The organism is Arsenicicoccus sp. oral taxon 190 (assembly GCF_001189535.1).
Classification (GTDB): domain Bacteria; phylum Actinomycetota; class Actinomycetes; order Actinomycetales; family Dermatophilaceae; genus Arsenicicoccus.
The window spans coordinates 1,456,311-1,911,025 of record NZ_CP012070.1 but is presented as its reverse complement, the minus strand read 5'-3'; the positions used below and the strand labels follow the sequence as shown (position 1 = coordinate 1,911,025).

The window sequence follows — 454,715 nt, the reverse complement described above, 5'->3', positions numbered from 1 at the left end:
TCCCGGTGACGCGGCGCTCGTCGGCCTCGTCGAGGACCTGCGCCAGGTGCCGACCCGTGCGCTGCATGGTCGCGAGCACGTCCTCCACCTCGTCCCCGGCCCGCACGGTCGCGAGCCGCCGGATGCGCTTGGCGGGGATCGGCTCGTCGAAGTCCTCCTCCCGGGCGTAGAGGATGTCCTTGAGGTGGACGTAGCCGACGATGTCGCCGTCGCCGTCCGTGACGGGGTAGCGGGAGTAGCCGTGCTTGGCGACCAGGCGCTCGAGGTCCTCGGGGGTCGCACCCTCGGCCAGGGACACCACGTCGGCCAGCGGCACCGCGACCTCGCCCGCGACCCGGTCGCTGAACTCCAGCGCACCCCGCACCAGCCCGTGCTGGTCCTCCTCGAGCAGGCCCTCGCGGTGGCTCTCGGCCACGATCTCCCCCACCTCCTGGGCGGTGAAGGTCGAGGCCAGCTCGTCCTTGGGCTCCACGCCGAAGGCGCGGATGATGGCCTTGGCCAGCCGCTCCATCACCCAGATGAAGGGGCGCAGCACGGTGGTGACGGCCAGCAGCGCGGGCACGAGGAGCAGGGCGGCGCGCTCGGGGCCCGCGATGGCGAGGTTCTTGGGGATCATCTCGCCGACCACGACGTGCAGGTAGACCACGAGGAGCAGCGCGAGGGCCAGGGCGAGCGGCGCGGCCAGGGAGGGCGACAGGTGCAGGGCGTGCAGCCACCCCTCGAAGACGTGGTGCAGCGCCACCTCCGCGAGCGCGCCGAGCCCGAGCGAGCAGACGGTGATGCCGAGCTGCGCGCAGACGAGCATGGCCGCCACCTGCTCCAGCGCCTCCAGGCAGCGGCGCGCGGCACCCGAGCCCTGCTCCGCCAGCGGCTCGAGCTGGGACCGGCGGGCGGCCATGACGGCGAAGGAGGCCCCCACGAAGAAGGCGTTGCCGAAGAGCAGGAAGACGGAGATCCACAGCGCCACGGAGGTGCTCATCGGTCCCCCCGATCGAGGCGGGACGCGCCGGCGGGCTCGGCCGCGGGCTCCTCGTCCGCCGGGTCCGGGACGAGGGCGGTCAGCCGCAGCCGGTCCACCCGGCGCCCGTCCATCCCCTCGACGACGACCTGCCAGCCGGGCAGGGTCACCTCGTCGCCGACCTGGGGGACGCGCCCGAGCCGGGCCATGACGAAACCACCCAACGTCTCGTAGGTGGAGGCCTCCGGTACGTCGGCCCCGACCCGGTCCCGCACCTCGTCGGTGCGCCACAGCCCCGGGACCACCCAGGTGCCGTCCCGACGCTCGTGCGCCTGCGGGCCTCGGCGGTCGTGCTCGTCGGCGACCTCCCCGACGATCTCCTCGATGACGTCCTCCAGGGTGACGACGCCGGAGGTGCCGCCGTACTCGTCCACCACGACGGCCATCTGGAAGCTCTGGCGGCGCAGCAGGAGGAGGAGCGGGTCGAGCCGGATCGTCTCGGGGACGTGCAGGGCGTCCACCATCAGGGCCGAGACCGGCACCTCCTGGCGCCGCTCGTGGGGCACGGCGAGGGCCCGCTTGACGTGGACCACGCCGTCGACGTCGTCCAGGTCCTCCCCGATGACCGGGAACCGCGAGTGACCGGTGCGCCGGGCCAGCGTCAGCACGTCCGCGACGGTCGCGGTGCGCTCGATGGTCTCGCACCGCACCCGGGGGGTCATCACGTCGTCGGCCGTGCGCTCGCCGAAGTCCAGCGATCGCGTCAGCAGCCGGGCGATGTCCTGGTCGATGGTGCCCGCCTCGGCGGACCGGCGGACCATCGAGGCCAGCTCCTGGGGGGTGCGGGCGGCCGACAGCTCCTCCTGCGGCTCGATGCCGATGCGGCGCAGGAAGGCATTGGCCGACCCGTTGAGCACGGTGATGAGCGGCTTGGCGACGAAACCGAAGACCCGCACCGGCCCCGCGACGACCTTGGCCGTCGCGAGCGGCGCGGAGAGCCCGAGGAACTGCGGCACCAGCTCGCCGGCGATCATGGATCCCAGCGTGGCGAGCACCATGGCCACGGCCGTGGCGACCGCCGGGACCGCGCCCTCCGGGACGCCCGCCGAGAGCAGCGGGTCGTCGATGATCCCCCCGATCGCGGGCTCGGCGAGGAATCCGGTGAGCAGGGTCGTCAAGGTGATCCCGACCTGGGCCGCGGACAGCTGCGTGGACAGCGACCGCAGCGAGGTGAGCACCGGGACCGCGCCGGTGTCGCCGGCGTCGACCGCCCGCTGCACCGTCGGTCGGTCCAGGGCGACGAGCGAGAACTCGGCGGCCACGAAGAACGCCGCGCACGCGGTGAGCGCCACCGCGGCGAGCAGCAGGAGCCATTCGGTCATAGTCCTGCGATCCTACGGGCGGGCACCGACGAACCCCCTGTTGTCGCTCCCCGGCATGGCCCGCGGGTGCACGATAGGGTGAAAGCTGAACAAGCTGCCGGTCAGAGTCGACGCGAACTACGAAAGAGGCGATCTCCGCCGTGACAACGCCCCCCAGCGGCACCAACCCCTCGGCGTCCTTCGGCGCCAACCAGTGGCTCGTGGACGAGCTGTACGAGCAGTACAAGCAGGACAAGAACTCCGTCGACCGGGCCTGGTGGTCCTTCTTCGAGGACTACTCCCCCGCCGCCGCGCCCAAGGCGGACGCGACCACGCAGCCCACGAAGGCCCAGCAGCCGAAGCAGCCGCAGCAGCCGGATCAGGCGGATCAGACGGGCTCGAAGCGCGCCCCGGAGGCCAAGCCCTCCGACACGAAGACCTCAGACACCAAGGCCACCGACACCAAGGCCACCGACACCAAGGCCGCCGACACCAAGGCCACCGACACCAAGGCCGCCGACGCGAAGGTGTCCGAGCAGCCGGCCGACCGCCGCCGCCCCACCACCCCCCGCGCCGGTGACGCGCAGGCCCAGCCGACCCCGCGTGACATCCCCGCGGTCAAGCAGCCCGGGCCGCAGACCCAGGAGACGGTCGTCACCCTCAAGGGCCCGGCCGCCCGCGTGGTCACCAACATGGACGCCAGCCTGCAGGTCCCGACCGCCACGAGCCTTCGCGCCGTCCCGGCCAAGGCGCTCATCGACAACCGCATCGTCATCAACAACCACCTGCGGCGCAGCCGCGGCGGCAAGGTCTCCTTCACCCACATCATCGGCTTCGCGCTGGTCAAGGCGCTGCAGTCGATGCCGGACATGAACACCTCGTTCACGGTCAAGGACGGCAAGCCGACGCTGGTCCGCCCGGCGCACGTCAACCTCGGCATCGCCATCGACCTGCCCAAGCCCGACGGGACCCGGTCCCTCGTGGTGCCGAGCATCAAGTCGGCCGAGGGCATGGACTTCGTCCACTTCTGGACGGCATACGAGGAGCTCGTCCGCAAGGCCCGCAACGGCAAGCTGACGGTGGACGACTTCGCGGGCACCACGATCTCGCTGACCAACCCCGGGGGCATCGGGACCAACTCCTCGACCCCGCGGCTCATGCAGGGGCAGGGCGCCATCATCGGCGTCGGCTCGCTGGAGTACCCCGCCGAGTGGCAGGGCGCTGCGCAGGAGACCCTCAACCGTCACGCGGTCAGCAAGATCCTGACGCTGACCAGCACCTACGACCACCGCATCATCCAGGGCGCGGGGTCCGGGGAGTTCCTCAAGATCATCCACGAGCTGCTGCTCGGCCAGCACGGCTTCTACGACGAGATCTTCGCGGCGCTGCGGATCCCCTACGAGCCGGTCCGCTGGGTGCGGGACATCTCCGCCGGCCACGAGGACGACATCAACAAGACGGCCCGGGTCCAGCAGCTGATCCACGCCTACCGGGTGCGCGGCCACCTGATGGCCGACATCGACCCGCTGGAGTACATCCAGCGTCGCCACCCCGACCTGGACATCGAGCGTCACGGCCTGACGCTGTGGGACCTGGAGCGGGAGTTCGCGACCGGCGGCTTCGGCGGCAAGCCGCTGATGCACCTGCGCGACATCCTGGGGATCCTGCGCGACAGCTACTGCCGCACCATCGGTGTCGAGTACATGCACATGCAGGACCCGGACCAGCGCGAGTGGATCCAGGACCGCGTGGAGGTCAAGCACGACAAGGAGTCGGCCGAGGAGCAGCTGCGGGTGCTGCGCCGCCTCAACGCGGCGGAGGCCTTCGAGACCTTCCTGCAGACCAAGTTCGTGGGGCAGAAGCGCTTCTCCCTCGAGGGAGGCGAGTCGGCCATCGCGGTGCTGGACCGCATCCTGTCCCGCGCGGCCGAGGACTCCATGGACGAGGTGTGCATCGGCATGCCCCACCGTGGTCGCCTCAACGTCCTGGCCAACATCGCGGGCAAGAGCTACGGCCAGATCTTCCGGGAGTTCGAGGGCGTGCAGGACCCGTCGTCGGTCCAGGGCTCCGGCGACGTCAAGTACCACCTGGGCACCGAGGGCACCTTCACCTCCGAGGAGGGCAAGGCGACCAAGGTCTACCTGGCGGCCAACCCCTCCCACCTCGAGGCCGTCAACCCGGTCCTCGAGGGCATCGTGCGGGCCAAGCAGGACCGCCTCGGTCACGGCGGCGAGGCCTTCACGGTCCTGCCGATCCTCATGCACGGCGACGCGGCGTTCGCCGGTCAGGGCGTGGTGGCCGAGACCCTGCACCTGTCGCAGCTGCGGGGCTACCGCACCGGCGGCACGATCCACATCGTCGTCAACAACCAGGTGGGCTTCACGACGGCGCCGTCCAGCTCGCGCTCGTCGGTCTACTCGACGGACGTCGCGCGGATGATCCAGGCGCCGATCTTCCACGTCAACGGCGACGACCCCGAGGCGTGCGTGCGGGTCGCCGAGCTGGCCTACGAGTTCCGGCAGCGCTTCGCCAAGGACGTCGTCATCGACATGGTGTGCTACCGCCGCCGTGGCCACAACGAGGGCGACGACCCGTCGATGACGCAGCCGCTGATGTACAACCTCATCGAGGCCAAGCGCAGCGTCCGCAAGCTCTACACCGAGGCCCTGATCGGCCGTGGCGACATCACGGTGGAGCAGGCCGAGGAGGCGCTGCAGGACTACCAGCAGCAGCTGGAGCGGGTCTTCGTGGAGACGCGCGAGGCGGTCAAGGCCGCCAAGGCGGGCCGCGACTCCGGCCCGGCCGGGCTGGAGCGCCCCGAGGCGCAGGAGGCCGACGACAAGGCCCCGGCCAAGATGGTGGAGACGGCGATCTCTCCGGACACCCTGATGCACATCGGCAAGGCCTTCGTCGCCACGCCGGAGGGCTTCACGGTCCACCCCAAGCTGCGTCAGATGCTCGAGAAGCGTGCCGACTCCGTCGCCAACGGCGGGATCGACTGGGGCACCGGCGAGCTCATCGCCTTCGGCTCCCTGCTGATGGAGGGCACCCCGGTGCGGCTCGCGGGTCAGGACTCGCGGCGCGGCACCTTCGTGCAGCGCCACTCGGTGCTCATCGACAAGAGCACGGCCGAGGAGTGGACCCCGCTGCTCTACCTGGGCAAGGGCCAGGCCCGGTTCTGGGTCTACGACTCGCTGCTCAGCGAGTTCGCCGCCGTGGGCTTCGAGTACGGCTACTCCGTCGAGCGCCCGGACGCGCTGGTGCTGTGGGAGGCGCAGTTCGGCGACTTCGCCAACGGCGCCCAGAGCATCGTCGACGAGTTCATCTCCTCCTCGGAGCAGAAGTGGGGCCAGCGCAGCTCGGTCGTGCTGCTGCTCCCGCACGGCTACGAGGGTCAGGGGCCGGACCACTCCTCGGCGCGCATCGAGCGCTACCTGCAGCTGTGCGCGCAGGACAACATGACGGTGGCCTTCCCGAGCACCCCGGCGTCCTACTTCCACCTGCTGCGGCGCCAGGCCTACGCCCGCCCCCGCCGTCCGCTGATCGTGGCGACGCCCAAGTCGATGCTGCGCCTCAAGGCGGCGGCGAGCGCGCCGGAGGACTTCACGACCGGCACCTTCCGGCCGGTGATCCCGGACCGCACCGGCGTCGACCCGGCCGCGGTCACCCGGGTGCTGCTGTGCTCCGGCAAGGTCTACTACGAGCTGGACGCCGCGCGGCAGAAGGCCGAGGACTCCCGGACCGCCATCATGACGGTCGAGCAGATCTCGCCCTTCCCGGCCAAGGAGCTCGCGGCGGCGCTCGCGACCTACCCGGAGGCCGAGATCGTATGGGTCCAGGACGAGCCCGCCAACCAGGGCACCTGGCCGTATGTCGCGCTGACCGCTCCCGAGCTGCTGTCCCGCCACGGCGAGACGCGGACCTTCCGGCTGGTCAGCCGGCCGGCGTCGGCCGCTCCGTCGACCGGCTCCTCCAAGGCCCACGCCGTGGAGCAGGCGGACCTCATCGACCGGGCCTTCCGGCGCTGACGCTGCCCTGACCCGGCCTGACCTGCGGCCCCCTCGGCCCCGTCCGCCTCGGCGGGCGGGGCCGAGGCCGGTATGCCGTGCCACGGCCCCGCCCCGGCCATGGGGCACAATGTGGGCGTGTACTTCACCGATCGTGGCATCGAGGAGCTCGAGCACCGCCGGGGCGACGAGGACCTGACGTTCGAGTGGCTGTCCGAGCAGCTGCGCACCTTCGTCGACCTCAACCCCGAGTTCGAGGTCCCGGTCGAGCGGCTCGCCACCTGGCTGGCCCGGCTCGACGACGACGACTGACCCCCGACCGGCTCCTTCCCGCCGACGACCGACGACCGACAGACAAGGAAACGCTCGTGGTGTTCCGCGACCAGCAGACGTTCAACCCGTCCCCCTCGCACGTGGCCTCGGTCGACGGGGACCACGGTCCGCGCGACGTCGGCCTGGTCTTCATCGGGGACTCCTTCGTGGCCGGCTACGGCGACCCCAAGGGGCTGGGCTGGGTGTCGCGGGTGGTGTCCCGCAGCCAGCACCCGGACGTGCAGCTGTCGGCCTACAACCTCGGCATCCGGGGCGACTCGTCCGCCGACGTGCTGGCCCGGTGGCGCACGGAGTGCCCGCCGCGGTGGAAGGGGCGCGCCGAGCGCCGTCTGGTCATCGGGGTGGGGCACAGCGACGTGCTGACCGGCATCACCACGGCCCGCTCGCGCCTCAACCTCGCCAACATCCTCGACGACGCGCAGGCCCAGGGCATCGCGGCCTTCGTGGTCGGCTCCACCCCGACCAACGACGCCACCTTCAACGCCACGCTGGAGATCGTGACGGAGGCGCAGGCCGACGTGTGCGCGCGCCGCGGCGTCCCCTTCGTCGACTGCTTCCGCCCGCTGCAAGGGCACGACCAGTGGATCGCCGACCTGGACGCCACGGGCGACGGCTTCCACCCCGGCCAGGCCGGCTACGGCCTCATCGCGTGGCTCGTGCTGCACGGGGGCTGGGACTCCTGGATGCGGCTGGCGCGCTGACACCTCACGACTGCATCTCCCTGATGCGCCGTTACCCGCTGTGACGAGGATCCGGCTCTAGGGTGGTCCTGCGCGCGCACCCAGCGCCCGCGGAAGGAGTCACGATGTCCCGCGCCCTGCGCACCTCCCTCGCCCTGGCTGCCGGTGCCCTGGCCGCCGCGACGTCCCTCACGGCCTGCGGGTCCGAGACGACCAGCGCCACCACGACGACCAGCACCACGTCCACGACGTCCGCCCCGAGCCCGTCGAGCACGTCGAGCCCCTCGAGCACGATGGCCGCCTCTGCCACCACCTCGGCCGCTTCGAGCCCGGCCGCCTCGTCCAGCGGTGCCGCCCCGTCGGCCACCTCAACGGGCACCTCCTCCTCGCCGACCGCGTCCGCGTCGAGCACCACCGCGGCCGGCTCGGCGTCCGCGACCGCCCGGACCTATCCCTTCGCGGTCGTCAACGACCACGACAACGCCAGCTCCTGCTGGGCCGCCATCGACGGCGGGGTCTACGACCTGACGTCGTGGATCAACCAGCACCCGGGCGGCCCGGCCCGCATCACGGCGCTGTGCGGGACCGACGCGACGGCGCAGTTCACCGCGCAGCACGGCAGCAACGCCACCGCCAAGCAGCGCCTCGCGTCCTTCCGCATCGGCACGCTGGCCAAGTAGCCCGTCGGGCACCGAGCAGCGACGCCACCCCTGCACCGAGAGCGCCGCCCCCACCGGGGGGCGGCGCTCTCGGCATACGCGCTGGTCAGTGCGTGAAGATGACCTTGCCGAAGAGGTCCTCCCCCGCCATCCGCTCGAACCCACGTCGCGCCTCGCCGAGCGGGAAGGTCGAGTCGACCGCAGGCTCGATCCGGTGGTCCGCGACGAACCTGGCGAGCCGCTCGAGCTCGCCCCGGTTGCCCATCGTGGAGCCGACCACGCGCAGCTGTCGGAAGAAGATGTCGGTCAGCTGGGTCCGGTCGGGGTCGCCGGAGGTGGCGCCCGCGGTGACGAGCGTGCCGCCGGGCACCAGCGACTTGATCGAGTGCTTCCAGACCGCGGCGCCCACCGTGTCCAGCACCGCGTCGACGCGCTCCGGGAGGCGCTCCCCCGACCCGAAGGCCTCGGCCGCGCCCAGCTCGAGCGCCCGCCGGCGCTTGGCCTCGTCCCGCGAGGTGACCCACACCCGCAGCCCCGCCGCCGCGCCCAGCTGCACCAGCGCGGTCGCGACACCCCCGCCCGCGCCCTGCACGAGCACCAGCGACCCCGGCTGGACCCCGGCGTTGGTGAAGAGCATCCGGTAGGCGGTCAGCCACGCGGTCGACAGGCACGCCGCGTGCTCCCACGGCAACGCGGCCGGCCGCGCGACGAGGTTGTGGCTGGGGACCGCGACGAGCTCGGCCATCGTGCCCGGGTGCAGCTCCGACAGCAGGGTCCGGCGGGGGTCGAGGGTCTCGTCGCCGCGCCAGCCATCGCTGGCGACCACCGCGTGCACGATGACCTCCTGACCGTCCTCGGTCACGCCGGCCCCGTCGCACCCCAGGATCATGGGGAGCCGCTCCGCCGGCAGCCCCACCCCCTGCAGGGACCACAGGTCGTGGTGGTTGAGCCCGGAGGTGCGCAACCGCACGGTGGTCCACCCGGGCCGGGCCTGCGGCTCGGGTCGCTCGCCGACCTCCAGGCCGGAGAGCGGGTCGTCGGTGGACTGGCGGGCGGCGTAGGCAGCGAGCATGCCCTCGAACCTATGCCAGCCCGACCTCCGGCGCAGCCCCTCCCCGGCGTGCGGCCCACCACACCGGCACCCCGCGGGGCCGCTCGCGATCCCTCGCGCCGGGCCCGCTGGGCCGTCGGGCCGCGCGGGACATAGGATCGGGCCGCCCCGTCCCGCCCCTCCCCGGGAGGTCTCGATGCCTCACCTCGGCTTCGCCGTCGTCCGTGGCCGGTCCATGGAGCCGACCCTGCACGAGGGCGACTGGCTGCTGGTGGCCTTCGGTGCGCGTCCGCGCATCGGCCGGCTCGCCGTCGTGCGGCTCCCGGACGGCGAGCAGGGCCCCCGCCCGCTGTCGGTCAAGCGCGTCACCGGCCGCGACCCCAAGACGCGCCAGGGCTGGTGGGTGGAGCGCGACAACCCCCGCGAGGGCATCGACTCCTGGCACGTGGGCGCGCTCAGCGACGACGACATCGAGGGCCTGGTCCTCAAGCGGGTGCCGACCGCGCTGCTGCGACGGTGGCCGCGCCTGACCCGCCCCACCGCCTGACGCGGCAGTTGCAACTCGCCTGCAGGATCGCAGCCGGGCTGCCGATCAGGTTAGGTTGGCTGTGTCGTGACGTTCCGGTCACGCATCCGTCGTCGCGAAAGGAACTCAAGATGTTCACGTTCGCCCCCGTCGAGGTGTCTGCGCACTGCGACCTGCCCTGTGGCGTCTACGACCCCGCACAGGCCCGCATCGAGGCCCAGTCGGTCAAGGCCATCATGGAGAAGGTCGCCGACAACGCCGACCCCGACTTCAAGATCCGCGCCACCATCATCAAGGAGCAGCGCTCCCAGCTGGTCAAGGAGCACCTGTGGGTGCTGTGGACCGACTACTTCAAGCCGCCGCACTTCGAGAAGTTCCCGCAGCTGCACACCCTCGTCAACGAGGCCACCAAGCTGGCGGGCGCGTCCGGCACCAAGGGTGAGTGGGACGTCAGCAAGGCCGACGAGCTGCTCGCCAAGATCGACGAGATCGCCGCGATCTTCGCCGAGACCAAGAAGGGCTGACACCGCCCCGCTCCGACGGCCCCGCACCCCTCCCGCGGGGCCGTCGAGCATGTCACCCGGGCCGACACCCCGGCCGTATGCCGCCCACGCCCGCCCTCCGGGCCACCGGCGCGCGTCGCGGCCGTCTCCCGCTTTGTGCGACAATGGTGCGTTGAGGCCCGTCCCGGGCCACGTGACCCGATCCCGATCCTGAGGAGTCCTCATGAGCAAGCGTGCCCGCAAGCGTCGCGCCCGCAAGAAGAACGGCGCCAACCACGGCCGCAAGCCCAACGCCTGAGCGTCGGCACCGGCCGCACAAGGCCCCCACCCGCTGGAGCGGGACGGGGGCCTTCGTCATGCGGGCGGCCGCCCCGGCACACCGGCTGGCGGCATACCGGCTGGCGCATACCGGCGGGCCGGACACGGGCAGGCGGCATACGGGCAGGCGGCATACGGCGAATCGCGCGCAGCGCGGCAGGATCAGCCGGCCGAGGGGCGGTCCAGGCGCCCGGTGAGCCAGGTGAAGACGTCGGGCAGCCAGGTCCGGAAGGACTTCCAGTCGTGGCCGCCGTGGCCTCGCGCCAGGCTGACGTCGGTGGGCGGCCGGACGCCCGCCGCGAAGGCGTTGTAGAGCTGCGTGGAGTATTGCTCCTCGGCGTTGTCGCCCACCCAGTTGCGCAGCGTCACGGCGGGCGGGTTGGAGCCGGCCGCGATGACCTTGGGGCTGGTGGCGCGGGCCGCCGGGGTGCGGCCGGCGGGGACGTTGCTGTCGATCACGAAGTAGCCGGACAGCGACGCCACGGTCGAGAACCGGTCGGGGTGGGCGAAGCCGAGCCGGCTCGCGCAGTAGGCGCCGCTCGAGGCTCCCCCGACGGCCCACGCGGTGCGCTGCGGCAGCACCCGGAAGGTCCCGGTGGCCATCGCGACGACGTCCTGGGTGAAGAAGGTCTCCACCTTGGGCTGGCCGGGCAGGTCGGTGCACTCCGTGTCGAGCTTCTTGCTCACCTGCAGCGCGGGCATCACCATCACGAACGGGCTGATCCGGCCGGCCGCGGCCCCCTCGGCGATGAGCTTGGGCTGGCCGAAGTCGTACCACTGGGTGTAGTCGGCCCCGTCTCCGCCGGGGAAGAGCATCGCCACCGGGAAGCGGGTGTTCGCCTGCGCCGGGTCGTCGTAGGCGGGCGGCAGCCACACCCATACCGGCATGATCACGCCGGAGGCCTTGCCCGCGAGGGTGGTCTTGAGCAGCCGACCGTGGGAGACGGGCAGCTGCTGGAAGCCGGGCGGGGTGCTGCGGGGCGCGCCGCCCGGCAGGGCCGCGAGGGCGCCTGCCGGGGTGCTCGGTGCCGCGGCGGGCGTCGAGGCCGGCGCGGTGGGGGCGGCCGAGGCCGCGGCGGGTGAGAAGCCCGGCACGGTCGTGCCCAGCCACTCCAGGGCCTGGGCGAAGTAGGCGGACCACACGGCGGTGCGGTGCACCGTGCCGTTGGCCATCACCATCGTCACCGAGGTCGGTGCGGCGGCGGCGGCGCCGAGCTCCTTGCTGGAGCGGTAGGACACCTCGTCGCTGTCGGAGGACTGCACCCACAGCGCCACGGGCGGCTTGCTGGCGCGCATGATCGCGGGCAGGTCGTAGGCGGCCTTCTGCTGCGGGGTGCGCAGCGGCGACGGGCCACCGAACGCCGGCCGGCCGTAGCCGCCGAGCACGATGCCGCTGCCGTAGGTGTCCGGGTGCTTGACCGTCGCGAGGGCCGCGCAGTAGCCCCCGGTGGAGAACCCGGCCGCGCTCCACGACGCCCGGTCGGTGCGGGCCCGCAGGTGGGTGCGGACGAACTCCGGCACGTCCTTGGCCAGCCAGGTCTCGACCTTGGCCCCGCCCGGCGCGTCCACGCACTCGGAGTCGGCGCCCTTGGGGAAGTCGAGCTGGGGCGACACCAGCAGCAGCGGCGCGACCTTGCCCCGCCCGGCGGCGGCGTCGACCCGCTGGGCGCCCTGCATCGCGTCGAGCCACTGCTCGGGGTTGCCGGGGTAGCCGTGCGTGGTGACCAGCACCGGGTAGTCCCGCGTCGCCTGCGCCGGGTCGCTGTAGCGGTCCGGCAGCAGGACCACGATCCGGCCGGTGAGCCCGCTGGCGGCCCCCTTGACGGTGAAGGTCTGCACCCGCTCGCCGGGGTTGGGCAGGGGCGGCAGGGGCGGGCGCTTCGTCGTCGGCGTGGCCGGGGCGGTGGCGCCCCCGAGCGCGGACGCCGCGGAGCCTCCGGTCGTGCTGGCGTGCGCGGCGTGGTTGTTGGTGCCGGTCAGGTCACCCCAGTCGACGTACCACTGGTTCTGGGCGTTGAGGACGGCGGCGACCCCGATCACCGACAGCAGCACCACGAGCAGCTGCACGAGCAGCCGCACGAGGAGCCCTCCGAGCGTCCTGCGGGTCATCCCTCCGACGACGGCTCCGGCGACGATGGCCAGGACCGACACCACCACCGTGAGCGTGACGAAGAGTCCCCCGGTGAGTTCTATCCCATCTCCCTGCCTGGTCGCCGCGGCTCGTCACTGCTACGACGCCGCAGGACGGCTCCAGGATGGCAGCCTGGCCCGTATGCCGGTCCCGCCCCGCCCGACGGGTGCTCGCTCGCGTCGGGCCTGTCACCCACGGCGGTGAGGGCCTACCGGCCGTACTCGATGGTGATGCTGGTGAAGCTGGCGATGATCTGGGTGCGCAGCTGCACGGGCGCGGCCTCGCAGGCGCACCCGCGGCGGATCAGCGCCTTGAGCGCCTGGTCGCGGTGGTACTCGTCGAGGCAGGGCGGGCACTCGCGGACGTGGCGGGCGAACTCCGTCGCCTCCTCGTCGGTGAGCTCCCCGTCGAGGTACTCGAAGACGTGGTCCATGAAGTTGGAGCAGTCCATGTGGTCGCCCATCACCGCTCCTCCCCGTCCGTGGCGGAGGCCGGCTCCGGGGTGACGAAACCACGCTCGATGGCGTAGTCGGTGAGCAGGTCGCGCAGCTGGCGACGCCCCCGGTGCAGCCGCGACATCACGGTCCCGATGGGGGTGCCCATGATCTCCGCGATCTCCTTGTAGGCGAAGCCCTCCACGTCGGCGAGGTACACCGCCAGCCGGAAGTCCTCGGGGATCTCCTGCAGCGCCCGCTTCACGTCGCTGTCGGGCAGGTGGTCCAGGGCCTCCATCTCGGCGGAGCGGTTGCCCATCGACGTGTGCGAGCCGGCGCGGGCGAGCTGGTAGTCCTCGATCTCCGAGGAGTCGGACTGCTGGGGCTCGCGCTGCTTCTTGCGGTAGCTGTTGATGTAGGCGTTGGTCATGATGCGGTACAACCAGGCCTTGAGGTTGGTGCCCGGCTTGTACTGGTGGAACGCTCCGTAGCCCTTGGCGAAGGTCTCCTGCACCAGGTCCTCGGCGTCGGCCGGGTTGCGGGTCATCCGCAGCGCCGCGCTGTAGAGCTGGTCGAGGAACGGCAGCGCCTCCGCCTCGAAGCGCGCCTGTCGCTCCGCGACGGTCTCGGTAGCCACGTCGATGTCAGTCATCGGGGCCAAGCCTAGTCCCGCGGCTCCTGGCCGGTGGGCGATGTCCAGCGACGGGTGGTCCGCGGTGGGCAGGACGGGGGTGACGAGCACAGCAACTCCTCGGGCGGTCGGACCCCTCGGTCAACCTCGGGGGTCCGGGACGCATTCCCGCCCCCGGCCCCCGCTGCTCGCGGCCCGCCTCGGGTCACCCGTCCCTCACAGCACCTCGCCCGTGGTCGGGTCGACGACCCCCTCGAGCTGGTCGGCCGGAGCCGGGTCCAGCAGCTGCGGGCCGTTGTTGCGCACGTTGTTGACGGCGGTGCTCACGGCATACGCCTCCAACCTGCCCGGCTCGGCGAAGTCGAGGTAGGGCTGCACGTGCTCCGGGGCGCGGGCGTCGGGGTCGAGCCAGTCGGCCCACTGGTCGGGCTCGAGGACGAGGGGCTGCCGGTCGTGGATCGTCGCCATGTCGGGGTCGGCGCCGGTGGTGATCACGCAGTAGGTGGTGAGCCACGCGCCGGGGTCCCCGTCGGGCACGGACCGGTCCCGCCAGAACTCGTACAGCCCCGCCATCACCACCGGCGCCCCGTCGGCGCGGTGGATGTAGAACGGCTGCTTGCGCGGCTTACCCTTGGCGTCCACCGCCGACGGGGACCGCTGCCACTCGTAGTAGCCGTCCGCGGGGATCAGGCAGCGTCGGGCAGCCGCGGCCTTCGCGTAGGCGGGCTTGGCGAGCAGCGTCTCCGCGCGGGCGTTGATCATGCGCGTGCCCACCGAGGGGTCCTTCGCCCAGGCCGGGACCAGGCCCCAGGCGAGCATCCGCAGCTGGCGGGTGGGGCGCGCGTCCTGCTCGTGCTGCTCGTCCCCCTTGTCACCCCCCTTGGGGTGACGGGTGACCACAATCGGCGCCAGCGTGGTCGGGGCCACGTTGTAGTTGGGGGTCACCCCGGCGGGCTGCGCGTCGGGCGACGCGGCCGTGCGGACCGGTTCCCCGGTCCGGTCCTCGTCGACGTCCAGCACCTCGACCAGCTCGGCGACGTCCTTGCTCGCGGCATACCGACCACACATGTGACCCATCATGACGGCTCCGGCCCTCGCCGGGGCGTCGTCCGTATGCCGTTCCCCCGAACCCGGCGCCCCCGCCCGACCCGACGCCCCCGCCCGACCCCGTGCCGTCGCGCGGCCTCATTGACTACGCTGGGGCCAGCATCTGCACCTCGACCTAGGACCCTTGTTGACTGCCTCCGCGGACTCCGACCATCCGGCCTTCCTCACGCCCGCGTCCTCACCCCCCGGTGCCACCCACCCGGCCGACTGGCCGGCGCCGACCGTGACGACCTCGGTCGACGCGACCGCGGTCCTGCCCGGCAGCAAGTCCATCACCAACCGTTTCCTGGTGCTCGCGGCGCTGGCCAACGACACCTCGCGGATCCGCCGGCCGCTGCGGTCGCGCGACACGCTGCTGATGGCGCAGGCCCTGCGTGACCTCGGCGTCGACGTCCGCGACCACGAGGGCGACGACGCGGACTGCCCCGACTGGATCATCGAGCCCGCCCCGCTGCGCGGCCCGGCGCACCTGGACGTCGGGCTCGCAGGCACGGTCATGCGCTTCCTGCCGCCGGCGGCGGCGCTGGCGGACGGCCCCGTGACCTTCGACGGCGACCCGCAGGCGCGGACCCGCCCGGTGGGCCCGGTGCTGCAGGCGCTGCGCGACCTGGGCGCCGAGGTCGACGACGGCGGTCGCGGCGCGATGCCCTTCACGGTCCGGGGCACCGGGTCGGTGCGCGGTGGCACCGTCACGGTCGACGCCTCGGGCAGCAGCCAGTTCGTGTCGGCGCTGCTGCTGTCCGGCGCGCGGTTCGACCACGGCGTCACCGTGCACCACGTCGGGAGCACGCTGCCGAGCGTGCCCCACATCCAGATGACGGTGGAGGCGCTGCGGGACGCGGGCGTCATGGTCGACGACTCCGAGCCCGAGACCTGGCGGGTCGACCCGTGCGAGATCAACGCCCTGGACGTCACCGTCGAGCCCGACCTGTCCAACGCCGCGATGTTCCTGGCGGCCGCCCTCGTCACCGGCGGCCGGGTGCATGTGCCGGGGTGGCCGCGGTTCACGACGCAGGCCGGGGACCACGTCCGTCTCGTCTTCGAGCAGATGGGGGCCGACGTCGAGCTGGACCGCGACGGGCTCACCGTCACGGGGCGCGCCCTACACGGCATCGACGTGGACCTGCACGACGCCAGCGAGCTGACCCCGGTCGTCGCCGCCGTCGCCGCCCTCGCCGACTCCCCCACCCGGATCCGCGGGGTTGGCCACATCCGCCACCACGAGACCGACCGCATCGCGGCCCTCGCCACCGAGCTCGGCCGCCTCGGCGGAGATGTCGCGCAGACCGACGACGGGCTGGTCATCCATCCCCGGCCCCTGCACGGCGGCCTGTTCCGCACCTACGCCGATCACCGTATGGCGATGGCCGCTGCCGTCCTCGGGCTGCGCGTCCCGGACATCGTCATCGAGGACGTCGCCACCACCACCAAGACGCTGCCCGACTTCGTGCGACGCTGGTCGACCTTCGTGGCCGAGGGCACCCAGGTGGCGTCGGCCACCGAGCGGGCCGGCTTCTTCTCGGGCGCCTCGCGCGGGCGGCGCCCGTGAGCCGACGGTCCTACGACGAGAGCGACGTCCGGATCCGCCCCAACCGGCGCGGCTCCCGGCCCCGCACCAAGGACCGTCCCGCCCACGACGACGCGGTGGACGCGCTGGTGACGGCCGTCGACCGGGGCCGCTACACCACGCTCGTGGACGAGGGCGGCCCGGGCGAGCGCATCGTCACGGCCATGAAGGCACGCGAGCTCGGCCGCAAGGGCATCGTCGTCGGCGACCGGGTGGGGCTGGTCGGCGACCTGCGCGGCGGCCCCGACCACCTGGCCCGGATCGTGCGCCAGCACCAGCGCAGCTCGGTGCTGCGTCGCACCGCCGACGACACCGACCCGGTCGAGCGGGTGATCGTCGCCAACGTCGACCAGCTGGTGGTGGTGACCGCCCTGGCCAACCCCGAGCCGCGCCCGCGGATGATCGACCGCTGCCTGGTCGCCGCCTACGACGCGGGGCTGGAGCCCATCCTCGTGCTGACCAAGGCGGACCTCGTCGACCCGGCACCCTTCGCCGCGGCCTACGCCAACCTGCAGGTCCGGTGCATCGCCACGTCCACCCTGCCGGACACCGACGAGCTGGCCGTCGGCGCCACGCTGCCGGAGCTGCTCGCCCACACCCACGGCGTCGACGAGCTCCGCGCCGCCCTCAGCGGCCGGGTCAGCGTCCTGGTCGGTCACAGCGGCGTCGGCAAGTCCACCCTGGTCAACCTGCTCGTCCCGCAGGCGCAGCGGGCCACGGGGCACGTCAACGACGTCACGGGCCGGGGGCGGCACACGTCCACGTCGGCGGTGGCGCTGCGGCTGCCGGACGACGACGGCTGGGTCGTCGACACCCCCGGGGTGCGCAGCTTCGGGCTGGCGCACGTCGACCTGGCGCGGATCATCGACCACTTCCCCGACCTGGCGCCGGGGACCGCCGAGTGCCCGCGTGGCTGCACGCACGACGAGGAGGAGTGCGCACTGGACGCCTGGGTCGCCTCCGGTCAGGCGGGCCCCGGGGGTGCCGCCCGCCTGGACTCGCTGCGTCGGTTGCTGCGTGCCCGGTCCGGCGCCGACGAGTAGCCGGCGCGGCGCGCCGCCGCGCCAACCCACCGCGTCAGCCGCACGGTGAGCCACACTGGCCGGATGGACCTGCAACGACGTCCGTTCGAGGAGACGATCGGCGAACGCGACCTCACCCACTGGCGCACCCCGGCCGGGCGGTCCCTCGCCCGCGCCGTCACCCGCGCCTCCACCTGGACCCTCGGCACCTGGGTCCTGCTCGCCACCCTCGCGCTGGGGCTCCTCGTGACGCTGACGCTCACGGCAGGCGCGGCCGAGACCTACGAGGCGGTCGTCGCCGGCGACGGGGTCGCCGGCCTGGACCGGCCGGTGCTCGACCTGGCCCTCAGCCACCGCTCCGCCGGCCTCGACAGCGCGCTGACCACCTTCACCGACATCGGCGGCCCGGTCGGGATGCCCGTCCTGTCCCTGGCCCTGGTGGCGATCGCCGCCCTCACCTGGCGGTCCTGGGCTCCGCTGCTCCTCACGGTGCTCGCCGCGGCGGGGTCGCTCGCCATGACCATCCTCGGCAAGCAGCTCGTCGGCCGGGTGCGCCCCCCGCTGGCCGACGCGGTCCCGCCCTACGAGCACTCGGCCAGCTTTCCCTCCGGGCACACGCTCAACACGACGGTCATCATCGGGGTGCTGACCTACCTGCTGCTGACCCACCTGCACCGCAAGCGGACCCGCACCCTCGTGCTGGTCCTGGCGGTGCTGTGGGTGGCGGCGATGGGCCTGTCCCGGGTCTTCCTCGGTCACCACTGGTTCACCGACGTGGTGTGCGGCTGGCTGCTGGGGCTCGCGTGGGTCACGGTGCTGGTCACCTGCCACCGGCTCTGGCTCACGCTGGTGCGTCACCACTCGCGCCGCACCGACGAGCGCGTGGCCGCCTGACCCCGGCCCGAGCAGCGCGCCGTGTGCCGGGGGCCGCGGCATACGGGATAGTTTGGGCCGGTGAGCCCCTCCTATGACGACGACGTCCGCCTGGCCCACGTGCTGGCGGACTCGGTCGAGCGCGTGACCATGGCCCGGTTCAAGTCGGAGTCGCTGGTGGTCGACACCAAGCCCGACCTCACGCCGGTGACCGACGCCGACCGCGACGCCGAGGAGCTCATCCGCGGCCAGCTCAAGCGCACCCGCCCGCGGGACGCGGTGCAGGGCGAGGAGTTCGGGACCACGGGGCACGGCCCGCGGCGGTGGATCATCGACCCGATCGACGGCACCAAGAACTACGTGCGCGGCGTCCCCGTCTGGGCCACCCTGATCGGGCTCGTCGACGGTGACCAGCCCGTGATGGGGCTGGTGTCCGCGCCGGCGCTCGGCCGCCGCTGGTGGGCCGCGCAGGGGTCGGGGGCCTGGACGGGGCGCAACCTCTTCTCCGCCAAGGCGATCCACGTCTCGCAGGTGTCCCGGGTCCAGGACGCGAGCCTGTCCTACGCCAGCCTCGGGGGCTGGGCCGACATCGACCGCCGCGACGCCTTCCTGGAGCTCATGGACGACTGCTGGCGCACCCGGGCCTACGGCGACTTCTGGTCCTACATGCTCGTGGCCGAGGGCGCCTGCGACCTGGCGGCCGAGCCCGAGCTGCAGGAGTACGACATGGCCGCCCTCGTCCCCATCGTCACCGAGGCCGGCGGGCGGTTCACCTCGCTCGACGGGTCACCGGCCCCCTGGGGCGGCAACGCGGTGGCCACCAACGGGCTGCTCCACGACGAGGTGCTGCGGCGCCTGGCGTGACCGGGCGCCGCAGCTCCGTCATCGCGGCCGGACCTCGACCTCGCCGCGCCCCAGCGCGCGCAGCTGCTCGCTGACCTGCGCCGCGTCGCCCACGACCACGACGGTCCAGCGGCCCACCTCGGCACGCCCGTATGCCGCCACGAGCTGCTGCTCGTCGAGCCCCCGGGTCTCCTCGAACATCTGCGTTACCCACGCCGCGGGGAGCCGCTCGAGGGCCAGGCCGGCCGCCTCGTCGGCCACCGCGTCGGCGGTGGCGTAGCGCGCGGGCGCGGTCATGCTGACGAACGCGACGCCGCTCGCGACCTCCTCGGGCGTGAAGCCCTCGCGGGCCTTCTCGAGGATGTCGAGCAGCAGCCCGAGCGACTCCCCCGTCACCTCGGCCCGGACCGAGCCCGACGTGATGAAGAGGCCGTCCTCGGCCCGCGGCACGAAGGCCGCGCGCAGGCCGTAGGTATAGCCCTTTTCCTCGCGCAGCACCGCGTCGACGCGAGCCTGCGGGGCCCCACCGACCAGGAAGCTGAGGACCGGGTAGGCGCCCCAGCCGTGGCGGCGGTCCGGCCCGAGGCACCCGACGTAGAGCTCGGACTGCACCGATCCCGGGCGGTCCACCACGACGATGCGCGCGGCGTCGTCACGGCGGCGCGGGGCCTGCGGCGGCACCGGGGCGACCCGCTGCGGTCCCCACGCGCCGAAGCTGCGCTCGACCAGGTCGAGCACCCGCGGCACGGGGTCGTCACCGAGGGGGCCGAGGTCACCGGTGACGACGAGGACGGACCCGGTGGGGCCCACGTGGTCCGCGTGGAAGTCGCGCACCGCGTCAGGGGTGATGGCGCGGACCGTGTCGGGGCTGCCGGCGGCCGGCCGCGAGGCCCGGGACCGGGGGTCGTAGAAGGTGCGCGCGAACTCCCGGGTGGCACGGGACCGGGGGTCGGCGGTCTCCTGCTCGATGTCGGCGAGCCGGCGGCGGCGGGCTCGCTCGACCTCGTCGTCGGGGTAGGCCGGCCGCTGGACGCACTCGGCGAAGAGCTCCAGCCCCCGCTCCAGCCGGGCCACGGGCACGTCGAGCTCCAGGACCAGCCCGAACTCGCTCGTCGAGGACCCGAGCGCCACCCCGGCCTGCTCGAGCAGCTGGGCGAACTCCTCTGCGCCGTGGTCCAGGGTGCCCTCGTCGAAGGTACGGCTCAGCAGGGCCAGCAGCCCCTCCTGCTCCTGCGGCTCCTGCGCCGGGAGGGCGGGGACGGCGAGCCGCACCGACGCGACGTACTGCCCGGGGATGTCGAACACCTGCACCGTCAGGCCGTTGGCCAGCACGTGGGCGACCGGCTCGGGGAAGGACCAGGGGCCCGGGGGCACGACCTCCGGCCGCGGGGCCACGGTGGTCGGGTTCGGGGACGTCGTCGAAGTCGTGGTGCTCGTCGTGGTCGTGGGCTGGTCGCTCATGCCGTGGTTCCTTCGTCGTGGGCCGCCCGGTCGTCGAGGTCACCCGGCTCCTGCTCGCCGTCCGCCTCGGACGGGGTGGCCGTCTCGGTGCCGGGTGCGGCGCTCTCGTCGCGCAGGTGGGCGACCACGGCTCGGTTGCGCGGCTGCAGGTAGGTCCGCGCCGCCTCCTGGACCTGCTCTGCCGTGATCGTCGCGATGCGGTCGAGGAAGGTGTTGATGAACGCGCTGTCGCCGTGCAGCGCGGCGTGCCCGCAGATGGTGTCGGCGCGCTCGTCGGCGGACGCGAGGGCGCTCAACCAGGCGCGCTCGCTCTGCGCCTGGACCGACTCGAGCTCGAGCGGGGTCGGCCCCGCCTCGCCCAGCCGCTCCAGCTCCTCGCACAGCGCCGCCTCGGCGACGCCCGGGTCCACGCCCTCCGCGACGTCGATGCTGATGAACCCCACGGAAACCCCGTCCACCAGACCCCACGAGACTCCGTGGACGCTGTTGGCGAGGTGCTCGCGGCGCACGAGCCGGGTGTAGACGCGGGAGGTGGACAGCCCGGCGAGGACGTCCAGCGCGGCCGACGCGGCATAGAACTCGTCGGTGTCGTCGACGGGCAGCCGGAAACCGACGAACAGCCGGTCGCTCGGCACGTCGTCGCGGCGCTCGAACCGGACCGGCTCCGACAGCGGCGGCAGCGGGGCGACCGACTCCCGCCCCGCCGCCGCTGATGCCGGCAGCTCGCCGAAGTAGCGCTCCGCCGCAGCGAACCCCTCCTCGGGCGTCAGGTCCCCGACCAGGGTCAGCGTCGTGTTGTTGGGCCCGTAGTACCGCTGGAAGAACTCGTGGACGTCCTGCAGGCTGGCGGCGTCCAGGTCCTCCATCGAGCCGATCGTCGGGTGGTGGTAGGGATGCCCCTCGGGGAAGAGCGACGCGTAGAGGTCCGCCAGCGCGAAGCCATAGGGCTGGTTGTCGTACCGCTGCCGCTTCTCCTCCTTGACCACGTCCCGCTGGTTGTCCAGGTTCTCCTGCGTGACCGCCGCCAGCAGGCGACCGTGGCGGTCCGCCTCGAGCCACAGGGCCAGCTCGAACGCTCCCCGGGGCACGGTCTCGAAGTAGTTGGTGCGGTCGAACCACGTGGTGGCGTTGAGCCGGGCGCCATGGGCCATGAGGACGGCGAAGTGGTCACCGGACGGCACGTTGGCCGACCCCTGGAACATGAGGTGCTCGAAGAGGTGGGCGAACCCGGTGCGGCCCGGCGTCTCGTGACGGGATCCCACACCCACCCACAGGTTGACCGTGACCGTCGGGACCGAGTGGTCCTCGTTGACGATCACCCGCAGCCCGTTGGCCAGCGTGCGCTCCTCGATCTGGTAGTTCAGCGGCATGCGGACCACCCTAGGCCAGAGGCGCACCGGGCACGGACTCGACGGACTGATGCTTGCGTGACGGGGCACCCGCCGCCACAGTGACATCCAGGAGTGCCGCACGGGCGCTCCCTTCCTGGAAGGACACCCCCATGGCTGTCTCGATCGACCTGGCCAAGCAGCTGGACAAGGCCTACGAGGACAAGTCGCTGCGCGAGATCCTCGCGGCCCCGCGGCCCCTCCCTCGGCCCTCGCCGGCCTCACGGAGAAGGACGACGCACGGCTCGCGGAGCTCGGCATCAAGACCGTCCGCGACCTCGGTTCCAACCGCTTCTTCGCGGTCGCGGGCGTCCTCGTGGCACTCGAGGGCCATCTGTGAAGTCCTGACGGATCCGGACATGCAAGAAGGCCCCGGACCAATGGTCCGGGGCCTTCTTCTGAAATGTTGTCCGGCGGCGTCCTACTCTCCCACACCGTCACCAGTGCAGTACCATCGGCGCTGTCAGGCTTAGCTTCCGGGTTCGGAATGGGACCGGGCGTTTCCCTGACGCTATGACCGCCGTAACTCTATCGACTTCACCACCCACCACAGGGTTTGTGTGTCGGGAGCTACACAGTGGACGCGAGCAATCTTCGGGTCAAGTCATCGGCTTATTAGTACCGGTCAGCTCCACACATTGCTGTGCTTCCACATCCGGCCTATCAACCCAGTAGTCTAGCTGGGAGCCTCTCACCCACAAGGGGCATGGAAACCTCATCTTGAAGCGTGCTTCCCGCTTAGATGCTTTCAGCGGTTATCACTCCCGAACGTAGCTAATCAGCGGTGCCCTTGGCAGAACAACTGACACACCAGAGGTTCGTCCATCCCGGTCCTCTCGTACTAGGGACAGCCCTTCTCAAGTTTCCTACGCGCACAGCGGATAGGGACCGAACTGTCTCACGACGTTCTAAACCCAGCTCGCGTACCGCTTTAATGGGCGAACAGCCCAACCCTTGGGACCTACTCCAGCCCCAGGATGCGACGAGCCGACATCGAGGTGCCAAACCATGCCGTCGATATGAACTCTTGGGCAAGATCAGCCTGTTATCCCCGGGGTACCTTTTATCCGTTGAGCGACGGCGCTTCCACAAGCCACCGCCGGGTCACTAGTCCCGACTTTCGTCCCTGCTCGACATGTCTGTCTCACAGTCAAGCTCCCTTGTGCACTTACACTCGAAACCTGATTACCAACCAGGCTGAGGGAACCTTTGGGCGCCTCCGTTACCCTTTAGGAGGCAACCGCCCCAGTTAAACTACCCACCAGGCACTGTCCCTGATCCGGATCACGGACCGAGGTTAGACATCCAGAACGACCAGAGTGGTATTTCAACGATGACTCCACACACACTGGCGTGCATGCTTCACAGTCTCCCACCTATCCTACACAAGCCGTACCGAACACCAATACCAAGCTATAGTAAAGGTCCCGGGGTCTTTCCGTCCTGCTGCGCGTAACGAGCATCTTTACTCGTAGTGCAATTTCGCCGAGCTCGCGGTTGAGACAGTAGGGAAGTCGTTACGCCATTCGTGCAGGTCGGAACTTACCCGACAAGGAATTTCGCTACCTTAGGATGGTTATAGTTACCACCGCCGTTTACTGGCGCTTAAGTTCTCAGCTTCGCCGTGAGGCTAACCGGTCCCCTTAACGTTCCAGCACCGGGCAGGCGTCAGTCCGTATACATCGAATTACTTCTTCGCACGGACCTGTGTTTTTAGTAAACAGTCGCTTCCCCCTGGTCTCTGCGGCCACTCACGCTCAACACGCAAGGTGCGTCACGATCATGGCCCCCCTTCTCCCGAAGTTACGGGGGCATTTTGCCGAATTCCTTAACCACGATTCACTCGATCGCCTTGGTATTCTCTACCTAACCACCTGAGTCGGTTTGGGGTACGGGCGGCTCAGTCCCTCGCTAGAAGCTTTTCTCGGCAGCATAGGATCACCCTCTTCCCGCATACGCGGTCACTATCAGATCTCACCCGAATGGCATGCGGATTTACCTACACACCGGGCTACATCCTTAGACGTGGACAACCATCGCCACGCGGCGGCTACCTTCCTGCGTCACTCCATCGCTTAACTACTACTGGCTCAGGTCACCTCATCCACTCCTCACCCACCCGAAGGCGGTTAGAGAAGCTTCACCAGGTTTAGTATCACCAGCCTCGCTAGGGGCGGTACTGCGCCGGTTCCGGAATATCAACCGGATGTCCATCGACTACGCCTGTCGGCCTCGCCTTAGGTCCCGACTTACCCAGGGCAGATTAGCTTGACCCTGGAACCCTTGGTTATTCGGCGGACGGGTTTCTCACCCGTCATTCGCTACTCATGCCTGCATTCTCACTCGCGTAGCGTCCACGACTGGATCACTCCGCCGCTTCACTCGCCACACGACGCTCCCCTACCCATCGACACGCCTGAACCACAAACGGCTTAGCAATATGTCAATGCCACAGCTTCGGCGGTGTGCTTGAGCCCCGCTACATTGTCGGCGCAAAATCACTTGACCAGTGAGCTATTACGCACTCTTTAAAGGGTGGCTGCTTCTAAGCCAACCTCCTGGTTGTCAAGGCAACTTCACATCCTTTTCCACTTAGCACACGCTTAGGGGCCTTAGCTGGTGATCTGGGCTGTTTCCCTCTCGACTACGGAGCTTATCCCCCGCAGTCTCACTGCCACGCTCTCACTTACCGGCATTCGGAGTTTGGCTGACGTCAGTAACCCGGTGGGGCCCATCGGCCATCCAGTAGCTCTACCTCCGGCAAGAAACACGTGACGCTGCACCTAAATGCATTTCGGGGAGAACCAGCTATCACGAAGTTTGATTGGCCTTTCACCCCTACCCACAGCTCATCCCCCCAGTTTTCAACCTAGGTGGGTTCGGTCCTCCACGCGGTCTTACCCGCGCTTCAACCTGGCCATGGGTAGATCACTTCGCTTCGGGTCTAGACCCAGCGACTCAAACGCCCTGTTCGGACTCGCTTTCGCTACGGCTACCCCACGCGGGTTAACCTCGCCACTGAGCACTAACTCGCAGGCTCATTCTTCAAAAGGCACGCTGTCACCCCACACAGAGGCTCCAACGGATTGTAAGCGCACGGTTTCAGGATCTATTTCACTCCCCTCCCGGGGTACTTTTCACCTTTCCCTCACGGTACTTGTCCGCTATCGGTCACCAGGGAATATTTAGGCTTAGCAGGTGGTCCTGCCAGATTCACACGGGATTTCTCGGGCCCCGTGCTACTTGGGATACTCGCCCACAGTCTCGAAGATTTCAGCTACAGGGGTGCCACCTTCTCTGCCCGGCCATTCAAGACCGTTCGCCTATCCACGAGATTTCTTACTGCGCGCCCGCATGTCAGTACGGGCCGGCAAGTCCCACAACCCCGACCGTGCAACCCCTGACAGGTATCACACACGACCGGTTTAGCCTCATCCGCGTTCGCTCGCCACTACTGACGGAATCACTGTTGTTTTCTCTTCCTGTGGGTACTGAGATGTTTCACTTCCCCACGTTCCCTCCACACACCCTATATATTCAGGTGCAGGTGACTGGACACAAACTCCAGCCGGGTTCCCCCATTCGGAAACCCTCGGATCACAGTCTGGTTATCGACTCCCCGAGGCTTATCGCAGATTCCTACGTCCTTCATCGGTTCCTGGTGCCAAGGCATCCACCGTGCGCCCTTAAAAACTTGGCCACAAAGATGCTCGCGTCCACTGTGTAGTTCTCAAAACACAAACCCCAACCACCTACACACCCAAGCACACGCTCGAGCTATCAGCAGTCCAGGCAAAGACCCCAGACCCCCACCCAGCAACCCCCACAACGAGGAGCCACCAGAACAGGGAAACCGATGTCTCAGGACCCAACAGCGCGCCACGACCACCACCCCCACCAGACGCTTTCCACACCCACCCCCAACAAGGGCGAGCCGTACTCACAACCAGCAGAACCAGCAGCCAACCATTCGATGTTCCACCCATGAGCACCCCCACCACACACTCGGTGATGAAGAGGCAAATGCTCCTTAGAAAGGAGGTGATCCAGCCGCACCTTCCGGTACGGCTACCTTGTTACGACTTAGTCCCAATCGCCAGTCCCACCTTCGACGGCTCCCCCCACAAGGGTTAGGCCACCGGCTTCGGGTGTTACCGACTTTCGTGACTTGACGGGCGGTGTGTACAAGGCCCGGGAACGTATTCACCGCAGCGTTGCTGATCTGCGATTACTAGCGACTCCGACTTCATGGGGTCGAGTTGCAGACCCCAATCCGAACTGAGACCGGTTTTTTGGGATTCGCTCCACCTCGCGGTATCGCAGCCCTTTGTACCGGCCATTGTAGCATGCGTGAAGCCCAAGACATAAGGGGCATGATGATTTGACGTCATCCCCACCTTCCTCCGAGTTGACCCCGGCAGTCTCCTATGAGTCCCCGCCATCACGCGCTGGCAACATAGAACGAGGGTTGCGCTCGTTGCGGGACTTAACCCAACATCTCACGACACGAGCTGACGACAACCATGCACCACCTGTACACCGACCTTACGGGGAGCACATCTCTGCACTTTTCCGGTGTATGTCAAGCCTTGGTAAGGTTCTTCGCGTTGCATCGAATTAATCCGCATGCTCCGCCGCTTGTGCGGGCCCCCGTCAATTCCTTTGAGTTTTAGCCTTGCGGCCGTACTCCCCAGGCGGGGCGCTTAATGCGTTAGCTGCGGCACGGAACTCGTGGAATGAGCCCCACACCTAGCGCCCAACGTTTACGGCATGGACTACCAGGGTATCTAATCCTGTTCGCTCCCCATGCTTTCGCTTCTCAGTGTCAGTTATGGCCCAGAGACCTGCCTTCGCCATCGGTGTTCCTCCTGATATCTGCGCATTTCACCGCTACACCAGGAATTCCAGTCTCCCCTACCACACTCTAGTCTGCCCGTACCCACGGCAAGCCCAACGTTAAGCGTTGGGTTTTCACCGCAGACGCGACAAACCACCTACAAGCTCTTTACGCCCAATAATTCCGGACAACGCTCGCACCCTACGTATTACCGCGGCTGCTGGCACGTAGTTAGCCGGTGCTTCTTCTGCTCCTACCGTCACTCTCGCTTCTTCAGAGCTGAAAGAGGTTTACAACCCGAAGGCCTTCATCCCTCACGCGGCGTCGCTGCATCAGGCTTCCGCCCATTGTGCAATATTCCCCACTGCTGCCTCCCGTAGGAGTCTGGGCCGTGTCTCAGTCCCAGTGTGGCCGGTCGCCCTCTCAGGCCGGCTACCCGTCGTCGCCTTGGTGAGCCACTACCTCACCAACAAGCTGATAGGCCGCGAGTCCATCCTCCACCACAAAAGCTTTCCACCCCCACCCCATGCGAGGGAGGGTCATATCCAGTATTAGCCCCGGTTTCCCGGAGTTATCCCAGAGTGAAGGGCAGGTTACTCACGTGTTACTCACCCGTTCGCCACTAATCCACCCAGCAAGCTGGGCTTCATCGTTCGACTTGCATGTGTTAAGCACGCCGCCAGCGTTCGTCCTGAGCCAGGATCAAACTCTCCGTAGAAAATTCAAACCCCAGCAAACAGAACAACAATCTGACATTGCTGTCCGTCTACCAAAGGAACCTCAAACGAGGTAAAACTTGGCATCAAATTTCGGCACGCTGTTGAGTTCTCAAACATCGGACGCACACATCGTCCGAGCGGCTTGGCCGCTCTCGCTCCGTGGCAACTACTCAAACTTACTTCGTCTGCTTCGGCGTGTCAACTTGCCCTCCGCACCCTGTCGGGCCCGGCGATCGAGTGTCTGCGCTGAGAGCAACTCGTCTAACTTACTTCGTGCGGGCCACTGTGTCAACTTCGCGTCCTCGCCTCCTTGCGGAGCGTGTCTGCGTCGTGTGCTCCGTGGCCGGGGCACGAGGGAAGACAGTACACACTCCCCCGGGACGGTCCAAATCGGGCGTGGGGGCAGGGCGATCGTGCTCGGCCGGGCCGCCGGGGCCCTGGCACCCGGCCCCAGCGCGACGACCGGACCGGACCGGCCCCGGACCGTGGCCGAGAGGAGCCGAGGGTGCGGCGAGCCGGGGCCGGAGCACGACCGACGCCACCCGATCACGACCGGATTGACCGGAGCACGACCGACGCCACCCGATCACGACCGGACCGACCGGAGCACGACCGACGCCACCCGATCACGACCGGACCGACCGGAGCACGACCGGAACGTCTGCGGAGCACGACGAAGGCCCGGACCGTGTGGTCCGGGCCTTCGTCACGCCGATGCGATTGGTAGCGGGGGCAGGATTTGAACCTGCGACCTCCGGGTTATGAGCCCGGCGAGCTACCGAGCTGCTCCACCCCGCGTCGGTATGACCACAGGTTACGTGAACGTGGACAGCAGGTGCAAATCGCGGCGTCCTCAGCCACCGGCCTCAGCCACCGGGTGCAGGTGAGGACGGGGTCGCCGAGCCTGGGGTGGCGGACGGCGACACGGTGGGGACGACCACGGTCTGGCCCGGCTGCTGCGCCTTGACCGCCGCCTCCAGGGCCGACCGCAGCCGCTTCTGCGCCTCGCCATACGCGGCGAAGTCGCCGGCGGCGAGCGCCTTGTCCGCGTCCGCCATCGCCGTCTGCGCGGCCCGGAGCTGGCGCGCGACCTCGGACCCGGCCCCCGGCTGGGGGGCAGGCGCCGGCTGACCGGGCTGCTGAGGCTGCGGCGGCGTCGGAGCCGACCCCTGGTCGCCGGCGGTCGCCCCCGAGCTGCCCCCGAAGAGCCCGTCCAGCGCCCCGTCGAGGGTGTCCGACCAGGCGAGCTTGTCGCCGAAGGCCGCGACGATCGCCTTGGACTGCGGGTACGACGAGGAGGAGCCCGAGGACGCCTGCACGTAGATGGGCTGGACGTACAGCACCCCGCCGCCCATCGGCAGCGTGAGCAGGTTGCCCATCGAGACCTTCGAGCCGCCCTGGGAGTTGTTGTTGAGGAACTGGCTCAGCGTCAGGGCGAACCGTGGCGAGGAGTCGTTGCTCGAGAAGATGTTGTTGGCGACCTGCCGCGGCCCCTGCACCTGGGTGTCCCGGGGCAGCTCGAGCATCCGCAGCGTGCCGTAGCCGTCCCGCCGCTTCCCGTCGGCCGACCCGGCGTCGGCGTCGGCGGCCACGAAGGCCGACAGGACATCCCGGTTCTCGGGCGTGAAGCTCGTGGTCAGCGAGAACGTCGGGTCCTGCTGCCCCGGCATGGCGAGCGACAGGTAGTAGGGGGGCTGGCTCGGCGCGGTCTGCGACCGGTTGCTCGGGTCCGTGGGCACCCGCCAGAAGTCCTGGCCCCCGAAGAAGCTGTTGGCGTCGGTGACGTGGTACTTCCCCAGCATCGAGCGCTGCACCTTGAAGAGGTCCTCGGGGTAGCGCAGGTGCTGCATCAGCTCCCCCGTGATGGCGGACATCGGCTCGACCGTCCCCGGGAAGGCCTTCGTCCACGCCTTCAGCAGCGGGTCCTGGTCGTCCCAGGCGTAGAGGTGGACCTTGCCGTCATACGCATCGACCGTCGCCTTGACCGAGTTGCGCACGTAGTTGACCTTGGCCGGCGCCTGCGCCGTGACGTTGCTGCGGGAGGCGTTGGTCAGGGCATCCGAGGTGACCTCCTCGATCTCGGTGCGCTGGGCGTAGGGGTAGTTGGCCGTCGTGGTGTAGCCGTCGACGATCCACAGGATCCGGCCGTCCACGACCGCCGGGTAGGGGTCCCCGTCGAGGGTCAGCCAGGGCGCCACCTTGCCGATGCGGTCCCGCGGCTTGCGCACGTCGAGCAGACGCGACTGCTCGTTGACGGCGCTGGACAGCATGATGTTGGGCTCGCGGTAGGCGACCGCGTAGGCGAGACGCCGGGTGAGGCTGCCGATGGCGACCCCACCGGTGCCGCGGTAGGTGGTGTTGCGCTGCCCGCCGGCCGAGCCGTCCGGGTGGTCCAGCTCGGCGTCCCCGCTCCCCTCGGGCGCACCGACGATGGAGTACTCCGGGGACTCCTCGCCGAAGTAGATGCGCGGCTCGTAGGGGCCCAGCTTGCCGGTGGACGGGATGTTCTGCTCGAAGAACACCGGCTGGCCGTCCGGGCCGCGCTTGTTGCCGTATGCCGCCACCAGGCCGAAGCCGTGCGTGTAGACGGTGTGGTCGTTGACCCAGTTGCGCCAGGAGCGGTCCAGGTCGTCCAGCCGCAGCTCCCGGGCCCCGACGACGGCGTCCGTGGTCTTGCCGTCGATGACGTAGCGGTCCACGTCGAGGCTGCTCGGGAAGGAGTAGAAGGCCTTGACCGCCTGCAACGCCTCGAAGGTCTGGCCCACCACGGCCGGGTCCACGATGCGGATGCCGGGCACCGTTGCGGCGTCGCCCCGCAGCTGCCCGCTCGTGACGGAGGTCTGTGCCTTGTAGACCTCCTTCTTGACCTGGTCCAGGCCGAAGGCCGCACGGGTGGCGTCGATGTTGCGCTGGATGTAGGGCTGCTCCAGGGTCCGCTCGCTCGGCTTGACCTTGAGGCTCTGCACCAGCGTCGGATAGATCGTGCCGATCACCAGGGCCGTCACGGCGAGCAGGGACACCCCGACGATCGGCAGCCGCCACGAACCGGTCCAGATCGAGGCGAGGAAGAACAGCGCGCACAGGACCGCCGCCACCGCGAGGATGGACTTGCCCGGCAGCACGGCGTGCGCCCCGGTGTAGGTGATGCCCGTGATGCGGCCGGAGTCCTGCAGCGCCAGGTCGTAACGACCGAACCAGTAGCTGAGGCCCTGCAGCAGCGCGAGCGCCGCGAACAGCGACGAGAGATGGACGATCGCCGCCTTCGTCGACCGGCCGGCCATCCCCGGGGGCCGGAGACCGCCATACAGGTAGTGCGTCAGCGCGGCCACGATCGCGGCCAGCACGAAGGCCATGAGGGTGAAGTCGAGCACGAACCGCACCCACGGCAGCGTGAAGACGAAGAAGCCGACGTCCTTGCCGAACTCCGGGTCCGTGACCCCGAAGGGCACCTGGTTGCGCCACAGGAGGAAGGTCTGCCACTGGCTGGCCAGGGCGGTGCCGCTGAAGATGCCCAGCATGGCCGGCACCACCCAGACGGCGAGGCGTCGCAGCGGGTCCAGCATGCTGCGGTAGCGGTCGAGGGCCAGCTGCTCGTCGGTGACCGGGGCGTAGACCGGGCGGAGCCGGTAGCCGAGGGCGATGCTGGAGAAGGTCAGGCCCCCGGCCAGCAGCAGCCCGACGAGGAAGAGCAGCCCCTTGGTCAGCAGCTCGGTGGTGAGGACGCGACCGAACCCGAGGGCGTCGTACCAGAGCACCTGGGTCCACAGCGCAGCCAGGGCACCGAGCGCCAGCAGCACCACCGCCACGATGGTCAGCAGCGGCCCCAGCACCCCTCGCCCCCGCCGCCCGGCCCGGCCTCGCGGGGGCACGACCCGACGCGCGCCCCCCGCGGCGGCAGGATCCGGCTCGGGTCGCTCGTGGTCGGTCACGCTGTGGTCCTCCTGCGCCAAGGTCACGTCGCCGCAGCGCCGCGGCGTGATCGTCGCGGCCCAACCTACCGCCCCACCCTGGGAGAATGGTCGCGTGACGTCTACTCCACAGATCGTGCCCACCCCGTTGATCGCCTGTGCGGTCGAGACCGAGCAGCACGTGTCCCGCTCCGGGTGGGACCAGCCGACCCGCCTCTTCGCGCTGGTGCGCACCTCCGAGCTGCTGGCCGCCGAGCCGCAGCTGGCGGCCCGGCTCGACGGCGAGGACCCGGACGGGCTGAGCGCCGTGGAGCAGGAGGACCTGCCCGACGCCGACGGCCTGGAGGAGCTCCTGGCGCAGATCGCCTGGCCGCCCGAGGTCGCGGGCACGGCCATCAGCGTCGAGCGCCTGGTCGTCCCGCCCGCCGCCGAGTCGGCCATGCCGCAGGACCCGCAGCAGGCGACGGACTACCTCATGCACCACCCCGACCGGCAGGACGTGCGGCTGCTCGTGGCGGTCGACCGCAGCGGCGAGCAGGTGACCCTGCTGCGGCAGCGCGCGCACGACAGCGACGACGCGGTGGCCATGGGGGCGGACATCGCGCCCGGGCTGGTCGCCGCGCTGCGTGCCACCCTGCTGGACTGAGAAAGGGACCGAGAAGGACCGCGAGGGACCGAGAGGAACCGCGAGGGACCGAGAGCAACCGCGAGGGATCGCGCGGGATCTCGACCGAGAGGGATCAGGAGCAGGTGGGGAGGGCGCTCGCCGTCCCTGCCGCGATCTGCTCGACGTCCTTCAGCGCCTGCTGGAAGGACTGCACCCGCACCACCCGGAGGCCGTCGGGCACGTGGCCCGTCACCTCCGAGCAGTTGCCGGCGGGCGCGAGGAACCACTGCGCCCCGGCCGAGCGGGCCCCCACGAGCTTCTGCTGGATCCCCCCGATGGGCCCCACCGTGCCGTCGGGCGCCATGGTGCCCGTGCCGGCGATCCGCTGCCCACCGGTCAGCTCGCCCGGCGTGAGGCGGTCGTAGACCCCGAGCGAGAACATCAGCCCGGCCGACGGGCCACCCACGTCGCCGGCGTCGATCGTCACCTTGACGGGCAGCGCGTAGGCCACCTTGAGACCCACGCCCACGAGCTTGCGCCCGTCGACCACGCGGACCGGGACGGACACCTGCTGCTCGGCCCCGGCGCGTCCGACGGCCAGCGGGACCGACTGGCCCTCGGCATACGACTGGATGGCGCTGCGGAGCATGACGCTCCCCGTGACCGGCCGGTCGCCGATGCGCAGCAGCCGGTCCCCGACCTGCAACTTGCCGGCCGCCGGCGAGCCCTGGGGGACGGCCCCGACCGTGACCGTCTCGGGGACGGTCATGCCGAGCGCTCGCTGCGCGACGACGATGGCGTCCTCCTGGGACAGGCTCATCTCGGCGGCGTTCTCGCGCTTGACGTCCTCCCCGGTCATGCCCCGCGGGAACACCTGCTCCTCGGGCACGATCGCGCGGTGCCCGGCGGCCCACGCCCCGAGCAGGTCGTATGCCGTCACCGTCCCGCCCGGCCCGCCGCGCACCGACACCGTGGTGAAGCTCAGCACCCCCGAGGCCGGGTGGTCCTTGTCCTTGGGCACCGAGATGAGGGGCTTGCCGTCCGCCGTGGTGCCGAGGGTGTTGGTGGCGGGGCCGGGGCCCATGATGACGTAGGGCAGCGGCAGGAAGGCGAGCACCAGCAGCGCGAGGCAGACGAGGGCGAGCAGGCCCAGCAGCAGCCGGGACCGCGGCGCACGCCGGCCCGGGGCCCGGCCGAGGTCGCGCGAGCGAGCCGCACCGACCGCCCTCATGGCAGGCCCACCCACTCCTCGGTGCCGTCGGCGAAGCCCTGGTGCTTCCAGATCGGGACGGTGGACTTCAGCGTGTCGATGAGCTCGCGGCACGCCTCGAAGGCCTCCCCGCGGTGCTCGGCGCTGACCGCGCACACGACGGCGAGGTCCCCGATGTCCAGCCGGCCGACGCGGTGGACGGCGGCCACCCCCACGACCCCCGGACGGCCCGCGACCTGCTCCACGACCGCGCGCAGCTGGGCCAGGGCGCTCGGGTGGGCGGAGTAGTCCAGCCCGGTGACCCCCTTGCCGTCGTCGTGGTCGCGCACGACCCCCACGAAGGGGACGATGCCCCCGGCGCGCGGGTCACCGACGGCGGAGACCACCTCGTCGAGTGACAGCGGCTCGTCGCGCACGTCGACCAGCCGCACGGCAGCGGATCCCTGGGTCACGGGTGCCCTTCCTGGTGGGGAACGTCTGCGGAGAGGGTAACGGCCCGGGCCGGGCGAGGCTGGACGGGCGTGACGGAACGGCGGGCCACCTCCTAGCGTTGCCCCTAGGAGTACGACCCCGACCCGAGGAGCCCGTCGTGACCGTCCCGCCCGCCAACACCCCCGACCCGGGACCCCAGGACCCCGACGACCTGGCCCGGATGCTCGGGGAGATGCTGGGCGACCCGTCCCTGGCCGACAACCCGCAGGTCCGCGACGCGCTGCGACAGCTCGGCGCCGAGCAGCTCGACCCGGCGCAGCTGGCGATGGTGCGTCGGCAGGTGCAGGCGATGTTCAGCGGACCGGCGCCGGAGGGGCCGATCGACGCCGGCGTGGCGCTGGACCTCGCGCGCCGCCGCGCCGCCACCACCGGCGACCGCAGCGTCACCGACGCCGAGCGCCGCACGTATGCCGAGGCCATCCACGTGGCCCAGCTCTGGCTCGACCAGGCCACCGGTCTGGAGGGGGCTCCCGCGGCCGGGGCCGTGTGGAGCCGGGCCGAGTGGATCGAGGCGACGATGCCGACCTGGGTCGACCTCGTGGGGCCCGTCGCGGACGGGGTCACGGGGGCGATGACCGGGGCGATGCGCCGCCAGCTCGACGAGCTCGCGGAGCACGGCGGCCTCGAGCAGCTCGGGTCGATGCCGGGCATGCCGCAGGTGCCGGCGGGGATGGACCCGACGGCGATGATGGCCCAGATGGGGCCGATGGTGCACCGCATGGGTGCCGCCATGTTCGCGGCGCAGACCGGCGAGGCCGTCGGCGGGCTCTCGGCGGAGGTCGTCTCCGGCACCGAGGTCGGGCTGCCGCTCGTGCCCCGTCACGACGTAGCCCTGCTCCCCGCGGCCGTCGAGGCCTTCCAGGAGGGCCTCGAGGTCGACCCCGCGCAGGTGCGCCTCTACCTGGCGACCCGGGAGGCGGCGCGGTCGCGGCTCTTCACCGCCGCGCCCTGGCTCGCGGCGTCGCTGACGGCTGCGGTCACCGCGTACGCCCGGGACATCACCATCGACGTCGAGGGCATCCAGCAACGGATGGGCTCGGTCGACCCGAGCGACCCCGAGGCGCTGCAGCGCGCCATCGGGTCGGACCTCTTCGCGTCCGAGCCCTCCCCCGCGCAGCAACGAGCCCTCGCCTCCCTGGAGACGCTGCTCGCGCTCGTCGAGGGGTGGGTGGACGTCGTCACCGACCGCGCCACCCGACCCCACCTGCCCGACGCCGCGGCGCTCGGCGAGGCGGTCCGGCGGCGGCGCGCGACGGGCGGCCCCGCCGAGACCCTCTTCGCCCAGCTCGTCGGGCTCGAGCTGCGCCCGCGGCGGCTGCGGGACGCCGCCAACCTCTTCGCCGCGCTCGAGGACGCCGGCGGCGCCGAGCTGCGCGACGGGGCGTGGGCTCACCCGGACCTCGCCCCGACCGGCGAGGACCTCGACGACGTCCTCGGTTACGTCGAGCGGGTGCGCTCCGGCAGCGGCGACGACCTGGACGCCGAGCTGGACCGGCTGCTGGACGGCGACGGCGGGAGCCCCTCCGCTCCCGCCGGTGGCCCGGCGTGACCGGCCTCGCCCCCGAGATGGCGCCCGCGCGACCGGGCAACCTCGAGCAGCTGCGGGCGGACGCCATACGGCTGGTGAGCGAGCTCGAGCCCGTGGACGCCCGGGAGGACCAGGTGCGGGCGGACCTGCTGGCGCACCTGGACCGCCACCCGGACGCGTGGTGGAAGTACGGCCCCCCGGCCCACTTCACCGCCAGCGTCCTGGTGCTCTCCGAGGACCGGCGCCAGGTGCTGCTCACCCACCACCGCAAGGCCCGCACGTGGTTCCAGCTGGGCGGTCACGCCGAGCCCGGTGACCTGGACGTCGTCGGCGTCGCCCGCCGCGAGGGGCGCGAGGAGTCCGGCATCCCCGACCTGCAGGTGTCCCCGCGCCTGGTCGACGTGGACCGGCACGCGCTGGGGACCGGCTTCGCGGTGTGCCGCGAGCATCTGGACCTGAGGTTCGTCGCGGTCGTGGGCGAGGTCACCCCCGTCGTCAGCCACGAGTCGCTCGACGTCGCGTGGTGGCCGGTGGACGCGCTGCCGCACCCGCACGGCGAGGAGCTGCCGCGGCTGATCGAGCGGGCCGGGCTGCGGGTCCCCTGACGCGGGTCACCCGTCGACGCAGTCCCCCGACTCCCCCGGGACGCTCGGCCCGTCCTGCGCGGCGTGCGCGTAGCCCTCGAGGTAGCCCTTGGCGCGCTCCAGCTTGGGGTAGGACCGCAGCAGCGTCCAGAACTCAGGCCCGTGGCCGGGCTGCAGCAGGTGCGCCAGCTCGTGGAGGATGACGTAGTCCTGCACCCACCCGGGCAGCCGCGCGACGCGGTCGGAGATGCGGATGGTGGCATCGACCGGCGTGCACGAGCCCCACCGGCGCCGCTGGTTGCTCACCCACACGATGCTCGCCGGCTTGGCGAGGCCGCCGAGGTAGGCGGCGGACAGGTCGGCGGCCCGCGCCGCCAGCCGCTCGTCCCCCAGGCTGTCGCGACCGTCGCGGGCCTCGAGCCGGGACACCATCTGGTGGATCCACTCGCGCTCCTGCCGCGCCGAGTGGCCGGCGGGGATGAGCACGACGATTCGGTCACCGTCGCGGTAGGCGCTCACGGTGCGCCGGCGCCGGGTGCTGCGCCGCACCTCCACCTCGCTCATGGCCGCACCCTAGCGCGTGGCTCCCCCGCGCCCGAGGGCGCCGCGCAGCCAGGCGGCACGTCCCGTCAGCGCCCCGTGAACCGGGCCGGGCGGCGCTCGGTCGCCGCCTCGATACCCTCGCGTAGGTCCCGCGTCGCCATGGTCGTCGCCTGCGCGAGCGCCTCCCACTGCAGCGCGACCCCGCTGCTCGCGTGGCCGCCCTGCCGCAGCGCGGCCAGGGTCAGGCGGGTCGCCACCGGTGCCGCGGCTGCGACCCGGTCGGCGGCCGCCAGCGCCAGGTCCAGCACGTCGTCCGCCGCGGCGCTCGCGGAGGCCAGGCCCAGCCCGACCGCCTCGTCGCCCGTCACCACGCGCCCGGTCAGGAGCAGGTCCGCCGCCACCGCTTCCCCGACCACGCGGGGCAGCGACCACGTGGTCGCCATACCGGGGTGCAGGCCCAGGGAGGTGAAGGGGACGGACAGCTTGGCCGTGCTCGCGACGTACCGGACGTCGCAGGCGAGCGCCAGGGCCAGCCCGGCCCCGACGGCGTGGCCGTTGACCGCCGCGATCACCGGGACCTCCAACGCCGGGACCGACAGCCACTGCTGGTAGAAGGTCAGCATCCGGGCGCGCAGGTCGGCCACCGTCGCGTCCGGCTCGGCGACCAGCCAGGACAGGTTGCCGCCGGCGCAGAAGGCCGAGCCGGCCCCGGTCACGACCACGCAGGCCAGGCGCGTGTCGCCCCGCAGCAGGTCGGCCAGGCGGGCCCAGGAGGCGGTCATGGCCTCGCTCATCGCGTTGCGCTGCTGCGGCAGGTCGAGGGTGACGACGCACGTGCGCCGCTCGCCCTGCTCCCGCAGCGCCACCGTCAGGTCGGCGTAATCCTGCTCCCACCAGGGGATCTCATCGGTCATCGCACACCTCGTCAGGGGGTGGGTGGGCCGGTGGCCACCCGGTCGGACGTCGTCCCGTCGAGCCTAACCAGCCGGACGGCTCCGGCGACCCCCGGCCCTGAGCCCTCGTGCGGGCCGGTCCGTGCTCAGCGCGGACACGGCGTAATCCCCGGTACGCCGCAGGTCGTGCTCTATGGTGACCGAAGTCCGATTGCCGCACCGGCGGCACGAACGACAAGGAGAGACGACATGGCCGACACCTACAAGGGTGAGTTCTACTGCGTGAAGTGCAAGGCCAAGCGCGAGGCCGAGGGCAACATCGTGGAGACCAACGGTCGCCGCATGGCCAAGGGCAAGTGCCCCGAGTGCGGCACCAACCTCAACCGCATCCTCGGCAAGGCCTGAACCACCGCGAGCCGTCCGACGGGGAGGCACCGACTTGAGGGTCGGTGCCTCCCCGTTGTCATTCCCCGAGAGTTATCCACAGTGGGTCGCTTGATGTCATTTGCTTGCGTTTGCATGTCATATTCTCCGTATGACGAAGCACCCGCCTGAAGGAGAGCTGTCATGACCCGCAGCCACCGCCCCGCCCTGCGCCCCGGACGGCGCGTCCTCGACCGTGGCGACGGCGAGGTGCAGCTCGGGGCCCACCACGGCAGCGCCGTGGTCCTGTCGGGCCTCAGCACCACGGATCGGGTCGTCCTCGACGGACTGGATGGGAGCCGCTCAGAGACCGAGCTCGCGCGGGAGTACACCGCCCGCGGGGAGGACCCGGGCCGTCTCGACGTCCTCCTGGCGCTGCTGCGCCGGCACGCGCAGCTCGCGGACCCCGCGGACCAGCCGCCCACCGACCCCCACCACGTGCGTCACCCCTGGCGCCGGCCGGGCGGCCTGCCCGTGCTCGTCGCCGGCCTCGGCGACCTCGCCGGCGAGGTGGCCCGCGTCCTCGCCCGACAGCACGCCCGGGTGCACACCCAGCACTCGCTCTCCCCGCACGCGCTCCCCCTGCCGCCCACGCTGGTGCCGGGCAGCCCGCGGCCACCCGCGCTGGCGGTGCTCGTGGCTGACGGCGCCATCGACCCGATCCTCGCCCGGCAGTGGGCGCCCTGGGCGATGGTCCTCCCGGTGGTCGCCGCGGACGGCACCGTGACCGTCGGCCCGCTGTGGGCGGGGCTGGACGACCCGTGCCCCATGTGCCTGGACCACTACCGCACCGACCGCGACCCCGCCTGGCCGCGGATCCTGGCGCAGCTCACCACCCACGGGCCGGACGGCGGGGTCCGCCCGGCCGCCGCCGACCCCGCCACGACCGCCCTGGTGTGCGGGCTCGTGGCCCGACAGGCGCTGGACGCCGTGGGGCAGCGGCAGCTCCCGAGCGGACTGGCCACCGACGTCACCGACGGCGACCCGGAGCCGCACCGCCGCCTGTGGTCCGTGCATCCCCGGTGCGACACGCACCTACCCGCCCGCCAGCCGCTCGCCGGGTGACAATCGAGGGGTGAGTGACATCCCCCGCCGGACCGCGCGCCGCACCGCTCGGCTCGCCACCCTGCCCCTGTCCTACGCCGGCCGCACCGCCCTCGGCGTGGGGCGCCGGCTCGGTGGCGCCCCCGCGGAGGCGATCGCCGCGGAGGTGGCGGCGCGGACCGCGGACCAGCTCTTCGCCGTGCTCGGGCAGCTCAAGGGTGGCGCCATGAAGGTCGGCCAGGCAATGTCGATCTTCGAGGCGGCGCTTCCCGAGGAGGTCGCGGTGCACTACCGCGGGGCCCTCACGGCGCTGCAGGACGCCGCCCCCTCCATGCCGGCCGCGACCGTGCACCGGGTCCTGGCCGCCGAGCTCGGCGAGGACTGGCGCGACCTCTTCCGCGACTTCGACGACGCGCCCGTCGCCGCCGCCTCGATCGGGCAGGTGCACCGCGCCGTGTGGGGCGACGGCCGGGACGTCGCCGTCAAGGTGCAGTACCCCGGGGCCGGGGACGCCCTGCTGTCCGACCTGCGCCAGCTGTCCCGCCTGGCGCGGGTGACCGGCTCCTGGCGCACCGGCATCGACATGCGCGCGGTCACCCAGGAGCTGCAGGACCGGATGGCCGAGGAGCTCGACTACCTCACCGAGGCGAGCTCGCAGCGGGCGTTCGCGCGCGCCTTCGCCGGCAGCGAGTTCTTCGCCGTCCCGGACGTCGTCACCGGTACCGGGCGGGTGCTCGTCGTCGAGTGGCTGGACGGCACGCCGCTGTCGACCGTCATCCGCGAGGGCACCCCCGAGCAGCGCGGGCAGGCGGCGAACGGCTACCTCGACTTCCTGCTCGCCGGGCCGGACCACGTGGGCCTCCTGCACGCCGACCCGCACCCCGGCAACTTCCGGCTGCTCGACGACGGCCGATTGGGGATCCTCGACTTCGGCGCCGTCAACAGACTGCCCGACGGTATGCCGCCCGCCGTCGGTCGCCTCCTCGGCCTGGCGCTGGGGGGCGAGGACACCGCCGACCACGTGCTCGAGGGGTTGCGCAGCGAGGGGTGGGTCCGCCAGGACGCGCACCTCGACGCGCGCGTGCTCCTGGACTTCCTGCAGCCCTTCCTCGAGCCGGCGCGGCACGACCGCTACCGGTTCACCCGAGCGTGGCTGCGCAAGTGCTTCGCGCACGTCACCGACGCGCGGTGGCAGCCCGTGATCGCCGAGCTGGACCTGCCCCCGGACTACCTGCTCATCCACCGGGTCTGGGCCGGCGGCCTCGGCGTGCTCTGCCAGATCGGCGGCGAGGTGGAGACCCGCGCCATCCTCGAGCACTGGCTGGACGACCTCGACCTGTCCCGCTGAGCCCGGGTCACCACCACTCCGCGTCAAGCTTGGCCTCGATGGAGCGGGCGTGCCGTCGGCTGCACTCCGCGCACGTCCAGACCGGCCGCCCTCGCTCCACCCCGAAGGTCCAGCTCACCCGCGCCACCGCCAGGTCCGGCCCCTCGGCCTGCCGCCCGCAGGAGCTGCACGTCATCGTGTCCTCGTCCACCGCACCACCGTAGGACCTCCCGCGCGCCGTGGCCCCCCCGGGACAGCGAAGCGGGCGGGACCGCTTCGCTGTCCCGCCCGCTTCATCGGGCTGCTGGTGCTGGCGTCACCTGCGCTGTCGGCGGCGGACCGCCATACGCACCTCGTGCGCGCTGCGCGGGCGAGGCCGCTCGGGGAGCCGCTCGACGCGGACCCGCGCCAGCTCTGCACTGACGTGAGCGAACATGATGAGTCTCCTTGTGCTGTGGTGGTCTTCATGGTGTTTGTGGTCTTGCTGGGTCAGGCCGCCACCTCGTCCTTGCGGGGCCGACCTCTCGGGCGCTTGCGGGGGACGACGACGCCGGCGATGACCAGCTGGCCGCCCCACACGCCCCAGGGCTCCCGACGCTCCAGGGCGCCGGCGAGGCACGCGACCCTAGCCGGGCAGGTGCCGCAGAGTGCCTTGGCAAACTCGACGCCCTCGGGGGTGTCGGCGAACCACAGCTCTGCGTCGTTGTCCTGGCAGGGGATGTCCCCGTCGGCGGCGGCTGCGGCCACCCTGTGGTCGATCAGCTCGGTGAGCGTCATGACTGCCTCCTCGTGGTGATGCCCCTCGGTGGTGGGGCGCTGGGTGCCCGGGGTCGGGCGGGCGGTGCGGTGGGTGAGCGGCCCTCGAGCCGGAGCGGACGCCCCGGAGATGCACGAAGGCCGCGGAACCCGGGTGTCGGGTCCGCGGCCTTCGAGCGGGGCCAGGGTCTGGAGCTAGACCGGTGGCCTCCCGAAGGTCGGGACCACGACAGGGGTCGGGCGGGTGACGACGACGCCGGTGCCATCACGACGGTCGCCGGCCACGAAGTCCTGGCCGGAGGAAGCGTCGATGGACGGACCGGTCCCGTGGAGCCGGCCGTTGCCCTCGGTGGAGGTGAGGGCGGAGCCCAGGACGCGCGGCATGGCGGAGCGGGCAGACGGGGTCGACTGGACACGGTCAGGCGTCACGAAGGTCATCGTGGTGATCATCTGGTCGACCCTCCTCTCTGGCTCGCTGCGGCACTGCTGCCGACGTGGGTCGCGGGTGTCACGCCCGCGACAGGACACCTGGGACTGTATGCGCTGGCGTCGCACGGGGGCAACGCCTTTTGACGGCTCCGGCTCGCGCTGACCGGACCGGACCCCTCAGTCGTCGCCGGAATCTCTTGCGGCAGCGAGGATCTCGTCAGGGTCGGCACCGCGAAGAATTGCCAGGACCGGCTCGCCGTAGAGGCTGAGCTTGCGGGCGCCCACCCCCGACACCGAGGCCAGCGCCCCGAGGTCGTCAGGTCGGCGCTCGGCGATGGCCGTCAGGGTCGCGTCGGTGAAGACGACGTAGGCCGGGACGCTCGCCGCCGCGGCAGCCCCCTTGCGCCAGGTCCGCAACGACTCGAAGACGGCTTCGTCGTAGGTGGGAGGACAGTCGCCGCAGCGTCCGGTCTTGCGCTCGGACGCCGTGGTCAGCTCGGTCCCGCAGACCCGGCAGTGGGCGGGCCGCGCCACGGTCAGCGAGCGCTGCCGCCCGCCCGCCGCGCCCGACGCACGTCGCGGCGCGGACCGTGCTCCCTCGCCGAGCACCGAGGCGGCGTCGTCCAGGAATCGGCTGGGGCGCCGCGAGGCCCGCCCGCCGACGTTGCGGGAGGCGGCCCACGACAGGGACAGCCGACGACGGGCCCGGGTCAGGCCGACGTAGAGGAGCCGGCGCTCCTCCTCGATCGCCTCCCAGCCCTCCGCCATGGAGATCGGCAGCAGCCCGTCGCTGCACCCCAGGAGGTGGACGACGTCCCACTCCAGCCCCTTGGCGCTGTGCAGCGAGGCAAGCGTGACGCCCTGCACGGTCGGGGCGTGCTGCGCCGCGGCCCGCTCCCCCAGGTCGGCCACGAGCTCGGGGAGCCGGGCCTCGGGCTGGGCGGCGACCAGGTCGTCGGCCAGGGCGACCAGCGCCTGCAGGGACTCCCAGCGCTCGCGGGTCGCGCCGCCGCTGGCCGGCGCCTCGGTGGTCCAGCCGACTCCGGCCAGGACGTCGCGCACGAGCTGTCCGAGCGGGACCGACCCGTCGTCGCCGCGGGCCTGCCCGCGCAGCAGCAGCATCGCGTCGCGGACCTCGCGGCGGGAGAAGAACCGCTCCCCGCCGCGCACGAGGTAGGGGATCTGCTCCTCGGCGAGCGCCGACTCGACCGCCTCGCTCTGGGCGTTGGTGCGGAAGAGCACCGCGATCTCGGCCGCAGGGGTCCCCTCCGCCAGCTGCCGCTTGATCGCGGCGGCCACCCCGCGCGCCTCGGCCTGGTCGTCGTCGTAGCGGGTCAGCTCGGGCGCCGGGCCGTCGCCGGCCTGGGCCTGGAGCTGGACCAGGGCCCGGGAGACCCCGCCGCGGCCGGACTGCCCCTGCGCCCGCAGCATGACGTTGGCCAGCCCGACGATCTGCGGGGTGGAGCGGTAGTTGCGCACCAGCTTGACGACGGCAGCCTCGGGATACCTGGCCGAGAAGCCGAGCAGGTGCGCGGGCGACGCGCCGGTGAAGGAGTAGATGGTCTGCGCAGCGTCCCCGACGACGCAGACGTCCTGGCGGTCGCCGACCCACAGGTCCAGCAGCCGCTGCTGCAGCGCGTTGACGTCCTGGTACTCGTCGACCACGAAGTGGCGGTACTGCCCCCGCACCTCCCGGGCGATGGCCGGGTGCTCGTCGAGGATCCCGGCCATGACCAGCAGCACGTCCTCGAAGTCGATGACGCCGCGCTCGCCCTTGACCTCCTCGTAGGCCTGGAGCAACCGGGCCATCGCCGTCGGGTCGAGCCCGGCGGGGTCTCGTCGAGCGTGCCGGGCCGCCGCCGGATAGCTCTCGGGGGTCAGCAGGCTGACCTTGGCCCACTCCACCTCGGCCGCCAGGTCCCGGATCGCGGGGCGGTCCAGCTGCAGGTGCAGCCGGGCCCCGGCCTCCGCGACCGCGCCGGCCTTGTGCGGCATGACCTCGGGCGCGGCGCCCCCGATCGCACGGGGCCAGAAGTAGTGCAGCTGGCGCAGCGCGGCGGCGTGGAAGGTGCGGGCCTGCACCCCTGCGGCACCCAGGTCGCGCAACCGGGTGCGCATCTCCCCGGCCGCGCGCGCCGTGAAGGTGACGGCGAGCACGCGCTGGGGCACGTAGACGCCCGACCGCACGCCGTAGGCGATCCGGTGGGTGATCGCGCGGGTCTTGCCCGTGCCGGCCCCGGCCAGGACGCACATCGGCCCGGTGGGACGCTCGGCGACCGCCCGCTGCTCGGGGTCGAGCGCGGCCAGGATCTCGTCAGGGGTGGCAGCCATCGCCCCGCAGTCTCCCACGGCCCACCGACAGACCCCGTCGCGGTGGGGAGCCGCCCACCGCCTGGCCGCGTCGCGGTGGGGAGCCGCACACCGCCCTGGCCGCACACCGTCCTAGCCGCGTGCCGGCTGCAACCCCGCGATCGGCTCGCCCAGCCAGGACTCGATCAGGTGGTACGCGACCGAGACCGGCGTGCCGCCGGACAGGATGGCGCCCGACCCGACCGCAGCCCGCAGCTCCTCGCGGGAGTACCACCGGGCCTCGGCGATCTCAGCGTCGGCGAAGCGCAACGCCGTGCCCCGCGCGGCCCGCGCCGTGAACGCCAGCATGAGCGACGCCGGGAACGGCCACGGCTGGTTGCCGGCGTAGCGCACGTCCTCGACCAGGACCCCCACCTCCTCGGCGACCTCGCGGGCGACGGCGGCCTCCAGCGACTCCCCCGGCTCCACGAAACCCGCCAGCACGGACCACCGCCCCTGCGGCCAGGCGGTGTTGCGGGCCAGGAGCAGCCGGTCGTGCGGATCGGTGACGGCCATGATGACCGCGGGCGACGTCACGGGGAAGGAGTGGTGCCCCAGCGGGCAGGCACGGACCCACCCGGCCTCCACCGGCGTGGTGGGCTGCCCGCAGCGGGCGCAGTGGCGGTGGCTGCGGTGCCAGTGCCCCATCCCGACCAGGCTGGCCGCGATGTGCACGTCCACCGCGTCCAGGGACAGGCCGAGGACGCGCAGCCCCGACCACCCCGGGGCAGGGTCGTCCTCGACGGCGTCGCGGACGAGACCGACGACCTCCACGCCGCGTGGGTCCTGGCCCAGGTAGAGCGCGACGTCGCCCGGCCGCAGCGGGGCCTCCGAGGGCCGCCGACGCACGAGCGCCGTGCCGTCGGCATACGTCTCCAGGCGCTCGCCGCGCAGCTCCACCACCGCGGTGGCGGGGTCGGCGAGCAGCTGGTCGAGCAGACCTGGCTCCTTGCGGCGCCACCCGGCGCGGTCCAGACCGGTCCGGGAAAGGGCGAGCTGAGGAAGGTTTCGCGGCGCTCCGGTCACGCCTCACACCCTAGACGTCGGGCCTCCCCTACCGTGGGGGCGTGACAGTCGCCCGCCGTAGCCCCCTGCAGCTCGCCGCCCTCGCCAGCGCGGCGGTCAAGGGGCTGGACCCGGTCTCGGTGGAGCTCGTGCAGGGCGAGGACGACCGCTGCGACGTGGCCTACGTGCAGGACAGCCGGCAGCGCCGGTGGACGGTGCGGGTGCCGCGGTCGGCCGCGGACGCCGCCCAGATGGACTCCGCGGCGGCGCTCCTGCCCCACCTCGACAAGCGGCTCCCCTTCGCCGTGCCCTCGGAGAGCGGGAGCGTGCCGCTGCGGGACAACGGTCGCGCGATGGTCTACCCGCAGGTGGCGGGCCGCAACCTCGACTTCCGGCTCCTGCCTGCCGGTCCGGGGCTCGCCTCGGCGCTGGGGCGAGCGCTGGGCGAGATCCACAACCTGGACGTGCGCCTCTTCGACGAGGCCGGCGTCCCGACCTACGACGCCGACACCTACCGCTCCCGCCACCTGGCGGAGCTGGACCGCGCGGCCGCCACCGGCCACGTCCCGGCCGCCCTGCTGGGGCGCTGGGAGCGGGCCCTGGAGAACGTCGCGCACTGGAGGTTCGCCCCCGCCCCCACGCACGGTCGCCTCTCCGGTGAGCTGGTGCTCGCGGACTTCGAGGTCGACGACGACGCGACGACCGGGCGCATCGTCGCGATCACCGGGTGGGACCAGGCCAAGGTCGCCGACCCCGCGGACGACTTCGCGGTGCTGTGGGCCCAGACCACGCCGGAGGCGTTCGACACCGTGCTGGAGGCGTATGCCGCGACGCGGCACGAGCGTCCCGACCGCGCGCTGGAGATGCGGGCGCAACTCGCCGGGGAGCTGCGCCTCGTCCGGGACCTGGTCCACGCCGCGGCGGCCGAGGACGAGCCAGGCGTGCAGGAGGCCACCCGGGCTCTGCACCGCCTGGCGGAGCAGGTCGAGGGTGACGAGCTGGTCGCCCACGTGCCAGCCGTGACCGCGCCCGGGCCGGTGGGCGAGCCCGACGAGCCTGTCGAGCCTGTCGAGACTGACGACCCGCAGCCGGCCGCAGGGGACGGAGGCCCGGCGCAGCCCATCGTCGCGCACCGCCCCTCCGCGACGCAGGACGCCGCCGAGGCACTAGGTCCCGCGCGCAACGATACGCCCGGCCGCAGCTGACGGTCCCGTCACCCCTCGTCGAGCAGGGCCGCGACCGCTCGCTCCAGCTCCGGCTCGTCCAGCAGCTGCGGGCGCACCGTCTCGCCGCTGGCGGCGTAGTAGAAGGCGGCATCCACCTGGTCGAGAGGTAGCCCGCGCAGCCGCGCGTAGGCCAGGCGGTAGACCGCGAGCTGCAGCTCCCGGACCCGCGCGCGACGGCCGTGGGGACGCGCCCCGGTCTTCCAGTCCACGACGGTGCAGCCGCCCTCAGGCCGGGGGAAGACTGCGTCGATGCGCCCCCGGACGCTGAGGCCGGCGATCGTGGACTCCACGGCCAGCTCGATGTCGCTGGGGGTCCGCCCGGCCCACTCGCTGGCGAGGAAGTGCTCCTTCATGGTCGCCACGTCGTGATCGGCGAGGGTCCCCTCGTCGGCGCTGCCGGGGAGCTCGTCCAGGTCCACGATGGCGGCCTGTCCGTAGTGCTGCTCGACCCAGGCGTGGAAGGACGTCCCCCGGCGGGCCGCCGTCGCCGGCGGCGCCGGCATGGGCCGCCGCAGCTCGGCCCGGAAGACCTCGGGGTCGTCGGCCAGGGACACCAGGGCCGAGGTCGACAGGTGTCCCGGCAGCGGCGACGCGGTCCCCGGACGGGGGCGGGTGGCGCGGTCGCGCTCCGCGAGCAGCACGCCGATCTCGGCGTCGAGCTCCGCCCAGGCGCTGTCGGGGGGCGGCTGCGTCGTGGCGACGGGGCGGGGCGCCGCCAGGTCGGGCGCCTCGGCCAGGGCTGCCTGGGCCGCTCGCACGGCGTCGGCAGCCCGGTGCAGCGCCGCTGCCGGGGCGACCGCGGCGGGCCAGCTGACCTGCACGGCCTGCTCGAGCATCGGGTTGGTGGGGGCGGGATCGCTGTCTGGCATGGGTGCCCACCCCACGGTCGTGCAGGCGCCGGCGTCCCGCAGCTCCTCCAGGAACCGGGACGTGACCCGGGGCTTGCGCTGCTGGCCCCAGACCGAGGCGGTCAGCAGCAGCTCGTGGCGCGCGCGCGTGACCGCCACGTAGGCCAGCCGTCGCTCCTCCATCACGCCGTGCTCGCCGCACGCGAGCACGAAGTCGCTTATCCGCTTGGAGAGCTCGGCCTGGTCGGGGCTGCTCTGCCAGGTCAGGGCGGGCAGCCCGGACCGGTCCCCCCGGAGGCCGAACGGCACGGTGTCGAGGCCGATGAGCCAGGTCTTGTCCTTGGGGGGCGGCATGCGCCACCCGCCCTGGGAGTCCGTGACCACCCGCGCCTCGTGGCTGGGGAAGGTCCCCTCCTCCAGCCCGGGCACGGCGACCAGGTCCCACTCGAGGCCCTTGGCCGCGTGGACGGTGAGCACCTGGACCGCCCCGGGTGCGGGCGTGACGGCTCCCGGGGCCAGACCCCGCTCCTCGGCCTCGGCTGCGGCCAACCACGCCAGCAGGCCGGCCAGGGTGGGGCGGTCCGACCCCGTGGCATAGTCGGCGACCACGTCGGCGAAGGCCTCCAGGTGCACCCGGGCCTCGGCGGCCGGGCGTCCCGGGCGCGCCATGAGCTCCAGGTCGAGCCCGAGCGCCCGCTCTGCCTCCCCGACGACCTCGGACAGGGTGGCGCTCAGCAGCTCACGGACCCGTCGGACCCGGCCACGCAGGTCGCGCAGCCGCAGCCGCGCCTGCCCGCTGAGGCTGCGCCCCCGTCCGGACACCCACCCCTCGGGGGGAAGCCGGTCGAGCGCCTCGACCAGGCCCACCATGGCCTCGTCCTGGTCGAGGTCGTGACCGAGGGCCCGCGCCCAGTCGTGCAGCGCGGCGAGGTCGGCGGCCCCCAGGTGCACGAGCGGCCCGGTGAGCAGGCGGACCAGGTGGTCGCCGCGCGCCGGGTCGTCCACCACGTGCAGGAAGGAGACGAGGTCGGTGACCTCCGGCATGGTCAGCAGGCCGCCGACCCCGACGACCTCCACCGCCAGGCCCTGCTGCTCCAGCGCCTCGACGATCGCGGGGAACTGGCTGCGCTTGCGGCACAGGACGGCGGCGCTGGGCGGTCGTCCGAGGTCGCCGGGGCTCGACGCGCCCCTCGGCGGGGAGGGGACGAGCCGGTCGTGGATCCAGGCGGCGACGAGGTGGGCCTCCTCCTGCGACGTCGGCAGCCGGGCCGCGGTGACGGCCCCGGTCGCGGCGTCAGGACGGGCGCGGAGCACGGCCACGTCGACCGCGCAGGCCTGGGTCAACGGGCCGGCGACGACGTTGGCCGCCGCCAGGATCGACTCGTCGTTGCGCCAGGACGTGGACAGCGGCAGGGTGCGGGCGGGCCCGGCGGCGGTCGGGAAGTGGCGCGGGAAGGAGGTCAGGGTGGTCGACGAGGCGCCGCGCCAGCCGTAGATGGACTGGTGCGGGTCGCCGACCGCCATGACCGGGACGTCGGCCTGCGCGGCGGCGTAGAGCTCGCGGAGCAGCACGAGCTGGGCCTCGCTGGTGTCCTGGAACTCGTCGAGCAGCACGGCGCGGTAGCGGCTCCGCTCGGCCCGGCCCACGTCGGGGAACGTCGAGGCGATGCGGGCGGCCAGGGACATCTGGTCGGCGAAGTCGACGGCCTCGGCCTCCCGCTTGGCTGCGGCGTAGGCCTCGAGGAGCGGGACCACGGCCCGTCTGGTGCGCAGCACCCCCAGGGCGTCGGCGACCTCGGCGAGGTCCGCCCGGCGCCGGGAGCCGGGCGGCAGGGCGTCCCACGCGTCGACGACGAGGTCCAGGTGCCGCTGCAGGTCCTGCGGGGTCCGCAGGTGCTCGGCGAGCTGCCCGGACAGCGCCAGCACGGCGTCGACCACCGTCGACACGGCAGGCACGGGTCGACCGGCGCGGCGGGCGGCCTCGTCCAACGGGCCCTGGTAGCCCTGCACGATCTCGTGGGCCAGCTGCCAGCAGGACGCCTGGGAGAGCAGGCGGGCGCCCGGCTCCACGCCGAGGCGCAGACCGTGCTCGGACACCAGGCGGCCGGCATACGCGTGGTAGGTCGAGACCGTGGGGGCCAGCTCCACCTCGCCGCCGTCCGCGGGCTGCCACAGGCCCGCCGCGACCAGCTGACGCAGCCGACGGCCGATGCGGTCGGCCAGCTCACCGGCCGCCTTGCGGGTGAAGGTGAGCCCGAGGATCTCCGCGGGGGCGACCAGGTCGTTGGCCACGAGCCACACCACGCGGGCGGACATGGTCTCGGTCTTGCCGGACCCGGCCCCCGCGACCACGAGCAGGGACTCCAGCGGCGACTCGATGACCGCCTGCTGCTCGGGGGTGGGCGCGGGCTGGCCCAGGGCCCGGGCGATGTCGAGGGCGCTGTGGCGGGCGGTCACAGCTGCCGTCCCTCGGGCATGGCGGGGCAGGAGCGCCGCACCGGGCAGTAGCCGCAGTGGTCGCCCGGGGTGACCGCGAACGCGGCGCCCGACATGGCGCCGGCGGCCTCCTCGACCAGCCGACGTGCCCAGGTGGGGTCCTCGGCGTCCTGGACGGAGGCCTGGGGCTGCAGGCGATAGCTCTGGGCCTTGCCCCCGACCTGCAGCAGGGCTGCCCCGGCGGACTCGCTCGACTCCTCGAAGGCGCCGGCGGCGACGGCCGCCTGGTAGGCCGCCAGCTGGGGGTGCTCACCGATCTCGGCCTGCGTGGGCCCCGAGCCGGAACCCGTCTTGAGGTCGATCACCCGCAACCGACCCGAGGCGTCCTGCTCGAGCCGGTCGACCCGACCCGTGAGCAGCGCGCGTCCGACGGCGACGCGGGCGTCGCGCTCCACCCCGACGAGCCGCCAGCCCTGGTCATGGGATGCCTGCGCATAGGCGGCGAGCTTGGTCACCATCGCCACCGCGCGGTGGTGCTCGTTGCGGCTCGCCCAGCTGTCGGAGAGCTCGAGCTCGGGCCAGCGCCGGTCGAGCTCCGCTCGCAGGGCGGCGGGGTCGGTGAGGTCGATGGCCGGGTCGGCGGCGATCTCGTGCACGAGGGTGCCGACCTGGGCGGCGGAGCTGTCTCCTGCCTCTCCCCCGTGGCTGCGCAGGAACCACATGAGGCCGCAGCGCTGGACGGTCTCGAGGCGGGAGGGGGACACCGGGACGGGGGCGTCGGGCGGGTGCACGGGGTCGTCCCTGGTCGGGGACCGCATCCCCCACCAGGAGTCCGGGTCGGCGCCGGCCACCCCGGCGGAGGCGAGCACGGCCAGACGCTGGGCGGCCTCGGTGCGGAGCTGCTCGTCGTCGCTGAGCGTGCGCCGACGCAGCTCGGCCACGACCGCGGTCAGCGACAGGGGCGGGGGCACCTCGACGGTCGCCCGCGCGTCACCCGCGGAGGGGTCGATGACGTCGAGGTAGGAGGAGGGTTGCTCGTCCTCGGAGCTGACGGCGGTCGCGACGAGCACCTGCCTGGCACGGCTGACCGCGACGGTGAGCAGGCGCGCCTCGTCGGAGCGCACCGCCGCGAGCGCCTCACGAGGACCGTGCCCGCGCCCGGCGAGGAGGTCGACGAGATGCTCGGAGCCCAGCAGCGAGCCGCGCAGGCGCAGGTCGGGCCAGACCCCCTCCTGCAGCCCGGCGACGACCACCAGGTCCCACTCCTCGCCGGCGGCGCCCTGGGGCGTGAGCACCTGGACCACCTCCTCCAGCGGTGCCTGCGGGACCAGCGAGTCGGCGGCGAGCTCCTGGGCGAGGACCTGCTCGAGGAAGGCCTCCGGCCCCGCCCCCGGCAGCCGCTCGGCGAACCCGGCCGCCGCGCCGAAGAGCGCGACGACGCCGTCCAGGTGCCGGTCGAAGCGGGCGGACACCGGGCCGCCGGCGATCGCCGCCGCCCGCCACCCGTCGGCGACGCCCAGGCCGGACCACAGGTGCCACAGGACCAGCTCTGCCGTCACCTCCGCGGGCCAGCGACCGTCGGGACCGAGCCGCGCCACGGTGGCTGCCGACGTCAGCGCCCGGGCGACGCGCCGGGCTGCGGCCGCCTCGCGATCGGGCACGTCGTCGAGCATGGTCCCGTCCAGCACGGCCTGGACGAGCAGCTCGTCGCTGCGGCGCCGCTCGCCGCCGGGCCGGTGCGCACGACGCAGGGACCGGCGCAGCCGGCGGACCGTGACCGGGTCGCAGCCGCCGACCGGGGACAGCAGCAGCTCCACCGCCACGTCCGGCTCCAGCGGGCGCGGGTCGCGCCGCGCGACCCGGACGGCCACCTGCAGCAACGTCAGCAGGGCCCGGGCGGCGGGCTCGTCGCGCACCGGGAGGTCGGTCATCGAGGAGGCGACGGGCACCCCGGAGCCGCCGAGGACGCGCCGCAGCGAGACGCTGCGGGCGCGGCCTCGGACGATGACGGCCATGCGGGACCAGGGCACACCCTCCAGCAGGTGGGCTCGGCGCAGCCGGCCGGCGATGTAGGCGGCCTCCTGCGCCGCGCTGGCCAGCACCACGGCCTCCACCGGTCCGGACGGAGCTGCAGCACCCGAGGCGCCGTCGCCACCCGACGCCGGGATCTCGCGCGGGTCCGCGCAGAGCCGGTGCGTCGCGGACCCCAGCACCCCGACCTGTCGCGCGGCGCGCCCCGTGACGGCGGCGAGGAGCGGCGCCTGACGATGGGACCCGCTCAGCACGAACGACTCGCCGAGGCTCAGCAGGTCCTGCCCCCCGAACCACTCCTCCCAGTCCCGGGCGAAGACGCGGGGGTCACCGCCGCGGAAGGTCTCGACCGCCACGTCCGGGTCACCGAGGAGGACGAGCTGGCAGGACGGGTCCCGGACCACCGACAGCAGGCGCGCCGCGGACCACGTCAGCTCCTGCGCGTCGTCCACGACCACGAGGCCGAACCGGTCGCGGGCGCGGCGCAGGGCCTCCTCGGAGGCCTCGAGCCGGTCGGCGGCGGCCGACAGGACCCACGCGGGGTCATAGGCGCCGGGCCGGGAGAAGGCGGTGACCTGGTCGTACTCCTCCAGCACCGCGGCGGCGGCGCGCCACTCGGGGCGCCCGTGCTGCTCGGCGAGGGCGACGAGGTCCTCCGGCACCAGCCCGCGCTCCACGGCCCGCATCAGCAGGTCGCGCAGCTCCCCGCGAAAACCCCTGGTGCCGAGCGCCTCTCGCACGGAGTCCGGCCAGCGCGGCCCCGGCACGACACCGGTCGCGTGGCCGTCGAGGAGCTCCTTGAGGATGGTGTCCTGCTCGGGCCCCGACAGCAGCCGCGGCGCCGGGTCACCCGCGAGCGCGGCCTCGGAGCGCAGCAGCCCGAACCCGAGGGACTGCACGGTCCGCGCCAGCGGCGTGGTGGTGGTGACGCCCAGCCGCGCCGTCACGCGGTCGCGCAGCCGTGCCGCGGCCACCCGGCTGGAGGTGAGCAGCAGCGCCCGGTCCGGCGCCACCAGCCCCCGCCGCACCCGGTCGACGACGAGCTCGACGGCCAGCGTGGAGCGTCCCGACCCCGGCGGACCCACGACCTGCACCAACGCCGCGGTGCTGTCGAGCGCTGCGCGCTGCTGCTCGTCGAGGGCCGGAGCCTCGTCGAGCAGCTGATCCATCTCCTGCACCTGCAGCATGCTCCGATCTCATCACCCACCACTGACAGACCCTCGGCGGCGCGGCGGGCGAGCCCGATCAGGGGGCCGCGCGGTCGTGCGGCAGGCCCTCCCCGGGGATCCAGGCGCCCTCGCCGTCCCACCTCGCCCGTGCCAGGTCCACCCGTATGCCGTCCACCAGCCCACCCACCAGCGGGGTCGCCTCGGCCCGCCACCGCTGCCGGGCGCGAGCCGTGAGCTCGTCGGGCAGCGACCCGTCGGCGCGCACGACCCGCCACCAGGGCGCGTCGCCGGCATACCGGCTCATCGTCTGCCCGACCTGACGCGCTCCGCCGCGTCCGAGCAGGCGAGCGACGTCGCCGTAGGTCACCGCGCGCCCGGCGGGCACCTGGTGGACGACCTCCAGGACGTCCTCGGCGAACTCGCCGGGAGGACCCGCGACCGGCACGCCGTCAGTAGGTGGGCAACGAGGGGTCGACGTCGCGGACCCACGCCAGCACGCCGCCGTCCAGGTGACGGGCGTTGGTGTGGCCGCCGGCGACGAAGGCCTGCAGCGCGGTGGCGGACCGGCCGCCGACCTTGCAGTGGATGACGACCTCCTCGTCCTCGCCGAACATCGCGTTGGCGCGCCCGCTCACGAAGTCGTCCAGGGGGACGGCCTCCGCGCCGGGGATCGAGACGATCTGGCGCTCGTCCTCGCCGCGGACGTCGACGAGGCGGAAGCTGCCGGGCCGCTCGCGCAGCATCTGGGCCAGCTCGGTCGCCGTGACGGTGGGGAGCATCGCATGCATGTCGTCCTCCTGCTGGGTCGGCAGCCCGCAGAACTGCTCGTAGTCGATGAGCTCGTGGATCGTGGGGTGGTCGCCGCACAACGCGCAGTCGGGGTTGCGCTGCACGGTGAGGGTGTCCCACCGCTGGGCGAGGGAGTCGTGCAGCAGCAGCCGCCCGATGGCCGGCTCCCCCATGCCGACGACGAGCTTGATGGCCTCCGCGGCCTGGACCGACGCGACGGCCGCGCACAGCACCCCGAGCACCCCGCCCTCGGCGCACGAGGGGACGCTGCCCGGGGGCGGGGGCGTGGGGAAGACGCAGCGGTAGCAGGGCCCGTGACCCGCCCACCAGATGCTCACCTGCCCCTGGAACCGGAAGATCGACCCCCACACGTGCGGGATGCCGAGCAGCGCGCAGGCGTCGTTGACGAGGTAGCGGGTGGGGAAGTTGTCGGCGCCGTCCACGACGAGGTCGTAGCCGCGCAGCACCTCGAGCGCGTTGGCCGCCTCGAGCCGCACCGGGTGCTGGACGACGGTCACCCCGGGGTTGATGCGGGCGATCGTCTCGGCGGCGGACTGCACCTTGGGGCGTCCGACGTCGTCCTGGCCGTGCGCCACCTGGCGCTGCAGGTTGGACTCGTCGACGACGTCCGGGTCCACGATGCCGATGGTGCCGACGCCGGCGGCGGCGAGGTACATCACCGTCGGGGAGCCGAGGCCCCCCGCACCCACGACGAGCACCCGGGCGTTGACCAGCCGTCGCTGCCCCTCGCGGCCCACCTCGGGCAGCAGCAGGTGCCGGGAGTACCGCTGCACCTCCTCGGCCGACAGGTCGCGGCCGACGTCGACCAGGGCGTGTCGATCCATGGCCCGACAATACCGCGCGGGATGCGACCCGGGCCCGGCCGCCGACGCGCGGGCCCGCCGAGTAGCATGGCCGCCACCCGCGGCGACGAGCGGGCCCCAGGACGACCGCATCTGCTAAGGACCTCGATGACGACCTCCACCGAACCCGCCGGCGACACCACCCGGCACGGCCGCCTGCCGCGCTCCGAGCGCCGCGCCCAGCTGCTGGAGGCGGCGCAGGACGTCTTCGTCGAGGCCGGCTACCACGCTGCCGCCATGGACGCCATCGCCGAGCGCGCGGGGGTCTCCAAGCCCGTCCTCTACCAGCACTTCCCCAGCAAGAAGGAGCTGTACCTCGCGCTGCTGGACCAGCACTGCCAGGCCATCGTGGACCTCGTGAGGACGGCCCTGGCGTCGACCGACGACAACCGCGAGCGGGTGGCGGCGACGATCGCCGCCTACTACGAGTTCTTCGACCGCGACGGGGCGCCCTTCCGCCTGGTCTTCGAGTCGGACCTCACCGGCGAGGCGGCGGTCCGCGAGCGCCTGGACCGCGTCGAGACCGAGTGCGCCGAGGCCATCGCGGACGTCATCAGCGAGGACGCCGCGCTCCCCCGCGAGCACGCCCTCCTGCTCGGTATGGCGCTCGCCGGGGCCGCCCAGAACTCCGCCCGCCACTGGGTCACCAGCGCCTCCCGGTCGGGGGTCACGCGCCCGGAGGCCACCCAGCTGGTGCAGCTGCTGTCGTGGCGCGGGATCGGCGGCTTCCCCAAGCAGAGCGCCTGAGCCGGTCCGTCACCACGTCACGCCGCGCGCCTTCCCGCCCAGCCCCTGCCCGCTAGCCCCCACCCGCTCAACCCCTCCCCTGACCACGAGCGGGAACACCCCGCGGTGACCCGGAGTTGGTCACCCACGAGAGCATCGGCCGCCGGCCGGTGCCCACCATCGACGAAAGGACCCTCCGTGGAGGTCAAGATCGGCGTCCAGCACGTCGCCCGCGAGATCACCTTCCAGTCCGACCAGACCCCGGACGAGGTCGCGCAGGCCGTGGCCGCCGCGGCGAAGGACGGCAGCCTGCTGACCCTGCGTGACGAGCGCGGCCGCACCGTGATCGTCCCTGGTGACCGCGTCGGCTACGTGGAGATCGGCGAGTCGGCGAAGACCCGGGTGGGCTTCGGCAGCCTCTGACCACCCCGCCGGGCCCGACGGCAGCACCACGGCAGCACGGTTGCGGCACGACGGCTGCACGCCACCACACCGCTCCGGCCTGCGCTTTCGTCATCAAGACGTGATGCTGGAGTGCATCAAACATCCGTGACGGGGTATCCCTCAGGTGACAACGTGTAGCCGACCCCTCGTGATCGTGGGGCGGCACACCGGTCCGGCAGCTGTCGGACCGACCACCACGTCAAGGAGAGTGACATGCTCGGCACCATCATCACCGCCATCATCATCGGCGCCATCATCGGGGGGCTCGCGCGTCTCGTGATGCCCGGCCACCAGAACATCTCGATCCTCATGACCATCGTCCTCGGCATCCTCGGCTCGGCCATCGGGTCCTGGCTCGTCGCGCAGTTCGGCTACAAGAACGCCTCCGGCGGCATCGCCTGGATCGCCGTCCTCGCCGGCGTCGTGGTCGCCGCGATCCTGATCGCGATCTACCTCAACGTCACCAAGGGCCGCAGCCGCGTCTGACGCGACAGGCTCGCCACGACAGCGCGGCCGGCACCCCACCCGGGGTGCCGGCCGCGCTCGTCATACGGTCAGCTGGTCACAGGCCTGACGGCAGAGGTCAGACGGTCAGGCCCAGCCGGGCCATCCGCTCGCCGTGGGCGTCGGCGAGCCGGGTGTAGAGGCGCCCCAGCTCCCCCACGTCGCCGCGCTCGACCAGCAGCTCCACGAGCGCCGGGTGCTCCACGGCGACCTGCTGTGCCTGGGACATGGCCTCCCCGACCAGGCGGCGCCCCCACAGCGACAGCCGCCCGACGACGGCCGGGTCCGTGGCGAGGACGGTGCGCAGCTCGGCCTCGATCAGCTCGGCCTTGCCCTCGGACTGCAGCACCCGGTGGACGAGGGGCCGGTCCGCGTCGCTGACGAAGGCGCTGACCTCGCGGTAGAAGTCCATCGCGAGCCCGTCGCCGACGTAGGCCTTGACGAGCCGCTCGGCCCAGGTGCGCGGCATGGTGCGCTCGTGGAAGGCGGTCACGGGAGCCACGAACGCCGCCATCGCCTCGTGCGGGTCGACCCCCAGCTCGAGCAGCCGCGCCTCGAGCGCCTCGTAGTGCCGGAACTCGCGGGCCGCGAGCCGGGCGAGCTCGACGCGCGCCGCCGTGGTGGGCGCCAGCTCGCTGTCGCTCGCCAGCCGGGAGAAGCCGGTCAGCTCCCCGTAGGCCAGGGCTGCGAACAGCTCGACGACACCGTCCCCGGACGCGGTAGTGCTCATGTGCACCCACAGTAGCCGCCGCCCGGTAGACTTGTGACGACCACGGTGCCCGGTCGGCCCGACTCTGGTGTGACAGGCGAGGCGGACCCGACGTCCCCTCAGCAGCGCGAGCGCTGCCCGAAGACCTCCGATCGGCTCCGCCACCACGTGGGCCCGCGCTGCGGTGCCGCCCCTCGCTCGTGCCGAGGGCGCCCGGCCGCACCGGCTCACCTCGCCGACAGGATCCAGTCCGTATGACGACCCCTACCGCCTCCCAGGACGCCGCCGCCGTGGCGTCGGAGCTGACCTTCGCCGACTTCGACGTCCACCCGGACATCGTCGCGTCGCTCGCCGCCATCGGCATCGAGCACCCCTTCCCCATCCAGTCGATGACGCTGCCCGTGGCCCTCGGCGGCCACGACATCATCGGGCAGGCCAAGACCGGCACCGGCAAGACGCTCGGCTTCGGCATCCCGATGCTCGACCGCGTGGTCTCCCCCACCGACGAGGGCTTCGCGACGCTGCGCCACGCGGGCAAGCCGCAGGCCCTGGCCGTCACCCCGACCCGCGAGCTCGCGGTGCAGGTCGCCGGTGACCTCGCCAAGGCCGGGCGCGACCGTGGCGTGCGGATCGCCACGATCTACGGCGGCCGCGCCTTCGAGCCGCAGGTGGAGCAGCTGCAGCAGGGCGTCGAGATCGTCGTCGGCACGCCGGGCCGGCTGCTGGACCTCGCCAAGCAGGGGCATCTCGACCTGTCGCACGCGGGCATCGTGGTGCTCGACGAGGCCGACGAGATGCTCGACCTCGGCTTCCTGCCCGACGTGGAGAAGCTCTTGGCGCTGACCGCGCCGACCCGGCAGATGATGCTCTTCTCGGCGACCATGCCGGGTGCGGTCGTGGCGCTGGCCCGCCGCTACATGACGCGCCCCACGCACATCCGCGCGATGGGCGACGAGACCGAGAACAAGCACACCGTCAAGGCGATCGAGCAGTTCGTCTACCGGGCCCACGCCCTGGACAAGGTCGAGATGCTGGCGCGGATCCTGCAGGCCCGCGACCGGGGCCTGACCATCATCTTCAGCCGCACCAAGCGCACCGCGGCCAAGGTCGCCGACGAGCTCACGGACCGCGGCTTCGCGGCCGGCGCGATCCACGGCGACCTCGGCCAGGGCGCCCGCGAGCAGGCCCTGCGGGCCTTCCGCAACGGCAAGATCGACATCCTCGTCGCCACCGACGTCGCCGCCCGCGGCATCGACGTCGAGAACGTCACCCACGTCGTCAACTACCAGTGCCCCGAGGACGAGAAGACCTACGTCCACCGCATCGGGCGCACCGGCCGTGCCGGTCACACCGGCACCGCCGTGACCTTCGTGGACTGGGACGACGCGCCGCGCTGGGGGCTGATCAACAAGGCCCTGGACCTCGGGATCCCCGAGCCGGTCGAGACCTACTCCTCCTCGGAGCACCTCTACACCGACCTCGACATCCCCGAGGGCACCAAGGGCCGGCTGCCGCGCGACCGGCGCACCCGCGCCGGCCTGGACGCCGAGCAGCTGGAGGACCTCGGCGAGACCGGCCAGCGCGCCGGCAAGGGCCGCGGCGAGCGCGGTGCCGGTGCCGGTGCTGGTCGTGGCGGCCGTGGCCGACCCGGCGGCCGGGACGGCGACCACGCTGCGCAGCGTGACGGCGACTCCCCGACCGGCGCAGAGGGTGCCAGCCGCCCCCGGCGGGCCCGCAGCCGCCGGCGCACCCGTGGCGGCCGTCCCGCCGAGGGGCAGGACGCCGCGCGAGGCGGCTCCGAGAGCTGACGTCGGGCGGGCGGCATACGGCCGTCGTCGCTGGTCACAGGGCCTCTGGGGACTCCCCAGGGGCCCTGTCGCACATCCCCCGGATTTGCCAGCGCACCTGGGGACGCGGGAGGGTGACAGGTCTTTGCGGACAAACCAACGACGGGCCGTGCTCTCGGGGGAGGTCTCGGCCTCCAAGGAGGATCCCCGGATGACCGAACAACCGCCACGCTCCGTCACCAGCGAACCAGGCGTCGAACCACCGTCGGGCACCGCCGGCAGCACCCTGGCGACGGTGGATGCCGAGCCCGCCGCGGGGCACGACCACGAGCTGCTCTCCGGGCTGACCACCGCGGTGCCCGAGTCGCGGCCGCGCCGGCCCGGCGTCGACTGGATCACCTTCGGCATCACGGCGGCGCTGGCGATCGCGTTCGTGGTGTGGGGCTTCGTCGGCACCGCGTCGCTGTCGACCGCGTCCTCGAACGCCCTGGACTGGGTGATGACCAACGCCGGGTGGGCGTTCGTGCTGCTGGCGAGCATGTTCGTGGTCTTCGTGCTGTGGCTGGCCGCCAGCAGGTACGGCGACATCCCGCTCGGCTCGGACCGTGAGGAGCCGGAGTTCTCCACCAAGTCGTGGATCGCGATGATGTTCAGCGCCGGCATGGGCATCGGACTCATGTTCTACGGCACGGCCGAGCCGCTGTCCCACTACATCGCGCCGCCACCGCGCTCCGGCGTGACGGCCCAGCAGCCGGAGGCCGTGCAGCTGGCGCTCGCCACGACGCTCTTCCACTGGACGCTGCACCCGTGGGCGATCTACGCCGTGGTCGGCGTCGCGATCGCCTACTCCACCTTCCGCAAGGGGCGCAGCCAGCTCATCTCCTCGGTCTTCGCGCCGCTGATCGGCCGGCGCCGCGCCACGGGCCCGCTCGGCCGGGTCATCGACATCCTCGCGATCTTCGCGACGCTCTTCGGCTCCGCGGCCTCCCTCGGCCTCGGCGCGCTGCAGATCGGCGCCGGCCTGCAGCTCAACGGCTGGGTGCACGAGGTCGGCTCCACGCTGCTGGTCGTCATCATCACCGTCCTCACCATCTGCTTCATCGCCTCCGCCGTCAGCGGGATCGCGCGCGGCGTGGAGATGCTCTCCAACGTCAACATGGTGCTGGCGCTGCTGCTGGCCGTCTTCGTCTTCCTGGTGGGGCCGACGCTGTTCATCCTGGACCTGCTGCCCAACGCGCTCGGCTCCTACGTCGACCAGCTCGCGCGGATGGCCTCCCGCTCGGACGCCAGCGGTCTCGAGCCGATGAGGGTCTGGCTGTCCACGTGGACCGTCTTCTACTGGGCCTGGTGGATCTCCTGGACCCCCTTCGTCGGGATGTTCATCGCCCGGATCTCGCGGGGCCGCACGATCCGCCAGTTCGTCACCGGGGTGCTGCTCGTCCCGAGCCTGGTGTCGCTGGTGTGGTTCGCGATCTTCGGTGGCGCGGCCATCGACGCGCAGCGCACCTTCCACGACATGGCCTCGGAGGTCAGCGGCACGCTGGCCGTCAACGCCGACGCCTCGTTGTTCCAGCTGCTCAACCACTACCCGTGGTCCGGGGTGACCACGGTGCTGGTGATGGTGCTGGTCGCGATCTTCTTCGTGTCGGGCGCCGACGCGGCCTCGATCGTCATGGGCACCCTGTCCGAGCACGGCACCATCGAGCCGACCCGCAAGACGGTGGTCTTCTGGGGCGCGGCGACCGGCGCCGTGGCGGCCGTCATGCTGCTCGCGGGCAGCCTGGACGGCGACATGAAGGAAGCGCTCAGCGGGCTGCAGAGCCTGACCATCGTCTCGGCGCTCCCCTTCGCCGTCGTGATGGCGGCCCTGTGCGTCGCGCTCGTCAAGGACCTGCGCACCGACCCCGTGGTCCGGCGGGCCGACCTCGCCACCCGGCTCGTCAACGAGGCCGTGGTGCGGGGGATCAGCGAGCACGGACACGACGAGCTCGAGATCGTCGTGCGCTCCGCCGGGCACGAGGACGAGGCTCCCGCGCCCGAGCGGATCTGGGACCGGCTGGTGGGCAGGTACACCCGCGGCTGACTTCTCGGCACCGACCAGCCCGTCACCGGGCATCTCGGGCGGCCGTCCCCCTCGTGGAGGCGGCCGCCCGGTCGTGTCGGGGGCGCGCGCCGGTGATCCGTCGAGAGTGAGCGGGCGAGAGTGGGCAGGCGAGAGTAGTCAGTCGGCAGGGCTCGCCCGGCCCTGCCCCGGCGCCGGCGCGGTGTCGGGCTCGAGCGCCGCCCACGGCGACTGCTCGGGGGCGTGGGCCGCACCCTCGGCGCAGTGGGCCCGGAAGTCGCACCAGCCGCACAGCGCCGAGAGCCGCGGCGGGAAGTGCGGCGACTCGACCCCGCGCTCGGCGTAGTCGGCGTCCGCCCGCTTGAGGTCGGCCGCGATCGACTCGGCCTCGGCGACCTTGCGCTGCAACGACTCCGTCGTATGCCGGTGCCGCACCACCGTGCTGCTGGGGACGTGGTGCAGCTCGACGTCGACGCAGCTGCGGCGGAACATCGCCCCGACGGCCACGGCGTAGAGCGCCATCGGCAGGGAGGTGCGCAGCTCCTGCTCGGTCGAGGTGCGCCGGGAGGTCTTGTAGTCGACGACCACCAGGGCGCGCCCACCGTCGCTCGTCGGCCGGTCGTCGAGCCGGTCGATGCGTCCCTGCACGATGATCGAGCCGGTCCGCAGGGACACGGTGCGCTCGACCCCGATCGGCCGGTTGGCCGGGGAGAGCCCCCGCAGGTAGTCCACGACGTGGCGCTGGCTGCGCTCGAGCCACCGCCGCGACATCGCCTCGTCGCGGAAGCCGGTCGCCACCCAAGAGGCGCGCACCAGCTCCATCGCCCGGCTCGCGGACCACTGCTGCGCCGGCAGGTCCCACCAGTCCCGCAGCGTGTTGTGCACGGCGATCCCGAGGCTGGTGTGGGCACGCTGCGGCGCCGGGGTCGGCTTGGGCCGGTCGAGGTACTGCAACCGGTAGCGGCGCGGGCAGTCGACATATGCCAGCAGCCGGGAGGGGCTCGCGACGTAGAGCCGCTCCGGCATCCCCGGGAAGGAGCCCTGGGCGGGTGGTGGCGTCGTCGGCTCGGTCATGGTCCGACCCTAGGCACGGGGGCCGGCCCGACCCCAGCGCCCACGCCGCCCCTGTGGACGACGCCGTCCGCGACGCGACCGGCTGTGGATACCGGGCCCGGCAGGCGTGGTCCGGGGCGATCAGGGCTGATCAGGGCCCGTCAGGGCCGCAGCACCGGGACCCCGGACGCCTCGTCCTCGATGCGGGCCAGCACGTCGGGCGACGTGGTCCGCTCCCCCAGCCGGTTGAGCTTGCCGTCGCCGTGGTAGTCGCTGGACCCGGTCTGCGCCAGCCGCAACCCCCGCGCCAGCGCGGCGGCGTGGGCGCGCTGACGCTCGTCGTGGTCCCGATGGTCGACCTCGAGGCCGGCGAGACCGGCCTGCGCCATCTCCTCGATCACGGCGTCGTCGACCACCCGCCCCCGCGCCGCGGCGAAGGGGTGGGCCATGACCGGCACACCCCCGGCCGCCCGCACAAGCCGGACCGCGGCGACCGGGTCGGGCGCGTAGTGCGGGACGTAGTAGGGGCTGGCGTCATACAGGTAGTCCCGGAAGACCTCGCCGCGGTCCCGGCAGGCGCCGAGGGCCACGAGCGCGTCGGCGATGTGGGGGCGGCCGATGGTCGCGCCATCCCCCGCCTGCGCGAGCACCTCGTCGTAGGTCAGCTCCGGGAACCGCTCCTGGAGCCGCTCGACTATCCGGCGCGCCCGCGTCGCCCGGGACTCCCGGGCGCGCTCGATCTCGGCCACCAGGCCGGGGTGCTCGGGGTCGTGCAGGTAGCTGAGCAGGTGGATCGAGATGCCCCGGTGGGAGCAGGACAGCTCCATCCCACGCACCAACGCCACCCCGGTCTCGGGGACCACCTCCGCGGCGTCCTGCCAGCCGCTGGTGGTGTCGTGGTCGGTCAAAGCCACCACCTGGAGCCCCGCCGCCCGCGCCGCCCGCAGCACGTCCGCAGGGGCCTGGGTCCCGTCGCTCGCGACCGAGTGGGTGTGCAGGTCGATGCGCATGCCGCCAATCTAGACGCCCCCGCCAACGTGGACGGGTTGTGCTCGTGGACGACCAGAAACGTCCACGATCGCGGGAGCGGGAGGGAGAGGGGAGAGACGCGCAGGGTCAGCGGCGCGGCAGCAGCACCGTGCAGTCGAGGTCCAGCACCACGTGGGGGAGGTACTTCCCGTCGTCGCCGCGCAGGGGGAAGTCGCCGCACGGGTGGTCCTTGGCGGCCACGGTCCGGACCCGCAGCGCACCGACGTCGCGGCGCCCCGGCAGCTCGAGCCGCTCCAGCACCTCCGACCAGGCGTAGACCGTGTCGCCGGCGTAGGTCGGGTTGGCGTGGGTCCCGCCGTTGAGCGCGGCCACCGAGAGCGCGTTGCCGAGGCCGTTGAAGGACAGGGCGCGGGCGAGGGAGATGACGTGGCCGCCGTAGATCAGCCGGCGCCCGGCCGGGGAGGCGGCCTGGGCGTGCTGGTCGAAGTGGACCCGGGCGGTGTTCTGGTAGAGCCGGGTGGCCAGCATGTGGTCCGACTCCTCGATGGTCATGCCGTCGACATGGTCGATGCGCTCCCCCACCTCGTAGTCGTCCCACAGGTGGGTCGAACCGGCCAGCGCGGTGTCGTAACCTCCGACGACGCGCCACGGCGCGACGAGGTCGGCGGCCGCCACCGCGCCGGGGAGGTCGGGGATCGTCGCCTCCTCCAGCGCGTCGGTGGCGACCCGCTCGCGGCGGCGCACCATCACCCACCGGACGAAGTCCAGCACGACCTCGCCGGCCTGGTTGCGGCCCACCGTGCGGACGTAGACGTTGCCCGTCGCGCCGTTGGAGTTGGGCTTGAGGCCGATCACGGTGGAGGTGGCGGTGAGGGTGTCGCCCACGTAGACCGGCACCCCGAACCGCCCTCCGGCGTACCCGAGGTTGGCCACCGCGTTGAGGGAGATGTCCGGCACCGACTTGCCGAAGACCACGTGGAAGGCCAGCAGCCCGTCCACGGGCATCCGCTCCAGCCCCAGCCCCCTGGCGAAGGTCTCCCCCGACGTCAGCGCGAACCGCGACCCGTAGAGCCCCTGGTAGAGCGCGACGTCGCCCGCGGTGATCGTGCGGGGCGTGGCGTGCACGATCTCCTGCCCGAGCCCGAAGTCCTCGAAGTAGTTGCCGGCCATGGTCTTGGACATGGCGCCCATGCTGCCGCAGCCGGTCGGGCGGCGGCACCCGCACGGGGCGTGCCCTTGGTCACGTCCCCAGCCGTATGCCGCACCCGCCCGCCCGTGCGGGGCGGGGTCATCCGTGCTGGTCGTGCGGGTGCCGCACCACCGGCAGGGTGCCGGTCGTCGCTTCCTCGGCGCGGGCCGTGGTGCGCTGCGCGTCGGGGCTGTCGGGGGAGATCGACGTCTCGGCCGCGGACGCGCCGCCGCGCGGCCCCGCGTGCCGCAGGTTGGCGCGGCCGGGGCGGGCCAGGTAGGTGCCGAGCGAGGCGCCGGCCGCGAGCGCCATACCGACGCCCGCCGCGTTGAAGAGGGTCATGGCGCCGTCGCCGAAGCTGGTCTTGGACCCGGTGTGGGCGACGATCTCCAGGATGCCGCGGTAGACCATGGAGCCCGGCATGAGCGGGACCAGGGCGGCGGTGATCAGGGCCAGCGACGGGACCTGCAGCCGACGCGCCATGGGCACGGACAGCAGCGCCGGCACGAAGGCGCCGAGGGCGCTGGCGGAGACGGTCCCCAGCCCGACCAGCGTCCCGCCGAGGTAGCCGAGCCAGCCGAGGACGCCCATGCCGCCGCACAGCACGACGGTGCGGGGGCCGGCGTAGGTACTGGCGGCGAAGAACATCGAGATGAGCAGGGAGCCACCGATCTGCTGGGCGAGGTTGCCGACCGGCGGGGCCGCGCCGCTGAGCACGACGGGCACGCCGAGGCGGTCCCCGAGCTGCAGCGACGCGAGGATCCCGACGACGATGCCGAGGGTCAGCACGAGGACCTCGTAGGTGCGCGCCCCGGCCGTGACGTAGTAGCCGTCGATGGCGTCCTGGGCGGCACCGACCGCGGACAGCCCGGACAGCATCAGCACGACGCCACCGGCGACGATCAGCTCGGGGCGGATGTCCCCGAGCCAGGAGACCTGGTCGTAGGCGAGCTTCATCAGGCCGATGGCCGCCAGCGTCGGGATCGAGGCGCCGAGCGCCTGCACGAAGAAGGTGGGGACCTGCTTCTTGGCCAGCCAGCCCATGAGCAGGTCGATCGCCGCCGACGCCAGGAAGGCGATGAGGATGATCAGCGGGGAGGCGTTGAGCAGCACGCAGACGCTGGCCGCGACACCCGCGTTGGCGACGGTGACGACCCACCGCCGGTAGGGGTGGGGGGCGCGCACGATCGCCGCGAAGAGGTCGAAGGCCTCGTCGACGGGCAGGCCCTCGCCGATCCGGCTGACGAGCCCCTGGAGCCGCTGCAGGCGGGTGTAGTCGATGGAGCGGGCCCGCACGACCCGGAAGGTCGTGAGCGGCTCGCGGTCGTGGCCGCGGTAGTAGGAGACGTAGATCGAGGTGTAGGTGACGTCGACGTGGACCGAGCGCAGGTCGTAGGCGCGGGTGATCCGCAGCGCGTTGACGGTGACGTCGTTGGCGGACGCCCCGTGGCTCAGCATCATCTCGGCCACCCGCATCGCGAGGTCGAGGACCTTGCGGGCGGTGGTGGGGTCGACCTCGTCCGGGCTGAGCTGCAGCACCCCGGTGCCGTCGCTCGGCCGGAAGACGCGGGCCGCCTGCGCCGCGGTGCGACGCAGCCCGTAGACGGCGGCGGAACGCCGGGGCGGCACGGCTCCAGGGTGCTGCGAGGTCGTCACGCTCCGTACTGTCCCTGGCGGGTGGGCCGCGACGCAAGCGACCGGCGTGCCGCGTGGCACCATGGCAGCCATGATGAGCGAGGAGCAGCCCAAGGCCGAGCACCGCAGCCGGCCCAGCAGCGCGGAGTTCCGCGAGTTCGTGGCGTCGGGGTGGGCGCCGCGCTCGAGCGATCCGACGCCACGCGCGGAGGTCGCCGACGTGACCGAGCCGCGTCGCGAGGCGGTGTCCCAGGAGTTCTCCGGGGAGCGGCTGGTCATCCCGGCGGGCGGCCTGAAGGTGCGGTCCAACGACTGCGACTACGTCTTCCGCCCGCACACCGCCTTCGCGTGGCTGACGGGCCTCGGCGCCGACCGGGAGCCCGACGCCGTGCTCGTCATGGACCCGCAGGCCGACGGCGGCCACGAGACGACGCTGTTCTTCCGGCCGCTGGCCCCGCGCGACAGCGAGGAATTCTTCGCCGACAGCCGGTATGGCGAGTTCTGGGTCGGCGCTCGCCCCACGGTCGCCGACGTGGAGTCCGAGCTGGGCGTGCGGGCCCGCCACATCGACGAGCTCAAGGACGTCCTCGCCAAGGACGCCGGCACCGTGCAGCTGCGCGTCGTGCGCGACGCCGACGCGGCCGTGGCCGCCCTCGTCGACCAGGTGCGCGCCGAGGCCGGCGTCACGGAGTCGCAGGAGGAGCAGGACCAGGCTCTGGCCCGCTCGCTGTCGACCCGGCGCATGGTCAAGGACGCCTGGGAGGTCGAGCAGATGCGGGCGGCCGTGGCGGCGACGCACACCGGCTTCGAGGGCGTCGTGGCAGACCTGCCCGAGGCGGTCCGCCGCGGCCGCGGCGAGCGGTGGGTCGAGGGGGTCTTCGGCCTCTACGCCCGCCACGAGGGCAACGGCGTGGGCTACGACTCCATCTGCGCCTCCGGCGACCACGCCAACACGCTGCACTGGATCAAGAACACCGGGGAGGTCCGCGACGGCGACCTGATCCTCGTGGACGCCGGCGTCGAGGTCGACTCCCTCTTCACCGCCGACGTCACGCGCACGCTGCCCGTCAACGGCCGGTTCTCGGCGCCGCAGCGGCGCGTCTACGAGGCGGTGCTCGCGGCGCAGGAGGCGGGCCTGGCGGCCGTGCGCCCCGGCAACCGGTTCAAGGACGTCCACGCGGCCGCGATCCGGGTCATCGCCGAGCACCTGCACGACTGGGGGCTGCTGCCCGAGGGCGTCACCGTGGAGCAGACCCTCGACCCCGACCACGGGCAGTACCACCGCCGCTGGATGGTCCACGGCACCTCCCACCACCTGGGCATGGACGTGCACGACTGCCAGCTGGCGCTGCGCGAGGACTACATGGAGGCCGAGCTGGTGCCGGGCATGATCCTCACGGTCGAGCCCGGGCTGTACTTCAAGGCCGACGACGAGCTCGTCCCCGACGAGCTGCGCGGGATCGGCGTGCGCATCGAGGACGACGTCCTGGTCACCGAGGACGGCTGCGACAACCTGTCCGCGGCGATCCCCCGCACCGTCGCGGACGTGGAGCGGTGGATCGCCGAGGTGCAGGAGCGCGGCCGACCCTGACACCGGGGTGGCGCGGCGTCGTCGGGACGCCGCCGGCCCACCGACCGGCACGTATGCCGCGGGCCCGCACCCCCGCTCGTGGGGGATGCGGGCCCGTGGCCTCTGCTGGCTCGTGTGTCAGCGGCGCTGGTCGTCCTGGCCGGAGCGGGTCGCGCCGCCACCGGCCTGGCCCGGGCCGCTGACCGGCCCGGGGCCGGCGCTGTCGCCGTGGCTCCCGTCGGTGGGGACCCCGCCGGGCGCGGGCCGGTCGTAGGGCTGGCCCGTCGGCGCCGGCTGCCCCGCCGGGGTGGACTGTCTGCCCGTCGGGGCCGGCTGCCCCACCGGGGTGGACTGGCTACCGGTCGGCGCACCCGCCGGACGGGTGGCCTGCGCCCCGAGCAGGCCGGCGGCGCGCAGCATCTCGCGGGCCTGGCCCTGCAGCTGGTGCTCGACGAGCACCTCGTAGCGGGTCGCGACGACCTGAGACACCGAGGTGAAGTCCCGGCGGCCGCGGGTCAGGGCGTAGCCGATCAGCGCCCAGACCAGGCCGAAGAGCGCACCGAAGAGCACCGTGGTGACCACCGTGCGCATCCCCTGGCCGTCGAAGATCGAGAACACGAGGCCCACGAACAGACCCATCCACATGCCGGAGAGCAGCCCGCCGAGGGCGACCTTCTGCTGCGACAGCCGCCCGGTGACGCGCTCGACCTGGCGCAGGCCGGTGCCGACGATCATGACGTTCTGCACCGGGAAGGAGTGGTCCGCGAGGTGGTCCACGGCCTTCTGCGCGTCGGTGTAGCGGTCGAAGACGCCGACGGAGGCGGGCCACTCCAGCTGGAGCCTCTCCGCCGTCAGGCCGGACGCAGGGTTCATGGGGGTCTGGGACATGCCTCCATTATGCCGTCGTTCGCCCCGGCACCCCTGGGTGCCGCCTGAGCATCGCCTGGACGCAGCGCGAGGACGCGCGGGCGGGGCGGCATACGGCCCCGGGCGCGAGCGTCAGCGAGCGGCGTAGTCCTTGAGCAGGCGACGGCCGATGATCATCTTCTGGATCTCCGCCGTGCCCTCGCCGATGAGCAGCATGGGGGCCTCGCGGTAGAGGCGCTCGATCTCGTACTCCTTGGAGTAGCCGTAGCCGCCATGGATGCGGAAGGACTGCTCGACGACGTCGGCGCAGTACTCCGCGGCGAGGTACTTGGCCATGCCGGCCTCGAGGTCGTTGCGCTCGCCCTTGTCCTTGAGGCGGGCGGCCTTGACCATCATCTGGTGCGCGGCCTCGCACTTGGTGGCCATGTCGGCGAGGCGGAAGAGGATCGCCTGGTGGTCGACGATCTTCTTGCCGAAGGTCTCGCGCTGCTGGGCGTAGTCGATGCCGAGCTCGAAGGCGCGCTGCGCGACGCCGCACGCCCGCGCCGCGACGTTGACGCGCCCGACCTCGACGCCGTCCATCATCTGGTAGAAACCCTTGCCCGGCTCGCCGCCGAGAATCTGCGCCGTCGTGGTCTGGTAGCCGTCGAGGACGAGCTCGGTCGTGTCGACGCCCTTGTAGCCCATCTTCTCGATCTTGCCGGGGACCGTGACGCCGGGCGCGACCTCGCCGAAGCCAGGCTCCTTCTCGACCAGGAAGGTCGTCATGTTCTTGTAGACCGAGTCGGCGCCGGTGTCCGTCTTGACGAGTACCGCGACGAGGGTGGACGAGCCGCCGTTGGTCAGCCACATCTTCTGGGCGTTGATGGTCCAGGCGTCGCCCTCGCCGGGGACGGCCTTGCTCTTGATGGCGGAGACGTCCGAGCCGCAGCCGGGCTCGCTCATCGAGAAGGCGCCGCGGATCTCGCCGGTCGCCATCTTGGGCAGGTACTTCTGCTTCTGCTCCTCGGTGCCGTGCTGCAGCAGCATGTAGGCCACGATGAAGTGGGTGTTGATGATGCCGCTGACGCTCATCCAGCCGCGCGCGATCTCCTCGACGGTCAGCGCGTAGGTCAGCAGCGACTCCCCCAGGCCGCCGTACTCCTCGGGGATCATCAGCCCGAAGATCCCCATCTCCTTCATGCCCTCGACGATCTGCGTCGGGTACTCGTCCCGGTGCTCCAGCTCGGTCGCGACGGGGATGATCTGCTCGTCCACGAACTCCCGCACCAGCGCGAGCAGCTCACCCTGCTCCTCGGTCAGTCCGTCGGTCGTCTGGATGCGTCCCATGGGGTCTCTCCGGCTTCGTTGGTGGCTCACCTGTGACTACCAGGGAGTATGACGAACGCCCGTCGCCACGGACAGCCGTAGCCGCCGTGACCCTCACCACCTACCGGGGGCAGGCGGATCGACCGGCCTTCCTTCCCCAGGCTGATCGAGCCGCCGCCGGTAGGTCTGCTCACCAGGCCCGGCGCAGCACCCCGATCGCCTCGGCCAGATCCAGCCCGTGCCGCTGAGCGGTGCGCGCCAGCAGGGTCGCAGCAGCCTGCGTCTCGTCGGCCGCGCCGTCCCTGACGTGCTCGAGGACGACGGTGCCGTTGCGCCCGCGCGTGGCCACGTGCCCCTCGGCCTCCAGCTGCTTGTAGGCCTTGGCCACCGTGTTGACCGCGAGCCCGAGGTCGCCGGCGAGCTGGCGGACGGTGGGCAGCCGGGCGCCGGTCGCGAGGGTGCCGGCAGCGATCGCGTCGGTCACCTGAGCGACGATCTGCTCGTATGGCGCAGCGGGGTCACCCGTGTCGATGGTGAGGATCATCGCGCCACCTCACGGCCGGCGTGGCGGGCATTCCGATCCAGGCGCGGTCGGTGAGCTGCGCGACGACGAGCAGGAGCACCAATGCTCCCGTCCATGGACAACCACCCCTTTGTCATAGTTAGTAGTGCTACACACATAGCTCGTCCCAGTCTTTGTCGCAACCCCCGATCGTGGCGGGGGTTTGGTGGGTGCGAAAACGGGTTGCGCGCGCGAGGCGGCGGCCAGGAGAGTGGACGGGCGCTGCGCCATACGGCCAGCACGACAACGCTCCCGAAGGAGGTGGCGACATGACGGTCCTCGTGCGCCAGCACCGCCCCTGCCTCTTCTCCCACCTGGAGCCCACCCATGACTTCGCCTGCACCGCAGGACTTCTCACGCGACACCATCCCTGACGCCCCACCTGAGGGCGAGCGCTGGTCCACCTGGGACGGCGCGACCTACGGCCCCGAGCCGCGCCCGGACTGGGTGATCACCGAGCTCGGCGCCGTGGACGAGGACCTCGGGGTCCTCAAGACCGGCAAGGAGGCCGACGTCCACGTCGTCCGCCGCTGGGTCCCCGACACCGACCGGCAGATCACGTTGGCGGCCAAACGTTTTCGCGGCTCAGACCATCGCCTCTTCCACCGCGACAGCGGCTACCTGGAGGGCCGCCGGGTCCGCAAGTCCCGCGAGATGCGGGCCATGGCCCGCCGGACCGCCTTCGGCAAGGAGGTCATCTCCGGCCTGTGGGCGGGCGCCGAGTTCCAGGCGCTCGGGACCCTGTGGGAGGCCGGGCTGCCGGTCCCCTACCCGGTCTCCCTCGACGGCACCGAGATGCTCATGGAGTTCATCGGTATGCCGGACCCGACGCCCGTCGCGGCACCCCGCCTCGTCCAGACCCGCCCGTCCCCGGACCTGCTGGCGGAGCTGTGGCAGCAGCTGCGCGCGGCGCTGCTGCGGCTGGCCGCGATGGGGTGGACGCACGGCGACCTGTCCCCCTACAACGTCCTGCTGCACGACGAGCGACTCGTGCTCATCGACTGGCCGCAGATCGTGGACGTGGTCGGCAACCCCCACGGCTTTCCGATCCTGGAGCGGGACGCGACGACCATGGCCGACTGGTTTGCCCGCCGCGGTCTCGCGGTGGACGCGGGCGAGCTCGTCGGCGAGCTGGTCGCGGAGGCCACCTCGCGCTTCTGACCGCCGGCACGTCTGACTGCCGACATGAACGAAGGGCCGCCGGCACCCCCATGCCGACGGCCCTTCAGCCGGCCCGAGGGGTGTCGGAAGTGCCGGCCCACGCGCTGACCGAGCCCCCGCAAGGTCTGCGCGTCCGGTCCGACGCCCCAGCCCGGTGCGGGGTTGGGGCGTCGGGCCGGCTTTTTTCGGCGAGCCCGGGAGCTCCCGTCAGTAGACGAGGACGCTGCCGCCGAGGGCGATGGAGCGGGTGCCTCGCAGCTCGTCCATGTTGGCGTTGTGGATCCGCACGCAGCCGTGGCTGCTCGGGCGCGCGCCGATGTCGTACCTGCTGCCGTGGACGGCGATCCCGCCGTTGAAGTACATGGGGCGGTACATCGACCCGAGGCGACCGTGCTGCCAGCCGTTGCCGCCGCGGTACTGCGTCCAGAAGCGGAAGGACCCGGACGGGGTCGTGGCCCGGTGCCAGCCGTGGTCCCAGTAGCGCTGGCCGTTGCCGGTGCTGACGTTGTAGATCCGCGAGACGCGGCCGTTGTCGACGACCAGCAGGACCTGGCGGGCCTTGTCGATCTCGATGACGTGACCCTTGGTGCTGCGCGCCTTGGGCCGGACCCCGGCGGCGACCCGCTGGGCGGTCCGGGCGTCGTAGACCCCGGTGCGCGGCAGGCCGGCGACCTTCTGCACCGCCATGACGGCCTGCCGGGTGCGGGCTCCGTAGACCCCGACGGGGCTGCCGACGCTGTAGCCGAGCTGGTTGAGGCGGATCTGCAGGGCCGTGACCCGCTGGCCGCGGGACCCCGGTCGCAGGTCGCCCGCGAAGGCCGTGGCCGCGCGGGACGCGCCCGACATGCTCGCCGCGGTCGAGGCGCTCGAGACAGCCGGCGGCGCGGCGGTCGCCGGCGCGGCCTGGGCCGTGGTCCCCCCGACCACGACGCCCCCGAGCAGGACGGCGGAGGCAGACGCGAGCGCGACGCGTCGACCGATGAGGTTGCTGCTCATGATGATTCCCCCTGAGGTGTGACACTGGTACACCCACGACGAACGCGCCCAGACCAAAGGTTGCAGGCTGATCGGGCGACCCGTGGTCACCCTGCGCAACCGCCGCGACCACCACGGTCAGGGCGTCCGGTCGACGCCGGTAGGCTGCGCTGCGTGAGTCTGCGCCGTGTCTTCGTCGCCCGCCTCGCCGGCATCGCGGTCTTCGACCCGCTCGGCGATCAGGTGGGGCGTGTCCGCGACGTCGTCGTCAGCTTCTCCGCGACCCGCCGCAAGCCTCGCGTCCTCGGCCTGGTGGTGGAGGTCCCGGGCCGACGGCGCGTCTTCGTCCCGATCACCCGGGTGACCAGCATCGACGGCGGCCAGGTCATCACGACCGGGCTGGTCAACATGCGCCGGTTCGAGCAGCGGCCGACGGAGTCGCTGGTGCTGGCGGACCTGCTCGACCGCGAGGTCACGGTGCGTCAGCGCGGCGAGGAGGACTTCGTCGCGACCGTCGAGGACGTCGCCATCGAGCAGGACCGACCGCGCGAGTGGTCGGTCACCAAGGTCTTCGTCCGCCGCGGGCAGGGGGCGAGCACGCTGCGTCGCCTCACCGGTCGCCGCGGGGAGACGCTCCTCGTGGACGTCCTGGACACCACCGGGCTGGCCACGCGCACGGAGGGGCAGAGCGCGGCGCGCCTGCTGGAGGCGTATGACGACCTCAAGCCCGCGGACCTGGCCGAGGTCATCCACGACCTGACCCCGGGCCGCCGCGTGGAGGTCGCGAGCGCCCTGGACGACGAGAAGCTCGCCGACGTGATCGAGGAGCTCCCGGCCGACGACCAGATCGAGATCCTCACCCACCTGGAGACCGAGCGCGCGGCCGACGTCCTGGAGTTCATGGAGCCGGACGACGCCGCCGACCTGCTCTCCGAGCTGCCGGAGGCGACGCAGGAGCACTACCTGCAGCACATGGAGCCGGACGAGGCGGCGCCGCTGCGCCGGCTGATGGCCTACGACGACAACACCGCCGGTGGTCTGATGACCCCCGAGCCGATCGTGCTGGGGCCGGAGGCGACCATCGCCGAGGCCCTCGCGTGGGTCCGCCGCGAGGAGGTCTCCCCGGCGCTGGCCTCGCTGGTGTGCGTGTGCCGGCCCCCGCTGGAGACGCCCACGGGTCGCTACCTCGGGATCGTGCACATCCAGCGGCTGCTGCGCGAGCCCCCGCACAGCGCCCTGGGCTCGATCCTGGACAAGGAGCTCGAGCCGCTGCAGCCCACCGACAGCCTGGGCTCGGTGACGCGCATGCTCGCCAACTACAACCTGACCGGGGCGCCGGTCGTCGACGAGGAAGGCCACCTGCTGGGGGTCGTCACCGTCGACGACGTGCTCGACCACATCCTCCCCGAGGACTGGCGCGAGGAGAGGCACGAGGTGACCGATGAGTGAGCGTCCGGCGGAGCGCCGCGAAGAACGCCGCGCCGAGCTGCGCGTCGACCGCAAGACCCCTCGGGCGGCCGACCGCAACCGGCTCGACCAGCCCCAGGAGCAGCGGCTGCGCTGGTCGCGCCCGACCGTCTTCGACCCCGAGCGGTTCGGCCGCGCCAGCGAGGCCTTCGCGCGCTGGATGGGCACCGCGCAGTTCCTGATCTACATGACCGTCTTCGTGACGGTGTGGCTGGCGTGGAACACCTTCATGCCCGAGTCCGCGCAGTTCGACCCGCGCAGCCTCAACTACACGCTGCTCACCCTGATCATGTCGCTGCAGGCCTCGTATGCCGCCCCCCTCATCCTGCTCGCCCAGAACCGTCAGGACGACCGGGACCGCGTCGGGCTGGAGCAGGACCGGGCCCGCGACGAGCGCAACCTCGCCGACACCGAGTTCCTGACCCGGGAGGTCGCGGCCCTGCGGATCGCCATGCGGGACATGGCGACCCGCGACTACCTGCGCTCCGAGCTGCGGGACCTGCTGGAGGAGCTCGAGGACCGCGGCATGGTGCCCGCGGCCCCCGCCGAGGAGGACGCCGACGCCCGGTCCAAGAAGGCTCGCAAGAAGAAGGCCGCACCCGCGCCGGCGCCCGAGACGGAGGCGTGAGGGGCGGCATCGCGGGCGGCATACGATGGATCTCATGTCTGCACCGTCCCTGGACCTGATCCACGCTGCCCTGGCCACGGTCGACGACCCCGAGATCCGCAAGCCCATCACCGAGCTGGGCATGGTGGAGTCGGTCGACGTCGACGACCACGGCAGGGTGCGCGTGCGCGTCCTGCTCACCGTCTCCGGCTGCCCCATGAAGGACCCCATCCGGCGCGGCGTCACCGAGGCCGTGGCCCGGGTCGACGGCGTCAACGGCGTCACCGTCGACCTCGGCGTCATGAGCGACGAGCAGCGCGGGGCGTTGCGCGACCAGCTGCGCGGCGGCCAGGCCGAGCGCGAGATCCCCTTCGCGCAGCCCGGGTCCATGACCCGGGTGTATGCCGTCGCCTCCGGCAAGGGCGGCGTCGGCAAGAGCTCGGTCACCGTCAACCTCGCGGCCGCCCTCGCGCGGCAGGGGCTGAAGGTGGGGGTGGTCGACGCCGACATCTACGGCTTCTCCGTCCCCCGGATGCTCGGGGTCGAGCAGCAGCCCACGCAGGTCGACGACATGATCCTGCCGCCGGTCGCCCACGACGTGAAGGTCATCTCCGTCGGCATGTTCGTGCCCGGCAACCAGCCGGTGGTCTGGCGCGGGCCGATGCTGCACCGGGCGCTGCAGCAGTTCCTGGCCGACGTGTTCTGGGGCGACCTGGACGTGCTGCTGCTGGACCTGCCGCCCGGCACCGGTGACGTGGCGATCTCCGTGGCGCAGCTGATCCCGGGCGCCGAGATCCTCGTCGTGACCACCCCGCAGCAGGCGGCCGCGGAGGTCGCCGAGCGCGCCGGGTCCATCGCGGTGCAGACCCACCAGCGCATCGTCGGCGTCGTGGAGAACATGTCCTGGCTCGAGCAGCCCGACGGCTCCCGGCTGGAGCTCTTCGGCTCCGGCGGCGGCCAGGCCGTCGCGGACTCGCTGACCCGGATCGTCGGCGCCCCGGTGCCGCTGCTCGGGCAGATCCCCCTCGACACCCGGCTGCGCGAGGGCGGCGACGCCGGCACACCCGCGGTGCTGTCCGCGCCCGAGAGCGCCGCCGGTGCCGCACTCAACGGCATCGCCCGTGGGCTCGGCTCCCGGGCCCGGGGGCTCGCGGGGCGCAAGCTCGGGCTCACCCCGACCGGCCGCTGACACAGCACGTGGCCCCGCGACCGAGGCTCGGTCGCGGGGGCCACGTCGTGCCGGGCCGGGCGCCGGGGGTCAGGTGGCCTCGACGTCGAAGGGGGTGTAGGTCTCGTCGTAGCGGCGGCCGGGCCGGGGCGCCGGCTCGTGGGCCGGGGTCGCTGCGGCGCCTGCCGCGGCCGCCCCCACCGAGGTCGCTCCCGAGGCCGTGCTCGCGGCCGTGCTCGCGGAGGAAGGCGAGTCGTCGAGCAGCGCCTCCCGCACGATGCGGCGGGGGTCGTACTGCCTCGGGTCGTACTGCCGCCAGTCGATGTCGTCGAACTCCGGCCCCATCTGGTCGCGCAGCGAGGTCTTCGCGCCCTCGGCGTAGGCCTTGGCCTGACGGACGAGCTGGCCGAGCTTGGCGGCATACTCCGGCAGCCGCTCCGGGCCGAGCACGACCAGGGCGACCAGGATGAGGATGATGAACTCCCCGCCGTTGATGCCGAACATGCTGGGGAGCCTACTGCGTCCACCCGGGAGTCACCGGCGCCCCCGGGGCACGGTCCCCGCCGCGCAGATGAACTCCGCGCGACGCGCCCGTGTCGGGCCGGCGTCCCTCAGGCGCCGACGATGCCGAGCCGGGGGCCGCGCATCCCGGTGCGCCGCGGCGCGGGCGTCGTCGAGGCGCGGCGGGCGGCCGGGTCGCGGTGCGCGAGCGCGGTGCGCAGCTGGGACCGGCCGCGGTGGATCCGGGACCGGACGGTGCCGAGCTTGATGCCGAGGACGTCCGCGACCTCCTCGTAGGTGAGGCCCTCGATGTCGCACAGCACGACGGCGGCGCGGAACTCCGGCTTGAGGGCGTCCAGCGCCCGCTGCACGTCGTCGTCGAGCATCGCGTCGGTGAGGGTCTGCTCGGGCCCCCGCTCCCGCGAGGCGAGTCGCGCGGCCCCCTCGTCGGAGAGCGCGTCGAAGCGGATGCGCTGCTTGCGGCGCATGCGGTCGAGGAAGACGTTGGTGGTGATGCGGTGCAGCCAGCCCTCGAAGGTGCCCGGCTGGTAGCGCTCGAGCGAGCGGAAGACCCGGATGAACACGTCGTGGGTCAGGTCCTCCGCGTCGTGCTGGTTGCCGGTGAGCCGGTAGGCGAGGCGGTAGACCCGCCCGGAGTGCTCCCGCACGACCTCGTCCCAGGTGGGGCGCTCCCACGCGGGCTCGCCCTCGGCGGCCGGCAGCATGCTCTGCTCGACGACGGGCGTGGTGGTGGTCATGAGGGGCCTCTCCGACGTGGGGTGCTCGGGCGCGAGCCCGACGTGCACGACCCATCCTGCACAGCGGCCCTGGGCAATCCCTGGGAAGTTCCCGGGAAGTCCGCCCGGTGGGGATCGGCTCGTCGCCCGCCGCGTCAGTAGACTTCGTGCCATGAGCACACAGAAGCCCGCGAGCTGGGCCTACGCCGAGGAGTTCGTCGCCGAGAGCCCGGTGGCGGAGCGGGCCCGCGAGCGCGGCCACCAGCTCGGCTGCATCCCGGTGCTGCCCGGGGCTGCCGCGACGCTGCGGCTCCTCGCCGCCGCCCTGGACGCCCGGGCCGTCGTGGAGATCGGCACCGGCGCCGGCGTCTCCGGCCTGTGGCTCCTCGAGGGCATGGCGCCCGACGGCATCCTCACCTCCATCGACGTCGAGCCCGCCAACCAGCGGGCGGCGCGCGAGGCGTTCGCCGAGGCGGGGATCCCCCACCAGCGCACCCGGCTCATCAGCGGCCGGGCACTGGACGTGCTGCCACGCCTGACCGACGGCGCCTACGACATGGTGGTCGTCGACGGCGACAAGCGGGAGTACCCCGCCTACGTCCAGCAGGCGCTGCGGCTGCTGCGCCGCGGTGGTCTGCTGGTGCTGGACAACATGCTGTGGCACGACAAGGTGGCCGACCCGGCGGCGCGGGACGAGACGACCGCGCTGCTGCGCGACCTCGGCAAGGAGCTGCGCGAGCGCGACGACCTGCTGCCCGTGATGCTCGCCGCGGGAGACGGCATGCTCGCCGCCGTCCGGCGCTGACGCCGGGCATGCGAGAGGCGCCCACCCGGCAACGTCGCGGGTGGGCGCCTCTTCATCGGCATACGGCCCGAGGACCTGAGGTCAGCCGGTGACGCCCTTGATGGCCTCGCCGAGCGCCGCGATCTCGTCCGGCGTCATCTCGACGACCAGGCGGCCGCCCCCCTCGAGCGGCATGCGCAGGACGATGCCACGCCCCTCCTTGGTGACCTCCAGCGGGCCGTCACCGGTCCTGGGCTTCATCGCCGCCATAGCTACCTCTTCCCTCTCGGTGCGGCCGCCGCTGCGCAGGAGACCTGGGTGGACTGACCTCGATGGCACGACCCTCGGGCCCCGCAGCGGCCACAGACTTGTGACCATTATCGCAAAGCATCGGTCCCGACTCCTAATCCTCTCCCCCTGCCGCGCGCAACGGGACGCGCACGTGGCTAGATTGTGCTCACGGCAGGCGCCCCCGCCTCCCGCACCGCCGTCGTCGAAGGAGACCTCGTGACCGACCCGCAGCCCCCCGAGACCGACCGGTCCGCACCTGTGCTGGTGCGCGTGGAGGACGGCGTGGGCGTCGTCACCTTCAACCGCCCGGACGCCATGAACTCCCTGGACGTGCCCACCAAGGAGGCGCTCCTCGCGGCGCTGCAGCAGGTGGCCGACGACCCGCAGGTGCGCTGCGTCGTCCTGACCGGGACCGGCCGTGCCTTCTGCGTCGGGCAGGACCTCAAGTCCCACGTGCAGCTGCTCCAGGCCGAGGACCCCTCGTTGTGGGAGACGGTGCCGCGGCACTACAACCCGGCGGTCACCCTGGTCGCGACGATGCGCAAGCCGGTGATCGCCGCCGTCAACGGCGTCGCGGCCGGCGCCGGGGCGTCGTTCACCTTCGCCTGCGACTACCGCTTCCTGAGCGAGCAGGGCGGCTACAACTTCGCCTTCACCAACATCGCCCTCTCCTGCGACACCGGCGCCTCCTGGACCCTGCCGCGGCTGGTCGGGACGGCGCGCGCCAAGGAGCTGCTGATGTTCCCCCGGACCATCGGCGCGGCCGAGGCCAAGGAGCTGGGGCTGGTCAACGAGGTCGTGCCCGGGGACGTGATGGAGCCGGCCATGGCGTTGGCACGCCGTATGGCGTCCGGCCCCACCCTCGCCTACGCCGCCATCCGCGACGTGGTGCACCACTCGGCGACGCACGACCTGGCCGACTCCCTGGCGCACGAGGCCGAGCTGATGCATGAGACCGGGGGCAGCGCGGACCACCGGGCGGCGGTCGCGGCCTTCCTGGCCAAGGAGAAGCCGACCTTCGAGGGCCGCTGACCGGTCACGGGGGCCAGGACGCCGGCAGGTGCAGCACCAGGATCGTCTGGGTCCACCACACCTGCAGGGCGATGCCCACGCCCACCAGAGCGGCGGCCCGCACCACGGTGCTGGTGCGGACCCGCCGCACCGCGCCGACCCCGACCAGGGCCACCGGGAACATCAGGACGAGGTAGCGGTAGAGGCTGGTCTGGGCGTCCTGCACCGCGAAGAGGTAGAGCGGGTAGGCCAGCAGCCAGGTGCGCAGCACCCATCCGAGCGGCCGCGCCCACGGCCCGAGCGCCAGCAGCAGCAGCCCCGCTGTGTAGGCGACGAGCACCGGGAGCGCCCAGCCGTCGAAGAAGTACTGCGCGTTGTCCCACCAGGGGCGGAAGAGGTGGATCTCGTGGCCGGCGCGCCACGACGCCATGGTGTCGGTGTAGCCGGTGCGCGAGCCCGTGGCCGCCCACACGACGGCCGGCCAGACGAGGCCGGCGACGCCGCACCCGACGAGCGTGGCCAGCATCGCGGCCCACTCCCCGCGACCCACCGGGCGCTCCTCGCGGCGGCGCCAGCGCAGCCACACGGCGACCAGGGCCACGAGCCCGAGCGGCACCCCGATGGGGCGGGACAGCCCGATCAGCAGCGCCACGGCGACGGCGCCCCACCACCGCTCCCGCTCCAGCAGCAGCAGGAAGGCCACGAGCAGCACCATCGCGAGCGACTCGGTGTAGGCGATCTGCAGCACCGGGGTGGCGAGGTAGGTGGACCACACCGCGAGCGCGAGCAGCGCGGCCCCGTCCGAGCAGTGCCGGCGCAGCAGCAGGACCAGCAGCACCGCGGCCAGGAAGCCGAGCAGGGTCGCGACCAGGGCTCCGGCATACCGGAACTCGAGCCCCGTCACCGTCATCACGGCGCGGCACAGCATCGGGTAGAGGGGGTAGAAGGCCCACTCGTTCTGCTGCACCTGACCGGCGGGGTCCACCGGCAGCGCCGCGGGGTAGCCCGTCTCCGCGATGCGGCGGTACCACGTGCCGTCCCACATCAGGGTCATGCCCCAGTAGTCGACGGGGTCCCCGGTCCAGCTGATCGGGACCTGCTGGCGGGCGGCCCGGGCGACGAGCAGCCCCGAGACGACGCGGCTGGCGGCATACGTCACCAGCGCCAGCAGGACCAGCCGCACGGTGCTGCCCCGCCCCACGTCGGGGTCCCCGGGGGCGCCGCCCCCGGGCCCGGCTCGCAGCGGACCGGTGCGGGTCGACCCGGCCGGGACCGCCGTCACGGCGTCAGGTCGTCCGCGGGCCGGTCGGGTCGGCGCCACAGCGTGGAGCCGCCGCTCGGGCGCACGATCTCGGTGACGTCGAGGGGCCCGGTGGTGACGTCCGGGTGCTGTGCCGGGTCCTCAGCCCAGCCGCGGCGGGCGGACCCCACGGGCATCACGGCCGAGCGGAGCCGGTCGATCTCGGCGTCCCGGGCCCGCAGCTCCTCGACGAGGCGGTCGAGGGTGTCGTCGACCTGGTCCATGCGGTATCCGCGCAGCACCTGGTCGAAGCGCAGGTCACGGACCTCGTCGGGGACGACCGGCCCGGGGGCCAGCCCCTCGAAGGGGGAGGACGAGACGGGGTCGGCGAGCGCCTGGTCGGCGAGCGACGCCGGCCGGGTCCCGGTCAGCCACACCAGGCCCCCGGTGACGGCACCGACGAGGAGCACGGCGAGGACGACGGTCAGCACGGGCACGCCCCCGATCGTGCCATGCCTGCCCGGGATCCGTCACTCGGCGGGGCGCGGCGTCGGGGTGCGCCCCGAGCCGCGCACCAGCTCCACGGCCTCCTCCACGGAGTCGGCCAGCTGCAGCAGCTCGAGGTCGGACTCGCTGATCGTGCCCGCCGGCACCATCGTGGTCCGCACCCAGTCGAGCAGCCCGCTCCAGTAGTCGCGGCCGAGCAGCACGAGCGGGAAGGAGGTCACCTTGTGGGTCTGGACCAGCGTCACGGCCTCGAAGAGCTCGTCCAGGGTGCCGAAGCCGCCCGGCAGGACGACGAAGCCCTGGGCGTACTTGACGAACATGGTCTTGCGGGCGAAGAAGTAGCGGAAGTTGACCCCGAGGTCGACGTACTCGTTGAGGCCCTGCTCGAAGGGCAGCTCGATCCCGAGCCCCACCGAGGTGCCGCCCGCCTGCAGCGCGCCGCGGTTGGCGGCCTCCATGAGCCCCGGGCCGCCGCCGGTGATCACGGCGTAGCCGGCCGCCACGAGCGCGGACCCCAGCTGCACCCCCAGCTCGTAGGTGGGGTGCTCCCGCGGCACCCGCGCCGACCCGAAGACGCTGACCGCCGACCCCAGCTCGGCGAGCGCCCCGAAACCCTCCACGAACTCCGCCTGGATGCGCAGCACCCGCCACGGGTCGGAGTGCACCCAGTCCGACTCGCCGGTGTTGTCGAGCAGCCGCTGGTCGGTGGTGGAGCCGGGGACGCGCTTGCCGCGCAGCGTCACCGGGCCCTTGTGGTAGTCGCCTCGCGCGTCCTTCATGGCGTCAACCTACCTGCACGATCAGGACAGCCAGGCCCGCAGCCGGTCGTAGGCGTGCTCGACCTGGGCGATGGCGCAGCGCTCCTCGTCCTGGTGGGCGACCAGCGGGTCGCCCGGCCCGAAGTTGACCGCGGGCACCCCGACCGCGCTGAACCGCGCCACGTCGGTCCACCCCTGCTTGGCCTGCACCGGCAGCCCCAGCGCGGCGACGAAGGCCTGCGCCGCGGGACGGTCCAGGCCGGGTCGCGCGCCGTCGGCGGCGTCGGTCACCACCACCTCGTAGCCCTCGAAGAGCGCGCGCATCCGCCGCTCGGCCTCGGCGGCGTCGATGTGCGGCGCGAACCGGTAGTTGACCGTCACCACGCACTCGTCCGGCACGACGTTGCCGGCGCGTCCGCCCCGGATGCCGACGGCCGACAGCCCCTCACGGAAGTCCAGCCCGTCCACGGCCACCGTCTGCGCGTCGAACTCCCGCAGCCGGTCGATGATCGTCCCCGCCTCGTGGATCGCGTTGTGCCCCAGCCACGGTCGGCCGCTGTGGGCCGCCTCGCCGCGCGCCGTGACCTCGACCCGCAGGGTCCCCTTGCAGCCCCCCTCCACCGTGCCGTCGGTGGGCTCGAGCAGCACCGCGAAGTCCGCCTCCAGGACGCTCGGGTCGTTGCGGGCGAGCCGCGCCAGCCCGTTGTGCGCCGCCTCGACCTCCTCGCAGTCGTAGAACACGTAGGTGAGGTCGCGGCTCGGCTCGGGGAGGGTCCCGGCGAGCGCCAGCATCACCGCGACGCCGCCCTTCATGTCGGTGGTGCCCCGGCCGATCAGCTCGGTGCCGGTGCGGGTGATCGGCAGCCCCGCCGCCGTCCCCTGCCCGGCGAAGGGCACGGTGTCCAGGTGCCCCGCGAGCACCACCCGCTCGTCACGCCCCAGCTCGGTGCGCGCGACCACGGTGTTGCCGTCGCGGGTCACCCGCAGGTGCCCGAAGCCACGCAGCGCCGCCTCCACCGCGTCGGCCAGCTCGCGCTCCTCGTGGCTCACCGAGGCGATGTTGCAGATGGTCTCGGTCAGGTCCACGGCCGAGGCGGTGAGGTCGAGGGGCGGGGGCGTCGTCATACGAGCCAATCTAGCGAGCAGACCCCGGCCGTATGCCGAACGACCAGCCCGCCCGCCCCACCACCGCCGAGCGTCGCTGCCGGGAGCGCCCAGGGTGGGCCGATAACCTGGCCCGCATGACTTCTCGCTCGGCCTGGGGCCACGGACTCGCGACCATCACGACCTCCGGCACGGTGCTGGACACGTGGTACCCCTCCCCCGCGCTCGGCGATCACGACGGCTCCGACCTGCCGGCGGCGCTGGTCGCCCTCGCAGGCGAGGACGGGGCGCGGGGCGTCACCACCGAGGCCGTTCTGACCGAGATCGACCTGGACGCACCCCCGGCCGACGCCCGCGACGCCTACCTGCGGCTGCACCTGCTGTCCCACCGCCTCGTGCAGCCCAACTCGATCAACCTCGACGGGCTCTTCGGGGCGCTGGCCAACGTCGTGTGGACCAACCACGGGCCGTGCTCCCCCGAGGGCTTCGAGACGGTGCGCGCCGCGCTGCGCGCCCGCGGCCCGGTCACCGTCTACGGCGTCGACAAGTTCCCGCGGATGGTCGACTACGTGCTCCCGACAGGGGTGCGGGTCGCCGACGCCGACCGGGTCCGCCTCGGCGCGCACCTCGCGAGCGGCACGACCGTGATGCACGAGGGCTTCGTCAACTTCAACGCCGGTACGCTCGGCTCCTCCATGGTCGAGGGGCGCATCTCGCAGGGCGTCGTCGTCGGCGACGGCTCCGACATCGGCGGCGGCGCGTCCACCATGGGCACGCTGTCCGGCGGCGGGACCGAGCGCGTCTCCATCGGCGAGCGCTGCCTGCTCGGCGCGGAGTCCGGCATCGGCATCGCCCTCGGCGACGACTGCGTCGTCGAGGCGGGGCTCTACGTCACCGCCGGCACCAAGGTCACCCTCGCCGACGGCCGCGTCGTCAAGGCGGCCGAGCTGTCCGGCCAGTCCAACCTGCTCTTCATCCGCGACTCCGTCACGGGCGCGGTCCTCGCCAAGGCGCGTGACGGCCACGGCATCGCCCTCAACTCCGAGCTGCATGCCAACGACTAGTCCGCGCCAGCAGCGGCGACGCACCCACCGCCTCGTCGTCGCCGCCGTCGTCGTGGCCCTGGTGGTCCTCGGGGTCGGTTACGTATGGCGCACCGCCCGGGACTTCGCCGAGGGCTTCGGCTCCTCGACGTGCCGCGCCGTCGCCTCGAGCTACACGGCGACGCTGGACCCGGACCAGATGGCCAACGCCTCCACGATCACCGGCATCGCGGTCCGCCGAGGACTGCCCGCCCGCGCCGCCACCATCGCGCTCGCCACGGCGATGCAGGAGTCCAAGCTCCACAACATCGACTACGGCGACCGCGACTCCGTGGGGCTCTTCCAGCAGCGGCCCTCCCAGGGCTGGGGCACGGCGGAGCAGATCATGGACCCGGTCCACTCCACCAACGCGTTCTACGACGCGCTGGTCAAGGTCGACGGCTGGCAGACCATGGAGATCACCAAGATCGCCCAGCGGGTCCAGCGCTCCGGGTTCCCCGAGGCCTACGCCGACCACGAGGGCGAGGGTCGGGCGCTCGCGTCCACCCTGTCCGGGCACACCCCGGGCGGCCTGGGGTGCCGCCTCAAACCGCTGGAGACCCGCGACCACCGCGAGGGCGCCGTGTCGGTGGCGCGCCACCTCGAGCAGGAGCTGCGGGTGGCGACGGTGGTGGGCAACGGCCAGGTCGAGGTGTCCGGCGGCGACGCGCAGCAGGCCTGGCTGGTCGGGCACTGGGCGGTCGCCCACGCGCAGGCCTACGGCCTGTCCAGCGTCACCGTCGGCAACCGGGAGTGGACCCGTCAGCGCGGGCAGGACGGGTGGCAGTGGCACCCCGCCACGACCCCCGCCGCGGCCAACCACGTCGTGGTGCGCTGACCGGCCGGGTGGCGGGCACGGCGAGAGGCCGGCGTCCGGGCGGACACCGGCCTCTCGGGGCGGGCGGGGCGGCATACGGCCCCTGCGGGGATCAGGCCTCGGGCGCGACGTACCCGGGGTAGGTGCGCTCGGCCTCACCGACGTAGACCTGGCGCGGGCGCCCGATCTTGGTGGCCGGGTCGGTGATCATCTCGCGCCACTGCGCGATCCAGCCGGGGAGCCGGCCGAGCGCGAAGAGCACGGTGAAGTAGTTGACCGGGAAGCCCATGGCCTCGTAGATCAGCCCCGTGTAGAAGTCCACGTTGGGGTAGAGCTTGCGCTCCTTGAAGTAGTCGTCCGTGAGGGCGACCTCCTCCAGCGCGAGCGCGATGTCGAGCAGCTCGTTGGTGCGGCCCGAGGACTTGAGGATCTCGTCGGCGTGCTTCTTGATGATCGCGGCGCGCGGGTCGTAGTTCTTGTAGACCCGGTGGCCGAAGCCCATCAGCTTGACGCCGTCCTTCTTGGCCTTGACGTCCTGCACGAAGCGCTTGACGTCACCGCCGTCCTCGTCGCGGATCTGCGCGAGCATCTCGAGCACGGCCTGGTTGGCGCCGCCGTGCAGCGGGCCCGACAGGGCGTTGATGCCCGCGGAGATCGACGAGTAGATGTTGGTCTGGGCCGACCCCACCAGACGCACCGTCGACGTCGAGCAGTTCTGCTCGTGGTCGGCGTGCAGGATGAGCAGCACGTCGAGCGCCTTGGCGATCGCCGGGTCGACCTCGTAGTGCTCGGTGGGGTAGCCGAAGGACAGGCGGAGGAAGTTCTCGACATACCCCAGGGAGTTCTTGGGGTAGAGGAAGGGCTGGCCCACGGAGTTCTTGTAGGCGTAGGCCGCCAGGGTCGGCAGCTTGGCCAGCAGCCGCACGGTGGCGCCCTCGACCTGCTCGGGGTCCAGCGGGTCGGTCGTGTCGACGGCGAAGGTCGACAGGGCCATCACGCCGGCCGACAGCACCGGCATGGGGTGCGAGCGGCGGGGGAAGCAGCGGAACAGGTCGCGCATGCGCTCGTCCAGGAGCGAGTGGCGGGTGATGCCGCGCTCGAAGCTCTCCAGCTGCTCGCCGGTCGGGAGCTCGCCGTAGATGACGAGGTAGGCGACCTCGAGGAAGCTGGACTTCTCAGCCAGCTGCTCGATCGGGTAGCCGCGGTAGCGCAGGATCCCCGCGTCACCGTCGATGTAGGTGATCGCCGAGGTGCAGCTGGCGGTGTTGGTGAAACCCGGGTCCAGGGTGGTGTTGCCCGTGGCGGACATCAGCTTGCTGATGCCGTAGCCGCTGTTGCCCTCGGTAGCCTGCGTGATGGGCAGGTCGATGCTCTTGCCGCCGTCGGTCAGGACGGCCTTGCCGGCATCACTGGTCATGGGGGTCTCCTCCTAGCAAGGGGCCCCGGACTCCGGGACCCTTCTGTCGTGGACGCTACCGCAGCGGGCCGCGGCGCCCCGAATCCGGTCAGGGGGGCGAGACGGCTGCGGCGGTCCGCGTCAAGCGGTCAGACGGGTGACCGCGGCGGCGATGCGCTCGTCGGTGGCGGTGAGCGCGATCCGGACGTGGCGGCGCCCGGCGGCCCCGTAGAACGCGCCGGGGGCTACCAGGATCCCGCGCCGCGCGAGGAAGTCCACTGTGTCCCAGCAGTCCTCGTCACGGGTCGACCAGAGGTAGAGCCCGGCCTCGGAGTCCTGCACCCGCAGCCCGGCGGCCTGCAACGCCGGCAGCAGCTGCGCCCGGCGGGCGGCGTAGCGGGCCCGCTGCTCGGCGACGTGCCCGTCGTCGCCGAGGGCGACCCGCATGGCCTCCTGCACCGGCCAGGGCACGATCATCCCAGCGTGCTTGCGCAGCTCGAGCAGCCGGCCGACGAGCGCCGGGTCCCCGGCCACGAAGGCCGCGCGGTAGCCGGCGAGGTTGGACTGCTTGGACAGCGAGTAGCACGCGAGCAGCCCCTCGTGGCTCCCCTCGCACACCCGGGGGTCGAGGATGCTCGGGACGTGCCCCGGGCGCGGCAGGCCGCCCTCGAGCGCCGCGCCGTCCCAGGCGAGCTCGGCGTAGCACTCGTCGCTGGCCACGACCACACCGTGCTCACGCGCCCAGCGCACCACGGCGCGCAGCGTCGCCACGTCGTGGACCGCGCCGGTCGGGTTGCTCGGCGAGTTGACCCACAGCAGGCGTATGCCGCCCGCCTGCGGCAGGGCGCCCGCCGCGTCGACGACCACCGGCTCGGCGCGGGCCAGCCGCGCCCCGACGTCGTAGGTGGGGTAGGCGATCGGCGGGAGCCCGACCTGGTCGCCGGGGCCGAGCCCGAGCAGCAGCGGCAGCCACGCGACCAGCTCCTTGCTGCCGACGGTCGGCAGCACCCCCGCGGGGTCCACGCCGGGGACGCCGCGGCGCCGCTCGAACCACGCCGCGACGGCCTCCCGCAGCGGCGCGGTGCCGAAGGTCTGCGGGTAGCCGTGGGCGTCCGAGGCGTCGGCCAGGGCGCGGCGCAGCAGCGGGGGCGTCGCGTCCACCGGGGTGCCGACGGACAGGTCGACGATCCCGTCAGGGTGCGCGGCCGCCTCCCGCTTGGCGGGCTCCAGGGAGTCCCACGGGAAGTCGGGCAGGTCGAAGGCTGCGGTCACGCCTCAGGCGTCCTCGCCCTGCGGCGGCAGCGCGGCGACGAGGGGGTGGTCCTTCTTGATGAGGCCGAGCTTGGCCGCGCCGCCCGGGCTGCCGAGGTCGTCGAAGAACTCGACGTTGGCCTTGTAGTAGTCGGTCCACTGCTCGGGGACGTCGTCCTCGTAGTAGATGGCCTCCACCGGGCACACCGGCTCGCAGGCGCCGCAGTCCACGCACTCGTCGGGGTGGATGTAGAGCGAACGCTCGCCCTCGTAGATGCAGTCGACCGGGCACTCCTCGATGCAGGCCTTGTCCTTGATGTCGACGCACGGCTGGGCGATCACGTAGGTCATGAGCGGTGATCCTTCCGGTTGGACTCGGGTGGTGCAGGCAGTCTGCCGGTCAACTCTATGCCGTCGGGACCCTCTCCCCCGCCTCGGTCCCGCCGGCGTCCTCGGACTCAGGTGCGCTTGACCTGCCCCTTGACGGGGCCGGTGCAGGTGACGTCGTCCTGGGGGTCGTAGTGGGTGTCGAAGCTGTCGGTCTTGACGACCTGCCCGCCCTTGACCATCTGACGGGTGATGGTGACGTCGAAGCCGGGGACCGGCACCTGGGCGTTGCAGGTCGGGCTGGGGTCGTCGATGCTGCGGGGATCCACGACGTTGCGGCGCGGCCCCTTGATCGACCTGACCTCGTCGTAGCGCTTGGTGCCCCACAGCTCGAACTTCAGGACGCCGTCCTCGACCCACGAGTGCACGAGCACCGCGGTGGTGCCGTCGTTGCGCCACTTGTTGTCGAGGTCCGGGTAGTGCACCGTCGCCTCGCGACCCTCGGGGTAGTGGGTGATGTAGAAGCTGTGGGCGCGGTGCTCCACGAGCTGCATCCCGGCGAAGAAGGCGGAGTTGAGCACGGAGGTGGACACCTGGGAGACTCCGCCGCCGGTGTCGCGGACGTAGCGGGTGCCCTGGATGATCAGCGCGTCCTGGTAGCCCTTGGCCGGGGTCCGCTCCCCGAGGATGCCGTTGAGGCTGAAGGTCTCCCCCGGCTTGATGATGGTCCCGTCGATGGTCCGGGCGGCGATCGTGATGTTGGTGGTGCGGGGCGGGTTGTAGGGCAGGTCGGCGTCGTAGCGGGAGATGACCTCCTTGATCCCCCACCGGCCGGCGTCCTCGGTGGTGATGCCCGGCTCGACCGGCCCGGCCTTGACCGTGGCGGTGCGCTGCGGGGAGGTGGTGGCGGCGAGCACCGAGGAGGTCAGCGCCTCGTCCGGCACCTCGGTGCCGTTCTTGCCCGGCACGACCTGCGGCTTGCCGTCGACGAGCCGGACCGTCGCGTTGACCGGCGGGGTCTCCAGGCCCTGGACGGCCGCGCGCACGGCGGCGCCGAGCTTGTCGGGGTCCAGGGCGGGCGCGAGCGCCCCGTCCTTGGCGGCGAAGGTCGTGGCCGCGGCCACCTGGGCGGGAGCCAGCACGCCCCGGTGGGTGCCGTCGGTCACCGTCACGGGTCCGGCGAGGATCGGCCTGGCCACGTCCGCGACGGCGCGGTCCACGGCCTGCTGCGTCACGGCGGGCTGGCGCGCCGTCGTCACGGCGGCGACCGACCGCTCGGCCGGCCACGCCTCGACCAGCCGGTCCCGCGTGGCGTCCAGGTCCAGCGACTGCCCGACGACGGCGTCCTTGGCCTCGACGGTGCCCTTGGCGATGGACAGGGCGCCGTCGCTCGGCGCCGTCTCGAGCGTCGACCGGGTCGCCTCCAACGCCCGGTCCAGCGCCGCCCGGTCGACGTCCACCTCGACCGGTCGGTGCGCCCCGCCCGTCAGGTGCGCCACCACGTCGCGCGGGTCCAGCGAGAAGGACGTGAGGCCGGTGAGGCTGCCCGGCACGTCCACGGCCAGGCCGGCCGCTGCGGGATCCACCGTCGCCACCCGGTCACCGGCGCGGACCGTGACCGGCTCGGTGACCTGCCCCGCGAGCCGCTCCTGCAGGGTGCGGCGCGCGGTCGCCTGGTCCATGCCCCCGATGGAGACCCCACCGACGGTGGTGCCCGCCGGGGCCTGACGGGTGAGGACGGCGGCGAGGCCGGCATACAGGCCGAGGAGGACGGCCACGGACAGGATCAGCCGCACGAGCGCGACTCGTCCGGGGCGCGAGGCGGGGGGGCTGGCTGCCACGAAGGTCTCCTGTACGGGGGTGCGACGGGTGGGGGATCCTAGGGGGAGCCTAGGCGAGGTGGCCGTAACCGCCGCGGTAGTAGGTCAGCGCGTCGCCCGTCGCCGCGGGCACCTCCAGCCCCACGACCTCCCCGATCACGACGGAGTGGTCACCCGCGGGCACCACCTGGGTGGTGCGGCACTCCACCGCGGTCAGCACGTCGTCGAAGAGCGGGACGCCCGTCTGCGCACCTCGGTGATGGGCCACCTGGTCCAGCTGGCCGTGCACCGGCCGGCCGCGCGTCGCGAACCACGCCGCCTGGCCCCGCTGCGACGCGGGCAGGATGCTCGCCCCCCACACCCCGGCCTCGACGACGACGTCGTGGAACCTCGCGTCCCTCTGGACGCAGCACAGCAGCATCATCGGGTCGAGCGAGACCGAGGTCAGCGAGTTAGCCGTCATCGCGTGATCGACGCCGTCGAGGTGGCTGGTCAGCACCGCCACGCCGGTCGCGAACCTGCCCATCGCGCGGCGGTAGACGTCGGGCTCCGGCAGGACCGCGTCGGACTCACTCATGGGCACCTCCCGCGGCCGCACCCTCCACCCGGACGAGGCGGTAGGCCTCACGCCCGGACAGCCGCGCCGCGACATCGTTGGACAGGGCGTAGTAACCGTCGTGGACGGTCGCCTGGGTAGCGTGCTCCCGCAGCGCCGCAGCCTGGACGGCAGACGCCGCGGCGTCGACCACGACGTGCGTCACGAGCTCGTCGGGGACCACCGAGCTCGGGTAGGCCTCGTCCGGGCCAGGCACCCGCACGTCCGTGCGGTGGACGTGCTCGGTGAGCCACTCGCGGTCCGCGACCGCCCAGCTGCGGGGCACGACGACCTCGAGCAGCCGGGGTGGCTCGGCCAGGCGGCGCAGCGCCGCGTGCGTGGTCCGGTGCGTCGCGACGTGGTCGGGGTGTCCGTAGCCGCCGGTGCGCTCGTAGGTGATCACCGTGTCCGGGCCGATCGTCCCCAGGACCTCGGCGAGCGCGGCCGCGGCCTCCTCCCCGCCGCTCGCGAACGCCGAGCGGTGCTGCGAGGCGGGGGATCCCGCCATACCGCTGTCGCGCCAGCGAGGACCGTCACCGTCCTCGCCCAGCACGTGGGAGGTCGCGCCCAGCGCAGCCGTGGCGCGGCGCAGCTCCTCCCGGCGGTGCGCGGCGAGGGCCGGGCCGTCACCCTCGAGGTGACGCAGCGCCGGCGGGATCACCTCGCCCTCCTCCCCCAGCGTGCAGGTGACGACGTGCACCTCGACGCCGGCGCGCACCAGGTGGGCGATGGTCACCCCGGTCCACAGGGTCTCGTCGTCCGGGTGGGCGTGCACCAGCGCGACCCGAGCCGGGCGCAGGTCGGTCAGCGGTGTGGAGAGCGTCATCCCCCTGAACGTTACCCGTCTCCTGCGGGCGGCGAGGCGCGTGGTCCGCGGGCGGACCGCGTCAGCGTTCATGCGTCGTTCACCGCTGCTCCCTATGCTGCGCGCGAGTCGTCCGCAGGGGCCGTGCCAGGGCACCCGGACCCGTCCTGAGCAGGCTGGAGCCACGATGCAGCAGAACTTCCGGGAGTACCTCGCGACCCTGCACGAGCAGGGGTACACCGTGCGGGACGACCAGGGATCGGACCCCGACCTCATCGACCCGCTCGGCGACCCCGTCGAGACGTGGCGCGAGGACTACCCGTACGACGACCGGATGACCCGCGAGCAGTACGACATCGAGAAGTACCTGCTGCAGGTCGAGCTGCTGAAGTTCCAGAAGTGGACGCGGCTGACCGAGCGCAAGCACATCCTCGTCTTCGAGGGCCGCGACGCCGCCGGCAAGGGCGGCACGATCAAGCGGTTCAACGAGCACCTCAACCCGCGGTATGCCCGCACCGTGGCTCTCGTGAAGCCGACCGAGACCGAGCTCGGGCAGTGGTACTTCCAGCGCTACGTCCAGCACTTCCCGACGTCCGGGGAGATGGTGATGTTCGACCGCAGCTGGTACAACCGCGCCGGTGTCGAGCGGGTCATGGGTTTCTGCACCGACGAGCAGTACACCCAGTTCATGCAGCAGGCGCCGCTCTTCGAGAAGATGCTCGTCGACTCGGGGATCTCGCTGACCAAGCTGTGGTTCTCGGTGTCGCGGGCGGAGCAGCGGACCCGCTTCGCGATCCGGCAGATCGACCCGGTCCGGCAGTGGAAGCTCTCCCCCATGGACCTGGAGTCGCTGGACAAGTGGGACCGGTATGGCGAGGCGAAGGAGGCCATGTTCACGGCGACCGACACGGACTGGGCTCCGTGGACGACCATCAAGTCCAACGACAAGAAGCGCGGCCGGATCAACGCGATGCGCTACTTCCTCAACAAGTTCGACTACGACGGCAAGGACCCGGACGTGGTCTTCGAGCCGGACGGGCTGATCGTGCGTCGGGGCCGGGACACCGTGGACGACTGAGTCGAGGACCGGAGCGGCGCAGTGCGGGACGGCGCGGGCGCGGATCCGTCTGGGCCGCCAGCCCCGGTCTCGACGACCATCCCCCGTCTTCAGCTGCAGCACCAGACCAACGACACAGCCCCAGACCGGGGACGCAAGCCGAGACCGGGAACGCAACCCGGGACGGGGGACGCAGCGTCAGACGGCGCGCTCAGACGACGTCGCGCGGCTCCGGGAAGTGGCAGGCCACCCGGTGGCCAGGCTCGACCTCGACGGGCAGGGGCACCTCGGCGGCGCACCTCTCCTGCGCCTTGGGACAGCGGGTGCGGAAGACGCAGCCTGACGGGGGGTTCTGCGGGGAGGGCAGGTCGCCCTTGAGGAGCACGCGTTCGCGACGGGACTGGCGCCGGGGGTCGGGCACGGGCACTGCCGACAGCAGCGCGTGCGTGTAGGGGTGCAGCGGGCGCTCGTAGAGCGTGTCCCGGTCGGCCTCCTCCATGACCTTGCCGAGGTACATCACGACGACGCGGTCGGAGATGTGCCGCACGACGGACAGGTCGTGGGCGATGAAGACGTAGCTGAGGTGCTGCTCGTCCTGGATCTCCTCGAGCAGGTTGACGACCTGGGCCTGGATGGACACGTCCAGCGCGGAGACCGGCTCGTCGCAGACGATCAGCTTGGGGCGCAGGGCGATGGCGCGGGCGACGCCGATGCGTTGCCGCTGCCCCCCGGAGAACTCGTGGGGGTAGCGGTTGTAGTGCTCGGGGTTGAGGCCGACGCGCTCCATGAGGCCCTGGACGGCCCGCTTGGTGCCGCCGTCGGGCTTGATCCGCTGGATCTCGAAGGGCGCGGCGATGATGGACCCGATCGTGTGCCGCGGGTTGAGCGAGCCGTAGGGGTCCTGAAAGACCATCTGCATCTCGCGGCGCAGCCGCCGCAGCTCGTCGCCGCGGGCGCGGGTGATGTCGCGGCCCTCGAACTGGATGGTCCCGGCCGTGGGTTCGAGCAGCTTGAGCATGGTGCGCCCGGCGGTGGACTTGCCGCACCCGGACTCGCCGACGAGGCCGATGGTCTCGCCCTGTCGGAGCTCGAGGCTGATGCCGTCGACGGCCTTGACGGGGGCGTCGGCGCGGCGCACGAGCCGCTGGCGGTACTGCGGGAAGTGCTTGGTCAGGTCGGTGAGGCGGAGCAGCGGCTCGGACGACGAGGTGGCGGCGGCCCGCGTCACCGGGGCGCCGGCGGTGCTGGGAGGGGTCATGGTGGGCTCCTACAGTCGCGGCTGCACGGTGGTGTCGAAGAGCGACCGCCGCTGCTCGGGCTCGAGGTGGCACCGGACGAGCTGGCCGTTGGTGCCGGCGTCGCGCAGCTCGGGCACCTCCTGGCGGCAGCGGTCGCCGGACACCTCCTCGCGGTAGGCGCAGCGGGGGTTGAAGGCGCAGCCGGGCGGCACCCGGATCAGCGAGGGCGGGTTGCCGGGGACGGGCACGAGGCGCTCGGAGCGCACCCGGTCCAGGCGGGGCATCGACGACAGCAGTCCCCACGTGTAGGGCATCTGCGGGTGGTAGAACACGTCGTCGACGGCGCCGTGCTCGACCGCCTTGCCGGCATACATGACCAGCACGTCGTCGGCCATCTCGGCGACGACGCCCAGGTCGTGGGTGATCATGATGATCGCGGAGCCGAACTCCTGCTGCAGGTCTCGCATGAGGTCGAGGATCTGCGCCTGGACGGTGACGTCGAGGGCGGTGGTCGGCTCGTCGGCGATGAGCAGCGAGGGGTCGTTGGCGAGCGCCATGGCGATCATCGCGCGCTGGCGCATGCCGCCGGAGAACTCGTGGGGGTACTGGTCGACGCGCTTGGCGGGGTTGGGGATGCCGACGCGGTCGAGCAGCTCCTTGGTGCGTTCCTTCGCGGCCGCCTTGGAGGTGCCGGGGTGGTGCACCCGGATCGCCTCGACGATCTGGGCGCCGACGGTGTAGTAGGGGTGCAGCGCCGACAGCGGGTCCTGGAAGATCATCGCCATGGTGCTGCCGCGCAGCCGGCGCAGCTCGTCCTCGGGCATGGTCAGCAGCTCGCGGCCGTCGAGGCGGATCGAGCCGCCGAGCCGGGCGCGGGTGCCGCGGTGCAGACCGAGGATCGCCTGGCTGGTCACGGACTTGCCCGAGCCGGACTCACCGACGATGCCGAGCGTGCGCCCCTTGTCGAGGGAGAAGGTCAGCCCGTCGACCGACCGGACCAGTCCGTCCTCGGTCGGGAAGTGCACGCTGAGGTCCTCGACCTGCAGGTATGCCGCTCCCCCGTCTCGCGGGGCCGCCGCCCCGGGGGCGGTGTCGGCGTAGCTGGTGCTCATGGGTTCGCGCTCCTTGCTCAGCTCAGCCGCACGCGCGGGTCGATGACGCCGTAGAGCACGTCGACGACGAGGTTGGACAGGACGATGAAGGTGGCGGCGACCAGGACGATCCCGACGATGACCGGCAGGTCGGTCTCCTGGATGGCGCGCACGGCCTGCCAGCCGACGCCCTGGAAGTTGAACACGGACTCGGTGATGACGGCGCCGCCGAGGATGCCGCCGAGGTCGAGACCGGCCGCGGTGACGATGGGGGTCAGCGCGGCGCGCAGCCCGTGGCGCCGGATGATGGGGATCCGCTTGAGGCCCTTGGCGCGGGCGGTGCGGATGTAGTCCTCGGACATGGTCTCGATCATGTAGGCGCGGGTGAGCCGGACGTACTGCGCCGCGAAGATGCTGGCCAGGGTCAGGCCTGGCAGCAGCAGCCCCTGCAGCCACAGCGCCGGGTTGTCGGCGAAGGGCGTGTAGCTGGGCGGCGGGACGACCTGCCACTTGATCGCGACGAAGGTCAGCAGCAGCAGGCCGATGAAGAACGTGGGCAGCGAGTAGCCCACGAGCGCGAGCGTCACCACGAGGCGGTCGATCCACTTGCCCTTGTTGAGGGCCGCGAGGATGCCGCCGAGCACCCCGATGACCATCCAGATCACGAAGGCGACGATGGCGATGGAGGCCGTGATCGGCAGTGTGTCCTTGAGGATGTCAGTCACCGACTTGCTCTTGAGCACGGAGTAGCCGAGGCAGGGCGCGTCGCAGTGGGTGGCCAGCTGCGGCGCGCTGCGGCGCAGCTCCGGGTCGGCCGGGTAGTCCCGGCCCGCGACGATGCCGGTGAGGAAGTCGGTGTACTGCGTCGTCACCGGCTTGTCGAAGCCCATGAACTTGCGGTTGCCCTCGATCACCGCGGGCGTGCAGTTCTTGGCGCAGGTCAGGCGGGCGGGGTCCTCCGGCGCGGCGTAGAACACCAGGAAGGTCGCCAGGACGACGAGCAGCAGCATGACGACGGCGGTCAGCAGTCGCCTCAGGATGTAGAAGACCATCGGGCGTCAGCGCCAGGTCGTGGCGCCCTCACCGCCTCTCGGGTTCGTGGGTGGGCCGGGCGACGGGCGCCCGGCCGCAGCAGGGAGACGAGGCCGTATGCCGGTGCGGGGTGCGGCGGTCGGTCGAGGCCGCACCCCGCGGACCGGCATACGGGCAGGTCACTTGACGGCGATGCGGGCCAGGTCGGGGTAACCGCCCATCTGGGCGTTGACCTCGAAGTTCTTCACGCCCGAGCCGCGCATGAAGGTGAACTTCTGGTTGACCAGCGAGATGTAGCCGCCCTTCTTGCCGATCATCTCGTCGATGTCGCCCCAGGCCTTCTCGCGCTGCGCCTCGTCCTGGATGCCGTAGGTCGCGTCGATCTTGGCGTTGACCTCCGGGTCGTTGAAGTAGCCGTAGTCCTGGCCCGAGCCGCCGGCCGAGATGTTGACCCGGCCGTCGAAGAGGGCCGGCAGCACCGTCGAGCCGGACGGCCAGTCGGCGCCCCAGCCGGCCCAGAAGACGTCCTTGTCGGCCATGCCGGGCGACTGGATCGTCGCGTAGTACTTCTCGGCGATGGGCTGCAGGGTGACGTTGAAGCCCGCCTTGTCCCAGGTCTCCTTGAGCGCGGTGAGGGCCTTGTCGGCGTTGCCGCGCTTGCGGTAGACGACCGTGATCGGCAGCGGCGAGGGGGCACCGGCCTCCTGCAGGAGCTTCTTGGCGCCCTCGACGTCGCCGTTGGCGTCGTTGCCGAAGGGGTTGAAGTCCTTGGCGCACTTCAGCGCCTTGTTGCACATGCCGAAGGAGGGGGTCATGACGGTCGGGCCGCCGTAGGCCGTGATGTAGGAGCCCCGGTTGGTCGCCATGGCGAAGGCCTGACGGATCTTGGGGTTGGCCATCGTCTTGGACTTGAAGTTGGGCGCCAGGTAGTCCACGTAGGGCGCGGGGACGTTGACCGAGCGCGACTTCGCCGAGGGGTTGCTCTCGATCTGCGGCAGCGTGGAGGCCTGGGCCTGCAGCGCCGAGATGGCGGTCTTGTCCTCGCCCGCGTCGGCGATGAGCCGCTGGTAGCCGGTCTCGATCTGCACGCCCTGCGTGTCGACGATCTTGTCCGGGAAGGCCTGGCGGACCTTGTCGGAGTCCGCGGACCAGTTGGGGTTGCGAACCCAGGTGCCGCCCTTGTTGGCGTCGTAGGCGCCCTCGAGCATGTAGGGGCCGTTGGAGAAGGCCTGGTAGTCCGACTTGGCGCCCTGGTCCTTGTCCTTGCGGAAGGGGGCGAACGCGGTCAGCGCCGCGGTGTTCATGTTGAAGTCGGTCCACGGGGTCTTGAACTTGAAGGTGATGGTCTGCCCCGAGCAGCTGACCGCCTTGTCGTAGGCGGCCTGACCGGCGGCGTCCGACTTGTAGGGGCCGGAGTAGACCGGCACGTCGCCGTCCGGCGTCTTCTTGGTGGGGATGTCCAGGAAGGTCAGGGCGTAGTTGGGGCCACCGGTGATGACGTCCTGGGCGAAGGTGCGCGAGACGCCGTACTTCACGTCCTCGCACGTGACGGGCTGGCCGTCCTGCCACTTGGCGTTGTCGACGAGGGTGAACTTCCAGGTCTTGCCGCCGTCGGACATCTGGCCGGTGTCGGTGGCGAGGTCCGGCACCATCTTGGCGTCGTTGCCCGGGGTGTAGGTCGTCAGCGTGCGGGCGTAGGTGCGCGAGCCGAAGAGGATGTCCGCCCCGACGTACATCCGCTGCGGGTCGAGGTGCTCCTTGGGGCCCAGGTTGATGACGGTGAGCGTGCCGCCCTTGGCTGCCGGGGATTGGTTGCCGGAGCCGCTCGTCGAGCCCCCGCCGCCGCCGCAGGCCGCGAGGCCCAGCGTCGCCGCGGTGCCCAGAGCGACGACGACGGCGCCCTTGGTCGTACGGATCATGGTTTCTCCTTGGGTGGGGCGCACCGCGGGTGCGCGGTGATGGGGTGGTGGAGGGGTCGGTGGGGGCCGGTCACGCTGCGGCCGGTGGTGGGGCGTCGGTCACTGCCGGTCCGCCTTGGGGTCGAGGGCGTCGCGGATGCCGTCGCCCAGCAGGTTGAAGGCCAGCACCATGAGGAAGACGGCGAGGCCCGGGAAGAGGAAGTAGGCCGGGTCGGGCAGGGCGTACTGGATCGAGTCGTTGAGGAGCGTGCCCAGCGAGATCGTGGGGGGCGGGACGCCGACGCCGAGGAAGCCGAGCGCGGCCTCCTGGGCGATGTTCTGCGGCAGGATCATCGTGGTGTAGACGAGGATCGGCGCCCACAGGTGCGGCAGCAGCTCGTGCACGTAGAGCCGCCACGGCCGGGCGCCGAGCGAGCGGGCCGCCTCGACGAACTCCCGCTCCCGCAGCGACATCACCTGACCGCGGATGATGCGGGCGAAGTAGGGCCAGCCGAAGAACCCGAGCACCGAGATCATGAAGAGGATCTTGGGGGTGGAGGCGGTGTCGGCCATGCCGACCATGCTGGCGATGAAGGTCACCAGCACGGTCTGCAGGGACAGCAGCATCAGCGTCTGCGGGAAGGACAGCACCAGGTCGATGACGCGGCTGATGAGCCAGTCGAGCCAGCCGCCGGCGAAGCCCGCCACCAGACCCATGATCGTGCCGAGGACGATGGCGACCGCCGTCGCGGACACCGCCACGATCAGCGAGGTCGTCATGCCGGAGAGGATCAGCGCCAGCAGGTCGCGCCCGGTGCCGGGCTGGACGCCGAGCAGGTGCTCACCCGACATGCCGCCCATCGAGCCGGTCGGCATCGAGCCGATGCCCTGCACCAGTTCGTCGTGGTTGTCCAGGTCGAGGACGCCGGCGGCCTTGAGCACGGGCGCCGCGGCGGCCAGCAGGATGATGACGATCGAGGCGACCAGGGCCACCATCGTGACCAGGTCGCGGCGCAGCCGCCCGAGGACCAGCTGCCACGGGGACCTGCCCTGGATCTCGGCGACGTCTCCCCCGTGGGCGATCTCGACCGCGGCCTCCGCCTGATCGGCATGGCTGGGTGAGGTCGACATCGTCGTCGCGGCCTTTCGGTGAGCGGACCGCGGTCGCCGGGTGAGCGTCCCGGGCGGCGGTGGTCAGACACTATGGACTGGGCCCGCCTCGGGAAATACCCGCGCCGTCACCGTGTCCTGATCGTGACCTGCCTCACCCGGCCCCCGCACCTCTCCCCATCCCCCCTCGCGCGATCGTGGACCCTTCTGGTCGTATGGCGACCAAACGGGTCCACGATCGTGGGAGCGCGGGGGCGCCGGGGCGCAGGTGGGGGTCAGCCCTCGCGCTTGGCGGCGCTGCGGGCGCGAGCGGCGGTGCGGGCCCGCTCGGTCGCGTCCAGCACCACCTTGCGGATCCGGACCGCCTCGGGGGTCACCTCGACGCACTCGTCCTCGCGGCAGAACTCCAGGGACTGCTCGAGCGACAGCTTGCGCGGCGGCACGACCTTCTCGAAGTTGTCCGCGGAGGAGGCGCGCACGTTGGTGAGCTTCTTCTCCTTGGTGATGTTGACGTCCATGTCGTCGGCGCGGGAGTTCTCGCCGACGATCATGCCCTCGTAGACCTCGGTGGCGGGCTCGACGAAGAGCACGCCGCGCTCCTGCAGGTTGACCATGGCGTAGGAGGTCACGGGGCCGGACCGGTCGGAGACCAGGGAGCCGGACTGGCGGGTCGAGATGGCCCCGAACCACGGCTCGTAGTCCTCGAAGACGTGGTGGGCGATGCCGGCGCCGCGGGTCTCGGTGAGGAACTCGGTGCGGAAGCCGATGAGCCCGCGCGAGGGCACGAGGAACTCCATGCGCACCCACCCGGTGCCGTGGTTGGTCATCTGCTCCATGCGGCCCTTGCGGGCGGCCATGATCTGGGTGACGGCGCCGAGGTGCTCCTCGGGGACGTCGATGGTGAGCCGCTCGACGGGCTCGTGGACCTTGCCGTCGACCTCGCGGGTGACGACCTGCGGCTTGCCGACGGTGAGCTCGAAGCCCTCCCGGCGCATCTGCTCGACGAGGATGGCGAGCGCCAGCTCCCCGCGGCCCTGGACCTCCCAGGCGTCGGGTCGCTCGGTCGGCAGGATGCGGAGCGACACGTTGCCGATCAGCTCGCGGTCGAGCCGGTCCTTGACGAGGCGGGCGGTCACCTTGGCGCCGCGCACCCGGCCCACCATGGGCGAGGTGTTGGTGCCGATGGTCATCGAGATGGCGGGCTCGTCGACCTTGATGATCGGCAGCGGCCGCGGGTCCTCGGGGTCGGTGATGGTGTCGCCGATCATGATCTCGCCGATGCCGGCGATGGCGATGATGTCGCCCGGGCGGGCGACCTCGGCCGGCTTGCGCTCCAGGCCCTCGGTGACGAGCAGCTCGGTGATCTTGACCCGCTCCTGGCTGCCGTCGTGCTTGCACCAGGTCGCCTGCTGGCCCTTGCGGATCTCGCCGTTGAAGACGCGCAGCAGCGCCAGGCGGCCGAGGAAGTTGGAGGAGTCGAGGTTGGTGACGTGGGCCTGCAGCGGCGACTCGTCGTCGTAGGTGGGGGCCGGGATGGTCTCCATGATGGTGCGGAAGAGCGGCTCGAGGTCGGGGCTGTCGGGCTGCTCGCCGTCGGCGGGGCGCTCGACCGAGGCGCGGCCGGCCTTGGCGGAGGCGTAGACGATCGGGAACTCGATCTGGTGCTCGTCGGCGTCCAGGTCCATGAAGAGCTCGTAGACCTCGTCGACGACCTCGGCGATGCGCGAGTCGGGGCGGTCCACCTTGTTGATGCACAGGACGACCGGCATCTTGGCCTGCAGGGCCTTGCGCAGCACGAAGCGGGTCTGGGGCAGCGGGCCCTCGGACGCGTCGACGAGCAGGACCACGCCGTCGACCATGGACAGGCCGCGCTCGACCTCGCCGCCGAAGTCGGCGTGCCCCGGGGTGTCGATGATGTTGATGGTGACGCCCTCGGGGAACTCCGCCGCCGAGGGGCCGTTGTAGTGGATCGCGGTGTTCTTGGCGAGGATCGTGATGCCCTTCTCGCGCTCGAGGTCACCGGAGTCCATCGCGCGCTCGTCGACGTGGTCGTGCTCCCCGAAGGCACCCCCCTGCCAGAGCATCTTGTCGACGAGGGTCGTCTTGCCATGGTCGACGTGGGCAACGATGGCGACGTTACGGATGTCGCCGCGGGTCTTCTGGGCCATGCCTTCCATTGTCGCAGCCCGCGGCGGACCTCTCGACCACCTCCGGTCAGGCCGTCAGCCGGTCCCCGACGGCCGCGACGATGGGGCGGTCCGCAGCGAGCCACGGCACGTCGTCGAGCTGGCCCCGCTCGAGCCAGCGCAGCTCGTCGTGGTCCTCCAGCGGGCGCACCTCTCCCACGCTCACCTGGGCCAGCCAGACCCGTATGACGTGCTGCCGGCTCAGCGGCCACCGCCCGTCCGTGAGGGGACCGGCCACCTCGGCGCCCACCCGCACCTCGACCCCGAGCTCCTCGCGCAGCTCGCGGTGCAGCGCGTCCAGCTCCGACTCCCCCGGGTCGACCTTGCCCCCGGGCAGCTCCCAGCCCCCGGCCAGCGCGGCGGGCTCGGTGCGACGGGCCGCGAGCATCCGGCGGGGCCGGTCGAGGTCGTCCACGATCGCGGCGCCGACGACGGCGATGTGGGAGGCGGCGGGCGACGTCATACGGACCATCCTCGCCCACAATGGTGCCCATGAGCCGACTGCTGGACGACGAGGAGATCACCCGTCAGCTGGGCGACCTGCCCGGGTGGGAGCGTGTCGACGGGCACCTGGTGGCGACCTACGAGTCCCCGACCTTCCTGGAGGCGGTGCGGCTGGTCGAGTGGGTGGCCGACGAGGCCGAGCAGATGGACCACCACCCGTTCATCGACATCCGGATGGCGCGCACCCGCTGGGAGCTGTGGACCCACTGGCGCGACGGGATCACCCAGCTCGACGTCGAGCTGGCCCACCGCATCCGGCAGCGGGCCGAGGCCACCGGGGCCCGTGTGGCGCCACCGGCCGGGGGCCCGCGCCGCTAGCGTGAGCGGCGATGAGTGAGACCACCACCGTCCGAGCACCCCGCCCCGGCACCCGTCGCGCCCGGCTGGACCGCCGCGCCCACCGCGCCTTCCTGCCGGAGATCCAGGCGCTGCGCATGTGGGCCGTGGGGCTCGTCGTGCTCTTCCACCTCTGGCCGACGGGGGTGTTCCGGGGCGGCTTCGTCGGGGTCGACGCGTTCTTCGTCATCTCCGGCTACCTCATCACCAGCCACCTGATCCGCGAGGTGGAGTCGACCGGCCGGATCCGGCTGGGCGCGTTCTACGCCCGTCGTGCGCGCCGGCTGCTGCCCGCCTCCCTGCTGGTCCTGCTCGTCTCCGCGGTGCTGACGCTGGTCTTCCTGCCGCAGGACACCTGGAGCGGCGCGGCGGCGGAGATCGTCGCCTCCACCGGCTACGTCCAGAACCTCTGGCTGGCGTCCAAGGCCGTCACCTACTCGGCCTCCAACGAGGCGGCGTCGGCGGTCCAGCACTACTGGTCGCTGTCCACCGAGGAGCAGTTCTACCTGGTCTGGCCGTCGCTGATCCTGCTCGCGCTGGCCGTGGCCCGGCGCCGGCGACCCAGCCGCCCGGTCGTCGCCATCGGCGCGGTCCTGACGGTCACCGCCCTGGCGTCCTTCGTCTTCTCCGTGGCCTTCACCGCCTCCGACCAGGCCGCCGCCTACTTCGTGACGCCCACCCGGGCATGGGAGTTCGCGGCCGGCGCGATCCTGCCGCTGGTGCTGCGCCGCTACGCGCCGCCCGGGCCCTTCGCCGTGGTGCTGCGCTACGTCGGGCTCGGGATGCTGCTGCTCAGCGCGCTCCTCCTGTCCCAGCAGACCCCCTTCCCGGGGTGGGTGGCGCTGTGGCCGGTGGTGGGCACCGCGATGATCATCCTGGCCGGCGACTGCGAGGGCCACGACCGCGCCGACCGGCTCTTCAGCAACCGCGTCGCCCAGTGGCTCGGGGACATCTCCTACTCCGTCTACCTGTGGCACTGGCCGCTCATCGTCGTGCTCCCCTACGTCGTGGGCGGGTCCGTCCAGCTGTGGCACCAGCTCGCCATCGTCGCGCTGACGCTCGTGCTGTCGCACCTGTCCAAGGTCTACGTGGAGGACGCCACCCGATACGTCCCGCAGGTGCGGGCCAGCACCCGCCGCACCCTGCAGGCGACCGCGGCGGCCATGGGGGTGCTCGTCCTGGTGGGCGCGATGGTCCTCGGGGCGTCCGCCATCGCCGATTGGCGCCGCGACGCGACGATCGCCGAGGCGGCGGGCGGGCCCTGCGCGGGCGGACGCGCCGGCCTGCACCTCGACCGCTGCCCCGACGCGTTCACCCGGGCGCCCCTGGTGAGCACCGGGCCCGGCGACGTGCCGTGGAAGACCGTCGACGGCTGCACCACGCAGCACGACCCCTACCTCGAGTGCGGCTGGGGCGCCCGCTCCCGCACCGTCGCCATCGTCGGCGACTCCCACGCGGAGCACTACCGCGCCGCCATCCACGACGTCGCCCGCCGCAAGGGCTGGCGCGTCATCGTGATGATCAAGCAGGCCTGCCCCGCGGTGGACGCGTCGCTGCCGATGTTCGGCAAGAAGCGGCGCGACGACCCCGACGAGTGCCGCACCTGGCTGCGCCGCAGCACCCCGCTGCTCAAGCAGCAGGGCGTGGACCTGATCCTGACCAGCGGTTTCGCCAGCGCCTCCCCGGTGCCCGGCAAGGACTCCGACGCCGCCTACCACCGCGTGTGGGACGAGTGGACCTCCTTCGCCGACGTCGTGGCGCTGCGCGACGTCCCCCGCACCGGGGAGCAGAACATGCCCCAGTGCCTGGCCCAGCACAGCGGCGACCAGCAGGCCTGCGCCCACCCGCGCGCGGAAGCCCTCCCGACCGACCAGCTGACCCAGGCCGCCCGGTCGACCACCAACCCCAAGGTGCGCTTCGTGGACCTGTCCGACGCCTACTGCGACCAGCGGACCTGCTACGCCGTCGCGGGCGGGATCCCGGTCTACATGGACCAGGACCACGTCGCCTACTCCTTCATGCAGACCCTCGCGCCCGTGATCGAGGCCAAGCTGCCGAGCTGAGCAGCCAGCCGAGCGACCCCTTCAGCCACCGTCGGGCGGGGGCCCCGCCGGGCGGGGGCACGGCATACGGGCGCAACCGCCACCCCGGCGGGCAGGGGCCCACGGCGCCCTCGTAGTGTCGTAGCTGCCACTAGACGGATTCGGTGACCAGCGACAGCTGAACGACGACGTTCTCGGATCGAGCCGATCATGCCGGTAGACACAGTCCTTGCGCCCCCACTCCGCGTCCCCGCCTCCGGCGAGGCCGACCTGCACCTGCCGGACCTGGGGTCGGTCCGCTTCCTCGGCGGCATCGACGGGCACACCCTCCTGCTGGGCGGGCTCGTGGTCTGCCTGCTCGGCCTGGTCTTCGGGGCCGTCACCTATGTCCAGCTGCGACGGCTGCCGGTGCACCCGTCCATGCACGAGGTGTCCGAGCTGATCTACGACACCTGCCGCGCCTACCTCGTCCAGCAGGGCAGGTTCCTGCTGATGCTGTGGGTCTTCATCGCCGCGGTGATCGTCGCCTACTTCGCCTTCCTCATGGACTACTCCCCCGGGCGCGTGCTGGTCGTCCTCGCGTTCAGCCTGGTCGGGATGGGCGGGTCGTATGCCGTCGCGTGGTTCGGGATCCGCGTCAACACCTTCGCCAACTCCCGGACCGCGTTCGCGGCGCTGCGCGGCAAGCCCTACCCGGTCTACGAGATCCCCATGAGGTCCGGCATGTCCATCGGCATGGCGCTGATCAGCATCGAGCTGCTGATGATGCTGGTCATCATGCTCTTCGTGCCGGGCTCGCTCGCGGGCGCCTGCTTCATCGGCTTCGCCATCGGTGAGTCGCTCGGCGCGAGCGCGCTGCGCATCGCGGGCGGCATCTTCACCAAGATCGCCGACATCGGCTCGGACCTGATGAAGATCGCCTTCAAGATCAAGGAGGACGACGCCCGCAACCCCGGCGTCATCGCCGACTGCACCGGCGACAACGCCGGCGACTCGGTCGGCCCGTCGGCCGACGGGTTCGAGACGTATGGCGTCACCGGGGTCGCCCTCATCACGTTCATCCTGCTCGCGGTGCACGACCCCGCCGTGCAGGTGAGGCTGCTCGTCTGGATCTTCGTGATCCGCGCCGTCATGGTCGTCGCGTCCGGGCTGTCCTACGCCGGCAACCAGCTCATGGCGGGTCGGCGCTACGCCCGCCTGGACCGGATGAACTTCGAGGTCCCGCTGTCCGCGCTGGTGTGGCTGACGTCGGCGCTGTGCATCCTGCTCACCTACGCCACGTCGTGGGCGCTGGTCTCCGACCTCGGCGACGGGCTGTGGTGGCAGCTGGCGACGATCATCTCGTGCGGCACGCTCGCCGGCGCGCTGATCCCCGAGCTGGTCAAGGCCTTCACCTCCACCCACTCGCGGCACGTCCGCGAGGTGGTGACGAGCTCGCGCCAGGGCGGCGCGTCGTTGGACATCCTCTCGGGGCTGGTGGCGGGCAACTTCTCGGCATACTGGCTGGGCATCGCGATCGTGGGGCTCATGGGCGGGGCCTACCTGATCTCGACGATCGCGCTGGGGTCGTTGATGATCGCGCCCGCGGTGTTCGCCTTCGGGCTGGTCGCCTTCGGCTTCCTCGGCATGGGCCCGGTGACCATCGCGGTCGACTCCTACGGGCCGGTGACCGACAACGCGCAGAGCGTCTACGAGCTGTCCGTCATCGAGAAGATCCCCGGTGCGGCCGAGGAGATCCGGGCGGAGCACGGCTTCGACGTGCAGTGGGAGCGGGCGAAGTACCTGCTGGAGGAGAACGACGGCGCCGGCAACACCTTCAAGGCCACCGCCAAGCCGGTGCTCATCGGCACCGCCGTCGTGGGCGCGACCACGATGATCTTCTCGATCGTCATGGCGCTCACCGGCGGCCGCGACGCCGAGATGGTGCACCTGTCGCTGCTGCACCCGCCCTTCCTGCTCGGCCTGATCACCGGCGGGGCGACGATCTACTGGTTCACCGGGGCGTCGATCCAGGCCGTGACGACGGGCGCGTACCGCGCGGTGGAGTTCATCAAGGACACCATCAAGCTGGACGGCGCGAGCAAGGCCAGCGCGGCCGACTCCCGTCGCGTGGTGGAGATCTGCACGCAGTACGCCCAGAAGGGCATGCTCAACATGTTCCTCGGGGTCTTCTTCTCCACGCTGGCGTTCGCCTTCGTCGAGCCGTTCTTCTTCATCGGCTATCTGATCTCGATCGCGCTCTTCGGGCTCTACCAGGCGATCTTCATGGCCGACGCCGGCGGTGCCTGGGACAACGCCAAGAAGATCGTCGAGGTCGACCTGCACGCCAAGGGCACCCAGCTGCACGACGCCACCATCGTGGGGGACACGGTCGGCGACCCCTACAAGGACACGTCCTCGGTCGCGCTCAACCCGGTCATCAAGTTCACCACCCTGTTCGGGCTGCTGGCCGTCGAGCTGGCGGTGCGGCTGGCGACCTCCCAGGGGACGGTGCTGACGCACTCGCTGGCCGCGGTGTTCTTCGTGGTGTCGGCCTACTTCGTCTACCGCTCCTTCTACGGCATGCGGATCGGCGACGGCTCGGCCCTGACCGCGGACCCGGAGCCCGCTCACGACGGCGCGGGCAGGGGGTCTGTCACACCCGCGTGAGACGCTTCGCGGGTGACGTCCTCTCCCGCGCCCGTGCCCACCTCCGCACCGAGCGGCGCCCCCGGCACCAGCACCGGCACCAGCACCGGGCGGCACCGGCCCGACGAGCCGGTGCGCCCCTGGCCCGCGCTGTGGGCGCTGTGCCTCGGCTTCTTCATGATCCTCGTGGACTCCACCATCGTCACCGTCGCGATGCCCGCGCTGATGAGCGGGCTGCACGCCGACATCGGCCAGGCCGTGTGGGTGACCAGCGCCTACCTGCTGGCGTATGCCGTGCCCCTGCTCATCACCGGCCGGCTCGGCGACCGGTTCGGGCCCAAGCGGGTCTACCTCGTGGGGCTGACGATCTTCACCCTGGCGTCGCTGTGGTGCGGGCTGACCACCACGATCACCGCCCTGATCGTGGCCCGGGTCGTGCAGGGCCTCGGCGCCGCGCTGATGTCACCGCAGACCATGTCCGTGATCACCCGGCTCTTCCCGCCCCAGACGCGCGGCCAGGCGATGGGCCTGTGGGGCGCCGTCGCCGGCGTCGCCACCCTGGTCGGGCCGATCCTGGGCGGCGTCCTGGTCGACTCGCTCGGCTGGGAGTGGATCTTCTTCGTCAACGTGCCGGTGGGTGTGCTCGCCCTGGTGCTGGCCGTCCGGCTGGTGCCGCACCTCGACACCCACCCGCACCGGTTCGACTGGTTCGGGGTGGCGCTGTCCGCGGTGGGGCTGTTCTGCATCGTCTTCGCGATCGAGGAGGGCCACAGCTACGACTGGGGCACCATCAGCGGCCCGGTGACCGTGTGGCGGCTGCTGATCCTCGGGGTGCTGGTGATGGCCGGCTTCGTGGTGTGGCAGTGGCGGCAGCGCGGCGAGCCGCTGGTGCCGCTGCGACTCTTCCGGGACCGCAACTTCTCGGTGGCCAACGTCGCCATCACCACCGTGGGCTTCGCGGTGACCGCGACGATGTTCCCGATCATGATCTGGGCCCAGTCGGTCCGTGGCCTGTCCCCCACCGGGGCGGCCCTGCTGATGGCGCCCATGGCCGTGATCTCCGGCGGCCTCGCACCGGTCGTCGGCCGCCTCGTGGGGCGCGCCCACCCGCGGCTGCTCGCCGGCTTCGGCCTCGGCTGCTACGCGGTGTCGCTGGTGTGGCTGCGCGGCGTGCTGCACGCCGACACCGCCCTGTGGGAGATCCTGCTGCCCGCGGCCCTGCTCGGCGTCGCCAACGGCTTCATGTGGGCCCCGATCTCGACGTCCGCCACCGCCAACCTCGAGCGGCACCAGGCCGGCGCCGGCTCGGGGGTCTACAACACGACCCGGCAGATCGGCTCCGTGCTCGGGTCCGCCGCGATCGCCCTGGCCATGCAGGACCGGCTCGCCGCGCACCTGCCCGGCCACGCCGGCGGCGCCGCGCCGACCGCCGGCCCCGGCGGAGGCCACATGCCGGCCGCGGTGGCCCAGGCGTTCAGCGACGCGATGGGCGACTCGCTGCTCGTGCCGGCGGTGGTGATCGCCGTGGGCGCGCTCGTGGCGCTGGGCTTCGAGCGGCCGCGCCACCAGCGGGGCTGACGCCCCGCCCGAGGGCGACCGGGACCGGCTAGGACCGACCGGCGGGCGGGCCCAGGTAGGGCCGGCTAGGGCCGACAAGGGCTGGCTCGGACCGAGCGAGGGACCGGCTAGGACCGACCGGCGGGGCGGGCGCGATGCGCGCCGACATGGCCGCCCCGCGCGGGGTCGTCGGCCGTCGGGCGGTGCCCCGCGACGACGCCCAGCACCACCCAGAGCAGCGTGGCGACCCCGAGGGCATTGGCCGGGTGGTCGACCAGGGACATCACGGCAAACCCGGCCAGCCCCGCCCCGGCGACGCGGGCCATGGCGGAGCCCGCGCGAGCTCCCCGCACCACCAGCCACCCGGCCACCAGCGTCAGCGTCACCGCCGCGACCCCGGCGGCCCAGCCGCCTTCGAGCAGCCAGCTCAGCCACAGGTCGTGGGCGTGCTGGAAGCGTTCGCCCCCGGCGACCTCGCGGTCGATCAGGGCGCCGCCGCGGCCCGGCCCCACCCCGAGCGGGTGCGCCGCCGCGAGGCGCAGCGCGGCGGCCCAGACGTCCCGCCGCACCCCGAGGCTGCCGCCGAGCAGGACCACCCCGAGGACGGCTGCGGCACCGGCGCCCACCGACAGCCCCCGCACCAGCCGGGAGGGGCGGGCCGGCCGGAGCAGCGCGAGCACCGCGACGGCGACGACCCCGGCCACGACCCCGGCGCGCGACCAGGTCATCAGCAGCGCCACCGCCCCGGCGGCGACAACGGCATGCCCGACGAGCCGGGCCGAGGAGGTCGGCAGGCTGGTGGCTCCCGCCCAGGCGATCGGCAGCAGCAGCACGAGGACGGCGGCCAGGACGTTGGGGTTGGCCAGGGTCCCGGTCACCCGGATCATCGCGTGGGGGTCACCGCAGGTCTCCCGGCCGGCGACCAGACCCACCCGGCAGAACCCGGTCGGTGTCCCGGCGGCCCACTGGTGCAGCCCGGTCAGCCCGGCGACGGCGCACCCCAGCAACGACGAACCGGTGACCGCCGTCCACGCCGACGGGTGCCGCCGCACCAGGACCACGGTCAGGTAGCAGGCCGCGACCCCGGTCAGCAGGCCGCGCCACACCGGCCAGCCCTGCCCGCTCCAGACCGCCGACGCGGCGTAGGCGACGACGAGCAGCAGGATCGGCAGGTCGAGCCAGGTCGTCCAGGCGCGCGGGCGCAGTGCGCCGACGACCCCGGCCACCAGCCCGGCGAGCAGCACCAGCCGCAACGGGGTCAGCAGCCCGACGACCGGCGCGGCAGGCAGGATCCCGACGACCGCGTCGACCATGATGACGGTCAGGCTGAGGACCATCACGGCCCGGGTCCAGCGCTGCCGCCGGTCCGGCGCCGTGCCCGTCATGCCAGTCGTGGCCGCGGAGGTGCCGGCCCGGGAGCGGGTGTGGTCGACGTGGGTGGACGTCATACGACCCTGTCTGGCAGACCCGGGTGACCGGCCGGGGACGGTGATGTGAACACCGACGGAGCACCGGACGACGATGCCCGCGCACCGGCCCCGCGCCTGTATTCCCGGGGTGCTCGTCAGGCGATCACCCGCGGCCGACCCCCCGGGGCGGTCCTAGGCTGGACGCCATGATGGACGTTGCGGCCTACGCGGCCCCCTCCGCCAGTGCCCCCCTCGAGAAGTCCACGATCACCCGCCGCGACGTCGGCGAGCACGACGTGCTCATCGAGATCGAGTTCGCGGGGATCTGCCACTCCGACATCCACACCGTCCGCGACGAGTGGGGTGCCCAGCAGTACCCCCTGACCCCCGGCCACGAGATCGTCGGCCGGGTTCTGGAGGTCGGCGCCGGCGTCGACCGTCACCACGTCGGCGACCGGGTCGGGGTGGGCTGCATGGTCAACTCCTGCCAGTCCTGCGCCGCGTGCGACGAGGGCCTCGAGCAGTACTGCCTCGAGGGCAACATCGGCACGTATGGCGTCGTCGACAAGGACGGCACCATCACCCAGGGCGGCTACTCCACCCACGTGGTGGTGGACGAGCGCTTCGTGGTGCGGGTGCCCGAGGCGCTCGACCCCGCGGCGGCGACGCCGCTGCTGTGCGCCGGCATCACCCTCTACTCCCCGCTGCGCCACTGGGGCGTCACCGAGGGCTCCAAGGTCGCCATCATCGGCATGGGCGGGCTCGGCCACGTGGGCGTCAAGCTCGCGGTGGCGATGGGCGCGGACGTCACCGTGCTGTCCCACTCGGACAAGAAGCGCGGCGACGCGGCGACCTTCGGTGCGCAGCACTACGTCAACACCACCGACGAGGACGCCATGAAGGCCGTCGCCGGGGCCTTCGACCTGATCATCAACACCGTCTCGGTCAACCTGCCGATGGCCGACTACCTGGCGCTGCTGCGCTACGACGGCACGCTGGTCGAGCTGGGCGCCCCCACCAACCCCCTCGAGGTGCCGGCCTTCGCGCTGATCCCCGCCCGCAAGTCCCTCGCGGGGTCGTGCATCGGCGGCATCGCCGAGACCCAGGAGATGCTCGACTTCTGCGCCGAGCACGGCATCACCGCCGAGATCGAGCAGATCGAGGCGAGCCAGATCAACGAGGCCTACGAGCGCGTCGTCGACAGCGACGTGCGCTACCGCTTCGTCATCGACGCCAAGACCTTGTGAGGGTCAGCCCACCCGCTCGTAGACGCGGCGGCGCCCACCCCGCCCGTCCGGTCCACGATCGTGGTCCTTTTTGGTTCGCCACGCGCCACAAGGGACCACGATCGCGGGGAGGGGGAGGGAGGGAGACGGTCAGTCGACGCGGCGGGCGGCGCCCTTGTCGGCGCTCTGCGCGAACCGCGCGAAGATCTTCAGGGCCGCCGACACCTGTCGGTCGCGGTCGCGCGGCACCCAGCCGAGCTCGTCCTGCTCGGCCCGGCGGCGCTCGAGCTCCTCGTCGGGGACCAGCAGGTTGACTCGCCGCTCCGGGATGGAGAACTCGATGACGTCGCCGTCGCGGACCAGCCCGATCGCGCCGCCGGCCGCCGCCTCCGGGGAGACGTGACCGACCGACAGCCCGGACGAGCCGCCGCTGAACCGGCCGTCGGTGATGAGGGCGCACTTGGGCCCGAGCCCGACGCCCTTGAGGTAGGAGGTGGGGTAGAGCATCTCCTGCATGCCCGGGCCGCCCTTGGGCCCCTCGTAGCGCACGACCACCACGTCGCCGGACTGGATCTCGCCGGCGAGGATCTTGGAGACGGCCTCCTCCTGGGACTCGGCGACCCGCGCCGGCCCGGAGAAGGACCACTGGTGCTCGGGCACCCCGGCCGTCTTGACGATGCAGCCGTCGGGCGCGAGGTTGCCGGTCAGCACCGCGAGCCCGCCCTCGGCGGTGTAGGCCTGATCGACAGAGCGGATGCACCCGCCCTCGCTGTCGGTGTCGAGGGTGGCCCAGCGGTTGGTCGAGGAGAACGCCTCCGTCGTGCGCACCCCGCCCGGCGCCGCGTGGAAGAGCTCGATCGCCTCGGCGGACGCCGACCCGGAGCGGATGTCCCACTCCCCCAGCCACTCTCGCAGCGACGGTGAGTGCACGGACCGCACCGACTCGTCGAGCATCCCGCCGCGCCACAGCTCGCCGAGGATGGCCGGTATGCCGCCCGCCCGGTGCACGTCTTCCATGTAGTAGCTGGTCGTGTTGGGGGCGACCTTGACCAGGCACGGGGTGACCCGCGACAGCGCGTCGATGTCGGACTGGTCGAAGTCGACGCCCGCCTCCTGAGCCGCCGCAAGCAGGTGCAGGATCGTGTTGGTGGAGCCGCCCATGGCGATGTCGAGGCGCATGGCGTTGGCGAAGGCCGGCTTGCCCGCGATGGACCGGGGCAGGACGGAGGCGTCGTCGCCGTCATACCACTGACGACAGAGCTCGACCACGAGTCTCCCCGCCGCCTCGAAGAGGCCCCTGCGGGCCGACGCCGTCGCGAGCGTGGACCCGTTGCCGGGCAGGGACAGGCCGAGCGCCTCGGTCAGGCAGTTCATCGAGTTGGCGGTGAACATCCCCGAGCACGAGCCGCAGGTCGGGCAGGCGCTCTGCTCGATCGTCTCGATGTCGGCGTCGGACACCGAGTCGTCGACCGACTTGATCATGGCGTCGATCAGGTCGAGGCGGGTCTGCACCTCGCCGCCCTCGCCGATGATCGCCTTCCCGGCCTCCATCGGGCCGCCGCTGACGAAGACCGTGGGGATGTTGAGCCGCAGCGCCGCGAGCAGCATCCCGGGCGTGATCTTGTCGCAGTTGGAGATGCACACGAGCGCGTCGGCCTGGTGCGCGTTGACCATGTACTCGACCGAGTCGGCGATGATCTCGCGGCTCGGCAGCGAATAGAGCATCCCGGAGTGGCCCATCGCGATCCCGTCGTCGACGGCGATGGTGTTGAACTCCCGCCCGACGCCCCCGGCCTCGGCGATGGCGCCCGCGACGAGCTGGCCCATGTCCTTGAGGTGCACGTGCCCGGGCACGAACTGCGTGAACGAGTTGGCGATCGCCACGATCGGCTTGCCGAAGTCCCCCTCGGTCATGCCGGTCGCGCGCCACAGGGCGCGGGCTCCGGCCATCTGGCGGCCGTGCGTGGTCGTGCGGGAGCGGAGTGCGGGCATGTCCTCAGGTTAACGACCCTGCCCGTATGCCGGACCGCCCGTCTCGCCGCGCAGACGCCGAGGCCCGGCGCGGATCGCTCCGCACCGGGCCTCGGTCGTTGTTCAGGTCAGCGAGGTCGAGCTCACTTGGTGAACGACACGTGGATGTTCATCTGGTCGCCCTGCTTGGCCTGGTTGTTGACGGTGATCTTGACGCCCGCGCCGGCCACCTTGGTGGAGCCCCACGGGTTGGCGGCCGACCAGTAGCGGTTGGGGTCGCTGTCGTCGAAGGTCGGGATCGCCGGCTGCGACGGCACGGAAACCGCCTGACCGTTGCGGTGGAAGGTCACCGGGTCGGTGGCCTGCAGCCCGAAGGTCGCGTCGAAGGGCTGACGGCGGTTGCCGAGCAGCACCCCGTCGGGGAAGCGGATCGGCGTGGGCCGCGCGTCGACCGGCAGGACCTGGCCGCCGCCCGGGTGGGCCTTCGTGTTGTTGTCGGAGTACTCGTTGTTGATGTACCAGACGAGCATGCCGTCCTGGTAGGGGAAGCGCTCCACCCAGTCCGGGCGGGTGTTGGCCCAGCCGAAGTTGTAGGGCCCGGTCTTGAGGTACCGGTCGTAGCCCGTGTAGGTGCGGTTCTCCGCCAGGTAGTAGTGCGACACCGGCTCGGAGGAGCTGGCGCCGACCTGGGTGAAGCCCTTGGCGGTCCAGCCGTTGGCGCCACCCTCGACGTCGTCGCTGAGGATGGTGGTGCCGCCCGACGTCACGGTGATGTCGTCGATGAAGGCGCCGAGCCCGTGCAGGCCGCCGTCGGAGGCGTAGCGGAACCGGAAGGTGACCTGCTTGCCGGCGTAGGCCGACAGGTCGAAGGACTTCTGGACCCACCCGTTGGACTTGCCGCTGTAGCTGCCCACCTGGGACCAGGTGGCCCCGCCGTCGGCGCTGACCTCGGCGTAGAGGTAGTCGTAGTCGGCCTCGGTGTCGTAGTTGACCCACGCGGACAGCGTGGCATCGCTGCGACCGGTCAGGTCGACGGTGCGGGTCAGGGTGACGTTGAGGTCGTCGGCCGCGCCGGACCACCACTGCTTGGAGCCGGAGTGCGGCGCCACGAGCTGGGTGACGCGGGTCTTGTCGGGCAGCGAGACCAGGGCGGCCTGCGGCATCTTGCCGGCCAGCGAGGCCGGGCCGAGCTTGACGACGCCGTCCTGGCCGTAGGAGACGGTCTGGTAGTCGAGCCAGCCGAGCTGGAGCTTCTCCCACGGGCCCATGTAGCCGGGCTTGGAGCCGATGTCGACGGTGCCGTCGTTGAGCCAGGAGCCGGCGCTCATCAGGGTCCAGAAGCCGGTGCCGTTGTCCCCGCCCTGGGTGTCGTAGAGGTCGGGCAGACCGAGGTCGTGGCCGAACTCGTGGGTGAAGACGCCGAGGCCGCCGTTCTCCGGCTCGGTGGTGTAGTCGCCGATCCAGATGCCGGTGTTGCCGATCTGCACACCGCCGGCCTTGTTGACGGCCGGACCGGTCTTGCCAGCGTTGTTGGAGTAGGCGTACCACCGGTGCGACCAGATGGCGTCGTCGCCCTGGGCGCCGCCGCCGGCCTCCTCGCCCTCACCGGCGTGGATCGCCTGGAAGTGGTCGATGTAGCCGTCGGGCTCGTTGAAGTCGCCGTCGCCGTCGTAGTCGTAACGGTCGATCCGGTCGAACTGCTTGAGGTAGGCGACGATCTCGGCGTCGGTCTTGCCAGCGGCCTTCTGAGCGGCGTACCACGCGTTGGCGGAGTCCTGGATGAAGGGCCAGGCGCCGGCGGCGTCGGAGATCTTGTTGCTGCCATAGCGAGCCTCGTTGTAGGGCACCTTGACCCAGTCGGAGACGTCACCCTTGGCGAGGAAGCGGCCGTTGGACTGCTTGAGGTAGAAGTCCTTGAAGGACTCCCCCGACCCGAACATCAGGTCCTGGTAGTGGGCCCGGTCGAAGTTGGGCGCCCAGATCGTGGAGTTGTCCTGGCTGCGGTCGGGCTGCGGGATCGAGTTGTGCAGCGGGCCCGGGGTGCCGCCGGTGGTGGTCGAGGTCTTGTCGCCGAACTCGGCGAGGATCGTGAAGATGTCCTCCTCACGGTTGACGTCGTAGTTGACGTACTGCCCCTTGGCGACCTGGACGACCTTCTTGCCCTTCTTGTTGGTCGTGACCTGGGCCTTGCCCTTGACCAGCTTGTCGACCGCGGTCTCGCGCAGCGAGCGCTCCTTGTCGCCGAGCGGGTGGGCCAGGTCGTCGGACTTGCGGGCCTGCGACGGTGCAGGGTCGTCCTGGGGGGTCACGGCGGTCACGGCGGTCGCGGTGGGGGCCAGGGCCAGGGCGATGAGCATCGCTCCCGTGGCACCCGCGATGGTGCGCTTCATGGTGCTCCTCATGATGGGCACGAGCGGCTGGACAGCCTCGCTCGTTGGGGGTCCTGGAACCCTATGCGCGACATTTGGGCCGGAACAGGACCAAACGAGTGAAAGACTCTGCCGGCGTTCAGCCTGACCGCTGCTCAGCTGCGCCGCAGGTCGGCCTCCTCCAGGCGCACCGCCGGCGCCCGCGTCACGAGCTTGTGCCCCGCCCACAGCAGCAGGAAGATCGGCAGCCCGAGGTAGGAGGCCACCAGCCCGGTCACGTCGCTGCGGCCGAGCAGCGCCTGGTAGTTCTGGCCCCCGATCACCACCGCGCACATGACCAGCGCGACCAGCGGCCCGAGCGGGAACCACCGCGCACGGAAGGGCAGCGCGTCGAGGTCGTGCCCCTGCGCCACGTAGGCCTTGCGGAAGCGGTAGTGGCTCCACGCGATGCCCATCCAGGTGATGAAGCCGGCGAGCCCGGAGGCGTTGACGAGCCATACGTAGGCGCTGCCGTCGCCGATCAGGCTGGTGAGGAAGCACAGCGCCCCGACCGCGGTGGTCGCGAGCAGCGCGGCCAGCGGCACGCCGCGCCGGGTGACCCGGCCGAGCGCGGCGGGCGCCATACCGCCGCGGGCCAGGCCGAAGAGCAAGCGGGTGGAGGCGAACATGCCGCTGTTGCCCGCGGACAGGATGGACGTCAGGATCACCGCGTTGATCAGGGTCGCGGCGCCCAGCACCCCGGCGCGCTCGAAGACCAGCGTGAACGGCGAGACCGCCACCTGCTTGACGTCGCCGCCGAGGAGCCGGCCGTCGGTGTAGGGCAGCAGGAAGCCGATGACCACGATGGCGCCGACGTAGAACAGCAGGATCCGGTAGAACACGGCGCGGATGGCCCAGGGGATGGTGCGCTCGGGCTCCTCGGCCTCCCCCGAGGCGACGGCGACCAGCTCGGTGCCCTGGAACGAGAACCCGGCCACCATGAAGATCGCGAGGATCCCGGCGCCGCCCCCGACGAAGGGCGCCGAGCCCACGGTCCAGCTGTGGAAGCCGGGCGAGGGGCCGGCGAGGATGCCGGTGATCATCGCGACGCCCACCCCGAGGAAGATGATCACGGTCAGGACCTTGATGGACGCGAACCAGAACTCGCTCTCCCCGAAGGCCTTCACCGAGGCGGCGTTGAGCAGGAAGAGCAGCGTCAGGAAGATCGCCGACCACAGCCAGGACGGCACGTCGGGCAGCCAGTACTTCATGACGATCGCCGCGGCGACGAGCTCGGCGGCCACGGTGATCGCCCAGTTGAACCAGTAGTTCCACCCCGTCGCGAAACCGAAGCTCGGGCTGACGAACCGCGTCCCGTAGGCCTCGAAGGACCCCGCCACCGGCAGGTAGGTCGACATCTCCCCGAGGCTCTGCATCAGCAGGAAGACCATGAGGCCGATCGCGCCGTAGGCCACGAGCGCCCCGCCCGGGCCGGCCGTCGAGATCGAGCTCCCCGAGGCCACGAAGAGCCCCGTCCCGATCGCCCCGCCGATCGCGATCATGTTGAGGTGGCGCGCCGTGAGGCTGCGCCGCAGCTGGTGGTCCTCCACCTGGTCGGTCATCCGGTCCCTCTCCCGTCGTCGTCGCGCAGACGGAAAGGCCGTATGCCGACTCCGCCGTCATCGGGTGGCAGCACCCCTCACGACGACCGTCGTCCGGTGACGGTTGGGCGGGACGGTGGCCACGCTCTCGTCATACGGCCGTCACCCGGCACTCACGCCCCCGTCGCCCGGCGCGAGGAGGCTCCTGCGCACCAGCTCACCCGACCCGGAGGTCCCCATGCCCCACCCTCCCCAGCAGCCCGAGCGGCACGTCACCGCGATGGACCGGCGCCGGTTCCTGCAGGTCGCCGGCGCGACCACGGCCATGACGGTGCTGTCGGACAGCATCGCCCGCGCCGCGTCCATCCCGGCCAGCCGGCGGCACGGCTCGATCCGCGACGTCGAGCACGTGGTCGTGCTCATGCAGGAGAACCGGTCGTTCGACCACTACCTCGGCGCGCTGCGCGGGGTGCGGGGCTTCGGCGACCCGCACCCGGCGGTGCTGCCGAGCGGCAAGGACGTGTGGCACCAGAGCGACGGGACCCGGGAGGTGCTGCCCTTCCGCCCCGACCAGGACCAGCTCGGCCACGCCTTCCTCGAGGGGCTGCCGCACGGCTGGTGGGACGGCCAGATGGCCGTCAACCGCGGCCGCTACGACCGGTGGCTGCCCGCCAAGGGCACGACGACGATGGCGCACCTGGAGCGGCGCGACGCGGCGTTCCACTACCAGCTGGCCGACGCGTTCACGGTCTGCGACGGCTACTACTGCTCCTTCATCGGCAACACCGACCCCAACCGCTACTACCTGTGGTCCGGGTGGGTCGGCAACGACGGCAAGGGCGGTGGCCCGGAGCTCTACAACGAGGAGCTCGGCTACGGCTGGACCACCTACCCCGAGCGGCTCGAGGCGGCCGGGGTGTCGTGGAAGGTCTACCAGGACGAGGGCACCGGCCTGGACGCCGCGGGCTCGTGGGGCTGGACCCAGGACCCCTACATCGGCAACTACGGCGACACCTCGCTGCTCTACTTCAACAGCTACCGCAACGCCAAGCCCGGGGATCCGCTCTACGAGAAGGCCCGCCGCGGCACCACCGCCCGCACCGGGGACGACTACTTCCGGATCCTGCGCGAGGACGTGCGCACGGGTCGCCTCCCCGCGGTGTCCTACATCTCCGCTCCCGAGGCCTTCTCCGAGCACAGCAACTGGCCGACCGCCTACGGCGCGTGGTACATCGCTCAGGTGCTGGACGCCCTCACCAGCAACCCCGAGGTGTGGTCCAGGACAGCGCTGTTCATCACCTACGACGAGAACGACGGCTTCTTCGACCACCTCGTCCCGCCGATGGCCACCAACCCGGACATCCCGGGCGCCTCGACCGTGTCGACGGAGTACGAGTACTTCCCGGGCAAGGCCGGCGACAAGAGGTTCCCGTCGGGGGCGTACGGCGCCGGCCCGCGCGTGCCGATGTGGGTCGTCTCGCCGTGGAGCACCGGCGGCTGGGTGTGCTCGGAGGCCTTCGACCACACCTCGGTGATCCGCTTCATGGAGAAGCGCTTCGGGGTGCGCGAGCCGCAGATCACCCCCTGGCGGCGGGCCGTCTTCGGGGACCTGACCAGCGCCTTCGATTTCTCCCGCACCCCGGCGACCCCGCCGCGGCTGATGGACGTCGCCGGCTGGGCGCCCACCGACCGGCAGCGCCACCCCGACTACAAGCCGGTGCCTCCGGCGGCGGGCACGATGCCCCGCCAGGAGCCGGGGACCCGGCCGGCCCGCCCGCTCGGCTACGACCTGCGCCTCGACGAGCGGCCCAGCGACCAGGGGCTCACGCTGACGCTCACCAACCGCGGCCGGCTCGGCGCGGCACTGCAGGCGCGGCTGCTCGAGCCCGCCGACGCGCCGCGCAGCTACACCGTCGAGGCGGGACGCTCGGTCAGCGCGACGCTGCCGGCCACCGGCGCCTACCACGTCGACGTGCACGGCCCCAACGGGTTCTTCCGGTCGTATGCCGGCGACCGCTCGCAGGACGCGGTCACCGTCTCGCTCGAGCCGCAGGGCCGCTCCGGCCGGCTGCGCCTCGTGGTGACCCGGCTGGGCCGGGAGGTCGACGTGGAGATCACCAGCGCCTACCCGGCCGCGCTGCGCGCCGGCGGCGACGCTGAGGTTAGCGACGAGCAGGGCGGCGACGAGCAGGGCGGCGGCAGCGCCTCCCTGCGCGACCACGGGCGCGGCAAGGGCCGCTCCCGCTCGGCGGTGCGGGTCGACACCCGCCGCTCGGGCGGGTGGTACGACCTGACCGTGACCGTGCCCGGCACCGGCTTCCGGCGGGTCCTCGCCGGCCACCTGGAGACCGGCGCGCCGAGCGTGAGCGACCCGCAGCTCGGCCGTTGACCCCGACTCCCCACGGTCCGGTGCGAGGATGGGCGACGTGAGCGCCCTGACGAGCACCGTGACCGACACCGCCCTCGTCTTCGAGGGCGGCGGGATGCGAGGCAGCTACACCGCGGCCGTCGTCACGACCCTGCTGCAGGCGGGGATCCACCTGGACTACGTCGCCGGGATCTCCGCGGGCTCCAGCCACACCTGCAACTACCTGTCCCGCGACGCCGCCCGCGCCAAGCGGTCCTTCGTCGACTTCGCCGCGGACCCGCGCTTTGGCGACCTGCGGACCTTCCTGCGCGGGCAGGGGATGTTCAATGCGCAGTACATCTACGAGGAGACCTCCCTGCCGGACCAGGCGCTGCCCTTCGACTGGGAGACCTTCACCGCCAACCCCGCTCGCCTGCGCATCGGCGCGGTGCGCTGCGACACCGGGGAGCACGTCTACTGGGGCCGCGAGGACATGCCGCAGCTGCGCGACCTGACGGTGCGGGTGCGGGCCTCCTCCACGATGCCCGTGGTCATGCCCATCACGACGATCGACGACGTGCGCTACGTCGACGGGGCGCTGGGCCCCTCCGGCGGGATCCCGCTGGACGTCGCGCAGCAGGACGGCTACGACAGGTTCCTCGTCGTGCTGACCCGCGAGCGCGACTACGTCAAGCGGCCCGAGCGGCGACCGGCCTTCTACCGCAGGTACTTCCGCCGCTACCCCGCCGTCGCCGACGCGATCCTGCAGCGGTGGCGCCGCTACAACGAGACCCGCGAGCAGCTGTGGGAGCTGGAGCGGCAGGGCCGGGCGATGGTCTTCGTCCCCGACCGGATGCCGGTGAGCAACGGCGAGCGCCGCGTCGCCCGCCTCCAGCAGAGCTACGACCTCGGGCTCGCGCAGGCGCGGCGCGAGCTGCCGCGGTGGCGCGAGTTCCTCGGCGTCCCGGCCTGACGGCAGCGGCCGCCCCAGGCCGGCCTGACGGCGCCGGCCGCTCCAGGCCGGCCTGACGTCGACCTTCGTCGACCCCGGCGTGGACCTTCGTCGCGGACCCCTCCCGGGCCGGGCCGCAGCAGGCCTAGCGTCCGGTGCGTCGCCGTCCCGGGGGGACGGCATACGACGCCTGACCGCTCTGGAGGAGACCCTGATGAAGACGCCCCTGCTGCGCACCGCCGGCGCCCTCGCCGGCACCCTGGCCCTGACCGCGTTGAGCGCGCTGCCCGCGCACGCCGACACGATCGAGGACTCCTGGCCCAACGTGCCGGAGACCAACCCCAGGCTCCCGATCGTGCACACCACCCACGGCTCGGCCAAGGTCAAGCCCAACATCCTCAACCCGCGCCCGGTGTGCAACCCGTGGGAGGACTACCGGACGGTGGTCTACGAGGTCAAGGAGAAGTTCACCGGCGTCGGGACGATCGACACCCACAACAGCACCGACGCGCCGCTCCCGCTGACCCAGAACCTCTCCAAGACCGAGACCATCACCCTCAAGCTCGAGGGTGACATCGGCGGGGAGTTCTCCGGGGTCAAGGCCAGCATCAAGCCGGGCATCTCCTACTCCCTGGCCTGGACCGCCGGGCAGACCATCGGCCCCTACCAGGTGCCCGCGCGCGCCACGGGCAAGGCCACCTACGGCTTCCGCACGGTCGCCTACGAGGGCACCCAGCAGCGCTGCAAGCTCGACGGCACGTGGTCGACGCCGTGGGCCTTCCGGGGCGAGGCGCCGCTGGCCAACGCCGTCCAGGTCTCGATCTACCGCGACCCGGCCGAGATTCCCACCCCCAAGCCGTGACCGGCGCCCGACCAGCCCGTATGCCGTCCCAGCCGCCCTGCCACCACCTCCCGGAAGGAACCACCTCCATGCCCACCCGCAGCCGCACCTCGTTCGGGCGCCGCGCCGCGACCCTGCTCGCCGCCGGAGCCCTCGCCACGGGCGCTCTCGGCGCCGCCGCGGTCCCGGCCCACGCCGCCGACGCCGCCCCCGCTCACGACCTGGCCGTCTCCTACCAGGTCTCCGCGCTCAAGGCGCCGGGCTTCGCGGGGTCGGTGGCCATCCACCTCAAGAACGTCGGCTCCGACCGCTACTACGCGGAGTACCCGCTCACGAGCTCCGTCGTGAAGGTCAAGACGGTGTCGGGCCCGCAGGGCGTGGACCGGGTGATCACGCCGCAGTCCTTCCACGGCGCGCACGTGCGGGACCTCGGCTTCGACGCGGCGACGTCCACGCGCAGCTTCGCCGTGACGCTCGCGAACCCGGTCGAGAAGGGCGAGGACCAGCTGGTGGCCTCGCTGAGCTTCAACGACGGCCTGACGCGGGAGGGGCGCCTGGTGCAGCACCTGGTCACCACCCAGACCGGCCGCCTCGCGGACGACCAGGGCGGGCCCAACGACACCGACGTCGACTCGCGCCAGCACACGGTGCGCGACTTCGGCCGGCGGCTGCCCGGGACCTTCTGACCCGCTTCTCCCATCCCCCTCCCCCACCCCCGCACCCCCGCGATCGTGGACGGTTGTGGTTGCCCAGGCGCCCAGACCGACCACGATCGCGGTGAGGGGCGACTCAGACGGGGAGGTAGGCCAGCAGCACCCACTGGCCGTCCCGCACCCCGGCGCTGAAGGTCCCGCCGAGCAGCCGGACGCGCTCGGCGAGGCCGGGCAACCCGTGGCCGTGGGACGGCCCGGGCTGCCGCGGAGCACCGAGCCGGTTGCGCACCTCGATCGCGACGGTGGACCCGACCCGGCGGATCGTGAGGGAGCAGGGCGCGGGGCCGCTGTGCTTGACGACGTTGGTGACCGCCTCCCGCAGCAGCCGGTCGATGGCGAGGATCACGCTGCAGGGCAGCTCCCCCGCGTCGACCCGCGCCGTCAGGTCGTAGCCCAGCCGCCCGCAGTCCGCCACCAGCTGCTCGACCGTCTCGGGCACCGTGGTGGCCGCGTCGGCGGTGGCGGCGATCGCATCGCTGGTGCGCAGCACCCCGAGCAGGTGCTGCAGCTCGTGCAGCGCGGACCGCGCGGTCGTCTCGATGGTCGCCCGCGCCCCCTCCTGCACCTGCGGGTCCTGCGTGGTCCGTATGACGGAAGCCTGCATCGCCACCAGCGTCAGCCCGTGGGCCACCACGTCGTGCAGCTCGCGGGCCAGCAGCCGCCGCTCCTGCTCGCGCGCGGCGACGGCGGCGTGCTCGAGCTCGGCCGCCCGCTCCTCGGCCTGCCGCCGCTGCGCCAGCGCGGTCCCCACCACCCAGGTGCCGAGCACCACGACGGTCAGCGCAGGCGCGACCAGCCACAGCACCGCGGCGGCGGGCGGGTTGCGCAGCGTCACGGCGCCGGCGTAGACCGCCGAGACCCCGGCGAGGGCCGCCAGGGTGGGGCGGCACCGTCGCAGGCCGGCGGCCCCGAGGCACAGGCCGAGCGCGGCGACCCCGGGGAGCGGCATACCGGCCAGCAGGGACGTGGCGAGCGTGACCGCGAGCGCGAGGTAGGCCCAGCGCGGCCGGAGGACGAGCAGGACCAGGCAGGTGGCGGCGCCGAGCTGGGAGGCGATGCCGGTGAGGCGGTCGAGCAGCGGCGCGGCGCTCTCCCACTGCAGGACCGCGTCGTCCAGGACCGAGGCGAGGACGAGCAGCCCGAGGCCCAGGACCAGCCACCGCGGCAGCCCGACGCGGCCGGGGACGGCCGCGGTCAGCGGCCGCACAGCTGGGGGTAGAGCTGGCACAGGGTGTCGAAGATGCCGCTCGGCATGATGACGGTGACCAGGACAGCACTCATGGCTCGACGCACGTCGGCCCTCCCCAGGACGTGTGGAACACTTGGTCGGACCACAGACGTACTACGGAGTAACCATGGCCGACCATCGCGCCGTCGTCGCCGACGACCAGGCCCTGATGCGGGGGGCGCTGGTGCACTTCCTGGAGGCGGGCGGCGAGTTCGAGGTCGTGGCGGAGGCCACCGACGGGGACGAGGCGGTCGAGGCGGTCCTCGCCCACCGGCCCGACGTGGTGCTGATGGACCTGCACATGCCCCGCCTGAGCGGCGTCGCCGCCACCGCCCGGGTCCTCGAGCAGTGGCCGGCAGCAAGGGTGCTCGCGGTGACGACCTTCGCGGCCACCGGGGCCGTGGTGCCCATGCTGCGGGCCGGCGCGGCGGGATACGTGCTCAAGGACGCGACGCCGGAGCAGCTGGTCGCCTCGGCCCGCGCCGTCGTCGAGGGCCGCGGCAGCCTGGACGAGCAGGTGGTGGCCGCGGTGGTGGACGAGGTGAGATCCGGCAGGTCACGCCCGCCGGAGCTCGCGGCGGAGGCGGCCCGGGTGCGCACCGCCCTGTCCGACGGCGAGGCGCGCGTGCTCGAGCTGCTCGCCGAGGGTCTCGGCAAAGCCCAGATCGCCCGGGAGCTCGACCTCAGCGAAGCCACGGTCAAGGCCCGGCTCGGTCGACTCATGACCAAGATGGGCGTGCTCAGCCGGGTGCAGGCCGTCGTCCGGGGCTGCGAGCTCGGCCTGGTCCGGCCCCGCCTGCGCTGACCTGCCCGCGTTGACCTGCCGGCGCAGGTCGGTCAGGACGCCGGCAGGTCAGGCGGCAGGGACGGTCCTCAGCCCTCGGCGGAGCGGAGCTCGGCCTCGGGGTTCTCGACATACGCCTCGGCGTCCTTGTTGACGGGCTTGATCCCGTCGGCCGCCTTCTGGGCCTGCCAGCGCAGGAACTCCACGGCGATGTCGTGACGCTGCTGCAGCCCCGCGTGGTCGCGGAAGTCGCGCAGGTCCTGCCGCTCCTCCTCCGCCATGTGGTCGGAGTTGGCGACGTCGGCGTCGGTGACGGCCTCCCACCAGGCGTCCGAGCCGACCTTCTCCTTGCCGGCCCGGCGGATCGCGTCGCGTAGCTTGTTGTGGTCCTTGATCGCGTCCTCGACCTCGCCCTCGACGGTGCCGTCGTCGGCGTCCGCAGCGCCGGTGCCCTTGTCGAGCAGGTGCGGGTAGAAGAACCGCTCCTCGGCCTCGGCGTGCGTCTCCAGGAAGATCTGCAGCCGCTGCCACAGCGCCGTCAGTCCCTCGATGTCCTTCTTGGGCCACTCCTCCAGCTGCGCGAACGCCGTCCGCTGCTGGTCGTGCTGGTCCAGGATGATCTCGGTGATGTCCACTCGGTGCCTCCTCGATACCGCCATGTGTCACCCGCGGCATACCCGTGGCCTGGACGTCTAACCTGGCCCGGTCGCCCCCAGGAAGGACCACCGTGCCGTCTTCGTCGTCGCCGAGCCGACGTTCCCCCGCCGCGCCGCACACCCTGGTCCGGGGCCTGTCGACCCGGCACGTGCAGTTCATCGCGCTGGGCTCGGCGATCGGGACGGGCCTGTTCTACGGGTCCGCCGACGCGATCCGGCTGGCCGGGCCGGCCGTGCTGCTGGGCTACCTCGCCTCCGGGCTCGCGGTCTTCATGGTGATGCGGGCGCTCGGGGAGATGGCGGTGCGCGACCCCGGCGCCGGCTCCTTCGGCCGCTACGCGCGCACCCACCTGGGGCCGCTCGCGGGGTTCGTGACCGGCTGGATGTTCGTGCTCGAGATGCTCGTCGTCGCGGTCGCGGACGTGACGGCGCTGACGATCTACCTCGGTCACTGGTGGCCGCAGGTGCCGGGCTGGTGCTGGGTGGTCGCGACGATCGCGCTGGTCACGGCGCTCAACCTGATCCACGTGAGGGTGTTCGGCGAGACGGAGTTCTGGCTGTCCCTGATCAAGGTGACGGCGATCGTCGCGATGATCGTGGCGGGCGTCGTGATCCTGGCGCTCGGGCTCGACACGCCTGGAGGCGCCCAGGTGGGGGTGCACAACCTCTGGTCGGACGGTGGGTTCGCGCCGTATGGCGCCTGGGGGGTGCTGCTCTCCCTGACCGTCGTCGTCTTCGCGTTCGGTGGCATCGAGACGCTCGGGCTGTCGGCGGCCGAGGCCGAGGACCCGGTGCGGGCGATCCCCCGCGCCATCAACACGATCCCGTGGCGGGTGCTGCTCTTCTACGTGGGCGCGGTCGGCGTGGTCCTGTGCCTGGCGCCGTGGTCGACGATCACCGGCCGGTCCAGCGCGTTCGTGCAGATCTTCGACACGGTGGGGCTGCCGGCCGCCGCCAACGTCCTCAACGCGGTCGTCATCACGGCGGCGTTCTCCGCGCTCAACGCGATCACCTTCTCCATCGGCCGGATGCTGCACGGGCTCGCCGACCAGGGGGACGCTCCGGCCTCCTTCGCGCGCACCAACGCCCGCGGTGTGCCGTTCGTGGCGGTGGGCATGGTGGCGGTCGCGCTGGTCGTGGCCCTGGTCCTGCAGCTGGTCATGCCCGGAGGGGTCTTCGTGCTCATCGCGTCGGTCGCGAGCTTCGCGACGGTCTTCGTGTGGCTGATGATCCTGCTGTCGCACCAGGCGATGCGCCGGCGCGAGGGTGCCGGCGCGTTCGCGGCGCCGGCGTGGCCCGTCGGCAGCTGGCTCGCGATCGCCTTCATGGTGGGCGTGCTCGCGCTGCTCGCCGCCGGGGACGCCACGAGGCCGGCCCTGTGGACCGGCCTCGCGGCCTTGGTCGTGCTGGTGGTCGCCCAGCGCCTGCGCGGCCCCGACCGTGACGAGGACGCCGAGCGAGAGGGCGCCGTGCGAGAGGGCGCCGAGGGACCGGTGGTCACCGAGGCGGGTCGGCGTACCCGCTGACGGGGCCCTGCTGGTTGGGCTCCCACCCGAGGGCGGGCGCCACGTGCTCGGCGAAGTCGCGCAGGATCTTCACGTTGGCCTCCGGGCCGAGCTGCGACGGGATGGTCAGCATCAGCGTGTCCGCGGCCTGGACGGCGGCGTCGGCCTGCAGCTCGGTGATGAGGCGGTCGGGCTCTCCGACATACGACTTGCCGAAGGTCGAGGTGAAGCCGTCGATCGTGCCGACCTGGTCGCTGCCGCCGCCGCGCAGCTGGCCCCACATCAGGTCGCCGCTGTCCACGATCGGGAAGACGCTACGGCTCACCGACACCCGCGGCACCCGCTCGTGGCCGGCCTCGCGGAAGGCCGTGCGGTAGCGCTCGATCTGCTCGCGCTGCAGGTCCGCGAAGGACGCGCCGGTGGCCTCGGTGAGCAGCGTCGAGCTCATGAGGTTGAGCCCGAGCCGGCCCGTCCACTCGGCGGTGTCGCGGCTGCCGGCACCCCACCAGATGCGCTCGGCGAGGCCGGGCGACTGGGGCTCGACCCGCAGCCGGCCCCCGGGACCGAACTGGGAGGGGTCGGCGTCGGCCATCCACCCGCCGGAGACGGCGTCGAGGAAGGTCTCGAACTTGGTGCGGGCGATGTCCGCCCCGCGCGGGTCCTCGGACCCCGTGTAGCCGAACGCCTCCCAGCCGCGGCGTGCCGGCTCGGGGCTGCCGCGGGAGATGCCGAGGGCGATCCGGTTGCCGGCGATGAGGTCGAGCTGGGCGGCCTCCTCGGCGAGGTAGAGGGGGTTCTCGTAGCGCATGTCGATCACGCCGGTGCCGACCTCGATGCGCTGCGTCGTCGCGGCGATGGCGGCGAGCAGCGGCATCGGGCTCGCGGACTGGCGAGCGAAGTGGTGCACCCGGAAGTACGCGCCGTTGACGCCGAGCTCGTCGGCCTGGCGGGCGATCTCGATGGCGTCCAGCAGTGACTCGCGGGCACTCGGGTCGCCAGGGCCCCGCCCGTAGCCGTAGTGGCCGAAGCTGAGGAATCCGAAGGCCTTCATGCGCCCCTCAACGCGGTTCGGCAGCCGGGGATTCCGGGGCGCTCGCGGACGCACGGCCCGTGACCCGCCCGCCGGCTGCTGGTGCTGTGGGGGTGCGCCGCGCTGGCGAGCTCGGCGGTGACCACCGGGCCGCTGCGATGGGCGTGCGCGGCCGGGACCGTGGTGGCGCTGAGCACCGGCAGCGGGGGGATGCCGTCGGCGCATGGTCAGGAGCCTTGACGTATGCCGTCAACCCTCATGACGGCGGGACCGGCATACGGGCAGGCAAGCCTCCGCGACCCACCGCCCGACGCACACCGGGTGAGTCCGCTGCTCGTAGACCAGCCACAGACTCACCCGATCTGCCGGGACGGCAGTCGCGCCGCCTCATGAGTGCTGAGCCTCGGCGGGCCGCCGTCTACCTGCGGATCTCTCAGGATCGCGAGAACCGTCGCCTGGGTGTGGACCGCCACAGGGAGGACGCCGCGGCGCTCATCAAGGCTAGAGGATGGACTCCAGCAGGCGTCTACGAGGACAACGACATCTCCGGCAGTGGAGTTCCCCGGTGGCGCCATCGCCCCGCCCTGCTGGGCGAGGACCTGACCGTGGGGCCCTACACGACCGCGGCGGGCACGCGCCTGCCGGCCGCGCGGTGGGCAATCGCGGCGGCGCCGGCCGGTGCCAGGGGCGGCCTGAACGGCCCGGACGGCTTCCGGGTCACCGGGAGGCGCCCGCCCCCGCCGCCACGAGGTCGATGAGCCGGCGGAGCACCACATCGACGTCCTCGCCGTCGATGCGCCCCTGCCGGGAGCGGTTGAGCTCGGCGAGCACCCCGGTGACGATGAGCCGGGCGCCGGTTGCCGCCGCCGCGCCGGGGGCGCCGACCCGGTCGTCGCGCAGGCGCGCGGCGATCTGCTCCTCGAGCCCCTCGACGCGACCGAGGACCCGCTGGCGGTGCGGCATATCCGCACCGAAGAGGATCTCGCGGGCGACCCACGTCGTGGGCTCCGGCCAGCGGCGCATCGCGGCGACGAACGGCGAGACGAGCGCCGCGATCTGGTCCGCGGTCTCCCCTGCCGGCGGCGCCGCGGCGGCTCCGTCGGGCGCGGCGGACGTGGCGCGCGCAGGGGTGGTCATCGCTTGCTCGTGGGCTCCCCAGAGCGCATCGACGACCATCATCAGCAGGTCGGTCTTCGTCGCCGCGTATTGGAAGACGGTCCCCTCAGCCACGTCGGCCGCGCGCGCGACCTCGCTCATCGAGGTCCGCTGGAATCCTCGCTCCTCGAAGAGGGCGCGCGCGGCGGCGAGGATGCGGGCGCGCTTGTCCGCCTTCGCCTGCTCGCGCCTGCCCGGCCGCGCCGACGACCCCCGCCTCGTGTCGTCCTGAGTTCCCATACATCCATTGTAGTCGGCTCAATATTGAGTAGACTCAATATTGAGCCCGGACGACCGCCGTCCGGCACGCGTCGGGAAGGATGGACCATGCAGCACACGGCAGGTAACTACGAGGCGTTCGCGCGCCCCCGCCCCGCACGGCACGCCCAGGAGACGAAGGCCTACATCGTCGGCAGCGGGCTGGCCGGGCTCGCGGCGGCCGTCTTCCTGATCCGCGACGCCGGGGTCCCCGGTGCCAACGTCACGATCCTCGAGAAGGGCGACATCGCCGGCGGTGCCCTCGACGGCCTCGACGTCCCGGAGAAGGGCTTCGTCATCCGCGGCGGCCGGGAGCTGGAGAACCACATGGAGTGCCTGTGGGACATGATGCGCTCCATCCCCTCCCTGGAGCTCGAGGACGCCTCCGTGCTCGACGAGTTCTACTGGCTCAACAAGGACGACCCCAACTACTCGCTGCGTCGCGCCACCGTGCGCCAGGGCGAGGACGCCGGCCACGAGGGCCGCTTCGACCTGCCGAAGCGGGCGCAGAAGGATCTGCTCAGGATCTTCCTCGCCGAGCGCTCCGAGATGGAGGGCAAGCGCATCGACGAGGTGATGGGTCGCGAGTTCCTCGACTCGCCGTTCTGGATGTACTGGCGGACGATGTTCGCCTTCGAGGAGTGGCACTCCGCGCTCGAGTTCAAGCTCTACCTCCACCGCTTCATCCACCACATCGGCGGGCTGCCCGACTTCACGGCGCTGAAGTTCACGAAGTACAACCAGTACGAGTCCTTCGTCCTGCCGCTCATGCACTACCTCACCGAGCACGGCGTCGTCTTCCGCTCCGGCACCGAGGTCCTCGATGTGGACTTCGCCCACCGCAACGGCGAGATCCGCGCCACCGCGATCCGCTGCCGCCGCGACGGCGCCGAGGAGACCACCGAGCTCGGCGAGCACGACCTCGCGCTCATGACGATCGGCTCGCTCGTGGACAACTCCGATGACGGCGACCACCACACGCCCGCAGCCCTCAACGAGGGCCCGGCCCCGGCCTGGGACCTGTGGAAGCGCATCGCGAAGAAGGACCCGGCGTTCGGGCGCCCGGAGGTCTTCTGCTCCTCGATCGAGGAGACGAAGTGGGAATCGGCCACCGTCACGACGCTCGATGAGCGCATCCCCGCCTACATCGAGCGCATCGCCCAGCGCGATCCGTTCAGCGGCCGCGTGGTCACCGGCGGCATCGTCACCGCCGAGGACTCCTCCTGGCTGCTGAGCTGGACGGTCAATCGCCAGCCGCACTTCAAGAAGCAGCCGAAGGATCAGATCGTCGTCTGGGTCTACGGTCTGTTCGTCGACGTCGACGGCGACTACGTGAAGAAGCCCCTGGCGCAGTGCACCGGCGAGGAGATCACCCAGGAGTGGCTCTACCACCTGGGCGTGCCCGTCGAGGAGATCCCCGAGCTCGCGGCGACCGGCGCCCGGTGCGTGCCGGTCATGATGCCCTACGTGACGAGCTTCTTCATGCCCCGCCGCGCGGGTGACCGGCCGCAGGTCGTGCCGGAGGGGGCGGCGAACTTCGCGTTCCTCGGGCAGTTCGCGGAGACCGGCCGCGACACGATCTTCACGACCGAGTACTCGGTGCGCACCGGCATGGAGGCCGTTTACGAACTCCTCGACGTGGAGCGCGGCGTGCCGGAGACCTGGGGTTCCACGTACGATGTGCGCGACCTGCTCGAGGCCTCGGCGCGCATGCGCGACGGCAAGAAGGTGGAGATGCCCGGCCCGGCCGCGCTGCGCGGCTACCTGCGCGGCAGGCTCGAGCACGGGGAGATCGGCCAGCTCCTCGAGGAGCACGGCCTCATCTGAGCCCCGCCCACCGCGGGTGCGCCTCGGGCCCGGTCCCGAGGCGCGCCTAGGCTGGTCCCATGTCGCCGACCGCTCCCCTCGGCTCCGAATTCCGCCTGCCCGCCGCCTGGCGGCCCTGGCGCCGGCCCTCGCCGCTGGCCGAGGCCGGGATCGGGATCGCCAACCTCGTGGGACGGACCACGGCGCGCCGCCCAGCTGACCCGCGCGGAGTTGCGCGCGGGCGGGCGGCGCCTGATCCGGCGCGCCGCGGTGCTGCGGCCCTGGGCCGTCGCGGTGGTGGGCATCACCGCATGCCGTCAGGCCTTCGACCGTCCCGGTGCGGTGCTCGGGGTGCAGCCGGTGGCCGATGAGTCCGGGGCGCCGTGGGTGCCGGGGAGGCCGGACGGGGTGGCCCTGTGGGCGCTGCCCAACCCCAGCGGGCTCAACGCCCATGAGACCGCCGCGACGCTGGCGCAGAAGTGGCGGGAGGTGTGGGCGGCCACCGGCGCCCCGCCCGCCTCCCTGCGGGGCTGAGCCGCCGCGCTCAGGCCGGCGGAGCCTCGGGCTCGGGGGCCTGCTCGGCGAGCGTGTCGAAGAGCGCCCGCAGCCGCCGCTGGATCTGGACGCTCCCGGTCCCGAACTGGCGGATCTCGTCGGTGGCCGCGGCCACGTAGTCGGCCCAGCTGCGCGTCCCGTCGCGCAACACCGACGCGTCGGGGTGGGCGGCCAGGAGCGCCTCGCGCTTCGCGATACCCGGGGCGAGTTCGGCGAGGATGTCCTCGATCTCGTCGAGCGCCTGGACGGCGCGGCTGGGATCGTTGACCGCGGGCGAGAGCGCCTTGAGCGCGATGTCGACCATGGCGCGGATCGCGCCGAAGTGCCCGCTGACGGGCGAGAGCGCGTCGCCGAACGCCAGCGCCGATTCGAGCGCGCGGCACTGGGCCCGGCCCACCGGCGCCGAGGTCCGGAAGAGGATCCCGCCGCTCGGCGCGGGAGTGGCCAGGCTGGGCACGAGCTCGATGCGCATGCCCCACGCGTCCTCGCAGTCGAGCAGGCGCGGGATGTTGGCGGGATGTTGACGGCGAGCACGACGTCCCCCCGCGGGGCGCGGCGGCGCCGGCGCACCGGGCGGCCGCCGGCGGCGGTGCCGGTGGCGAGCTCCGCGACGCGGGTGTGGAAGCGGGCCGGGTCGTAGCGGGTGGAATCGCGGACCCCGGCGGCGAGGTGGCGCAGCAGCGCGCCGGGGTTGAGCAGCCGGCACACGCGCACGGCGACCGCGATGAACATGACGCCGCAGCCCACGGTGATGGCCACCGCCACGACGGTCGAGTCCCAGGGGCGGTAGGCGTCCCCGCCCACCGCGATCGAGAGCGCGATGAGGAGCGCATAGGCGAACGTGCCCACGGAGCAACCCAGCCCCCACTGGATGACGCGATCGGCCTGGAAGACCGGCGAGATGCGCACGGACAGGGCGGTGACGCCCAGGCTCATGGCGGCCGTCAGCGCGCTGAAGACGAGGCCGGCCAAGGTGACCATGGCCCCGGAGATGATGCCCAGCAGCGAGCCCACGGCCCCCAGCGTCGAGCTGCGGGACCCCTTGCCCGCAGGGCCCAAGCAACACAGCCCCTGGTCAGGCCGGCTCCCTATACGTTGAAGCGGAACTCCACCACGTTCCGTAGCCGAATAACCTCTGACAACTCTCCTACCAATCGCGCCGACCAGCGTCAGGCCGGGCTGGCGATGGCCGATGATCTCGACACGACCGTTTGCGGCGTTGACCTCGTCGGACGCGCGGCGCGCACGCCGTTGACGATGACGGCGACCTCGGCGATCTCGTGGACGAGGACGACCCCGGCCAGCCCGAGCACGCCGAAGAGGGCGAGCGGGAACAGGACGACAATGATCGCCAGCGCGAGAGCGATGTTGGCCGTCATGATGCGTCGCCCGCGCCGCGCATGGGCGAGGGCGGCAGGAATGAGGCGCAGGTCGTGGCCGGTGAAGGCGATGTCGGCCGACTCGACGGCGGCGGCCGAGCCGGTCGCACCCATCGCGATGCCGACGGTGGCCGTGGCCAGTGCCGGCGCGTCGTTGATCCCGTCGCCGACCATCGCCGTCGGGCCTGCGGTCGTCAGCTCTGTGATTGCAGCGGCCTTGTCGGTCGGGAGCTGCTCGGCGCGGACGTCGTCGATTCCCGCTTCCCTGGCCAGGGCGCGGGCGGTGCGTACGTCGTCGCCGGTGAGCATGACCGCGCCGATGCCCTGGTCGTGAAGCAGCCGCACCGTCTCGGCGGCCTCCGGGCGCAGTTCGTCTCTCACTCCGATCAGGCCGGCGACCTTGCCGTCGGCCTCGACGACCACGACGGTCATGCCGGCCTCGGCCAGCTCATCAGCGTCCGTACGCAGACCGGCCGGGTCGAGCCAGCGTGGACTGCCGACCCTGATCAGGCGGCCTTCGACCCGGCCGGTAACGCCGTGGCCGGCATTCTCGCTCACGTCGCTCGACACCGGCACATCCGCCACGGCGGCGGTGATCGCGGCGGCCAAGGGGTGCGTGCTGGTCGCCTCGACCGCGGCCGCCCATGCGAGCACCCCGTCGCGGGCAGTCCCAGCGACGGTGCGGACCTCGGTCACCTGCGGACGTCCCTGCGTGAGCGTGCCCGTCTTGTCGAAGGCAACCGTGCGAATCGTGCCGAACTGCTCGCACGTGGCCCCGGACTTGATGACGACGCCGAGCTTCGAGGCTGAGCCGATCGCGCTGATGACGGTGACCGGCACGGCGATCGCCATAGCGCACGGGGAGGCAGCCACGAGCACGACGAGGGCACGCTCGATCCATGTCGACGGGTCACCGACGAGGAAGCCGAAGAGGACCACGAGCGCGGCCGCTACCAGCACGGCCGGGACGAGCGGACGGGCGATCCGGTCGGCCAGACGGGCTCGCTCGCCCTTGCGGGCATGGGCCTGCTCGACCAGTGCGACGATCTGGGTCAGCGAGTTGTCCCGGCCGTCAGCGGTGGCCTCGACGAGCAATGATCCCGAGCCGTTGACCGCGCCGGCGGGCACTGGATCACCCGGTCCGACCTCGACAGGGATCGACTCGCCGGTGACGGCGGAGGCGTCGACGCTCGAGCGCCCCTCAGCAACGATCCCGTCGGTCGCGACCCGCTCACCCGCGCCGACCACGAGGAGGTCGAGCTCGCGAAGCTCTGCCACCGGTAAGTCGACGGTGCCAGACGTCCGGGAGACCCGTGCAGTCTCGGGGACCAGCGAGAGAAGCGCGCGCAGCCCTTCCCTGGCGCGGTCCATCGCCCGGTCCTCGAGGGCCTCGGCCAGGGAGAACAGGAACGCCAGCGCCGCGGCCTCACCGACGTGGCCCAGCAGCACCGCTCCGACCGCGGCGATGGTCATGAGCAAGCCGACGCCTAGGCGTGCGCGGCCTCTCGCGGTGAACAGCCGTCTGAGCGCGCCGGGCACGAAGGTCCATCCCCCGGCCGCGAGCCCAAGGGCGAAGGCGACCAGCGCCGGTACCTCGAGGCCAGTCCACTCGAGAATCAGACCCGCTGCCAAGAGCAGTCCGGAGAGGGCAGGCAGAGCGAGAGAGCTGTCGCGCCACCACGAGGGCATGTCCTCGCGCTCGTCGCGGCGGAGCTCGGAAGGTCCGCAGCACGCGTCGCCCTCGTCGAGGGCGGACGATCCGGTGGTCAGGCCGACAGAGCCGCAGCAGGTATCGCCCATAGCCGTCGGTCCACCGCTGAGCGAGATCAGTCGGGTCGACGCCGCCTTCGTCACCCTGTTGCCGCGATGCGGCTCGTCGACGCCGCAGCACTCGCCACTCACCGCTCGGCCACTTCGGGGTCGCAGCAGCCCGGCACTGTGCACTGCGGGTCCATGCACGGAACGCTCTCGTCGACGGCGAGAGTGACGTCGACCAGGGCCGTGAGCGCCGCGGCAATGTGGGGGTCGGCAATCTCGTAGCGCGTCTGCCGGCCCTCCGGCTCAGCGACGACAATCCCGCAGCCGCGCAGACAGGACAGGTGATTGGACACGTTGGTGCGCGTCAGCTCAAGGTCCCGGGCGAGCCTCGCCGGGTAGCCCGGCCCGTCAAGAAGAAAGAGCAGGATCCGTGAACGGGTCGGATCCGCCATGGCACGGCCGAGCCGGTTCATGACGTCGACGCGCGAGGCAATGGTCAGCACGTACTGACCATACAGTTAATGCTGACCTATTCGCTACCCGCAGAGGTTAGACCGCAAACCTAAACTCCACCACGTCGCCGTCGTGCATGACGTAGTCCTTGCCCTCGATGCGCACCTTGCCGGCCTCCTTGGCCTTCTGCATCGACCCCGTCGCGACCAGGTCGTCATACGACACGACCTCGGCCTTGATGAAGCCGCGCTCGAAGTCGGTGTGGATCACGCCGGCCGCCTGCGGGGCGGTCCAGCCCTTGCGGATCGTCCACGCGCGGGACTCCTTGGGGCCGGCCGTCAGGTAGGTCTGCAGCCCGAGGGTGTGAAAACCCTTGTGCGCCAGCTGGTCCAGGCCAGGCTCGGTCACGCCCACGGACTCGAGGAGCTCGGCCGCCTCCTCCTCGTCGAGCTCGGCGAGGTCCATCTCGAGCTTGGCGTTGAGGAAGATCGCGTCGGCCGGCGCCACCAGCTCCTGCAGCGACGCCTGCAGCGCGGTGTCGGTGAGCTGGTCCTCGTCGACGTTGAAGACGTAGAGGAACGGCTTGGTCGTGAGCAAGAAGAGCTCCTTGATCGCGGCAAGGTCGACGCCGGCTGCCTCGCCACGGGCATACAGGGTGTCGCCGGCCTCGAGGACCTGCTGCGCCGCGAGCGCATTGTCCAGGACCGCCTTGTCCGTCTTCTTCCCCTTGACCTCCTTCTCCAGGCGCGGGATCGCCCGCTCCAGGGTCTGCAGGTCGGCCAGGATCAGCTCGGTGTTGATGGTCTCGATGTCGCTGCTCGGGGAGACCTTGCCGTCGACGTGCACCACGTCGTCGTCGTTGAAGGCGCGGATGACCTGGCAGATCGCGTCGGACTCACGGATGTTGGCGAGGAACTTGTTGCCCAGCCCCTCCCCCTCGGAGGCGCCGCGCACGATCCCCGCGATGTCCACGAAGGACACCGTGGCCGGCAGGATGCGCTCGGACCCAAAGATCCCGGCCAGCACCTTCAGCCGGGGGTCGGGCAGCGGGACCACGCCCACGTTGGGCTCGATGGTCGCGAAGGGGTAGTTCGCGGCGAGCACGTTGTTCTTGGTCAGGGCGTTGAACATGGTCGACTTGCCCACGTTGGGCAGTCCCACGATCCCGATAGTCAGAGCCACGGGACGCGAGTCTATCGGCTGGGTCGGACAGACCCCGGTCTCGCGGCGAGGGCGCGGGAGCCGGTGGTATGCCGAGCCCCCGGCGCCCGGCATACCGGGGTCTCGCGGGCGGGGTCTCGCGGGCGACGCACGGATGCGCGGCGCGCCCGCCCGGCCGTGCACGTGCTCTCACCCGGCGTGACGGGTCGCGGGGGACGGTCCTAGCCTCGAGAGCACGTACTCGCGAGTAACGACGCCCGCGAACGTCTTCGAGGAGTCATCATGACCATGCGCCGCGTCGTCGCCGCGCTCGCCTCCGCGGCCGCTCTCACCCTCGCCGCCCCTGCCTCGGCCTTCGCCGCCGACCCCGCTCCGGCCCCCGCCCCCGCACCCGCCTCCCAGCCCGTCGAGCCGCCGGTGATGTCGCCGCACAGCCCCGAGGGCGTGCCCGCCGGCCCGGTCGGCCCGGCCTTCCTGACCTGGCCCGCCGCGTCGACCCACTCCAAGCTGCACCCCGGCTCCCGCCCGATCGGCGCCAACGACTGGACCTGCAAGCCCGCCGCGGGCACCCGGCCGGTCGTGCTGATCCCGGGCACGGGCGAGGACGCCTTCGCCACCTGGTCGGCCTACGCCCGTCGGCTCAAGGCGGCCGGGCTGTGCGTCTACACCTTCAACGTCAACCCGGTCACGAACCCCATCGACGAGGCCAAGCCCTTCTCCGGGCACATCCGCAGCTCGGCGCAGTTCCTCGGCACCTTCGTCGACCGCGTGCTCGCCAGCACCGGCGCGGAGAAGGTCGACCTCGTCGGCCACTCCCAGGGCGGCGGCCCCCTCCCCCGCGCCTACCTGAAGTACGAGGGCGGCGCCGTCAAGGTCAACCAGCTGATCGGCCTGGTGCCCTCCAACTACGGCACGACCGTCTACGGCCTGGACCGGCTGCTGGCCAAGGAGGGCACGCCCGCCAGCTGGGCGCTCGGCACCAACGCCCGGCTGCACAACAACTACGCCCTGCCCGAGCAGCTCATGGGCTCGCCCTTCCTCACCGAGCTCAACGCGGGCGGGCTGACCCAGCCGGGCGTGAAGTACACCGTGATCACCACCCGCTACGACGACGTCGTCACGCCCTGGACCAACGCCCTCATCCACGAGCCCGGCGTGACCAACATCGTCATGCAGGACCTGTGCCGGCTCGACCACACCGACCACTTCGGCTTCACCTACGACCCGGTGGCGCTGCAGGTGGTGCTCAACACCCTCCAGCCGGCGAGGGCCAAGGCGCCCCTGTGCGTCTACGTGCCGGGCTACGTCCAGTAGCCGAACCCCGCGAGACGCCCTCCTTCGCAGACTCGGTGGAGCGCGCCGACCAGGCGGTATGCCGAGCGCCCGCGCGCCCGGCATACCGCCTGGTTGCGTCGGGGCTCAGGCCGGGCGCAGGAAGGTGACCGGGAGGGTGAACTCGTCCTCGGCGCCGCTGTATTGCCGACCGATCTTGGTGTCGTAGTCGCGGCTGCGGAAGGACTGCAGCGACGGGGAGAAGGTGTCGACGGTCAGCGCGCCGCGCTGCACGTCCATCTGCAGCAGCCGCACGAAGCCCGCGTGGCCGCGGCCGTCCCAGCCCGCGTCGTAGTCCTGGTAGTCGGCCATCAGCTCGATGACCTGGTGGCCGGGGCTGCCGGCGTCCTGGCGGACGTTGCGCCCGACCCCGTGCTCGTGCCCGGAGAGCACGAGGAACACGTTGGGGTTGGGGTCGACGACGCGGCCGCGGACGCGGGCGCCGTCGCCGCTCAGGGGGGCGCCGACGCCGTCCGGGGCGGGGCCGGGCTTCAGGTAGGCGTGGGTGGCGACGATGACATTGGCGCGCGGGCGCTTCTTGATCTCGGCGTCAGCCCAGGCCAGGGCGGCGTCGCTGGGCTGGTAGCCGAGGTGGACGACGGCGAAGTCCACGCCGCCCGCCCGGAAGGTGTCGACGTGGTTGCTGTTGTCGCCGGCCTTCCAGGGGCCCTGGTAGTAGGGCTGGGTGGCGCGGGCGCTGGCGACCTGGTAGCGGGCCGGGCCGAAGAACTGGTTGTAGACCGAGGAGTCGGCGCCGCGGGCGTTGTCGTGGTTGCCGGGGAGCACGCCATTGGGCATGCCCGCGTCGTCCAGCACGGCCTGCGCCTTGGCGGCCCAGGAGAACTCGCCCTTGGCGAGGTTGGGGGTCTTGAACCAGTAGGAGTCGACGAGGTCGCCGGTGTGCGCGGTGTAGGCGATCTTGCGGGTGGCGGCGTTGTCGACGATCCACTGGTTCATGCCGTCGTAGATGGCCTGGCAGCGCTTCATCAGCGAGGGGAGGATGCCGGCGCCGTTGGCGCACTGGCTGAGGTACTGCGTGTCGGTGATGTGCGCGATCGCCAGGTCATAGGTGGCGGGGTCGCGGAAGCGGCCGTCGGGCTCGGTCGTGACGGCGGGGGTCACCGCGGCGGCGGGTGCGGCGGCGGGGCTCTGCGTGGCGTGGGCAGGGGCGGCGGCCAGCGTGATCGAGGCGGCGGCGACGGTGGCGAGGACGGAGGTCAGGCGCATGCTGGCGAGGCTAGGGCGGCCACCCCTACCGGCGGGTAGACCCCTCGTGGCGGCGAGGTGAACAGGGGTCTGTCGGTGGTCGGTGCTTGGCTGACCCCATGGACACCACGCTGATCATCGGCCTGCTGGTCGGCCTCGCCCTGGGCGCGCTGCTGGCCTGGCTGGCGACCCGCCCCGCGAGCGCGGCGCGGCAGGCGGAGCTGGCGGGAGCGGTCGCCGAGCGGGAGCTGCTGCGCGAGCGCTGCCTCGACCTGGAGGCCCTCGTCTCGGAGGACACCCAGACCTCGGCGGCGCTCGGCCCCATGCGCGAGGCGCTCGCCCGGATGGAGCGCACCGTGGGCACCCTCGAGCGGGACCGTCAGGTGCAGTATGGCGCTCTCGGTGCCCGCCTCGAGGAGGTCACCGCCACGACGTCTGCCCTGCGCGACCAGACCGCCACGCTCGTGGGGTCGCTGCAGTCCAGCAGCGTCCGCGGCGCCTGGGGGGAGGCGCAGCTGCGGCGGCTGCTGGAGCACGCGGGGCTGCTCGCGCGGTGCGACTTCGACGAGCAGGTGGCCGCGGTGACCGAGCACGACGCCGCGGTGCGGCCGGACGCCGTGGTGCGGCTGCCGGGCGGCAAGGTGCTGGTGGTCGACGCCAAGGTGCCGCTGACGAGATTCCTGGCGGCGCAGGGGGACTCGCTCGACGAGACGCAGCGGGCGACGCACCTGCGCGGCCACGCGGCGGCGCTGCGGGGCCACGTCGACACGCTGGCGGCCAAGGCCTACTGGACCGCGTTCCCGACCACCCCGGAGATGGTGGTGTGCTTCGTGCCGTCCGACGCGGTGCTGGCCGCGGCGCTGGCGCACGACCCCACGCTCTACGACGACGCGCTGGCCCGGCGGGTGGTGCTGTCCTCCCCCGCCACGCTGCTGGCGCTGCTGCGGACCGTCGCCTTCACGTGGCAGCAGGACGCGCTGGCCACCAACGCCGCTCACCTGCTGACGCTCGGCAAGGAGCTCTACGCCCGCATCGGGACCCTCGCCGGGCACACCACCCGGCTCGGGGCCCAGCTGTCCCGGTCGGTCGAGGCCTACAACGCCATGGTCGGCACCCTCGAGTCACGGGTCCTCGTGACGGCACGACGCATGCACGAGCTCGAGCTGGTGTCGGCGGCGCCGCCCACCGTCGACGTCGTGGAGACGGCGGCCCGCCCCCTGACGTCGGCGGAGCTGCTCGACGCGCTCGACGAGGAGGTGCGGCGGCCCGAGCTGGACCTCACGACGCCCCGCCGGGAAGCAGTGGGCCGGCGAGACCACTCCGCCTGAACGCAGGCGACGCAGCACGCCGCTGCGGGCGGCGGCATACGAGACTGGGGTCGGTGACGACGCTCTCGGCGCAGGACGCTCGGGTCGGAGGTGACGATGAGACGCACGGTGGCCGCGGCGGTCGCGCTCGCCGCTGTCCTAATCGGCGCGCCCATGGCGTCACCGTCGTCGGCCGCGGTCGCCAAACCAGTGGCGGTACGGCGGGTGGTGGCCGGGCAGGTGGCAGTAGGGCCGGTGGTGACGGAGGTCCGGGAGGAGACGGTCCGGGTCCCGGTCGCGGCCGAGCCTGACGGGACCGCCGTCGCGCTGGACGCCACGGTCGTCGCCCCCACGACGCCGGGACGGCACCCGGCGGTGCTGCTGGCGCACGGGTTCGGGGGCAGCAAGGCCGACCTGATGGACCGCGCCCGCACGCTCGCGGGCGAGGGCTACGTGGCGCTCGCCTACACGGCGCGGGGCTTCGGCGACTCCGGCGGTCGCATTCACCTCGACGACCCCGACTACGAGGTCGCCGACGGTTCGCGGCTGCTCGACCTGCTGGCCACACGCTCGGACGTGCAGCTCGACGGCGCCGGCGACCCGCGGGTGGGCGCGGCGGGCGGCTCCTACGGCGGCGCCCTCGCAGTCATGCTGGCCGGGGTCGACAAGCGCGTCGACGCTGTGGTCGCCGGCATCACCTGGCACGACCTGGCCACCGCGCTCGTCCCCGGCGGGACCGGGTCGTCCCCGGGCATCCTGGCGCGACGCTGGACCTCGGTCTTCTTCTCCTCCGCCGTCGGGCGGGCACCGGCGGCCGCATCTGGGGCCCCCACGGGGGCCGCCGGGGCAACCGCGGTGTGCGGCCGCTTCGATCCGACGATCTGCCGCCAGTTCCTCGATGCCGCGGCGACCGGCAGGCCGTCCGCCGGGCTGCTCCAGGTGCTGCAGCGCCACGGTCCGGTGGCCGTCGCCCACGGCGTGAAGGCCCCCACGCTGCTGGTGCAGGGCATGCGGGACTCGTTCGTCGGGCCCGGCGAGGCCGACGCGACGGCTCGCCAGCTCGCCTCCCACGGCGTCCCGGTCGCCGTCCGCTGGTTCGACGGAGGTCACGACGGCGGCACCCCACCGTCCGACCAGGAGACCCTGCTGCCGTGGCTGCAGCGCTACCTCACCGACGAGGGGCGCCAGGCCGCCGGAGACCCCCGTGCCGGTATGCCGCTCCCCGCGTTCAGCGCTCCGATCCCCGGGGCCGGGGGCGATCGCGAGGTGCGGCTCGGGGTCCCGCCCCGGCTGGACGCGGCGCCACCCTCCAGCGAAGTCGCGCGCGTGACGCTGGCGCCGGCCACCGGCGGCTCCGGTGGCCCGGCGCGGCTGCTGTCCCCGCCAGGTGGCGACCCTGCCGCCATGAGCAACGCCGGCATCCTCGGCGACCTCCTGGGCGGGTCGGGATCGGGCAGCGGGTCCGGCTCAGGCAGCGGCAGCTCTGGCTCAGGCACCTCGGGCAACGGATCCGGCGGATCGGGCAACGGCAGCTCGACCTCAGGCGGCTCGGGCTCAGGCTCGGGCGGATCGGGCGGCTCCGGCTCGGCCGGCTCGAGCTCAGGCACCTCGGGTTCAGGCACTTCGGGGTCGGGCGGCTCAGGCGCCGCCGGTGACCTGGCCTCCGCCGCCGCCTACCGCCTGGCCGCGCTGCCGGGCCAGCACGCAGCCTTCGACACCGCGGCCCTGCCCGACGCGGTCGACGTGGCGGGCCGCCCTCGGGTGCGGCTGCGGGTCACCTCGACGACCACCGACGCGACCCTCTTCGTGTCGCTCTGGCGCCTGACCGCGTCGGGGCCGGTGTCCCCGCGCGGTCAGATCACCCCGGTCCGGGTGGCCACGAAGCCCGGTGTCCCCGTCGACGTCGACGTGGCCCTGCCCGCCGGCACCTACGCGATGGCCAAGGGCTCGCGGTGGCGGGTGCTGGTCTCCGCCACCGACGCAGCCTTCGCCGTGCCGACCGACGCGCGCGGCTACGCCGTGAGCCTCGCCGACGACTCCCTGCTCCTGCCGGTGGTCCCCGCCGAGGCCGTCACGCAGCCGGGCGGCAGCGGCGGCATACGGGCTGCTGATCGCGAGGTCCGCTGGGCTGCAGCGGGACTCGCCGCACTGCTCCTGGTCGTCGGGGCGGTCGCCGGAGCCGCCTGGTGGCGGCGCCGACGCGGTGACCAGCGCGACACCCGCGCGGCGGAGGCCGACGTCCCGCTCGTGGTGGACGGGCTGGTGAAGACGTACAAGGACGGGCACCGCGCCGTCGACGACGTCTCGTGGCGCGCCGAGGCCGGGCAGGTCGTGGGGCTGCTGGGGCCCAACGGCGCGGGCAAGACGACGACGATGCGCATGCTCGTCGGGCTGATCCGCCCCGACGCGGGCGCGGTGCACGTGCTCGGCCGACCGGTCCACGCCGGGTCCGCGGTCCTCTCGCGCGTGGGCGCGCTGATCGAGGGTCCCGGGTTCCTGCCCCACCTGACCGGTCGGCAGAACCTCGACGCCTACTGGCGCGCGACGGGTCGTGACCCGGCCGACGCCCACGTCGCCGAGGCCCTAGAGGTCGCCGCGCTCGGGGACGCCGTGGACCGCCCGGTGCGCACCTACAGCCAGGGCATGCGGCAACGGCTCGGGATCGCCCAGGCCATGCTGGGGCGCCCCGAGGTGCTGCTCCTCGACGAGCCGACCAACGGCCTCGACCCGCCGCAGATCGCCGCGATGCGCCCCATCCTGCGCGACTACGCCAGCACCGGACGCACCGTGGTGGTGTCCAGCCACCTGCTCTCCGAGGTCGAGCAGACCTGCACGCACGTCGTGGTCATGCACCGCGGTCGGGTCGTGACCAGCGGGTCCGTCGCCGAGCTGACCAGCGGGGACGGCGCCACCGTGGTCACCCTCGGCCCCGGGTGCGACCCCGACGCCATCGCGCAGGCCCTGCGCACCGGCAGCCTGGCCCCGGCCCTGCGCGAGGTCCGGGTGGACCGCCACGCGCGGAGCCTGACGGTGCTCGGGGACGCCGGACGCGGCGCGATCGTGGCCGCGGTCGTCGCGGCCGGGGGCGACGTCGACGCCGTCGCCCCCCGCCGCCGGCTCGAAGAGGTCTTCCTCGGCGTCATCGGCGGCTCCAGCAGCGTCGGCACCGACTCAGCCCCGGGTGAGGGCGCCCACCCCGGCACCCACGACAGCGATGACAGCGACAGGAGACGCATGGACGAGCTCCGACAGGTGCGGGCCCGATGACGCCCAGCACCGCGACCACGCCCGGCCCCCGGCCCAGCCGCAGCACGGGCCGCACCACCGACCGAAGCACCGACCGCAGTGCCGGCCGTCGGCCCACGCCGCTGCGTTGGCGCGTCGAGCTCGGCCGCCAGGTCGGTCGGCGACGCACGCTGTGGGGCTTCGGGCTGCTGCTGGCACTGCCCGTCATCCTGGTCGGCGCGTTCTCGCTGGGCGACGGGGGCTCGGGCGGCGGGCGGTTCGTCGACCTGGCCCGGCAGGGCAGCGCCAACTTCGCGGTGTTCTGCCTCTTCGCGTCCAGCGACTTCCTGCTGGTGATCCTGGCAGCGCTCTTCGCCGGCGACACCGTGCCGTCGGAGGCGTCGTGGTCGTCGCTGCGCTACCTGCTGGTAGCGCCGGTCGGGCGGGCCCGGCTCCTGACCAGCAAGCTCGTCGTCGCGCTGGTCTCCACCGTGGTCGCCACGGTGCTGCTGCCGGCGTGGGCATTGCTGGTCGGCGGCCTCGCCTACGGCTGGGCCCCCTTCTCCAGCCCGGCCGGCGTAGGGCTGTCGTGGGGCGAGCTCCTCCCGCGGCTGGCGCTGGCGGTCGCGGTCGTGGCCGTCAACCTCGTCCAGGTCATCGGCATCGCGCTGCTGATCGGCACCCTCAACGACGCTCCCCTCGGCGCGGTCGGCGGCGCGGTGCTCGTGACCATCGTCGCCTCGATCCTCGACACCATCGACCAGCTGGGCGACCTGCGCCACGCGCTGCCGATGCACTACTCCCGCGCCTGGGTCCGCGCGCTGTCCCCCGACATCGGGTGGACCGACATCCAGCTCAGCACGCTGTGGTCACTGATCTACGGCGTGGTCACGATCGCGGCGGCCTACTGGTGGTTCCGCCGCAAGGACATTCTGAGCTGACCGAGCCCGTATGCCGCCACCGCCCGCGCCCCGCGCTACCAACACCGCTGCCCACCGCCGCAGCCCCGCCTGCCGCCGGGATGGGATGCCGCCGCCCCGGGTAGTCGGCATACATGACCGAGCAGCAGCAGACCGCGCGACGGCTGATGGAGCGGCACGGCAGGACGTTCGCCGCCGACGCGGGGATCGCGTTGCACGACAAGCCATCTCCGCTGTGGCAGCTGCTGGTGCTGAGCCTGCTGCTGTCGACGCGGATCCGTTCGGAGATCGCGGTGGCGACGGCCCGCGAGCTGTGGGAGGCCGGCTGGCGGACCCCCGAGCAGCTGCGGGGCAGCACCTGGCAGCCTCAGGTCCGTCCGGTCCTCGACGACCTCACCCTGCGGGGCGCGCAGCAGGCCGGGCTGCCCAGCGACCCGGCCGCTCTGGCGGGGCTGGTCGACCGCGACGACCTGGCGTCTCTGGCCGCGGCCCTGGTGCGGGTCGCGCGCGACCCGCACCTGCTCGAGGAGCCGGCAGGCGGGAGCTAGGCGGGCTGGTCGCCCGAGCCCCCGGCACGGTCGGGGTGGGGGACGTTGTCCTCGTCCACGTAGGCCTCGTGCTCGCCGCCCTCCTGGGGCCGCGCACCCTCGTTGTCCCCGTCCTCGGGGATCTCGAACACCGCATCGGTGGGCACGCTCATGACCAGTCCTTTCGCCGGCGGGATCGCAGGCCCCCAGTCTGCTCCGCGGGAGGCTCCGGCAGGGCCTTGCACCGGACATCCTCGGTCGATCGGCCACCTCCCCCGCACCCTCGCGGGGAATCCCCCTGGTCGGGGCCTCGTTCGCACGAGCGACATCCGCTCCTTCTCGCCCGCACCTCACCCTGGGGGATCCTCATGCAGACCGTCCTCGGCGCGAACGGCCAGATCGCCGTCGAGCTGACCCGCGAGCTCCACCGCAGCCACACGCACGACATACGGCTCGTGAGTCGGCGACCGCAGCAGGTGCACGACACCGACGAGCTGGTGGCCGCGGACCTGACGGACGCCGAGGCCACGTCGCGCGCGGTCGCGGGCAGCGAGATCGCCTACCTGACGGTGGGGCTGCCGCTGGACTCCCAGCTGTGGGAGGAGCAGTTCCCGACGATGATGCGCAACGTCATCGACGCGTGCCTCGAGCACGACACCAGGCTCGTCTACTTCGACAACACCTACATGTATCCGGGCAGCACGGCTCCGCAGACCGAGTCGACCCCGTTCGCGCCGGGCGGCCGCAAGGGTCGGGTGCGCGCCGAGATGACGTCGATGCTGCTGCGGGAGATGGACGCGGGCCGGATCGAGGCCGTCATCGGCCGCGCGCCGGAGTTCTACGGACCGGGGAAGACCACCAGCTACACCAACACGCTGGTGCTCGACCGGATCAAGACGGGCAAGCGACCGCTCGTGCCGGTCGACGCGGACGCGGTGCGCTCGTTGATCTGGACCCCCGACGCCAGTCGAGCGCTGGCGCTGATCGGCAACACCCCCGACGCCTACGGCCGGACCTGGCACCTGCCCGCCGACCCGGACCGCCTGACCTACCGGCAGCTGATCGCGGTCGCGTCGGAGGTGACCGGCCGACCCATCCCGTTCACGGTGCTGCCGGTCGCGGCGTTCCGGCTCGGGAGCTTCGTCTCGAAGCCGCTCCGCGAGATGAGCGAACTGCTGCCTCGCTACCGGGGGGACAACGTCTTCGACTCCTCGGCGTTCGCGCAGCGCTTCCCCGACTTCGCCGTCACGACGTATGCCGACGGCATCGCCCAGGTGGTCAAGTCCGCTGGGGTGGTGTATGAGGTTGATCCCTCGGTTGGGCGTGTCGGTCAGGCCGTGAGGGCCTGAAGTTCGAGGTCGGTGCTCACCTCCTCGGCGTGCTGGGTGTCGACGGCTTGGGCGCGGGCGAGGACGTCGAGTCCGAGGTAGCGGCGGCCTTCGGCCCACTCGTCGTGTTGCTCGGCCAGGACGGCGCCGACGAGCCGGATGATGGATGCGCGGTCGGGGAAGATCCCGACCACGTCGGTGCGTCGGCGGATCTCGCGGTTGAGCCGTTCGTTGGGGTTGTTCGACCAGATCTGACGCCAGACCTCCTTTGGGAACGGCGTGAACGCGAGGATGTCGGCACGAGCGTCCTGGAGATGTTCGGCGACGGCGGGAAGCTTCTCGGCCAGGGCGTCGACGACACGGTCGAACTGGGCGTGGACGGCGTCGGTGTCGGGCTGGTCGTAGATCGAGTGCAGCAACGCCTTGACCCATGGCCAGGACGACTTTGGGGTCGCGGACATCAGGTTCGCTGCGTAGTGGGTGCGGCAGCGCTGCCAGGCAGCGCCCGGGATGGTCGCGGCGATCGCGTTCACGAGCCCGGCGTGCGCGTCGGACGTGACGAGCTTGACGCCGGCCAGGCCGCGGGCTGTGAGGTCGCGGAAGAACGCGAGCCAGCCGGCGCCGTCCTCGCTGGTGGTGACCTGCACGCCGAGGATCTCGCGGTGCCCATCAGCGTTCACGCCGGTGGCTACCAGCACGTGCACCGGCACCACCCGCCCACCTTCGCGGACCTTGAGCACGAGCGCGTCGGCGGCGACGAAGGTGAACGGCCCGGCCTCTTCGAGCCGACGGGTGCGGAACTGCTCGACCTGCTCGTCGAGCTCCTTGGCCATCACCGAGACCTGGGACTTCGACAACCCGGTGATGCCGAGGGTCGCCACCAGCTTGTCCATCCGCCGGGTCGAGACCCCGAGCAGGTAGCAGGTCGCCACCACACTGGTCAGTGCTCGTTCGGCACGCTTCCTGCGTTCGAGCAGCCACTCCGGATACAGGCTTCCCTGGCGGAGCTTGGGCACTGCGACGTCGAGAGTCCCGACCCGGGTGTCGAGGTCGCGGTGGCGGTAGCCGTTGCGGGAGTTGACCCGCTCCGGGCTCCGCTCGTTGTAGCCGGCGCCGCACACCGCGTCGGCCTGGGCGGAGAGCAGTGCGTTGACGAACGTGGTGAGCAGCTCCCGCATCAGATCAGGGCTCGCCTGGGACAGCTGCTCGTCGAGGAAGCGGGCAGGGTCGATACTGGGTACAGCGGTCATCGTTGTGGTTCCTTCTTCGAGTCGGTTTTCGCAGATCACTCGAAGGATCCACCCGGTGGCCGCGCCTACGTTGGAGGCACGCGCTCACTCAGGTCCGTCGTACACCACTCTGCTGGACTTCACTGCCCAGGTCCTGACCGAGGACCGCTAGGACCACTCCCCTCGGGGCTAGGTGAGCACCTCAACTGTCGCTCGTTGGGCCGACCGGGCGGCGTTCGCACGCCCTACGGGCGGGCGATAGGGCTGTTGGCTACGTTCCGTGCATGGGGAAACCATCGGAGTACGAGCTGAATGCGTGGCGGGTCAAGTCCGCTGGGGTGGTGTATGAGGTTGATCCCTCGGTTGGGCGTGTCGGTCAGGCCGTGAGGGCCTGAAGTTCGAGGTCGGTGCTCACCTCCTCGGCGTGCTGGGTGTCGACGGCTTGGGCGCGGGCGAGGACGTCGAGTCCGAGGTAGCGGCGGCCTTCGGCCCACTCGTCGTGTTGCTCGGCCAGGACGGCGCCGACGAGCCGGATGATGGATGCGCGGTCGGGGAAGATCCCGACCACGTCGGTGCGTCGGCGGATCTCGCGGTTGAGCCGTTCGTTGGGGTTGTTCGACCAGATCTGACGCCAGACCTCCTTTGGGAACGGCGTGAACGCGAGGATGTCGGCACGAGCGTCCTGGAGATGTTCGGCGACGGCGGGAAGCTTCTCGGCCAGGGCGTCGACGACACGGTCGAACTGGGCGTGGACGGCGTCGGTGTCGGGCTGGTCGTAGATCGAGTGCAGCAACGCCTTGACCCATGGCCAGGACGACTTTGGGGTCGCGGACATCAGGTTCGCTGCGTAGTGGGTGCGGCAGCGCTGCCAGGCAGCGCCCGGGATGGTCGCGGCGATCGCGTTCACGAGCCCGGCGTGCGCGTCGGACGTGACGAGCTTGACGCCGGCCAGGCCGCGGGCTGTGAGGTCGCGGAAGAACGCGAGCCAGCCGGCGCCGTCCTCGCTGGTGGTGACCTGCACGCCGAGGATCTCGCGGTGCCCATCAGCGTTCACGCCGGTGGCTACCAGCACGTGCACCGGCACCACCCGCCCACCTTCGCGGACCTTGAGCACGAGCGCGTCGGCGGCGACGAAGGTGAACGGCCCGGCCTCTTCGAGCCGACGGGTGCGGAACTGCTCGACCTGCTCGTCGAGCTCCTTGGCCATCACCGAGACCTGGGACTTCGACAACCCGGTGATGCCGAGGGTCGCCACCAGCTTGTCCATCCGCCGGGTCGAGACCCCGAGCAGGTAGCAGGTCGCCACCACACTGGTCAGTGCTCGTTCGGCACGCTTCCTGCGTTCGAGCAGCCACTCCGGATACAGGCTTCCCTGGCGGAGCTTGGGCACTGCGACGTCGAGAGTCCCGACCCGGGTGTCGAGGTCGCGGTGGCGGTAGCCGTTGCGGGAGTTGACCCGCTCCGGGCTCCGCTCGTTGTAGCCGGCGCCGCACACCGCGTCGGCCTGGGCGGAGAGCAGTGCGTTGACGAACGTGGTGAGCAGCTCCCGCATCAGATCAGGGCTCGCCTGGGACAGCTGCTCGTCGAGGAAGCGGGCAGGGTCGATACTGGGTACAGCGGTCATCGTTGTGGTTCCTTCTTCGAGTCGGTTTTCGCAGATCACTCGAAGGATCCACCCGGTGGCCGCGCCTACGTTGGAGGCACGCGCTCACTCAGGTCCGTCGTACACCACTCTGCTGGACTTCACTGCGTGGCGTGAAGTTCAGCAGTTCCAGGGTCGGATGCTGTCGAGCGGTGTGGCCCAACTCAATCAAACTGCAGGAAAGGCAGCCTCCAAGGTAGGCGACCTGGCAGCCAGTCTCGGGGACTTCGCGCAAGCACATGCCGAAGCAAGGCCCGCCGCGAAGGCCGTTGTGAGCCGTGCGCGAGCGGTGTCTTCGCAAGGAGCAAGGATTGCCAACAAGGCCGCCAAGCGTGCAGCAGAGATGAGCCCCGACTGGACGGCCAAGGCCGTCTCGTCCATGGGCAGCAGCCTTGCCCGCGCGTCTCGCGTCGGCCTCTCCCCGAATAGCGTGGTGAAGAAGCACCAGAAGGCAGGGCACGACGTCAGGGACCTCGCCGACGTCCGCCGCCTCGACCTCCAGGCGGTGGATGACCTCCGGGGGCGGAGCACGGGGTGGTCCTACCCGTTGGCTGCCGCCATCTCAGGTGCAGTGGCCGCGATGGCAATAACCGGCGGGCAGCTCGTGGTCGTGGTCGGGGCAGGAGCGACGGCCGCACCGGGGGGTGCAGCCGTAGCAGGCGCATTCGTTGCGGACGCTGCCGCGGTCCTCGCCCTGTCCTCCAGGGCCGTGGGGCAGGTCGCACTGGGCTACGGCTACGACCCGGAGGCGCCAGCGGAAAAGCTGTTCATCATGTCCGTGGTGAACGCAGGCACAGCTGCTTCGAGCGGCGCGAAATCAGCCGCGCTCCAGGATGTCTCGCGGCTCACCCAAGCCCTCGTACGCAAGAAGAGCTGGGATGAGCTGAACAAGTCCGTGCTCGCCAGGATCACCAAAAGGTTCGCGACGTCGTTCAACGTCCGATGGACCCAGCAGAGCCTGGGCAAGGTTGTGCCCGCGGCGGGTATCGCCGTGGCCGGGGCGCTCAACTGGGCGACGCTCGAATCAATCGTGGACACAGCGGACTTCGTCTACCGGCGTCGCTTCCTGCTCGAGAAGTACCCAAATCTGGGTCCGGTGGATGACCGCGAAGCATTCACCGTCTTGGACGCAGAGCCCGTCGCTGATGAGGAGATCAGCATCGTTGACGACCTGGCGGTCGAGGGCGTTCTGCTGCATGAGGAGGCGCGTCATGGGCTCGTCTGATGGCCCGGTCTGGGTCGTCGACGAATCTCTCTGTTCCACGGCCATCGATCGTGCCAGGCATGCGGTCAGCGCTCCTGATGCGGTTGACAACCTCGTGCTCTACTACGACCGCGAGGGTGGCTACGCCGGTTCGACCTTTTCTGACCTCGCGCCGAACGATCCCCTGTCGATCGGAGCGGCTGACCTGCTCGCGGTGACGACGCTCTCGGTCAGGGTGCCGCCTGCAGCGATTCGCGGCTTTCTCGATGACGACAATGCACACCGGGCCTCGGAGCTCCTCGCGGCGCTCCCGACCTCTGCAAGGTTGGAGAACGAAGGGTCGTCCGAGCTCGCCGACCAGATGGCTGAGTTCCACAACTTTGCCAAGCGGACCCTCGGCAGCAACCCGTGGGTGACTGCATCGAAGTTGTGCGCCCGCAAGCGCCCGCACCTGTTCCCCGTTCGCGACCGTGAGGTTCTGGCGTTCCTCGGTCTCACCCCTGGCTACGCAACCAACTGGCCCGCCTTCGCCGCGATCATGCGTGACAACTTGGTGCGCGACCAGCTCGACCGCGTCGTCCGCGAGGCGACCAGTCGAGGGGCACACCTAGGCGATGGCACGCCAGCACTGCGGCGCCTCGATGTCGTGCTCTGGATGGCCGCCACCCGAGGACTTGCAGTCCCCCGTGCCGGCACCGGGAGCGCCGCCCCTCAGCCGTCGCGGTAGGTCCGCCCCACGCGCTTCGCGATGTCGCACGTCACCTCATAGGTGATCGTGCCCAGCAGCTCCGCCATCTCGTCGGTCGTGATCTCGGCGCCCCCGGACGAGCCGAGCAGCACCACCTCGTCGCCCACCGCCGCAGGACACGGTGACGACGCCAGCCCGAGGTCGATCATCGACTGGTCCATGCACACCCGCCCCGCCAGCGGATACGACACCCCGCCGATCAGCACCCGCCCGCGGTTCGACAGCAGCCGGCTGTAGCCGTCGGCGTAACCCACGGGCATCGTCCCGATCCACCGGTCCTCCTCCGCCGACCAGGTCCGGCCGTAGCCCACGGTCTCCCCCGCCGGCACGCGCTTGACGAAGCTGACCCGCGACACCCACCGCACCGCCTGCGTCAACGGGATCGTCCGCGGCGTCGACGCGTCGGGGTAGTAGCCGTAGACCATGATCCCCGGCCGCACCATCGTCAGCCAGGAGGACGAGTGCCCCAGCACGCCACCGGAGTTCGCAGCGTGCACGAAGGGCAGCGAGCGCCCGATCCCCGCCTCGACCTCTGCCACCACCGCGCCGAACCGCGCGATCTGCGCCTCCGTCCACTCGTCCTGCGACGCCGTGTCGGAGACCGGCATGTGCGTGAAGATCCCCTCCAGCGACACCCCCGGCAGTGACTCGATGTGGCGGGCGAGCTCGGCGGCCTCCGAGACGGCGACGCCGATCCGCGCCATACCGGTGTCGACCTTGAGATGCACCCGGGCGGGCCGACCGACCACGTCCGCGGCCACCTGCAGGTCGTCGGCGCACGCGCGGGACGGGCACGCCGTGACCACGTCCGCCGCGATCGCAGCCTCCATCTCGGCCCCCGCGAAGCAGTGCGACAGCTTCAGGATCTCCAGCGAGACCCCGGCGGCCCGCAGCTCGAGCGCCTCCGGCACCGTCGCCACCCCCAGCCAGTCCGCAACCCCGGCTGCCTCGATCATCCGCGAGACCGCCACGGCGCCATGGCCGTACGCGTCCGCCTTGACCGCCACGAGCACGGCCCGGTCCGGCCCCACCGCCTCCCGCACGCCCTCGATGTTGCGCCGGATGGCGCCCAGATCGACCTCGGCTCGCGTGGCGTACAGCATGGTTCCGTTATCCCACAGCCCACCGCGCCGGACCAGACGGGGGTCCCGCCACCACGACCTTCTCGACATACGGCGAGGTCGACAGGGCCAGCAGCGCTGCGTAGTCGGGGTAGAAGGCCATCTCGTCCCCCACCCGCAGCGACTCGACGCCCGCCATGTCCTCGACGTCCAGGATCAGGTGATCGCTGCTCGCCCCGAGGATCGAGATGTTGGGGTCCAGCGGGTCCAGGCCGTCGACGATCACGTCCTGCCGCCCCACGTTGAAGATGGCGCGCAGCCGGGTCCCGCGGTCCTCGAAGGCCGGCTCCTCGCCGAACGCGTTCTGCCCGCGCTTGCCGATCGGCACCGACGGCTTGCGCTCCAGCTCGACCACCTCGACGACCAGCTGCACCGTGTCCTGCCGGGTCCCCGGCCACGGCGAACGGTCGAAGACGTTGCGCCCCAGGATGATCGACTCCCCCATCCGGAAGTTGTTGATCTCCGGCGGCATGTGCCCCGACGCCAGGAACGGCAGCGAGGCGCTGTTGCCGCCGGACAGCATCGGCAGCTCCAGCCCGGTCGCGGCCCGGCACGCGTCGCGCACCTCGACGAGCAGCCGCATGTTCTCCTCGCTCGGCACCACCCCGCCGAAGCACGCCAGGTTGCACCCCAGCCCGACGACCTCGATCCCCCGCAGCTGCGCCGCGCCGAAGGCCACCTCCACCGCGCGGTCCGGCCACACGCCCTCACGCAGGTCGCCCACGTCGACCATCAGGATCACCTGGTGCCGCTTGCCGGCGGCGATCGCCGCGTCGGACAGCACCTCCATCGTGATCAGCGACGAGTTGAGCGAGATGTCGGCATACTCCACGACCTCCGCCGCCCGCGACCGCTCCGAGATCCGCAGCAGCATCAGCGGCAGCTCGATCCCGCGCTCCCGGGTCTGGCGCAGGTTGTCGATGCGGGAGTCCGCGATGAGGTCGACGCCGCCCGCGACCAGCGCGTCCACGACGGCAGGGTGAGCGCACGTGACCTTGGCGACGCCGGCGACGGTCGCGCCGTGCTGGTGCCCCAGCTCGACCACCGACAGCGCGTTGTAGGTGATGCGCTCCGGGTAGATCTCCAGCCGCGGCGTTGCTGCCCCGCTCATCCCGTGCCCGCCTCTCCCTGCTGGTCACCGTGCGAGTCCGACTGCGCCGTATGGCGATCCGCCGCCGCCATCGCGTCCGGATCCACCTGCCCCACCCACGCCCGGAAGGTCGCCCGCACCTCGTCCGGCCGCTCGGTCGCGATCGTCCCGAGCGCCGAGAAGAGGTAGTCGCGGTCGACGAGGATCCGCGCCGACGGCTCCGGCAGCAGGTGCGTCCCCACCCCCGTGCACACGGCCCGCAACGCCTCGGCGGAGCCCTCGATCCGGGTCAGCGCCCCGCCGGTCGCGACGACCCACCGCACGGCGCTGAGGTCCTTGCCGCGCACGACCTGCTTCTTGCCCGTCGGGGTGTAGAGGTCCGTGAGGGTCCCCGCGTGGCGGCGCACCCCCACCTCGACGGCCCGGGCGCACAGCCACCGGGTCAGCTCGCGACCCCGCTCGTCGGCGGGCATCGCCTCGAGGTCGTCGAGGCGGGCGGCCCACGTGTCGTCGCCATACGCCTCGACCACGTTGCGGGCGTTGACGTAGACGCCGAGGTCCCCCTCGACGGTCCGCTTGGCCCGCGGCTCGGGGTCGATGACCTTGACGGCGTACTCCAGCGACCCCTCGGTGACCGAGTGCACGTCGGTCGTCGCGCCACCGACGTCCACCACGACCACGTCGCCCAGCTCCTCGGCGAAGAGCTCGGCGCCCCACAGCACGGCGCCCGGCGTCGGCAGGATCCCGTGGTCGGTCAGCTCGGCGAACCGCGCCATCCCCGGCGCGCGGGTGATGTGGCGGTTGAAGACCTCGTGGATGAGCACCCGCAGCGGCTCGACGTCGAGCACGTCCACGTCGGGGAAGACGTTGTCCGCCAGCAGCAGCTCGACGCCGTGCTCCTCGAACGCCCGCGTCACCGCCCGCCGCGCCGCGACGTTGCCGGCGTAGATCACCGGGACGCCGAGCTCGGCCGCCACCGGGGCCAGGGCGCGGGCGTTGCCGACGACGACCTGCTTCTCGCCGTGGTCGACGCCCCCGGCCAGCAGGACGATGTTGGGCGCGAGCTCCCGCACCTCGTCGACGTCGTCCTCGTCCAGCGGCCCGGCGGTGACGAGCGTGACGATGGCGCCCGCGCCGAGGGAGGCCTCCCGGGCGGCGCGGGCGGTCATCGAGACGGTGAGGCCGTGCACCGTCATACGCAACCCGCCTGCGGCAGAAGAGCTCACGTAGGTCGCGGACCCGGCCACCGACCCACCCAGGTCAGCCTCGAGCGCTGCGACCGCGGCGTCGACGCCGATGCCGACGTCCCCGTCGGCCACCGACGTCGGGGCGAATCCCTGTGCCACGTGCGCCAACCGCCCGTCCACCCGGCGAAAAGCGTTGGCCTTGGTGATCGTGCTGCCCACCTCGAGGGTGAGGATGTCGACGGCAGGCATCAGACCTGGCCGCGCGCCCGCAGCGTCTTGACCATGGCGTTGACGACGTGGATGCCCTTGGTGCCGCGCCCGAAGGTCGCGTCGAGCCCGGTCTCGGCGGCCATCTCGCGGTTGACCTGCGTCCCGCCGGCGATCAGCACCACGCGGTCCCGGATCCCCTTCTCCCGGCACAGCTCCTCGAGCTTGCGCATCATCGTCCGGTGCACGTCGTTGTGACTGATGATCGTGCTGATGAGTATGGCGTGCGCCCCCGTCTCGATGGCCGCGTCGACGATCTTGCCGAGCGGCACCGACGTGCCGAGGTAGTCGTACTTCACGCCGTACTTCTCGATGCCGCCGTGCTTGATGTCGAGGATCTCGCGCAGGCCCACGCTATGCTCGTCCTCGCCGACGGTGCCGGCAACGACCCGCAGCCCGACCGCGCCGACGGCCTCGCGCAGCTCCTCCTCGGGGAGCATGACCTCCTTCTCGGGGATCTTCAGCGTGGACCGGTCGATGGCGAAGGCCACCTTGCCCTTGACCTCGACGAAGGTGCCCTCCGAGGGGTGCATCGGCTGCAGGTTGACCACCTCGGGGTCCTGCAGCCCCATCTGCTTGGCCATCTCGACGGCATACACGTCGGCGATGTCCTCGGCCTCGGGCACGAAGAGCTGGATCAGCACCGTCCCGTCGCCCGCCCACTCAGCCTCCGGCTTGATCATCCCGCCGGTGCGGTAGGGCTTGGTCGCCTCCAGCCGAGCGTCGGCGGAGTCCTCCGGGTCGAGCTCGTCGATGTAGACGATCTTGTCGGGGTCGGACAGGGTGTCGCCGCCGATCGCGTCCTCGGGACGCTCGACCCGGCGCCCGACGAGCTCGTGCACGAAGTCCGGGATGTGGTTGTCGCCGAAGTGGCAGGACACCGGAGCGAAGTAGTCCTCGTCGCGCTCCACGATGGACCCGGCGCCCACGCCGCCCTGGCCGTCGCGGGCGATGCCGTCGCCGTTGCGCTCGGGGTACTTCGCCGAGTCGACGAAGAAGCCCTTCTCCACCGCCGCGAAGTAGCCGCCCTGCTCGATGGCCTCCTCCAGGAAGGCCACCGACCGCACCTTGAGGTCGCGCACCATCTCCCCGAGCGGGCCGTCGTGCTTGAGGCCGAGCAGCTCGTTGATCCCGTCCAGCCCGCTCCAGGTCTGCTTGACGGTCTGCAGGCCGCGCACGTTGTTGTAGTGCCAGGGCACGTTGCGGCCCTCGTCGGGCGTGATCGTCGACTGGATGTCGGCGCGCGTCAGCATCGAGATGAGGGTGTCGATGGTGTGCGTGCGCACGGCCTCCTCGATGTCCGCCTCGATGTAGCGGGTGTTCTGCTGGGCCCGCATCTTGAAGTCGGAGAAGAAGTCTCGCAGCGCGACGGCGTAGGGCAGGTCGTACCAGAGCTTGGGGGCGGGCGAGCTGTTGGGCGGCACGGTCGACAGCCCGATCAGCTCGGTGGGCATGCCGACCATCACCGAGAAGGCGCTGTTGATGCCGTGCTGCACCATCAGCTCGGGCATGACCAGCCACCCGGCCTTGGCGGTCGCGTTGGCGTTGTGCGCGCCGTCGATCTGGAAGATCCCGGCCCCGCTCATGACCTTCTTGGCCTCCGCCGCGTCGACGAAGGAGCGGTACATGTTGACGTTGCGGTAGAGCACGTTGTACTGCGGGTCCTGGTGGGCGCCGTTGATGCCCTCCTCGGCGAAGAGGACAGCCACCTCGGGCCCGGCCACGCCGGACACGTAGGAGTGGAAGTTGATCGGGCGCCCGACCTCGTCCTCGATCAGGTCGCAGGCCTTGCGGGACGCGCGGATCTGCTTGCGGGTGATGGGGACTCCACCGATGCCCTCCGGCGTGCCCTCGAGCAGCCCGTCGATGTGCGACTGCCCCGTCGTGCGGATCACCATGAGGTGGTCGGCCCCGTGCCACGCGGCCATCCGCATGCGGCGGATGTCGTCCTCGAAGCGGCCGCTCGCGATCTCGGTCGTCACGACGCACTTGGGCTGCGGGTCGATGCCCCCGAAGTACTTGCTCGCCGGCAGGCCCAGGCTCTTGGCCAGCGGGGTCGCCATGTCGCGGTAGTGGAACGGCCCCAGGTCGACGCCCTCGGCCGGCACCTCGCGCCACACCCAGCCCTTGCGGCGCGGGCGGTAGGACTCCAGGTCGGACAGGATGTCCTCGATGTCGAGCTTGACGTTCTCGTCGAGCTGGTCGGTCATGTCAGGCTCCCTTGCCGGTCGCGGTGGCGGGGGTCGACGCGAACAGGCCGTCCAGGACGGTGTCGTCGGCGGCGATGGCGGCGGCCGCGGCACGCACGTCGACCCCGAGCTGGTGCGCGACCTTGAGGACGACATGGCCGGCACCCTTGCCGAGGAGGCCCTTGTCGTGGATCCGGTCGACCACGCCGTGGCTGCTCACCGAGTCGATCCCCATGCGCAGCAGGATGCTCCGCTCGATGGACGGGCTCGTGTGGGTGCGGGCGAGCTCGACGACGGGCTTCATCATCTCGTGGCTCAGCTCCCAGAACCGGTCCTTGAGCTGGGCGTCGCTCATCGCGTCCAGCTGCGTCCGGCGCTGCTCGAAGCGCGCCAGGCGTGCATCCTGATCGGTCATGTCAGCTGCCTTCCGTGGTGGGGAGATTCGCGCGGACCCACTCGCGCGCGGTGTTGGTCTCGGCCGCGACGTAGTCGACGTCCGTGTCGGTCCACGCCGCGGGGTCCAGGACCTTGGCGGCGTTCCTGAGATAGGAGCGGCGCAGCCGGTCCAGGTCCTGCGGACGGCCCTGCACCTGAGCGAGCCTGTCCGGTATGACGATCCGCTGCCCCGGTCGGTCACCGGCCGGGTCCCCCACCACCACCTCGATGCCCCGCTCCCGGGCGAAGGACAGCTGCCGGTTGTGGTGCTTGCCGGCGCCGGTGTACTCCGTCTCCTGCACCACCACCGTCTCGTCCTCCCCCAGCTGGGCGGCGAGCGCGACGGCGGCGGTCAGGCTGGTGTTGCCCGCCGGTCCCCGCTCGAGGCCCTCCAGCTTGGTGAGCAGCTCGGTCACGTAGAAGACCTCGCCCTGCGTCACCAGCTGGTAGTCGTCCATGTAGCGCAGGCTGCGAGCAGCGTTGCGCGGCACGTCGGTCCGGTCCGGCCAGGTCGCGAAGGGCACCCCGAAGCCGGTGTGGCCCGTCGTGAACGACTTGCGGTTGAAGTCGACGTCCGAGGCCATGTGCAGACCACCGAGATCTACCGAGCACGCGACGACCGTGCTTGCGGCACACCCGACCTCGCGCAGCCCCCGGGCGGTGCCGGTCAGGTTGCCCCCACCGGCCTGGGTGACCACGACGGCGGCGGGAGGGGCGCCATACGTCTCGGTGACCTGGCGACCGATCTCGGCACCCAGGGTCTCGACCCCGCGGATCCCGAAGGGCGTGTAGAGCGAGGCGTTGAAGAAGCCGGTCGTCTCCAGCGTCACGAGCATCTGGTAGAAGAGCTCCGGGCCGACCGAGAGTCGTTGCACCTCAGCGCCGTACGCCTCGCAGGCACGGGACTTCTCGACGATCTCGGGCTGCCCGACCCCGTGGGAGTCGAAGACCTCCTGCAGCACGATGCAGCGGAGCCGCCGCATCGCCGCCTGCGAGGCGACCCCCGCGCCGTAGTTGCCGGAGGTCGCGGTGGCCACGCCCTGGTAGCCGCGAGCCTTGGCCTCGTAGCAGGAGATCGACGCCCGCCGCGCCTTGAAGGAGCCGGACGCGTTGGCGGCCTCGTCCTTGAGCAGGATGCGAGCGCCCTTGCCCGGCTCGGAGATTCGCCGCACGGCGTCCGTGAGGTTGCGCAGCTCGTGCAGCGGCGTGCCGCCCACCTTGGTCTCGGCCTGGATCTCGGCGATCCGCTCGAGGGTGTATCCGGTGTCGGCCATCATCCGGTCGTAGTCGAAGGCCAGCGGCGTGAGCTCGTAGGTGTCGTAGTCGATCCCGAGCGCGCCGCGCATGATCTCGACCTTGCGGCCCATCACGGCGGCGTAGGACATGTCCCGGCCGGTGCCCGTCATCGCCACTCCTCACCGAGGCCGATGTGGAGCAGCTCGGGTACCGTCGCCCCGAAGCTGTGCTCGTAGGAAGGGTTGACCAGCCGCAGCGTCCCCGGGTGCTGGTGCCCGATCAGGCTCGTGATCGTGACCTCGTCGCCCACCCGCGCCTCGGCGTCGAGGAAGCCGGACATGCGCAGCACGTAGGGCGTCGTGCGGGTCTCCTCGGGCAGCTGCGGCGAGCGCTGCTCCGGCTGCAGCAGCACCCGCTCGATCTCCACCCAGGCGCCGGCCGGGACGAGCTCACTCATGACGTCGCTCCTTGTCGCCCAGGCGATCTCAGACGCGCCGGCGATAGGCGGACTCGCCCATCAGCGCCGCCGGGACGGGGATGTCGAGCATGTTCTTGAGCCCCGGGGTGGCCTCGACGATGCGCGGGACGCAGTTGACGGCGATGCCCTTGGTGGCCGTGCCACCGGCATACTCCGGGGTGATCTGCATCTGGATGCGCGGGGTGCCCTCGATGGTGATGTAGTCCCCGGTCCCCTGGCCCTCGAGCTCCGGCAGCACCTGCTGCGGGTGGATCAGGGTCAGCACGACCTCGTCGCCGCGGTAGCCGACCAGCGTCTGCTTGCAGCCGGCCACCATGCCCGGCTCGACGACCACGTGCGGCGTCTCGCGGCGCACCGTGGAGATGATCGGCTCGCGGCGCTGCTCGATGCGGTCCACGCCGAGCCCGAGCGCGTCGGAGATCATCCGCGCCGACTCCGGGAACCCGATGTGCCCGTCCACGCTGCCGTCCTCGACACCCTTGAGGAACTCCTCCTCGGACAGGCCCACACCCTGGGTGCGCATCACGGTCGGGCCGTATGGCGACAGGTCGTTGACGCGGGACGCCTCGATGCTCGTGACCTCGTGGCACCCGGCCGTGAGCGCGACGACCAGCATGTCCATCGACAGACCCGGGTTGACGCCGGTGCCGATGATCGAGACGCCGTTGTCCCTGGCCAGCTCGTCCAGCTCACGCGCGAGCTCGGGGCTCTGCGCCTCGGGCGAGGCCATCTCCTCGGCGATGGACACGCAGTTGATGCCGGCGCGCAGGATGGTGCGCAGGTCGTCCATCTGCTCCTTGACCCACGAGGTCGTCGCGATGACGACGCAGTCGACCTGGTCCTTGACGAGCACGCTGCTGGGGTCGTCGGTCACCGTCACGCCGAGCGGGTCGATGCCGAGGACCTCGCCGAGGTCCTTGCCGACGTAGTCAGGGCGGCTGTCGATGCCGCCGACGAGCTGCAGGCCGCTCTTGGCGGCCATGAGCCGGGCCATGCCGCTGCCCATGGCTCCCAGCCCCCACTGGACGACCCTGATCTGCCCCATCGCTCGCTCCTCGCGGTCGCGCGCCGGCGGCCGGGCCAGATGGCGTGGCCCACGTCACCGCTGACGTCTCGATCGCGAGGATACACACGCGGGAGAGCGGCTCCGAGCACGGGCCCGGAGGCACGTTTTGGCTGGTCGAGAGGTTATGCAGGGGCCCGGCGGGAGGCGCTGGTGGGGCGCTGGCGGCATACGGCTCACCCATTGTTTATGCCCCACCTCAGCCCCACCTCCCGGCCACTTTCCCCCTCCCTCCGCCTCCCCCCGCCTTATCCGCGATCGTGGACGTTTTGCGCGCCCAGGCGACCCAAAGCGACCACGATCGCGGGGAGGGAGGCGAAGTGGGGCCGGTGGCGCGTCATCCCCCGTCTGGGCAGCCATCCCCCGTCTGGGCGACCGTCTCCCGTCTCGGCGACCATCCCCCGTCTGTGGCTGCAGCCCCAGACGGGGGATGCGGCCGGAGACGGAGGACGGAACCGGAGACGGGAGACGCAGCCGCAGACGGAGCCGGACGCGGGGATCACCCACCTCCCCGCGATCGTGGACGTTTTGTGCACCCAGGCGACCCAAACCGACCACGATCGCGGGGAGAGAGGCGGGGAAGCTGGAAGGAGAAGGGGCGGGCGAGGTCGCAGGGAGGGAGGCGGGGCAGGAGGAAGTGCGGGTGGGTCAGTGCAGCGAGCCGGCGTCGTGGCGCATCTTGTCGGACTGGCCGCGCGCCTTGAGCTCCTTGCGGATCTCCATCGGCAGCGCAAAGAGCAGCGACTCCTCAGCCGCCACCACCGGCTGCACCTCGCCATAACCACGCTCGGCCAGCCAGTCGAGCACGTCCCGCACCAGCACCTCGGGCACGCTCGCGCCGCTGGTCACGCCCACCGTGGTCACGCCGTCCAGCCAGGCCTCGTCGATCTCGTCGGCGTAGTCCACGAGGTAGCCCGCCTGCGCGCCGTGCTCCAGCGCGACCTCGACGAGCCGCACCGAGTTGGAGGAGTTGCGGGACCCGACGACGATCATGAGGTCGGTGTCGGCGGCCATCTGCTTGACGGCGAGCTGACGGTTCTGCGTGGCGTAGCAGATGTCGTCGCTCGGCGGGTCCTGCAGGTTGGGGAACTTCTCCCGCAGCCGGCGCACCGTCTCCATCGTCTCGTCCACGGACAGCGTGGTCTGCGACAGCCACACGACCTTGTCGGGGTCGCGCACCGTCACGTGCTCCACCGCGTCGGGGTTGTCGACGATCGTGATGTGCTCGGGCGCCTCGCCGCTGGTGCCGACGACCTCCTCGTGCCCCTCGTGGCCGATGAGCAGGATGTCGTAGTCCTCGTCGGCGAACCGCACCGCCTCCCGGTGGACCTTGGTGACCAGGGGGCAGGTCGCGTCGATGGTCTTCAGCTGCAGCCGGGACGCCTCGTCGTGGACGACGGGCGCGACGCCGTGGGCGCTGAAGACGACGGTGGCACCCTCGGGCACCTCCTGCGTCTCGTCGACGAAGATCGCCCCGCGCTTCTCGAGCGTGGAGACGACGTGCTTGTTGTGCACGATCTGCTTGCGCACGTAGACCGGCGGGCCGTAGAGCTCCAGGGCCTTCTCGACCGTGACGACCGCCCGGTCGACGCCGGCGCAGTAGCCGCGGGGGGCGGCGAGCAGCACGCGCTTGTGGTCAGTCTGCGAGTCAGTCACCGGACAAGTCTAGGCGAGCCCGCTGGGCCGACCCTGACTCGGCGGAATCAGAGATCTTCGGGTTGCAACCCGAAGATCCGGGAGCAACCCGAAGATCTGGGGGCAACCCGAGCCGCGGCGCCCGCACCGGCCCCGACACGCCCCCACCCTGGCCGGGTCGTCGCCACGGGGGTCGGCGGCGCGGCATACGCTCTCGGGCATGTCCACCCTGCCCGAGCGCGCCAACCAGACCACGGCGGAGCATCCGTGGCCGGTCCGGCTGCTGTCGATGAAGATCGCGGACTACGTCGACAAGATGTCCGGGCTCTGGGTCGAGGGTCAGGTGGTGCAGCTCAACCGCCGCCCGGGCGCGGGGCTGGTCTTCCTGACCCTGCGCGACCCCGACGTCGACATGTCGCTGTCCGTCACCCTCCCGACCCAGATCCTGGACCGTATGCCGAGCCCGCTGTCCGACGGGGCCCGGGTGGTCGTGCAGGCCAAGCCCACCTTCTGGACCAAGCGCGGCACGCTGCAGCTCGAGGGGCGTCAGGTCAGGGCGGTCGGCGTCGGCGAGCTGCTCGCCCGGCTCGAGCACCTCAAGCGGGTGCTGGCGGCCGAGGGGCTCTTCGCCGCGGAGCGCAAGCGGCCGCTGCCCTTCCTGCCGCGGCGCGTGGGGCTGGTCTGCGGCCGGGCCTCGCAGGCCGAGCACGACGTCGTCCAGAACGCCCTGCGTCGTTGGCCCGCCACGGAGTTCGAGATCCGGCGGGTGGCGGTGCAGGGGTCCGGCGCGGTCGCCGAGGTGAGCGAGGCGGTGCGCGAGCTCGACGCGCTGCGCGAGGTCGACGTCATCGTGATCGCGCGCGGCGGCGGCTCGGTGGAGGACCTGCTGCCCTTCAGCAACGAGGCGCTGGTGCGGGTGGTGTCGGACTGCTTCACGCCCGTGGTCAGCGCGATCGGCCACCACGAGGACACCCCGCTGCTCGACCACGTCGCCGACTGGCGGGCCTCCACCCCGACCGACGCGGGCCGGCGCGTGGTGCCCGACCTCGCCGAGCAGCAGGAGATCGTCGCGGCGGCCCTGGCCCGTCTGGAGCGCGGGGTCCGCAGCTATGTGGAGCGGGAGCGACGCGGCCTCGCGACCCTGCGGTCCCGGCCCGTGCTCGCCCGCCCGGTCACCCTGGTCGAGCAGCGCCGAGCCGAGCTGGATCGGTTGCTGGACAAGGCGACCCACCGCGTGGCGGGGTCGGTGCACCGGGACCGTGCGCGGGTCTCCGGGCTCGCGGGGCGGCTGCGCGCGCTCTCCCCGCTCGGCACCCTCGAGCGTGGGTATGCCGTCGTGCAGCACCGCGACGGCTCCGTCGTCACGGACCGGGAGGACGTGCAGCCGGACGAGCTGCTGCGGGTGCGGGTGACCGACGGCGACTTCGGGGTGCGGGTGCTCGGCTGAGCGCCGCTCAGCGACCGCGCAGTCAGTCGCCCTCCGCGGGTGCGGCGGGCGTGCCGGGGCGGTCGTCCCCGGCAAGGCGCGCCTCGGCCCGGTCGAGCCAGGTGGCGCAGTGCGCCGCGAGGGCCTCGCCGCGCTCCCAGAGCCGCAGGCTGTCCTCGAGCGGCAGCTGGCCGGCCTCGAGCTGGGCGACGATCGACACCAGCTCGTCCCGCGCCTGCTCGTAGCTCAGCTCGTCGATGGGGCGCTCGGTCGGGGTCTGCTCGGCCATGACGCCACCCTACGGGCCCGGCCGCCGGGATCAGCGCAGGGCCGGCGACAACCGCTGGGCGTAGGCGACCGCGCGGTCGCAGGTCTCGCCGGTCTCGACGACCGTGGTCAGGTCCGGGCCACGCCGGACCAGGGTGCAGGCGCTCCCGGAGACGTAGGACTCGACCGGCAGCGCCCCCACCCGCATGGCCCCGGCGGCGCGACGGTCCTTGACCTGCGCGGAGATCCAGGCCGGGGACGCCTGCGCCGTCTGCGCCACCGCCACGTAGCGCGGGTCCTCGACGTAGCGCACCTGCCAGGTCCGCAGCCCGTCGGCGCCCGGCGCGAGCCGCGCCACCGTCGCCCCCCAGCCGTCTTCCAGCCCGGTCAGCTCCGCGAGCGGCCACCCCGTGGCCTTGCGCTCGGCCTCGACCACCGCGTGCGCGTCGACGCTCGGACGCTCGACCTTGTCGGTGCGCACCACGAGCGCGTAGAACGCCAGCACCATCGCCGCGACCGCCAGCGTCGACCACACCATGTTGGCGAAGGTCCCCGACAGGTGGGGGTTGCGGCGTGCGGGCCGCTGCGGCTGGTCGGTCGTGGCACTGGAGCTCATGGACCCATCGTCCCCGATCGGGGCGCCCCGGCGCGAACCTCACCCGGCGCCGACCAGGGCACCGATGGATACTGGCGTGGCACACGACAGCTCGGCCGCAGGAGTGCCCATGTCCGATCGCCTTCTCGTCGTCGGCGAGGCCCTCGTCGACATCGTCCACCGGGTGGACGGCTCCGTCGACGAGCACCCCGGCGGCTCCCCCGCCAACGTCGCCATCGGGCTCGCGCGGCTGGGGCACCCGGTGGAGTTCGCCACGCAGTTCGGGCGGGACGAGCACGGGGTCATGGTCCGCGCGCACCTGGAGCAGGAGCGGCTGCTGCGGCTGACCGACGGCTCCGCCGAGGCCGAGTCGACGTCGACGGCGCTGGCGCGGCTGGACGCGGGCGGGGCGGCGAGCTACGAGTTCGAGCTGCTGTGGGACGTCGCGCGGGCCCTGGACGAGGCCCCGGTCGGGCACCTGCACACCGGCTCGATCGCGGCCACCCTCGAGCCCGGCGGGTCCGCCGTGGTCGAGGCCGCGCTGCGCGCCCGCGACACCGGCACCGTCTCCTACGACCCCAACGCCCGGCCCACGATCATGGGCTCCCCCGAGGACGTGCGGCAGCGCATCGAGCAGCTCGTGGGGCTGTCCGACGTGGTCAAGGCCAGCGACGAGGACATCGCCTGGCTGTATGCCGGCGCCCAGCCCGAGGAGGTCATGGACCTGTGGGGGCGCCTGGGGCCCGAGCTCGTCGTGGTCACCCGCGGCGGGGGCGGCGCGCTGGCGCTGGTCCCGCGCACCGGGGAGCGGCTCGTGGCCGAGGCCACCCGGGTCGTCGTGGTGGACACGGTGGGCGCCGGCGACGCGTTCATGTCCGGGCTGGTCTCGGGGCTGCTCGACGCCGGGCTGCTCGGCTCCCTCGAGGCCCGGGACCGGCTGCGGCGCGCCAACCTCGCCGACCTGCGGCCCGCCATCGACCGGGCCACGGCGTGCGGCGCCATCACCGTGTCGCGGGCGGGCGCCAACCCGCCGACCCGCGCCGAGCTCTGAGCGACCGCCGCCACCCATGACCCCGCCGCTGCGCGCTACCACCCCTGACCCCGCTGCTGCGCCCTACCGCGCCGCGTCGAGCCGGGCCACCACCTGGTCCACGGTGGCGCGGCCGGCGGTCAGGTCGACCATGGCCTTCCAGAACGCGTCCTGCCCCAGCGCCGGCGGCATCTGGTCGCTGGCGTCATACCGCACCGAGGTGGCCTGGTAGGCCGCCGACGCGATCTTGCGGGTCGTCGTGCTGGCGTAGCGCCGCAGCGCGAAGTCCTTGTGCGGAGAGATGAATCCGCGATCCTCCGAGCCCGCCCAGTCGGTCCCGAACCTCGGGTCCGTCGCCATGTAGCGCACCAGCCCCCGCGCCGCGTCCGAGGCGTCGGTGAGCAGGGCGGCGTTGTCACCGCCCACCTCGAGGGTGTCCGACACCCCGGAGGGGAAGGCCACGACGGAGGTCGTCTGGTCGATGGTGCTGCGCACCCGCTCGGGCAGGAAGCCCGCCTGCGTGGCATAGCTGCCCTGCTTGAGCAGCGCGCACCGCTGCGGCTCGGCGAAGAGCCCGTCGGCGGCGTGCCGCACGTCACGGGCCGCGGCCGCAGCCCCGCCACCCTCGACCCCGCGGGGCCCGAGCACGCGATCGGCATACGTCTGGAAGGCCTGCTTGATCCGGGGGTCGGAGAAACCGACCCGCCCGCTCACCCACTCGTCGTAGACCTGCGGCCCGGACTCCTTGAGCACGAGCTCCTCGACCCAGTCGGTCCCGGCCCAGCCGGAGTTGGCGCCGTCGGCGAGCCCGAGGCACCAGGTGGTGCGGCCCGACGCGCGGATCGTCTCGGCGGCCGCCTTCAGCTCGGCCATGGTCTGCGGCGGCTCGATCTTGAGGGTGTGCAGCGCGTGCCGGTCGTACCACAGCAGCGACTTGACGTTCATCGACACCGGGACGGCGTAGGCCTTGCCGTCGGCCTCGAGCGGCGCCATCAGCCCCGGCACCAGGTCGGCCGCGACCCGCCCCACCGGCAGCACCCCGTCCAGCTCCTGCACCGCCCCGCGCCCGCGCAGCTCGTGCAGCAGGCCCGGCTGAGGCAGCAGCGCGATGTCGGGCAGCCGGCCCGACTGCTCGCGAGCGCGCAGGTCGCGCGTGAGGTTGCCGCTGCGGGTGTAGGTGACGGTCACGCCGTGCTGGCGCGCCCACGCCCCCACGGCCTCCTGGAACCCTGCCGCCTGCGCCCCCTCGAAGGCATACATGATCTCGACGGTGTCGCCGCCCGACGGCGCGGTCGGCGACGCGGCGCCCTCCCCCTGCCCGCCGGTGCAGCCGACGAGCAGCCCCGCGACGACGAACGCCAGTGCTGCGGCACGCATCCGAGCTCCTTCCGGCCAGGCTTCGCCTGCACCCTATCCGGCCACGCGCGACCAGGGTCCGCTCCCGTGCGGGACGCGGACCCTGGTCGTGTCGTATGCCGCTCGCCACCGCCCCACGGGGCTCCGGCGACGGCGTGGCTCAGCCCTTGACGGCGCCCGAGGTCATGCCGCGGATGAAGAACCGCTGCAGCACCAGGAAGACCGTGATCGGCAGGACCATCGTGAGGAAGGCCGCCGCGGTGAGCAGCTCCCAGCCCTGGCCCTGGGTGCCCATGAGGGAGGCGAGGGCCACGGTCATCACGATGTTCTTGCCCTGGCCGAGGAAGACCAGCGCGACGAGCAGGTCGTTCCACACCCACAGGAACTGGAAGATCGCGAACGACGCGAGCGCCGGCACCGACAGCGGCATGATCAGCCGCCAGAAGATCTTCCAGTGGCTGGCGCCGTCGATCTTGGCGGACTCGATCAGGGACATCGGCAGCGTCGCCATGTAGTTGCGCAGGATGTAGACCGCCAGCGGCATCCCGAACCCGGTGTGGGCGAGCCACACCGTGAGGAACTGACCACCGATCCCCCACTTGGTGAACAGGATCGACAGCGGCACCAGCGCCACCTGGTTGGGGACGACCAGCAGGCCCACGATCAGGATGAAGAGCCAGTCGCGGCCCTTGAACTCCATGAACGTGAACGCGTAGGCCGCGAAGCAGGCGATGAGGATCGGGATGATCGTCGCCGGGATGGCCACCGCGAGGGAGTTGACGAAGGCGTTGCCCATCGGGTTGGAGCCGGTCGTCAGCACGTTGCGGTAGTTTTCCAGCGTCAGCGACAACGGGCTCTTGATGGCGTTCCACCAGCCGTCGTTGTTGGCGTCGCTGGCCGACCGGAAGGAGGTCACGAAGAGGCCGAAGGTCGGGATGAGCCACGCGATGCACAGCAGCACCACGAAGGACTCGGCGAGCCAGCCACCCTTCTTGCCGGCGCCGCCGTCCTTGGGCGCGGTCAGCCGCTGCTGCTCCGCGCGGTTGCCGTCGACGGTGGCGACGCCGCCGGCGCCGCCCTCGGGAGCGATCCTGGTCGAGGTCATCGCTGGGCCTCCTGCAGTCGGAACTGGCGGACCTGGTAGACCATGATCGGCACGATGACGATCATGAGCATCACGACGATCGCGGCGGCCTTGCCGTTGTCCATGTTGATGAACAGCTGGGAGAAGAAGGCGTTGCCGACGACGTTGGTGTCGAACTGACCGTTGGTCATGACGTAGACGATGTCGAAGACCTTCAGCACCCCGATGAGGACGGTGATGAAGACGGTCACGACGGTCGGCCACACCTGCGGCACGATGATCGAGAAGAAGATGCGCTTCTCGCCCGCCCCGTCGATGCGGCCCGCCTCGATGGTGTCCTCCGGGACCGCCTTGATCGCCGACGACAGCAGCACCATCGCGTAGCCGACCTGGGTCCAGATGTAGACCACCATCAGCAGCAGCACGTTGAACTTGAAGTTGGTGAACTGCAGCCAGGTCTGGGGCTGGCCGCCGAAGGCCGTGACGATGGCGTTGAGCAGACCCGTCTGGGGGGTGCCCGCCGGCTTGAACGCGTAGATCAGCGCCCAGATGGTGCCCGCGCCGGCCATCGAGATCGCCATCGGCAGGAAGATGATCGTCTTGGAGAGCTTCTCCGCGCCGGGGCTCAGCCGGTCGGCGAGGGTGGCGACCAGCAGGCCGAGGGCGACGACCGACGCCGGGACGACCAGGATCCACAGGAAGTTGTTGAGGATCGCGGTCTGGAAGTCACGGTTGCCCAGCAGCTGCGTGTAGTTCTGCAGGCCGACGTACTTCGAGGTGTCCGCGTTGGCGAACGACGCCTGGATCGTCGTGATCGCCGGGTAGAGCAGGAACAGGCTGATCGCCGCGAGGGCGGGCAGCAGGTAGAGGTAGGGCTTGACCCGCTCCTCGCCCTTCTTGCCGCCGAGCGCGCTGAGCTTGTCCAGCACCCAGAACAGCACCACGGCGCCGAGGACGCCGAAGACCACCGCCAGGACGGCGTTCGCAATCTTGATTCCCATCAGGGGGTCCTTTCAGGCCCAGTGGTGGGACGGGGCCGCGCAGCCCCGCCCCACCAGCACCGGGGCTGCGTCAGCTGGCCGGCCAGGAGTCGTCGATGGCCTTCAGCGTCGCGTCGAGGTCGGCCTTGCCGGTCGTGTAGTTGACCATGCCGGTCCAGAACGAGCCGGAGCCGACGGCACCGGGCATCGCGTCCGAGCCGTCGAAGCCGAGAACGGTGGCGTTCTTGGCGATCTTCGCGATCTCGCGCAGCGTGTTGTTGGGGTACTTCGAGTCGTCGAAGCTCTTGTTGGGCGACAGCCACGCACCCGTGGCGGCCTGGGACTCGCCCCACTTGGGGTCGGCCACCATGTGCTCCATGACCTTCTTGACGTTGCTGTCGTTCTTGGTCAGCGCGGCCGCGAGGTCACCCGCACCGAGGACCGGGTGCTCCCCGTTGACGGACGGCGTCTGGAAGACCCCGACGACGTTGTCGATGTCCTTGAAGATGGTGTCCGGGAAGAAGCCCTTCTGGGTGATGAAGTTGCCCTGCTTGCCGGTGAGGCACTTCGGCGGCTTGGCGAACATCGGGTTGAGGGCGGTCGCGAACTGGATGCTGGCGGCGTTCTGGCGTCCGCCATACATGTAGCCGTCGGTGAGGACGAGCTTGTTGTAGATGTCGAAGGCCTTGCGGACCTCGGGGGAGTCGAACTTGATCTCGTGGTCGACCCACTTCTTGTAGACGTCCTTGCCGCCGGTCTGCAGGACGTAGTCCTCGATCCAGTCGGTGCCCGGCCAACCGGTGGCGGGGCCAGAACCGAGGCCGAAGCACATCGGGGCGACGCCGTCCGACTTCATCTTGGCCAGCAGCGCCTCGAGCTCGGCCTGGGTCTTGGGGACCTCGTAGCCCTTCTGCTTCCAGGTCGCCTTGTCGTACCAGTAGAGCGACTTGATGTTCATCGCCATCGGCGCGCCGTAGACCTTGCCGTTGACCGTGGCGGCGTCCAGGAAGCCGGGGATGATCGAGGACTTGACCTTCTCGACGTCCGTCTGGGTCGACAGCTCAGCGACCTTGCCCTTGGTCGCGAGCGACTTCAGGATGCCGGGCTGGGGGAAGATCGCGATGTCCGGCGGGTCGCCCGCCTGGATCTTGGTGGTGATGAGGTTCTGGAAGTTGTCGGACTGGTTGTAGTCGAACTTCAGCGCCGGCGACTGCTTGGCGCCCCAGTCGTCGAGCTCCTTCTTGAAGGCGACGTTCTGGTCGCCCGAGAAGGCATACATGATGCTGATCGTCGTCTTGGCGCTACCCTGTCCTCCGCCGGACCCGCCGGAGGACGAGTCGTTGCCTCCGCCGGAGAGGCACGCGCTCGTCGACGTCGCGACGAGCCCGCAGAGCACGGCGGCCATGGAGACCTTGCGGATGTGCATGGAGTGACCTCAATCCCTTGTCCATCGCCACTCGTGCACCGGGGGCGGGCAAGGTCCCCGGGCCCCTCGGCCAGGGTGCCTGCTCGCGGCGCTGCGGGCGGCCTTTGACGTTTTAGTGCCCCCAGCATCGGGCGCGCACCCCGAGCCGTCAACGGGGTCGGCGCAATGCAACGTTCTTGTGACATGCGCCGCTTCATCGATGTACGGATCGATCACAGAGGCGGTATCTTCCGCCGCATGGCGCCCCAGGGACTTGACCGCCGCCCGACCCTCGCGGACGTCGGGCGGATGGCCGGCGTCTCCCCCACCACGGTGTCCTTCGTCCTCAACCCGCGCTCCAAGCAGACGATCAGCGCCGCGACCCGGGCGCGCGTGCTGCAGGCCGTCAACGACCTCGGTTACCGCCCCAACCGCACCGCGCAGTCGCTGCGCCGCAGCCGCACCGGCACCATCGGGATCGTCGTGGACGAGCCCGCGATGGAGGCCTTCGCCGGGGAGACCGTCAACGGCGCCCACGACCTGGCGTGGAGCGAGGGCAGCGTGCTGCTGGTGACCCACACCGGTCGGCGCCCCCACGGGATGCGGCTCGCCATGGACGAGCTCGCCGACCGCCAGGTCGACGGCCTGATCGTCACCTGCTCGGGCACCCGGGCCCTCGAGCTGCCCGAGACCCTCCCCCCGCTGCCCCTGGTGCTCGCCAACGCCTTCGACGACACGTATGCCGTCCCCTGCTTCCTGCCCGACGAGAGGTTCGGCGGGCGGGAGACGGCTCGGCTGCTCTGCGCGGCGGGGCACCGGCGGCTCGCCTACCTGACCGGCCACGCGGGGGCCTGGGCCACGTCGCTGCGCCTCGAGGGCTTCCTGGAGGAGGTCGAGCAGCACGGCGTGGCCCGCGGCGACGTCGTGGTGCGGGAGGGCTACTACTACGTCGACTCCGGGCACGCGCTGGCCCGCGAGCTGCTGGCCCTCCCGGACGCGACCCGCCCGACCGCCATCGCCTGCGGCAACGACCGGATGGCGCTCGGGGTCTACCTCGCCGCCGCCGAGGCCGGGCTGCGCATCCCCGAGGACCTGTCCGTGGTGGGCTACGACGACCACGAGCCGGTCATCACCCAGCTGCGCCCGCAGCTGACGACGGTGCGGCTGCCGCTCTACGACATGGGCCGGCTCGCCGCGGAGGCCCTGGCGCACGGGTCCGTCGGCCAGCTGCCGCAGCGCACCTACCTGCCGTGCCCCGCCGTGCCGCGGGACTCCGTGGCCGCAGCCCCGGGGCGGCATACGGACGGGCGCGGGCCTAGGGTTAGGGAGACCGGACGGGCCCGCCACAGGTGACGGGCAGGCGAGGCCCGGGGCGCGGCGCGCACCCCCGCTGCGCCGTGACATGTGAAGGAGCAGGAGCACCGAGATGCCGGAGTTCGCCTACGAGGCCCTACTGCCGCACGGCCACGACGACACCCCCTACCGCCGGCTGACGTCCGACGGCGTCGAGGTGGTCGCGGGGCCCGACGGCACGGAGTTCCTGCGGGTCGCGCCGCAGGCCCTGACCCTGCTCGCCGAGACCGCGATGCACGACATCGCCCACTACCTGCGGCCCGCGCACCTCGCCCAGCTGCGCACGATCCTCGACGACCCGGAGGCGAGCAACAACGACAAGTTCGTCGCGCTCGACCTGCTGAAGAACGCCAACATCGCCGCCTCGGGCGTGCTGCCGATGTGCCAGGACACCGGCACCGCGATCATCAAGGGCGAGCGCGGCCAGCACGTGCTCACCGAGGGCGTCGACGAGGAGCCGCTGGCCCGCGGCGTCTACGACGCCTACACCACGCTCAACCTGCGCTACTCCCAGAACGCCCCGGTCACGATGTGGGAGGAGAAGAACACCGGCAGCAACCTGCCCGCCCAGATCGAGCTGTATGCCGACACCGAGCGCGGCCACGAGATGGAGTACTCCTTCCTCTTCATGGCCAAGGGTGGCGGCTCGGCCAACAAGTCCTACCTCTTCCAGGAGACCAAGGCGATCCTCAACCCGGACGCCATGATGCGCTTCCTCGACGAGAAGATCCGCGGCCTCGGCACGGCGGCCTGCCCGCCCTACCACCTGGCCATCGTGATCGGCGGCACGAGCGCCGAGCTCGCCCTCAAGACCGCGAAGTACGCGAGCGCCAAGTACCTCGACACGATGCCGACCACGGGCAACGCCGCCACGGGCCGCGGCTTCCGCGACGTCGAGATGGAGGAGCAGGTCCTCGAGCTGACCCGCCGGCAGGGCATCGGGGCGCAGTTCGGCGGCAAGTACTTCTGCCACGATGTCCGCGTCATCCGCCTGCCCCGCCACGGCGCGTCGCTGCCCGTCGCCATCGCCGTCTCCTGCTCGGCCGACCGGCAGTGCCGCGGCAAGATCACCCGCGACGGCGTCTTCATCGAGCAGCTCGAGATGGAGCCCGGGCACTACCTGCCCGACACGACCGACGAGCACCTCGCCGAGGGCGCGCAGGAGGAGGGCCGCAGCGCCGACGTCGTCCGGATCGACCTCAACCGCCCGATGGACGAGATCCGCGCCGAGCTGTCCAGGCACCCCGTGCGGACCCGGCTGTCGCTGACCGGCCCGCTGGTCGTGGCCCGCGACATCGCGCACGCCAAGATCAAGGAGCGCCTGGACGCCGGCGAGGAGATGCCGGGCTACCTGAAGGACCACCCGGTCTACTACGCCGGCCCCGCCAAGACGCCCGAGGGCATGGCATCGGGGTCCTTCGGCCCGACGACGGCCGGGCGCATGGACTCCTACGTCGACCAGTTCCAGGCCGCCGGGGGCTCGATGGTGATGCTCGCCAAGGGCAACCGGTCCCAGGCCGTCACCGACGCGTGCCGCACCCACGGCGGGTTCTACCTCGGCTCCATCGGCGGCCCCGCCGCGCGCCTCGCGCAGGACTGCATCAAGGACGTCCAGGTGCTGGAGTACCCCGAGCTCGGCATGGAGGCCGTCTGGCGGATCGAGGTCGAGGACTTCCCCGCCTTCATCGTGGTCGACGACAAGGGCGACGACTTCTTCGCGGAGTTCGCCAAGCCCGTCGCCATGACCATCACCACCCGCCCCGGACTGGAGAAGTCATGACCGCCGCCACCGAGGACCACCCCGTCACCCCGGCGCAGGCCTGGCAGCGGATGCTCGCGGGCAACGCCCGCTTCGTCTCCGGCGACCGGCTGCACCCCAACCAGGACGTCGACCGCCGCACCGAGCTCGCCGGCGGCCAGCGCCCCTTCGCCGTGCTCTTCGGGTGCGCCGACAGCCGCGTCGCGGCCGAGATGATCTTCGACCAGGGCCTCGGGGACCTCTTCGTGGTGCGCACCGCCGGGCACGTGCTCGACCCCTGCGTCATCGGCACCATCGAGTTCGGCGCCGGGATCCTCGGCACCCCGCTGATCGTGGTCATGGGCCACGACGCGTGCGGGGCGGTGCGCGCCGGCATCACCGCGGCCGACAGCGGCGAGATCCCCGGCGGCTACATCCGCGACCTCGTCGAGAAGGTCATGCCCTCGGTCGTCCAGGCCCGCTCCCAGGGCGACGGTCGCACCCCGGCCACGGCCGAGGACATCGGCGCCTGGCACGTGCGCCGCACCGTGCGGATGCTCGCCGAGCGGTCCGCGCTGATCCAGCAGCAGATCCTCGCCGGCAGGCTCGCCGTCGTCGGCATCAACTACGCCCTCGCCGACGGCGACGTGCACTACATCGACCACGTGGGAGACATCGGCGACCTGCGCGACGTCGCCGACGCCTCGGACGACCGATGACCCGCCTCCCCTCCCGCCGGTCACCGCGCGCGATCGGGACCGTATGACGCCCGCCGCCCACCTCGCGTCCCTCACCACCTACCCCCTCAAGTCGGGGCGGGGCATCGCGCACGACGCGTGGCCGGTGGAGACCTGGGGGCTGCGCGACGACCGCCGCTGGATGGTGCTGGAGGCCGACGGGTCCATGGTCAGCGCCCGCAAGGACCCGCGGCTGCTCACCGTCACCGCGGTGCCCCACGAGGACGGCCTGCACCTGGCCGCACCCGGGCTCCCCGATCTCGTCGTGCCGGTGCCGCGCGGGGCGGCATACGTGACGGGTGAGGTGTGGGGCGCGGCCGTGCGCGGGCTCCCGGCCGGGGACGCGGCCGACGCCTGGGTGCGCGGCCTGCTGGGGCGCGCGGGGCTGCGGCTGGTGTGGTGCGACGACCCGGGGTTCCGGCCCGTCGACCAGGACTTCGCCGGGCCCGGGGAGACCGTGGCCTACCAGGACGGCTTCCCGCTGCTGCTGACCTCGACCGCCTCGCTGGCGCTGGTCCAGCGCTGGGTCGACGCGACGACGACGGAGCGCGGCGAGGAGCCGATCCCCGTGACGATGGGGAGGTTCCGGCCCAGCGTCGTCGTCGACGGGCTCGACGAGCCGCTGGTCGAGCAGGGCTGGGACCGGGTGCGCATCGGCGAGGTCACCTTCCGGATGGCCAAGCACTGCGGCCGCTGCGTGATGACCACCTACGACCCCGCCACCCTGGTCAAGAGCAAGGAGCCGCTGCGGTCGATCGCGGCGCACAACACCATCGACGGGCGGATCGTCTTCGGCGTCAACCTCGTGCCCGAGAGCACCGGCACCCTCCGCGTGGGCGACGAGGTCACGGCGCTCGGTTGACCCCTGCCCCCGCCCGGCGGGGATAGCGCACCCCCTCCCCGGGGTAGGTGAGTCGGTCAGAGACGTCTCGCCTCGTCCTCAGGAGACCCGATGACCACCGGACCCACCGGCACCCCGCCCCAGCAGCCCGGCCCCTCCGGCTCCCCCCTCGAAACCTTCCTGCACGGCGCCGAGGACGCGGTGGTCCAGGCCCGCACGCAGGTCGCCCGGACCACGCAGGCCAACCGCGGCAAGATCTCCGGCGCCCTGGACAAGCTCGTCCGGACGGTCGACGACAAGACCGGCCGCAGGTACCACTCCCAGGTCCAGACCGCCAAGGGCTGGGTCGAGAAGGGCGTCGACGTCGTGGCCGGGGCGCCCGCGGCCCCGGGGGCACCGGCCGGGTCGGCCGCTCCGTCCTCGCCCGCGCCGGGAGCGCCTGCCGCACCCACCACGCCCACCACCGCCGCCCCCGACAAGCCCAAGGAGGGCTGGCACCGCGGGCCCGACGGCCAGTGGACGCGGTCCTCCTGAGGCGGAGCCGACGATGAGCTGCTCCCACTGCGGCGCCGCGATCTCCGACGGCGCCACCTTCTGCCCGTCCTGCGGGGAGATGGTGCTGACCACGCCCCCGGCCGCGACGCCGCCTCCCCCGGCGCCAGGCCCGGGCTCCACCCCGGCCGCGCCGCCCGGCACCGGGTCCGGAGGTGCGCCTGGGCAGCGCCCCCGCCCGCAGGTCGTGCCCGCGCCGCAGCGCCCCACGCGGCAGCGGCCCCCCAGCCAGCCCCGAGCGCGGACGCGGCCGCAGGTGCCCCAGGGCCCCTACCCCGGTCGGCAGCAGGGACCGTATGCCGGCTCCCCTGGCCCCCAGGCGCCGCGTCAGCAGTACCCGCCATACCCGCCTCAGCAGTACCCGCCGGAGCAGTAGCCGCCACAGCAGCCTCAGCGCGGCGGCCCCGGCTACCCCGGTGGCTACGGCGAACGCCCGCAGGTCCGGCGGTGGCCGGGCTCCGGGGCGATGCTCCTGCGCCTCCTGCTGCTGGTCCTCGCGATCCCGGTGATCCTGGCCGTGGCGGGCGCCATCCTCGGCTTCAACCTGCTGTCCGCCGGCGGGGGCGACTCTGCCGAGCCGTCGGCCGATCCGACCCCGGTCTCCACCTCGTGGACCAGCCCGACCACGACGGACGGCGCCACCTCGACGGACAGCCCCACCGGCTCCGCTGGCGCGACGTCGACCGCCGCGACCTCGCAGGCCTCCACCTTCGCCACGGCCTACCCGCCGGCCCGGATCACCGGCCGCGAGTCTCTCGCACCGGCACCGGCGCGCTGGTCTTCCTCTACGGCGGCGAGGCGGGTGCTCGGCTGACCACGACCATCCGTCCCAGCTCGTCCCACCCACCCATGACCCACCCATCACGGAGGACCCGATGACCCAGCCCCCGACCGACCCCACCCAGCCGGCACCGAACCAGCCGGCACCGACCCAGCCCGTGCCGACGGAGCCCACCGCCCCGGGCGTGCCCACGCCGCCCAGCACCCCGCCCGCGGCCCCCGCGCCGGGCGAGAACCCGGTGGACCCGACCCAGCCCGTCGCCCCGCCGGCTCCCGTCGAGTCCCCCGCGCCGGTCGAGGCGCCCGCCGCCGCTCCGGCTCCCACCGCGACCCCGGCGCCCGCCGCCCCGGTGGCGCCTCCCGCGCCGGCCGTCCCCGCGCAGCCGGTGCCGAGCTCGATCGACACCCCCGCGCCGCAGGACGACAAGGCCAAGCTCCTGCCGTTCTACCTCGTCTGCGACGTCTCGCACTCCATGGTCGAGAGCGGCGCCCTCACCGAGGCCAACAACATCCTCCCGAGCCTGGTCCAGGCCCTCGAGAAGGACCCGATCATCTGCGACAAGGTCCGCTTCGGGGTCATGGACTTCAGCGACGACGCCCGCATGGTGCTCCCGCTGTGCGACCTGCTCGAGCAGACCACCCTGCCCCAGCTCGAGGGGCGGGGGCGGACGTCATACAAGGCGGCCTTCGACCTGCTGCGCACCCAGATCGAGCGGGATGTCAACCAGCTCAAGGCGGACGGATTCGCCGTGCACCGGCCGGCCGTGTTCTTCCTGTCCGACGGCGCCCCGACCGACGCCGAGCCGGACTGGAAGGCCGCCTTCGCCGCGCTGACGCAGTACGACAAGGCGTCGGGCACGGGCAACCGGATGTACCCCAACATCATCCCGTTCGGCCTCCAGGGTGCCGACCCCCGCATCCTGCAGGAGGTCATCCACCCCAAGAACCCGCCCGAGCGCGCCATGCGCCTCTTCATGGCCGACCAGGACCAGACCGCGGCGTCCGCCGGTCGCAGCTCGGGCAGCTGGAGTACATCGCCGAGGGCGGTCAGGGCCGGGTCTACCGGTGCCTGACGCTCCAGCTGCCCGACGTGCACCACCACCTCGCCTACAAGGAGTTCAAGGCGGGGCAGCTCGCCAGCGGCGGGCTCGAGGCCATCGTGGGCGTGCGCTCGCGCATGAGCGCCCCGGACCGGGACCTGCTGGACTCGAACGCGGCATGGCCGATCCGGCTGGTGCGCGACCAGGGCCGCGTCGTCGGCCTGCTCATGCCGCTCATCCCGGACTCGTTCGTGCAGGTCGGACACTCCATCACCGGCTCCGCGATGCGCAAGGAACGCGAGATCCAGTTCCTCTTCCTTGCGGCCAACCGGTGCGCCAAGCTCGGCTTCCCGCTGGTCAACCTGCACCAGCGGCTGCACCTGTGCGAGCAGCTCGCCCGCGTCCTCGCCCTGCTGCACACCAACAACGTCGTCTTCGGCGACTTCAACGCCAAGAACGCGTTGTTCTCCGTGGGGCCGGGGCGCGCGGACGCCGGGATCATGCTCGTCGACTGCGACGCCGTGCGGGTCCGCGGCACCATGTCGGCCGTCCCCCAGCTCAACACCCCGGACTGGGAGCCACCGGCCGCCGAGCGGAACCAGCTGACGAGCTACACCGACGTCTACAAGTACGCCCTCTTCGTCCTGCGCTGCCTGTCCCCCGGCACCAACGCCTCCACCGCCCGCGACCCCCGCCGGGTCGCCGACATCCTCGACCCGGAGGGCCAGCACCTGCTCGCCGCGTCTCTGTCCGAGACGCCCGGGCACCGCCCGTCGTGCACGCAGTGGGCCGACTACTTCGCCCGGTTGCGCGCGGCTCGGCTCGCGGGCCTGCCCGTCGCCCCCGCGGCGGGGTCGACCACGGTGGGTGCGGCTGGGGCAGGTACCGCGGCGGGGAACACTGCCGCGGGCGGGGCCGGAGCAGCGAGGCCGGCAGCCCCCGCACCGACGACGCAGCCCGGACCCGCGTCCTCCCAGGGCGCCCCCGCACCCAGCACGGGTGGCTGGCGCCGCGCCCCTGACGGCTCCTGGGTTCGCTGCCCCCTGCCGCTGACCCCTGCCGCTCACCCCAGTCGCCGCTCACCCCTGCCACCGTTCACCTGCCCCGGCCCCGCCCCGCCCCACATCGCGAGATGGGGGCGGGGACCGGGCAGTTCAGAGGTCGAGCAGCAGCGTGGTCGGCCGCTCGATGCAGTCGGCCACGTAGCGGATGAACCCGCCCGCCGTCCCGCCGTCGCACACCCGGTGGTCGAAGGTCAGCCCGATCGTGCCGACCGTGCGGACCGCCAGCTGCCCGTCGACGACCCACGGCTTGTCGATCAGCCGCCCGACGCCGACCATGGCGGCCTCGGGGTGGTTGATGATCGGGGTGGAGCCGTCGACGCCATACCCGCCGTAGTTGTTGAGCGTGAACGTCCCCCCGGTCATCTCGGCCGGGGACAGCGTGCCGTCCATGGCCTTGGTCGTGAGCTCGCGCAGCGCGAGCGACAGCTCGCCGAGGCTCATCTCGCCGGCGCCGTGCACGACGGGGACGACGAGACCGCGCGGTGACTGGGCCGCAAAACCGAGGTTGACGGCACCCTTGACCACGACCTCGTTGGCCTCGGTGTCCACGGTCGCGTTGAGCTCCGGGTATCGCCGCAGCCCCGCCACCATGATCCGCGCCAGCAGGGCGAGCACGCCGAGCCGCGCCTCGGGGCGGGCGTCCGCGAGCTGCCTTCGCACCGCGAGGAACTCGGTCGCGTCGACGTCCACCCACGTGGTCGCGTCCGGGATCTCCCGGCGCGAGGTGGCAAGCCGGCTGGCGATCGTGCCCCGTATGCCGGTCAGCGGGATCCGGCGATCCTGGGCCGGGGACGCCGAGCCGCTCGACGGGGCAACGGTGCTCGACGGGGCAACGGTGCTCGCGGAGCCGGCCGCGCCCTCGACCGCGGCCATCACGTCGCAGCGCCGGATGACGCCGCTCGGCGCGCTGGGGGTGATGGTGCGCAGGTCGATGCCGTGCTCGGCGGCCAGCGTGCGCACCAGCGGGGAGATCACCCGCACCGGCGCCCCCGGCTTGCTCGAGATCTCTGGCGTGGCAGTGGGCTTCGCCGGCGAGTCGGTGACCGGCGTTGCGGTGTCGGGCATCTCGGGCGACGCGGACGGCAGCGACGAGCCGGCGGCCGGCGCCGTGGGGGCACCCGTCCCGGCGCGGCGCCGGCGTCGACGGGAGCCCTCGCTCGTGCCGTAGCCGATGAGGACGTTGCCGGACCCGGCCCGCTCCTCCTCACGGTAGGCATCCACCGCCTCGGAGGGCTGTCCTGAATCGCCTTGCCCATCAGGGTCGCTCACGTCCGGGCCCGCGATCTCGACGGTGATGAACGCCGCCCCGACGTCGACGACGTGCCCCGCCTCGCCGTGCAGGGTGACCACGCGTCCGGCATACGGGCAGGGCAGCTCGACCTGGGCCTTGGCGGTCTCGACGACCGCGATGGGCTGGTCGACGACCACCTCGTCGCCCGGGGCGACGAGCCAGCTGACGACCTCCGCCTCGGTCAGGCCCTCCCCCAGGTCGGGGAGCAGAAACACTTTGCTGGTCATCGGGGCTCACCTCCGGTCGCGGTCGACGCGTGCCGCAGGTCGGGCTCGTCGTCCCACTGCAGCCGCCCCAGCGCGTCGAGCACGCGGTCGACCGAGGGCAGGTGGAGGTGCTCGAGCTTGGGTGCGGGATAAGGGATGTCGAATCCGGTGACGCGCAGCACCGGGGCCGCGAGCGAGTGGAACGCCCGCTCCTGCACCCGGGCCGCGATCTCGGCGCCGACCCCCGCGAAGCCCTGGGCCTCCTGCAGCACCAGGCACCGCCCGGTGCGGCGCACGGACGCCACCACGGTCTCGTCGTCGAAGGGGACGAGCGAGCGGACGTCGACGACCTCGACGTCCCACCCCTCCTCGCGTGCCGCCTCGGCCGACTCGAGCGCCACCGACACCGTCGGGCCGTAGGCCACGATCGTCGCGGCCTCCGCGCCCCCGGAGGCGGGGCGGCGCACCAGGGCCCGCCCGATCACCTGGTCGTGGGTCAGCTCTCCCGAGCCCCAGCGCGCCGACAGGTCGTCCAGGTCGACGTCGGCCTTGGACCAGTAGAGCCGCTTCGGCTCCATGAAGACGACGGGGTCCGGGTCGTCGATGGCTGCGCGCAGCAGCAGGTAGGCGTCCTCGACCGTGGCCGGCGTGACGACCTTGAGGCCAGGGGTCGCGGCGTAGTAGGCCTCGGAGGAGTCGCAGTGGTGCTCCACCCCGCCGATGCCGCCCGCGAAGGGGATCCGGATCGTCATCGGGATCGTCACCGAACCCCGCGTGCGGTTGCGCATCTTGGCCACGTGGGAGGTGATCTGCTCGAACGCCGGGTAGGCGAAGGCGTCGAACTGCATCTCCGCCACGGGACGGAATCCCGCCATGCACAAGCCGATCCCGAAGCCGATGATCCCCGACTCGGCGAGCGGCGTGTCGAAGCAGCGGTCGTCGCCATACGTGCCGGCGAGGCCGTCGGTGATCCGGAAGACGCCCCCGGCCACCCCCACGTCCTCCCCGAAGACGAGGACGTCCTCGCCGGCGGCGATGGCGTCCGCGAGTGCCCGGTTGAGCGCGGCGGCGAAGGTCACGGGGCTCATCGGGTCGCCTCCTGGTGGTCGTGCGCATCGGCCTCGAGCTCGGCCTGCAGCAGCGCGCGCTGCTCGCGCAGCTGCGGCGTGGGCGTCGCGTAGACGTGGCGGAAGAGGTCCTCGGGGTCGGTGGCGGGGTCGGCGTTCATCCGCTCGCGCAGGTCGGCGGCGAGACGCTCCCCCTCGGCCTTGGCCTTCGTGACGAAGTCGTCGTCGACGAGACCCTGGGCGCGCAGGTACTTCTCCAGGCGGGCGACGGCGTCCTCGTGGGCGATCGCCTCCAGCTCCTCCTTGGAGCGGTAGCGCAGGTGGTCGTCGGCGTTGGTGTGCGCCTCCAGGCGGGTGGTGTGCAGCTCGAGGAGCACCGGGCCCTTGCCCTCGCGGGCCCAGGCGACCGCCTTGTTCATGACGGCCATCACCGCGACGGCGTCGTTGCCGTCGACCTGCTCGCACACGACGCCGTACCCGATCCCCTTGTAGGCCAAGGACGGAGCCGCCGTCTGCTTGCTGAGCGGCACCGAGATCGCCCAGCCGTTGTTCTGGATCACGAAGACCGCCGGGACCTTGAAGACCGCCGCGAAGTTGAGCCCCTCGTGGAAGTCGCCCTCGCTGGTGGCGCCGTCGCCGATGAAGGCCATCACCACGGTGTCGCGGCCGCGGCGCTGCTCGCCGTGCGCCAGGCCCGCCGCGTGCAGCAGCTGGGTGGACAGCGGGGTGCACTGCGCGGCCACGCGGGTCGCCATGACGTCGTATCCGCAGTGCTGGTCGCCGCGCAGCAGCGTGAGCACCTCGACCGGGTCGACGCCCCGGGACACCAGGGCGACGCTGTCGCGGTAGGTCGGGAACACCCAGTCCTGGTCGCCGAGCGCCAGCACGGTGCCGACCTGGCACGCCTCCTGGCCCCGCGAGCTCGGGTAGACGGCGAGCCGCCCCTGCTTGGTCAGCGCCGTCGCCTGGATGTCGAACCTGCGCCCGATGATCATCCGGCGCAGGCACTCGACCAGCTGCTCGGGCTCCGGCTCGGTGTAGTCGTCGGTGACCGGGTCGATGCGGTTGCCGGCGTGGTCGAGGAAGCGCACCGGCTCCGGCGCGGGGATCAGCCCCCGCTGGAAGGGCTCGTGGTGCTCGGCGTCGAGGCTGGTCGCGGCCTGCGCGGCCGCGCGGCCCGCGACGTGGTCGGCCGGGGCCGGCCCCGTCGGGCTCTGGTCGGGTGTCACGGTGGACGACCTCCACGTATGTCGCGACCGGGCAGCTCCGTCGCCGCCGGCCTGTGTCGTCCGGCCATCGTCCGTCACAACGTCGGATGGTTCAATGCATGCGTGGAGGACTCGACAGGTGGCCCTCCGAAGACCCATCAGGAGGCCAGATGTCTGGCAGGCTCGAGCTCGACGAGGTCGATCGCTCGCTCGTCGCTGCGCTGGTGGCGGACGGCCGGGCGTCGCTGCGCGCCATCGCCGAGCGGCTGCACGTCTCGCGCGCGACGGCCTACGCCCGGCTCGACCGGCTGGTGGAGGCGGGCGTGGTCCAGGGCTTCACCGCCCGGATCGACCCGGAGGCCGCGGGGCTGGGCACGTCGGCATACGTGCTGGTGTCGGTCGAGCAGAACTCCTGGCGCGAGGTGCGCGACGCGCTGGTCGGGGTGCCGGCGGTCGAGCACACGGCTCTGGTGGCCGCCGAGTACGACGTCATCGTGCTGGTGCGGGCGTCGGACAACGCGGCGCTGCGGTCCGTGGTGTTCGACCGGATCCAGACGATCCCGGGGGTGACGAGCACCCGGACGCTGCTGATCTTCGCCGAGTCGCGCGGCGCCGGCCCCACCCTCTGACCCAGCCCCCTCCCCCCTCCCCGACATCGTGGACGCTTGTGGTCGCGTGGGCGCACACATCGACCACGATCGCGGAAAGGGCAGGGAGGGGTGGGGTGGAGCGGGGGGTGGGTCAGAGGCTGAGGTGGTCGCGCACCACGGAGGCGAGGCGTTCGGCGACGGCGTGGGCCTGCTCCTCGCTCTGCGCCTCGACCATGACGCGCACCAGCGGCTCGGTGCCCGACTTGCGCAGCAGCACCCGGCCGGTGCCGTGCAGCTCGCCGTCGGCGTCCGCCACCGCCGCCCGGACCGCCTCGTTGCTGTCGACCGCGTCCTTGTCGACGCCCTTGACGTTGATGAGCGTCTGCGGCAGGCGGGTCATGACCCCGGCGAGCTCGGCCAGGGAGCGCCCCGACTGGACCACGCGGGCGCTGAGCATCAGGGCGGTGAGGACCCCGTCGCCGGTGGTGCCGTGGTCGAGCATGATGACGTGGCCGGACTGCTCGCCGCCGAGGGAGAGCGAGTGCGCGCGCATGTCCTCGAGCACGTAGCGGTCGCCGACGGCGGTCTGGTGCGTGGTGACGCCCTCGCGCTCCATCGCCTGCAGCAGGCCGAGGTTGCTCATGACGGTGACGACGAGGGTGTCGTCGGCGAGACGCCCCTGCTCCTTGAGCGACAGCGCGAGGATCGCCATGATCTGGTCGCCGTCGACGACCTGGCCCTGGGCGTCCACGGCGAGGCAGCGGTCGGCGTCGCCGTCCCAGGCGACCCCGAGGTCGGCGCCGCGGGCCACCACGGCCTCGCACAGCCGGTCCAGGTGCGTGGAGCCGTAGCCGTCGTTGATGTTGAGACCGTCCGGCGACGCGCCGATCACGTCGACGGTGGCGCCGGCACGCTCGAAGACCTCGGGACCGACCTGGCTCGCGGCGCCGTGCGCGGCGTCGACCACGATGTGCAGCCCGTCCAGTCGGGTCGGCACCGCGTCGAGCAGGTGCTCCATGTAGAAGTCGGCGCCCTGCGGGAACGGACGGATGCGGCCGACCGCCGCGCCCGTGGGCCGCTCCGCGGCAGCGCCGGCATCCATCCGGGCGAGGATCTCGTCCTCCTGCGCGTCGGAGAGCTTGTGTCCCCCCTTGGCGAGGAACTTGATGCCGTTGTCGGGCATCGCGTTGTGCGAGGCGGACAGCACGGCGCCGATCGAGGCGTTCATGCGGCCGGTGAGGTAGGCGATGGCGGGGGTCGGCAGCACCCCGGCGTCCAGCACGTCGACGCCGGCGGAGGCGAGGCCGGCGCAGACGGCCGCCCCGAGGAACTCCCCCGAGGCCCGCGGGTCGCGCCCCACCACGGCGACCGAACGCTGACCACCGAAGGCGCCGCGGTCACCCAGGGTGGTGGCGGCCGCGACGGACAGCTGCAGGGCGAGGTCGGCGGTGATGTCTCGGTTGGCCAGGCCACGGACACCGTCCGTGCCGAAGAGTCGTGCCACGGGAAGCCTTTCGTCGAGGGGACGCGGGGGACCCTCGGGTGCGGGGATGATCTTCCGTCGACCGTACTACGGCGGGGCCGCCGACCCGGGGAGACGCACGAGACGCAAGAGACCCAGCGCCCACCCGCGACCCGGCATACGCACGAGCGGCGGCCGTCCGGACAGGACGACCGCCGCTCGTGGGCTGGAGGCTGGGCGCGCACGCGCCCGCCGGATCAGCGCTTGGAGTACTGCGGGGCCTTGCGGGCCTTCTTGAGACCGGCCTTCTTGCGCTCCGGGACGCGGGCGTCGCGGGTCAGGAAGCCGGCCTTCTTCAGGACCGGGCGGTTGAGCTCGGAGTCGACCTCGTTGAGCGAGCGGGCCACGCCGAGGCGGACCGCACCGGCCTGGCCGGAGGGGCCACCGCCGTGGACGCGCACGAGCACGTCGTAGGCGCCGTCGAGCTCGAGCACCTTGAGGGGCTCGTTGACGATCTGCTGGTGCACCTTGTTGGGGAAGTACTCCTCGAGGGTGCGGCCGTTGATCTTCCACTCGCCGGTGCCGGGGACGATGCGCACGCGGGCGATGGCCTGCTTGCGGCGGCCGGTGCCGGCGCCGGGAGCGGAGGCGGAGGGCTTGCGGGTCGGCTCGACCGGGGCCGAGGACTCGCTGGTGTACTCGGTGAGCTCGGGCTCGTCGGTGTCGAGCTGGGTCTCGACGTCGATGCTGGTGTCAGCCACGTTGAATCCTTAAATCTCTACGGCAGCGTCGCGCGCGGCGGCGATTACTGCGCGACCTGGGTGATCTCGAAGGGGACAGGCTGCTGCGCCTGGTGCGGGTGCTGGTCGCCGACGTAGACCTTGAGCTTGGTCATCTGCTGACGGGCGAGGGAGTTCTTGGGGAGCATCCCGCGGATGGCCTTCTCGATGGCCTTGCGGGGGTCCTTCTCCAGCAGCTCGGCGTAGGAGGTGCTCTTGAGGCCGCCCGGGTAGCCGGAGTGGCGGTAGGCGCGCTTCTGCTCGAGCTTGGCGCCGGTGAGGGCGACCTTCTCGGCGTTGATGATGATGACGAAGTCGCCGGTGTCGATGTGCGGCGCGAAGGTCGGCTTGTGCTTGCCGCGCAGCAGCGTGGCGGCCTGGGTGGCCAGGCGTCCGAGCACGACGTCGGACGCGTCGATCACGTGCCAGGTGCGAGTGACCTCGCCCGGCTTCGGGGTGTACGTACGCACAGTGGTTCTGCCTTACGTTGATGAGTTCTTGATCGGCGTATGCCGTGGGCTCCCGGCAGGGTCCTGCGTGGGTGTCCGCCCCGCTGAGGGCGCACGGCACAACAGGGATCAAGTTTACCGGGGGCACCTGCCGAGGCCAAACGGCGATGGCGGGGGCGGCATACGGCTCCTGACCTGCGCTGATGCCTGTGCCCACTAATTGTGCAAAACTCTTGTGCAAAGAGATTGTGCAAAGCTATTGTGCACGTATGACGACCCCCGCCGCCCCTCCTCCGCTGTCCTCCGTGCGCCTCACCGCCGAGGCCATCAAGGTGCTGGCGCACCCGCTCCGGTCCCGCCTCGTGGGCGCGCTGCGCCGCGAAGGTCCTTCCACGGCAACGGCTCTCGCCAAGACCATGGGCACCAACAGTGGCGCCACCAGCTATCACCTCCGCAAGCTCGCGGAGGTCGGCCTGGTCACCGAGGTCGGCGACCGCCAGGGCCGGCGGCGGTTGTGGGCGGCATCGGCCGACCTCACCCGCTACGACGTGAGCGACTTCGCCGACGACGAGGACGCCGACACCGCGCTCGGGTGGCTGGAGCGGGACTGGCTGCAGCACTTCCACGAGAAGTTCGGGGCCTGGCTGGACGCCCGCCACCGCTGGCCGGGGTCCTGGCAGGACGCCGCCGGGATGAGCGACCGGATGATCGTCGTCACCGACGTCCAGCTGCGGGAGCTGCAGCAGCGCGTGAGCGCGCTCGTCGACTCCTACGCCACCGTCGGCCAGGGCAACCCGGAGGCGAAGCGCGTGGCCTACTACCACGTGGCCTACCCCCTCGACCTGGACAAGGCACCGCGACGACGATGAACCGCTCCCCCGCCCTGCCGCCCCGCCAGGTCTTCCTCGTCCTCACCGCGACCCGCTGGGCACCCGTCGGTCTCGTCATCGGGCTGTTCGCGCTCGTCGCCAGAGAGCGCGGCCTGTCCGTGGCCGAGACCGTGACCTACACCGCCTTCCAGGGCATCGCGGTGCTGCTGCTGGAGCTGCCGACGTCGGGCCTCGCCGACGCCCTCGGCCGCCGCCCGTTGCTCGTCGTGGCCGGCGTGATCAACGTCGTCTGCGCGCTGGCCTACCTCGTGGCGCACTCGTTCTGGGCCTTCGCCGCCGCTGCCACCCTCATGGGGGTCTACCGGGCGCTCGACTCCGGCCCGCTCGAGGCGTGGTACGTCGATGCCGTCCACGCCACGGACCCTGACGCCGAGGTGGCCGGTGACCTCGCGGCCCAGGGCACCGTCACGGGGGTCACGATCGCGGCCGGCTCCCTCGTCTCCGGGGGACTCGTGGCCTGGCACCCGTGGCGCGACCACAGCCCGCTGCTGCTGCCGCTGCTGCTCTTCGTAGCGCTCTGCGTCGGGCACCTGGTGGCGACCCTCACGCTGCTGCACGAGCCACCCCGCACCCGACCCGTCGGCGGCACCACCCACCTCACGGCCGCCGTCAGGGACACGCCGCGGGTCGTCGCGGGTGCGGTCCGGCTCGTTGGCCACAACCGCGTCCTTGCCGGCATCATCGCCGTCGAGCTCGGCTGGTGCGCGGCGCTGGTGGTCTTCGAGCAGCTGCTGCCGATCCGGCTGGCCGAGCTGGTCGGCGGACCCGAGGAGGCGGGGCGGTGGGTCGGGCCGGTCGCAGCGGCCGGGTGGGGCGTCTTCGCCGCCGGCTCCTCGCTCGCGGGCCGGTGCCAGCACCGGATCGGGGTGGCCCGGACCGCGATCCTCGCCCGGGTCCTCAACGGGGCCGGAGCCGCGGCGATGGGCCTCGCGACGGGGCCGGTCGGGCTGGTGGCGGCCTACCTCGCCACCTACGGCCTGCACGGCGGCGCAGGCGTCGCGCACAACGCGCTGCTGCACCGCGAGGCCACCGCCACCAACCGCGCCACCGTGCTGTCGCTCAACTCCCTGGTCTTCTTCGCCGCGGCCTCGGCGTGGGCACCCGTGCTCGGCCTGGTGGGCGAGCACGGTGGCGTGCCGACCGCCATGGTGGTGGGCGGGCTGGCGTCGATCCTCGGGCTGCTGGGCTACCTCCCCGCCCTGCTCCGACCTACCGCCGGTAGGCGAATCGACCGGCCGTAGTACCCCAGGCTGATCCGCCCGCCGCCGGCCGCAAGCTACCCCCTCCCCCGACCCTCCCGGGTTGGCCCCGCTCCTGCCCGGTCGAGAGGCGACCAATGGGGGTTATCTGGGCCGGACAACCCCCATTGGTCGCCTCTGAACGCAGAGGGAGCACGCCTCGGGCCACGACGCCCGGACGGCACAGCAGCGGCGGGCCACCACTCATGTCACGTGGTGGCCCGCCGAGGGGCGGTGGGCGTCAGCGGCCCGGCTGCACGAAGACCGCCACGCTGCGGGCCGGGACGGTGGCCGCGCCGGCGGCACGGTCCCAGGTCGCCGTCCTCACGACCGGGTCCGCCCCGCCCGCCTGGACCGGGGACAGCGTCAGGGCGGCGCCCGCGAGCGCCGGGACCTGCTGCGTCACCGGTCGCGGGGTGGCGTTGAAGACCACCAGCACCCCGTCGAGGGCCGGGTCCACCGGGCGACCCGCCGTGTCGTCGATCCGCATGGCGATGACGCCCGGCTGGGCCTGCGGGGTCCCGCTGACCGGGTAGCTCAGCTTGGCCTTGATCTGGTCGGCGCTGCCGAGGCGGAACAACGGGGTCGAGAACCGCAGCCGCAGCAGGTCCTGCGCCTGGGCGGTGGACTGCCGCACGTCCGCCGCGGACGGCTTCAGCGCCGCGTCGGCCAGCAGCGGCCGCATGAACTCCCACTTGGCCTTGTTGGGTCCGGCCGGCGGCAGTCCGTGACCGAACCCGTTGTCCTCACCGGTCCAGGAGAGCGTGTTGAACCAGTCGCCGCTGTTGTAGCTGTCCCGGTCGAAGGACTTGCTGCGCAGCAGGTCCGCGCCCGCGTGCCAGAAGCTGGGCGACTGGCCGAGGGCCGTGGTCGCCAGCGACAGCGAGTTCATCCGCACCCGGTCGGCCATCGTGGTCGACCGCGGCAGCTTCATCGTCAGCGCGTCCCAGAGGGTCTCGTTGTCGTGGGCGTCGACGTAGCTGATGGCCTCGTCGGGCTGGTCGGCATACCCCGCCTTGGCGCCGTTGTAGTCGACCTGCTCGCCCGTCACCACGGCGCCGGCGGTGTCGCGGAAGGCGAACGACCGCAGCTGGCCGGCGAGGCCCAGCTGGACGAGGTCCGTGTCGTGCGCGAGCGCCTTGGCGGCTCCGGCGTTGACGGGAGCACCGTTGGGGTCGGTCGCGGCACCGGAGCCGAAGCCCTGGACGCGGGGGTCGTCGTCGAAGGGGCCACCGCCGCGGACGGCGTCGCGCAGCCGGTCGTTGAACGCCCCGATGCCGGTGCCGCCCAGCTGACCCTGCGTGGCCTGCCGGAAGAGGGCGTTGTCGGCCACCTCGCCGAAGTTCCACCCCTCGCCGTAGACGTAGACGTGCTTGCCGTCCACGCCGTCGCGGCTGGGGGTCAGGGCGTCGAGCGCGGCCCGCACCTTGACCATCGACTCCCGGCTGTGGTGCCCCATGAGGTCGAACCTGAACCCGTCGACCTTGTAGTCACGGGCCCACAGGACGACCGCGTCGATCATGGCCTTCTCGGCCATGCGGTGCTCGGTCGCGATGTTCTGGCAGCAGGTCGAGGTGTAGACCGCGCCCTTGGCGTCGAGCCGGTGGTAGTAGCCGGGGACGATCCGGTCCAGCACCGACGTGGCCGCCTGCCCGGAGGCAGGGGTGTGGTTGAAGACCTGGTCCAGCACGACCCGCAGGCCGTCCCGGTGCAGGCCGCCCACCATGGTGCGGAACTCCGCGACGCGGGCGCCGCCGTCGGCAGTGGCGTCGCTCGAGGCGTAGGACCCCTCGGGCGCCATCCAGTGCAGCGGGTCGTAGCCCCAGTTGTAGGCGTCCTTGTCGGCCACCGTGGCGATGCAGGCCTGCTGCTCCTCGCTCGCCGGACCCATGGCCCTGAGGTCGCAGCCGGGCACGGCCTGGTCGGCCCTGCGCTCGGGGATCGACGCGATGTCGAAGGTCGGCAGCAGGTGCACGGTGTTGAGCCCCGCCCGGGCGAGCGCCCGCAGGTGCGTCGTGCCGTTGCCCTCGTCGGCGAAGGCGAGGTAGGAACCGCGGTGGGCCGCAGGGACCTTCGCGTCGGTGATGGAGAAGTCACGCACGTGCAGCTCGTAGATCGTGGAGTCCACGGACTGGCGCAGCGCGGGGGCCGGGGACCGGCGCCACAGCGCCGGCATGTAGGAGGCGTCCCGCAGGTCGACCGCGACGGACCGGGCCGACCCCGGGGTCAGCGCCACGGAGTAGGGATCGGTGACCACGTTGGTCTCGACCTTCCCCGTCGTGGGCGCGTAGACCACCACCTCGTAGGCGTAGCGCGCCTCCTTCAGCCCCGGCCGGGTGGCCGTCCAGGACCCGTCGGCGGCCCGCCGCATCGGCACCCGACCGGCTGCGGCGATCGCCGTGGCGTCCGACCCGCGGGGCCAGGTCAGCAGCGTGACCTGCTGCGCGGTCGGGGCCCACAGCGTGAAGGTCGGCGTGGCCCCGCCGAAGCTGACGCCGTAGGCGCGCCGCGACGCCGCGTCGGCATAGAGGGCGTCCAGCACGTATGCCGTCTGCACGCCCGTGGCATCGGTGACCCGTCCGAGGCTGTCGTACATCGCGACCGCGACCTGACCGGTGAGGATCTGGGGCACCTGCCGGGTCGCCGGCTTGTCCAGCCGCAGCGCGAGGTAACCCTTGAGCTCCGGGTGGGCCGCCACGACCGCTGCCGGCAGACCGGCAGGGTCCCGGGTCAGCGTGGCCTCGCCACCGTCCGGTGAGGTGATGGACTCGGCGTCGATGGTGAGCCGGGCCGACGGCGACCAGTGCAGCCGCCAGGACAGCAGGGTGGGATCGGTGCCGGCGGGCACCGACGAGGCCGGCCACGCGACGAGGTCGGGGGCCACCCAGATCGCCTTCTGGCGCCGCAGGTCCGGCGCCGAGCCGGCGCGCGAGGCCTTCACGGTCGTCACGTGCGTGGCGAGGGAGTAGGAGAACGTGACCACGGTGCCGTCGGACGGGACGGTGAGGCTCATGTTGGCCCCGCCCTTGACGCCGTCCGCCCCGTAGCTCTCGTCCCACGAGAGACCGTGGGCCACCTTGAACTCGTAGGTGCCCGCGGGGATCCGGTCGGTGGACCAGGTGTAGGTGCCGTCACCGTCGGGGTCCTGCAGCCACGGCCGCATGCAGTCCGGCGCCCAGTCGCCGCCGCACCCCAGCGCGGACTGGTAGGAGCCGGGAGCGGTGATGATCGGGCCCTGCGCGTCGCTGGTGACGTAGTGGGTGGCGTGGTCGTAGTAGAACGTGACGTTGCCGCCGGGTGCGGTGTAGGGGATGTCGGCGCCGCCGCGGACGCCCCCCGCCCCGTAGTTCTCGTCCCAGGACTTGTCGATCGCCGCCTTGTAGGCGAACTGGCCGGCCGGGATGGTGGTGAAGGTGCGCTTCCAGACCTGGTCCTTGGGGTCCAGCGTCAGCTGCGCCTGCGCGCAGGCGGGCTCCCAGTCCGCGGCGCACCCCATCTCGGAGTTGTGCGTGCCGGGCACGGAGACGGCGCCGGGCTGGGTGACGGGGCCGACCCCGCCACCACCGGGGGTCGGGCCGGCGGCCGGGTCGCCGACGATCCCGTAGCTCGAGGATGCGGACAGGTTGCCGGAGATGTCCTTGGCGACGGCGCGGTACTCCAGCAGCGTGCCCTTGGCGATCCCGGTCACGTCGTGGAAGACGCGGTAGGGGGCGTTGTCGTCGGTGCCGAGCGTCGTCCAGGCGGTCGTGCCGACCGGCCGGTAGGCGAAGGTGACCTGCGCGAAGGCGTTGTCGGGCACGGCCGCCGCGATCTCGGCGCGGCCGCCCACGGTGGCGCCCGCGCCGGGCGAGGTCAGGTAGACGGCTGGCGCCGTGGCGCGCGGCTGCATCGCCCCGAGCGAGGACCACACGCTGACCGACAGCGGCGGCACGGTCGCGGTGACCCGCCCCTCCTTGTCCGAGCGCAGCATCGACGTGGTGCCGTAGAGCTGGGTGAAGGGCCGCTGACGCACGTAGGTGGCGAAGGTCGCGGTCTGCGCGGTCGTGCTGTTGTTGACGGCCACGACGTACTCCCGACCGGTGGCCCGGTCGATGCGCGAGAAGGCGTAGATCCCCGCTCGGTCGGAGGCGTAGCGGTGGACCTGGGCGCCGTCCGCGAGCGCCGGGTTGGCCTGCCGCAGCGCGGCCAGCTCGGCGATGGTGCGGTAGAGCGGCGCGCTGCTGTCGTAGCGGTCCCGCGAGCCGGAGGGCCCGCCGATGACGGGCTCGGCGGCATACTGGGCCACCTTGGTGGCGAACATGTCCTGGCGGGCGTCCTTGTCGCCCCCGGCCCCGGCGAAGCCCTGCTCGTCGCCGTAGTAGGTGACCGGCTGCCCCCGGGTGAGGTACATGATCTGGTTGGCCAGCTGGGCCCGGCGCAGCAGCTCGTCGCCGGAGTAGCCCGCCTTGGACAGCATCATCCCGATGCGGCCCATGTCGTGGTTGCCGAGGAAGGTGGGCAGCTGGTAGGCGTTGGAGTCGGTGTCGGTGTAGTAGTCGTCGGAGGCGAACAGGTCGCGCAGCCCGGTCGTCGCCTTGCTGGACGCGGCACCGAGCACGGCCCCCTGGAAGCCGAAGTCCAGCGTGGCGGGGAGCTTGCCGGCGGTGGTGTAGGTCGACGTGACCTTGGGGTCGCCGTCGTAGACCTCCCCGAACATGAAGAAGTCCTTGCGGCCGACGGCCTTGGCGTGGGCCAGGATGGCCGGCGACCACTGCTGCCAGAACTCCAGGTTGACGTGCTTGACCGTGTCGATCCGGAAGCCGTCGATGCCGAGGTCCACCCACGAGGCGTAGATGTCGCCCATCCCCCGGACCACCTCGGGCCGCTCGGTGAAGAGATCGTCCAGCCCCACGAAGTCGCCGTAGGTGGAGGACTCACCGGCGTAGGTCGAGTCGCCGCGGTTGTGGTACATCGTCGGGTCGTTCAGCCACGCGGGGACCTTGACGGTCCTGTCCGCCTCGCTGCGGAACACCGGCGTGTAGGGGAAGGAGGTCTCCGGCGACATCGCGGGGAAGGCTCGGCCGATGAAGTCGCGGTCGTCGAAGGGCTGCCCCGAGGCCGTCTTGTAGGGCGTCTGTGCCTTGGAGACGTAGGAGTACTGCTTCTGCGCGTAGTCCAGGACGTCGGCGGTGTGGTTGGTGATGATGTCGAAGTAGACCTTCATCCCCTTGGCGTGGGCGGCCGCGACGAGCTGTTTCATCTCGGCGTTGCTGCCGAGGTGCGGGTCGATCTGGGTGAAGTCGGTGACCCAGTAGCCGTGGTAGCCGGCGCTGGCGTCCGCGCCGCTGCCCTGGACGGGACGGTTCTTGAAGGACGGGGTCAGCCAGATCGCGGTGGTCCCGAGGCCCTTGATGTAGTCCAGCCGCTGCTGCAGCCCGGCGAGGTCACCGCCGTGGTAGAAGCCCTTGTCGGTGGGGTCGAACCCGGTCTGGAGCCGGCCGCCGGTCAGGCCCCCGGTGTCGTTGGCGGTGGACCCGTTGGCGAACCGGTCGGCCATGACGAAGTAGAAGCGCTCGCGCGTGGTGGGCGGGCGCAGCGAGTCCTGCCCCAGCGCCTTGTCGGCGGCGGTGACGCCCCCGGCCAGGGTGAGCGGACGCAGCCCGGTGCGGTGCGTCGTGTCGTCGTAGCTGACCTGGATCCGGGCGGGGCCTCGCAGCACCAGCGGCGCGTTGGGGCCGCCCTTGACGCCGGCGAGCGAGTAGGACTCGTCCCACGAGCCGTTGATCGCCGTCTTGAGCTCCCAGCTGCCGGCCGGGACGTCGAAGGTGCGCTCGTAGGTGCTGGTCCCGGCGACCGGGGTCAGGCGGGTCTGCTCGCAGCCGGGCTGCCAGTCGTCCGGGCAGCCCAGCTCGGACTGCACCGACCCGACAAGGGTGACGGTGCGGGGGGTGGTGGCCGCCGCGGCGACCGGGGCGACGGGCAGGCCGAGGGTGGTGAGGGCCGCGGCGGCGGCCGCGGCGAGGGCGGGGGCCACGCGGCGGCTGAGGGTGAGAACCACGATGTCTCCTGGGGATTCGCGCGACCCCAGCGGGGTGGCGCCTCCATCGGGCCACGTCCTCGTGACCCGGGCCGTCAGTATGCCTGGCAGCTAGGACATACCCTCCACCCAACCTGCAAGAGAGTGCAAGATCTTGCAGCAGTTCGCGTCAGAGCAGGGGCAGCCGACGCACGGCCCGGGCCTCCTCCGCCCGGGCGCCCAGCTGGTCGTCACCCGGGTAGACCACGGCCTCCAGGCTCAGCCCCTGCGGCGGCATCACCGCCACCCCCGGGTCCCGGCGCGCCCCCTCCAGCACCGACCGCAGCCAGGCCGCGTCCCGTCGCCCCTCCCCCACCGGCACCGCCCCACCGATCAGCGCCCGCACCATCGAGTGGCAGAACGCGTCAGCCCGCACGGTCGCGACGAGCACACCCTCGTCGTCGCGCACCCAGGAGTACTCCAGCAGCGCCCGGATCGTCGTCGCGCCCTCCCGCTGCTTGCAGAACGCCGCGAAGTCGTGCAGGCCCACCAGCCCCGCGCACGCCTCCTGCATCCGCGCGAGGTCCAGCGGCCGCCGCACCACCGTCGTGTCGTGCCGCCGCAGCGGGTCCAGGCGCGCCGGGTCGTCCAGCAGCCGGTAGCGGTAGCGTCGCTCCACCGCCGAGAACCTCGCATCGAAGCCCTCCGGCGCCACCTGCACCGCCCGCACCACCACGTCGCCCGGCAGCACGCCGTTGAGCCTGGTCACGGCCGCCTCGGCAGGAGAACGGTCCGACCGCCCCGGCAGCCGCACCAGCAGCTCGTCCGCCACGTCGAGGTGACAGACCGCACCCCGGGCGTGCACCCCGGCATCGGTCCGCCCGGCGACCGTCAGCCGCGGCGGCTCCTCGCACCGCAGGATCGTCTGCCACGCGAGCGCGAGCGTCTCCTCGACCGTCCGGAGGCCGGGCTGCGCCGCCCACCCGCTGAACCCGCTCCCGTCATACGCGAAGTCGACCCGCAGACGGGACCTGGTGCACGGCTGGGTCGTCATGACCGCCGATCCTAGCGATCCCCCCTCCACCAGCCCGTATGCCGACGGGCCCGCCACCCCCTCGCGGAGGTGACGGGCCCGTGGTGGCCGGATCGGCGGGTCAGGCCTGCTTGCTGTCCGTGGCAGCCTCGGCGGCCTCGGTGCTCGGCTGCTCCTCGACGGGGGCCTCCGCGACGGGGGCGGCGGTCTCCTCGGCCAGGGCAGCGGTCTCCTCGGCCGGGGCAGCGGTCTCCTCGGCGGCGGGCGCCGCAGTCTCCTCGACGGGGGCGGCCGGCTTCTCGGCGTCCTTGGCAGCGCGGCGGGTGGCGGCCTCGGCCTCCGTCACGGTGGCCTTCTTGGCGACGGGCTCGCGGACGAGCTCGATGACCGCCATGGGCGCGTTGTCGCCCTTGCGGGCGCCGATCTTGGTGATGCGGGTGTAGCCGCCCTGACGCTCGGCCATGTCCGGCGCGATCTCCACGAAGAGACGGTGGACGACGCCCTTGTCCCGGACGACCGTGAGGACCCGGCGGCGGGCGTGCAGGTCACCGCGCTTGGCGAAGGTGATCATGCGCTCGGCGAGGGGACGCAGGCGCTTGGCCTTGGCCTCGGTGGTGGTGATCCGGTCGTGCTCGAAGAGCGACGTGGCCAGGTTGGCCAGCATCAGGCGCTCGTGAGCCGGACCGCCGCCGAGACGGGGACCCTTGGTGGGGGTAGGCATGGTTTCTCCTAGGTGTTACGACCGACCGCTGGGACGCCGACGGCGGCGTGAGGTCAGTCCCGCTGAGCGGTCAGGTGGTCAGTACTGCTCGTCCTCGAGGGCGATGTCGTCCTCGTAGCTGTCGTAGGCCTCGGCGATGCTGCTCGGGTCGAACCCGGGCGGGCTGTCCTTGAGCTGCAGGCCCATGCCCACCAGCTTGGCCTTGACCTCGTCGATGGACTTCGCGCCGAAGTTGCGGATGTCCAGCAGGTCGGCCTCGCTGCGGCCCACGAGCTCGCCCACGGTGTGGATGCCCTCGCGCTTGAGGCAGTTGTAGGAGCGGACCGTCAGGTCCAGGTCCTCGATCGGCAGGGCCAGGTCCGCGGCCAGCGCGGCGTCCGTCGGCGACGGGCCCATGTCGATGCCCTCGGCCTCGACGTTGAGCTCGCGCGCCAGGCCGAAGAGCTCGACGAGCGTCTTGCCGGCCGACGCCATCGCGTCACGCGGGCTCATGGAGTTCTTGGTCTCGACGTCCACCACGAGACGGTCGAAGTCGGTGCGCTGCTCGACACGGGTCGCCTCGACCTTGTAGGTCACGGCCAGCACTGGGGAGTAGATGGAGTCGACCGGGATGCGGCCGATCTCCTGCTCGCCGGACTTGTTCTGCTGCGAGGAGACGTAGCCACGGCCACGCTCGACGGTGAGCTCCATCTCGAGCTTGCCGTTGTCGTTGAGCGTCGCGATGTGCAGGTCGGGGTTGTGCACCTCGACGCCCGCGGGCGGGGTGATGTCGGCGGCGGTGACCGCGCCGGGACCCTGCTTGCGGAGGTACATCACCACGGGCTCGTCGTGCTCGGAGGAGACGACCAGGCCCTTGATGTTGAGGATGAACTCCGTGACGTCCTCCTTGACACCGGGGACGGTGGAGAACTCGTGGAGGACGCCGTCGATGCGCAGGCTGGTGACGGCGGCACCCGGGATGCTCGACAGCAGCGTGCGCCGCAGCGAGTTGCCGAGGGTGTAGCCGAAGCCCGGCTCGAGGGGCTCGATGGTGAAGCGGGAGCGCGCCTCGGAGATGACTTCCTCCGAGAGCACCGGACGCTGTGCGATCAGCACGGTTGTTTCCTTCCCATGGACGCCCGCCATATGACGTCGCATGAATTCCCCTGGCGGGGTGGTCGGTCCACCTCTGTCCGTGGACCGACCCGGGTCGACCTCAGCCGTATGGCGGCAGACCGGGCCGTGACCCGGCCCACCGCCATACGTCTGGTGCCGATTACTTCGAGTAGAGCTCGACGATCAGCTGCTCTTCGACGGGGACGTCGATCTGCTCGCGCACGGGCAGCTGGTGGATCAGGATGCGCAGGGTGTTGGGCACGACCTGCATCCAGGCCGGGACCGGACGGTCGCCGTAGGTCTGGCGGGCCAGCTCGAACGGGAAGGTGTTCACCGACTTGTCGCGGATGTCGATGATGTCGTACTGCGTCACCTGGTAGGACGGGATGTCCACGCGCACGCCGTTGACCATGAAGTGGCCGTGGGAGACGAGCTGGCGGGCCGCACGACGGGTGCGGGCCAGACCGGCGCGGTAGATCACGTTGTCCAGACGGGACTCCAGGATCTGGAGGAGGTTCTCACCCGTCTTGCCGGGACGGCGGGAGGCCGTCTCGTAGTAGTTGCGGAACTGCTTCTCCAGCACGCCGTACATGTAGCGGGCCTTCTGCTTCTCGCGCAGCTGAAGGAGGTACTCCTTCTCCTGCACGCGACCGCGGCCGTGCATGCCGGGCGGGTAGGGGCGGTTCTCGAAGTTCCGGTCGCCACCGACGAGGTCGGTCTTGAGACGACGGGACTTCTTGCTCATGGGTCCGGTGTAACGAGCCATAAGTCAGCTATCTCCTTCCGTGTCTCAGACGCGACGGCGCTTGGGCGGGCGCACGCCGTTGTGGGGGGTGGGCGTGACGTCGCTGATGGCGCCGACCTCGAGGCCGGTCGCGGTCAGCGAGCGGATCGCCGTCTCGCGGCCCGAGCCCGGGCCCTTGACGAAGACGTCGACCTTGCGCATGCCGTGGTCCATGGCGCGGCGCGCGGCGGCCTCGGCGGCCATCTGCGCGGCGAACGGCGTGGACTTGCGGGAGCCCTTGAAGCCGACCTGGCCGGCGGACGCCCACGAGATCACCGCACCGGTCGGGTCGGTGATCGAGACGATCGTGTTGTTGAACGTGCTCTTGATGTGAGCGTGCCCGTGGGCGACGTTCTTCTTCTCCTTGCGGCGGACCTTCTTCGCCGCAGCCTGACGGCCCTTGGGAGGCATGTGGCTGGTTCTCCTGTCGCTCGGTAAGTGAAGACTGTGCGTGAAGTGGACCGACTGATGTGCCGCGCCGCGAGGTTTCCAGCCCCCGGCAGAGCTCGGTTCACATCAGGTGGTTACTTCTTGCCGGCCTTCTTCTTGCCGGCGACCGTGCGCTTCGGGCCCTTGCGGGTGCGAGCGTTGGTCTTGGTGCGCTGACCGCGGACGGGCAGGCCACGACGGTGGCGCAGGCCCTCGTAGGACCCGATCTCCACCTTGCGGCGGATGTCGGACGCGATCTCGCGCCGGAGGTCACCCTCGATCTGGAAGTTGTCCTCGAGGTGGTCGCGGAGCTTGACCAGCTCCTCCTCGGTGAGGTCCTTGACGCGCGTGGACGGGTCGACACCCGTCGCGGCGAGCGTCTGCACGGCGCGGGTGCGACCCACGCCGAAGATGTACGTCAGTGCGACCTCGACGCGCTTCTCGCGCGGCAGGTCGACTCCAACGAGACGAGCCATGAGTTGGTTCTCCTGGTACTGACGGAGGTCTGGAGCAGCGCCGTTCCGAGTCCGCCCCGCCGTCGACGCTCACGGCCCTATCTGTCGGGCCGCCTGCTCGGGCGGGGGTGTCGGTCCCCGGCCTCCGTGCCGGGGGTGACGTCCAGGGTCTCGATCGCTCGGGGCCCTGAGGCCGGGTGCTGCTGTCTAGCTTGCTTGCGTGCAGTGAAGCCTGCGCGCCGTGCGGACCTGGCCGGGCGGGCCGGCAGGTCGGTGATCAGCCCTGACGCTGCTTGTGGCGAGCGTTCTCGCAGATCACCATGACCCGGCCGTTGCGGCGGATCACCTTGCACTTGTCGCAGATCTTCTTGACGCTCGGCTGAACCTTCATCTGCCTACTGTCTTCAGATCGGGCCCGGCGCACGGCTGTGCACCGGACTGGGTGGTGGATCGGGGAGTGCCTCCGGACGACCGCACCGGACGAGCCGGTCAGCGGTAGCGGAAGACGATGCGCCCTCGGGTCAGGTCATACGGGCTGAGCTCAACGACGACCCGGTCCTCGGGGAGGATGCGGATGTAGTGCTGACGCATCTTGCCGGAGATGTGAGCGAGCACCTTGTGACCGTTGGTGAGCTCCACCCGGAACATCGCGTTCGGGAGAGCCTCCACGATCGTGCCCTCGATCTCGATGACACCGTCCTTCTTGGCCATGTCCTCCACATTCCGTCGGGGCGGCTCACCCTGCCTGGAGCAGGGCGGACGACCGCCATGGCACTGACTGATCGATTACTTCCGGCGCACGCGCTCCAGTGACGGAGATGCTCGTGAGCCGACGCACCAGCCTACGCCATACCCCCACACGGACGGAAATCGCGGCAGCCACGCCCGACGGCCGTCCTGGGCCGTGTCAGCCCTGGTCCAGCGGGGCGTAGGGCGCGCCGACGGCGGTGAGACCCGCCTGCCCGCCGTCGATCTCCGTGAGCACCCACAGCCCGCCGGTGGTGACGGCCACGGAGTTCTCCCAGTGGCTGGCGGCGAGCCCGTCGTCGGTGACCACGGTCCAGTCGTCCTCGAGCACGTGGTTGTCCGGGGAGCCGAGGGTGACCATCGGCTCGATCGCCAGGGTGGTGCCGGAGCGCACGACCGGCCCACGCTCGCGCACCCGGTAGTTGTAGACCTGCGGCTCCATGTGCATGGCCGTGCCGATGCCGTGCCCCACGTAGTCCTCCACGATGCCGTAGTCGACACCGTCGCGCCGCCCCGACGCCTCGACGCTGTCCTCGACGGCCGCACCCACGTCGTGGAGCCGCCCCCCGACCCGCAGCGCCGCGATCCCGGCCCACAGGCTTGCCTCGGTGGCGTCGGACAGAGCCAGCTCGGCGGGGCTGCCCGCCTCCCGGCCCCCGACCACGAAGGTACGGGCCGCGTCGCCGTGCCAGGGCGTGCCGTCCTCCACGACATAGCACCCGCAGTCGACCGACACCAGCTCCCCGTCGGCGAGGACCCGCTCCCCCGGGATCCCGTGCACGATCTGGGACCCCACCGACACGCAGAGCGTATGCCGGTAGCCGGGAACCTCGGAGAAGTTGGGACGCATGCCGTGGTCCCGGATCACCGTCTCGGCGAGGCGGTCCAGCTGGCCGGTCGTCATACCGGCCCTCAGCTCGTCACCGAGCACCCGCAGCGTCTCGCCGACGACCAGACCGGCACGCCGCATGGCGCGGATCTGGTCGTCGGTCCTGGTCTGGATCCGGGACCGGCCGAACATCAGCCCTGCACGGCCTGGAGCAGCCGCTGCGTGACGTCGTCGATCTCGCCCATCCCGTCGACCTCGCGCAGCAGGCCGCGCTCGCGGTAGAGGTCGATCAGCGGAGCGGTCTCGCGGGCGTAGACGGCCATGCGCTCGCGGATGACGTCCTCGGTGTCGTCGACGCGGCCCTCGACCTCCGCCCGGCGCAGCAGCCGCTGGACCACGGCATCGGTGTCGACGGTCAGCACGAGGGCGTGGTCGATCGCGCGGCCGGAGGCCTGCAGCATGGCGTCCAGCGCCGCGACCTGGCCGACGGTGCGGGGGTAGCCGTCGAGGAGGAAGCCGGGCTCGCAGTCGTCCTGCGCCAGGCGGTCCTCGACGATCGCGTTGGTGATCTCGTCGGGGACGTACTGCCCCGCAGCGGTGATCTCCTTGACCCGAAGACCGAGCTCGGTGCCGTTTTTGATGTTGGCGCGGAAGATGTCCCCGGTCGAGATGGCGGGGATGCCGAGCCGGTCGGCGATCTTGGCGGCCTGGGTGCCCTTGCCGGCCCCGGGCGGGCCCATGATGATCAGCTGCATTACCGCAGGAACCCTTCGTAGTTGCGTTGCTCGAGCTGGGCCTCGATCTGCTTGACCGTCTCCAGGCCGACTCCGACCATGATCAGCAGCGAGGTCCCCCCGAACGGGAAGTTCTGGGCGACGTTACCGCCCAGGCTGCCGAGCGCGACGATCGGGATCAAGGACAGGACGCCGAGGTACAACGCCCCCACGACCGTCAGGCGGGTCAGGATGTAGTCGAGGTACTGCTCGGTCGGCCGCCCCGCCCGGATGCCGGGGATGAAGCCGCCGTACCGTTTCATGTTGTCCGACACCTCCTTGGGGTTGAAGGTGATCGAGACGTAGAAGAACGTGAAGAAGACGATCAGCAGGAAGAAGATCAGGGCGTACCACGGCCCGCTCCCCCGCCCCAGGTGGGTCATGATCCACTCGACCCAGGCCGGGGGGTTCTGCCGGTTCTGCTGGAACTGCGCGATCATCATCGGCAGCTGCAGCAGCGACGAGGCGAAGATCACCGGGATGACGTTGGCCATGTTGATCTTCAGCGGGATGTAGGTGCTGGTCCCGCCATACATCTGCCGCCCGACCAGACGCTTGGCGTACTGCACCGGGACGCGCCGCTGGGACTGCTCGACGAAGACGACCGCCGCCACGATGAGCACCCCGACGAGCAGCACGAGGAAGAACCGGCCCAGCTGACGGCCGTTGGCCGCGACGCCGCCCCACATCGCGGTCGGGAAGCCGGCCACGATCGAGGTGAAGATCAGCAGGGACATGCCGTTGCCGACCCCCCGGTCGGTGATCAGCTCACCCATCCACATGACCAGGCCGGTGCCGGCGGTCATGGTGACGACCATCATGAGCAGCGCCGGCAGCGACTGGTCCGGCATGATCGAGGTGCACTGACCGCCGAAGAGCTGGTCGGGGTTGCGCGCATAGGTGACGTAGGTGGCGGACTGCAGGACCGCGAGCCCGATGGTGAGGTACCGGGTGTACTGCGTCAGCTTGGTCTGCCCGCTCTGCCCCTCCTGCTTGAGGGCCTCGAACCGCGGGATGACCACGGTGAGGAGCTGCACGATGATGCTCGCGGTGATGTAGGGCATGATGCCGAGCGCGAAGATCGACAGGTGCAGCAGCGCACCGCCGCTGAAGAGGTTCATCATCCCGAGGAAGCCCGAGGTGGCGTCCGCACCCGCGAGACAGGCCTGCACGTCGGAATAGTTCACCCCGGGGGTCGGCACGATCGACCCGACGCGGAAGAGCGCCATGATCATCAGGGTGAACAGGATCTTCTTGCGAAGATCGGGCGTCTTGAACGCCCGGGCAAAGGCCGAGAGCACAGGTCCTCCTCGGGAGCGCAACTTGCTGAGCGTAGCATCCGGGCCGATGGCACCCGGACGCGTCACGACCCCGGAAGCGGGTGCTTCCGGGGTCGTGACGTGGGGGTGATCAGGCCTCGGTGACGGTGCCGCCGGCAGCCTCGATCTTCTCCTTGGCGGAGCCCGAGAACTTGTCGGCGGTGACGTCGACCTTGACCGTCAGCTCACCCGTGCCGAGGACCTTGACGAGGGCGCCCTTGCGGACCGCACCCTTGTCGACCAGGGCCTCGACCGTGACCGTGCCGCCCTCGGGGAAGAGCGCGGAGATCTTGTCGAGGTTCACGACCTGGTACTCGGTCTTGAACGGGTTCTTGAAGCCGCGCATCTTGGGCAGACGCATGTGCAGCGGCGTCTGGCCACCCTCGAAGCGCTCGGGCACCTGGTAGCGGGACTTGGTGCCCTTGGTGCCGCGACCGGCGGTCTTGCCCTTGGAGCCCTCACCGCGACCCACGCGGGTCTTGGGGGTCTTGGCTCCGGGGGCCGGACGCAGGTGGTGCACCTTCAGGGCGTGCGTGGTGCCGTCGGCAGGGAGCTCCTGCGCGTCGGCCGCAGCCTTCTTGGACGTAGCCATGGTCAGTCAACCTCCTCGACGGCCACCAGGTGGGCGACCGTGCGGACCATGCCGCGGATCTCGGGGCGGTCCTCCTTGACGACGACGTCGCCGATGCGCTTGAGACCGAGCGTGCGCAGGGTCTCGCGCTGGTTCTGCTTGCAGCCGACGTGGCCGCGGGTCTGGGTCACCTTGAGTCGAGCCATCAGGCACCAGCCCCAGCAGCAGCACGAGCGCGCAGCAGCGCCGCCGGCGCGACGTCCTCGAGCGGCTTGCCGCGGCGAGCGGCAACCGACTCGGGGCGCTCGAGGCCCTTGAGGGCCGCGACCGTCGCGTGGACGATGTTGATCGAGTTGTCCGAGCCGAGCGACTTGGACAGGACGTCGTGGATGCCCGCGCACTCCAGCACGGCGCGCACCGGGCCGCCGGCGATGACACCGGTACCCGGCGACGCCGGACGGAGCAGCACGACGCCGGCGGCGGCCTCACCCTGGACGGGGTGCGGGATGGTGCCGGCGATGCGGGGGACGCGGAAGAAGGCCTTCTTGGCCTCCTCGACGCCCTTGGCGATCGCGGCAGGCACCTCCTTGGCCTTGCCGTAGCCGACGCCCACGGTGCCGTCGCCGTCGCCCACCACGACGAGCGCGGTGAAGCTGAAGCGGCGGCCACCCTTGACGACCTTGGCGACGCGGTTGATGGTCACCACGCGCTCGATGTACTGGCTCTTCTCGGCGGAGTCGCGGCGGTCGTTGCGCTCGCGACGGTCACGGCGGTCGTTGCTGCGCTCGCCACCGTTCTGGCCGGTGCCGGCGCCGGTTCCGCGGCGCTGAGGTCCTGGCATCAGATGTTCCTCTTTCCTGGGACGTACGTCTGGTGAGCGGTCACAGGTCCAGACCACCCTCGCGAGCGCCGGCGGCGATCGCGGCGATGCGGCCGTGGTACTGGTTGCCACCGCGGTCGAAGACGACGGCGCTCACGCCGGCCGCCTTGGCCCGCTCGGCGACGAGCTCGCCGACCTTCTTGGCCTTGGCGGTCTTGTCGCCGTCGAACGAGCGCAGGTCCGCCTCCATGGTCGAGGCGCTGGCCAGCGTCGTGCCGACGGAGTCGTCCACGACCTGGACGAAGACGTGACGCGCGGACCGGTTGACGACGAGGCGAGGGCGCAGCGCCGTGCCCGTGATGCGCTTGCGCAGGCGCAGGTGGCGGCGCGAGCGCGCAGCCGACTTGCCCTTGCCGCGCTTGACGATGAGACGTGCCATGGCTTACTTACCAGCCTTTCCGACCTTGCGGCGGATCTGCTCGCCCGCGTAGCGGACACCCTTGCCCTTGTAGGGGTCGGGCTTGCGGAGCTTGCGGATGTTGGCAGCGACCTCGCCGACGAGCTGCTTGTCGATGCCCTTGACCGAGAACTTCGTCGGCCCCTCGACCTGGAAGGTGATGCCGGCGGGCGGCTCGATCACGATCGGGTGCGAGTAGCCGAGGGCGAACTCCAGGTTGGAGCCCTTGGCGACGACGCGGTAACCCGTGCCGAAGATCTCGAGCTTCTTCTCGTAGCCGTTGGTCACGCCCTCCACCATGTTGGCGATGAGCGAGCGGGTCAGGCCGTGCAGGGCGCGGGACTCACGCTCGTCGTTGGGCCGGGTGACCTCGATCGAGCCGTCCTCGCCCTGGGAGACCGCGATGGGCTCCTTGACGACCAGGCTCAGCTCGGCGTTGTTCTTCTTGACGATCACGTTCTGACCGTCGATGGTGACCTCCACACCCATGGGCACGGAGACAGGGAGACGTCCGATGCGGGACATGCGATCTTCCTTTCGTGCCTGGGTTACCAGACGTAGGCGAGGACTTCCCCACCCACGCCCTTCTGAGCAGCCTGCTTGTCCGTGAGGAGGCCGGAGGACGTGGAGATGATCGCCACGCCGAGGCCGCCGAGGACGCGGGGCAGGTTGGTGGACTTCGCGTAGACGCGCAGACCGGGCTTGGACACCCGGCGCACGCCCGCGATGGAGCGCTCGCGGTTGGGGCCGTACTTGAGGTTGATGGTCAGGGTCTGACCCACCTCGGCCTCCTCGATCTTGGAGCCGGCGATGTAGCCCTCCGCCTCGAGGATGTCCGCGATGTTCTTCTTCAGCTTCGAGAACGGCATGGAGACCACGTCGTGGTGCGCCGAGTTGGCGTTCCGGACGCGGGTCAGCATGTCCGCAATCGGGTCAGTCATTGTCATTGGGCTGCTTGCCCTTCCTCACCGCGGTTTCACTGACGGTATGGCGACCGGCTGCGCCGGCCACCCCGTCACCGACCTGCGATGTAGAACGGAGTGGAAATTCGAGGGGTAGGATTACCAGCTGCTCTTGGTGACGCCGGGGAGCTCCCCGCGGTGCGCCATCTCGCGCAGGCAGACTCGGCACAGGCCGAACTTGCGGTAGACCGAGTGCGGCCGGCCGCAGCGCTGGCAGCGCGTGTAGGCGCGAACCTTGAACTTCGGCTTGGCGTTGGCCTTGTTGATCAGGGCGGTCTTGGCCACGGTCAGTTCTCCTTGAACGGGAAGCCGAGCTGCTTCAGCAGGGCGCGACCCTCGTCGTCGTTGGTGGCGGTGGTCACGATCGTGATGTCCATGCCACGCACGCGGTCGATCTTGTCCTGGTCGATCTCGTGGAACATGGACTGCTCGTTGAGACCGAAGGTGTAGTTGCCGCGACCGTCGAACTGCTTGGCCGACAGGCCCCGGAAGTCGCGGATGCGCGGGAGGGCGATCGACAGCAGTCGGTCGAGGAACTCCCACATGCGGTCGCCGCGCAGCGTGACGTGCGCGCCGATCGGCATACCCTCGCGCAGCTTGAACTGCGCGATGGACTTGCGGGCCTTGGTGACCACGGGCTTCTGGCCGGTGATGGCCGTGAGGTCGCGCACGGCGCCCTCGATCAGCTTGGAGTCACGGGCCGCCTCGCCGACACCCATGTTGACGATGACCTTGGTCACGCCGGGCACCTGCATCACGTTGGCGTAGGAGAACTGGTCCTGCAGCGCAGGCTTGATCTCCGCGGCGTAGCGCTCCTTGAGGCGGGGCTGCGTCTTCTCAGAGGTGGTAGCAGTCATGGTCACAGGTCCTTGCCCGAGCGGACGGACACGCGGGTGCGGACGGTCTTGCTGCGGCCGTCGCGCTCCACGGTCTCGACGCGCGTCTTGATCCGGGTCGGCTTCTTGGTCTCGGGGTCCACGACCTGCACGTTGGACACGTGGATCGGGGCCTCGGTGTGGACGATGCCACCGGTGCGGCCCGCACCCTGGCCGGCCTTGGTGTGCTTGGTCACGCGGTTGATGCCCTCGACCAGCACGCGCTGGGTCTCGGTGTTGACGCTGATGACCTTGCCCTGCTGGCCCTTGTCGGGACCGGAGATGACCTGCACCAGGTCACCCTTCTTGATCTTCATCTTCGCCATTGGTTACAGCACCTCCGGCGCCAGAGAGATGATCTTCATGAACTTCTTCTCACGCAGCTCGCGGCCCACGGGGCCGAAGATGCGGGTGCCACGCGGGTCGCCATCGTTCTTGAGGATGACGGCCGCGTTCTCGTCGAACTTGATGTAGGAACCGTCGATGCGACGACGCTCCTTGGTCGTGCGGACGATGACGGCCTTGACGACGTCGCCCTTCTTCACGTTGCCACCGGGGATCGCGTCCTTGACGGTGGCGACGATGACGTCGCCGATGCCGGCATACCGACGACCCGAACCGCCGAGCACACGGATGCAAAGGATCTCCTTGGCACCGGTGTTGTCGGCGACGCGCAGTCGCGACTCCTGCTGGATCACTGTCGAACTCCTGTCGTCGAGCTGGTTCTCACCGGATCCCTCCGGTTGAGCCTGGCCGAACTGTTGGTGGGGCTGGTCCCAGGTGCTCCCGAGACCGATGCTTGCGGATGAGCGAACTCGCGAACTACTTCGCGCGCTCGAGGATCTCGACCACTCGCCACCGCTTGGTGGCGGACAGCGGGCGGGTCTCCATGATGAGGACGCGGTCGCCGATGCCGGCCGAGTTCTCCTCGTCGTGGGCCTTGACCTTGCTGGTGCGACGCAGGACCTTGCCGTAGAGGGCGTGCTTGACGCGGTCCTCGACCTCGACCACGACGGTCTTGTCCATCTTGTCGCTCACCACGTAGCCCTGACGGGCCTTGCGGTAGTTGCGCTCGAGCGTGTCGCTCACGGTGCCGGCTTCCTTCTGGTTGTCGCTCATGCCTTCTCACCCTTCGCCGGAGCGGCGCCGATGCCGAGCTCGCGCTCGCGCATCTCGGTGTAGATGCGGGCGATGTCCTTGCGGACCGCACGCAGACGGCCGTGGTTCTCCAGCTGCCCGGTGGCGGACTGGAAGCGGAGGTTGAACAGCTCCTCCTTGGCCTTCTTCAGCTCGTCGACCAGGCGGTCGTCGCCGAGGCCACGCAGCTGCTCGGACGTCAGGTCCTTGGATCCAACTGCCATCAGATGTCACCACCTTCGCGCGCCACGAAACGGCACTTCATCGGGAGCTTGTGCATCGCGAGGCGCATGGCCTCACGCGCGACGGGCTCCGGGACACCGGCGAGCTCGAACATGACACGGCCGGGCTTGACGTTGGCCACCCACCACTCGGGCGAGCCCTTGCCCGAGCCCATGCGGGTCTCGGCGGGCTTCTTGGTCAGCGGGCGGTCGGGGTAGATGTTGATCCAGACCTTGCCGCCACGCTTGATGTAGCGCGTCATGGCGATACGAGCGGACTCGATCTGACGGTTGGTGACGTAGGCCGGCTCGAGGGCCTGGATCCCGTAGTCACCGAAGGAGACCTTGGTGCCTCCCTTGGCGGCGCCACTCCGACCGGGGTGGTGCTGCTTGCGGTGCTTCACACGACGGGGAATCAGCATCAGGACTCAGCTCCCTGCTCCGCAGGCTGGGCCTGCGCGGTGTCGGACGCCGGCGCCTCGGTGGCCGGGGCGGCGTCGCGGTTGCTGTCACGGCGGGGGCCGCGGCCGCCACCACGGCCGGGGCGGTCGGCGCCGTCCCGGCGCGGGCCACGGGACGGGCGGGGAGCGGCGGCCTGCTGGGCCGCGAGCTCCTTGGACGTCACGTCGCCCTTGTAGATCCACACCTTGACGCCGATGCGACCGAACGTCGTCCGGGCCTCGTAGAAGCCGTAGTCGATGTTGGCGCGCAGCGTGTGCAGCGGGACGCGACCCTCGCGGTAGAACTCGGAGCGGGACATCTCCGCGCCGCCGAGACGGCCGGCGCACATGACCCGGATGCCAAGGGCACCGGCGCGCTGCGCGGACTGCATGCCCTTGCGCATGGCGCGACGGAAGGACACGCGGGCGGACAGCTGCTCGGCGATGCCCTGCGCGACGAGCTGGGCGTCGACCTCGGGGTTCTTGACCTCGAGGATGTTGAGCTGCACCTGCTTGCCGGTGAGCTTCTCGAGCTCGCCGCGGATGCGGTCGGCCTCGGCGCCACGGCGACCGATCACGATGCCCGGGCGGGCGGTGTGGATGTCGACGCGGACGCGGTCACGGGTGCGCTCGATCTCGACGCGGGCGATGCCGGCGCGCTCCATGCCCTCGGACAGGAGGCGGCGGATCGCCACGTCCTCCTTCACGTAGTCGCGGTAGCGCTGACCGACCTTGGTCGAGTCGGCGAACCAACGGCTGCGGTGGTCGGTGGTGATCCCGAGGCGGAAACCGTGCGGGTTGACCTTCTGACCCATTAGCGGGTTCCTCCCTTGCTGGCGGCCACCGGCTGACCGACGAAGACGGTGATGTGGCTCGTGCGCTTGCGGACGCGGAAGGCCCGACCCTGGGCGCGCGGCTGGAACCGCTTCATGGTCTGGCCCTCGTCCACGAACGCCGTGGTCACGACGAGGCTGCGCTCGTCGAACGCCTCCGAGGCCTGGTCGGCCTTGACGCGAGCGTTGGCCACGGCGCTCTGCAGCACCTTCAGCACCGGGTCGCTGGCGGACTGCGGCGCAAACTGCAGCGTCGCGATGGCGTCCGTGACCTGCTTGCCGCGGATCAGGTTGACGACGCGGCGAGCCTTCATCGGCGTGACGCGCACGTGGCGCGCAACAGCCTTGGCTTCCATCTGGAATTCCTTGTCGTTGTTGGCCATCAGCGACGACGCCCCTTCTTGTCGTCCTTCTCGTGACCCTTGAAGGTACGGGTGGGGGCAAACTCGCCGAGCTTGTGCCCGACCATCGACTCGGTCACGAAGACCGGGACGTGCTTGCGACCGTCGTGGACGGCGAGGGTGTGGCCGAGCATGTCCGGGGAGATCACCGAACGGCGCGACCAGGTCTTGATGACGTTCTTGGTGCCCGCTTCGTTCTGGGCGTCCACCTTCTTCTGAAGGTGGTCGTCGATGAAGGGGCCCTTCTTCAGGCTACGAGGCATGTCCAAAGGCTCCTATCAGCGCTTCTTGCCAGTGCGACGACGACGGACGATGAGCTTGTCGCTCGGCTTCCCCGGCTTGCGGGTCCGGCCCTCCGGCTGGCCCCAGGGGCTCACCGGGTGGCGACCACCGGAGGTCTTGCCCTCACCACCACCGTGCGGGTGGTCGATCGGGTTCATGGCCACACCGCGGACGGTCGGGCGCTTGCCCTTCCAGCGCATACGGCCGGCCTTGCCCCAGTTGATGTTGCTCTGCTCGGCGTTGCCCACCTCGCCGACCGTGGCGCGGCAGCGCAGGTCGACGTTGCGGATCTCGCCGGACGGCATACGCAGCTGGGCGTAGGGGCCGTCCTTGGCGACGAGCTGCACCCGGGCGCCCGCGGAGCGGGCGATCTTGGCGCCGCCACCCGGCTTGAGCTCGATCGCGTGGATGACGGTACCCACGGGGATGTTCTTGAGCGGCAGCGCGTTGCCGGGCTTGATGTCCGCGCCGGGGCCGTTCTCGATGGTGTCGCCCTGGTTGAGACGGTTGGGCGCCAGGATGTAGCGCTTCTCCCCGTCCGCGTAGTGCAGCAGGGCGATGCGGGCGGTGCGGTTGGGGTCGTACTCGATGTGCGCGACCTTGGCCGGCACGCCGTCCTTGTCGTGACGACGGAAGTCGATCACGCGGTAGGCGCGCTTGTGGCCACCACCGATGTGGCGCGTGGTGATGCGACCGCTGGAGTTGCGACCACCGGTCTTGGGCAGCGGACGCACCAGCGACTTCTCGGGCGTGCTGCGCGTGACCTCAACGAAGTCCGCGACGCTCGAGCCGCGACGACCCGGCGTCGTGGGCTTGTACTTACGGATAGCCATGTCTGATCCCTCAGTGTCCTAGTCGATCTTCGGTCGCCGGCGTCAGACGCCAGCGCCTCCGAAGATGTCGATCGACCCTTCCTTGAGGGTGACGATCGCGCGCTTCGTGTCCTTGCGCTTGCCCAGGCCGAACCGCGTGCGGCGGGTCTTGCCCGGACGGTTGAGCGTGTGCACGGAGTCGACCTTGACCTTGAAGACCTGCTCGATCGCGATCTTGATCTCGGTCTTGTTGGCCCGGGGGTCCACCACGAAGGTGTACTTGCCCTGGTCCATCAGTCCGTACGACTTCTCGGAGACGACCGGCGCGAGCAGGATGTCGCGGGGGTCCTTGATGGTGCTCACTTGGTGTCCTCCTCAGCCTTGGCGGCCGCCGGGGTGCTCTTGGCCAGGAAGGCCTCGAGAGCGCCCTGGGTGAAGACCACGTCGTCCGCGCAAAGCACGTCGTACGTGTTGAGCTGGTCGGCGACCAGGATGTGCACGTTGGCGATGTTGCGGACCGAGGCCAGACCTAGCGAGTCCTCGCGCTCGACGACCACGAGGAGGTTCTTGCGGTCGGTCAGCCCGCCCAGCACCGCGGCGGCGGTCCTGGTCGACGGCGTCTCCCCCTCGACGAGCGAGGTGAGGACGTGGACGCGGCCGTGGCGAGCCCGGTCGGACAGGGCGCCGCGGAGCGCGGCGGCCTTCATCTTCTTGGGGGTGCGCTGGCTGTAGTCACGCGGCACGGGACCGTGCACGGTGCCACCGCCGGCGAACTGCGGCGCGCGGGTCGAGCCCTGGCGAGCCCGGCCGGTGCCCTTCTGGCGGTACGGCTTGGCGCCACCGCCACGCACCTCGGCGCGGGTCTTGGCCTTGTGGGTGCCCTGACGAGCCGCGGCGAGCTGGGCCACCACGACCTGGTGGATCAGCGGGATGTTGGTCTGGACGTCGAACACCTCGGCGGGCAGCTCGACCGAGCCGGCCTTGGCGCCCTTGGCGTCCACGATGTCGATGGTCGTCATTCGGATCAGGCCCCCTTGGCGGCCGTGCGGACGAGGACCACGCCGCCGCGGGGGCCGGGGACGGCACCCTTGACGACGATCAGACCCTTGTCGGCGTCCACGGCGTGGATCGTGAGGTTCTGGGTGGTCTGGCGGACGCCGCCCATGCGGCCGGCCATGCGCAGACCCTTGAAGACGCGGCCCGGGGTGGAGCAGCCACCAATCGAGCCCGGCTTGCGGTGGTTGCGGTGCGCACCGTGGGAGGACGAGACGCCCTTGAAGCCGTGACGCTTCATGACGCCGGCGAAGCCCTTGCCCTTGGTGGTGCCCGTGACGTCGACCTCGACGCCGGCCTCGAAGGCCTCGGCCGTGATCTCCTGGCCCACCGCGTAGTCGGCGGCGTCAGCGGTGCGCAGCTCGACGAGGTGGCGGCGCGGCGACACGCCGGCCTTCTCGAAGTGGCCGGTCATGGGCTTGTTGACCTTGCGCGGGTCGATCGCGCCGAAGGCGATCTGGACGGCCTGGTAGCCGTCCTTCTCGGCGTCGCGGACCTGCGTGACGACGCAGGGGCCCGCCTTGATGACCGTCACGGGGACGAGGCGGTTGTCCGCGTCCCAGACCTGGGTCATGCCGAGCTTCTCGCCAAGGACGCCCTTGACAGTGCGCTCGATAGCAGCGTTAGTCATGTGGGGTTCCTCAGAGCTTGATCTCGATGTTGACGTCCGCCGGCAGGTCGAGACGCATCAGCGAGTCGACGGCCTTGGGCGTCGGGTCGATGATGTCGATGAGACGCTTGTGCGTCCGCATCTCGAAGTGCTCGCGGCTGTCCTTGTACTTGTGCGGCGAACGGATGACGCAGAAGACGTTCTTCTCCGTCGGCAGGGGCACCGGGCCCACCACCGTCGCGCCCGCACGGGTCACGGTGTCCACGATCTTGCGCGCCGAGCTGTCGATGACCTCGTGGTCGTACGACTTCAGCCGGATGCGGATCTTCTGTCCCGCCATCGCTTCGTTGACTCTCTCTCGTCCTGAAACTGCTGGTCCTGTGGCCGAACCAGTGGCTCTCCGACCCCCGCGGTCGGGCGTGTCGCGCCCGCTTCGCGGCACGGGGGCACGCAGCAGCTGCGGGCTCTCCCGTGGTGGGGCCGGTCCGTCTGGGCCGGGGCTTGCGCTCCCCCATCGAGGAGTCACCGAGCCATCAGCCAGTCCGAGGACCGTCCGGTGGTGCTAGTAACCTCTCGCGAGGGACGGGGGCAGCCACACCCTCCTGGTCGACCCGGACCTCGAGAGGTCCCGGCGACGGCGGAGTATGCCTCGGCCACGCGTCAAGCAACCTCACTAGTGTGACAGACGGCCAGGCAGGATCCAAATCCTGGACGCCCGATGCCAGCCGACACGCCGACCGCGTCCCCGCCGGGTGGGCTGAGAGGATGTTCGTATGCCGAAAGCCCCCTCAGCCGCCCTGCCCGCGGACCTGCTCGCCGCCCTGGACCGGCTGTCGTCCCGCGAGGGCGAGGCTCGCGAGGAGGCGCTGGCGGAGGTGGTCCGCGGCGCCGGCTCGCTGGGCCGCAAGGACCGTCAGGGCCTCGGCGATGCCCTCGTCGCGCTGCTTGGTGACGGGGACGCCCACACCCGCTCCTTCGCGGCCGTCCCCCTGGCTTACCTGGCCTCCGAGCTCACGTGGCGGCGGTCCTGGACCGAGCCCTTCCTGACCTGGTGGACGGGCGAGCCGGACCAGCGCGGCTACGACGCCACGGTGGGCTGGGTGCACGCCGTGGCGCACGGTGCCGACGTCGTGGGCGAGCTCGGGCTCACGAGCGCGGTGCCCGCCGAGCAGCTCCTCGACGCCGTCGCGCGCCGCCTCACCAACCCGGCCGGGACCGTCTGGCGCGACCAGGAGGAGGACCGCCTGGCCTTGGCGGTCGCGCAGGTGCTGCTCCAGGACGACCTGACCGAGAAGGTCGCCACCCGGTGGATCAAGGACCTGACGCCGCGGATGACGACCGCGACCACGCCGATCCCGGCGGCCACCATCAACACCTGCCGCACGTTGCGCAGCCTCTACGTGCTCGTCGACGGCAGGGTGCCGGCGCCGCGACCCCGCAGCGTCAAGCACGCGGGTGCGGTGCAGCAGCAGATCCGGGCGCTGCTCGAGGTGGTCGAGCCGTGGACCGCACCGGGCCCGTGAGCCTCGTGAGCCCCGTGAGCCGGACCCTGGCGCTGGGGGTGGGCATGGGCACGGGTGTCGTCATCGGCTCGATGGCCGTGCTGACGGGCTGCTCCAGCCCGTCCCCCACAGCCTCCCCGTCCACCAGCCACTCCCCCGCCGCCGCGTCTCGTCCGGCGACGGGCACGTCCTCGCCGGCCACTACCGCGACGTCCACGTGCCCCGCTCGGCTGGCCGACACCCCCGCCCTGCGACCCGGCGAGGCCCTCACGCCGGGGACGGAGGGGACCTGGATCGTGCTGTCCGGCACCGGGTTCCGCACCGGCATACGCGTCGAACCGGCCGCTGCGCAGCTGAGCCGGGCCGGGGAGGCGATCTGCGCGGACCGGCCGGGGACGCGGGTGACCGCGACCACGACGACGCTGGTCGACCACGCCGCTTGGGTGCGACGGGCCGGCACGCGGTCGCTGGCCCTGACGCCGTCCTGGGCCGCCCGCACCTGGGGCGACTCGGCCTCGGCGCTGGTGCCGGCGCTGCGGGGCGAGTTCCCGGAGCTGGCGCGGCCGGGGATGGTGGACCAGCTGCGCTGCCACGTCGCCTTCGCCCCGCGCAAGCCGGTGTGGCACCTGGAGCCCGACCGTCCCGACGTGGGCTACGCCGCCACGGTGGCCGCGGCATGCAACCCCGGCCGCCTCGTCGACCCCGACGGTCGCTGATCGCCGATGGGGCACGGCAGCCCGAGCTGCCGCACCGCCGCCCTACCCGCGACCCCGCCGCCCTACCTACCGCCCCGCCGAGGTGGGTCGTCCGGACGCGCCCCGGTCAGCGCCCGGGGAAGGTGGGAGCGGTCTTGGCCACGAACGCGCGGACGCCCTCCACCTTGTCCTCGGACTCGAACGCTGCGTGGAAGGCCCGCGCCTCCAGGTCCAGCCCCTCGGGGACGGAGAGCGGCTCGACGGCGTTCAGCAGCTGCTTGCAGGCCGCCACCGCGACCGGGCTCTTGGCGGCGAGCTCGGCGACGGTCCGGCGCGCACCGTCCAGCAGGGTGTCGCGATCCTCGAAGACCTGGTTGACCAGGCCGATCCGCAGCGCTTCCTCGGCCTTGATCATGCGGCCGGTGCAGATGAGCTCCCGCGACAGCGCCAGGCCGACGCGGCGGGTCAGGCGGACCGATCCGCCGAAGCCGGGCACGAGGCCGAGGTTGACCTCGGGCTGCCCGAACCGGGCACTGCTCGAGGCGTAGATCCAGTCGCACGCCAGCGCGAGCTCGCAGCCGCCGCCCAGCGCGAAGCCGTGGACCGCCGCGATGACGGGCACCGGCAGCGCCTCGAGCCGGCGCGTGACGCCCTGCATCCGGCGTGAGTAGTCCTCCCCCTGGTCCGGCGACATCGACTGCATCTCCACGATGTCGGCCCCTGCGACGAAGGCCTTCTCCCCCGCCCCCGTGACGATCACCCCGCGGATCGGCCAGCGGCCGTCGGAGCCCACCTGGGTCTCGATGGCCACCAGCAGCCCCTCGAGGTCGGCGATGACCTGCCCGGCGAGGGCGTTCATCGCGTGGGGGCGGTTGACGGTGACGACGAGGGCCGGGCCGTCCTGCTCGACGAGCAGCGTCTCGAAGGTGCCGAGGTCCATGGGTGAAGTCCTCCCGAGCGGGGTCGTGGGGTGCAGCCCCAGCCTGCCGCATCCCCGCCGGGGGCAGCGACCCGGGCGGCCTGTGACCGTCGACACGGCGGCCGGGTGCGGCATACGAGCTCGCCCCTGAGCGCACCCGGCGAGCGTATGCCGAGAGGCGGGGCCCGGACCGTGGTCCGGACCCCGCCTCGCGAGATCGATCGCTCCCGGAGGAGCTGAGATCACTTGATGATCTTGGTGACCTGACCCGCACCGACGGTGCGGCCACCCTCACGGATGTTGAACTTCAGGCCCTCCTCCATGGCGATCGGCTGGATCAGGTCGACCTTCATGGAGGTGTTGTCGCCGGGCATGATCATCTCGGTGCCCTCGGGGAGGTGGACGACGCCCGTCACGTCAGTGGTACGGAAGTAGAACTGGGGACGGTAGTTGTCGTAGAACGGCGTGTGACGGCCGCCCTCGTCCTTGGACAGGATGTACGCCGAGGCCTCGAACTCGGTGTGCGGGGTGATGGAGCCCGGCTTGCAGACGACCTGCCCGCGCTCGACCTCCTCGCGCTTGAGGCCACGGAGCAGCAGACCGACGTTCTCGCCCGCACGACCCTCGTCGAGGAGCTTGCGGAACATCTCGATGCCGGTGACGGTGGTCTTCTGGGTCTTCTCGCGGATGCCGACGATCTCGACCTCCTCGTTGACCTTGAGGACACCGCGCTCGATGCGGCCGGTGACGACCGTGCCACGACCGGTGATCGTGAAGACGTCCTCGATCGGCATCATGAACGGCTTGTCGGTGTCGCGCTCCGGCTCCGGGATGTACTCGTCCACGGTCTTCATGAGCTCGACCACGGTCTTGGTCCACTCGGGGTCGCCCTCGAGCGCCTTGAGCGCGGAGATGCGGACGACGGGCAGGTCGTCACCGGGGAACTCGTAGTCGGTCAGCAGCTCGCGGACCTCCATCTCGACGAGCTCGAGGATCTCCTCGTCGTCGACCATGTCGGTCTTGTTGAGCGCCACGACGATGTAGGGGACGCCGACCTGGCGGGCCAGGAGGACGTGCTCCTTCGTCTGCGGCATCGGGCCGTCGGTGGCGGCGACGACGAGGATCGCGCCGTCCATCTGCGCCGCACCGGTGATCATGTTCTTGACGTAGTCCGCGTGACCGGGGCAGTCGACGTGGGCGTAGTGGCGGCTCTCGGTCTGGTACTCGATGTGAGCGATCGAGATGGTGATGCCGCGCTGACGCTCCTCGGGGGCCTTGTCGATGTCCTCGAAAGCGAACTGCGGGTTCAGGTCCGGGTACTCGTCGTGCAGAACCTTGGAGATAGCAGCCGTCAGCGTCGTCTTACCGTGGTCGATGTGACCGATGGTGCCGATGTTGACGTGCGGCTTGGTCCGCTCGAACTTAGCCTTCGCCACTTGGGGTCCTCCTCAGGACTTCTTTGGTGTTACGCCGTACGACCAAGCAGGACGTGGCGTCGTCTTGTGTGGGTGGTGCTGGATGAGACGCGATCCGGAAGTCTAGCGCCGAAGGCGCCAGACCTCCGAATCGGTTACTCGCCTCGGGTCTTCTTGATGATCTCGTCCGCGACGTTCTTGGGAACCTCGGCGTACGAGTCGAACTGCATCGTGTAGTTGGCCCGGCCCTGCGTCTTGGAGCGCAGGTCGCCAACGTATCCGAACATCTCCGACAGGGGCACCAGAGCGCGGACGATCTTGGCACCGCTGATGTCCTCCATGGCCTGGATCTGGCCACGGCGGGAGTTGATGTCACCGATGACGTCGCCCATGTAGTCCTCGGGCGTGCGCACCTCGACGGCCATCATCGGCTCGAGCAGGGCCGGGTCGGCCTTGCGGGCGGCCTCCTTGAAGGCCATCGAACCGGCGATCTTGAACGCCATCTCCGAGGAGTCGACGTCGTGGTAGGCGCCGTCGATCAGGATCGCCTTGACACCCACCATCGGGTAGCCGGCGAGCACGCCCTGGCCCATGGCCTCCTCGATGCCCGAGCCGACCGACGGGATGTACTCGCGCGGCACGCGGCCACCGGTCACCTTGTTGTCGAACTCGTACATCTTGCCCTCGGACGTGTCCATGGGCTCGAAGGTGATCTGGACCTTGGCGTACTGGCCCGACCCACCCGTCTGCTTCTTGTGGGTGTAGTCGTACTTCTCCACCGCGCGACGGATGGTCTCGCGGTAGGCCACCTGCGGCTTGCCGACGTTGGCCTCGACCTTGAACTCGCGGCGCATGCGGTCCACGAGGATGTCGAGGTGGAGCTCGCCCATGCCCTTGATGATGGTCTGGCCGGTCTCCTCGTCGAGCTCGACGCGGAAGGTCGGGTCCTCCTCGGCCAGCTTCTGGATGGCCGTGGAGAGCTTCTCCTGGTCGCCCTTCGTCTTGGGCTCGATGGCCACGTTGATGACGGGCTCGGGGAAGGTCATCGACTCCAGCAGGACCGGCTGGTCCTGGGCCGCCAGGGTGTCACCCGTCGTCGTGTCCTTCAGACCGATCATCGCGTAGATGTGGCCCGCGGTCGCATGGTCGACGGGGTTCTCCTTGTTGGCGTGCATCTGGAAGAGCTTGCCGACGCGCTCCTTCTTGCCCTTGGTGGCGTTGAGCATCATGTCGCCCTGCTTGACCTCGCCCGAGTAGACGCGCACGTAGGTCAGGCGCCCGAAGAAGGGGTGCGACACGACCTTGAAGGCCAGCGCGGAGAACGGCTCGGAGGCGTCGGAGTGACGCTCGATGACCTTCTCCTCGTCCTTGGGGTCGTGGGCCTGGATGGCGGGCACGTCCAGCGGGGACGGCAGGTAGTCGACGATGGCGTCGAGCAGGGGCTGCACGCCCTTGTTCTTGAACGCCGTGCCGCACAGGACGGGGTTGACCTCGCCGGCGATGGTGATCTTGCGGACGGCCGCCTTGATCTCCTCGGGGGTCAGCTCCTCGCCACCGAGGTACTTCTCGAGCAGCTCCTCGTCGGACTCCGCGACACGCTCGACGAGCTTGCTGCGGTACTCCTCCGCCTTGTCGGCGAGCTCGGCCGGGATCTCCTCGATCTCGTAGTCCTGGCCCATCTTCACGTCGCCGCGCCAGACGAGGGCGCGGTTGTAGACGAGGTCGATCATGCCGACGAAGTCGTTCTCGGCGCCGATCGGGATCTGCAGCACCAGCGGCTCCGCGCCGAGGCGGTCCACGATGGTCTGCACGGTGTAGTAGAAGTCGGCACCCAGCTTGTCCATCTTGTTGACGAAGCAGATGCGGGGGACGTTGTACTTGTCCGCCTGCCGCCACACCGTCTCGGACTGGGGCTCGACACCCTCCTTGCCGTCGAAGACCGCCACCGCGCCGTCGAGGACGCGCAGCGACCGCTCCACCTCGACCGTGAAGTCGACGTGCCCGGGCGTGTCGATGATGTTGATCTGGTTGCCCTCCCAGAAGCAGGTCGTCGCGGCGGACGTGATCGTGATGCCGCGCTCCTGCTCCTGCTCCATCCAGTCCATCGTCGCGGAGCCGTCGTGCGTCTCACCGATCTTGTAGTTGATGCCGGTGTAGAACAGGATCCGCTCGGTCGCCGTCGTCTTGCCAGCATCGATGTGGGCCATGATGCCGATGTTGCGGACCTTCTTCAGGTCCGTGAGGACGTCGAGTGCCACGTCTGTTATCTCATCTCTTCGAGTCGGTGGTGCAGCAGGCCGGCACGCTCCGGGAGGAGGTCCGGTGGTGCGGGCGGCGTCGGTGCTCCCCACGCCGCCCGCGTGCAGGTCTTACCAGCGGTAGTGCGCGAAGGCCTTGTTGGACTCGGCCATCTTGTGGGTGTCCTCGCGACGCTTGACCGCGGCACCGAGGCCGTTGCTGGCGTCGAGGATCTCGTTCATGAGGCGCTCGGTCATGGTCTTCTCCCGACGCTGGCGCGAGTAGCCGACCAGCCAGCGCAGCGACAGGGTGGTGGCGCGGCCGGGCTTGACCTCGACCGGGACCTGGTAGGTCGCACCGCCGACGCGGCGGGACTTGACCTCCAGGGCCGGCTTCACGTTGTCCAGGGCGCGCTTGAGGATCACGACCGGGTCGGAGCCGGTCTTCTCGCGGCAGCCCTCGAGGGCGCCGTACACGATGTTCTCGGCGATGGACTTCTTGCCGTCCAGCAGGATCTTGTTGACCAGCTGGGTCACCAGCGGCGAGCCGTAGACGGGGTCGACGACCAGGGGGCGCTTCGGAGCGGGGCCCTTACGAGGCATTACTTCTTCTCCTTCTTGGCGCCGTAGCGGCTGCGAGCCTGCTTGCGGTTCTTGACACCCTGGGTGTCGAGGGAGCCGCGGATGATCTTGTAGCGGACGCCGGGAAGGTCCTTCACACGCCCACCGCGCACGAGCACGATCGAGTGCTCCTGCAGGTTGTGACCCACGCCCGGGATGTATGCCGTGACCTCGATGCCGGAGGTCAGCTTGACGCGAGCGACCTTGCGCAGCGCGGAGTTCGGCTTCTTGGGGGTGGTGGTGTAGACGCGGGTGCAGACGCCACGGCGCTGCGGGCTGCCCTTGAGGGCAGGGGTCTTGTTCTTGTCGACCTTGTCCTGCCGGCCCTTGCGGACGAGCTGGTTGATGGTTGGCACGTAGTCTCCGTACGTATCTGATGGTCAGCCCGGCCGGTCACCCGGTCGGACTCCTTGTCATGCCGCTCGCCACGTCCCGAGGTCGGGTGTATCGGGCGGTGCTCCTCCCCGCACTCCCACGACGAGGTCGCGGGCGCCAGGCAGGAGGGGTGTGGTCTTCCGTCGCAGGACCACCGGCGCTATCGCACCGGCGGCCGCCTCGTCGGAGAGGGCACAGTGTGTCCGTGTCAAGCACGACACAGTGAACAAGATTACCGCGATATCACGGGGCGCTCCAAATCACCGGCAGCCCACCCCGCGAGGTCCCCCACGGCAGGGGGGTCCCCACTGTCGGTGCTGGTGACAGGCGCGGGCAGCGGCGCGGGCCGGCTCCCGAGGGGAACCGGCCCGCGCCACGAGCGTCCGTGACGATCAGTGGGTGTCGAAGCCCAGCGTGATGTCGTCCAAACGGATGGCCTCGCCCGACCCCGGCCCGAAGGCCGTGTAGTCGAACTGGTCGTAGCCAGGCATGGAGTACATCGCCGCCTTGGCCTCCTCCGTCGGGTTGACCTTGACGTTGCGGTAACGCGGCAGGCCGGTGCCGGCGGGGATGAGCTTGCCGAGGATGACGTTCTCCTTGAGGCCCAGCAGCGGGTCGCTCTTGGCGTGCATCGCAGCCTCGGTGAGCACCCGGGTCGTCTCCTGGAAGGAGGCGGCCGAGAGCCAGGACTCGGTGGCGAGCGAGGCCTTGGTGATGCCCATGAGCTCCGGTCGACCCGAGGCCGGCTTGCCGCCCTCGGAGACGACGCGGCGGTTCTCGGACTCGAAGCGACCGCGCTCGGCGAGCTCGCCGGGGAGCAGGTCGGCGTCGCCGGCCTCGATGATCGTCACGCGCCGCAGCATCTGGCGCACGATGACCTCGATGTGCTTGTCGTGGATCGACACACCCTGCTGGCGGTAGACCGCCTGCACCTGGTCCACGAGGTGCATCTGCACGGCGCGGGGGCCGAGGATGCGCAGCACCTGCTTGGGGTCGATGGCGCCCTGCACGAGCTGGGTGCCGACCTCGATGTGGTCCCCGTCGCCCACCAGGAGGCGGGAGCGCTTGGTGACCGGGTAGGCGTGCTCGTCGGTGCCGTCGTCCGGCACCAGCACGATCCGGCGCGCCTTGTCGGTGTCCTCGATGCGCACGCGGCCCGTGGCCTCGGCGATCGGGGCGACACCGCGCGGGGTGCGAGCCTCGAAGAGCTCGACCACACGGGGCAGACCCTGCGTGATGTCGTCACCGGCCACACCACCGGTGTGGAAGGTGCGCATCGTCAGCTGGGTGCCGGGCTCGCCGATGGACTGGGCGGCGATGATGCCGACGGCCTCGCCGATGTCGACGAGCTTGCCGGTGGCCAGGGACCGCCCGTAGCACTTGGCGCAGGTGCCGACGCGGGACTCGCAGGTGAGGACCGAGCGGACCCGCACCTCCTCGATCCCCGCGACGACCAGCGCGTCGATGACCACGTCACCGAGGTCGAGGCCGGCCTCGGCCAGCACCTCGCCGTCCTTGACGACGTCCTCGGCGAGCGTGCGGGCGTAGACGCTGGACTCGACGTCCTCGTGCGGCCGCAGGGTGCCGTCGGCGCCGCGCACGGCGATCGGCATCAGCAGGCCGCGGTCGGTGCCGCAGTCGTCCTCGCGGATGATGACGTCCTGCGAGACGTCCACCAGGCGACGGGTCAGGTAGCCCGAGTCGGCGGTCCGCAGGGCGGTGTCCGCCAGACCCTTGCGGGCACCGTGCGTGGAGATGAAGAACTCCAGCACGGACAGGCCCTCGCGGAAGTTGGACTTGATCGGGCGCGGGATGATCTCGCCCTTCGGGTTGGCCATGAGGCCACGCATGCCGGCGATCTGCCGCAGCTGGAACCAGTTGCCTCGCGCCCCCGAGCTGACCATGCGGAAGATCGGGTTGCGCCGCGGGAAGTTGGCCTCCATCTCCTTGGAGACCTCGTTGGTGGCCTGCTGCCAGATCTCGATGAGCTCCTGGCGCCGCTCGTCGTCGGTGGTCAGACCGCGCTCGAACTGCACCTGGACCTTGGCGGCCTTGGCCTCGTAGCCCTCGAGGATGGACTCCTTGTTGGAGGGCGTGACGACGTCGGAGATCGCCACGGTCGTGCCCGAGCGGGTCGCCCAGTGGAAGCCGGTCTCCTTGAGCGCGTCCAGCGAGGTCGCCACGAGCACCTTGGGGTAGCGCTCGGCGAGGTCGTTGACGATCGCGGAGAGCCGCTTCTTGTCGACGGGCTCGTTGACGAAGGGGTAGTCGACCGGCAGCGTCAGGTTGAACAGCGCACGCCCCAGCGTGGTGTCCATGACGAAGTCCGCCCGGCCCTCCTCGCTCAGCTCGACACCCTCGGGAAGGTCGAAGCCCACCGGGGGGACGGCGTCGCGCAGCCGGATCTTGACGGGCGACCCGAGCTCGATCTCGCCCGCGTCGAAGGCCATCCGCGCCTCGTCAGAGGTGCGGAAGGCGCGACCGGAGCCCTTGCCGTCGGCCACCTCGGAGGTGAGGTGGAACAGCCCGATGATCATGTCCTGGGTGGGCATGGTCACGGGGCGGCCGTCGGCCGGCTTGAGGATGTTGTTGGAGGACAGCATCAGGATGCGGGCCTCGGCCTGGGCCTCCGCGGACAGCGGCACGTGCACGGCCATCTGGTCACCGTCGAAGTCGGCGTTGAACGCGCCGCAGACGAGCGGGTGCAGCTGGATGGCCTTGCCCTCGACGAGCTGCGGCTCGAAGGCCTGGATGCCGAGGCGGTGCAGCGTGGGTGCGCGGTTGAGCAGCACGGGGTGCTCGGTGATGACCTCTTCGAGGACGTCCCACACGACCGGGCGGGCGCGCTCCACCATGCGCTTGGCGGACTTGATGTTCTGCGCGTGGTCGAGGTCGACCAGCCGCTTCATCACGAACGGCTTGAACAGCTCGAGCGCCATCTGCTTGGGCAGACCGCACTGGTGCAGCTTGAGCTGGGGGCCGACGACGATGACCGAGCGGCCGGAGTAGTCGACGCGCTTGCCGAGGAGGTTCTGACGGAAGCGGCCCTGCTTGCCCTTGAGCATGTCGGACAGCGACTTCAGCGGACGGTTGCCGGGGCCCGTGACCGGGCGGCCGCGACGGCCGTTGTCGAAGAGCGCGTCGACGGCCTCCTGCAGCATGCGCTTCTCGTTGTTGACGATGATCTCGGGGGCACCGAGGTCGAGGAGGCGCTTGAGGCGGTTGTTGCGGTTGATGACGCGACGGTAGAGGTCGTTGAGGTCCGACGTCGCGAACCGGCCACCGTCAAGCTGCACCATCGGGCGCAGGTCCGGCGGGATGACCGGGACGCAGTCGAGCACCATGCCGGTCGGGCTGTTGCTCGTCGTCTGGAAGGCCGTGACGACCTTGAGGCGCTTGAGGGCGCGGGTCTTCTTCTGGCCCTTGCCGGTGGCGATGATCTCGCGCAGCAGCTCCGACTCGGCCTCGAGGTCGAAGGTCTCCAGGCGCTTCTGGATCGCCGCCGCGCCCATGCCGCCCTCGAAGTAGAGACCGAAGCGGTCCCGCATCTCGCGGTAGAGCATCTCGTCGCCCTCGAGGTCCTGGACCTTGAGGTTCTTGAAGCGGTCCCAGACCTGCTCGAGGCGCTCGACGTGCACGTCCGCGCGCTTGCGGATGGCGTTCATCTCGCGCTCGGCGGAGTCCTTGAGCTTGCGCTTGACGTCGCTCTTGGCGCCCTCGGCCTCGAGCGCGGCCAGGTCCTCCTCGAGCTTCTTGGCGCGGGCCTCGACGTCGGAGTCACGACGGTTCTCGTGCTCCTTCTTCTCGACCTCGATCTGGGCCTCCAGCGACGGCAGGTCGCGGTGGCGCGCCTCGGTGTCGACCGAGGTGATCATGTAGGCCGCGAAGTAGATGACCTTCTCCAGGTCCTTCGGGGCCAGGTCGAGCAGGTAGCCGAGACGGCTCGGCACGCCCTTGAAGTACCAGATGTGGGTGACGGGGGCGGCGAGCTCGATGTGGCCCATCCGCTCACGGCGCACCTTGGCGCGGGTCACCTCGACGCCGCAGCGCTCGCAGATGATGCCCTTGAAGCGCACGCGCTTGTACTTGCCGCAGTAGCACTCCCAGTCCCGGGTCGGACCGAAGATCTTCTCGCAGAAGAGCCCGTCCTTCTCCGGCTTGAGGGTGCGGTAGTTGATCGTCTCGGGCTTCTTGACCTCGCCGTGGGACCACTGGCGGATGGAGTCCGCGGTGGCGAGGCCGATACGCAGCTCGTCAAAGAAGTTGACGTCGAGCACGTGTGTCCTTCTCTCGTCTTGCGACTGATTCAAAGTCTGTGGGTCTGAACGGTTGTCGTGGCCGTCCCCTGACGGGTCCGGCGTGCGTTGTCCTTCGGGTCGTGCCGTATGGCGAGCGCGGCTCCCAGGCCGGTCGGCTCAGGAGCCGCGCTGCGCCATACGGGGACAGACCGTCAGACCTCCTCGACGCTGCTGGGCTCGCGCCGCGACAGGTCGATGCCCAGCTCCTCGGCGGCGCGGAAGACCTCGTCGTCGGCGTCGCGCATCTCGATCGCGTTGCCGTCGCTGGAGAGGACCTCCACGTTGAGACACAGGGACTGCATCTCCTTGAGGAGCACCTTGAACGACTCGGGGATGCCGGAGTCGGGGATGTTCTCGCCCTTGACGATGGCCTCGTAGACCTTGACGCGGCCGGGCACGTCGTCGGACTTGATGGTGAGCAGCTCCTGCAGCGTGTAGGCGGCGCCGTAGGCCTCGAGGGCCCACACCTCCATCTCGCCGAAGCGCTGGCCACCGAACTGCGCCTTACCACCCAGCGGCTGCTGCGTGATCATGGAGTACGGGCCGGTCGAGCGGGCGTGGATCTTGTCGTCGACCAGGTGGTGGAGCTTGAGGATGTACATGTAGCCCACCGACACCGGCTCCGGGAACGGCTCGCCGGAGCGGCCGTCGAAGAGCCGGGTCTTGCCGGTCTCGCCGATGAGGCGCTGGCCGTCACGGGTCTGGTTGGTGGACTCCAGCAGACCCTTGATCTCCTCCTCCTTGGCGCCGTCGAAGACCGGGGTGGCGACGCGGGTGCCGGCGGGAGCCTCGTGGGCGTCCTGCGGGATGCGCATGGCCCACTCGGCGCCCTCGGGGATGTTCCAGCCGCGGCTGGCCGCCCACCCGAGGTGGATCTCGAGGATCTGACCGACGTTCATGCGACCGGGGACACCCAGCGGGTTGAGCACGACGTCGACCGGCGTGCCGTCCTCGAGGAAGGGCATGTCCTCGACCGGCAGGATCTTGGAGATGACGCCCTTGTTGCCGTGACGGCCGGCGAGCTTGTCACCATCGGTGATCTTGCGCTTGTTGGCGACGTAGACGCGCACCAGCTGGTTGACGCCCGGCGGCAGCTCGTCGCCCTCCTCGCGGTCGAAAACCTTGACGCCGATGACCGTGCCGGTCTCGCCGTGCGGGACCTTCAGGGAGGTGTCGCGGACCTCGCGGGCCTTCTCGCCGAAGATCGCGCGCAGCAGGCGCTCCTCCGGGGTCAGCTCGGTCTCACCCTTGGGCGTGACCTTGCCGACGAGCAGGTCGCCGTCGCGGACCTCGGCACCGATGCGGATGATGCCCCGCTCGTCGAGGTCGGCGAGGACCTCCTCGGACACGTTGGGGATGTCGCGGGTGATCTCCTCGGCACCGAGCTTGGTGTCGCGGGCGTCGACCTCGTGCTCCTCGATGTGGATCGAGGAGAGCGTGTCGTCCTGCACCAGCCGCTGGGACAGGATGATGGCGTCCTCGTAGTTGTGACCCTCCCACGGCATGAACGCCACGAGGAGGTTCTTGCCGAGGGCCATCTCGCCACCGTCGGTGGCCGGACCGTCGGCGATGAGCTGACCCGCCTCGACCCGGTCGCCGGCCTCCACCATGACCCGCTGGTTGTAGCAGTTGCCCTGGTTGGAGCGGGAGAACTTCATGATCCGGTAGGTCTGGTAGGTCCCGTCGTCGTTGGCGACGGTCACCAGATCGGCGGAGACCTCCTGCACGACGCCCGGCTTGGTGGCGAGGACCACGTCACCGGAGTCGAGCGCGGCGCGGTGCTCCATGCCGGTGCCGACCAGCGGCGCCTCGGAGCGCACCAGCGGGACCGCCTGACGCATCATGTTGGAGCCCATGAGGGCGCGGTTGGCGTCGTCGTGCTCGAGGAACGGGATCAGGGCCGTGGCCGCCGACACCATCTGGCGCGGCGAGACGTCCATGTAGTCCACGTCCGCGGCCGGCACGAAGTCGACCTCGCCGCCCTTGGTGCGCACCAGGACGCGCTCCTCGGCGAACCGGCCGTCGGCCTCCATGGGGGCGTTGGCCTGGGCGATGACGAACTCGTCCTCCTCGTCCGCCGAGAGGTAGTGCACCTCGTCGGAGACGACGCCGTCGTTGACCTTGCGGTAGGGGGTCTCGACGAAGCCGAAGGCGTTGATCCGGCCGTAGGAGGCCAGCGAGCCGATCAGACCGATGTTGGGACCCTCGGGGGTCTCGATCGGGCACATGCGGCCGTAGTGCGACGGGTGGACGTCACGGACCTCCATGCCGGCGCGGTCGCGGGACAGACCACCGGGGCCCAGCGCGGACAGACGACGCTTGTGCGTCAGGCCCGACAGCGGGTTGTTCTGGTCCATGAACTGCGACAGCTGGGAGGTCCCGAAGAACTCCTTGATCGACGCCACCACGGGGCGGATGTTGATCAGGGTCTGCGGGGTGATCGCCTCGACGTCCTGCGTGGTCATGCGCTCGCGGACGACGCGCTCCATGCGGGACAGCCCGGTGCGGACCTGGTTCTGGATCAGCTCGCCGACGTTGCGCAGGCGGCGGTTGCCGAAGTGGTCGATGTCGTCGACCTCGACGCGCACGTCGACGGCCTCGCCGTCGCGGGTGCCCGCCATCGTGACGTCACCGTTGTGCAGGGTGACGAGGTACTTGATCGTCGCGACGATGTCGTCGATGCGCAGCACGGACTCGTCGAGGGTGCCCTCGATGCCGAGCTTCTTGTCGATCTTGTAGCGCCCCACCTTGGCCAGGTCGTAGCGCTTGGGGTTGAAGTAGAGGTTGTCCAGCAGCGCCTGGGCGGCCTCCTTGGTCGGCGGCTCGCCGGGGCGCAGCTTGCGGTAGATGTCGAGCAGCGCGTCGTCCTGGCCGGCCGTGTGGTCCTTCTCCAGGGTCTGGCGCATCGACTCGAACTCGCCGAACTCCTCGAGGATCTGCGCCTCGGTCCAGCCCAGCGCCTTGAGCAGCACCGTGACGGACTGCTTGCGCTTGCGGTCGACGCGCACGCCGACCATGTCGCGCTTGTCGATCTCGAACTCCAGCCACGCACCGCGGCTCGGGATGACCTTGGCCGAGTAGATGTCCTTGTCGGACGTCTTGTCGGGGGTGCGCTCGAAGTAGACGCCCGGGGACCGGACCAGCTGCGACACGACGACACGCTCGGTGCCGTTGATGATGAAGGTGCCGCGCTCGGTCATCAGCGGGAAGTCGCCCATGAACACCGTCTGCGACTTGATCTCGCCGGTGTTGGTGTTCATGAACTCCGCGGTGACGAACAGCGGCGCGGAGTAGGTCATGTCCCGCTCCTTGCACTCCTCGATCGAGTGCTTCTCCTCCTCGAACCGGTGGTCGCGGAAGGAGAGGGACATGGAGCCGGAGAAGTCCTCGATCGGGGAGATCTCCTCGAAGATCTCCTCGAGACCGGACCGGTCGGGGACGTCGTTGCGACCGGCCTCCTTGGCGGCGGCCACCCGGGCCTGCCACCGCTCGTTGCCGAGCAGCCAGTCGAAGCTCTCCGTCTGGAGCGCGAGGAGGTCGGGGACCTCCAGCGGCTCCTTGATCTTTGCGAAGGACAGGCGGCCAGAAGCCGTCTGAGCTGTGGACACAGTCTGGGTCGCGGGTCGCGAGGCAGCCAAGGATGGTCCTTCCACGGGCCTGGAGCTATGGAGACGAAGCGAGCACGCGCCACGCCCCCGGCAGCATCCGGGGACCGGGAACCGGGAGGGACCGGGGCAGGTCCGGCGGGCGGGTCACGGGCGGCGGCTGGCTGGGCGCGCGGCAACAAGGCAGCGCAAAGCGACAGCATAGCCGACAGCGCCAGACACGTCCAATCAAGCACGACCAGCCGACCACGTCGGGGGAGCTCGCGCAGGCTGGTCGCTGGACCGGCCCGGGCTCGACCTCGGCAGATGGCCTCGTGCCCCATCACTATGCGGCGGGTCGGGGGCGTCGTCAAGCACACCGGGCGGTGTCGCGGCATACGTGACCCGTATGCCGCTCCCCCGCACCCCGGGGTGCCCGCCCGCGCACGGCCGGCGCGCATGCGAGAGCGGGCCGCACCCAGGGGGTGCGGCCCGCTCTGCGGGAGATCAGCGGCCGGACGTGATCCAGCCCGAGATCACTTGAGCTCGACGGAGGCGCCGGCGCCCTCGAGGGCAGCCTTGGCCTTGTCCGCGGCCTCCTTGTTGACACCCTCGAGGACGGGCTTGGGAGCGCCGTCCACCAGGTCCTTGGCCTCCTTCAGGCCGAGGGAGGTCAGCGCGCGGACCTCCTTGATGACCTGGATCTTCTTGTCGCCCGCGGCGGTGAGGATGACGTCGAACTCGTCCTTCTCCTCGGCAGCGGCGGCCTCGCCGCCGGCGCCGCCCGCGGCCGGGGCCGCACCCGCGACGGCAACCGGGGCCGCGGCGGTGACGTTGAACGTCTCCTCGAACTGCTTGACGAACTCGGAGAGCTCGATCAGGGTCATCTCCTTGAAGGCCTCAAGGAGCTCGTCGGTGCTGAGCTTAGCCATGGTGGCTTCCTTCCTGGTCTGTGCCGTGAGTGGCGTTGGTGTTGGTCGAGCGAGCTGCCAAGTGGCAGATCAGCTCTCGTCGCCACCCGCGGCGACGTCGTCGGTAGCCTCGGCCGGGGCCTCGGCGGAGTCGGCGGCCGGAGCAGCCGCGACAGGACCCTCGGCCTCGACCTTCTGGCGCAGGGCGTCGACCACGCGGGCCGTCTGCGACAGAGGAGCGGCGAAGAGGTAGACAGCCTTGCTGAGCGAGGCGTTCATGGCGCCCGCCAGCTTGGCGAGGAGCACCTCGCGGGACTCGAGGTCCGCGAGCTTGGTGATCTCCTCGGGGCTCAACGGCTTGCCGTCGAGCACCCCGGCCTTGATGACAAGGGCCGGGTTGGCCTTGGCGAAGTCACGCAGACCCTTGGCCGTCTCGACCGGGTCGCCCGTCACGAAGACGATGGCGCTCGGACCGGTCAGGTGCCCGTCGAAGGCCGTGATCCCGGCCTCCTTCGCGGCGAGCTTGGTCAGCGTGTTCTTGACCACGGCGTAGGTAGCGTGCTCACGGATCGAGCCGCGCAGCTCGGAGAGCTGCTTCACGGTCAGACCGCGGTACTCCGTCAGCACGGCCGCACCCGAGCCACGGAACTTGTCCGCGATCTCGGCGATGGCAGCCTGCTTCTCAGCCGTTGCCATGTGGCCTCCTTCCGTAGCGTGAAGCCGGTGGCCACATGAGAAAGAGCCCCGGCGCAGGCGCACGGGGCTCACAGGCTCGACGAGTCGAGCGGGGAATCACGCTCACCTGCGTCGGACGCCCACGCTCGTGGGACCTTCGTGCCGCTCGCACGACCCACGAGGGACGTGGTGCACGGCAGACCGGCGGTCATTGGTCTCGACCAGGGTACGGGCCGGCGGGCCCGGTCACCAAATCGGCTCAGCGCGAGGTGGCCGTCGGGGCGGGCGTCGCCCCGGCCGACGCGGTGGTCGACACGGTGCCCGAGGGTGCGGCAGACGGGGCGCCTGCGGGGGCCGTGGGCGATGCGGTCGTCCCGCCGGTGCCGTTGGCGGCGCCGTTGCCGGTGGCGGGGCTCCCCGGGGCGGGTGCCACGTCGTCGGGCGACGGCGCCTCCACGGAGACCGGTTGACCCCAGCGGGAGTACTCCGTGCGGTCGGTGACCTCGCCCTTGTCGGTGGTGAGGGTCGTCGTGACGGAGGTCGGCTGGCCCGAGGCGTCCAGCAGGACGACCAGCGCCACGGGCTTCCTGACGGTGCTGCGCAGCGCGTCCGGCGCGGCCACGGCGTCGAGGTACTGCGCCGGGGGCACCGAGAAGACCACCTGGGAGCCGTCCCCCCGGGGGGTCTTGTCCCCCAGCAGGCCGTCCAGCATCCCCGTGAAGCGGCCGGGGTCCAGGGTCTGCGCCACCTTGGCCTGCGGGCCCAGCTTGCGGCTGATCGCGTCGGCGCCGCCGGGGTCCAGCTGCAGCCAGTGGCGGGTGTCGGTGCGGGGCCGGTCGCCGGGCTTGGCGGGCGGCAGCGGCACCTGCACCGTCCCGGCGCCCTTGACCCAGGTCTTGTCCCCGAGGTGCACCAGCGTCACCGTCCGGCCGCCGGCGGCGACCTGGACCTGCATGGCCTTGCTGCGCGTGTCGACCTGGGCCGTGGCGCCCCCGGCCACGGTCGTCATGGCCATCCGCACGCTCCCCTTGGCCGCGATGACGTCGCGCATCGTCTGGCCGAACTCCGCCCCGGGGACCCCCTCCCCCGTCGGGACGGGCTGGGCGTTGGGGTCGGGCGTGCGCCCCGCGAGGGAAGCACCCTCCGTGGGCAGCGTCGCGGTCGCCTGGCTGGTCGGGGCCGACGTGGCGGCCCCCAGCGTGGAGCGGCTGGTGCTCGATCCCGCCACGCACCCGCACAGCCCGGCGGCGGTCACCACGGCCAGCAGCCCGAGGCGCCAGGAGGTCGCACGGGGACGGTCGGCGGGACGGCGGCGCATGATGCTCGATGGTAGTCGGGCGGGGGCGGCATACGGCCGAGGCGCACCCGGGGCGCACGACGACGGGCGGACACGACGACGGCGGACACGACGACGCCCGGACCGCGAGGGTCCGGGCGTCGTGGCGCGAGAGGTCAGGCTCAGGCCTGCTCCTCCCCCTCGGAGGTGAGGTTACGGGTGCGGTTGGCGTCCAGCGGGATGCCGGGGCCCATCGTCGTGGCCAGCGTGGCCTTGGTGATGTAGCGACCCTTGGAGGCCGACGGCTTGAGGCGCAGGATCTCCTCGAGCGCGGCGGCGTAGTTGTCGACCAGCGCCTTCTCGTCGAAGGACGCCTTGCCGATGATGAAGTGGAGGTTGGCGTGCTTGTCGACGCGGAACTCGATCTTGCCGCCCTTGATGTCGCTGACGGCCTTGGCGACGTCCATGGTCACGGTGCCCGTCTTGGGGTTGGGCATGAGGCCACGCGGGCCCAGCACCTTGCCCAGACGACCGACCTTGCCCATGAGGTCCGGGGTCGCGACGACGGCGTCGAAGTCGAGCCAGCCGCCCTGGACCTTCTCCAGCATGTCGTCCGAGCCGACGAAGTCGGCGCCGGCGGCACGGGCCGCCTCGGCCTTCTCGCCGTTGGCGAAGACGAGCACGCGAGCGGTCTTGCCGGTGCCGTGCGGGAGGTTGACGGTGCCGCGCACCATCTGGTCGGCCTTGCGGGGGTCGACACCCAGGCGGAACGCGACCTCGACGGTCGAGTCGTACTTGGTGGACGCGGTCTCCTTGGCCAGGCGGACGGCCTCGAGCGGGGCGTAGAGCTTGCCCTCCTCGATCTTGTCCGCCGCGGCGCGGTAGGCCTTGCTGCGCTTCATGTGCTGCTCCTCGTGCTTCGTGGGTCGACGCGGAGCCGACCCGGGTGGAGTCGTGGTCGTCGGACCAGCGCGGGTCCTGCCACGGGCGAGCCCCGGTGGGGCCCACAGGTCACGAGATCAGGACTCGTAACCGGGGGTGTTGATGCCCATCGAGCGGGCGGTGCCGGCGATGATGCGGGCGGCCATCTCGAGGTCGTTGGCGTTGAGGTCCTGCATCTTCTGCTGGGCGATCTCGCGGACCTGGTCGGCCGAGAGGGTGGCGACCTTGGTCTTGTTGGGGACGCCGGAGCCCTTGGGGACGCCCGCGGCCTTCTTGATCAGCTCGGCGGCCGGCGGCGTCTTGGTGATGAAGGTGAACGAGCGGTCCTCGTAGACCGTGATCTCGACCGGGATGACGTTGCCACGCTGGGACTCCGTCGCGGCGTTGTAGGCCTTGACGAACTCCATGATGTTGACGCCGTGCTGACCCAGCGCGGGGCCGACGGGCGGCGCCGGCGTCGCGGCACCAGCCTGGATCTGCAGCTTGATGAAGCCGGAGACCTTCTTCTTGGGAGGCATGTGATGTGTTCCTTACCTGGTGGTGGGCCGACGCCGTGGGCGATGACCCGGTTGCAGCCCTGCGGGGTGCCGCAGGGCGGTGGGCCGGCTCAGATCTTGGCGACCTGGTTGAAGCCCAGCTCGACCGGGGTCTCCCGGCCGAAGATCGAGACGAGCACCTTGAGCTTCTGGGTCTCGGCGTTGATCTCAGAAACCGTGGCGTCGAGGGTCTCGAAGGGGCCCTCCATCACCGTGACGGACTCGCCGACCTCGAAGTCGACGTCCACCGTGGGGCGGGCGGCGGCCCCGGCGGCAGCGCCCTGACCGGCAGCCGGCGCACCGGCCGCGGCGGGGGCCGCGGGCTCCTCGAACTTCGGGGCGAGCATCGTGACGACCTCGTCGAGGCTCAGCGGCACCGGCTGGTGGGTGTGGCCCACGAAGCCCGTGACGCCGGGCGTGTGCCGGACGGCACCCCAGCTCTCGTCGGTCAGGTCCATGCGCACCAGCACGTAACCGGGCATCCGCACGCGGCGGACGGTCTTGCGCTGGCCGTTCTTGATCTCGGTGACCTCCTCCATGGGGACCTCCACCTGGAAGATGTAGGGCTCCATGTTGAGGCTGGTCACGCGGGTCTCGAGGTTGGTCTTCACGCGGTTCTCGTAGCCGGCGTAGGAGTGCACGACGTACCAGTCGCCCTCGAGCATGCGCAGGTCGCGCTTGAACTCCTCCAGCGGGTTGACCGCCGGCGCGTCGGGGACCTCGGCCGCAGGGGCCTCCTCGGCCGCGGCGTCGGAGCGCTCCCCGGCCGCGGCGGGCGCCGCCTCGGGCGCCTCGTCGACCGGCGCCTCGCGGACCTCGGTGTCGGCGTCAGCGGTCTCGACGGGCTGCGCGGCGTCGCGCCCGTCGGCCTCGTCGCTCGTGGCGAAGGGGTCGTGCGAGGGCTGGTCGGACACGGTGCGGGCCTACTTCCTTGCTAGATCAGGCGGGGTGCCGGTGGGACGGGTGCGGACCGGCGGTCGCGGCCCGGCCGTCAGCTGCCGGCGAAGGCCCAGAAGACGAGCTTGCCGATCCCGTAGTCGAGCGCCGCGCAGAACAGCATGATCGCGATGACGAAGACCATCACGACCGTGGTGTAGGTGACGAGCTCGTCCCGGGTCGGGCGGACCACCTTGCGCAGCTCGTCCAGCACCTGGGCGATGAACAGCGCGATGCGGCCGAAGAAACCGCGGCGAGCCTGCTGCTGGCGCGCGCCACCCCGCTGGGTGTTGACCTCGCTCACAGTCCCTGCCTTCGTCCGACGACCACGTGCTCAGCAGGGCAGGAGGGACTCGAACCCCCAACCGCCGGTTTTGGAGACCGGTGCTCTACCAATTGAGCTACTACCCTAAGGATCACCGCCGCGTCCCCACCCGGCGCCGGAGCGCACGGCCGATCGACGCAGCAACCATCCAAGAGACGAGCATACGTCAGGGACGCCGCACAAGGCGAACCGACCCGTCAGGAGCAGCCCTGCCCGCGGCTCTGCCACGACCGCAGCGCCTGCTCCCGCTCGGCCCCGGACAGCAGGCGGGGCAGCCCGCCGGTCACCCGCGCCGGGTCGAAGCGCATCGAGGGGGCCCCCGCTCCGGGCACCGTGACGGTCAGCACCCCGGTGGCCAGGGTCTCCGGGCTGCCGCTGCCGAAGGCGAAGTTGCCGAGGCCGTAGGCCACCGCGGTGTCGCCCACCGTCGTGGTGGTCTGCAGGACGTGGGCGTGGCTGCCGACGACGACGGTGGCTCCCGCCTCGGCGAGGGCCTTGTCGGTGTAGACCTGACGCGGCGTGGGGCAGCGCTCCTTCTCGACGCCCGAGTGCAGGTAGACCACGATGACGTCCTGCGGCCCGGCGGCCCGCGCCGCACGCACCCCCGCGAGGAGCCGCGCGAAGCCGTCGTCGTCCATGACCTTGGCGAGCCCGAGCTTGCCCGGACCCGCCTTCCAGTCCAGGTGCCGGTCGAGCACGTCGGTCGCGCCGAAGACCACCACCCGCCGACCCTTGACCTCGGTGGTCCACGGCGCCCACGCCTCGTCGGCGTCCTTGCCGAGCCCGACCATGGGGACGGGCGAGGTCGCCTTGACCTCGAGCATCCGGCGCATCCCCTCCTCGCCGAAGTCCATCGTGTGGTTGTTGGCGGCCGTCACGACGTCGACGCCCTCGGCCTTGAGGGTGTCCAGGATCGCCGGTCCCGTCACGAAGGTGAACGGCTTCGGCTGGGGGGTGAGGCCGGACCGGTCGCGGGCCACGGCGGTCTCGAGGTTGACCATGGCCAGGTCGGCCTGCGCCAGCAGGCGGCCGGCGGCGCCCAGGCCCACCTCGTTGAGGCGGGCGGCGACGCCATACGCCTGCGTGTCCCCCGCGAAGGCGAGGGTGATCGGCGGCAGGGAGGCGTCCCCACGAGTGCCGGAGGGCGTGGGGCGCGCGCCGGCCCCGGCGGTGGCCGTCACCTCGCCCGGGGTGGTGGCGGGGCCCGACACCGCCGCGGCCACGGACCTCGGCGTGGGATCGGGCGGCCCGACGAGGTCGGCCAGGGCGAGGCCCCCCGCGGCGAGCAGCGCCGCGGCCGTGCCCACCAGGGCCAGGGCGCCGTGCCGGCGCGCACGGTAGAGCGGACGCTGGTCGACCATGCCAGACCTCCAGGGGGCTCGACGGGCGGGTGGACGCGAGCGTCGGGAAGCCCCAGCCTAGGCGGGCTCTGCCTCCACGTCGGCCTCGGCACGCGGGAGGACCGGGGTCGTCGTCACCGGATCCCGGGCCCGCGGGCACCGTCTGTGAGGATGGCCCCATGCCTCGCCCTCTCGACCAGCTCCCGAAGGCGCACCTGCACCTGCACTTCACCGGGTCGATGCGGCTGTCCACGCTCACCGAGCTGGCGCAGGTCGAGGGGTTGCGGCTGCCGCACGCGCTCACCGAGGACTGGCCGCCCACGCTGCGCAGCGTGGACGAGCGCGGGTGGTTCCGGTTCCAGCGGCTCTACGACGCGGCGCGCGCCTGCGTCCGCGGTCCCGAGGCGATGCGGCGGATCGTCCGGGAGGCCGCGCTGGACGACGCCTCCGAGGGCTCGCGGTGGCTGGAGCTGCAGGTCGACCCCACCAGCTACGCGCCCTTCTGCGGTGGCCTCACCCCGGCCCTGGAGCTGGTGCTCGAGTCCGCGGTGGCGGCCGCCGCGGAGTCCGGCATCGGGGTGGGCGTCGTCGTCGCGGCCAGCCGCGTCCGGCACCCCCTGGACGCCCGGACGCTCGCCCGCCTGGCAGCCCGGTATGCCGGGGAGGGCACCGGTCACGTCGTCGGCTTCGGCCTGTCCAACGACGAGCACCGCGGCGTCACCGCCGACTTCGGGCACGCCTTCACGATCGCCCGCGCCGCCGGGCTGGCGCTGGTCCCCCACGGCGGGGAGCTGCGCGGCCCGGAGGCGGTCACGGCGACGCTGGACGCGCTGCTGCCGGACCGGATCGGGCACGGGGTGCGGGCCGCCGAGGACCCGCGGGTCCTCGACCGCCTGGTGCGCGAGGGGGTGGCGCTCGAGGTGTGCCCGGGCAGCAACGTCGCGCTCGGCGTCTACGACGACGCGCCGCAGGTGCCGCTGCGGACCCTGCTGCAGGCCGGGGTCCAGGTGGCGCTCGGCGCCGACGACCCGCTGCTCTTCGGCTCCCGGCTGGTCGACCAGTACACCCTGGCGCGCGAGGTCCACGGGCTCACCGACGAGGAGCTGGCCGAGCTGGCCCGCATGTCCCTGCGCACGTCCACCGCCCCGCGCGAGCTGGTCGCCCGCGCCGAGGAGGACGTCGACACCTGGCTGGCCCTGCCCGGCTGAGCACGCCGGCACCCGGCGTCGGTCAGAGGTGGTGCCCCACGAAGACCGGCTCGTTGACCAGGGTGACCCCGAATGCCTCCTGGACCCCGTCGCGGACCTGGCGCGCGAGCGCCGCCACGTCGGCCGCCGTCGCGCCACCCCGGTTGGTCACCGCGAGGGTGTGCTTGGTCGACAGCGCCGCCGGCCCCGGCAGGCCGAAGCCCTTGCCGAAGCCCGCCCGGTCGATCAACCAGGCGGCGCTGGTCTTGGCCAGCCCGTCACCGGCGTCGAAGCGCGGCGGGACCGGGCCGTCCGACCCCAGCCGCTGCCGGGCCCGCTCCTCCAGCTCGGCGAACGCCCCCACCGGCAGGATCGGGTTGGTGAAGAAGGACCCGCAGGACCAGGTGTCGTGGTCCCCCGGCTCCAGCACCATGCCGCGACGACGCCGCTGCTCGAGCACGGCCTCCCGGGCGTCGGACAGCGGCACCCGGGTGCCGAGCGGGACGTCCAGCCCGGCGGCCAGGGCGGCATACGCCACCGGCCGGGAGAGGTCGGCGACCTCGAGCTGGAAGGCGACGTCGAGGACGACGTAGCGGTCGGTGCCCTTGAAGACGCTGTGGCGGTAGGTGAAGCCGCAGTCGGCCGGGAAGAAGGTGCGGACCCGCTCCTCGCGCCGGTCCCACACCCGCACCTGCGCGATGGTCTGGGCGACCTCCTGGCCGTAGGCGCCGACGTTCTGGACCGGCGTGGCGCCGGTGAGCCCCGGGATGCCGGACATCGCCTCGATCCCGGCCCATCCCTCGGCGACGGCCCGCTCGACCAGCCCGTCCCAGGACTCCCCCGCCGCCACGCGCACGAAGGCCCCGCCGCACCAGTCCTGGCTCTGCACCTCGATGCCGCTGGAGCGCACCAGCACCACGGTCCCCGCGAAACCCTCGTCGGACACCACCAGGTTGGACCCGCCCGACACGACCAGCAGCGGCTCGTCGGCGTCGTCGACCTCGCGCACCGCGTCCACGAGCTCGTCGGTCGTCCGCGCCGTCACCAGCCGCTGCGCCGGGCCGCCCACCCGCATGGTGGTCAGCGTGGCCAGGGGGACGTCGTGCTCGACCTGCATCGTGGGAGTGCCCTTCGTCGTATGGCGACAGCCCGCCCCTCGGGGGGCCGGCTGCCGGGCGGCCGTCGTCAGGGGTGGCGGCCGGGGGTGGTCAGCGCTCGAGGCGGACGACCGCGAGCGCCCGCCCGAGGACCTTCCTGCCCTCGCACGTGGCGGTGAGCTCGACCGTAGCCCGTCCGTCCTCGACCTTCTTGACGACACCGCCGAGGACCACCTCGGCGCCGCCGTCGTGGGGGACGACGACCGGGGCGACGAACTTGGTGGAGTACTCCACGACCCGCCCCGCGTCGCCGCACCAGTCCACGACCACCTGGACCGCCGCGCCCATGGTGAGCATGCCGTGCGCGATGACGTCGGGCAGCCCGACCGACGTGGCGAACCGCTCGTCCCAGTGGATCGGGTTGCGGTCGAGGCTGGCACCGGCATACGCGACGAGCATCGCGCGGGTGACGGTGAGGGTGCGCTCGGGCAGGACCTGGCCGGGCTCGACGGTGCTGAGGTCGGTCATGTCAGTCCTCCCCATCTCAGTCCTCCCCCCGGATCACGAGGGTGCTCACGGCGGTGCAGCGGGGCTCGCCCGCCTCGGTGCGCAGCTCGCTGCGCGTGGTCACCATCGCGTGGCCACCCACGACCCGGACGGTGTCGACGGTCAGGGTCGCGGTGATCTCGTCGCCGGCCACCAGCGGGTGGTGGTGGGTGAACCGCTGCTCGCCGTGGACCACCCGGGTGAAGTCGATGCCGGCCTCGGGGTCCGTGATCAGCTGGCGGTCCGCCTGCTGGGCGACGAGCACCGCGAAGGTCGGGGGGGCGATGACGTCAACATACCCCCGCGCCCGGGCCGCGTCGACGTCGGTGTGGACCGGGTCCACGGCCCCGACGGCCTCGGCGAACTCCGCGATCTTGGCCCGCCCCACCTGGTAGGGGGCGGTCGGCGGGTAGCTGCGCCCCGCGAACGACTCGTTGACAGGCATGGGGACGAGCCTATGCGCTACGTGCCGGTAGCCCGGCCACCGACGGCAGCGAGCGCCGCCCCTCGCAGGTGAGGGACGGCGCTCGCGCGGTGCCGGGGTGCGCTCAGCGGGTCTCGCGGTGCGCGGTGTGCTTCTTGCAGCGGGGGCAGAACTTCGCCAGCTCGAGCCGGTCGGGGTGGTTCCGACGGTTCTTCTTGGTGATGTAGTTGCGCTCCTTGCAGTCGGTGCACGCCATCGTGATCTTGGGACGGACGTCTGCGGACTTGCTGGCCACGGGGCAACCTGCTCTCGAAGTGGGCGCCGACCCGCGATCTGCGGCCGGCCTGGGGTCGGGATGTACTTGGTAGCGGGAGCGGGGCTCGATCCCGCGACCTCACGATTATGAGTCGTGCGCTCTAACCAGCTGAGCTACCCCGCCAGGTGGCAGATCCTGCGCCTCGAGGGTGCGGGGCCTGCGAGAGCCCCCTGTCGGAATCGAACCGACGACCTTTTCCTTACCATGGAAACGCTCTGCCGACTGAGCTAAGGGGGCCCGAGCGGCTGGTAGTACCAAGCGCGCTCGGAAGTGCACTCGTTCGGAGTGCGTCGATAACCGTACACGGCTTTGGCGTGGAGATGAAATCGAGGTGGCGGAAGCACTCGGGCCTGCCGGACGTTGCCCACAGGTGCGGGTGCGCGAGGCCCCGGGAGGCCCACGTCGGGCCCCTACCATGAGACGAGGACCCGGCCGCACCGGCAGCCCGCATAACATGACGTTTGGTCTACCCAAAGTCTGCGTATCAGTGAAAGCGAAGTGACTCTGCACCCATGACGAGCAAGGCAGTCCACCGGCTCGAGCGCGTCGTCATCCGGTTCGCCGGTGACTCCGGAGACGGGATGCAGCTGACGGGAGACAGGTTCACGTCGCAGACGGCGATCCTCGGCAACGACCTGTCGACGCTGCCCAACTTCCCCGCCGAGATCCGCGCCCCTCAGGGGACGCTCCCCGGCGTCTCGAGCTTCCAGCTGCACTTCGCCGACCACGACGTGCTCACCCCCGGCGACAACCCGGACGTGCTCGTCGCGATGAACCCCGCCGCGCTCAAGGCCAACCTGCCGGACGTGCCGCGCGGGGCCACCGTGATCGCCGACAGCGACGAGTTCACCACGCGCAACCTCAGCAAGGTCGGCTACGCCAGCAACCCGCTCGAGGACGGCTCGCTGGAGTCCTACCACCTGCACGCGCTGCCGCTCACCTCGATCACGGTCGAGGCGCTCGCGGACTTCCCGCTGTCGCGCAAGGACAAGCAGCGCGCCAAGAACATGTTCGCGCTCGGCCTGCTGTCCTGGCTCTACACCCGCCCGCTGGAGTCGACCGAGACCTTCCTCGCCGCGAAGTTCGGCAAGAAGCCCGACATCCTCGCGGCCAACCTGGCCGCCCTCAAGGCCGGGCACGCCTACGGCGAGACCACGGAGGACTTCGCGGTCGCCTACGAGATCGGTCCCGCCCCGATGCGGGCCGGGCTCTACCGCAACGTCACCGGCAACACGGCGCTGGCCTACGGCCTCGCGACCGCGGCGCACAAGGCCGGGCTGCCCCTGGTGCTGGGCGCCTACCCCATCACGCCGGCCAGCGACATCCTGCACACCCTGTCCGGGCTCAAGCGCTTCGGCGTCACCACGATCCAGGCCGAGGACGAGATCGCGGGGATCGGTGCCGCGCTCGGCGCGAGTTTCGGCGGCGCCCTGGGGGTCACCACGACGTCCGGGCCCGGGGTCGCGCTCAAGACCGAGACCGTCGGTCTCGCCGTCTCCCTCGAGCTTCCGCTGGTCATCGTCGACGTCCAGCGTGGCGGCCCCTCCACCGGGCTCCCGACCAAGACCGAGCAGGCCGACCTGCTGCAGGCGATGTACGGCCGCAACGGCGAGGCGCCCGTCCCCGTGGTCGCCGCGCAGTCGCCGTCCGACTGCTTCGACGCCGCGCTCGAGGCGGTCCGTATCGCGCTGACCTACCGCACCCCGGTCTTCCTGCTCTCCGACGGCTACCTCGCCAACGGCTCCGAGCCGTGGCAGGTCCCCTCGGTGCGCGAGCTGCCCTTGATCGACCCCGGCTTCGCCACCGAGCCCAACGCCGAGGACGCCGACGGGACCCCGGTGTTCCACCCCTACCTGCGCGACCCCGACACGCTCGCCCGCCCCTGGGCCGTGCCCGGCACCGCGGGCCTGGAGCACCGCGTCGGCGGGATCGAGAAGAAGGACGTCTCCGGCGAGATCTCCTACGACCCCGACAACCACGACCGGATGACCCGGCTGCGCGCCGCCAAGGTCGCCGGCATCGCGGGCATCCCCGACGTGCAGGTCGACGACCCCACCGGCGAGGCCAAGGTCCTCATGCTCGGGTGGGGATCGACATACGGCCCGATCAGCGCCGGGGTGCGCTATGCCCGCGACACCGGCGCGGAGGTCGCGCAGGCGCACCTGCGGCACCTCAACCCGTTCCCGGCCAACCTCGGCGAGGTGCTGCGCCGCTACGAGCGGGTCATCGTGCCGGAGATGAACCTCGGCCAGCTCACGATGATGCTGCGCGCCGCCTACCTCGTCGACGTGCGGGCGCTGACCCAGGTGCGCGGCCTGCCCTTCACGGCCAGCACGCTGTCCGACGCGATCCACGAGGCGCTGCACGAGCTCGACCCGCACCACGCGCCGAGCCCGGCTCCCGACACCAGTCCAACCCCCGCCAGCACCCCCGCCAGCACCCCCGCCAGCCAGGAGGCCTGAGCCCGATGACCGTCGATCTCGGCATACCCACCCACGGCCTGGCCGGCGTCCCCCGTCTCGACGAGGGCGCCCCGGCCCAGTCCAAGAAGGACTTCACCTCCGACCAGGAGGTCCGCTGGTGCCCCGGCTGCGGCGACTACGCCGTGCTCGCCGCCGTGCAGTCCTTCCTGCCCGACCTCGGGCTGCAGCGCGAGAACATCGCCTTCGTCTCCGGCATCGGCTGCTCCTCGCGGTTCCCGTACTACCTCGACACCTACGGGATGCACTCGATCCACGGGCGCGCCCCGGCGATCGCCACCGGCCTGGTCACGGCGCGTCCCGACCTGTCGGTGTGGGTCGTGACCGGCGACGGCGACGGGCTGTCGATCGGCGGCAACCACCTCATCCACGCGATGCGCCGCAACGTCAACATGACGATCCTGCTCTTCAACAACCAGATCTACGGCCTCACCAAGGGGCAGTACTCCCCCACCTCCGAGATCGGCAAGGTCACCAAGTCGACCCCGGCGGGCTCCGTGGACCGGCCCTTCAACCCGCTCTCGCTCGCCCTCGGCGCCGACGCGACCTTCGTCGCCCGCACCATGGACTCCAACCGCAAGCACCTCATCGAGGTCCTGCGCGCGGCGGCGGAGCACCGCGGGACCGCCTTCGTCGAGATCTACCAGAACTGCCCGATCTTCAACGACGGCGCCTTCCAGCTGCTCAAGGACCGCGGTGAGGCCGCGGCCAGGCTCGTGCACCTGGAGGACGGTCAGCCGGTGCGCGCCGGGGCCAACCAGGTCGTCGTGCGCTCCGACTCCGGCTCGCTGGAGGTCGTCCACGAGGACTCCGTCACCGACCCCTCGCGGATCGTCGTGCACGACGCGGGCGCCGACGACCCGACGCAGGCGTTCGCCCTGTCCCGCCTGGACTCCGGCGAGCAGCTGCACGTGCCGATGGGCGTCTTCCGCTCGGTGTCCCGGCCCACCTACGACGACCTGGTCCGTGGCCAGATCGCCGGGGCCGTCACCGCCGCGGGTGGGCCCGCCGGCGACGACGACCTCGAGGCCCTGCTGCGGGGCAAGGACACCTGGACCATCGGGTGAGCGCCGCGGCCCGGCTCGCTCGGCTCGCCTGGCGCGCGCAGCAGGCCGTATGGCGCCGCCGCCCGTCGCTGCGGCCGGCGCCCCAGCCGGCGGTGGGGGCCGCGCCGGACCTGTCCGTCGGGGTCGGGTCGGGCGTGCCGCGTCCCGAGCACCCGCGGCCGCAGCTCGTGCGAGCGCGGTGGCTCAACCTCAACGGCGAGTGGGAGTTCGAGAGCGACCGCGGTGACAGCGGCTACGAGCGAGGGCTGCTGTCCCGCCCGCTGTCGGGGCGGATCCTCGTGCCGTTCTGCCCGGAGTCGGCAGCGTCCGGCGTCGGGGACGAGGACTTCCACGAGGCGGTCTGGTATCGCCGCACGGTGGTGGTGCCGGCGTCGTGGGGAGGGACGGACGCCTGGCTGCACCTCGGCGCCGTCGACCACGACGCCACCGTGTGGGCCAACGGCATCGAGATCGCCCGGCACCGTGGCGGTTTCACGCCCTTCTCCGCCCCGCTGTCGCGAGCCGGGGTCGGTCCGGGCGACACCGTCGAGATCGTGGTGCGGGCGCGCGACCCCCGCCGCGGCCCGCAGGCCCGGGGCAAGCAGGCCACGAGCTACGCCCCCTCCGGATGCTTCTACCCCCGCACCACCGGCATCTGGCAGACCGTCTGGCTCGAGGCCGTGCCGCCGGTGCACGTGCGGCGGCTGCACGTCACGCCCGACCTCGCCGGTGGCGCCCTGGACGTGTCGATCCCGTTGAGCGCCAACCTGGCCGGCGGTCAGGTCGTCGTCGAGGTCACCCGCGCCGCGGGACTGGGCGACGCCGCCGCAGGAGTGGGCGACGCCGCCGCGAGCCCGGATGGCGGGGCGGACGACACCGTGATCGCCGCTGCCGCCACCCGATCCGACCTCGACCTCGCGCCGCGGATGCGAGTCACGCTGCCGGACAGCGAGATCCGCCCGTGGTCCCCGGCCGACCCCCACCTCTACGGCCTCCTCGTGCGGCTGGTCGACCGCGAGGGGGCGGTCGTCGACGAGCTGACGTCATACGCCGGGTTGCGGTCGATCTCGGTGCACGGCAACGAGATCCGGCTCAACGGCGAGCGCCTCTTCCAACGCCTGGTGCTGGACCAGGGCTACTGGCCCGACTCGCTCATGACGGCGCCGTCGGACGCCGCGCTCGAGCTGGACATCCGGCTGGGACTGGCGGCCGGCTTCGACGGAGCCCGCCTGCACCAGAAGGTCTTCGAGGAGCGCTACCTCTACCACGCCGACCGGCTGGGCTACCTCGTGTGGGGAGAGTTCGGCGACTGGGGCGCCAAGATGCGCGACGGCCACGGCGAGATCCAGTCTCCGACAGCGTCCTTCGTCACGCAGTGGGTCGAGGTGCTGCAGCGCGACGTCAACCACCCCTCGATCATCGGGTGGTGCCCGCTCAACGAGACCGAGCAGGACCTCACCGACGACATCACCGTGCTGGACGACGTGACCCGCGCGATGTTCCTGGCCACCAAGGCGATCGACCCGTCCCGGCCCGTCATCGACGCGTCCGGGTGGTCGCACCGGGTGGTCGAGACCGACGTCTACGACGCGCACTGCTACGAGCAGCGGCCGTGGCGGTTCCGGGTCCTCATGGAGGGGCTGGCGGCCGGCGAGCCGCTCGCCGACCTGCCCGGCAAGGACTGGTCGGTGGCCTACGCCGGCCAGCCCTACCTGATGTCGGAGTACGGCGGGATCTGGTGGGCGCCGGGCGGGCCCGGCGCCTCCGGGGAGGACCGCGAGAGCTCGTGGGGCTACGGCCAGCGCGTCCGGGACCTGCGCGAGTTCTACTCCCGCTACGAGGGGTTGACCACCGTCCTGCTGGGTTGCCCTGACCTCGCGGGCTACTGCTACACCCAGCTCACCGACACCTTCCAGGAGCAGAACGGGCTCTACACGATGGAGCGCTCCCCCAAGATGGACATGACGCGGATCCGCGCGGTGCAGCAGCGGCCCGCGGCCTACGAGCAGCGACCGCCGGCGACGTAGGCAGCCAGCCGGTCGAAGCCCTCGGTGACGTCGGCCGCGCTGCCGGCGTAGGAGATCCGCACGAAGTGGCTGCCGTCCAGCGCCGGGTCGCCGCCCGGTCGGCTGGGAGCGAAGTCCACCCCCGGGGTGAGGGCGACGCCGGTGCGATCCATGACCGCCGTGCACCAGGCGACCGAGTCGTCGGTCAGGTGGGCGATGTCGCACCAGGCGTAGAACGCCCCCGACGGCGGCACCTGGTCGTGCACGCCGAGCTCCGGCAGCCGCTGCAGCACGAGGTCCCGGTTGTGGGCGTAACGCTCGACGTGCGAACGCAGCTCGACCTGCGCGGCCAGCGTGAGCGCCCCGACGGCGGCGGCCTGGCTGACGGCGGGCGGGCACAGGTTGAGGTTGCCCAGCAGCAGCTCGACCGGCCGCAACAGGTGGTCGGGCAGCAGCATCCAGCCGAGCCGCCAGCCGGTCATGGAGAAGTACTTGGAGAAGCTGCCGACGACGGCGGCCGCGCGGGAGGTGCTCCACGCCGTGGTCGGGTGCGCGCCGGCATACGAGATCCCGTGATAGATCTCATCACTCGCCAACAGACAATCATGCTCAGCGCACCAGCGAGCGATCGCGGCGAGCTCGTCGGCGGGCACGACCGTGCCCGTGGGGTTGGCGGGGCTCGCCAGGATCAGGCCGGCCGGCGGCGTCGGGAGCGCCTCGAGCATCACCACGGTAGGCTGGTAGGCCGTCTCGGGGCCGCAGTCGAGGTCCACGACGCGACAGCCCAGGGCCTCCAGGGTGTTGCGATAGGCCGGGTAGCCGGGGCGCGTCACGACGACCTCGTCACCGGCCTCGAAGGCCGCGAGGAACAGCGCCGTGAACCCTCCGCTGCTCCCCGTCGTGAGGATCACCTGGCCCGGATGGACCTCGAGGTCGTATGCCGCGGCGTAGTGCTCGCAGATGGCCTCTCGCAGAGCGAGGTTCCCCACGGCCTCGGTGTAGCCGAGCACCTGGCCGTCGATGGCGGCGATCGCGGCGTCCCGCGCGGCCCGAGGTGCACCCGTGCTGGGCTGACCGACGTGCAGCCCGATCACGTCACCGTGCGTGAGCTGACGCCGGGCGGCGACCTTCATGACCTCCATGACGTGAAAGGGCGGGACCTGGCCACGGGCACTCAGTCTGCTCATGACAGCACGCTAGCGAGCACCGCCGCCGAGTCCCCACCTGGCTCACCGCCTCACCCCTACCTACTCTCGGGTTGCCTACGCCATCTCGCCTTGTAAGGCGAGATGGCGTAGGCAACCCGCGAGTAGGGGGAGCCGGTCAGGCCGTGAACCACGTCAGCAGGCCGAGCAGCACTGCGACGAGCAGGATCAGCCAGCCGGACGCACCGGCCAACGCACGCCCAGCCGCCTCGCCTCGGGGTGACCCATAGCGGTCTCGCCCGTCGCGCGGATCGATCACCGGGTCGGTCAGTCGCGGGGAGACTCGCTGAGCCACGATGGCCCCGCCCACCAAGAGGGCCACAGCGACAGCAGCGGCGAGGGCGCGCGGCAGATGCACGGCGGGCTCGCGCAGCAAGACCGCGGTCGCCGCCATCACCGCCACGGCGACCGTGATGGCGAGCACCCCGACGAAGGGCCGCTCCAGGATGGGGCGCAGGCGCCGGGCCACGAGCATCACGACGCCGACGAGCAGCACCAGCGTCGCGAGCTCACCGACGGACACGGCGACGTCGGTGCCCAGGCGGTAGGCCCTCACGGCAGCCGTGCTCAGCGTCAGCCCCGCAAGACCGACGAGGGAGGGACCGATAGCCATCGCCCAGTCCGCTGGAGCCATCCGCTCGCGCTGGGCCTCGGTGAAGGTCAGCGAGCGGGCATACTCGCGCGGGTCGCCGAAAGTCTCCTGCGCCGACTCCCCGCTCTCGGCGAGGTGCGTCTCGACCGAGGTGACCGCATCGCCGATCACCCCGCCCTTGATGTCCTGCAGACGCAGCTCCACCACCATCTCGTCGATCCATCGTCGGTCGCGCTTGTCCATGGTCCTCACTACTCCCCCTCGGAGATGAATGTCGTTGTGTGCGTAGCGAACTCACGCCACAAGGTGCGTTGCTGGTCGAGCTCGGCAGACCCGGCAGCGGTGAGCTGGAAGTACTTGCGGCCCGGGCCGGACTCCCCCTGGCACCACTCGGTGGTGACGTGACCGGCCGCTTCGAGTCGGCTGAGCAACGGGTAGAGCGTGCCGCCCTTGATCGCCCCGAAACCGTGCTGCTCGAGTGTCGTGGCGATGGCATAGCCGTAGGTCGGCCCGTCACCGAGGACGCGCAGGACCGCCAGGGTGAGGAGTCCGCGGAGCCACTCGCTGGGCCAGGGTTGGTGCGCCATCCCTAGACAGTATCCCTACCTAGTCAGTCTGTCTACACAGTCACCCTACTTACTCAAGCTCAGGTTGCCTACGCCATCTCGCCTTGTAGGGCGAGATGGCGTAGGCAACCTGAGATTGGGAGGGGGGTGGGGTCAGCCACCCCGCGGCGGGCGGCGGGCCGTCCCGTGCCGGATCCGGGCTCGACGACGCGCCTTCTCGATGCGCTGCTGCACCTCCCACGGCCGGGCGAGTCGCCGCTTCGTGAGGCGCACGACCTCCCACTCCTCGTCCCGGACGTCGTCCTCGCGCTCCTTCTCCGCCAGCAGCACCGAGTTCACCCCGTCCTCGTCGTCCCCCTCCGCGTACTTGCCCTGCCCGTCGTACTCGAGTGCCACCCACTCCCCCTCCAGGGCAAGGTCGAGACGGCGCACCCCCGACAGGGTCACGACCTGCACCTGCGACTCCAGCCGATAGCCCAGCGCGTGGCAGACCCAGGCCGCCCAGGACTCTCCGGGTGACTCACGCAGCCCGTCGACCAGCCTCATCACCGGCCACACCTGATAGGCCCCCTGCTCCCCCCGCAACCGCTCCTCCCACCCTTCGAGGTCAGCCATGGTCAGCACCCCGCGATGGAGGAGCCAGTCGCAGGTCATCAGCCCCGAGACAGGGCACATCTGCGTCAGCTCGACCGCCACCCTCGCCAGGTCGGCTACGACCATCCCCAGGGCGCCCAGCGCGAACATCTCGCGCGGCAGCGAGCCCGGCAGCGCGAGCTCGCGCACAGGGGCACCCTCCACACCGAGGTGAAGGGTCAGGTGTCGTCTGGTCTGCGCCCGACCTCGGTCGATGCGGCGCAGGTGCACTCGCTGCAGCTGCGGCTGGTGGACCGGCACGCCGGCGACGACCGCCCCGGACCAGTGGCTCGGCACGGCGTAGGGCCGGTCTGCGGCCTCGGCGTAGGTGCGGACGAGGTGGCGCTCGGTGGGCCACTTCGGTGCCCTGGCCGACCACCACCCGCGGCGCACCTGCCAGATCTCACGAGCGGTGGACGCCGTGGCAAGGTCGCGGTCGGTGAGGCCGACGGCGCGGGCGTCGGCGGTGCGGAAGGCGGGGAGAGCGGCGAGCTCGGGCGGGACGATCATGGCTGCACGGTGCCCGCCAACCGCGGCCCTGACTAGGGGCCCCTCCTCACCTGTGGATGGTGCCGCGCGCTAAACCCGTCGAGCGCCATCCGCCCTGTGGATAACCGATCTCGGGTTGCCCACCCAGTCTCGCCTTACAAGGCGAGATTGGGTGGGCAACCCGAGAAAGGGGCTGGGGTCAGGCCTGGCCGATCTGCCGCAGCAGCCCCTGGAACCAGTCCTGCGACGCGTCGAACGCCTTGTGCCCCGCGATGCGCGGGAACTCGATGACGCGCAGCTCGTCCCCACGCTCCTCGTCGTGCCCGACGACGCCGGGGGTGCCGGCCTGGGCCGCCTCGACGGCCACGTCGCACATCTGCTTGATCAGCGCCAGGTCGGCGTCGTTGGCCTTGGCCGAGCGGGAGAAGTAGCCGGACTTCTGCACCATGGTCTTCTCGGCCTCGATCTTGGCGCCGAACTCCTTGGCGAAGTAGCTGCCCGGGTTGATCGTGTCGAGCTTGACGTGGCCGAAGGGGTCGCGGGCGACCTCCTGGCCGGACGCCTCGAGCTGCTGGACGATGTCGTCGACGCCGGCGCCCTCGGACAGGAAGATGTTGACGCACCCGATCTCGTCCATCACGGCCTTGAGGCGGGCCGCCTCGGCGTCCAGGTCGATGTGGACCTCGGGGACGTAGACGCCGTGGATGGCCCAGCGCTCGGGCGTCAGCCCGGCCTGCGGCAGCCAGGTCTGCTGCCCGTGCCACTCCATGTAGTCGCGCGCCGCCGCAGCGGTCAGCCAGCCGCAGTTGCGCCCCATGACCTCGTGCACGATCAGCATCCGCGGGTTGGAGCCGTGCTCGGCGATGATGTTCTGCGCGAAGAGCGACGCCTGCTGGGCCGCGGTCTGCGCGCCGAGCGACTGACGGATCGGGACGATGTCGTTGTCGATCGTCTTGGGCAGGCCCACCACGGTCAGCTCGTAACCCTGGTCGTGCAGGTAGGCCGCGAGGTCCGCCGCCGTGGTGTTGGTGTCGTCGCCACCGATGGTGTGCAGGACGTCGACGCCGTCCTCCTTGAGGCGGTTGGCTGCGACCTCGAGGGGGTTGTCGCCCTCCTGGACCAGGCCGCGCTCGACGAGGTTCTTGGCGTTGGTGAGCTTGACGCGGGAGTTGCCGATCGGGCTGCCGCCGAAGCCTCGCAGGATGCCCGCGTTCTTGCGGGTCTCCTCGTCGAAGACCGTGTAGCTGCCGGCCAGGACGCCGTGGTAGCCGTGGTGGTACCCGATCAGCTCGACGTCGGGCAGCACCTCCGTGTAGCGCTCGATCAGGTCACCGACGGCGGCGGACAGGCAGGGGGCGTAGCCGCCGGCGGTCAGCATGGCAACGCGCTTGATGGTCATCGGGAGGGTCCTCCTGCGATAGCGGGATGAGAGGTATGACGGTCGCGACTCTGCGACCTCCACCCTATCGAGGGCGCCCGGGCCGGGCCTCCCCCGGCCCCGCTGCCCCGATCAGTCGTCCACCCCGCGGGCGGCGAGCGCGTCACCCACGCGTTCGGCGTGCCGGACGGTGCGTATGACGAGGGGCGTGGCCACCGCCCGGACCGAGCGGTCGAGGCCCCGCGCCCGCCGCGCGTCCAGGGTGTCGGCCAGCAGCTCCCGCACCACCGGAATGCTGCGCAGGGTCAGGCTGACGGTCAGCGCGACGCGCTCCGGCGACACCCCGACGTGCCGCAGCGGCTGGGCCAGTCGCTGCACCCCGTCGAGCATCTCCGACACGCGGGTGGTGAGCGTGACCAGGCCCGCCGCGGCCACCGCGACGACGAAACCCCCGAGCGTCACCACCACCGCCTCCCACCCGCCGCTCCACCACTGGAACGGCGCCATCACCACCAGGAACCACCGCAGCGGGCGCACCTCCCCCCAGGCCAGCCGCAGCGGGATGCCGAGGAGCAGGTAGGTCGCGAGCACCACGAGCGCCGAGAGCGCCGTCATCCAGGGGCGCGGGACCAGGGACACGGGGAGCAGGAACACCGCGAGCGCCAGCAGCTTGGCCGGGACGCCGAGCCGGTGGAGCAGGGTGTGGCCGTCGGCATACGCGCCGGTGAGCACCTCAGCCGCCCTCGAGCATGAGCCGGCGGTAGAAGGGGACCACCTCGTCAGCCGGGCCGTCGGCCGCGACGCGGCCCCCGTCGATCAGGACGACCCGCTCCCAGCCGTCGAGCAGCCACAGGTGGTGGGTGACGAGCACGACCTGCTGGTCGAGGGTGTCGAGGAGCCGGGAGACCTGGTGGGCGTGGCGCAGGTCGAGCAGGGTGGTGGGTTCGTCGCAGACGAGCACGTCGGGGCGGGTGACGAGGATGGCGGCGAGGGCGAGCAGCTGCTTCTGGCCGGAGGAGAGCTGGTGGGCCGGGTGGTCGGCATGGTCGGCCAGGGCGTAGCGGGCGAGGACCTCGTCGACCAGCCGCCGCTTGCCCTCGGCGGTCAGGTCGCGTCGGCGACGCAGCGAGAACTCCACGTCCTCCCGGACCGTCGGCATGACGATCTGCGCCTCCGGGTCGGGGAAGGTGAAACCGACCCTGCGGCGCACCGCGGCGCCCTCCCGCGCGGGGTCGAGCCCGTCGACGGTGACCCGGCCCTCGGTGGGCTGGACGAGGCCGTTGAGCATGCGCGCCAGAGTCGACTTGCCGCAGCCGTTGGCGCCGATGATGCCCACGCGCGGCTCGGTGATCGTGAGGTCGACGTGCTCCAGGACGCGGCGCTCGCCGAAGGAGTGCGCGACCTGGTCGATGCGGATGGTGGGCATGAGCCGTATGCCGGGCGCCTGCTGCCTGACGAGGCGCCGGTCAGCGGCGGCGCGCCGGGCCGAGCAGGTCGGGGATCGCGGTGTGGACGGCGCTCGCGACGACGCCCGCCACGACCGCCTTGACCAGGTCACCGGGCAGGAAGGTCGCCGAGAACGCCGCCGCGCCCGCGAGGTCGAGCTTGGCCGAGCGCCAGGCCATCCCGGGGATGCCGAGCGCGTAGGACACGACGATGCCGCCGAGGAGGCACGCGGCGATCGTCGCGGCGACGTGCGGTCGCGGCGAGAACCGCTGCACCACCAGGCCGATCACGAGCGCCACCAGCGGGTAGCCGACCACGAACCCCACGGTGGGGCCGGTGAAGATCGCCAGGCCGCGCACCCCGCTCGCGAGGACCGGCAGCCCAGCGACGGCGAGCACCACGAAGAGCAGCACGGCGAGGAAGCCGCGGCGGGCGCCGAGGACCGCCCCGGCGAGCATGATCCCGAGGTTCTGCAAGACGATCGGGGCGGCGCCACCGACCGGGACCTTGACGGGGACCAGCGCGACGATCAGCGCGCAGAAGGCCGCGACGAGGGCGAGGTCGCGGGCGGTCAGGGCGCGGCCGGCGGGGGCGGGGCGCGAGGGGGTGCGGGTGGCCGGGGTGGACATGGTGCGCAGCCTACCTGAACGCCGTTCAGGGCGTTGAGGTGGTGGCGGCGTGGGGGCGGCGGGTGCGGCGAGTGATGGTCGGCACCCGAGCCGCTGCCTCACGGGAGGCGGCACCGCTCTAGGGTGCCAGGGTGATCACCCCACCCGCCCGCGTGCTCGCCGCCGGGGTGGCCGTCGGAGCCGCCGTCTGGGTGTGCCTCGCGCTGCTGGCCCTGCCCTCGCCGTCGCTCTTCGGCGGGCTGGCGGCGGGCGCCGTGCTGGCCTTCGGGTCGCCACGGCCCCCCGAGCTGCCCCGCTGGGGCATGGTCGTGGCGCAGGCCCTCGTCGGGGTGACCATCGGCGAGACGGTGACCCTCGCCGCGCTGCGCCAGATCGCCGCCGACTGGCCGTCCGTGCTCGTCGTCACCGTGGTGACGCTGCTGCTGAGCCTGCTCGCGGGCGCCATACTGGCGCGTCTGCACCCGATCTCGCTGGCCACCGGGCTGTTCTCGATGGCGGCGGGCGGGGCGTCCGGCATCACCTCGATCGCGGACGAGCTGGGCGCGGACGCCCGGGTGGTGTCGATCCTGCAGTACCTCCGGGTGCTGCTCGTGCTGGTCACGTTGCCGCTCGTGGTGGGCCTGGCGTTCCACCCGCAGACGGGGCAGGCGGTCGCTGCCGGGGGCGCGAGGGCGGGGCTCGGTGCCTCGCTGGGGTTCGTGGCGGTGTCGGTGGTCGTGGGGCTCGCGCTGGCGCGGCTGGTGCCGGTGTCGACGTTCACGCTGATCGGGCCGCTCGCTGTCGCCGGCGCGATCGCGCTGTGGGGCGGGCTGGGGGTGGTGCGCACACCGGGTCTGCTCGTGGCGCTGGCGATGCTGGCGATCGGGCTGCAGGTCGGGGTGAAGTTCACCCGGGACAGCGTGCGGGCGATCGGGCGGATGCTGCCCGCCGGTCTGGTGCTGATCGCGGCGCTGCTGGTGCTGTGCGGCGCGCTGGGCTGGGTGCTGTCGTGGGTGACCGGGGTCGACCCGCTCACGACCTATCTCGCGACGACGCCGGGTGGGCTCTTCGCCGTGCTGGCGACGGCCGCCGACAGCGGCGCCGAGCCGACCTATGTCTTCGCCGTGCAGCTGGCGCGGCTGCTCGCGATCCTGGCGCTGGCGCCGGTGCTGGCCCGCTGGCTGCGGACCCGCCGGGGGTAGCGGATCCGCGGGGTAGCAGACCCGCCGGCGGTAGCAGCATCAGCCTGGGGAAGGACGGCCGGTCGATCCCGCTACCCCCGGTAGGACCAGTGGGAGGGGCCGTCGACGAGGACCCCCGCTCCCCCGGTGAGCTCGGCCACCACCTCGCGGAGCCGCTCCCGCTCGTCCGGCGACACGTCCAGCCGCAGCGTCGCCCGAGCGCCGTAGTCCGTGCCGGCCACCTGCACCCCGCGAGACCGCAGCGCCGCCTCCACGCGCCCCGCGTCGGCGTGGTCGACGTCGAGCGAGACCCGCAGCAAGAGCCGCCGCTCCACCACCACGGCGGCGTCGCAGGCCGCGCGCACCGCGTCGCCGTACGCCCGGATCAGACCGCCGGTCCCGAGCAGCGTCCCGCCGAACCACCGCGTCACCACGCACACCACGTCCGTCAGCCCGCGGCCGCGCAGCACCTCGAGCATCGGCGACCCGGCGGTCCCCGCGGGCTCGCCGTCGTCGGAGGACCGCTCGGTCATCGCGTCCGGCCCCAGCACGAACGCCGAGCAGTGGTGCCGCGCGTCCCAGTGCGCCGTCCGCGCCGCCTCGACCACGGCCCGCGCGTCCGCCTCCGACGACACCGGCTCCAGCCGCGCCAGGAACCGCGACCGCCTCGCCTCGACCTCCGCCTCCACCGCGTCGGCCACCGTCAGGTAGGACTCCACCACGGCCCCATCCTCGCCTAGGCTCGGCCGGGTGAGCGACTTCCCGACCGCCCTGCCCACCAGCCGGATCCCCGACCCCGCCGAGGCGCCCCCGCTGCGCTGGGGCGTCATCGGCCCCGGCGGCATCGCCCGCGCCTTCGCCGACGGGCTGCACACGCACACCCGCAGCCGCATCGTCGCCGTCGGGTCCAGGTCGCAGGAGCGCGCCGAGGCGTATGCCGCCGAGGTGGGGGGCGCGACGGCATACGACTCGTATGCCGCGGTGGCCGCCGACCCCCAGGTCGACGCCGTCTACGTGGCGTCCCCGCACAGCGAGCACCACGAGCACGCGCTGCTCGCCATCGCCGGGGGCAAGCACGTGCTGGTCGAGAAGGCGTTCACCCGGACCGCGGCGCAGGCGCAGGAGGTCGTGGACGCGGCCCGCGCCGCCGGCGTGACCTGCATGGAAGCCATGTGGACGCGGTTCCTGCCCCAGTCGGACGTGATCCGGCAGCTGCTCGCGGACGGGGTGCTCGGCGAGGTCGAGACGGTGCTGGCCGACCACGGGCAGTGGTTCGAGCAGGACCGGTCGTCGCGGTTGTTCGCCCCCGAGCTGGCGGGCGGGTCGCTGCTGGACCTCGGCATCTACCCGGTCAGCTTCGCCCTGGGCCTGCTGGGGCTGCCGGGTCGGGTCACGGCGGTGGGGACGACCGCGTTCACCGGGGTGGAGCGGCAGGTGTCGCTGATCCTCGACGGGTTCGACCGGGAGCCGGCCGCCCACGCCGTGCTGTCGACCACGCTCGCCGCCAAGACGCCCACCATCGCGTCGGTCTCGGGGTCGCGGGCGCGGGTGGAGCTGGACGGCGACTTCTACCAGCCCGGGCGGGTGCGGCTGGTGTCCCGTGACGGCGACGTGGTGGAGGGGCCGGCGCCGGTCGTGACCGGCCACCAGGGGTTGTGCTACGAGGCCGCCCACTTCGCCGGTCTCGTGGCGCAGGGCGCGCCGGAGTCGCCCCTGCTGCCGCTGGACGAGACGGTCGCGATCATGAGCGTCCTGGACGAGGTGAGGCGCCAGGTCGGCGTCCCCCTCTGAGGCCCCACCTCAGGTGGCCACCCCGTCGGGGTCAGAGCTCCTCGAGGTCGCGGCCCTTGAGCTCCGGGAGCGCGAGGCCGGCGAACGCCGCGATCGCGAAGGCCACCGCGAAGGTCGTGAAGACCAGGCCCGTCCCACCCGCCGCCTTGAGGGGAGGGACCGCCAGCGGCGCGAGGATCGACGCGATCCGCCCGAACCCGGCCGCCGCGCCGGACCCGGTCGCCCGCATCACCGTCGGGTAGATCTCGGGCGTGACGGCGTAGAGCGCGCCCCACGCGCCGAGGTTGAAGAAGGACAGCGCGCACCCCGCGGCGATGATGGCCGGCACCGACGACGCCATGCCGAAAGCCCCTGCCGCGCAGGCCGACCCGATCAGGAAGGTGGTCAGGGTGGCGCGCCGCCCCCACACCTCGATGAGCCACGCCGACACGGCGTAGCCCGGCAGCTGGGCGAGGGTGATCCACAGGGTGTACTCGAAGGACTTCACCATCCCGAAGCCCTGGGCGAAGAGCAGCGACGGCAGCCAGATGAAGGCGCCGTAGTAGGAGAAGTTGACGCAGAACCACACCACCCAGAGGGCGGCCGTGCGCACCCGGTAGCGCAGGCTCCACAGCCCGGGCACCGGCCCGGTCGGCGCGACCGGCGCCTCGATCACGGCGTCCGGTGCGTGGTCCGGGGCCGGCACCCCCGCGGGCTCCTCGAAGCTGCGCACCGCGCGCTCCGCCTCGGCATGGCGCCCCTTGGACTCCAGGAAGCGCACCGACTCCGGCAGGGTCGCCCGGACGACCAGGGCGTAGAGGGCGGGCACGACGCCGAGCGCCATCGCCCAGCGCCACCCGTCGGCGCTGCCCGGGATCACGAAGTAGCCGATCAGCGCCGCTAGGATCCACCCCAGCGCCCAGAAGGACTCCAGCCCGACCACGACGCGGCCGCGGATGTGGGCCGGGGAGTACTCCGAGATGAGCGTGGACGCGACGGGCAGCTCGGACCCGAGGCCCAGCCCGACGACGAAACGCAGCGCCATCAGCACGGCCACGCTGCCGGCGAGCGCCGAGGCGCCGGTCGCCAGGCCGTAGACGAGCAGGGTGAGGGCGAAGACCTGGCGGCGGCCGATCCGGTCGGCGAGCAGCCCGCCGAGGGTCGCGCCGACGGCCATGCCCAGCGACCCGATCGACGCGATCCAGGACACCTCGGTCGGCGTCAGGTGCCACTGCTTGGCCAGGGCGGTCAGCACGAAGGAGATGAGGCCGACGTCCATCGCGTCGAGGGCCCAGCCGACGCCCGAGCCTGCGAGCAGCCGGCCGTGCTTGCGGGTGAAGGGCAGCCGGTCGAGGCGCTCGGTGCGCGTGAGCGGGCGCGAGCCCTCGGCCGCAGCGGGCGACCCCGAGGCTGCGGGCGAGGCGGGTCCAGCAGGCGAGGCAGGCATCACGGGCTCCAGGGGCTCAGGTCGCGCCGACGCGCGGAGGGGACGGCGAGGGTTGTGCTCAACGGAAGCATAACCCTCGCCGGACCCCCGCGCGGTCGATCCCCGGGCTCAGACCGCCTCGAGGTCCGGGTAGACCGGGTGCCACATCCGCTGGAAGACCGCCTGGACCGGGTTGTCCACCTCGACCGTGGCCAGCCCCTCCTGCTGCGCCGCCGTCACCACGGCGAGCGCCACCGTGGCGCTGACGTAGCGCAGCTCCTTGATCGAGGGCAGCAGCGGCATCTCGGGGCGGGTCACCTTGCTGATGCCGGCGATGGCCTCGGCGGCGGCCGCGATCATCCCGTCGCTCACCCGCGAGGCGCGGCACACCGACACCCCGAGCCCGAGACCGGGGAAGACGAGTGCGTTGTTGGCCTGCGCGATCTCGTAGGTCCGCTGGTGGAAGGTGACGGGCGCGAAGGGCGAGCCGGTGGCGATCATGGCCTTGCCGTGGGTCCACTCGACGACCTGCTCCGGCACGGCCTCGGACAGCCGGGTGGGGTTGGACAGCGGCATGATGATCGGGTTGCGGGCGTGCGCGGCCATGTCGCGGACGATCGCCTCGCTGAAGGACCCGGGCTGCCCGGAGGTGCCGATGAGGATCGTCGGGTGGACGTTGCGGACCACGTCGGCCAGGTCGATCCGGCCGGGCCGGTCCAGCCGCCACTGGGCGACGTCGGCGTCGGTGCGGGCGTAGGGCCGCTGGAAGGGGCGGACCCGGTCGCCGAGCGCCTCGGTGATCAGCCCTCGCGACCCGAGGCACCAGAACCTCGCGTTGGCCTCCTCGGGCGACAGGCCCTCGCGCATCATGATGTCGCGCAGCAGGTTGGCGATGCCGACCCCCGCGGTGCCCGCCCCGTGCACCACGATCTGCTGGTCGCCCATGCGCTCGCCGAGCGCCTGGACGCCCGCGAGCGCGGCGGCCGCGACGACGGCGGCGGTGCCCTGCACGTCGTCGTTGAAGGTGCAGATCTCGTGGCGGTACTTCTCCAGGATGCGGTGCGCGTTGCTCGCCCCGAAGTCCTCCCAGTGCAGCATCGCGTGCGGGAACAACCGGGTCGTCACCTCGATGAACTTGTCGATGAAGGCGTCGTACCGCTCCCCGCGCACCCGGGCGTGCCGCACCCCGAGGTAGAGCTCGTCGTTGAGCAGCGCGAGGTTGTCGGTGCCCACGTCGAGGACGACCGGTATGGCGCGCCGGGGGTGCACGCCCGCCGCGGCGGTGTAGACCGACAACTTGCCGATGGCGATCTGCACGCCGCCGACGCCCTGGTCGCCGATCCCGAGGATGCCCTCGGAGTCCGTGGCGACGACGAGGTCGACGTCGTCGGGCTCGAGGCCGTAGTTGAGGAAGGCGTTCTCGATGCCGTCGGGGTCGTCGATCGACAGGAAGACCCCGCGGGGGCGGGAGTACCAGTGGGAGTAGCGCTGGATGGCGTCGCCGATGGTGGGGGTGTAGACGATCGGCAGCATCTCCTCGAGGTGCTCGGCGAGCAGCCGGTAGAACAGCACCTCGTTGCGGTCGCGCATCGCCGACAGGTAGACGTTCTTGCTCAGCGCGTCCGGCTGCTGGCGGAACTGCTCGTAGACCCGGGCGACCTGCCCCTCGAGCGGCACGATCCCGCTCGGCATCAGCCCGTTGAGCCGCAGCGAGTCCCGCTCGGCCTTGGTGAACGCGGTGCCGCGGTTGATCAGCGGGATGGCCAGGACATCGTTGCCGCGGACCCGGACGCGCACCCTGGTGCCGTCGGGGCCGGACTCGAACTCGAAGGGGCGACTCGACATGCCCCCCAGCCTACGGCGGCCGTGAGCACGGTCACGTCCCGACCCGGCGCCGCAGCTGGCGGACGAGCCGCTCCGGGGCGCCGATCATCGCCGGGCCGTACCACGTGAGCGCGCGGCCGTCGACGAGAGCGCTGGGCAGCGGGGCGAAGGCCTCCGGCCCGTCGTCTGCGGCGAAGGCGTAGGGCTCGTCCGGGAGGATCACCAGGTCGGCCGGCGGCAGCTCCGGCAGCGGGATCGCGGGGTAGCGGTCCGGGTGGTGCCGCAGCACGTTGTCCACCCCGAGCCGCCGCAGCACGTCGCCGGCATACGTCTGCGACCCCACGTGCATCCACGGGCGGCGCCAGACCGGTATGACGGCGCGCACCCTGCGGTCGGGGTCGACGCGCGTCGGCGCGGTCCACGCCTCGTGGGCGTCGTCCAGCCAGTCGGGCCGCCGCACGTCGAGCGCCTCCACGAGCCGACCGATGGACCGCAGCGCGGTGTCGACCGAGCGGATCTGGGTGGTCCAGACGGCGATCCCGCGCTCGCGCAGGGCGGCGAGGTCGGGTGCGCGGTTCTCCTCCTCGTCGCTGACGACCAGGTCGGGCTCGAGCGCCGCGATGGCGTCGAGGTCAGGGTTCTTGGTGCCGCGGACCCGGGTGACCTGCAGCTCCGTGGGGTGGGTGCACCAGTCGGTCGCCCCGACGAGGACGTCCGGCGCGCTCCACGCGACCGCCTCCGTCAGCGACGGCACGAGGCTGACGACCCGGCGGGGCGTGCGCGGCAGCACCACCGGGTGCCCCAGGTCGTCCAGGAAGCGGGTCACCAGGCACCCTCCGCCACTCCCGCACCGGCATCGGCACGGGTGTCGGTGCGGGCGTCCGCACCAGCTTCGGCGTCGGCGTCCGCACCAGCACCGGTGTCGGCGCCGGCTGCCGTGCTGGCGACGGCGACGAGCGGCAGGTCCTGCTCCTCGGCGAGGCGTTGCCACTGCGCGGCGGTGCGGGTGCGCAGCGTCTGCGCGATGGTGTCGGCGTCGCCGCCCAGCAGCTCCTGCGCCCGCCGCCAGAAGTGCGGCTCCAGCGCCGCGAGCGCGACGTAGCCGTCCTGCGCGGGATACAGGCCGTAGCCCGCGAACCCGCCGCCCAGCAGCCCTCCGGGTGCGGTGAGGCCGTGCCGGGCCGAGGCCGCCAGGTCGGCCGCACAGTCCGCGAAGGCCACCTCCCGACGGCTCCCCTCCCCCGTCCGGGCCCGCAGCAGCAGCCCGGCGAGCGCCTCGGAGACGGCGCGCTCGGCGCCGGCGAGGTCGGCGACGAGGACCGCCGGCAGCTGCGGCGGGGTGAGCAGCCCGGCCGTGGCCTGGTAGGTCAGGTCGTGCCCGGCCACGTCGTCGTCGGGCGCGGCGTGCCCCACGACGGCCACGTGCACGAGCCGGGGGCAGCGGGCGTGCAGCTCCTCCCACCCGAGCCCGAGCCGCCGCAGCGCCGACCCCCGGCTCGCGGTGAGGAGCACGTCCGCCGAGGTCAGCAGCTCGTCGAGCTCGGCGCGGCCCTCGCGGGACTTCAGGTCCAGCGACCGGAGCTCGAGGCCGGCGTCCAGCTCGGCGAGCCACGCGGCGCAGTAGTCCCCGAGCGGGTCGCCCGCCGGCGGCTGCACCTTGACCACGTGCGCCCCCAGCCGACGGAGCCGGGCGGCCGCCACCGGCCCGGGCACGTTGACGGCGAGCGTCACGACCCGGGTCCCCGCGAGCGGGGCGTCGGTGCACGGCATACGAGCCTCCTCGGTCCTGACCAGCATCTAACCGGAGAGGACCGCCGCCCGCAGCCCCGGCCGGCGGACCGGGGCGGGGCGGGCCCGTCAGCGCGGGCCGGTCAGGGCGGGGGTGACCAGCTCGTATGTCGGGTTGGCGATCACCGTCTCCCCCTGGCTGCGGGCGACCCGGCCGGTCACCTCCATCGCCGTCCCGGGGTGGATCCCCGCGACGAGGCGGCGGCCGTAGAACTGCACGGAGATCCGGCCGGTGCCGTCGGTGAGCTCGCACACCAGGGCGGGGCTGGACGCCAGCGCCGACACCCGCATCGACTCCACCCGACCCCGGACCGTGACGACCTCCCGGGGCCGGGCCGCGCCGATGTCGATCACGCCGGCGGCGCTCGGGACGGCCGCCAGGTCGGCGGCGCGGTCCTGCGGCTCCCAGACCTGGGGCGGGACCGGGGCGAGCGGGTCGATCGCCGGCTGCAGCGGGCCCGGGTGCTCGGAGGCGGGGGCCTGCCGCTGCGACGCGGACGCGTCGAAGGGCACGATCGTCGCCGCGACGCCGTGGACCCGGGACACCGCCGCCGCCAGCCGGTCCGCGGTCTTGTCGTGCAGCAGCCGGCCGAGGACGGCGCCGTACGTGCGCCGCGGGAGCAGGACGGTGACCTGCGCCGTCGGGTAGCGCTCGACGAGGCGGTGCGTGTAGAGCATCGCGGTCCGGTCCAGCCGTCGGTCCGGGCAGTCGACGAGCTCCAGCGCCAGGTCCCGGGTCTCGAGCTGGTCCCAGGCCTGCTGCAGCCGCTCCGCGTGCGCGGTGTCCACCACCAGGTGCACGCACCGCAGCTGCGCCGGCTTGAGGGTGCGGGCGTAGCGCAGCGCCCGCACCAGCGCGAGGTCCACCGTGTCGACGAGCACCACGACGATCGACGTGGGGGCGATCCGCACCGGCTGGGCCACGGGGTGGGTGGCGAGGATCTGGGCCTCACGGGTGTACTCCCGGTGCAGGCGCAGCAGCCCGAGCACCATGATCGGGAAGACCACCACGACCAGCCACGCGCCCTCGGTGAACTTCGTGACGGCGAAGACCACGACGACGACCAGGGACACCACGCCGGTGGCCGTGTTGAGGACGATGTTGCGGGTCCGGTGGGGCTCGTCGAGGGGGTCGGCGCGCCGGTAGTGCGCCGCCATCCCGAAGCCCGCGAGCGTGAAGCCCGTGAACACCCCGATGGCGTAGAACGCCACCAGCTTGTCGACGTGCGCCCCGGTCACGAGGATCAGCGCCAGCGCCACCACGGTGAGCAGCACGATCCCGTTGGAGAAGGCGAGGCGGTGGCCGCGCTTCTGCAGCCAGCGGGGCAGGAAGCCGTCCTCGGCCACGAAGTTGGCGAGGTAGGGGAAGCCGTTGAAGGGCGTGTTGGCCCCGGTGTAGAGGATGAGCATGGTCGCGAGCTGCACGACGAGGAACAGCACGTGCCCGAACCCGTTGTCGGGGAAGACCGCCCGCGCGACCTGGGAGATCACGGTGGGCGAGCCGGCGGCGTAGACCACAGCGTGCGTCTCGTGGGCCAGCCAGGACACGCCGCCGACGAGCCCCGCGAGCAGGCAGCTCATGACGACGAGGGTCCGGCGGGCGTTGCGCCCGGCGGGGGCGGTGAAGGTGGAGACGCCGTTGGAGATGGCCTCCAGGCCGGTCAGCGAGGACCCGCCGTTGGCGAAGGACTTCATGAGGATGTAGACCACCCCGATGGACAGCGCCGCCGAGCCGTGCCCGATCTCCAGGCCGCCGTGGGCCTGCGCCGCCACCGGGTCGTAGTGCGGCAGATCGCCGAGGACCTCGCGCACGATGCCCGTCACGATGACCACGGCCATCGCCCCGACGAAGAAGTACGTGGGGAAGGCGAACGCGCGCCCGGCCTCCCGCAGCCCCCGCAGGTTGCCGTAGGCCAGGCCGCACACCACCACGACCGTGATCCACAGACTCGCCGGCAGCAGCGCCGGGACCGCGGACGTCAGCGCAGCCGTGCCCGCCGCGGCCTGGACGGCCACCGTCACGATGTAGTCCAGCATCAGCGCCACGGCCCCCACCTGCGCCACGACCGGGCCGAAGTTGTCGCGGGCCACGACATAGGACCCACCCGCCTTGGTGTAGATCATGACGACCTGGCGGTAGGCCAGGGTGACGATGAGCAGCACCAGCAGCACCACGCCGGTCAGCGGCAGCAGCGCGTCGTAGGCCATGAGCCCCAGCACGGGCAGCAGGACCAGCAGCATCTCCTCCGAGCCGTACGCGGACGACGAGATGCAGTCGCTGGACAGGACGCCGAGGGCCAGGCCGTTGCCGAGCCGCTCGTGCTCGGCCTCCGCGGTGTTGAGGGGGCGCCCGAGCAGCCGGGTCTTGAGGCGGTAGGGCAGGCTCTCCGGGAGCGCTGGAGCGTCGACAACGGGGTCGGTCGTGGTGGTCACGTCGCCAGTCAACGCCCGCGCGCGAGGGCCGCAGCGCCGATCCGGGGGCTCCCGGCCCGATCTTGACGGGGCCTTAACGCGCCGCTCGACGCCGGGGTCAGCGCGGCGCCGGCGCGGGCGCTGGGGCTGGAGTTGGTGCCGGCACGTCCAGGCGGTAGCCGACCCCCGGCACCGTCACGAGGTAGCGCGGCTCGCGCGGCTCGGGCTCCAGCTTGCGGCGCAGCTGGTTGGCGTAGACCCGCAGGTAGTTGGACTCCCGGCCGTAGGCGGGGCCCCACGCGGCGCGCAGCAGGTCGGCGTGCGGCACCACCTGCCCGCCGTGGCGGGCCAGCTCGGCGAGCAGCCGCCACTCGGTCGGGGTGAGCCGTATGCCGCTCCCCCGCACCCGCGCCTCGTACGCCGCGAAGTCGAGGGTGAAGTCGGCCGTCGTGACCCGTCCCGGCAGGGCGGCCCCGTGGGGTCCTGCCGGGACCGGTCCGCCCGGGCTGCCGGTGGCGGCGTCGTCGGGACCACCCAGGCCCGCCGTGGGGTGGCCGCGGCGCAGCGCCGCCCGGACCCGCGCCATGAGCTCCTCGGGCCCGAAGGGCTTGGTCACGTAGTCGTCGGCGCCGGCGTCCAGCGCGGCCACCTTGTCGTCCGCCTCGCGGCGGGCCGACAGCACCACGACCGGGACCTGGCTCGTGCGTCGCAGCCGCTCCAGCACGGTCACGCCGTCCAGGTCGGGCAGCCCCAGGTCCAGCAGCACCAGGTCGGCGCCCCGGGCCGCGTGGGCGGCGAGCGCGGCCCTCCCGGTCGCCACCGCCTCCACGTCGTATCCCCGGGCCCGCAGCGTGATGCCGAGGGTCCGGGCCAGGGACGGGTCGTCCTCGACCACCACGATCCGCTCCGCCATACGCGCTAGCCTCCCGCTCCGTCCACGGCCTGGGCTCTCGTGCCGGCCCGGGTCGTCTCCCGGGCCGCCGGCCCGGCCGGGAGGGTCACCACCATCGTCAGGCCGCCGCCCGGCGTGGCGCGGACGTCCAGCGTGCCGTCCATCGCCTCGGTGAGCCCCCGCGCGACGGTCAGCCCCAGCCCCAGCCCGCCGCCGCTGCGGTCCCCGACCTGGTGGAAGGCCGCGAAGAGCCGTTCGTCCGCGACCCCCTCCCCGTGGTCGACGACCCGGATCTCCACGGCCTCGCCCGTGGCCGCAGACTCGACCGCGACGCCCCAGGAGGTGTGCCGCAGCGCGTTGGCCACGAGGTTGGCGAGGACCCGCTCGAGCAGACCGGGGTCGGCCCACGCGGTCCGGTGCCCCGGGACCAGGCTGACCCGAGCCGCGTTGAGCGACCCCTCCACCACCGCGTGCAGCACGTCGTCGACGTCGGTCTCCTCGAGCTGCGCGGTGAGCGCTCCCGCCTCGAGCCGGGACACGTCGAGCAGGTTGCTGATGAGGTCGTCGAGCCGGTCCGCCGACGCGTCCGCCTCCTGCAGCAGCAGGGCGCGGGTGGCGGCGCTGTGCGTGACGTCCTGGGCGCGCAGCTCCCCCACCGCCGCCTTGATCCCGGCGAGCGGGGTGCGCAGGTCGTGCGACACCGCCGCGAGCAGCGCCCGCCGGTCCCGGTCGTCGCGCGCCAGCCGCTCCGCCGCCCGGGCCGCGCGGGCCCGGGCCGCCGCGAGGTGCACCACCGTCGCCACCACGACCGCCACCACCAGGCCGATCACCAGCACCGCCGCGTGCGCCGGGTCCTGCACCGACAGGCGGTGCAGCGGCGGGACGAACCACCAGTTCTGCAGCAGCGACGACAGCACCGCGCACACCAGCGCCGGCCCCAGGCCCCCGACCACCGCGACCAGCACCGTCACGAGCAGGTAGCCCTGCGCCGCCGCCGGGACCCAGCGGTCGGTCACCCCCACCAGCAGCAGCACCCCCGTCAGCAGCGCCGGCGCCACCACCGCCAGCACCCACCCGGCCAGCAACCGGCCGCGGGGCAGCGGCGCGGGCGGGCGGGGGGCCATCGGCATACGGCCCATCATGGCCCAGTGCCGCAGACGCCCGGGAGGGGCACGACGAAGGCCCCGGTCCGACGAGCGTCGGTCCGGGGCCTCGTGCACAGCATGGTGGCGGGTGAAGGATTCGAACCTTCGTAGCTTTCGCGACGGATTTACAGTCCGCTCCCATTGGCCGCTCGGGCAACCCGCCATGGTGCGTCGGCAAGCATAGCAACGAGGGGCGGCGATGCCGAATCCGTAAGATCGAGCCCGACAGACCATCCAAGGAGGAGCCATGGCGGACAGCTCGTTCGACATCGTCAGCAAGGTCGACAAGCAGGAGGTCGACAACGCGATCAACCAGGCGGCCAAGGAGGTCGCCCAGCGCTACGACTTCAAGGGGGTCGGCGCCTCCATCGAGTGGAGCGGCGACAACGTCCTGATCAAGGCCAACACCCCCGAGCGGTGCGCCGCGGTGCTGGACGTCTTCGAGACCAAGCTGGTGCGGCGGGGGGTGTCGCTCAAGTCCTTCGACTTCGGCGACGACAAGGAGGCCAAGCCGTCGGGCAAGGAGTACCGCCTCGAGGGGGCCATGCGCGACGGCATCACCCAGGACAACGCCAAGAAGATCTCCAAGCTGATCCGCGACGAGGGGCCCAAGTCGGTCAAGGCGCAGATCCAGGGCGACGAGCTGCGGGTCACCTCCAAGTCCCGCGACGACCTGCAGGCCGTGCAGCGGCTGGTCAAGGAGGCCGACCTGGACTTCGCGGTCCAGTTCACCAACTACCACTGACCACCGGGCCTGAGACCCGTCCGCACCCCGGCAGCGCTCCCGATAGCCTGCCGGGGTGCTCGCTGCCCTCGTCCAGGTCGTGCTGCCCGTCGTGCTCGTGGCGGCGGTCGGCTTCGTGCTGGCGCGGTCCTTCGCGCTGGACCGGCAGACGCTCAACAAGGTGGGGATGCACGGGCTGACGCCGGCGCTGGCGTTCACCTCGATCGTCAAGACCGAGGTGTCCCCCGGCCAGGGCGTGTGGCTCGTGGCGGCCTACGTCGCGGCCAACGTCCTCGCCGGGCTCGTCGCGTGGGCCGTCGCCGGACGGTGGGGCGGGAGCACCCGCCGCGGCGTGGTGGCCTGCACCGTGATCGGCAACAACGGCAACTTCGGCCTGCCCGTGGCGCTGCTCGCGCTCGGCCAGCCCGGGTTGGACCAGGCGCTCGTGATCTTCATCGTCTCGATCGTGGTGATGTTCACGATCGGGCCGGTGCTCTACGGCTCGCACGACGGCCTGGGCGCCGGGCTGCGCTCGCTCGTGCGGCTGCCCGTGCTGTGGGCGCTCGTGGCCGCGTCGGTCGTGCGTATGACGAGCCTCTCCGTCCCGGTGGGCCTGATGCGCGGCATCGAGCTGCTGGCCGGGGCCGCCATCCCCCTGGTGCTGCTGCAGCTGGGGGTCCAGCTCGGGCAGTCGCGCCGGGTGCACCTGACCGGCCCCGTGCTGACCGGTGTGGCGCTGCGGTCGGTGCTGCTGCCGCTGCTCGGGCTGGCGGTGGCGCTGCTGCTGCCGCTGCCGACGCTGTCCGCGCAGTCCCTGGTGCTGGCCCTGGCGATGCCGACGGCGGTGAATGCCTTCCTGCTGGCCGAGGAGTTCCGGGGCGACTCGGAGCTGGTGGCCAGCGTGGTCGCCGTGACGACCCTGGTCGCGGTGCCGGTGGTCGCGCTGGTCGTGAGCCTGCTGCCGCTGATCCACTGATCCACTGACCTGCCGGGGGCCGAGGGATCAGCCTGGGGAAAGACGGCCGGTCGATCCCTCTACCCCCGGTAGGTCTGGCGGGAGGCGAGCACCTGGCGCAGGATCGTCTCCTGGTCCACGATCCCCCGCCGCACCGCCGCCGTCAGGTCCGACCGCTGCTGCGCCTCCTGGGAGGCCTGCAGCGTCGCCGGCTCCGCCAGGTGCACCGGGTAGGCCAGCCGCGCCACCCGTGCCATCGCGTCATCGCCCACCCACGCGCACATGGCCGGGACGTCCGCGAAGTAGCGGTCCACGTAGGGACGCAGCACCTCCGTCGACCCCGTCGTCCAGAAGCGACCTGCCAGGGCGTTCATCTCGTGGTTGGACCGACCCAGCTGCTCGGTGAACTCGGCCCACGCCCACGCCTTGTCCTGCGCCGTCGGCCGCGCCGCCCGCGCCCCGAGCCACGCCAGCGTCCCGGTCACGGTCCGGTCGGCCTCCCGGGCCTCGTCGAGCTCGGCCACCGACAGCTCGTCGTCGCCGGCCAGCGTCGTCGCCACGAGCCACCGGAAGTCGTCGTCACCCTCGAGCCCGGCGGGCAGCTCGGCCCCGGAGTACCACCGCCGCAGCAGCGCCACGTCGGTCGACGCCGACGCCACGACCCGCGCGGCCGCCAGCGCCTGCGTCGAGCCGGGCTCGGCCTCCGCGAGCGCCGTCGCCGCGGCAGCGGCCACCCGCTCGCGCGCCTCGCGCCGCTCCTCCTCGGGCAGGTAGACCCCCACGACGGTCCCCGTGATCCAGCCGCCCACGGCGCCGAGCACCGAGTCGTCCCGCTCGAGCGGCCACGCGGCGCAGAAGACGTCCACTGCCAGGCGCGGGTCGACGGTCGCGAGCGCCAGGCCGTCCCGCAGGGCGTTCCACACGACCACGCGCGCCGCGAGGTCGTCCAGCTGCGGCAGCTGCTCGGGCAGCCGGCGCAGCGTGTCCTCGTCGAGCACCACGGTCGCCCAGGTCAGGTCGGAGGCGTTGGGCACGACCACCGCCGGGCGCGGCCGGTCCAGCAGCGCCGGCACGACGGACCGCTCGGCGTCCACCGTCAGCTCGGTCCGCACGACCTCCTCGCCGTCGGTCCAGCCCGCCACGTCCAGGCGGTGGGACCGGTCGGCCGGGTGGTCCTCGGGGGCGACCCGCACGATCTCGGCGCGCACCACCTGCGAGGACTCGTCCGCGCAATCCAGGTCCACCCGGATCTGGTCGAGCCCGGCGGTGCGCAGCCAGGCGTCCGTCCAGTCGGTGAGGGGGGCGCCATACGCGCGCTCCATCGCGGCGAAGAAGTCACCCATCTCGGCATTGCCGTGGGCGTGCCGGGTCAGGTAGTCCCGCACCCCGGCCACGAACGCCTCGTCCCCGATGTAGGCGATCAGCTGGCGCAGCACCGCCGACCCCTTGGCGTAGGAGATGCCGTCGAAGTTCTGCAGCGCGGCCAGCGCGTCCTCGCTGCCGTTGCCCGCCACCGGGTGCGTCGACGGCGACCGCTCGGCGGCGTAGCCCCACGCCTTGCGGACGATCCCCTGGTCCGCCCACGCGTCGGGGTAAAGCCCGGTGCCGACGACGCAGCGCGAGGCCATGTACTCCGCGAACGACTCGTTGAGCCACAGGTCGTCCCACCAGGCCAGCGTCACCAGGTCGCCGAACCACATGTGCGCCATCTCGTGGCTCACCGTGTTGTCGCGGCCGAGCAGCTGCCCCCGCGTCACCGCGGACCGGAAGAGGTACTCGTCGCGCAGCACCACGCAGCCGGGGTTCTCCATCGCGCCGGCGTTGAACTCCGGCACCCACACCTGGTCGTACTTGCCGAAGGCGTAACGGATCCCGAAGAGCTCGTGGAAGTAGTCGAAGCTCGCCCGGGTCACCGCGAGGATCTGCGGCGCGTTGGCCTCCAGCTCCTCGCGGATCGAGCGGCGGGCGAAGAGCCCGAGCGGGATCCCGTCGTGCTCGTCGGTCACCGCGGCATAGGGCCCGGCGCAGATCGACACGAAGTAGGTCGCGATCGGGGCGGTCTCGGCCAGGTGCCAGACGTCGCCGTCGCGGGTCGACGCGCCGTTGCCGATGACCACCCAGTCGCTCGGCGCGGTCACGGTGAACGTGTAGGGCGCCTTGAGGTCCGGCTGGTCGAAGCACGCGAAGACGCGGGGCGCGGCGTCCATGAAGGAGTGGCCGTAGACGTAGTGCTCGCCGTCGGCCGGGTCCACCGCGCGGTGCAGCCCCGACCCGTCCTTGCTGAAGGTCATGGTGGCCCGCACGACCAGCTCGTTGTCCGCCGCGAGCCCGGTGAGGTGCAGCCGCCCGTCGGCCCAGGCGTCGTGCGGCAGGGGCGCGCCGTTGAGGGTCGCCTCGTGCAGCTCGGTCGCCTTGAGGTCCACGAAGGTCTCCCCGCCCTCGGTGCCCGCGAAGGTCAGGACGGTCCGGCTCGCGAAGGTCCGCTCGCCCCCGGTCAGGTCGAGCTCGACGGCGTAGCGGGGGTCTGTCACGGTCGCGGCACGCATCCGCGCCTCGGTGCGGGTCAGGCTGGTCATGCGCCCCACGTTGTCACACCTGTCACGTCCGCACCCAGTTGCCCACGACCGGCGCCCCGGATGCCGTCACCCGGGCGCGATCCGGCGACGTCCGTATGCCGTGGGCCCCCCGGCATACGGGCCCGGCGTCTCGCGCCGCTGCGGGCTCAGCGCCCGTGGTAGCCGGCCATCTGCTCGAGCCGCGCGATCCGGTCGGCCGTGGCGGGGTGGGTGCTGAAGAGCTTGCTGACGTCCTGCGCGCGGAAGGGGTTGGCGATCATCATGTGGCTCGCGTTGACGACGTCCGGCTGCGGGGCGAGCGGCGCGCGGGCGATGCCGAGCTCGAGCTTCTTGAGCGCGGACGCCAGGGCGAGCGGGTCGCCGGTCAGGGAGGAGCCGTCCTCGTCGGCGTCGAACTCCCGCGTGCGGGAGATCGCCATCTGGATCAGGCTGGCCGCCAGCGGGGCCAGCAGCGCCATCAGGATCATCACGACCGGGTTGGGGCGGTCCTCGTCATGGCCGCCGCCGAAGAACATCGCCATCTGCGCCACGCTCGTGATCACCCCGGCGATCGCCGCCGCCACCGAGCTGGTGAGGATGTCGCGGTTGTAGACGTGCATCAGCTCGTGCCCGAGCACGCCGCGCAGCTCGCGCTCGTCCAGGAGCTGCAGGATCCCCTCCGTGCAGCACACCGCGGCGTGCTGCGGGTCGCGACCGGTGGCGAACGCGTTGGGCGCCTCGGTCGGGGAGACGTAGAGCCGCGGCATCGGCTGGCCCGCCCTGGCGGAGAGCTCCTCGACGATGCGGTACATCGCCGGGGCCTGCTCCCGGGTGACCGGGTAGGCCTGCATGGCCTTGAGCGCGAGCTTGTCGGAGTTCCAGTAGGAGTAGAAGGTCATGCCGAGACCGGCGAGGGCGAAGAGCCAGATGAACTTGCCGCCGCCGATGAGGGCGCCGAGGCCGAGGAGCAGCGCCCAGATGACGCCGAAGAGCGCAGCGGTCTTCAGACCGTTGTGGTGCCGGTGCATGTCAGGGACAACGCGGCGCCCGCCCGGATCGTTCCGTGCCGCTCAGGCGGGCTGCCTCAGGCCAGGGACTCCGCGGACGAGGCGGCCGGGAGGTCCTGGCGCGCCGTCGCCTCCCCCTGGTCGGGAGTGGCGGGGACGATCCGGCCGCCGCCGGGCTGCCCGGTGCCCTGGCCGCCCTGCTGCCGGATCGCCGCGTCGGCCTCGGCGAGCGCCTCCCACAGCCCGGCCTCGGTGTGCTGGTGGGTGTGGGCGAGGCCCACGAGGACGCGCACGTGGGCGGCGGACTCCGCGAGGTCGCTGTCGAGGCGGCGCCGCAGCAGCGCCAGCCGCTCGGCGCTCGGCACCACGAGGGCCAGCTCCCGGCCGCCCACCCGGCCGACGATCCCGCGCCCCCGCCCGATGGCGTGCAGGCTGGTCGCCACGTGCACCAGGTCGGACTCGAAGCTCGTGGCGCGCCCGTCGGCGCCCCGCGGCAGCACCGACACGAGCAGCACGCCGGCGCGCTCGGACGTGGGCAGGTCGAGGAAGTCCCGGGCCAGGCCCACCCGGGTGAGCACCCCCGTGGTCGGGTCGCTGAGCGTCAGGGCGTGCAGGTGGCCCAGGGCCCGCACGCTGCGCTGGCGGATGTAGGACGCCAGCAGCGCCGCCTCGGCGGGGAAGACCACCCCGGCCACCGAGATCCCGATGGCGTAGGGCGACGGCGCGTCGCCGAGCGACGTCGCCGCGACCATGCCCACCGGCAGCAGCGCCACGAGCAGCGCGACCCAGCGACGGGTGAGGATCATGCCCGCCATCAGGACGGGGAAGGCCACCAGCTGCAGCACCAGATAGCGCAGCTCGGCGGTCTGCGCCCCCGCGACCAGGCCGGCGGTGGTCGGGACCGTCAGCAGCACCAGCCCGTGGACGGCGGGCAGCGGCGCGCGCGGGACGTGGGCGAGCCACACGCCCCCGGTGGCGAGCACCAGGCAGCACAGGTAGGCCAGCACGGTGAAGAGCGGCGGCCAGCCCTTGCTGTGCGGCAGCAGGCTCAGCAGCACGCCGGTCGCGGCCAGCCACCAGCCGAGCAGCCGGCTCTCGGCCTCCGGCCAGCTGATCCGGCGGTCCTCGAGCGACGCGTGCTGGGTCATCGCGACCGGCGTCGGCACCCCGATGCGCGTGTAGCCGTAGGCGTCCAGCGACTCGCGGGCGCTGCCGTCACGCGCGACCTGCGCCCGCGCGAGCAGCTGCCGGGCGCGTTCGAGGATCGGGACGAGCTGCCCGGAGACCAGCAGCTCGAGCGGGATGTCCGAGACCACCCCGGCGCTCGCGGTCACCGGGCGCTGCGGGCTCGCGACCCGCACCGCGCGCAGCACGGCGGGGACCAGCAGGTCGGGGGTGGAGTCGCTCACCACGACGAACTCGTGGTCCACGAACCGTGCCACCAGGTGGCTGCGGTGGTAGGCCCGGGTCAGGGCGACGCCCACCCGGGTCAGGACCTGGTCCGTGGGGCCGGGACCCCACGCCGTCGAGGCCTCCTCGAAGCCGTCCAGGTGGATGGAGAGCAGGGTCACCGTGCGGTCCGGGCGACCGAGGGACCACTCCGCCAGCGCGTGCTCCAGACCCCGGCGGTTGAGCACGCCCGTGAGGGGGTCCAGCCGGGTCTGCTGCAGCACGTGACGCTCCCGGCGTCGGATGCGGCCCAGGCCGAGGGCGGCCGCCACGCCCGGCACGGCGTTGACGACCGTGCCCAGCGCGAGCGCCCAGGCGTGGTCCCCGAGGTCGAGGCCGCTCAGCGCGGCGAAGAGCAGCCCCACCCCGGAGCTGAGCGCCCCGACCACCAGGGCCCGCCACGGGGTGCACAGGTAGGCGGCGAGGATGAGGACGCAGCCGATCAGCCAGAACCACACCACCGTGGGCCGCGGGTCGACCAGGAACTGCGTGAACAACGGCGACGAGAGCGTCGATGCCGTCGCCACCGCGACCGTCCACCAGGTGTCGGTCCACTCCGGTCGCCGCAGCGTCAGGACCAGCTGGACCAGGTAGAACACCGCGACCAGGGCGAACCCGAGCGCCATCGCCGGGGAGGCGAAGCCGGACGACCCCAGCAGGTCGAACACCCCGACCCCCAGGGCCCCGGCCGGGGCGCTGGCGAGCATCAGCCGCGCCTCGGGCAGGTGCTGCCACCGGACCGGGGCGGCGGCGCCGCTCCAGGCGGCAAGGTCCATGGGGTGAGTCCTTACTGAGTCCTTGCACGGAGTGAGTGCTGAGCGGGCCCGAGCGCGAGCGGCGATCGGCGATCGCCGAGCGGCGGCCGTCGGGCGGACAGACGGGTCCAGGGTAGCCGTGCGCGATCGCGGCGGCACCGTCAGCGCCGCGACTCCCCCGAACGCCTCACGAACCCGTGCGCCGCAGCACCACGAACCCCGCCTCGCTGCGGAACTGCGCGGGGCTGAAGTAGTTGAGCCCCGCCACGATCCGGTGGGTGCTGCGCAGCGACGCCAGGACCGGGTCGCGGTACATCATCGCCTCGATGCCGTCGCCCTGGATCGCGTCGGTCGACACCAGGACCACGTCGGGCACCCGGCCGGTCCGCCGCAGCCAGTCGACGGTGTGGCTGCCCTGCGGCCCGAAGTCCTCCAGCCACACGATGTTGGTGTCGGCGCGAGCCCCGCTGGTCACGAAGGCGCCCGTGACGGCGCCATACACCATGAGCGTCTCCCCGGGGCGGACCCAGGTGTCGGTGGTGTCCTGCACCAGCCGCAGGTGCCACAGCTCCCGGCCGCCGGAGTAGAGGCCGCTGTAGGCGCCGCGCGGGGCGGGCGTGAGCGCGGCCCAGGGCGAGTTGGAGTAGAAGTTGGTCGACAGCTGGGTGATCAGCAGGACCACGGTGGAGACGAGGACGCAGCGCTTCAGCGCGACCGTGTCGACGCGGCCGGTCAGCCCCTGCACCACCCGGCACACGCCCACCGTCGTCGCGAGGGCGAGGGCGACGGAGGCGGGCGGGAACTCGCCGTACCACGGCCCGGCGAAGGTCGTGGCCGCCACCATCGGGTGCCCCACCACGGCCGTGGGGAGGGCGAGCAGCAGCAGCGTGCGCACGTCGCGGTCACCGCGCGTGAGGACCCACCAGACGCACACCGGCAGCATGACCAGCGCCGTGTAGAGCTGGATCGACCCTGCGTAGCGCATCATGTTGATCTTGTGGATCAGCAGGGCCGCGATGCTGGTGAGCCCGAGCACCACGGGGAAGGCCACGAGGGCCGCCCGGCGCCACCGCACCGGCAGCCGCGGCACCGCGGCGCTCAGCCCGAGCAGCACCGCCGGGAGGCGCACCGGGGTGGTCAGCTCCTTGAGCCAGGACACGGTCGTGAAGCTCAGCCGCTCCATCGGCGTGGAGCGCGGCCGCTGGTAGGCGACCGTGTAGTCCACGGTCTCCTGGATGGCGCTCCACCCGACCACACCGAGGAAGTAGCCGGCGACCGGGATCGTCACGAGCGCGCTCGACCCGACGAGCCACCACAGCGCGTCACGGCGACCGGCCCGCCACAGCAGCACGGCCAGCACCAGCAGGCTGAGCCCGACGGCGGGCAGCAGCGACTGCAGGCTGACGGCCCCGAGCGGGGCGGTCAGCCCCACGGGGACCACCCAGCGGCGCGCCTGGTGCCGGGGGCCCAGCACGGCTGCGGTCCCGCAGCACACGAGGATCACCATGGCCAGCGTGGGCACGGTGTTGTAGGACAGGCCGACGACGTGGTAGCTGGTCACCACCAGCGAGGACGTCACCGCGGCGAAGGCGATCAGCGGGCGCATCCGGGTCCGCAGCGCGCGGTAGCACAGGACGCCGACCAGCACCGCGACCAGGAGGTAGCAGTAGCGGTAGGCCAGAACCAGGTAGGCCTGGCCGAAGAGGTGGATCCACGCCCACACGAAGGGCGCCCCCGCGGCCGAGCCGACGGCCTGGGCGTTCATCTCGTCCGCGAAGAGGCGGTCCCCCTGGGCGATCCGCTGCGCCAGCGCCACGACGTGCGAGCCGTCGTAGAGGTCCGCGCCGGAGCGCACCCGCACCAGGAACCACAGCAGCAGCCCCAGGGACGCCAGCCCGACGGCGCGCTCCTCGGCGGCGGCCCGGCGCCAGGCCGCGCTCACCCGGGAGGCACCCCGCACGGCAGGCCCACGAGAGACACCGGCGCGGACGGCGCCGGGGACCGGGTCCGCCGGCGGACGGACGGCGGCGGCGTCCTCGGCGGTCGTCATGGCGGTGCGGTCCTCCAGCGGTGCGGCGGAGCGGAGGCGTGGTCCCCCGGTCCGCGTCAGCCTACCCGGGGCGGGCGGACGCTCCCGGCAGGCGCCTCCCCGCGTCAGTCGCCGAGCACCTGCTGCAGGTAGGCGTTGCGCATCACGCGGTCCGGGTCGACGCGGTCGCGCACCGCGCGGAAGTCGTCGTAGCGCGGGTAGAGCGCCCGCAGCTGGTCCGGGCCGAGCCGGTGCAGCTTGCCCCAGTGGGGCCGTCCCTCGTGCGCCGCGACGATGTCCTCGAAGGCGGCGACGTAGGGCGTGATGTCGACGCGGTGGTACTGGTGGATGGCGACGTAGGCGTTGTCGCGCTGGTAGCCCGTCGACAGCCACGCGTCGTCGGCCGCGGCGAAGCGGATCTCGACGGGGAAGGTCACGCGGGTGCGGGACCGCTCGATCCAGCGGTCCAGCTCCCCCAGCACGGCGGGGAGGGCGGCGCGGGGGACGGCATACTCGCTCTCGGTGAAGCGGACCGTGCGCGGGCTGGCGAAGACCGCGTAGGAGGTGTCCGTGTAGGTGCGGGCCGACAGGGCCCGCGCCGCGACGGCGTTGATGGCCGGGGTCGTGGCGGGGACCCGCGCCGCCAGCCGGCAGCTGGCCTCGAAGACGCCGTTGGACAGCAGCTGGTCGTCGAGCAGGTAGCGCCAGCGGCTGAGCGCACGGCCGGAGGAGTCGCCCGGCGCCAGGCGGCGGTTGTGCTTGGTGAGCACCCGGTCCGTGTGGGGGAACCAGAACGCCTCGAAGTGGTCGTGCTCCCCCACGTGCCGGTCGACCTCGCGCAGCACCCCCTCGAGCGAGTCGGGGGCCTCGACGGCCTCGATCCGGAAGGCGGGCACGCACGCAAGGGTCACCTCGGTCACGATCCCGAGCGCGCCCAGCCCGACCCGGGCGGCGTGGAAGAGGTCCGGCTCCTGCTCGCGGTCGCAGCGGTGCACCTGACCGTCGGGGGTCACGATCTCCAGCGCCTCGACCAGGCCGCTCAGGCCGGGCAGCGTGGCGCCGGTGCCGTGGGTGCCGGTCGCGAGGGCGCCCGCGACCGACTGCTGGTCGATGTCGCCGAGGTTGGCCATGGCGAGCCCCTGCGCCTCGAGGAGGCGGTTGAGGTCGTGCAGCCGGGTGCCGGCGCGGACCCGCACCCGACCGGTCTCGCGGTCCACGGCCACCAGCCCGGTCATGGCGTCGAGGCTCACCTGGACGCCGTCGGTGAGCGCTGCGCCGGTGAAGGAGTGCCCGGCGCCGACCGGCTTGACGGCCACCCCCCGCCGCCCGGCGTCGACCAGCAGCGCGCCGACCTCGTCGGTGCCGACCGGGGTCGCCACGCTCTCGGGCGTGCAGCTCTGGTTGCCGCCCCAGTTGGTCCAGGGGCTCATCCGAAGGCCTTTCCCTCGCCGCGGTAGGTCGGCACCTCACCGACCACCTCCTCCCCGGCCACCAGCAGCAGCCGGTCGAAGCGCTCGCACATCTCCCCCGCCTTGGCGTGCCGCCACCACACGTGGTCGCCGACGCGCAGCCGCTCCGCGGCCGGGCCGGTCACCGGGGTCTGCACCTCACCGGCCCCCTCGGTGCCGAGCAGCGACAGACCGTATGGCGCCACCGGCGTCGGCAGGCGGTCGCGCCCCGCCGCGCCGCTCGCCGCGTAGCCACCGGAGTAGCAGGTCGCGACCCGGGGTGCCGGTCGACGCACCACCGGCAGCACGAACCACGCCGCCGGGGCGTGCCGGAAGTCGCGGTAGCCGTCGAAGAGGCGGGGGGACATGAGCCCGGACCCGGCGGCCAGCTCGGTCGTGGCCGGGTCGGCGCCGAAGAGGTGCAGGCTGCCGGTGCCGCCGCCGTTGACGAGCTCCAGCGGGTGGCCGAGGACGTCCTCGACGGCGCGGACGACCGCGGCCCGGCGGCGGTTGAGCTCGCGCACCGACGCGGCCTTGACCGCGCGCACAGCGGGCGAGGTGTCCTGCAGCCCCGCGACCTGCGCGTCGTAGGCCATCACCCCGACGAGCCGCAGCTCGGGCAGAGCCTGGATCGCGCGGGCGGCCGCCGCGCCCTGGGCAGGGGTGCGCAGGCAGGAGCGCCGGACCCCCAGGTGCAGCGGCCCCACGCGCAGCGAGGCGTCCAGGTCCAGGCACACCCGCACCGGGCCACCGCCCGCCTCGCGCGTCGTCTCCGTCAGCAGCCGGACGTGGTCCGGGTGGTCGGTCATGACCGTCACCCGGTCGCGCTGCGGGTGCCGGGCCAGCCGGGTGAGGGCCTCCCGGCCCACGGGCGGGTAGGCGAGCAGCACGTCCGGGACGCCGTCCTCCGCGAGCCACAGCGCCTCGTCGAGGCTGTAGGCGAGGACCCCCTGGAAGCCGTGCTCGAGGGCCCGGTGCACCAGCGCGCGGCAGCGCACCGACTTGCTCGCGAGGCGCACCGGCAGCCCGCCGGCACGCTCCAGGAGGGCGCGGGAGTTGGCGTCCCACCGGTCGAGGTCCACGACCGCGAAGGGCGCGTCGCGGCCCGCGAGCAGCTCGCGCAGCCGCTCCGCGCGGTCATCCCTGACGGCGGTCATGGCCGCACTCTAGGGCATCGTGACCGGCCGGTAACCAGGATCGGCCCGGGTTGTGGACAGCTCTCGCGCCCGGCCTGCACGGCCGGGAGGACCGGGGGCACCCCTCGGGCAGCACCGCGGGCGGCCACCGTCGGGCGTCAGTGTCGCGCGCCGGCGCACCCTCGGCGAAGAGCCCCGGGCGCACCCTCGGCGAAGGGGCGCCGGCGCAACCTCAGCGAAGGGCGTCGGGCGCACCGTCGGCGCCGGACGCAGGCGTCCCGCTCAGACGGTGCGGTCGACGACCCCGGCGGCCAGGGCGCGCAGCGCCTGCACCGCGTCCCCGTCGCCGAGCGGCTCGAGCACCTGCTGGGCCTCCTCGGCCACCTGGCGGGTGTAGTCCCGGGCCCGCTGCACCGCGGTGTGGGCCCGCAGCAGGGCGAGCGCCTCGGCGTGCGCCGCGTCGTCGTCGCGCAGGTCGCGGGCCAGCAGCTCCTGCAGCCGGCGGTCGGCCGGGTCGGTGGACGCCTTGACGTAGAGCACGGGAAGCGTGTCGACCCCCTCGCGCAGGTCCGTGCCCGGCTCCTTGCCGGACTCGTCGGAGGTCACGTCGAGCACGTCGTCGGCGAGCTGGAAGGCGATGCCCAGCTTCTCGCCGTACGACTCGAGGATCTGGCAGGTGACGTCGTCGCAGCCGGAGAACATCCCGCCGTAGCGCGCCGCGGTCGCGATGAGCACCCCGGTCTTGTCGGCGAGCACCCCGAGGTAGTAGGCGACGGGGTCCGTGCCGGGCGGGCACGGGTGGTCGTCGCGGATCTGGCCGGAGCACAGCCGCACGAAGGTCTCGGCCTGAATGCGCACGGCCTCGGGCCCCAGCTCGGCGAGCAGCCGGGAGGCGGTGCCGAAGAGCAGGTCCCCCACCAGGATCGCGGTGGAGTTGCCGTAGGCGGCGTTGGCGGACACGACCGCCCGGCGCATCTCCGCCTCGTCCATGACGTCGTCGTGGTAGAGGCTCGCGAGGTGCGTCAGCTCCACCGCGGTCGCCGCCGTCTCCACGCCCGGACCGAAGCCGTCACCGAGCTCCGCGGCCAGCAGCGTCAGGATGGGGCGGAACCTCTTGCCCGACGACAGCAGGTGCGCGCTCGCGCCGGCGATGAAGGGGTCCTCGTGGTCGACCTCGACGCGGATCCGCGCCTCCACGGCCTCCAGACCTGCGGCGACCCGCGCCATCAGCTCGTCGGTGGCGCCCGGTATGGCGGCCAGGGCAGCCGTCGGGGCGACCGCCGAGGGCACCCCGACGGGACGAGGGCTCCCGGTCATGGCAGGAAGGTGGAGGCGCGCCCGGCCAGGTCGAGCAGCGGGGTCGGGAAGACGCCGAGGACCAGCGTCAGGGTGACGCCGAGCGCCACGGCCACCGTCGTCGCGATGGACGGCATCACCACCTCGGCGGTGGCCCCGTCGCGCTCGCCGAACCACATGAGACCGACCACGCGCAGGTAGGCGTAGGCCGTCACCAGGGAGCACAGGACACCGATCACCGCGAGGGTCGTGCCCATGCCGCCGCCGTGGGAGACCGCGGGCATGAAGGCCGCGAACTTGGCGGTGAAGCCGGAGGTCAGCGGGATGCCGGCGAAGGCCAGCATCAGGAAGCTGAAGACGGCGGCGGTCACCGGGTGCCGCCGGGCCAGGCCGCCCCACTGGGAGATCGCGGTGGCCTCGGACCCGCCGCGACGCACCAGCGAGATGATGGCGAAGGCGGCGATGGTCGTGAAGCCGTAGGCGATCAGGTAGAAGACCACGCCGACGACGCCGCTGCGGTCGAAGGCCAGGACGCCGACGAGGATGAACCCCGCGTGGGCGATCGAGGAGTAGGCCAGCAGCCGCTTCATGTCGGTCTGGGTCACGGTGAGGATGGAGCCGACGACCATGGTCAGGATCGCGACGGCCCACAGGGCGGGCTGGAGGGACCAGCGGTCCCCGGCCAGACCGACGTAGAGCAGCCGCAGCAGCGCGCCGAAGGCCGCCATCTTGGTGCACGCGGCCATGAAGCCGGTGACCGGCGTCGGGGCGCCCTGGTAGACGTCCGGGGTCCAGGCGTGGAAGGGCACGGCGCCGATCTTGAAGAGCAGGCCGACCAGCACGAAGAAGGCCCCCATGAGCAGCATGCCGTCCATCCCGACGCCGCTCGTGACGGCCCGGGAGATGTCGGCGAGGCGCACCGACCCGGCGAAGCCGTAGAGCAGGGCCGCGCCGAAGAGGAAGAACGCCGAGGCGAACGCCCCGAGGAGGAAGTACTTCAGCGCCGCCTCCTGGGACAGCAGCCGGCGTCGACGCGCCAGCCCCGCCAGGACGTAGAGCGGCAGCGAGAGCACCTCCAGCGCCACGAACATCACCAGCAGGTCCCCGGCCGCCGGGAAGAGCAGCATGCCCGTCACGGACAGCATCGTCAGCGGGAAGACCTCGGTGGTCGTGGCGCCCAGGCGCAGCGCCAGCGACTCGCCGTGGGAACCAGGCGCCGCCGAGCCCGACTGGGTGAAGGCGTCGGGCAACGTCGAGTCGAAACGCTCGGCCATGGCGAGCACGCTCATCAGCGACAGCACCAGCAGCGCGCCCTGGATCATCAGCGTCGGGCCGTCGACCACGACCGCGCCGGCCGCGGTGGAGACCCAGGAGCCGCGGGCGCAGGTCACGACCGCCGCGAGCGCGCCGAGGAGACCGACGACCGCCACGACGACCTGCGTCACGAAGCGGGCCCGCCGCGGGACGAACGCCTCGACCAGCACCCCGACCAGGGCCGCCACGACGACGACGATCACCGGGGAGACGGCTGCGTAGTCGATCGACGCCATCTGGAAGTCGGCGGCCGGCATACGACCGGTGACGTCGCCGACGGCACCGGACACTCCGGTCACAGCCGACAGGCTGCTGACCAACGCACTCACTTGGCACTCCCCTCGGAGGTGGCCTGCGCACCGGCGGCCGGCGCGGGGTCGGCGACGCCGACCGTCTGCAGGGTCTTGGTGATGGCCGGGTTGATCGCGTCGAGCGCCGGGCGGGGCCAGAAGCCGAGGACCAGGAAGCTCGCGATCAGGGGCGCCACGACGAGCTTCTCGCGGCCGGTGAGGTCCCGGACCCGGCCCGCGATGTCGGGGCGGGGGCCCGTGAAGACCCGCTGGTACATCAGCAGGATGTAGAGCGCGGCCAGGATGACGCCCAGCGCGGCGATCGCGCCGATGACGGGGTGGCGCTGGAAGGTGCCGATGAGCACGAGGTACTCCGACACGAAGGACGCCAGCGGCGGCAGGGCCAGGCCGGACAGGCCTGCGACCAGGAAGCACCCGGCCAGGGCCGGCGTGACCCGCTGCCAGCCCCCGAAGGCGGGGATCTGCGCGCTGCCCCGACGGCGGATCAGCATGCCCACGATGAGGAAGAGCGCCGCCGTGGAGAACCCGTGGTTGACCATGTAGAGCGCTGCGCCGTTGCCGCCGGTGACGGTGAAGGCGAAGATGCCGAGCACGATGAAGCCGAAGTGGCTGATCGAGGTGTAGGAGACCAGGCGCAGCATGTTCTTGCTGCCGATGGCCAGGAAGGCGCCGTAGAACACCGACACCAGCGCCAGCACCATGACCACGGGAGCGGCCCAGCGGGAGGCCTCGGGGAAGAGCGGCAGGCAGAAGCGCAGCATCCCGAAGGTGCCGATCTTGTCCAGGACGCCGACGAGCAGCGTCGAGGTAGCCGGGGTGGCCTCCTCGGCGGTGTCGGGCAGCCAGGTGTGCACCGGCCACATGGGGGCCTTGATGGCGAAGGCGATGAAGAAGCCGAGGAACATCAGCCGCTCGGCCATCGGGGTCATCTGCAGGCCCACGAGCTTGGTGACGAGGAAGCCGTCCGCCCCGCCGGGGCCGTGGACGTAGAGCCCGATCAGCGCGACCAGCATGACCAGTCCGCCGGCCAGCGAGAACAGCAGGAACTTCAGGGCCGCGGCGCGCCGGCGACGGCCGCCGTAGCCGGCCACGAGGAAGTAGACCGGGACCAGCATGGCCTCGAAGAAGACGTAGAAGAGGAACACGTCGGTCGCCGCGAAGACGCCCACCATGAAGGGCACGAGGGACAGCAGCAGCGCGAAGTAGGTCTTCTCCCGGGCGCCGCCCTCGGGCACGTCGTGCCAGGCGGCGAGGATGCAGACGGGGGCCAGCACCAGCGACATCAGGATCAGGGTCAGCGCGATGCCGTCGACCCCGAGGGCGTAGGACACCCCGAAGGAGGGGATCCACTGGTGCTGCTCGACGAGCTGCATCGCCGCGGAGCTGGTGTCGAAGCGCAGCCCGGCCACGATCCCGACCACCAGGGTCACGAGCGAGAAGCCCAGCGCGACGTGCTTGGCCCGGCTCGCGAGGGAGGACGGGAGGCAGGCCACGAGCAGGGATCCCACGAGGGGGATCACCAGCATCGCGGTCAACCACGGGACGTTGGACATCACTGCACCACCCACAGAGCAAGGAGGATCACGACGACGCCGGCGAGCATCGTCAGGGCGTAGGAGCGGACGAAGCCGTTCTGGAGCTTGCGGACGGCGTTGGAGCTGGCCTCGACGACCTCGCCGAGACCGAGGAAGCCGCCGTCGACGGCCCCGCGGTCGGCGGTCTGGAGGCCGCGGACCAGCCCGTTGCCGGGGCGCACGAAGAGGCCGTCGTTGACGTCGTCCTGGAAGAAGTCGGAGCGGGCCGTGCGGGTGAGCAGCGAGCCGCGCCCGGCGACCGGCGACACCTCGTCGCGCCAGTACTTCATCCACGCGACCGCCACGCCGATGACCATGAGCAGCTGGGTCAGCAGCGTGATCGCGAGGACCGGCAGCACCGGGGAGTGCTCCTCCCCGTGGGCTCCGACCACCGGCTCGAGCCAGTGGGTGAAGCCCAGGAAGTTGAGCGCGAAGCCCAGGGCCACGGAGCCGACGGCCAGGATGATCATGGGGATCGTCATGGTGGCCGGGGACTCGTGCGGGTGGTCACCCTCGAGCCAGCGGCGCCGGCCGTGGAAGGTGAGGAAGAACAGCCGCGACATGTAGAACGCGGTCAGCCCCGCGACGAGCATGGTGATGCCGCCGAGGACCCAGGGGCGCCAGCCCTCCCCGATGAAGGCGGCCTCGATGATCTTGTCCTTGGACCAGAAGCCGGACAGGAAGGGGAAGCCGATGATGGCCAGCCAGCCGGCACCGAAGGTGAGCCAGGTGGTGGGCATCTTGCCGGACAGGTTGCCGAAGGTGCGCATGTCGACACGGTCGTTCATGCCGTGCATGACCGAGCCTGCGCCGAGGAACATCCCGGCCTTGAAGAAGCCGTGGGTGAGCAGGTGGAAGATCGCGAAGGCGTAGCCCACCGGGCCGAGCCCGGCCGCCAGCATCATGTAGCCGATCTGCGACATCGTGGAGGCCGCGAGGGCCTTCTTGATGTCGTCCTTGGCGCAGCCGATGATCGCCCCCATCGTCAGGGTGATGGCGCCGACGATGGTGACCACGAGGCGGGCGTTGGGGGCGGCGTCGAAGATCGCGTGCGAGCGCACGATCAGGTAGACGCCGGCGGTGACCATGGTCGCGGCGTGGATCAGCGCCGACACCGGGGTCGGGCCGGCCATCGCGTCGCCCAGCCAGGACTGCAGCGGGAACTGCGCCGACTTGCCGCAGGCGGCGAGCAGCAGCATCAGGCCCATCAGGGTCAGGGTGGCGGTGCTGGCGTGCGCGGCCCCGGCGTTGACCCCGGCGAAGGAGACCGTGCCGAAGGTCGCGAACATCAGCATCATCGCGACGATCATGCCGACGTCACCGACGCGGTTGGCGATGAAGGCCTTGTTGGCGGCGGAGGCGTAGGGCGGGTTCCAGTTCCAGAACCCGATGAGCAGGTATGACGCCAGCCCGACGCCCTCCCAGCCGACGAACAGCGCGAGGTAGGAGTTGCCGAGGACCAGCGTCAGCATCGCCGCGACGAAGAGGTTGAGGTAGGCGAAGAAGCGGCGCTTGTCCGGGTCGTGCTCCATGTAGCCCAGGGAGTAGACGTGGATGAGCGAGCCCACGAAGGTCACGAGCAGCACGAAGGACATCGACAGCGGGTCGATGAGCATCCCGGCCCGCAGGTCGAAGCCCCCCGCCGGGACCCAGTGCCACAGGTCCAGCGTCATAGCGCGGCGGGCGGGCTCCGCGGCGAGCATCTGCAGGAAGATCAGCAGGCCGACGACGAAGGCACCCCAGGACAGCAGCGTCGCGAGGGCCGGGCCGAACTTGTCGGTCGCCCTCCCGCCGAGGAGGAGCAGCGCGGCACCGAGGAGCGGCAGCGCGACGAGCAGCCACCCCCAGGACGCCATATCGGTCGCCTCCACCGCGGGGGCGACGCCCTCCGCGGCCAGGAGGGCCGATGAACTGAGCAGAGTCACGCCAGTCGCTCCTTTACAGCTTCAGCAGGTTGGCGTCGTCGACCGAGGCCGACCGGCGCGCGCGGAAGATGGACATGATGATGGCGAGGCCCACGACGACCTCCGCCGCCGCCACGACCATCACGAACAGCGCGACGGCCTGACCCTCCAGGCTCCCGTGCATCCGGGCGAAGGTCACGAAGGCGAGGTTGGCCGCGTTGAGCATCAGCTCGACGCCCATGAAGACGATGATCGCGTTGCGGCGCACCAGCACGGTGATGGCCCCCATCGCGAAGAGCACCGACGCCAGGTAGATGTAGCTCATGAGGCTCATCGGGTGCGCCCCTCCTCGATCTCGCGCTCGATGGCGTGCTCGATGCCCTCGAACTGCCCCGGCTGGGCCACCTGGTCCCGCGCCTCGAGCACCCGGCTGACCGAGAGCTCGGAGGGGGTGCCGTCGGGCAGCAGCGCGGGGGTGTCGACGGCGTTGTGCCGGGCGTAGACGCCGGGCGCCGGCAGACCGGCCGGGAACCGGCCCGTCCGGAAGCGCCGCTCGGCGTGGGCCCGCTGGCTGGTCTTGGGGATGAGCCGCTCCCGGTGCGCCAGCACCATCGCCGCCAGCGCCGCGGTGATGAGCAGCGCCGAGGTGAGCTCGAAGGTCCACACGTAGGGCCCGAAGATGAGGTTGGCGAGGCCGTGGACGTTGCCGTCGGCGTTGGCCTGCGCGAGCCCCTTGGTCGGGGGCAGCTGGGACTGGCCCAGCACCGCGATCATCAGCGCACCGAGCCCGAGACCGAGCAGCACGCCCCAGACGCGGACCCCCTTGTGGGTCTCGACCGTCGAGTCGGAGGAGTCGACGCCGATCATCATCAGCACGAAGAGGAAGAGCATCATGACCGCGCCGGTGTAGACGATCACCTGCACGACGCCGAGGAAGTCGGCGCCCTGGGCCAGGTAGATCACCCCGAGGTTGATCATGATGACCGCCATGCACATGGCGGCGTAGACGGCCCGCCGGGCGAAGACCAGCCCGAGCGCCGCGAGGAAGCAGATGATCGCCAGGACCCAGAACAGCACGCCCTCGCCGCCGCTCATCGCCGGACCCCCTTCACCGAGTCACGAGTGGCCTGCCGGCCGGAGCTGACCGTGTCGACGCCCTCGACGGGGTCCCCGGTGGGGGCGGTGCCGTCGACCGGCGCCGCCTCACGATCGTCGACCCACCGTCGCTGGGCGTCGGTGGACCGGTCGACGCGACCGCGGAAGTAGTCGCGCTCCTCCATGCCCTCGACCATGGGGTGCGGCGGCGCCAGCATCCCCTCCTGCAGGGGCGCGAGGAGCTGGTGCTTCTCGAAGATCATCTCGCCGCGGGTGTGGTCGGCCAGCTCGTAGAAGTTGGTCATCGTCAGCGCCCGCGTCGGGCACGCCTCGATGCACAGGCCGCAGAAGATGCACCGCAGGTAGTTGATCTGGTAGACGCGGCCGTAGCGCTCGCCCGGGGAGAAACGCGCCTCCTCGGTGTTGTCCGCGCCCTCGACGAGGATCGCGTCCGCGGGGCACGCCCACGCGCACAGCTCGCAGCCCACGCACTTCTCCAGCCCGTCGGGGTGACGGTTGAGCTGGTGCCGACCGTGGAAGCGAGGCGCCGTGGGGCGCTTCACCTCGGGGTACTCCTCGGTGTAGCGCTTGCGGAAGAAGGTGCGCAGCGAGACGCCGAACCCGGCCTGCGGGCCGAGCGCCTCGATCAGCGGCGAGGCCTTGGTGGGCTCGTCGGACGCGCGGTGCTCACGGCTCACCTCGCCGCCCCGCCGCGAGGACGAGGGGTCGAGGGAGCTGCCGTGCGGCTCCTGGGGGTCAGCCACGGTGGTCCTCCTCGTGGTCGGGCGATGAGGTCTGGCTCATGGCGGGGGCCGCGCCGACGCTGCGGTGGGCGGCGTATGTCGGCTCGCGCAGGCTCTGGCCCGGCATCGGCGGGACGGGGTGCCCACCCGCGAAGGGGTCCACCTCGGCGGGGTGCTCGGGCCGGGCGGCCTCCCGCTTGGCCTCGTTGCGGCTCTCGACGAGCCACGTGGCGACGAGGGCCGCGATGAGGAAGAGCCCGATGATGATCAGCAGCGAGACGTAGAAGGAGCGGCCGGCGAAGCTCACCGAGGCCTCACCCAGGTGACCGAGCATCGCGGCGCGGACGAAGGCGACGGCGAGCACCCACACGAGGGTGAGGGGGATCAGCATCTTCCAGCCGAAGGCCATGAAGTGGTCGTAGCGGGTACGCGGCAGGGTGCCGCGGACCCAGACGAAGACGAACATGAACATCCAGAGCTTGATGGTGAACCAGAGCAGCCCCCACCAGCCGTGGTTGAGCATCCCGTCGTTGATCATCGTCAGCGGCGGCGGCACCTGCCAGCCCCCGAGGAACATCGTGGTGGCGAGCGCCGAGACGGTGAACATGTTGATGTACTCGCCGAGGAAGAACATGCCGAACTTCATGCCGGAGTACTCGGTGTGGTAGCCACCGACGATCTCGCCCTCGCCCTCGGCGAGGTCGAAGGGCAGCCGGTTGGTCTCGCCGAACATGCAGATGACGTAGACCAGGAACGAGAAGATCGCGGGGATCAGGAACCACAGGCCGGCCTGCTTGGCCACGATCTGCGAGGTCGACATCGAGCCCGCGTAGAGGAACACCGCCACCAGGGACAGGCCCATCGCGATCTCGTAGGAGATGACCTGGGCCGTGGAGCGCAGGCCGCCGAGCAGCGGGTAGGTCGACCCGGAGGACCAGCCGGCGAGCACGAAGCCGTAGGCGGCGATCGAGGCGGCGCCCATCACGAGCAGCACCGCGACGGGGGCGTCGGTCAGCTGCAGCGGCGTGCGGTGGCCGAACATCGACACCTCGCCGGCCATGGGGATCACGGCGAAGCCGATGAAGCAGGTGGACCCGGCGATGATCGGGGCCAGGTTGTACATGAACCGGTCGGCCTTGCGCGGCGTGAAGGTCTCCTTCCACACCAGCTTGAAGCCGTCGGCGAGGGTCTGGAAGATGCCGCCCGGGCCGAACCGGTTGGGGCCGGGCCGCTGCTGCAGGAAGCCCACGATGCGGCGTTCGAACCAGATCACGACCACGACGCTGAGCATCAGGTAGACGAAGACGATGAGCGCCTTGATCAGGGTCAGCCACCACGGGGTGTCGCTGAAGTCCGCGCGGTAGGCGTCCCCCGGCGCGAGCTCGGTCGCGAGCCGCCCGGCGCCGGGGAGCGCCGTCGCCGCGAGGGTCATCAGAGAGGTCACTGCGCAACACCCTTCGTCAGCGTGACGACGTCACCGTTGTCGGCGACGAGGCGGGAACGGACCGACTGGCCCGCGGAGCTGGTCGGCACCCACACGACGTGGTCGGCCATCTCCTCGGTCACCCGGACCGGGTAGGTGACGGTGCCGGCGTCGGAGTGCAGGGTGACGACGTCACCGTCGGCGAGCGACGCGGCCTGCGCCGTGGCGGCGGAGACCCGCGCCACCGGCTCGATCGCGGTGCCCGCGAGGTAGGGCTCGCCGTCCTGCAGCGAGCCGTTGTCGAGGAGCTGGTGCCAGGTGGCGAGCACGGCCAGCCCGGCGCCGGTGCGCGCCGGCGGGACCGGCGTCGCCGGGTTGACCGCCGGCCGGACGCCGGTCCACGGGCCGACGCGGTGCATCTCCCGCTCGATCTGCGCGGCGGTGCGGGTGCCGAGGTAGGCGCCCATCTCCCCCGCGACCAGGTCGAGGACGCGGTAGTCGCTCATCAGCTCGGACTCCAGCGCCGCGGTGAACGGGCCGACCCGGCCCTCCCAGTCGAGGAAGGCGCCGGACTTCTCGGCGAAGGCCGCGACGGGCAGCACCACGTCGGCCATGCGGGTGACGCTGGACTCGCGGATCTCGAGGGAGACGACGAAGGCGCGCTCCAGGCCCGCGCGGGCCGTCGTGGGGTCGGGCAGGTCGTCCACGTCGACGCCACCCACCACGAGCGCCTCGAGGCTGCCCTCGGCGGCGGCGCGCAGCATGCCCGTCGTGTCGAGGCCGGGCTCGCTCGGCACCCGGTCGGTCTCCCACACCTCGGCCAGGGACGCGGCGCCCTGGGCGTCGGCGGGACGACCGCCCGGCAGCAGGTTGGGCAGGCAACCGGTCTCCAGCGCACCCCGCTCCCCCGCGCGGCGCGGGATCCACGCCAGGCGGGCCCCGGTGGCGCGGGCCAGGTCGAGCGCCGCGTAGTAGCCGCCGGAGGTCGCGGCGAGCCGCTCCCCAACGAGGATCACCGCGCCGGCACCGGCCTCGCGCAGGGTCTGCCCCGCCTCGGCGAAGACGCCCTCACCGTCGCGGACGGCGGCCAGGACCTCGGCCTCCAGGCCGGGCGCGGCCTGCAGGACGGTGCCGCCGAGCTTGGTGGTGCCCTGCGACGCGAACGGCGCGACGGTGAAGACCTTCGTGCGGTTCTTGCGGAAGGCCTTGCGCAGCCTCAGGAAGACGATCGGCGACTCCTCCTCGGGCTCCAGCCCCACCAGCACGACGGCCTTGGCCTGCTCGAGGTCGGCATACGTGACGGCACCGTGGTCGGGGGCGGTCAGCGCGACGTGCGCCGCGAGGAACTCCGCCTCCTCCACCGAGTGCGGCCGCGCCCGGAAGTCGATGGACGACGTGCCGAGCACGGTCCGGGCGAACTTGCTGTAGGCGTAGGCGTCGTGGGTGGACACGCGCCCGCCCACGAGCACGCCCGTGCGCAACGCCCGGCCCAGACCGGCTGCGGCGACCGCGAGCGCCTCGGGCCAGGTGGCGATGTGCAGCTCGCCGTCCTCGCGCCGCACGAGCGGGTAGGACAGCCGGTCCGCCTGGGTGGCGTACTGGAAGGCCCAGCGACCCTTGTCGCAGTTCCACTCCTCGTTGACCTCGGGGTTGTTGCTGGCCATCCGGCGCAGCACCACGCCACGGCGGTGGTCGGTGCGGATCGAGCAGCCGGAGGCGCAGTGCTCGCAGGTGCCCGGCGTGGACACCAGGTCGAACGGCCGCGACCGGAACCGGTAGGCGGCGCCGGTCAGCGCGCCCACCGGGCAGATCTGCACGGTGTTGCCGGAGAAGTAGGACTGGAAGGGCTTCTCCTGGTAGATGCCGATCTGGGAGACGGCACCGCGCTCGGTGAGGGAGATGAAGGGGTCACCGGCGATCTGCTCGGAGAAGCGGGTGCACCGCTGGCACAGCACGCAGCGCTCCCGGTCGAGCAGCACCTGGGAGGAGATGTTGACGGGCTTGGCGTAGGTGCGCTTGACGTCCTCGAAGCGGGACGTGGCGCGGCCGTTGCTCATCGCCTGGTTCTGCAGCGGGCACTCGCCGCCCTTGTCGCAGACCGGGCAGTCCAGCGGGTGGTTGATCAGCAGCAGCTCCATCACGCCGTGCTGGGCCTTCTCGGCCACGGGCGAGGTCTGCTGGGTCTTGACCTCCATGCCGGGGGCGACCGTCATGGTGCAGGCGGCCTGCGGCTTGGGCATCGGCGCGATCTTGCCGTCGCGACCGGGCATCGCGACCTCGACCAGGCACTGGCGGCAGGCGCCGGCCGGGTCGAGCAGCGGGTGGTCGCAGAAGCGCGGGATCTGGATGCCGACCTGCTCCGCGGCGCGGATGATCAGGGTGCCCTTGGGCACCCGGACCTCGACGCCGTCGATGGTCAGCGTCACCAGGTCGGCGGCGCTGGTGGTGGGGGCGGTCATCGGGTCACCGACTCCTTCGCGAACACGGTGGAGGCCTCCGGCGGGAACAGGTCGTACCAGGGCGTGTGCATCCCGGCCTCGAACTCCTCGCGGAAGTGCTTGATGGCGGAGGAGATCGGCGTGGTCGCCGCGTCGCCGAGCGCGCAGAAGGACCGGCCGAGGACGTTGTCGCAGATGTCCAGGAGCTTCTCGATGTCGCCCTCGTGGCCCTGGCCCACCTCGAGCCGCTCCATGATCTGCTTGAGCCACCAGGTGCCCTCGCGGCAGGGGGTGCACTTGCCGCAGGACTCGTGGCGGTAGAAGTCGGTCCAGCGGGACACGACCCGCACGACCGAGACGGTCTCGTCGAAGACCTGCAGCGCGCGCGTGCCCAGCATGGACCCCGCGGCCGCGACGGAGTCGAAGTCGAGGGGCACGTCCAGGTGCTCCTCGGTGAAGATCGGCGTGGACGAGCCACCGGGGGTCCAGAACTTCAGGCGCCGGCCGCCCCGCATGCCGCCGCACAGCTCGATGAGCTCGCGCATGGTGATGCCGAACGGCGCCTCGAACTGGCCCGGGCGCTCCACGTGGCCGGACACGGAAAAGATGCCGTGGCCGGCGGACTTCTCGGTGCCCATCCCCTTGAACCAGTCGGCGCCGTGCAGCACGATGCCGGGCACCGAGGCGATGGACTCGACGTTGTTGACCGAGGTGGGGCGGGCGTAGAGGCCCTGCGCGCCCGGGAACGGCGGCTTGAGCCGCGGCTGGCCGCGCCGGCCCTCCAGGGAGTCCAGCAGCGCGGTCTCCTCGCCGCAGATGTAGGCGCCGGCGCCGGCGTGCACCACGATGTCGAGCTTCTTGCCGGTGCCCATGACGTCGTCACCGAGGTAGCCGGCGGCGCGGGCCTCCTCGACGGCCCGCAGCAGGCGGCGGTAGACGTGCACGACCTCGCCACGCAGGTAGATGAACCCGAGCTCGCCCTGCACCGCGTGGGTCGCGATCGCGAGGCCCTCGATCAGGTGGTGCGGGGCCGCCATCATCAGCGGGATGTCCTTGCAGGTGCCCGGCTCGGACTCGTCGGCGTTGACCACGATGTAGCGCGGCCCGCCGTCCGGGGGCGCCATGAAGCTCCACTTCAGGCCGGTCGGGAAGCCCGCGCCGCCGCGACCGCGGATGTTGGAGTCCTTGACGGTGTTGAGCACGGCGTCCGGCTCCATGGCCAGCGCCTTGCGCAGCGCCTGGTAGCCCTCGGCCTCGCGCTCGTAGGTCTCCAGCGTCCAGGACCGGTCGAGGTCCCAGGTGCGGGTGAGGACCGGGGTCAGCTGGGTGCTCACTGGGCATCCCCCTTCGGGTCGGCGGTGTTGCCGGCGGACGCCTTCTCGTCGGCGGGGTGGGTGGCGGGCTGCTTGGCCTCGGAGGTCTTTCCGGCCGCGGCCTCCGCCTCGGCGGAGCTGGTCTTCTCCCCCGGCCCGGGCTGCGCGTCGACCTTGCCGCCGCCCGTGACCGCGGCGCCGTCGGCGCCCGGCACGTCGCCGGTGGCCTCCTCGCCCGCCGCGACGGATCCCGGCATGTCCCAGCCGTGCTCGCGCGCGATGCCGAGCCCGCGCATGGTGGGGACGCCGCCGCTCGGGCCCTCGTCGGCGTGGCCGTCGAGGAAGCCGGCGAGGACGCGGGAGACCTCGGTGAAGGTGTGGACCCGGTCCGGGCCGCGGGTGGGGCGCACCGGGGTGCCGGCCCGCAGCGCGTCGACCAGCTCGCGGGTCGACTGCGGCGTCATGTTGTCGAAGAACTCCCAGTTGGTCATGACCACGGGAGCGAAGTCGCAGGCGGCGTTGCACTCGAGGCGCTCGAGGGTGATCGTGCCGTCGGGGGTGGTCTCGTCGTGCCCGACGCCGAGGTAGTCCGACAGGTCGTCCCAGATCTGGTCCCCACCCATGACCGCGCACAGCGCGTTGGTGCAGACCCCCACGAGGTAGTCGCCGTTGCGGTGCCGCTTGTACTGCGTGTAGAAGGTCGCGACGCCGGAGGCCTCCGCGGCCGTCACGCCGGCGTACTCCGCCGCCAGCTCGATCCCGCGGGTGGAGACGTAGCCGTCGACGCTCTGCACCAGGTGCAGCAGCGGCAGCAGCGCCGACCGCTGCTGCGGGTAGCGGGCCACCACCGCGGCGGCGTCCGTGCGCAGCCGCTGCTCGACGTCGGGCTCCCACGGGCCCTCGAGGTGGTTGGGCTGGGTGCCGTAGTTGGGGGCGTCAAAGGCTGACATCAGCGGTCCACTCCTCCGAGGACGGGGTCGACCGAGGCGACGGCGACGATGACCTCGGCCACCTGCGCGCCCTCGCACATGGCAGCCACCGACTGCAGGTTGTTGAATCCCGGGTCGCGGAAGTGCGCTCGGTGCGGGCGGGTGCCACCCATGGAGACGACGTGGCAGCCGAGCTCGCCCTTGGGCGACTCGATGGCCTGGTAGGCCTGCCCCGGCGGCACCCGGAAGCCCTCGGTCACCAGCTTGAAGTGGTGGATCAGCGACTCCATGGACTCGCCCATGATCTCCCGGATGTGGTCGAGGGAGTTGCCCATGCCGTCCCCGCCGATGGCGAGCTGCGCGGGCCAGGCGATCTTCTTGTCGGACACCATGACCGGGCCCGGCCGGGTCTCCAGCCGCTCCAGGCACTGCTCGACGATCTTCAGCGACTCCCACATCTCGGTGAAGCGCACCCGCAGCCGCCCGTAGGCGTCGGAGGTGTCCCAGGTGGCGACGTCGAAGTCGTAGGTCTCGTAGCCGCAGTAGGGGTCGATCTTGCGCTGGTCGTAGGGGTAGCCGGTGGCCTTCAGCATCGGGCCGGTGACGCCGAGCGCCATGCAGCCGGTGAGGTCGAGGTAGCCGACGCCCTCCATGCGGCCCTTGAGGATGGGCTGCTCGTTGATCAGCAGCTCCAGCTCGCGGATGCCGCGCCTGAGGTCCGGCAGCTCGGCGCGCAGGTCGCGGATCGCCTCGGCGGGCACGTCCTGGATGACGCCGCCCGGGCGGATGTAGGCATGGTTCATCCGCAGGCCGGTCACGGCCTCGAAGAACCGCAGGATCCGCTCGCGCTCGCGGAAGCCGAACTCCATGACGGTCGTGGCGCCGAGCTCCATGCCGCCGGTGCCCGTGCACACCAGGTGCGAGGCGATGCGGTTGAGCTCCATCATCAGGACCCGTATGACGCTCGCCCGCTCCGGCACCTCGTCGGTGATGCCGAGGAGCTTCTCGATCGCGAGGCAGTAGGCCGCCTCCTGGAACAGCGGCGTGAGGTAGTCCATGCGCGTGCAGAAGGTCACGCCCTGGGTCCAGGAGCGGTACTCCATGTTCTTCTCGATGCCGGTGTGGAGGTAGCCGATGCCCACGCGGGCGTCGGTCACCGTCTCGGCGTCGAGCTCGAGCACGAGGCGGAGCACCCCGTGCGTGGAGGGGTGCTGCGGGCCCATGTTGACGACGATGCGCTCGTCGGAGTGCTCGACGGCCTCCTGGGCGAGGTCGTCCCAGTCGCCCCCGACGGAGGTGAGCTCGTAGCCCTCCTCGTCCTGACCTGCGCCGCTGGTCGCGGTGTACTCGCTGGATGCGGTGCTCATCAGTTGTACGACCTCCGCTGGTCCGGGGGCGGGACGGTGGCGCCCTTGTACTCCACCGGGACACCGCCGAGGGGGTAGTCCTTGCGCTGGGGGTGACCCGGCCAGTCGTCCGGCATCATGATGCGGGTCAGCGCGGGGTGGCCGTCGAAGACGATGCCGAAGAAGTCCCAGGTCTCGCGCTCGTGCCAGTTGACCCCGGGCCACACCGCGGCCACGGACGGGATGTGCGGGTCGCCGTCGGGGCAGGCCACCTCGAGCCGCAGCCGGCGGGCCCCGTGGGTCAGCGACAGCAGGTGGTAGACCGCGTGCAGCTCGGCGCCCTGGACGGCCGGGTAGTGCACCCCTGAGACGCTCATGCACATCTCGAAGCGCAGGCCGGGGTGGTCCCGCAGCGCCTGGGCCACGACCGGCAGGTGCTCGCGGCGGACGTGCAGGGTCATCTCGCCGCGGTCGACGACGACGGCCTCGATCGCCTCGGCGAACGACGCGGAGGACCCGATCAGGGCCTTCTCGAGGGTGTCGGCGATGTGGTCGAAGTAGGAGCCGTAGGGGCGGCCCGCCTGGCCGGGGAACAGCACCGGGGAGACGAGGCCGCCGTAGCCGGAGGTGTCGCCGCCGCGGGAGGCGCCGAACATGCCGGCGCGACGACCCATCTCGACGGGGGTGCCGGACGCGCCGGGGTCCACCTCGACGTGGTGGACGTTGTCGCCCTGCGCCTCGGCGGGCAGGTGGGAGTCGCTCATGCCAGCAGGCCCTTCTGCAGCTGGAGGGGGGTGGCCTCCATCGCGGCGCGCTCGGCGGCGCGGGCCGCCTCCTCGCGGTTGACGCCCTGCGGCGACTTCTTGACGTAGTCGTGCAGCGTCAGGATCGCGTTGAAGAGCATCTGGGGCCGCGGCGGGCACCCGGGCAGGTAGACGTCGACCGGGACGATGTGGTCGACGCCCTGCACGATGGCGTAGTTGTTGAACATGCCGCCGGAGCTGGCGCACACGCCCATCGCGATGCACCACTTGGGCTCGGGCATCTGGTCCCAGACCTGGCGCACGACGGGCGCGAACTTCTGCGAGCAGCGACCGGCGACGATCATCAGGTCGGCCTGGCGCGGCGTCGCGGAGAACCGCTCCATGCCGTAGCGGGCGATGTCGAAGTCCGGGCCGCCGGAGGCCATCATCTCGATGGCGCAGCAGGCGAGGCCGAAGGTGGCAGGCCACATGGACCGGTGCAGCATCTGCCCGGCCACGGCCTCCAGGGTCGTCAGCGCGATCCCCGACGGGATCTTGTCCTCAACACCCATGGGTCAGTCCCACTCCAATCCGCCGCGCCGCCAGACGTAGGCGTACGCGATGAAGACGGTCAGCACGAAGAGCACCATCTCGACCAGGGCGAACAGACCCAGCCGGTCGAAGGCCACCGCGAAGGGGAACAGGAAGATGGACTCGACGTCGAAGATGATGAACAGCATCGCGGTCACGTAGTACTTGACCGGGACGCGGCCGCCGCCCTTGGCGACGGGGCTGGGCTCGATGCCGCACTCGTAGGAGTCCAGCTTGGCCCGGTTGTACCTCTTCGGTCCGATGACGCCGAAGCCGAGCACCGACAGGGCGGCGAAGCCGACGCCCATCGCGAAGAGGAAGAGGATCGGCACGTACGGGTTGAGACTCATCCCGCGTTGCACCCCTTTCGGTTGGTCTGCTGCGTCAACATCCTAGGGTCCCGGTCGGCGGCCTGCTCACGCGGTGTCATGCGGAGGGCACCACCCGGGTGAGGGCGGTGATGGCCCGGTCGGTGACGTGGGGGCTGTGCTCGTCGGCCAGGTTGGCCATGATCTTCAGCAGCAGCTTCATGAGGGTCCGGCGGGGCAGGCCGTACTTCACGGCGAGGCGCATGACCTCGGGGTGGCCGATGAGCGACGCGAAGGTGCGACCCAGCGTGAAGTAGCCGCCGAGCGCGTCGGACATCACCTGCGGGTAGACCTGCAGCACCCGCTCGCGGCCCGCGTCGGTGCCGCGGGCGAAGGCCTGCACGATCACCTCGGCGCTGTGGCGTCCCGCCTCCAGCGCGTAGTCGATGCCCTCGCCGTTGAACGGGTTGACCATGCCCCCGGCGTCCCCGACGAGCAGCAGCCCGTCGGCATACAGGGGCTTGCGGTTGAAGGCCATCGGGAGCGCCGCGCCGCGGATCGGCTGGGTCATGGTCTCCGGGGTGCACCCCCACTCCTGCGGCAGCGTGGCCACCCAGCGGCCCAGGAGGTCCTTGTAGTCGACCTGCCCGAACTGCGGGGAGGTGTTGAGCATGCCGAGGCCGATGTTCACGCGGCCGTCACCGAGCGCGAAGATCCAGCCGTAGCCGGGGAGCAGGACCTTCTTGGAGCGCGGGTCGGTGGCGTCCTCGGGCACCCACAGCTCCAGCCAGGACTCCATGTAGTCGTCGTGCGTGCGCGGGGAGGTCCAGTAGCTGCGGGCGGCGACGCCCATCGGGCGGCTCTCGAGCTTCTCGCGGCCGACGGCGGTGGCCAGGCGGCTGGAGACGCCGTCGCAGGCCACCACGACGGGGGCGCGCCACGCCCGGGTCTCCCCGGTGGCGCGGCCGTCCTGGAGGACCTTGGCGGTGACGCCGACGACGCGGCCGTCCTGCAGGATCGGCGCGGTGACGCTGACGCCCTCGTGCAGCCGGGCGCCCGCAGCCTGGGCGTGCCGGGCGAGGGTCTCGTCGAGGGTGGCGCGGGCCCGGGCGGTGCCGAAGCCGGGGAAGGAGGAGGACTCGGGCCAGTCGAGCTGGAAGGTCTGGCCGGCGCCGACGATGCGCAGGCCGCGGTTGCGGATCCAGCCGTCCTCGGGCCGCATCGACACGCCCAGCGCGGTCAGCTCGCGCACCGCTCGGGGCGTGAGCCCGTCGCCGCAGATCTTGTCCCGGGGAAAGGTGGCCTTCTCCAGCAGCACCACGTCCAGGCCCGCGCGGGCGAGGTAGGTGGCCGTGGCGGACCCTCCCGGCCCGGCTCCGACGACGACGACGTCGGCGGACTCGACACCCGTCGTCGTCGTGCTCGGGGTGGTCCCGTCCGTCACAGTCGCTCCGCTTCCTCGTCTGGTGCCGGCGCGTCGTGGGGCGCGGCGGGGGCCGCGCGCCGCTGGGCGCACCACCCCGGGAGTCTAAGAGGCACTCTCTCCCATGTCGCCTTAGGATGGCCTAAGTCCGGGGGGCTCGTGGGGGATCGTCGCCGGATCGTGACGTCAGGCGGGCTTGATCGCCCGGTGCACCGCGGCGATGCCGCCGGTCAGGTTGCGCCACTGCACCTGCGACCAGCCGGCGGCCTGGATCCGGGTGGCCAGCGTCCGCTGGTCCGGCCACGCCTGCATGGACTCGGCCAGGTAGACGTAGGAGTCGGGGTTGCTCGACAGCGTCCGCGCCACGGTGGGCAGGGCGCCGACGAGGTAGGTGGAGTAGATCCGCCGGAAGGCTGCGTTGGTGGGCTGGCTCGACTCGCCCACGACGAGCCGGCCGCCAGGGCGGGTGACGCGCAGGAACTCCCGCAGCGCCGCCTCGGTGTCGACCACGTTGCGCAGGCCGTAGGACATGGTGACGACGTCGAAGGCGTCGTCGGCGAAGGGCAGCCGGGTCGCGTCGGCCGCGGTGAACGGCAGCGTCGCGGTGCGCCGCTTGCCGACGCGCAGCATCCCCAGCGAGAAGTCGGCCGGGACGACGTGCGCCCCCGCCGCGGCGAAGGGCTCGCTGCTGCGCCCGGTGCCCGCCGCGATGTCGAGGATGGTCTCCCCCGGCTGCGCCGCGACGGCGGCGTTGACGGCCCGCCGCCACAGCCGCATCTGCCCGAAGGTCATCACGTCGTTCATCAGGTCGTAGCGGCCCGCGGTCTCGTCGAACATCGCGGCCACCTCGTGGGGCGCCTTGGACAGGGAGGCTCTGCTCATGCGCGCCATCTTCCCACGGGGTCGGGCGCGTTCCCGGTGCTAGCCTGGCTGCGCCCCAGACCCCTAGCCGGACGAGGACCATGACCGATTCGAGCGCGCTGCGCATCGTGTCCCTGGCGGCCGACGGGCTGGATGCCGGGGTCGAGGCCCGATCCGGCAGCTTCCTGCAGCTGTCCTCGTGGGCGGCCCTGAAGTCCGAGTGGGTCGGCGAGCGGATCGCCTGGGTCGATCAGCGGGGCGAGGTGCAGGGCGTCGGCCTGGTGCTGCACCGCCGGCTGCCGCGCCTGCGCCGTTCCCTGGCCTACCTGCCCGAGGGGCCGGTGCTGCCGTGGGACGAGGTGGCCGAGGACCCGCAGCGGTGGTTCGGCCCGCTCGTGGCGCACGCCAGGGCGGCGGGGGCCTTCACGCTGCGCATCGGCTGCCCGTCGACGGCCCGCAGCTGGACGCCGGGCACCGTCAAGGACGCGCTCGCCGACGACACCCGGACCAGCCTGTATGCCGTCTCCCCCGACTCCGTGGACCCGTCCGGCCAGGCGATCGTGAGCTGGCTGCAGTCCCACGGCTGGGCGCGCGCCGACGACGGTCCCGGCTTCGCCGCGGGGCAGCCGCGGCTGACGGCCGACCTGACGCTGACCGGTCAGACCGAGGAGTCGCTCCTCAAGGGCATGAACCAGCAGTGGCGGCGCAACATTAAGGCCGCCACCAAGGCGGGCGTCGAGGTGCGGGTGGCGACGCCGGAGACGCTGCGCGAGGACATCGCCGCGTTCCACCGGGTCTACGTCGAGACGGCCGAGCGCGACGGGTTCACGCCCCGCCCCGAGGCCTATTTCCACCGCATGGCGGAGCTGATGGGGGCCCCGGGCTCGCCCGCGCGGTTCGAGCTGGCCCTCGGCGAGCTCGACGGCGAGCTGCTCGCCGCCACCATCAACATCACGGTCGCCGACCGCTGCTGGTACCTCTACGGCGCGTCCACCACCGCCCGCCGCGAGGCCCGCGCGATGAACGGCACCCAGTGGTTCGGGATCCGGCGCGCCCTGGAGCAGGGGTGCGCGATCTACGACATGCGCGGCATCACCGACGAGATCGCCGCCGACAACCCCCACGCGGGGCTGGTGCGCTTCAAGATCTCCGTGGGCTGCGAGGTGCGCGAGCGGGTCGGCGAGTGGGACCTGCCGCTCAACCGGCTGCTGCACAAGGCCTTCCAGGTCTACCTCGGGCGGCGCGGATGACCTTCAAGCTGGTGATCGACCTGCCCCGCTGGCAGGCGCACGTCGACGCCTACCTCGCGCAGCGGCCCTGGGTGGTTCCGGTGGTCAAGGGCGACGGCTACGGCATCGGGGCGCAGCGGGTGCTCGAGCAGTGCCGGCGCGTGGCGGCCCCGCTCGTCGCGTGCGGCACGCCTGCCGAGGCCCGCGAGGCGCTCGCCGCGCTGCCCGCCGACACGTCCGTGCTCGTCCTCTTCCCCACCCTACCCGGGGCCGTGGCGGCTGAGACGGCTGAGACGGCTGAGAGACTGTCCGACGACCCGCGCCTCGTCCACACGGTGGCGAGCGAGGAGACGGTGCGCGAGATCCGCGGCAGCGGGCGGCGATTCGTCGTCGAGGTGGACTCACCGATGGGGCGGCACGGCATCGAGTGGCCGCGCCTCACCGACCTCGTCACCGCCCTCCAGGACCCCCTCTGCGAGGGCGTCGCCCTGCACAACCCGCCCTTCGGCGACCGTGTCGGCTTCGTGTCCTCCCTGCTCACCCGGCTCGGCGAGCTGGGCGTGCGCGTGCCCCGTCTCTTCGCCTCCCACCTGTCGAGCGAGGAGGTCGGCCAGCTCACCGGCCTCGCCGGCGACACCGCCATCCTCGTGCGCACCGGCACCGACCTGTGGCTCGGCGACCCCGCCGCCCTCACCGCCTACGGCGAGGTCATCGACGTCCACCCCGTCACCAAGGGCCGCTCGATCGGCTACTCCCAGAGGGCGGTCCGCAAGGACGGCTGGCTCGCCGTCGTGTCCGGGGGGACCGCCCACGGCGTCGGCATCGAGACCGCCCGGCCCCGCATGACCCCACAGCTCGCAGCCCGCAAGGCCGCTCGCGCCGTCCTGTCCCAGGTCGGCGGGGCCCCCTCCCCGTTCCGCCTCGACGGCAAGCGACTGCCCTACCTCGACGTGCCCCACATGCAGGTGTCGATGGTGGCCGTGCCGTCCGCGACGGCCGTGCGACCGGGCGACTGGCTGCCCTGCGACATGCGCATCACGGTGACGAGGTTCGACGCGGTCGAGGAGCAGGGCCGGGGCCTGCCGGGCTCCGAGGGGTCCCAGGGCTCCGAGGGATCCGGGGACTCCGAGGGCTCCGGGGACACGGGTGGCGCCGCCGCGGAGGTCGCCGCCCCGTGACCGCTGCCGCCTCACCGTCCGCCGAGGTGGCGGGCGGGCCCGTCCCGACGCTGCACGTCGGCACCACCCGCATCTGCGACCCGGGCGACCTGGTGTCCATGGTCCCTGCGGACCTTCCTGCCGCCCAGGTGTTCTCGTGGCTGCGGCGTGGCGAGGGGCTCGTCGGGTGGGGGCGCGCCGCAGCCGTGTCCACGCAGGGCGCGGACCGCTTCGCGGACGCCCAGGCGTGGTGGACCCAGGTGGTCGAGCGGGCCGAGGTCGACGACGAGGTGCACGTGGCCGGGACGGGGCTGCTGGGCTTCGGCTCGATGGCCTACGCCGCCGGCTCCGCCGCGGGGGGCACGCTGGTCGTGCCCTCGGTCGTCGTGGGTCGCCGCGGCGCCGACGCGTGGGTCACGACGATCGGCGAGTCGCCCGCCTCCGCACCGGTGCTCGAGCGCCACGGGGCGGCGCCGGCGCCGAGCGCGCTGAGCTTCGGGGACGGCGCGCTGACGCCGACGCAGTGGATGGGGGCCGTGGCGACGGCGGTCGCGCGGATCAACGGCGGCGAGCTGGACAAGGTGGTGCTGGCGCGCGACCTGACCGCGCGGGCCTCGGAGCCGCTGGACGTGCGGCACCTGCTGGCGCGGCTGACGAGCGGATACCCCAACACCTGGACCTTCTCGGTCGACGGGTTGGTGGGGGCCACCCCGGAGATGCTGGTGCGGCTGTCCCGCGGCCTCGTCACGTCCCGGGTCCTGGCCGGCACGATCCGCCGCACCGGCGACGACGATCGAGACCTGTCCCTGGCGGCGCATCTCGCGCGGTCGTCCAAGGACCTCGAGGAGCACGAGTATGCCGTCCGCTCCGTCGTGGATCGCCTTGCCCCGCACTGCGACTCGATCAACGTGCCGGAGGCCCCCTTCGTGCTGCACCTGCCCAACGTGATGCACCTGGCCACCGACGTGGCCGGGGTGCTGTCGTCGTCGTCGACGTCGCTGGCCCTGGCCGAGGCGCTGCACCCGTCGGCGGCGGTGTGCGGGACGCCCCGCGACGTCGCCGACCGGCTGATCGGGGAGCTGGAGCACATGGACCGGGGCCGGTATGCCGGGCCGGCGGGGTGGCTGTCCGCCGACGGCGACGGCGAGTGGGGCATCGGCCTGCGATCCGGGGCGGTGTCGGAGGAGGACCCGCGCGAGATCCGGCTCTTCGCGGGGTGCGGGATCGTCGCGGGGTCCGACCCGAGCGCCGAGCTGGCGGAGTCCGACGCCAAGCTCGTGCCGATGCGCGACGCCCTCTCCGCCTGATGCGAGGTCGCGCCGGGGGTCAGAAGAACCGCACCCGGTCCTCGGGCGGCAGCCACATCCCGTCGCCCGGAACCGTCGCGAAGGCCGCGTGGAAGCCGTCGACGTTGCGCGCGAGGTTGGCGAAGACCTCGAACGGCGGGTGCACGTCGGCCGCCAGCCGCTGCCGCGCGGTCGCGGACCGGTCTGCCGCGCGACGGCCGTAGGCCTTGGCCACCCAGAACCTCTGGTCCCCTGTCAGCCCGTCCACCGCGCGCGCCCGCTCCCCGGGACTCGCCTGCGCGCACCAGGTGTCCCACGCGAGCTGCATCCCGATCAGCTCCGCGACGCACTCGAAACCCACCAGCACGCCGTCCACGCCCGCGTCGTCCACCCCCCGCGGCCGGTAGCCGTCGACCTGTGCGGCGACGCGAGCCGCCTTCGCCTCGAACGCAGCTCGCTCCTTCCCCGTCCACCACTCCCGGACCCGGCCGAGCGGATCCCGTTGCGCCCCACGGGAGTCGAACGCGTGGCCCAGCTCGTGCCCCATGATGCTGCCCCAACGCCCGAGCACGACGGCGAGATCGGCATGCGCCTCGACGGGGGCGAGCGCCGGGCCGGTCACGAGCAGCTGGTTGAGGAACGGCTGGTAGAACGCGTTGAACACGAACGGCGGTGGCCCCCATAGGGATCGGTCCACCGGGCCGGTCACCACGGACAGGGCCCGGTCCGTCTCGTACGCCGCGGCCGCCCGCAGCCTCGCCACCGCTCCCCCCGTGGGCTCCGGCGCGTCCCACGCCGGCCACGCGTCGGGCCAGCCCACGTTGACGACGACCGCGTCGAGCTTGGCGACGGCGGCGGCACGGCTGTCGGCGCCGAGCCACGGGCAGTGCGACAGGGACGAGCGCAGCTGGGCGCGCAGGGACTCGGCGAGCTCGCGCGCGAGCTCCTTGGTCCGCGGCTGCAGGTATCCCTTGACGTACTCCCGCCCGAGGGTCATCGGCAGGGCTGCCTGGACGACCTCGACCGCCCGTCGCCACGGCGGCGCCGGCTGCTGCTGGCCGGTCAGCGCCCGGACCATGAGGTCGTCGTGCAGCCTCGCCGCCTCGGCCGTCAGGGCGGTCGCCCGGGCCTCGATGACCCGCCAGGCCAGGTAGTCGCGCCACCGGGAGAGGGGTTGGTCCCGCAGGAGGCGGCCGAGCCCCTCGCAGTAGGAGGGCTGACAGACGTTGAGCGGCAACGGGTCCGGATCGACGCCCAGGCCCCGCAGCAGCGGCTGCGGGTCGAGGCCCATCAGGTCGGTCAGCTGCGGCCAGGTCATCGGGTTGGTGAGGGCCTTGTCGTCGTCGCCGTTGGGGCGGGGCCAGCTGACCTGGGCGAGCGCCCGCTCGAGCTGCAGTGCGCCGTCGGCGATCTCGGGTCGCCCCGCCTCGGCGCAGAGCATCCGGCAACAGGTCGCGAGGTCCGCACCGAGGCGGTCGTAGAGCCCCGGCACGGGCAGCGTCAGCCCACGCTGGAAGAGGTGCAGGGACCACCGTGTCGGGTCCTGCCCGTCGGGGACCGCGTGGACGTCCAGCACCCCGGTCACGCCCTCGCGCTGGCGCTCGCCGAGGACGTGGAGCAGCTCGCCGACCCCGGTGACGGCGTCGATCACTGCGAGCTCGTCCGCCACGGGCTCGAACCCGGCCGCCTCTCGCGCGTCGGTGTCCAGCACCGCGTGGTAGAGCCCGGCCAGTCGTCGACCGCCGGGGGAACGCTCGGGCCCGGCCGCCGCGATGACCTCGCGCAGCTCCTCGGCGACCCGTGCGCGGACCTGGTCGGACAGGCCCCACCGCGCACGGTCGTCGGGGATCGGGTCGGTGCCGAGCCACCGTGCGTTGACGAAGCCCCACAGGTCGTCCTGCGGGCGGATCTCGTCCGACAGCTCGGCGGGCGGCGGCAGCGTCATGGTCGTCACGCTAGCCCGTGCGCAGCGCGGGCCGATGCGCGAGGCTGGTCACGTCGACCCACCGGAGCGGAGCTCACCCATGCACGAGGCGATGTATGACGAGGACGACCCGATGCTGGCTCGCGTGCGCGAGCTGGCCCTGGCGCTGCCCGGCGCCGACGTGAAGATCTCCCACGGGCGGCCGGCGTTCTTCACGACGAAGGTGTTCGCGTACTACGGGGGTTCGCGCAAGGTGGACGGGCAGTGGCGGCAGCACCCGAAGTCCGTGGTGGTGCAGGCCGCGGCCGGGGACCGGGAGGCGCTGCGGCAGCTGCCTGGCGCCTACGTGCCGGGCTACCTGGGTGCCTCGGGGTGGACGGGCCTGGACCTCGGGGAGGCGCCGGACTGGGGCGAGGTGGCCGAGATCCTGCAGGACAGCTATCGGGCGACCGCGCCGGCGCGGCTCGTCGCGCAGCTTGACGAGGACGATCACGCCGACGGCCACCACCCCCGCCACAACCACGGCCACGGCCACGACGCAGAGCAGGACCACGCTCCGGGCCGCTGACGACGAGCCACCCAGCCGGGGCCGGCCGCAGCCACGAGGGATGCGGCGGCCCGGCGGGGCGGGGCGTCATACGACCAGGTCGTGCTCGGGCGGTCCGGCCCGCCCTGACGGCACAGCGTCCGGCCCGGGGTCGGGATACCACCCGGGCTCGCGGGGTCGCCACCCGCTCGCGGTGTTGATCACGTCCCACACGACACGCGAGCCGTCGGCGACGACGCGCCCGGTGATGGAGTGCTGGTGGATGAACCGGTGGTGGCGGCCGCACAGCAGCGCCAGGTTGGTCACGTCGGTGGGGCCGCCGTCGGCCCAGTGCACGATGTGGTGCGCCTCCGTCCAGGACGGCGGGCGCGTGCACCCGGGGAAGCTGCACCCGCCGTCGCGCGCCGCGAGGACGGTGCGCTGGCCGGCGGTGGCGAGCCGGCGGGTGCGTCCCACGGCGAGCGGCTGCCCGGCCTCGCCGAGCACGACGGGCGTGATGGCCGCGCCGCACGACAGCTCACGTGCCTGCTCGGGCAGCAGCGTGGTGCCGAGGCCGTCCGTCGAGGCGACCGACCGCGGGCAGTCGCAGGGCTCCGCCGGGGTACCGAGGTAGAGCCCGAACGCGTCCACCGCGCGGTGCTCGCAGGGTCGCGCCAGCGCCTCGGGAGGCAGGATGAGCGAGACCTGGCAGGTGGCGCCCATGGGGCCGGTGGTCTGGGCGGCAGCCACCTGCCGCGCCATCGTGACCAGCGCGTCGGCGCGCCGCTGCCGGGGCGAGCGGTAGTCGAGCTCGCCCTCCCTGTTGTCCGGAGCGGGCGCGGAGAGCGCGGTCAGCGCGGCGTCGAGGATCGCCTTGTCCGCGCCGTCGAAGACACCCTCGATGCCCCACAGCCCGTCCTCGAGCAGCCGCCACCCCGACACCCCGCGCCGGGCCTCGCCGTGGTCACGGTTGCGCTGCTCGTCGTCCAGGGTGCCGTATCTCGCCAGCACCTCCTTCTTGAACCGGTGCAGCGCCCGCCGGCTCAGCCCGGTCCGCGCGAGGGTCAGGACGCCGTCGGCGAGATCGGTGTGCATGCCCGGGTCCGTGGCGGTCCGCAGCTCGTGGAAGACGCGAGCAGCCGTGCACGCGTCGGCCGGGCTGATCTCCCCGGCCACCAGCGCCTCGCGCAGCGGCGCCAGCTCCCGCGCCCGCGTCTGCTCGATCGCGCGCTGGACCTGGTAGGTCTCCGGGTCGTTGAGCGCCGCCCGCTGGTCCTGCAGCCACGTCGCGGGGGTCAGCGACCCGGACTCCGCCACCACCCCGCGGGCGCTCGCCTCCGCGGTCGTCGCCACCATCAGCCCCCGCGCCACCGCGCTGACCTGGGACGCCGTCGCCGCAAGGTCGGACAGGTCACAGCCCTGCACGTGGTCCAGGCCGTCCACCAGGGTGCGCAACGCCTCGAGACACCCCGTGAGGGTGTCCCGCGCCTGCGCGACCTCGATGTACGCCATACCGTGATCTTATCGCTCGGATGATCCGCACAGAAGACCTAATCACTCTGGCGCGCAAAGACTCACCCAGGGTGCTGGGTCGACTGCTATGAGCACGTATACCGCTCCTCCTGACCCGCCATGGACCGACGGCCATGAGGTGCAGATATCGACCACGCTCCCCTGCCCCGGTGGCGTCCCCATGCGACGGCCGTCAGACTGGGCCTCCCCGCCCCAGGAGCCTCCGATGCCCCCCTCGATGTCCCCTTCGACGCAGCACGGCACCACGACCTCCGCCGACGGCACCGCCCTCGCCTGGACCCGGCAGGGGTCCGGCCCGACCGTCGTGCTGGTCGAGCCGGTGATGACGCACCGCGGCTACTCGGCGCTCGGGGAGCTGCCCGCGGCGCTGGCCCGACGGCTCACGGTCGTGACCTACGACCGACGGGGCCGGGGCGAGAGCGGCGGCGTCGACACCCACGCCGACGACTCCTATGACCCGCGCCGGGAGGTCGAGGACCTCGCCGCCCTCGTCGCCGAGCACGGCGGCACCGCGGCGCTCTACGGCTTCTCGTCAGGGGCGACGCTCGCCCTGCGCGCCGCCCGCGACCTGGGAGGCACCGTCACCGCGGTCGTGGCCACCGAGCCGGCCCGGGACGTCGACCCGGACATCCGACCGGAGCTGCGCAGGCTCGTCGACGCCGGCCGGCGCGTCGAGGCGATCCGGCTCTTCAACCGCCACATCGGCATCCCCGAGGACGTCGTGGCGCAGCTGCCGACCGGCCCTGCCGAACCCTCGGCCCACACCATCACCCACGACCTCACGGTGATCCGTGAGACGCCGGTCTCGTCATACGGTCAGATCGGGTGTCCGGTGCTGGTGCTGCTGAGCCAGGGAAGCCAGGAGCCGCTGGCCGGGTGGGCGCGCGAGACGGCGGCGGTCGTCCCGGGGGCCGAGCTGCGGGTGCTGCCGGGTGGCTGGCACGGCCTCGAGCCCGGCCCGCTGGTGGAGGCGGTCAGCGAGTTCCTCAGGCGCTGAACCCGATCCGCGTCCCTGCTCGCCGGAGCCCGCGCCGGCCAGGGCGGTCAGGCGAGCCGGGCTGCCACGGCCGCGCGCACCTGGGCCCGCGCCTCGCGCACCTCGGACCGATCCACCGGCACCTCCACGACCCGTATGCCGGACCCCTTCTCCCGCAACGTCTCTCGCAGATCCGGGAGCGTGGTGACGCGCTGGTGGGCGACGCCGTAGGCCGCGCACAACGCGCCCAGGTCCGCGCCCGTCGGGGTGCCGAAGACGCGCTCGAAGTCGGCGGCACGCTCCGGCGCACCATGCTCCAGCGTCGCGAAGATCGCGCCCCCGTCGTCGTTGGTCACGACGATGGTGAGGTCCGGGCGCGGCTCGGCCGGGCCGACGAGCAGGCCGTTGGCGTCGTGCAGGAAGGTGAGGTCGCCCATCAGCGCGCACGTGGGCGCCTCGCGGGTCAACGCGATCCCCACGGCGGTGGCGACGCAGCCGTCGATCCCCGCGAGACCCCGGGACCCGACGACGGTGACGGCGCTCGCGGATCCGGTTGCGGCCCAGTCGAGGTCGCGCGCCGACTGGGACGAGCCGACGAAGACGACGGCGCTGCGGCCGGTCTCGTCCGACCAGGCACCGGCGGCCTCCAGCACCGTGGTGGCGACGGACAACCCGGTGACCTCGGTGGGCGACCACAGCGGCGCCTCGGCCAGGCGGTCGCCCGCCTCGGCCCACTGGCGCGTCCAGTCTGCGTCCGGCGCCGCGACCCTCGATGCGTCCGGCCCGCCCTCCAGCACAGCCGTGGCCGCGGCGATCGCCGCCCACGGGTGGACCCGCGCGACCCGCGACGCCGGGTCCGCCCAGTCCGGGCCGACGGTGACGGACTCGACCCGGGCGACCCGGCGCAGCAGCCCCGCCACGTCCCGCGTGAGCGTCAGCCTCCCGACCACGAGGACCCGGTCGGGCAGGTGCTCGTCGAGCCAGTCGGTGCAGGTCAGCAGCAGCGGGCCGTGCGGGATCACGGCCTCGCGGTCCATCCGTCCGAACGGCTCGGACACCACCAGCCAGCCCGCCGCCCTCGCGAGCCGCACCGCCTCCCCGGCCAGCTCCGGCTCCGGCAGGTCGCCGATGACCATGACTGTGCGCGAGGCCGCACCCGCGGCGAGGAGCGACTCACCCAGATCGCGCTGCGCCCCGCCCGCGGCCGGCACGGCCGCCGTCCACGGCGCGCCGCCAGGGCGTCCGTCGAGCGGCTCCGGCCACGGATCCGCGCAGCCCTGCGCCCCGCCGGCCGCCGGCGTCAGCGGGTCGCGCAGCGCCACGTCGAGGTGCACCGGACCGGCCCACCCGGACAGTGCCCCCATGGCGGCGGCGCAGGCCCGGGAGACGGCGGAGCGCCATACGGGCACCTGACCGGCGCGACGCTCGGGCGCCGGGATCTCGTGCCGCCAGCGCACCGCCTCCCCGAACATGCCGGGCTGCACGGTCGTCTGGTTGGCGCCCGTGCGCAACAGCTCGGCGGGACGGTCGCAGGACAGGACCAGCAGGGGCACGCCCGCGTGGTGGGCCTCGAGCACCGCGGGGTGCAGGTTGGCGACGGCGGTCCCGGAGGTGGTGATGACGGGCACGACGCGACGGGAGACCTTGGCCAGCCCCAGCGCCAGGAACCCCGCCGACCGCTCGTCCACGCGCACGTGCAGGCGCACGCGACCCTCCCGGTCCGCGGCCTGCACCGCGTAGGCCAGCGGCGCCGACCGCGACCCGGGGCACAGCACCACGTCGGTGACGCCGTGCCGGACCAGCTCGTCGACGAGCACCTCGGCGAGGGCCTGGGAGGGGTTCATGCGCCCATCCTCGCCGACGCGACGAGCTCGGCGTGGCAGTCGGCCAGCCGGGTCCGCCACCGGTCGACCCGGTCGGGCGGGGCCGCCCACCGGTCCAGCAGCTCGGGGTCCGCCGTCACCTCCCGTATGCCGATCGCCCCCCGCCTCGGCACGCAGCTGTCCTGCGCGACGTCGCCCTCCAGCAGGGCGACGGTCCCGAGCCCGCACGCGTGGTCGAGTCGCGGCAGGCTGGCCGCGAGGGCCACGCCGGCGCGGATCCCGACGGAGGTGTCGAGCGCGGAGGACACGACGGCCGGCAGCCCGCAGGCCTCGACGACGGCGAGCGCCGCGCGGACCCCACCGAGCGGGGCCACCTTGACGACGACGAGGTCCGCCGCGTGGAGCCGGGCCACGCGGACCGGGTCGGTGGCCTTGCGGATGGACTCGTCGGCGGCGACCGGGACGTCGACGTGCCGCCGCGCGAGGGCGACGCGCAGCTCGGCGAGCTCCTCGACGGTGCGGCAGGGCTGCTCGGCATACTCCAGGTCGCAGCGGCCCAGGGCGGTCAGGGCGGTCACCGCCTCGGCCACGGACCAGCCGCCGTTGGCGTCGACGCGGACCCGCGCGGCGGGCCCCATGACGCGCCGCACCTCGGAAACCCGGGCCACGTCGTCGGCCAGGGTCTGTCCGGTCTCGGCGACCTTGACCTTGGCGGTCGTGCACCCGTCGAAGCGCGCGAGCACCCCCGCCACGTCGCCCGCAGCCACCGCCGGCACGGTCGCGTTGACCGGGACCTCGTCCCGGACCGGGTCCGGCCAGCCGACCCAGGCGGCCTCGACGGCGGCGGCGAGCCAGCGGGACGCCTCGGCGGGCGGGTACTCCAGGAAGGGCGCGAACTCCCCCCACCCCGCAGGCCCTCGCAGCAGCGCCGCCTCCCGGTGCGTCACCCCGCGGAACCGGGTCCGGAGCGGGATCGACACGACGGACAGCGCGTCGAGGAGGTCGCCGAGCGGTGGTGGGGTGGGGGACGGCATACGGCCATCATCCCTGCTCCCGTCCCACCCCGGTCGATGCGACTACCTGAGGTAGGGCCCGAGGAGGGGGGCGGCGGGGTCGGCCAGCGCCACCTCGACCCGGTCCCCGAAGTGCGCGCGCATCGTCGGCAGCGCGTCCGCCGGCCACCACCGCGCCTCGACGTTCTCGTCGTCGCCGACCGCCGGCTCCCCCGCCACCCACCGCATCCGGAAGGTATGGTCGACGTACTGCGCGTGGTCACCGTTGGCGTGCCGCACCGGCTCGGTCGTCGACAGCCACACGAACCGCTCGACCTCGGCCGTCACCGACGCCTCCTCCGCGACCTCCCGCACCGCCGCCTCGTGCACCTCCTGACCCGGCTCGACGATGCCGGTGACCGGGCTCCACTCGTCGGTGTCCGCGCGCCGCATGAGCAGCACCTCCGCGGCGGCACCCTCGCCACGCAGCACCACGGCGGTCACGCCGATCAACCACAGCGGCGCGTGCCCCACGTGACGACGCAGCTCGACGATGAACTCAGGGATCGGCATGACCCTCACTCTAGGCACCCCCGTATGCCGCCCACCCCGCTCGCCGCGCTCGCCGCGCTCGTCGCGCTCGCCGCCTCCCGCCCCGCGGCTATCCTCAGGTCTCGTGAGCGCCCTGGAGACCGTCAGCGAGACCTTCGACCCGTCGGCGTGGCACGAGGTGCCCGGCTTCGACTTCACCGACATCACCTACCACCGCGCCCACGACCTCGGCTGCGTGCGCATCGCGTTCGACCGGCCCGGGGTGCTCAACGCGTTCCGCCCCCACACGGTCGACGAGCTCTACACGGCGCTCGACCACGCCCGGCGCACCCCCGACGTGGGCGTCGTGCTGCTCACCGGCAACGGGCCGCACCCCGAGGGCAGGTCCCGCGAGACCGCCGGGTGGGCCTTCTGCACCGGCGGCGACCAGCGCATCCGGGGGCGCTCCGGCTACCAGTACGCCGCGGACGGGTCCGACGACGTGACCGCCGCCGGCGTCGACGAGCGCCGCGTCAAGGCCGAGGGGGGCCGGCTGCACATCCTCGAGGTGCAGCGGCTGATCCGCACCATGCCCAAGGTGGTGATCGCCCTGGTCAACGGATGGGCGGCCGGTGGCGGCCACTCGCTGCACGTCGTGTGCGACCTGACCATGGCCAGCCGCGAGCGGGCCCGCTTCAAGCAGACCGACGCGGACGTGGGCTCCTTCGACGCGGGCTACGGCTCGGCCTACCTCGCGCGCATGGTCGGCCAGAAGCGCGCCCGCGAGATCTTCTTCCTGGGCCGCACCTACACCGCCGAGGACATGCAGCGGATGGGCGCCGTCAACCTGGTCAGCGACCACGCCGACCTCGAGGCCGACGCGCTGCAGGTGGCGCGCGAGATCCTGGGCAAGTCGCCGCAGGCGCAGCGGATGCTGAAGTTCGCCTTCAACCTGGTCGACGACGGCCTCATGGGCCAGCAGGTCTTCGCGGGCGAGGCGACCCGGCTCGCCTACATGACCGACGAGGCGGTCGAGGGGCGCGACCAGTTCCTGCAGAAGCGCGAGCCTGACTGGTCCCCCTTCCCCTGGTACTTCTGAGGGCGCGGGGCAGCCGTGGTCTACCGCAAGGGCACCAAGAAGCCGATCCCCGTGGAGCGCGCCATCTCCGAGCGCGACCGTATGGCGGTCGAGCGCGCCTGCCGCGACGCGGTCCCGCCGCGGCTGCGCAGCACCCGCCGCGTGGACTTCACGGTGCGGCACCTCACCGTGCGGGTCTACGTCCACGCCCCCGTCGACCCGACGAACCTCGACGGGGAGTGGCGCTCGCGGCACCTCGCCCGGCTGACCTACCAGCCCGACCAGGCGGCGTGGACCCTCACCTATCCGGCCGGCAACCGGTGGCGGGACACCCCCGAGCTCATGGGCTCGCTGCGGCTGGTGCTCCAGCGGACCGTGGCCGACCAGGCGCAGCGCATCGTCGAGGGCTGAGGGCGCGGGTCGACGCTCCGGCAACCCCACGGCGGCGTCGTCCGGCTACCGGGTGGGTTTCACCAGGGTCATCGGTGGTGCTTCCCACCCGGTACGGCTGCGGCTCCCCCACGACCGCGCCGCCCGGCTACCGGGTGGATTCCGCCGGCGTACTCGACGGTGCTTCCCACCCGGTACGGCTGCGGCTCCCCCACGAAGCCCGGGGCCTCGCTCAGGGAGCCTCGCCGGGCGCGACCTGCATGGCCAGGTAGTTCTCCACCCCGGTCCGGGCGATGGCGTCCAGCTGCCCCTCGAACCAGTCTGCGTGGGTCTCCTCGTCGCGCGCCATGCCCTCGAAGACGTTGGCGGTGGCGTGGTCCCCGAGCGCGTGGCACTCCTCCGCCGACGCGTTGAACTGCGCGACCGCCGCGATCTCGCTGGCCAGCGCGAGCCGCAGCATCTCCTCGGCGGTCTCGCCGATGCCGATCGGGTGGAGGCGCTGCACGTTGGGGTGGCCGTCGAACATCAGGATCCGCTCGATCAGCTCGTCGGCGTCCTTCATCTCCCCGATCGACAGCTCGTAGAAGACCTTGCCGAGCCGGGGCAGACCCCAGTTGTCGAGCATCCGCGCGTGCAGGAAGTAGGTGTTGACCACGGTGAGCTCGAAGGTCAGCGCCTCGTTGAGGAGCTCGGTGATCCGGGGGCTACGCGGCTGCATGGGAATCCTCCAGGGCCGTGGACAGGGCGGACACCCGGGCCAGCTGCGACCCCAGCGTCAGCTCGAGCGCAGTGGGGTCGAGCCGTGTCTCACGGTACCGGTGGAGGAGCGAGCGCACCGCCGGGACGCACCCCCCGCACACCGTCCCGGCGCCCGACTGCTGGCACACGGCACCGAGCGTGCGGGCGCCCGCAGCGACCACCGCGTCGATGTCGGTGTCGCGCACGACGCGGCAATGGCAGACGATCATGCAGGCACGGCTAACCTCAGTGAGGCTCGCCTTAGCAGCGATGTGCACGAGATCACACCGCCCACCAGGTCTGGTCAGCCCGCGTCCAGGGAATCCACCTAGAGTCATGCCCTTGAGGGGAGTACTTCCCACGTCCCGACCCGGTCAGTCCGGCGCCCCGGCGCCTCGGGCGGGAGCCCTGCGACGAGCAGCGGTGAAGGAGACCTCAGACCGCCATACGACGATCTGAGGACCCTGATGACCCCCTCCGCGATGCTGCCCGCCGCGAGCTCCCTGGACACCATCGGCTCCCCCATGCTGTGGGGCGTCACGATCGGTGCCGTCCTGGCGCTCTTCGCCCTCGACTTCCTGCTCACCCGCAAGCCCCACAAGGTCTCCATGAAGGAGGCCATCGGCTGGTCGGTGTTCTACATCGCCCTGCCGCTGCTCTTCGGTGCGTGGGTGTGGGCGAGCTTCGGCTCGCAGCAGGGCATGGAGTACTACACCGGCTACCTGGTCGAGAAGTCCCTGTCGGTGGACAACCTCTTCATCTTCATGCTGCTGCTCGCCGGTTTCGCGGTGCCCAAGGAGCTGCAGCAGCGCGTCCTGCTGATCGGCGTCGCCGGCGCCCTGGTGCTGCGCGGCATCTTCATCGCGCTGGGCGCCCAGCTCATCGCGAGCTTCGACTGGGCGTTCCTGCTCTTCGGGGTGATCCTGCTGGTCACCGCCGTCAAGGTGTTCCGCGACGCGGCCGCCGACGCCGAGCACACCCCGGTGTCCCAGATGCCCGTGGTCCGGCTGATCAACCGGGTATGGCCCGTGGCCCAGGACTACCACGGGATTCGTATGACGATCCCCGCCGCGGCGTCCGGCGGCCGCCGGCTCCTCACGCCGCTGGCCGTCGTGACGCTGGCGATCCTCGGCACCGACATCATCTTCGCGATCGACTCGGTGCCGGCGGTCTACGGCATCACCGGCGACCCCTACCTGGTCTTCGCGACCAACGCGTTCGCCCTGCTGGGGCTGCGGGCGCTCTACTTCGTCCTCGAGGGCGCCCTGGCGCGACTGGTCCACCTGGGCTACGGCCTGGCGATCATCCTCGGCTTCATCGCCGTCAAGCTGGTGCTGCACTGGGCCCACGGCATCTGGCCGGGCGTGCCGACCGTCCCGACGGTGTGGTCGCTCGTCGTCATCGTGGCCGTGCTGGCGATCGTGACCGTCACGAGCCTGCGCGCCACCCGCGGCGATCAGCCCCAGGACCGCGAGGCCTTGCGCTGACGGCCACGCGTCCGGCCGCTCTCCGGCAGTGACGACGCTGGGTACTCACCCACTCGCGTATCAGTGATCACTGCCGCCACATGACGGACGGCTGACCGGCGGAACTCCCTCCGCCGTCTCGCCATCGGCCGCGCCGGCCCTCTACAGTGGAGGGTCGGCCCGCTGCGGCCGCTCACCCGCAGCCCGGCTTCCCCCGCGTCCCCTCCGAATGGCTTCCATGCGCTACCAGGCACGTCACCGTCCGGCCGCCCGGACCCACCGACTGGTGTCCCCGCCCGTGCTCGCCGTCGCCACCCTCGCCGTCGCCGCGGGCAGTGCCGTCGCCGCCACGGGGCTCGCCCCGCGAGCCGACTCCACCCCGACGGCGTCCGCGGCACCGGCCGAGTCCCCGACCGCGGCCGCCCCAGTGCGGCACGCCCCGCCGACCGCCGCGTCCCGCGGCACCGCCCGGCAGCCGATCACCGCGGCATCGGTGGCGCGACTCCTCGCGCCGGTGCCCGTGCCCCCCGCGCTCACCCAGGTCCGCCCCGTGGACTCGGCGGCCACCGCGCGGGTCAAGGCGCAGCTGGCCGGGGCCCGGGTGGCCTACGACCGGAGCCGGACCGCGCTCGTCGCAGCCCAGGGCGCCACCCTGGTCCGGGCGACCAGCTCCCCGCAGACCGACGCACCGGTGGACGCACCGGCGGCCTCGCCCGTGGCCGAGCAGCGACAGGGCGCCGGCAGCGGGGTGCGCGCCCGCAACGGGGCCGGTCCCGAGGCGGAGCTGCGCACCGCCGCGGACCGTCACGCCGCGACGACCCGCCAGCTCACCACCCTGCGCGACCAGGCCGCCACCCTCGAGGCGGCCGACACCGCCCGCGTCCTCGCCGACGGCTCCGGGGTCCGCCTCGCCGACGGCCGCGTGGTCACCACCATCCGCCCCGGGACCGCGGTGCTCGGCAACGGCCACAGCGTCACCCCCCAGGTCAGCCGGTGGATCGGGGAGGCGCTGGACGAGCTCTACCGCGCCGGGATGCCGCGCTCCGACCAGGACGCCGCCAACCTCGCCATCGTCATCTTCAACGAGTCCGGGGGCGACCCCGGCAGCCGCAACACCTACGACAGCAACGCCGCCGCCGGGATGCCCTCCTTCGGCCTGATGCAGACGATCGGGCCGACCTTCGACGCGTTCGCCCTGCCGGGCCGCACGGACAAGACCGACCCGGTCGCGCAGATCATCGCGGGTGCGCGCTACGCCACCGACACCTACGGCGGCCTCGCCAAGGTGCCGGGCGTCGCGAGCCTGCGCTCCGGCGGCCCCTACCTCCCCTACTGACCGCACCCCGCAGCGCCGCCCACGGCGGCACGCACCAAGGTCGGCACGCCCCCAGGCGGCACCCCAAGGCCGCACGGACCAGGGCCGCACGGCGGTCACGGCATACGGGCTCGACCACCCTGGCGGGGTGGAACGCCTACGCTGACCCCATGGGAATCGGTGATCGGCTCAGGGACAACCTCACCGGCGCAGCGCGGATGGCCGCGCACCTCGCGACCGGGCCGCTGCACAGCCAGGAGCGACGGACCTGGGGCGCGACGCCCGAGGAGGTCGAGGCGACGCTGCCCGGCGACGAGCTGATCGAGGGATACGACTGGCGGTCGACGCGGGCCGTGACGATCTGGGCGCACGACGACGAGGTGTGGCCGTGGCTCGCGCAGATCGGGCGCGGTCGCGGCGGCTTCTACAGCCACCAGCTGCTCGAGCAGCTGGCCGGCTCCCTCGACGACAACGTCGAGCAGATCCTGCCCGAGCTGCAGGACCTGCGCGTCGGCGACGAGGTGCGGCTGCACCCGCAGCTGCCACCGCTCGTGGTGGACCAGGTGACGCCCGGCGAGACGCTCGTGCTGGCCGGCATCCCCCACGGCGGGCTCCTGCCCACGACGGTCTGGTCCTACCACCTGCGCCCGCTCAGCCAGGGCCGCACCCGGCTGATCGAGCGCAACGCCTACGCCCACGGCGAGGGCCTCGGGGAGCGCCTGGCCGGCGGCCCCTACGTCATCGAGCCGGTGAGCTTCGTGATGAGCCGGGAGATGCTGCTCAACATCAAGCGGCTGGCCGAGCAGCCCTCCTGGCCGAGCAGCCCTCCCCGCCCTAGAGCTTCTGGATCGCCTTGACGATCTCGTTGGCGGCCAGCGCCACGAAGGCCACCGCGCACAACACCATCAGCACGTTGGACCACACCTCGTTGCGCCACTCCCGCGGCACCCGGTCGGTGTTGAGGATCCACAGCAGCGTGATCGCGAGGAAGGGCATGAAGAAGGACCCGAGCACGCCATACGCGAGGATCAGGTAGACCGGCTTGCCGAGGAACATCATCAGCATGGGCGGGAAGGTCAGCCACAGGATGTACCACCGGTAGTACCTGCCGCCGGTGCGGGTGTCGGGGTGGCCCGACGGCAGGCCCTTGAGGTTGCCGACGAAGTCGGCGAACATCAGCGACACGCCGTTCCACACGCCGACCAGCGAGGACATCGCCGCGCCGAAGAAGCCGACGAGGAAGACCTTGCCGGCGAAGGGGCCGTAGCGCTTGTCGAGGACGTCGGCGACCGACAGCAGACCCTTGTCGTCGCTGGCGATCTTCATGGAGTACATCAGCTCGGCGCCGACGACCAGGGTGGCCAGCACGAAGATGCCGGTCACGACATACGCCACCGTGTTGTCGATGCGCATGACCTTCATGAATCGCGGGGTGTCCCAGCCCTTCTCGCGCAGCCAGTAGCCGTAGGCCGCGAGGGTGATGGTGCCGCCGACCCCGCCCGCGAGGGACAGGACGTTGACCAGGCCGCCGTCCGGGATCCACGGCTTGAGGCCGGCGAGGATGTCGAGCAGGTTGGGCAGCGTGATGATCGCGGCGCCGACCATGGCCACGAACATGATCCCCACGAAGGCCGCCATGACCTTCTCGAAGATCTCGAAATGGTGGAACCACACCAACGCCAGACCGACCAACCCGGAGATGATCCCCCACCACGTGATGCTCAGCGCAGGGAAGAGCGCGTTGAGCGGCAGGCCGGTCCCCGCCATCGCCGCGGAGCCGTAGACGAAGCCCCAGATGACGATGTAGGGCGCGTAGTACCAGCTCGTCCAGCGCCCCAGCGAGCGCCACCCCTCGAACATCGTGCGCCCGGTCGCGAGGCTGTAGCGGCCCGCCCCCTCCACCAGGACGATCTTCATGATGCAGCCGACGATCACGCACCACAGCAGGCCGTAGCCGAACTTGCTGCCGGCGATCAGGGTGGCGACCAGGTCGGCGGCACCCACGCCCGTCGCGGCCACGATCAGGCCGGGGCCGATGATCTTCCACCGCGGCGGGTGGGCGGCATCGGCATCTCGGACGGCGGTGTCTCGACTCATGCGCGGGAGTATGCCGGACCGCCCGCCGCCTGGCGAGGCCGCCCGGCTGCGCGGCCTCCGCCATGCGGGGTCAGCCGTGGTGGGGTCAGCCGCGGGGGTCAGCCGCGGCGGATCAGCTTGTGCGGCGCGGCCTGGGCCTGCGGCTTGATCACGAGACGGTCGATGTTGACGTGGGCGGGGCGGGTCGCGACATACGCGATCGCGTCCGCGACGTCCTCGGCCACGAGCGGCTCGGCGACCCCCTCGTAGACCTTGTCGGCCGCCGCCTGGTCACCGCCGAGGCGCACCAGCGAGAACTCCTCGGTGTGCACCAGGCCGGGGTCGATCTCGCAGACCCGGATGCCGTCCTCGACGGCCTCCAGCCGCAGCGTCTCCGCGATGACGGTCTCGGCGTGCTTGGCGGCGCAGTATCCCGCGCCGCCTTCGTAGACCCCGAGGCCCGCGATCGACGAGACGACGACGACCATGCCGCCCTTGACCTGGGTGAGGGCCGGCAGCAGGGCCTTGGTGACCTGCAGGGCGCCGATGACGTTGGAGTCGTACATCTGTCGCCACTTGTCGACGACGGCGTCGGCGATCCGCTCGGTGCCGAGAGCGCCGCCGGCGTTGTTGACGAGGACGTCGAGGCGGTCGCCCACCTCTGCGGCGAGGCGCTGCACGTCCTCCTCGCTGGACACGTCGCAGGTGACGGCGCGGCCGTCGATCTCCCGGGCCAGCTGCTCGATCCGCTCGGTGCGGCGAGCCGCGCAGATCACCTCGAAACCCTCCTGGGCGAGGCGGCGGGCGGTGGCCTCGCCGATGCCGCTGGAGGCTCCGGTGACGACGGCCAGGGGACGGGTGGTGATCGCGTCGGTCATGCCTGCCATCTTGCCCGATTGGTCACCAATCGAGATTTTGATCGTTCATGAAGGCCATGAAGTCTCCATTGGTGACCAATGACCTGGTCGTCAGGCGCCCACGCACTCCTAGGCGGCCGGCGTCTTGGGGGTAACGCTGAGCTGGCCGCCGAGTGCGTCAATGACCTTAGCGGTGGTCTGGAAGGACGGGTTACCCGTGGTGCTGAGCGACTTGTACAGCGACTCTCGGCCGACGCCGGCGCTGCTGGCGACCTCGGCCATACCCTTGGCCTTGGCGATGTCTCCGAGGGCCGCCTGCAGGAGAGCCGGGTCGCCGCTGCGAGCCGCCTCATCGAGGTAGGCCAGCATGTCCTCGGTCGTCTCAAGGTAGGCGCTGGCATCCCAGAGGTTGATCGTCACGGCCATTGCTGTTCCTCTCGGATCTCGGCGGCCAAGGACTTGGCCTTGCTGATGTCGGCGCCCTGAGTGGACTTGTCGCCCGGCCTCGAGGGGGACCGTGCGGCGCACCTCGCCGGGCTAGATGTGTCCAACGAGGTAGACAGGCAGCGTCGGCCTCTTCGTCTTGACACAACTGCACATTCCGCCTTTGCATGCTGCTCACGGCAGCTGCCCTGACGGCCCTGTCATGCCCCGCTACGCACGTCGCGTCGACCACCGGCATCATCAGGGCTCGGCGGAGCCGTGGGGAACGTCGCTGTTCGGCCACCTGCGACGTGAGCGCGGCTTTGGACACCGCCCGCAACGCCGCACACGACGCGAGCCACCACCTCTGCGAGGTCCGACGAGTCCTCAGCGGCCCCGGCATACGAGACTGCCCGCGGCGCAGGGGGTCACAGAGTCTGCGAGGCTGCGCCCAGCAGGGCGATCAGACCGAACAAGAAGACTGCCGGGTTGCGTCGAAGCGGCAACCCTCCGACCACGGTGACGCCGAGGCTGACCATCCACACCAGGGCGCTCACGACCGAGAGGAACCAAGCTAGGTCCGAGTGGCGAGGGTCGAGAGCCGCAAGGGCGAACCCCGCGCTCAACGCGAGCACGACCACAGTCGTGACATGCCAGCAGAAGTACGCCATCCCTCTCGTCTGCTCAGGCAGCTCGGCCGATGCCAGCAGCGGCTTGACGACCTGGGGACCACCCACGAAAACGTGACCGATGACCGTCACGAGGCTCACCCCTGATGCGGTCCACGCCAGCCACACGCTCATGCGCCGAGTCTAGGTAGCGCCGCATCTGCCGAGGTAGACCCCCGGTTGGCACGCAACCGCTCCTGCCGCGCCTGTGCGTCCCTTTCGTCATCGGTCAGGTCCGCATGCCGCTCCCGTCCCGCCCCCCCGTCAGGACAGGGACCAGTCGGCGGGGTCGATCCGCCGCAGCCCCGGGATGCCGTCGAAGTCCACGTCCGGCGAGACGATCTCCTCGAACCCGGCCAGCAAGGCGGTCGCGGCGTTCACGGCGTCCCGCCCGCGGACGGGTGATCTCTCCATCAGCCGCGTCGCCTCGGCCCACACCGCCTCGTCGAACGCGTGCACGACGCAGGCCAGGCCAAGAGCGCGCGCCTCGGCGAGGGCGGACTCGCGCGAGGTCCGCCGCAGCCGGTGGAAGGTCACCTCCTGCAGCCCCTCCACGGAGACGTGCAGGCGGATGCGGCCAGCGTGAGCCGCAGCCAGCAGCTCGCGGCACTGCTCCTGGGCCGGGTGCGCCCCGCCCAGGGCCAGCAGGAAGGTGGCGGAGTCGGCGAACAGGGCCCTCACCGGGGGGCCTTCCTCAGCAGCTCGTCGTCCAGCTCCCGCTTGAACTCCCCCACGTCGAACGCAGGCTCGTCGCGCGGCTCAGCCGTGCGATCGAGGAGCCATCTCAGCGCCTCCTGCGCTCGGACGTCGACCTGCGGATAGGCCACGTCGATGGCGTGCCGGATCGCTGCACCGACGCTCTGGCCGGACTCCTCGGCCGCGCGCGCGACCCGGTCGTAGCGGTCCTGGTCGAGCAGGATCTGCAGGCGGCGTTCGAGCAGGGACATGCACACAGCCTACACATGCACATATACCCCATGGACCTGCACAGGAGGGCCTGTCGGTGGCCCGGACTATGGTCAGCCGTATGACGACGACCCCCTGGCCTGGCTCGGCCTCGATGCGCGACGCGGTGCGTGACCTGGCTCCGCTCGAGCGGGCGCTCGATGGGCGCGGACCGGCGGTATGCCCGGGCGGGGCGCCACCGGATCCGTCCGCGCCGGCGCCGGAGGGCACCGCGGTCGTCGTCGGCACGTCGGGCTCCACCGGCGCGCCCAAGCTGGCCGTCCTGTCGGCCGCGGCAGTCCGGGCGTCGGGGGAGGCCACGGCCGAGCACCTCGGTGGCCACGGTCAGTGGATGCTGGCCCTGCCACCCACGCACATCGCCGGGCTGCAGGTCCTCGCGCGATCACTGCTCGCCGGCCACTCCCCCGTCGCGCTCGACGACGGACCTTTCAGCGCAGACGGTTTCGCCGACGCCGCGGCACGGCTCTCGCCGGGGGTGCGGCACTACACGTCGCTCGTGCCAACCCAGCTGGTGCGGCTCCTGGCCTCACCCCGGGGGACGGCGGCCGCGGCGGCATACGATGCGATCCTCGTGGGCGGGGCTGCGCTCCCGGGCCCGGTGCACGAGCGGGCCCGCGCCGCGGGCCTGACGATCGTGCGCACCTATGGGATGAGCGAGACCTCCGGGGGCTGCGTATATGACGGGCGGCCCCTGTCCTGCGCCCGGGTGCGCCTCGACGAGGGGCGCATCGTGCTCGGTGGCGCGATGGTGGCCGACGGCTACCTCGGCGAGCCAGGCCTGACCGCACGGCAGTTCGTGACGGAGGACGGGGTGCGTTGGTTCCGGACCGACGACCTCGGCGCGCTCGCCGACGACGGCGCGCTCACCGTGCTCGGGCGCGCCGACGACGTCATCCTCACCGGCGGGCTCAAGGTCGCGCCGCGCGTCGTGGAGGACGCGATCCTGACGCACGTCCCCGAGGTCCGTGAGTGCGTCGTTGTCGGCGTCCCCGACCCCGAGTGGGGGCAGGTCGTCGGGGCGCTCCTGGTGGGAGCAGGCGGCGCGGGGGCCGACACCGGCTGGGACCTCGACCGGTTGCGCGAGAGTCTGCGCCCTCACCTCGCGGCCCACGCGCTGCCCCGGGTGGCGGCCGGCGCGGACGCCATACCGCTCAAAGGCCCGGGCAAGCCGGACCGGACCGCCGCGCGCCACCTCCTCGGGCCCTGAGGCTCACTCGCCGAGGAGCGCCAGGTCCAGGTCGAAGGCCAGGACGACAGCCTCGGCGAGCGCCCTCTCCTGGTCTCCGTAGAGGTAACCGATCGTCCGGCCGAGCGTCGAGGTCGGGACGGTGACTGTGTTGTCCAACGCTGCAGCACAGCCGTGGTCCAACCCGTTGCGGGGGCCGAGAGGGACCTCGCTGGAGAGCCCTTTGACCGTGGAGGTGATGGGGGCGACGGTGACCTTGGTCATGGCGGCGCGCGCCCCCTCTCGAGTCAGGACGAGTACGGGCCTGGTCTTGTCCAGGCGCGCCAGGCAGATCTCGCGCACAGGTCAGCCCTCGAGGCTGGCGTGACCCACCGTCCACGCCACGAGGCCATCCAGGTCGTCGGCAGGCCCCTGCTTACGCAGGACGTCCACGTCGGCCAGCGCCGCTTGACGACGCATCTCCCGCTCCACGGCTTGTGTGACGAGCGCGGCACGACTGGAGACAAGCCCCGCCGCCACGCTGCGGTCAAGGAAACCCACGACCTCGTCGGGGAGCCGGACAGCGATCTGCGTCGTCATGGTTCCACCATAGACCAGGAATCCCAGGTTGGGATGCAGAGTGCTCGACAGGCGCCCTCGGCCTCTCAGGGCTTGGGCGTCGGCTGGGCCGCCGGGGCCGGGAGCTGCAGCAGCGACGACTGGTTGGGAGGCACGACATACACCGTGTTGCCCTTGCCCGCCGCCTCCTTGAGCATGTCGATGTACTTGCTGGTGAGGACCTGCTCGTTGAGGCGGTTCTGGCACTGGGCGGGCGGGACCGGGACGACCTTGACCGAGTTGACCTCCTTGCCGGCGATCATCTCCTTGACCGTGGTCGACATGGCGCCGCAGCGGATGATCTGGTCCGAGTCGGACTGCGCCTGCGCCTCGGTCTTTACCTTCTCGGCGTTGATCTTGGCCGACTCCAGCTCGGCGCGCGCGGACTCGACCCGCGAGCGCGCCGTCTGGACCGCTGCCAACGACTGCTCGATCTCCTGCGGGTAACGGATGTCCCGCAGGTCCACCGAGTCGACGGTCACCCCGAGCCGGTCCCACCGCTGCTGCAGCTCCTTGGCGATGTCCGCGGACACCTGGGCGCGTCGCTGCCGCAGCTCGCCGGCCGTGTAGTGCACCGGCACGTCGCGGACGATCGAGCGCACGTCGACGTCCAGGGCCCGGCTGACCAGCCCCTCCTGGGTGCGGTAGGCCGAGTAGATCTCCCCCACCTTGGCCGGGACGATCGAGTAGCGCACCGTGATGTCGATCGCGGCGGTCGCGTTGTCCGTCGTCTGGGCGTTGATCGCCGGCCCGTCCGTCGCCCCCTGCTCCCCCGCCATCGTGATGACCTGGTTGCGCACGTCATACCGCACGATGTCGTTCCACGGCGCCTTCATCGAGAAGCCCGGGGTGGTGTCGACGCTCGCGACGGTCCCGCCCGGGGTGCGCTGCACGATCGCCTCCCCGACGTCCCGGGTGTAGAGCGTCGACAGGAAGCGGCACAGCGCACCCAGCCCGGTCAGCGCCCAGCCCACGACCGGGAGCAGCCAGCCCGGCGCCACCCGGGGCACGTCCAGGGGCGCCCGGCGCCGCTGCGCACGGGCCGCCGCCTCCCAGCGGTTGACCTCGGCGGGTGAGGAACCCGCCGGCTCTGCGCCGACCCCAGGCGCACCGGCTACCGGGTCTCCCCCCGGGCCGGACGCCCGCTCCGTCGCCCGGCCGGTCGACCGGCCCGCCACCGCACCACCTCTGGCGTGCCGACGATGGGCGGCGACGAGCAAGCCGATGCCCAGCGCGAGGAGGAGGATGCCGAGCACGAACGTGGCCATGGGACCGCACCGTCTGCGTCACCGACGACGCGACGGGACCGGCCACCACGGCCGGTCGACACGGATCCGACGATATGTCCGACCTGCGCGTTCCCGAGGCCGAGGGTCCCCTCGACGGCCTACCGGGACAGGGACTCCACCCGTTCGGGCGGACCCGCGCCGCGCGCCGTGACCCGTCGAGTGTCTCGATCACGAGAGAATGCTCCCATGGCCACGTTCTCCCAGTGGGTCGAGGGCGCTCGCCCGCGCACCCTGCCCGCAGCCCTCGCTCCCGTCGCCGTCGGCACCGGATCCGCCGCGGGGCTCGGCCACTGGGACGCCGCCCTCGCGCTGCTGGCCCTGCTCGTCGCGCTCTTCCTGCAGATCGGCGTCAACTACGCCAACGACTACAGCGACGGGATCCGCGGCACCGACGCCGAGCGGGTGGGACCGGTGCGGCTCGTGGGCCAGCGCCTCGCCCCACCCCTGCTGGTCAAGTACGCCGCCTTCGCCTGCTTCGGCCTCGCCTGCCTCGCCGGGCTCGCCCTGATGGGCCTGTCGGGGGTGACCTGGCTGCTGCTGCTCGGCGCGGCGGCGGTCCTGGCGGCGTGGTTCTACACCGGCGGCAGGCGGCCCTACGGCTACGCGGGCCTCGGCGAGGTCTTCGTCTTCGTGTTCTTCGGGCTCGTGGCCACCGTGTGCACGACCTACACCCAGGTCAAGACGGTCGATGCCGGGACCTGGGCGGGCGCCGTCGGCATCGGCTCGATCATCACGGCCGTCCTCGTCGCCAACAACCTGCGCGACCGCGCCGGGGACGAGGTGGCCGGCAAGCGGACCCTCGCCGTGCGTCTCGGCGACCGCAGCACGCGCTGGTTCTACGTCGCCCTGCTCGTGGCCGTCCCGGCGATCTGCACCGGGGTCGCCGCCTGGGCCGGCCACCTGTGGGCCCTGCTCGCGCTGCTGGGGCTCGCGCCCGCGATCCGACCCGTCCGCGCCGTGCTCACCGGTGCGACCGGCAAGGAGCTGGTCGCGGTGCTCGCCGCCACCGGTCTAGTGGCGCTGACCTACGGCGCGCTGCTCACGGTCGGCCTCGCCATCCGCTGACGCGGGACGGCACCGCAGCCGCGGTCAGGCCCGCGACAACCCGAGCCGCAGCCCGAAGCCCACGACGGCCGTCCCGGCGACGCCGTCGATCCAACGCTGCGCCGCCGGCCGCGCCAGCCAACCGCGCATCCGGTCCACCGCGAGGATCAGCAGGGCGAACCACACCATCCCCTCGGCGGTGTGCACCAACCCGAGCAGCGCGCCCACGAGCCCCGCCGAGTCGCCCTGCGGGATGAACTGCGGGAGCAGCGCGACGTAGAACGCCCCGACCTTGGGGTTCATCAGGTTGACCAGCAGCCCCTGTCGGAAGGCGGCCCAGGCCGTCGAGCCGGTCCGCACCGTCGCCTCGTCCGGCTGGTGCGACTCCCCGCGCCAGGCCGCGCGCAGCATCCCCACGCCGAGCCACAGCATGTATGCCGCTCCCCCGTATCGCACCACGGCGTAGGCCGTCGCCGAGGCGGTCAGCAGCGCCGACACCCCCACGGCTGCGGCCACGGCCCACACCAGCACGCCCGCGCTGATCCCGAGGGCTGCCGCGGCGGCGGCCCGGCGCCCCCGACGTGTGGCGGTGCGCAGCACCAGGGCCGTGTCCAGGCCCGGGGTGAGGGTCATGAGCCCCGCGACGACCGCGAACGACGCGACGGCGCCGGCGAGCGTCATGGCCGGCCGGTGTCCCGGCCTCGGGCCTCCGGCTCGCCCCCGCGGTCGCTGCCCGGGGCCTGCCGGCGCAGCTCGGCCTCCTCGGCCTCCTCGTCGGAGACCCGGTGGGCGCCGCGCTCCTCGGCGCGGGCGGCGCGCTCGTCCACCCGCGAGGCGATGCGGGCGCTGAACTCCTCGCGCGGTCCGCGCAGCGTCCACACCGACACGACCATGGAGAGCAGGCCGGCGGCGACGACCAGCGCGATGCCGCGCAGCCCGACCAGCCACAGGGCGATCAGGCAGCCGAAGAACAGCAGCAGCCGGAGCAGGGAGTAGCGCAGCCCAGGGTTCATCTCGGTCACATCCCGGAGTAGGAGTGCATGCCGGACATGAACTTGTTGACGACGAACGAGTTCATGACGATGCACAGGAAGCCGGCGAGCGCGATCCAGGTCGCCGAGCGGGTCTTCCACCCGGTGGTGGCCCGGGCGTGAAGGTAGGCGGCGTAGACCACCCAGATGATGAACGACCACACCTCCTTGGGGTCCCAGCCCCAGTAGCGGCCCCAGGCCTTCTCGGCCCAGATCGCGCCGGCGATGACGGTGAAGGTCCACAGCGGGAACGCCACGACGTGCAGGCCGTAGGCCATGCGGTCCAGGGCCCGCGAGCCGGGGACGGCGGCGAGCAGGGTCTGGCGCCACGCGCCGAGCGAGGCCCCGGCGCGCCGCCGGCGCTCGCTGGTGTCCTGCACGAGGTAGAGCACGCCCAGCGCGGCGCCGATCGCGAACATCGCGGTGGCGAGGATCGCGATCGACACGTGCACCACGAGCCAGTAGGACCGCAGCGACGGCATCAGCTGGCCGGCCTCGGTGTAGACCGACAGCGCCGGCCCCAGGATCAGCATGATCAGCGCGGTGACGAAGATCCCGAGCCAGCGCATGTCCCGGCGCAGCGACAGCACCACGTACACCACGGCGATGGCGGTCGACGCGGTGAGGAGGTACTCGTAGAGGTTGCCCCACGGGGGCCGCATCACGGACAGCGCGCGCAGCACCACCGCCGCGACGAGCAGCAGCGCCGCGAGGCGGGTCAGCGACAGGCCGATCCCCGCCGCGGGCCGCCGACCGGCGGCCGCAGCGTCGTCCCGGGCGGCGGTGTCGGTCCGGACCAGGGTGTCGGTGGTCCCGCCCGAGGCGGCGGCCACGGCGGTCGGGTGGGCGCTCGGCATACGGCCCTGCTCGTCGACCATGGCCCGGCTGCGGGTGCGGGCAAGGTCGACCGCGAAGGCGACGAAGGCCAGCCCCAGCACCACGAGCGCGGAGTAGACGCTGAGGTTGGAGAGGTCGGCGAGGGTCTGGGGGGTCATCGGACGGTCTCCTCGAGAGGGCGGGCGGGTGCAGCCAGGCCGAGCCGGGAGCAGAGCTCCGCGGTCAGGTCGTCGACGGCGTCACCGAGGCGGGGGTCCTCGCTCTTGGAGAGACCGGCCACCTCCAGCAGCCTACGTCCTTCGCGGTCGGTGACCCGCACGAAGGCGCGTCGGCGTCGGATCAGCAGCGACATGATCAGGCCGACGAGCACGAGCGCGGCGCCCGCGAGCGCCACCGGCTTGCCCGGGTCGTGGCGCACCGACAGGCCGGCGAAGCGCTTGTAGCCCTCGAAGGTCACCGAGCCGCGCCCGCCGGGCAGCTGCTGGGTCTCGCCGGGGCGCAGCGCGAGCCGGACCGGCAGGCCGGAGGCGGTCTTGGGCTGCTTCATGGCGGAGGTCTCGAGGGTGTAGACGGACTGTGGGCGCCCGTCGGGGAAGAGCGTCCCCTCCCACATCTCCAGCAGCAGCCCCGGCGCCGCGGGCGCCGGGAAGTCGCTCTGCGGCATCGCGCGCAGCCCGGCGTCGGAGATGGTCGGCGCGAACATCCCGAGGAAGCCCAGCTGCTTGCCCTCCGGCAGCGCGGACACCTTGACGGCGCCGGTGGACGTGTAGTTGTTGTCCTGCGGCCGGAAGACCGTCGCCTGGTCGTAGACCTGGCGCCCCTGGGCGTCCTTGACGACGATGACGGGCGCGTAGCCGTTGCCGAGCAGGTAGACCGAGGACTGGCCGAAGCTCAGCGGGTGGTTGACCTCGAGCCGCTGCGGCTTCTCGGGGGCGCCGGGCTCGGCGCGGGTGGTGGTGTCCGCCGCGAAGGACCGCGGCTGGCCGAACTGCTTGCCCTTGAGCTGGGTCTCGAACTCGACGGTCACCTTGTCGATGCGCACCGTGAACGGCGGCAGCGACTCCTCGTCCACCCACGGCCCCTTGGAGAAGGTGTCGTGCTGGCTGGTCGTGTTGGCGAAGGTCTCGCCCTCGGGCACGATCGCGTCGACGCGCCAGCCGAGCAGGTGGCCGACGGCGACCGCGACGATGACCACGAGCAGCGCCAGGTGGAAGAGCAGGTTGCCCGCCTCGCGCAGGTAGCCCCGCTCTCCCGACACCCCGTCGGTCAGCAGGCCGTATGCCGCGCGCCCGCCGTCCTCGTCGGTCGCCGTCCCGCGCGCCGCCGAGGCCCCGTCCCCGGTCTCCCGCCCGCCCGCGCGCACCCGGTAGCGGCGCTCGCGCAGCAGCTCCCGGGCGGTGGTGAGGGCGTGGGCGGGGTCGACGTCGCCGAGGTCGACCTGCCGGTGCTCGGGGAAGCGGTCCAGGCGCCGCGGGGCGCGCGGCGGCTGGGCGCGCAGCTCGCGCCACAGGATGCCGAGGCGCGGCACGACGCACCCGACCAGGGAGATGAAGAGGAGCAGGTAGACGGCCGCGAACCACGGGGAGGCGTAGACGTCGAAGAGCGACGCCCGGTCCATCCAGGGCCCGAGGCTCTTGTGCTGGTCGAGGTAGGTGCGGACCTTGACGGGGTCGATGTCGCGCTGCGGGAAGACCGAGCCGGGGATGGCGGCCACGGCGAGCAGCAGCAGCAGGAGCAGCGCGGTGCGCATGCTCGTGAGCTGCCGCCAGGCCCAGCGGGCCCAGCCGAGCGGGCCCAGCCGGGGCTGGGCGATGTCGGTGCGGTCACGGGTGGTGGCGGGCATCAGATCACCGGGTCTCCGAAGACGTCGATCAAGCGCTGCTGCAGCCCCGACATGAGGGGCTCCCACAGGCCCAGCAGCATCAGCAGGCCGAGCAGCGCCAGCAGCGCGGCGCCGGCCAGCTGCAGGGCCCGCTGGTGGCGGCGCAGCGCCGACCAGGCGCCCACCAGCCGGGAGTAGCCGCCGGCCAGCGCCAGGAAGGGCAGGCCGAGGCCGAGGCAGTAGGCGACGCCGAGCACGGCCCCGCGCAGCAGCGGCCCGGTCTGGCTGTCGTCCAGGGGGCTGCCGAGGGCCATGACGGCGCCGAGGGTGGGGCCGATGCACGGGGTCCAGCCGAGGGCGAAGGCGGCGCCCAGGAGCGGGGCCCCGGCGAGGCCGGCGGCGGGTCGCCACCCGACCTTGACCTGCCGCTGCGTGCCCACCCCCGCGAAGACGAGCGCCAGCAGCAGCACCACGGCGCCGCCCACCCGCACCAGCAGCTCGCGGTGGTCGCGCAGCAGCACCGACAACGACGAGACCACCAGGATCACGAGCGGCACGAAGACCAGGGTGAAGCCGAGCACGAAGAGCGTGGTGCCGCCGAGCATCCGGCGCACGCGCCGCTCCTGCAGGCTGGTCTCCCCCAGCCCGGTCACGTAGCCCAGGAAGCCCGGCACCAGCGGCAGCACGCACGGCGACAGGAAGGACACGGCACCGGCGACGAGCGCGACGAGAGCGGCGAGCGGGAGGGTCCCCTCGGCGATCACGTCGGTGGGCCCGGTGATCACCCGGCTTCCTTGGCGACGTCGGCGACGAGGTCGGCCACGGTGCGCTCCGCCGTGATCGGCCCGAGCACCCGCGCCGCGATCCGCCCCTGCTTGTCCAGGACCAGCGTCGTGGGCGGGGAGGGCGCCTTGCCCTGCAGCGCGAGGACGGTCTGGCCGTCGTAGGCCAGCGTGGGGTAGGGCACCCGGTGGCCGGTGGCGAAGTCCCTGGCGTTGTCGCTGGACTCGCGCCCGGCGTGGATGCCCATCATCTCCACGGTGGGCTGGGTCTTGGCGAGCTCGGCGTGCAGCGCGTCGAGGCGGGGCTGCTCGGCCACGCAGGGCGGGCACCAGGACGCCCACAGGTTGAGCACGACGACGTGGCCGCGGCGGGAGGCCGCGTCCCACGGCTTGCCGTCCAGCGTGGTGCCGCGCAGCGCGACGGGTGCCTGGCGCTTGTCCGCGGCGAGCCGCTCGATGGAGCCGTCGCCGGAGAGGTAGCCCTTCTGGTCGCCGGCCCGCGCCTGAGCGTTGACCGAGCCGGGGTCCTCGCCGCAGCCCGCCAGCGACGCGCCCACGAGAGTCGCGGCGAGCAGGGCGGTCAGGGCGCGCCGACCGGGCCTCATGCCCCGACCGACGGCTCGGCCACGGGCAGCAGCGACGCGGCGGGCTCGCTGTAGACGATGGCGTCCAGCCGGTCGCCCTCGTAGTGCAGGCTGGTCAGGCTGGCCAGGGTGCACTGCCGGTTGCGGGGGTCGTGCCACAGCGGGCGTCCCTCGAGGTGGCGCCGCAGCGTCCACACCGGCAGCTGGTGGGAGACGAGGACGACCTCGCGGCCGGGTGCCTGGCGGCGGGCGGCGTCGGCGGCCTGCTCCATGCGCCGGGCGATCTGGCGGTAGGGCTCGCCCCAGGACGGCCTGAAGGGGTTGCGGACCAGCCACCAATTGCCGGGGTGCCGCAGCGACCCCTGCCCGTGGCCGAACCGGCGGCCCTCGAAGTGGTTGCCCGCCTCGATCAGCCGGCTGTCGGTCAGGATCGGCAGCCCGAACCGCTCGGCCGTGGGCCGGGCGGTCTCCTGCGCGCGCTCCAGCGGGGAGGCGACGACCAGCGCGACGTCGTGCCCGTCCAGGGAGGTCGCGATCATCTCGGCCATCCGGACCCCCAGCTCGGACAGGTGGAAGTCCGGCAGCCGGCCGTAGAGCAGCTTGTCGGGGTTGTGCACCTCCCCGTGACGCACGAGGTGCACCACGGTGCGCTCGGGCATCGTCATGCGCCCACCGTACCATCGGCCGCTGAGGCTGCCCTGGCAGCGGCCGGCAGCGCGGTCAGCACCCGGTCCACCGCCTCGTCGTCGTGCGCCGCGCTCACGAACCAGCACTCGTAGGCGCTCGGCGGCAGGTGCACGCCCTGGCTGAGCATGGCGTGGAAGAACCGCGCGAAGGCCTGCGTGTCCTGCTGCTGGGCGTCGGCGTAACCGAGGACCGGCCCCTCGCGGAAGAACACCGAGAACATCGACCCGGCCCACTGGATCGTGTGCGGCACGCCCACGGCGGACAGCTCGGCGGTGACGCCGTCGGCGATGGCGTGGGCCACCGTCTCGAGGCGCTCGTAGACCGCCGGGGTGCAGCCGCGCAGCGTCGCGAGGCCGGCCGCCGTGGCCACGGGGTTGCCGGACAGCGTGCCGGCCTGGTAGACGGGCCCGGCCGGGGCCAGGTGCGCCATCACGTCCCGGCGGCCCCCGAAGGCCGCCGCGGGGAAGCCGCCGCCCATGACCTTGCCGAAGGTGAACAGGTCCGGCGCGCCGAAGGTCGTGGGCCCCTCCAGGCCGTACCACCCCGCCGCGGACGCGCGGAAGCCCGTCATCACCTCGTCGCTGATCAGCAGCGCGCCGTGCTCCTGGGTCACGCGGCGCAGCGCCTCGGTGAAGCCGGGGGCGGGCGGCACCATGCCCATGTTGCCCGGCGCGGCCTCGGTGATGACCGCGGCGATCTGGTCACCGCGCTCCCGGAAGGCCTCCTCCAGGGCACGGACGTCGTTGTAGGGCAGCACGATCGTCTCGCCGGCCGAGCTGGCCGGCACCCCGGCCGAGTCGGGCAGGGCGAAGGTCGCGACCCCGCTGCCGGCGTGCGCGAGCAGGGCGTCGACGTGGCCGTGGTAGCAGCCGGCGAACTTCACGACCGCCGACCGCCCGGTGAAGCCTCGCGCCAGCCGCAGCGCGCTCATCGTCGCCTCGGTGCCGCTGGAGACCAGCCGCACCTGCTCGACCGGCTCGACCCGGTTGACGATGGCCTCGGCGAGCAGCAGCTCGTTCTCGCTGGGGGTGCCGTAGGAGAAGCCCTTGGTCGCGGCCTCCTGCACCGCCTCCAGCACCGCGGGGTGCTGGTGCCCGAGGATCATCGGCCCCCATGAGCACAGCAGGTCGACGTACTCCCGGCCGTCGACGTCGGTGAGGTAGGGGCCGCGCGCGCTCGCCATGAACCTCGGGGTCCCCCCGACTGAGCGGAACGCCCGGACCGGCGAGTTGACGCCCCCCGGGATCACGGCGGCCGCCCGCTCGAAGAGGGCCTGCGAGGCGGGGGCGGCCAGGGGGTATGCCGGCGGCGACGTGGTCATGGGTCCTAGTCTCGCGCCGGGGCCACCGCCGGGCCAAACCTCACCACGGTGACGGGCGGCCGGGAGCGCGGCATACGGCCGGGCAGGCGACCCGAGGGAGGGGTCAGCCGCGGGCGATCCGGTCGGCCTCGGCCCGCTGCTGCTGGGTGGTCCCGAGGTCGTCGCGCACCCGGGCCATGGCGTCGCCGAGCGCCGTCACCAGCTCGGGCGGCAGGGCGTCGAGCCAGTGCCGCCGGACGCTCTCGACGTGCACCGGGGCCATCTCGACGAGCGCCGCGAACCCGGCCTCGGTGAGCACCAGCTCCACCCCGCGGCCGTCACCGGGCACCGGGTGCCGCTCGACCCAGCCGCGTCCCTCGAGCCGGTTGGCGGTGTGGGTGAGCCGGGAGCGTGACTGCACCACGAGGGCGGCGAGCTCGGACATGCGCTGCCGGCGGCCGGGCTGCTCGGACAGCATCGAGAGGATCTCGTACTCCGACAGCGACACCCCGTGGGCCTGCAGGTCCTTGTCCAGAGCGACCTCCAGCAGCCGCTGGCCCCGCAGGTAGGCGCGCCACGCGACCTGCTCGGTCGCGCTGAGCCACCGCACGTCCTCCGCCAACGTCTTCCCCGTTCGTCCTCACCCGGCTCCCCGTGGTCACGGCCGACGCCGCACCCATCCGCACAGACTAGCGAACCCCCGGGCCCGGTCCGCGCACGGTCACGAGATCCAGCCGGCGGCCTCGGTCGCGTAGTAGGTGAGGATCTGCGCGGCGCCGGCCCGGTGGATGCTCGTCAGCGACTCCAGGGCGACGCGCTCGCGGTCGATCCAGCCCTGGGCGGCGGCGGCCTCGATCTGGGCATACTCCCCCGACACCTGGTAGGCGGACACCGGCACGGTCGACTCGGCCGCGACCGCCGCGAGGACGTCGAGGTAGGGCAGCGCCGGCTTGACCATGACCATGTCGGCGCCCTCCTCGATGTCGAGGCGGGTCTCGCGCAGCGACTCGGTGAAGTTGGCGGGGTCCTGCTGGTAGGTGGCGCGGTCGCCCTGCAGCGAGCTGGCGACGGCCTCGCGGAAGGGGCCGTAGTAGCCGGACGCGTACTTCGCGGCGTAGGCGAGCAGGATGGTGTCGGTGCGGCCGGCGTCGTCGAGGGCCTGGCGCACGTGGCCGACCTGGCCGTCCATCATCCCGGACAGGCCCACGACGATGGCGCCGGCCTCGGCCTGGGCGATGCCCATCGCGGCGTACCGCTCCAGGGTGGCGTCGTTGTCGACCCGGCCGCGGTCGTCGAGGACCCCGCAGTGGCCGTGGTCGGTGAACTCGTCCAGGCACAGGTCGGCCATCACGACCAGGTCGTCGCCGACGGTGTCGGCCAGCCGGCGCAGCGCGACGTTGAGGATCCCGTCGGGGTCGGTGGCGCCGGACCCGACGGCGTCCTTGCTGGTGGGGACCCCGAAGACCATGATCCCGCCGACGCCCGCCCGGGCCGCCTCCCGGGCGGCCTGCTCGAGGCTGTCCAGGGAGTGCTGCACCACGCCGGGCATGGACCCGATGGGCCGTGGCTCGGTGGCCCCCTCCCGCACGAAGACCGGCAGGATCAGCTGCGCCGGGTGCAGCCGGGTCTGCGCGACGAGGCGCCGGACCGCGGGGCTCTGCCGCAGGCGACGGGGGCGGTGCGTGGGAAAGCTCACGAGTGCCTCTCCAGGACGTGGGTGGGGTGTCGTATGCCGCCCGCTGCCCCGGGCGTCACCGGCTCGGGGCCGGCTCAGCTGGAGCGGCGGCGGCGCCGGCGCTTGCTGGGCAGGACGATGGGGTCGCCGGCGTCGTAGGCCGCCCGCGCCTGCTCGTAGCCGAGCCCGGCGAGGGCGTCGACGAGGGAGTCCGAGCTGGCCTCGGGGGCGATGACGTCGACGTGCAGCCCGTGCTCCTCGGCGGTCTTGGCCGTGGCCTGGCCGATGCAGGCGACGAGGGTGGCGCGGTGGGGCTTGCCGGCGATGCCGACGAGGTTGCGCACGGTCGAGCTCGAGGTGAAGACCACGGCGTCGAACTGCCCGGTCTTGATCGCCTCGCGGATCTCGGCGGGCGGCGGGGCGGCCCGCACGGTGCGGTAGGCGGTGACGTCCTCCACCTCCCAGCCCATCTCCTGCAGCCCGGCGACGAGGGTGTCGGTGGCGATGTCGGCGCGGGGCAGGAAGACGCGGTTGATGGGGTCGAGCAGGTCGTCGTAGGGCGGCCACTCCTCGAGCAGCCCCGCGGCGGACTGCTCCCCGCTCGGCACCAGGTCGGGCACCAGGCCCCAGTCGCGCAGCGCCGCGGAGGTGGTGCCACCGACGGCCGCGATGCGCAGCCCCGCGAAGGAGCGCGCGTCGAGGCCGTACTCGTCGAACTTCTCGCGCACCGCCCGCACGGCGTTGACGCTGGTGAAGCCCACCCACTCGTAGCGGCCGGTCACCAGGCCCGTGATGGCCTTCTCCAGCTGCTGCGGGGTGCGGGGAGCCTCGATGCTGAGGGTCGGGACGGTGGTGGGCCGGGCGCCGTAGCGCTCGAGCCGCTCGGTCGTGGCGGCGGCCTGCTCCTTGGTGCGGGGCACGAGCACCTGCCAGCCGAAGAGCGGCTTGTTCTCGAACCAGCTCATCGAGGTGCGCAGCGCCACGGTGCGGCCGACGATCGCGAGGAGCCGCTCGTCCTCCCCCAGCCGGTCCAGCACGTGCGCCGCGTCCCCCAGGGTGGTGACGTCGGTGTGCTGCATCGCGGTGGAGCCGTGGTCGGTGAGCGCCACCGGGGTCGCGGCGTCTCGGCCCGCCTCCAGCAGGGCGCTCAGCTGGTCGACGAGCCGGCCGGGCGTGCCCAGCATCACCACGGTCACGTCGTCCTGCGCGGACTCCACGAGCTCCTGCTGCAGCGAGCTGTCGAGCAGGTGCAGGCGGGGGGACTCGGGCGAGGTGAGCGGGATCCCGGCATACAACGGCACGGCGGAGAGCATGGAGACGCCGGGGACCACCTCGAAGGGGACACCGGCGTCGGCGAGGGCCCGGCACTCTCGGATCAGCCCGGTGAACAGGCCCGGGTCGCCGCTCATCACGCGGACCACGAGACCGGGGTCGGCCAGCGACGTCACGGCGTCGAGCAGCCGCTGCTCGCGCCCCTCGGCGGAGCGGGGCTGCTCGGGGGCGCCCTGCTCGGGCACCACGGCGACGGCGGGGTCGGTCAGCAGCTCGGCGTCGTCACGGGCGTGGCGACGGACCAGGTCGACCACGTCGGCTCCGTCGACGACCACGACCTGAGCCTGCGCCAGCAGCTGGGCCGCGCGCAGCGTCACGAGACCGGGGTCGCCGGGGCCGACCCCGATGAAGGCCACGTGGGCGCGCTCACCGACCGCCTGCTGAGGTGCCGGGGGCGTCTGCTTCGTCCCCGCCCTGCTGCCCTTGCGCATGTCTCCCCGCTCCTTGCCCGTCAGTCGGACTACTTAGTGGCAGTCTGTCCGACCTCGGTCCCGCTGCCAAGTCGCTCCGGCCCGCCGGTGAAGTCGGCCGCGCCGTCCTCCAGCAGCAGCTCGGCCAGGCGACGACCCAGGTCACGGGGCTGGTCGTAGGGGCCGGTCAGCGAGCGGCGCAGCCCCTGCGACCCGTCCGGGGCGCCGACGAAGGCCCGCAGCGACAGCTCGAGCCCGTCCTCGGACTCCACCACCTCCGCGAGCGCACCGATGGGGGCGGTGCAGCCCGCCTCCAGGCGAGCGAGCAGCCCGCGCTCGGCCTCCACGCGCGCCCGGGTGTCCGGGTCGTCGACCCGGGCGAAGACGGCCCGCAGCGGGTGGTCCTCGCGGCACTCGAGCGCCAGCGCGCCCTGGCCCGGGGCGGGCAGCATCTGGACCGGGTCGAGCGCCTCGGTGACGTGCTCGCGCAGCCCGAGCCGCGACAGCCCGGCCATCGCGAGGACGACGGCGTCGCACCGACCGTCCCGCACGTGCTGCAGGCGGGTGCCGACGTTGCCGCGTATGGCGGTCGGCTGCAGCCCCAGCCCGAGCGCCGCCAGCTGAGCGGCGCGTCGCGGCGAGCCGGTGCCGACCACGGCGCCCTCGGGGAGCTCGCCCAGGCTGAGGCCGTCGCGGGCGCACAGCGCGTCCCGCGGGTCCTCGCGCTCCGGGACCGCGGCGACCACGAGCCCCGGCTCGGGCGCCGACGGCAGGTCCTTGAGGGAGTGGACCGCGCAGTCGACGCGACCCTCCAGCAGCGCCTCGCGGATCGCGCTCGCGAAGACGCCGGTGCCACCGATCGTGGTCAGGGGTGCCGCGTTGACGTCGCCCTCGGTGGTGATCTCGACCAGCTCGACGGTGAGGCCGAGGGCCCGCAACCGGTCGGCGACCCAGCCGGACTGGGTGGTGGCGAGGGCGCTGCGGCGGGTCCCGAGCCGCACCACGGCTCCCGTGGTGGGGGCGGTGGGGTCAGGCATGGCGGGCTCCGGTGGTCTCCAGGGCGAGGTCGGTGGGGTGGTTGGGCTCGGGTGAGGTCGGCTCGGGCGTCCCCGTCGAGGCCAGCTCGGGTGTGCCGGGCTCGTTCAGCCCGGGTTCGGTGGTGTCGGTCCCCTCGGCGGCGGGGTCGGCCTCCAGGACCGGGGTCGGCTCCGCCAGGTCCACCGGCGGATCGACGGTCGCGGCGGACACCGCGGCGACGGTGTGCGGGTCCAGGTCGAAGAGTCGGTGCAGCGCCTCGGCGTAGCTGCCGCTGACGTCCGTGCCGGCCATCTCCTTCATCCGCACCGTGGGGGTGTGCAGGATCTTCTCGACCACGCGGTGCACGGTCAGCTCGACCTGGCGGCGGGTGGCCTCGTCGACGTCCGGCGTGCGGGTGTCGAAACGCTGCAGCTCGGCCTCCACGACCGACCGCGCCCGCGAGCGCAGGGCGGCGAGGGTGGGGGCGACGGCCTGCACGCGGCGGGCCGCGAGGTAGCCCGCGACCTCCTCGACGACCAGGTCGCGGACCTGCTGCACCTGCGCCGGCACCAGCCCGTCGGCGGCCATCAGCTCGCCGAGGCGCTGCAGCCCGACGACGGTCACGCCGTCCACCTCCGCGACGGCGGGGTCGACGTCGAGGGGCAGCGCGAGGTCCAGGTAGACCTGGGGGCGGCGCCCGCGCAGCACGGCGGTGCGCTCGGCGGCCTCCCGGGACACGAGCCGGCCGGCGGCGCCGGTGCACGTGATGACCACGTCGGCGGCGGCCAGCGCCTCCTCGCGGTGCGACCACGGGACGGTGCGGGCGGCATACGCCTCGGCGAGGTGGCGGGCCTTGGCCTCGGTCCGGTTGGCGATGACGACCTCGCGGGCACCGGCCCGCGTGACGGTGGCGACGGCCAGCGAGCTCATCGCGCCGGCGCCGACCACCATCACGGACAGGCCCGCCAGCGGGCCGAGCACGGTCTCGGCCTCGTCGAGCCCCGCGCTGACGAGGGACAGCGACACGTCGTCGATCTCGGTCTCGGTGTGGGCCCGCTTGCCGACCCGCAGCGCGCGCTGGAAGAGGGCGTTGAGCTCGGGCCCGACCTCCTGGCCGGTCTGCGCCTGGCGCAACGACGAGCGCAGCTGGCCGAGGATCTGGCTCTCGCCGATGGCCATGGAGTCCAGCCCGCAGGCCACCGAGAAGGTGTGCGAGACGGCGCGGTCCTCGTGGTGGACGTAGAGGTGGTCGCGCAGGGTGAGCGCGTCGACGTCGGTGACCTCGGCGATCGCCTGGCCGATCTCGGTGACGCCGCCGTGGAAGGTGACGACGTCGGCGTAGACCTCGGTGCGGTTGCAGGTGGTGACGACCACGGCCTCGCGGACCTGCTGGGTCGCCGCGAGCCGGTCCCGCAGCGCGCGGCTGCGGGGCTGGTCGAGGGTGGTCCGCTCGAGCATGTCGATGGGGGCGCTGCGGTGGGACAGACCGATGACGAGCAGGGTCACGCGAAGGCACCTCCAGGGGCCGAGGTCGCGGCGAGGCGGGACCGGTAGGCCAGCAGCCGCAGCTCCGACGACAGGTCCACGGCCCGCACGTCGGTCGAGGCCGGCACCTGCAGCGAGGTGGCGGCGAAGTTGAGGATGGCGCCGACGCCGGAGGACACCAGCTGGTCGGCGACGGACTGGGCGGCCGACGCGGGGGTCGCCACCACCCCGATGACGCGGGAGCCGTGGTCGGCCACGGCGGCGGGCAGCCGCCCGACGTCCTGCACGGTCAGGCCGAGAAGGCTGGTGCCGACGACCTGCGGGTCGTGGTCGAAGAGCCCCACCACCTCGAAGCCGTCGCCGTCGAAGCCGCCGTGGGAGGCGATCGCCTGCCCCAGCCGGCCCATCCCGACGATCACGACCGGGCGGGTCTCGCCGCAGCCGAGCGCCGCGACCAGCTCCTCGACCAGCGCCGCCGTGTCGTACCCGACGCCCCGCACCCCGAACGACCCCAGGTGCGACAGGTCCTTGCGCAGCATCGTGGGGCTCACCCCGGCGGCGGCCGCCAGCGCGTCGGAGGAGACGTTGGACACCCCGGACCGGGCCAGCGCCCGGGCCGCACCGAGGTACACCGGCAGGCGCAGCACGGTGGCGTCGGACAGCTCTCGACGCTCTGCGGCCTCGACCCTCACAGCCCCTCGGGCTCCCTTCCGGCCACCCCGGTCAGCGGGTGGTCACCACCGCTCAGGGTATGCCGGGCCCCGAGGCCGCCCCAAACCCGGGTGGGGGCCCCCGGGGTCGCCGCGCCGCGGGGGCGGCATACGGGCTGACCGGAGGTCATCGCGCCAGGGCACGCCGCAGCCGCACCGGGTCGACCCGCCAGTAGTCGTGCTGCCGACCGTCCACGAAGGTCACCGGGATCTGCTCGGCGTAACGCTCCAGCAGCACAGGGTCCTCGTCCACGACGGCCTCGGCGAAGCTGTCGCCGGTCTCCGCGACGACCTGCTGCACCACGTCGCGGGCCAGGTCGCACAGGTGGCAGCCGGGGCGCCCGAGCAGGACGACGCGGGCGGCGGTGAGGTCGATGTCCACGCCACGACCCTACGACCGCAGCGGGCCGTGCCGTCGCGTCGGGCTCGTGGCAGGGGGCGGTCTGTGCTGGAATGGGCCATTGTGGAGCGACGTCCAGCAAGGCTCCAGGAGGATCCATCCGCCAGTCCATGCGCCCTCGCCGGCCCCGACTCGTCCCGGTGACCGCGGCTCGTCGAGCCGTGCTCGGCCCGCCCGCCCTGTCCGGGGCGGGCCTGTCGGCGTCTCCCGTGCTCGACCTGCGGGTGCTGTGGATGGCCGTGGCGGGCGGCGAGCCCCCTGCGGGCCCGACCGGGGGGCGGCGGGACCCGTCGCCGGAGGAGCTGGAGCAGGTGCGGGCGCTCGTGGCGCTCGCCCAGACCGGTGACTCCGAGGCCTTCGGACGCCTCTACGAGCGGTACGTCGACGTCGTCTACCGCTACATCTACGTCCGCGTCGGGGCCGTGCACACCGCCCAGGACCTGACGAGCGAGACCTTCATGAAGGCGCTGCGCGCGCTGCCGGGCTTCACGTGGCAGGGCAAGGACATCGCGGCGTGGTTCGTCACGATCGCCCGCAACGTCGTGGTCGACCACACCAAGTCCTCGAGGTTCCGGCTCGAGGTGGCGACCGCCGACATGCGCGACGCCGACACCGAGGTCGACGCCCCCGACGGCGAGGTCCTCGACCGGCTGCGCGACCAGCGGCTGCTGCAGGCCGTGTCCCAGCTCAAGCCCGAGCAGGCCGAGTGCGTCACGCTGAGGTTCGTGCAGGGCCTGTCCCTCGCCGAGACCGCCGAGGTCATGGGCAAGAAGGAGAATGCCGTCAAGCAGCTGCAGCTGCGCGCCGTCCGGGCCCTGCAGCGAGCCCTGGAGGGCGAGGACCTGTGAGGCCGTCCGACCACCGGCTCCGGCCGGGACGTGACCACGCCCGTAACCTCGGCGCGATGTCGTCGTTAGACATGTGAGCACATGCCGCCCGGCCGCGTCTCGACGCGCGGCCCGGGTGCCCGTCAGCACCGGTCGGAAGGAGGGGTAGATGGCTCGCAACCTCGTCGACTTCGTGTCGCGCGGCGACGCCGAGGCGTTCGAGGCCGCGCTCAACGGCGCGACGCCCGCCACCACCGAGCTGGCCCGGCTGCTGGAGACGGCTCACCAGGCGGGCGGGGTGTCCCTGCCCGGACCCGACCCGGCCTTCGTCGCCGCTCTCGGGACCCGGCTGCAGGCGCAGGCGGCGGCCGTGCCAGCCGGCCCCGACGCCGGTGCGCCCACCGCCGCCCCCGCCAACGTCGTGACGATCCACCGCACCTGGCCCAAGGTCCTCGCCGGCGCCGCGGCCGGCGTCATCGTGGCCGGGACCGGCCTCGGTGTCGCCTCGCAGGGCGCCCTGCCCGGCGACGCGCTCTACGGCGTGCGGTCCGTCGTGGACGGCCTGGAGGTCCGCTTCGCCGGCTCCGACGGCGAGCAGGGCCGCACCCTGCTGTCGCAGGCCCGGGAGCACGTCGACGACACCGAGGTGCTGGCCGACCGGTCCGAGCAGGACCTCGAGGCGATCCGCACCTCCCTCAAGGACGCCGCCGCGTCCGTGGACTCCGGCAACACCAAGCTCTTCTCCGCCTTCGACGCCGACCGGCAGCCCGGCCACCTCGCCGTGGTGCAGGAGTTCACCGCGTGGGCGCAGCCGCGGCTGCAGGCGCTGCGCAGCAAGATCCCCGCCGCCGCCGCGGGGGACCTCGGCTCGCTGCAGGCGACCGTCGACGCGGGCGCCACCACGCTGCGCGCCAAGCTGGCGTCCTGCGGCGACGCGTGCGCCGGCATCATCGCCCCGGCCAACCCCGCGACCACGACCGTGCCGGCGCCGTCGGCGACCACCGCTGCCACCAGCCCGTCCCCGGCCGGCACCACGCCTGGCGTCCCGGCGAGCAGCGACCCGGCCTCCGTCCCGGCCCCGCCGGTCCCCGCGACCACGAGGGTCCCGTCACCGCGCCTGACGACCCCGCCGCCGCCCATCTTCACGCCGCGGACCCCGCGGCCGGTGCCCACGACCCAGCGCACCGTGCCGCCGCGCACCACCGCGCCCCGGCCGACCGTGCCCCGGCCGCCGGTGCCCACGTCGGTCACGCCCACCCGCTCCCCCGAGCCGACCGACCCGGGCCCGCAGCCCACGTCGCCGACCACGACGACGGTGCCCGTACCGCCGACCAGCACCCCGCCGGCGCCCGGCATACCGACCACGTCGCCCGAGCCCACCAGCACCCTGGTGCCGGTCATCCCGGCGGCGCCGAGGTTCGCGGACCACTGCGTCGAGGGCAACGGCATCGTGCACCTGCCGCGCGTCCCCGGAGTGAGCTACAGCTGGTACCGCACCGACCTGCTCGGCATCACCACGGTGACGGTGGACGCCGAGGCCGACCCGGGATACCGCATCGCCGAGGGTGCGACCGCCCACTGGGCCCAGCGCTACCTCGGCTGCAAGGGCTCCTGAGCCCAGCCGCCTCCTGGGCCCAGCCGCTCAGCGGGCAAACCTCAGCGGAAGAACCTCGGTCGATGAACCTCAGCCGAAGAAGGCGGACTCGCGCGTCGCGAGCAGGTGGTACAACGCCTCCTGGATGGTCTGGCGGATCTCGTCGGTCAGCCCGAAGACCAGCATCGGGTCGTCCGCGGCGGCCGCGCCCAGGTCCTGGGTCGTCACCGGCTCCCCGAACTCGATGATCCACTTGCTCGGCAGCGGCACCAGCCCCAGCAGCCCGAGCCACGGGAAGGTCGGCGTGATCGGGAAGTAGGGCGCGCCCAGCAGCTTGGCCAGGCCCTCCGCGTTGCCGAGCATCGGGTAGGTCTCCTCGGCGCCGACGATCGCGCACGGCACGATCGGCACCTCGGCCCGGAGCGCGGCCGCGACGAAACCCCCACGCCCGAACCGCTGCAGCCGGTAGCGCTCGCTGAACGGCTTGCCGACCCCCTTGAAACCCTCGGGCCACACCCCCACGAGCTCGCCCGCCCGCAGCAACCGCTCGGCGTCCTCCCCGGCGGCCAGCGTGGACCCCGACTTGCGGGCGACGTCCCCGATCACGGGGGTGCGGAAGACCAGGTCGGCGCCGAGCAGCCGCAGGTGTCGGTGGGCCGGGTGCTCGTCGTGCACGGCCACCTGTGTCATCAACGCGTCCAGCGCGATCGTGCCGGAGTGGTTGGCCACGACCAGGGCACCCCCCTCGGTCGGAAGGTGCTCGATCCCGCGCACCTCGACCCGGAACCACGCGCGGTAGAGCGGCCGCAGCAGCGGCAGGTAGGCGTGGTCCGTGAAGTCCTCGTCGAAGCCGAACTCGTCGACCTCGTAGTCGGCCGTCAGGCGCCGCCGCAGGAAGGCCAGCAGCTCGGCAACCTGCCGCTCGGTCTCCTCCGGGGACAGCTGGGCCAGCGCCGCCAGGCTGCGCAGCACCTGGACCAGGGCGTCGACCAGCGCGTCGAGGTCCAGCGGCTGCCCCTGCGACGGGGTGGGAGCGGTCACGACCGGGCTCCCGCCGTGGCGGACGGGTCCGGGAGGACCCCCATCGCCGCGAGCACCACCTGCGCCCGGTGGAGACCGGTGCGGGCCAGGTCCACCCCCGGCACCGTCAGGCTGGCCGTCGCCGCGAACGACTCGAAGGCCTCGCGGGTGGTGAAGGTCGGCGTGAAGCCCAGCTGCTCGCGCATCCGGGTGGTGTCGACGACCCGGCCGTAGGCGAGCTGGCGGTACTGCCCGTCGGGGAACTCCGCCATCCGGGACCAGCGGTAGCCCCGCCGCAGCATCCCCTCGGCCTCGAGCGGGGCCTGCACGAGGGGGCGGCGCAGCAGCCGGGCGCACTGCACGACGGTCAGCACGCCGTCCCCCGCGACGTTGGTGACCCCGGTGACGCGCTCGGCCGGGCCGGTCGCCGCGAGCACCATCGCCCGCACGCAGTCGTCCTCGTGGACGAACTGCAGCCGGCCGTCGAAGCCCGCCGGCACCGGCATCACGGGCAGGCTGAAGTAGTCGGTCAGGCCCGTGGCGATGCTCGGCCCGATGACGTTGGCGAAGCGCAGGACGCTCACCTCGACGTCGGGGCGGCGCCGGGCGAAGCCCGCGACATACGACTCGACCTCGGAGGAGTCCCGGCCGAAACCGTTGGCGGTGCGGATGCCGAGCGCGGCGGTCTCGCGGAAGACGGCGGGGTCGTGGGGCGAGGCACCGTAGACCGCGGCCGCCGACTTCACCGCCACCCGCCGCACCGACGGTGCCTTCTGGCACGCCGCGAGCAGCTGCATCGTGCCGATGATGTTGATCTCCTTCTGGGAGGCGCGTCCACCGGCCGCGGTGGGGGTCGCGATCACGCCCATGTGGACGACGGTGTCCACGGAGTACTGCTCCACGAGCCGCCCCATGACGGGGTTGCGCAGGTCGACCCGCACGAAGTCGACGCCGGTCAGCGGCCGGCGCGGGGGGACGACGTCGATCCCGATGACGCGTCCCACGTCCGAGCGGGCGGCGAGCGCGGCGGCGGCGAGCCCCCCGAGCAGCCGGGAGACACCGGTGACGAGCACGACGTCGGGCACGGGCACCTCCCGGGGCGGCAGCGGATCTGGGTCCCGAGCCTAGGTCAGCAGCGGTGCGGGCCGCACCTCGCCCCCCGAGGTCGCGGCGGTCCGGGCGGTCCGGGCCGGGACGAGCAGAGCCCTCGACCGCGGTCGAGGGCTCTCAGCTCACTTCTTGTTGCGACGCTGGTGGCGCGTCTTGCGCAGCAGCTTGCGGTGCTTCTTCTTCGCCATGCGCTTGCGGCGCTTCTTGATCACGGAACCCATGTGTCGTCCTTCATCCAGCGGTCGAGGGAATCTGTCCTAGCCTACCGCCCTCGCCGCGCAGTCACCCAATCCGGCCCTGACGGGCCGATCGGTCCGTATGCCGGACCCTCACGCCGTCTCGGTGAAGGCACGGGCGAGGTACTCGTCGACGACGTGCTCCGGGACGCGGAAGGACCGCCCGACGCGCACGGCCGGCAGCTCGCCGCCGTGAACCAGCCGGTAGACCGTCATCTTGGACACCCGCATCCGCGCCGCCACCTCGGCGACCGTGCAGAACTTCACCCCGTCGAAGGGACGCTCAGACGTCATCGGTAACTCACTCTCTGGGCACGATGGTGTCGTCGGATTCCCCGTCGAGGGTCACGCGCGTGCTACGTGGCACTCTAGGGGCCCCTGTGACGGATGGGGAACCATCCGCAAGGGAATTCACCCGTGCTGTCCACCCGACACGCCGCGCGGGGTGGTTGCAATGGCGTTGCAGCCGCCTAGTCGAACCACACGTCCAGGCCGTGCAGGGGGAAGGCTGCCTCGCGGGTGGCCATGATCGCGCGGTCGACCGGGTCCTCCGGGTCGTAGCCCGACTCCCAGCCCCGCCACCACACGATGCCCCCCTCGGCGACCCCGTCGCTCATGGTGGTCGGCGCGGCCCGGCCGTGGCGTTCCTGCACGTAGTCGCGCCACTGCTGCGGGGTCTCGGTGTCGAGGCGGATCGGGTGGTGGGCCGCGATGGCGGTCAGGTGGGTCCAGGCGCGCGGCACCACGTCGACCACCTCGTAGCCCCCTCCCCCGAGCGCGACCCACCGGCCCTCGCACACCTCGTGGGACAGCCGGTGCAGCCCCTCGAAGGCCTGACGCTGCGCGTCGACCGAGATGGCCAGGTGGGCCAGCGGGTCCTGGAAGTGCGAGTCGCAGCCCTGCTGGGTGACGAGCACGTCCGGGGCGAAGGCCCGCACCAGCGGGTTGACCGTGGCGTTGATGGCGCGCAGCCACGCGGCGTCGCCGGTGCCGGGCGGCAGAGCGACGTTGATCGCGGTGCCGTCGGCCGCCGGGCCGCCGAGGTCCTGCGGGAAGCCGGTGCCCGGGAAGAGCACCCGCCCGGTCTCGTGCACCGAGATCGTCATGACCCGCGGGTCGTCCCAGAAGCAGCGCTCGACGCCGTCCCCGTGGTGGACGTCCACGTCCACGTAGGCGACCCGGCGCGCGCCGTGCTCGAGCAGCCAGTGGATCGCCACGGCGGCGTCGTTGTAGATGCAGAAGCCCGCCGCGGCGCCGGGCATCGCGTGGTGCATCCCGCCGCAGAAGTTGACGCCGTGGCTCGCGCGGCCCTCCCAGACGTCCTGCGCGACCGCGAGGCTGCCGCCGGCGATCCGGGCGCTCGCCTCGTGCATGCCCACGAAGGCCGGGTCGTCCTCGGTGCCGAGCCCGAACGCCGGGTCCGCCCGGGTCGGGTCCTCCCCCGCGGCCCGGACGGCGGCGATGTAGGCCGGGTCGTGCACCCACGCCAGCGTCTCGTCGTCGGCCACCGGGGGGTTGACCAGCTCGACGTCGTCGTGGTCGAAGAGCCCGAGGCTCTGGCACAACCGGGCGGTCAGGTCGAGCCGCACCGGGCTCATGGGATGCTCCGGCCCGAAGTCGTAGCGCGTGAAGCTCGGGTCCCAGACCACTCTCGTCGGCAGCGCCATGAGCCGACCGTACCCGCCGTCCGCGGCGGTGGCACGGCGAGGGCCGGTGCGCGGCCCTCAGCGCACGACGGTGCTGGCGACGGAGCCGGGGTCGTCGGCGAGCGGCAGGATCATCATCATCTCGTCGTCGGCGTCCTCGTCGGGCTCCTGACCCCGCGCCACCATCGGGCGCCGGGTGTCGGTGACCCGGAAGCCGTAGGCGCTCGCGAAGGCCACCGCCGGGCCGTTGTCGGTGCTCACCCAGTAGGACAGGTGCCGGCAGTCCATGGACCGGGCGATGCCCGCGGCCGCCCGCACCAGCTCGACGGCGACGCCGCGGCCGCGGTGGTCGGGGTGGACCCACATGCCGAAGAACTCGGCCATGGCGTCGTCGGTGCCCTCCCGGGGGGCCTGCGCCCGCACGCTCGCCACGCCGACCTGCTGCCCCTCGAGCTCGGCCAGCAACCGGGTGGCGCGCTCCATGCGGTCGTGCCAGACCTCGTCGCCGAAGGCGTGCTCGTCCTCGTAGGTCGCCGCGAACGCGTCGGGCGAGTCCTGGAGCGCGGCCAGGCGGAACGACTTGTAGAGGTCCCAGTCGTCGTCGGTCAGCACGCGCACGGTCAGCTCGGTCATGTCCCGCATCCTTTCATGCCCCCTCGTGGCGGGGCTACACCGGGTTGGAGGGCCGCTCAGCGGCCCGTCAGTGGCTCTCAGTGAGCTCGGGAGTGGTCTCGTCAGTGCGCTCGTCGGTTTGCTTTTTCAATGACCTTGGCAGTGCGCTCGTTAGCGCGCTCGGCCCAGCTCGGCGGAGCGCTCGGTGGCCCGCCGGACCGCGGCGACGACGGCGGCCCGCACGGCCCGCTCGTCGAGCTCCGCCAGGGCGGCCATCGTGGTCCCGCCCGGCGAGCTCACGCGCTCGCGCAGCACGCTCGGGGAGTCCTCACCCTCGACCAGCATGGTGGCCGCGCCGAGGAGGGTCTGCGCCGCCAGCGTCGCGGCGACCTCGCGGGGCAGCCCCTGCAGGACGCCACCCTCGGTCATGGCCTCGGCCAGGTAGAACGCGTAGGCCGGGCCCGAGCCGCTGACGCCCGTGACCGCGTCCAGGTGCTTCTCGGGCAGCGCCAGGACCTGCCCGGACGGCGCCAGCACCCGCTGGGCCAGCTCGAGCTGCTCCTCGGAGCAGCGGCTGCCGGGGCTCACCACCGCCATCCCCTGCCCGACCAGGGCGGGGGTGTTGGGCATGACCCGCACCACGGCGACGTCGTCGGGCAGCGCCTCCTCGAGCGCCTGGCTGGTCACCCCGGCCGCGACGCTGACGACGAGGTCGTCGCCGCCGAGGTGCTCGGCCAGCGTCGCCAGCAGCCCCGGTACGTCACCCGGCTTGACCGCCACCACGTGCACGTCGGCGGCGCGCGCAGCCTCGGCCAGGTCGGACGTCGTGCGGACGGCATACGCCTCCCGCAGCCGGTCGAGCGCCGGAGGGTGCGCGTCCACCGCGACCACCTGGTCCGCCGGGTGGTCGCCCCCGACCAGCGCGGCGAGCAGCGCGGAGCCCATGGCTCCCACGCCGTAGAACGCGACGGTGCGCGCGCTGAGGTCTGTCATGGCGGTCTCCTTCGCTCGGCGCGCGATGGCCGGCGCTCGGTGGTCGGGTCGACAGCGTCAGTATGCCGAAGGCCACCGACAGGCCCTACCGGCGGGACAGCAGCGACCGGAGGAAGAAGGTGACGTTGGCGGGGCGCTCGGCGACGCGGCGCACGAGGTAGGAGTACCAGGCCGGGCCGTAGGCGACGTAGACGCGCATGCGCTCGCCGCGGTCGGCGATGGCGGTCTGCTCCAGGGGGCGGATGCCGAGGTACATCTGGTACTCGTAACGGTCGGGCCCGCGTCCCACCTCCCGGGCCAGGGCGCCGGCGATGTCGGTGATGCGCGGGTCGTGGGTGGCCACCATCGGGTAGCCCTCGCCCGCCATGAGGATCCGCAGGCACCGCACGTAGGACCGGTCGACGTCGGGGGCCGCGTCGAAGGACTTGCGCTCGTCGAGCTTGTAGGCGCCCTTGACCAGCCGGACCCGGGCGCCGGCGGCCGCCAGGTCACGGCAGTCCTGCTCGGTGCGCAGCAGGGCGGCCTGCACGGTGACGCCGACGCTCGGCAGGTCGGCCCGCAGGCGCTCGGCGATCTCCAGGGTCGGGGCGACGGTCTCGAGCCCCTCCATGTCGAGGGTCAGCTCGACGCCCGCGTTGTGGGCGGCCCGGGCGACCTGCTGCAGCTGCGACAGCGCGAGCGCCCGCCCGGTCTCCTGGTCGAGCCGGCCGAAGGCCTGGGGCCGGACGCTGAGCTCGAGGTCGTGGTCGGTCGTCAGCCGGCGACGCCCCGCCTCCGCGACGAGCTGGAGGTGCTCGCGCACCGTGGCGTCGCTGCGCGAGCGCGAGTCGGCGTCGGGCCCGAGGTAGGCCACCGTGACGGCGCGCCCGGTCTGCATCAGGTCGCGCGCGGCGTCGAGGGCCGAGCCGGTGGAGTCCCCGGCGATGTAGCGCCCGAGGATGTCCCGGGTGCCCGGCGAGTCCTCGATCACCGACTGGACGCGACCGAGCCGCGCCATCCGCAGGGATGCGACGCGCAGGGCGTCCCCGAGCTCCAACATGCGCCCCAGGCTAGACCGTCAGGCGGTCCTGCGGCGCAGCGTCGCGGCCCCGAGCGCGATCGCGGCGACGACGAAGACCGCCATGACCGCCACGTCGCGCCAGATGTCGCCGGTGCCGTCGCTGCGTCGGCTGATCGTCTGCATCGCGTCGACGGCATAGCTGAGGGGCAGGACGTCGCTGACCCGGGACAGGACGGTGGGCATGGCGTCCCGCGGGGTCAGCAGCCCGCACAGCAGGAACTGCGGCAGCACGAAGGCCGGCATGAACTGCACCGCCTGGAACTCCGTCGTCGCGAAGGCCGAGACGAAGAGCCCGAAGGTGCTGCCGAGGATCGCGTCGACGACGGCCACCACGACCAGCAGCGCCAGCGACCCGCGCACCTCCAGCCCGCACACCCAGACCGCGAAGGCGGTCGCCACCAGGGCCTGGACCAGCGCGAACGCCCCGAAGGCCAGGGCATAGCCGGCGAGCAGGTCGCCCTTGCCGAGGGGCGTGGTCCACAGCCGCTCCATCGTCCCGGAGGCCCGCTCGCGCAGGGTGGTGATGCTCGTGACGATGAACATCACCACGAAGGGGAACACGCCGAGCAGGGCGGGTCCGACCGCGTCGAAGACGGGGGTGCCGTCGTAGAGCCACGCCAGCAGCCCCAGCAGCACGCAGGGGACGACGAGCATCAGGGCGATGGTGCGCCGGTCGGAGCGGATCTGGGTGAGGATCCGGTGGGCCGTCACGAGGGTGAGCCGGGGGTTCATGAGCGCTCCTGCCGTATGCCGTCGACCCGTGTGCCGTCGACCCGTGTCCCGTCGACCCGGTCGATGAGGGTGAGGAAGGCCTGCTCGGCGTCGGTGGCGCCGGTGTCGCTGAGCAGATCGGGGTAGGTCGAGTCCGCCAGGATCTCGCCGTCGCGCACCAGCACCAACCGGTCGCAGCGGGCGGCCTCGTCCATGACGTGGCTGGACACCAGCAGCGTGACCCCGGTGTCGGCCAGCCGGTGGAAGAGGTCCCACAGGCTGCGGCGCAGCACCGGGTCGAGCCCGACGGTGGGCTCGTCGAGGACGAGCAGCCGCGGGTTGCCGACGAGGGAGCAGGCCAGCGAGGCGCGGCTGCGCTGGCCGCCGGAGAGGTTGCGGGCGTGGTCGTGGGCGTGGCTGGTGAGGTCCCACCAGGTCCAGGACCCGGGCCACTTCCGCCTCGACGTCCGTCCCGTCCTTGCCGCCCCTGCCTTCCGTCCCGTCTTTGCCGCCCCTGCCGCCCCTGCCGCCCTGGAGCAGGAGGCGAGCGAAGTAGGCGACGTTGTCGTGCACGGACAGGTCGTCGTAGACGCTCGGCGACTGGGTCGTGTAGCCGAGCTCCCGGCGCAGCTCCGGCGACCCGGCGGGCCGGCCGAGCACCAGGATCTCGCCGCCATGGGTGATCTGCACCCCGACGATCGAGCGCATGAGGGTGGACTTGCCGCCACCGGACGGACCGAGCAGGCCGACGACCTGCCCGGTCGGGACCATCAGGTCGATCCCGTGCAGGACCTCGCGAGGTCCACGCCGGACGACCAGGCCGCGCACCGCGATCGCGACGGCGTCGTCCGTGGGGACGGTGCCGGGCTCGTGGCGCCCTCGATGATTTTTCATCATGTGATGAATTTAGCGTTGCATGGCCGCCCCGACAAGAGCCTGACCCTCGGCGGGCGCGACTGGGTTCGCGCAAGACCGACCACAACCACACCCTTGGGCCACGTCGTGGTCGCCACCGGGCGGCATACCGACCACAACCACACCCTTGGGTCACGTGGTGGTCGGCAACCCGACCCGCCCGGTCGAGGGACTAGAGCTCCAGGTAGCGCTGCACGGTGGGGCCGACGTCGCGGACCAGGTCTTCGACGGACGCCTCGGCGACGCCGGGCACCTCGAGGACGTAGCGCAGCATGGCGAGCCCGATCAGCTGGGAGCCGACCAGCGCGGCCCGCGCGTCGACGCGCTGCGGCGACACGTGCGCCGCCAGCCGCCCCACCACCTCGCGCACGACGAACTCCCGCAGCAGCCGTGCGGCCGCGTCGTGGCTCGCCACCGAGCGCAGCAGCGCCGCCATCCGGTCGCGCCCCTCGGGCGAGTCCCACACCGACAGGAAGACCCGGACCACCGCCGCCCCCAGCTGGTCGTGGGGCAGCTGCAGGACCTCGTCGATGCGGCGCCGCGGGTTGACCGGCAGGTCCAGGGTCGCGGTGAAGAGGTCGGGCTTGCCGTCGAAGTAGTGGTGCACGAGGGCCGGGTCCACGCCGGCCGCCCGGGCGACGGCGCGTAGCGAGGTGGCGTCATACCCCTTGGCGGCGAACTCCTCGCGCGCGGCCCGGACGATGTCCGCCCGGGCGTCCTCCCCCGCGGGCCGACGGCCCCGGGGGCTCATGGTGCGCCGGCGGACGCGCCGGACGAGGCGGGCGCGGCGGGGGCCAGGTATCGACGGGCGAAGGCGAGGGACTCGGCGAGGTCCTCGCGGCGCTGGTGGGGGGTCCCGCGGCGGGTGCTGACCTCCACCACCACCGATCCGCCGAACTCCTGGGCGCTCAGGTGCTGCAGCAGCTCCTTGGCGGGCTGCGAGCCACGCCCGGGCACGAGGTGCTCGTCCAGCGCCGACCCCAGGCCGTCGGTCAGGTGGACGTGGTGGAGCCTGCCGCCGAGGGCCTGCGCCATCTCCAGGGAGTCCTCGCGGGCCGTCGCCGCGTGGGACAGGTCGAGCGTGACGTGGTCGTAGGGCTGCTCGACCGGGTCCCAGTGGGGCAGGTAGGCCTGGACGTAACGGTCGCCGGCACGCCAGGGGTACATGTTCTCGACGGCGATGGTGACGCCCGTCTCGTGCTCGCGCAGCGCCACCCCGTCGACGAACTCCCGCGCGTAGACCCGCTGCCAGCGGAACGGCGGGTGCACCACCACGGTGTCGCACCCGACCTCGCGGGCCAGCTCGATGGACAGGTCGATCTTGGGCCAGGGGGCCGCGTGCATGACCCGCTGGGTGAGCAGCAGCGTCGGGGCGTGGATCGAGACGATCGGCAGCTGGTGGCGCTGCGACAGGTCCCGCAGGGCGGCGGCGTCCTGGGAGACCGGGTCGGTGTAGACCATGACCTCGACGCCGTCGTAGCCCAGCTCCTCCGCGATCCGGAACGCGTCGCTCACCCGCTCCGGGTAGACGGAGGAGGTGGACAGCGCCACGCGGGGCTCTGGCCTCGGAACAGTCACGCCTGCGAGCCTAACCCCGCCGCTACTCCATCCGCATGAGGTCGAGCTCGTTGAGGATGACGCCCTCCCGCAGCGCCCACGGGCAGATCTCCAGGCGCTCCAGCTGCAGCAGGTCCATGGCGGCCTCGGCCACCAGCGCCCCGGCGAGCAGCTGGTGGGCGCGGCTCGCCGACACCCCGGGGAGCGCCGCACGCTGCCCGGCGGTCATGCCGGCCAGCCGCGGGACCAGGTCCGCGAGCGCCTCCCGCTCGAGGTGCCGCTTGACCTGCGCACCCTCGCTGGAGGGCGCCGCCCCGAGCACCCGGGCCAGGGTCCGCATGGTCTTGGAGGTGCCCACGGCCAGGTCGGGCGCGCCGGCCTTGGTCAGCTCGCGCATGTCGCGGGCGATGGTGGTGCGGATCCGGCGGCGGACCTCCCGGACGAGCTCCGGGGAGGGCGGGTCACCCTGCAGCATGGTGCGGGTCACCCGGCCGGCGCCGAGCTCGAAGGACACCGCGACGTCCGGGTCCTCGTCGAGACCCGCGGCGATCTCCAGCGAGCCGCCGCCGATGTCGACCACGAGCAGCCGCCCGCTGGACCACCCGAACCACCGCCGCACCGCCAGGAACGTCAGCCGCGCCTCGTCCGCCCCCGAGAGGATCTGCAGGTCGGCGCCGGTGCTCTCCCGGACCATCGCGAGCACGCCGTCGCCGTTGCCCGCCTCCCGGATCGCGCTGGTGACGAAGCCCATCACCCGCGCCACGCCCTGGTCCTCGACGATCCGCAGGCACTCCCCCGCGAACTTCTCCAGGGAGCGGACGCCCTGCTTGTCGATGTGCCCCTGCTCGTCGGTGTGCTCCGACAGCCGCAGCTCCATCTTGTGGCTGACGGCCGGCAACGGCCGAGCCCCCCAGTGGGCGTCGACGACGAGCATGTGGACGGTGTTGGACCCGATGTCGATCACTCCCAGGCGCATGCGCACGACGGTAGACCACCGGGACCGCCGTATCGTGTGCCGGTGCCCGAAACCCCGCTGGACATCCCGCGCACCTGGATCGAGTTCACCGACCCCGCCGACCCCGAGCAGCGGTACCGGTGCGACCTCACCTGGCTGACCTCACGGTGGACCTGCATCTACGGCGCCGGCTGCGCCGGTGTGTATGCCGAACGCCCCGACGACGGGTGCTGCACGCTCGGCGCGCACTTCACGGACGCGGACGACGTCGAGCGGGTGCGGCGGATCGCCCGGCGGATGCCGGCCGAGCGCTGGCAGCACCGCTCGACGGGTCTGTCCTCCGGGAAGGCTCGCGCGGGTGAGGAGCCCCTGGAGGGATGGCTGGAGCGTGAGGACGGGGAGCTCAAGACGCGCGTGGTCGACGGGGCCTGCGTCTTCCTCAACCGGCCGGGATTCCCTGGTGGGCATGGCTGCTCGTTGCACCAGTGGGCCGTCGAGCACGGCGAGGCGCCGCACACCGTCAAGCCCGACGTCTGCTGGCAGCTGCCGATCCGGCGGTCCTACCGCACCGTCGAGATGCCCGACGGGTCCAGCCAGCTCGAGATCTCGATCGGCGAGTTCGACCGCCGCGGCTGGGGGCCCGGGGGGCACGACCTGGACTGGTACTGCTCCGGCAACCCGCAGGCCCACGTCGGGCGGGAGCCGGTCTACCGCTCCAACGAGGGCGAGCTGCGCGAGCTGATGGGCGACGCGGCCTACGACGAGCTCGTCATCCGCTGCGAGGCGCAGCTCGCCGCGGTCAAGGCCGCCCGCGCGTCGGGGGCCCGCAAGCTGCTGCCGCTGCTCGTGCACCCCGCCACGCTGGAGGCGCAGGGCGAGGGCGCGGTCACCCGCAAGCGGCGGTGAGATCCGGTGGTGGAGCAGCGATCCCGTGACGGGTGGGTCGAGCCGAGCGCGGAACGGCTTGCGGCCGAGGCGATCCCGTCCCCCAACATCTGGGACGACCCCGACGGCTACGAGCTCGAGAACGCCGGCGTCGACCCCGACGGCGCGCTCGAGGCGACCATGCTGCGGCTCGCCGGGCGCGACCCCGAGCGCGGCTGGGACGGCCTCACGGTCCTCGACGTCGGGTGCGGATCCGGCTACCACCTACCGGGATTCGCGGCGAGCGCGGACCACGTCGTGGGGGCGGAGCCACACCGGCCGCTCGCCATACGGGCACGAGAACGTCTGGCACAGCAGGGGATCGACAACGCGACCGTCGTGCAGGCCGGCGCGCAGGCGCTGCCCCTGGCCGACGGCTCCGTGGACGTGCTGCACGCCCGCTGGGCGTACTTCTTCGGCGCGGGGTGCGAGCCCGGGCTCGCCGAGGTGGCGCGCGTGCTGCGGCCCGGGTCAACGGCTTTCGTGATCGACAACGACGCGACGCGGTCGACCTTCGGGGAGTGGTTCCGGCGCGCGTGGCCCACCTACGACCCGGCGGCGGTCGAGAGGTTCTGGCGGCGACAGGGGTGGTCGCGCGAGCAGGTGGACATCCGGTGGTCGCACCGCACGCGCGCGGACCTCGAGCGGGTGGTGCGGCTGGAGTTCACGCCCCACATGTCCGACTGGATCCTGGCCCGGCACGACGGGACCGAGGTCGACTACGCCGTCAACGTGTGGTGGCGCCGCGGGTGATCCCTGGGGGCGCGTGAGCTTCGAGCCGCTCAGGTCGGGCTGGTCCGGGCTCGATCCCCAGCGCGGCCAGGGTGTGGTCGATCACGTCGGCGCGGGGCGTCATACCGTCGACGTCGGTGAGCGCCACCCACTCGGCCCGGTCCGTGGATCCGTCCACCTCGGTCGTCCCCAGATGCCCGCCCGTGATCTGCGCCGCGTAGATGATCCGCACCGCCTTGAACGGGCGCTCGCGGCCTGGCTCGCGGCGCACCACGCTGGCCGTCGTGATCACCCGTCCGAGTCGGATGGTGTGCCCGGTCTCCTCCAGCACCTCCCGGACCACGGCTTCCTCGCACTGCTCGTCCAGCTCGACACCACCACCAGGCAGGGTCCAGCAGGCGGTGCGGCCACCGAGCCCGTTGTACCAGGTCAGAAGGATGTGATCCCTCTCGAGGATCGCGGCGTAGGCGGCCACGCGGGTGTCGTACTCGGTGAAGTGCATGGCCCCATCATCGGGCAGGTGAGGGGGCCTGTCGGTGCCGCCGTCTAGGTTGTCGCTCATGGCCAGACCTGCTACCAAGACCTCCAAGGCGACCTTCCGCTGCTCGGAGTGCGGCTGGACAACGCCCAAGTGGGTGGGCCGCTGCGGGGAGTGCCAGGCCTGGGGCTCGGTCAGCGAGGTGGGCGCGGTCCCGATCCGGACCCAGCCGGCGACGTATGTCGACCGCCCCGCCGTCCCCATCGCCGAGGTCGACGGGCGGCGGGCGGAGGCGCGCTCGACCGGGGTCGGGGAGTTCGACCGGGTGCTGGGTGGTGGCCTGGTGGCCGGCGCGGTCGTGCTCGTCGCGGGCGATCCCGGCATCGGCAAGTCCACCCTGTTGCTCGACGTGGCGGCCCAGGTCGCGCAGGCGGGCGGCACGGTGCTCTACGTCAGCGGGGAGGAGTCGGCCGCCCAGGTGCGGGTGCGCGCCGAGCGGATCGGCGCCGTCGCGGACCGGCTCTACCTCGCCTCCGAGACCGATCTGGGGACGCTCCTCGCGCAGGTCGAGGCGGTGCACCCCGACCTGCTGATCGTCGACTCGGTGCAGACCATCAGCTCCGCCGAGGTCGAGGGCAGCGCCGGCAACGTCTCCCAGGTGCGCGAGGTCGCCGCGAGCGTCATCGCCGCCGCCAAGCGCCGCGACATGGCGACCCTGCTCGTCGGCCACGTCACCAAGGACGGGTCGATCGCCGGCCCGCGGGTGCTGGAGCACCTGGTCGACGTCGTCGTGCAGTTCGAGGGCGAGCGGCACAGCCGGCTGCGGCTCGTGCGCGCCGTCAAGAACCGCTACGGCCCGACCGACGAGGTCGGCTGCTTCGACCTGTCCGACGTGGGGATCGTGGGGCTCGCCGACCCCAGTGGCCTCTTCCTGTCCAGCCGCGACACCGAGGTGGCGGGCACCTGCGTGACCGTCACCCTCGAGGGCCGCCGACCCCTCGTCAGCGAGGTCCAGGCGCTGCTCGACAAGACCGAGGCCAAGAACCCCCGCCGCACCACCAGCGGGGTCGACTACAACCGCACCGCGATGACCCTCGCCGTGCTGCACAAGCACAACTCGCTCAAGGTCCACGAGCACGACGCCTACGTCTCGACGGTGGGTGGGGTGCGGCTCACGGAGCCGGCCGCCGACCTCGCGGTGGCCATCGCCATCGCGTCTTCGATCCTGGACCGGCCGGTGCCGCCGGGGACGGTGGCGTTCGGGGAGGTCGGGCTGGCCGGCGAGGTGCGTCAGTGCACCGGGCTGCAGCGGCGGCTGGTGGAGGCGGCGCGGCTCGGGTTCCGACGGGCGATCGTCCCGAGCGGCACCCGCAGCCAGGGGCAGCTGCCCGAGGGCATCCAGATCCTCGAGGTCCCCAACACCCGCCGCGCGGTGGGCGTCGCCCTGGATGCGGCGCCGGACACGCAGCACCGGCCCGCCATACGGGCGGTGCCCTCGGGCGACGCCGCACCGTGACGCTGGGCTGATCGGAGTTCACACGGCGTGTGTCCGCAGTGACACTCTCGCTGCGCCGTTAGGATGACTCGGGAGACGTGCGGGCAACCACGCGTCGCCCGGAGCGTCGACGGCAGGGGGACGCCGTCGAGGACAAGGAGAGCGCGTGGACCGGTCGGACGACGACCTGATGCTGTCGGCCCTGGCCGCGGTGGCCCCTGGCACCGAGCTGCGCGACGGCCTCGAGCGGATCCTGCGCGGCCGCACCGGCGCGCTCATCGTGCTCGGCAACGACAAGCTCGTCGACCAGATCTCCACCGGCGGCTTCCCCATCGACATCGAGTTCTCCGCCACGCGGCTGCGCGAGCTGGCCAAGATGGACGGCGCCATCGTGGTGACCAGGGACATCGGGCGCATCGTGCGCGCGGCGACCCAGCTGCTGCCCGACGCCTCCATCGAGACCAGCGAGTCCGGCACCCGCCACCGCACCGCCGAGCGCGTCGCCAAGCAGACCGGCTACCCCGTGATCTCGGTGAGCCAGTCGATGCAGATCATCGCGCTCTACGTCAACGGCCAGCGCCGCGTCATCGAGAACTCCTCCGCCATCCTGTCCCACGCCAACCAGGCCCTCGCCACCCTCGGCCGCTACAAGGCGCGCCTCGACGAGGTCACCGGCACGCTGTCGGCCCTGGAGATCGAGGACCTCGTCACGGTCCGCGACGTCATGGCCGTCCTGCAGCGACTGGAGATGGTGCGCCGCATCAGCGAGGAGATCGAGGGCTACGTCGTCGAGCTCGGCACCGACGGCCGGCTCCTCAAGCTGCAGCTCGAGGAGCTGCTGCAGGGGCTCGGCAACGACCGCGAGCTGGTCATCCGCGACTACCTGCATGAGGCCACGACCCCCGACGAGGCGCCCGTCCAGAGCGGCCTCGCCGAGCTCGCGGGCCTGTCCACGCCTGAGCTCATCGACCTGCAGCTGCTCGCCCGGGCGCTCGGCTTCCCGAGCAGCGCCGACGTGCTCGACCAGGCCGTCAGCCCGATCGGTTTCCGACTGCTCTCCAAGATCCCGCGGCTCCCGGCAACCATCGTCGACCGGCTCGTCGACCACTTCGGCTCGCTGCAGCGGCTCCTGGCGGCCAGCCTGGAGGACCTCATGGACGTCGAGGGCGTCGGCGAGTCCCGCGCCCGGGCCGTGCGCGAGGGACTGTCGCGCCTGGCCGAGTCCAGCATCCTCGAGCGCTACGTCTGAGCGAGTCAGCACGCCGCGAGCCGGCGGGCGCGGCATACGTCATGGATCTCCACGAGCCCATCCTGCAGTGGTATGCCGACCACGCCCGCGACCTCCCCTGGCGCCACGAGTCCTGCTCTGCCTGGGGCGTGCTCGTGTCCGAGGTCATGCTGCAGCAGACCCCGGTCGCGCGCGTGCTGCCGGCCTGGGTCCAGTGGATGGAGCGGTGGCCGACGCCGCGAGACCTCGCGCTGGCCCCGGCGGGCGACGCGGTGCGCGCGTGGGGACGGCTCGGCTACCCGCGGCGGGCGCTGCGGCTGCACCAGTGCGCGACCGTGATCACCGAGGAGCACGGCGGCGTCGTCCCCACCACCGAGGCCACGCTGCTGACGCTGCCCGGGGTGGGGACGTACACCGCGGCGGCGGTGGCCTGCTTCGCGCACGGCGAGCGGACCGTGGTCGTCGACACCAACGTGCGCCGGGTGCAGGCGCGGGCGGTCACCGGGGTCGCGTTGCCGGCGCCCTCCCTGAGCCGCGCCGAGACGGCCGTGGCGGCGTCGCTGGTCCCGACCGACCCCGCCGTCGCCCGGGTCTGGAACGTCGCGGTGATGGAGCTCGGCGCGCTCGTGTGCACCGCGCGGTCCCCCCGGTGCGGTCAGTGCCCCGTCGCCGACCGGTGCGTATGGCGCCGCGCCGGCTCCCCGCCCTACGACGGCCCTGCGCGCAAGGCTCAGGGCTGGGCGGGCACGGACCGGCAGATCCGCGGCGCCATGATGGCGGTGCTGCGGGCCTCCGACGGGCCGGTGCGGCTGGCCGACCTGGCGGTGGCGTGCCCGGACGACGAGGTGCGGCGGATGCGCTGCCTGGACGGCCTGGTGTCCGACGGCCTGGTCGAACCCGTGGGCCGCGGCCGCTACCGCCTCCCCGCCTGACCCCTTCCCCGCCCCCTCTTCCGCCAACGTGGACGCTTTTGGTCCCCCAGACGCACAAGGGGACCACGATCGGGGGGAGACCGGGGGCGCAACGCGGTGCGCAGGGGCGAGGATGGAGCCATGCCTCGCATCGTGCCCCGCAAGATCGACGTCGACGCCGTGCAGAGGGCCGTGCGCCGCCCCGGCCCCGGCAGCACCGGCCCCGGCGGCACCGCCCCCCAGCCCGGCTCGGCCCCAGCCGATGTGGCTGACGTCGCACCTGCCGGCGGCCCTGACATCGCACCTGCCGGTGACGCTGACGCCCGACGCGGCGGGCTGCGGCGAGCCGTGCACCGCCGCATCGCGGCCCGCGCACCCAAGCTCGAGGCCCCGGCGGAGGCCGAGTCCGGGGTCGCCACCCCGGAGGCGCTCCGCGACGGCAGCACGGCGATCCGGCTCGCCGTGCTCGGAGAGTCCACCGCCCTCGGCATCGGCTGCGACGCTCCCGAGGAGATCCTGGCCGCCCAGCTCGCCCTGGTCTTCGCCGACCGCGAGCAGCGCCAGGTCGAGTGGCGCACCGCGGCGGCCGAGGGGGCCACCGTCGACTACTGCACCACCCACCTCGTCGACCGCCTCGCCCGCTCGCCGCTCGACGTCGTCGTGGTCGCCGCCGGGGTCAACGACCTGGTGCGGGGGCACCGGCCCCGGCGGTTCGCACGGGACGTGGAGGCGCTGGTCAACCGCATCACGGCGACCGCCCCCGGCGCCGCGGTCGTCGTCAGCGGCCTGCCCGACCCCACCGCCATGCCGCTGCTGCCCCGGCCGCTCGCCGCTCTCCTCGCCCGGCGGGCCCGCACCCTCGACGCGACCCTCGCGGACGCGGCCCGACGCCACCACGCGACGTTCGTGCCGATCCGGGACCTGCCGCTGGGCGCCGACCACCTCGCCGCCGACGGGTTCCACCCCGGGCCCGCGGGGTGCCGTGCGTGGGCCGAGGAGCTGGCGGGCGGTATACGGCTCGGGTGACGAGCCCCCCACCCCACGATCGTGGTCGGTTTGGGTCCCCAGGTGACCCATAACGTCCACGATCCGGGGCAGGGCAGGGCAGGGAAGGGTAGAGGCGGGGTGGGGCCGGGGCGGGATGGAGCCGGGGGTCAGAAGGAGAGCAGCATGCGGGTGTTGCCGAGGGTGTTGGGCTTCACCCGGTCCAGGTCCAGGAACTCCGCCGTGCCCTCGTCGTAGGACCGCACCAGCTCGGCGAACACGTCCGGCGTCACCGGCGCGCCCTGGATCGCGCGGAACCCGTGCCGCGCGAAGAAGTCCACCTCGAAGGTCAGGCAGAAGACGCGACTCACCCCGAGGTCGCGGGCGTCCTGCAGCAGCGCCTCGACCAGCCGGCCGCCGACGCCGTGCCCGACAGCGCTCTCCGCGACCGCGAGGGTGCGCACCTCCGCGACGTCCTCCCAGAAGACGTGCAGCGCGCCGCACCCCACGACCTGCCCGTCCAGCTCCGCGACCCGGAACTGCTGCACCGACTCGAAGTAGGAGACAGCGTCCTTGGCGAGCAGGATCCGGCGCTCGGCATACGGCTGGACCAGCGCGCGGATCGCGAGGACGTCGCTGGTCCGCGCGCGGCGCACCACCACGGAGGGCGCAGCTGCTGCCGCGCCGTCGTCGACCTGGTCCGTGCTCACGTCGCACCTTTCGTCGCCCGAGGGGCACAACCTAGCCCGCGGCGGGCCGCCCCGGTCGGGCGGCACCAGTCCGCGGACAGCGGTCGGCCCCGACCGCGCGGTGCGGTCAGGGCCGGCCCGTATGGCGCGCCCGGTGTCAGCCCTCGGACCCGGTCGCCTCGCCGCCGTCACGGCCACCCTCGAGGGCGACGTCCAGCGGCGGCAGGTCCGGGACGTCGGTGCCCCGGGTGCCGGTGAAGGTGAACTGCGCGTCCTTCTCGGCGCCGTCGGTGTCGACGAGGACGATCTCGCCGGCGGTCAGCTCGCCGTAGAGGATCTTCTCCGACAGCACGTCCTCGATGTTGCGCTGGATCGTGCGCCGCAGCGGCCGGGCCCCCATGACGGGGTCGTAGCCCTGCTTGGCGAGCAGCTCCTTGGCGGCCTTGGTGAGCTCGATGCCCATGTCCTTGTCCTTGAGCCGCTTGTCCAGCCGCGCGATGAACAGGTCGACGATCTGGACGATCTCGTCCTGCGTGAGCTGCGGGAAGACGATGACGTCGTCGACGCGGTTCAGGAACTCCGGCCGGAAGTGCTGCTTGAGCTCCTCGGAGACCTTCGACTTCATCCGGTCGTAGGAGGTGCCGGTGTCCGCGCCCGCGGAGAAGCCGAGCGAGACGCCCTTGGAGATGTCCCGGGTGCCGAGGTTGGTCGTCATGATGATGACGGTGTTCTTGAAGTCCACGACCCGGCCCTGGGAGTCGGTCAGGCGACCGTCCTCCAGGATCTGCAGCAGCGAGTTGAAGATGTCCGGGTGGGCCTTCTCGACCTCGTCGAACAGCACGACGGAGAACGGCTTGCGGCGCACCTTCTCGGTCAGCTGGCCACCCTCCTCGTAGCCGACGTAGCCGGGGGGCGAGCCGAACAGCCGCGACGCGGTGTGCTTCTCGCCGAACTCGGACATGTCGAGCTGGATGAGGCTGTCCTCGTCGCCGAAGAGGAACTCGGCGAGCGCCTTGGCGAGCTCGGTCTTGCCGACGCCCGTGGGGCCGGCGAAGATGAACGACCCACCGGGGCGACGCGGGTCCTTGAGCCCGGCGCGGGTGCGGCGGATGGCCTGGGACAGCGCCTTGATGGCGTCGTCCATGCCGACGATCCGCTTGTGCAGCTCGTCCTCCATGTGCAGGAGCCGGCTGGACTCCTCCTCGGTCAGCTTGAAGACCGGGATGCCCGTGGAGGCGCCCAGGACCTCGGCGATCAGCTCGTCGTCGACCTCGGCGACGACGTCCATGTCACCGGACTTCCACTGCTTCTCCCGCTCGGCCTTGGCCTCGACGAGCTTGCGCTCGTCGTCGCGCAGACCGGCTGCCTTCTCGAAGTCCTGGCCGTCGATCGCGGCCTCCTTCTCCCGGCGCACCGCGGCGATCTTGTCGTCGAACTCGCGCAGCTCCGGCGGGGCGGTCATGCGCTTGATGCGCAGCCGCGCACCGGCCTCGTCGATCAGGTCGATCGCCTTGTCCGGCAGGAAGCGGTCGTTGATGTAGCGGTCCGCGAGGTTGGCGGCCGAGGCCAGCGCGGCGTCGGTGATGGACACCCGGTGGTGCGCCTCGTAGCGGTCGCGCAGCCCCTTGAGGATCTCGATGGTGTGCGCGAGGGTCGGCTCGGCCACCTGGATCGGCTGGAACCGCCGCTCCAGGGCGGCGTCCTTCTCGATGTGCTTGCGGTACTCGTCCAGGGTGGTGGCGCCGATGACCTGCAGCTCGCCTCGGGCCAGCATCGGCTTGAGGATGCTGGCGGCGTCGATGGCGCCCTCGGCCGCGCCGGCGCCGACGAGCGTGTGGATCTCGTCGATGAACAGCACGATGTCCCCGCGGGTGCGGATCTCCTTGAGCACCTTCTTGAGGCGCTCCTCGAAGTCACCGCGGTAGCGGGACCCGGCGACGAGCGCGCCGAGGTCGAGGGTGTAGAGCTGCTTGTCCTTGAGCGTCTCGGGCACGTCGCCGCGGACGATGTCCTGGGCGAGGCCCTCGACGACGGCGGTCTTGCCGACGCCGGGCTCGCCGATCAGGACGGGGTTGTTCTTGGTGCGGCGGGACAGCACCTGCATGACCCGCTCGATCTCCTTGGCCCGCCCGATGACGGGGTCGAGCTTGCCGTCGCGGGCGGCCTGGGTCAGGTTGCGCCCGAACTGGTCGAGCACCAGCGAGCCGGCGGGGGTGCCCTCCTGCGGGCCGCCGGCGGCGGCGCCGACACCGGCCCCCGCGGTCTCCTTGCCCTGGTAGCCCGAGAGCAGCTGGATGACCGTCTGGCGGACGCGGTTGAGGTCGGCGCCCAGCTTGACGAGGACCTGGGCGGCGACGCCCTCGCCCTCGCGGATGAGCCCGAGCAGGATGTGCTCGGTGCCGATGTAGGAGTGGCCGAGCTGCAGCGCCTCGCGCAGCGACAGCTCGAGGACCTTCTTGGCCCGGGGGGTGAAGGGGATGTGACCGGTCGGGGCCTGCTGACCCTGGCCGATGATGTCCTGGACCTGCTCGCGCACGGCCTCGAGGGAGATGCCGAGGCTCTCGAGGGCCTTGGCGGCGACGCCCTCACCCTCGTGGATCAGGCCGAGCAGGATGTGCTCCGTCCCGATGTAGTTGTGGTTGAGCATGCGCGCTTCTTCCTGCGCGAGCACCACGACTCGACGGGCCCGGTCGGTGAACCGTTCGAACATCTCTGGTTGTCTCCTCGCTATCGAGATGCCTCGATGCTAGCTGCGTCGTGTGACGGACCCCCGCCCTGCGGCCCCGTCCGGTGCGGACGGCCTGCTGGAGCCCGTGACCTGACGTCGTCAACGCCCGCCCCGCCGTGGGTGTTCCGTGCTCACCCCTGCCGGGTGTTCGCTCTGAGCGGACGGGCCGGTCCCGTATGCCGTCAGCTGTCGCCGCGCACCGGGGTCGACTGGTGGTGGCGCAGCCGCCACCCGGCGTCGGTCAGCAACCAGGTCGAGGAGCGCCACGCGGCCCGCTGGGAGCGGTGGGCGCGGTAGGTCACCAGCACCACGCCGGGCGCCAGCAGCTCGGCCTCGAGCCGGTCCACGGTCAGCGAGCTGGTCGAGTCGTCCACCGGAGCGTCCAGCATGGAGTCACGGTCGTAGACCTGACCGCTCGGGGCGAACTCGCTGAAGAACTCGTGCAGCAGCGCCTGCACGCCCAGGGGGTCGCGGCGCAGCTGCGGGTCGAGCAGCTGCATCTCCAGCTCCACCACCCGCTCCAGCTCCGCGGTGCTCGGGTCCTGCGGCTGCTGCGACGGCTGAGGCGGGTGCGGCTCGGTGCTGGCGGGCATGTCACTCCTCGGGGCGCGGGGACCCGGGCGTCGTCGTGGTCGAGGGGATGCCGCGACGAACGCGGCGGGGGCACGCGATGCACACCGAGGCCCCCGGCAGAGCGTAGATGAAGCAGCAGGACGCCCGCAGCCAGTCACGCTCCGTGTCCTGCGGGCGGTCGCCGATCGGGCTGCCGGCCGCGGCCAGAGCCTGCCGCGACGCCAGGTGCCACACGTCGTCGACCATCCCGAGCCGCTGCCGGCTGGACATCCGCACGCCGGGGGCGGCATACGCACCGGCCACCCGCTCCGCGTGCTCCCGGTAGCGCTGCTCGGCGCGGGCCCGCCGGACCCCCGCCGCGGCCACCACCTGATGCTGGGCCCCCGGGGCCAGCCGGACCCGGTGCGGGTAGCCCTGGGTGGGGTGCGGCTCGATCACCAGGGCGCCGGGCGCGACGTCGAGCACCCACGGCCCGACCTCGGCCGCGAGGGCCGCGGGGTAGGCCAGCGCGTCGAGGTACCACCCCAGCACGAAGGTCGCGGCCACGTGCGGCGGCGGCTGCGAGCCGGCGGCGTAGGTGCGCCGCCAGCCCCGCGCGACCCGCTCCCGCCAGGCGGCCAGCTGCTCGAGACCCCGCTCGGTCCCGGCGGCGACCGCCGCGGTGTCGACGTGAGGCGTTCCGGACGCCGCATCGCCCGGCGCGACCGTGAGGTCGAGCCAGGCGATGCGGGTGGAGACGAGGTCGCAGGCGAGCTCGAGCTCGCCGCCGGCCAGCGGGTAGGCCACGTGGTCAGTGGGCCCTGTCGTAGGCCTGCTGCAGCTCGGCGGAGACGCGGCCGCGGTCGGAGACCTGGAAGCCGTTCTGCCGGCCCCACTCGCGGACCTCGTTGAGGTTGCCGCCGCGGCTCGCCGCGGGCTTGCGGCCGGTGGTCCTGCGGCCGCCGGACCGGCGGGCGTGGCCCACCCAGGAGGCGAGGTCGTCGCGCAGCTTGGCGGCGTTGTCCTCGGACAGGTCGATCTCGTAGCTCACGCCGTCGAGCGCAAAGCTCACGGTCTCCGCAGCGGCGCCGCCGTCGATGTCGTCCTCGAGGATGACCTGAATGCGCTGGGCCATTGTGTCTGCTCCTTGGTCGGTGACGGGAAAACGAGGGAGAATTCCCTGACGACAAAAGATAGGGCCCCGTGATGCTCCTGGTCAAAGACTGAATTCTTGGCGAGGATCATTCGGTGCGGTCGGTCTCGCGCTCTTGCTGCTCACGCTCCCACTGCGCGTGCGCGATCCGCTCACGCCGATCACCTTCGAGGACGTTCTTCATGACGTGCCAGAAGATGAAGAGCACTCCGGCCGTCGGTGCCAGCGCGATGAAGACCTTCCATGCCATGTCCACGGTATTTCACCTCCCGGGATTGTCGGTGACCCGACCGGATCGGATCATGATCGTCGAGCCGTGATCACTGCTGCGGCTTCAGGTGCGGGAAGAGGATCGTCTCGCGAATTCCGGTGCCGGTGAGCAGCATGATCAACCGGTCGACGCCCATGCCGGTGCCACCCATCGGGGGCGCGCCGTACTCCAGCGCCCGCAGGAAGTCCTCGTCCAGCTCCATGGCCTGGTCGTCGCCGCCGGCCGCCAGCACCGCCTGCGCGGTGAGCCGCTCCCGCTGCACCACCGGGTCGACGAGCTCGGTGTAGGACGGCGCCAGCTCGACGCCACCCACGATGAGGTCCCACGCCTCGACCAGGCCGGGCGCCGAGCGGTGGGCCCGGGCGAGCGGGCGCACCGACTCGGGGTAGTCGCACACGAAGGTCGGCTGGATCAGCGTCTCCTCCACCAGCTGCTCGAACAGCTCGAGGATGATCTCGCCCGCGCCCCAGCCCGGCTTGAGCGCGATGTCCCGGCCCTCGGCGAGGCGCCGAAGCCGGGCGACGTTGTCGGGGTCCTCCTCGGCCGTCACCTGCTCGCCCAGCGCGTCGCTGACGCCCTCGCAGATCGGCAGCCAGCGCCACTCCCCCGACAGGTCGATCTCGCGGCCGCGGTAGTCCGTCAGCGTCGTGCCGCGACCGGTCGCCTCGGCGGCATCCAGGATGATGGCGCGCGTGCGGTCGGCAGCGGTGAACTGATCGCCATACGCCTCGTAGAACTCGAGCTCGGTGAACTCCGGAGAATGCGTGGAGTCGACCCCTTCGTTGCGAAAGACCTTGCCGATCTCGTAGACCCGGTCCACGCCGCCGACGACCGCGCGCTTGAGCCACAGCTCGGTGTAGGAACGGAGGTTCATGTCGATGTCGAAGGCATTGAGGTGCGTGACGAAGGGTGATGCCGCACCACCATGGGAAAGATTGAGGATCGGCGTCTCGACCTCCACGAAACCCACCCCGTCGAGGGTGGCCCGGATCGAGCGCAGCACCGTCGCGCGCAGCCGCACCATGTCCCGGGCTTCCTGACGCACGATCAGGTCGGCATAACGCTGCCGGACCCGCGTCTCCTCGGAAAGGTCCTTGTGCAGCGTCGGCAACGGGCGCAGCGCCTTGCTGACCATCGACCAGCTGGTGCCCATCACCGACAGCTCGCCGCGGCGGCTGCGGATCACGCGGCCCTGCACGCACACGTGGTCACCGAGGTCGACGTCGGCCTTCCAGGCGTCGAGCGCCTCCGGCCCGACCTCGGCCAGGCTCAGCATGACCTGCAGCCGGGTGCCGGGGCCCTCCTGGAGGGTGGCGAAGCACAGCTTGCCGGTGTTGCGCAGGAAGACGACCCGCCCGGCGACCCCCACCGCGTCCTGGGTCTCCTCCCCGGTCTCCAGGTGGTCCCAGCCCTCGCGCACCTCGGCCAGGGTGTGGCTGCGGGGCACCGACACCGCGTAGGGCGCCTCGCCCCTGTCGAGCAACCGCTGACGCTTCTCGCGCCGCACCCGCATCTGCTCGGGGACGTCCTGGTCGGGCGCCAGCGGCTCGGGCTGCTGGGTCTGCTCGGGGGTGTCGGTCATGGGGTCAAGCCTAGTGGCGCGGGACACTGGCTCCCGACGAAAGGAAGCCGCCACCATGTCGCCTCGCACCCGCCGCCCCCTGGCGCTCGTTCTCGCCGTCGGGGCCGCCGCGTCCGTCTCGGGGTGCACGGCCCTGTCGACCGGCTACGCCCCGCCCGTCACCGTCACGGTGACGCCCACGGTCACGGTGACGGCCAAGACCGCCCCGACGACGGCGGCGCCGACCCCGACGCCCACCCCCACCGCGACCCGCAACCCCGACCTGCGCAGCGCCGTCCGGGGCCGGGCCTTCGACCTCGGCACCATCACGTCCGTCGACCAGCAGGGCGGCAACCAGGTCATCGTCCTGGACCGGTGGACGGTGCGCGGCCGCTCGGACGGCTCGGTGGGCCGCACCGGCATCGACCTGACGCCCTCCTCGGGCGCGTCGTTCAGCAACCGCAACGCCATCTCGTTCCGGATCCCGGTGGACCCGGCGGCGCAGATCGTCAGGCAGACCTGCACGAGCCCGGACGCGCCGGCCGCGACGGCCAAGGCCACCCTCCAGGACCTGCAGGCGCTGCCCGACCAGGCCGCGATCGTCAAGATCACCCTCGACGACCAGGGCTGGGCGACCAAGGTGGAGAGCAACCCCGTCTGCCCGTGAGCGCTCCCGGGTCAGGACGGCTGGTCGAGCTCGGGCGGGTCGTCGTCCAGGCGGCACCAGGACTGACCGACGAGCCCGGCGGCCACCAGCAGCACCCCGGCGACCGTGGTGGCGAGCGCCGCGGCGGCCGGTGAGCCCAGGCCCGCGAGCGCCAGCTGGGCGCGACCGACGACGGCGAGGGCGGCATACCACCCGACCAGGACGGCCCCTGTGAGCGCGGCGGCCTGGCACAGCACCAGCACCCGGTATCCCCGCAGCCCGTCGTGCGGGCCGGAGGGCCGGGCGCCGCGCACGGTCCGACGCACCGACCAGGCACCGGCGAGGACCATCGCGGCGACGAGCAGCGGCGGCAGCACCGCGAGGTAGCCCGCCGGAGGCAGCGCGTGCCCGCTCTCGCTCCACCACGCCAGCCCGACGTAGGACGCCAGCAGCACGACGGCCGCGACGGCCGCCGCGACGCCCGCGGTGAGCCCGCGGCCGCCCCTCAGCACGGCCCGCCCCGGTGACGCTCGGGCCAGTCCGGGCCGGGCCGTATGCCGTCCGCCGCCCGCTCCTCGGCGAGCTGCGCCACGGCGCGGACCTCGCCCGCGGGGGTCCGCAGCACGGCGTCGGGGTCGGCCTGAGCCCACGGCACGAGCACGAAGCCGCGCTCGTGGGCCCGGGGGTGCGGCAGCGTCAGGGAGGGGTCGTCGCTGACGACGTCCTGCCCGGCGACCTGGTAGGCGACGAGGTCGAGGTCCAGGGTGCGGGCGCCCCACCGGACCTCGCGGGTGCGGCCGTGCCGCTCCTCGATCCGGTGCAGCTCGGCGAGCAGCGCCGCGGGCGAGCGCCGGGTGCGCCCGACGACGACGGCGTTGAGGTAGGGCGGCTGGTCGGGGCCGCCGACCGGGTCGGTCTCGTAGAGCCCGGAGCGGGCGGTGACCCGCAGCCCCGGGACCCGCCGCAGCCGCCGCTCGGCCTGGGCAAGGGTCTGCGCGGGGTCGCCGAGGTTGGCGCCGAGCGCGACGACGACCAGGGCGTCGCGGCGGCTGACGACGGTCACCGACACGTCGCCGAAGGGCACGGCGATGGGCGCCGCTGGCTTGTGGACCGTCACCTCGACCAGCTCGAGCGGCAGGTGGTCGGCGAGCAGCCGTGCCCCGATCCGCCCGGCCAGCGCCTCGATCAGGTCGTGCGGCTCCCCGGTGACGAGCGCGTGGACGGTCTCGGCGACCTCGGCGTAGCTCACCGTCGCCGCGAGGTCGTCGGTGGCCGCGGCGGCCTGCAGGTCCAGGTGCAGGACCAGGTCGACGACGAACTCCTGGCCGAGCACCCGCTCCTCGGGCAGCACCCCGTGACGACCGCGGGCGCGCAGCCCGGTCAGCCGGATCTGGTCGCCGCTCATGCGCTGGCCTCGGTGGCCTCGGGGGACGGGGCGGACGGCATACGGGCGGTCCAGGCGTGCAGGACCGCGAGCGCGTCGGCGCTCGCGCGCACGTCGTGGACCCGCAGGCCCCACACCCCGGCCTGGGCGGCGAGCAGGCTGGTCGCGGCCGTCGCCGTGTCCCGCTCGGCGGGCGGCCGGGGGACGAGCGAGCCGTCCGCGCCGGGGGCGGCGAGCAGGGAGCCGAGGAAGGCCTTGCGGGAGGTGCCGAGCAGGAGGGGTCGGCCGAGCGCGTGCAGCTCGGGCAGCCGACCCAGCAGCGTCCAGTTGTGCTCGGCGTGCTTGCTGAAGCCGATGCCGGGGTCCAGGACGAGCTGCTCCTCGCGCACGCCGGCGGCCTGCAGCTCGCGCACCCGCTGCCGCAGCTCGCGCACGACGTCGGTCACCACGTCGTCGTAGTCCAGGTGGTCCCTCGACTGCATCGTGGCCCCGTGGGCCCGCCAGTGCTGCACCACCATCGTCGCGCCGGTGCCGGCCACGACCTCGGCCAGCCGCGGGTCCGCCAGGCCACCGCTGACGTCGTTGACGATCGCGGCGCCGGCCTCGACGGCGGCGGCGGCGACCTGCGCGCGCATGGTGTCCACCGAGACGGTGACGCCCTGCGCGACGAGCGCCCGTATGACGGGCACCACCCGGTCCAGCTCCTCCTCGGCGCTCGGCCGGGTCGCTCCCGGGCGCGTGGACTCCCCGCCCACGTCGACGAGGTCGGCGCCGTCGCGGACCAGGGCCAGGCCGTGCTCCACCGCGGCGCGGGTGTCGAGCCAGCGGCCGCCGTCGCTGAAGGAGTCGGGGGTGACGTTGAGGACCCCCATGAGGTGGGGGCGGCCCCGGGGCGGGGTCGTGGGCACCGTCATCCGGTGAGTCCCTTGAGCAGCGTCAGGCGGGGCCAGGTCAGGAAGGCCTCGGCCTCCAGCGCCGCGATCCCGATGCGCGGCAGCGAGCTCGAGGCCGGGAAGACGAGGAAGCGCGGCTGCCAGCGGGGCCCGAACTTCGCGTTGAAGCGGTAGAGGCTCTCGATCTGGAACCACCGGGACAGGAAGACCAGCACCTTGCGGCTCACCTTGGTGACCGGCCCGGCGCCGAGGCGCTCGCCGCGCTCGAGCACGGCTCGGAAGGTCGCGAAGTTGAGGCTGACCTGCCGGATCCCGATGCTCGGGGCGCTGGTGAGGGCGGCCACGATCATGAGCTCGTTGAGGCCGCCCTCGGCGGTCTTGTCGCGCAGCATGACGTCCAGCGACATGCCGTCCTTGCCCCAGGGGACGAACTGCAGGAAGCCGCGGACCCGGCCCTCCTGCACCGCGGTCACGAGCACCGCCTCGGGGTCGGCGTGGTCGGCGAGGCGCCCCAGGGCCATGGAGAAGCCCCGCTCGGTCTCGGTCCCGCGCCAGGCCTGCGCGTCGGCCCGGATGGTCTCGCACTGCTCGGGGGTGAGGTCCCCGATGCGGGAAACGTGGGTGGAGTAGCCGGCGCGCTCGATGCGGCGCACCATCTGCCGGACGTTGCGCATCGCCCGGCCCTCGAGGGAGAAGCTGCCGGTGTCGACGACCGCCTCGTCCCCGAGCTCCAGCGCCTCGAAGTCGGTGTCGCGGGTCCACACGATCCCGGCCCGCTCGGAGCAGCCCAGCACCGCGGGCGTCCACGCGTGGCGCTCGGCGAGCTCGAGGAAGCGCTCGATCGCGCCGGGCCACGCCTCGGGGTCCCCGATCGGGTCGCCGGAGGCCAGCATGACGCCGTTGACGACGCGGTAGGCGATGGCGGACTTGCCGGAGTCGGACCACACGACGGACTTGTCGCGGCGCAGGTTGAAGTAGCCGAGCGAGTCGGGGTGGCGCCCCAGCAGGGCGCGCAGCCGCTCGTCGTCCTCGTCGGTCAGCTCGGGCCGCTGCTCGGGCGAGCGCAGCGCCAGGTAGGCCGTGACCATGAGGGTCATGAGGCCGAGCGACCCGAGGGTCAGGTCCATGGCGTCCTGGGTCCGCTCGTGGCGGAAGTGCAGGCCCTCCCCCATGCCCACGAGGCCGCCGAGGACGTAGCCCAGCATCGAGACCGGAGAGGCCGGCTCGGCGAGCATCCGGTCGGCGCGGACCGCCAGGGAGAGGTAGCCGATGACGACGCTGACCAGACCGAGGCCTAGGAAGGCCCACAGGGCCCGCCACCGGGTGCGGGGGTCCCCCTCGGCGTGGAACTCGCGCCGGTAGCGGACCAGGACGACGATCAGCACCACGCCGGGCAGCGCCGCGACGAGCTGCAGCCGCACCACGTGCAGCACGACGGTGAGCGCGAGCACGGCCAGCGCGACCGCCCAGGCTCGGCGCTTGCGCCGGGTCAGCGCGTGGCCGAGGGGGACCAGCAGGATGCCGGTGACGACCATCGCGGCGACGGCGGTGGAGGCGATCATGCCGGGCCCGACCACCGGCAGGTGCAGGATCTGCTGGCGCCAGCTGCGGAAGAGCGCCGCCAGCACGTTGACCGCGGCCAGGACATAGGTGAGCCGTCCGGCGACCACGGGGATGCGGGAGGGCCGGGCCACCCGGGCGATCAGTGCCTTGACCGGTGCCGGCAGGTAGACAGGCCGGTCCGCCCTCGTGGATCCCGCCACGTCGCCCCCCTGGTCTCGTGCCGTGCTCGGTGCCGCTGGCATGGTCTCAGCCCCGGCCGCCGAGCGCGAGCTGCATCGCCTCGGCTCGCGTCGCGGGGTCCCGCAGCTGACCGCGAACGGCCGAGGTCAGGGTCCGGGAGCCGGGCTTGCGCACCCCGCGCATGGACATGCACAGATGCTCGCACTCGATGACGACGATGACCCCTCCGGGGTTGAGGTGGTCGATCAGGGCGTCGGCGATCTGGGTGGTGAGCCGCTCCTGCACCTGGGGGCGCTTCGCGTAGACGTCGACGAGCCGCGCGAGCTTGGACAGGCCGGTGACCCGGCCGTCCTTGCCGGGGATGTAGCCGACGTGCGCGACCCCGTGGAAGGGCACGAGGTGGTGCTCGCAGGTGGAGTAGACCTCGATGTCGCGGACCATGATCAGCTCGCTGTGCCCGCCGATCTCGAAGACCGCGTCGAGCACCGCCCCGGGGTCCTGGCGCAGCCCGGCGAACATCTCGTCGTAGGCCCGGGCCACCCGCGCCGGAGTGTTGCGCAACCCCTCCCGGTCGGGGTCCTCCCCGATCGCGAGCAGCAGCTCGCGCACCGCCGCCTCGGCCCGGGCGTGGTCCACGACCACCGGCGGGCAGCCGGCGCGGTCCGACGCGGCGCGCTCCGACGCGGCCGCCGACCCGGCGGCCGGGCTGGCGTCGAGGGCCTCGTCACCGCCCGTCATCGTCACCGGCCGGGGTCCACCCGGTCGTCGCCGGGCAGCTCGATCACCTGGGTCGGGGGATACTCCCGCTCGGGGTCGGGGTTGTCACCGACCTGGTGGTCGACCTGCTCCTGGACGACCTCGACGACCTCGGGCTCGCCCGACTGCAGCGCGGCCTCCTCGGCGGGGGTCAGCACCGGGGGCCGGTCGCTGACCTGACGGTCCTGGCTGGACAGCCAGACCGGCCGCTCCGGCCGCTTGACCACGTCGGCGAAGACGACGGCCAGCTCGTCGCGGCCCAGCGTCTCCTTCTCCAGCAGCTCCAGGACCAGCCGGTCCAGGACGTCGCGGTTGTCGTTGAGGGCATGCCAGGCCTCGTCGTGGGCATAGTCGATGAGGCGGCGGACCTCCTCGTCGACGACCCCGGCGACGGTCTCGGAGTAGTCGCGCTGGTGGCCGTAGTCGCGGCCTAGGAAGACCTCGCCCTGCTCCTGGCCGAGCTTGACCGCGCCGATCCGCTCGGACATGCCGTACTGCGTGACCATCTGTCGCGCGAGCCCGGTGGCCTTCTCGATGTCGTTGGAGGCGCCGGTGGTGGGGTCGTGGAAGATCATCTCCTCGGCCACGCGCCCGCCGAGGGCGTAGGCGAGCTGGTCCAGGATCTCGTTGCGCGTGGTGGAGTACTTGTCGTCGTTGGGCAGCACCATCGTGTAGCCCAGGGCGCGGCCGCGCGGCAGGATCGTGATCTTGCTGACCGGGTCGGTGTGCCGCATCGCCGCCGCCACCAGGGCGTGCCCGCCCTCGTGGTAGGCGGTGATCTTCTTCTCCTTGGCCGACATGATGCGGGTCCGCTTCTGCGGCCCGGCGATCACGCGGTCGATGGCCTCGTCGACGATGGCGTTGGTGATCTGCAGGAGGTTGGAGCGGGCCGTCAGCAGGGCCGCCTCGTTGAGGACGTTGGCGAGGTCGGCGCCGGTCATGCCGGGGGTGCGCCGGGCGACGGCCATCAGGTCGACGTCGGCCGCGAGCGGCTTGGACTTGGCGTGGACCTGCAGGATGTGGTGCCGCCCGAGCATGTCGGGGGCCTCCACCGCGATCTGCCGGTCGAAGCGGCCCGGGCGCAGCAGCGCGGGGTCGAGGATGTCGGGGCGGTTGGTCGCCGCGATGAGGATGACATTGGTCTTGACGTCGAAGCCGTCCATCTCGACGAGCAGCTGGTTGAGCGTCTGCTCGCGCTCGTCGTGCCCGCCGCCGAGACCCGCGCCGCGGTGGCGACCCACGGCGTCGATCTCGTCCACGAAGATGATGGCGGGGGCGGACTGCTTGGCCTGCTCGAAGAGGTCCCGCACGCGGGACGCACCGACGCCGACGAACATCTCGACGAAGTCCGAGCCGGAGATCGAGAAGAAGGGCACGCCCGCCTCGCCGGCGACCGCGCGGGCGAGGAGGGTCTTGCCGGTGCCGGGCTGGCCGTAGAGCAGCACGCCCTTGGGGATCTTGGCGCCGACGGCCGCGAACTTCTCCGGCTCGACGAGGAACTCCTTGATCTCCTGCAGCTCCTCGACGGCCTCGTCTGCCCCGGCGACGTCGGCGAAGGTCACCTGCGGCATGTCCTTGGTGGCCACCTTGGCCTTGGACTTGCCGAACTGCATGACCTTGGAGCCGCCGCCCTGCATCGAGCTCATAATGAACCACGCGAAGGCGCCGAAGAGCAGCAGCGGGAGCATGTAGCCGAGCAGCGACAGGAAGGGCGAGTCGGTCGGGGGCTGCTCGTCGTAGCCCTTGGGCGGCTTGTGCGCGTCGAGCAGCTTGACCATCTCGGGGCCGCGCGGCTCGATGTAGTGCGCCCGCACGTGCTTGGCGTTCTTGACGCTGCCCTCGGAGTACTCGTTGCCGGGCTTGAGCGTCAGGTCCACGCGGTTGCCGTCGACGAGCTTGGCGGACTCGACCTTGTCCTGCTGGATGAGCTGGACGGCGGCGGAGGTGTCGACCTCGCGGTAGTCGGTCTGCTCACCCAGGGTCAGCCAGCCGGCCAGGAGCAGGGTGAGCAGGGCGACGAGCAGCCAGGGGCTGCGGAAGATGCGCTTCGGATCCATGTACGTGCGGGGAGCGACCCCGTCCTTCCTGATCAAGCGGTCGGCCGAGGCCGAGGAGTGCGGCGACCGGTCCGGTCGTCGCCGAGAGGCTCAACGTGCGAGCGCCGGGGGGTGTTCCGTCACTGGTAGACGTGCGGGGCGAGGGTCCCGATGTCGCGCAGGTTGCGGAAGCGCTGGTCGTAGTCCAGGCCGTAGCCGACCACGAACTCGTCGGGGATGTCGAAGCCGACGTAGCGCACGTCGATCGGCACCTTGACCACGTCGGGCTTGCGCAGCAGCGTCATGATCTCCAGCGACGCCGGGCGGCGGGACTCGAGGTTGGAGCGGGTCCACGACAGGGTCAGGCCGGAGTCGATGATGTCCTCGACGATGAGCACGTGCCGGTCGGTGATGTCGGTGTCGAGGTCCTTGAGGATCCGCACGACGCCGGAGCTCTTGGTGCCCGAGCCGTAGGAGGAGATGGCCATCCAATCCATCTCCACGCTGCCGGGGAGGTGCCGCATCAGGTCGGCCATGACCATGACGGCGCCCTTGAGCACCCCCACGAGCAGGACGTCCTTGCCCTCGTAGTCGCGCCAGATCTGGTCGGCCAGCTCGGCCAGCCGTGCCTGGATCTGCTCCTCGGTGTAGAGCACCGCGGCCAGGTCGTCGCCCATGTGGCGGGATTCCACTACGCCTCCTCGGTCGGTGGGCCGGTCCGGCCCGTCGGGCCGGGATCGCCTCGGTCAGTATGCCGGTCCACGGCCCCCTCGGGCGCGGCACCGGACGGGCGATCGCTCGATCGCCACCAGGTCATTCAACCCGATGGGGGCCCGTGAGGACGATCCGGCCGTCGGCGCCGGGGGTCCGGGAGGCGGTGACGGGCCCGGGCAGGCTGACCGGCCCCTGTCCGCGCCACCGGGTGAGGAGGGCGTCCAGGGCGCCGACGTGCACCGCGGTGAGCGCCCCCGCCGGGACCCCCGCGGCGAGCGCGGCCCGGTGCAGCACCCGGGTCCGCACGGCCGCGGGCTCGCCGGCGAGGAGCGCGGCGGGCAGCCCGTCGGCCCGCTGGTGGGTGGCGAGCCAGGCGGCGGCGAGGTCGTCGAGCGCCTCCGCGTCCGCGCGCAGCTGGTCGGCCGTGCGCGCCAGTGCGTCCCGTATGCCGGGGCCCAGCGCCTCGTCCAACGACGCGAGGGCGCCGCGCGCCCGCACCCGGGCATAGGTGGGGTCGAGGTTGTGCGGGTCGTGCCAGGGCTCGAGGCCGTCGTGGGCGCACACCGCAGCCGTGTCCGCGCGGGTCACGGCGAGCAGCGGCCGGTGGTAGCGGCCCCGGCGGGGCGGCATACCGGCCAGGGAGCGCGCGCCCGAGCCTCGGGCGAGCCCGAGGAGGACCTGCTCGGCCTGGTCGTCCCGGGTGTGGGCGAGCAGCACGGCGACGGCGCCGAGCTCGGTCGCGACCGCGTCGAGCGCGGCGTAGCGCGCCTCGCGGGCGGCGTCCTCCGGGCCCGCTCCCCCGGTCACCGTGACGCGCCGCACGACGACCGGGCGCAGGCTGAGCTGCTCGCACCGGCGGGCGGCCCGCTCGGCCACGGCGTCCGAGCCGGCCTGCAGGCCGTGGTCGACGACCACGGCCCCGGCGGGCCGACCGGTCTTGTCGACCTCGAAGGCCACGGCGGCGGCCAGCGCGAGCGAGTCGGTGCCCCCGCTGCAGGCCACGAGCACCAGCCCCTCGGGCAGGTCGTCGAGCAGGGCGCGGACCGCCCTCCGGACCGCCGCGACCCCGGGGGGCGGTCCGGCCATCAGCCGTGCACGCGGCGCAGCCAGAGCCGGTGGTCGCCGATCTCGGCGGGGGTGGGCAGCGTCTCCGGGGAGGTCCACACCTGGTTGAAGCCGTCCATGCCGACGGTGTCGACGACCCCGCGCACGAAGGCCGCGCCCTCGGAGTACTGCCGCATCTTGGCCTCCAGCCCGAGCAGCCGGCGGATCACCCGGTCCAGGGAGGACCGGCCGCCGCGGCGCTGGTCGAAGGTCGTGCGGATGCGGTCGACGGTCGGGATCACCGCGGGGCCCACGTCGTCCATGATCACGTCGGCGTGGCCCTCGAGCAGGCTCATGACGGCGGTGATCCGGGCGATCTCCTCCCGCTGCTGCGGCGTGGTGACCAGGTCGGACAGGCCGTTGCCGCCCTCGCGCAGCACGTCGGGCAGGTTGCGGACCATCTGGGCCAGCCGGGCGGCCAGCTGGTCGGCGTCGGGGACGAGCTCGACGGACAGCTCGCGGGTGCGGTCCAGCAGGTGCTGGCGCAGCCACGGCACGGCGGTGAACTGCACGCGGTGCGTCTCCTCGTGCAGGCACACCCACATCCGGAAGTCGCGAGGGTCCACGTCGAGCTCGCGCTCCACCTCGACGACGTTGGGCGCGACCAGCAGCAGGCGGGGGGTGCCGCCGGGGGCGAGGTCGTACTGCCCGAGGACCTTGCTCGCGAGGAAGGCCATGAGGGCGCCGGTCTCACCGCCCGTGACCTTGCCGCCCACGGCCGCCGCGGTAGGGCCGACCCCCGAGGGGCGGGCGGCGAGGAGCTTGTCGGTGACCGGGGCGATCATGCCCCGCAGCGACTCGACGTTGGCGTCGATCCAGCCGGGGCGGTCCACGACCCGGGCGGGCTCGGCGCTCGCCGGCGCGTGCAGGTGGGAGGTGTCGGCGACGTGCTGGGCGGACGCCGCCGCCGCGGCCCGCAGCTCGCGCACCGCGTCGGCGGCCTCCGCGCGGCTCACGCGGGGCCCTCGGGGGACGAGTCGACGGGCGGTGGCCGCCGCGAAGTCCCAGTCGACGAGCTCGACGGACCCGACGGACCCGACGGGCCCGACCGGCCTGACGGGCTCGGAGGAGCGGTCGGCGCCGTGGTGCAGGTCCTGCCTGGAGTCCTGGCTCATGTCCTGCTCAACCTCTTGGTGGCGTGATCCGTTCCCGGCGACTCCCGGCGACTCCCGGCGACTCCCGGCGACTCCGGGCGACTCCGGGCGAGGGCGTCATCGGTGATCACCGGCAGCCGCAGCCGGCGAGCCGCGCCACCAGCGCGTCCAGCGCCGCCCGCCCCCCCTCGGTGCCGGTCGCGGCCGGGACCTCGTTGGCGATCAGCGCGAAGGCCAGGGTGCGCCCGTCGCGGTCCACGACGGTCCCCCCGAGCGAGCTGACCCCGGTCAGCGTGCCCGTCTTGGCCCGCACCACCCCCGCTCCCGGGAGGGCCGGGCCGCTCACGTAGCGGCCGCCGAGGGTCCCCGAGAGCCCGGCGACGGGCAGGTCCTGCACGACCCGGGCGAGCGCCGGCTCGCGGCCTGTGGTGCCGGCGGTCACCACGTCGCCGACCACCCGCGCCGGCACCGTCGTGCCCGCGGCGAGCCCGCTCGAGTCGGCGAGGCGCACCCCGCTCGTGTCGTAGCCACGCCGCGCCAGCTCGGCCTGCACCCACGCCGCGGCGTCCCCGAAGCCGACCGGGCGCCCCGCCGGGACGGCCCCGGCGCGCGCCGTCGCCTGGCGGGCCAACGACTCGGCGAGCGCGTTGTCGCTGCGCTGCAGCGCCACGGCCATCTGGTCGGCCACCGTCGCTGAGGTGACGGCCGCGAGCGGCGTGGCCCCGGGCACCGGCGCGGTCCCGCGGGCCAGGTCTCCGGTCACGGTGATCCCGTCCTTGCGGAGCGCGTCGCGCAGCACCTGCGCGACCTCCTCGGCCGGGTCGGTCGGGCCGGGGCGGCCGGGGGCGACGAGGCCGTCGGCGAGACCGAGCGTGGTGACCTTGCCGACGATCGCCTCCTCGAAGAAGGAGCGCGGCCAGCCGGGGGCGTAGTCCGGCCCGGCGGCGTAGGAGCTGTCCAGCCGCAGCGTGACGGCGGTCCGGCCAGCGGCCCGCAGCGCCCGGGCGGTGTCGGCCGCCAGCGTCGCCACCCCCGCGTGGCCCTCCACCGCGTCGGGCCGGGAGGCGCCACGGCCCAGCAGGGTGTCCCCGCCGGCCTTGAGCACGAGCGTCCCGTCCGGGGCCAGCAGGGTGCTGGTGGCGAGCCGGGTGTCCGGCCCGAGCGACGGCACGACCGCGGCGGCGGTGAGGAGCTTGGTGGTGGAGGCGGGGGTCCGCGGGGTGTCGGCGGCCACGTCGAGCAGGTGCGCTCCCGTCATACCGTCCCGGACCGTGAGGGAGACCTCGCCCAGGCGCGGGTCGGTGAGCCGGGCGCCGAGGGCCGCCCTGATCCCGGCTCCAGACGGCAGCGGCGCGGCGGTCGGGCTCGGGGTCGTCGGGGACGGGACCGGCACCCGCGCCACGGGCGACCCGGTGACCGGCGCGGGGACGGGCACGGCGCTCGGGTCAGGGTCGATCGTGAGGATCCCGGGGACCCGGTCGTAGGCGTCGAGCGTGGCATACGTGGCAAGGCCCACACCGAGCGTCGCGATGCAGGTGATTACGGTCATCCGTCGCACGGTTCAGCCTCCCCCTTCGGTAGGTTGGTCCCAACGCATGTCACCGACCGAGACGCAGCGTAGGCCAGAGTGCACACGCTGCCACCCATAGCCACGCAAAGGGGCCACCAGTGGAGCTGGACGTCACCATCGAGATCCCGTCGGGCAACCGCAACAAGTACGAGGTCGACCACGAGTCCGGCCGCATCCGCCTCGACCGCATGCTCTTCACGTCCACCCGCTACCCGGCCGACTACGGCTACGTCGAGGACAGCCTCGGCGAGGACGGCGACCCGCTGGACGCGCTGGTGCTGCTGGACGAGCCCACCTTCCCCGGCTGCCTGGTGCGGGCGCGGCCCATCGGGCTCTTCCACATGCGCGACGAGGCCGGCGGCGACGACAAGCTGCTGTGCATCCCGGCCGGCGACCCCCGCCAGGAGCACATCACCGAGCTGGAGCACATCAGCGACTTCGACCGCCTGGAGATCCAGCACTTCTTCGAGACCTACAAGGACCTCGAGCCGGGCAAGTCCGTGGAGGGGGCCTTCTGGGCCGGCCGCGAGCGCGCCGAGGAGATCGTCCGCGAGGCGATCCAGCGCGCCAAGGACAACAACGTCACCACGCTGCGCTGGCCGGCGCCTCACGGTCACTGAGCCAGGCCCGTATGCCGCGAGCGCCCCGCCCCACCTGCTGGTGGGAGCGGGGCGCTCTCGCGTGAGCGGGACGTCGGCGCGCGGTGCGGGTCGGCCGTCCGCGCGGCGCGGTGTCAGCGGTGCGGCGTCAGCGGACGCGGCCGCCCTGGGGCAGCAGGTCGGACCAGTAGATCGACTCGACGCGCACCTGGGCACCGGTGTGCGGGGCGTTGACCATCTTGCCGCCGCCGATGTACATCCCGACGTGGTGGATGCTCGCGGCGTCGCGTCCGAAGAACACCAGGTCGCCCGGCTGCAGCTGGGACAGCGGGACCCGGTCGGTCTGCGCCCACTGCGACCCCGTGAAGTGGTCGATGGCCGCCCCGCCGCGCGCCCACGCGGCCTGGGTCAGGCCGGAGCAGTCCCACCGGTCGGGACCGGCGCCGCCCCAGAGGTACCAGTCCCCCAGCTGCGCCATCGCGAAGTCGACGGCCTGCTGGGCCCGGGGGTTGCCGGCGACCACCCGCGTCGGGGTGCCCGGTACGTATGCCGGGACCGCGCCCCCCAGCCCCGCCGCGGCCTGCCGGGCCTCGGCGGCCCGCTGGTCCGCCGCGAGCAGCAGGCCGTCCTGGTGGCGCCGCTCGAGGTCGACGCTGGTGCGGTTGAGCTCGGCGAGGCGGGCGAGGGCCATCTCCTGGGCGGCGCGCGTGGTCTCCGCCGCGGCGGCCGCGGCCTGCTCGGCGGCGGTGGCCTTGGTGCGGGCGGTCAGCGCGGCCTGCTCGTCGGCCTTGCGCTGGTCGTTGGCGCGCTGGGCGGCGAGCCGCAGCTCGGTGGCCACGGCGAGCTGGTCGGTGGAGCTGCGGACGACGTCGGTCTGGACCTCGCCGAGGGTGCGCAGCCCGGCGGCGCGCTCCATCGCGGCCTGCGGGCCGCCCGGGGCGACGAGCGCCTCGAGCCCCGACAGCGGGGTGCGCGACTCGTAGGTCTGCGCCGCGACCCGGCCGAGGTTGACCTTGGCGGCGGCGAGGGTGGCCTCGGCGGCCTTCGCCTTGGCGTCGGCGGCCTGGAAGGCGCGGGTCGAGGCGTCCAGGCGCAGCTTGGCGCCGTTGTACTGCTCAGCGGCGAGGGCGGCGGCGGCGCGTGCGGCGTCGAGGCGCTGCGTGGCGGCGACATACTCCTGCTGCGCGGTGGTCACCTGGGCGAGCTGGCGGGCGGCCGCCTGCCGGGCAGCCTCCACCTCCTCCTGGGAGGGCGGGCTCGCGGGGGCCGATGCCGTGGGGCTCGGGGCCGGGTCCGCCACGGCCGGTGCGGCGAGGCCGAGGGTGAGCAGCGCGACGGTGCTCGCGACGAGCGTGGCGCGCGTCGGCACGGTCGAACCACGGCGGTGGGCGCTGGCAGGCACGGAGGTGGTCCCCTTCTGCGGTTGTGCTGACTCTGGCGGTGCAGGTCCGCGGCCCCTGTCCCGGGCGCGCGACGGACCATGGGACGACCTCACGGGTGCTGGCCCTGCTCCAGGTCCCAGCCTACGGAGCGCGGCGCCCGGCGGGGCCCTCGTCCAGGAAGTCCGAAGGCGCGCCAGGGCGGTCCCGGGTGACCGGTCCGTGAACGCCGCATGGCGCCGGGAGACCACACCCCTGTGTTTTCCCAGGTCACGGCAGGGTCACGACGCCATCACCCGGGTCGACCAGCGAAGATAACGAAACGATAAAGCGCTGGGCCGGACGGGTGACGGGCGGCGGTCGCTTCGCCCGTTTCGCCCCCGGCATGGCAACTCTGAGTGACGCCTGATCACGTCCCGTGGTGCCGGCGTCGCCCGCTCAGCTGGTCCCGAGCAGGTAGGGCAGCACCGTCGGCAGCGTCTTGCGCCAGGAGTTGAGGGTGTGGCCCTGACCGTCGATCAGCAGCGGCCGGATCCCCGGGATCCCGCGCGTCGCGTTGAGGAAGGTCGAGGTCTGCGGCCAGCTCTGCGGGTCGGCCTGGGAGGACATGACCAGCAGCTTGGTGTTGGCCGGGGGCCGGTGCTGCAGCATCCACGCGACGTCGCTGGTGTGACGCAGCTCGGGGTTGCGGGCCAGGTCCAGCGCCAGCGCCCCGGTCGACCCGTCGGGGATGGGGGCGTAGAAGCCCTGGATCGACGCGCCGGCGCCGAACTCGCGCGGGTTGTTGACGTGCAGCTTGGCCGCGCAGTAGCCGCCGAGGGACCACCCGATGACGGACCACTTGGGGCCGGTCGGAGCGACGCCGAGCGTCTTGACCGCCCAGGTGGGGACGTCGTGGGCGAGCCAGGAGTAGGCCTGCGGGCCGCCCGGGTAGTCCACGCACTCGGTGTCGTTGGGCAGCTTGATGTTGATCTCGGGGAAGAGCGCCACGAAGGGCGGCACCTTGCGGTCGCGCACCAGCTGGGCCGCCTCGTCGCCGAAGTGCAGGCCGTTGGCCGCGAAGTCGGTCGTGACGTAGGCGCCGCCGAGGACGAGGACGACCGGGAGGTCCTTGGCCTTGTCGTTCTTCTCGTAGCCGGGCGGCATCCAGGCGATGACCTTCTGCTTGGTCTTGGCCTTGCCGCCGTTGACCAGGTAGTCGCGGTAGGTCCCGTTGCCCGCGGCGGGCTGCACCGGGTGGGGGGCCCACCCGTCCTTGGCGATCCGGGCGATCTCGGCCTGGTTGAGCGTCTCGCCGCTGCTGGCGCCGCCGCCCATGCCGGCGAGCGGGTCGCCGTCGTCCGCGGCGGACACCAGGGCGTCCCACGTCGGGTAGAAACCGAGCTCACGGTTGACCACGGCTGCGGCCCCGGCGACCGCCAGGACCTGCGAGGCGAGCACCCCGACCGCCACACCGACGGCCACGGCCACCCGGCGGACGCGCCGACCCTGGCCCCGGCTGCGCCACCACCAGCCGATGCCCACCAGCACCGGCACCACCAGGGCAGCGCCCAGCACCAGCCCGATCACGATCCTTGACGTCGGTCCCATCCCGTCCCCTTCTGTTCACTGCGCAGACGCCTGGGAGTGCCCGCAGGTTGGCTCTGCGGCGTCATCGGCACACCTCTCGGAGCCCCTCGGTGGCGAGGCGGACCCGGGCCTCGGTGGTGCCGGGCTCGTCCCGTCCCTGCCGCAGCAGAAGCCGGTCGTGCAGCGAGGACAGCAGCGTCTCGGACACCTCCCACGCGTCCCGCCGGGCGAGGAGCGACTCCTCCGTCTCGGCGGCGTACACGTCGGCGGGCGCGGCCTGCAGGTAGGCGCGCACGAACCCGGCCACCTGCGCGCGGGTCAGCGGCACCTGCACCCCCGGGCTCGCCAGGACGCCGCCGAGGTAGCCGAGGTCGCGTGCCGGGTCGTCGATCTCGGCCCACTCCCAGTCGACGAGGCGCGGCTCGCCGCGCTCGACGAGGACGTTGGCGGCGACGAGGTCCCCGTGCACCAGCGCGAACCTGCGCACCCCCTCGAACCACGGCTCCCGCGCGGCCAGGTAGCCCCGCACCAGCGGCAGCAGCGCGAGCACCTCCGGGTCGTCGACCACCTCGGGGTGGTGCTCCAGCCACCACCCGAGCCCCGCCTCGAAGGCGCCGACGATGCTGACCGCCGACCGGGTGGGGTCGTCCAGCGGACCGCACCGGTCGTAGGGCTCGGCGTGGAGCCGGGCGATCACCTGCGCGAGCCGCGCGAGCAGGGCGTCGTCCCACCGGCCGGGGTCGGTGAGCACCTCACCGGCGACCAGGGAGACGACCATGGCCGGTATGCCGAGCCGGTCGCCGCTCTCGTCCAGCGCGATCGGCGCGGGCCCGATCCCGTCGGGCAGCCGCTGCAGGCAGGCGAACTCGTCGCGCATGCCCCGCGGCAGCTCGGCGGCGTCGCGGCGCACGACCCGCACCACGACGTCGGTGTCGCGGGTGGCGACGTGCCAGGCGGCATACGACTCGCCGTGGCCCAGCAGGCTCACCCACTCGGGGGCGCGGGACAGGCCGCACCAGGCCCACTCGCGCTCGAGGGCGGCCCGCAGCTCGGTCTCGGTGATCACGGCAGCCAGGCTAGGCGCTCGCGATGGTGCGACCCCGACCGGCGGCCTTGGCCGCGTAGAGCGAGGCGTCAGCCCGGCCGATGAGCGACTCGACGTCGTCGCCCGGTGCCATGGTGGCGATGCCGGCGGAGAAGGACTGGGACTTCGGGGTCGCCATCCGCATCAGCGCCAGGACCTCCTCGGCGCCGGGGGGCCCGTCGCCGGGGAGGATCACCACGAACTCCTCGCCGCCGTAGCGGTAGATGGTGCCGCGGGCGCCCAGCACCGAGGACCACGCGAGCCCGGCCGCGCGCAGCAGCCGGTCGCCCTGCAGGTGTCCGTAGCTGTCGTTGAAGAGCTTGAAGTGGTCGAGGTCCACGATCGCGAGGCTGAGGGGGCTGCCCTCCTGCGTCGCCTCCGCGATCGCCTCCTCGAGCAGCCGCGAGCCGGCGCGGCGGTTGGGCAGCCGGGTCAGCTCGTCGGTGCGGGCGGTGGCCTCCAGCTCGGCCGACTGCCGCTCGATGCGGCGGACCAGCGCGAGCAGGCGGTGCACGAAGAGCACCGTCATGACTGCCGTGCCGACCAGCACCAGGACCACGGTGCTGACGGGCATCTGCCAGCCGGCGAGCACGGGCGCGATGGCCAGCGCTGTGCCCGGGCCCACGAGGGACAGGACCAGCAGGCCGATGCCCGCGGAGGAGACGTGCGAGACCGGGGCTCCGGCGTCGTGACGGGCCAGCACGGCGCCGAGAGCGATCAGTGCGAACTCCACCATCCACAGCGCCGGCGCGGCCTGCGCGGGGGTGTCACCGATGCGGCCGGCCGAGTAGGCCCCGAAGAGCAGGTCCCCCACGACCGCCATCATGACGGCCCCCACCAGCGCCCGCGACGACAGGTCCCGAGCGGTGCGCGACCCGAGGAGCACCACGCCGCCGGCGACGAGCACGGCGTCCCCCACCGGCAGCAGGTTGGCCACCACGGTGCGAAAGCTCATGCCCTGCGCCAGCAGGCTCGGGCCGCTGACGATCCACCACAGCAGCAGGAACCCCACGATGCCGATGATGGACTCCAGCCACACGGCCGCGTCCCGCACCATCCCCTCCTTGCGCGCAAGCCCCGCCATCCCCGTCCCGGTCATCAGGTAGGCGAGCAGCGAGAGCAGCGCGCTGAGGGACCAGTCGCCGAGGGACCCGGTCACGACGCTGCGGAGCGCGACCACCACGAGCGAGCCGATCCACACCGTGGCGCCCGCGACGATGAGGCGCCACTGCGGTCGGTGCCGCGGCTGGGTGTGCCGCAGGGCCGTGACGGCCACCAGCAGCGACACCAGGAGGCTGACGACGAACGCGACGCCGGGCGCCGCGCCGCTCGCGGTCCAGTAGACGATCTGGCAGACCACGAGCGTGTCGACGACGAGGGCCACGAGGAGCCGGAGGTGTGCGCGCTCGGAGGAGCCTCGTCCAGGCAGCCCCCGCGGCCTCCGAGACGAGATTGGTTGCATAGCGTCCATGGTAGGTGGCGCAGCGTGTTTGCGGGGCGGGCTCGCGGCACGGGGAGGCGGTGGTTTGGGGCGCCGGATCGACCACAACCACACCCCCGGGACACGGTGCGGTCGCCAGGGGGCGCCATACCGACCACAACCACACCCCCGGGACAGGTTGTGGTCGCCTAGGGGTGCCCGGCGCAGCAGAAAGGCCCCCGGCGAACCGGAGGGCCTTGTCTGAGCCGCTTGTCGGAATCGAACCGACGACCTATTCATTACGAGTGAATCGCTCTGGCCGACTGAGCTAAAGCGGCATGGGCCGTCAGGGACGACCGGCTGACCACTATACAGGGACGGCCGCAGCGCCCGCCAAATCCCTGCCGCCCCCGGACCGGGCGCTCAGCACTTGGCGCCGCTGGTCGGCACCTTGCCCTTGACCAGGTAGTCGTCGACGGCGCGGTCCACGCAGTTGTTGCCCTGCTGGTAGGCGGTGTGGCCGTCGCCGTCGCGGGTGAGCAGCACGCCGTGCTCGAGCTCCTTGGCGAGCGCGACGGAGTTCTCGTATGGCGTCGCCGGGTCCCGCGTGGTGCCGAGCACGAGGATCGGCCCGGACCCGGGGGCCTTCACGGGCTTGGCGACGCCCGTGGCCTTGACCGGCCAGACGCCGCACACTGCGTCGCCCCACGCCATGAAGCGGCCCCACACGGGAGCGACCTTGGTGAAGTCCTTCTCGTCGGCGGCATACCGGTCGGCGTCGCCGGCGACGGGGCGGTCCAGGCAGTTGACGGCGTTGATGGCCTGCAGCATGTTGCCCTTGTAGCTGCCGTCGTCCTGGCGGTCGGCGTACTGCATGGCGAGGCGCATGAGGCCGGAGCCGTCGCCCTTCTTGGCCGACCGCAGCGCCTGGTCCAGGTCGGACCACAGCTGGTCGCTGTACATCGGCATCGCCACGCCGAGGGAGGCCCAGCCCTCGGTCAGCGTGCCGGTGCCCACGCCGGGGGCGGGGAGCGGGTTGGCGTCGATCTGCTTGAGCAGGTCCGACAGCCCAGTCATCGCCTCGTCGACGGTGGAGCCGATCGGGCAGCTGCCGGTGTCGACGCAGTGCTGGGCGTAGGCGCGGGTGGCCCGCTCGAACCCGGTCGCCTGCCCCAGCGCGGACTGCTTGCCGTCCTGGGCCGGGTCGATGACGCCGTCGAGCACCATCTGGCCGACGTGGGTGGGGAAGAGGTCGGCATACGTCGCCCCGAGGAAGGTGCCGTAGGACGCCCCGAAGTAGTTGAGCTTGGCGTCGCCGAGGACGCCGCGCAGCACGTCCATGTCCTTGGCGGCCTCGACCGTGGAGACGTGCCGCAGCAGGTCACCGGTCTTGGCGAGGCAGGCGTCGGCGAAGGTCTTGTTGGCCGCCATGACCTTGTCGCGCTCCGCGGCGTCGTCGGGGGTGGGGTCGCCCCCGAGGTAGTTGTCCATCTGCTTGTCGTCCAGGCAGGTCACGGGGCTGGACCGGGCCACGCCGCGCGGGTCGAAGCCGACCACGTCGAAGCGGCGCTGCACGTTGCCCGCCAGCGCCGGGGCGAACCAGTCGACCATGTCGACGCCCGACGCGCCCGGCCCGCCGGGGTTGAGCACCAGCGACCCGGCCCGCTGGCCGGAGGTGGAGCGCTGCCGCTTGAGCGCGAGCTTGATGGTGGCGCCCTCCGGCTTGTCGTAGTCGACCGGCACCATCAGCTCCGCGCACTGGAACCGGCCGCACCGCTCCCAGCTGACCTTCTGCGTGTAGTACTTCGCCAGGTCGGGGGCGTGGGTCGGCATGGAGGTGGCGGGGCTGGCCGAGCCGCCGGAGTCGTGGCCGCCGGACGAGCTGCCCTGGGACGAGCCGGAGCCCGGCTCGGACGACCCGCCTCCGACCCCGCCCGGGACCGTGCAGCCGGCGGCGAGCAAGGACGTGCCCGCGAGCAGGCTGAGGGCGCGCGCGGCGCGGGAGCGAGGCGACGAGCTCATGCGAGCACCTTTCGGCCGGGGACAGCAGCACGTATGTCGGGTCGCCGGCCCCTCGCCGCAACCCGACTCCCCACGGTAACCGTCGACCCTGGGATCCACGGAAAACTCAGCGTGGCAGTCTCAGCGACAGGCACATCGCCTCCAGCGCGAGCAGCGGCGCGACGTTGCGGTCGATGCGCTCCCGCGCGGTGCCGACGGCGTCGATCGCGTGCAGCAGCTGCTCGCTCGTGAAGGCCTGCGCCACCTGCGTGACGACCGGGCCGACGTCGACGTTGACGACGGGCACGGGGGTGCCGAGGCGCTGCACGAGGGCGTCGCGGTAGACGCTCACGAGGTCCACGAGCGACCGGTCGATGATGTCGCGGGCGTGCCGGGTGGCGCGCTGCTTCTGCTCCCGCTCGAGGGCGGCCAGGGCGGACCGCACGTGGGGGGGCTGGGTGCGGGCGGCCGTGTCGGCGCCCATGCGCTCCAGCAGCCGGCGTCGCTCGGCCGCGTCCCGCTCGGCGGTGGTCGCGCCGGACTCCTCGTCGGCGATGGAGGCCAGGTCGGAGGCGGCGTCGATCGCGTCGCCCACCCCCCGGATCTTGGCCGCGAGGGACACCACGGCGTGCCGCCGCTCGCGGGCGGCGGCGTCGGTGGCGAGCCGCTTGGCGATGCCGATGTGGCTCTGGGCCGCCCGCGCCGCGTAGGCCGCCATCGCCGGGTCGATCCCGTCGCGGCGGACCAGCAGGTCGGCCACGGCGTCGACCGGTGGGGTGCGCAGCCGCACGTGCCGCGACCGCGACCGGATGGTGACGATGACGTCGTCGAGCGAGGGCGCGCACAGCAGCCACACGGTGCGGGAGACGGGCTCCTCCACGACCTTGAGCAGGGCGTTGGCGGCCTGCTCGGTGAGCCGGTCGGCGTCCTCGATGACGATGACCCGGAAGCGCCCCACCGAGGGGCGCACCGAGCCGGCGTGCACCAGCTCGCGGGCGTGGTCGACGCCGATGGACAACCCCGGCGTCGCGACCACCTCGACGTCGGCGTGGGTGCCGTCCAGGGCGGTCCGGCACTCGCGGCACTCGCCGCAGCCGCCCTGGGGGCACTGCAGCGCGGCGGCGAAGCAGCGCGCTGCCACCGACCGGCCCGACCCGGGCGGCCCCGTGAGGAGCCAGGCGTGGGTCATGGCCGCGGGGTCGGCCACGGCCGCCGTCAGGGCCGCGACCGTCGGGTCCTGCCCGACGACCTGGTCCCAGACGGGCGGCGCGGCGCTCACCGCAGCACCTCGGTGAGCCGCTCGCGCACCTGCCGGTGGATGAGCTGGGGCTCCTGCGTGGCGTCGACGACCAGGTAGCGCTCGGGCTCGGCCGCCGCCAGCGCGAGGAACCCGCCCCGCACGCGCTCGTGGAAGGCATCGGGCTCGGACTCCAGCCGGTCGTGCTCGTCGCCGCGTCGGCTGCGGCCGGTGCCGGGCGGCACGTCGAGCAGCACGGTCAGGTCGGGCAGCAACCCGTCGACCGCCCACAGCGACAGCCCACGGACGTCCTCACCCGCCAGGTCCCGCCCGGCGCCCTGGTAGGCCACCGACGAGTCGAGGTAGCGGTCGGTGACCACCACCTCCCCCCGCTCCAGGGCCGGCCGGACCACGGACGCCACGTGGTGCGCCCGGTCGGCGGCGAAGAGCAGCGCCTCGGCCCGCGGCGACACGTGCTCCCCGTGGAGCAGCAGCCGCCGGATCTCGACCCCGAGCGCCGAGCCCCCTGGCTCCCGGGTCAGCAGGACGGTCCGGCCGAGCTCGCCGAGCCACGTCTGCAGCAGTCGCGCCTGCGTCGTCTTGCCGGCCCCGTCGCCCCCCTCGAGGGCGACGAAGACCCCACGCTGGTCGGCCCCACGCCGCTCGTCCGTCGTCACGGCACCGAGCCTAGGGCAGACCCGTGACAGACCCTCGCGCCTTACCCTGCGTGACGGTTTCCCGGCATCCCGCCACGCTCTGCTGCACCTGCGCAGGGTTCCCCAGCACGAGGCGGTCCCGGTGCTGCGGGCGCCCTACCCTGGAAGGGTGATGGTGGGGAACGAGGTGACCAGCCCGCGCGCCGGCGACGGCGCCGCGATGGCTGACGGCCGCTCCCCGCTGACGTCGCTCGCCATGCTGTCCGACGAGCTCCTGGTGCCCGGCACCCGCGCCGAGCTGGTCACGCTGCTGCGAGCCCGGCTGGTCCCGCTCCTCGGCGACGCCCGGCTCGAGGTGGGACTGCCCGCCGAGGACGACGCCCACCTCGAGGTCCACGTCCTGCGGGGCCTGCTGCCCGGCGAGCCCGAGGTCTGCGTCCACCCCACCCTCGGCTGCCTCGAGCGGGTGCGCGAGCAGGGCCGCCACCTGATCACCGACCTCCCGAGCACCGGCACCCCGCGCCTGCGGCCGCTTGCCGACGCCGGCTACCGCCAGCAGCTGCTCGTCCCGGTGACCAGCGGCCCCGCCACCGTCGGGCTGCTGCTGGTGACCACGCGGGGCGGCATACCGGACCGGCTCACGCACCTGAGCGTCGTGGCGGCCGCCGTGCTCTCCAGCCGGGCCGACCGGTTCAGCGCCCCGCGCCACCCCGACGACCGGCAGCTGCTGCGCGACCAGGTCACGGCGCTGCGGTCGCGCGCCCGCGTGCTCGAGCGGACCGACCCGCTGACCCGGCTGCCCAACCGCGCCGCGGCGTTCCAGGCCATCGGCGAGGCGCGCGACGCCGAGCAGGGCGAGCGGTCGTTCGCGCTCATCGACCTGGACCACCTCAAGATGACCAACGACCGGCTGGGTCACGGGCTCGGCGACGGTGTGCTGCGGGGGGTCGCCGACCGGCTGCGCGCGATGGGCGAGGACCACCCGATCACCGTCTACCGGTTCGGGGGCGACGAGTTCGCGGCGCTCAACGAGGGCCCCGCCGACGAGCTGCGCGACGTCCTGGAGACTGTGTCCGCCGACCTGGCCAGCCACCCCTTGCAGGTGGGCGGCCGCGACGTCGCCACCGGCTTCTCGGCCGGGGTCTACGCGATCACCGGGCACGGCCACGGCATCGAGGAGATCGTGTCCCGGGCGGAGTCCGCCGCCCAGCAGGCCAAGCGCAGCGGCCGCGGGCGCGTGGTCCTGCACGAGCCCGGCACCAGCGACCCCGGCGACAACCGGTCCGACCTGCTGCGCATGGACGCCGTCCGTGCGGCCGTCCTCACCGGGCGCCTCTCCCTGGTCGCCCAGCCGGTCGTCGGCATCGCCGACGGCGCCTCGTCCCCCATGGACGCCGAGGTCCTGGTCCGGCTCACCGACGAGGAGGGCCGGCTGCTCCTGCCCGACGACTTCGTCGCCCTGGCCGAGCAGTATGACGTGGTCAGCGCCCTGGACCGCGCCGTCCTGACCCGGGTCGTGCGGACGCTCTCCGACGGCTGCCTCGAGCGGCGCGTCTCCTGCAACGTCAGCCCCCACTCCATGCTCGACCCGGTCTTCGTCGACTGGGCCCACGACCTGGTCGCCGGCTCGCGGCAGGGGCCGCGACTGGTCCTCGAGCTCACCGAGCGCCTCCCCATCGGGTCCACCCAGGCGGTGCGCGCCGGCATGGAGCACCTCGCCGGCGCCGGCGTCGAGTTCGCGCTCGACGACTTCGGGGCCGGCACCACCAGCTACGGCAACCTGCGCGAGCTGCCGCTGCAGGTACTCAAGGTCGACGGCGTGCTCGTGCGCGGCTGCCTCACCAGCGAGGTCGACCTCGCGATGCTGCGCTCCTCCCTGGACGTGGCGCGGGCCCTCGGCATACGGGCCGTCGCCGAAGGCATCGAGACCCGCGACCAGCTCGCGGCCGTCATCGACCTCGGGGCCGACGCGGTGCAGGGCTACTACCTCGGGCAGCCGCGGCCATGGCCCGGCCACACCCCCTGAGGGGAGCCCGACCGGAGCGCGCACCGGCCACGCGGGCCGGAATACCGCTGCGGCAGCAGGGGCATGTGGTTGCCTTAGTCGTCACCCGCATCGGTACCAGGAGGCCCCCCATGACGCCGTCCCCCCAGGCGAGCACCGCTGACGAGAACCGGCCGCCGGGCGCTCGCAGCCACGACGACCCCGACGGTCTCGGCAAGCCCGACGAGATGTCGGACCTGCCGAGCCCCCACTGGAAGTACGCCCTCAAGCGTGCGTCCAAGGAGTTCAGCATCGACCAGTGCACCGACCTGGCGGCCGCGCTGACCTACTACGCCGTGCTGTCGCTCTTCCCGGCGATCCTGGCGCTGATCTCGCTGCTCGGCCTCTTCGGGCAGGACGCCGGCACCGTCGACAAGATGCTGGACGCGGTGCGTCAGCTGTCGCCGCAGGCGGTGGACACCCTCGGGCCGATCATCAAGGAGATCTCGGGCTCGTCGGCCTCCGGCTTCGCGCTGGTCATCGGTCTGCTCTCCGCGCTGTGGTCGGCGTCCGGCTACATCGGCGCCTTCGGCCGCGCCATGAACCGCATCTACGACGTCTCCGAGGGGCGTCCCTTCCTCAAGCTGCGTCCCGTCCAGCTGCTCGTCACGCTGATCACCCTGGTGCTCGTGGCGCTCGGCGGCGTGATGCTGGTCGTCAGCGGCCCGGTCGCCGAGTGGGTCGGCAACCTCATCGGGCTGGGCGACACCGCCGTGACCGTGTGGAACATCGTCAAGTGGCCGGTTATCGCGATCATCGTGATCCTGGTCATCGCGCTGCTCTACTACGCGACGCCCAACGTCAAGCAGCCGAAGTTCAAGTGGTTCAGCCCTGGTGCGGCGCTGGCCTTCGTGGTGTGGATCCTCGCGTCGGTCACCTTCGGGTTCTACGTCTCCCACTTCGGGTCCTACAACAAGACCTACGGCTCCATCGCCGGTGTGATCGTCTTCCTGCTGTGGCTGTGGATCACCAACCTGGCGCTGCTCTTTGGCGCGGAGTTCGACTCCGAGGTGGAGCGGTCGCGCCAGCTGGCCGCCGGGATGCCCGCCGAGGACCAGGTGCTCCTGCCCCCGCGCGACGACAAGGGCATCAAGAAGCGCGAGAAGACCCTGGACGAGCTGCGGCTCGAGGCCCAGGACCTGCGCCGGGAGGCCGAGCCCCGCGACTGACCCGCAGTCGTCGGCGTCTCCGGTCGATGGCCCGGCCGGTCGCCGACCTCCCCGCGGCTGACCTTCCCTGAGCCCCGCCCCTCGTGGCGGGGCTCAGGCGTCCCGGCGGTGCAGCCACACGATGAAGGCGCCCAGGAACGCCGCCATCGCGAGGAAGAGCACCGCCATACGCTCCACGCTCTCCCCCGGGTCCTGCCACTGGGCCGCGGCCACAGCGGGACGGGGGCCGGCGTTGGGGGTGGCCGGGGCCGGGCGAGCGGGGCTCCGGACCGCCGCCGGTGCCGCCGGTGTCGTCCGGCCCGGGTGCGAGGGCGTCCGGCTGACCGGGCGCGCCGGGGCGATCCCCGCGGCCGCGCCCGTCGGGACGGGCTGCCCGAACGTCCCCGGCTGCAGCTCCCACGGCGCCGGGGCTGGGGTGGCGGCCGGGGTGGGGGCTGGGGTGGCGGCTGGGGTGGCGGCTGGGGCTGGGGTGGCGGCCGGGGCTGCGCGCACGGCGAGGTCCGCGGACAGCAGCCGGCGCGGGGCCGGACGGTCCGGGGCCGCCGGGTCGGCCGCCCCGCCCAGGGTCAGCGCACCCACGGCGAGGAGCCCCGCCGTCGTCAGCAGGATCAGCGGCCCGGTGCCAGGGCCTCGTCCACGGTGCGTCGAACGCCTGCGGGCAGCCTGCCGACGCGGGCCCAGGAGTGACATGCGGGAGTCCTTCGGGTCACGACCGACGTCCTGCCGGTGCTCGGGGGGTCAGAGTCGTATGCCGGGAGAACCGCGGGGCTCAGGCCTGCGGGTCGGGGGCGAACCGACGACGCAGCACCAGCACACCGCCGGACACCAGCGCACACAGGGCCGCGAAGAACGCGCCGGTCCGACCGGCGTCGTCCCCCGCGTCGCCCGTGCGGCCGGAGGCCAGGGTCACGGAGTTCGACCCGGCGCCGGCGGCATCCGTGGTGGGCGCGGACGAGCTGGTGCCGGAGGTGGTGCCATCGGCGGGGGCGGTCGGGGTGCCTGCCTGGTCGGGGGTGGTGCCGGTGCCCGTGCCGGTGCCGGCGCCGGCAGCGGCTGCGGCTGCGGCTGCCCCGGCAGCGGGGGCGCCCGGGCCTCCGGCCGCCGGCGGGACGGCTCCCGGTTGCGCGCCGGCTGCGGTGCTCCCGGGGGCTGGCGTGCCGGGTGCGGAGGTGCCAGGGGCCGGCGCGGCACCCGTGCCCGCGGGCTGGCTGCCGGCGGGGGCCGTCGTGCCGGGCGCCGTCGTGCCGGGCGCCGTCGTGCCGGGGGCGGCCGGGGCGGTCGGCGCCGGGGCCGTGGTCGGCGGCACCGGGGCGGCGGTCGAGGCCCGCGGGGTCGACGTCGGTGGGGCCGGCGGCCGGGGCGTGCTGGTCGTGGGCCGCGGCGCCGGCGTGGTCGGCGGCGGCGGGGCCGGTGTGGTCGGGGCCGGCGGACGGGTGGGGCTGGGCGGCGGCGAGGGACGGGTGGGCGACGGGCTCGACGTCGGTGTCGGAGAGGGCGACGGCGAGGGCGAGGGCGACGGTGACGACGTCGGCTCGGGCGCGGTGGGGCTCGGGGCCGGCGGTCGAGGCTTGCGCGGCTTCGGGGGGTGGGGCTTGCCCGGGGTGCGCGTCGTGGTGGGCTTGGGCGCGGGCATCGCCTCGGCGCCGGCCGCGGCGACCGGGAGCGCCGCGAGCCCGAGAGCCAGCGCGAACGACAGCGTCCGAGCTCGTCGGACGCGGGGGGTCGGGTGGGGGTGCACGGGGGTGCCTTCCGTCGGGGCCGTGCCTGGCACAGGCCGGATGCGCCCTCAAGGATACGGACATCTCGGCGCACAAGCACCCAAATCGGCTCAACCTCCCACCTCCCACCGGCCGCCGGCGCGAGGGCAGCCTCCGGGCCCGCCATACCGACCACAACCACACCCCCGGGACAGGTTGTGGTCGCCTCGGGGCGCCATACCGACCACAACCACACCCCAAGGTGACGGTGTGGTCGCCCGGGCCCGCCATACCGACCACAACCACACCCCCGGGACAGGTTGTGGTCGCCCGGGGACGCCATACCGACCACCACCACACCCCAAGGACACGCTGTGGTCGCCCAGCCCGCCGACCGGGCAGACCCACCAGGGCCCACCCGGTCGACGAGTGTTCAGGCGCCGTGCCGCGCCGCGTTGGACACGATCGCGTCGTGCAGCCACTGCGCGAGCCCGGCGTGCAGGTCCTCGTAGTGCTGGGTGAAGCGCGGGTCGGCGAGGTACATCTCGGCCAGCTTCACCTGGAAGGCGTGCGGGCAGTCGTAGTGCACCTCGATCGAGCGCCGGTGCCGCTCGGCGAGCTCGGCCGCGACGTCGCCGTCGGTCGGCTCTCCCGCGCGGACGGCCGCCGCGAGGTCGCGCTCGAGCGCCTCGGTGTCGGCCTTGACGGCGGCCCAGTCGTCCTTGGTCATGGACGCCTGGCGCTCCTGGCTCTGCCGCCACTGGGGGGTGTCGCCCCAGCGCTGCTCGGCCTCGGCCTGGTAGTCCTCGTGGTAGCCGTCCCCGAAGAGCTGCTTGAGGTCCTCGGTGGTGGCTGGCTTCTTGGTCATGGTTCTCTCCAGTGCGTCGTCGATGGCACGCACGAGATCGCGCATCTCGTCGAGCCGGGTCATGACCGCTGCGCGTTGACGACGCAGGTGCTCCGCGGCGCCGTCGCTCCCGCGAGCCTCGACGTCCGCCAGCAGCTCGGCGACCTCCTCCAGGGGGAAGCCGAGGCGCCGGTAGACGACGACGTGCTGCAGCCGCTCCAGGTCGTCCGCCGTGTAGAGGCGGTAGCCCGAGTGACTGCGCTCGCTGGGGCTCAGCAGGCCGATCTGGTCGTAGTGGTGCAGGGTGCGCACCGTCACGCCATACGTCTCGGCCACCTGACCCACGGTGAGGGGCGTCATGTCGCTCATTGTCGTCGCGGTCATGGCTCCACGGTGGCGCCTCACGCCGCGTGAGGGTCAAGCCCTATCGTCGAGGGGTGCGCGACGGAGACCTGGGTGGTGAGCGGCCCCTCCCCCGGCTGCAGGTGCGAGGGGTCAGCAAGACGTATGCCGGGCGCCCCGTCGTCCCCGACCTGTCGCTGTCCGTCGGCGCCGGCGAGGTGGTGGCCCTCGTGGGGCCCAACGGCGTCGGGAAGACCACGGTGCTGCGGTGCGTCCTCGGCGTCGAGAGCCCGGACGCCGGTGAGGTCCTGCTCGACGGGGCGCCGTTGCGCGACAACGACCCCCGGGTGCGGCGGGCGGTGTGCGCGGTGCTGGACGACGCGGGGTTCTACCCGGACGTGACGGTCCTCGAGCACCTGGACGTGCTGGCGCGGGCGCACGGGGTGGCCGACCCGGACGAGCTGGTCGACGGGGCGCTCGCCGCGCTGCGGATCGAGCACGTCGCCGACCAGGTGCCGTGGACGCTGTCGAGCGGGCAGCGCCGTCGGCTGTCGCTGGCGGTGGCGCTGGTGCGCCCGTGGACGCTGCTGGTGCTGGACGAGCCGGAGCAGCGGCTGGACGCGGCGGGGCGCGCCTGGCTGACGGGATACCTTGCGGCGCAGGCCTCCTCGGGGCGCAGCGTGCTGATGGCGTCCCACGACGCGAGCCTCGTGGCGGGGGCGGGCGCGCGGGTGGTGGAGCTGCACGGTGACGTCTGAGGCGGCGGACTACCTGGCGCTGGCGCGGCGCGCCCACGGCCAGGGCGAGGGGCGGTTCGTCGAGATCTACATGTGGGTCCTGGCCCTCGTCCTGCTCGGCCTGATCATCGGCAACGGGTGGGGCGAGGTCGTGGCCGCGGCACGCTGCACCGGCACCGGGTGCGTGCCGGGCGCGGCCGGCGGGTGGTCGGCGACGGCGCTCGCCCTGCTCCTGGCAGCCGGGATCGCCCGCCTGGCGGTGGCCTTCGGACCCGTGGGCGCCGACCCGGCCAAGCTCACCTGGCTGCTGTCGGGGCCGCTGTCGCGCCGACCGGTCCTGCGCCCACGGGTGTGGGGTATGGCGCTCGGCGCGGCCTTCCTCGGCGCGCTGTGCGGGCCCACGGTGCTGGCCACCGCGGGGCTGGCCCTCACCCCGGACGCCGTCGCCTGGGGCGTCCCGGGCGGGGCCGTCGTCGCGCTCGTCCTCACGGCGGTGGTCGCGGTGGCGCAGGCCGAGGCCGGGTGGCGCCGACGAGTCGCGCTCGCCCCCCGCGCCCTGGCGACCGTCGGCGTGGTGTCGGCGCTGCTCGCGACGCTGCTCGGAGGGGGCGGCGCGCTGCACCTGGACGCCGGTGGCGCGCTGCACCTGGCCGCCGGTGGCGTCACCGCCCTGGTGGCGGGGCTGCTGCTCCTCACCGCCTGCGCCGTCGGCGGCCTGCTCGCCGCCGACCGCCGCATCGACCGCATCGACGGTGCCGAGCTGCGCCGCGCCGGCGAATCCACCTCCGCCGCCTACCAGTCCGCGCTCATGATGGACCCGTCCGCCGTGTCCCACCGCTCCGTCCGGGACCGGCTCGGCCGCCGCGGCCGGACCCGGTCCCGACGCGGGCGCGGTCGCGGGGCCGCCGCCCTGCTGCAGCGGGACCTGCTGCGGATCGGGCGGCAGGGCGACCGGCTGCTGGTCGGCATACCGCTGCTCGTGGGCGGGCTGCTGCTCGCCCACCTGGCGCCGCCCGTGGTCTGCCTGCCCGCGCTCGGGCTCGCGGCCGCGCGCCTCGCCCGCTCGGTGGGCGACGGCCTGACGAGCTGGACCCAGTCGACCGGGCTGCGGCGCTCGCTCCCGCTCCCGGACGCGGTGGTGCGGACGGTCTACCTGATCGGGCCGGGGCTGGTCGCGCTGGTCTGGGCGACGCTCGCCGCGGTGCTGATCGGGGTGGGCGGCTGGGTGGCGCTCGCTCTCGTCGCGGCCGCCCTCGCGTCGCTGCTGGCCGGGGCTCGCCCGACGGACCTGTCGCTCATGTCGGTGATGGTGCCGACCCCCTTCGGGATGGTGCCCCTCGGCACGCTGGGGGCGCTGCGGGGATACGGCCTGGCGCCCATGGCCCTCGTCGTGCCGGCGCTGGTGCCGGGGGCGGCGGGCGTCGCGGTGCCCCTCGTCGTCCTGGCGTGGCAGTGGGGGCGCACCGCGCGGCCGTGACCCTCGACCGCAGACGGCACCGCAAGATCGCCGGACCGGGGTGCCCCTGACGCGAGAGGTTGCGGCCTCCGCTAGGGTGGACCGCAGACCCTGCACCGTCGCAGCCCTGGGGAGGACCACCATGCCCGAGACCCGTATGCCGCGTCCGCGCCCCGACACCCTGGCCGTGCACGCCGGGCGTGAGGACCTGACCGGTCTCGGGGTGCATGTGCCCCCGATCGACCTGTCGACGACCAACCCCGTCCCGGACGTCGACGCGGGCGGCGCCAGCTATGACAACCTCGCCTCCGGCGGCCGCCCCCAGCCGGGCGACACCCTCGTCTACCAACGGCTGTGGAACCCCACCGTCGCCCGCGCCGAGGACGCCGTCGCCGCGCTCGAGGGGTGCGAGGAGGCCGTCGCCTTCGGCAGCGGGATGGCCGCCGTGACCGCCTGCCTGATCGCTGCCGTCAGCGCCGGCACCCCGCACGTCGTCGCGGTCCGGCCGCTCTACGGCGGCACCGACCACGTCCTCGATCACGGCCTGCTCGGCACGACCGTCACCTGGACCACCGCGGACGCGATCGCCGCCGCGATCACCCCGCAGACCGGGCTGGTCGTCGTGGAGACCCCGGCTAACCCGACCCTGGAGCTGCTCGACCTCGACGACGTGGTGCGTCAGGCCGGGGCGGTGCCGGTGCTCGTCGACAACACCTTCGCGACGCCGGTGCTGCAGCAGCCTCGCCGTCATGGTGCGGCCCTCGTCATGCACTCCGCCACGAAGTACCTCGCCGGCCACGGCGACGTCATCGCCGGCGTCGTCGCGACCACCCCGGAGTGGGCCCGCCGGCTGCGGGCGGTGCGGGCGCTCACCGGAGGCCTGGTGCACCCGCTGTCGGCATACCTGCTGCACCGGGGGTTGCAGACGCTGCCGGTGCGGGTGCGCGCCCAGCAGGCGAGCGCCCAGGTGATCGCCGAGCACCTGGCGGGTCACCCGGCGGTCGCGCAGGTCCACTACCCGGGCCTGCCGAGCCAGGACCCGCAGGGCCTGCTCGGGCGGCAGCTCGCCGGCCCAGGGGCGATGGTCGCCTTCGCCGTGCGAGGCGGGTATGCCGCCGCCGCGGCCGCCGTCTCCCGCACCCGCCTCATCACCCACGCCGTCTCGCTGGGTGGGGTCGACAGCCTGATCCAGCACCCGGCGTCGCTGACCCACCGGCCCGTCGCCGAGAGCGCGCGCCCGCACGCCGACGTGCTGCGGCTGTCGGTGGGGCTCGAGGCCGTCGCGGACCTCGTCGCCGACCTGGACCAGGCCTTGGACCAGGCCTTGGACCAGGGTGCGGACCAGGCTCGGGACGCCGCGGCGTCGGCCTCGTCGCGCTAGCGGCAGGGGGCCGCGGCGGCGATCACCCGCGACCGAGGGCCTGCGGACTCCGCCAGGCCGGCCCGGATGATCCGGGGCACCTCGGCGTCCTTGCCGGACGCCTCCACCCGCTGCGCGATCTGGTCGAACGCCGTCACGCTCGCCCGCCAGTCCTGCTGCACCGACGGCGGCGGCGTGACCACGGCGAGCCGCTCCATCCGGTCCACGATCTCCTCGGTGGTCGCCCGGACCGTGGTCGTGCGCAGCGCGGAGAGGTCGGCGGGCTTCCACCCGGCGGACTTCAGCGAGCCGCAGAACTCCGTCATCCCGAAGGTCGCCGTCGCGGCCGGCGAGATCCCCGCCTGACCCTTGGTGACGGGCGTGCTCGTGGTGGCGGCAGCGGTGGTGGGGGCAGCGGTCGTGGTGGTGGCAGCGGTCGTGGTGGCGCTCGAGGTGGTCGTGGCGCTCGAGGTGGTCGTGGCGCTCGAGGTCGTCGGCGAGCTCGCCGACGGGGCGCCGCACCCACCGGCGAGGGCGGCCCCGACCAGCAGGAGGGCACCGGGCAGGACGTGGCGGGGGAGCATGCCCAGCACCTTAGGCGTAGCGCGGCCGGTCAGGAGCCGTCGCCCGACGCCGAGGCCGTCTTCTTCGAGGCCGTCTTCTTCGTGCCGGCCTTCTTCGTGGCAGCCGTCTTCGCCGTGGTCGTCGTCGCCGCCTTCGCGGCCTTCTTCGCAGGCGCCTTCTTGGCTGGTGCCTTCTTGGCGGCCCGCTTGCGCGTCGTCGGACCCTTGGCGCGCTTCTCCGCCAGCAGCTCGAAACCCCGCTCAGGGGTGAGGGTCTCGATGTCGTCGTCCTTGCGCAGCGTCGCGTTGGTCTCCCCGTCGGTGACGTACGCGCCGAAGCGGCCGTCCTTGACCACCACCGGCTTGCCGGACACCGGGTCCTCCCCCAGCTCCTTCAGCGGCGGCTTGGCCGCACCCCGACCGCGCTGCTTGGGCTGGGCGTAGATCGCCAGCGCCTCGTCCAGCGTGATGGAGAAGAGCTGCCGCTCGGTCTCCAGGGAGCGCGAGTCGGTGCCCTTCTTGAGGTAGGGGCCGTAGCGGCCGTTCTGGGCGGTGATCTCGACGCCCTCCGCGTCGGTCCCGACGACCCGCGGCAGCGACAGCAGCTGCAGCGCGGCGTCGAGGTCGATGGTCGCGAGGTCCATGTCCTTGAAGAGCGACGCGGTGCGCGGCTTGATCTTGGCCTTGCCCTTGAGCTCGGCCTCCTCCGGCGACAGCACCTCGGTGACGTAGGGGCCGTACCGACCGGCCTTGGCGACGATGGCCCTCCCGGAGTCGGGGTCCTGGCCGAGCTCGCGGCCGTCGTCGGACGCCACCTCGAGCAGCTCGCGGGCCTTCTCGGGGGTCAACTCGTCGGGCGCGAGGTCGTCGGTGATGGTGGCCCGCCGCGGCGTCTCCGGCAGCTGCGCCCCCTCCGGCACCTCGCCGGTGACGGGGTCCACGCCGGCGGGGGCCACCTCTTCGACATACGGGCCGTATCTCCCGACGCGCACCACCATCCCGTCGCCGAGCGGGATCGTGGAGATCTCGCGCGCGTCGATCTCGCCGAGGTCCTCGACCAGCTCGGACAGCCCCTCGGTGTGGCGGCTCTGGTCGCCGAAGTAGAACCGCTGCAGCCACTGCACCCGGCCGAGGTCGCCGCGCGAGATCTGGTCGAGCGACTCCTCCATGTCCGCGGTGAAGTCGTAGTCGACGAGCTCGGTGAAGTGCTCCTCGAGCAGCCGGGTCACGGCGAAGGCCAGCCAGGTCGGGATGAGCGCGGACCCGCGCGTGCGGACGTAGCCGCGGTCCTGGATGGTCCCCACCGTCGCGGCGTAGGTGGAAGGGCGGCCGATGCCCTTCTCCTCCAGCGCCTTGACCAGCGTGGCCTCGGTGTAGCGCGCCGGGGGCTTGGTCTCGTGCCCCTCCGCCTCCGCGCGCAGCGTGTCCAGACCGACCCCGACCGAGAGCTTGGGCAGGCGCCGCTCCTCGTCGGCAGCGGCCCGCGCGGCGCGCTCGTCGTCGTCGCGACCCTCCTCGTATGCCGCCAGGAAGCCCCGGAACGTGATCACCGTCCCGCTCGCGGCGAAGGTCACGCGCCGGCCGTCGGGCAGCTCGCCGCCCAGCTGGACGGTGGCGGTCGACCCGCGGGCGTCGGCCATCTGCGAGGCGACGGTGCGCTTCCAGATCAGCTCGTAGAGCGCGAACTCCTCGCCGCGCAGCTGCCCGGCGACCTGCGCCGGGGTGCGGAAGCGGTCGCCCGCCGGGCGGATCGCCTCGTGGGCCTCCTGGGCGTTCTTGGACTTCTTCTCGTAGCGGCGGGGGCTGTCGGGGACGTACTCCGCGCCGTAGAGGTCCCGCGCCTGCTGGCGGGCCGCGGTGAGCGCCTGCTCGGACAGCGTCGTCGAGTCGGTGCGCATGTAGGTGATGTAGCCGCCCTCGTAGAGGCGCTGGGCGACGCGCATGGCGTTCTTGCTGCTCATGCGCAGCTTGCGGCTCGCCTCCTGCTGGAGGGTCGAGGTGATGAAGGGGGCGGACGGGCGCCGGGTGTAGGGCTTCTCCGCGACGTCGGTGACCATGACGTCGGTGGCCATGACGGCGGTGGCGATCTCGCGCGCCGCCGCCTCGTCCAGGTGGGCGACGTTCTTGGCGGTGAGGGTGCCGTCGTCGGCGAAGTCACGGCCCTGCGCCACGCGCCGGCCGGCCACCTCGGTCAGCCGCGCCGTGAAGGCCTGCCCGCCCCCGCCCGGCGCGAAGTCCCCCTCGACGTCCCAGAAGGCCGCGCGGCGGAAGGCCATCCGCTCCCGCTCGCGCTCGACGACCATGCGGGTGGCGACGGACTGCACCCGGCCGGCCGACAGGCCCTGGCGGACCTTGCGCCACAGCACCGGGGAGACCTCGTAGCCGTAGAGCCGGTCGAGGATGCGGCGGGTCTCCTGGGCGTCCACGAGGTCCTGGTCGATGTCACGCGTGGTGGTGACGGCCCGCTGGATCGCCTCCTTGGTGATCTCGTTGAAGACCATCCGCTTGACCGGGACCTTGGGCTTGAGCACCTCGTGCAGGTGCCACGCGATGGCCTCGCCCTCGCGGTCCTCATCGGTGGCGAGGTAGAGCTCGGGGGCATCCTTCAGCAGCCGCCGCAGCTCGGTGACCTTCTTCTTCTTGTCCGCGTCGACGACGTAGTAGGCCTCGAAGCCGTTGTCCACGTCGACCGCGAACTTGCCGAACGGCCCCTTCTTGAGCTCCGCGGGGAGGTCGCGGGGGTTGGGGAGGTCGCGGATGTGTCCGATGGAGGCCTCGACCACGTAGCCGTCCCCGAGGTAGCCCTGGATGGACCTGACCTTGCCGGGGGACTCCACGATGACGAGCTTGCGACCGGTTGCGCTGGGTGCCACGTTCTCCTACCTTCTGCGCTGCCCGTGCGACGGATTCGTCGTCGCTTCGACGGGGTGCACGGTGGTCACCGTAGCCGAGCGGCCGGGCGCGCGGCATACCGGCCTGGTCCGCGGCATGTCCCGAGGTCTGGTGCGTGTTTGTTAGTTGAATGCTCAACTAGTCATGTGGCATCCTGGACGCATGTCGCTGCCCGCCCCCGCCACCGCGCCGCTGCCCGTGCTCTTCCTCAGCCACGGGGCTCCCCCGCTCGCCGACGACGCGACGTGGACCACCGAGCTCGCGGCCTGGTCCGCCGGCCTCCCGCGGCCGCGGTCGATCCTCATGGTCTCCGCCCACTGGGAGGACGCGCCCGTGACGATCTCCTCGACCAGCGGCGCCCCGCTGGTGCGTGACTTCTGGGGCTTCCCGCAGCGTTACTACGAGGTGGCGTATGACGCTCCGGCTGCGCCGGAGCTCGCCCGCTCGGTGGCGGGGTTGCTGGACGGGCACGTGCGTCAGGACCAGGCGCGCGGCCTGGACCACGGCGCCTACGTGCCGCTCGTCGAGCTCTACCCCGACGCGGACGTGCCGGTGCTGCAGCTGTCGATGCCGACCCTGGACCCGCCGGGGTTGTTCGCCCTGGGGCAGCGCCTGGCGCCGCTGCGCGAGGAGGGCGTTCTGATCGTCGGGTCCGGCTTCACCACCCACAACCTGCGGTGGTTCCGGCCGAGCGAGGCCGCGGACGCTCCGGCGCCGAGCCCGTCGGTGGAGTTCGACCGGTGGGCGGCCGAGGTGGTGGGGGCCGGCGACGTGGACGCCGTGCTCGACTGGGAGCGGCGGGCGCCGGCCGCCGGGGAGGCGCACCCCCGCAGCGAGCACTGGGCGCCGCTCTTCGTCGCGATGGGGGCCGCGTCGGTGACCGGGTCCCCCGCAGGGGTGAGCTCGGTCGACGGCTTCTGGTACGGCCTCTCCAAGCGCTCCTGGACCTTCTGACCTGCCGGGGGCAGGAGGATCGACCGGCCTTCCTTCCCCAGGCTGATCGCACCGCCGCCGGTAGGTCGTGACTCAGGGGGTGAGCAGCAGGCCGTCCTTGACCAGGTCCTGGATCACCGGGAGCGTCTCCGCGACCACCTCGTCGGTGTCCCGCTCGAGCAGCGCCGCGATCGCGGTGAGCGCCTGGCGGGCCGTGAGGCTCCCGTCCGCGACGGACAGGTAGGCCGCGAGCGCCGTCCCGGCCGTGCGCACGACCCCGAGGCCCCCACCCTGCCGCACCCGGATGATCGCCGGGTCCTGCGCCCCCGGCCGCCCGAACCGCTCCTCCGTCACGTCCTCGGCCAGCCGCCACGCCGTGTCCAGCACCGCGGCGTCGTCGTGCTCGGCGAGCCAGGTGCGCGCCACCATACCCGCCTCGATCGTCGGTCCCATCGGCGCGGCGACCGGTCCGGTCACCTCGACCAGGTCGACCCACGGCGGCCGCTCGCGCGCCGGCCGCTGCAGCGTCACCACGCCGAACCCGATCCGCGCCACCCCCCTCGCCGCGAAGTCGTCCAGCCACGCGCCGTAGAGCCGCTCGAACTCCGGGCCGCTCGAGGTGCCGCCGTCACGCACCCACAGCTCGGCATACTCCGCCGGGTCCTGGGTCTCGCGCTGCACCACCCACGCGTCGAGCCCGGTCCCGTCCAGCCAGCGCTGCCACACGTCGCGCCAGGTCTCGCCGTGCCGCACCTCCCAGTTGCCGAGGAAGTGCGCGACGCCGCCCGGGCGCAGGTGCGCGCCGACCCCGCGGACCAGGCCCTGGACGACGGCGTCACCGGCCCGTCCGCCGTCGCGATAGTCGTATGCCGGGACGCCCGCCACCCGGGGCGTGATGACGAACGGCGGGTTGCTGACCACGAGGTCGAAGGTCTCCCCCGCCACCGGTGCCAGCATGTCGCCGTGCCGCAGGTCCCAGGCCTGGTCCGCGAGGGCCGCGTTGAGGCGGGCGATCGCGAGGGCTCGCCGGGAGATGTCGGTGGCCACGACCTGGTCCGCGTGGCTCGCGAGGTGGAGCGCCTGGATGCCGCACCCCGTGCCGAGGTCGAGGGCGTGCGCGACGCGGCGGCGTGGGGTCCAGGAGGCCAGGGTCGCCGAGGCGCCCCCGATGCCGAGGACGTGGTGGGTGGGCAGCTGCTCCCCGCGGGCCACCTCGCCGAGGTCGGAGGCCACCCACCAGGTGTGCTCCTCGTCGCCATACGGCCGCAGGTCCAGCAGCGCCTGCACCTCACCGCCGGGGCCGTCGTCGGCCAGGACCAGCCCGAGGGACTCCAGCCCTGCCGTGGTCGTCTGCCGGAGCGCCCGGTCGAGGGCAGCGCGCGGCACCGGCCGCCCGAGGGTGAAGAGTCGGACCAGGAGGCGCAGCGCGGAGCCGGAGTCAGCAGGGTCGACCGGGTCGACCGGATCAACAGGGTCGGCGGTGCTGGCGTGGGCGGTGCTGGCGTGGGCGGTGCTGGCCTCTGCGGGGCCGTCCGCCTCGGCCGTGGCCCGCAGGGCCGGGAGGGCCTGCTCGCGGTGCAGGGCGGCCGACGCGACGGGGCCCAGAGCGGCCTGGACGCCCTCGACGGTGTAGCCGACGGCGGCCAGGTCGGCGCGCAGCGAGGCGACGGCGCCGAGGTCGAGGTGCTCCGGCAGGGGGGTCACGGTCATGGGCGTCACCCTATGGCGGCGCCCGGCGCAGCCCTCGTCGGTCGTGCTCGGCAGGTGAGGTCAGGACGCCTTGCGCCGGACCGCCCGATCGGCCGAAGGGCCGGCGGGCTGGCGGCCGGTGCGACGACGGTGCCGGGCCCGCTCGAGCTCGGTCCGGGGGTCGGCGTCGGCCAGCGACCCGACGATGGCGAGCACCCGGTCGGTGCCGGAGACCACGAACGGCCGGACGATGCGCTCCGCGCTCGCCACGACCACGAGGTCGCCGCCGAGCTGCCGCAGCGCCCGCACCCGGGGCACCACGGCGTCGATCGCCGTCGAGTCGATGAACTCCAGGTCGGTGAGGTCCAGCGCGAGTCGACGGCCACCGGCCGCCACGATGTGGTCGATCGCCTGCGCGAGGCGGGGCGTCTCGGCGATGTCGAGCGCTCCCCTCGCGTGGAGCACGAGACGCTCGTCGTCGGCCACGGAGTGGGTCAGCTGCACAGTCATCGGTCCTCCTGAACGGGCCACGGCCCGAGGGCGGGGCCCCGACGACGCGGGGCCGAGAGCGGCCGGGGCTTCGACCGACTGCGGGCGAGCTGCCCGCCTCTGGCGTGTGACGGCCGCATACCCGCCCCTGTGGGGTTGATACCTCTCACCGCATGAACGGTCACGCTCGGTCGACCGCTGCCCGCACGCGTACCGTTGCCCTGATGTCCGCGACGTCCCCGCCCCACCGCACGAGCGCGTCCCCGCGTGCCGGGTTCGACCCGCAGCGTGCCCTGACGCAGCTCACCCGCGGCGACCGCATCGAGCGGCTGCGCCACGTCGAGGTGCTGCCGGAGCGGGCCGCCCGCACGTCCCCCTGGCCGACCTGGGCGCACCCCGCGGTGGTCGCGGCGTTCGAGGGGCTCGGGGTGAGCGAGCCCTGGTCGCACCAGGTCGAGGCGGCGGAGCACGCCCACGCCGGGCGGCACACGGTCCTTGCGACGGGCACCGCGTCGGGCAAGTCCGTGGGCTACCTCCTGCCGGCCCTCACGAGCGTCCTGGACGGGACCACCGCTCCGTCGGGCCGCGGCGCCACGGTGCTCTACCTGTCGCCGACCAAGGCCCTGGCCGCGGACCAGCTGGCACGGCTCGGTGCGCTCGCCCTTCCTGGCCTGCGAGCCGCGACGTATGACGGGGACACGCCCGCCGACGAACGCCGCTGGATCCGTGAGCACGGCAGCTATGTCCTCACCAATCCCGACCTGGTGCACCACTCGCTGCTGCCCCGCCACGAGCGGTGGGCGCCCTTCCTGCGGGCGCTGCGCTACGTCGTGATCGACGAGTGCCACGTCTACCGCGGCGTCTTCGGGGCCCACCTGGCCGCGCTGCTGCGTCGGTTGCGCCGGGTCGCGCGCCGTTACGGCTCCGAGCCCACCTTCGTCCTCGCGTCGGCCACGGTCGCCGAGCCGGCCGAGCACGCCCGGCGACTCACGGGGCTGCCGTGCGTCGCCGTCACGGACGACGGGTCCCCCCGCTCACCCATGACCTTCGCGCTGTGGGAGCCGCCGATGCTCGACGAGCACGGCAGCCCGCTCGGTCCCGAGGACCTCGCCGCCGGCGCCCTGCAGGCGTCACGGCGGTCCACGCTCACCGAGAGCGCCGACCTGCTGGCCCGGCTGACGGACGCCGGCGCGCAGACGGTGGCCTTCGCCCGCTCCCGCAAGGGCGTCGAGGTGCTCGCCGAGACCACCCGGTCGCTGCGGCACGGCGACGCAGGACGGATCGCGGCCTACCGCGGGGGCTACCTGCCCGAGGAGCGGCGCGAGCTGGAGCGCGCCCTGCGCTCCGGGAGCATCGTCGGCCTGGCCGCGACCAATGCCCTCGAGCTGGGCATCGACGTGTCCGGGCTCGACGCGGTGCTCATGTGCGGCTGGCCGGGCACCTTCGCCTCGTTGTGGCAGCAGGCGGGCCGCGCCGGCCGGTCGGGCCGGGAGGCGCTCGCCGTCTTCGTCGCGGACGACGACCCGCTGGACACCTACCTGGTCACCCACCCGGAGGCGATCTTCGAGCGCCCGGTCGAGGCCACGGTGGTCGACCCGGACAACCCCTACGTCCTGGGGCCCCACCTCGCGGCGGCCGCCGCCGAGCTCCCGCTGACCGTCGACGACGCCGGGTACTTCGGGCCCACGATGACGGGGCTGCTCGCCACCCTGGTCGCTCGCGGGGCGCTGCGCCGACGCCCCAACGGCGGGTGGTACTGGGCGCGCGCCGACTACGCCCACGACCACGTCTCGCTGCGCGGCACCGGCGAATCGGTCGTGCAGATCGTGGAGCGCCGCAGCGGCGCGGTGCTGGGCACCGTCGACCACGAGGCCGCGCAGCGGCAGGTGCACGCCGGGGCGGTCTACGTGCACCAGGGCCGCTCCCACGTGGTCACCGACCTCGACCTGGAGGGGTCCTGTGCCCTAGTCGTGCCCGGCGACCCGGGCTGGACCACGACCGCCCGCACCGAGTCGGCCTTCGACCTCCTCGCGGAGGAGCGCGGGCGCGACCTCGGCCCGGACCTGCGCCTGTCCTTCGGCAGCGTCGCCGTGCGCTCCCGGGTGACCTCCTTCCTGCGGCGGCTCCCCTCCGGCGAGGTGCTGGGCGAGCACCCCCTCGAGCTGCCCGAGTCGGTGCTGCGCACCCGCGGCGTGTGGTGGACCATGACCGACCGCTGGCTGGCGGAGCGGGGCATCGACCCGGCGACGATCCCGGGAGCGACGCACGCGGCGGAGCACGCGGCGATCGGCATGCTGCCCCTCGTGGCGACCGCCGACCGGTGGGACGTCGGCGGTGTCTCCACCGCGCTGCACCCCGACACCGGGCTGCCGACGATCCTGGTCTACGACGGCCACCCGGGGGGCGCGGGATTCGCCGAGCGCGGCCACGACCGCGCGGCGACCTGGCTGTCGGCGACCGCCGCGGCGATCCGCGCCTGCGAGTGCCGCGACGGCTGCCCGTCCTGCGTGCAGTCCCCGAAGTGCGGCAACGGCAACGAGCCGCTGGACAAGGGCGCCGCCCTGCGTCTCCTGGACGGCGTGGTCGCCGCCCTGGAGCCGTGACCCGCGGCGCCCGTCACCCGGCACAATCTGGCGCATTTGCCCCGCCGGCGGACCGGTCTCGCGTAGCCTGCTGCCGGACCCACGGCGCCCCTCGCCGACGTCCGTGCGACGCAGCCTCCGCCCCCGACACGTCAGGAGTTCCAGCATGGTGGTCCTCGGCCTCCTCCTCGTCCTCGCCGCCCTCGCCGCCGGAGTCCTCGCGGTCTACGGCCTGCCCACCTCCGAGACCCAGGTGTCCTGGCACTTCCTGGGCAACGCCCTGAGCATCTCCCCGACCACGATCTTCTTCATCGGTGTCGCCTCGGCGATCGCCCTGGCCCTGGGCCTGTGGCTGATGTCCCTCGGCGCGCGGGCCAGCGCCCGCAAGCGTCGCGAGCTCAAGGAGCTGCGGCGCGACCAGAAGGAGCACGACCGCGCTCAGCGGGCCCGCGCCGCCGAGCCCGCCCGCGCCACCGACCGCGACCGCACGGTTGTCCGGGACCACGACACCGTGGCCGGCACCGACCGCGACGGGCGGGACCTGCGGGGCACCCGGACCGACCACGACGGACGCCCGGGTGGCGTCGGGGACGACACCCGTCGCGACGGCGCGTCGAGCTGGAACGACCGCCGCTGACCCGACGACACCCGTCACGACGGCCTCGCCCCTCGGGGGCGGGGCCGTCGTGCTGTCCGGGCCGTCGACCACACCTCACGGCAGGGCCTCGGAGTCCGCGGCCGAGCCCTGGAGGACGGCCTCCTCCGGCCCCGCGCGGGCGTCGGCCCGGGCCGGGGTCGGCCAGCCCGTCGGGTCCACCGCCACCTGCACCGCCACCACGTCGGCCGTCACGGCGCACGACACCAGCTCGGCGTGGTTGCGGCGGCTGACCTGACCGGCCACCTCGCACGCCGACCCCAGGTCCCCGCGCACCACCCGGGCCGCCGCCGCGACGGCGGCGAGGTCGGCAGCCGCCCGGGCGCGGTGGGCTGCCAGCACGGCCGACGCGACGCCCAGGGCACCGACGACCACGAGCAGCAGGCAGCAGCACATCGCCACCACCAGCACCGACCCCGATCCCCGCTCGCGCCGCCTCACCAGACCGCCCGTGCAGGAGCGTCACGGGCCGCCGCGCCGGCGGCGGCCCCGGCGGGAGCCTCGGACCGTCCCGGCACGACCTCCCCCGACGCGGCCTGTGCCGATGCACCCTGCCCCGGCGCGGCCTCCTCCGACGCGGCCTCCACCGGCGTCGACGCCACGGCGCGCCCCGACGGCCCACCCAGCTCGCGCAGCAGGCCGCGCGGCGGCGCCGCGACCTCGACCACCGCCTCGCGCCCACCCACCGTCACGGTGACCGTGCTCCCGGCCGGGGCCCGGCCCAGCCCCAGGGCCCGCGCCCGCCCCGGCGGGTCGCCCCGGGCCGCCGAGCGCGCCGCGACGTGCGCGGCGTCCACGCACCGCACCTGGTCGATGCCGGCAGCGACCGCCTGCAGCCCCACGCCGAGGCACAGCACCAGCGCGGTCAGGCCCACGCCCAGCTCCGCCGTGACCACGGCTCAGCCCGTCGTCGACAGCGCCGTGGTGATGATCGAGGTCAGCGCCGAGCGCACGGCGTCCGAGCGCACGACGGCGATCAGGACCGCCGCGAACGCGACCGCGGCGATCGTGCCGACGGCATACTCCGCCGTGGTCATCCCGGCCTCGCCCGCCTGACGGGCCCGGCTCAGGGCATCGCTCCACCAGCACCTCGCGCGACACCGAATCCCGTGCCGCACCGTCGAACCCACCATGTCTGCCTCCTCGTCCGGATGGTTGTCCCACCCATCGTGGACAGGCCGGCGGACCCGGGCCAGACCCGCTCGCCGCCTGTGGACGAGGGCGCTCCCCGACGCGACGAGCTGTGGACAGGACGCTCAGGAGTCGAGGTCCGGGCCACCTTCGGTGGTGTAGCGACCCTCGTGCTCGCGCGCCAGCGCCTCGAAGCGTTCCGACAGGGCGGTCACGGCCGGCGCGGCGCGGTCGTCCGGCAGCCGCGGGTCGGCGATCCGCACGCCCCACGCCTCCCCGGTCCGCCGCACCTCGACGGGATCGAAGCCGTCCTCCCGCAACGACGCGGCGACGTGCGAGGCCACCCCCTCGGAGGGCAGGGACAGGACATGGGTCAACGCGGCTTCACGAGCGGGCATGGTCCGATTCCTCCTGGTCCGAGTGGATCCCATCCTCCCCCAGCTGGCCCCCACCAGCAGGCAGCCAGGCCGTCAGGTCGCAGAATGTGACCGGAGTGTCAACGCAGCGTCGGATTTGATCACTGTCCGCACACTTCCTCGTCATCGACTTGCGCTTCCTGAGGTATTTGCCGTCGCCATTGGTGTGGCAGCGACCCCCAGCCCCCTGTGCCCGCACGGAGCCGATGGTGAGATGGAGCCCAATCTCACGGAGCGCATCTGCAGCACTCCGCATCGTCACAGGGGGTCTCGTGCGCACGTTCATCACCCGTCTCGCGACCGTGGTCGCGACGGCCGCGGCGACCGTCACCGTGGGCCTGGCCGGGGCGGCACCGGCGCACGCCACCGACGGCAGCACCTACGCCGCGCCCGGCTGTCCCACCCGGACCACCTCCCCCATGCTGGCGCGCTTCGGCGACGACCGGGAGTACTTCGCAGTCCCCAACGGCGGCTTCAGCACCCTCTCCGCCGGCTGGAGCGGGTTCCACTCCTTCAGCCCCGAGAACGAGCCGTGGTACGTCAACCCCGCCTCCTGGACCACCTCGCTCGCGCTCTTCCGCGGCGACTCCGCACGCACCGCCTCGCTGTGCGTCGGTGAGGGCGAGGACTCGTTCCGGTTCTTCTACAAGGGCACCGGCATGCCCGGCACCCGCCTCACGGTGAAGGTGACCATCACCTCGGACACGGGGACCTACGTCACGAGCACGGTCGTGGACGCCTCCCCCTACGGCTGGCGCCTCTCCCCGTCCTTGCGGGTCCCCAACTACGCGACGGACAAGATCCAGACGATCACGATCGGCTTCAGCAACACCTCCACCGGCCCGTCGATGCTGCCCGTGCTCGTCGACGACGTCCTGATCGACCCATGGCGCTCGGCGGGCTTCTGACCGGGCGGGCCGGCGCCGAGCTGGAGCCGGTCATCCCTGCGGCGGACGAGGGGACCCCCGCGCGGGACTGGCACCGGGGCACACGCCTGCAGCGCGTCCTGGGCTCGACGCCGCCCGCGATCGGCGTCGTCACGCCGTTCCTGCTGCTCGCGGCGTCCCACTGGCGGCTCGAGCCCACCACCGCGGCGGCCGTGGGGCTGCTGACGGTCATCTACCTGGTGGCCTTCCGCTCCCCCTTCAAGTGCTCGGTCGGCGGAGCCGTCCCCACCCAGCCGATCCTCGTGGCGGCCCTGCTCACCTGCCCGTTGGCCCTCGTGCCGGTCATGGTCCTCGTGCCGGTGCTGCTGGCCGGCTGGATCGAGGGCAAGCGGCGCCCCCGATCCTTCCTCCTCGAGGCCGGCAACGCCGTGCACGCCCTGGCCCCGGTGGGGGTGCTGTGGGGCACCCGCGACGGCGCCGGCATCGCCCACCCGTCGCCGCTGCTGCTGGTCGCAGCCCTCGGGGCGCAGGTGCTCCTCGACGGGGTGACGGCATACCTGCTCGAGCGCCCGTCCGCCGCTCCGGTGCGGCTGATGCTGCCCCCGCTGCTGTGGACCTGGCAGGTCGACGCCCTGCTCGCCGTGCTCGGGTGGGCCATGGTCACGGCGGTCCAGCCCTACGGTCCGCTCGCCCTGGTGCTGACGGGCGTACCGATCGTCCTGGTGCGTTTCCTCGCGAGCGACCGGGAGACCCACCTCGCCCGGGCCATCGCCCTGCGGGACGCGTATGCCGTCGCCGACGCCGCCGCTCGCTGCGACCCGCTGACGGGAGCGGCCAACCGGCTCGGCTGGGAGCAGGTGCTGGCGGCGGCCCAGGCCACCCTGGCGACGTCCGAGACGCCGGTCGCGTGCACCGTCCTGTGCGCCGACCTGGACCGCCTCAAGCTCGCCAACGACATCCACGGGCACCACGTCGGGGACCAGATGATCGCGGACTTCGCGACGCTGCTGCGCGACTGCGCCCCGCCGGACGCCACCGTCGCGCGGCTCGGCGGGGACGAGTTCGCGGTGGCCGTGGTGCGGCCGGTCCGACGGGGGCCGGTGGACCTCATCACTCCTGTGCGCGAGGCGCTGCTGGCGCACCGCACGACCCTGCCGGTGCAGCTCTCGGCGTCGCTGGGGCAGGCGGAGGTCCGCCACGGCCGTCCGATCTCCGAGGCGGTGACCCTCGCCGACCTGGCTGCGCGGCGGGACAAGGCGGCCCGCCGGATGAACCGCGCCGCCGTGCCCCCGGAGCTCCTCGCCCTGGCCGGCCCCCGCAGCAGCGCGGCCCTGGCGACGGCGCCCGAGGCGGTCGCGCCATGACCCTGCGACGGCGCGGAGCAGGTGATGCACACAGCCTGCACAACTGCTCACAAAGTGTCACAATCAGGGCAACCGGGTCCGAGACCGACGTGCCCGCCCATCATCCTGGAGACGTCATGCGTCGCTGGCTGGTCGCTGCCCTGTCCGCCGGCCTCGCCCTCTCGGGCGCCTCGACCGCCCACGCCGGAAGTGCCGGCACCGCCGGCGCCCGCTCCCCGCAGACTCCGCAGACTCGGCGGGCCGCCGCCATCGCCACGGCCACCACGGCCACGACGGCCGCCACCTGCCCCGTGCCCGAGCTCTCCCAGCCGCTGCTGCGCTACTACGACACCGGTTGGTACTACCTGGTCCCCAACGGCAGCCTCACCCAGGGCCTGGACTCCTGGCGCACGGTCGGACCGGTGAGCGTGTCCTCCCAGTCCGCGCCGCAGGACGTCATGGGCGCCGGCGGCGGTTCCCTCGCGATCGGGTGGGGCGGCCGGGCCACGACGCAGCCGCTGTGCACCGACAGCAACCACGACCGCACCCGCTTCTTCTACCGCGGCACCGGCTGGCCCGGATCCTCCCTCCTCGTGCGGGTGACCTCGCGCAGCTCGCTGTGGTACTCCTCCAGCTACACCGCCACCTACCTGCTGGACGCCTCGAGCACCTCCTGGCGACTGTCGCCCACGGTCGTGGTGCCCGACTGGACCGACGCGTCCGGCACCCAGACGACGACGATCTCCTTCGAGTCCTCCGGCGGCACGGTGCTGGTCGACGACGTGCTGGTCGACCCCTGGCGCTACAACACCAACTAGGGCCGTGACCGAGCACGGCCGTCACCGCAAGGAGGAGCGCCCGCCCGAAGGGGTGCTGGAGGCTCCCCCGGTCGAGGCGCTGCGCGACGAGCTCAAACAGGCGTCCGCGACCTTCGCCGACCGGTTCACCGCGGCCGCGCTGGCCCTGATGGTGGTGGTCACGGCCGTCGTGATGGCCGTGAGCTACCACCAGCCGGTCTCGCCGTCGGACCTGCTGGCGATCCCCCTCGTCGTGCTCTACGTCATCGGCTACCGCACCGTCTTCCCCTCGGCCGCAGGGGGTTTCGTCGCGACAGAGCCGCTGCTCGTGGCACTGCTGATGACCCTGCCGGCCCAGTGGGCCATGACGGCCCTCACGGTTGCGGTCACCGTCGGTGGGCTCGACGAGTGGCCCCGCTCCCACGTCGTGCACGGGCTGCTGCAGCGGGTGGGGCAGGCCTGCCACGGCATCGGGCCGGTGCTCGTGCTGGCCCTCGCCGGCTGGCCGGACGTCCGTCACGTGGGGCTGGGGACGCTGCTGCTGGCCCTCGCCGCGCAGTTCGTCTTCGACGGGACGGCTGCGCTGGTCCGGGGCAGCGTGCAGGGCGTCACACCGCGACAGATGGCCAGGCCGCTCCTGTGGACCTTCTCCGTCGACGCGCTGCTCGCCCCCATCGGCTTCTGCATCGTCGTGACCGCGCAGGACCGGCCGGTCGCCTACCTGCTCCTCGCCACCCCCATCGTCCTGGTGCGCCTCATGAAGGCGGACCGCGAGAGCCACCGCAGGTACGCCGAGCAGATGCAGTCCGCCTACACCGAGGTGCGCGAGCAGGTGCAGCTCGACCCCCTCACCGGGCTGCACAACCGACGCGCCTGGGACGAAGCCGTGGCGCAGGCGGCCGTCGAGGTCAACAACCCGGACCGACGGTCGGCGATCGTGCTGATCGCCGACGTCGACCACCTCAAGGTCACCAACGACACCCTGGGCCACGACTCCGGGGACACCCTGCTGCAGGAGGTCGGACGCATCCTGCAGGCGCTCGCGCCGTCCGACGCCACGGTCGCGCGGCTCGGCGGTGACGAGTTCGGCGTGCTCTTCACCGTGTCTACGGGCTACCTCCTGCCGGACTTCGTGGGCCGGGCCCGGGCTGCGCTGGAGGCGGCGACGCTGCGGGTCGGCCACCTGGTGTCGGCGTCGGTGGGGGTTGCGGTCTGCCCGCCCGGAGGATCGGTGGCGGACGCCGTGCGGCGGGCCGACCGCGCGTCCGCACAGGACAAGTCCGCCCGTCGGGCCGGCCGCGTCGCCCCCTGGCCCGAGTCGCTGCGCGAGGGCATCCCGGTCACCCGGTGAGGGATCGGGCCAGGCCGAGCACCACCGGCACGATCGTCGTCAGCACGAACCCGGGCAGGAAGGTCAGCCCCAGCGGCAGCGCGATCCGCGCCGACAGCTCCCCCGCGCGCACCGCTGCCCGCTGCGCCTGCGTATGCCGCAGCGCCCCGGCCGCCTCCGACAACAAGGTCGAGGGCGGCACACCGGCCAGGTCGGCCACCAGGAACGCCGACGCCACCGTCCGCCACCCGGGAGAGACCAGCCGCCAGGCGTCCGGGGCCGGGACGCCCCACCGCAGGGCCGCCGCCACCACGCGCAGCTGGTGCGCCGGTACGGGCTCGACGACGTCCGCGACCACGTCCAACGCCGCGAGCAGCGACGCACCGCCGGCGAGCGCCACCGACAGCAGGTCGGCGCAGCCCGCGACCTGGTGATGGGTGAGCGGCTCCGAGGGGTCGGCCGGTCCGCGCCCCGGCACCGGCCCCGGCCCCGCGACGGCGACGGCCCGGGTGCGCGGCCGGTGCCCGGGACGTGGGCGCCGGGGGACGAGCAGCCACGCCACCGCCACCAGCACCGCCGCGAGCGCGCTCACGACGCGATCTCCTCGCGCCGGGCGCGCTGCACCTGACGGCGGACCCACACGTGGCCGACAGCCGTGGCGCCCACCCCGGCGGCGCAGGAGAGGGCTGCCAGGGGGGCGGCATACGTCTGCGCGGGGTCGAGGCCCAGACCGACGACCGCCAGCGGGCCGGCGAGGGGCAGAGCGGTGAGCAGCCGCCCGGTCGCCCGGGCCCCGGCGGCGGCACCGTCCACGGCGCCGTCCTGCGCCAGCCGGTCGCGGGAGGCGGAGACGGCGGTGCGGACGGCTTCCCGGGCGGGACTCCCCGTCCGGGAGGACACCTCCAGCGCCTGACCGACCTGCTGAGCCACCCGCGACCGCCGACCGACGCGCCGCCAGGCCTCGGCGACGCTCTCGCCCTCGACGGGCCGCAGCGCGGCCACCGGCGAGGCGCGCGGGTCGCCGGGCCGCGTGGCGCGCGGGTCGCCGGGCCGCGTGGCGCGCGGGTCGCCGGGCGGCCTGGTGCGCAGGTCACCCGGCGGCGTGGCGCGCGGGTCGCCCGGCCGACCGTACCCCTCCCCACCGATCGTGCGCGCCGGACCCGGCGTCGCCCCGGTCAGGTCGACCACCAGACCGTGGGCGCCTCGCAGGTCCAGGCCCGCGCCCAGCGCCGCGGCCAGGGTCTCGGCGGCGGCCAGCAGCTCCAGCTCGGCCGCGGCGGCCCGCCGCTGCCGACCCAGGTGGCCGCGCAGCGCCGGGACCAGCCCTGACCCCAGGGCCCCGGCGGGTCGCCCGGCCGCCCCGGCCGCCCGGGCCTCCGGGCGTCGACGCGGCCACGTCCCCAGCAGCAGGCCGACGCCGACCAGCAGCCCCGTCCAGGCAGCCGCGCTCATCGCGACCCACCCTGGGTGGTCGGCAGCCCCGCGAGGACCTCACGCAGCCCCGGCAGCAACCGGCCCAGCCGCTCGGCCCCCGGGCCGGCCCGGACCTCACCGTCGGGACCGGCGGCCACCGCCGTCAGCACCTCCGGTCGGCCCTCGCCCAGCGGGTCGAGCACGGCCACCTCCGCCACCCGCCGGGTGCCGGCGGACCGTTGCAGGTGGACCACCGCCTGCAGCCCGCTGCGCGCCTGCGCCCAGACCGCGGACGGCGTCATCCCGGTGAGGGCGCCCAAGGCCTCGAGGCGGGTCACCACGTCGTGGGCCGAGTTGGCGTGGACGGTGCCGCACCCACCCTCGTGACCCGTGTTGAGCGCGGTGAGCAGCTCGCGCACCTCGGCTCCGCGGACCTCCCCGACGACAAGGCGGTCCGGTCGCATCCGCAGCGCCTGGCGCACCAGGGTGGTCAGGTCGACGCCGCCGACGCCCTCGACGTTGGGGTGCCGGGCCTGCAGCCGGGCCAGGTGGGGGTGGTCAGGGGTGAGCTCGCAGGCGTCCTCGACGAGGACGATCCGCTCGGAGGTGGGCACCAGGGACAGCAGTGCGGCGAGCAGGGTCGTCTTGCCGCTGCCCGTGCCTCCCGTCACCAGGAAGGCCACCCGGCTGCCCACGATCTCGCGCAGCACCGCGGCGACGGGCTCGGCCACCGTGCCGCGTCGCGCGAGCTCGCCCAGGTCGAGGCCGACCGCGCGGGGCACCCGCAGCGAGATCATCGGCCCGTCCGGCGCGATCGCCCCGACGACGGCGTGGAGCCGCACCCCGGAGGGCAGCACCGCGTCCACCCAGGGGCTCGCGTCGTCCAGGCGGCGTCCGGCGAGGCTGGCGAGCCGGGCCGCGAGCGCGCGCACCTGGGCGTGGTCGCGCAGGTCGACGGCGGCTCGCTCCAGCCCGGCCCCCCGGTCGACCCACACCTCACGAGGCCCGTTGACCAGCACGTCGGTGACGTCCGGGGAGCGCAGCAGGGTCTCCAGCGCACCGGCGCCGAGGGTGTCGCGCAGCACCCGACCCAGCTCGTCGCGGGCGCCCTCGGTCCCGAGCACGTGACGCTGGCCGTCGACGGCCAGGCGCACCCGCTCCTCGTCCGGCCCGACGCCCCGCTCGATGTGGCGCCATGCGCCGGGGGGCAGGCTCACGCGGCCACCCCCTCGAGCAGTGCCCCCGCGAGGAGCTGGTCCGCGGCGTCGCGCAGCGCACCCCGCGAGCTCCCGGGCGCGGCCCCGCGCGCCAGGCAGCCGCGCAGCGACCGGTCCTCGCGCAGCACGGCCGCCAGGGGAGCGTCCAGGAGCTCGGCAATCGCCGCCGCCTCGTCCCGGCGGTCGGTGCGCACCGCCAGGGACAGCTCGCCGACCCCCAGCTCACGCAGCAGCAGGATCGTGGCCGAGGCGGCGGCCACCTGCTGCGGGTCCTCCCCGGCGACGACCAGCATGAGGTCGTGGCCGGCTGCCAGCACGGGCCAGCGCTGGTCGCAGGGATGGGGCAGGTCGTGCACCACCAGGTCCACGGCCCCCGAGAGCGCGTGCCGGACCGCCTCGACGGCCGCGAGCGGCACCGGGCGCGGCTGCCGCCGGTCGGCCGTCACCACGCGCACGCCGCGCTGCCCCGGCAGGGCCGGGACCAGCTCGCCCGCGTCCAGCCGCCCCCGGGCCCGCTGCAGGTCCGGCCAGCGCAGGCCCGGCCGCTGCTCGACGCCCAGAACCACGTCGAGACCTCCGCCGCTCTCGCGATGGTCGACGCAGACCACGCTGCGCCCGGACTGGGCGGCCCGCACGGCCAGCGCCGACACGAGCGAGCTGGCCCCCAGGCCGCCACTGGCACCTTGCACCCCGATGGAGATCGTCATGCCGGGCAGCCTCGCGGCCAGACCCGTGCGGACGACAGCCGCCGGGCCACACCTGTGGACAACGGCTTGCCCGTCGCGTCCGGCTGTGGACACCGCGCCCGAGAGACGCATCAGCACCGGGGCCGACCTGGCCGTAGACATGAGGCGACCCCCGTCGGGGGGTGACGGGGGTCGCCGTGTGCCTAGGCTCTGGGGAGGAAGAGCCCTTGCACTGCGCTCAACCCGAGGGGAGCGCGTATAACCATCATGCGCCGGACTCGGACAAATGACTAGTCACTCCCGCCCGCCTGCCCCGAAAGTCACCCATTCGGCGTAGCAACCTGCGAGTAGACCGCCTTCGGAACGTTCCATCCCCGCCAGCCCCTGTCCAAAGGACTAGACACTCGCTACGGTGTCGCCTTCCGCGGCAGCCCGGGGCCAACCAGCGCCGCCGCCGCCCGGCACCAGTCCCGTCAGCCGACGGTGCGCCCCGCCAGCACGGCGTCCGCCACCCGGGTGCCCTCCGCCGCCGCACGCTCCATGGCCGAGCAGCAGTGCAGCAGCCACAGCCGCACCCCGTCGGGCGAGCCGGTCGCGTAGGCGGCGAGGGCGCCGGCATACGCCGTCTGACCGAGGAGCCGGTGACCGGCCTCGGGGACCGCCACCCCGGTCGGGTCCAGCCCACCCGCCTGCACCACGACGCGCTCGAGGGCCCGCGCCACCAGCCCGTTGCCCCGCCCGAACGGCCGCGCCACCGCCACCTCGGCGTGCACCAGCGCCGCCACGACCCCGACCGGCACCGCGTCCAGCGCCCCCAGCAGCTCGACGATCCCCTCCAGCCGCGCCGGCAGCAGCTCGGCGGCGGCCGGCGCGCCCAGCTCCACGAGCTCCGCGCACGCGTCCCCGGCAGCTCGCGGCCGACCGAGCGTGGCCTCCGGCACGCCCAACGGCGAGGCGGCCGCCGTGTGCAGCCGGGCCACCACCTGCCGCGGCGCGGCGCGCAGCACCCCGCGCAGGTGCTCGGCCTCGGCCGTGACCTGCACGGCGCCGCGCACCACCTGCTCGTCCGCCCGGGGCGTCGCGGCCCAGGCCAGGGCGCCGCGGGACAGGTCGCGCACCGTCTCGACCGGCAGCTGGATCCCCTCGAGGAAGGCCGTCTCCCGCGCCCCCCGCACCCGTGACTCGGCCGCCGCCTCGGGGATCCGGCGGCGCAGGGCCTGGTGCCAGCGCAGCTGGGTGCACGACTCGCGCGCGGCGGCGACCGCGTCGGTCACGCCGGGCAGGTCCAGCAGCGGACGGACGGATGCGGCGACGGTCGGGTTCACAGGGGCCACCCTAGGGTTGTCGGACCCAGACCCTACGATCAGATCATGCTCGAGGGGTCGGACCGCACCACGGTGGTGCTCATCGCGATCCTCGCTGCCCTGCTGGCCCTCGGCGCCTGGCTGGTCGCGCGGGTCGTGCGCGTGCGTCGCGCCTTCTCCTCCCCCGCCGAGGAGGCGACGTATGACGCCCTCCACACCGCCGGTCTCGCCGCGCCGCACCTCAAGGACGGGCTGACCCCCGAGGGGGCGACCCGGGCCGCCCGCCACCTGCGGGCCCTGCTCGGCGTGCCCTGCCTCGCGATCACCGACACCCAGGCGGTGCTGGCCTGGGAGGGGCTGGCCGACCCGCAGCGCGAGCGCGTGCTCGACCTGGTGCAGCGCGTCCTGGCGACCGGTGACGCCGAGGTGGTGCACGACCTGGGCGCGGCCGAGGACTCCCCCGCCCGGGCGGCCGCGGTCTCGCCGATCATCAGCGACGACACCGTGATCGGCGCGCTCGTCGCCTACGCCCCCGAGGTCTCCTACGGGCTGCAGCGGGCGGCCCGCGAGGTGGCCAGATGGGTGTCCACCAACGTCGAGCTGGCCGAGCTGAGCCGGCAGCGCACCCGCACCATGGAGGCCGAGCTGCTGGCGCTGCGGGCGCAGATCTCGCCGCACTTCGTCTACAACTCCCTGGGCGCCATCGCGAGCTTCGTGCGCACCGACCCGGACCGCGCCCGCGAGCTGCTGCTCGAGTTCGCCGACTTCACGCGCTACTCCTTCCGCCGCGGGGGCGCCTTCACGACGCTGCAGGAGGAGCTCGTCAACATCGAGCGCTACCTGGCCCTCGAGCAGGCACGCTTCGGGCCGCGGCTCACCGTCGACCTGGACATCGCCCCCGAGGTCCTCGGCGTCGCGGTGCCCTACCTGTCGGTGCAGCCGCTGGTCGAGAACGCCGTCCGCCACGGCCTGGAGCGCAAGGTCGGGGCGGGCACGATCCGGATCACCGCCCGGGACCTCGGCACCGTCACCGAGGTGGGCGTCGAGGACGACGGCATCGGGTCCGACCCCGAGCGGGTCCGCTCGGTGCTGTCGGGCGAGCACGACGGGGACAACGTCGGGCTGGGCAACGTCGACGCCCGGCTGCGGCAGGTCTACGGCGACGCCCACGGCGTCGTGGTCGAAACCGCGCCAGGCGCGGGCACCCGGGTGACCTTCACCGTCCCCAAGTGGGCGCCCGGCGTCCACGCGGGACAATAGGGACGCCTCGGCGAGGAGGAGAGGGAGCATGCAGACGCACGACGACGTGAGCGGCCGCGGCCGACCCGCCGGGCAGCCGGCGCCACGTCTGGTCGCGCTGGTGGTGGACGACGAGCCACCCGCACGCGACGAGCTCGGCTACCTCCTCGGCCGCGACGAGCGCATCGGGGAGGTGCACCTGGCCGGCAGCGGCGCCGAGGCGCTGCAGCTGCTCGGCGAGCGCGCCGTCGACGTGGTCTTCTGCGACATCAGCATGCCGGGGCTCGACGGGCTCGAGGTGGCCCGCGCGGCCGCGGAGCAGGACACCGCGCCGTCGTTCGTCTTCGTCACCGCGCACGACGCCCACGCCGTCGACGCCTTCGAGCTGCAGGCCACCGACTACGTCCTCAAGCCGGTGCGCGAGGAGCGGCTCGCCGAGGCCGTCCGGCGGGTCGTCGACAGCCGACCGGCGGCCCCGGCGACCCGGTCCCCGGCCGAGGAGGACGAGGTGATCCCGGTCGAGCTGGCGGGCGTGACGACCTTCGTGCGCCGCTCGGCCGTGATCTACGCCCAGGCCCAGGGCGACTACACCCGGCTGCACACCCGCGACAGCAACCACCTGGTCCGCATCCCCCTGTCCACCCTCGAGGAGCGTTGGAGCGCAGCGGGATTCGCCCGCATCCACCGCAGCACCCTGGTCTCGCTGCGGCACATCACCCAGGTCCGCAACGACCGCGGCCACACCACCGTGATGCTCGGTCCCCTCGAGCTGCAGGTCTCCCGCCGCCACACCCGGGCGCTGCGGGACCGGCTCGGCCGCCCGGGCGAGACCCGCCGCCGCGAGGCGCCGTGACCGGCCAGCCGCCGGACCGGGTGCGGGTGACCTCGCCCCGGCGCGACGCCGCCCGGCGCAGCAGCGTCGAGCGCCCCGGGACCACCGAGATCGACGAGGACACCGCGCTCGGCCGCCTCTACATGCACGCCTACCTGCGCGGTCACCGCCGGCTCCTCGTCGCGACGCTGTCCTCGCTGGCGCTGCTGCTGGTGGGCCTGCCGCTGGTCTTCGCGCTGGTCCCCGGCGTGGGCCGGCTCCACCTGGGCGGCACCACGGTCGCCTGGCTGCTCATGGGCACCATCGTCTACCCGGCGCTGTGGCTGCTCGCCCGCACCTACGTGCGCGCGGTCGAGCGGCTGGAGGGTGACTTCACCCGCGCCCTCGCCCGCGAGAGCGGCCGGATCGACCACGACGAGGCCGTATGACGCCCTCCGCCTCGCCCCCGGTCGGGCTCGGCGTGGCCGCCGTCGCCGCGATGTGCCTGCTGACCCTGTGGCTCGGGCTGTCCCGCGCCGGCGCGAGCCGCACCACGAGCGACTTCTACGTCGCCTCCCGCGCCGTGTCCGCGCGGCGCAACGCGTCGGCGATCACCGGCGAGTACCTCTCGGCCGCCTCCTTCCTCGGCCTCGCCGGGCTGATGTGGGCGGGCGGCGCCGACCAGCTCTGGCTGCCGGTCGGCTACACCGTCGGCTACGTCATGCTGCTGGTGCTGATCGCCGCCCCGCTGCGCCGCTCCGGGGCCTACACGCTGCCCGACTTCGCCGAGGACCGGCTCGAGTCGCGGCGGGTGCGCCGGGTGGTGTCGCTGCTGGTCGTCGGCACCGGCTGGGTCTACCTGCTGGTGCAGCTGCAGACCGCCGGCGTCGCCCTCGCCCTGCTCACCGGGGCCCCGACGTGGGTGGGGCCGTTGCTCGTGGCCGCGGTCGTGCTGACCGTCGTGAGCGCCGGCGGGATGCGCACCATCACCCTGGTCCAGTCCTGGCACTACTGGATCAAGCTGGTCGCGCTGTGGCTGCCGGCGCTGGTGCTCGGCGGCGTGTGGCTGCGGGCCGGGGCACCCGCCCCACGGCTGCCACCCGGCCAGCTGCAGGACTGGACCCAGCCCCTGAGCGGCTACGGCGGCCGCGAGCACCCGCTCTACCTGACCTGGTCCAGCCTGCTGGGGCAGGCGCTCGGCACCATGGCGCTGCCCCACGTCGTCGTGCGCTACTACACGATCCGGGACGGCCGGGCCGCCCGCCGCACCACGGTCGCGGTCGTGGGCCTCATCTCCGCGTTCTACCTCGCGCTGCCCCTCTACGGGATCCTCGGGCGGGTCTACGTCTCGTCCCTGCCGCCCGGCGCCTCGAGCGACACGATGATGCTGCGGCTGCCGCTCGCGACCCTGCCCGGCCTCGGCGGCGAGCTGCTGACGACCCTGCTCGCGGCGGGCGCCTTCGTCGCCTTCCTGTCCACCGCGAGCGGCCTCGTCGTGGCCCTCGCCGGGGTGCTGGACCAGGACCTCGTCGCCCCCTCCCTGCTGCGCCTGACCAGCGGCGACGTCGACCGGCTGCACAGCTTCCGGATCGCGGCGGCGCTCGCCGTGGTGGTGCCGCTGATGGTCGTGCCGTTCGTGGCCCACGTCGGCGTCAACACCGTCGTCATCGCGATCTTCGCGGTCACGGCATCGACCTTCGCTCCGCTGCTGGTCCTCGGAGTCTGGTGGCCCCGGCTGTCGCGCGCCGGCACGCTGGCGTCCATCGGCGTGGGCGCCACCCTCGCGGTGGGCGCCACCGCGCTCGGCATCGCCGGGGTCGGCGAGGGCTGGCCGCGGGCGCTGCTCGTCGCGCCCGCCGCCTGGACCGCGCCGGCCGCCTTCGCCACCGCCGTGGTCGTCTCGCTGCTGACCCCCGGGTCGGTGCCGCGCAGCACGACCCGGACCATGGTGCGCCTGCACACCCCGGAGGCGCTGCCCCTCGACCGGTGACCGGTGGCCCGGGGGCACGGCAGCCCGGGGGCCAGGGGCCCGGTGGCCCGGTGGCCCGGTGGCCCGGTGGCCCGGTGGCCCGGTGGCCCGGTGGCCCGGGGGCACGGCATACGGGCTGTCACGACCGCTCGGCGCGCCGGGGTGACCGCTCGCCCGCCCACCCGGCCGCGCCCTCTAGGTGAGCCCGGCCACGCTCGCGCACAGTGGCTGTCGCCGGCACGACGACGTGCCGGTCTCCCCACCCCGCAGGAGGCCTCGCGTGAGCGCGACCAAGTCGACCCGCGACTACGGCGCCGCCTACAGCGACGTGCAGCAGTCGCCCGAGTTCCAGGAGCTGCGAAGCCGGTTGCGGTCCTTCGTCTTCCCGATGACCGCAGCCTTCCTCGCCTGGTACTTCCTCTACGTCATCCTGGCCGCCTTCTTCCCGGCCTTCATGAGCCAGAAGGTCATCGGCAACATCAACGTCGGCCTGATCTTCGGCTTCCTGCAGTTCGTGACGACCTTCGCCATCACGATCGCCTACGTCCGCTGGGCCGACCGGGAGTTCGACCCCCGGGCCGAGCGGATCCACCAGATGGTCGAGGAGCGGGGGCTCGAGGACCGATGAGCGCCACCATGATCACCGCCGCCGGCAGCCAGGTCGGCTCGCCGCTGCTCAACATCGCGATCTTCGCGATCTTCGTCCTCGTGACGCTCGCCGTCGTCATCCGGGTCTCCCAGGGCAAGAAGAAGACCGCCGGGGAGTACTACACCGGGGGCGCCGCCTTCTCCGGGCGGCAGAACGGCATCGCCATCGCCGGCGACTACCTCTCCGCCGCCAGCTTCCTCGGCATTGCCGGGGCGATCGCCATCGCCGGCTACGACGGCTTCCTCTACTCCATCGGCTTCCTCGTCGCGTGGCTCGTGGCGCTGCTGCTCGTCGCCGAGCTGCTGCGCAACACCGGGCGCTTCACGATGGCCGACGTGCTCAGCTTCCGGCTGCGGCAGCGCCCGGTGCGGATGGCCGCGGCGACCTCCACGCTCGCCGTGTCCTTCTTCTACCTGCTCGCCCAGATGGCCGGCGCCGGCGGGCTGGTGTCGCTGCTGCTCGGCATCAAGTCGTGGGCCGGGCAGGCCGTCGTCATCGCCGTGGTGGGCACGCTGATGATCCTCTACGTGCTCATCGGCGGCATGAAGGGCACCACCTGGGTGCAGATCATCAAGGCCTGCCTGCTCATCGCGGGCGCCGGCATCATCACCGTGTGGGTGCTCGGGAAGTTCGGCCTCAACCTGTCAAGCGTGATGCAGCACGCCGTCGACAACTCCCCCAAGGTCGGCGAGAAGCTCCTCAACCCGGGCCTGAAGTACGGCAAGACGACCCTGTCCAAGATCGACTTCATCTCGCTGTCGATGGCGCTGGTGCTCGGCACCGCCGGCCTGCCCCACGTGCTGATGCGCTTCTACACGGTCCCCACCTCCAAGGAGGCACGCAAGTCCGTGGAGTGGGCGATCTGGCTGATCGGCTTGTTCTACCTCTTCACGCTGGTCATCGGCTTCGGCGCCGCCGCGCTCGTGGGTCCCGCCGCGATCCAGGCCGCCCCCGGCAAGGAGAACTCCGCCGCGCCGCTGCTGGCCTTCCACCTCGGCGGCTCGGTCTTCCTCGGGATCATCTCCGCCATCGCCTTCGCCACGATCCTCGCCGTCGTCGCGGGCCTGACCATCACCACGTCCGCGACCTTCGCGCACGACATCTACAACATGGTGATGAAGGACGGGAAGGCCACCCAGGAGCAGGAGGTCAAGGTCGCCCGCCGGGCCGCGATCGCCGGTGGCGTCGTCGCGATCATCGGCGGGATCCTCGCCAACGGCCAGAACATCGCCTTCCTCGTGGCACTGGCCTTCGCCGTGGCCGCGAGCGCCAACCTCCCGACGATCCTCTACTCGCTCTTCTGGTCCAGGTTCACGACCCGCGGCGCGCTGTGGTCGATCTACGGCGGGCTCGGCTCCGCGCTGCTGCTGATCCTCTTCAGCCCGGTGGTCTCCGGCAAGGTCGACGCGACGGGCAAGAGCCTGTCGATGATCACCAACCCGGCGATCGACTTCCACTGGTTCCCGCTCGACAACCCGGGCATCATCTCGATCCCGCTCGGCTTCCTGCTGGGGTGGCTCGGCTCGATCACCGACTCCGAGAAGCCCAACGCCGACAAGTACGCCGAGATGGAGGTCCGCTCCCTGTCCGGTCACGGCGTGGCCGGCGCGCTGCAGCACTGACCCTCCCCGTATGCCGATCCCCCCGGATCCCCGCCGCCTGGCGAGGCCGGGGGGATCGGCATACGACTCGGGCCCGCGACGTCGCGACCTTCGGGGATACCGTGAGGAGGTGCCGACCGACCAGCTGCCCCCGGGTCACCTGCCCGGGAGCGCGGCCTACCGGCGGATCTCCGTGGCGCTCTTCCTGGCGGGGCTGGCGACCTTCGCCATGATCTACACGACCCAGCCGCTGCTGCCCGAGCTGGCCCGGGCGTTCCGGCTGAGCCCGGCGGCCGCGTCGTTGTCGGTCTCCACGACCACCTTCGCCCTGGGCATCGCGATGCTCCTCGTCGGCCCCAGCTCGGAGGTCCTCGGCCGCACCCGGGTGATGCACCTGTCGCTCTTCGCGTCGTCGCTGGTGACGGTGCTGACCGCGCTCGCCCCCACCTGGCCGGTGCTGCTCGTGCTGCGCACCCTGCTCGGGGTCGCGGTCGCGGGGCTGCCGGCGGTGGCGGTCGCCTACCTGCGCGAGGAGGTGGACCCCTCGGCCGCGGCCCGGGCCGCCGGGCTCTACATCGGGGGGACCGCTCTCGGCGGGATGGCCGGGAGGTTCGTGACCGGCGGGGTCGCCGACCTGGCGGGCTGGCACTGGGCCATCGCCTCGGTCGGGCTGCTCGGGCTCGGGTGCGCGGTCACGGTGCGGCTGATGCTGCCGCCGTCGCGCAAGTTCGCGCCGACGCCGCTGCCGGCGGCGGAGCTGGTCGCGATGACGCGGCGCATGGCGACCGACCCGGCGCTGCTGGCGCTCTACGGCATCGCCTTCTGCACGATGGGCGCCTTCGTCTCGGCCTTCAACGCGATGGGCTTCCGCCTGGCCCGACCGCCCTACTCCCTGTCGCTCGGGGTCGCCGGGCTGGTCTTCGCGGTCTACGCGCTGGGGTCGGTCGCGTCGGCGCGGGCCGGGCGGCTCGCGGACCTGCGCGGGGTGCGCGCGGTGGTGCCCGTCACGCTGCTCATCTACCTGGCCGGGCTCGCGGTGACGCTGGCCGTGCCGCTGTGGCTCGTCGTCGCGGGCCTCGCGGTGGTGTCGATGGGCTTCTTCGCCACCCACGGCGTCGCGAGCGGCTGGGTCGCCTCCCGGGCGACCTACGTCGGTCGCGGGACCGCCCAGGCGACCTCGCTCTACATGTTCGCCTACTACCTGGGCTCGTCGGTCTGCGGCACCGTCGCGGGGGCCGCGTGGAGCTGCGGCGGCTGGCCGCTGGTGGTGGCGTGGTGCGCCGGGCTGGTGCTGGTGGCCGCCGCGCTGGCGGTGTGGCTGCGGCGGGTGCCGACGCTCGCCCGGTGACGGGCGGTCAGGGCTCGGCGCGGGCCGCGGCGAGCAGCGCGACGGCGGTGTCCGAGTCGGTCACCAGCGTGTTGTAGTAGCCGGCGCCGGCGGCGGCCAGCAGGGGCGCGACCTTGGCCTCGCCGACGGCGAGGGCGATGGAGTGCTCGAGGCGGCGCAGGTCCGCGAGCTCCATGGAGACCAGCCGCTCAATGCCCGGTATGACGACCGGGTCACCGCCCGCGTCGAAGGGACGCATGCACATGTCCCCCACGATCGCCGACCGCTCCGGCCCGGCCACCGAGAAGACCGAGGGGATGAGGGACCGGTCGGCCAGGGACGCGCCCACGCCGAGCAGCGCCGCCCGGGCCGTGTGCCAGGCCTCCATCACCCGCACCGTGTGGTCGTCCTCCATCAGCGCCTCGCGCAGCGCCGGGCCGGGGACGGCGGGGGCGTAGAGCATCACCGGCGTCCCGCTCACCTTGAGGGCCAGCGCCCGGGTGATCTCGTTGGTCTGGTAGGCGCTCTCGGGCTCGTCGACGCCCCCGGAGGTGGGGTAGACGAGGACGCCTCGCAGGTCGGGCAGGTGCTGCTGGACGACCGCGTGGACGGTGACCCCGCTGGAGACGAGCAGGGCGTCGCCGGGGACGAGACCGGCGGCGGACAGGGCGTGCCCCGCCGGCTCGGCGAGGAGCCGCCCGACCGGGACGCCGGCGGCCGAGGGGGCGACGTAGGCAGCCCGCAGGCCGAGCGTGGCCCGCAGCTCGGCCTCGAGGTCGGCGGTGGAGTGCTCCTCGGGGTCGACGACCTGGATGCGGACCACCCCGGTCGCCCGGGCCTCGGCGAGCAGCCGGCTGACGGTGGGGCGGCTGGTGCCGAGCTGCGCCGCGATCTGAGCCTGGTTGGCGTCCTCGAGGTAGTACATCCGCGCCGCCCGGTAGACCATGCCGGGGGCGAACCGTCCGTGCTCCGGGGGCGGCACCGTCTTGTCCTGCGTCACCGCCCACCTCGCGTTCCCCGGCATGACGCCCGGCTGACCTAGAACCTAGGTTCCCATCCAGCCCGGCGCAAGTTTCTGAACAAAAGTTCTGGACATTCGTTCTGCAGGTTTCCTAGATTGGGCCGCATCACACCCGCCAGGGGCACCGCCGCCCGGACCGATGGAGGTCCCGTGTCCGACACCGAGCCGCGTTCCCGACGGCCAGAGCACACCATGCAGCTGTCTCCTTCGTCTGTGCGGCGGGCGTTCGTGCTGCCATCGTGGCATCCGCCGGTCCGCAGGGACAGCACCACCCCGGTCCGGCGACCTCCCTCGGCCACGACCAGGTGAACTTGACAATGATTCCCATTCAACCGCACCCTGGTCCCATGACCCGCCGTATGCCGCTCGCCGCCTCCGCCGCCCTGACCGCCCTCGCCCTGGCCGGGTGCGGCTCGGCGGGCGCCGGCGGCGCGGCCGGCTCGGGCGGGTCCGGCGGCGGCGCGGGCGACAAGCTCGACGTCGTCGTCAGCTTCTACCCGCTGCAGTACGCCGTGGAGCAGATCGGCGGGCAGCACGTCGCCGTCACCAACCTCACCAAGCCCGGCGCGGAACCCCACGACATCGAGCTGTCCCCCAAGGACGTCGCGACGGTCTCCAAGGCCCGGCTCGCGGTCTACGAGAAGGGCCTGCAGCCCACCGTCGACGACGCGGTCAAGGAGGTCGACGGGGATCGCGTGCTCGACGTGGCGACCGCGGCCGACCTGACGATCAAGCACGACCCCGTGGTGGGCGGCGAGCGGCACGGCCACGCGGGCGAGAGCGCCGAGGAGCACGCCGGCCACTCCCACGGCCCGGGCGCGCAGGACCCCCACTTCTGGCTCGACCCGCAGCGCTACACCAAGGTCGCGGAGGCCGTCGCCGCCCGGCTGGGGCAGGTCGACCCGGCGCACCGCGTCGACTACGAGCGCAACCTCGCCACGCTGCGCACCACGCTGCACCAGCTCGACCGTGACTTCGCCGCCGGCCTCCAGGGCTGCGCCAGCAAGAACCTCGTCACCAGCCACGCGGCGTTCGGTTACCTCGCCGACCGCTACGGCTTCACGCAGGTCGCCATCGCCGGGCTGTCCCCCGAGCAGGAGCCCGACCCCGCGACGCTGGCCGAGGTGGCCAGGTACGCCAAGGCCAACCGGGTGAGCACCATCTACACCGAGACGCTGGCCAGCCCCGCGCTCGCCCAGACCGTCGCCAAGGAGACCGGCGCCCGCACCGCGGTCCTGGACCCCCTCGAGGGGATCACCCCCGCCTCCGCCGGCAAGGACTACGTTGAGGTCATGAAGGCCAACCTCGCCACCCTCCGCAAGGGCCAGACCTGCCGGTGACCCCCGCCTCCCCCACCCCCACCTCCCCCGCTCCCGCCAGACACCACGCCCCCGACGACACCCCCGTGATCCGCCTGCGCGGCGCGTCCTTCGGCTACGCGGACCGCGCCGTCGTCTCGGGGGCCGACCTCGTCGTCCGGCCCGGGGAGGCGCTCGCGCTGCTCGGGCCCAACGGGTGCGGCAAGTCCACCCTGGTCAAGGGCTTGCTGGGCCTCAACGACCACCTCGGCGGCGAGGTGGAGCTCTTCGGTATGCCGCTCGCCCGGTTCCGCGACCGGCACCGGCTCGGCTACGTCCCGCAGCGCCACACGCTGTCCACGTCGGTCGCCGCGACCGTGACGGAGGTGGTCGCGGCGGGCCGGCTCCCCCACCAGGGGCTGCTGGCCCGGCTGCGCCGCCACGACCGGGAGGTCATCGCCCGGTCGCTGGACGTCGTGGGCCTGGCCGACCTCGCCCGCGAGGACGTCTCGACGCTGTCCGGCGGCCAGCAGCGCCGGGTCCTCATCGCCCGGGCCCTCGCGGGCCAGCCGGACGCCCTCGTCATGGACGAGCCCACGGCCGGGGTGGACGTCGCCAACCAGCGGCTGCTCGCCACGGTGCTGCAGCGGCTGCGCGACCGGGGCGTCGGGCTGCTCATCGTCACCCACGAGGTCGACGCCATCGCGGGCGTCCTCGACCGGGTCGTCTGCATGGCCTCGGGCCGGATCGTCTTCGACGGCACCGTCGCCGAGCTCGCCGCCCGCTCCGGCCCGGACCGGCCGCAGCTCGGCGACCCCCACCACCATGCGCACGAGCGGCACGGGCAGCGCGAGCCGGCCGCCGGCGCGCTGAGCAGGCCGGCAGCGGGCGTCGGCATACGGTCTCGGGCGGAGGAGGACGAGCGTGCTTGAGCTGTGGAGCTTCGAGTTCATGCAGCGGGCGCTGGTGGCGGCGCTGCTCGTCGGCGCCGCCGCCCCCATGGTCGGCACCTTCCTGGTGCAGCGGCGGATGTCGCTGATCGGGGACGGCATGGGCCACGTCGCCCTCGCCGGGGTCTCCATCGGCCTCATCACCGGGCAGCAGCCGGTGTGGACCGCGCTCGTCGCCGCGATCGTCTGCGCGGTGGCGATCGAGGTGATCCAGCGGTTCGGGCGCGCGAGCGGCGACATCGCCCTCGCGCTGATGTTCTACGGCGGCATCGCGCTCGGCGTGGTCCTGATGTCGCGCGCCACGGCGCAGGGCGGCCCTGGGCTCACCTCCTACCTCTTCGGCTCGATCACGACGACGAGCCGGGAGGACCTCGCGGTCTTCGGGGTCCTCGCCGTGGTCGTCATGGCGACGACCTGGGTGCTGCGGCCGAGGCTCTTCGCCGTCGCCAACGACGAGGAGTGGTCCCGCGCAGCCGGGCTGCCCGTGCTGGCCCTCAACATCGTGCTCGCGGTGCTGACCGCGGTCACCGTGGTGGTCGCGATGCGGGTCGTCGGGCTGCTGCTCATCAGCGCGCTGATGATCCTGCCCAACGCCGCCGCGCAGCAGGTGACCCGCAGCTTCCGCGCGACCCGGCTGGTCGCGGTGGTGATCGGGGTGCTGTGCGCGACCGGTGGCGTGGCCGTCTCCTACCAGCTGGACACCCCCTCCGGCGGGACGATCGTGCTGATGGTCCTGGGGGCCTTCCTGGTGCTGGCCGTGGCCGCCGCCGTCGCCCGCGCCGCCGGGGCCCGCCACCACCGCCTCGCCGAGACCCACGAGCACGACCACGGTCCCGGGTGCGGGCATCGGGCCGTCGCGCACGGCGACCACACCGACTACCTGCATGATGGTCACCTGCACGCCCCGCACGAGGGCCACTACGACGAGCACGGACCCGGTCACCAACCTGGTCACGCGCCCGGGCGCACCGCCGCCGGGGACGCGGACCACGCCCGACCGCAGAGGAGCTGAACCCATGGCCGACACCGAGCGCCGAGCGACCAAGCAGCGCCGCGCGGTCGAGCAGGTCCTGCAGGACACCGACGACTTCATCTCTGCGCAGGCGCTGCACGCCCGGCTGCGGGAAGCGGGCGACGCGGTTGGCCTCGCGACGGTCTACCGCACCCTCAACGCGCTCGTCGAGGACGCCCGCGTCGACACGCTGCGCCTCGACGACGGGGAGGCGCGCTACCGGTTGTGCGCGACCGCGCAGCACCACCACCACCTGGTCTGCCGCGATTGCGGGCGCACCGTCGAGATCGCGGGGCCGGCCGTGGAGTCGTGGGCCGACGCCGTCGCGGCCGAGCACGGCTTCACCGAGGTGTCGCACACCCTCGAGGTCTTCGGGACCTGCGACCGCCACTGACGGCGGCGCCGGCTGCGCTCAGTGCAGCAGCTTGAGGCCCGCCACGCAGCCGACGATCCCGAGCAGCAGCGCGATCTTGAGCACCGACACGGCCTCCGCCCCGGTGGCCATGCTCCAGGCCACGGTCGTCACGGCGCCGATGCCCACCCAGACCGCGTAGGCGGTGCCGACGGGCAGCTCGCGCAGCGCGTAGGCCAGCCCGCCCATGCTCAGCCCGCAGGCCACCAGGAAGACGACGCTCGGCCCCAGCCGGCTGAACCCCTCGCTGCGCCCGAGCGCGGTCGCCCACACAGCCTCCATGACTCCGGACAGCACCAGCACGATCCACGACATGGTCCACTCCTCGTGGCCGTCTTGTCGCGTGACCGGGTACGGCTCCCTCGTCCGGGGCCCGCTCGCGGGGCCTCGCTCCAGGCTCGCACGCCCCGTATGCCGGGGCAAGCCCCCCGGGGCCACCGGCCCGGCCCGGCCGCGCGTCACGCCACGTCGGAGGCGCCCTCCTCGCCCAGCCACTCCTCGAAGCCGTCGCGCCGCCCCATCCATCGGTCACGCGCGGTGAGCATCTCGGCCTCGGTCATGACGGCGGCCTCGAAGGCCTCCCGCACCACGGTGGCCGTCTCGGCGTCGGTGGTGACCAAGAGGTTCGTCATACGGTCCGCGTCGTCCCAGCCCCCGATCGCGCCGATGGAGAGCTGCCCGCCGCTGGCGTCCCAGGCGATCGCGGTGCCGGGGCGGCCGGGGAGCCAGAAGGCGCCGCGACCGCGCAGCTCGCCCGACCCCAGGTCCTCGAGGTGCTGCCGCAGGCGGTCGGGGTGGAAGGGGCGCCAGGTGCGCAGGGTCAGCGTCTGCAGGCCGCCGGCCGGAGCGGCGCCGGTCGCCCGGCGACGCCGCGGGTCGACGAAGGCGGAGGAGCGCTCCACGTCGCAGCCGCGCAGGAGCAGCTCGGCGCCCGAGAGCGTCGACAGACCCGCCGCGACGCTCGAGTCGGGGCGGCGCAGGTGGTCCAGCAGGGCTCGGTCGGACTCGTCGAGCTCGTGGGCGAGGACGACGACGTCGGCGAGCTCGACCTGGTTGACCAGGGTCTCGCCGTAGCTGCGGCGGTCGTCGTCGACCATGGCCAGGTCCAGCTCGGCCAGCAGCGGGTCGTCGAAGACGCCGGCGCACAGGTCCTCGCAGCTGACGACGGTGACGACCGAGCGCAGGTCGAGGTGGTCGGCGACGCGGCGTCCGTCGGCCAGGTGGGCGCGGGCGATGCCGAGGGCGAGGGGCAGGGGCTCCGCGGCGACGGGCAGGGCGACGACGAGCGTGCCCCAGCGGCCGGTCTCGGCGAGGCGGACCAGGGTGGGCAGGATCGCCTCGCGCAGCGAGCAGGACAGGCAGGGGTGGCGGACCTCCTGGCCGGCCTCCTCGACGATGCCGGTGAGATCGCTGACGGCCCACCGCACCTCGCCGGCCGCAGCGTCGACGACGAGCCGCACCACGGCGGAGTCGGGCAGGTCGCACTGCAGGCCCATCGCGGTGACGGCCTGGTCGGTGGCGTCCAGTCCGGCGACGACGAGGACGTGTGTGGTCATCAGGTCTCCTTCGTGTGCCGCGCCGACGACTCCCCCGGCCGCCCGCTGCGAGGACGGGGGAGGGCGCCATACGGCCCGTTGTTTGTGTAATGAGAATCGTTCTCTAAAGTATCAGAGCCGCAACCGAGCGGAGCCTCATGTCCCACCACTGCCAGCTGACCGGTGCGCAGCCGCGCTTCGGCAACACCATCAGCCACTCGCACCGCCGCACCAGGCGGCGCTTCGACCCCAACATCCAGCGGCGGACCTACTGGGCGCCGAGCCTGGGGCGCTCGGTCACGCTGCGCCTGTCGACCCGAGCCATCCAGACGATCGACCGCATCGGCATCGACGCGGCCGTCGCCCGGATCCAGGCCCACGGCGAGCGCGTGTGACCGGCCGTATGCCGACCGCCCGTCAGGAGTCGAACCGCCCCGGGTCGATCAACCCGCGTCGGACCGCGCGCACCAGGCGCCGGGGCACGCGCACGGTGCGGCCGCCGACGGCGACCGGCACGAGCTCGACCGGTGCGGCCTTCCAGCTCGCGCGACGGGATCGGGTGTGGGAGCGCGACATCTTGCGCTTGGGGACGGCCATCAGGTGCCTCCTCGGTGCGGGAACAGGACGATCAGCCTAACCGTTATGATAATCATTCTTCCCTAGAGACGAAGGAGGCCACCCCATGGCCAGGTCCACCGACGTGCGACCCAAGATCACGCTCCGCTCGACGGCGGGCACGGGCTACACGTACGTCACCCGCAAGAACCGCCGGAACGACCCGGACCGGCTCCTGATCCGCAAGTACGACCCGGTCGTGCGCAGGCACGTCGAGTTCAAGGAGTAACGCTGATGGCCAAGAAGTCGAAGACCGCCCGGGACCAGCAGCGACGCGAGGTCGTCGCGCGCCACGCCGAGGAGCGCCGGGCGCTGAAGGCCGTCATCGCCGACCCCACCGCCGACCCCATGAGCAAGGCCGCCGCCCAGCTGCGGCTGCAGCGGATGCCCCGCGACGCCAGCGCCACCCGCCTGCACAACCGCGACGTCGTCGACGGGCGCCCCCGCTCGGTCTACCGCAGGTTCGGCCTGACACGCATCCGGCTGCGCGAGATGGCCCACGCCGGCGAGCTGCCCGGCGTCACGAAGTCCAGCTGGTGACCGTTCCCGCCCGATCCGATCCGACCGGACCCGATCCGACCCCACCCGGAAGGACCGTCCCATGAACCGCAGCGAGCTCGTCCACGAGATCAGCAGGCGCACCGCCTCCACACCCAGCCACGTCGACGGCGTCCTCGACGCCCTCGGCGACCTGATGCGCGAGTGCGCCGCGAGCGGCGGCAAGCTGCAGATCGCGGGTCTGCTCACCCTCGAGCGCGTCGAGCGCGCCGCCCGCACGGGGCGCAACCCGCGCACCGGCGAGACGATCCAGATCCCGGCCCAGCCGGCGGTCAAGCTCACGCCGGGGTCGACGCTCAAGGCCGCCGCCAGGGGCGAGAGGTAAGGCCGGGCCAGCGGCCGGGAGGAGCGGGCCGCCGACCACCCCGCCCCGCCCCGCCCCACCCCGCCGCGCCATTGGTCACCAATGACTGGCATGAACGATCAAATCACCCCGGAATCGTGCATTGGTGACCAATGGCGACGCCGCGGGGAGCGTATGGCGACGCCGCGGGGCGCGTAGGGCGACGAGGGGCGGACTCGGGTGGCGGTGACGCCGCGAGGTGACAGGCTGGTGGGCATGCCTCCCACCAGCCTGACCATCGGGCCCGAGCAGCCCTGCCAGGTCCACCTCACGAGCGGCGGCGTGTCCCTGCTCGTCGACCTGTCCGACGCCCGCCTCCCGTCGATCGCCCACTGGGGCGCCGCGCTGCCCGACCTGGACGCCGAGGAGGCCGCGACGCTGGTCCGGGCCACGACCTACGGCCGCGGCGGCAACGACGTCGACGTCCCCGTCCGGGTCGCGGTCCTGCCCGAGCACCACACCGGGTGGACGGGACGCCCGGGCATCAGTGGCAGCCGCGAGGACGGGTCGGGCTGGTCACCCCGCTTCACGGTGACCGCGGCCGAGACCCGCACCAGCGAGGCGGCGGCCGCGGCGGCATACGGCACGCTCTCCACGCTGGGAGCCGGCACGCTCCACGTCACCGCCGCCGACGACGAGGCGCGCCTCGGCCTGACGCTCGAGATCGACCTGCTCCCCACGGGACTCGTGCGGACCCGCGCCACCGTGACCAACGACGGTGACACCGACTACGCCCTCGACGAGCTCGCCCTCACTCTGCCGGTCCCCAACCACGCCACCGAGATCCTCGACCTCGCCGGCCACTGGGGCACCGAACGCGCCCCCCAGCGCAAGGGATTCACCGTCGGCCAGCACCTGCGCGAGGGGCGCAAGGGCCGCACCGGCGCCGACGCCGCCTACGTGCTCTCCACGGGCGCCAGGGGATTCGGCTTCCGGCAGGGCGAGGTGTGGGGCGTCCACACCGCCTGGTCCGGCAACCACCGCCACTGGGCCGAGCGACTCTTCAACGGCCGCACCGTGATCGGCGGCTCCGAGCTGCTCCTCCCCGGCGAGGGGAGACTCTCCCCCGGCGAGTCCTCCTGCACCCCTTGGGTCTTCGGCGCGTATGGCGACGGCCTGGACGACCAGGCCGCGCGCTTCCACGGCTGGTTGCGGTCGCGACCGACACACCCGCAGACCCCCCGCAAGGTCACGCTCAACGTCTGGGAGGCGGTCTACTTCGACCACGACCTAGCGCGCCTCGTCGACCTCGCTGACCGTGCCGCCGCCCTCGGCGTCGAGCGATTCGTCCTGGACGACGGGTGGTTCGGCGCGCGTCGCGACGACCACGCCGGACTCGGCGACTGGGTCGTCTCCCCCGACATGTGGCCGGACGGCCTGGGTCCCCTCGTCGACCACGTCACGGCCCTGGGCATGGAGTTCGGGCTGTGGTTCGAGCCCGAGATGGTCAACCTCGACAGCGACGTCGCCCGCGCCCACCCCGAGTGGATCATGGCCACGGGCAACCGGATCCCCGTCGAGAGCCGCCACCAGCAGGTGCTCAACCTCGGCATCCCGCAGGCCTACGCCCACGTGCGCGACCAGATGGTGGCGGTGCTGGAGGCCTACGACATCGGCTACCTCAAGTGGGACCACAACCGCGACCTCGTCGACGCCGGCACCGCGCCCACCGGGCGCGCGGGCGTGCACGAGCAGACGCTCGCGGCCTACCGGCTCATGGCAGAGCTGCGGGACCGCTTCCCGGGGCTGGAGATCGAGTCGTGCAGCTCGGGCGGCGCGCGCGTCGACCTCGCCGTCCTCGAGCACACCGACCGCGTGTGGACCTCGGACTGCATCGACCCCCTCGAGCGGCAGAGCATGCACCGCTGGACCCAGCAGCTGATCCCGCCGGAGCTCATGGGCTCCCACGTCGCATCGGGCGCCTCGCACACCACGGGGCGCAGCCACAGCCTGCACTTCCGCGCCGGCACCGCCGTCTGGGGACACCTCGGCATCGAGTGGGACCTCGCGCGCGCCTCCGACGTCGAGCTGGCCGAGCTCGGCGACTGGGTCGCCTTCTACCAGCGGCACCGCGACCTGCTGCACTCGGGCACCGTGGTCCGGCTGGACGACGTCGTGCCCGAGCTCCACGTCCACGGCGTCGTCTCACCGGCCCAGGACGAGGCCCTTTTCGCCGTCGTGTCGACCGGCCGCGCCATCGTCGACCCGGTCGGCCGGATGCGCCTGGCCGGGCTCGACCCCGACCGCCGGTACCGGGTCCGGGATGTCACGCCCAGTCGCCCACCGCACGGTATGCCGCAATCGCCCGCCTGGTGGCCCGGCCCCGAGGGCGTGCTGCTGCGCGGTCGCTCGCTGCAGGCGGTGGGGGTGGAGGCGCCCGCCCTGTCCCCCGACGAGATCGTGATCCTGCACCTGACGACGGACTGACGGCACCGCCTCACCCCGGGGCGGCCGCGCAGCGACGCGGCCGTCACGACGCGACTGTCACGACGCGGCTGTCACAACGCGGCTGTCACGACGCGGCCGGCGCCTCGGTCACGCTCCGACCCCTGCGGCCGCGGGGACGCAACCGCACCGGTGGCAGCGGGGGCGCGGGCAGCCGCGGCACCTCGCCCACATAGTCCGGGACCTGCCCGAACCGCTCCCCCGCCGCCTCCCACTCGTCCCGTGCGGCGGAGACGTCGTCGTGGTCGGAGCCGATGAAGTTCCACCACATGACGAACTCCTCCTCGAAGGGTTCCCCGCCGAGCAGCACCGCCCGGGCGCCGTCCGCGCCGGCGACGAGCCGCAGCGTCGTGGGGCCGGCGTCGACGATGCCGAGGGCGGCATACGGCACCGGGGCGCCCTCGAGCTGCAGCTCACCGCGATCCAGCAGCACGCCGTGCTCGAAGGTGGGGTCCACGCGCAACGTCACCGTCGCACCGGGCTCCAGGTCCAGCTGGGCCCCCAGCAGGGGGGTGGCGGTGCGGACGGGCGACGCGTCCACCCCCGCGAGGGCGCCGACGAAGACCCGCGCCGTCCCCGCACCCCCGGGCAGGTCCGCCACGACCGGAGCGTGGTGCTGGAAGTCGCGCGACCCCGACCGGCCGGCGCGCGGCAGGACGACCCACAGCTGGACCCCGTGGAGCACGGGCGTGGCGGGCGTGGACACCTCCGAGTGGGCGATGCCGTGCCCGGCGGACATCAGGTTGACCTCCCCCGGACGGACCGGCGCGACGACGCCTGCCGAGTCGCGGTGCTCGATCTCGCCCTCGAAGAGCCACGACACCGTGGCGAGCCCCGTGTGCGGGTGCGGCGGCACGTCCATGCCACCCGCGTTGCCCTCACCGACGCGCTGCGGCCCGTAGTGGTCGGCGAAGCACCAGGCCCCCACCGTGGTGCGCTCCCGGTGGGGCAGGGTGCGGCGCACCTCCATGGCGCGGGGCCCGCCGAGGGGCACCTCGCGCGCCGCGAGGACCGACACGTCGGTCACGACGCGGCACCGTCCCCGCCGCCGGGACCCTCGCCGTGCGCGGCGCCGTAGACCAGCGGGACGTAGTCGGGGTGCTTGGCGATCCAGCCCTTGATGAAGGGGCACAGCGGCATCACCTGCCGATCGCCACGCTCCCGGACCTGGTCCAGCGCGTGACGCGCGAGGGCGCTCCCCACCCCCGTGCCCTCGTGGGCCGGGTCGACCTCGGTGTGGGTGAAGACGATGAGCTGGTCGGTCAGCTGGTACTCCGCGACGCCGGCGAGCGCGCCCGCCACCCGCGCCTCGAAGCGGTGCTCGGCGGGGTTGTCGACGACCTGGACGTCGGTCATGGGATCTCCTCGGGTGGGTCGGGTCACGCGGGGCGGCGGCTGCTGCCGGAGCGGGCGTCAGGGTCCCAGCCTCTCGCCATACGCCTCGGGCCGCATCCTCGCGGGCCGCGGGCCGACGGCCCCGTGTTGAGAGGCGACAGATGGGGGTCATTCCGGTCGAAATGACCCCCATCTGTCGCCTCTCAACGGGGTGAGGGGGGCGGGGGTCCGGGGCCCAGGCGTGCCGAGGCCCCCGCGGAGGGGGACTCGCGGGGGCCTCGGGGTCTGGGTGGAGCCGGGTGCGTCAGACGCGCTCCCAGCCACGGGCGGGAGCCCGGTTGCCGACCCCACGACCGGTCCGCACGTCGCGCGACCGGTAGACGATGTAGGGGCGGGTGAGGTAGCCGAGCGGCGCCGAGAAGACGTGCACCAGGCGCGTGAACGGCCACAGCGCGAAGAGGAGGCACGCGACGAGCGTGTGCAGCTGGAAGCCGAGCGGCGCCGCAGCCATGAGGTCCGCGTCGGGGTGGAAGGTCAGGAACTGGCGGTACCAGATCGAGACGCCCTCGCGGTAGTTGTAGTGCTCCGCCGGCCCGCCGAGGTTGTTGATGCCGGGGGCGTGCCAGCCGAGGGTGTTGGCCAGGCCGAGCAGGATCACGACCACGAGGAAGACGTACATGACCTTGTCCATGGGCGTCGTCGCGGAGAAGACCGGCCCGGTGGTGCGGCGGCGGTAGATCAGGATCGCGATGCCCGCCAGCGTCAGGAAGCCGGCGAGCAGCCCGACCGACACGGCCAGGAAGTGGTAGACCTCCTGGCTCAGCCCCACCGCGTCGGTCCACGACTTGGGGACGAGCAGGCCCATGATGTGGCCCATCACGACGAAGAGGATGCCGAAGTGGAACATCGGCGAGCCCCAGCGCAGCAGCCGGTCCTCGTAGAGCTGGCTCGAGCGCGTGGTCCAGCCGAACTTGTCGTACTTGTACCGCCAGAAGTGGCCGACGACGAAGATCGTCAGGCAGATGTAGGGGAACACCACCCAGAGCAGGGTGTTCATGAGCGCCCTCCTTGCAGGGTCGTGACCAGGTCTTCCACGGTCGGGTCTTCGTGCGGGTGCGGGTTGAGCCGCGGGTCGATCTCGTATGGCGCCAGCCCCACGTCCTCCGCCGGGGGGCCCTGCGCGATCAGCCGCGCGACGGCGGTCTGTTCGTCGCCGTCGAGCTCGGGCAGCGTGGCGCACACGCCCACGAGGACGTCGGCCCACGGCACGCCGCGGTCGAGCAGCGCGAGGCGCAGGACCTCGAGCCCGTCCCGGTGGTCGAGCACGAGCTTGAGGGCGGCCTCGAGGTCGACGGTGGCGCCGAACTCCAGCACCACCGAGAGATGGTCGGGCAGCTCGTCGTCGCCGATCTCGACGCCGGCGCGGCGGTAGGCCTGCTTGAACTGCACGAGGGCCATGCCGCGCTTGCGGGTGTCGCCGTGCGCGAAGTAGGTGAGGTAGGGCGCGCACCGGCGGGTGTAGTCGAAGGTGTCGACGTACCGCTTCTGCAGGGCGTCCAGCTCCCCCGCGTCGACGGCCGTCTCGATGGTCCGCACGACCCGGCCGAGCGGCTCGCCCACCGGCGCCGGCAGCTGCGCGACGGTCTCGCGCAGCACCGGCAGGTGTCCGAGCAGCTGGTCGTCGGGGTAGCCGAGCAGCAGCGACGCGCACTGCCACGCGGCCCGCATCTCGTCGGTGCCGACCGGCAGCGCCGCCTGCTTGCGGCGCCGCAGCGCGAGCCTCACCGGATCTCCTCCGGCGGGATGGCGCCGCTGTCGCGCGAGCGGCTGGGGTCGGCGCCCATCGGCATGCCCTCGCCCTCGCGCAGCGCCTCCTCGGTGACCCCGGCGCCGAGCGTGCCGCCGGCGGCCGCGCCAAGGTGCCGGGAGCCGGACTCCGGGCCGGTCGGCCCTCCGGGGAAGAGCCCCTCGGGCATCCCCTTGCCGTCCCAGTTGAGCAGGTTGACCCGGCCGGCCTTGGAGCCGCCGCCGACGAGGGTGTCGGAGGTCTGCCGCGCCTGCAGCATCTGGAAGTTCTCCACCGCGATGGGGGTCAGGGCGCCCGACCCCTCGCCGAAGGCACCCTGGTTGCCGACCTGGTAGTCGCTGACCGAGCACTCGGTGGCCAGCTCCTCCAGGGCGTGCGCCTCCTCGGCGTGCGCCGTCGGGATGACATAGCGCTCGTCGTACTTGGCCAGCGCCAGCAGCCGGAACATGTCGTACATGTCCTCCTCGGCCATGCCCACGGCGGCCGGGATCTCGGCCCGCGGGTCGCGCCCGAGGTTGATGTCGCGCATGTAGGAGCGCATCGCCGCGAGCTTGCGCAGCACGCCGTCGACGGGCCTGACGTCGCCGGCGGTGAACAAGTTGGCGAGGTACTCCACCGGGATCCGCAGCGTCTCGATGGCGTTGAAGAGGTTGTCCTTGTCCTCACCGTCGTGGCCGGACCCGGCGATGGCGTCGACGACCGGCGACAGCGGCGGGATGTACCAGACCATCGGCATGGTGCGGTACTCCGGGTGCAGCGGCAGCGCCACCTTGTAGTCGTTGATCAGCCGGTAGACCGGTGACTTCTGCGCGGCCATGATCCAGTCCCCCGGTATGCCGGCCCGCTCGGCCTCCGCGATCACCGCGGGGTCGCGGGGGTCGAGGAAGACCGACCGCTGCGCCTCGTAGAGGTCGCGGTCGTCGGGCGTCGACGCGGCCTCGAGGACCCGGTCGGCGTCATACAGGACCAGCCCGATGTAGCGCAGCCGCCCCACGCAGGTCTCCGAGCACACGGTCGGGATGCCGACCTCGATGCGCGGGAAGCAGAAGGTGCACTTCTCGGCCTTGCCGGTCTTGTGGTTGAAGTAGACCTTCTTGTAGGGGCAGCCGGAGATGCACATGCGCCAGCCGCGGCACTGCTCCTGGTCGACGAGGACGATGCCGTCCTCCTCGCGCTTGTAGATCGCGCCCGACGGGCAGCTCGCCGCGCACGAGGGGTTGAGGCAGTGCTCGCAGATGCGCGGCAGGTAGAACATGAAGGTCGACTCGAGGTCGGTCTTCACCTTGTCCTCGATGCCCTTGAGCATCACGTCCTGGTGCAGCGTCTCTATCGAGCCGCCGAGGTCGTCGTCCCAGTTGGCCGACCAGGAGATGTTCATCGGCTTGCCGCTGATCAGCGAGTGCGGTCGGGCGACCGGGAAGGTCTTCTGGTCCGCGGGGGCGTTGAGCAGCGTCTCGTAGTCGTAGGTCCAGGGCTCGTAGTAGTCCTGGATCGAGGGCATCTTGGGGTTGACGAAGATGTTGAGGAGCTTCTTGAAGCGGCCGCCGGCGCGCAGCTTGAGCCTGCCGTTGGCGCCGAGCACCCAGCCGCCCTGCCACTCCTCCTGGTCCTCGTAGCGGCGCGGGTAGCCCAGCCCGGGCCTCGTCTCGACGTTGTTGAACCAGACGTACTCCGTGCCCGAGCGGTTGGTCCACGCCTGCTTGCAGGTGACCGAGCAGGTGTGGCACCCGATGCACTTGTCGAGGTTCATGACCATCGCCATCTGGGCCATGACACGCATATCAGTACTCCACCTTCTGCGAGCGCTTGCGGATGATCGTGACCTCGTCGCGGTTGTTGCCGGTGGGCCCGATGTAGTTGAAGAAGTAGGACAGCTGCGCGTAGCCGCCGATGATGTGGCTGGGCTTGACCATGATCCGGGTCATGGAGTTGTGGATGCCGCCGCGCTTGCCGTTGTGCTCGGTGAGCGGCACGTCGATCAGCCGGTCCTGGGCGTGGGGCATGTAGATCGTGCCCTCGGGCATGCGGTGGGTCACGATCACCCGGGAGGCGACCACGCCGTTGCGGTTGACCAGCTCGATCCAGTCGTTGTCGCGGACCCCGATCTTGGCGGCGTCCTTGTCGGACATCCACACCGACTGCCCGCCGCGACCCAGCGACAGCATGAAGAGGTTGTCCTGGTACTCCGAGTGGATCGACCACTTGTTGTGCGGGGTCAGGTAGCGCACGGACACCGACACGCCGACGCCGTCCGCGCCCGCCTCGACCTCGCCGACGGGGCGCTCGCCGAAGAGCTGGGTCATGTTGAGCGGCGGGCGGTAGGTCGGCAGGGCCTCGCCCATCCGCTGCAGCCAGTCGTGGTCGACGTAGAACTGCTGCCGCCCGGTCAGGGTGTGGAACGGCTTGAGGCGCTCGATGTTGATCGTGAAGGGGCTGTAGCGCCGGCCGCCGGACTCCGAGCCCGACCACTCCGGGGAGGTGATGACCGGGACCGGGGCGGCCACGGTGTCGGCATACGTGATCTGCTTGCCCTCGTGCTCGGCCGCCAGGTCGTGCATCTGGTGGCCGGTGCGCTTCTCCAGGGTCTTGAAGCCCTGGGTCGCGACGTGCCCGTTGGTGGTGCCGGACAGCGCCATGATCATCTCCGCGGCCTGGACCGCGGTGTCGAGGCGGGGCTGGCCGTCGCCGACGCCGCCGTGGACGGTGCCGTTCTTGCGGCGCAGCCACTCGACCTCGCGCTTGACGTCGTAGGTGACGCCCTTGCACACGGTGCCGACCTTCTCCAGCAGCGGCCCGACGGAGACGAGCTTGTCGTAGACCTGGGTGTAGTCGCGCTCGACCACCGCCAGCACCGGCAGGGTCTTGCCCGGCACCGGCTCGCACTCGCCGGTCTTCCAGTCCAGCACCCGGCCGTGCACCGTGGCCATGGCCTCGGGGGTGTCGTGCCACAGCGGCTTGGCCACCAGGTCGCGCCGGGTCCCGAGGTGGGTCCTGGCGAGCTCGCTGAACTCCTTGGCGATGGTGACGAAGGCGTCCCAGTCGGTCCGGCTCTGCCACGGCGGAGCGATCGCCGGGTTGAACGAGTGGATGAAGGGGTGCATGTCCGTGGTGTTGATGTCGTTCTTCTCGTACCACGTGGCCGCGGGGAGCACGACGTCGGACAGCAGCGTCGAGCTGGTCATGCGGAAGTCGATGGTCATGAGCAGGTCCAGCTTGCCCTCGGGGGCCACCTCGGGCCACACCACGTCGGCGGGCCGCTTGTCGGGCGTCGCCTCGGTCGCGTTGACCCCGTGGTCGGTGCCGAGCAGGTGCTTGAGGAAGTACTCGTCGCCCTTGGCCGAGGAGCCGAAGAGGTTGGCGCGCCACAGCATCAGGATCCGCGGCCAGTTCTCCTCCGCCTCGGGGTCCTCGGCGGCGAAGCTGAGCTCACCCTTCTTCAGCTGGTCCACGACGTATGCCGGGACCTCCATCCCCGCCGCCTCGGCCTCGTCGGGCAGCTGGATCGAGGAGCGGTTGAAGGTCGGGTAGCTCGGCATCCAGCCGAGCCGGGCGGACTGCGCGACCAGGTCGGCGACGGTCTTGCCGGGGAACGCGCCGCGGCCGGCGCCGATGTCGTTGGCGGTGTAGGTGTCGTAGCGGTACTGGCTGGTGTGGAGGTACCAGTAGGCGGTCTGGATCATGTGGCGCGGCGGGCGCGCCCAGTCCAGCGCGAACGCCATGTGCTGGAAGCCCATCAACGGGCGCACCTTCTCCTGCCCGACGTAGTGCGCCCAGCCGCCGCCGTTGCGGCCCTGGCAGCCGGTGATCGTGGTGAGCACCAGCATCGCGCGGTAGATCAGGTCGGAGTGGTACCAGTGGTTGGTGCCGGCGCCCATGAGGATCATCGAGCGGCCCGTGGTGTCGACGGCGTTCTGCGCGAACTCCCGCGCGATCCGGGTGCACTGCTCGGCCGGGACGCCGGTGATGTCCTCCTGCCACGCCGGGGTGTAGGCGCCCTCGACGTCGTCGTAGCCGGTCGGCCACTCGCCGGGCAGGCCGGGGCGGGCGACGCCGTACTGCGCCAGCATCAGGTCGAAGACCGTGGTGACGTAGCCGTCACCGAGCCGGCGCACCGGCACGCCGCGGCGGGTCAGGGTCGACTGCCCGTCCAGTGCGTCGAAGCGCGGCAGCGACACCTCCACCGTCTCGGCCGCGTCGCCGAGCAGCGACAGCGCGGGGCGCACGTCGCCGAGGTCGAGGTTCCACTGCCCGACGCCCTCCTCGCCGAAGCGGTGCCCGAGCGAGCCGCGCGGCACGACGACCTCGCCGGTGGTCTCGTCGACGAGCATGGGCTTCCACATGGAGTTCTCGGAGTCGGCCTCCGGGCCGCCCGCGACGTCTCCGGCCACCGCGAACTTGCCGGGGGTCCAGACGGTCTCGCCGGTCTCGTCGCTGCGGTCCAGCCACACCAGGTAGGGCAGGTCGGTGTAGGTGCTCGTGTAGTCGCGGAAGAACTCCACGGGCCGGTCGACGAAGAACTCGCGCAGGATCACGTGGCCCATCGCCATGGCGAGCGCCGCGTCGGTGCCGGGAGCGGCGGGCATCCACTCGTCGGCGAACTTGACGTTCTCGGCGTAGTCGGGGGACACGACCACGACCTTCTGGCCCCGGTAGCGCGCCTCGGTCATCCAGTGCGCGTCCGGGGTGCGGGTCAGCGGGACGTTGGAGCCCCACATCATCAGGTAGCCGGCGTCCCACCAGTCGCCGGACTCCGGGACGTCGGTCTGGTCGCCGAACATCTGGGGAGAGGCGACCGGGAGGTCGGCATACCAGTCGTAGAAGGACAGCATGGTGCCGCCGATGAGCTCGGTGAAGCGGGCCCCGGAGGCGTAGGACACCATCGACATCGCGGGGATCGGGGAGAAGCCGGCGATGCGGTCCGGGCCCCAGCGCTTGACGGTGTAGACGTTGGCGGCCGCGACCATCTCGGCAGCCTCGCCCCAGCTGGCCCGGACCAGGCCGCCCTTGCCGCGGGCGCTCTGGTAGCGGCGCCGCTTGGTCTCGTCCTGCATGATCGAGGCCCACGCGAGCACCGGGTCGGTGTACTCCTGCTTGGCCTGGCGGTACATGTCCAGCAGGACGCCGCGGATGTAGGGGTAGCGGACCCGCGTCGGGCTGTAGGTGTACCAGGAGAAGGCGGCGCCGCGGGGACAGCCGCGGGGCTCGTACTCCGGCCGGTCCCCGCCGGTCGACGGGTAGTCCGTCTGCTGCGCCTCCCAGGTGATGATCCCGTCCTTGACGTAGACCTTCCACGAGCAGGAGCCGGTGCAGTTGACGCCGTGGGTGGAGCGGACGACCTTGTCGTGGCTCCAGCGGTCGCGGTAGAACGCGTCGGCCTTGCGGCCCCCGATCTCGTAGATCGCGCGCTGGTCGGGGCTGACCGTCGCCTTGGTGAAGAACCGGCGGGTGCCGACCAGAGCCTCGGCGAGAGGGCTGTCGATGCCTGAGGGGCCTCGACCTCCGCGGGTGGTGGACGTGCTCATGCATCTCTCCTGCGGTTGGTGGAGCGTCGGGGTCGGGGGCGAGACGAGGGGGCGCCTGGGTGCACCGGGCTGGCCGAGAGTGCCCTCACCGTATGCCGGAGCGGCGTCGCGGTCACGAGCCGTGCCGTGGTGACCGCGATGTCGTCGTGCGGGACGAGCGTGATCTCGACGTCGGGCTCGCCCAGCCGCTCCAGCACGCCGGTGAGCAGGCCACGCCGGAAGGCGTAGAGCACCGGGGCGTGCCGCGCGGCGATCGCGAGGAAGGGCGCCGCGGTCAGCGTGAGCGCCACCTCCCGGCCCCCGTCGACAAGGGCGATGTCGTGCCGGAACCCCCACGCCTCCATGACCGCCACGACCTGCTCGGCGGTGCGCAGCCACTGGCCGGGCGTGTCCGCGGGCGCCCACGGCGTCGGGTCCACGTCGGCGTGCTCGCGGGCCCAGTCCCGCGCCAGCGGGAACATCGTCGTCGAGCCCTGCGGCTCCGGCAGCCCCCACGTGGAGGTGACCAGCGAGGAGAGCTCGCGGTGGGCCGGGTCGAGCCGGACCCCGGCGGAGACCAGGTGGTAGAGCTTGCGGGGCCGACCCACGGCGCCGCGCCGCTCGGCGCGCGCCTCGACCACGTGGGCGTCCAGGAGCACCTCGAGGTGGAACCTCGCGGTCGTCACGTGCACGTCGACGCGGGTCGCGATCTCCTGCGCCGACAGGCCCGGCCGACCATGCACCGTCAGCGGGGCGGCGGCCAGCACGTCGATGATGCGTCGGCGCATCGACGGCGCCAGCAGGCTGGGGCGGTCCCCCGCGTCGGGCCCCCACGCGGCGACCGGGCCGCTGCGCCGCAGGGCCGGGGCGGGGCGGGTGGCCGGCTGCGCCATGGCACCTCTCCTCCAACCTCGGGGTGGTCGTCCTCCAAACTGAGGAACACCGACAGTCTAACCATGCACCCGGGACACCGCTAAAGGTGGGGGGTGCCCCCCTCTTAATTCGAGGCATGTGCCAAACTCACTGGTGAGGTCGTCCGCTAATCGCTTCAGTCCCGCCTCCGGGAGCAGCGGTCAGCAGCGGCCGAGGCACCACCCGAGCTAGTCCTCTTAACTCTCAGGAGAGACCCGTGAGCACACCCGCCACGACAGCGGCAGAGCAGCTGCCCCGCGGCGCCAACCGCGTCCTGACCTGGTCCACCATCGGCTTCACCGTGATGTTCGCGGTGTGGATGATGTTCGGGATCCTGCAGAAGCCGATCCGGGCCGAGCTGCACCTGTCCGAGGAGCAGTACTCCTGGATCCTGGCCGCCGCCATCCTCAACGGCTCCATGTGGCGGCTGCCCGCCGGGATGATCACCGACCGCATCGGCGGCCGCAAGGTCATGACGGCGCTGCTGCTCGCGAGCGCTGTCCCGGCCTACCTGGTCTCCCAGGCGCGGTCCTACGCGATGCTGCTGCTGCTCGCCTTCCTCGTGGGCTTCGCCGGCAACTCCTTCTCCGTGGGCATCGCGTGGAACTCCGCCTGGTTCACCCGCGCCCGGCAGGGCTTCGCCCTCGGCCTCTTCGGGGCCGGCAACGTGGGCGCCTCGGTGACGAAGTTCATCGGGCCCCCGCTGATCCTCGGGACCGCCGGCGCGACCTACCTCGGTGTCGTCAAGGGCGGCTGGCGGCTGATCCCCGTGATCTACGCCGTGCTGCTGGTGGTGCTCGCGGCGCTCACGTGGTTCGGCACCCCCCGGGAGGACCGGATGCCGGGGGCGAGCAAGCCCATCGCGGAGATGCTGGCCCCGCTGCGGCAGGTCCGCGTCTGGCGCTTCAGCCTCTACTACGTGGCCGTGTTCGGCGCCTACGTCGCCCTGTCGAGCACCCTGCCCAACTACTACCAGGACACCTTCGGGGTCTCGCTGACCAACGCCGGGCTGCTGACGGCGCTGTTCATCTTCCCCGCGTCGCTGCTGCGCCCGGTCGGCGGCTGGTTCTCCGACCGCTTCGGCGCCCGCAAGGCGATGTACGGCACCTTCTGGATGATGCTGGCCACCACCGGCGTGCTGATGATGCCCGCCGGGCACCTCGTCGTCAGCCACCCCGACGGCCGGCAGACCGAGCACCTCGCCTACAGCCTTGGGATCGTGCCGTTCACGCTGATCGTCTTCCTGCTCGGCTGCGCCATGGGCGTCGGCAAGGCCGCCGTCTACAAGCACATCCCGGAGTACTTCCCCGACAACGTCGGCTCGGTCGGCGGCCTGGTCGGCATGCTCGGCGGCCTCGGCGGCTTCTTCCTCCCGCCGCTGTTCTCCTACAGCAAGGCCTGGTCCGGCTTCCCGTCGAGCACCTTCTTCGTCCTGTTCGTGCTGACCGCGATCTGCCTGGCCTGGATGCACCTGACCATCGTCCGGATGCTGCACCAGCAGTCCCCCCACCTCGCCCACCAGTTCGACCACGCCCCCGCCACCGCCTGAGCGGTCCGGCGCGTCGCCCGACCGCACCCCCACCAAGCCGCGTCCCGCCATACGGTCGAGACGTCCCACCTCATCACGACGAGAGAGACGACCAACGATGAGCACCGCAAGCACCGCCCGCCAAGGAGGTGAGTGGCTGCAGTCCTGGGACCCGGAGAACGACCAGACCTGGGACAAGGCTCTCGCCTGGCGCACCCTGTGGATCACGACGTTCACGCTGACCATGTGCTTCGTCGCGTGGTTCCTCCCCAGCGCGATCATCCCCAAGCTCAATGCCCTCGGCTACACCTTCACCAAGACCGAGCTCTACTGGATGTCCGCGATGCCCGGCCTCGCCGCCGGTCTGCTGCGCATCGTGTGGATGGTCCTGCCGCCCATCATGGGCACCCGCAAGATGGTCGCCCTGACCACGCTGCTGCTGTTCTTCCCGATCCTCGGGTGGGGCGTGCGCGTCCAGAACCCCTCCGCCCCCTACTGGGAGCTCATGGTCCTGGCCTTCCTGGCCGGCATCGGCGGCGGCGCGTTCTCCGGCTTCATGCCCTCCACGTCCTACTTCTTCCCCCGGCGCATGCAGGGCACCGCGCTCGGCCTGCAGGCCGGGATCGGCAACTTCGGCGTCTCCCTGGTGCAGCTGCTCACGCCGTGGCTCATCGGCTTCTCGATGATCGGCTTCCTCGGCGGCTCGCAGGCGATGAAGGTCCCCGGCAAGCCGAGCAAGGAGGTGTGGTTCCAGAACGCCGCCTTCATCTGGCTGCCGCTGATCGTCATCGGCGCCCTGTGGGCCTGGACGGCGCTCAAGTCGGTGCCGGTCAAGGCCAACGTCCGCCAGCAGTTCGACATCTTCGGCAACCAGGACACCTGGTGGATGACGCTCATCTACATCATGACCTTCGGCACCTTCTCCGGCCTGTCGGCACAGTTCGGCCTGCTCCTGGGCAACCTCTACGGCTCGGGCAACGCCGCCATCGTCAAGGGCACCGGGGCCTCAGCGCAGATCCTGGTCCAGGGTTACTCCGTGCCCGACCCGGTGAGCTGGGTCTTCTGGGGCCCGCTGATCGGCGCCGGTGCCCGCGTGCTCTTCTCCCCGCTGACCGACAAGATGGGCGGCGCGATCTGGACGCTCATCTCCGGCATCGGCCTGATCGCCTCGATCATCTACACGATCCCCGCGCTGACGCCCGACACCTCCTCCGCGGCGGCGCTGCAGGGTGACTTCCGGCAGTTCCTGATCGGGATGTTCCTGATCTTCCTGTTCGCCGGGATCGGCAACGCCTCGACCTTCAAGCAGATGCCGATGATCTTCGAGAAGCGCCAGGCCGGTGGCGTCATCGGCTGGACCGCCGCCATCGCCGCGTTCGGGCCGTTCTTCTTCGCCCTCGGCATCGGCATGATGGGTGCCACCGCGTTCTACTGGGTCGGCGTCCTGTGGGCCGTGATGTGCACCGCGGTCACGTGGATGCGCTACGCCCGTCCGGGTGCGCCCAAGCCGGGCTGATCCCGCACTCGCCACGGTCAAGGGCCGGTCACCTCGGGTGACCGGCCCTTCGCCGTATGCCGCCGCACCGCCGGCCTGGCCCTTCGTGGGCCGTCGAACGGGCGGCCCTGGCCGCTCGGGCTCAGGCAGGGGCCGGTGGGGTGGCGTCGCCCCGGCGGACGTGGACCAGGTCGAGGCCGTCGGTCACGGCGTCGGCGCCCGCGTCGGCGGTGCTCATGTCGACGGTGCACACCCCGGGGGTCACCATCGGGGTGACCCGGACCGCCGGGTCGGCCACGCCGAGCTGCTCGAGCGCACCCCGCACCAGGCCCAGGTGGATGCCGCACACCACGTCGGGGTGGCGGCGCGCCGCGTCGATCATCGGGCAGAAGGTCAGCGTCGCCTGGCACCGGGTCGCGGGGTCGCCCTCGACGGTCACCGTCTCGCGCGGGTATCCCCACTGCGCCAGGGTGTCGAGCAGCGGCTTCACGGGGATCGCCCCCTGCCGGGTCTGGGCGGTCGTCGCCGGGGCCCGGCGCGCGTCGACCACGCCGGTGGCGTCCGGCGGGGTGTCGACCGCCTCGCGCGGCGTCCCCGAGAGGTGGGCGGCGACCCACGCGGCGCCGGCCCGGTCCGCGGCCTCGGCGCGGGCGTCGCTGTCGTCCTGCGTCGCGAGGGTCGCGGCGAGCACGTCGGCGAGGATCACGTAGGCCGCCGTGTTGACGGGCACCTCGTCGCTGCTGCGTCGATAGACCTTGCGCGGCCGCCCGGGCCGGTCCCGGCGCTCCGGCTGCGAGTCGATGACCCCGGCCTGCTCGAGCTGGTCGAGGTGGAACCTCACCGTCGTGACGTGCAGCTGCAGCTCGTCGGCGAGCTGCAGAGCGGTCCACCGGTCCGGCGCCGCGGTGATGAGGTTGGTGATCTGCCGGCGAACCCCGGAGGACAGCAGGTCGGCGCGTTCCTTGGGCACGGTGTCCTCCGTGGTGGGCGCGGGCTAGTGATGACTACCGAGGGTACTCGCGTGGTCGCGCCACCACGCGTCACATCGCTCAGGAACCAGGGTGAGCGGACTGCCCGAAGGTGAGCGTCCGTTCACGTCCGAATGTGCCTTGTCCGGGTCCGGCTGGGCAGGAGTGGGGTGGATCACGGGCACACCCAGACATGCCGCGCGGGCATTAAGCCACACGGGGGGACATCACATCCTGTCGTTGATCACCCGTAACCAATCGTTGACCGTAGGTGTCGAGCCGCATGAAACAACGGCCCCCGAAGCCACAAACCACCCCCCATGACCACGAAGGAAGACCACCAGGCTGAGCACCGCCACCCTCGCCCAGCCGAAGCAGTCCTCCCGCACCAAGAAGGCCCTCGTGGCCGGCGCCCTCGGCGTCGCGCTGCTGGCCGGTGGCGGCGGCACCTTCGCCAACTGGTACGAGAAGACCACGATCGGCACCGGCGCCGTCACCGCCGGTCACCTCAACTGGACCGTCGGCGCCGCCGCGTGGACCGACCAGAACGGCGCCACCATCGACCCGGCCACCTTCAAGATGATCCCGGGCGACACCGTCACCTACAAGACCACCGTCACCACGGACCTGGTGGGCACCAACCTCAAGGCCAACCTGGCGCTGGACAACTCTGCCCTGACCGGGTCCATGGCGACCTACGTCACCTCGACGACCGCCATCTCCCAGGGCGGCACCGCCATCGCCAACCCGCTCACCCCGGCGAAGAACGGCACCGACGACGTCGTCGTGACGATCACGCTGCCCTACGCCACCGGCAACGCCAACGGCACCGACGCCGAGAACACCACGCTGGGCCGGCATGCAGGGTTACTGATGAGCACCACCGCCCCCGCCACGCGCGGCGCCCGGCGCATCACCCGCCCCGCCCTGCCGGCGCCGGTCCGCCTCGCGATCTCCGTCGTCGTCGGTGGCCTCGCCACGATCGCCCTCGGCCTGCTGGCCCTCACGGTCGTCATACCGATGGTCATGCACTGGGTACCGCTCACGGTCCTGTCCGGCTCCATGGAGCCCACGATCCCGATCGGCTCGCAGGTCATCGTCAAGCGCGTCGAGTCCGAGCAGGACGTCGCGTCGCTGCAGCGCGGCGACGTGATCACGTTCCTGCCCCGCCCGGGCGACAACAGCCTGGTGACGCACCGGATCACGTCGGTGTCCGTGGACAGCGAGGGCGTTCACCACGTCAAGACCAAGGGCGCCCACAACCCCAGCGAGGACCTCGAGGTCAAGACCGTCAAGCAGATCCGGGGCGTCGTGGTCTACCACCTGCCCAAGGTCGGCTACCTGGCCAACGCCCTCAACCGCGACCAGAAGTCCCGCGGCATCGTCGTCGTCGCCGGCGCCCTCTTCGCCTACGCCCTCTGGCAGCTCCTCGGCCTGCTGCGCTCCCGTCGGGTCCAGCAGCCTGCCGCCGTCGCCGACGCAGACGCCCCGCCGCAGGACGCGCCATGACCCGCCGGGCCCGCGCCGCCGCGGCCGCGCTGGGGATCGCAGCAACAACCCTGACCCCGCTGACCTCCGGGAGCACGGCTGCCGCCCTCGGCACGCCGCGCCCCACGGGCGCCGTCGTCGCCAGCAACGAGCTGGTCTACCTCAGGGTGTCGTCGAGTCCCAACGGGCCGTGGGGTTCCACCCTGGCTGGTGGCATCTTCCCCGCTGGCCATCGCATCGCCCCCGGCAAGCCTGTGACCGGCACGTTCTACGTCAAGAACGCCTCGCCGGACACAGCGGTGCTGAGCCTGTCCTCGCTGCCCGACCCGCTCGCCAGCGAAGGGAAGGTCGCCAACCTGTTGAGGGTCGCTGCAGGCATCGACGGACCTGCCGCCCCTTCAGCCACCGACCCGACGGTGGCGGCGCTGAGCACGACCGCGACGGAGCTCGCGACGGCTACGGTGGCACCCGGTCGCGTCGTGCGCGTCGAGCTGGCCGCCTTGCTTCCGTCCAGCACCCGAAGTGCCGAGGGAGAAGACTGCGTGTGGGACACCCCCATCACGGTCTCCCTGGCGATGGCGCCTTCGACCGGAGACAAGGGCATCCCCTCACCCGTGAGCCCGGCCGTCCCGGGCGAGGGAGCGGCCCCTGGGCGCGAGCCGAGCGGGGGCGCCCACCGTCAGGGCCAGGCTGGAGGCGCGCGCGCGAGCCGCGGCACGCGCAACGCGGCACCCGATGCTTTCAGCTCCGCGTCGAGCCCCCTGGCCGGCGCGCTGGCGCACACGGGCGCCGAGGTGATCGTCCTGCTCCTGGCGGGAGGTGGGGCGACCGCGCTCGGCATTCTGCTGCTGGTCCTGGCACGCCGGCGCCGCCGTGACGACGACGCAGCTCCCGCACCCGCCGACGCCCCCTGAGCCCTGGCCCATCGTCATCACTGGTGAGCCCCCGGCGGACCCGGCGACGGCGCGATCACGCCAGGTGACCCACGGCCCCAGCCAGCAGGACCAGCAGCGCGCTAGCCACCACCCCGAGGTCGGTGCGACCCCACCGCGCCGGCTCGGCCCAGGTCCGGCCGCCGGAGCGCATCACCGCCGACGAGAAGCCGCGTGCCTCCATCGCGACCGCCATACGACCTGCCTGCCGCAGCGCCAGGACCAGCAGCGCGAAGGTCAGCCCCGCCGCGTCCCGCACCCCCCGGCCCAGCACGCCCCGCACCCGGCGCACGGCGCGCAGCTCTCCCACGGTCGCCCGCAGCTCGTCGAACCGCTGCAGCGCCACGGTGGCCGCCACCACCGGCCGCGCCGGCAGGTGCAGGCGTTGCCCGAGCGCGTCGCCGAGCGCGAAGGGTTCGAGGTATCCGGCCAGGACGACGCCGGGCAGCGCGGCGGTCGTCATCCGCAGGGCGGGCAGGAGCGCCGCGACGGGGTCGCGGGCCTCGGACCACAGCCAGTTGCTCCACCACAGGGACACGGCGCCGATCGCGAGCGGGACCAGCCGGAGCACCGGTTGCGGCCACCGCAGCCCGCACAGCGCGAGCAGGACCAGCAGCTCCACCCCCAGCACCCCGAAGCCGGCCGCGACGCCCGGCAGCGCCAGCCCGACCACCGCGGCGACGACGCTCAGCAGCAGCAACGGCAACGGCGAGGCGTATGCCGCCAACCCCTGCCCCCGACGCCGCGGCTCCGCGACGGGGCCGCCCGGCCGCGCGAGGGGCTGCTCGCGCGACGCGTGGGCGACGAGGTCCCGGTCGTGGCTGGCCATCACCACGGTCCCGCCACCCGCGGCGTGCGCCGCCGCCAGCCCGGCCACCACCGCCCAGGTCTGGCGGTCCTGCCCCACCGTGGGCTCGTCCAGCAGCAGCAGCCCCGGGCGGTGGACGAGGGCGGCAACGATCGAGAGCCGCCGCTGCCCGCCGCCCGACAGCGCGTGGGGGTCCGAGGCGTGGCGCTCCCCCAGCCCGACGAGGTCCAGGAGGGCGTACGCCCGGTCGCGGGCCGCGTCGTCCTCGAGGCCGAGGGCCCGGGCCGTGGCGAGGGACTCGTCCCACACGGTGCGCGCGACGATCGGCAGGTCCGGGCGCTGCGCCACCCAGCCGAGGTGCGCGGCGTCCCCCGCCGAGGTGCGAGGCTGATCGAGAGCGCTGTCGGGACCGAGGCCGGGACGGCTGTCGGGACCGCTGGCCGCCGCGCGGTCCGGCACGCTCAGGGAGACCTCGCCCGCCGTCGGTGCGAGGAGCCCGCCCAGGCAGGCCAGGACCGTCGACTTGCCCGCCCCGGAGGCTCCGGTCAGGGCCACGACCTCGCCCGGCCGGGCCTGCAGGGACACCGAGCTCACGGCGACGCGCGGCGGGTGCTCGACCTGCCACGACGCGAGCCCGGGCTGGACGGCGCGTTCGACGCGGTCCAGGCGCGCCTGCACGAGGACCGGGTCGTCGGTGCCGACCAGGTCGGTGGGGACCCGCAGCGGCTGCGGCGCCGCGACCCCCGGCACCCACAGACCCCGCGCCGCGAGCGCCGCGCCCTGCTCCGCCAGCATCGGTCGCAGCGGGCCGTCGGCCACGACGCGGCCCCCGTCGCCCAGCACCAGCAGCCGGTCGCAGACGTCCATCCAGTGCTCGAGCCGGTGCTCGACCACGACGAGCGTCGCCCCCGAGGCCGACACGGCTGCGACGACCGCGTCGCGCACCGCGCGGGCCGCGTCGGGGTCGAGCATCGAGCACGGCTCGTCGAGCAGCAGCAGCCCCGGGCGCAGCGCCAGGACGCCGGCGAGGGCGAGGCGTTGGGTCTCCCCGCCGGACAGCGCCCGGGTCTCGTGGGAGGCGGCATACGGGAAGGTGACCGCGTCGAGCGCGGCGTGCACCCGCGCCCAGGTCGCGTCGCGCGGCACCCCGGCGCACTCGGGGCCGAAGGCGACGTCCCGACCCACGGTCCGGGCGACCACGGCATCGCCCGGGTCCTGCAGCAGCAGGCCGACCTGCCCGGGGCCGGAGAGAGAGCCGGAGCCGGAGACACATCCGGAGATGGAGACCGAGCCGCTGAGCTCACCGCCCCCGGTGTCCTCGAGCACGCCGGCCAGGGCCCGCAGCAGCGTGGACTTGCCGGATCCTGAGGCGCCGGCGAGCAGCACCCGGTCCCCGGGCTCCACCTGCAGCGTCACCTCGTCGAGGACCGCGGCCGCGGCGCCGTAGGGCCGCCAGGTGAGGGTCTCGACCTCGACGAGAGCCCCCCTCGGGCCCTCGTCGAGGCCGGGCAGGTCAGCGGAGGTGCGACTCACGGGCTTCCTGGGCCGGGGGGAAGGCGTCGACGGCGCCGGACCGCGCGAGCGCGGCCACCAGGGCCCGGCCGCCGACACCGGCGATCAGGGCCCCCGAGATCAGGCCGAAGGCCAGGTAGACGAGCTTGTGCGGCCACGCCAGGTCCGGCGCGTAGGCCCACCACTCGTAGGCGCAGATCTCCAGGACCGCCGCCAGCACGCCGCCGGCCACCGCCGCGGTCAGGTCGAAGCGACGCCACCGCCACAGGGCGACGGCCAGCTCGACGCCGAGCCCCTGCAGCACCCCGGAGACCAGCACGAGGATCCCCCACTTGTTGCCGAGCAGGGCCTCGACGGACGCCGCGACGAGCTCGACGTAGAGCGCCGCCCCGGGACGCCGGATCAGCAGCGCGCCCGCGACCGCCGGCAGCAGCCAGACGCCGAGCACCAGCGACCCGATGGGGAGGTAGACGTCGGCCGCGCGGCCGACGAAGGGGTAGAGGAAGGTGTCCCAGCCCCAGAACGCCACGCCCAGGGCGACGGCGAGGACGGCCCCGACGACGAGGTCGATCCCCCGCCAGGACAGCAGCGGTCGGCGCGCGAGGACCGACCAGCCGGAGCGGGTGGGGGTGGGGATAGCGGTGGACGTCATACGAGATCTCCTGGCGGTCACCAAGAGGGAAGGCACCCGCGGGCACCTCGAGAAGCTCGACTCCCTTCGCCGGTGCTAACCGGATCAGGTTCGAGGGTCTGCGGATCTGTCCGCACTCTCAGCGCAATCTGCGCTCCCCTGTCGTTGAAACGTGACGCTACCTCGAAAATCGTGTGAGACTCAACGCATGGGACCTAACGTGTGGAAGCTCATCGGGACGGGTGCCGCCATGCTCGCGGGCGTCGTCGCCAACAAGATCGTCAACTCTGGCTGGCAGAAGGCCACGGGCAAGGAAGCCCCCTCCGACCCCACCAACCCCGAGGTGGACTGGAAGGAGGCGCTCGCGTTCGCGGCGTTCTCCGGCCTGGTGATCGGCATCGCGCGCCTCGTGGCGCAGCGGCAGACCGCCAAGGGCTACGTCGCGGCGGTCAAGCGCCAGAGCCACGACCTGGGTGACGTGGACCTGCAGGCCCAGATCGACGCCCGCACCAACAAGGCCTGACGGTCAGGGCCCGAGCACGGCCTGATCCCGAGGTTGCCCCGAGGCCGCCCCCCGCGTGGGGGCGGCGTCGACGCGTGCCAGGGCCCCCAGCTCGGCGGTGAGGGCCGCGAGCAGCGACGCCAGCTGCAGCCGGCGGCGCACGACGTCCGGCTCGCCGGGGTCCTGGGCCGCGGCGAGCGCGCCCGGCAGGTCGCGCAGGAGGATCTGGGTGGTCCGGGCGAGGGCCTCGGGGTCGGTGGCGAGGCCGGGCCGGTCCAGGGCCGCGCGGGCCGAGCGCACCGCGCGGCCGAGCCACACGTCGATGTCCCACCCGAGCGCCCCCACCAGGTCGCTGCTCCGCCGGTCCAGCCGGTCGAGCTGCTCCCGCAGGTGCGCCAGGTGCCCGCGTTCACCTCTCACGGTTCCCCACCTCCTGACCTCAGGCTAGGCGCAGACCCTGGACCCTGTCCGGTCGGTCGGGCCCCGGTCCCGCCTGCCGGTGGCGGGCCGGGTCGCACCCGCCGGACCCGCCCGCCGGTGGCGGGCCGGGTCAGTCCGTGGCCAGGGCCGCGGCGGGGCTCACCCGGGACGCCCGACGAGCCGGTATGACGGACGCCAGCCACCCGGCACCGAGCGCGACGGCGGCGACGAGGCCGAGGCGGGCCCAGGGGATCTCGGCGACGATGGGCATCTCGCCGCCGAAGAGCGCGTGCGCGCCGCCGATGCCGTAGCCGACCCCGAGGAGCAGCCCGACGAGGGTGCCCACGGCCGCGAGGGTCAGGGCCTCCAGCCCGAGCATGGTCCGCAGCTGGCCGCGGGTCAGCCCCAGCGCCCGCAGCAGCCCGGACTCCTGGGTGCGCTCGAGCACCGACAGGCTCAGCGTGTTGCCGATGCCGACCAGGGCGATGAGGACCGCCACCCCCAGCAGCCCGGTGACGACGAGCAGCACGATGTCCATGACGCGCTCCATCTCGGCCCGCTGGATGCCGACGCCCTCGACCTGGGCGCCCTGGATGCCCGCCGTGTCCGTGGCGAGCTGCTCGGCGGCAGCGCCCACGTCCTTGCCGTCGGCGAGCCGGACCCAGGCGGTGGCCCGGGCCTGCGGGTCCAGGCGGGTGAGCGTGGCGGCGGTCACGACGGGCGCCTCGGCGTGGTCCGCCGAGACGTCGGCGCGCAGCTCCACGTGACGCGAGCCGTGGGTGAGGGTGACCGGGTCCCCGGTGCGGACTCCCGGCGTCGGGGGCAGCAGCACGGTGTGGTCGTCGAGACCGGTGAGGAGCTGCTGCCGGCGCGACACGGCGGCGGCGTCCTGACCCGCGCCGGTGACGGTGCTGCGCGAGGACGTCGTCCCCGCCTGCAGCGTGGCCTCGGTGGTGCTGACCAGCGACGCCGCCTGCACCACGCCGCTGCGCCGGACCGTCTGCAGGTCGCCTCCGGACAGGCCGCGCGGCGCCGAGACCAGGGCGTCGACCGGCATCTTCTTGTCGAGCGCCTCGGTGGCCGAGCGGGTGCCGGTGGCGGAGCCGACGCTCATCATCGTGATCAGGGTGACCCCGACGAGCAGGGCGCCGGCGGTGGCCGCGGCCCGGGCCGGGTTGCGTCGGGAGTTCTCCACCGCGAGGGTCGCGGGCACCCCGCCGAGCCTGGCCGGCACCGCCCCCACCGCGCGGGCGAGCGCCGGGATCACGACCGGACCGACGGCGAGGACGCCGAGGAAGGACAGCAGCCCACCCGGCACGCCGAGGAGCATCTCGTGCCGCTGCGCGCCGAGCACGAGCAGCGCGAGCCCACCGGCCGTCAGAAGCGACCCCACCACGAGGCGGACCCGGGTGACGCGCCTGACCCGCGTGACGGCGGTCGGCCGCAGCGCGGCGAGCGGGGCGACGCGGGTGGCCGCCCGGGCCGGCGCCAGCGCGGCGACGACGGTGACCACGATGCCGGTGAGGAGCGGCACGACCACCGCGGGCGGGGTCACCACGAGGTGGCCCAGGTCGAGGGTGGTGCCCTGGGAGAGCCGCACCAGGCCGGCCGCCAGGGCCAGGCCGAGCGCGGTGCCGGCGAGCGCGCCGACCACCCCGACGAGCAGCGCCTCGGCGACGACCGAGCCGCGCACCTGGGACCGGTCGGCGCCGACGCACCGCAGCAGCGCCAGCTGCCGGGTCCGCTGGGCCACCAGGATCGCGAAGGTGTTGGCGATGACCAGCGCCGAGACGAAGACCGCCACCACCGCGAAGACGAGCAGCATCCCGGTGAGGATCTGGCTGCCCTGGGTGAGCTCGTCGACCCGGGCCTGCTTCTCCTGCTCCCCGGTGCGCACGACGAGTCCGTGGGCGGCGGGGAGGGCGGCGACCCGGTCCCGGACGGCGGTGGGCGAGGCGGGGGTGTCGACATACGCGGTCCGGTAGCCCTGCTGCCCGGTCCATGCCCAGATGTCGCGGTCGGCGGCGAACCCGGTGGGGAGACCCGGGGACGGGACAGCGTCGCGGCCCGCCCGCACCACGCCGACGACGCGCGCGCTCACGGTGGCCCGGTCGCCCTGCGCGGCCGTGGATCCGCTCCCGGCCGGCAGCAGGCGCGTGACCTGACCGACCGTGAGGTGGCGGGACTCCGCGGTGCTCTCGGTGAGCGCGATCTCGCCCGGGGCCGCAGGCAGCCGCCCGGCCACCAGCGTCGTGGTCCCGGACAGGGCGGGTGTCGTCTGCAGGACGAGGTGCCCCTGGCGTCCCCCGAGGTCCTGCATCACGCCACCGGTCACCACGGTCCGCACCGTGGCCCCCGGCTGGGCCGACCGTATGGCGTCCGGCAGCCCCGCGGGGATGGTCGCCGGACCCGAGCCGTGGGTGTCGCGCGAGGTGGTGACCACGGCGGCGGCCTGCCCCACGGAGCCGGCCGCGTCGCGGGTCAGCGACGCCCGGAAGGTGTCGCCGGTGGCCAGGGTCGCGGCCACGAAGGCCACGCCCAGGCCGATGGCCAGCAGCACGCTGACGAGGCGCCGCGCCTGCCCCCGCAGGGTGGCGAGGGCCAGCGAGATCGAGGTCGTCATGGTCACGCCCCCAGCCCGCGGAGCGCCCGCAGCACGTCGTCGGCGCCGGGCTCGCGCAGCTCCCCGGCGAGGCGGCCGTCGGCGAGCAGCAGCACGCGGTCGGCATACGTGGCGGCGTGGGGGTCGTGGGTGACCATGACCACGGTCTGGCCGAGCTCGCGGACGCTGCGGCGCAGGAAGTCGAGCAGCTCGTGACCGGTGACGCTGTCGAGGGCGCCGGTGGGTTCGTCGGCGAAGATCACCCGCGGCCGCATCACGAGCGCCCGCGCCACGGCGACGCGCTGCTGCTGACCGCCGGAGAGCTCGGTCGGCTTGTGGCGCAGCCGGTCCTGCAGGCCCAGCACCCGCACCACGTGGTCGAACCACTCCTGGTCCGGGGCCCGACCCGCCAGCTGCAGCGGCAGCAGGATGTTGGCCTGCGCGGTCAGCGTCGGCAGCAGGTTGAAGGCCTGGAAGACGAAGCCCACCTGCTCGCGGCGCAGCCGGGTCAGCTGCCGGTCGGACAGCGTCGTCAGGTCGGTGTCTCCCACCCACACGTGGCCGCTCGTGACGTCGTCCAGGCCCGCCGCGCAGTGCATCAGGGTGGACTTGCCCGACCCGGACGGCCCCATGATCGCCGTGAACTCCCCCTCGGCGAAGGCCACGTCCACGTGGTCCAGGGCCACCACCCGGGTGTCCCCGGAGCCGTAGGTCTTGGTCAGGTCGTGCGTGCGCACCGCCGCGGCCCCGGGCCGGGCTGCCTGGGGGTGCTGGTCGGTGACGGGCGCTGCTGCGCGCATGGGGTGCTCCTCGGTCGAGGTGATCAGGTCGTCCTCGACGCTAGGGAGCGGGACGCGTCGCGCAGATCGGCCGGTGGTCTCGAACCGGGATACGACCCAGGTCGCAGGCCGTGCAGCCGGATGCGTCAGGTGCGCGGGCGGACCAGCCCGGTGTCGTAGGCCAGCACGACCATCTGCACGCGGTCGCGCAGGTGCAGCTTGGCGAGGATCCGGCCGATGTGCGTCTTGACCGTCGCCTCGGCCATGTAGAGGGTGCCCGCGATCTCCTGGTTGGACAGCCCCTGACCCACCGCCACGAGCACCTCCCGCTCCCGCTCGGTCAGCGGCGCCAGCCGCTCCTCGGCGGTCCGGACCGGCTCCAGCTCGTCGGGCAGCCCCGGCAGGAACCTCTCGAGCAGCCGGCGCGTGGCGCTCGGTGCCACCACCGCGTCCCCGGAGTGCACCGCCCGGATCGCGGCGAGCAGCTCGGCGGGCCCGGCGTCCTTGAGCAGGAAGCCGCCGGCACCGGCCTTGAGGGCGGCATGGACGTACTCGTCCAGGTCGAAGGTCGTCAGCACCAGCACCTTGGCGGCCGCGCCCGACGCGACGATCTGCCGCGTCGCCTCCACGCCGTCGAGGCGGGGCATGCGGATGTCCATGAGCACGACGTCCACGTCAGCGCCCTCCGTGCCGGCTCCCCGCCCCAGGACGTGCGCCACCGCCGCGGCGCCGTCACCCACCTCGCCGACCACGGTCATGTCGGGCTGGGCGTCCAGCACCATCCGAAAACCCATGCGCACCAGCTCCTGGTCGTCGGCCAGCAGCAGGCGGATCGGCGCGTCGGTCATGGTCTCCCCCTCGAGGCGTCGGCAGCCGGTGCGTCGGTGGGCAGGCTAGCAAGCACCTCGAAGCCGCCGGCCACGCGCTCGCGCGCGACGAAGTCGCCGCCGAGCGCCGTCATACGCTCCCGCATCCCGATCAGGCCGTGACCGTAGCCGTCGGAGGGGGCCCGGCCGAGGCCGGTGTCGCGGACGGCGAGCACGATCCGGTCGGGCTCGTGCCGGACGTCCACGGCGACGGTGGCCCGCGGGCCGGCGTGCTTGAGGACGTTGGTCAGGGCTTCCTGCACGACGCGGTATGCCGCCATGTGCTGGCTGGTGCCCAGCGGCGCGTGGCCCGCGGGGTCGCCGTGGACCGTCAGCGTGGCGGGCAGCCCCGCGTCCCGCACGCCCTGCACCAGCTCGTCGAGCTGGTCCATCGTCGCCTGCGGCGCGTAGTCGGCGCCCTGGTCGGGGTCGCGCAGCACCCCCACCAGGCGACGCGTCTCGGTGAGCGCGGCGCGGGCGGCATCACCGATCGTCGTCAGGGTGCGCCCCGCGAGCTCCTGCGCCGCCGCCGGGTCGCCGTGCTGGACCGCGTAGCTCGCGCCGTCGGCCTGCACCACGATCACCGACAGCGAGTGGGCCACGACGTCGTGCATCTCGCGGGCGATCCGGCCGCGCTCCTCCTGGGCGGCCAGCCGGGACATCGAGTCACGCTCCCGCTCCAACGACTCGGCGCGCTCCCGCAGGGTGCGCACCAGCTCCCGCCGCTGCCGCGCCAGCACACCGGGGACGTAGCACGCGACCGTCATGGCGGCCACGAACAGCCAGCTGACGATGGCGTCCTGCGGCTCCGGGGCCGGCACCCCCGCCGGCCGGCCGCGGTAGCCCCAGTCGTAGGCCCCGGCCACGCCCCCGAGCAGCGCCGCGGCCAGCCACCAGCGGCGGAGCCCCAGCCTCCCGTAGGCGGCCACGGCGTAGAGCATGACCCCCGGCACCACCAGGATCGGGGTGATGGTGTCGGTGACGAAGAGGTGGATCAGGCAGCCGGTCGCGACCAGCGCCATCGCCACGTCGGGGTGGCGCCGCCGCCAGACCAGCGGCAGGACGAAGAAGACCAGGCACCACGCCAGCAGCCAGGGCCAGGCCCAGGAGAGCCGCGCCGGCATGCCCGAGGCCGTCGGCAGCGCGAGGGTCAGCGCGATGAGCGCAGCCCACAGGGAGTCCACGAGCGTCGGACGGTCGCGGAACCAGCGGTAGAGACGTCGCAGCCGGGCCACCCCCCAACGCTAGAGGCAGCGGCCAGGCGGGGCGTCATACCGGGGTCTGATCCTCCCCACACTCTCCCCACCCTCTCCCTTCGCCCTCTCCCTTTCCTCCCCCTCGCCCTCTCCCTTCCCTCCCACTCCCTCTCGTTGAGAGGCGACCAATGGGGGTCACGAGCGGCTCTTGACCCCCATTCATCGCCTCTCGAGCGGGTCGCGGTCACCTGTGGATAACTCTATTCGCTCTTTTTTAGGTCTATTTACGATAGTGTGCGTGCGTTCACCGTCTTCCCTTCCTGACCCGTATGCCGGGTCCTCCTTCAGGACCTCCGACGCGCAGGCCCGCGGGGTGTCTCGGGATCGGCTGCGCGGCTCGGACCTGCGCAGCCCGCACCACGGGGTCCGGTCCCCGGTGCCCCTTCTCGGAGTCGAGCAGGCCGCGCAGGACGCGCTTCCGGTGCTGCCGCCGGCGCACGCCTTCAGCCACGTGACGGCCGCGCGCCTGCTCGGGATGCCCTGGCCGACGCAGTGGGACCCTGAGGAGCCGGTGCACGTGGTCACCCCCAGCGGGAGGTTCCACCTCGAGCGGCCGGGGCTCGTTAGCCACCGGGGCCTGGAGCGGCGCGGGACGACTGTGCTGAGCAGCGGCCTGACCAGCACCGACGACCTGCACACCTGGGCCGACGCCGCCGCGGTGCTCACGGTGGACCAGCTGATCGCGGCGGGCGACTGGGTCCTGCGGCCCCGATCCACCCGCACCCTGGCCGACCTGGCCGGCGCGCTGCAACGTCGGATGCGGGGCGTGCGCTCGGCGCGTCTGGCGCTGCTCGAGATCCGCCCCGGGTCGGCGAGCCCGATGGAGACCAGGACCCGGCTCCAGCTGGTGCGCGGTGGCCTGCCGGAGCCCGAGCTCAACGTGACGCTGAGCGACGAGGGCGGCTGGCTGGGGGTGGTGGACCTCTTCTGGAGGCGGTGGCGGCTGATCGCGGAGTACGACGGCCGGCACCACGTGGAGCGACAGCGGACCTGGGAGCGGGACGTGGCGCGCGAACGCGCCTTCCGCGACGCGGGGTTCGGCTACGAGCGCCTGATCAGCGGCAACGTCAACGGCCCGGCCCCCGACGCTGTGGCTATCGTCCGGCGAGCCCTGGTGCGGGCCGGGTGGCGTCCTGGCCTGACGTGAGGCCGGCCGGGCCGCCATCCCCCTCCCCTTGAGAGGCGACGAACCGGGGTCTCGTAGCCGAAACAGCCCCGGTTTGTCGCCTCTCAACGAGGGAGTAGGAGGACGGGGAGAGGGCCGGGCGGCCGGGGAGGGTCAGGCGGGCGGGGAGGGTCAGGCGGGTGGGGTGAGGTCCAGGGCCGTCGCGATCGGCACCCCTGCCCGATAGGACAGGTGCACGTATGACGGAGCGTCCAGCACCGCCAGGTCGGGACGGGCCCCGACACCGAGATGGCCGACGTCGTACCGCCGCAGCGCCTGGGCCCCGCCCCGGGTGACGGCCAGCAGCGCCTCGCCGGGGGTCATCCCCATCTCGCGCACGGCGAGCGCCACGACGAAGGGGATCGACGAGGAGTAGCAGGTGCCGGGGTTGCAGTCGGTGGCGAGCGCGACCGACACCCCGGCGTCCAGCAGGGCCCGGGCGTCCGGGTAGGGCGAGCGGGTCGAGAACTCCACGCCGGGCAGCAGCGTGGCGGTCGTCGTGGCGGCGGAGTCGACGAGCGCGTCCACGTCGGCCGGGGTCAGGTAGGTGCAGTGGTCGACCGAGGCGGCGCCGAGCTCGCAGGCCAGCTGGACGCCGGGTCCGGCGGACAGCTGGTTGCCGTGGACGCGCAGCTCCAGCCCGGCGTCGCGGCAGGCCTCGAGCACGACCCGGGCCTCGTCGCCGTCGAAGGCGTGCGCCGACGCGGGCTCGCAGAAGACGTCCCCCCACACCGCGTAGGGGGCGCAGGCCTGCAGCATCGGCCCCGTCACGAGGTCCACGTAGTCCGAGCGGCGGTCGCGGTACACGGCGGGCAC

The 454,715-nt window shown here is 72.5% G+C and carries 418 protein-coding genes, 6 tRNA genes, 3 rRNA genes, 2 pseudogenes and 2 riboswitches (2 of these 431 cut by a window edge); of the genes and pseudogenes, 133 read left to right on the top strand and 296 right to left on the bottom strand.

What is annotated here, in order from left to right:
* Both ADJ73_RS08960 and ADJ73_RS08955 read right to left on the bottom strand, forming a co-directional pair.
* A protein-coding gene (locus tag ADJ73_RS08960; RefSeq protein WP_050347991.1) for a hemolysin family protein crosses the window boundary here: on the bottom strand, positions 1-979 show its 5' portion. Its footprint begins 125 nt before the window's first position; only the first 979 of its 1,104 coding nucleotides appear in the window; it begins with the start codon at positions 977-979; its stop codon lies beyond the left edge, outside the window.
* The gene (locus tag ADJ73_RS08955; RefSeq protein WP_050347990.1) at positions 976-2,340 is read right to left on the bottom strand and encodes a hemolysin family protein; all 1,365 of its coding nucleotides are present in this window, start codon (positions 2,338-2,340) and stop codon (positions 976-978) included. The genes ADJ73_RS08960 and ADJ73_RS08955 overlap by 4 nt, the downstream gene beginning before the upstream one ends.
* Before the next feature lie 140 nt (positions 2,341-2,480).
* Here ADJ73_RS08955 and ADJ73_RS08950 point away from each other — a divergent pair, with 140 nt between their 5' ends.
* The 4 genes from ADJ73_RS08950 to ADJ73_RS08940 all read left to right on the top strand — a co-directional run bounded on the left by ADJ73_RS08950 (position 2,481) and on the right by ADJ73_RS08940 (position 8,019).
* Positions 2,481-6,347, top strand: coding sequence for a multifunctional oxoglutarate decarboxylase/oxoglutarate dehydrogenase thiamine pyrophosphate-binding subunit/dihydrolipoyllysine-residue succinyltransferase subunit (locus ADJ73_RS08950; protein WP_050347989.1), 3,867 nt, complete (start codon positions 2,481-2,483; stop codon positions 6,345-6,347).
* Between the two features lie 117 nt (positions 6,348-6,464).
* Positions 6,465-6,638, top strand: a complete 174-nt coding sequence (locus tag ADJ73_RS16955) for a DUF6104 family protein (protein ID WP_156188178.1) — start codon at positions 6,465-6,467, stop codon at positions 6,636-6,638.
* 56 nt (positions 6,639-6,694) lie between these two features.
* Entirely contained in the window at positions 6,695-7,360 is a 666-nt protein-coding gene (locus ADJ73_RS08945; protein WP_441293930.1) for a GDSL-type esterase/lipase family protein, read from the top strand.
* A gap of 104 nt (positions 7,361-7,464) precedes the next feature.
* Positions 7,465-8,019 carry a cytochrome b5 domain-containing protein gene (locus tag ADJ73_RS08940; RefSeq protein WP_050347988.1) on the top strand — a complete coding sequence of 185 codons (555 nt, stop codon included), beginning with the start codon at positions 7,465-7,467 and terminating at the stop codon, positions 8,017-8,019.
* 85 nt (positions 8,020-8,104) lie between these two features.
* On the opposite strand, the gene ADJ73_RS08935 is transcribed toward ADJ73_RS08940, so the two are convergent.
* Entirely contained in the window at positions 8,105-9,070 is a 966-nt protein-coding gene (locus tag ADJ73_RS08935; RefSeq protein WP_050347987.1) for a zinc-binding dehydrogenase, read from the bottom strand.
* A gap of 175 nt (positions 9,071-9,245) precedes the next feature.
* Here ADJ73_RS08935 and ADJ73_RS08930 point away from each other — a divergent pair, with 175 nt between their 5' ends.
* The 3 genes from ADJ73_RS08930 (at position 9,246) to ADJ73_RS17910 (ending at position 10,376) form a co-directional block, all read left to right on the top strand.
* Complete coding sequence (locus ADJ73_RS08930; protein ID WP_050347986.1) at positions 9,246-9,596, top strand: S26 family signal peptidase; 351 nt, start codon at positions 9,246-9,248, stop codon at positions 9,594-9,596.
* Positions 9,597-9,706: 110 nt separating this feature from the next.
* Positions 9,707-10,099: a superoxide dismutase, Ni gene (sodN, locus tag ADJ73_RS08925; protein ID WP_050347985.1), complete on the top strand. Its 393-nt coding sequence runs from the start codon at positions 9,707-9,709 to the stop codon at positions 10,097-10,099.
* A 202-nt stretch (positions 10,100-10,301) separates the two neighbouring features.
* Positions 10,302-10,376, top strand: a complete 75-nt coding sequence (locus tag ADJ73_RS17910) for a 50S ribosomal protein bL37 (RefSeq protein WP_372490264.1) — start codon at positions 10,302-10,304, stop codon at positions 10,374-10,376.
* A 182-nt stretch (positions 10,377-10,558) separates the two neighbouring features.
* On the opposite strand, the gene ADJ73_RS08920 is transcribed toward ADJ73_RS17910, so the two are convergent.
* The 4 genes from ADJ73_RS08920 to ADJ73_RS08905 all read right to left on the bottom strand — a co-directional run bounded on the left by ADJ73_RS08920 (position 10,559) and on the right by ADJ73_RS08905 (position 14,660).
* Positions 10,559-12,550, bottom strand: coding sequence for an alpha/beta hydrolase (locus ADJ73_RS08920; protein WP_156188177.1), 1,992 nt, complete (start codon positions 12,548-12,550; stop codon positions 10,559-10,561).
* Between the two features lie 185 nt (positions 12,551-12,735).
* Positions 12,736-12,990 carry a mycothiol system anti-sigma-R factor gene (rsrA, locus tag ADJ73_RS08915; RefSeq protein ID WP_050347983.1) on the bottom strand — a complete coding sequence of 85 codons (255 nt, stop codon included), beginning with the start codon at positions 12,988-12,990 and terminating at the stop codon, positions 12,736-12,738.
* Complete coding sequence (locus ADJ73_RS08910; protein WP_082177142.1) at positions 12,990-13,613, bottom strand: sigma-70 family RNA polymerase sigma factor; 624 nt, start codon at positions 13,611-13,613, stop codon at positions 12,990-12,992. Before ADJ73_RS08910 ends, rsrA begins: the two co-directional genes overlap by 1 nt.
* Positions 13,614-13,808: 195 nt before the next feature.
* A complete protein-coding gene (locus ADJ73_RS08905) occupies positions 13,809-14,660 on the bottom strand; it encodes an SOS response-associated peptidase (RefSeq protein ID WP_050347982.1) in 852 nt (283 codons plus the stop codon).
* Between the two features lie 166 nt (positions 14,661-14,826).
* Here ADJ73_RS08905 and aroA point away from each other — a divergent pair, with 166 nt between their 5' ends.
* The 4 genes from aroA to hisN all read left to right on the top strand — a co-directional run bounded on the left by aroA (position 14,827) and on the right by hisN (position 19,025).
* Positions 14,827-16,248 carry a 3-phosphoshikimate 1-carboxyvinyltransferase gene (aroA, locus tag ADJ73_RS08900; RefSeq protein ID WP_082176854.1) on the top strand — a complete coding sequence of 474 codons (1,422 nt, stop codon included), beginning with the start codon at positions 14,827-14,829 and terminating at the stop codon, positions 16,246-16,248.
* Complete coding sequence (gene rsgA / locus ADJ73_RS08895; protein ID WP_050347981.1) at positions 16,245-17,309, top strand: ribosome small subunit-dependent GTPase A; 1,065 nt, start codon at positions 16,245-16,247, stop codon at positions 17,307-17,309. The genes aroA and rsgA overlap by 4 nt, the downstream gene beginning before the upstream one ends.
* Positions 17,310-17,372: 63 nt before the next feature.
* Positions 17,373-18,182: a phosphatase PAP2 family protein gene (locus ADJ73_RS08890; RefSeq protein WP_050347980.1), complete on the top strand. Its 810-nt coding sequence runs from the start codon at positions 17,373-17,375 to the stop codon at positions 18,180-18,182.
* Between the two features lie 60 nt (positions 18,183-18,242).
* A complete protein-coding gene (gene hisN, locus ADJ73_RS08885; protein ID WP_050347979.1) occupies positions 18,243-19,025 on the top strand; it encodes a histidinol-phosphatase in 783 nt (260 codons plus the stop codon).
* Between the two features lie 18 nt (positions 19,026-19,043).
* Here hisN and ADJ73_RS08880 read toward each other — a convergent pair whose 3' ends face one another.
* The 7 genes from ADJ73_RS08880 to ADJ73_RS08845 form a co-directional block, all read right to left on the bottom strand.
* Positions 19,044-20,465 carry a M16 family metallopeptidase gene (locus tag ADJ73_RS08880; protein ID WP_050347978.1) on the bottom strand — a complete coding sequence of 474 codons (1,422 nt, stop codon included), beginning with the start codon at positions 20,463-20,465 and terminating at the stop codon, positions 19,044-19,046.
* Complete coding sequence (locus ADJ73_RS08875; protein ID WP_050347977.1) at positions 20,462-21,835, bottom strand: M16 family metallopeptidase; 1,374 nt, start codon at positions 21,833-21,835, stop codon at positions 20,462-20,464. The genes ADJ73_RS08880 and ADJ73_RS08875 overlap by 4 nt, the downstream gene beginning before the upstream one ends.
* 426 nt (positions 21,836-22,261) lie before the next feature.
* Positions 22,262-22,378, bottom strand: a 5S ribosomal RNA gene (gene rrf / locus ADJ73_RS08865).
* Positions 22,379-22,448: 70 nt separating this feature from the next.
* Positions 22,449-25,553: ribosomal RNA gene (locus tag ADJ73_RS08860) — 23S ribosomal RNA — on the bottom strand.
* Between the two features lie 334 nt (positions 25,554-25,887).
* Positions 25,888-27,408: ribosomal RNA gene (locus ADJ73_RS08855) — 16S ribosomal RNA — on the bottom strand.
* The 16S, 23S and 5S rRNA genes sit together here, the layout of an rRNA operon.
* 722 nt (positions 27,409-28,130) lie before the next feature.
* Positions 28,131-28,207 (bottom strand) — tRNA-Met (locus ADJ73_RS08850).
* Positions 28,208-28,275: 68 nt separating this feature from the next.
* Positions 28,276-31,338 carry a UPF0182 family membrane protein gene (locus ADJ73_RS08845; RefSeq protein WP_253272526.1) on the bottom strand — a complete coding sequence of 1,021 codons (3,063 nt, stop codon included), beginning with the start codon at positions 31,336-31,338 and terminating at the stop codon, positions 28,276-28,278.
* A gap of 94 nt (positions 31,339-31,432) precedes the next feature.
* On the opposite strand from ADJ73_RS08845, the gene ADJ73_RS08840 reads away from it, so the two are divergent.
* Entirely contained in the window at positions 31,433-31,963 is a 531-nt protein-coding gene (locus tag ADJ73_RS08840) for a PPA1309 family protein (protein WP_050347976.1), read from the top strand.
* Positions 31,964-32,057: 94 nt separating this feature from the next.
* Here the strand turns inward: ADJ73_RS08840 and ADJ73_RS08835 are convergent, their stop codons facing one another.
* Positions 32,058-33,155: a YlbL family protein gene (locus ADJ73_RS08835; RefSeq protein WP_253272525.1), complete on the bottom strand. Its 1,098-nt coding sequence runs from the start codon at positions 33,153-33,155 to the stop codon at positions 32,058-32,060.
* A complete protein-coding gene (locus tag ADJ73_RS08830; RefSeq protein WP_050347975.1) occupies positions 33,152-33,586 on the bottom strand; it encodes a molybdenum cofactor biosynthesis protein MoaE in 435 nt (144 codons plus the stop codon). The genes ADJ73_RS08835 and ADJ73_RS08830 overlap by 4 nt, the downstream gene beginning before the upstream one ends.
* Positions 33,587-33,723: 137 nt before the next feature.
* Here ADJ73_RS08830 and ADJ73_RS08825 point away from each other — a divergent pair, with 137 nt between their 5' ends.
* Both ADJ73_RS08825 and ADJ73_RS08820 read left to right on the top strand, forming a co-directional pair.
* Positions 33,724-35,175 carry a zinc-dependent metalloprotease gene (locus tag ADJ73_RS08825; RefSeq protein ID WP_253272524.1) on the top strand — a complete coding sequence of 484 codons (1,452 nt, stop codon included), beginning with the start codon at positions 33,724-33,726 and terminating at the stop codon, positions 35,173-35,175.
* Complete coding sequence (locus ADJ73_RS08820; protein ID WP_253272523.1) at positions 35,172-35,759, top strand: NUDIX hydrolase; 588 nt, start codon at positions 35,172-35,174, stop codon at positions 35,757-35,759. The genes ADJ73_RS08825 and ADJ73_RS08820 overlap by 4 nt, the downstream gene beginning before the upstream one ends.
* A gap of 6 nt (positions 35,760-35,765) precedes the next feature.
* Here the strand turns inward: ADJ73_RS08820 and ADJ73_RS08815 are convergent, their stop codons facing one another.
* Together ADJ73_RS08815 and ADJ73_RS08810 are read right to left on the bottom strand one after the other, a co-directional pair.
* Entirely contained in the window at positions 35,766-36,302 is a 537-nt protein-coding gene (locus tag ADJ73_RS08815) for a M48 metallopeptidase family protein (RefSeq protein WP_050347974.1), read from the bottom strand.
* 65 nt (positions 36,303-36,367) lie between these two features.
* Positions 36,368-37,195, bottom strand: coding sequence for an enoyl-CoA hydratase/isomerase family protein (locus ADJ73_RS08810; RefSeq protein WP_050347973.1), 828 nt, complete (start codon positions 37,193-37,195; stop codon positions 36,368-36,370).
* A gap of 228 nt (positions 37,196-37,423) precedes the next feature.
* Here ADJ73_RS08810 and ADJ73_RS17170 point away from each other — a divergent pair, with 228 nt between their 5' ends.
* The 3 genes from ADJ73_RS17170 to ADJ73_RS08800 all read left to right on the top strand — a co-directional run bounded on the left by ADJ73_RS17170 (position 37,424) and on the right by ADJ73_RS08800 (position 39,989).
* Positions 37,424-37,579: a DUF5679 domain-containing protein gene (locus ADJ73_RS17170; RefSeq protein ID WP_019287526.1), complete on the top strand. Its 156-nt coding sequence runs from the start codon at positions 37,424-37,426 to the stop codon at positions 37,577-37,579.
* Between the two features lie 162 nt (positions 37,580-37,741).
* Entirely contained in the window at positions 37,742-38,662 is a 921-nt protein-coding gene (locus tag ADJ73_RS08805; RefSeq protein WP_050347972.1) for a hypothetical protein, read from the top strand.
* A gap of 10 nt (positions 38,663-38,672) precedes the next feature.
* Complete coding sequence (locus ADJ73_RS08800; RefSeq protein ID WP_050347971.1) at positions 38,673-39,989, top strand: ABC1 kinase family protein; 1,317 nt, start codon at positions 38,673-38,675, stop codon at positions 39,987-39,989.
* A gap of 7 nt (positions 39,990-39,996) precedes the next feature.
* On the opposite strand, the gene ADJ73_RS08795 is transcribed toward ADJ73_RS08800, so the two are convergent.
* The 5 genes from ADJ73_RS08795 to nudC all read right to left on the bottom strand — a co-directional run bounded on the left by ADJ73_RS08795 (position 39,997) and on the right by nudC (position 44,528).
* Positions 39,997-40,179 carry a hypothetical protein gene (locus ADJ73_RS08795; RefSeq protein ID WP_050347970.1) on the bottom strand — a complete coding sequence of 61 codons (183 nt, stop codon included), beginning with the start codon at positions 40,177-40,179 and terminating at the stop codon, positions 39,997-39,999.
* 278 nt (positions 40,180-40,457) lie between these two features.
* A complete protein-coding gene (locus ADJ73_RS08790; protein WP_050347969.1) occupies positions 40,458-40,745 on the bottom strand; it encodes a WhiB family transcriptional regulator in 288 nt (95 codons plus the stop codon).
* 174 nt (positions 40,746-40,919) lie between these two features.
* Complete coding sequence (locus ADJ73_RS08785) at positions 40,920-41,174, bottom strand: hypothetical protein (protein ID WP_050347968.1); 255 nt, start codon at positions 41,172-41,174, stop codon at positions 40,920-40,922.
* 156 nt (positions 41,175-41,330) lie between these two features.
* On the bottom strand, positions 41,331-43,484 hold the full coding sequence (locus ADJ73_RS08780) for an ATP-dependent DNA helicase UvrD2 (protein WP_050347967.1): 2,154 nt from the start codon (positions 43,482-43,484) through the stop codon (positions 41,331-41,333).
* 111 nt (positions 43,485-43,595) lie between these two features.
* Positions 43,596-44,528, bottom strand: coding sequence for an NAD(+) diphosphatase (nudC, locus tag ADJ73_RS08775; RefSeq protein WP_050347966.1), 933 nt, complete (start codon positions 44,526-44,528; stop codon positions 43,596-43,598).
* A gap of 41 nt (positions 44,529-44,569) precedes the next feature.
* On the opposite strand from nudC, the gene ADJ73_RS08770 reads away from it, so the two are divergent.
* A complete protein-coding gene (locus tag ADJ73_RS08770; RefSeq protein WP_082176853.1) occupies positions 44,570-45,712 on the top strand; it encodes a phosphotransferase in 1,143 nt (380 codons plus the stop codon).
* A gap of 8 nt (positions 45,713-45,720) precedes the next feature.
* On the opposite strand, the gene ADJ73_RS08765 is transcribed toward ADJ73_RS08770, so the two are convergent.
* From ADJ73_RS08765 to moeB, 4 genes are read right to left on the bottom strand one after another with little or no spacing between them, the layout of a single operon-like run.
* A complete protein-coding gene (locus ADJ73_RS08765) occupies positions 45,721-49,038 on the bottom strand; it encodes an ATP-dependent DNA helicase (RefSeq protein ID WP_082176852.1) in 3,318 nt (1,105 codons plus the stop codon).
* Positions 49,035-52,235, bottom strand: a complete 3,201-nt coding sequence (locus ADJ73_RS08760; protein WP_050347964.1) for an ATP-dependent helicase — start codon at positions 52,233-52,235, stop codon at positions 49,035-49,037. Before ADJ73_RS08760 ends, ADJ73_RS08765 begins: the two co-directional genes overlap by 4 nt.
* Before the next feature lie 58 nt (positions 52,236-52,293).
* Positions 52,294-52,662: an MGMT family protein gene (locus ADJ73_RS08755; RefSeq protein ID WP_050347963.1), complete on the bottom strand. Its 369-nt coding sequence runs from the start codon at positions 52,660-52,662 to the stop codon at positions 52,294-52,296.
* A gap of 4 nt (positions 52,663-52,666) precedes the next feature.
* Positions 52,667-53,851, bottom strand: a complete 1,185-nt coding sequence (gene moeB / locus ADJ73_RS08750) for a molybdopterin-synthase adenylyltransferase MoeB (protein WP_050347962.1) — start codon at positions 53,849-53,851, stop codon at positions 52,667-52,669.
* Between the two features lie 126 nt (positions 53,852-53,977).
* On the opposite strand from moeB, the gene ADJ73_RS08745 reads away from it, so the two are divergent.
* The 3 genes from ADJ73_RS08745 (at position 53,978) to ADJ73_RS08735 (ending at position 55,525) form a co-directional block, all read left to right on the top strand.
* Positions 53,978-54,616, top strand: coding sequence for a TetR/AcrR family transcriptional regulator (locus tag ADJ73_RS08745; RefSeq protein ID WP_050347961.1), 639 nt, complete (start codon positions 53,978-53,980; stop codon positions 54,614-54,616).
* A 177-nt stretch (positions 54,617-54,793) separates the two neighbouring features.
* The gene (locus ADJ73_RS08740; RefSeq protein ID WP_050347960.1) at positions 54,794-55,018 is read left to right on the top strand and encodes a DUF3107 domain-containing protein; all 225 of its coding nucleotides are present in this window, start codon (positions 54,794-54,796) and stop codon (positions 55,016-55,018) included.
* Between the two features lie 234 nt (positions 55,019-55,252).
* Complete coding sequence (locus ADJ73_RS08735; RefSeq protein ID WP_050347959.1) at positions 55,253-55,525, top strand: GlsB/YeaQ/YmgE family stress response membrane protein; 273 nt, start codon at positions 55,253-55,255, stop codon at positions 55,523-55,525.
* A 97-nt stretch (positions 55,526-55,622) separates the two neighbouring features.
* Here the strand turns inward: ADJ73_RS08735 and ADJ73_RS08730 are convergent, their stop codons facing one another.
* Complete coding sequence (locus tag ADJ73_RS08730) at positions 55,623-56,273, bottom strand: ferritin-like fold-containing protein (protein ID WP_050347958.1); 651 nt, start codon at positions 56,271-56,273, stop codon at positions 55,623-55,625.
* A gap of 233 nt (positions 56,274-56,506) precedes the next feature.
* Between ADJ73_RS08730 and ADJ73_RS08725 the strand changes: the two genes are divergently transcribed.
* Positions 56,507-58,060 (top strand): DEAD/DEAH box helicase, encoded by a 1,554-nt coding sequence (locus ADJ73_RS08725; protein WP_050347957.1) that lies wholly within the window; start codon positions 56,507-56,509, stop codon positions 58,058-58,060.
* A 190-nt stretch (positions 58,061-58,250) separates the two neighbouring features.
* On the top strand, positions 58,251-60,122 hold the full coding sequence (locus ADJ73_RS08720) for a BCCT family transporter (RefSeq protein WP_082177140.1): 1,872 nt from the start codon (positions 58,251-58,253) through the stop codon (positions 60,120-60,122).
* Between the two features lie 138 nt (positions 60,123-60,260).
* Here the strand turns inward: ADJ73_RS08720 and ADJ73_RS08715 are convergent, their stop codons facing one another.
* The 4 genes from ADJ73_RS08715 to ADJ73_RS08700 all read right to left on the bottom strand — a co-directional run bounded on the left by ADJ73_RS08715 (position 60,261) and on the right by ADJ73_RS08700 (position 64,989).
* A complete protein-coding gene (locus ADJ73_RS08715; RefSeq protein ID WP_050347955.1) occupies positions 60,261-61,175 on the bottom strand; it encodes a RecB family exonuclease in 915 nt (304 codons plus the stop codon).
* Between the two features lie 140 nt (positions 61,176-61,315).
* Complete coding sequence (locus ADJ73_RS08710) at positions 61,316-62,164, bottom strand: PHP domain-containing protein (protein WP_050347954.1); 849 nt, start codon at positions 62,162-62,164, stop codon at positions 61,316-61,318.
* A 106-nt stretch (positions 62,165-62,270) separates the two neighbouring features.
* Positions 62,271-63,326: a MaoC family dehydratase gene (locus ADJ73_RS08705; protein WP_050347953.1), complete on the bottom strand. Its 1,056-nt coding sequence runs from the start codon at positions 63,324-63,326 to the stop codon at positions 62,271-62,273.
* Positions 63,327-63,432: 106 nt separating this feature from the next.
* Complete coding sequence (locus ADJ73_RS08700; RefSeq protein WP_172669710.1) at positions 63,433-64,989, bottom strand: threonine/serine ThrE exporter family protein; 1,557 nt, start codon at positions 64,987-64,989, stop codon at positions 63,433-63,435.
* A gap of 73 nt (positions 64,990-65,062) precedes the next feature.
* Between ADJ73_RS08700 and ADJ73_RS08695 the strand changes: the two genes are divergently transcribed.
* Positions 65,063-66,559 carry an aminopeptidase P family protein gene (locus ADJ73_RS08695; RefSeq protein WP_216593712.1) on the top strand — a complete coding sequence of 499 codons (1,497 nt, stop codon included), beginning with the start codon at positions 65,063-65,065 and terminating at the stop codon, positions 66,557-66,559.
* Between the two features lie 117 nt (positions 66,560-66,676).
* Here ADJ73_RS08695 and ADJ73_RS17305 read toward each other — a convergent pair whose 3' ends face one another.
* From ADJ73_RS17305 to ADJ73_RS08680, 3 genes are all read right to left on the bottom strand, one after another.
* On the bottom strand, positions 66,677-67,426 hold the full coding sequence (locus tag ADJ73_RS17305; RefSeq protein ID WP_216593618.1) for a general stress protein: 750 nt from the start codon (positions 67,424-67,426) through the stop codon (positions 66,677-66,679).
* Positions 67,427-67,537: 111 nt separating this feature from the next.
* The gene (locus ADJ73_RS08685) at positions 67,538-68,734 is read right to left on the bottom strand and encodes an acyl-CoA dehydrogenase family protein (RefSeq protein ID WP_050347951.1); all 1,197 of its coding nucleotides are present in this window, start codon (positions 68,732-68,734) and stop codon (positions 67,538-67,540) included.
* Positions 68,735-68,903: 169 nt separating this feature from the next.
* Positions 68,904-69,257, bottom strand: a complete 354-nt coding sequence (locus ADJ73_RS08680) for a GntR family transcriptional regulator (RefSeq protein WP_050347950.1) — start codon at positions 69,255-69,257, stop codon at positions 68,904-68,906.
* Between the two features lie 345 nt (positions 69,258-69,602).
* Here ADJ73_RS08680 and ADJ73_RS08675 point away from each other — a divergent pair, with 345 nt between their 5' ends.
* A complete protein-coding gene (locus ADJ73_RS08675) occupies positions 69,603-70,436 on the top strand; it encodes a serine protein kinase RIO (protein WP_050347949.1) in 834 nt (277 codons plus the stop codon).
* Between the two features lie 207 nt (positions 70,437-70,643).
* Here the strand turns inward: ADJ73_RS08675 and ADJ73_RS08670 are convergent, their stop codons facing one another.
* On the bottom strand, positions 70,644-71,432 hold the full coding sequence (locus ADJ73_RS08670; RefSeq protein ID WP_050347948.1) for a L,D-transpeptidase family protein: 789 nt from the start codon (positions 71,430-71,432) through the stop codon (positions 70,644-70,646).
* A 153-nt stretch (positions 71,433-71,585) separates the two neighbouring features.
* Between ADJ73_RS08670 and ADJ73_RS08665 the strand changes: the two genes are divergently transcribed.
* From ADJ73_RS08665 to ADJ73_RS08655, 3 genes are read left to right on the top strand one after another with little or no spacing between them, the layout of a single operon-like run.
* Positions 71,586-72,860, top strand: coding sequence for a magnesium transporter MgtE N-terminal domain-containing protein (locus ADJ73_RS08665; protein WP_050347947.1), 1,275 nt, complete (start codon positions 71,586-71,588; stop codon positions 72,858-72,860).
* Positions 72,853-73,506: a DUF1003 domain-containing protein gene (locus ADJ73_RS08660; protein WP_050347946.1), complete on the top strand. Its 654-nt coding sequence runs from the start codon at positions 72,853-72,855 to the stop codon at positions 73,504-73,506. Before ADJ73_RS08665 ends, ADJ73_RS08660 begins: the two co-directional genes overlap by 8 nt.
* 34 nt (positions 73,507-73,540) lie before the next feature.
* Positions 73,541-74,674 (top strand): Mrp/NBP35 family ATP-binding protein, encoded by a 1,134-nt coding sequence (locus tag ADJ73_RS08655; RefSeq protein WP_050347945.1) that lies wholly within the window; start codon positions 73,541-73,543, stop codon positions 74,672-74,674.
* Between the two features lie 69 nt (positions 74,675-74,743).
* Here ADJ73_RS08655 and ADJ73_RS08650 read toward each other — a convergent pair whose 3' ends face one another.
* Positions 74,744-75,157 carry a twin-arginine translocase TatA/TatE family subunit gene (locus ADJ73_RS08650; protein WP_050347944.1) on the bottom strand — a complete coding sequence of 138 codons (414 nt, stop codon included), beginning with the start codon at positions 75,155-75,157 and terminating at the stop codon, positions 74,744-74,746.
* A gap of 107 nt (positions 75,158-75,264) precedes the next feature.
* Positions 75,265-75,912: an RNA polymerase sigma factor SigE gene (sigE, locus tag ADJ73_RS08645; protein ID WP_050349330.1), complete on the bottom strand. Its 648-nt coding sequence runs from the start codon at positions 75,910-75,912 to the stop codon at positions 75,265-75,267.
* 151 nt (positions 75,913-76,063) lie between these two features.
* Here sigE and ADJ73_RS08640 point away from each other — a divergent pair, with 151 nt between their 5' ends.
* On the top strand, positions 76,064-76,696 hold the full coding sequence (locus ADJ73_RS08640; RefSeq protein ID WP_050347943.1) for an O-methyltransferase: 633 nt from the start codon (positions 76,064-76,066) through the stop codon (positions 76,694-76,696).
* An 81-nt stretch (positions 76,697-76,777) separates the two neighbouring features.
* On the opposite strand, the gene ADJ73_RS16635 is transcribed toward ADJ73_RS08640, so the two are convergent.
* Positions 76,778-76,945, bottom strand: coding sequence for a DUF3117 domain-containing protein (locus ADJ73_RS16635; RefSeq protein WP_082176849.1), 168 nt, complete (start codon positions 76,943-76,945; stop codon positions 76,778-76,780).
* A 237-nt stretch (positions 76,946-77,182) separates the two neighbouring features.
* Between ADJ73_RS16635 and ADJ73_RS08635 the strand changes: the two genes are divergently transcribed.
* Positions 77,183-77,998, top strand: a complete 816-nt coding sequence (locus tag ADJ73_RS08635) for an enoyl-CoA hydratase/isomerase family protein (protein ID WP_253272522.1) — start codon at positions 77,183-77,185, stop codon at positions 77,996-77,998.
* A 4-nt stretch (positions 77,999-78,002) separates the two neighbouring features.
* Here ADJ73_RS08635 and ADJ73_RS08630 read toward each other — a convergent pair whose 3' ends face one another.
* From ADJ73_RS08630 to dapE, 4 genes are read right to left on the bottom strand one after another with little or no spacing between them, the layout of a single operon-like run.
* Positions 78,003-79,259 carry a hypothetical protein gene (locus ADJ73_RS08630; RefSeq protein WP_253272521.1) on the bottom strand — a complete coding sequence of 419 codons (1,257 nt, stop codon included), beginning with the start codon at positions 79,257-79,259 and terminating at the stop codon, positions 78,003-78,005.
* Positions 79,256-79,714 carry a DivIVA domain-containing protein gene (locus tag ADJ73_RS08625; RefSeq protein ID WP_050347942.1) on the bottom strand — a complete coding sequence of 153 codons (459 nt, stop codon included), beginning with the start codon at positions 79,712-79,714 and terminating at the stop codon, positions 79,256-79,258. The genes ADJ73_RS08630 and ADJ73_RS08625 overlap by 4 nt, the downstream gene beginning before the upstream one ends.
* A 33-nt stretch (positions 79,715-79,747) precedes the next feature.
* Positions 79,748-80,503 carry a TIGR00730 family Rossman fold protein gene (locus tag ADJ73_RS08620; RefSeq protein ID WP_050347941.1) on the bottom strand — a complete coding sequence of 252 codons (756 nt, stop codon included), beginning with the start codon at positions 80,501-80,503 and terminating at the stop codon, positions 79,748-79,750.
* A 21-nt stretch (positions 80,504-80,524) separates the two neighbouring features.
* Positions 80,525-81,607, bottom strand: a complete 1,083-nt coding sequence (gene dapE, locus ADJ73_RS08615; protein WP_050347940.1) for a succinyl-diaminopimelate desuccinylase — start codon at positions 81,605-81,607, stop codon at positions 80,525-80,527.
* A 116-nt stretch (positions 81,608-81,723) separates the two neighbouring features.
* Here dapE and dapD point away from each other — a divergent pair, with 116 nt between their 5' ends.
* Entirely contained in the window at positions 81,724-82,650 is a 927-nt protein-coding gene (gene dapD, locus ADJ73_RS08610) for a 2,3,4,5-tetrahydropyridine-2,6-dicarboxylate N-succinyltransferase (protein WP_050349327.1), read from the top strand.
* Complete coding sequence (locus ADJ73_RS08605) at positions 82,637-83,506, top strand: hypothetical protein (RefSeq protein ID WP_050347939.1); 870 nt, start codon at positions 82,637-82,639, stop codon at positions 83,504-83,506. Before dapD ends, ADJ73_RS08605 begins: the two co-directional genes overlap by 14 nt.
* A gap of 91 nt (positions 83,507-83,597) precedes the next feature.
* On the opposite strand, the gene ADJ73_RS08600 is transcribed toward ADJ73_RS08605, so the two are convergent.
* From ADJ73_RS08600 to ADJ73_RS08575, 6 genes are all read right to left on the bottom strand, one after another.
* The gene (locus tag ADJ73_RS08600; RefSeq protein WP_050347938.1) at positions 83,598-84,902 is read right to left on the bottom strand and encodes a citrate synthase; all 1,305 of its coding nucleotides are present in this window, start codon (positions 84,900-84,902) and stop codon (positions 83,598-83,600) included.
* A gap of 120 nt (positions 84,903-85,022) precedes the next feature.
* Complete coding sequence (dapC, locus tag ADJ73_RS08595; protein WP_050347937.1) at positions 85,023-86,153, bottom strand: succinyldiaminopimelate transaminase; 1,131 nt, start codon at positions 86,151-86,153, stop codon at positions 85,023-85,025.
* Between the two features lie 3 nt (positions 86,154-86,156).
* Entirely contained in the window at positions 86,157-86,483 is a 327-nt protein-coding gene (fdxA, locus tag ADJ73_RS08590; protein WP_050347936.1) for a ferredoxin, read from the bottom strand.
* A gap of 107 nt (positions 86,484-86,590) precedes the next feature.
* Entirely contained in the window at positions 86,591-88,300 is a 1,710-nt protein-coding gene (locus ADJ73_RS08585; RefSeq protein WP_156188176.1) for a VanW family protein, read from the bottom strand.
* A 49-nt stretch (positions 88,301-88,349) separates the two neighbouring features.
* Entirely contained in the window at positions 88,350-88,856 is a 507-nt protein-coding gene (locus tag ADJ73_RS08580; RefSeq protein WP_050349326.1) for a flavin reductase family protein, read from the bottom strand.
* Positions 88,849-89,700, bottom strand: coding sequence for a PIG-L family deacetylase (locus ADJ73_RS08575; RefSeq protein ID WP_050347934.1), 852 nt, complete (start codon positions 89,698-89,700; stop codon positions 88,849-88,851). The genes ADJ73_RS08580 and ADJ73_RS08575 overlap by 8 nt, the downstream gene beginning before the upstream one ends.
* Before the next feature lie 166 nt (positions 89,701-89,866).
* Between ADJ73_RS08575 and ppk2 the strand changes: the two genes are divergently transcribed.
* A complete protein-coding gene (ppk2, locus tag ADJ73_RS08570; protein ID WP_050347933.1) occupies positions 89,867-90,757 on the top strand; it encodes a polyphosphate kinase 2 in 891 nt (296 codons plus the stop codon).
* A 190-nt stretch (positions 90,758-90,947) separates the two neighbouring features.
* Here ppk2 and ADJ73_RS08565 read toward each other — a convergent pair whose 3' ends face one another.
* The 7 genes from ADJ73_RS08565 to ADJ73_RS08535 form a co-directional block, all read right to left on the bottom strand.
* Complete coding sequence (locus tag ADJ73_RS08565; RefSeq protein WP_082176848.1) at positions 90,948-91,994, bottom strand: ABC transporter ATP-binding protein; 1,047 nt, start codon at positions 91,992-91,994, stop codon at positions 90,948-90,950.
* 9 nt (positions 91,995-92,003) lie between these two features.
* Positions 92,004-93,086 carry an ABC transporter ATP-binding protein gene (locus tag ADJ73_RS08560; RefSeq protein WP_050347932.1) on the bottom strand — a complete coding sequence of 361 codons (1,083 nt, stop codon included), beginning with the start codon at positions 93,084-93,086 and terminating at the stop codon, positions 92,004-92,006.
* 17 nt (positions 93,087-93,103) lie between these two features.
* On the bottom strand, positions 93,104-94,117 hold the full coding sequence (locus ADJ73_RS08555; RefSeq protein ID WP_050347931.1) for an ABC transporter permease: 1,014 nt from the start codon (positions 94,115-94,117) through the stop codon (positions 93,104-93,106).
* 159 nt (positions 94,118-94,276) lie between these two features.
* Positions 94,277-96,016 carry an ABC transporter substrate-binding protein gene (locus ADJ73_RS08550; protein ID WP_050347930.1) on the bottom strand — a complete coding sequence of 580 codons (1,740 nt, stop codon included), beginning with the start codon at positions 96,014-96,016 and terminating at the stop codon, positions 94,277-94,279.
* Positions 96,017-96,115: 99 nt separating this feature from the next.
* Positions 96,116-97,126: an ABC transporter permease gene (locus ADJ73_RS08545; protein WP_050347929.1), complete on the bottom strand. Its 1,011-nt coding sequence runs from the start codon at positions 97,124-97,126 to the stop codon at positions 96,116-96,118.
* Positions 97,127-97,380: 254 nt separating this feature from the next.
* Positions 97,381-99,273 (bottom strand): translational GTPase TypA, encoded by a 1,893-nt coding sequence (typA, locus tag ADJ73_RS08540; protein ID WP_050347928.1) that lies wholly within the window; start codon positions 99,271-99,273, stop codon positions 97,381-97,383.
* 46 nt (positions 99,274-99,319) lie between these two features.
* A complete protein-coding gene (locus ADJ73_RS08535; RefSeq protein WP_050347927.1) occupies positions 99,320-99,754 on the bottom strand; it encodes a (deoxy)nucleoside triphosphate pyrophosphohydrolase in 435 nt (144 codons plus the stop codon).
* A gap of 29 nt (positions 99,755-99,783) precedes the next feature.
* On the opposite strand from ADJ73_RS08535, the gene ADJ73_RS08530 reads away from it, so the two are divergent.
* From ADJ73_RS08530 to ADJ73_RS08515, 4 genes are all read left to right on the top strand, one after another.
* Positions 99,784-100,113, top strand: a complete 330-nt coding sequence (locus ADJ73_RS08530; protein ID WP_050347926.1) for a 4a-hydroxytetrahydrobiopterin dehydratase — start codon at positions 99,784-99,786, stop codon at positions 100,111-100,113.
* Between the two features lie 11 nt (positions 100,114-100,124).
* Entirely contained in the window at positions 100,125-102,194 is a 2,070-nt protein-coding gene (locus tag ADJ73_RS08525) for an acyltransferase family protein (RefSeq protein ID WP_050347925.1), read from the top strand.
* 189 nt (positions 102,195-102,383) lie between these two features.
* The gene (locus ADJ73_RS08520) at positions 102,384-104,822 is read left to right on the top strand and encodes a sodium-translocating pyrophosphatase (protein ID WP_050347924.1); all 2,439 of its coding nucleotides are present in this window, start codon (positions 102,384-102,386) and stop codon (positions 104,820-104,822) included.
* A 156-nt stretch (positions 104,823-104,978) separates the two neighbouring features.
* A complete protein-coding gene (locus ADJ73_RS08515) occupies positions 104,979-106,379 on the top strand; it encodes a DHA2 family efflux MFS transporter permease subunit (RefSeq protein ID WP_050349324.1) in 1,401 nt (466 codons plus the stop codon).
* A gap of 107 nt (positions 106,380-106,486) precedes the next feature.
* Here the strand turns inward: ADJ73_RS08515 and ADJ73_RS08510 are convergent, their stop codons facing one another.
* Positions 106,487-107,806 (bottom strand): O-antigen ligase family protein, encoded by a 1,320-nt coding sequence (locus tag ADJ73_RS08510; RefSeq protein WP_050347923.1) that lies wholly within the window; start codon positions 107,804-107,806, stop codon positions 106,487-106,489.
* A 167-nt stretch (positions 107,807-107,973) separates the two neighbouring features.
* Here ADJ73_RS08510 and ADJ73_RS08505 point away from each other — a divergent pair, with 167 nt between their 5' ends.
* The gene (locus ADJ73_RS08505) at positions 107,974-109,014 is read left to right on the top strand and encodes an NAD(P)-dependent alcohol dehydrogenase (protein ID WP_050347922.1); all 1,041 of its coding nucleotides are present in this window, start codon (positions 107,974-107,976) and stop codon (positions 109,012-109,014) included.
* A 129-nt stretch (positions 109,015-109,143) separates the two neighbouring features.
* Here ADJ73_RS08505 and ilvD read toward each other — a convergent pair whose 3' ends face one another.
* The 3 genes from ilvD to ADJ73_RS08490 all read right to left on the bottom strand — a co-directional run bounded on the left by ilvD (position 109,144) and on the right by ADJ73_RS08490 (position 114,934).
* On the bottom strand, positions 109,144-110,985 hold the full coding sequence (gene ilvD, locus ADJ73_RS08500) for a dihydroxy-acid dehydratase (protein ID WP_050347921.1): 1,842 nt from the start codon (positions 110,983-110,985) through the stop codon (positions 109,144-109,146).
* Between the two features lie 122 nt (positions 110,986-111,107).
* A complete protein-coding gene (locus ADJ73_RS08495; RefSeq protein WP_253272520.1) occupies positions 111,108-113,354 on the bottom strand; it encodes an immune inhibitor A domain-containing protein in 2,247 nt (748 codons plus the stop codon).
* A gap of 134 nt (positions 113,355-113,488) precedes the next feature.
* Positions 113,489-114,934 (bottom strand): amino acid permease, encoded by a 1,446-nt coding sequence (locus ADJ73_RS08490; RefSeq protein WP_050347920.1) that lies wholly within the window; start codon positions 114,932-114,934, stop codon positions 113,489-113,491.
* A gap of 217 nt (positions 114,935-115,151) precedes the next feature.
* On the opposite strand from ADJ73_RS08490, the gene ADJ73_RS08485 reads away from it, so the two are divergent.
* From ADJ73_RS08485 to ADJ73_RS08470, 4 genes are all read left to right on the top strand, one after another.
* Positions 115,152-117,302 (top strand): phosphocholine-specific phospholipase C, encoded by a 2,151-nt coding sequence (locus ADJ73_RS08485; protein ID WP_156188175.1) that lies wholly within the window; start codon positions 115,152-115,154, stop codon positions 117,300-117,302.
* 28 nt (positions 117,303-117,330) lie between these two features.
* Complete coding sequence (locus ADJ73_RS08480; protein ID WP_050347919.1) at positions 117,331-118,233, top strand: patatin-like phospholipase family protein; 903 nt, start codon at positions 117,331-117,333, stop codon at positions 118,231-118,233.
* 193 nt (positions 118,234-118,426) lie between these two features.
* Entirely contained in the window at positions 118,427-119,074 is a 648-nt protein-coding gene (locus ADJ73_RS08475) for a hypothetical protein (RefSeq protein WP_082176846.1), read from the top strand.
* 68 nt (positions 119,075-119,142) lie between these two features.
* Entirely contained in the window at positions 119,143-119,739 is a 597-nt protein-coding gene (locus tag ADJ73_RS08470) for a hypothetical protein (protein WP_050347918.1), read from the top strand.
* A gap of 103 nt (positions 119,740-119,842) precedes the next feature.
* Here the strand turns inward: ADJ73_RS08470 and ADJ73_RS08465 are convergent, their stop codons facing one another.
* Entirely contained in the window at positions 119,843-120,973 is a 1,131-nt protein-coding gene (locus tag ADJ73_RS08465; RefSeq protein WP_050347917.1) for a sensor histidine kinase, read from the bottom strand.
* Between the two features lie 148 nt (positions 120,974-121,121).
* Here ADJ73_RS08465 and ADJ73_RS08460 point away from each other — a divergent pair, with 148 nt between their 5' ends.
* Entirely contained in the window at positions 121,122-121,799 is a 678-nt protein-coding gene (locus ADJ73_RS08460; protein ID WP_050347916.1) for a response regulator, read from the top strand.
* A 68-nt stretch (positions 121,800-121,867) separates the two neighbouring features.
* Here ADJ73_RS08460 and ADJ73_RS08455 read toward each other — a convergent pair whose 3' ends face one another.
* Positions 121,868-122,413, bottom strand: a complete 546-nt coding sequence (locus tag ADJ73_RS08455) for a hemerythrin domain-containing protein (RefSeq protein WP_050347915.1) — start codon at positions 122,411-122,413, stop codon at positions 121,868-121,870.
* Positions 122,414-122,505: 92 nt separating this feature from the next.
* On the opposite strand from ADJ73_RS08455, the gene ADJ73_RS08450 reads away from it, so the two are divergent.
* Entirely contained in the window at positions 122,506-123,960 is a 1,455-nt protein-coding gene (locus ADJ73_RS08450; protein WP_253272519.1) for an amino acid permease, read from the top strand.
* Here the strand turns inward: ADJ73_RS08450 and ADJ73_RS08445 are convergent.
* Positions 123,932-124,990, bottom strand: a complete 1,059-nt coding sequence (locus ADJ73_RS08445; RefSeq protein ID WP_050347914.1) for an LLM class flavin-dependent oxidoreductase — start codon at positions 124,988-124,990, stop codon at positions 123,932-123,934. The genes ADJ73_RS08450 and ADJ73_RS08445 overlap by 29 nt on opposite strands.
* A 696-nt stretch (positions 124,991-125,686) precedes the next feature.
* The gene (locus ADJ73_RS08440; RefSeq protein WP_050347913.1) at positions 125,687-126,364 is read right to left on the bottom strand and encodes a TetR/AcrR family transcriptional regulator; all 678 of its coding nucleotides are present in this window, start codon (positions 126,362-126,364) and stop codon (positions 125,687-125,689) included.
* 87 nt (positions 126,365-126,451) lie between these two features.
* On the opposite strand from ADJ73_RS08440, the gene ADJ73_RS08435 reads away from it, so the two are divergent.
* Positions 126,452-128,209: an oleate hydratase gene (locus ADJ73_RS08435; RefSeq protein ID WP_050347912.1), complete on the top strand. Its 1,758-nt coding sequence runs from the start codon at positions 126,452-126,454 to the stop codon at positions 128,207-128,209.
* A gap of 210 nt (positions 128,210-128,419) precedes the next feature.
* The gene (locus ADJ73_RS08430) at positions 128,420-128,722 is read left to right on the top strand and encodes a hypothetical protein (protein WP_050347911.1); all 303 of its coding nucleotides are present in this window, start codon (positions 128,420-128,422) and stop codon (positions 128,720-128,722) included.
* A gap of 10 nt (positions 128,723-128,732) precedes the next feature.
* Here ADJ73_RS08430 and ADJ73_RS17545 read toward each other — a convergent pair whose 3' ends face one another.
* The 5 genes and pseudogenes from ADJ73_RS17545 to ychF all read right to left on the bottom strand — a co-directional run bounded on the left by ADJ73_RS17545 (position 128,733) and on the right by ychF (position 133,515).
* Positions 128,733-129,215, bottom strand: a complete 483-nt coding sequence (locus ADJ73_RS17545; protein WP_050347910.1) for a DUF2254 family protein — start codon at positions 129,213-129,215, stop codon at positions 128,733-128,735.
* 230 nt (positions 129,216-129,445) lie between these two features.
* Positions 129,446-129,724 (bottom strand): annotated as a pseudogene (locus ADJ73_RS17540) (DUF2254 family protein); the annotation flags it as partial.
* 188 nt (positions 129,725-129,912) lie between these two features.
* Positions 129,913-131,811 carry a heavy metal translocating P-type ATPase gene (locus ADJ73_RS08415; protein WP_050349321.1) on the bottom strand — a complete coding sequence of 633 codons (1,899 nt, stop codon included), beginning with the start codon at positions 131,809-131,811 and terminating at the stop codon, positions 129,913-129,915.
* Between the two features lie 209 nt (positions 131,812-132,020).
* Positions 132,021-132,383: a Cd(II)/Pb(II)-sensing metalloregulatory transcriptional regulator CmtR gene (cmtR, locus tag ADJ73_RS08410; protein WP_050347908.1), complete on the bottom strand. Its 363-nt coding sequence runs from the start codon at positions 132,381-132,383 to the stop codon at positions 132,021-132,023.
* A 46-nt stretch (positions 132,384-132,429) separates the two neighbouring features.
* A complete protein-coding gene (ychF, locus tag ADJ73_RS08405) occupies positions 132,430-133,515 on the bottom strand; it encodes a redox-regulated ATPase YchF (protein WP_050347907.1) in 1,086 nt (361 codons plus the stop codon).
* A 261-nt stretch (positions 133,516-133,776) separates the two neighbouring features.
* Between ychF and ADJ73_RS08400 the strand changes: the two genes are divergently transcribed.
* The gene (locus tag ADJ73_RS08400; protein WP_050347906.1) at positions 133,777-134,808 is read left to right on the top strand and encodes a triacylglycerol lipase; all 1,032 of its coding nucleotides are present in this window, start codon (positions 133,777-133,779) and stop codon (positions 134,806-134,808) included.
* Positions 134,809-134,913: 105 nt separating this feature from the next.
* Here the strand turns inward: ADJ73_RS08400 and ADJ73_RS08395 are convergent, their stop codons facing one another.
* Positions 134,914-136,053 carry a metallophosphoesterase gene (locus tag ADJ73_RS08395; protein ID WP_050347905.1) on the bottom strand — a complete coding sequence of 380 codons (1,140 nt, stop codon included), beginning with the start codon at positions 136,051-136,053 and terminating at the stop codon, positions 134,914-134,916.
* 98 nt (positions 136,054-136,151) lie between these two features.
* Between ADJ73_RS08395 and ADJ73_RS08390 the strand changes: the two genes are divergently transcribed.
* From ADJ73_RS08390 to ADJ73_RS08375, 4 genes are all read left to right on the top strand, one after another.
* Positions 136,152-137,360 carry a DNA recombination protein RmuC gene (locus tag ADJ73_RS08390; RefSeq protein ID WP_050347904.1) on the top strand — a complete coding sequence of 403 codons (1,209 nt, stop codon included), beginning with the start codon at positions 136,152-136,154 and terminating at the stop codon, positions 137,358-137,360.
* Positions 137,361-137,456: 96 nt separating this feature from the next.
* Positions 137,457-140,606: an alpha/beta fold hydrolase gene (locus ADJ73_RS16950; protein WP_156188174.1), complete on the top strand. Its 3,150-nt coding sequence runs from the start codon at positions 137,457-137,459 to the stop codon at positions 140,604-140,606.
* Positions 140,603-141,505 (top strand): ABC transporter permease, encoded by a 903-nt coding sequence (locus ADJ73_RS08380; RefSeq protein ID WP_082176844.1) that lies wholly within the window; start codon positions 140,603-140,605, stop codon positions 141,503-141,505. Before ADJ73_RS16950 ends, ADJ73_RS08380 begins: the two co-directional genes overlap by 4 nt.
* Positions 141,506-141,618: 113 nt before the next feature.
* Entirely contained in the window at positions 141,619-142,032 is a 414-nt protein-coding gene (locus ADJ73_RS08375; RefSeq protein ID WP_050347902.1) for a hypothetical protein, read from the top strand.
* Here the strand turns inward: ADJ73_RS08375 and ADJ73_RS16945 are convergent.
* Positions 142,029-142,184 carry a hypothetical protein gene (locus tag ADJ73_RS16945; RefSeq protein ID WP_156188173.1) on the bottom strand — a complete coding sequence of 52 codons (156 nt, stop codon included), beginning with the start codon at positions 142,182-142,184 and terminating at the stop codon, positions 142,029-142,031. The two genes, ADJ73_RS08375 and ADJ73_RS16945, sit on opposite strands and share 4 nt — an antisense overlap.
* A 195-nt stretch (positions 142,185-142,379) precedes the next feature.
* Here ADJ73_RS16945 and ADJ73_RS08370 point away from each other — a divergent pair, with 195 nt between their 5' ends.
* Positions 142,380-143,360, top strand: a complete 981-nt coding sequence (locus tag ADJ73_RS08370; protein WP_082176843.1) for an NAD-dependent epimerase/dehydratase family protein — start codon at positions 142,380-142,382, stop codon at positions 143,358-143,360.
* Here ADJ73_RS08370 and ADJ73_RS08365 read toward each other — a convergent pair.
* Together ADJ73_RS08365 and ADJ73_RS08360 are read right to left on the bottom strand one after the other, a co-directional pair.
* Positions 143,342-144,589: an IS256 family transposase gene (locus tag ADJ73_RS08365; protein ID WP_050346957.1), complete on the bottom strand. Its 1,248-nt coding sequence runs from the start codon at positions 144,587-144,589 to the stop codon at positions 143,342-143,344. The two genes, ADJ73_RS08370 and ADJ73_RS08365, sit on opposite strands and share 19 nt — an antisense overlap.
* A 355-nt stretch (positions 144,590-144,944) precedes the next feature.
* Positions 144,945-146,192, bottom strand: coding sequence for an IS256 family transposase (locus ADJ73_RS08360; protein WP_050346957.1), 1,248 nt, complete (start codon positions 146,190-146,192; stop codon positions 144,945-144,947).
* Positions 146,193-146,247: 55 nt separating this feature from the next.
* Between ADJ73_RS08360 and ADJ73_RS16605 the strand changes: the two genes are divergently transcribed.
* Both ADJ73_RS16605 and ADJ73_RS08350 read left to right on the top strand, forming a co-directional pair.
* Positions 146,248-147,435: an EcsC family protein gene (locus ADJ73_RS16605; protein WP_253272518.1), complete on the top strand. Its 1,188-nt coding sequence runs from the start codon at positions 146,248-146,250 to the stop codon at positions 147,433-147,435.
* On the top strand, positions 147,422-148,141 hold the full coding sequence (locus tag ADJ73_RS08350; RefSeq protein WP_050347901.1) for a DUF6308 family protein: 720 nt from the start codon (positions 147,422-147,424) through the stop codon (positions 148,139-148,141). Before ADJ73_RS16605 ends, ADJ73_RS08350 begins: the two co-directional genes overlap by 14 nt.
* Here ADJ73_RS08350 and alr read toward each other — a convergent pair.
* The 9 genes from alr to ADJ73_RS08305 form a co-directional block, all read right to left on the bottom strand.
* Positions 148,126-149,265 (bottom strand): alanine racemase, encoded by a 1,140-nt coding sequence (gene alr / locus ADJ73_RS08345; protein WP_050347900.1) that lies wholly within the window; start codon positions 149,263-149,265, stop codon positions 148,126-148,128. The genes ADJ73_RS08350 and alr overlap by 16 nt on opposite strands.
* Before the next feature lie 7 nt (positions 149,266-149,272).
* Complete coding sequence (locus tag ADJ73_RS08340; RefSeq protein WP_050347899.1) at positions 149,273-150,394, bottom strand: alanine racemase; 1,122 nt, start codon at positions 150,392-150,394, stop codon at positions 149,273-149,275.
* On the bottom strand, positions 150,391-151,809 hold the full coding sequence (locus ADJ73_RS08335; RefSeq protein WP_082176842.1) for a glutamate mutase L: 1,419 nt from the start codon (positions 151,807-151,809) through the stop codon (positions 150,391-150,393). Before ADJ73_RS08335 ends, ADJ73_RS08340 begins: the two co-directional genes overlap by 4 nt.
* Positions 151,809-154,037 carry a D-ornithine 4,5-aminomutase subunit OraE gene (gene oraE / locus ADJ73_RS08330; RefSeq protein ID WP_050347898.1) on the bottom strand — a complete coding sequence of 743 codons (2,229 nt, stop codon included), beginning with the start codon at positions 154,035-154,037 and terminating at the stop codon, positions 151,809-151,811. Before oraE ends, ADJ73_RS08335 begins: the two co-directional genes overlap by 1 nt.
* Before the next feature lies 1 nt (position 154,038).
* Positions 154,039-154,431, bottom strand: coding sequence for a D-ornithine 4,5-aminomutase subunit OraS (oraS, locus tag ADJ73_RS08325; protein WP_050347897.1), 393 nt, complete (start codon positions 154,429-154,431; stop codon positions 154,039-154,041).
* A 1-nt stretch (position 154,432) separates the two neighbouring features.
* Entirely contained in the window at positions 154,433-155,857 is a 1,425-nt protein-coding gene (gene ortB, locus ADJ73_RS08320) for a 2-amino-4-oxopentanoate thiolase subunit OrtB (RefSeq protein WP_216593687.1), read from the bottom strand.
* The gene (gene ortA / locus ADJ73_RS08315) at positions 155,854-156,144 is read right to left on the bottom strand and encodes a 2-amino-4-oxopentanoate thiolase subunit OrtA (protein WP_050347896.1); all 291 of its coding nucleotides are present in this window, start codon (positions 156,142-156,144) and stop codon (positions 155,854-155,856) included. The genes ortB and ortA overlap by 4 nt, the downstream gene beginning before the upstream one ends.
* 28 nt (positions 156,145-156,172) lie before the next feature.
* A complete protein-coding gene (gene ord / locus ADJ73_RS08310) occupies positions 156,173-157,210 on the bottom strand; it encodes a 2,4-diaminopentanoate dehydrogenase (protein ID WP_050347895.1) in 1,038 nt (345 codons plus the stop codon).
* A gap of 666 nt (positions 157,211-157,876) precedes the next feature.
* A complete protein-coding gene (locus tag ADJ73_RS08305) occupies positions 157,877-158,884 on the bottom strand; it encodes a 4-hydroxy-3-methylbut-2-enyl diphosphate reductase (protein WP_050347894.1) in 1,008 nt (335 codons plus the stop codon).
* 199 nt (positions 158,885-159,083) lie between these two features.
* On the opposite strand from ADJ73_RS08305, the gene xseA reads away from it, so the two are divergent.
* Positions 159,084-160,310: an exodeoxyribonuclease VII large subunit gene (gene xseA / locus ADJ73_RS08300; protein ID WP_050347893.1), complete on the top strand. Its 1,227-nt coding sequence runs from the start codon at positions 159,084-159,086 to the stop codon at positions 160,308-160,310.
* A 22-nt stretch (positions 160,311-160,332) separates the two neighbouring features.
* Here the strand turns inward: xseA and ADJ73_RS08295 are convergent, their stop codons facing one another.
* Positions 160,333-160,578 carry an exodeoxyribonuclease VII small subunit gene (locus ADJ73_RS08295; RefSeq protein ID WP_050347892.1) on the bottom strand — a complete coding sequence of 82 codons (246 nt, stop codon included), beginning with the start codon at positions 160,576-160,578 and terminating at the stop codon, positions 160,333-160,335.
* 30 nt (positions 160,579-160,608) lie between these two features.
* Positions 160,609-161,172, bottom strand: a complete 564-nt coding sequence (locus ADJ73_RS08290) for a DUF4245 family protein (RefSeq protein WP_050347891.1) — start codon at positions 161,170-161,172, stop codon at positions 160,609-160,611.
* Between the two features lie 109 nt (positions 161,173-161,281).
* On the opposite strand from ADJ73_RS08290, the gene ADJ73_RS08285 reads away from it, so the two are divergent.
* Positions 161,282-162,202: a carbohydrate kinase family protein gene (locus tag ADJ73_RS08285; RefSeq protein WP_050347890.1), complete on the top strand. Its 921-nt coding sequence runs from the start codon at positions 161,282-161,284 to the stop codon at positions 162,200-162,202.
* 63 nt (positions 162,203-162,265) lie between these two features.
* Here the strand turns inward: ADJ73_RS08285 and ADJ73_RS08280 are convergent, their stop codons facing one another.
* The 4 genes from ADJ73_RS08280 to ADJ73_RS08265 all read right to left on the bottom strand — a co-directional run bounded on the left by ADJ73_RS08280 (position 162,266) and on the right by ADJ73_RS08265 (position 167,027).
* Complete coding sequence (locus ADJ73_RS08280) at positions 162,266-163,558, bottom strand: ABC transporter substrate-binding protein (protein WP_050347889.1); 1,293 nt, start codon at positions 163,556-163,558, stop codon at positions 162,266-162,268.
* 139 nt (positions 163,559-163,697) lie between these two features.
* Positions 163,698-164,642, bottom strand: coding sequence for a carbohydrate ABC transporter permease (locus ADJ73_RS08275; protein WP_082176841.1), 945 nt, complete (start codon positions 164,640-164,642; stop codon positions 163,698-163,700).
* Positions 164,639-165,622, bottom strand: a complete 984-nt coding sequence (locus tag ADJ73_RS08270; protein ID WP_050347888.1) for a carbohydrate ABC transporter permease — start codon at positions 165,620-165,622, stop codon at positions 164,639-164,641. The genes ADJ73_RS08275 and ADJ73_RS08270 overlap by 4 nt, the downstream gene beginning before the upstream one ends.
* A 70-nt stretch (positions 165,623-165,692) precedes the next feature.
* Positions 165,693-167,027, bottom strand: coding sequence for an ABC transporter substrate-binding protein (locus tag ADJ73_RS08265; protein WP_050347887.1), 1,335 nt, complete (start codon positions 167,025-167,027; stop codon positions 165,693-165,695).
* Positions 167,028-167,264: 237 nt separating this feature from the next.
* Here ADJ73_RS08265 and ADJ73_RS08260 point away from each other — a divergent pair, with 237 nt between their 5' ends.
* From ADJ73_RS08260 to ADJ73_RS08230, 8 genes are all read left to right on the top strand, one after another.
* Complete coding sequence (locus tag ADJ73_RS08260; protein WP_172669709.1) at positions 167,265-168,359, top strand: LacI family DNA-binding transcriptional regulator; 1,095 nt, start codon at positions 167,265-167,267, stop codon at positions 168,357-168,359.
* Positions 168,360-168,432: 73 nt separating this feature from the next.
* Positions 168,433-170,139 carry a fumarate hydratase gene (locus ADJ73_RS08255; RefSeq protein ID WP_050347885.1) on the top strand — a complete coding sequence of 569 codons (1,707 nt, stop codon included), beginning with the start codon at positions 168,433-168,435 and terminating at the stop codon, positions 170,137-170,139.
* Positions 170,136-170,816 carry a carbonic anhydrase gene (locus tag ADJ73_RS08250; RefSeq protein WP_050347884.1) on the top strand — a complete coding sequence of 227 codons (681 nt, stop codon included), beginning with the start codon at positions 170,136-170,138 and terminating at the stop codon, positions 170,814-170,816. The genes ADJ73_RS08255 and ADJ73_RS08250 overlap by 4 nt, the downstream gene beginning before the upstream one ends.
* Before the next feature lie 43 nt (positions 170,817-170,859).
* Positions 170,860-171,696 carry an MOSC domain-containing protein gene (locus ADJ73_RS08245; protein ID WP_050347883.1) on the top strand — a complete coding sequence of 279 codons (837 nt, stop codon included), beginning with the start codon at positions 170,860-170,862 and terminating at the stop codon, positions 171,694-171,696.
* A 90-nt stretch (positions 171,697-171,786) separates the two neighbouring features.
* Positions 171,787-172,209, top strand: a complete 423-nt coding sequence (locus ADJ73_RS17165; protein WP_050347882.1) for an antitoxin — start codon at positions 171,787-171,789, stop codon at positions 172,207-172,209.
* 13 nt (positions 172,210-172,222) lie between these two features.
* A complete protein-coding gene (locus tag ADJ73_RS17825) occupies positions 172,223-172,603 on the top strand; it encodes a zinc ribbon domain-containing protein (protein ID WP_082176839.1) in 381 nt (126 codons plus the stop codon).
* A 90-nt stretch (positions 172,604-172,693) separates the two neighbouring features.
* Positions 172,694-173,041 carry a hypothetical protein gene (locus ADJ73_RS08235; protein WP_050347881.1) on the top strand — a complete coding sequence of 116 codons (348 nt, stop codon included), beginning with the start codon at positions 172,694-172,696 and terminating at the stop codon, positions 173,039-173,041.
* 61 nt (positions 173,042-173,102) lie between these two features.
* Positions 173,103-174,080 carry a vWA domain-containing protein gene (locus tag ADJ73_RS08230; RefSeq protein WP_050347880.1) on the top strand — a complete coding sequence of 326 codons (978 nt, stop codon included), beginning with the start codon at positions 173,103-173,105 and terminating at the stop codon, positions 174,078-174,080.
* Positions 174,081-175,201: 1,121 nt separating this feature from the next.
* Here the strand turns inward: ADJ73_RS08230 and ADJ73_RS08220 are convergent.
* The 3 genes from ADJ73_RS08220 to ADJ73_RS08210 are packed head-to-tail and all read right to left on the bottom strand — an operon-like array spanning position 175,202 to position 178,904.
* Positions 175,202-176,629, bottom strand: coding sequence for a dihydrolipoamide acetyltransferase family protein (locus ADJ73_RS08220; protein ID WP_050347878.1), 1,428 nt, complete (start codon positions 176,627-176,629; stop codon positions 175,202-175,204).
* On the bottom strand, positions 176,626-177,696 hold the full coding sequence (locus ADJ73_RS08215; protein ID WP_050347877.1) for an alpha-ketoacid dehydrogenase subunit beta: 1,071 nt from the start codon (positions 177,694-177,696) through the stop codon (positions 176,626-176,628). Before ADJ73_RS08215 ends, ADJ73_RS08220 begins: the two co-directional genes overlap by 4 nt.
* Positions 177,693-178,904, bottom strand: coding sequence for a thiamine pyrophosphate-dependent dehydrogenase E1 component subunit alpha (locus tag ADJ73_RS08210; RefSeq protein WP_253272696.1), 1,212 nt, complete (start codon positions 178,902-178,904; stop codon positions 177,693-177,695). The genes ADJ73_RS08215 and ADJ73_RS08210 overlap by 4 nt, the downstream gene beginning before the upstream one ends.
* A 149-nt stretch (positions 178,905-179,053) precedes the next feature.
* Between ADJ73_RS08210 and ADJ73_RS08205 the strand changes: the two genes are divergently transcribed.
* Positions 179,054-179,512, top strand: a complete 459-nt coding sequence (locus ADJ73_RS08205) for an Lrp/AsnC family transcriptional regulator (protein ID WP_082176838.1) — start codon at positions 179,054-179,056, stop codon at positions 179,510-179,512.
* Positions 179,513-179,624: 112 nt separating this feature from the next.
* On the opposite strand, the gene glmM is transcribed toward ADJ73_RS08205, so the two are convergent.
* The 3 genes from glmM to rplM form a co-directional block, all read right to left on the bottom strand.
* The gene (gene glmM / locus ADJ73_RS08200; RefSeq protein WP_050347875.1) at positions 179,625-180,977 is read right to left on the bottom strand and encodes a phosphoglucosamine mutase; all 1,353 of its coding nucleotides are present in this window, start codon (positions 180,975-180,977) and stop codon (positions 179,625-179,627) included.
* Positions 180,978-181,192: 215 nt separating this feature from the next.
* Positions 181,193-181,696 (bottom strand): 30S ribosomal protein S9, encoded by a 504-nt coding sequence (gene rpsI / locus ADJ73_RS08195; RefSeq protein WP_050347874.1) that lies wholly within the window; start codon positions 181,694-181,696, stop codon positions 181,193-181,195.
* Between the two features lie 44 nt (positions 181,697-181,740).
* Entirely contained in the window at positions 181,741-182,184 is a 444-nt protein-coding gene (gene rplM / locus ADJ73_RS08190) for a 50S ribosomal protein L13 (RefSeq protein WP_050347873.1), read from the bottom strand.
* A gap of 248 nt (positions 182,185-182,432) precedes the next feature.
* On the opposite strand from rplM, the gene ADJ73_RS08185 reads away from it, so the two are divergent.
* Both ADJ73_RS08185 and ADJ73_RS08180 read left to right on the top strand, forming a co-directional pair.
* Positions 182,433-183,032 carry a winged helix-turn-helix domain-containing protein gene (locus ADJ73_RS08185; RefSeq protein ID WP_050347872.1) on the top strand — a complete coding sequence of 200 codons (600 nt, stop codon included), beginning with the start codon at positions 182,433-182,435 and terminating at the stop codon, positions 183,030-183,032.
* Positions 183,029-184,294 (top strand): MFS transporter, encoded by a 1,266-nt coding sequence (locus tag ADJ73_RS08180; RefSeq protein ID WP_050347871.1) that lies wholly within the window; start codon positions 183,029-183,031, stop codon positions 184,292-184,294. The genes ADJ73_RS08185 and ADJ73_RS08180 overlap by 4 nt, the downstream gene beginning before the upstream one ends.
* A gap of 238 nt (positions 184,295-184,532) precedes the next feature.
* Here ADJ73_RS08180 and pulA read toward each other — a convergent pair whose 3' ends face one another.
* The 33 genes from pulA to rpsJ form a co-directional block, all read right to left on the bottom strand.
* Entirely contained in the window at positions 184,533-190,328 is a 5,796-nt protein-coding gene (pulA, locus tag ADJ73_RS08175) for a pullulanase-type alpha-1,6-glucosidase (protein WP_050347870.1), read from the bottom strand.
* 148 nt (positions 190,329-190,476) lie between these two features.
* On the bottom strand, positions 190,477-191,340 hold the full coding sequence (truA, locus tag ADJ73_RS08170; RefSeq protein ID WP_050347869.1) for a tRNA pseudouridine(38-40) synthase TruA: 864 nt from the start codon (positions 191,338-191,340) through the stop codon (positions 190,477-190,479).
* Positions 191,341-191,440: 100 nt separating this feature from the next.
* Positions 191,441-192,040, bottom strand: a complete 600-nt coding sequence (rplQ, locus tag ADJ73_RS08165) for a 50S ribosomal protein L17 (protein ID WP_050347868.1) — start codon at positions 192,038-192,040, stop codon at positions 191,441-191,443.
* 78 nt (positions 192,041-192,118) lie between these two features.
* A complete protein-coding gene (locus tag ADJ73_RS08160) occupies positions 192,119-193,135 on the bottom strand; it encodes a DNA-directed RNA polymerase subunit alpha (protein WP_050347867.1) in 1,017 nt (338 codons plus the stop codon).
* Positions 193,136-193,295: 160 nt separating this feature from the next.
* Entirely contained in the window at positions 193,296-193,901 is a 606-nt protein-coding gene (gene rpsD / locus ADJ73_RS08155) for a 30S ribosomal protein S4 (RefSeq protein ID WP_050347866.1), read from the bottom strand.
* 24 nt (positions 193,902-193,925) lie between these two features.
* Positions 193,926-194,330 carry a 30S ribosomal protein S11 gene (rpsK, locus tag ADJ73_RS08150; protein WP_019286330.1) on the bottom strand — a complete coding sequence of 135 codons (405 nt, stop codon included), beginning with the start codon at positions 194,328-194,330 and terminating at the stop codon, positions 193,926-193,928.
* 113 nt (positions 194,331-194,443) lie between these two features.
* The gene (rpsM, locus tag ADJ73_RS08145) at positions 194,444-194,824 is read right to left on the bottom strand and encodes a 30S ribosomal protein S13 (protein WP_050347865.1); all 381 of its coding nucleotides are present in this window, start codon (positions 194,822-194,824) and stop codon (positions 194,444-194,446) included.
* Between the two features lie 256 nt (positions 194,825-195,080).
* On the bottom strand, positions 195,081-195,194 hold the full coding sequence (gene rpmJ, locus ADJ73_RS08140; protein WP_019286332.1) for a 50S ribosomal protein L36: 114 nt from the start codon (positions 195,192-195,194) through the stop codon (positions 195,081-195,083).
* 98 nt (positions 195,195-195,292) lie between these two features.
* The gene (gene infA, locus ADJ73_RS08135; protein WP_006946284.1) at positions 195,293-195,514 is read right to left on the bottom strand and encodes a translation initiation factor IF-1; all 222 of its coding nucleotides are present in this window, start codon (positions 195,512-195,514) and stop codon (positions 195,293-195,295) included.
* A 196-nt stretch (positions 195,515-195,710) separates the two neighbouring features.
* The gene (gene map / locus ADJ73_RS08130; protein ID WP_050347864.1) at positions 195,711-196,571 is read right to left on the bottom strand and encodes a type I methionyl aminopeptidase; all 861 of its coding nucleotides are present in this window, start codon (positions 196,569-196,571) and stop codon (positions 195,711-195,713) included.
* Complete coding sequence (locus tag ADJ73_RS08125) at positions 196,571-197,134, bottom strand: adenylate kinase (RefSeq protein WP_050347863.1); 564 nt, start codon at positions 197,132-197,134, stop codon at positions 196,571-196,573. Before ADJ73_RS08125 ends, map begins: the two co-directional genes overlap by 1 nt.
* On the bottom strand, positions 197,134-198,453 hold the full coding sequence (gene secY, locus ADJ73_RS08120) for a preprotein translocase subunit SecY (protein ID WP_050347862.1): 1,320 nt from the start codon (positions 198,451-198,453) through the stop codon (positions 197,134-197,136). The genes ADJ73_RS08125 and secY overlap by 1 nt, the downstream gene beginning before the upstream one ends.
* Positions 198,454-198,562: 109 nt before the next feature.
* Positions 198,563-199,063 (bottom strand): 50S ribosomal protein L15, encoded by a 501-nt coding sequence (gene rplO, locus ADJ73_RS08115; protein ID WP_050347861.1) that lies wholly within the window; start codon positions 199,061-199,063, stop codon positions 198,563-198,565.
* Positions 199,064-199,065: 2 nt separating this feature from the next.
* Positions 199,066-199,248, bottom strand: coding sequence for a 50S ribosomal protein L30 (rpmD, locus tag ADJ73_RS08110; protein ID WP_050347860.1), 183 nt, complete (start codon positions 199,246-199,248; stop codon positions 199,066-199,068).
* On the bottom strand, positions 199,248-199,883 hold the full coding sequence (gene rpsE / locus ADJ73_RS08105) for a 30S ribosomal protein S5 (RefSeq protein ID WP_050347859.1): 636 nt from the start codon (positions 199,881-199,883) through the stop codon (positions 199,248-199,250). Before rpsE ends, rpmD begins: the two co-directional genes overlap by 1 nt.
* A 40-nt stretch (positions 199,884-199,923) precedes the next feature.
* A complete protein-coding gene (rplR, locus tag ADJ73_RS08100) occupies positions 199,924-200,301 on the bottom strand; it encodes a 50S ribosomal protein L18 (protein WP_050347858.1) in 378 nt (125 codons plus the stop codon).
* Between the two features lie 3 nt (positions 200,302-200,304).
* Complete coding sequence (gene rplF, locus ADJ73_RS08095) at positions 200,305-200,844, bottom strand: 50S ribosomal protein L6 (RefSeq protein WP_050347857.1); 540 nt, start codon at positions 200,842-200,844, stop codon at positions 200,305-200,307.
* 23 nt (positions 200,845-200,867) lie between these two features.
* A complete protein-coding gene (rpsH, locus tag ADJ73_RS08090; protein WP_050347856.1) occupies positions 200,868-201,266 on the bottom strand; it encodes a 30S ribosomal protein S8 in 399 nt (132 codons plus the stop codon).
* Positions 201,267-201,380: 114 nt separating this feature from the next.
* Positions 201,381-201,566, bottom strand: coding sequence for a type Z 30S ribosomal protein S14 (locus tag ADJ73_RS08085; protein WP_050347855.1), 186 nt, complete (start codon positions 201,564-201,566; stop codon positions 201,381-201,383).
* A gap of 2 nt (positions 201,567-201,568) precedes the next feature.
* Entirely contained in the window at positions 201,569-202,138 is a 570-nt protein-coding gene (gene rplE / locus ADJ73_RS08080) for a 50S ribosomal protein L5 (RefSeq protein WP_050347854.1), read from the bottom strand.
* A gap of 2 nt (positions 202,139-202,140) precedes the next feature.
* The gene (rplX, locus tag ADJ73_RS08075; protein WP_050347853.1) at positions 202,141-202,482 is read right to left on the bottom strand and encodes a 50S ribosomal protein L24; all 342 of its coding nucleotides are present in this window, start codon (positions 202,480-202,482) and stop codon (positions 202,141-202,143) included.
* A 3-nt stretch (positions 202,483-202,485) separates the two neighbouring features.
* On the bottom strand, positions 202,486-202,854 hold the full coding sequence (rplN, locus tag ADJ73_RS08070) for a 50S ribosomal protein L14 (protein ID WP_050347852.1): 369 nt from the start codon (positions 202,852-202,854) through the stop codon (positions 202,486-202,488).
* Positions 202,855-202,978: 124 nt separating this feature from the next.
* Positions 202,979-203,275 carry a 30S ribosomal protein S17 gene (rpsQ, locus tag ADJ73_RS08065; protein ID WP_050347851.1) on the bottom strand — a complete coding sequence of 99 codons (297 nt, stop codon included), beginning with the start codon at positions 203,273-203,275 and terminating at the stop codon, positions 202,979-202,981.
* The gene (gene rpmC / locus ADJ73_RS08060; protein ID WP_050347850.1) at positions 203,272-203,517 is read right to left on the bottom strand and encodes a 50S ribosomal protein L29; all 246 of its coding nucleotides are present in this window, start codon (positions 203,515-203,517) and stop codon (positions 203,272-203,274) included. Before rpmC ends, rpsQ begins: the two co-directional genes overlap by 4 nt.
* On the bottom strand, positions 203,517-203,936 hold the full coding sequence (gene rplP / locus ADJ73_RS08055; RefSeq protein WP_050347849.1) for a 50S ribosomal protein L16: 420 nt from the start codon (positions 203,934-203,936) through the stop codon (positions 203,517-203,519). The genes rpmC and rplP overlap by 1 nt, the downstream gene beginning before the upstream one ends.
* On the bottom strand, positions 203,936-204,769 hold the full coding sequence (rpsC, locus tag ADJ73_RS08050; RefSeq protein WP_050347848.1) for a 30S ribosomal protein S3: 834 nt from the start codon (positions 204,767-204,769) through the stop codon (positions 203,936-203,938). Before rpsC ends, rplP begins: the two co-directional genes overlap by 1 nt.
* A complete protein-coding gene (gene rplV, locus ADJ73_RS08045; protein WP_050349315.1) occupies positions 204,769-205,143 on the bottom strand; it encodes a 50S ribosomal protein L22 in 375 nt (124 codons plus the stop codon). Before rplV ends, rpsC begins: the two co-directional genes overlap by 1 nt.
* A gap of 26 nt (positions 205,144-205,169) precedes the next feature.
* The gene (rpsS, locus tag ADJ73_RS08040; RefSeq protein ID WP_050347847.1) at positions 205,170-205,451 is read right to left on the bottom strand and encodes a 30S ribosomal protein S19; all 282 of its coding nucleotides are present in this window, start codon (positions 205,449-205,451) and stop codon (positions 205,170-205,172) included.
* 15 nt (positions 205,452-205,466) lie between these two features.
* Positions 205,467-206,303, bottom strand: coding sequence for a 50S ribosomal protein L2 (gene rplB, locus ADJ73_RS08035; RefSeq protein ID WP_050347846.1), 837 nt, complete (start codon positions 206,301-206,303; stop codon positions 205,467-205,469).
* Positions 206,304-206,345: 42 nt separating this feature from the next.
* Positions 206,346-206,645, bottom strand: coding sequence for a 50S ribosomal protein L23 (gene rplW, locus ADJ73_RS08030; RefSeq protein ID WP_050347845.1), 300 nt, complete (start codon positions 206,643-206,645; stop codon positions 206,346-206,348).
* Positions 206,642-207,301, bottom strand: coding sequence for a 50S ribosomal protein L4 (rplD, locus tag ADJ73_RS08025; RefSeq protein WP_050347844.1), 660 nt, complete (start codon positions 207,299-207,301; stop codon positions 206,642-206,644). Before rplD ends, rplW begins: the two co-directional genes overlap by 4 nt.
* Before the next feature lie 5 nt (positions 207,302-207,306).
* Complete coding sequence (rplC, locus tag ADJ73_RS08020) at positions 207,307-207,966, bottom strand: 50S ribosomal protein L3 (RefSeq protein WP_050347843.1); 660 nt, start codon at positions 207,964-207,966, stop codon at positions 207,307-207,309.
* A 10-nt stretch (positions 207,967-207,976) separates the two neighbouring features.
* Positions 207,977-208,285: a 30S ribosomal protein S10 gene (rpsJ, locus tag ADJ73_RS08015; RefSeq protein ID WP_012867945.1), complete on the bottom strand. Its 309-nt coding sequence runs from the start codon at positions 208,283-208,285 to the stop codon at positions 207,977-207,979.
* Positions 208,286-208,718: 433 nt separating this feature from the next.
* Here rpsJ and ADJ73_RS08010 point away from each other — a divergent pair, with 433 nt between their 5' ends.
* Positions 208,719-209,468, top strand: a complete 750-nt coding sequence (locus ADJ73_RS08010; protein WP_050347842.1) for a DUF2785 domain-containing protein — start codon at positions 208,719-208,721, stop codon at positions 209,466-209,468.
* A 14-nt stretch (positions 209,469-209,482) separates the two neighbouring features.
* Complete coding sequence (locus tag ADJ73_RS16930) at positions 209,483-210,163, top strand: DUF2599 domain-containing protein (RefSeq protein ID WP_156188169.1); 681 nt, start codon at positions 209,483-209,485, stop codon at positions 210,161-210,163.
* 106 nt (positions 210,164-210,269) lie between these two features.
* Here ADJ73_RS16930 and ADJ73_RS08000 read toward each other — a convergent pair whose 3' ends face one another.
* The 16 genes from ADJ73_RS08000 to ADJ73_RS07925 form a co-directional block, all read right to left on the bottom strand.
* Positions 210,270-211,082, bottom strand: a complete 813-nt coding sequence (locus ADJ73_RS08000; protein ID WP_050347840.1) for an enoyl-CoA hydratase/isomerase family protein — start codon at positions 211,080-211,082, stop codon at positions 210,270-210,272.
* A gap of 221 nt (positions 211,083-211,303) precedes the next feature.
* Positions 211,304-212,497, bottom strand: coding sequence for an elongation factor Tu (tuf, locus tag ADJ73_RS07995; protein ID WP_050347839.1), 1,194 nt, complete (start codon positions 212,495-212,497; stop codon positions 211,304-211,306).
* Between the two features lie 134 nt (positions 212,498-212,631).
* The gene (fusA, locus tag ADJ73_RS07990; RefSeq protein WP_050347838.1) at positions 212,632-214,734 is read right to left on the bottom strand and encodes an elongation factor G; all 2,103 of its coding nucleotides are present in this window, start codon (positions 214,732-214,734) and stop codon (positions 212,632-212,634) included.
* Between the two features lie 111 nt (positions 214,735-214,845).
* Positions 214,846-215,316 (bottom strand): 30S ribosomal protein S7, encoded by a 471-nt coding sequence (rpsG, locus tag ADJ73_RS07985; protein WP_050347837.1) that lies wholly within the window; start codon positions 215,314-215,316, stop codon positions 214,846-214,848.
* Positions 215,316-215,690, bottom strand: a complete 375-nt coding sequence (gene rpsL / locus ADJ73_RS07980; protein ID WP_050347836.1) for a 30S ribosomal protein S12 — start codon at positions 215,688-215,690, stop codon at positions 215,316-215,318. The genes rpsG and rpsL overlap by 1 nt, the downstream gene beginning before the upstream one ends.
* A gap of 411 nt (positions 215,691-216,101) precedes the next feature.
* Complete coding sequence (locus tag ADJ73_RS07975; RefSeq protein WP_050347835.1) at positions 216,102-219,986, bottom strand: DNA-directed RNA polymerase subunit beta'; 3,885 nt, start codon at positions 219,984-219,986, stop codon at positions 216,102-216,104.
* Positions 219,987-220,159: 173 nt separating this feature from the next.
* Positions 220,160-223,645: a DNA-directed RNA polymerase subunit beta gene (rpoB, locus tag ADJ73_RS07970; RefSeq protein ID WP_050347834.1), complete on the bottom strand. Its 3,486-nt coding sequence runs from the start codon at positions 223,643-223,645 to the stop codon at positions 220,160-220,162.
* A gap of 482 nt (positions 223,646-224,127) precedes the next feature.
* Positions 224,128-224,523, bottom strand: coding sequence for a 50S ribosomal protein L7/L12 (rplL, locus tag ADJ73_RS07965; RefSeq protein WP_050347833.1), 396 nt, complete (start codon positions 224,521-224,523; stop codon positions 224,128-224,130).
* Between the two features lie 69 nt (positions 224,524-224,592).
* On the bottom strand, positions 224,593-225,198 hold the full coding sequence (rplJ, locus tag ADJ73_RS07960) for a 50S ribosomal protein L10 (RefSeq protein ID WP_050347832.1): 606 nt from the start codon (positions 225,196-225,198) through the stop codon (positions 224,593-224,595).
* A gap of 238 nt (positions 225,199-225,436) precedes the next feature.
* Entirely contained in the window at positions 225,437-226,495 is a 1,059-nt protein-coding gene (locus ADJ73_RS07955) for a hypothetical protein (RefSeq protein ID WP_050347831.1), read from the bottom strand.
* 140 nt (positions 226,496-226,635) lie between these two features.
* A complete protein-coding gene (gene rplA, locus ADJ73_RS07950) occupies positions 226,636-227,355 on the bottom strand; it encodes a 50S ribosomal protein L1 (protein WP_050347830.1) in 720 nt (239 codons plus the stop codon).
* Positions 227,356-227,472: 117 nt separating this feature from the next.
* Positions 227,473-227,913: a 50S ribosomal protein L11 gene (rplK, locus tag ADJ73_RS07945; protein ID WP_050347829.1), complete on the bottom strand. Its 441-nt coding sequence runs from the start codon at positions 227,911-227,913 to the stop codon at positions 227,473-227,475.
* Between the two features lie 89 nt (positions 227,914-228,002).
* The gene (gene nusG, locus ADJ73_RS07940; RefSeq protein WP_050347828.1) at positions 228,003-228,845 is read right to left on the bottom strand and encodes a transcription termination/antitermination protein NusG; all 843 of its coding nucleotides are present in this window, start codon (positions 228,843-228,845) and stop codon (positions 228,003-228,005) included.
* Positions 228,846-228,922: 77 nt separating this feature from the next.
* A complete protein-coding gene (gene secE, locus ADJ73_RS07935) occupies positions 228,923-229,171 on the bottom strand; it encodes a preprotein translocase subunit SecE (RefSeq protein ID WP_050347827.1) in 249 nt (82 codons plus the stop codon).
* 34 nt (positions 229,172-229,205) lie between these two features.
* A tRNA-Trp gene (locus ADJ73_RS07930) sits at positions 229,206-229,278 on the bottom strand.
* Positions 229,279-229,389: 111 nt separating this feature from the next.
* Positions 229,390-230,553 carry a CapA family protein gene (locus ADJ73_RS07925; protein WP_050347826.1) on the bottom strand — a complete coding sequence of 388 codons (1,164 nt, stop codon included), beginning with the start codon at positions 230,551-230,553 and terminating at the stop codon, positions 229,390-229,392.
* 158 nt (positions 230,554-230,711) lie between these two features.
* Between ADJ73_RS07925 and ADJ73_RS07920 the strand changes: the two genes are divergently transcribed.
* Positions 230,712-231,740: an adenosine deaminase gene (locus ADJ73_RS07920; RefSeq protein WP_050347825.1), complete on the top strand. Its 1,029-nt coding sequence runs from the start codon at positions 230,712-230,714 to the stop codon at positions 231,738-231,740.
* 22 nt (positions 231,741-231,762) lie between these two features.
* On the opposite strand, the gene ADJ73_RS07915 is transcribed toward ADJ73_RS07920, so the two are convergent.
* From ADJ73_RS07915 to ADJ73_RS07890, 6 genes are all read right to left on the bottom strand, one after another.
* Complete coding sequence (locus ADJ73_RS07915) at positions 231,763-232,836, bottom strand: UDP-N-acetylmuramate dehydrogenase (protein WP_050347824.1); 1,074 nt, start codon at positions 232,834-232,836, stop codon at positions 231,763-231,765.
* Between the two features lie 91 nt (positions 232,837-232,927).
* A complete protein-coding gene (locus ADJ73_RS07910; protein ID WP_156188168.1) occupies positions 232,928-233,344 on the bottom strand; it encodes a MaoC family dehydratase in 417 nt (138 codons plus the stop codon).
* 16 nt (positions 233,345-233,360) lie between these two features.
* Positions 233,361-233,807 (bottom strand): FAS1-like dehydratase domain-containing protein, encoded by a 447-nt coding sequence (locus ADJ73_RS07905; RefSeq protein WP_050347822.1) that lies wholly within the window; start codon positions 233,805-233,807, stop codon positions 233,361-233,363.
* A gap of 103 nt (positions 233,808-233,910) precedes the next feature.
* Positions 233,911-234,042: a 50S ribosomal protein L33 gene (rpmG, locus tag ADJ73_RS07900; RefSeq protein ID WP_253272714.1), complete on the bottom strand. Its 132-nt coding sequence runs from the start codon at positions 234,040-234,042 to the stop codon at positions 233,911-233,913.
* Positions 234,043-234,148: 106 nt separating this feature from the next.
* Positions 234,149-234,225: transfer RNA gene (locus ADJ73_RS07895), tRNA-Met, on the bottom strand.
* 41 nt (positions 234,226-234,266) lie between these two features.
* Positions 234,267-234,339, bottom strand: a tRNA-Thr gene (locus ADJ73_RS07890).
* Positions 234,340-234,614: 275 nt separating this feature from the next.
* On the opposite strand from ADJ73_RS07890, the gene ADJ73_RS07885 reads away from it, so the two are divergent.
* The 3 genes from ADJ73_RS07885 (at position 234,615) to ADJ73_RS07875 (ending at position 239,655) form a co-directional block, all read left to right on the top strand.
* Positions 234,615-236,564, top strand: a complete 1,950-nt coding sequence (locus tag ADJ73_RS07885) for a 2-oxoacid:acceptor oxidoreductase subunit alpha (RefSeq protein ID WP_082176837.1) — start codon at positions 234,615-234,617, stop codon at positions 236,562-236,564.
* Positions 236,565-236,569: 5 nt separating this feature from the next.
* A complete protein-coding gene (locus ADJ73_RS07880) occupies positions 236,570-237,649 on the top strand; it encodes a 2-oxoacid:ferredoxin oxidoreductase subunit beta (RefSeq protein WP_050347820.1) in 1,080 nt (359 codons plus the stop codon).
* Positions 237,650-237,741: 92 nt separating this feature from the next.
* Positions 237,742-239,655, top strand: a complete 1,914-nt coding sequence (locus tag ADJ73_RS07875) for a glycoside hydrolase family 2 protein (RefSeq protein WP_441293947.1) — start codon at positions 237,742-237,744, stop codon at positions 239,653-239,655.
* On the opposite strand, the gene ADJ73_RS07870 is transcribed toward ADJ73_RS07875, so the two are convergent.
* The 8 genes from ADJ73_RS07870 to ADJ73_RS07835 all read right to left on the bottom strand — a co-directional run bounded on the left by ADJ73_RS07870 (position 239,628) and on the right by ADJ73_RS07835 (position 246,572).
* Positions 239,628-240,821 (bottom strand): aminotransferase class I/II-fold pyridoxal phosphate-dependent enzyme, encoded by a 1,194-nt coding sequence (locus ADJ73_RS07870; RefSeq protein WP_050347819.1) that lies wholly within the window; start codon positions 240,819-240,821, stop codon positions 239,628-239,630. The two genes, ADJ73_RS07875 and ADJ73_RS07870, sit on opposite strands and share 28 nt — an antisense overlap.
* Positions 240,822-240,957: 136 nt before the next feature.
* Complete coding sequence (locus tag ADJ73_RS07865) at positions 240,958-241,674, bottom strand: hypothetical protein (protein ID WP_050347818.1); 717 nt, start codon at positions 241,672-241,674, stop codon at positions 240,958-240,960.
* Positions 241,675-241,682: 8 nt separating this feature from the next.
* Positions 241,683-242,018 carry a PadR family transcriptional regulator gene (locus ADJ73_RS07860; protein WP_050347817.1) on the bottom strand — a complete coding sequence of 112 codons (336 nt, stop codon included), beginning with the start codon at positions 242,016-242,018 and terminating at the stop codon, positions 241,683-241,685.
* A 132-nt stretch (positions 242,019-242,150) separates the two neighbouring features.
* Entirely contained in the window at positions 242,151-243,140 is a 990-nt protein-coding gene (locus tag ADJ73_RS07855; RefSeq protein WP_050347816.1) for a hypothetical protein, read from the bottom strand.
* Positions 243,141-243,318: 178 nt separating this feature from the next.
* Complete coding sequence (locus tag ADJ73_RS07850; RefSeq protein ID WP_050347815.1) at positions 243,319-244,518, bottom strand: pyrophosphate--fructose-6-phosphate 1-phosphotransferase; 1,200 nt, start codon at positions 244,516-244,518, stop codon at positions 243,319-243,321.
* Between the two features lie 111 nt (positions 244,519-244,629).
* On the bottom strand, positions 244,630-245,229 hold the full coding sequence (locus tag ADJ73_RS07845; protein ID WP_050347814.1) for an energy-coupling factor transporter transmembrane component T family protein: 600 nt from the start codon (positions 245,227-245,229) through the stop codon (positions 244,630-244,632).
* A 1-nt stretch (position 245,230) separates the two neighbouring features.
* Positions 245,231-245,923: an energy-coupling factor ABC transporter ATP-binding protein gene (locus tag ADJ73_RS07840; protein WP_050347813.1), complete on the bottom strand. Its 693-nt coding sequence runs from the start codon at positions 245,921-245,923 to the stop codon at positions 245,231-245,233.
* Between the two features lie 40 nt (positions 245,924-245,963).
* Positions 245,964-246,572, bottom strand: coding sequence for a biotin transporter BioY (locus ADJ73_RS07835; RefSeq protein WP_050347812.1), 609 nt, complete (start codon positions 246,570-246,572; stop codon positions 245,964-245,966).
* 131 nt (positions 246,573-246,703) lie between these two features.
* Here ADJ73_RS07835 and ADJ73_RS07830 point away from each other — a divergent pair, with 131 nt between their 5' ends.
* Entirely contained in the window at positions 246,704-247,753 is a 1,050-nt protein-coding gene (locus ADJ73_RS07830; protein WP_082176835.1) for an AbrB family transcriptional regulator, read from the top strand.
* A 71-nt stretch (positions 247,754-247,824) separates the two neighbouring features.
* Here the strand turns inward: ADJ73_RS07830 and ADJ73_RS07825 are convergent, their stop codons facing one another.
* Positions 247,825-248,454, bottom strand: a complete 630-nt coding sequence (locus ADJ73_RS07825) for a YigZ family protein (RefSeq protein WP_050347811.1) — start codon at positions 248,452-248,454, stop codon at positions 247,825-247,827.
* 28 nt (positions 248,455-248,482) lie between these two features.
* Here ADJ73_RS07825 and ADJ73_RS07820 point away from each other — a divergent pair, with 28 nt between their 5' ends.
* Positions 248,483-249,523, top strand: coding sequence for a Gfo/Idh/MocA family protein (locus ADJ73_RS07820; protein ID WP_050347810.1), 1,041 nt, complete (start codon positions 248,483-248,485; stop codon positions 249,521-249,523).
* 31 nt (positions 249,524-249,554) lie between these two features.
* Here ADJ73_RS07820 and ADJ73_RS07815 read toward each other — a convergent pair whose 3' ends face one another.
* The 8 genes from ADJ73_RS07815 to ADJ73_RS07780 all read right to left on the bottom strand — a co-directional run bounded on the left by ADJ73_RS07815 (position 249,555) and on the right by ADJ73_RS07780 (position 259,152).
* The gene (locus ADJ73_RS07815) at positions 249,555-250,949 is read right to left on the bottom strand and encodes an MFS transporter (RefSeq protein ID WP_082176833.1); all 1,395 of its coding nucleotides are present in this window, start codon (positions 250,947-250,949) and stop codon (positions 249,555-249,557) included.
* Positions 250,950-251,057: 108 nt separating this feature from the next.
* Positions 251,058-252,773, bottom strand: coding sequence for an NAD-dependent malic enzyme (locus ADJ73_RS07810; protein WP_050347809.1), 1,716 nt, complete (start codon positions 252,771-252,773; stop codon positions 251,058-251,060).
* Positions 252,774-252,804: 31 nt separating this feature from the next.
* Positions 252,805-253,578 carry a helical backbone metal receptor gene (locus tag ADJ73_RS07805; RefSeq protein ID WP_253272695.1) on the bottom strand — a complete coding sequence of 258 codons (774 nt, stop codon included), beginning with the start codon at positions 253,576-253,578 and terminating at the stop codon, positions 252,805-252,807.
* Complete coding sequence (locus ADJ73_RS07800) at positions 253,575-254,522, bottom strand: CoA transferase (RefSeq protein ID WP_082176832.1); 948 nt, start codon at positions 254,520-254,522, stop codon at positions 253,575-253,577. The genes ADJ73_RS07805 and ADJ73_RS07800 overlap by 4 nt, the downstream gene beginning before the upstream one ends.
* A gap of 87 nt (positions 254,523-254,609) precedes the next feature.
* Complete coding sequence (locus tag ADJ73_RS07795; RefSeq protein WP_050347808.1) at positions 254,610-256,973, bottom strand: amino acid permease; 2,364 nt, start codon at positions 256,971-256,973, stop codon at positions 254,610-254,612.
* 97 nt (positions 256,974-257,070) lie between these two features.
* Entirely contained in the window at positions 257,071-257,865 is a 795-nt protein-coding gene (locus tag ADJ73_RS07790; protein ID WP_050347807.1) for a response regulator transcription factor, read from the bottom strand.
* Between the two features lie 5 nt (positions 257,866-257,870).
* Positions 257,871-258,974, bottom strand: a complete 1,104-nt coding sequence (locus ADJ73_RS07785) for an ATP-binding protein (protein WP_050347806.1) — start codon at positions 258,972-258,974, stop codon at positions 257,871-257,873.
* Positions 258,975-259,068: 94 nt separating this feature from the next.
* Positions 259,069-259,152, bottom strand: a tRNA-Tyr gene (locus ADJ73_RS07780).
* Positions 259,153-259,236: 84 nt separating this feature from the next.
* Here ADJ73_RS07780 and ADJ73_RS07775 point away from each other — a divergent pair.
* Together ADJ73_RS07775 and ADJ73_RS07770 are read left to right on the top strand one after the other, a co-directional pair.
* Positions 259,237-259,734 carry a YajQ family cyclic di-GMP-binding protein gene (locus ADJ73_RS07775; protein WP_050347805.1) on the top strand — a complete coding sequence of 166 codons (498 nt, stop codon included), beginning with the start codon at positions 259,237-259,239 and terminating at the stop codon, positions 259,732-259,734.
* 55 nt (positions 259,735-259,789) lie between these two features.
* On the top strand, positions 259,790-260,689 hold the full coding sequence (locus ADJ73_RS07770; RefSeq protein ID WP_050347804.1) for an AEC family transporter: 900 nt from the start codon (positions 259,790-259,792) through the stop codon (positions 260,687-260,689).
* Between the two features lie 59 nt (positions 260,690-260,748).
* Here ADJ73_RS07770 and pepN read toward each other — a convergent pair whose 3' ends face one another.
* The 23 genes from pepN to ADJ73_RS07655 form a co-directional block, all read right to left on the bottom strand.
* The gene (pepN, locus tag ADJ73_RS07765; RefSeq protein WP_050347803.1) at positions 260,749-263,244 is read right to left on the bottom strand and encodes an aminopeptidase N; all 2,496 of its coding nucleotides are present in this window, start codon (positions 263,242-263,244) and stop codon (positions 260,749-260,751) included.
* A gap of 146 nt (positions 263,245-263,390) precedes the next feature.
* Positions 263,391-264,251 (bottom strand): zinc metalloprotease HtpX, encoded by an 861-nt coding sequence (htpX, locus tag ADJ73_RS07760; protein ID WP_050347802.1) that lies wholly within the window; start codon positions 264,249-264,251, stop codon positions 263,391-263,393.
* A 56-nt stretch (positions 264,252-264,307) separates the two neighbouring features.
* Positions 264,308-266,455: a GGDEF domain-containing protein gene (locus tag ADJ73_RS07755; RefSeq protein ID WP_050347801.1), complete on the bottom strand. Its 2,148-nt coding sequence runs from the start codon at positions 266,453-266,455 to the stop codon at positions 264,308-264,310.
* 166 nt (positions 266,456-266,621) lie between these two features.
* Positions 266,622-268,484 carry a hypothetical protein gene (locus tag ADJ73_RS07750; RefSeq protein ID WP_050347800.1) on the bottom strand — a complete coding sequence of 621 codons (1,863 nt, stop codon included), beginning with the start codon at positions 268,482-268,484 and terminating at the stop codon, positions 266,622-266,624.
* 104 nt (positions 268,485-268,588) lie between these two features.
* Positions 268,589-269,893, bottom strand: a complete 1,305-nt coding sequence (locus ADJ73_RS07745; protein ID WP_050347799.1) for a D-arabinono-1,4-lactone oxidase — start codon at positions 269,891-269,893, stop codon at positions 268,589-268,591.
* On the bottom strand, positions 269,890-271,068 hold the full coding sequence (locus ADJ73_RS07740; RefSeq protein WP_050347798.1) for an alanine racemase: 1,179 nt from the start codon (positions 271,066-271,068) through the stop codon (positions 269,890-269,892). Before ADJ73_RS07740 ends, ADJ73_RS07745 begins: the two co-directional genes overlap by 4 nt.
* Positions 271,069-271,329: 261 nt before the next feature.
* Positions 271,330-272,364, bottom strand: a complete 1,035-nt coding sequence (locus ADJ73_RS07735; RefSeq protein WP_082176830.1) for a polyprenyl synthetase family protein — start codon at positions 272,362-272,364, stop codon at positions 271,330-271,332.
* Complete coding sequence (gene nuoN, locus ADJ73_RS07730; protein WP_050349309.1) at positions 272,361-273,914, bottom strand: NADH-quinone oxidoreductase subunit NuoN; 1,554 nt, start codon at positions 273,912-273,914, stop codon at positions 272,361-272,363. Before nuoN ends, ADJ73_RS07735 begins: the two co-directional genes overlap by 4 nt.
* 68 nt (positions 273,915-273,982) lie before the next feature.
* Positions 273,983-275,521 carry an NADH-quinone oxidoreductase subunit M gene (locus ADJ73_RS07725; protein ID WP_050347797.1) on the bottom strand — a complete coding sequence of 513 codons (1,539 nt, stop codon included), beginning with the start codon at positions 275,519-275,521 and terminating at the stop codon, positions 273,983-273,985.
* Entirely contained in the window at positions 275,521-277,398 is a 1,878-nt protein-coding gene (nuoL, locus tag ADJ73_RS07720; protein WP_082176828.1) for an NADH-quinone oxidoreductase subunit L, read from the bottom strand. The genes ADJ73_RS07725 and nuoL overlap by 1 nt, the downstream gene beginning before the upstream one ends.
* A gap of 82 nt (positions 277,399-277,480) precedes the next feature.
* On the bottom strand, positions 277,481-277,780 hold the full coding sequence (nuoK, locus tag ADJ73_RS07715) for an NADH-quinone oxidoreductase subunit NuoK (protein ID WP_050347795.1): 300 nt from the start codon (positions 277,778-277,780) through the stop codon (positions 277,481-277,483).
* Positions 277,777-278,541, bottom strand: a complete 765-nt coding sequence (locus ADJ73_RS07710) for an NADH-quinone oxidoreductase subunit J (RefSeq protein ID WP_050347794.1) — start codon at positions 278,539-278,541, stop codon at positions 277,777-277,779. The genes nuoK and ADJ73_RS07710 overlap by 4 nt, the downstream gene beginning before the upstream one ends.
* Positions 278,538-279,191: an NADH-quinone oxidoreductase subunit NuoI gene (nuoI, locus tag ADJ73_RS07705; RefSeq protein ID WP_253272712.1), complete on the bottom strand. Its 654-nt coding sequence runs from the start codon at positions 279,189-279,191 to the stop codon at positions 278,538-278,540. The genes ADJ73_RS07710 and nuoI overlap by 4 nt, the downstream gene beginning before the upstream one ends.
* Positions 279,192-279,297: 106 nt before the next feature.
* Complete coding sequence (gene nuoH, locus ADJ73_RS07700) at positions 279,298-280,716, bottom strand: NADH-quinone oxidoreductase subunit NuoH (protein WP_050347793.1); 1,419 nt, start codon at positions 280,714-280,716, stop codon at positions 279,298-279,300.
* Positions 280,717-280,724: 8 nt separating this feature from the next.
* The gene (locus tag ADJ73_RS07695) at positions 280,725-283,166 is read right to left on the bottom strand and encodes an NADH-quinone oxidoreductase subunit G (protein WP_050347792.1); all 2,442 of its coding nucleotides are present in this window, start codon (positions 283,164-283,166) and stop codon (positions 280,725-280,727) included.
* Positions 283,163-284,479: an NADH-quinone oxidoreductase subunit NuoF gene (nuoF, locus tag ADJ73_RS07690; protein ID WP_050347791.1), complete on the bottom strand. Its 1,317-nt coding sequence runs from the start codon at positions 284,477-284,479 to the stop codon at positions 283,163-283,165. Before nuoF ends, ADJ73_RS07695 begins: the two co-directional genes overlap by 4 nt.
* Positions 284,476-285,408, bottom strand: a complete 933-nt coding sequence (gene nuoE, locus ADJ73_RS07685; RefSeq protein ID WP_082176826.1) for an NADH-quinone oxidoreductase subunit NuoE — start codon at positions 285,406-285,408, stop codon at positions 284,476-284,478. Before nuoE ends, nuoF begins: the two co-directional genes overlap by 4 nt.
* Positions 285,408-286,754 carry an NADH-quinone oxidoreductase subunit D gene (locus ADJ73_RS07680; RefSeq protein ID WP_050347790.1) on the bottom strand — a complete coding sequence of 449 codons (1,347 nt, stop codon included), beginning with the start codon at positions 286,752-286,754 and terminating at the stop codon, positions 285,408-285,410. Before ADJ73_RS07680 ends, nuoE begins: the two co-directional genes overlap by 1 nt.
* Positions 286,754-287,497: an NADH-quinone oxidoreductase subunit C gene (locus ADJ73_RS07675; protein ID WP_050347789.1), complete on the bottom strand. Its 744-nt coding sequence runs from the start codon at positions 287,495-287,497 to the stop codon at positions 286,754-286,756. The genes ADJ73_RS07680 and ADJ73_RS07675 overlap by 1 nt, the downstream gene beginning before the upstream one ends.
* Positions 287,494-288,048 (bottom strand): NADH-quinone oxidoreductase subunit B, encoded by a 555-nt coding sequence (locus ADJ73_RS07670; RefSeq protein ID WP_050347788.1) that lies wholly within the window; start codon positions 288,046-288,048, stop codon positions 287,494-287,496. Before ADJ73_RS07670 ends, ADJ73_RS07675 begins: the two co-directional genes overlap by 4 nt.
* A gap of 3 nt (positions 288,049-288,051) precedes the next feature.
* Positions 288,052-288,417: an NADH-quinone oxidoreductase subunit A gene (locus ADJ73_RS07665; protein WP_050347787.1), complete on the bottom strand. Its 366-nt coding sequence runs from the start codon at positions 288,415-288,417 to the stop codon at positions 288,052-288,054.
* 76 nt (positions 288,418-288,493) lie between these two features.
* Positions 288,494-289,819 carry a geranylgeranyl reductase family protein gene (locus ADJ73_RS07660; RefSeq protein ID WP_050347786.1) on the bottom strand — a complete coding sequence of 442 codons (1,326 nt, stop codon included), beginning with the start codon at positions 289,817-289,819 and terminating at the stop codon, positions 288,494-288,496.
* Between the two features lie 165 nt (positions 289,820-289,984).
* Positions 289,985-290,680, bottom strand: coding sequence for a demethylmenaquinone methyltransferase (locus tag ADJ73_RS07655; RefSeq protein ID WP_050347785.1), 696 nt, complete (start codon positions 290,678-290,680; stop codon positions 289,985-289,987).
* An 80-nt stretch (positions 290,681-290,760) separates the two neighbouring features.
* Here ADJ73_RS07655 and ADJ73_RS07650 point away from each other — a divergent pair, with 80 nt between their 5' ends.
* Genes ADJ73_RS07650 through ADJ73_RS07640 form a run of 3 tightly spaced genes read left to right on the top strand, consistent with a single transcriptional unit; the run spans position 290,761 to position 294,352 of the window.
* Positions 290,761-291,909, top strand: a complete 1,149-nt coding sequence (locus tag ADJ73_RS07650; RefSeq protein WP_082176825.1) for a lipid II:glycine glycyltransferase FemX — start codon at positions 290,761-290,763, stop codon at positions 291,907-291,909.
* Complete coding sequence (locus tag ADJ73_RS07645; protein ID WP_050347784.1) at positions 291,906-293,066, top strand: alanine racemase; 1,161 nt, start codon at positions 291,906-291,908, stop codon at positions 293,064-293,066. The genes ADJ73_RS07650 and ADJ73_RS07645 overlap by 4 nt, the downstream gene beginning before the upstream one ends.
* On the top strand, positions 293,063-294,352 hold the full coding sequence (locus ADJ73_RS07640; RefSeq protein WP_050347783.1) for an isochorismate synthase: 1,290 nt from the start codon (positions 293,063-293,065) through the stop codon (positions 294,350-294,352). The genes ADJ73_RS07645 and ADJ73_RS07640 overlap by 4 nt, the downstream gene beginning before the upstream one ends.
* Positions 294,353-294,371: 19 nt before the next feature.
* Here ADJ73_RS07640 and ADJ73_RS07635 read toward each other — a convergent pair whose 3' ends face one another.
* Complete coding sequence (locus ADJ73_RS07635) at positions 294,372-296,276, bottom strand: M13-type metalloendopeptidase (protein ID WP_050347782.1); 1,905 nt, start codon at positions 296,274-296,276, stop codon at positions 294,372-294,374.
* A 79-nt stretch (positions 296,277-296,355) separates the two neighbouring features.
* On the opposite strand from ADJ73_RS07635, the gene ADJ73_RS07630 reads away from it, so the two are divergent.
* A complete protein-coding gene (locus tag ADJ73_RS07630) occupies positions 296,356-296,823 on the top strand; it encodes an MmcQ/YjbR family DNA-binding protein (RefSeq protein WP_367379594.1) in 468 nt (155 codons plus the stop codon).
* Positions 296,824-296,889: 66 nt separating this feature from the next.
* On the opposite strand, the gene ADJ73_RS07625 is transcribed toward ADJ73_RS07630, so the two are convergent.
* Positions 296,890-298,293, bottom strand: coding sequence for an HNH endonuclease signature motif containing protein (locus ADJ73_RS07625; RefSeq protein ID WP_050347781.1), 1,404 nt, complete (start codon positions 298,291-298,293; stop codon positions 296,890-296,892).
* Positions 298,294-298,519: 226 nt separating this feature from the next.
* Between ADJ73_RS07625 and ADJ73_RS07620 the strand changes: the two genes are divergently transcribed.
* Complete coding sequence (locus tag ADJ73_RS07620; RefSeq protein ID WP_050347780.1) at positions 298,520-299,311, top strand: alpha/beta fold hydrolase; 792 nt, start codon at positions 298,520-298,522, stop codon at positions 299,309-299,311.
* A gap of 47 nt (positions 299,312-299,358) precedes the next feature.
* Here ADJ73_RS07620 and menD read toward each other — a convergent pair whose 3' ends face one another.
* From menD to ADJ73_RS07605, 3 genes are read right to left on the bottom strand one after another with little or no spacing between them, the layout of a single operon-like run.
* The gene (gene menD / locus ADJ73_RS07615; protein WP_050347779.1) at positions 299,359-301,134 is read right to left on the bottom strand and encodes a 2-succinyl-5-enolpyruvyl-6-hydroxy-3-cyclohexene-1-carboxylic-acid synthase; all 1,776 of its coding nucleotides are present in this window, start codon (positions 301,132-301,134) and stop codon (positions 299,359-299,361) included.
* Positions 301,131-302,147: an o-succinylbenzoate synthase gene (locus tag ADJ73_RS07610; protein WP_050347778.1), complete on the bottom strand. Its 1,017-nt coding sequence runs from the start codon at positions 302,145-302,147 to the stop codon at positions 301,131-301,133. The genes menD and ADJ73_RS07610 overlap by 4 nt, the downstream gene beginning before the upstream one ends.
* Positions 302,148-302,189: 42 nt before the next feature.
* Positions 302,190-302,678, bottom strand: coding sequence for an NUDIX hydrolase (locus tag ADJ73_RS07605; RefSeq protein WP_050347777.1), 489 nt, complete (start codon positions 302,676-302,678; stop codon positions 302,190-302,192).
* 103 nt (positions 302,679-302,781) lie between these two features.
* On the opposite strand from ADJ73_RS07605, the gene ADJ73_RS07600 reads away from it, so the two are divergent.
* Both ADJ73_RS07600 and ADJ73_RS07595 read left to right on the top strand, forming a co-directional pair.
* Entirely contained in the window at positions 302,782-303,735 is a 954-nt protein-coding gene (locus ADJ73_RS07600; RefSeq protein WP_050347776.1) for a 1,4-dihydroxy-2-naphthoyl-CoA synthase, read from the top strand.
* Between the two features lie 15 nt (positions 303,736-303,750).
* Positions 303,751-304,125 carry a DUF3024 domain-containing protein gene (locus ADJ73_RS07595; protein WP_050347775.1) on the top strand — a complete coding sequence of 125 codons (375 nt, stop codon included), beginning with the start codon at positions 303,751-303,753 and terminating at the stop codon, positions 304,123-304,125.
* 211 nt (positions 304,126-304,336) lie between these two features.
* Here ADJ73_RS07595 and bfr read toward each other — a convergent pair whose 3' ends face one another.
* Together bfr and ADJ73_RS16590 are read right to left on the bottom strand one after the other, a co-directional pair.
* Positions 304,337-304,822 carry a bacterioferritin gene (gene bfr, locus ADJ73_RS07590; protein ID WP_050347774.1) on the bottom strand — a complete coding sequence of 162 codons (486 nt, stop codon included), beginning with the start codon at positions 304,820-304,822 and terminating at the stop codon, positions 304,337-304,339.
* On the bottom strand, positions 304,809-305,072 hold the full coding sequence (locus ADJ73_RS16590; RefSeq protein ID WP_082177132.1) for a (2Fe-2S)-binding protein: 264 nt from the start codon (positions 305,070-305,072) through the stop codon (positions 304,809-304,811). The genes bfr and ADJ73_RS16590 overlap by 14 nt, the downstream gene beginning before the upstream one ends.
* 237 nt (positions 305,073-305,309) lie before the next feature.
* Here ADJ73_RS16590 and ADJ73_RS07580 point away from each other — a divergent pair, with 237 nt between their 5' ends.
* The 3 genes from ADJ73_RS07580 (at position 305,310) to ADJ73_RS07570 (ending at position 308,480) form a co-directional block, all read left to right on the top strand.
* Positions 305,310-306,329 (top strand): TerC/Alx family metal homeostasis membrane protein, encoded by a 1,020-nt coding sequence (locus ADJ73_RS07580; RefSeq protein ID WP_050347773.1) that lies wholly within the window; start codon positions 305,310-305,312, stop codon positions 306,327-306,329.
* 217 nt (positions 306,330-306,546) lie between these two features.
* Positions 306,547-307,644 (top strand): transglycosylase SLT domain-containing protein, encoded by a 1,098-nt coding sequence (locus tag ADJ73_RS07575; RefSeq protein ID WP_156188167.1) that lies wholly within the window; start codon positions 306,547-306,549, stop codon positions 307,642-307,644.
* 149 nt (positions 307,645-307,793) lie between these two features.
* Positions 307,794-308,480 (top strand): hypothetical protein, encoded by a 687-nt coding sequence (locus ADJ73_RS07570; RefSeq protein WP_156188166.1) that lies wholly within the window; start codon positions 307,794-307,796, stop codon positions 308,478-308,480.
* Here ADJ73_RS07570 and ADJ73_RS07565 read toward each other — a convergent pair.
* From ADJ73_RS07565 to ADJ73_RS07540, 6 genes are all read right to left on the bottom strand, one after another.
* Positions 308,458-309,720 (bottom strand): Nramp family divalent metal transporter, encoded by a 1,263-nt coding sequence (locus tag ADJ73_RS07565; protein ID WP_050347770.1) that lies wholly within the window; start codon positions 309,718-309,720, stop codon positions 308,458-308,460. The two genes, ADJ73_RS07570 and ADJ73_RS07565, sit on opposite strands and share 23 nt — an antisense overlap.
* Positions 309,721-309,818: 98 nt before the next feature.
* Complete coding sequence (locus ADJ73_RS07560) at positions 309,819-310,577, bottom strand: SDR family NAD(P)-dependent oxidoreductase (RefSeq protein WP_050349307.1); 759 nt, start codon at positions 310,575-310,577, stop codon at positions 309,819-309,821.
* Between the two features lie 108 nt (positions 310,578-310,685).
* Positions 310,686-310,982, bottom strand: coding sequence for an addiction module antidote protein (locus ADJ73_RS07555; protein WP_050347769.1), 297 nt, complete (start codon positions 310,980-310,982; stop codon positions 310,686-310,688).
* 425 nt (positions 310,983-311,407) lie between these two features.
* On the bottom strand, positions 311,408-311,782 hold the full coding sequence (locus tag ADJ73_RS07550) for a hypothetical protein (RefSeq protein ID WP_156188165.1): 375 nt from the start codon (positions 311,780-311,782) through the stop codon (positions 311,408-311,410).
* A 129-nt stretch (positions 311,783-311,911) separates the two neighbouring features.
* The gene (locus ADJ73_RS07545) at positions 311,912-312,328 is read right to left on the bottom strand and encodes a type II toxin-antitoxin system VapC family toxin (RefSeq protein ID WP_050347767.1); all 417 of its coding nucleotides are present in this window, start codon (positions 312,326-312,328) and stop codon (positions 311,912-311,914) included.
* Positions 312,325-312,594, bottom strand: a complete 270-nt coding sequence (locus ADJ73_RS07540) for an antitoxin (RefSeq protein ID WP_156188164.1) — start codon at positions 312,592-312,594, stop codon at positions 312,325-312,327. Before ADJ73_RS07540 ends, ADJ73_RS07545 begins: the two co-directional genes overlap by 4 nt.
* A gap of 80 nt (positions 312,595-312,674) precedes the next feature.
* Between ADJ73_RS07540 and menE the strand changes: the two genes are divergently transcribed.
* Positions 312,675-313,820: an o-succinylbenzoate--CoA ligase gene (gene menE, locus ADJ73_RS07535; RefSeq protein WP_050347765.1), complete on the top strand. Its 1,146-nt coding sequence runs from the start codon at positions 312,675-312,677 to the stop codon at positions 313,818-313,820.
* Positions 313,821-313,823: 3 nt separating this feature from the next.
* Here menE and ADJ73_RS07530 read toward each other — a convergent pair whose 3' ends face one another.
* The 3 genes from ADJ73_RS07530 to ADJ73_RS07520 form a co-directional block, all read right to left on the bottom strand.
* Positions 313,824-314,063 (bottom strand): type II toxin-antitoxin system PemK/MazF family toxin, encoded by a 240-nt coding sequence (locus ADJ73_RS07530; RefSeq protein ID WP_301280702.1) that lies wholly within the window; start codon positions 314,061-314,063, stop codon positions 313,824-313,826.
* Between the two features lie 81 nt (positions 314,064-314,144).
* Positions 314,145-314,378 carry a hypothetical protein gene (locus ADJ73_RS07525; RefSeq protein WP_050347763.1) on the bottom strand — a complete coding sequence of 78 codons (234 nt, stop codon included), beginning with the start codon at positions 314,376-314,378 and terminating at the stop codon, positions 314,145-314,147.
* Between the two features lie 65 nt (positions 314,379-314,443).
* Complete coding sequence (locus ADJ73_RS07520; RefSeq protein WP_050347762.1) at positions 314,444-315,664, bottom strand: prohibitin family protein; 1,221 nt, start codon at positions 315,662-315,664, stop codon at positions 314,444-314,446.
* A gap of 207 nt (positions 315,665-315,871) precedes the next feature.
* On the opposite strand from ADJ73_RS07520, the gene ADJ73_RS07515 reads away from it, so the two are divergent.
* Positions 315,872-316,750: a 1,4-dihydroxy-2-naphthoate polyprenyltransferase gene (locus ADJ73_RS07515; RefSeq protein ID WP_050347761.1), complete on the top strand. Its 879-nt coding sequence runs from the start codon at positions 315,872-315,874 to the stop codon at positions 316,748-316,750.
* Positions 316,751-316,774: 24 nt separating this feature from the next.
* Here ADJ73_RS07515 and ADJ73_RS07510 read toward each other — a convergent pair whose 3' ends face one another.
* The 15 genes from ADJ73_RS07510 to ADJ73_RS07440 all read right to left on the bottom strand — a co-directional run bounded on the left by ADJ73_RS07510 (position 316,775) and on the right by ADJ73_RS07440 (position 330,783).
* A complete protein-coding gene (locus ADJ73_RS07510; protein ID WP_050347760.1) occupies positions 316,775-317,410 on the bottom strand; it encodes a LysE family translocator in 636 nt (211 codons plus the stop codon).
* Positions 317,407-317,742 carry a DUF4229 domain-containing protein gene (locus ADJ73_RS07505; protein WP_050347759.1) on the bottom strand — a complete coding sequence of 112 codons (336 nt, stop codon included), beginning with the start codon at positions 317,740-317,742 and terminating at the stop codon, positions 317,407-317,409. The genes ADJ73_RS07510 and ADJ73_RS07505 overlap by 4 nt, the downstream gene beginning before the upstream one ends.
* A 5-nt stretch (positions 317,743-317,747) precedes the next feature.
* Positions 317,748-318,755, bottom strand: a complete 1,008-nt coding sequence (gene ccsB / locus ADJ73_RS07500) for a c-type cytochrome biogenesis protein CcsB (RefSeq protein WP_050347758.1) — start codon at positions 318,753-318,755, stop codon at positions 317,748-317,750.
* The gene (resB, locus tag ADJ73_RS07495) at positions 318,752-320,440 is read right to left on the bottom strand and encodes a cytochrome c biogenesis protein ResB (RefSeq protein WP_050347757.1); all 1,689 of its coding nucleotides are present in this window, start codon (positions 320,438-320,440) and stop codon (positions 318,752-318,754) included. Before resB ends, ccsB begins: the two co-directional genes overlap by 4 nt.
* Positions 320,440-321,204 carry a cytochrome c biogenesis CcdA family protein gene (locus ADJ73_RS07490; RefSeq protein ID WP_253272693.1) on the bottom strand — a complete coding sequence of 255 codons (765 nt, stop codon included), beginning with the start codon at positions 321,202-321,204 and terminating at the stop codon, positions 320,440-320,442. Before ADJ73_RS07490 ends, resB begins: the two co-directional genes overlap by 1 nt.
* Entirely contained in the window at positions 321,201-321,806 is a 606-nt protein-coding gene (locus tag ADJ73_RS07485; RefSeq protein ID WP_050347756.1) for a TlpA family protein disulfide reductase, read from the bottom strand. Before ADJ73_RS07485 ends, ADJ73_RS07490 begins: the two co-directional genes overlap by 4 nt.
* On the bottom strand, positions 321,803-322,450 hold the full coding sequence (locus ADJ73_RS07480; RefSeq protein WP_050347755.1) for a histidine phosphatase family protein: 648 nt from the start codon (positions 322,448-322,450) through the stop codon (positions 321,803-321,805). Before ADJ73_RS07480 ends, ADJ73_RS07485 begins: the two co-directional genes overlap by 4 nt.
* Positions 322,447-323,793: a glutamate-1-semialdehyde 2,1-aminomutase gene (gene hemL / locus ADJ73_RS07475; protein ID WP_050347754.1), complete on the bottom strand. Its 1,347-nt coding sequence runs from the start codon at positions 323,791-323,793 to the stop codon at positions 322,447-322,449. Before hemL ends, ADJ73_RS07480 begins: the two co-directional genes overlap by 4 nt.
* A gap of 103 nt (positions 323,794-323,896) precedes the next feature.
* Positions 323,897-324,382 carry a MarR family winged helix-turn-helix transcriptional regulator gene (locus tag ADJ73_RS07470; protein WP_082176821.1) on the bottom strand — a complete coding sequence of 162 codons (486 nt, stop codon included), beginning with the start codon at positions 324,380-324,382 and terminating at the stop codon, positions 323,897-323,899.
* Positions 324,383-324,493: 111 nt separating this feature from the next.
* The gene (hemB, locus tag ADJ73_RS07465; RefSeq protein ID WP_050347752.1) at positions 324,494-325,468 is read right to left on the bottom strand and encodes a porphobilinogen synthase; all 975 of its coding nucleotides are present in this window, start codon (positions 325,466-325,468) and stop codon (positions 324,494-324,496) included.
* Positions 325,469-325,542: 74 nt separating this feature from the next.
* A complete protein-coding gene (locus ADJ73_RS07460; RefSeq protein ID WP_082176820.1) occupies positions 325,543-327,210 on the bottom strand; it encodes a uroporphyrinogen-III synthase in 1,668 nt (555 codons plus the stop codon).
* A gap of 29 nt (positions 327,211-327,239) precedes the next feature.
* Entirely contained in the window at positions 327,240-328,226 is a 987-nt protein-coding gene (hemC, locus tag ADJ73_RS07455) for a hydroxymethylbilane synthase (protein ID WP_050347751.1), read from the bottom strand.
* Positions 328,219-329,712 carry a glutamyl-tRNA reductase gene (locus ADJ73_RS07450; RefSeq protein ID WP_082176819.1) on the bottom strand — a complete coding sequence of 498 codons (1,494 nt, stop codon included), beginning with the start codon at positions 329,710-329,712 and terminating at the stop codon, positions 328,219-328,221. Before ADJ73_RS07450 ends, hemC begins: the two co-directional genes overlap by 8 nt.
* Complete coding sequence (locus ADJ73_RS07445; RefSeq protein ID WP_050347750.1) at positions 329,709-330,383, bottom strand: redox-sensing transcriptional repressor Rex; 675 nt, start codon at positions 330,381-330,383, stop codon at positions 329,709-329,711. Before ADJ73_RS07445 ends, ADJ73_RS07450 begins: the two co-directional genes overlap by 4 nt.
* Before the next feature lie 145 nt (positions 330,384-330,528).
* Positions 330,529-330,783 (bottom strand): glutaredoxin family protein, encoded by a 255-nt coding sequence (locus ADJ73_RS07440; RefSeq protein ID WP_050347749.1) that lies wholly within the window; start codon positions 330,781-330,783, stop codon positions 330,529-330,531.
* A 128-nt stretch (positions 330,784-330,911) separates the two neighbouring features.
* On the opposite strand from ADJ73_RS07440, the gene ADJ73_RS07435 reads away from it, so the two are divergent.
* Positions 330,912-331,649 carry a sigma-70 family RNA polymerase sigma factor gene (locus ADJ73_RS07435; RefSeq protein WP_082176818.1) on the top strand — a complete coding sequence of 246 codons (738 nt, stop codon included), beginning with the start codon at positions 330,912-330,914 and terminating at the stop codon, positions 331,647-331,649.
* A 148-nt stretch (positions 331,650-331,797) separates the two neighbouring features.
* Positions 331,798-333,243: a DUF5667 domain-containing protein gene (locus ADJ73_RS07430; RefSeq protein ID WP_050347747.1), complete on the top strand. Its 1,446-nt coding sequence runs from the start codon at positions 331,798-331,800 to the stop codon at positions 333,241-333,243.
* Between the two features lie 69 nt (positions 333,244-333,312).
* Here ADJ73_RS07430 and ADJ73_RS07425 read toward each other — a convergent pair whose 3' ends face one another.
* The 14 genes and pseudogenes from ADJ73_RS07425 to ADJ73_RS07370 form a co-directional block, all read right to left on the bottom strand.
* Positions 333,313-334,263, bottom strand: coding sequence for a lysophospholipid acyltransferase family protein (locus tag ADJ73_RS07425; protein WP_156188163.1), 951 nt, complete (start codon positions 334,261-334,263; stop codon positions 333,313-333,315).
* On the bottom strand, positions 334,260-335,327 hold the full coding sequence (locus tag ADJ73_RS07420; RefSeq protein ID WP_156188162.1) for an NAD-dependent epimerase/dehydratase family protein: 1,068 nt from the start codon (positions 335,325-335,327) through the stop codon (positions 334,260-334,262). The genes ADJ73_RS07425 and ADJ73_RS07420 overlap by 4 nt, the downstream gene beginning before the upstream one ends.
* 147 nt (positions 335,328-335,474) lie before the next feature.
* The gene (locus ADJ73_RS16585) at positions 335,475-335,573 is read right to left on the bottom strand and encodes a 30S ribosomal protein bS22 (protein WP_003792170.1); all 99 of its coding nucleotides are present in this window, start codon (positions 335,571-335,573) and stop codon (positions 335,475-335,477) included.
* Positions 335,574-335,681: 108 nt separating this feature from the next.
* Positions 335,682-335,882, bottom strand: coding sequence for a helix-turn-helix domain-containing protein (locus ADJ73_RS07415; RefSeq protein WP_050347745.1), 201 nt, complete (start codon positions 335,880-335,882; stop codon positions 335,682-335,684).
* A 176-nt stretch (positions 335,883-336,058) separates the two neighbouring features.
* A complete protein-coding gene (locus ADJ73_RS07410) occupies positions 336,059-337,255 on the bottom strand; it encodes an acetoin utilization protein AcuC (protein WP_050347744.1) in 1,197 nt (398 codons plus the stop codon).
* A gap of 57 nt (positions 337,256-337,312) precedes the next feature.
* The gene (locus ADJ73_RS07405; protein WP_050347743.1) at positions 337,313-337,867 is read right to left on the bottom strand and encodes a GNAT family N-acetyltransferase; all 555 of its coding nucleotides are present in this window, start codon (positions 337,865-337,867) and stop codon (positions 337,313-337,315) included.
* A 150-nt stretch (positions 337,868-338,017) separates the two neighbouring features.
* A complete protein-coding gene (gene proC, locus ADJ73_RS07400; protein ID WP_050347742.1) occupies positions 338,018-338,839 on the bottom strand; it encodes a pyrroline-5-carboxylate reductase in 822 nt (273 codons plus the stop codon).
* Positions 338,840-338,924: 85 nt separating this feature from the next.
* The gene (locus ADJ73_RS07395) at positions 338,925-339,878 is read right to left on the bottom strand and encodes a proline dehydrogenase family protein (RefSeq protein WP_050347741.1); all 954 of its coding nucleotides are present in this window, start codon (positions 339,876-339,878) and stop codon (positions 338,925-338,927) included.
* An 18-nt stretch (positions 339,879-339,896) separates the two neighbouring features.
* Positions 339,897-340,631, bottom strand: coding sequence for an ABC transporter permease (locus tag ADJ73_RS07390; protein ID WP_050347740.1), 735 nt, complete (start codon positions 340,629-340,631; stop codon positions 339,897-339,899).
* Positions 340,628-340,972 carry an AAA family ATPase gene (locus ADJ73_RS17905; RefSeq protein WP_441293946.1) on the bottom strand — a complete coding sequence of 115 codons (345 nt, stop codon included), beginning with the start codon at positions 340,970-340,972 and terminating at the stop codon, positions 340,628-340,630. Before ADJ73_RS17905 ends, ADJ73_RS07390 begins: the two co-directional genes overlap by 4 nt.
* Before the next feature lie 124 nt (positions 340,973-341,096).
* Positions 341,097-341,381 (bottom strand): annotated as a pseudogene (locus ADJ73_RS17900) (ATP-binding cassette domain-containing protein); the annotation flags it as partial.
* 316 nt (positions 341,382-341,697) lie between these two features.
* Positions 341,698-342,276, bottom strand: a complete 579-nt coding sequence (locus ADJ73_RS07380) for a TetR/AcrR family transcriptional regulator (RefSeq protein WP_050347739.1) — start codon at positions 342,274-342,276, stop codon at positions 341,698-341,700.
* Positions 342,273-343,103 (bottom strand): sugar phosphate isomerase/epimerase family protein, encoded by an 831-nt coding sequence (locus tag ADJ73_RS07375; RefSeq protein WP_050347738.1) that lies wholly within the window; start codon positions 343,101-343,103, stop codon positions 342,273-342,275. The genes ADJ73_RS07380 and ADJ73_RS07375 overlap by 4 nt, the downstream gene beginning before the upstream one ends.
* A gap of 22 nt (positions 343,104-343,125) precedes the next feature.
* Positions 343,126-344,058, bottom strand: coding sequence for a Ppx/GppA phosphatase family protein (locus tag ADJ73_RS07370; protein ID WP_050347737.1), 933 nt, complete (start codon positions 344,056-344,058; stop codon positions 343,126-343,128).
* 42 nt (positions 344,059-344,100) lie between these two features.
* On the opposite strand from ADJ73_RS07370, the gene ADJ73_RS07365 reads away from it, so the two are divergent.
* The gene (locus ADJ73_RS07365) at positions 344,101-344,943 is read left to right on the top strand and encodes a hypothetical protein (protein ID WP_050349303.1); all 843 of its coding nucleotides are present in this window, start codon (positions 344,101-344,103) and stop codon (positions 344,941-344,943) included.
* 9 nt (positions 344,944-344,952) lie between these two features.
* Positions 344,953-345,714 carry a class I SAM-dependent methyltransferase gene (locus ADJ73_RS07360; RefSeq protein ID WP_050349302.1) on the top strand — a complete coding sequence of 254 codons (762 nt, stop codon included), beginning with the start codon at positions 344,953-344,955 and terminating at the stop codon, positions 345,712-345,714.
* On the opposite strand, the gene ADJ73_RS07355 is transcribed toward ADJ73_RS07360, so the two are convergent.
* Entirely contained in the window at positions 345,689-346,195 is a 507-nt protein-coding gene (locus ADJ73_RS07355; RefSeq protein ID WP_082176815.1) for an NUDIX domain-containing protein, read from the bottom strand. The two genes, ADJ73_RS07360 and ADJ73_RS07355, sit on opposite strands and share 26 nt — an antisense overlap.
* Before the next feature lie 58 nt (positions 346,196-346,253).
* Between ADJ73_RS07355 and radA the strand changes: the two genes are divergently transcribed.
* The 4 genes from radA (at position 346,254) to ADJ73_RS07335 (ending at position 350,831) form a co-directional block, all read left to right on the top strand.
* Positions 346,254-347,687 (top strand): DNA repair protein RadA, encoded by a 1,434-nt coding sequence (gene radA / locus ADJ73_RS07350; protein ID WP_082176814.1) that lies wholly within the window; start codon positions 346,254-346,256, stop codon positions 347,685-347,687.
* Positions 347,688-347,856: 169 nt separating this feature from the next.
* Positions 347,857-348,915: a DNA integrity scanning diadenylate cyclase DisA gene (gene disA / locus ADJ73_RS07345; RefSeq protein WP_050349301.1), complete on the top strand. Its 1,059-nt coding sequence runs from the start codon at positions 347,857-347,859 to the stop codon at positions 348,913-348,915.
* A 41-nt stretch (positions 348,916-348,956) separates the two neighbouring features.
* Entirely contained in the window at positions 348,957-349,826 is an 870-nt protein-coding gene (locus tag ADJ73_RS07340) for an A/G-specific adenine glycosylase (protein ID WP_050347736.1), read from the top strand.
* 120 nt (positions 349,827-349,946) lie between these two features.
* The gene (locus tag ADJ73_RS07335; RefSeq protein WP_050347735.1) at positions 349,947-350,831 is read left to right on the top strand and encodes an SGNH/GDSL hydrolase family protein; all 885 of its coding nucleotides are present in this window, start codon (positions 349,947-349,949) and stop codon (positions 350,829-350,831) included.
* Positions 350,832-350,959: 128 nt separating this feature from the next.
* Here the strand turns inward: ADJ73_RS07335 and ADJ73_RS07330 are convergent, their stop codons facing one another.
* The 7 genes from ADJ73_RS07330 to lysS form a co-directional block, all read right to left on the bottom strand.
* A complete protein-coding gene (locus ADJ73_RS07330) occupies positions 350,960-351,499 on the bottom strand; it encodes an amino-acid N-acetyltransferase (protein ID WP_050347734.1) in 540 nt (179 codons plus the stop codon).
* 136 nt (positions 351,500-351,635) lie between these two features.
* Positions 351,636-354,188: an ATP-dependent Clp protease ATP-binding subunit gene (locus ADJ73_RS07325; RefSeq protein WP_050347733.1), complete on the bottom strand. Its 2,553-nt coding sequence runs from the start codon at positions 354,186-354,188 to the stop codon at positions 351,636-351,638.
* A 200-nt stretch (positions 354,189-354,388) separates the two neighbouring features.
* Positions 354,389-354,799, bottom strand: a complete 411-nt coding sequence (locus ADJ73_RS07320; protein WP_050347732.1) for a nuclear transport factor 2 family protein — start codon at positions 354,797-354,799, stop codon at positions 354,389-354,391.
* Position 354,800: 1 nt separating this feature from the next.
* Positions 354,801-355,565: a (2Fe-2S)-binding protein gene (locus ADJ73_RS07315; protein ID WP_050347731.1), complete on the bottom strand. Its 765-nt coding sequence runs from the start codon at positions 355,563-355,565 to the stop codon at positions 354,801-354,803.
* Between the two features lie 4 nt (positions 355,566-355,569).
* Complete coding sequence (locus tag ADJ73_RS07310; RefSeq protein WP_050347730.1) at positions 355,570-355,893, bottom strand: histone-like nucleoid-structuring protein Lsr2; 324 nt, start codon at positions 355,891-355,893, stop codon at positions 355,570-355,572.
* Positions 355,894-355,999: 106 nt separating this feature from the next.
* Complete coding sequence (locus tag ADJ73_RS16925; protein ID WP_156188161.1) at positions 356,000-356,161, bottom strand: lysyl-tRNA synthetase; 162 nt, start codon at positions 356,159-356,161, stop codon at positions 356,000-356,002.
* A gap of 70 nt (positions 356,162-356,231) precedes the next feature.
* Complete coding sequence (lysS, locus tag ADJ73_RS07305; protein WP_050347729.1) at positions 356,232-357,764, bottom strand: lysine--tRNA ligase; 1,533 nt, start codon at positions 357,762-357,764, stop codon at positions 356,232-356,234.
* A gap of 55 nt (positions 357,765-357,819) precedes the next feature.
* On the opposite strand from lysS, the gene ADJ73_RS17300 reads away from it, so the two are divergent.
* A complete protein-coding gene (locus ADJ73_RS17300; RefSeq protein WP_050347728.1) occupies positions 357,820-358,410 on the top strand; it encodes a hypothetical protein in 591 nt (196 codons plus the stop codon).
* 11 nt (positions 358,411-358,421) lie between these two features.
* On the opposite strand, the gene ADJ73_RS07295 is transcribed toward ADJ73_RS17300, so the two are convergent.
* From ADJ73_RS07295 to dacB, 10 genes are all read right to left on the bottom strand, one after another.
* Entirely contained in the window at positions 358,422-358,901 is a 480-nt protein-coding gene (locus ADJ73_RS07295; protein WP_050347727.1) for a DUF3180 domain-containing protein, read from the bottom strand.
* Positions 358,895-359,794, bottom strand: coding sequence for a 2-amino-4-hydroxy-6-hydroxymethyldihydropteridine diphosphokinase (gene folK, locus ADJ73_RS07290; RefSeq protein ID WP_050347726.1), 900 nt, complete (start codon positions 359,792-359,794; stop codon positions 358,895-358,897). Before folK ends, ADJ73_RS07295 begins: the two co-directional genes overlap by 7 nt.
* The gene (gene folP, locus ADJ73_RS07285; protein WP_050347725.1) at positions 359,791-360,687 is read right to left on the bottom strand and encodes a dihydropteroate synthase; all 897 of its coding nucleotides are present in this window, start codon (positions 360,685-360,687) and stop codon (positions 359,791-359,793) included. Before folP ends, folK begins: the two co-directional genes overlap by 4 nt.
* Entirely contained in the window at positions 360,684-362,429 is a 1,746-nt protein-coding gene (locus ADJ73_RS07280) for a phosphatidylglycerol lysyltransferase domain-containing protein (RefSeq protein ID WP_050347724.1), read from the bottom strand. The genes folP and ADJ73_RS07280 overlap by 4 nt, the downstream gene beginning before the upstream one ends.
* A gap of 46 nt (positions 362,430-362,475) precedes the next feature.
* Positions 362,476-363,147, bottom strand: coding sequence for a GTP cyclohydrolase I FolE (gene folE / locus ADJ73_RS07275; RefSeq protein ID WP_082176811.1), 672 nt, complete (start codon positions 363,145-363,147; stop codon positions 362,476-362,478).
* Between the two features lie 2 nt (positions 363,148-363,149).
* The gene (ftsH, locus tag ADJ73_RS07270) at positions 363,150-365,222 is read right to left on the bottom strand and encodes an ATP-dependent zinc metalloprotease FtsH (RefSeq protein WP_050347723.1); all 2,073 of its coding nucleotides are present in this window, start codon (positions 365,220-365,222) and stop codon (positions 363,150-363,152) included.
* Positions 365,223-365,341: 119 nt separating this feature from the next.
* Positions 365,342-365,893 (bottom strand): hypoxanthine phosphoribosyltransferase, encoded by a 552-nt coding sequence (hpt, locus tag ADJ73_RS07265; RefSeq protein ID WP_050347722.1) that lies wholly within the window; start codon positions 365,891-365,893, stop codon positions 365,342-365,344.
* 121 nt (positions 365,894-366,014) lie between these two features.
* A complete protein-coding gene (tilS, locus tag ADJ73_RS07260; protein ID WP_050347721.1) occupies positions 366,015-367,001 on the bottom strand; it encodes a tRNA lysidine(34) synthetase TilS in 987 nt (328 codons plus the stop codon).
* Entirely contained in the window at positions 367,001-368,134 is a 1,134-nt protein-coding gene (locus ADJ73_RS07255; protein WP_050347720.1) for a zinc-dependent metalloprotease, read from the bottom strand. Before ADJ73_RS07255 ends, tilS begins: the two co-directional genes overlap by 1 nt.
* 106 nt (positions 368,135-368,240) lie before the next feature.
* A complete protein-coding gene (gene dacB / locus ADJ73_RS07250; protein WP_050347719.1) occupies positions 368,241-369,662 on the bottom strand; it encodes a D-alanyl-D-alanine carboxypeptidase/D-alanyl-D-alanine endopeptidase in 1,422 nt (473 codons plus the stop codon).
* 119 nt (positions 369,663-369,781) lie between these two features.
* Between dacB and ADJ73_RS07245 the strand changes: the two genes are divergently transcribed.
* Positions 369,782-370,303: an inorganic diphosphatase gene (locus ADJ73_RS07245; RefSeq protein ID WP_050347718.1), complete on the top strand. Its 522-nt coding sequence runs from the start codon at positions 369,782-369,784 to the stop codon at positions 370,301-370,303.
* Between the two features lie 127 nt (positions 370,304-370,430).
* Here the strand turns inward: ADJ73_RS07245 and ADJ73_RS07240 are convergent, their stop codons facing one another.
* The 8 genes from ADJ73_RS07240 to tmk all read right to left on the bottom strand — a co-directional run bounded on the left by ADJ73_RS07240 (position 370,431) and on the right by tmk (position 379,649).
* Positions 370,431-371,684 carry a C40 family peptidase gene (locus ADJ73_RS07240; RefSeq protein ID WP_156188160.1) on the bottom strand — a complete coding sequence of 418 codons (1,254 nt, stop codon included), beginning with the start codon at positions 371,682-371,684 and terminating at the stop codon, positions 370,431-370,433.
* A gap of 415 nt (positions 371,685-372,099) precedes the next feature.
* The gene (locus ADJ73_RS07235) at positions 372,100-373,251 is read right to left on the bottom strand and encodes an alpha/beta hydrolase (protein ID WP_156188159.1); all 1,152 of its coding nucleotides are present in this window, start codon (positions 373,249-373,251) and stop codon (positions 372,100-372,102) included.
* 61 nt (positions 373,252-373,312) lie between these two features.
* A complete protein-coding gene (locus tag ADJ73_RS07230) occupies positions 373,313-374,296 on the bottom strand; it encodes a phosphotransferase family protein (RefSeq protein ID WP_050347715.1) in 984 nt (327 codons plus the stop codon).
* 10 nt (positions 374,297-374,306) lie between these two features.
* Entirely contained in the window at positions 374,307-375,698 is a 1,392-nt protein-coding gene (locus ADJ73_RS07225) for a GGDEF domain-containing protein (protein ID WP_050347714.1), read from the bottom strand.
* Between the two features lie 300 nt (positions 375,699-375,998).
* Positions 375,999-376,072: transfer RNA gene (locus ADJ73_RS07220), tRNA-Thr, on the bottom strand.
* Positions 376,073-376,157: 85 nt separating this feature from the next.
* Positions 376,158-377,756, bottom strand: a complete 1,599-nt coding sequence (locus ADJ73_RS07215; RefSeq protein WP_050347713.1) for an alpha/beta hydrolase — start codon at positions 377,754-377,756, stop codon at positions 376,158-376,160.
* A 106-nt stretch (positions 377,757-377,862) separates the two neighbouring features.
* Positions 377,863-379,014: a DNA polymerase III subunit delta' gene (locus tag ADJ73_RS07210; RefSeq protein ID WP_050347712.1), complete on the bottom strand. Its 1,152-nt coding sequence runs from the start codon at positions 379,012-379,014 to the stop codon at positions 377,863-377,865.
* A complete protein-coding gene (gene tmk, locus ADJ73_RS07205; RefSeq protein WP_050347711.1) occupies positions 379,011-379,649 on the bottom strand; it encodes a dTMP kinase in 639 nt (212 codons plus the stop codon). The genes ADJ73_RS07210 and tmk overlap by 4 nt, the downstream gene beginning before the upstream one ends.
* A 151-nt stretch (positions 379,650-379,800) precedes the next feature.
* Here tmk and ADJ73_RS07200 point away from each other — a divergent pair, with 151 nt between their 5' ends.
* Both ADJ73_RS07200 and ADJ73_RS07195 read left to right on the top strand, forming a co-directional pair.
* Positions 379,801-381,654: a bifunctional diguanylate cyclase/phosphodiesterase gene (locus ADJ73_RS07200; protein ID WP_050347710.1), complete on the top strand. Its 1,854-nt coding sequence runs from the start codon at positions 379,801-379,803 to the stop codon at positions 381,652-381,654.
* A gap of 110 nt (positions 381,655-381,764) precedes the next feature.
* Positions 381,765-382,841: a YihY/virulence factor BrkB family protein gene (locus ADJ73_RS07195; RefSeq protein WP_050347709.1), complete on the top strand. Its 1,077-nt coding sequence runs from the start codon at positions 381,765-381,767 to the stop codon at positions 382,839-382,841.
* Positions 382,842-382,934: 93 nt separating this feature from the next.
* Here the strand turns inward: ADJ73_RS07195 and ADJ73_RS17295 are convergent, their stop codons facing one another.
* The 3 genes from ADJ73_RS17295 to ADJ73_RS07180 all read right to left on the bottom strand — a co-directional run bounded on the left by ADJ73_RS17295 (position 382,935) and on the right by ADJ73_RS07180 (position 385,769).
* The gene (locus tag ADJ73_RS17295) at positions 382,935-383,531 is read right to left on the bottom strand and encodes a hypothetical protein (protein ID WP_050347708.1); all 597 of its coding nucleotides are present in this window, start codon (positions 383,529-383,531) and stop codon (positions 382,935-382,937) included.
* Between the two features lie 79 nt (positions 383,532-383,610).
* Positions 383,611-384,147 carry a hypothetical protein gene (locus ADJ73_RS07185; protein ID WP_050347707.1) on the bottom strand — a complete coding sequence of 179 codons (537 nt, stop codon included), beginning with the start codon at positions 384,145-384,147 and terminating at the stop codon, positions 383,611-383,613.
* A gap of 824 nt (positions 384,148-384,971) precedes the next feature.
* A complete protein-coding gene (locus tag ADJ73_RS07180) occupies positions 384,972-385,769 on the bottom strand; it encodes a MerR family transcriptional regulator (protein ID WP_253272691.1) in 798 nt (265 codons plus the stop codon).
* A gap of 53 nt (positions 385,770-385,822) precedes the next feature.
* Here ADJ73_RS07180 and ADJ73_RS07175 point away from each other — a divergent pair, with 53 nt between their 5' ends.
* The 3 genes from ADJ73_RS07175 to ADJ73_RS07165 all read left to right on the top strand — a co-directional run bounded on the left by ADJ73_RS07175 (position 385,823) and on the right by ADJ73_RS07165 (position 389,301).
* Positions 385,823-386,485, top strand: coding sequence for an ABC transporter ATP-binding protein (locus ADJ73_RS07175; RefSeq protein ID WP_253272690.1), 663 nt, complete (start codon positions 385,823-385,825; stop codon positions 386,483-386,485).
* A complete protein-coding gene (locus ADJ73_RS07170) occupies positions 386,475-387,941 on the top strand; it encodes a DUF6297 family protein (protein ID WP_050347705.1) in 1,467 nt (488 codons plus the stop codon). The genes ADJ73_RS07175 and ADJ73_RS07170 overlap by 11 nt, the downstream gene beginning before the upstream one ends.
* A gap of 121 nt (positions 387,942-388,062) precedes the next feature.
* Positions 388,063-389,301: a trans-sulfuration enzyme family protein gene (locus tag ADJ73_RS07165; protein ID WP_050347704.1), complete on the top strand. Its 1,239-nt coding sequence runs from the start codon at positions 388,063-388,065 to the stop codon at positions 389,299-389,301.
* On the opposite strand, the gene ADJ73_RS07160 is transcribed toward ADJ73_RS07165, so the two are convergent.
* A complete protein-coding gene (locus tag ADJ73_RS07160) occupies positions 389,298-389,864 on the bottom strand; it encodes a hypothetical protein (RefSeq protein WP_050347703.1) in 567 nt (188 codons plus the stop codon). The two genes, ADJ73_RS07165 and ADJ73_RS07160, sit on opposite strands and share 4 nt — an antisense overlap.
* A 29-nt stretch (positions 389,865-389,893) precedes the next feature.
* Positions 389,894-392,716, bottom strand: coding sequence for a type I DNA topoisomerase (topA, locus tag ADJ73_RS07155; RefSeq protein ID WP_050347702.1), 2,823 nt, complete (start codon positions 392,714-392,716; stop codon positions 389,894-389,896).
* Positions 392,717-392,897: 181 nt separating this feature from the next.
* Between topA and ADJ73_RS07150 the strand changes: the two genes are divergently transcribed.
* Positions 392,898-393,689 (top strand): dioxygenase family protein, encoded by a 792-nt coding sequence (locus ADJ73_RS07150; RefSeq protein ID WP_050347701.1) that lies wholly within the window; start codon positions 392,898-392,900, stop codon positions 393,687-393,689.
* Between the two features lie 72 nt (positions 393,690-393,761).
* Here ADJ73_RS07150 and ADJ73_RS07145 read toward each other — a convergent pair whose 3' ends face one another.
* Positions 393,762-395,378 carry a N5-glutamine methyltransferase family protein gene (locus ADJ73_RS07145; protein ID WP_050347700.1) on the bottom strand — a complete coding sequence of 539 codons (1,617 nt, stop codon included), beginning with the start codon at positions 395,376-395,378 and terminating at the stop codon, positions 393,762-393,764.
* A gap of 60 nt (positions 395,379-395,438) precedes the next feature.
* Positions 395,439-395,867, bottom strand: a complete 429-nt coding sequence (locus ADJ73_RS07140; protein ID WP_050347699.1) for an STAS domain-containing protein — start codon at positions 395,865-395,867, stop codon at positions 395,439-395,441.
* Positions 395,868-396,070: 203 nt separating this feature from the next.
* Here ADJ73_RS07140 and ADJ73_RS07135 point away from each other — a divergent pair, with 203 nt between their 5' ends.
* Together ADJ73_RS07135 and ADJ73_RS07130 are read left to right on the top strand one after the other, a co-directional pair.
* A complete protein-coding gene (locus tag ADJ73_RS07135) occupies positions 396,071-398,449 on the top strand; it encodes a DEAD/DEAH box helicase (protein WP_050347698.1) in 2,379 nt (792 codons plus the stop codon).
* 145 nt (positions 398,450-398,594) lie between these two features.
* A complete protein-coding gene (locus tag ADJ73_RS07130) occupies positions 398,595-399,065 on the top strand; it encodes a hypothetical protein (RefSeq protein WP_050347697.1) in 471 nt (156 codons plus the stop codon).
* 75 nt (positions 399,066-399,140) lie between these two features.
* Here ADJ73_RS07130 and ADJ73_RS07125 read toward each other — a convergent pair whose 3' ends face one another.
* From ADJ73_RS07125 to ADJ73_RS07115, 4 genes are all read right to left on the bottom strand, one after another.
* Entirely contained in the window at positions 399,141-399,524 is a 384-nt protein-coding gene (locus tag ADJ73_RS07125; protein WP_216593686.1) for an Rv3654c family TadE-like protein, read from the bottom strand.
* Positions 399,521-399,979, bottom strand: a complete 459-nt coding sequence (locus tag ADJ73_RS07120; protein WP_156188157.1) for a TadE family type IV pilus minor pilin — start codon at positions 399,977-399,979, stop codon at positions 399,521-399,523. Before ADJ73_RS07120 ends, ADJ73_RS07125 begins: the two co-directional genes overlap by 4 nt.
* Positions 399,980-399,982: 3 nt before the next feature.
* On the bottom strand, positions 399,983-400,120 hold the full coding sequence (locus ADJ73_RS17535) for a DUF4244 domain-containing protein (RefSeq protein ID WP_253272689.1): 138 nt from the start codon (positions 400,118-400,120) through the stop codon (positions 399,983-399,985).
* A 219-nt stretch (positions 400,121-400,339) separates the two neighbouring features.
* Entirely contained in the window at positions 400,340-400,612 is a 273-nt protein-coding gene (locus ADJ73_RS07115) for a hypothetical protein (RefSeq protein WP_156188156.1), read from the bottom strand.
* A 290-nt stretch (positions 400,613-400,902) separates the two neighbouring features.
* Here ADJ73_RS07115 and ADJ73_RS07105 point away from each other — a divergent pair, with 290 nt between their 5' ends.
* The 4 genes from ADJ73_RS07105 to ADJ73_RS07090 all read left to right on the top strand — a co-directional run bounded on the left by ADJ73_RS07105 (position 400,903) and on the right by ADJ73_RS07090 (position 405,008).
* Entirely contained in the window at positions 400,903-401,538 is a 636-nt protein-coding gene (locus ADJ73_RS07105; RefSeq protein ID WP_050347694.1) for a hypothetical protein, read from the top strand.
* Positions 401,517-402,881, top strand: a complete 1,365-nt coding sequence (locus ADJ73_RS07100; protein WP_050347693.1) for a GGDEF domain-containing protein — start codon at positions 401,517-401,519, stop codon at positions 402,879-402,881. The genes ADJ73_RS07105 and ADJ73_RS07100 overlap by 22 nt, the downstream gene beginning before the upstream one ends.
* 116 nt (positions 402,882-402,997) lie before the next feature.
* Positions 402,998-403,678 (top strand): hypothetical protein, encoded by a 681-nt coding sequence (locus ADJ73_RS16920; RefSeq protein WP_050347692.1) that lies wholly within the window; start codon positions 402,998-403,000, stop codon positions 403,676-403,678.
* A 4-nt stretch (positions 403,679-403,682) separates the two neighbouring features.
* Positions 403,683-405,008 carry a GGDEF domain-containing protein gene (locus ADJ73_RS07090; RefSeq protein WP_050347691.1) on the top strand — a complete coding sequence of 442 codons (1,326 nt, stop codon included), beginning with the start codon at positions 403,683-403,685 and terminating at the stop codon, positions 405,006-405,008.
* Here ADJ73_RS07090 and ADJ73_RS07085 read toward each other — a convergent pair.
* From ADJ73_RS07085 to ADJ73_RS07065, 5 genes are all read right to left on the bottom strand, one after another.
* On the bottom strand, positions 404,998-405,579 hold the full coding sequence (locus ADJ73_RS07085) for a type II secretion system F family protein (RefSeq protein WP_050347690.1): 582 nt from the start codon (positions 405,577-405,579) through the stop codon (positions 404,998-405,000). The two genes, ADJ73_RS07090 and ADJ73_RS07085, sit on opposite strands and share 11 nt — an antisense overlap.
* A complete protein-coding gene (locus ADJ73_RS07080; protein ID WP_050347689.1) occupies positions 405,576-406,439 on the bottom strand; it encodes a hypothetical protein in 864 nt (287 codons plus the stop codon). Before ADJ73_RS07080 ends, ADJ73_RS07085 begins: the two co-directional genes overlap by 4 nt.
* Positions 406,436-407,617 carry a TadA family conjugal transfer-associated ATPase gene (locus ADJ73_RS07075; protein ID WP_156188155.1) on the bottom strand — a complete coding sequence of 394 codons (1,182 nt, stop codon included), beginning with the start codon at positions 407,615-407,617 and terminating at the stop codon, positions 406,436-406,438. Before ADJ73_RS07075 ends, ADJ73_RS07080 begins: the two co-directional genes overlap by 4 nt.
* Positions 407,614-408,324: a hypothetical protein gene (locus ADJ73_RS07070; RefSeq protein WP_050347688.1), complete on the bottom strand. Its 711-nt coding sequence runs from the start codon at positions 408,322-408,324 to the stop codon at positions 407,614-407,616. Before ADJ73_RS07070 ends, ADJ73_RS07075 begins: the two co-directional genes overlap by 4 nt.
* Before the next feature lie 452 nt (positions 408,325-408,776).
* A complete protein-coding gene (locus ADJ73_RS07065; protein ID WP_156188154.1) occupies positions 408,777-409,628 on the bottom strand; it encodes a hypothetical protein in 852 nt (283 codons plus the stop codon).
* A gap of 45 nt (positions 409,629-409,673) precedes the next feature.
* On the opposite strand from ADJ73_RS07065, the gene ADJ73_RS07060 reads away from it, so the two are divergent.
* The 7 genes from ADJ73_RS07060 (at position 409,674) to ADJ73_RS07030 (ending at position 417,224) form a co-directional block, all read left to right on the top strand.
* Complete coding sequence (locus ADJ73_RS07060; RefSeq protein WP_082176805.1) at positions 409,674-410,867, top strand: histidine kinase; 1,194 nt, start codon at positions 409,674-409,676, stop codon at positions 410,865-410,867.
* 28 nt (positions 410,868-410,895) lie between these two features.
* The gene (locus ADJ73_RS07055; protein ID WP_050347686.1) at positions 410,896-411,699 is read left to right on the top strand and encodes a LytR/AlgR family response regulator transcription factor; all 804 of its coding nucleotides are present in this window, start codon (positions 410,896-410,898) and stop codon (positions 411,697-411,699) included.
* Positions 411,696-412,106: a hypothetical protein gene (locus ADJ73_RS07050; protein WP_050347685.1), complete on the top strand. Its 411-nt coding sequence runs from the start codon at positions 411,696-411,698 to the stop codon at positions 412,104-412,106. The genes ADJ73_RS07055 and ADJ73_RS07050 overlap by 4 nt, the downstream gene beginning before the upstream one ends.
* The gene (locus tag ADJ73_RS07045; RefSeq protein ID WP_050347684.1) at positions 412,103-413,647 is read left to right on the top strand and encodes a sodium/solute symporter; all 1,545 of its coding nucleotides are present in this window, start codon (positions 412,103-412,105) and stop codon (positions 413,645-413,647) included. Before ADJ73_RS07050 ends, ADJ73_RS07045 begins: the two co-directional genes overlap by 4 nt.
* Before the next feature lie 259 nt (positions 413,648-413,906).
* Positions 413,907-414,254, top strand: a complete 348-nt coding sequence (locus ADJ73_RS07040; protein ID WP_050347683.1) for a DUF485 domain-containing protein — start codon at positions 413,907-413,909, stop codon at positions 414,252-414,254.
* Positions 414,251-415,897, top strand: coding sequence for a solute symporter family protein (locus ADJ73_RS07035; RefSeq protein ID WP_050347682.1), 1,647 nt, complete (start codon positions 414,251-414,253; stop codon positions 415,895-415,897). Before ADJ73_RS07040 ends, ADJ73_RS07035 begins: the two co-directional genes overlap by 4 nt.
* 109 nt (positions 415,898-416,006) lie before the next feature.
* Positions 416,007-417,224 carry an MFS transporter gene (locus tag ADJ73_RS07030; RefSeq protein ID WP_050347681.1) on the top strand — a complete coding sequence of 406 codons (1,218 nt, stop codon included), beginning with the start codon at positions 416,007-416,009 and terminating at the stop codon, positions 417,222-417,224.
* 7 nt (positions 417,225-417,231) lie between these two features.
* Here the strand turns inward: ADJ73_RS07030 and ADJ73_RS07025 are convergent, their stop codons facing one another.
* Entirely contained in the window at positions 417,232-418,203 is a 972-nt protein-coding gene (locus tag ADJ73_RS07025; protein WP_050347680.1) for a sugar-binding transcriptional regulator, read from the bottom strand.
* 368 nt (positions 418,204-418,571) lie between these two features.
* Here ADJ73_RS07025 and ADJ73_RS07020 point away from each other — a divergent pair, with 368 nt between their 5' ends.
* From ADJ73_RS07020 to ADJ73_RS07005, 4 genes are read left to right on the top strand one after another with little or no spacing between them, the layout of a single operon-like run.
* On the top strand, positions 418,572-419,564 hold the full coding sequence (locus ADJ73_RS07020) for a metal ABC transporter substrate-binding protein (RefSeq protein ID WP_156188153.1): 993 nt from the start codon (positions 418,572-418,574) through the stop codon (positions 419,562-419,564).
* Entirely contained in the window at positions 419,561-420,454 is an 894-nt protein-coding gene (locus ADJ73_RS07015; RefSeq protein WP_253272688.1) for a metal ABC transporter ATP-binding protein, read from the top strand. Before ADJ73_RS07020 ends, ADJ73_RS07015 begins: the two co-directional genes overlap by 4 nt.
* Positions 420,447-421,484, top strand: coding sequence for a metal ABC transporter permease (locus ADJ73_RS07010; protein ID WP_050347678.1), 1,038 nt, complete (start codon positions 420,447-420,449; stop codon positions 421,482-421,484). The genes ADJ73_RS07015 and ADJ73_RS07010 overlap by 8 nt, the downstream gene beginning before the upstream one ends.
* Positions 421,485-421,488: 4 nt before the next feature.
* Entirely contained in the window at positions 421,489-421,878 is a 390-nt protein-coding gene (locus ADJ73_RS07005) for a Fur family transcriptional regulator (RefSeq protein ID WP_050347677.1), read from the top strand.
* 18 nt (positions 421,879-421,896) lie between these two features.
* On the opposite strand, the gene ADJ73_RS07000 is transcribed toward ADJ73_RS07005, so the two are convergent.
* Both ADJ73_RS07000 and ADJ73_RS06995 read right to left on the bottom strand, forming a co-directional pair.
* Positions 421,897-422,211 (bottom strand): DMT family transporter, encoded by a 315-nt coding sequence (locus ADJ73_RS07000; RefSeq protein ID WP_050347676.1) that lies wholly within the window; start codon positions 422,209-422,211, stop codon positions 421,897-421,899.
* Positions 422,212-422,222: 11 nt separating this feature from the next.
* Positions 422,223-422,285: riboswitch (guanidine-III (ykkC-III) riboswitch) on the bottom strand.
* 69 nt (positions 422,286-422,354) lie between these two features.
* Complete coding sequence (locus ADJ73_RS06995; protein WP_050347675.1) at positions 422,355-423,452, bottom strand: CobW family GTP-binding protein; 1,098 nt, start codon at positions 423,450-423,452, stop codon at positions 422,355-422,357.
* A 137-nt stretch (positions 423,453-423,589) separates the two neighbouring features.
* Between ADJ73_RS06995 and rpmB the strand changes: the two genes are divergently transcribed.
* Positions 423,590-423,826, top strand: a complete 237-nt coding sequence (gene rpmB / locus ADJ73_RS06990) for a 50S ribosomal protein L28 (RefSeq protein WP_050347674.1) — start codon at positions 423,590-423,592, stop codon at positions 423,824-423,826.
* A gap of 22 nt (positions 423,827-423,848) precedes the next feature.
* On the opposite strand, the gene rpmF is transcribed toward rpmB, so the two are convergent.
* A complete protein-coding gene (rpmF, locus tag ADJ73_RS06985; RefSeq protein WP_050347673.1) occupies positions 423,849-424,028 on the bottom strand; it encodes a 50S ribosomal protein L32 in 180 nt (59 codons plus the stop codon).
* A gap of 85 nt (positions 424,029-424,113) precedes the next feature.
* Between rpmF and rpmG (ADJ73_RS06980) the strand changes: the two genes are divergently transcribed.
* From rpmG (ADJ73_RS06980) to ADJ73_RS06965, 4 genes are all read left to right on the top strand, one after another.
* Positions 424,114-424,275, top strand: a complete 162-nt coding sequence (rpmG, locus tag ADJ73_RS06980; protein WP_050347672.1) for a 50S ribosomal protein L33 — start codon at positions 424,114-424,116, stop codon at positions 424,273-424,275.
* 5 nt (positions 424,276-424,280) lie between these two features.
* Complete coding sequence (gene rpsN, locus ADJ73_RS06975; RefSeq protein ID WP_050347671.1) at positions 424,281-424,586, top strand: 30S ribosomal protein S14; 306 nt, start codon at positions 424,281-424,283, stop codon at positions 424,584-424,586.
* A gap of 61 nt (positions 424,587-424,647) precedes the next feature.
* Complete coding sequence (locus tag ADJ73_RS06970) at positions 424,648-424,929, top strand: HU family DNA-binding protein (RefSeq protein ID WP_050347670.1); 282 nt, start codon at positions 424,648-424,650, stop codon at positions 424,927-424,929.
* A 234-nt stretch (positions 424,930-425,163) separates the two neighbouring features.
* Positions 425,164-427,374, top strand: coding sequence for an alpha-galactosidase (locus tag ADJ73_RS06965; RefSeq protein WP_050349296.1), 2,211 nt, complete (start codon positions 425,164-425,166; stop codon positions 427,372-427,374).
* Between the two features lie 85 nt (positions 427,375-427,459).
* On the opposite strand, the gene ADJ73_RS06960 is transcribed toward ADJ73_RS06965, so the two are convergent.
* From ADJ73_RS06960 to ADJ73_RS06930, 7 genes are all read right to left on the bottom strand, one after another.
* Complete coding sequence (locus tag ADJ73_RS06960) at positions 427,460-428,419, bottom strand: pirin family protein (RefSeq protein WP_050347669.1); 960 nt, start codon at positions 428,417-428,419, stop codon at positions 427,460-427,462.
* Positions 428,416-428,748 (bottom strand): GNAT family N-acetyltransferase, encoded by a 333-nt coding sequence (locus ADJ73_RS06955; protein WP_050347668.1) that lies wholly within the window; start codon positions 428,746-428,748, stop codon positions 428,416-428,418. The genes ADJ73_RS06960 and ADJ73_RS06955 overlap by 4 nt, the downstream gene beginning before the upstream one ends.
* Positions 428,749-429,031: 283 nt before the next feature.
* Positions 429,032-429,784 (bottom strand): respiratory nitrate reductase subunit gamma, encoded by a 753-nt coding sequence (gene narI, locus ADJ73_RS06950; protein ID WP_050347667.1) that lies wholly within the window; start codon positions 429,782-429,784, stop codon positions 429,032-429,034.
* A complete protein-coding gene (narJ, locus tag ADJ73_RS06945) occupies positions 429,781-430,512 on the bottom strand; it encodes a nitrate reductase molybdenum cofactor assembly chaperone (RefSeq protein ID WP_082176800.1) in 732 nt (243 codons plus the stop codon). Before narJ ends, narI begins: the two co-directional genes overlap by 4 nt.
* Positions 430,509-432,314 (bottom strand): nitrate reductase subunit beta, encoded by a 1,806-nt coding sequence (narH, locus tag ADJ73_RS06940; RefSeq protein WP_082176799.1) that lies wholly within the window; start codon positions 432,312-432,314, stop codon positions 430,509-430,511. Before narH ends, narJ begins: the two co-directional genes overlap by 4 nt.
* A 1-nt stretch (position 432,315) precedes the next feature.
* Complete coding sequence (locus ADJ73_RS06935; protein WP_050347666.1) at positions 432,316-436,056, bottom strand: nitrate reductase subunit alpha; 3,741 nt, start codon at positions 436,054-436,056, stop codon at positions 432,316-432,318.
* A complete protein-coding gene (locus ADJ73_RS06930) occupies positions 436,053-436,928 on the bottom strand; it encodes a helix-turn-helix transcriptional regulator (RefSeq protein WP_050347665.1) in 876 nt (291 codons plus the stop codon). Before ADJ73_RS06930 ends, ADJ73_RS06935 begins: the two co-directional genes overlap by 4 nt.
* 236 nt (positions 436,929-437,164) lie before the next feature.
* On the opposite strand from ADJ73_RS06930, the gene ADJ73_RS06925 reads away from it, so the two are divergent.
* The gene (locus ADJ73_RS06925) at positions 437,165-438,496 is read left to right on the top strand and encodes an MFS transporter (protein ID WP_050347664.1); all 1,332 of its coding nucleotides are present in this window, start codon (positions 437,165-437,167) and stop codon (positions 438,494-438,496) included.
* A gap of 97 nt (positions 438,497-438,593) precedes the next feature.
* Positions 438,594-439,991 carry an MFS transporter gene (locus ADJ73_RS06920; protein WP_050347663.1) on the top strand — a complete coding sequence of 466 codons (1,398 nt, stop codon included), beginning with the start codon at positions 438,594-438,596 and terminating at the stop codon, positions 439,989-439,991.
* Positions 439,992-440,112: 121 nt separating this feature from the next.
* Here ADJ73_RS06920 and ADJ73_RS06915 read toward each other — a convergent pair whose 3' ends face one another.
* Positions 440,113-440,940 carry a helix-turn-helix transcriptional regulator gene (locus ADJ73_RS06915; RefSeq protein ID WP_050347662.1) on the bottom strand — a complete coding sequence of 276 codons (828 nt, stop codon included), beginning with the start codon at positions 440,938-440,940 and terminating at the stop codon, positions 440,113-440,115.
* A 400-nt stretch (positions 440,941-441,340) separates the two neighbouring features.
* On the opposite strand from ADJ73_RS06915, the gene ADJ73_RS06910 reads away from it, so the two are divergent.
* Both ADJ73_RS06910 and ADJ73_RS06905 read left to right on the top strand, forming a co-directional pair.
* Positions 441,341-442,447, top strand: a complete 1,107-nt coding sequence (locus ADJ73_RS06910) for a signal peptidase I (RefSeq protein ID WP_050347661.1) — start codon at positions 441,341-441,343, stop codon at positions 442,445-442,447.
* Positions 442,444-443,340 carry an LPXTG cell wall anchor domain-containing protein gene (locus ADJ73_RS06905; RefSeq protein WP_050347660.1) on the top strand — a complete coding sequence of 299 codons (897 nt, stop codon included), beginning with the start codon at positions 442,444-442,446 and terminating at the stop codon, positions 443,338-443,340. The genes ADJ73_RS06910 and ADJ73_RS06905 overlap by 4 nt, the downstream gene beginning before the upstream one ends.
* 55 nt (positions 443,341-443,395) lie before the next feature.
* Here ADJ73_RS06905 and ADJ73_RS06900 read toward each other — a convergent pair whose 3' ends face one another.
* Both ADJ73_RS06900 and ADJ73_RS06895 read right to left on the bottom strand, forming a co-directional pair.
* Entirely contained in the window at positions 443,396-445,699 is a 2,304-nt protein-coding gene (locus ADJ73_RS06900) for an ATP-binding cassette domain-containing protein (protein ID WP_050347659.1), read from the bottom strand.
* A complete protein-coding gene (locus ADJ73_RS06895) occupies positions 445,680-446,330 on the bottom strand; it encodes an ECF transporter S component (protein WP_082177125.1) in 651 nt (216 codons plus the stop codon). Before ADJ73_RS06895 ends, ADJ73_RS06900 begins: the two co-directional genes overlap by 20 nt.
* Positions 446,331-446,374: 44 nt before the next feature.
* Positions 446,375-446,480, bottom strand: a riboswitch (TPP riboswitch).
* Positions 446,481-446,517: 37 nt separating this feature from the next.
* On the opposite strand from ADJ73_RS06895, the gene ADJ73_RS06890 reads away from it, so the two are divergent.
* Positions 446,518-446,832 carry a DUF4235 domain-containing protein gene (locus ADJ73_RS06890; RefSeq protein ID WP_082176797.1) on the top strand — a complete coding sequence of 105 codons (315 nt, stop codon included), beginning with the start codon at positions 446,518-446,520 and terminating at the stop codon, positions 446,830-446,832.
* A gap of 3 nt (positions 446,833-446,835) precedes the next feature.
* On the opposite strand, the gene ADJ73_RS06885 is transcribed toward ADJ73_RS06890, so the two are convergent.
* The 5 genes from ADJ73_RS06885 to ADJ73_RS06865 form a co-directional block, all read right to left on the bottom strand.
* On the bottom strand, positions 446,836-447,231 hold the full coding sequence (locus ADJ73_RS06885; protein WP_050347657.1) for a hypothetical protein: 396 nt from the start codon (positions 447,229-447,231) through the stop codon (positions 446,836-446,838).
* 130 nt (positions 447,232-447,361) lie between these two features.
* Positions 447,362-449,854 carry an FtsX-like permease family protein gene (locus ADJ73_RS06880; protein ID WP_050347656.1) on the bottom strand — a complete coding sequence of 831 codons (2,493 nt, stop codon included), beginning with the start codon at positions 449,852-449,854 and terminating at the stop codon, positions 447,362-447,364.
* Between the two features lie 2 nt (positions 449,855-449,856).
* Complete coding sequence (locus ADJ73_RS06875) at positions 449,857-450,633, bottom strand: ABC transporter ATP-binding protein (RefSeq protein ID WP_050347655.1); 777 nt, start codon at positions 450,631-450,633, stop codon at positions 449,857-449,859.
* A gap of 125 nt (positions 450,634-450,758) precedes the next feature.
* On the bottom strand, positions 450,759-451,460 hold the full coding sequence (locus tag ADJ73_RS06870; protein WP_050347654.1) for a response regulator: 702 nt from the start codon (positions 451,458-451,460) through the stop codon (positions 450,759-450,761).
* Positions 451,457-452,713: a sensor histidine kinase gene (locus ADJ73_RS06865; RefSeq protein ID WP_216593685.1), complete on the bottom strand. Its 1,257-nt coding sequence runs from the start codon at positions 452,711-452,713 to the stop codon at positions 451,457-451,459. The genes ADJ73_RS06870 and ADJ73_RS06865 overlap by 4 nt, the downstream gene beginning before the upstream one ends.
* A gap of 259 nt (positions 452,714-452,972) precedes the next feature.
* Here ADJ73_RS06865 and ADJ73_RS06860 point away from each other — a divergent pair, with 259 nt between their 5' ends.
* Complete coding sequence (locus ADJ73_RS06860; RefSeq protein WP_156188152.1) at positions 452,973-453,881, top strand: hypothetical protein; 909 nt, start codon at positions 452,973-452,975, stop codon at positions 453,879-453,881.
* 150 nt (positions 453,882-454,031) lie between these two features.
* Here ADJ73_RS06860 and hutI read toward each other — a convergent pair whose 3' ends face one another.
* Positions 454,032-454,715: the 3' portion of an imidazolonepropionase gene (hutI, locus tag ADJ73_RS06855; RefSeq protein ID WP_050347652.1), read on the bottom strand. 561 nt of this gene lie beyond the right edge of the window; only the last 684 of its 1,245 coding nucleotides appear in the window; the start codon falls outside the window, past its right edge — the gene reads right to left on this strand; its stop codon occupies positions 454,032-454,034.

Coding starts and splice junctions, on each gene's coding strand:
- ADJ73_RS08955 (WP_050347990.1), bottom strand. CDS start 2,340: ATGACCGAATGGCTCCTGCTGCTCGCCGCGGTGGCGCTCACCGCGTGC.
- ADJ73_RS08940 (WP_050347988.1), top strand. CDS start 7,465: ATGTCCCGCGCCCTGCGCACCTCCCTCGCCCTGGCTGCCGGTGCCCTG.
- ADJ73_RS08935 (WP_050347987.1), bottom strand. CDS start 9,070: ATGCTCGCTGCCTACGCCGCCCGCCAGTCCACCGACGACCCGCTCTCC.
- ADJ73_RS08930 (WP_050347986.1), top strand. CDS start 9,246: ATGCCTCACCTCGGCTTCGCCGTCGTCCGTGGCCGGTCCATGGAGCCG.
- sodN (WP_050347985.1), top strand. CDS start 9,707: ATGTTCACGTTCGCCCCCGTCGAGGTGTCTGCGCACTGCGACCTGCCC.
- rsrA (WP_050347983.1), bottom strand. CDS start 12,990: ATGGGCGACCACATGGACTGCTCCAACTTCATGGACCACGTCTTCGAG.
- ADJ73_RS08910 (WP_082177142.1), bottom strand. CDS start 13,613: ATGACTGACATCGACGTGGCTACCGAGACCGTCGCGGAGCGACAGGCG.
- ADJ73_RS08905 (WP_050347982.1), bottom strand. CDS start 14,660: ATGTGTGGTCGGTATGCCGCGAGCAAGGACGTCGCCGAGCTGGTCGAG.
- ADJ73_RS08890 (WP_050347980.1), top strand. CDS start 17,373: ATGGACCTGCAACGACGTCCGTTCGAGGAGACGATCGGCGAACGCGAC.
- ADJ73_RS08880 (WP_050347978.1), bottom strand. CDS start 20,465: ATGAGCGACCAGCCCACGACCACGACGAGCACCACGACTTCGACGACG.
- ADJ73_RS08875 (WP_050347977.1), bottom strand. CDS start 21,835: ATGCCGCTGAACTACCAGATCGAGGAGCGCACGCTGGCCAACGGGCTG.
- ADJ73_RS08835 (WP_253272525.1), bottom strand. CDS start 33,155: ATGAGGGCGGTCGGTGCGGCTCGCTCGCGCGACCTCGGCCGGGCCCCG.
- ADJ73_RS08815 (WP_050347974.1), bottom strand. CDS start 36,302: ATGAGCGAGGTGGAGGTGCGGCGCAGCACCCGGCGCCGGCGCACCGTG.
- ADJ73_RS08810 (WP_050347973.1), bottom strand. CDS start 37,195: ATGACCGATGAGATCCCCTGGTGGGAGCAGGATTACGCCGACCTGACG.
- ADJ73_RS17170 (WP_019287526.1), top strand. CDS start 37,424: ATGGCCGACACCTACAAGGGTGAGTTCTACTGCGTGAAGTGCAAGGCC.
- ADJ73_RS08805 (WP_050347972.1), top strand. CDS start 37,742: ATGACCCGCAGCCACCGCCCCGCCCTGCGCCCCGGACGGCGCGTCCTC.
- ADJ73_RS08790 (WP_050347969.1), bottom strand. CDS start 40,745: ATGACGCTCACCGAGCTGATCGACCACAGGGTGGCCGCAGCCGCCGCC.
- ADJ73_RS08785 (WP_050347968.1), bottom strand. CDS start 41,174: ATGATCACCACGATGACCTTCGTGACGCCTGACCGTGTCCAGTCGACC.
- ADJ73_RS08780 (WP_050347967.1), bottom strand. CDS start 43,484: ATGGCTGCCACCCCTGACGAGATCCTGGCCGCGCTCGACCCCGAGCAG.
- ADJ73_RS08760 (WP_050347964.1), bottom strand. CDS start 52,235: ATGCTGCAGGTGCAGGAGATGGATCAGCTGCTCGACGAGGCTCCGGCC.
- moeB (WP_050347962.1), bottom strand. CDS start 53,851: ATGGATCGACACGCCCTGGTCGACGTCGGCCGCGACCTGTCGGCCGAG.
- ADJ73_RS08745 (WP_050347961.1), top strand. CDS start 53,978: ATGACGACCTCCACCGAACCCGCCGGCGACACCACCCGGCACGGCCGC.
- ADJ73_RS08735 (WP_050347959.1), top strand. CDS start 55,253: ATGCTCGGCACCATCATCACCGCCATCATCATCGGCGCCATCATCGGG.
- ADJ73_RS08730 (WP_050347958.1), bottom strand. CDS start 56,273: ATGAGCACTACCGCGTCCGGGGACGGTGTCGTCGAGCTGTTCGCAGCC.
- ADJ73_RS08725 (WP_050347957.1), top strand. CDS start 56,507: ATGACGACCCCTACCGCCTCCCAGGACGCCGCCGCCGTGGCGTCGGAG.
- ADJ73_RS08720 (WP_082177140.1), top strand. CDS start 58,251: ATGACCGAACAACCGCCACGCTCCGTCACCAGCGAACCAGGCGTCGAA.
- ADJ73_RS08715 (WP_050347955.1), bottom strand. CDS start 61,175: ATGACCGAGCCGACGACGCCACCACCCGCCCAGGGCTCCTTCCCGGGG.
- ADJ73_RS08710 (WP_050347954.1), bottom strand. CDS start 62,164: ATGCGCATCGACCTGCACACCCACTCGGTCGCGAGCGACGGGACCCAG.
- ADJ73_RS08705 (WP_050347953.1), bottom strand. CDS start 63,326: ATGTCCAAGACCATGGCCGGCAACTACTTCGAGGACTTCGGGCTCGGG.
- ADJ73_RS08695 (WP_216593712.1), top strand. CDS start 65,063: ATGAGCGAGGAGCAGCCCAAGGCCGAGCACCGCAGCCGGCCCAGCAGC.
- ADJ73_RS17305 (WP_216593618.1), bottom strand. CDS start 67,426: ATGTCCCAGACCCCCATGAACCCTGCGTCCGGCCTGACGGCGGAGAGG.
- ADJ73_RS08685 (WP_050347951.1), bottom strand. CDS start 68,734: ATGGGACGCATCCAGACGACCGACGGACTGACCGAGGAGCAGGGTGAG.
- ADJ73_RS08680 (WP_050347950.1), bottom strand. CDS start 69,257: ATGATCCTCACCATCGACACGGGTGACCCCGCTGCGCCATACGAGCAG.
- ADJ73_RS08675 (WP_050347949.1), top strand. CDS start 69,603: ATGACTTCGCCTGCACCGCAGGACTTCTCACGCGACACCATCCCTGAC.
- ADJ73_RS08670 (WP_050347948.1), bottom strand. CDS start 71,432: ATGAGCAGCAACCTCATCGGTCGACGCGTCGCGCTCGCGTCTGCCTCC.
- ADJ73_RS08660 (WP_050347946.1), top strand. CDS start 72,853: ATGAGTGAGCGTCCGGCGGAGCGCCGCGAAGAACGCCGCGCCGAGCTG.
- ADJ73_RS08655 (WP_050347945.1), top strand. CDS start 73,541: ATGTCTGCACCGTCCCTGGACCTGATCCACGCTGCCCTGGCCACGGTC.
- ADJ73_RS08650 (WP_050347944.1), bottom strand. CDS start 75,157: ATGTTCGGCATCAACGGCGGGGAGTTCATCATCCTCATCCTGGTCGCC.
- sigE (WP_050349330.1), bottom strand. CDS start 75,912: ATGACCACCACCACGCCCGTCGTCGAGCAGAGCATGCTGCCGGCCGCC.
- ADJ73_RS08640 (WP_050347943.1), top strand. CDS start 76,064: ATGAGCACACAGAAGCCCGCGAGCTGGGCCTACGCCGAGGAGTTCGTC.
- ADJ73_RS16635 (WP_082176849.1), bottom strand. CDS start 76,945: ATGGCGGCGATGAAGCCCAGGACCGGTGACGGCCCGCTGGAGGTCACC.
- ADJ73_RS08620 (WP_050347941.1), bottom strand. CDS start 80,503: ATGAAGGACGCGCGAGGCGACTACCACAAGGGCCCGGTGACGCTGCGC.
- dapE (WP_050347940.1), bottom strand. CDS start 81,607: ATGACGACGCCCCCGCCCCTCGACCTCACCGCCTCGGCCGTGGACCTG.
- dapD (WP_050349327.1), top strand. CDS start 81,724: ATGACTTCTCGCTCGGCCTGGGGCCACGGACTCGCGACCATCACGACC.
- ADJ73_RS08605 (WP_050347939.1), top strand. CDS start 82,637: ATGCCAACGACTAGTCCGCGCCAGCAGCGGCGACGCACCCACCGCCTC.
- ADJ73_RS08600 (WP_050347938.1), bottom strand. CDS start 84,902: ATGACCAGTGATGCCGGCAAGGCCGTCCTGACCGACGGCGGCAAGAGC.
- fdxA (WP_050347936.1), bottom strand. CDS start 86,483: ATGACCTACGTGATCGCCCAGCCGTGCGTCGACATCAAGGACAAGGCC.
- ADJ73_RS08580 (WP_050349326.1), bottom strand. CDS start 88,856: ATGAGTGAGTCCGACGCGGTCCTGCCGGAGCCCGACGTCTACCGCCGC.
- ADJ73_RS08575 (WP_050347934.1), bottom strand. CDS start 89,700: ATGACGCTCTCCACACCGCTGACCGACCTGCGCCCGGCTCGGGTCGCG.
- ppk2 (WP_050347933.1), top strand. CDS start 89,867: ATGCAGCAGAACTTCCGGGAGTACCTCGCGACCCTGCACGAGCAGGGG.
- ADJ73_RS08565 (WP_082176848.1), bottom strand. CDS start 91,994: ATGACCCCTCCCAGCACCGCCGGCGCCCCGGTGACGCGGGCCGCCGCC.
- ADJ73_RS08560 (WP_050347932.1), bottom strand. CDS start 93,086: ATGAGCACCAGCTACGCCGACACCGCCCCCGGGGCGGCGGCCCCGCGA.
- ADJ73_RS08555 (WP_050347931.1), bottom strand. CDS start 94,117: ATGGTCTTCTACATCCTGAGGCGACTGCTGACCGCCGTCGTCATGCTG.
- ADJ73_RS08550 (WP_050347930.1), bottom strand. CDS start 96,016: ATGATCCGTACGACCAAGGGCGCCGTCGTCGTCGCTCTGGGCACCGCG.
- ADJ73_RS08545 (WP_050347929.1), bottom strand. CDS start 97,126: ATGTCGACCTCACCCAGCCATGCCGATCAGGCGGAGGCCGCGGTCGAG.
- typA (WP_050347928.1), bottom strand. CDS start 99,273: ATGGCCCAGAAGACCCGCGGCGACATCCGTAACGTCGCCATCGTTGCC.
- ADJ73_RS08535 (WP_050347927.1), bottom strand. CDS start 99,754: ATGACGTCGCCCGCCGCCTCCCACATCGCCGTCGTCGGCGCCGCGATC.
- ADJ73_RS08530 (WP_050347926.1), top strand. CDS start 99,784: ATGAGCCGACTGCTGGACGACGAGGAGATCACCCGTCAGCTGGGCGAC.
- ADJ73_RS08525 (WP_050347925.1), top strand. CDS start 100,125: ATGAGTGAGACCACCACCGTCCGAGCACCCCGCCCCGGCACCCGTCGC.
- ADJ73_RS08520 (WP_050347924.1), top strand. CDS start 102,384: ATGCCGGTAGACACAGTCCTTGCGCCCCCACTCCGCGTCCCCGCCTCC.
- ADJ73_RS08515 (WP_050349324.1), top strand. CDS start 104,979: ATGATCCTCGTGGACTCCACCATCGTCACCGTCGCGATGCCCGCGCTG.
- ADJ73_RS08510 (WP_050347923.1), bottom strand. CDS start 107,806: ATGACGTCCACCCACGTCGACCACACCCGCTCCCGGGCCGGCACCTCC.
- ADJ73_RS08505 (WP_050347922.1), top strand. CDS start 107,974: ATGATGGACGTTGCGGCCTACGCGGCCCCCTCCGCCAGTGCCCCCCTC.
- ilvD (WP_050347921.1), bottom strand. CDS start 110,985: ATGCCCGCACTCCGCTCCCGCACGACCACGCACGGCCGCCAGATGGCC.
- ADJ73_RS08495 (WP_253272520.1), bottom strand. CDS start 113,354: ATGAAGCGCACCATCGCGGGTGCCACGGGAGCGATGCTCATCGCCCTG.
- ADJ73_RS08490 (WP_050347920.1), bottom strand. CDS start 114,934: ATGACCGACCAGGTGGAGGACCACCAGCTGCGGCGCAGCCTCACGGCG.
- ADJ73_RS08485 (WP_156188175.1), top strand. CDS start 115,152: ATGCCCCACCCTCCCCAGCAGCCCGAGCGGCACGTCACCGCGATGGAC.
- ADJ73_RS08480 (WP_050347919.1), top strand. CDS start 117,331: ATGGGCGACGTGAGCGCCCTGACGAGCACCGTGACCGACACCGCCCTC.
- ADJ73_RS08475 (WP_082176846.1), top strand. CDS start 118,427: ATGAAGACGCCCCTGCTGCGCACCGCCGGCGCCCTCGCCGGCACCCTG.
- ADJ73_RS08470 (WP_050347918.1), top strand. CDS start 119,143: ATGCCCACCCGCAGCCGCACCTCGTTCGGGCGCCGCGCCGCGACCCTG.
- ADJ73_RS08460 (WP_050347916.1), top strand. CDS start 121,122: ATGGCCGACCATCGCGCCGTCGTCGCCGACGACCAGGCCCTGATGCGG.
- ADJ73_RS08445 (WP_050347914.1), bottom strand. CDS start 124,990: ATGAAGGCCTTCGGATTCCTCAGCTTCGGCCACTACGGCTACGGGCGG.
- ADJ73_RS08440 (WP_050347913.1), bottom strand. CDS start 126,364: ATGGGAACTCAGGACGACACGAGGCGGGGGTCGTCGGCGCGGCCGGGC.
- ADJ73_RS08435 (WP_050347912.1), top strand. CDS start 126,452: ATGCAGCACACGGCAGGTAACTACGAGGCGTTCGCGCGCCCCCGCCCC.
- ADJ73_RS17545 (WP_050347910.1), bottom strand. CDS start 129,215: ATGCGCATCGAGCTCGTGCCCAGCCTGGCCACTCCCGCGCCGAGCGGC.
- ADJ73_RS08415 (WP_050349321.1), bottom strand. CDS start 131,811: ATGCCCTCGTGGTGGCGCGACAGCTCTCTCGCTCTGCCTGCCCTCTCC.
- ADJ73_RS08400 (WP_050347906.1), top strand. CDS start 133,777: ATGACCATGCGCCGCGTCGTCGCCGCGCTCGCCTCCGCGGCCGCTCTC.
- ADJ73_RS08395 (WP_050347905.1), bottom strand. CDS start 136,053: ATGCGCCTGACCTCCGTCCTCGCCACCGTCGCCGCCGCCTCGATCACG.
- ADJ73_RS08390 (WP_050347904.1), top strand. CDS start 136,152: ATGGACACCACGCTGATCATCGGCCTGCTGGTCGGCCTCGCCCTGGGC.
- ADJ73_RS16950 (WP_156188174.1), top strand. CDS start 137,457: ATGAGACGCACGGTGGCCGCGGCGGTCGCGCTCGCCGCTGTCCTAATC.
- ADJ73_RS08380 (WP_082176844.1), top strand. CDS start 140,603: ATGACGCCCAGCACCGCGACCACGCCCGGCCCCCGGCCCAGCCGCAGC.
- ADJ73_RS08375 (WP_050347902.1), top strand. CDS start 141,619: ATGACCGAGCAGCAGCAGACCGCGCGACGGCTGATGGAGCGGCACGGC.
- ADJ73_RS16945 (WP_156188173.1), bottom strand. CDS start 142,184: ATGAGCGTGCCCACCGATGCGGTGTTCGAGATCCCCGAGGACGGGGAC.
- ADJ73_RS08370 (WP_082176843.1), top strand. CDS start 142,380: ATGCAGACCGTCCTCGGCGCGAACGGCCAGATCGCCGTCGAGCTGACC.
- ADJ73_RS08365 (WP_050346957.1), bottom strand. CDS start 144,589: ATGACCGCTGTACCCAGTATCGACCCTGCCCGCTTCCTCGACGAGCAG.
- ADJ73_RS08360 (WP_050346957.1), bottom strand. CDS start 146,192: ATGACCGCTGTACCCAGTATCGACCCTGCCCGCTTCCTCGACGAGCAG.
- ADJ73_RS08350 (WP_050347901.1), top strand. CDS start 147,422: ATGGGCTCGTCTGATGGCCCGGTCTGGGTCGTCGACGAATCTCTCTGT.
- alr (WP_050347900.1), bottom strand. CDS start 149,265: ATGCTGTACGCCACGCGAGCCGAGGTCGATCTGGGCGCCATCCGGCGC.
- ADJ73_RS08340 (WP_050347899.1), bottom strand. CDS start 150,394: ATGAGCGGGGCAGCAACGCCGCGGCTGGAGATCTACCCGGAGCGCATC.
- ADJ73_RS08335 (WP_082176842.1), bottom strand. CDS start 151,809: ATGCCTGCCGTCGACATCCTCACCCTCGAGGTGGGCAGCACGATCACC.
- oraE (WP_050347898.1), bottom strand. CDS start 154,037: ATGACCGACCAGCTCGACGAGAACGTCAAGCTCGACATCGAGGACATC.
- oraS (WP_050347897.1), bottom strand. CDS start 154,431: ATGACCGATCAGGATGCACGCCTGGCGCGCTTCGAGCAGCGCCGGACG.
- ortB (WP_216593687.1), bottom strand. CDS start 155,857: ATGACGGGCACCGGCCGGGACATGTCCTACGCCGCCGTGATGGGCCGC.
- ortA (WP_050347896.1), bottom strand. CDS start 156,144: ATGAGTGAGCTCGTCCCGGCCGGCGCCTGGGTGGAGATCGAGCGGGTG.
- ord (WP_050347895.1), bottom strand. CDS start 157,210: ATGGGGCAGATCAGGGTCGTCCAGTGGGGGCTGGGAGCCATGGGCAGC.
- xseA (WP_050347893.1), top strand. CDS start 159,084: ATGTCCACCCTGCCCGAGCGCGCCAACCAGACCACGGCGGAGCATCCG.
- ADJ73_RS08295 (WP_050347892.1), bottom strand. CDS start 160,578: ATGGCCGAGCAGACCCCGACCGAGCGCCCCATCGACGAGCTGAGCTAC.
- ADJ73_RS08290 (WP_050347891.1), bottom strand. CDS start 161,172: ATGAGCTCCAGTGCCACGACCGACCAGCCGCAGCGGCCCGCACGCCGC.
- ADJ73_RS08285 (WP_050347890.1), top strand. CDS start 161,282: ATGTCCGATCGCCTTCTCGTCGTCGGCGAGGCCCTCGTCGACATCGTC.
- ADJ73_RS08280 (WP_050347889.1), bottom strand. CDS start 163,558: ATGCGTGCCGCAGCACTGGCGTTCGTCGTCGCGGGGCTGCTCGTCGGC.
- ADJ73_RS08275 (WP_082176841.1), bottom strand. CDS start 164,642: ATGACCTCGACCAGGATCGCTCCCGAGGGCGGCGCCGGCGGCGTCGCC.
- ADJ73_RS08270 (WP_050347888.1), bottom strand. CDS start 165,622: ATGGGAATCAAGATTGCGAACGCCGTCCTGGCGGTGGTCTTCGGCGTC.
- ADJ73_RS08265 (WP_050347887.1), bottom strand. CDS start 167,027: ATGCACATCCGCAAGGTCTCCATGGCCGCCGTGCTCTGCGGGCTCGTC.
- ADJ73_RS08260 (WP_172669709.1), top strand. CDS start 167,265: ATGGCGCCCCAGGGACTTGACCGCCGCCCGACCCTCGCGGACGTCGGG.
- ADJ73_RS08255 (WP_050347885.1), top strand. CDS start 168,433: ATGCCGGAGTTCGCCTACGAGGCCCTACTGCCGCACGGCCACGACGAC.
- ADJ73_RS08250 (WP_050347884.1), top strand. CDS start 170,136: ATGACCGCCGCCACCGAGGACCACCCCGTCACCCCGGCGCAGGCCTGG.
- ADJ73_RS08245 (WP_050347883.1), top strand. CDS start 170,860: ATGACGCCCGCCGCCCACCTCGCGTCCCTCACCACCTACCCCCTCAAG.
- ADJ73_RS17165 (WP_050347882.1), top strand. CDS start 171,787: ATGACCACCGGACCCACCGGCACCCCGCCCCAGCAGCCCGGCCCCTCC.
- ADJ73_RS17825 (WP_082176839.1), top strand. CDS start 172,223: ATGAGCTGCTCCCACTGCGGCGCCGCGATCTCCGACGGCGCCACCTTC.
- ADJ73_RS08235 (WP_050347881.1), top strand. CDS start 172,694: ATGCTCCTGCGCCTCCTGCTGCTGGTCCTCGCGATCCCGGTGATCCTG.
- ADJ73_RS08230 (WP_050347880.1), top strand. CDS start 173,103: ATGACCCAGCCCCCGACCGACCCCACCCAGCCGGCACCGAACCAGCCG.
- ADJ73_RS08220 (WP_050347878.1), bottom strand. CDS start 176,629: ATGACCAGCAAAGTGTTTCTGCTCCCCGACCTGGGGGAGGGCCTGACC.
- ADJ73_RS08215 (WP_050347877.1), bottom strand. CDS start 177,696: ATGAGCCCCGTGACCTTCGCCGCCGCGCTCAACCGGGCACTCGCGGAC.
- ADJ73_RS08205 (WP_082176838.1), top strand. CDS start 179,054: ATGTCTGGCAGGCTCGAGCTCGACGAGGTCGATCGCTCGCTCGTCGCT.
- ADJ73_RS08185 (WP_050347872.1), top strand. CDS start 182,433: ATGACGACCCCCGCCGCCCCTCCTCCGCTGTCCTCCGTGCGCCTCACC.
- ADJ73_RS08180 (WP_050347871.1), top strand. CDS start 183,029: ATGAACCGCTCCCCCGCCCTGCCGCCCCGCCAGGTCTTCCTCGTCCTC.
- truA (WP_050347869.1), bottom strand. CDS start 191,340: ATGACGACCCAGCCGTGCACCAGGTCCCGTCTGCGGGTCGACTTCGCG.
- rplQ (WP_050347868.1), bottom strand. CDS start 192,040: ATGCCTACCCCCACCAAGGGTCCCCGTCTCGGCGGCGGTCCGGCTCAC.
- rpsD (WP_050347866.1), bottom strand. CDS start 193,901: ATGGCTCGTTACACCGGACCCATGAGCAAGAAGTCCCGTCGTCTCAAG.
- rpsK (WP_019286330.1), bottom strand. CDS start 194,330: ATGCCTCCCAAGGGCCGTCAGGCTGCGGCGAAGAAGGTCCGCCGCAAG.
- rpsM (WP_050347865.1), bottom strand. CDS start 194,824: ATGGCTCGTCTCGTTGGAGTCGACCTGCCGCGCGAGAAGCGCGTCGAG.
- rpmJ (WP_019286332.1), bottom strand. CDS start 195,194: ATGAAGGTTCAGCCGAGCGTCAAGAAGATCTGCGACAAGTGCAAGGTG.
- infA (WP_006946284.1), bottom strand. CDS start 195,514: ATGGCCAAGAAGGACGGTGTCATCGAGATCGAGGGCACGATCGTGGAG.
- map (WP_050347864.1), bottom strand. CDS start 196,571: ATGTTCGGCCGGTCCCGGATCCAGACCAGGACCGACGACCAGATCCGC.
- ADJ73_RS08125 (WP_050347863.1), bottom strand. CDS start 197,134: ATGCAGCTGATCATCATGGGCCCGCCCGGGGCCGGCAAGGGCACCCAG.
- rplO (WP_050347861.1), bottom strand. CDS start 199,063: ATGGCTACGTCCAAGAAGGCTGCGGCCGACGCGCAGGAGCTCCCTGCC.
- rpmD (WP_050347860.1), bottom strand. CDS start 199,248: ATGGCTCGACTCAAGGTGACCCAGACCCGCGGCCACGTCGGCTGCAAG.
- rpsE (WP_050347859.1), bottom strand. CDS start 199,883: ATGCCAGGACCTCAGCGCCGCGGAACCGGCGCCGGCACCGGCCAGAAC.
- rplR (WP_050347858.1), bottom strand. CDS start 200,301: ATGGCACGTCTCATCGTCAAGCGCGGCAAGGGCAAGTCGGCTGCGCGC.
- rplF (WP_050347857.1), bottom strand. CDS start 200,844: ATGTCCCGCATCGGACGTCTCCCTGTCTCCGTGCCCATGGGTGTGGAG.
- rpsH (WP_050347856.1), bottom strand. CDS start 201,266: ATGACAATGACTGACCCGATTGCGGACATGCTGACCCGCGTCCGGAAC.
- rplE (WP_050347854.1), bottom strand. CDS start 202,138: ATGACTGCTACCACCTCTGAGAAGACGCAGCCCCGCCTCAAGGAGCGC.
- rplX (WP_050347853.1), bottom strand. CDS start 202,482: ATGGCGAAGATGAAGATCAAGAAGGGTGACCTGGTGCAGGTCATCTCC.
- rpsQ (WP_050347851.1), bottom strand. CDS start 203,275: ATGAGCGACAACCAGAAGGAAGCCGGCACCGTGAGCGACACGCTCGAG.
- rpmC (WP_050347850.1), bottom strand. CDS start 203,517: ATGGCAGTTGGATCCAAGGACCTGACGTCCGAGCAGCTGCGTGGCCTC.
- rplP (WP_050347849.1), bottom strand. CDS start 203,936: ATGCTGATTCCCCGTCGTGTGAAGCACCGCAAGCAGCACCACCCCGGT.
- rpsC (WP_050347848.1), bottom strand. CDS start 204,769: ATGGGTCAGAAGGTCAACCCGCACGGTTTCCGCCTCGGGATCACCACC.
- rplV (WP_050349315.1), bottom strand. CDS start 205,143: ATGGAAGCCAAGGCTGTTGCGCGCCACGTGCGCGTCACGCCGATGAAG.
- rpsS (WP_050347847.1), bottom strand. CDS start 205,451: ATGCCTCGTAGCCTGAAGAAGGGCCCCTTCATCGACGACCACCTTCAG.
- rplB (WP_050347846.1), bottom strand. CDS start 206,303: ATGGCTATCCGTAAGTACAAGCCCACGACGCCGGGTCGTCGCGGCTCG.
- rplD (WP_050347844.1), bottom strand. CDS start 207,301: ATGACGACCATCGACATCGTGGACGCCAAGGGCGCCAAGGCCGGCTCG.
- rplC (WP_050347843.1), bottom strand. CDS start 207,966: ATGACTAACGCTGCTATCGAGCGCACTGTCAAGGGCGTCCTTGGCGAG.
- rpsJ (WP_012867945.1), bottom strand. CDS start 208,285: ATGGCGGGACAGAAGATCCGCATCCGGCTGAAGTCGTACGACCACGAG.
- ADJ73_RS08010 (WP_050347842.1), top strand. CDS start 208,719: ATGCCGAAAGCCCCCTCAGCCGCCCTGCCCGCGGACCTGCTCGCCGCC.
- ADJ73_RS08000 (WP_050347840.1), bottom strand. CDS start 211,082: ATGGACCTCGGCACCTTCGAGACGCTGCTCGTCGAGCAGGACGGCCCG.
- rpsG (WP_050347837.1), bottom strand. CDS start 215,316: ATGCCTCGTAAGGGCCCCGCTCCGAAGCGCCCCCTGGTCGTCGACCCC.
- rplL (WP_050347833.1), bottom strand. CDS start 224,523: ATGGCTAAGCTCAGCACCGACGAGCTCCTTGAGGCCTTCAAGGAGATG.
- rplJ (WP_050347832.1), bottom strand. CDS start 225,198: ATGGCAACGGCTGAGAAGCAGGCTGCCATCGCCGAGATCGCGGACAAG.
- ADJ73_RS07955 (WP_050347831.1), bottom strand. CDS start 226,495: ATGCGCCGCCGTCCCGCCGACCGTCCCCGTGCGACCTCCTGGCGCCTC.
- rplA (WP_050347830.1), bottom strand. CDS start 227,355: ATGAAGCGCAGCAAGGCCTACCGCGCCGCGGCGGACAAGATCGAGGAG.
- rplK (WP_050347829.1), bottom strand. CDS start 227,913: ATGCCTCCCAAGAAGAAGGTCTCCGGCTTCATCAAGCTGCAGATCCAG.
- ADJ73_RS07925 (WP_050347826.1), bottom strand. CDS start 230,553: ATGGTCGACCAGCGTCCGCTCTACCGTGCGCGCCGGCACGGCGCCCTG.
- ADJ73_RS07920 (WP_050347825.1), top strand. CDS start 230,712: ATGCCTCGCCCTCTCGACCAGCTCCCGAAGGCGCACCTGCACCTGCAC.
- ADJ73_RS07915 (WP_050347824.1), bottom strand. CDS start 232,836: ATGCAGGTCGAGCACGACGTCCCCCTGGCCACGCTGACCACCATGCGG.
- ADJ73_RS07910 (WP_156188168.1), bottom strand. CDS start 233,344: ATGACCGACCTCAGCACCGTCGAGCCCGGCCAGGTCCTGCCCGAGCGC.
- ADJ73_RS07905 (WP_050347822.1), bottom strand. CDS start 233,807: ATGCCTGTCAACGAGTCGTTCGCGGGGCGCAGCTACCCGCCGACCGCC.
- rpmG (WP_253272714.1), bottom strand. CDS start 234,042: ATGGCGTGCACCGACTGCAAGGAGCGCAACTACATCACCAAGAAGAAC.
- ADJ73_RS07885 (WP_082176837.1), top strand. CDS start 234,615: ATGACGAGCAAGGCAGTCCACCGGCTCGAGCGCGTCGTCATCCGGTTC.
- ADJ73_RS07880 (WP_050347820.1), top strand. CDS start 236,570: ATGACCGTCGATCTCGGCATACCCACCCACGGCCTGGCCGGCGTCCCC.
- ADJ73_RS07870 (WP_050347819.1), bottom strand. CDS start 240,821: ATGAGCAGACTGAGTGCCCGTGGCCAGGTCCCGCCCTTTCACGTCATG.
- ADJ73_RS07865 (WP_050347818.1), bottom strand. CDS start 241,674: ATGGACAAGCGCGACCGACGATGGATCGACGAGATGGTGGTGGAGCTG.
- ADJ73_RS07860 (WP_050347817.1), bottom strand. CDS start 242,018: ATGGCGCACCAACCCTGGCCCAGCGAGTGGCTCCGCGGACTCCTCACC.
- ADJ73_RS07855 (WP_050347816.1), bottom strand. CDS start 243,140: ATGATCGTCCCGCCCGAGCTCGCCGCTCTCCCCGCCTTCCGCACCGCC.
- ADJ73_RS07850 (WP_050347815.1), bottom strand. CDS start 244,518: ATGACCATCAAGCGCGTTGCCATGCTGACCGCCGGCGGCTACGCCCCC.
- ADJ73_RS07840 (WP_050347813.1), bottom strand. CDS start 245,923: ATGCCCACCATCCGCATCGACCAGGTCGCGCACTCCTTCGGCGAGCGC.
- ADJ73_RS07835 (WP_050347812.1), bottom strand. CDS start 246,572: ATGTCCACCCCGGCCACCCGCACCCCCTCGCGCCCCGCCCCCGCCGGC.
- ADJ73_RS07815 (WP_082176833.1), bottom strand. CDS start 250,949: ATGCCTGCCTCGCCTGCTGGACCCGCCTCGCCCGCAGCCTCGGGGTCG.
- ADJ73_RS07810 (WP_050347809.1), bottom strand. CDS start 252,773: ATGTCGAGTCGCCCCTTCGAGTTCGAGTCCGGCCCCGACGGCACCAGG.
- ADJ73_RS07800 (WP_082176832.1), bottom strand. CDS start 254,522: ATGCCGTGCACCGACGCCCCGCTCGCGGGGACCCGGGTCGTGACGCTC.
- ADJ73_RS07790 (WP_050347807.1), bottom strand. CDS start 257,865: ATGGCGGAGCGGATCGTGGTGGTCGAGGACGACCCGTCCCTGGCCCGG.
- ADJ73_RS07785 (WP_050347806.1), bottom strand. CDS start 258,974: ATGCCGATGGCCCCCCGCCCGCCCGCGCCGCTGCCCCGCGGCCGGTTG.
- ADJ73_RS07775 (WP_050347805.1), top strand. CDS start 259,237: ATGGCGGACAGCTCGTTCGACATCGTCAGCAAGGTCGACAAGCAGGAG.
- pepN (WP_050347803.1), bottom strand. CDS start 263,244: ATGACCAGCCTGACCCGCACCGAGGCGCGGATGCGTGCCGCGACCGTG.
- htpX (WP_050347802.1), bottom strand. CDS start 264,251: ATGCACCGGCACCACAACGGTCTGAAGACCGCTGCGCTCTTCGGCGTC.
- ADJ73_RS07755 (WP_050347801.1), bottom strand. CDS start 266,455: ATGGACCTTGCCGCCTGGAGCGGCGCCGCCGCCCCGGTCCGGTGGCAG.
- ADJ73_RS07750 (WP_050347800.1), bottom strand. CDS start 268,484: ATGACGACCGCCGAGGACGCCGCCGCCGTCCGTCCGCCGGCGGACCCG.
- ADJ73_RS07745 (WP_050347799.1), bottom strand. CDS start 269,893: ATGAGCCCCTGGACCAACTGGGGCGGCAACCAGAGCTGCACGCCCGAG.
- ADJ73_RS07740 (WP_050347798.1), bottom strand. CDS start 271,068: ATGACCGCCGTCAGGGATGACCGCGCGGAGCGGCTGCGCGAGCTGCTC.
- ADJ73_RS07735 (WP_082176830.1), bottom strand. CDS start 272,364: ATGACCGGGAGCCCTCGTCCCGTCGGGGTGCCCTCGGCGGTCGCCCCG.
- nuoN (WP_050349309.1), bottom strand. CDS start 273,914: ATGCCGGCCGCCGACTTCCAGATGGCGTCGATCGACTACGCAGCCGTC.
- ADJ73_RS07725 (WP_050347797.1), bottom strand. CDS start 275,521: ATGTCCAACGTCCCGTGGTTGACCGCGATGCTGGTGATCCCCCTCGTG.
- nuoL (WP_082176828.1), bottom strand. CDS start 277,398: ATGGCGTCCTGGGGGTGGCTGCTCGTCGCGCTGCCGCTCCTCGGTGCC.
- nuoK (WP_050347795.1), bottom strand. CDS start 277,780: ATGAGCCTCATGAGCTACATCTACCTGGCGTCGGTGCTCTTCGCGATG.
- ADJ73_RS07710 (WP_050347794.1), bottom strand. CDS start 278,541: ATGAGCGGCGGCGAGGGCGTGCTGTTCTGGGTCCTGGCGATCATCTGC.
- nuoH (WP_050347793.1), bottom strand. CDS start 280,716: ATGACCCTCGCGGCGACGGCGCTCCCCGGCGCCGGGCGGCTCGCGACC.
- ADJ73_RS07695 (WP_050347792.1), bottom strand. CDS start 283,166: ATGACCGCCCCCACCACCAGCGCCGCCGACCTGGTGACGCTGACCATC.
- nuoE (WP_082176826.1), bottom strand. CDS start 285,408: ATGTCAGCCTTTGACGCCCCCAACTACGGCACCCAGCCCAACCACCTC.
- ADJ73_RS07680 (WP_050347790.1), bottom strand. CDS start 286,754: ATGAGCACCGCATCCAGCGAGTACACCGCGACCAGCGGCGCAGGTCAG.
- ADJ73_RS07675 (WP_050347789.1), bottom strand. CDS start 287,497: ATGAGCGACTCCCACCTGCCCGCCGAGGCGCAGGGCGACAACGTCCAC.
- ADJ73_RS07670 (WP_050347788.1), bottom strand. CDS start 288,048: ATGGGTGTTGAGGACAAGATCCCGTCGGGGATCGCGCTGACGACCCTG.
- ADJ73_RS07665 (WP_050347787.1), bottom strand. CDS start 288,417: ATGAGTCTCAACCCGTACGTGCCGATCCTCTTCCTCTTCGCGATGGGC.
- ADJ73_RS07655 (WP_050347785.1), bottom strand. CDS start 290,680: ATGAGCAGAGCCTCCCTGTCCAAGGCGCCCCACGAGGTGGCCGCGATG.
- ADJ73_RS07650 (WP_082176825.1), top strand. CDS start 290,761: ATGACCGATTCGAGCGCGCTGCGCATCGTGTCCCTGGCGGCCGACGGG.
- ADJ73_RS07645 (WP_050347784.1), top strand. CDS start 291,906: ATGACCTTCAAGCTGGTGATCGACCTGCCCCGCTGGCAGGCGCACGTC.
- ADJ73_RS07635 (WP_050347782.1), bottom strand. CDS start 296,276: ATGACGCTGCCGCCGCCCGCCGAGCTGTCGGACGAGATCCGCCCGCAG.
- ADJ73_RS07630 (WP_367379594.1), top strand. CDS start 296,356: ATGCACGAGGCGATGTATGACGAGGACGACCCGATGCTGGCTCGCGTG.
- ADJ73_RS07625 (WP_050347781.1), bottom strand. CDS start 298,293: ATGGCGTACATCGAGGTCGCGCAGGCGCGGGACACCCTCACGGGGTGT.
- ADJ73_RS07620 (WP_050347780.1), top strand. CDS start 298,520: ATGCCCCCCTCGATGTCCCCTTCGACGCAGCACGGCACCACGACCTCC.
- menD (WP_050347779.1), bottom strand. CDS start 301,134: ATGAACCCCTCCCAGGCCCTCGCCGAGGTGCTCGTCGACGAGCTGGTC.
- ADJ73_RS07610 (WP_050347778.1), bottom strand. CDS start 302,147: ATGCCGTCCCCCACCCCACCACCGCTCGGCGACCTCCTCGACGCGCTG.
- ADJ73_RS07605 (WP_050347777.1), bottom strand. CDS start 302,678: ATGCCGATCCCTGAGTTCATCGTCGAGCTGCGTCGTCACGTGGGGCAC.
- bfr (WP_050347774.1), bottom strand. CDS start 304,822: ATGCAGCCGCGTAGCCCCCGGATCACCGAGCTCCTCAACGAGGCGCTG.
- ADJ73_RS16590 (WP_082177132.1), bottom strand. CDS start 305,072: ATGATCGTCTGCCATTGCCGCGTCGTGCGCGACACCGACATCGACGCG.
- ADJ73_RS07580 (WP_050347773.1), top strand. CDS start 305,310: ATGACCCCCTCCGCGATGCTGCCCGCCGCGAGCTCCCTGGACACCATC.
- ADJ73_RS07575 (WP_156188167.1), top strand. CDS start 306,547: ATGCGCTACCAGGCACGTCACCGTCCGGCCGCCCGGACCCACCGACTG.
- ADJ73_RS07570 (WP_156188166.1), top strand. CDS start 307,794: ATGGGAATCGGTGATCGGCTCAGGGACAACCTCACCGGCGCAGCGCGG.
- ADJ73_RS07565 (WP_050347770.1), bottom strand. CDS start 309,720: ATGAGTCGAGACACCGCCGTCCGAGATGCCGATGCCGCCCACCCGCCG.
- ADJ73_RS07560 (WP_050349307.1), bottom strand. CDS start 310,577: ATGACCGACGCGATCACCACCCGTCCCCTGGCCGTCGTCACCGGAGCC.
- ADJ73_RS07555 (WP_050347769.1), bottom strand. CDS start 310,982: ATGGCCGTGACGATCAACCTCTGGGATGCCAGCGCCTACCTTGAGACG.
- ADJ73_RS07550 (WP_156188165.1), bottom strand. CDS start 311,782: ATGAGCGTGTGGCTGGCGTGGACCGCATCAGGGGTGAGCCTCGTGACG.
- ADJ73_RS07540 (WP_156188164.1), bottom strand. CDS start 312,594: ATGTCCCTGCTCGAACGCCGCCTGCAGATCCTGCTCGACCAGGACCGC.
- menE (WP_050347765.1), top strand. CDS start 312,675: ATGACGACGACCCCCTGGCCTGGCTCGGCCTCGATGCGCGACGCGGTG.
- ADJ73_RS07530 (WP_301280702.1), bottom strand. CDS start 314,063: ATGACCAAGGTCACCGTCGCCCCCATCACCTCCACGGTCAAAGGGCTC.
- ADJ73_RS07525 (WP_050347763.1), bottom strand. CDS start 314,378: ATGACGACGCAGATCGCTGTCCGGCTCCCCGACGAGGTCGTGGGTTTC.
- ADJ73_RS07520 (WP_050347762.1), bottom strand. CDS start 315,664: ATGGCCACGTTCGTGCTCGGCATCCTCCTCCTCGCGCTGGGCATCGGC.
- ADJ73_RS07515 (WP_050347761.1), top strand. CDS start 315,872: ATGGCCACGTTCTCCCAGTGGGTCGAGGGCGCTCGCCCGCGCACCCTG.
- ADJ73_RS07510 (WP_050347760.1), bottom strand. CDS start 317,410: ATGACGCTCGCCGGCGCCGTCGCGTCGTTCGCGGTCGTCGCGGGGCTC.
- ADJ73_RS07505 (WP_050347759.1), bottom strand. CDS start 317,742: ATGAACCCTGGGCTGCGCTACTCCCTGCTCCGGCTGCTGCTGTTCTTC.
- ccsB (WP_050347758.1), bottom strand. CDS start 318,755: ATGACCCCCCAGACCCTCGCCGACCTCTCCAACCTCAGCGTCTACTCC.
- resB (WP_050347757.1), bottom strand. CDS start 320,440: ATGCCCGCCACCACCCGTGACCGCACCGACATCGCCCAGCCCCGGCTG.
- ADJ73_RS07485 (WP_050347756.1), bottom strand. CDS start 321,806: ATGAGGCCCGGTCGGCGCGCCCTGACCGCCCTGCTCGCCGCGACTCTC.
- ADJ73_RS07480 (WP_050347755.1), bottom strand. CDS start 322,450: ATGACGATGCCCGAGCGCACCGTGGTGCACCTCGTGCGTCACGGGGAG.
- hemL (WP_050347754.1), bottom strand. CDS start 323,793: ATGACCACGTCGCCGCCGGCATACCCCCTGGCCGCCCCCGCCTCGCAG.
- ADJ73_RS07460 (WP_082176820.1), bottom strand. CDS start 327,210: ATGCGCAAGGGCAGCAGGGCGGGGACGAAGCAGACGCCCCCGGCACCT.
- hemC (WP_050347751.1), bottom strand. CDS start 328,226: ATGCCTGACCCCACCGCCCCCACCACGGGAGCCGTGGTGCGGCTCGGG.
- ADJ73_RS07435 (WP_082176818.1), top strand. CDS start 330,912: ATGCGCCCTCGCCGGCCCCGACTCGTCCCGGTGACCGCGGCTCGTCGA.
- ADJ73_RS07430 (WP_050347747.1), top strand. CDS start 331,798: ATGGCTCGCAACCTCGTCGACTTCGTGTCGCGCGGCGACGCCGAGGCG.
- ADJ73_RS16585 (WP_003792170.1), bottom strand. CDS start 335,573: ATGGGTTCCGTGATCAAGAAGCGCCGCAAGCGCATGGCGAAGAAGAAG.
- ADJ73_RS07415 (WP_050347745.1), bottom strand. CDS start 335,882: ATGACGTCTGAGCGTCCCTTCGACGGGGTGAAGTTCTGCACGGTCGCC.
- ADJ73_RS07410 (WP_050347744.1), bottom strand. CDS start 337,255: ATGGCGCTGCCGACGAGAGTGGTCTGGGACCCGAGCTTCACGCGCTAC.
- ADJ73_RS07405 (WP_050347743.1), bottom strand. CDS start 337,867: ATGACCGAGCTGACCGTGCGCGTGCTGACCGACGACGACTGGGACCTC.
- proC (WP_050347742.1), bottom strand. CDS start 338,839: ATGACAGACCTCAGCGCGCGCACCGTCGCGTTCTACGGCGTGGGAGCC.
- ADJ73_RS07395 (WP_050347741.1), bottom strand. CDS start 339,878: ATGTTGGAGCTCGGGGACGCCCTGCGCGTCGCATCCCTGCGGATGGCG.
- ADJ73_RS07390 (WP_050347740.1), bottom strand. CDS start 340,631: ATGAACCCCCGGCTCACCCTCGTGACGGCCCACCGGATCCTCACCCAG.
- ADJ73_RS07380 (WP_050347739.1), bottom strand. CDS start 342,276: ATGAGCCCCCGGGGCCGTCGGCCCGCGGGGGAGGACGCCCGGGCGGAC.
- ADJ73_RS07370 (WP_050347737.1), bottom strand. CDS start 344,058: ATGCGCCTGGGAGTGATCGACATCGGGTCCAACACCGTCCACATGCTC.
- ADJ73_RS07355 (WP_082176815.1), bottom strand. CDS start 346,195: ATGCACTTCACCGAGTACGACACCCGCGTGGCCGCCTACGCCGCGATC.
- radA (WP_082176814.1), top strand. CDS start 346,254: ATGGCCAGACCTGCTACCAAGACCTCCAAGGCGACCTTCCGCTGCTCG.
- disA (WP_050349301.1), top strand. CDS start 347,857: ATGCTGTCGGCCCTGGCCGCGGTGGCCCCTGGCACCGAGCTGCGCGAC.
- ADJ73_RS07340 (WP_050347736.1), top strand. CDS start 348,957: ATGGATCTCCACGAGCCCATCCTGCAGTGGTATGCCGACCACGCCCGC.
- ADJ73_RS07335 (WP_050347735.1), top strand. CDS start 349,947: ATGCCTCGCATCGTGCCCCGCAAGATCGACGTCGACGCCGTGCAGAGG.
- ADJ73_RS07325 (WP_050347733.1), bottom strand. CDS start 354,188: ATGTTCGAACGGTTCACCGACCGGGCCCGTCGAGTCGTGGTGCTCGCG.
- ADJ73_RS07320 (WP_050347732.1), bottom strand. CDS start 354,799: ATGCCCGCCAGCACCGAGCCGCACCCGCCTCAGCCGTCGCAGCAGCCG.
- ADJ73_RS07310 (WP_050347730.1), bottom strand. CDS start 355,893: ATGGCCCAGCGCATTCAGGTCATCCTCGAGGACGACATCGACGGCGGC.
- ADJ73_RS16925 (WP_156188161.1), bottom strand. CDS start 356,161: ATGGCATGGAAGGTCTTCATCGCGCTGGCACCGACGGCCGGAGTGCTC.
- lysS (WP_050347729.1), bottom strand. CDS start 357,764: ATGACCGACACCCCCGAGCAGACCCAGCAGCCCGAGCCGCTGGCGCCC.
- ADJ73_RS17300 (WP_050347728.1), top strand. CDS start 357,820: ATGTCGCCTCGCACCCGCCGCCCCCTGGCGCTCGTTCTCGCCGTCGGG.
- folK (WP_050347726.1), bottom strand. CDS start 359,794: ATGAGCGGCGACCAGATCCGGCTGACCGGGCTGCGCGCCCGCGGTCGT.
- folP (WP_050347725.1), bottom strand. CDS start 360,687: ATGACGGTGCCCACGACCCCGCCCCGGGGCCGCCCCCACCTCATGGGG.
- folE (WP_082176811.1), bottom strand. CDS start 363,147: ATGACGGGCGGTGACGAGGCCCTCGACGCCAGCCCGGCCGCCGGGTCG.
- ftsH (WP_050347723.1), bottom strand. CDS start 365,222: ATGGATCCGAAGCGCATCTTCCGCAGCCCCTGGCTGCTCGTCGCCCTG.
- tilS (WP_050347721.1), bottom strand. CDS start 367,001: ATGGCCGGACCGCCCCCCGGGGTCGCGGCGGTCCGGAGGGCGGTCCGC.
- ADJ73_RS07255 (WP_050347720.1), bottom strand. CDS start 368,134: ATGAGCCAGGACTCCAGGCAGGACCTGCACCACGGCGCCGACCGCTCC.
- dacB (WP_050347719.1), bottom strand. CDS start 369,662: ATGACCGTAATCACCTGCATCGCGACGCTCGGTGTGGGCCTTGCCACG.
- ADJ73_RS07235 (WP_156188159.1), bottom strand. CDS start 373,251: ATGGGACCGACGTCAAGGATCGTGATCGGGCTGGTGCTGGGCGCTGCC.
- ADJ73_RS07215 (WP_050347713.1), bottom strand. CDS start 377,756: ATGAGCTCGTCGCCTCGCTCCCGCGCCGCGCGCGCCCTCAGCCTGCTC.
- ADJ73_RS07200 (WP_050347710.1), top strand. CDS start 379,801: ATGGTGGGGAACGAGGTGACCAGCCCGCGCGCCGGCGACGGCGCCGCG.
- ADJ73_RS07195 (WP_050347709.1), top strand. CDS start 381,765: ATGACGCCGTCCCCCCAGGCGAGCACCGCTGACGAGAACCGGCCGCCG.
- ADJ73_RS17295 (WP_050347708.1), bottom strand. CDS start 383,531: ATGTCACTCCTGGGCCCGCGTCGGCAGGCTGCCCGCAGGCGTTCGACG.
- ADJ73_RS07180 (WP_253272691.1), bottom strand. CDS start 385,769: ATGACCGCGACGACAATGAGCGACATGACGCCCCTCACCGTGGGTCAG.
- ADJ73_RS07165 (WP_050347704.1), top strand. CDS start 388,063: ATGCCCGAGACCCGTATGCCGCGTCCGCGCCCCGACACCCTGGCCGTG.
- ADJ73_RS07160 (WP_050347703.1), bottom strand. CDS start 389,864: ATGCTCCCCCGCCACGTCCTGCCCGGTGCCCTCCTGCTGGTCGGGGCC.
- ADJ73_RS07150 (WP_050347701.1), top strand. CDS start 392,898: ATGTCGCTGCCCGCCCCCGCCACCGCGCCGCTGCCCGTGCTCTTCCTC.
- ADJ73_RS07145 (WP_050347700.1), bottom strand. CDS start 395,378: ATGACCGTGACCCCCCTGCCGGAGCACCTCGACCTCGGCGCCGTCGCC.
- ADJ73_RS07140 (WP_050347699.1), bottom strand. CDS start 395,867: ATGACTGTGCAGCTGACCCACTCCGTGGCCGACGACGAGCGTCTCGTG.
- ADJ73_RS07135 (WP_050347698.1), top strand. CDS start 396,071: ATGTCCGCGACGTCCCCGCCCCACCGCACGAGCGCGTCCCCGCGTGCC.
- ADJ73_RS07130 (WP_050347697.1), top strand. CDS start 398,595: ATGGTGGTCCTCGGCCTCCTCCTCGTCCTCGCCGCCCTCGCCGCCGGA.
- ADJ73_RS17535 (WP_253272689.1), bottom strand. CDS start 400,120: ATGACCACGGCGGAGTATGCCGTCGGCACGATCGCCGCGGTCGCGTTC.
- ADJ73_RS07115 (WP_156188156.1), bottom strand. CDS start 400,612: ATGCCCGCTCGTGAAGCCGCGTTGACCCATGTCCTGTCCCTGCCCTCC.
- ADJ73_RS07100 (WP_050347693.1), top strand. CDS start 401,517: ATGGCGCTCGGCGGGCTTCTGACCGGGCGGGCCGGCGCCGAGCTGGAG.
- ADJ73_RS16920 (WP_050347692.1), top strand. CDS start 402,998: ATGCGTCGCTGGCTGGTCGCTGCCCTGTCCGCCGGCCTCGCCCTCTCG.
- ADJ73_RS07080 (WP_050347689.1), bottom strand. CDS start 406,439: ATGAGCGCGGCTGCCTGGACGGGGCTGCTGGTCGGCGTCGGCCTGCTG.
- ADJ73_RS07070 (WP_050347688.1), bottom strand. CDS start 408,324: ATGACGATCTCCATCGGGGTGCAAGGTGCCAGTGGCGGCCTGGGGGCC.
- ADJ73_RS07060 (WP_082176805.1), top strand. CDS start 409,674: ATGCTCGAGGGGTCGGACCGCACCACGGTGGTGCTCATCGCGATCCTC.
- ADJ73_RS07055 (WP_050347686.1), top strand. CDS start 410,896: ATGCAGACGCACGACGACGTGAGCGGCCGCGGCCGACCCGCCGGGCAG.
- ADJ73_RS07045 (WP_050347684.1), top strand. CDS start 412,103: ATGACGCCCTCCGCCTCGCCCCCGGTCGGGCTCGGCGTGGCCGCCGTC.
- ADJ73_RS07035 (WP_050347682.1), top strand. CDS start 414,251: ATGAGCGCCACCATGATCACCGCCGCCGGCAGCCAGGTCGGCTCGCCG.
- ADJ73_RS07020 (WP_156188153.1), top strand. CDS start 418,572: ATGACCCGCCGTATGCCGCTCGCCGCCTCCGCCGCCCTGACCGCCCTC.
- ADJ73_RS07005 (WP_050347677.1), top strand. CDS start 421,489: ATGGCCGACACCGAGCGCCGAGCGACCAAGCAGCGCCGCGCGGTCGAG.
- ADJ73_RS07000 (WP_050347676.1), bottom strand. CDS start 422,211: ATGTCGTGGATCGTGCTGGTGCTGTCCGGAGTCATGGAGGCTGTGTGG.
- ADJ73_RS06995 (WP_050347675.1), bottom strand. CDS start 423,452: ATGACCACACACGTCCTCGTCGTCGCCGGACTGGACGCCACCGACCAG.
- rpmB (WP_050347674.1), top strand. CDS start 423,590: ATGTCCCACCACTGCCAGCTGACCGGTGCGCAGCCGCGCTTCGGCAAC.
- rpmF (WP_050347673.1), bottom strand. CDS start 424,028: ATGGCCGTCCCCAAGCGCAAGATGTCGCGCTCCCACACCCGATCCCGT.
- rpmG (WP_050347672.1), top strand. CDS start 424,114: ATGGCCAGGTCCACCGACGTGCGACCCAAGATCACGCTCCGCTCGACG.
- rpsN (WP_050347671.1), top strand. CDS start 424,281: ATGGCCAAGAAGTCGAAGACCGCCCGGGACCAGCAGCGACGCGAGGTC.
- ADJ73_RS06970 (WP_050347670.1), top strand. CDS start 424,648: ATGAACCGCAGCGAGCTCGTCCACGAGATCAGCAGGCGCACCGCCTCC.
- ADJ73_RS06965 (WP_050349296.1), top strand. CDS start 425,164: ATGCCTCCCACCAGCCTGACCATCGGGCCCGAGCAGCCCTGCCAGGTC.
- ADJ73_RS06955 (WP_050347668.1), bottom strand. CDS start 428,748: ATGACCGACGTCCAGGTCGTCGACAACCCCGCCGAGCACCGCTTCGAG.
- narI (WP_050347667.1), bottom strand. CDS start 429,784: ATGAACACCCTGCTCTGGGTGGTGTTCCCCTACATCTGCCTGACGATC.
- narH (WP_082176799.1), bottom strand. CDS start 432,314: ATGCGTGTCATGGCCCAGATGGCGATGGTCATGAACCTCGACAAGTGC.
- ADJ73_RS06935 (WP_050347666.1), bottom strand. CDS start 436,056: ATGAGCACGTCCACCACCCGCGGAGGTCGAGGCCCCTCAGGCATCGAC.
- ADJ73_RS06930 (WP_050347665.1), bottom strand. CDS start 436,928: ATGGCGCAGCCGGCCACCCGCCCCGCCCCGGCCCTGCGGCGCAGCGGC.
- ADJ73_RS06920 (WP_050347663.1), top strand. CDS start 438,594: ATGAGCACCGCAAGCACCGCCCGCCAAGGAGGTGAGTGGCTGCAGTCC.
- ADJ73_RS06905 (WP_050347660.1), top strand. CDS start 442,444: ATGACCCGCCGGGCCCGCGCCGCCGCGGCCGCGCTGGGGATCGCAGCA.
- ADJ73_RS06895 (WP_082177125.1), bottom strand. CDS start 446,330: ATGACGTCCACCGCTATCCCCACCCCCACCCGCTCCGGCTGGTCGGTC.
- ADJ73_RS06890 (WP_082176797.1), top strand. CDS start 446,518: ATGGGACCTAACGTGTGGAAGCTCATCGGGACGGGTGCCGCCATGCTC.
- ADJ73_RS06880 (WP_050347656.1), bottom strand. CDS start 449,854: ATGACGACCTCGATCTCGCTGGCCCTCGCCACCCTGCGGGGGCAGGCG.
- ADJ73_RS06875 (WP_050347655.1), bottom strand. CDS start 450,633: ATGCGCGCAGCAGCGCCCGTCACCGACCAGCACCCCCAGGCAGCCCGG.
- ADJ73_RS06870 (WP_050347654.1), bottom strand. CDS start 451,460: ATGACCGACGCGCCGATCCGCCTGCTGCTGGCCGACGACCAGGAGCTG.